Consider the following 343,234-nt stretch of genomic DNA (forward strand, 5'->3'; position numbering starts at 1 on the left):
TAACAAGCTAAAGCAAGAAGCAGCATGATAACAAATAGCAGTCCTGTCAAGCTCAAACAGCCGATGACTATTGGCAATCCTCTTGAGCTTTCGAGAGGAGTTGCATAGAAGTGCGACGCAACGATGCTTAAAAGCATCACTGATGTTGGGCCCAAAAAGAATAATGGTTTATTGCACAAAATTGTCTCCTGTGCAGGAAGTTTGGGCTATATGAGAAGAATAAATTGTTGGATTTACTCGTGTTTGTTGCCGCAGCAGGCATGGCTAAATTATATAAGAAAGGCTGCCTTCCCGGGCAGCCTTTTTCTTTGATCGGAAGTACAACTAAATTTCAGGCATTAATACAAGTTTAGCCATATTGTTTACGTTGAAGTACTTATTGGCTAGTTCTTTTGTCCTTTCCACGGTCATCTTTTTTACCAGTGCAGGATCTTCGAGTATGCCTTTTGGATCTTCGTTGAAATAATATTTTTGCTGAAGGTTGCTCAGCCAATAACTGTTCTCTTTTACTTCTGTTTCCATGGCACGGATGTCTTCAGCAAGAGTCTTGTCGACGTTTGCCTGTGGTGCGCCATTAGCCTGTAAAGTTTTTATTTCGTCCATCACCAGTGCAGAAAGTTTCTCGGCATTCTCCTTTGATGAGCCGAAGGATATGGTAATTGCATAGCTGTTTACCGGCTCACGATTAATCCCGCCCCGGACGTTTACGCCATAAACCCCACCCTGGTCTTCCCGAAGGACCTCTCTTAAGCGGATTGCCAGTATTTTAGTCAGCTGGTCAAGTTGGGTAGCCTCAAGATCGGAGTAGGTGGTGGTACCGGTGAATGTAAGCCGCACGGTACTTTTATTTTCCTGGCCCTTCTTGATCACCTTGTTTACTACCCCGGTTGGATACCTTATCCCTACATCTTTCCAGGTTTCCTTCGTACCGGTTGCAGGTAGTGAAGCAATATATTTCTCAACCAATGGCTTGATACTGTCTACGGCAAAATTGCCGACAAACGTAAAAATGAAATCACCTGCATTGCCGAAGCGCTCCTTGTAAACGTCGTACGACTTGTCGAGGTTAATCTGCTGTATTTGAGCAACATCCATAGGCTTTGTACGGGGATTATAAGAACTCATGATATAGCCGACGGAGTCGCTGAAAACAGAGGCCGGATCCTTGCCTTTGTTCATGAGCATAGCGGTCATTTGTTGCTGTGCTACCTTAAACATGCTGGTATCTTTACGTGGTTCCGTAAAATAACCGTGGATTAATTGAAAGCCGGTTTCCAGGTCCTTTGGTGTTGAACTTCCACTTAAACCTTCACTGTACAACCCGACGGAAGGAAATACCCGCACCTGCTTTCCGCTGAGTTCTTTTTGAAGACTCATAATATCATAGTTGCCTACACCTCCCAACATAGTGATGCTGCTGGCATTTGATGCAGAAAGATAATCCGCCTCCGGGTATAGGGAAGAACCACCCGGGCTGATTGCTGAAAATTGGACCTCATTGTTTTTGAAATCAGTTGGCTTTAATACCACTTTTGCGCCGTTTGAAAGCGTAAGCTCGGTAACGCCCAACTCAGGGATCTTAGTTTCGTTGGTTATTTTACCTGGTGTAATCGTTTTAGCCAGCAGTGCACCCTTAACTACTTTGTCTTCGTAAGCGGTAAGTTTACCAAAAGGCTTATTCAACAAAGCCAGCATTTGCTTCTGATTGATAAGGTTTGCTTTTTCAGTTTCCGGTGCCATCACGATCACGGCGCGGTCAAGCGGTTTCAGCCACTTTGTAATGAGGCTGTTTACTTCTGACAACTTTATAGTAGGTAAGAACTTTTTATAGAGTTCGTATTCGTAAGCAATACCCGTGATGGATTCTTTGTGCAGGAAGTTGCGGATTAACTCTTCAACAAGGGTAGCAGACTTGGTTTTATCACGTTCGTTGTACGCGTTCTCCATTGAAGACATGGCATTACTCTTTGCGCGCTCCAGTTCACCCTCTGTAAAACCATTCTGTCGAACACGCTCATTTTCGATCAGTAGTGCTTCGGTAGCTTTAGGAACAGATTTGCCGTCTTTTGCAACAGCTATCAGGGTAAGAGCATCTTTGTCGCCCAGTAACTTGCTGTAGCTGCTGTTTCCAAAAAGAAAAGGTGCATCCGGCTTTTGGGATATTTCCTGTAACCGCTCGGTCATGATCTGGTTGAAGATATCGCGAACCAGCATACCGCGGTATTCGAGTTCAGTCTGCGCTTCAGGAAGTGCCGGCTGCTTATAGAAGATCTGGACAACATTATACGGCTGTTCAGGGTCGGTAACGATAACCGTATTTACTTCTTTGTTTGCCGGAATGCCGAACTTTTTACGTGGAGGTGCATTGGTGGGTTTTGGTATGCCTGCAAAGTGTTGTTTGATTAAGTTCTCAACCTCATCAACGTTAACGTCGCCTACAACAATCACAGCCTGCAGATCGGGTCGGTACCAGGTTTTGTAAAAATCTTTCAACGTCTGGTATTTAAATGTTTCCAGGTTCTTTTTAGTACCAATTGGTAAGCGATTGGCATATTGTGAACCTTTAAGCAACACAGGAAAATACTTTGCCCGCATACGCTCCTGCGCTCCCTGGCCCAATCGCCATTCTTCGATTACAACACCTCTTTCTTTATCAATCTCATCTTCTTCCATGGTTACATTGTGCGCCCAGTCTTCCAGAATTTGGAAGCCTTTTTTAAACACCATTGGGCTGTCGGTGGGCAGCTGGAGCATGTATACCGTTTCGTCGAAAGATGTGTAGGCATTGAGGTCTGCGCCGAATTGAACACCACTTTTCTCAAGGAAGTCAACCAATTCCGACTTCTTAAAGTTTTTGGTTCCATTAAACGCCATGTGTTCGGTAAAGTGGGCAAGACCGAGCTGCTGCTCGTTTTCCAGGATGGACCCTGCATTTACCACCAGCCGTAATTCTGCGCGGTTTTTTGGCTCCTGGTTTTTTCGGATATAATAAGTTAATCCATTGGCAAGTTTACCAATTCGTAGATCCGGCGAAACAGGCAGCTTTTTATTGGTTGGGGTCTGTGCAATAGGAGAACCCATCGCTAACGATAAGGTCAATGCAAACAGAATCCTCACAGTCCACTTCATAATTCAGATTTTTTTGTGATTGCGAAGTACGTTATTTGTATGTACAGTTGCAGAAGCTTGTATAAAATTTAAGTTCTTTTATACACGAGCGGAAGCAGGCTTTTGGGCAGTAATGGCCGCATAACCGGGAATGGTCAGGAAGGTAGATTTGGAAGGTTTTATGAACCCCGCCTGGCGTTGCCATTGCTTAATGTCGTTGAGTCTCCACGCGCCCGAAGTGCTGCTCAGTGCAAAAAAGAAGTTTGCCAGGCTGCCGAGCAGGTCGCTATTTAATTTAGCTTGCTCCCTTCGGATGATCTCAATGATACAAAAATAGCCACCAGGTTTTAGTGCCCGGAATGCTTTTTCCGCAACCAGCATGTTTTCTTCTTCGGTCAGGTGATGGGCAACGCTTGCCAACAGTACAAGGTCGTATTGGTCTGCTCCGATATCAAATTCCAAAATATTTCCCGGTTGAAATCTTACCCTTTGTTTCAGTTCGTGATCCTGGAACAGGGGTTCAGATACGGCCACCGCCTCTGGAAGGTCAAGCACAACAGCGGAGAGATTGGGATTTTTCTTGCATAACTCTGCTGAATATCGACCATGTGATCCACCAATATCAAGCATTTTGGTTGCATTTAATGGTAGTGGAATTTTCCGTACAGCTTCTTTAGCTGTTGCAGCCGCCGATACTGCCATTGCCTTCTGGTAATAATACCACTCTTCCCCGTTAAATGTTTGATGGTATTGAAGCCCTTTACCGGACTGCAGAAAAGGTCCTACCTCGTCCATCCATTTGAAGCAAACCCGGTTATCAAACATCAGGAGCCAGTACATGGAGTGCCGGCTATCTTTTAGAAGCCACTTTTTTGATGCGGGTGTAAGGGAGAACCTTTCCCCGGCTTGCCTGACCAAACCCATCGAGGCCAGAACAATAACAAGGCTTTCAAGCGCTTTTTCATGGAGGTTGGTAGCTATCGCCAATTCGCGAAGGCTTTGTTTCTCCTTTGACATGGCTTCGAAAACCCCTTTGTCTGCCGCCTCCAAAACAACCTTGCTCATGATAAATCCGAAGTGAGAGTAGCCGAGTGGTAAAGGAACCATCCCGGCTTTTATGGCGATCCATTCTAGAACATTCTGGGCAACGGGTTTAAAGTGCATTATTCGGGAGGTGGCGTTTTACCCTTACAAACAGGATGTGCTTACCCGCAATGCGTTTACAAAACCAATGCCGTGAGGAGAAATGAATAAACTCGCACGTGTCTGGCCGGAGTTGGCCTGTCGGGCACACTTAACTTATACCACGCTTGGTGAAGCTTAAGCATGCGCAGAAGCGGACATCATGTTTTCGGACTCGTGCTTGAAGCCAGCCAGCTTGCCGCAGTCAAACGGCGAAGAGCCTCATCCACTGCGGACGCCAACCGAAAAAACGCGATTATCGTTGTAAACGCGATGTGCTTGTTGTTTAGCAGGAGCAGCTGTTATTTTGCCATCCTGAACGATCCTGGTAGGCAATCCCGCTTATGTCTCCAAAAGTCAGCGTTTTACAACTTTTTAAAAGCAGCTTCCATTCTGTCGAGGGCTCGTTCTAATATACTCTGCGAAGTAGAGAAACATAACCGGATATGCCCCGTGGCACCCGGGCCAAACCATTTGGCCGCGCCAGGCACAACGGCCACCCGGGCTTCATTTAACAGGTAATCGGTAATTTCTTCAGCGGTTCTGCCGGTTTGGGAAATGTCGGGAAAGATAATATAACAGCCTTGTGGCGCAGTGCAGTTTACATTTTTCATTGCATTTAGCCGCTCTGCAGTATAGTCTCTCATCTTGGTAAGGTGCTCTACAAAACGATCCACCCAATACCAACACTTCTCGTAAGCCGCCTGGGCTGCAATTTGCGAAACTGTTGAAACACCGGTTATGGTGGTTCGAACCAGCGAGGCCAGCACAAGGCCTTCGTGAACAGCAGCATTCGGAGACACGATATAGCCAACCCTTAATCCGGCTAGTCCAAACGACTTGCTGAAACCATAAACCGTTATTGTACGTGCAGCTATTTGGGGTGAAATGGTTGCAATGCTGATATACTCATGCGGAGCATATACGATGTCGCTCCAGATTTCATCACTCAGGATCATCAGGTTATTGGACACAGCAAAATCGCCCAGCCCCTGTAGTTCTGCGCGGGTAAAAACTTTACCAATTGGATTGTGCGGGTTGCAAAGGCATAACAATCGTGTTTTTTCGGTGACCAGGCTGGCGAGTAAATCCATGTTGAGGGTGCCGGTCTGGGCATCTATTGAAAAGAGTACAGCTTTTCCTCCGGCAGCTTCCACGGTTGTTTTAAATAGAAAGTCAACCGGGTCAAAAACAATGGCCTCATCACCAGGACGAAGCACGTAGGAAGCGGCAACCATCATTCCCTGTGCAGCACTATCAACCGGTAAAACCAGTTCCGGGGTAGTTATGAAGTTTCGTTTTAAGGCTAATGTTTCGGCAATCACTTTTTTAAAGGAAGGCAGTCCTTCAACGGGGCCATATGAAAATACGCGCTCGTTGATGTAGTCGTTCATCGCAGCTGCAATCTCTGGTGCACTTTGAAAGTCGGGGTCGGCAGCAGTTAGTGGGATCACGTCGGCAGGAAGGGTTGCCCACCTAAGATTAAAAGCCCTTTGTTGAAGGGCTTTCATGTTGATATGCTCATTATTAAATTCAAGAGACATCTGGCTGATGGTGTTTTTAGATGATGAATCTATTTTGCTAAGGGGATTGGAGCTTCTTCATCCACAAACAGGTGTGGTTGGAGGAAGCGATCCGACAGCATCCGGCCAAAGTCAAGGTAATGTTCGAGTGTGTCTTTCCGTGCATAGTAAAACTCGGTAAACACTTCCCCGAAGTCTTTCTTCTGTCCTTCAAGCAGGTTAGCTAAAATGATTGCATCTTCAAGGGCACTGTTTGTTCCCTGGCTGGTAAATGGTAATGCAAGATGTGCTGCATCGCCAATCAATACGATATTCTTTTGGTGGAAAGCGGGCAAAAGATCCATGTCTTTTGTCGACCACAGGAATGCTTTATTAAAGTTCGTATTATTTAAAACATAGTCGATGGGATGAGGCCATTTGCGTAACAGTGAAAAGGCAAAATCTTTCTTGCTTTTTGCGCTAAGGTCTTTCATATCCCATTTGGTACAATCGTATTGCATGTACCAGATCACTTGTTCATCGTTGCAGGGAAGCAGGCCAAATGACAAACCATCTGACTCGCTCTGGGTTTTAATAAGGTCGCCTTTAAGCAATTCGGAAATTTCAGGCAAGTCAGCAATGCAAACCAATTCTTTTACCGTTGTTTGCGACAAGCGATATTCAGGAAATAACGAACGCCTGATCATTGAATTTGCACCATCGGCAGCAATAAATATGTCGCCTTCTTGCTGAACACCATTTTTATAAACCACAGCAGTAGCCTTACCGCGATCATCATATATAAAGTGGGAGAAGTCATTGCCAAAACAAACGCTTTCTTCCGGAAGAAGGTCACACAAGGCTTTTATACAATCATATCGCTGAATGGCGATAGAGTAGTTCAACGTTTCTTTCTTGTATATCTCGCCGAATTCGTTTTGTAAAATTGCCCTTTTTACGTATTTGCCGGTTTTGCGTATTGCAGTACCTGCACCCAGGTGATCAAGAGCAAGTACCCCGTTGGGCAGCAGGATAAAACCGAGGCCGATTTCAGTATAGTGTGTTGCCCTTTCATTTACGACAACATCCCAACCTATTTTACGTAGACTTATAGCGGTAGCCAGTCCGGCTATTCCGCCCCCGATGATGATGGCTTTCATAGAACTATTGTTTTGGATTAATGATTTTTCTGGATAGGAAATTGGATACTGAAGGATTGGATCTTAGGGTCATTGTTTTCAGGGAGGTTTAGGATTATATTATTGCTTTCATATAATTTGAATTTGTTTGTAAAAAATCGATAATTAAAGGTATGTCCGTCTGTTATGCACATATCGTTCGTTAAGACTTACGAATGCCCTAATCAGACACTATAAAAAATCACCATATCAACACAATAATTCCGATTCAACAGAATGCATCAAAGTATCTACCTAACAAATACCATTACGCTATATAAAATCAACATCATTTGCTGCAGGTCTGCCCTTAAGGCAAACACACCGCGCTTTGTTTCAACCTAAGACGCTTCTGATCACCAAATGGTGACAACAATAGTAATTCATTCGAAACAGGGTCCTCAACCCCCCTGGAACTTGCAACGCGCATAGTAATACATGTTGTTCACCATTTCTCATAAACAATCGCTCCCCTTTGCTCGACAGTTAATACAGGCCTGCGGCTGGAGCAAGCTGATAATCTTGAAATTTTTGTTAGCAAAAAAAACACCAGAATCGTAGCGCCGGTCAAATGTTTCGGTGCCAGATCAAAATATAGAAAACACTCGCGATCAGGTGGTTGAAAAGTTTAAAGTAAACGATGTCCTGTTGTCCTGGACTATGTTGTAAAACTAAGGTGTTGCACCAGCGGGGATGGTAAGATGGGCAAATGCTTTCTGGGGATCATAAAGGTAGACAGGCTGGAGAGGTCTTTGAAGATATAATGTTTACTTAGGGCACCCTGCAGGTAGCCGGAGCCCGATGTATTTCCGGTACCTACCCGCAAGCCAATCATCCGGCTAACCATTGCGATATGTTTATGTCGCCACGTGCTGAGCAGCAGGTCGATCTCAACTAGCGAGTCTAATATCTGGAAGGATGTCTGGAATACCGGGAAGTCGCGGTACAACATAATGAAAAGCGCTGCCCGCATTGCTGCTGGCGATAGTGCAGCGCGCAGCTTTTCCTGATCCATTTTCTCAAGCGGGCCGGTTTGCTCGAAAAAGACATAATCAAAATGATTGATTTTGCCAGCTTCACGTTCACTTAAACTTGCTTTATAAAGGTCCCTGTATTCGGTCCAGAATGGCAGATTTGCATTTCTATCACGAACATGATCTCCCCAATAAACTGGATTGAAAAAAGGCATTCTCTCCAGCCATCGGTTAATTAACATGAGTATGCTCTCCTCTTTTTCAATTTCGGTTATAATGATATAGTCGGCTTCGGAAAAGCCACCTTCGTTGGTGCGCTTGTAGTATTCCTGGTTATGACGCATCTCGAGCTTCAGTCCAAGCCTTGCTTCGATTAACCTGAACTGCAAGCTCTGGAACCCCGACGAAGGGGTAAGCAGGTTTCTGAATTCAAGAAAGTCCAGCGGGGTCATGGTGTCAAGTACGCTGATCTGGTTATTGAGCAATTCAATAATCCGCATCACGCGCTGCAGCCGGTGCCGCACAAGATTTAGGTCTTCCGAATTATCGTTAATGTGTGCTTTCCTGAACACGTTTGTTACAAACTCAAGTTCAAACAAGATCTGTTTAAACCATAACTCATAAGCCTGGTGAATGATGATAAACAGCATTTCATCATGTGCCGGTGTATTCGGAGCTTCAAAGCTTTTCGGATGCTGGCTGCTGAGTACTTTATCAAGTCCCAGGTAGGTGCCATAATAAAGTGCCGGGTCCATATTGGTTGTTTGTACAAATATCCCCAATTGTTTCAGTATGACGCAAGCCGGACAATGCTTAAAAAATGGGAACAGCAAGACTATTTACCCAAACGTGCCAGTTGTAATAAGCTTGTCTTTGATAGGGTGGAACAAGCTGTTTTCCATTATATTTATACTGTTCTCCCACCAACAAATCTCTGCTATGAAAAGATGTCTTTATTGGTTACTCGGTATTATTATAATTACAACATCCGCTTGTCAAAATACAACAACCACAGGCGAACAGGGTACCGCTGCGCATCCAACGGGCGACTCGGGCCTGAAGCATCCTGAATGGATTTTGCAGGGAAACATTTACGAAGTAAACGTTCGACAGTATACCACGGAAGGTACATTTAAAGCGTTCCAGGCTAATCTCGACCGCCTGAAGGAAATGGGTGTACAAACGTTGTGGTTTATGCCCATCAACCCCATCAGCATAAAAGACCGAAAAGGCACACTGGGCAGTTATTATGCCGTTAGCAACTATACCCAGGTAAACCCCGAGTTTGGCGATATGAACGATTGGAAGGCGCTGGTAAAGGCTGCTCATGACAAAGGGTTTAAGGTGATCATCGACTGGGTAGCAAACCACACCGGAGCTGATCATGTTTGGCTCACCAGTCATCCGGATTTCTATGTTAAAGACAGTTCCGGAAATGCAAAAATTGCTTTTGATTGGTCAGACACACGGCAACTTGATCACAGCAATACCGCTATGGGCGACTCCATGATTGAAGCAATGCGATACTGGATAACGGAAAGCGATATCGATGGCTTCAGGTGTGATGTTGCCGGAACCGTGCCCACAACATTCTGGAAAAGATGCATCGGTTCACTTCAAAAACAGAAACCCTTGTTTATGCTTGCAGAAGGCGACACAGTGGCTTTACACCATGCAGGGTTCAATGCCACCTATCCATGGAATATGTTTCAGATGATGAAAAAGATTGCTAAGGGTGAGCGACCCGCGTTTGCAATCGATAGCATCAGGATGCAAACCGACAGCATATACCCTGCTGATGCTATAAGGATGTATTTCACCAGTAACCACGACGAAAACAGCTGGAATGGTGCCGACTACGAAACAATGCCCGGAGCAGTACATGCTCCCTTTGCAGTTTATACCCAAACCGCAGGCAGAAGCGTGCCGCTTATTTACAGCGGACAGGAAGAGCCGGTACTTCGCAAGGTTGAGTTTTTTGAACGGGATCCTTTACGCATGGGCAAATTTAAAAGGGCGCAATTTTACAAAACCCTACTGTCGTTAAGAGCGCGCAACCCTGCTCTGGCTGCGAACAGTAAATTTTCAAAGGTTGTTGTTGGAAACGAAAGGGCCCTGTATGCTTTTGTTCGTGAGCATGGGACTAACAGGGTGCTGGTTATTCTGAACTTATCTGCCAGTGAGCAAACAATCACCGTAAAAGATAAGGGACTCTATGCTACCCCAATGAACTTGTTTCTCGGGAATAAGGAGCCCGTAAGTGACAAACCCTTTAACATTGAACCGTGGGGCTATATTATCTATGAATACTAACGTTGCCTGTTTTATCAGCTTTGCTTCAGGCGGTTTTTGTTTCTCATCCTCACTTCTTACCAGTGCTAGTTTAATGATTACTTTAACACTTAACCACATAATTGGGTCTACCTTGGGCACGTTGTTTTCAGGGCAGCTGTGCACAAAAGAACATACGTGCACTTACTTGTCCACTAGTTCATGAATTAGTTTTGCATATTAAATACAAACATTAGAATGAGTTGGATTTTCCTCCAGGTAGATACACAAAGGCTTGCAGATAGTACACGCGTTGCGGCCATCGAGCCGGCTGATCAGATTTCCCTTTGGGCTTTGCTAGATAAAGGTGGTTGGATCATGTATCCATTATACCTTCTACTCGTTTTAGCGATTTTTGTGTTCTTTGAACGGTTAATCGCGATCAGGAAAGCAAGTAAAATTGAGCCCAATTTCATGAGCATGATCCGCGACAACATCATGACCGGAAATGTAGCAGCAGCCCGGACCCTTGCTAAAAACACCGACAATCCTGTTGCTCGAATGATTGAAAAAGGCATACGGCGTTTAGGCAAGCCCATCGATGCAATCGAAAAAAGCATGGAGAATATTGGCAAGCTCGAGATGTATAAAATGGAACGTAACCTGAACATACTTTCTCTTGTAGCTGGTATCGCACCAATGTTTGGTTTTCTTGGTACCATCATCGGTATGGTGCAGTTGTTTTATGGTATCGCAAGCACGGGGGAGTATACACTCAACACCATTGCCGGTGGTATCTATACAAAAATGATCACCTCAGCTACAGGTCTGATTATTGGATTGATTGCTTACGTGGGTCATAACTTTCTTACAACGCAGATCGATAAAACTGCAAACAAAATGGAAGCAGCCAGTGCGGAGTTTATCGATGTACTGCAGGAGCCTACAAGGTAGTTTTTGGGACCAGGCATTTGTTCAATGTGGAACATCGTTGCGTCGCATTACTTTCATCGGCAAACCCCTGTTCAACACCAGCCTTTGCCAAAATCAGGATCACTGGATAATTAAGGTGGCTAACCAAAACAGCTGATTAGCTCTACAACAACAACAATGAATATACGCAGCAGATTACGACATCATCCTGAGGTGCATACCGGCGCCTTAAACGATATATTGTTTATTCTTCTTTTGTTCTTTCTGATTGTGTCAACACTCGCAAATCCGAACGTTATCAAAGTTTCGAATCCAAAGGCAAAGAGCGACACAAAATCTAAACAAACCGTTGTTGTAACGGTCGATAAGGACCAGGCACTTTACCTTGGTCAAAAAAAGATGGGCATAGATCAATTGGAGACAGAGCTTAAAGTGTTTCTTGCAAAGGAAACTGAAAAGCCATCAGTGGTCATCAATGGAGATAGCACCGCTCACCTTGGTACCGCCATTAAGGTTATGCAGATCATCAAAAAACTTGGCGCTACTCCTGTAATGGCCGTAGATAATAGTAGCGGCCGGTAATAAGGTTAGCGAAATAAAAAAATACGTTTCAGCAATGAATGCTGTACCTGAACAGCTAACAAATACCACAGTTTTGGTTAAGCTTTAATCGCTTTAACCATCCTGTCCTTACCCTGCAGATCCTTCTTTACCTGCACATTTACATAACCATTGTTCTTGAAAAGAGCCTGCACCTCCTCTCCGAAATGTTCATTGATTTCCATGTAAACAGCGCCTTCCTTCTCAAGATGACTTTTGCCAAACTCAGCAATGGCCTGGTAGAAGATGAGTGCATCGTTATCGGGTACAAATAGGGCCCTATGTGGCTCATGATCCAGCACGTTTGCTGCCATAGATGCTGCTTCTTGTTCCCTGATATACGGTGGATTGCTTACGATGATTTTAAAGGTTCCTAACTTTTCCCGTGCTGATTGCTCAAGAAAGTTCAATTGCAGCAAGTCAATATTGGCGTTGTATTCAGTTGCATTTCTCTGTGCAACTTCGAGGGCGTTGGGCGAAACATCCAGCGCCGTCACCTGCACCAGTTTAAGTCTTTTCTTTAGTGCGATAGCAATACATCCGCTGCCTGTACCAATGTCCAGTAGAGTTATATTGGCCAGGTTGGGATGCCGTTCAAGGTCTGTGCAGATCCAACTGACCAGTTCTTCTGTTTCCGGCCGCGGAATGAGTACCTGGTCATTCACATACAACTTCATGTCGGCAAACCACGCTTCACCCAAAACATATTGAACAGGCACTCCTGAAATCAGTTTGGCTTCAACTGCTTCAAGTTCATCCTCCTGCTTTTGGCTTACCGGTAAATCCTTGTACATAATCCGGTCAATCTTGCGCTGTCCGGTAACATGCTCAATTACCAGGTCGCAAATATTTGCGGCCTCCCGGTTGTCGTATACATCGTAAAGTGCTGCCAGCAGCCGCCTGTACGCAGTGTGGATGGTCATGCTGCAATGCTACTGCTTTTTTAAGTTACTTTGCTTTGATGGATCACCATGAGTTGTATATGTTCCGGTGTATTGAGCTTGCAAAATTGGGAGCCGGGGCAGTTGCACCAAACCCGATGGTTGGCGCCGTGCTGGTCCACGAGGGCCGGATAATAGGAGAGGGCTTTCACCAGGGCTACGGCCAGCCCCACGCCGAGGTAAACTGCATAAACAGTGTTCGGAGCGAAGACAAACACCTGTTACCATTTTCCACCATTTATGTGTCGCTTGAGCCTTGTGCACATTTTGGTAAAACACCACCTTGTGCCGACCTGCTCATCCGTGAACAAATTCCGGAGGTCGTCGTAGGTTGTCGCGATCCGTTTGACGCAGTTAACGGTAAAGGCATCGAGAAGCTCAGGTCTGCCGGTCGAAGTGTTATGGTAGGGATTTTAGAACAGGAGTGCACAAGGCTAAACAAACGTTTTTTCACCTTTCACACCAAACATCGACCCTACATTGTGCTTAAATGGGCACAAAGCCGAAATCTGAATATTGCCAGTCACGATCGGTCGCGGGTCTTCATTACCAACGAGGTCTCTAACCGGTTGGTCCACTGCTGGCGAACAGAAGAAGCTGCTATCATGGTGGGTACGAATACTGCCCTCGCCGATGATCCACACCTGAATACCCGTAAGTGGCCGGGTATTGCGCCTACCCGGCTGATCCTTGATTTGCATCTGCGCTTGCCGGATCATTTAAACATCTTCGATCGTAAACAACCCACGATAATTCTCAACCGAACAAGGCATCAACAACTGGGCAACCTGACCTATCATAAGCTGGATGGCGAAGGAACAGTAGTTCAACAGGTGCTCGCAGCTTGTGTCGCACATAACATTCAAAGCTTATTTATCGAAGGCGGGGCATCGCTCTTGCAGTCTTTCATAGACGAGCAAAGCTGGGATGAAGCCAGGGTACTTACCAATACGGCTCTGCATATTGAAGAAGGTCTTTCAGCACCGCGTTTGCGGGACTTTCGCGCGGGTGATACCAAACGATTCCTTTCAGATGAGCTGCATACTTATTACCCAAACAACTATTCGTATTGAAAGAAAAGTTCTACTACTACACCATTGAAAAACCATCTGTCGCAGAGTTTAAAGACCGGGGCAGCAAGTTTATTGCCTATGCCTTTCCGCTATCGGATACCGACATTTTCAAAAAGCATTTGCAGGCACTTAAGAAGGAGCACCCCAAAGCAGTTCATTTTTGTTTTGCGTACCGTATCGGCACAGACGGCAATAATTTTCGAACAAGCGATGATGGCGAGCCCGCCGGTTCCGCAGGCAAGCCGATCCTGGGGCAAATAGACAGTAAGGAACTTTCTGATGTGTTGGTGATCGTCGTGCGGTATTTTGGTGGAACCTTGCTGGGTGTACCAGGCTTAATCAATGCGTACAAAACAACAACTGCCCTTGCGTTACAGCTTACACCTAACATTCAAAAACCGGTCACCGAAAACTATAATTTGTCATTCGATTATACCCGGTTAAATGATGTGATGCTCGTGCTAAAAAAATTGAAGTGTACCGTGCTTAAAAGCGAGGTGCAATTGTTCTGCAACATGCAGGTCGCCATGCCAAAAGAAAACGCCGGCCAGGTCATCGACAAACTCCACGATCTACAAAATATTGAGGTGACTAAGATGGAAGGGTGAGTATTCTAAGCGGCTTAGTATACTTATAGTTTTACAAACGCCTGGTTGCTGATGAACCTTACTACTCATTGTCACTATAATAAGTACTTTTCGTCGAATTCAATTTCATGTTCCTTTAAAGAGCCTAGAAACTCTTCTCTGTACGTCATGGTTTTATGGTGCTGTTCCTGGTTTTTAACGTATGCTATAATCGCTCCTTTCTCTTTGATCGAATAAGTGAATGCGCCGTACCCATCCTACCAGCCGGGAAAGTTCTGGAATAGCCGGTTCTCCTTCATGTGCGTGGTGGTAGCTGTCTTAACATCTTCAACCAACGTTGCGAGGGCAACTGTCGGGTGTAGATGGGTCGCAATATGAATGTGATCTTCTACTGCGTTAACCCGGTATAGGTGACAATTGTGCCGGTGATGATTCCCCAAATGTAACGGAACAAATCGGGTCGTTCAGGAGCATGCAGCACAGGCATTCTCTCTTTTGTACTGAATACAATCTGATATAAGATTTGAGTATAAGTGCTCATCTATAACATATTGAGGTGCTCATCAATTAATATACTATTAGTTTTTCAGAATGGTAACGCTGTAAAAAATGTTGAACCACAAAGTTGTTTGTCATTTTTAAAACAACTCTCACCGGTTATTCAACCCCTTCAGGGTTGTACAACAATGTTCTATTTTGTTCTCCGGGTTACACCCTTTCCTCCGGGTTACACCCGGAGCTATTCAAATTTTACCCCTTCAGGGTAAGGACCATTTACTGGATCAATGTTTTACCTCCCGGCTTAAACAAAGCATATGCCCTTAAGTAGGGAGGTTAATTGCCCCACTATTTTCTATCACAAACGTGAAGGCGGAAACTGTTAACAGCCCTAATCAAATTCTGGAACCCCAATAGTGTGTTATCCTCAACCCTGAAGGGGTTGAACTTTAATAGCCCTAGATGTTATGCAGGGCATTGAAACGATGGTTCATTATGCAACTGGGAAGGGGTTGAACTTAAAATAGGTCCGCATGCAATCCGGGGTATTGAAATGATGGTTCGTTATCCAACCCTAAAGTGGTTGAACTTTAATAGCCGCGGATGCAACCCCGGATAATAAATCGATGGTTCATTAAACAACTGGGAAGGGGTTGAACCTTAATAGCCCCGAATGTTATCTGGGAAATTGAAACAACGGTTTGGAATCCAACCCTGAATGGGTTGAACTTAAATAGCCGCGGATGCAACCCCGGATAATAAATCGATGGTTCATTAAACAACTGGGAAGGGGTTGAACCTTAATAGCCCCGAATGTTATCTGGGAAATTGAAACAACGGTTCGGAATCCAACCCGGAGTGGGTTGAACTTAAATAGCCCGGGATGCAATCCGGGACATAAAACGATGTTTCGTTATCCAACTGGGTAGGGGTTGAACTGTAATAGCCGCGGATGCAATCCAGGATCTTAAAACGACGGTTCCTCATCCAACTGGGAATGGGTTGAACTTAGATTGCTCCCGATGCAATCCGGGGTATTGAAACGGTGGTTCATCAACCAACCCTGGAGGGGTTGAACTTTAATAGCCGCGGATGCAATCCGGGGTTTTATATTGATGTTTCATAATCCAACCCTGGAGGGGTTGAACTTTAATAGCCGCGGATGCAATCCGGGGTATTGAAACGATAGGTCAGTATCCAACTGGGAAGAGGTCAAACTTCAATAGCCGCGGATGCAATCCGGGGTATTATTACATCATTGAATAGTCCATTCCTATTCTCTGGATTGCTGCCCTTAAAATCAGACAAATCCATAATTGATCCACCTGATGGCGCAACCAACCCTTTAATTCAGATGATTATCTAAACCGTTCACTCACCACGAGGTCCTTGCTTCCTGCCGTATACTTGTAAAATCCTTCGCCGGTTTTTACGCCTTTAAACCCCGCATTTACCATGTTAACCAATAGTGGACACGGTGCATAGCGGGGATTTCCAAAGCCTTGTTGCAGTACCTGAAGAATGCTCAGGCAAACATCAAGACCGATGAAATCTGCCAACTGGAGTGGGCCCATAGGGTGAGCCATTCCCAACTTAAAAATGGTATCAATATCTTCGACGCCGGCAACACCTTCGTATAACGAGAAAATCGCCTCATTGATCATGGGCATCAGGATCCGGTTTGCAATAAAGCCCGGGTAATCGTTTACCACGCAAGGTACTTTGCCAAGGGCGCGGCTTAGTTCTACGATCGTGGCGGTCGTGTTTGCATCCGTTGAGTAGCCGTTGATTACTTCAACAAGCTTCATAACCGGGACCGGGTTCATAAAGTGCATGCCAATGACCTTTTCGGGGCGGCTGGTACATGCTGCAATGGTGGTAATGGAAATGGAAGATGTATTGCTTGCAAGGATAGAAGCTGCAGGCGCCGCTTCGTTGACTTGCCGGAAGATCTCCTTTTTGAGATCGAGGTTTTCGGTTGCCGCTTCCACTACCAGGTCGGCGTGTGCTACGCCTTCGGCAATGGTTTGCCGCGTAACTATATTGCTGAGTGTTCGGGTTTTTTGTTCTTCATTAAGACTGCCTTTTGCCACCTGGCGGTCGAGGTTGTTGCCGATGGTTTTAATCGCCTTATCAAGCTGTGAACCGGATACATCGATGAGCGTAACCTTAAATTCGTGTTGCGCAAAAACATGCGCAATGCCATTGCCCATTGTGCCGGCGCCGATGACAGCAATATTTTTCATAAGCCTTCAATTGATAACAACGAAGGTAAACGTGTGAGAGAGATTGTGAGGGAGAAGTTTACTTTTTGCTCTTGAAGTCACCGCGTTTCCAGGCCTTGATAAACTCAGACCAGGCAAATGGATTCAATACATTCATCGGAGGAGCCTGACCTGCGTAGTAATACCGGTTTGCGTTCTGGCGAAATTGAAAATTGGTTGCTTCACGCCCGTCGGACGGTAAGGTACTCATGAGCACACGCCGTTTTGCCTCGTCTGTATTCTGGCGTGCAATTTCGTATTTGTCATCGGGGATGCGGGTATTTACAAAGTCCCGCTCAAATTGGGCACGGGAGGGTCGCGGGCGTATGATTGTTGCAGGGAGGTAAGCCGTATCGGTAACCATTAGCTGTACAATGCTGTATTGGTTACTCTCCAGTTTGGTAGGTATTTGTACCTGCTTTGGTTTAAATCCAACAGAAGTAAATTCGATGATATCGCCCTTAAGTACAACAATAGAAAATACCCCCTGTTCATTGGTCATGGTCCCCCGGTTCGTGCCGGTTACCACAACGCTCACGGAAGGAAGCCCTTGCAAGCTGTCCGCAGTCATCACCACACCATAAAGTTGAACAACGCTGTCCTGCACACTTTCAAATTGTGCAAACAACTTCATCGGTAAGAAAAACAGGAAAAGGAAGCTATATCGTAAAAATCTTTGCATGTAAAAATACTTGGGTTTACTTTCCAATCGCTTGATCACGGTGAGCAATATACTGACTGTCTAGTTTTCAAACGGCGATCATAAGTTAAGCATTCAATCATATTTCACCCCAATAATACGTCAAACCCGGGCATCGTAAAGTCAATTCACATATCTATACCATCGCCTAAACAGAATGTTAAGTACAACCGAAAACACTCATTGCCACTATTAGCAATGTACCCCATGCTTTTTATAACAACTTGTAACAAAACGGTGCAAACAAAGTAAGGAAGTCAATGGTTAACTTTGCGGGACGATAAACTCTTTTAACAAAAACTTTTGGGATGACGAAAGAAGACATATTAAAGGCTCTTGGTAATGTACAGGAGCCTGACCTTGGGAAGGATCTCGTGACGCTGAACATGGTACAGGACATTGTAATTGAAGGCAATTATGTTTCATTTACAGTGGTGCTTACCACCCCTGCCTGCCCGCTGAAGGACATGATCCAAAATGCGTGTGTAAATGCCGTAAAGATCCTTGTAAATAAAGATGCGGTTGTAAAGGTGAATTTCACCTCTAATACTACAACCAAACGGAAGGACGACGAAGCCCTTTTACCAAACGTAAAGAATATTATAGCGGTGGTAAGTGGTAAGGGTGGGGTTGGTAAAAGTACGGTTGCGGCAAATCTTGCACTTGCATTGGCAACCGGCGGTGCAAAGGTGGGTCTCATGGACGCAGATATTTATGGACCCAGCGTACCCATCATGTTTGGGGTACGTGGAGAGCGACCCATGATGAAAGAGGTTGATGGAAAAGGCAAAATTGTACCGCTGGAGAAATTTGGTATCAAGCTGTTGAGTATCGGGTTACTTGTTGACGAAAAAAGTGCTGTTGTCTGGCGGGGACCGATGGCAAGTAGTGCTATCCGCCAGTTTGTTACGGATGTTCTCTGGGAAGAGTTGGATTACCTTGTAATAGATATGCCTCCGGGAACCGGTGATATTCACCTTACACTGGTGCAAACTGTTCCGGTAACAGGAGTTGTAGTGGTTACTACTCCACAGGATGTTGCCCTTGCCGATGCAAAGAAGGCCATTGCAATGTTTGGTCAGGCCCAGATAAAAGTGCCGATCATCGGGTTGATTGAAAATATGAGTTGGTTTACCCCGGCCGAGCTTCCGGAAAACAGGTATTATATTTTTGGGAAAGAAGGCGGTAAGCGCCTTGCAGAAGAGTATGATATTCCTTTCCTTGGTCAGATCCCCCTGGTACAGAGTATCCGCGAAGGTGGGGACGCCGGCACTCCGATTATGATGAGTGATGATATGGTATCCAAAAAAGCCTTCTTCGATTTTGCCGGTGCTGCAGTTCGGAGCATCTCTATGCGAAATGCAAATATGAACGCCGCCGAAGTGGCTGAGGTAGTGGAAGAAGTTGAACTTGCACACCGGATACTGTAATGATAGGATATGTTTTGTGCTCCCTATACCGGTCTTGCTTCATAAGGGATAACCGATCGGACAACATGATTTGAATGATAAGGCTACGAACCAGTTACCTGGTTGCGTAGCCTTTTTTGTAAGCCCGGATTTCAGCGCGTTCGAACTCCGGGAAATCTTTTTGTACCTGTTAAACCATGTTGAACGTTATAGGTCTGAAATGAAGAGGTTGGTAGTACGGTAAGTTTCCGCAAAAAGGCTTAAATCTCCGATTATGAAAAAAAACCTGGCTGTCCCGGTTTCACTTACACTTGCAATCATCATAACCTGTTTATGTTCCTTTTTCGCAGCCCCTGATGTAAAAGGACCTGGTCGATTTCCCTACAAACAAGCCGGATTAACAGAACGCCAGGCAGCGGCGCACCTTATCAACCGCTTTACTTTTGGTGCAAAACCGGGCGACATAGATGCCGTTGTAAATATTGGCCTGGAGAAATGGTTTGAACAACAGCTCAAGGGTGGATTGGCCGACGACTCTTTGCAGCAGTTGCTTTCTGCGTACTCCTGGCTGACAATGTCAAACGCAGAAATTGTGAATACTTACCCGCGACCCGGTAAAGTAGTCAGAGCAGCCGTAAAAGAAGGTCTTATCTCCAAAGACTCTGTAAATAAAACGGATAAAAAGGAATACCGGGAACAACTCCGCCTAATGATGGAGCAAAATAGTCAGCGACCACAACAGGAGTTGTTTAGGCAACTGATCAGTCAAAAAATTATGCGGGCGGCCGTTACCAACAATCAATTACATGAAGTACTCACCGATTTTTGGTTCAATCACTTTAATGTTTCCATCACAAAAAACGATTGTGCAGCATATATACCCGCCTACGAAAGAGATGTGATCCGGCCGAATGTAGTTGGCGAATTCCGCGAGCTGGTTTTGAAAACCGCCAAGTCACCGGCCATGTTGTTGTACCTCGATAATTTTAGCAGCGCCGGAAACAATGCCGGCATAAACAATCCTGGTAAAGCAATGGTTGGTAAACGGCTTCTTGCACAGCGAGCCGCGCAGCAAAACGATACTGCTCTCGCTGGTAAATTCGCCAGGAAGTTGCAGCAGGCAAAGAAGGCACAAGGTTTAAATGAAAACTACGCGAGGGAGGTAATGGAACTCCATACCCTTGGCGTGGACGGCGGTTATACCCAACAGGATGTTACCCAGGCAGCACGGGTTTTGACCGGATGGACCATTTACCCGTCTGAGGATTATGGATCTGTTAACGCCATTCGCAGAATGATTGAAAGAATAGGGGAAGACAAATTAGCCAGGGGAGGTTTTGTTCACGAAGGCGATTTTCTTTTTGCAATGAACCGGCACGATAACGGCGAAAAAATTGTGCTTGGCAGAAAGTTCCCGGAGGGCGGTGGTTATGAAGAAGGGGTACAGCTGCTGCAAATGCTTGCTGACCATCCTTCAACAGCTAAATTCATCAGCAGGAAACTTGCTATAAAGTTTGTAAATGATAATCCACCCCAGGCGCTTGTAGAACGAATGGCAAAGACCTTTATAGAAAAGAAGGGTAAAATCAGCGAGGTTTTGCTAACAATGGTGGCAAGCCCCGAATTCTGGAGCAAGCAGTCGCTCAGGGAAAAAACAAAGTCCCCGTTTGAGTTGGCCATGAGTTCAGTGCGCAGTTTAAATGCAAGCATAAGTCAGCCTTACCAATTGTACACCTGGATCAATAAGATGGGTCAAAAGATGTATTACTACCAGGCGCCAACCGGTTTCCCTGATAAAGGGCAGTATTGGATAAACACCGGTGCATTGTTGAACCGGATGAATTTCGGACTTGCACTGGCTGCACAAAAAATCCAGGGCGTAAAGGTTGACCTCCTTGCGCTCAACAATAATCATGAGCCTGAAAGTGCCAACTCGGCGCTCGCTGTTTACAGCAAAATGATGCTGCCCGAGCGAGATCTGGGTGAAACCATCAAGCGATTAACTCCCCTTCTAAACGATCCCATGTTAGACTCAAAGATTGAACAGGCCGCGGAAAAAACTGCGCCCATTAAGGATGCGGCAGCAGGAACGGGGATGAGCACAGCCGACCAACTTTCTCAAGATGACGCCATGTTGGTTAGTTCAAAACAAGCTGGAAAGAAAGGCAGACAACAGACCAGGTATACCAGTGATATGGCGGCGACAAAATATCCTATGTTGGGCCAGGTGGTGGGGATCATCATTGGTTCGCCTGAATTTCAACGCCGCTAATAGGAGATGGGTAGATAGAGCATCCGATTACAACGGTCTACCCGGAGCCGAAGTACGCCAAAACTCTTAACCTTTCTAAAGTTCAGCGTTACCCTTTTTAGTTCCATTTGCGGAGCGACAATCATTAAAGACTTAATCATGACATCAAGAAGAGCATTTTTAAAATCGGGTGGGGTAGCTTTATTCGGGATTGGTATTGGTGGGGTTCCTTCGTTTATGGCAAAGGCTGCTGCACTCAATCAATCTGTGGCTCCTTACAAAAAGAAGAAGATACTGGTATGTGTTTTCCAGCGTGGTGCAATGGATGGACTTATGGCAGTAACGCCTTTTACCGATAACTACTTGAAGGCTGCCCGCCCAACCCTGTTCATGGAAGCTGGCTCAGGAAAGCCGCTGACCGACCTCGATGGGCGATTTGGTCTGCATCCTGCTATGAAGTCTTTTGAGCCCTTTTTTACCGATAAGCGCCTGGCGATTGTACATGGTATTGGTTCCCCCAATACCACCCGGTCGCATTTTGATGCGCAGGACTATATGGAGTCGGGAACGCCGTTTAGCAAAGGAACTCCGAGCGGTTGGTTAAACAGGGCAGTGGGATTATTGGGTCATGATGCCAGCCCGTTCAGGGCGGTAAGCCTTACGAACTCAATGCCGAGATCTTTCTATGGCGATCACCCTTCGGTTTCAATCACCAATCTCCAGGATTTTGCCATACAAATGCGCGGGAACCCGGCAGGCGCGAACGTTGCCGCTAAAAGCTTTGAGGACCTTTATGATAAAACAACAACGGGTTTATTAAAGGAAACCGGCAAGGAGAGCTTCGACGCACTTAGAATGCTTCAAAAGGCAAACCTAAGTAGCTACAAGCCGGCATTAAATGCTGTGTACCCGGTGTGTCCGCTGGGGAATGCCCTCAAGCAAATTGCACAATTGATTAAGATGGATGTGGGTCTTGAAGTAGCCTTTGCTGAATCTGGTGGTTGGGATACCCATTTCAACCAGGGCAGGGAGCAAGGGGTGTTCGCCCGGAATGCAGCCGATCTTAGTAATAGTATAACCGCTTTTTATAACGATATGGGTCCGCTACAGGAGGATGTTACCATCATGAGTATGACGGAGTTCGGACGAACGGTAAGGCAAAATGGGACTGGCGGAACCGACCATGGCCGGGCCTCCTGTAATTTCATCCTGGGTAATGATGTAAATGGTGGGTTGGTGCATGGGCAAATTCAACCCCTTGCTACAGAAAATCTCGAAGACGGTCGCGATCTTGCTGTTACAACTGACTTCAGAACGGTGTTTCGCGAAGTCGCATGCCGGCACCTTAACATCCAGGATAAAGGAACGCTGTTTCCTTCGTATTCAGGGGCTCCAATAGGGGTTATGCGTTCATAGATGGAGTCTTTTAAGCCTTACAAAAAACCACATTCGAGACGGGCTTCTTCGCTCATCATTTCCTTGTTCCAGGGTGGATCAAAGGTGAGTGTAACGTGCACTTCTTTTACTCCTTCAATTGCTTCTACTTTCTGCTGAACTTCCTGGATGATCTCACCGGCAACCGGGCAGGCCGGAGCCGTAAGGGTCATGGTGATCCAGACCGTGCCCTGGTTGATTTTCAGTTCGTATACAAGTCCGAGTTCCCAGATGTTAACGGGTATTTCCGGATCGTGAACGGTTTGTAAAGCTTCTTCTATCTTGTCTTTAAGTGAGTCTGACATAAGGATTACTGCAGGGCTTTTGACGAAAAAGCGATAGCATACATTTTAATTTGTTTGAGCATCGAAAACAGGCCATTTGAGCGGGTAGAGGAGAGGTGACTTCTGAGTCCAATCTGGTCGATGAAGTACAGCTCTGCTTCAGAAATCTCTTTGGGGGTATGACCAGACAATACCTGCACCACCATGCTAACCAATCCTTTTGTGATCAGCGCATCGCTGTCGGCGGTGAAAGTGAGTTTGCCGTCGTTGTATTCGGCATGCAGCCATACTTTCGATTGGCAACCTTTAATCAGGTTTTCAGGTGTTTTGTATTGCTCTTCAATTAACGGCAGGTTTTTACCAAGCTGAATGATGTATTCATACTTTTCCATCCAGTCTTCAAATAACCCAAAATCTTCTACTATCTCGTCCTGTTTCTCGTTAATGGTCATAATTAGTCCTTTTTCATCCCAGCAGCACAGCCGCTTTCTTTACACCCTTCACCAACTTGTCAATTTCTTCTTCGGTATTGTAAAAAGCAAACGAAGCGCGAACGGTGCCGGGAATTTTGAAGATGTTCATCAGGGGTTCTGTACAATGGTGACCGGTACGAACAGCTATTCCTTGTTTGTCAAGAAGTTCGCCGACATCAAAGGGATGGGTATCACCCACCAGGAATGAAATCGAGGCTGCACGTTCTGCCGCTTCCCCAATAAAACGCAATTCGTCAATTTCCTGAAGCTGACCAAGCGCGTAGGTAATCAGTTGTTGTTCCCGTTCGCGTATAAAGTCGAGACCTATAGAATTGATGTAGTTGATTGCAACTTCAAGCCCGATCACTTCGGCCACGTTTGGTGTTCCGGCCTCGAACTTAAATGGAAGCACGTTATAGGTGCTTTTTTCGAAAGAAACGGTTTTAATCATTTCGCCACCACCCTGGTAGGGCGGCATTTCGTTCAACAGGCTTTCTTTGCCATAAAGCACCCCTACACCGGTAGGACCATACATCTTGTGACCCGAAAAAGCCAGGAAGTCCACATCAAGAAACTGCACATCTATTCCAACGTGTTGGATCGCCTGTGCGGCATCTAGCATTACGGGAATGTTTCTCGCGTGGGCTTTCTCGATGATTTCCTTAACCGGGTTTACCGTACCAAGGGTATTGGAAACAAAGCTTACTGCAACCAGCTTGACGGTTTCGTCCAGCAGTGCATCAAATGCTTCCATCTTAAGTTCACCTTTCTCGTTGATGGGGATCACCTTTAAGCTAGCGCCGCGGTCTTCGCACATCAACTGCCAGGGTATGATATTCGAATGATGCTCCAGTTCGGAGATCATGATCGTGTCGCCGGGTTTTACATATCGCTTTCCAAAAGAGCTTGCCACCAGGTTGATTGCCTCCGTGGTACCCTTTGTAAATATGATTTCGTGTTCGTGCTTTGCATTTATGTACTCCTGAACCCTTCTCCGGGCAACTTCAAAGGCGTCGGTAGCCTTTTGGCTAAGGTAATGGACCCCACGATGAATATTACTGTTGTAAATTTTATAATAATCATCCATCGCCTTCAAAACAACATTGGGCTTTTGGGTGGTAGCCGCATTGTCGAGGTATACGAGGGGATGCCCGTAAACCGTTGTTTGAAGGATCGGAAAATCAGCCCTGATCTGGTCAATACCACGGTGGGCCTTTTTTGTGGTGAGTGTATCGTTGTCGTTGAACATCTATTAATTTTTATTGCCCGGTATGTGCAATGCAATAAGGTGATTGATGTACTGCTCCAACTCAGGGATCTTGATCTTTTCGGTAACATCAAATGCAAAGGCGTTCACTAGCAACGCCCGGGCTGCTTCTTCGCCTATACCTCTTGATTGCAGGTAGAACATGGCTTCTTTACTCAATTGACCGACAGTAGCACCATGACTGCATTTAACATCGTCGGCAAATATTTCAAGCTGTGGCTTGGTGTTTATCGTGGCATTGTTGCTCAGCAACAGGTTATTATTTTGCTGGAAAGCGTTGGTTTTCTGCGCCTCAGGATTTACGAAAACTTTTCCGTTGAATACCCCGGTAGCCTTATCCAATAGAACACCTTTATAAATTTCGTTGCTGTTGCAATGCGGAAACTTGTGGTGAATAAGAGAATGGTTGTCGATGAGCTGCTGGTCCTCGCCAAGATAAAGCCCGTACAAATGGGTTTCGGTTTGCTCCGCATTAAGCGCCACATTCAGGTTATTCCTGATAAGATCCGCCTTAGGCATACAAAAGGTGTAATTACTGTATACGCTATGGCGCTTTTGTTTTACATCGGTCTGGTTAACCAATCGCACCCCGGTTTTCGCCGTTTGCAATACATAGTGGTTAAATGAGGCATTTTCCTCCACTATAACTTCCGTAAGACTATTTACAAAAATTTTGGCCAGGCTATTTTCTGATACGATCGTTTCAATTACGTTTAACTCAGCGCCCTGGTGAACCACAAACAAGTGGCGGGGTTGAATAAACACATTGGTAGCCGACGTAAATGCATGAACAATGTGAAGGGGTTTGTCGATAGCAGCGTTGGCAGATATCTCGATAAACAAGCCGTTCGAAAAAAGGGCAGTATTCAATGCAGCAAAATGGCCGCTGGCAACCGTGCTGTTCCCAGCAAAGTGCTGGCGGACATCATCCTGTATAACCGCTTCGCTGATTGGAATTATTTTGATAAAACCAGGAAAGTTGTTGTTGTGTGGCTGTAGTTTTCCATTTACCAGCACAAGCTGGTAAGCGTCAAGAGAGGGAACAATGGCCTCGGAAATGAGCTCAGCTGAAGCTGTTAGCTCTTTTGCTATTCCGTTGATATGATATTGTTCCTGCAGGAATGAAGATATGGTGGTGTATTTCCAGTCTTCGTCTCTCCGGGTTGGAAAGCCCGATTTCTTAAAGTTCTCAAAACCTGCTCTCCTTATTTTTTGCAGCGTATCATCGGTTGCATTTTCATCTGAATGACTGAAACCCTCAAGCAGTTCAGTATATAGTGGTATCGTAATTTGTTTGGTCATTGCAGTTTTTTATACCGGTTGTTCCCGGAAAGATTCCTTAAGCCAATCGTATCCCTTTTCTTCGAGTTCTAAAGCAAGCTCTTTAGTGCCTGATTTGATGATACGACCGTCGTACAAAACGTGTACAAAGTCGGGAACGATGTATTCGAGCAATCGCTGGTAGTGGGTGATCAGGATGAAAGCATTATCCTTCGACCGAAGTTTATTCACGCCATTCGATACAATTCGAAGAGCATCGATGTCGAGTCCGCTATCGGTTTCATCGAGCACGCAGAGTTTTGGCTCCAGCATAGCCAGCTGAAATATTTCGTTACGCTTCTTTTCACCACCTGAGAACCCTTCGTTTAAAGAACGGTTTACAAGCTTGGCGTCGAACTCTACAAGCTTCTGCCTTTCCTTACTCAATTTCAAAAACTGTTTCGCATCGAGTTGGGGGAGCTTACGATAAGCCCGGATTTCGTTGAGTGCGGTACGGAGAAAATTGATGTTTGAAACCCCGGGAATTTCAATTGGGTACTGGAAAGCCATAAAAACGCCTTCCCGTGCCCTGTCCTCAGGCGACATTTCAAGTAGATCTTTACCGTCGAGGTCAACCTCACCTTCGAGGACTTCATAATTGTCCCGTCCGGCCAATACAGATGCAAGAGAGCTTTTGCCAGAACCGTTTGGGCCCATTATGGCATGCACTTCGCCGGCATTTACCTTAAGGTTGATGCCTTTAAGAATTTGCTTGTCTTCTACTCTTGCATTCAAGTTTTTAATCGTCAACATTGTTCCTGCTGTTTATAGTTTTTAACCAACACTTCCTTCCAAAGTAATGGATAATAATTTTTGGGCCTCTACGGCAAATTCCATAGGAAGCTGGTTAAGTACTTCTTTAACGTAACCATTTACAATTAGTGCAACCGCCTTTTCACTATCAATACCTCTTTGGTTAAGGTAAAATATCTGGTCCTCACCAATCTTCGAAGTGGTGGCTTCGTGTTCCACCATTGCGGTGTTGTTCCTTGTTTCGATATAGGGGAAAGTATTTGCACTACATTCCGCACCCAATAGAAGTGAGTCGCACTGGGTAAAATTTCGGGCATTGTCCGCCTTTGCACCAACCTGAACCAACCCACGGTAGCTGTTATTGCTATGGCCGGCGGAAATACCTTTCGATATAATCCGGCTGCGGGTGTTTTTACCAATGTGGTGCATTTTGGTGCCGGTGTCTGCTACCTGTTTATTCTTAGTAACCGCAATTGAATAGAACTCACCGGTAGAATTATCACCTTGCAAGATGACTGCAGGGTACTTCCAGGTTATGGAAGAACCGGTTTCAACCTGTGTCCAGGAGATTTTAGAATTCGCTCCACGGCAAACGCCACGTTTTGTAACGAAGTTATAGATACCGCCACGCCCTTCCTTATCACCGGGATACCAGTTCTGTACAGTAGAGTACTTAATCTCTGCTCCTTCAAGAGCGATCAGTTCAACTACTGCTGCGTGCAACTGGTTTTCGTCGCGCATAGGAGCTGTACAACCTTCGAGATAGCTGACATAGCTACCCTCGTCAGCAATGATTAGTGTGCGCTCGAACTGGCCGGTATTTTCGGCATTGATCCGGAAATAAGTAGAGAGTTCCATTGGACAGCGTACACCTTTCGGAATATACACAAATGAACCATCGGAGAATACGGCTGTATTCAGCGAGGCAAAGATGTTGTCGGAATGGGGTACAACCGAACCCAGGTATTTTTTTACCAGGTCAGGATACTCCTGCACGGCTTCTCCAAAAGAACAGAATATTATGCCCATTTCTTTGAGCTTGCCTTTGTAGGTGGTAGCCACCGATATACTGTCGAAAACAGCATCGACTGCTACGCCCGATAGTACTTTTTGTTCATTCAGCGGTATACCCAACTTTTCGAAAGTTGCAAGCAACTCGGGGTCAACCTCGTCCAGGCTTTCGTATTTCTTTTTTGTACGTGGGGCGGCATAATAAGAAATGCCCTGGAAGTCCATAGGAGGTAAGGTGAAGTTTTGCCAGGTTGGCATATCCTGCCGTAGAAAAGCTTCATAGCCTTTCATCCTCCATTTGAGCATCCATTCTGGCTCATTTTTCTTTTCAGAGATATACCGGATCGTATCTTCATTCAAGCCATTTGGAGCCCGGTCCATTTCGATATCGGTAATAAAGCCGTACTCGTATTCCTGTGTCGTAATATCCTGGATCAGTTGATCGTTTGTTTCCATTTCTATGTTCTTTAAAGCAAGTCAATTAATTAAACCGCGAAGCTTTCTCCACAACCGCAGGTGCGTGAAGCATTGGGATTGTTGAAAACCAATCCCTTCCCATTAAGTCCTCCGGAATAGTCTAATTCGGTTCCATATAAGTAAAGAAGACTCTTTAGATCCACAACAATTTTAATTCCTTTATCCTCATAGATTTCGTCGCCTTGTTTTAGCTCAGAGTCGAAATTTAGTTGATATTCCAGTCCTGAACAACCACCGCCTTTTACCCCTACTCTGACAAATGTTTCGGATCCTTGGTTTTTATCAGCCATAAGTTGGTTGATATATTCTTTTGCATGGTCTGATACTTTGATCATAGCTAACCTTATTATTTGTATTAAGTATATGTTTAGAGATTAACACCTTCCGTCACCGTTCATGCGCCTCTTCTCCCGATAGTGTCAAACTAAATGCCTGAATCTACAATTGAACAAAGGTGTAATAATGGCAGTAATTCCGGTTGAAAAACATCGAAAAACAACCCTGATCGATCATTATCAACACCTTACGGGTGATGATATTCCAGCATTCGTGTTAGGTCTCTGATGCAAAGGTACTTCATGTTTTGTTGGTCTATTGCTAAATTGTAAAGATGTATAATTTGAGTTGTTAAACTTTTACCATACCACAGGTAAAGTGCAAATCTATCATTTCAGAAACTGGTGTAAACCTGGTGCGCAGAATTTGCGCCCGGAGTCAACAATATGTACGAATTGCAGGTACTATTGGCTTCAACATATGAAACCGGAGCAATAGTTCGGTCGTAAATGCCGGCTGATAACGACAAGTGAATAACCTGCCCTTCACCCCCTGTCGTGCATTCCTGGGATGCATTCCTGGGATGCCTTACCTCCAACCTTTAACCTCTGTTCAGGCGTGAATTGCTATCTGCTTTTCTTCAACATGGAGTGGGCCAATCTCCGATGTGCTTCCCCGGTACTAACATATACTAAACGCAAATGCAGTGGTGTAGTTTACCTGCGTGCTGGCAACTGCGTGAAAGCTTTGGTAAAATATCCTATGTCAAAGTTTATGGGTGGTTAATCAAGAAAAGCAGCTCACCCTCAGCACAGGTGCGTGGACAGCGGAAGCCGCAAGTCGCCAAAATTGCAATAAAACTTGTTACCCGTTTTCTTTCTTCTGGGTACCCGGTTCCAGGTTCTTAAGGTCATACTTGCGCCGGGAACAATTCGAGACTTGATAAAACGGTAGCCCCGCTTACCATATTACCCAACTTTGGAAATAATGAATTTTTTGAAACAGTACAAGAATTCATGTATTGGCAATTAAAGCCGAACAATGAACTGCCTGTTAAACTGAGCGTAGCAACGATGTCGCCACAGCAAACAAAAGCTGGTCACCAAAAAAACCTTTGATAAAGGAGCTTTGTGTTAAATATACATAGTATGCTTAAAAAAATATTAAGGTTGGGCGTAATAAAAATCTTTTCCTGAAAGTCAGTGCTGGTGCGGCTTTCAGGATTTGCCTCACCCGTTAAGCATGCCAGATCATTGAAAAACATGGTTGTATAGCGGATATTCCGTGCCATATCTTCGTTCCGGATTTGATGTTATGCTTTACCTGAAAGCAACATTTTAATTACCCCTACTTCACATTGCCTGCCCTTTTGCCTGCCTTTTTGCTGCCTTAATTATTGCCTGCTGTGGTTGCTGCTTATAACCGCTTTTATTTTTTTAATTAAAATCAAATAAACATGAAAACACATGTATCAGGCAGTTTATGTTCAATGCTGAAAAAACTTTTAGCTCCTGCCGCTTTAATGCTTCTTTTATCGGCAATGGCGCTTCCCGTGGCTGCAGCCGACAAAAATGCAAAATCAGATTCACCGGTAGAAGTTAAATACCTCGGCCAGGTTGATGCAAACCCTGTTTTCCAGGTTGACATCAATAATGACCTGGAAGATGATGTATACCTTTCTTTGAAAGACCTTGATGGTAATGTGATTTATTCTGAAAAATTCAGGGACAAAAAGCTTTCAAGAAAATTTCAACTTCAATCTCACGATGGAAGTAATGTAATGATGGTACTTAACTTATACTCCAAAAACAAAAAAGGAAGTGAGACCTTCGAAATCAGTAATGTAACTACAGTTGTGGAAGACCTGGTAGTTACCAAACTTAGGTAGTTGCACTATATCACACATGAGAGAACCCGTGCTGTTCCTTAGGCACGTGGACAAGCGCTTACAAAGAGATTTTCTTGTAAGCGCTTTTTTGTTTATTATTCGTGTTCATAACAAAAGTTGGCCTTGGAACGGGGTTAGCGTGCCGCACGTACCCGCTCATTAAATCAATTACAATTTGCCCAAATCATTATCTCACTTATTGCTGATTGTTTGCCTTATGCTCGAGCACACGAATGGTATTGCTCAACCTAAAAACGATGCTTTCCTGAGGGATCTTTTGCTGGCAAATCCTTCACCGGTTTTGCAGCGGGTATTGGCACAACCCGACACCTTTCAATACCAGGTGATTTATACCCAAATCGATCGTAACAAGAAGGGGGTACCTTCTTTTAAGTCGTACTACCTGAATGTTGACCGCAACCGTTATTTTAACCCGGCCTCTACGGTCAAGCTGCCGACAGCGCTTGCGGCATTGGAAAAACTTAATAAGCTAAAGATCAAAGAACTGGATAAGTCAACTTCAATGCTTACCGACAGCTCCTTTCCAGGTCAGTCAGCAGTATTAACCGATCCTTCGGCAAAATCAGGTTTGCCGTCGATAGCGCACTATATAAAAAAGATTTTCCTGGTGAGCGATAACGATGCCTATAACCGGCTGTATGAATTCGTGGGGCAGGAGGAGTTAAATACCATGCTCTGGAAAAAAGGCTATAGCGATGCCAGGATAACACGCCGGTTTGTTCGAATGACACCGGAAGAAAACAGGCATACAAATGGGATCAGGTTTATGCAAGGCGGTAAGCTCGTGTACCATCAGCCGCCGGCAACAAGTGCGGTAAAGTTTGATTTCAGCAGGCAGATACTGGTAGGTAGGGCGCATTACGACCGCGATGAACGCCTGGTGAATGCGCCGATGGATTTTACTGCCCATAATAACCTGCCACTGGAAGACCTTGAATTGATGCTTCGTTCGGTGATCTTCCCCGAGTCGGTTCCTCTATCCAGGCGGTTTGACCTTTCTGCTGCCGACTACCGGTTCTTGCACCACTATATGGCCGCGTTGCCCAAGCAAAGCGATTTTCCGAAATACGATACGAAAGAATTCTTTGACAGCTATACCAAGTTCTTTTTCAAAGCTGGTAAAGGGTCCGTTCCCGCGGATATTTACATTTTCAACAAACCCGGCTGGTCGTATGGCTTTTTAACGGATTGTGCCTACGTGGCTGACGCAAAAAACAAGTTTGAATTCCTGTTGTCCGCAGTGATATATGTAAATGAAGACGGCATACTCAACGACGATAAATACGAATACGAGCAGGTTGGATACCCTTTTTTCAGGCAGCTATTTGAAACAATTTACCAGCATGAATTAGAGCGGCCGAGGAAGTTTGCGCCGCAGTGGCCAAAGGACTTTATACCCGGATCATCAAATCCGTAGCGTAAGCCCGGAGTGTTGCTGCCAAACAGGCCTGTCGCATGCTTCAACATACCGGTGAAAAACGATACTATCAAACAGCCTATTTTTGCCGCGATTTATGAACCTGAAACATTCTAAGAATAATCCACGGCTTCGCGGCCTCGCAAATGAATTCGATGGTGAATTGTATTACGACGACCGGATGCGCATATTATACGCGACAGATGCCTCTGCTTATCGTGAACTTCCGATGGCGGTTGCTATGCCGAAGTCGGTTGGAGCGATCAAGCGATTAATCGAGTTTGCCCGTGAAGAGAAAACGTCGCTGATACCCCGAACGGCAGGCACCTCGCTGGCCGGGCAGGTTGTTGGCAATGGTATTGTGGTGGATGTATCCAAATACTTCACCAAGATTCTTGAACTGAATAGAGAAGAAGGCTGGGTACGTGTACAACCCGGCGTCATCCGGGACGAGCTTAACCTCTTTTTGAAACCGCATGGGCTGTTTTTTGGCCCGGAAACCTCAACCGCCAACCGGGCAATGATTGGTGGAATGGTGGGCAATAATTCGTGCGGCTCTAATTCGATTGTTTACCGCAGTACCCGCGAACACCTTATCGAAGTGAAGGCGCTGTTAAGCGATGGATCAGAAGTTACTTTCACCAGTCTCGACCTCGAGGCTTTTCACGCGAAGTGCGAGGGCCAGGGGCTCGAAGCTAACATTTACAAAACGGTTCGCAGCCTGCTGGGCAACTACGATAACCAACAGGAAATACGGAGCCAATTTCCTAAGAAAACAGTAGAGCGTCGGAATACAGGTTATGCGGTAGACCTGTTACTCGAAACCGCTCCGTTTACCGCTGGTGGTCCCCAATTTAATTTCTGCACGCTGATCGCTGGCTCAGAAGGTACCCTTGCTTTTATTACAGAAATCAAGCTGAACGTTGTGGCCCTGCCACCGAAAAATGCGGGGTTGTTGTGCGTGCATTTTAACACCATTGATGAAGCGCTGCGTGCAAACCTGATTGCACTTAAATACCGGCCGGGTGCAAGCGAACTTATTGACCACTATATTCTGGAATGTACCAAAGACAATATCGAGCAGATACAGAACCGGTTTTTTGTACAGGGTGATCCGGGGGCCATCCTGGTTGTAGAATATTCCAGGAGCACAAGAGAAGAAGTGGAGGAGGTAGCAAGACAGGTAGAAGCGGAGATGCGGGCAGAAGGACTAGGTTATCATTTTCCACTACTGTTTGGTGACGATACTAAGAAGATCTGGACCCTGCGTAAAGCGGGCCTTGGTTTGCTGAGTAACCTGCCGGGTGATGAGAAGGCCGTTCCGGTTATCGAGGACACTGCAGTAGACGTAAACGATCTTCCTGCTTACATTCGCGACTTTAACGATATCCTGAAAAAATACGACCTGTACTCGGTGCACTATGCTCATGCAGGCTCGGGAGAAATTCATCTTCGACCGATCATAAATCTTAAAACGCCTGAAGGAAACAAGCTGTTTCGCCTGATCGCGGAAGAGATTGCTACGCTGGTAAAAAAATATGATGGCTCGCTCAGTGGTGAACACGGCGACGGCCGGTTGCGGGGAGAGTTTATCCCGCAGATGATTGGCGTAAAAAATTATGCGCTGCTTAAACAAATTAAACACAGTTGGGATCCGCAAAACATTTTTAATCCCAACAAAATTGTCGACACACCGTCGATGAATAGCATGCTCAGGTATACCCCGGGCCAGCAAACACCTGCTTTTAAAACCGTTTTCCGTTACCAGAACCAGGACATTCTACAGCATGCCGAACAATGTAATGGGTCCGGTGATTGTCGAAAAACAGAGTTGTCTGGCGGAACCATGTGCCCTTCGTTTATGGCCACACGCAGCGAACGGGATACCACCCGTGCAAGAGCAAATATTCTTCGGGAGTTTCTGACGCATTCCGATAAGCTGAACCGTTTTGACCACGACGAAATCAAAGACGTTATGGACCTTTGCATCAGCTGCAAAGGCTGTAAGTCAGAGTGCCCGTCGAACGTGGATATGGCTAAACTGAAGGCTGAATTCCTGCAACATTACCAGGACGCAAATGGGGTTCCTTTCCGCTCGAGGTTAATTGCTAATTTTTCTACATCGGCGAAGTTGGGCTCCCTGGTGCCGGGTATGTATAATTTTGTAATGACCAATGGAGCAATCAGTAAACTCGTTAAAACTGTTGCGGGTTTTGCGCCTGATCGCTCGATGCCGACCCTTTACAAAACTACCCTGTACAAGTGGTGGCAAAAACACCGGAAAACGCTCAAGCGTGCAGGCTCAACACCTGCCGCAAATAAGACCCCAAACCGGGTCGTTTACCTGTTTTGCGACGAATTCACCAACTATAACGATACGGAAATCGGGATCAAAGCCATCCTGTTGCTGGAAGCATTAGGATATGAAGTGCTTATTCCAAAACACGAAGAAAGTGGCCGTGCATCCTTGTCGAAGGGGCTGCTGCGGGATGCTAAAAAGATTGCGCAAAAAAACATTTCGCTCTTAAGTCCCCTAATTTCTGAAGAGACACCTTTGTTGGGGATCGAGCCATCAGCTATCCTGACTTTCCGCGATGAATACCCCGATCTTGCTGATGACGATTTGCTTGAAACAGCTCGGACGCTCTCTTCGAACGTTTACATGATCGAGGAGTTTCTCACCAAAGAACTTGCTAAGGGGAACATCAGCCAAACACGGTTTAGCAATGAAGGTAGACTGGTGAAGTTGCACGGGCATTGCCAGCAAAAAGCCTGGGGCGCACTGTCGGCCTCAGTAAACATGCTTTCCATTCCTGCAAATTACAAGGTCGAAACCATTCCATCGGGTTGCTGCGGAATGGCGGGTTCGTTTGGATATGAAAAAGAACACTATGCTATCTCGCAGCAAATTGGTGAACTCGTACTGTTTCCTGCTGTCCGAAATCAACCTTACGAAGTCATTATTGCAGCGCCGGGCACGAGTTGCCGTCACCAGATAAAAGATGGTACGGGTAAGAAGGCCAAACACCCGGTAGAAATTCTCTTTGATGCGCTGGTGGAGAGGCCGGAATTCTAATAGCGTTGAGCGTTAAGTATTCAGCGTTATGAGTTAAGCGTGGGGTCAGGAATTATGAACTTAGCATGATGAATTAAGGGTGCGCCTGGTATGCAATCCCTAACTAGAATTTCAGCTGATGAGGAGTAGCTAATAATCATGCGTCAGCTTAACGTTTTAGAATGTAGTGGTCTTTACGAATACTAAAGCCTCTGCGGGTCTCTTTAAGGTGCTACCCAATAACATTAGTTTACAGGTCTTACTTTTGGCAGCACAAATTCAAAACATCATTATTTTTGAAGCCTGCCGGTTAACGGTAACTGTGCCCAACTACCCGCGTATCATCAACTGCTTGCTGACCATACCACAATTCTTTGCGCACAATCCGCGGATGCTTTTCAGCGAGGCAGGCATGCGCATCGTACATCAGCAATCCCTGCAGGTATTCTTCACTTTGTGCTCCAACCAAAACAATCAATTATGTTCAGACTCGATGGAAAAATTGCAGCCATAACAGGCGGCGGAAGCGGCATAGGAAAAGCGGTTGCGAAAATATTTGCGCAGCAAGGCGCTACAGTGCACATCCTCGACATGTCGGGCGACAATATCCTTTCAGCCATTGCTGAAATCGAGCAGGCAGGCGGAACAGCGGTTGCACATTCTTGCGACGTCAGTAACCAGGAACAGGTGCGTATGATCTTCGAAAATATAGCCGGGCTGAAGATCCTGGTCAACAACGCCGGTATTGCACACGTTGGTAATGTTGAAAACACCAGGGAAGAAGACTTTACCAGGTTGTTCAATGTAAACGTAAAAGGTGTTTACAATTGCATGCATGCGGCAGTGCCTATATTAAAATCAAATGGGGGCGGAGTTATTTTAAACCTTTCTTCTATTGCGGCCATGGTTGGCATACCCGACCGGTTTGCTTACAGCATGACAAAGGGGGCGGTTCATGCAATGACCCTTTCTGTGGCCCGCGATTACCTGCATGATAATATCCGCTGTAATAGTGTATCCCCTGCAAGGGTACATACCCCTTTTGTTGATGGTTTCATCAGCCGGAACTATCCGGGCAGAGAAGCGGAGATGTTCGACAAGCTGTCAAAGTCGCAACCCATCGGTCGTATGGGGCTGGTTGAAGAAGTTGCTAATCTCATTCTTTACCTCGTTTCCGATGAAGCATCCTTTATCACCGGCAACGACTACCCGATCGACGGTGGCTTTTTAAACCTCAACAATTAATCCTGTACGCAGCAGGAGTGATTATATTTGACCATCCTTCAAGTAAGCAAAAATTCTATTCATGAAATTAATCCGCTTCGGTGAACCCGGAAACGAAAGACCGGGAGTAATTATCAACGACAAAAGGTATGATGTTTTTGACTGGATCTCGGACTACAACGAAGCGTTTTTTGAGCGGGATGGATTGGTTCAGCTCCAGGAACTCGTAAATGATCGTGCCGGTGAACTGCACGAAGTGCCGGGTGATGTACGACTCGGTCCGCCAATGGCCCGTCCTTCCAAAATCATCTGTATCGGGCTGAATTATGTAGATCATGCAACGGAAACGGGTGCGGCAATTCCTAAAGAACCCATCATCTTCTTTAAGGCCACTTCTTCAATCGTTGGGCCCAACGATAATGTGGTTATTCCGCGGAACAGCCAAAAAACCGACTGGGAAGTGGAGCTTGCCGTAGTCATCGGCAAAAAAGCTTCTTATGTTGACGAGGCCAATGCAATGGACTACGTTGCCGGGTTCTGCCTGCACAACGACTACAGTGAACGCGAGTTCCAGCTCGAGCGCGGCGGCCAGTGGGTGAAGGGGAAAAGTTGCGACACGTTTGCACCACTAGGACCATTCCTGGCAACCCCCGACGAAGTTCCTGCTATTGATAACGCACGGGCATGGCTAACCGTAAACGGCAAAAGCATGCAGAATGGAAATACCTCGAACCTGATCTTCAAAATTCCTTTTCTGATACATTACCTGAGTAGTTTTATGACCCTGCTACCGGGCGACGTAATTTCAACGGGCACACCGGCCGGGGTTGGACTGGGCTTTAATCCACCTCTATACCTTCAACCAGGCGACGTAGTCGAACTGGGTATCGATGGACTGGGAAGTTCAAAACAACAGGTTGTGGCTTATCAAAAAAATTAGTGTATGGAAACATCATCCGCAATCGCTAACGGGGAGCTTCAGCATTCAACCGCATTGGGCATTGATGCCCACCAGCATTTTTGGAGCTTCAACGCTGCCCGCGATACCTGGATTACCGATGAGATGGCGGTTATACAACGCAATTTTCATCCTGCAGACCTCAAGCCCTTGTTAACGGCAAATGGGTTCGACGGCTGCGTTGCCGTACAGGCCGACCAGTCTGAAGAAGAAAACGAATTTCTGATTGAACTTGCAGCCAGGAACCACTTCATCAAGGGTATTGTGGGATGGGTCGACCTTCAGGCAGATAACGTGGCAGAGCGACTTGCCCATTACACCCAATTTCCGGTAGTCAAAGGTTTCCGGCATGTACTTCAGGGCGAAGCCGACCGGGCCTTTATGCTCCGGCCTGCTTTCATGCGGGGTATAGCCGCACTTAAGCAATTTGATTATACCTACGACATTCTTGTTTTTCCCGATCAACTCAAGCATGTAAAAACGTTTGTGGCCGAATTTCCGGATCAGCAATTTGTCATCGATCATATTGCAAAACCACGTATTAAAGATGGGATCATCGAAGACTGGAAACTGGATATCATGGAGGTGGCCGCGTATGATAACGTCAGTTGTAAGATCTCGGGTATGGTAACCGAAGCCGACTGGCAGGGACAATCTGCGGAAGATTTCCGACCCTATATCGACGTTGTTGCCGATGCATTCGGACCCGACAGGATCATGTTTGGGTCAGACTGGCCGGTATGCCTGGTTGCGGCATCTTACAATGACACAGTCAACCTTGTTCGCGAGTATTTTTCCACTTTCACTCAAGCAGAACAGGAGGATTTCTTTGGCGGTAATGCACGCCGGTTTTACAAATTATTATAACAATTAGCCTGGCTCAACTAAATAAACGTAAAGCTTATGGATCTTCAGTTAAATGACAAAGTAATTATTGTTACAGGTGGTGCAAAAGGAATTGGGGAAGGAATTGCAAAAGTACTGGCCGGCGAAGGCGCCATTGCATGTATCATAGGCAGAAATGAAGAAGACAATAACAAGACGGTAGCAGAAATCGGGCAGTCTGGTGGTAAAGCTTTCCAGGTTGTTGCAGAACTCACCGACCCTGCGGCATGCGAAGCAGCAGTTAAAAAAGTAGAAGCGCGGTTTGGTCGTATTGACGGGGTTGTAAATAACGCTGGCGTTAACGATGGGGTAGGGCTTGAAAATGGTAATTACGAATCCTTCATCGCCTCCCTCCACAAAAACGTGGTCCACTACTTTCTCGTTGTGCAACATGCTTTACCAGCACTCAAAAAGTCTGGCGGCGCAATCGTAAACATCGGTTCCAAAACAGCAGAAACCGGCCAGGGTGGAACCTCGGCGTATGCCGCCGCAAATGGCGGCCGTAATGCACTTACCCGCGAATGGGCAGTCGAGCTGCTCAAATACAACATTCGTGTAAACGCCGTGATTGTTGCCGAATGCTGGACCCCACTCTACGAAAAGTGGATCAACGGTCTACCAAATAAAGACGAGAAGTTGAAAGACATCACGTCTAAAATCCCGCTTGAGAACAGGATGACCACATCCGGGGAAATCGCCAATATGGTAGCTTTCCTCCTTTCTTCCAAATCAAGCCATACCACCGGCCAGCTGATCCATGTCGATGGGGGCTATGTTCACCTCGACCGGGCACTTGCCAATGCATAACATCCCTCTGGCACCTTCCGGTTGGTAGGGTGCAGACTAACTTTATTTCACACATATTAATTCCATAGCATGAGTAAAACGCTTCCAATCCTTGCGGCAATAGGTCCTAACGAGACCAAAAGTCTTGACTCAAACGGTCTGCGGGCAAACTTTCTTCTCGGCGACATTTATCAAACGGATGAGCTGAACCTGGTTTATACCCATTACGACCGGCTGATTGCAGGCGTTGCAGCGCCCGCTGGTAAAACCCTCGCACTGGATACTTTTGAGAACCTTAAGATGGAAAACTTTCTCGACCGGCGCGAGATCGGCATCATCAACGTAGGCGGCGACGGAAAAGTGACCGCAAACGGTCAAACATACGAGCTTTCGCGCCTCGACTGCCTGTATGCAGGTAAGGGCGCAAAAGACATCACGTTTGCTGCGGTTTCTCCTGAAAATCCACCCGTATTTTTCCTGTTGTCCTCACCGGCGCACCAGGAGTATCCTGTTACTTTTATGAAGGGCAACGATGCTTCACCAATGACCATCGGTTCTTCTGCAACTGCTAATGAGCGTACCGTTTACAAATACATCTACAACGATGGTATTCAGAGTTGCCAGCTGGTAATGGGGCTTACCCGTTTAATGGAGGGTAGCGTTTGGAACACCATGCCCGCACACGTGCACGATCGCCGGAGCGAAATCTATTTTTATTTCGATGTTCCAGCGGAACATGGGGTAATGCACTTTATGGGTGAGCCACAACAAACCCGGCACATGGTGCTCAAAAATTTCCAGGCCATTGCGTCACCAAGCTGGAGTATACATTCCGGTTGCGGAACAAGCAATTACAGCTTTATCTGGGGTATGGGCGGCGAAAACAAGGAGTACACCGATATGGATGTATGCCCAATCACCTCATTAATTTAATTTTTTTGGGCCGGGCGGGTGATCTTTTTTCAACATCGTTGCGTCGCACACTTGTACGGCAAACCTTTCTTGAACAACAAGAAACCCTTGTATCCGCCCGGCTTTTACTTACCTGAAATTTAACCTAATGCAAAGCAGTGAATTCCAGTTTGAAAATGAGATTGGTTGGGAGTATCCGGCGCCTGGTATCAAACGCCAGCTATTTGGCTACGACGATAAAGTGATGCTGGTAAAAGTGAGTTTTGAGAAAGATGCGGTAGGCGCCCTGCACGAACACTACCATTCGCAGGTTACCTATGTAGAGAGTGGTGTATTTGAAATGACCATTGGCGACCAAACCCGAACCATAAAAAAGGGTGATGGCTATTATGTTCCGCCGCACGTACTGCATGGGGTCGTCTGCCACGAACCGGGCATGCTGATCGATGTTTTTAGTCCCATGCGGGAGGATTTTTTGCCGGTTTAGGTATTTAAGGGATTGGCGAATTTCGAATTGGCGAATCGAGGAAAGGTATTGGGTATTGAGGTATTAAGGTAATAGGTATAAGGTATTGAGGTATTTGAGAATTGACGAATTTCGGATTGGCGAATTGGCGAATTGAGGAAAGGTATTGGGTATTGAGGTAATGGGTAAATTGAGATACGAAGATATTGGTATTGAGTTATTGAGGTATTATGGTACAATCCGTAATCCGCCAATCCGCAATCCGCCAATCCGCAATCCGCTAATCCGTTAATCCGTAATCTACTAATCAGCATCCCGCCCATCCGTTCTATCCCGTCATCCGTGTTCCATAAATCCACAATCCGCCAATCCGCCAATCCGCAATCCGTAATCCGCCAATCCGTAATTCACTAATCAGCATCGCGCCAATCCGTTCTATCCTGTCATCCGTGTTCTATAAATCCACAATCCGCTAATCCGCAATCCGCTAATTCGCAATTCGCTAATCCTCCAATCCGCAATCCGTTAATTTCATGATACCAATCCAATCCGCTATCTGCTCGTTCGGCATGTCGGGCAAAGTATTCCACGCACCTTTTCTTCATACACACAAGGGCTTCAACTTTTATGGAGCGTGGGAACGCAGCAAGAAAGTAGTTGGAGAGTTTTACCCGGGCGTTAAATCCTTCGACACCCTTGAAGCAATGCTCGCAGATCCTGGTATAGAGCTGGTGATTGTAAATACCCCCAACTACAGCCACTACGAGTATTGCCGGCAAGCCTTGCTCGCGGGTAAACACGTGTTGGTGGAAAAGCCATTTGTGGCCACAACTGCCGAAGCGGTTGAGCTGGTTGAGCTCGCAAAACGGCAAGGTAAGGTGTTGACAGTCTATCAGAATCGCCGCTTCGACAGCGACTACCTGACCGTAAAGCAGGTTGTTCAGGAGGGTTTGCTCGGCGAAGTGGTGGAAGCCGAGTTCCATTTCGACCGGTACAACCTAAACCTGAGCCCAAAGCAACATAAAGAAACCCCTGGTCCTTGCACGGGGGTAGTATACGATCTCGGATCGCACATTCTCGACCAGGCACTCGACCTATTTGGATCGCCGGAGGCAATCTTTGCTGACATTACGAACTTCCGTCCGCAAAGCAAGGTTGATGACTATTTCGAACTGTTGATGTATTACCCGGGTAAACGTGTTCGGCTTAAAGCAACCTATGTAGCGCGGGAGCCCTTTCCCTCTTTTGTGGTTCATGGTTCCAGGGGCTCCTTCCTGAAATCACGCGCCGACATACAGGAACCCGAACTGGTTGCGGGTAAAATGCCGGGGGTTGCAGGCTGGGGTGTGGAGCCCGAAGCGGAACAGGGCCTGCTTCATACCGAGATAAACGGGCAGGTTATACGCGAACCCCGGTTTACACTTGCCGGTGACTATTCAAAATTGTACGATCAGCTCTACGAGGCTATCCGCAACGGTGCACAACCGCTGGTAACCGGTAACGAGGCCATTCGTTTAATACAAATTATTGAAGCCGCTTATGAAAGCTCAAGAGAACGGAGGGTGGTAGAGATCAGGGACTAGCGGATCGAATTGAAGAAGCTTGGTCAGTTGATAAGTTGACCAGTTAAAAGGGTAGCTGCCCAAGATTAATTAGAAAGTGTTGCAAGTGGCGCTAAACAGTCCGAAGTATCCTCAAACGACGATATGTTTAATCAGGGATTTAAACCTTTCGACTAATCAACCAATTAACAGCTCAACTTATTTAACGGCGGCTGGTGGATTGGCGGATAATCAGTTCAGTCTCCAGCACCTTGCGTGTAAATTCCAGGGTTGGTCTTTTGCTTTCGATGAGGTTAATGAGCAACTCAGTGGCAATCTGTCCCATCTCGAATGCCGGTTGGCGGATAATGGTAAGAGAGGGTTCCAGCAACTCGGTAAGGTCGGAGTTGGAGAATCCTAACAGGCCCATTTCTCCCGGTACTTCGATCCTTCGTGATTTCAGCACCCTTAATGCACCAGTAGTAAGTTTATCGGTTAGCCCTATGATAGCGTCGGGCCGGGGGTTCATCTTCAAAATCTCATTAACGGCACGTTCCACTTCCTCGGGAATTGCCCCGCCTTTTTGACAACGCTTGATCAATCCTTCATCAAATGTGATCCCTCTTTCTGTGAGCGCCTGTTTGTAGCCCGCTATACGCTCCTTCGCAATGGAAAGGTGCGCAGCATTTACAATACATGAAATCCTCTTGTAGCCATTATCTAGTAAATGGTTGGTAGCTTCGTAGGTTGCTTTATAGTTGTCTACAATAACCCTATGGGTGAGTACTTCTTCGGTGATCCGGTCGAAAAAAACAATCGGCAAACCCCTGTTGTGCAGGCTTTTCAGGTGATCGGTTTTGTCGCTTTGTGAAGAAAGCGAAATTAACAAGCCGTCAATTGATCGCGATGATAAGTACTTAAGGTTGGTAACCTCCCGTTCGAACGACTCATTACTTTGCGAAATAATAACATTATAGCCTCTGCTGTAAGCAATGGACTCGATGCCGTTAATGGCCTGGGAGAAAAAACTGTTTGCTATCTCACATACCACTACCCCAAGTGAACGGCTTCGCTTTTCTTTTAGACTTAATGCAATAGGGTTGGGTCGGTAGTCGAGCCGCTCAGCACATTCCTGAACCAATTTCTTTGTTTCAATGCTGATCTCATAACTATCCCGAAGTGCTCTCGATACCGTGGAGGTCGAAATCCCCAATTCTTTGGCAATATCTTTAATGGTGACAGCTTCGAACTTCATCTTTCGTTATCTGGTTCAGGCTTTTAGAATAAAGCTAAAAGTAAGTTTTTTTTATGCTATCCTCTATGCTGTCCTTCGCTAGGCCCATAAGTGGATTTCAGAATCAAACCATTGATTACTTCGGCAACGATTGCATAGAAAAAAAAGTCCCAACGCGCTCCAGCTGGGAAAATGTTTGTAGCATTGTTGACCCAACGTATTATTCCTACCAAAACTAACCAGCTTAAGAGTGGCATTAAAGCTGGATTTCCGGTCATTGTAATGGCGTGATTTTTTAGCGATTCACCTTAAACGGATCGAAAAATCACCATACCATTCAGTCCGCGTAATGCTTCTCGTTACTACCTATTTGCTTCAACTTGTAAATGCTTGCTAAATGAAAAACACCTTTCTACTCTGTGTTTGCTATTTTTTACTTTCCGGGTTTCTTCATGCTCAAAACCTTGTGGTTACAGGTACCGTTATCGACGATAGTTCCCGTGCGGGACTAGCCGGGGTATCCGTTGTGGTCAGTGAAACAGGGCAGGGAGTTAGCACCGACGCAAACGGGGCTTTCCGTATTCCCGTTTCCGGTACGCGAAAATCAGTTTCGCTACGACTGACCTTTGTTGGCTACCGCGCACAAACAGTAAATGATGCAGGCGCATCTCCGCTTACGATAGCCATGCACAAAGAGCAGAGTAGCCTCGACGACGTAGTTGTTGTTGGTTATACCAGCGTGAGACGACGCGATCTTACCGGTTCCGTTTCTTCTGTTGGCGCAAGGCAACTGCGTGATATTCCCCTGAGTTCAGCGGCTGAGGCGTTAACCGGAAGATTGGCCGGGGTACAGGTAACTTCTTCCGAAGGTTCGCCCGGCGCCGAAGTGGTTATCCGGGTTCGTGGCGGCGGATCAATTACCCAGGACAATAGCCCCATTTATATCGTGGATGGTATCCAGGTCGAAAACGCGTTAAACGTGATTTCGCCCCAGGATATCGCTTCCGTCGACGTTTTAAAGGACGCATCAACAACCGCAATCTATGGTGCCCGTGGTGCAAACGGAGTAGTTATTATCACCACGAAATCTGGGCGTAGTGGTAAAACCCAGGTGACTTATAATGGGTCAGCGGGTATCCGCCAGATTTTTAAAAAGATGGATGTATTGAAGCCTTACGAATTTGTGAACTGGCAGTACGAGCGGGCGATGCTGAACAACGACACCGCCACCTTTAAGAGAATATATGGCTCTACATGGGATACGTTACAGAACTATCGTAATGTGCCGTTTCTTGATTGGCAGGAAACCATGTTTGGGAGAACAGCGGGCTACCAAAATCACAACGTTGCTTTTAGTGGTGGTAATCAAAATACAACCTTTAACCTGAGTCTTACTGCGAATGAGGAGGAAGGTATCCTGGTAGAGTCAGGCTTTTCACGTAAGCTCGCCAACTTCAAGCTCGACCACCGCGCCTCCGACCGGTTCAGGTTAGGTTTTAACGTGCGTTACATCAACCAAACCATCAGGGGAGCGGGCACTACCGCAAGCGGTACCCGCCAGACAAACCGGCTCCGGCACAGCATACAGTACCGACCGCTCGACTTACCTACCGCACCTCCGGTTGATGAATTCGATGAGGAATACTTCCGCTTATCCGGCCAGATATCAAACCCGTTGATCCTTGCGCAACAGGAATACCGCCGGTCTTACACCGACGGAGTCAACCTAAACGGTTACCTCAGTTATCGTTTGGCGAAAGACCTGACCTTTAAAACAACATTCGGAGTCGACAGAACCAATGGCCGTCAGAATTCATTTTATGGTACGGTAACCGGCACTGCGCGAAACTACAACCAACAGCCGGTTGTACAGGTTGGCCAGCAGAATACCACTACCCTCAACTGGTCAAATACCCTGCAATATGTAAGGAACAATGTTGGTGGAAAACACGACTTCAACTTCCTGTTGGGACATGAGATTTACGAAACAAATGGTAATAGCTTGTTCCAGGAAGTAAGGTTTTTCCCGACGGAGATTTCTCCCGAAAATGCGCTGGCAAGATTGTCGCTTGGTGTTCCACCTGCCGGATCTACATTCCAGCAGCCAAACCCAACCAGCAACGTTGCCGCACCTAACCGTATATTCTCACTGTTCGGCCAGTTGAACTACACCTTTATGAAACGGATACTTGCTACAGCAACCCTCCGTACCGACCGGTCAACTAAATTTAGCTATGAAAATGGTGCGCTGGTGTTTCCAAGCGGAACACTCGCCTGGAGATTTTCGCAGGAAGAGTTTATGCAAAATCTGAAGTTTATCAACGACGCCAAAGTGAGAATAGGTTATGGTGTAGCGGGTAACAACAGGATCGGTGACCTTTTGTACCTGCAACTGTACAACGTAAGTGGTCAGTACGCGCTAAACCATTCGATACTTACCGGCTATGCGCCTGCAGCTTTGGCCAACCCAAATCTTCGCTGGGAACGCAACGTTTCTCAAAATATAGGTCTCGACCTGTCGTTCCTGCGCAACAGGCTGCAGGTTACAATTGACGCATACAATAACAGGGGTAATGAGCTTCTATTGTCGGTAAATATCCCTCCAACTTCAGGGTACTCGCAGCAACTGCAGAATGCGGGATCAACTTCAAACAAGGGTATCGAGTTCCAAATCAGTGCTACCCCGGTTCAGTCAAAGAGTTTCTCCTGGACCAGCAACTTCAACCTCGCTTTCAACAAGAACAGGGTCGAAAGTCTTGGTCCCATTCAACAGACAACCCGTAGTGCAGGATGGCAGGGAAGCGATGGTGCCGATGACTATCTCGTGAAAGTAGGTGAACCCATTGGCCTGATGTACGGCTTTAAAACGGATGGTTTTTATAAGATCGAAGACTTTAATTACAATGCTACAACCAACGAATACACGCTAAAACCAGGGATACCAAATTCAAATGTTATTTCAGGTCCGGTTCGCCCGGGTTCCCTCAAAATCAGGGACCTTAATGGTGATGGTATCATCAACAGCGACTCAGACCGGGCAGTAATCGGTAATGCTAACCCAAAATTCACGGGTGGCTGGAACAACCAGTTTAGCTACCGGAATTTCGACCTGAGTGTATTTGTAAACTGGGTTGTTGGCAACAAGGTTTACAATGCAAACAAAATCGAATGGACCGATGGTAGCTTTCCTAATCTCAACCTTTTGGGTTCAATGCGTGATCGTTGGAGAAATATCGACGACAACGGTAATTGGGTCCGCGACCCGGTTGCGCTTGCAGCTTTAAATACAAACGCAAAAATCTGGACACCAAATAACAGTAACCGGTTTTTCCTGACGGACTATGCTGTTGAAAGCGGGTCGTTTTTAAGGGTAAATAATATTACACTGGGTTATACTATACCAACCCCCTCTCTTCAGCGTTTGAAAATTTCAAACCTACGTGTGTACGGAACGGTAAACAACCTTGCAACGATTACGAATTATACCGGCTTCGACCCCGAGGTGAGTACAAGACGTTCAGATCCACTTACACCCGGAGTTGACTTTGCAGGATACCCGCGCAGCAGAACATGGGTAGTAGGTATAAATGTTACTTTTTAATTCCATTCATTCAATTCATCAACATGAAACGATATAAAAATATTGCCTTTGTATGCCTCGCGTTTGTGGTGGCTTCGGGTATTGGCTGTAAAAAATACCTGACTATCGAACCGGTTTCAGCAATTGGTATACAGGAGGCTTTTTCCAGCGTAAACAATGCTACCATCTCCCTGCTTGGTGTGTACGACGAATTGCAAGGTGATAACGGTTATGGTATCCGCATCAACTTATATTATCCATATGACACTGATGAAGGAATGGTAAGTGGTGGCCTTGATAATGGCCGGCGGGGTATCGGCAGGTACCAGAACTTATTAACCAATTCAGAGCTCAACAATCCCTTCAACCAGCTGTACAGGGGAGTTGAAAAAGCTAACCTGGCTATTGAGCAAATTCCTAAGATGCAGCAGTACACAAACGGCACAGCTGCCGAACAAAAGGATCTTCGCCGACTTCATGGTGAAGCGTTGACCCTGCGTGCACAGTTCTATTTCGAATTGATCCGCAACTGGGGTGATGTCCCTGCACCTATGACACCTTCATATACCAATACCAACCTTTACACCCAACGTGCGAACAGGGACTCTACCTACGACAAATTGCTTGCGGACCTGGCGATTGCCAAGGATCTCGTGCCCTGGAGAACGGAGGTTCCCCGCAATGAGCGCATCACCAAAGGTGCTGTAAAGGCTTTACGCGCAAAGCTCGCCCTGTTCCGTGGTGGTTACTCACTGCGAAACGAAAGTAAAACCATGGAACGCAGGCCGGATTACCTTACCTATTACCAGATTGCCCGTGATGAATGTGCCGAGTTAATGGACAGGAGAGATCAACATACCCTCAACCCCAGTTTCGAAAATATCTGGCGCAATGTGTCCTCGTTTACTTATGATCCATTTGGAGAAATCTTGTTTGAAGTTGGCGCAGGTGGTGGTAACAGTAATTCCGACAGCCGGATGGGTAACTACAACGGACCCAGCGTAAATGGTGCTTCAAGGTTTGGACCTGGTGGCGGGGGCATCATGGCCCTGCCGATTTACTTCTATTCGTTCGACTCCATCGATACCCGTCGGGATGTTACAGTAACCACCTACCAAATTAATGCAGACAACCGTAAAGCAGGAAGGGCGCTGACCGCCTTAACCGATGGAAAATATCGTCGCGACTGGCGTGTGCCAGCTTTACCAGGAAGCGCGCTCAACCTGGGCTACAATTGGGTAATGATCCGTTTCTCTGATGTGCTGCTCATGTATGCAGAAGCCGTAAATGAGATTAATGGCGGTCCAACCGCTGCTGCTACGGCAGCCTTTACTGAAGTTCGCAGAAGGGCGTTTCGCGGAAATGAAAGCCGGATAGGTGCCATTCCCACCGATAAAGGAGGTTTCTTTAATGCAATCGTAAATGAACGTTACCTGGAGTTTGGATTTGAAGCCATCCGCAAGTATGACCTGATACGATGGAACCTGTTAGCCGCCAAGATGTTGCCAAACACCGGGGAGGTCAGGAGCAGGCTTCGTGAACTCAGGGATAATCCAAACCTTCCACAATATATGTATTGGCGCAACCCGGCGGGTTCCGAAGATATTGAGTGGTACGGATCGTTTTATACACCCACACAAACCCCGCCCTCTACAACAGGCTGGACCCGGGTGAACTGGCGTGAGGACCTCATCAGAACAAACAACACCCTGAACGTAGGTGCTACATCGGTACACTATATTGACGCCATTGGCTATTTCTTTACGCCTAACAAAAGTGAACTGTTTCCATTTACCCAGACGACCCTGGACGCTTACCGACAGCAATTGGTGCAGAACCCGGGTTATTAATGGTATTAAGTATTACAGCATTATAGAAAAGCTGCCTTAATCAGGCGGCTTTTTTTTGCGTCAACCAGCGGCGATGTTTGATGTTCTTCGCAGACCTGGCCAGATTTTCCTGTGGCTGAACTTCCTCGAGGACGTATACAAGCCCATTGAAAAATCGCTCGCCCCAATCGGGTAGTAGAAGCATTCTGCTCCACATTGGTTTGCCGATGAACGGAATGCGTCCCCGCGTCCGAATGGCGTCAGCCGGGCGGGCAACGATGCGGCCCAATGATATCATGTTGGTACCATAAACGGAATCCGACGCCGCGTCCGAATGGCGTCAGCCAGGCGGGCAACGATGCGCCTAATGATATTATGTTGGTACGAATAAACGGAATGCGTCCCCGCGTCCGAATGGCGTCAGATGGGCGAACAACGATGCCGCCCAATGATATGCTGTGGGTACCAAAAAAATCGTGATTGTTGATCTGGAAAGCATTTAGGGTGCCCTCCCGGAATATACTGACATGGATGGTTGGCTACATATGTTGATGTTTACCAAAAAACCCTGGTTTGCAGTGGGGCTGAAAACCCCCGGGCGAGGTGGAACCGGGAACATTTGCGTTTGTTCTATAAACGCTGCCATCAACTGCCGATGACAGCGGGAACGATTGCATAAATAAAGGTCATTGATCACCTGATATTTGTAAAAAATTGCGGTAGCATTGCTTACCTGTTGAAATTGCTTGTCTTCCCCTGATTGTCTCCAATACATTCTCGTTACGCTATCGGGTACTCCTTCACGCGATTGAAACAGCTTTTTATTTGGATTAATGCAGCCAAAACACTGAAACGAAACTCACTGTTGCGGAACCCGCATAAACGTAAACGCTCGTTATCATGAAATCAAAAGTTTTTGCCTCACTCTTCTCACTACTCGTGTGCTTCATCTCTACCGCTCAGAGCCGGAAGGTTTCGGGTCGGGTAACCAAAGAAGGAAGTTCAGACTCGCTTGCTGCAGTTACGGTTTCAGTAAAGGGAGGTAAGGCATCAACCCTGACTGACCAGGGTGGAAGATTTATCATTACTGTTCCAAATAATAATACTGTTCTTGTTTTTTCCAGTGTTGGCTTTGCCAATACTGAACTAGCGGTTCGGGATCGTACGAGCCTTGATGTAACGATGAGCCAGGAAAGCTCGACATTAAACGATGTAGTGGTGATTGGGTATGGAACAGCTCGTAAAAAAGACCTGACTGGTGCAACAGCATCGCTTGCTGGATCTACGCTGGAGAAAATTCCATTGTCCAGTGCCGCTGAGGCTATGACGGGACGCCTTGCGGGGGTGCAGGTTACCACTACCGACGGTGCACCCGGTGCTGAAATCGTGATCAGGGTACGCGGGGGCGGCTCTGTTACCCAGGATAACTCCCCCTTGTATATTGTTGATGGCTTTCCTGTTGGAAGCATTAACGACATTGCTCCAACCGATATCTCCAGTATTGACATTTTAAAAGACGCTTCTTCGACTGCTATATATGGTGCACGTGGTGCAAACGGCGTTGTTATCATTACCACCAAAAGCGCTAAAGGCGGAAAAACAACCGTATCGTTTAACAGTTTTGTTCAGACCCGGCAATTGCCCAAAGAACTTGAAGTCTTATCGCCCTATGAATTTGCACTTGTTCAATATGAATATGCGAGGATCAGGAGCCAGGCAGAGGTTGACAATTTTTCGAAATACTTTGGCGTGTACGAAGATCTTGAATTATACAAAAACCAGGTGGGTACAAACTGGCAGGATGTATTGTTTGGGAGTTCCGGACAGTCGCAGCAACACAACCTGAGCATAACAGGTGGTACAGATAAAACCAAGATGAGCTTTAGTATGAGCAACAACAAGGACCAGGGACTGCAGCCCGGCTCGGCTTACCAACGTACCTACCTGAACTTTAAACTAAACCACGAATTATACAAAGGGCTCAAGCTCGACCTGACCAGCCGTTATACCAACACCAATATCGATGGTGCAGGTACTTCAGGAGGATCGAGTGTAAGGATCGGCGACGGGATTACCACTCGGCCAATCAACGGCCTTGCCGACCAGATTGAATTTGACCCGCTGTCTGCAGGAACCACGGACGACGAATACGAGCAGTTTATAAAAAGCCTTGTAGGCCCGGTGGCACTTACAGCCCAGGATTACCGCAAGAGTATAACAAAGGCCTTTAACATGAATGCCGGGGCTTCGTGGAACATTACTAAGAAGTTCCTGTTCCGTTCGGAGCTTGGTATTGACCTGCGCTGGGCAAACAACAAACGTTTTTATGGTCCGCTGACTGGTGAGTCGAAAACGAATGGTAACAGCCTTCCGGTAGGAGAGATTCGGAACAACCGCACAGAAGCGTACCGTTGGGCAAATACCCTTACGTACAGCCATAAGAAAGGAGATCATGATATGAACTTCCTCGTTGGCCAGGAGATTAATGCGGGTAAAGTGGCAACAGATTATACCCGTGCGGAAAATTTTGCCGAAAACCTTTTGCCCGAGCGCATATTTTCAAATATGGCGCTTGGCGTAATGGATCAGTTCCAAACATTTGAAGGACCCGGCGACAACCTGGCTTCGGTATTTGGCCGCGCAAATTACCAATATAAAGGAAAGTACATCTTAACCGCTACGGCACGTTATGATGGCTCACTAAAGTTTGCACCTGGTAAGCAATGGGGCATGTTCCCGGCATTTGCCGCAGCATGGAGGGTATCTGACGAAGACTTTATGAAAAATTCGCGCGTGATATCGGAGTTAAAATTTCGGGCGAGTTATGGTAAAGCCGGAAACAACCGGATACCAAATGACCTTTATCGCCGGGTATTCAATATTCAGACAAACCGCCCGATCGGCTTTGGTGAAGTTAACCAGGCTTACTGGGGATCTGCTTCGAGCATTCTCGTAAATCCGGACATACGTTGGGAGACCACAATTACCCGGAACATGGGTCTTGATTTCGGACTCTTTAAAAACAGGTTGTCGGGTACCCTTGACGTTTACTACAACAGTACTCCTGGCTTGTTGGTGCAATCTGCAATACCGCCGCAAACGGGATACACTTCGCAGATCCGTAACCAGGGTAAAACCTCGAACCGGGGTATTGAGCTTGCTTTAACCGGAACGTTGGTAAACACTAAAGACCTTCAGTTATCTGCCAACTTTAATATTGGTGTTAATAAAGCCAGGATCGACGACCTTGGCGGACCCACCACGCAATCCTTTAACTCCAACTGGGCCGGTACTGACCTGAAATCAATTGATGACTATCGCCTCATTGTTGGGGAGACGGTTGGGCTGATGTACGGTTATGTTACCGATGGGATGTATACGGTTGACGATTTTCAATCGTATGACCCTGTAACCAGGCGGTACCTGCTGAACAAAGGTGTTCCTGATGCTGGCGGACTATTGGGTACCATTGGTGGTGGTTTGTCGCCTGCTTCATTTGCAAGACCTGGTACTTTGAAATTGAAAGACTTGAATGGAGATGGCCTGATCACGGCAGACGACCGCACCATCATCGGTAGCGCACTCCCGGATTACCAGGGTGGCTTTGGTCTTAACGGAACTTACAAAGGCTTCGACTTTTCAGCCTTCTTTAACTACGTTGTTGGAAACGACGTTTACAACACCGGCAAGATACAGTTCAACATGTTGTACAGAACAACTTATGGAAGCATGCTGAACACCATGAATTCATCGAATCGCTTCAAATACATTGACGAAAATGGTGGGTTGGTCAGCGACCTCGAAGCGTTGCGCACCTTAAATCAGAACGCTACCATTTGGTCGCCGTTTTCCATGGGTACTGCTGCACCGGTGTTTCATTCTTATGCTGTTGAAGACGGATCGTTCCTTCGCCTGAACAATGTATCGATCGGCTACTCGTTACCAAAACCATTGATCTCGCGCATACACATGACCCGCTTTAGGATATATGCAACGGTTACCAATGCATTCTTATGGACAAAGTACTCCGGTTATGATCCGGAGGTTAGTGCAACCCGTAACGGATCTTATACTGCATTAACACCCGGGGTTGACTTCTCAGGCTATCCGAAGAGCCGGACTTTTACCATTGGTGCAAACGTGACCTTTTAATTGCAATGATCAATTTTAAACTTAACCGTATGAAAAGAACAGCATACCTGGTTCTGACGATTGTAACGACTTTGACCATCTCGTGCAAGAAGATTTTACAGCCTGATACACCCTCGTCGTTCAACCAGGAATATATATTCAGCACAGAAGCTGATGCAAAAAAGGCCGTGAATGCAGTGTACGCACTGTTTAACGGTGATCCATTTACCTCACGGGTTTCCACTAACTATGCCGGCAATACCGATGTTGAAGTTGGCGGTACGGCTGCAGCCCCAGACGGAGGAAGGAGAGACATCTGGTCTTTTGAGGCCACTTCGTCGAACAGTGAAATCCTATCTGTATGGAACAATGCGTATAATGCCATCAATAAAGCGAATGAGTGTATTGAAGGCCTGCAGAGCAGTTCTATTGCGGGTGAGAAGGGAATGAAACAACTAATCGGCGAAGCAAAAACACTACGTGCATACTGGTACTACCTGCTGGTAAATAACTGGGGCGATGTGCCCTTCCAGGTTACTGCAACCAGAGCGGGAGATAACTACTACCTGCCGAAAACCGGACGGGATACCATCCTCTCGTACCTGATCCACGACCTGGTTGTTGCTGAGCCGGATATGATGTGGGCCGACCAACTTGACTTTGGTACTGAGCGCATTAACCGTGAGTTCGTTATGGGCATGATCGCCCGGCTATCCCTCATGCGTGGAGGCTACTGGTTATACCCCGATATGAGTATGCAGCGTAAAGCTGACTTCAGGAGCTATTACGATACGGCAAACCTGTATTGCAAAAAGCTGGTTCAGCTGAAGCCGCACCAGTTATCTCCTTTCGACAAGGTGTTTGAGAACATCAATAAGTCGGTTAAGGTGAACAACGACGATGTGCTTTACGAAGTTGCATTTGCCCCGGGAGCAGGCGATGTAGGCTGGAACATCGGCGTATCTGTTGCCGCCGGAACACATAACTATGGCTCTACCACCATTGCCATGTTGCTGACCCCAACTTATTATCATTCGTTTGACACCACTGATTTGCGCCTGAATACAACCTGCTCGCTGATCGGGTACGACAAGGACCTGATTCAACAACCCGTTCCGGTAACTTCCATAACTATGGGTAAATGGAACCGGATACTGCGCACAGGAAACCTTGGTGCTTCAACATCCAAAGGCACAGGGGTAAACTGGCCTTTGATGCGTTACACTGATGTACTGCTGATGCTCGCTGAGTCGGAAAATGAAATCTCCGGACCAAATGGGGTGGCACAGGAAGCATTAAAAAAAGTAAGACAACGCGCGTTTCCTACTTCGATGTGGGCGTCGAAAGTTGATGCTTATGTCAGTGCAGTATCAGCCGGCAAGGACCAGTTTTTCAACGCTATTGTAAACGAACGCGCCTGGGAGTTTGGCGGGGAGTTCCTTCGTAAATACGACCTCGCTCGCTGGAACCTCTATGGAAAGAAAGTAGCCGAAACAATTAATGCAATGACCCAGATGGGAGCCGATGCGGTTGCAGGAGTAGGTGCCTATTCAAGCCTGCCTGATTATCTATACTTCAGGCGTGTGGGAAGTGAGATCATCTTCCTGAACAAATATACCAGGCTTACCACTCCGCCAGTATTGGACCCAAGTACAGGTGTTAGTAGGATTAACTGGCTGCGCGGGCTGTACAATACCACTACAAATAGTGCTGCGGATTACATCTTAAGGCAGTATCGTGGTTACCAGGATCCTTCAGGAACAAAAGCCGTCAGGTATATTCTGCCACTTCACAGTTCGGTTATTGCCAACAGCCTGGGCACACTAAAGAATGACGGTTACGGCTACTAAAAACAAAAACATTAAGAACGCCAGTATGAGCTTTAAAAATATTTATAACGCACTCCTGTTATCTGCCATCCTTGTTGTTGCCTGTCGGAAAGCAGACGTGCCTGAACCAGCTCGTTTATTCCGCCCTGTTATTGCCGGGCAACTAAGTGTTGAGATGAACAATATAGCGGTAGGGTGGCAACTTATAAAAGGGAGCACTTCCTACACCTTGCAGCTTAGCCGTGATACCTTTAAAACGATTGATGTATCTAAAGAGTTGACCGTTGGGGTGGATACCGTTCGTAACCTGCAATATGACAAACTGTACCAGGTTCGAGTGCGGGCGAATGCAGGGGATAGTGTATTCAGCTCCCGGTGGTCGAACCTGGGTGAAATAAAGACACTCAAGTTTCCTACTATTCTAAACACCCCGTCTGCGAGCGATGTTACAGAAGAAGCGCTGCGGGTAAGCTGGGTAAATGGCGGTGCACCCGTCACCCGAATTCGGGTTTTGAAAGCCACTGACAGTACACTTGTTCGTGAAGTGATGCTAACACCCGCAGATGTTGCCAACCAATTCAAAGTGATTTCCGGGCTGGTGGCCTCAACAGGCTATATCGCTTATTTGTATAGTGGTGCTACCGTTCGTGGTTGGGAAAATTACACAACAAAGGCACCCCTTTCCGGTAATATTGTTGACCTCAGAAGCATTACAGGAAGGCCCGGTGTTTTGGCAGATACATTACCGCTTATTCCTTCAGGCAGCACAATAGTGCTTAAGCGTGGAGAAACGTACAATATCGCATCAGCGATAAACCTATCCAAAGCGGTTACGATTGTCAGTGGATCAGACCTGCAGGTACCTGATCCGGCGCTCATCTTTTTCACCAGCAACTTCAACTTTGCCGCAGGTAGCGTAATCGAATATATTGACTTCAGGGATGTGGTTATCCGCAGCGACAACTTCGGTTCGCGTTATATTTTCAACACCACAAACAGCGCCGCTGTTGGCCGGATTAGTTTCGAGAATTGCAAGGTGGAGATATTCAGGGGTATGATCAGGCTACAATCGGGAACAACTACGATTACCGATTTTGTTGTGAACAATTCCATTCTTGACAGCCTTTCGAATTATGGGGTAATCACCGTAGATAATGTAACGTGTAAAGCAGAAAACATTTCGATCACCAACTCTACGATATACAAAGCAGAAGTGATCATTGTAAGCAGGTCGAATTCTACTTCGGTGAAAGTGGAATATTGTACGATCAACGAGGCTCCAAAGGGTGGCAGTTACTTGGTGGATTATAACACAACCGGTAGTAACAATGTAAGCTCCGGTGTGAAAATAAATAACAACATATTCGGTGTTGGTAAAAGCAACGCAGGGGCAATTGCAGTCAGGGGGATCAGGATTGGCACCGGTGCCATTGAATCAGCCAATAATTACAGCACTGCTGACTATACCTTGATTGCAGCAACACCTTCCCCGATCCCGAATGTTACTCCTTACTCCCGTAAATCAACCGAGTTATGGCAGGATCCATACAATGGTAATTTCAAAATATCAGACCTGACTTTTCCGGGAAGAACCAACACCGGTGATCCGCGATGGAAGTAGTTATACGTTTCAAAGGTGCGTTCTTCGCACCTTTTTTTGTTAAAGGGTAATGGGCAGGCATTGTTCATCAAGTTGTTCGGAATACTAAGCCATGTCTCTTCTTAAGCATTTAATTGCAATGGCGTATTTGCCATGTGCAACTACGGGTACAATACGTTGTAGAAAAGTAAGGGTCGACCGCTGTAAGGTTTTTACGGGTAATTACTTTATCGTTCGTGTTGCTTACCTTTCAGAACGATTAATGTATTGCCATGAAGTATCTTCAATTATTATCCTGCGTATTGGGTGGCTTTTCTTTTTTAAGTGCGACCGGGCAGGAGAGCGTTCCCAAAGCGCAAACCCCCGTCACCTATTCCAACCCTTTGCCCGTTAAATTTGGTGATCCATATGTATTGTTTACCAATGGCCGTTATTATATGTATGGCACCGGTGCAGGCGCCAAAAACGGGTTTTCCTGTTATGCTTCATCCGACCTCGTAAACTGGAAACCGGTCGGCCAGGTTTACTTTGGCAATACCGGGAACTCGTGGGGGGTACATTCCTTCTGGGCTCCCGAAGTGTACGAGGTAAATAACAAATACTACTTATTCTACAGCGCCCAATGGAAACAGAACCCAACCAACGAATTGGAGAATTTCAAGATCGGCGTTGCCGTTTCTGATAAGCCCGAAGGGCCCTTTACTGATGTAAAAGATAAACCCCTTTTCGATCCCGGCTACCCGATCATTGATGCAAACGTATATTTTGATGACAACGGCAAAACCTACCTGTATTATTCACGTTGCTGTTACAAACACCCGGTAAAAAGCGAAGTTGCTGACTTCGCAAAAAAGAAGGGTTGGTTCAAAGAGATTGAAGAAAGTTGGGTTTACGGTATCGAGCTGAAACCGGATTTTTCGGGCGTAATTGGAAAACCCGTGCTGTTGTTAAGACCACCGGTTAGTATGGCCGATAAACAGGCAGAGTGGGAAAGCAGGTCGGTTACCACCAAAGAGGTAAACCGCAGGTGGACGGAAGGATCGGTAACCTTTAAAAAAGATGGTCTGTATTACATGATGTACTCGGCAAATCACTTCGGTGGTAAGAACTACGCCGTTGGTTATGCCACGGCTAAGTCGCCGCTAGGTCCATATACCAAAGCCCCGGATAATCCCGTACTTCAACAGAACGTTAGTACGGGTGGGTCTGTCACCGGCACAGGCCATAACAGTATCACCTATGCCGCAGACGGGGAGATGTTCTGTGTATACCATGGCCGCACTGCCGAAACTGGCGATGAGCGGGTAGTATTTATAGATCGTATGAAGGTTCAGGACGGGAAGATAACCGTATTCGGTCCAACAACTACCCCTCAGAAGCTACCAGCTTCAGTCCGGGCTAACAAAGCTGAGTAATTTGCAAACCCGATTGTCCCTACTCCAAAATATGTTTTATTATCCCATGGCACTTAGTTAAAATCCGATCAGCGACGATCTATGTCGTTTACTTAAGATAATTGCTTTGGGGACCATCTGAGGAAATTCTATTTGCCGTCGTTGCCCGCCCGGATGAACTCCGTTCGGACGCCCGCCCGGATGAACCGGTTCGGACGGGGGTGTCGCTCACGTGTACGGCATTGCTTTCTTCTCCGAATTTGCCACCAGGCTGAAGTAGAAAGAGGCGTTCCCATGTGCGCCATCCAACTCGTTAAGGGAAGACCATCTAAACAGGAGAGCAGCAATAAAGGTGGGGACTGGCTGCTGTATGTTTAACACGTTAACATTTTGTGTTGGGAACGATTGCACAAAAAAAATCTACTGTGCGGTCCGTTAGGCCTAATTTTAATTCCTACTGTTTTACTTCTTGAATAATACCGTTACGATTGTATGACTATGCGAAATCCCTCTGCCGGTTACCGGCTTACTTTTGTGCTTTCCGTTCTTTTTACCAGCTTTCAATTGCTTGCTCAGCCTATCGCTTTTCCCGGTGCTGAGGGTTATGGTAAATACACTACGGGTGGTCGTGGCGGTAAGGTTGTAGTGGTAACCAATCTTGATGATGATGGCCCGGGATCGTTCCGGCAAGCATTAAAAACAAAAGGCCCTAAAATCGTGGTATTTGGCGTCTCCGGCACCATTCACCTCCAGTCTAAACTCAGCTTCCCCGGCGACCTGACCATAGCCGGCCACTCTGCCCCGGGTGATGGTATTTGCCTGGCAGATTATCCGGTTACACTTGGTGGCAACAACATTATCATTCGATATATGCGCTTTCGTATGGGCGACAAAAACCAGAAAGGCGGAATGGTAGATGGTAATGGCGGCGACGATGCTTTTGGCGGAACAAGACGAAGCAATATCATCATCGATCATTGTTCGGTAAGCTGGAGCACCGATGAATTGTTTAGTGTTTATGCAGGCGATAGCACAACCCTGCAATGGAACCTGCTTGCTGAACCGTTAAACTATTCATACCATTTTGAAACGGGTGATAAAGACTATGAACACCATGGATTTGGTGGCATATGGGGTGGTCGTCATACATCAGGACACCATAACCTGTTTGCCCATTGCGTTAACAGGACCCCAAGGTTCGATGGTATTCGTAACGCCCCAAGTGAGTTCGTCGACTACCGGAACAACGTAATTTATAACTGGGGAAACAATAATGTTTATGCGGGCGAAGGCGGCAACTACAACCTGGTTAACAACTACTACAAATCTGGTCCATCTACTTCAAAGGACGCCAAATACAAAGTGGTGAACCCATACAAGGTGGCCGACAAAATACCTTTTGGCAAATTTCATGTAAATGGCAACTATGTTGACGGCTCGGCTGAAGTTACTGCCGATAACTGGAAAGGGGTCACCATGAACCAGGGCACCGACGCGGACGCACAAACCGCTAAACTTACAAGTCCGCTTCCTGCAGCTGAGGTAACAACCCAATCGGCAACTGATGCATATGAGCTGGTATTGCAAGGGGCGGGGGCAAGCTTTCGCAGGGATACCATGGATGCGCGTATTGTAAATGATGTACGTAACCGTACCGGCAGGTTTGTGGATGTTCAAGGTGGATTTCCGCATGGCACAGCATACGAGCTTACCCTAAATGCATGGCCCGCATTAAAGTCAGAAAAAGCACCTGTTGACACAGACCAGGATGGAATGCCCGACGAATGGGAAAGTCGTAACAAGCTTAATCTAAAAGACGCAAAAGATGCAATGGCTTATACTATGGATAAGGCATACAGCAACGTGGAAGTTTACCTGAATGGTTTGCTTGGAGGCCAAAATACAAAAGCTAAAAGATAGCTACAGCGGTGTGCCATTATAAACCACTAATCAGGTGGTGAAAGACCTGGCGTTTACGTGACATCGAATCCTGTTCCAATAAGTGAGGCATAGCCCAATTGGTTGATTAATCATTCGATGTCGTTTAGCTCAGCAATCTTTATGGTCCAAGCCCGGTCTTTCAGTTGTAAATCGCCGCCGCCGTGCCCCCAATTTTTGGTCGGGCGGGGGCTTGTACTGTTTACCATTACTGGGCGAATTAAGCCAGCAAAGGGCTTAACTAAACGACGTTGCCTTATCATTCATCATTTCATTTTATAATTCCTGCACAACCCTAAATGAAAAGTTTATCCCTGCTCTGTTCGCTTGTTCTGCTCTGGTGTGCAACAGCAAACGGCCAGGAATTTATTCCCTTGTGGCCGAAAGGTAAAATGCCGAATTCAAAAGGTTTAAATTTATCGGACAGCATAGCAAACGAACGGGTCTACAGGGTAGGCACACCCGGGATGTATGCCTTCTTTCCGTCAGCTCAGGAAAACAAGGGAGCTGCCGTATTAATCTGTCCAGGTGGGGGATACGAACGACTGGCCTACGTGATCAGTGGAATACAACTTGCAAAGTGGTTCAACACCATCGGCATTAGTGCATTTGTTTTGAACTACCGCCTACCGAATTCACCCGACCTGGTACAACGTGAGATCGGTCCGGTTCAGGATGCACAACGTGCACTTCGTATCATTCGTGCAAATGCAACAAAATGGGGGATTAACACAAACAAGATTGGTGTACAGGGGTCTTCTGCAGGTGGGCATCTCGCCATTACTCTCGCAAATGAAACAGTTGACCTTTCCAAGATTGGCGACTCTTTAAATAAGGTTGGTTTTCGCCCCGACTTTACTATCCTGGTATCTCCGGTTGTGGATATGAGTACCTATGCGCATATGGGTAGCCGTAAAAATCTCCTCGGAGAAAACCCAACTCAACAACAACTCCGGAAATACGCTGCGCAATTGCAGGTAGGCCAGCAAACTGCTCCCGCGTTTATCGTTCATGCTTACAACGACAAGTCGGTAAATGTAAAGAACAGCCTGCTGCTTTACAATGCACTGCTCGATAAAAGTATTCCATCCAGCTTACACATCTTTCCTCAGGGCGGTCATGCCATTGCCTTAAGAAATAACCCGGGCTCAACCGAACAGTGGACCACATTGTGCGAAGCATGGATGATAGAGATGGGCTATATACCAAATATAATCGTAGCTAAATGAGGAGTTTTCTCGTTTGTCTCACCTTGTTCATTACTGCCCTTGCGGGTGCGCAAAGCTCAATACCGCGCGACACCTCATTTACCGTTTACAGTGCTTTTCAGAAGGAAGTAAAAAAGTACCCCTTCATTCGCATTGCTGAGCCTGTATTGCCCAAAGGGGTATCCTATAAAACCAACGTTGTATTTAGTTCGCCGGGCCGCGATCTACTGCTCGATGTATTTTACCCACAGAAGAAAAGCAGGAAGGGCTACCCTGGTATAGTGCTTATATTTGGGGGTGGTTGGAAGTCGGGTGACAAGTCGCAATCTGTGCCGATGGCTCAACAGCTTGCTGCCAGGGGTTATGTTGCTGCTGCAGTTGAATACCGCTTGTCATTAGAGGCACAATACCCTGCAGCCGTGCACGACATTAAAGCAGCCATCCGGTGGATGCGCGCAAATGCAACCATGTTTAACCTCGACACAACAAAGATTGCAACGCATGGGGTTTCAGCAGGTGGACAACTCGCCGCACTTGTAGGCACCACTAACCAGGATCGGGTGCTTGAAGGTAATGGCGGAAACCCGCAACATTCCAGCGATGTACAGGCCATCATCGACATTGATGGTGTGCTTGCTTTTAAACACCCCGAATCTGCTGAAGGAAAAGTTGCTGCCGAGTGGCTGGGTGGCACATGGGAAGAAAAACCCGGCATATGGACCGAAGCTTCAGCCCTGACCCATGCCGGTAGAAATACCCCACCTGTATTGTTCATCAACAGCTCGCTTCCGCGCTTTCATGCCGGTCGAGACGATATGATCAGCAAGCTTAAAGTGTATGACATTTACACCGAAGTGCATACGATACCGGATACCCCACATCCATTCTGGTTGTTTCACCCTTGGTTTGAACCAACGGTAAAATGGACGGTGAAGTTTTTGGATAAGGTGTTTAAAAATGAAAAATGAAAATTGTAAAATAAAAAGGACGATGGTGAAAAGATATATGGCCTTGGACGTCCGAATGATTCTTTGTTACAACAACTAATGGATTGCCGCCAACCCAATATAAACTCACTTAAGCTTATACTATGATCCGACTGCTGAAATGCATTTATTTATTGCTGACTTTTGTATCGCCGGTGCTTTCCATTGGGCAGACCACCCCGGTGCCAACCTACCCCGTTTCGCTTACCGTTGCATTGGATGGCAGTGGCAATTACAAAACCATACAAGAAGCAGTCAATGCTGTTCGCGATCTCTCGCAGGTAGAAGTAAAGATCTTTATCAAAAAAGGCGTTTACCACGAAAAACTGGTTATCCCTTCCTGGAAATCAAACATCACCCTTGTTGGTGAAAGCAATGAAAATACCATCATCACCAATAGTGATTACTCGGGCAAAGATTATCCCGGTAAAGACCTGACAGGTAAGGTAAAGTTCAGCACATTTACTTCCTATACCGTACTCGTGCAGGGTGAAGCGTTTACAGCCGAAAACCTTACCATCGAAAATAAGGCTGGCAGGGTAGGGCAGGCTGTGGCGTTGCATGTGGAAGCAGATCGTTGTATTATAAAACAATGCCGGTTATTGGGCAACCAGGATACCTTGTACACAGCCAATACCGGGAGCAGGCAATACTATAAAGAATGCTTTATCGAAGGAACAACCGACTTTATTTTCGGCGAGGCAACAGCCGTTTTCCAGGACTGTACGATCAGGAGTCTTACCAATTCTTATATCACCGCCGCATCTACATCGGCCCGCAAAAAGTATGGCTATGTTTTTTTCGATTGTAAGCTAATTGCCGACACCGCGGCAAAAAAAGTATTTCTTGGCAGGCCGTGGCGACCGAATGCAAAAACGGTTTTTATCAATACCGATATGGGTGAACACATCGTTCCTGCAGGTTGGAACAACTGGAGTATTCCCCTTAATGAAAAGACCGCCTACTACGCTGAATTTAATAGTCGTGGCGCCGGCGCCAACATAAAGGATCGCGTAAAATGGTCAAGGCAACTGAGCCGCAAAGAAGTTAAAGAATATACACTTGAAAACATTTTCCAGGGCACAGGTTGGATTCGTTCGATGTAATATAGCCGCATATCGGGTTGCCGTAGAAGTGAGTGAGCCACTAACAAGTTGGGGCGGCACAACCATCTTCATTAAAAGCCAACTGTTCGTCCCGAAAAAAAATTATAAACAATGAAATTATTTCTTGCCCCCTTGCTTATTGGGCTTGCTTTCACCGGATCTGCGCAAACTCCGTTGGCTGCCACGGCCGTACCATACGTTTCTAAAGTATGGGTTGCCGACCAGGGTAACGGTACCTTTAAAAATCCGGTGCTCAACGCCGATTATTCTGATCCTGATGCCATAAGGGTAGGGGATGATTATTACCTGATTTCGTCAAGTTTCGAAGACGTTCCGGGGCTGCCTGTATTGCATTCAAAAGACCTGGTAAACTGGACAATTATCGGGCATGCATTAAAACGGTTGACACCCTTTCAGCACTTTGCATTACCTCGACATGGTGAGGGGGTATGGGCGCCCGCAATCCGCTATCATAAGGGTGAGTTCTACATATATTACCCTGATCCTGATTTTGGTATTTACCTCGTTAAAGCAAGAAATGCTGCAGGCCCGTGGAGCGAACCCGTACTTGTAGAAGGTGGCAAAGGCTTAATAGATCCATGCCCGCTTTGGGATGATGATGGTAAAAACTATCTCGTCCACGGATGGGCGGGTAGTCGTGCCGGCATTAAAAGCATTATCACCGTAAAGCAGCTAAATGCAGATGGTACAAGGGTAACTGACGAAGGTGTAATCGTATATGATGGTCATGAAGTGGATGCAACGATTGAAGGCCCAAAATTTTATAAGCGCAAAGGTTATTACTACATATTTGCTCCTGCAGGTGGTGTATCAACAGGTTGGCAGGTCGTGCTCAGGTCCAGAAATATTTACGGTCCTTATGAACGCAGGGTTGTAATGGAGCAGGGATCAACAACCGTAAACGGACCACACCAGGGTGCATGGGTGCAAACCCAAACCGGAGAAGATTGGTTCCTGCATTTCCAGGACAAAGAAGCATATGGACGTGTTGTGCACCTTAACCCGATGAAGTGGGTAAACGACTGGCCGGTAATCGGAGTGGACAAAGATGGCGATGGTAAAGGTGAACCGGTACTGACGTATAAAAAACCGAATGTTGGCAAAACCTATCCGATACAAACCCCTGCTGAAACCGACGAATTCAATGGTCTCACCCCTGGAAAGCAATGGCAATGGCAAGCCAATCCGAAAGGCACCTGGTCATTTTTAAATGTGAGCAATGGCTCGTTGCGATTGTATTCGGATGAGGTTTATGACAGCTCAAGAAATTTATGGAACACTTCCAACATCCTGTTGCAAAAGTTTCCGGCGGATGAATTTATGGTCACTACCAAACTTACGTTTAAGCCAAACACCCGTTTGGAAAATGAAAAAGCAGGATTGGTGGTAATGGGCTTCAGCTATGCGGGACTTGCACTGAAAAGTAAAAAAGACGGTATCTACCTCGTGCATACGTTGTGCAAGGATGCACTCAGGCACAAGCCGGAAACAGAGAAGTCGATTACAAAGGTTTCGAACGGAACGGCATGGTTTCGTGTTGTCGTGACCAGCGGTGCTAAATGCCGGTTTAGCTATAGCCTGGATGGAACAACATTTACACAAACAGGTGATGAATTCCAGGCCGAGGTGGGTCGTTGGAAAGGCGCGAAGGTAGGACTGTACTGTACCCGGGAGGGCCAGATCAACGACTCAGGTTATGGCGATTTTGATTACTTCCGGGTTGAGGCGGTGAAGTAATCCTTTTGAAAGTACAACACCAACACAGCAAGGCCAACGGTTGTATCGGGGCGTAACGATCTCGCAATAAGCGAGTGCTTTGTTTACAATAACGGTGTGCAAACCCCGGACAAAGATGCGTGCGCAGGAAAGAGGATGTCGTTCACGAAGAAAAGATTTATGGGCCAGGCTGATGTTGTACTTTTGACATCGTTGCGTCGCACTCTTGTACTTTGGGTAAGGCTATTCAGCCCGGTTCCTTTGTCGCAATAACGCTGTGTGCAAAGCCGAATAAATGCATTCATCATTCATAGTTCATCGATCGCACATCCCGATGCCAAAACCTGGGATAGCTTCCTTCGTCGCAATGACGATGTGTGCGAGCCGCATATCCCTTCGTGCGCGACCATGCACTTATCATTCCTAGTTCATCGTTCAAACAGGGGATGCTAAAACTTGGGATTGCTGCCTTCGCCTCAATGACGATGTGTGCGCGCCGCATAACGTTTCGTGCGTGATCATGCATTCATCATTCATAATTTATCGTTGAAACTTGGGATGCTAAAACATGGGATTGCTTCCTTTGTTGCAATGACGATGTTGCAAGCTGCATAAGGCTTCGTGCGCGACCATGCATTCATCATTCATAGTTCATCGTTCAAACATGCCGATGCTAAAACATGGGATTGCTTCCTTCGTCGCAATGACGATGTGTGCGCGCCGCATAACGGTTCGTGCGCTACCATGCATTCATCATTCATCGTCCAAACATCCCGAAGCTAAAACATGGGATTGCTTCCTTCGTCGCAATGACGATGTGTGCGAGCCGCATAACTCTTCGTGCGCGACCATGCATTCATCATTCAAAGTTCATCGTTCAAACATCCCGATGCTAAAACATGGGATTGCTTCCTTCGTCGCAATGACGATGTTCGCAAGCCGCATAACGCATCGTGCGCGACCATGCATCATCATTCATAGTTCATCGTTGCAAAGGATTCCCGATGCCAAAACAAGGGATTGCTTCCTTTGTCGCAATGACGACGTGTGCGCGCTGAATGAAGCTTCGTGCGCTACCATGCATTCATCATTCATAGTTCATCGTTCAAACATCCCGATGCTAAAACATGGGATTCCTTCCTTTGTCGCAATGACGATGTTCGCGATCCGAATAACGCTTCGTGCGACGCAATGCTTTCATAGTTCATCATTCATAGTTCATAGTTCATCGTTCAAACATCCCGATGCTAAAACAAGGGATTGCTTCCTTCGTCGCAATGACGGACGTGTGCGCGCCGCATAACCCTTTGTGCTCGAAAATGCATTATAGTTCATCGTTCAAAAATCCCGATGCCAAAACAAGGGATTGCTTCCTTCGTCGCAATGACGATGTGTGCGAGCCGCATCACACTTCGTGCGCGGGGCAATGCATTCATCATTCATAGTTCATCGTTCAAACTTGGGATGCTAAAACAAGGGATTGCTTCCTTCGTCGCAATGACGATGTTTGCAAGCCGCATAACCCTACGTGCGCGACCATGCATTCAACATTCATAGTTCATACATCCCGATGCCAAAACATGGGATTGCTTCCTTCGTCGCAATGACGACGTGTGCGCGCTGCATAACGCTTCGTGCGCGACCATGCATCATAGTTCATCGTTGCAAAGGATTCCCGATGCTAAAACAAGGGATTGCTTCCTTCGTCGCAATGACGGTGCGCGAGCCATGCAATTGCGTGTCCGCGGAAATGCATTCATCATTTATAGTTCATCGTTAGGCAGAAGTTTACGATGCCACAACATGGGATTGCTTCGTTCCTCGCAATGACGGTGTGCGAGCCATGCAACTGCGTGTGCGCAGAAATGCATTCATCATTCATAGTTCATCGTTCAAACATTCCGATGCCAAAACATGGGATTGCTTTCTTCGTCGCAATGACGGTTTGTGCGAGCTGCATAAGCCAGCGCGACAATGTATTCATCATTCATAGTTCATCGTTCAAACATTCCGATGCCAAAACAAGGGATTGCTTCCTTCGTCGCAATGACGATGTTCGCAAGACGCATAACGCTTGGTGCGACGCAATGCATTCATCATTCATCGTTTATCGTTGCAAAGGATTCCCGATGCTAAAACATGAGATTGCTTCCTTCGTCGCAATGACGATATGTGCGAGGCGCATCACCCTTCGTCCGCGACCATGCATTCATCATTCATAGTTTATCGTTCAAACATAATCGACATATCCAGTTGCACTTACCACCATAAACAGTTACCTTTTACGTACTAATTGCTGCTTATGAAATCTTTTTTATTCTCCTTTTTTCTTGCCGTTTTTTGCACGATTATCTACAGCGCCGATGCGCAGGTAAACCGAAGCAACAACAAATCATCTGTTCCTTATCGCGCTAACTACCAGCGGTTGGCTGCAGGGGGTGTTCATACGCTGGAAATCCGAAACGGCACGATCTGGGCCTGGGGTTCGAATGAGAATGGTGCACTGGGCACCGGATCAAATGCTGCAGAAAGCAACATACCGGTTCAGGTAGGAAGCGAAAATAACTGGATAGCTGTCAGCGCGGGTTATGCTTCTTCGTTTGCGATTAAGAGTAACGGAACGCTGTGGGCCTGGGGAAGAAATGTTCTTGGAGAGCTCGGGATCGGAACAACAGTAAGTTCCAATGTGCCGGTACAGGTTGGTGTCGATAACAGGTGGGTGAGTGTGGCTGCAAATATAGAACACGTACTTGCCCTAAAGAGTGATGGCAGCTTATGGGCTTGGGGATTAAATTTATATGGACAACTGGGTAACGGTGCAACCCTGCCGGTGGTTAATCCCTTGCCTGTCCGGGTTGGAACAGAAAACAACTGGCTAAGTATCACTGTAGGAAGGAACCATTCAGCAGCACTTAAAGCTGATGGTACATTGTGGACCTGGGGAGCTAACGGCTCCGGTGAATTGGGAATTGGCACTTATACCAATTCGTCTGTTCCGGTTCCTGTACTTCCTAATGCTAACAACAGGTGGAAGAGCGTGTTCGCCGGCGGCTCATTTACGATGGCTGTAAGAAGCGACGGCACATTATGGGGTTGGGGTAACAATAATGAAGGTCAACTTGGCACGTCGAATACCACTTATTCGGTGCCCACTCCCGTTCAGTCAGGAAGCGATAACAACTGGGTCATGGTTCAGGGTGGCGGTTCACACACGCTTGCACTTAAAAGCAATGGAACATTATGGTCGTGGGGAGCTAATCTAAGTGGGCAACTCGGTAATGGAACAACTTCCGGCTCTAATGCGAACCCTGTTCCTGCACAAGTTGGAACGGACACAAAATGGGTAGGAATCGCAACCGGCTTTGCGCATAGCCTTGGTTTCAAGAGCGACGGTACGCTGTTCGGGTGGGGCAACAATGAGAAAAGCCAATTGGGCAATGGCACTAATACAAATGTGCTCATACCAATGTTGCTGAATACTGATGTTAAATGGCTTGACGTGAAACAAGGCGCGTTATTTACTACTGCGCTCGCAACCGATGGGCGCCTGTGGACCTGGGAAAGCAATACCCATGGTCAATTGGGTAATGGCAACCAAACCCAACAGAATAGCCCTGGTTTAATGAATAATGACAACAATTGGATAAGTGTTGCCGCGGGTTTCTACTATACGTTAGCGCTCAAGAGTAATGGCACGCTATGGAGCTGGGGAGGAAACTTTCAAGGCCAGCTTGGTAACGGTACCAACACCACATTCAATCAGGTACCAACCCAGGTCGGTAATGATAACAAGTGGACCAGCATTGCAGCCAAAGGTTCGCACTCCCTGGCGCTCAAAAGTGACGGAACACTTTGGGCCTGGGGTAACAATGCAGATGGGCAGCTGGGTGTCGGAAACACTACTGTAGGTCTCTCGCCGGTTCAAGTGGGCAGTGACAATAAATGGGCAAGCATCTCGGTAGGTTTTTACCATTCTATCGGTCTGAAAAGTGATGGTACCCTATGGTCGTGGGGAACAAATTTTTGGAATGGTTCTAATTCAACCGGCAATTATCTGACCCCGGTTAAGATCGGTTCAGATAGTAATTGGAAATCTATAGCGACTGGTGTAGCCCATACGCTGGCTATAAAGTCTGACGGAACATTATGGGCCTGGGGTTACAATCTTCGGGGACAGGTCGGGAATGGAACGCTTACGAATGTTGCAGCACCAATGCAAATCGGAACCGATAATCAGTGGATTAACATTGCTGCTGGTAATAATCACTCAGTCGCACTTAAAAGCGATGGTTCAGTGTGGGCATGGGGAGAAAATGCTTTTGGACAGTATGGCAATGGCAGTAGCGGCTCCTCTTTAGTTCCTGTCCAGGTCGGGCAAAATACAACCGTACTTTCCGCGGCTAACGAAAATTCTGCAATCATTCCGCCAAATCGTAATACAATCTGCCTCGCAGGCGACAATTCACAGGGGCAAATCGGTAACGGAACCACCACCCCCGCCAGAACCTTTACCTGTTTAACCTCAGGAGGTCCCTTGCCCGTATCCTTTACTGCTATAACGGCTTACCGCCAGGGTAGTATTATCAATGTGGCATGGAACGTTCATAACGAAACCCGTATCCGGCAATACGATATTGAAGTTTCGCACGATGGCAGAAGTTTCGCGTATGGAGGTTCGCAACTTGCAACGGGGAACAATATGAGTTCGGTAAGCTATGCCTGGGCAGATGTAAATGCCAAAAGCGGCGACAACTTTTACCGGGTGAAAACCATTGAAATTTCCGGTGAGATCCGTTACAGTTCAATTGTAAAAGTTACCATAGGAAAATCGGCGCCTGCATACCGCCTGTATCCAAACCCGGTAACGAACGGGGTAGTAAACCTGCAATTCATAAATCAACCCGCGGGCAGGTTCAATATAAGCCTGGTGGATGCGATCGGGCAAACAATCGTCACCAAACAGGTTGACCGTTTAACGGGAAGCAGTACGGAGTCATTCAGGCTTTCACGTGGACTTTCTAGTGGGAAATATGGGTTGGTTATCTACGGCCCCGACAACAAAAAGCAGACATTTCAAATTATCCTAAACGACGATATCCCGTAAAGGCGAAAAAGGTGTTGCAATCATATTCTGTCCATGGGTACAACATCTACCAGCAATCAGGGAACATCTACGCGGGAAATCATTGAACTGCCCGTTTTCAACGCATCGTTGCTAAAGCTTACAACCCATCTACAGCCCCACCGCCGGGATAGGGCTTAATGGCATTGCCAGGCTTCAACATTCCACGGCGCCGTGTACTTGTTCTATACTACATACTCCTCAGTCACCCGGGGCTATGTTGGGTATACTCACCATAAGGCGTTACGTATGGATTAAGGATCTCGCTACTGCATCCAGGCATGATTTAACCTATGTTTAAAGGCAGCGCCACGCTCCTAATTAAACATCTGCCAGGAAAATACAGTTTCATTCTTTTTGTTTACGCTGTACCTGGGTTCAAATCAATGCCATTGTACATCAATAATCAATGAGGCACGAATTTGCCGTTTGCCAAAACATGCACGACAATGCCGTACAAGCAGTAGGAATGTTGGTCGCTTCGACATATATTTAATTATTCACTTTTGTTTACTCAATACCTTACCTACAATGCCAAAGCCGGTTCAAATTAAGGCCGTTTACTACTTGCTTGTTACCTTACTGATTTGTTTTCATCATCCCCTTGGCGCACAGGTAAGCCGGGGTAAAAACAAGTCTGCCATTAACTTCCGAAACAACCATCAACGGGTTGCCTCCGGAACTTCCCACACCCTTGAAATACGCAATGGAACATTATGGGCGTGGGGTAACAACCAATATGGGGTTTTCGGCAATGGCACCAATACTTCATCATCAATTCCGGTAAGGGTTGGTAACGAAGACCGTTGGACGGCCGTAGCTGTAGGGGAGGTACACTCCCTTGCTTTAAAGAGCAACGGCACTTTGTGGGCCTGGGGCTTAGGCGGTGGCGGACAGATGGGTACTGGTCCGGTAATTACCGCTATTGTTCCGATACAAGTAGGCACTGATAACGATTGGGTATACATATCTGCAGGGGGCTACAGAAGTTTTGGAATCAGGAGCAATGGAACATTATGGACGTGGGGAGCTTATGCCCTTGGTAATCTTGATACCGACTACTCCCTGGTGCCGATACAGGTTGGCTCCGATAATAAATGGACAAGTGTTCATGCAGGATATTACCATACGGTGGCCTTAAAAAGCGATGGCACCCTTTGGTCATGGGGCGAAAACGGCTACGGCCAGCTTGGCAATGGCACAGTTGGACCCATTTTTTCACCCAATCATACTCCGTCTCAGGCAGGCACGGCAACTGATTGGGTTATGGTTCGTGCAGCACAATACCATACGGTAGCGCTTAAAGCAAATGGAACCTTATGGACATGGGGTCAAAATAGTGATGGCCACCTTGGGAACGGCACAGCGGTTAATTCAGCCATACCGATCCAGGTCGGAACAGAAAATTCGTGGCTGTCTATTTCTGCCGGAAACGTTCATTCGCATGCCATAAAAAGTGACGGCAGCCTCTGGGGTTGGGGTAATAATCAGAGCGGTAAACTTGGAACCGGCACAACTGTTACGGCACTTACGCCCCAGCGTATTGGCACAGATGACAATTGGATAGCCGTATATAGTTCAGCTAACCGGACCATGGGTTTAAGGTCGGATGGTACGCTCCAGGGCTGGGGGCTCAATGCTGGTGCATTAGGCACCGGCATGCAGGTGAATGTTTTTTCGCCCCTGCCCATTAGTTCAGAAAATAGCTGGGCAGGCATTGCTCCGGGAAGTTCCCACAACCTTGCACTCAGAAGTGATGGTTCACTATGGTCATGGGGAGCCAATTTCAATGGCCAATTAGGTAATGGAAGTGTTCAACCGCTGCTGCTACCACAACGCATAGGGATGGAAAACAAATGGGTGAGTGCAAGCGCTGGAGACAGTCATAGCCTGGGTATTAAAAGCGACGGCACACTTTGGTCATGGGGCGACAATAGCCAGGGTAAACTGGGTAATGGCAATACAAACGATATTACTGTTCCACAGCAGGTTGGAACCGGTAATACCTGGCAAATGGTTGAAGCTGGTTATTACAGCAGTTATGCTATAAAAGCTGATGGTACGCTTTGGGCCTGGGGCGAAAACAGCCGGGGTCAGCTGGGTACCGGAAACACAAGCCCGCATTTTACGCCCGTTCAGGTTGGTACCGACAATGATTGGGTCAGTATCTCTGCCGGCCAGTTTCATGCGCTAGGTCTTAAGAGCAACGGAACTATATGGGCATGGGGTTACAACTTTTATGGGCAGTTGGGTACCGGTACCGGCGAACCGGAAAATCCAACGCCTACACAGGTGGGAACTGACCGTAATTGGCTGACTGTAGTTGCAGGTAGTCTGCACTCTATTGCCCTGAAATCAGATGGAACAATCTGGTCGTGGGGAAGTAACCAGAGCGGGGAGTTGGGCAATGGTACAAATACGATGTCTGCCGTACCGCTTCCTGCAGGTTTGGAAAACAGGTGGATGAGCATAGCCACCATGGATGTTCATAATCTTGGGATCAAATGCGACGGTAGTGCATGGGCATGGGGAAACAACTTTCGCGGGCAGTTTGGAAACGGTACGAATACGAACGCCACTGATCCGGTGAAAATTGCAGATGATGTGGTTTTCGTTGGTGTGGGTGGGCGTTATTCCGCAATCATTCATGGCAACCGCGGAAGTATTTGCCTCGCCGGCGAAAATGCCACTGGGCAGCTGGGAGATGCGAGTACCATCCAGCGGAATACTTTCACCTGTTTGCCGGGTATCGGGCCCCTCCCGGTCACCTTGACCTCCGTAAAGGCCTACCAACAAGGGGTTACAATCTATGTAGAATGGAACGTACAAAATGAAACCCGGGTTAAACATTATGAAGTGGAGAAGTCCGCAGATGGTATTTTGTTCTCGAACGCGGGTTTGCAATCCGCTACCGGTAACAATATGAGTTCGTTAACTTACCGGTTTGCCGACCTGAACGCACGGGCAGGTGACAACCTTTACCGCATAAAAACGGTCGACCTGAGCGGCCTGGTCCGCTACAGTCCTGTTGTAAAAGTCGTTATCGGAAAACAGCAGCCTGGTTACCGGCTTTATCCAAACCCGGCAAGTTCGGGCAACATAAATATTCAGTTCATCAATCAGGCCGCGGGGCAGTACAGTATCAGCGTCGTTAATGCAGTCGGACAAACAATCACCAGCAAGCAGGTGATCCGTTCGGCAGGCAGTAGTACTGAACTTGTTAAGCTTACCGGGGGCCTAGCTAATGGCAAATACCTGGTTGTAATATCCGGTCCCGGTAATACAAAACAGTCTTTCCAGGTATTGTACAAAGGCGGAAGGTAATATTGTAATCATTTACTGGAATAATTCAACCTTGTACGATGAATGATGGGGGTTGAGGTGCATTCGCGTTCACTTCAATAGAAGCGTTTAAAAATAACCAACCGTCATCCTTCACAACCCAACATAAATTTAGCTGCACTCATTCAACATTTATCATCAACATCCAACATAAATTTAGCTGCACTCACTTCATTCGACATCTATCATACAACATTCAAAATAACCTCCTAACGCGCCCACTTCAAAATCAGCCCGATTTGTCCAAGGTGGTAGGCATCGTGGTGGACCAGGCCGGCAATATAGTATTCTTTGTTGCAGTCAGACAAACCAATCATTTCGTCGAGGTAGTCGTCGGTTTTATCCAGTAGAAATGTAATTACATCCTTATGCGAGTCTTTAAAATCGGCATACAGCTTCGGCCAGCCTGTTAATTTCAGTAACGAAACGTCCTTCCAGTTTTCGGAGCTTTCATCGGGCAGGTTACTAGTTGTGGTGTTTTCGTTTAACCGGCGCAATACTTCTTTCCGCCAAACAATCAGATGCCACACGACTTCCGCAACAGAATGATTGTTGTCGGGCGCCCGCGTAAAAGCCTGTTCCTCACTAAGCTGATCCAGTTTCTTTGAAAAGGTTTCGTCGAGCCAGGGCTTCCCGTTAAACAGGTCGTTAAACTGGGTAATAAATGCGTTTATCCTTGTTTGCATGTTGAAATTATCTAACTAAAATTAAAATATAAGGTACCAATAACCAGGTATCAGACCCCTTTGTAACCATTCCGTTTTTCAATGCTTATTCATAGGTAATACCACAATTATATTACAGCAATTGTAATCAGGTATTGAATCTTTAGATCATAAAATAAACATCAGATCGCTTCTTTGATACGCCTGAATTATCCTGTTTATCACCAATTGCCTTACTTCAATATTGCTAAGTGCTAAGTTTCGTTTATGGTAAAGAGAAGGCGATCATTCGCCGGTTTATGCTGGCCGACATCCCATTTCAAATTGATGTAACGTTTAGCTAATCCTGGCATAACTCCACCTGGAATATGCACGGCCGCCATAGCTTAAATTAAGAAATCACCGCCATCTGGTCACGGAAATGATACCAAAAATGTTTCGGGAACGATTGCGGAGAAACTATCTCCTGCACCTCTTTTTAATATCTATATTTAATCAATATTTACAAGCTCCACTATTTCTCTTCATCGATTGAACCATTATGAATCTAACTTTTACGCCGTTTCGTGCCCTTTTGATTCTTTCTTCGTTTTTCCTGGCAACAACAAACCTAGTTGCACAACAGGTTGCATTTCCCGGTGCGGAAGGTGCCGGCAAGTATGCCACAGGAGGGAGGGGTACACCAACTGTACCCACCACTGTTTTTGAAGTTACAAACCTCTCTGATGTAAACGCTGTTGGCAGTTTGCGGTACGCACTGACCGCTTCGGTTAATACCTTTCCACATCGTACAATTGTTTTCAGGGTGTCGGGCACGATCAACCTGCTCAGTCGACTCACTATTCCTCGCAACACTACAATTGCTGGCCAAACAGCTCCCGGTGGTGGCATCTGCCTGGCTGACCGTCCGGTGGTGATCAATGGTGACAATGTAATCATTCGCCACCTGCGGATCCGCATGGGTGATCGTTACCAGAACAACGGATTAAACGAAACCAGTGGAGGCGATGATACCTTTGGCGACCTTGGCCACAAAAACATCATACTTGATCATTGCAGTATCAGCTGGAGCTCCGACGAAGCTTGCACAATCTACCGCGGAGACAGCGTAACAATCCAGTATTGTCTGGTATCAGAGCCACTGAATTATTCCTATCATTACGAAAATCCCGGGCCTGATTTCCAGGAGCACGGCTATGTTGGTATCTGGGGTGCCAAAAACGGTTCGTTTCACCACAACCTGCTGGCGCATGCAAAAGGACGTATGCCGCGCTTTGCCGGGGTGAGCACTTATACGCCTGCCGTTACAGGAGTTGAGAATGTAGATTTTAGAAATAACGTGATCTATCATTGGCTTTCCTACAGTACTAACGGAGGTGAAGGCGGTAATTATAACCTCGTAAACAATTACTATAAATACGGCCCCAATACTTCAACAGGTAGCTCAAGCGGGGTACCTATCCGGAGCATGATCATGAACCCGTCGAAGTCAGCGGCATACCCCTATCCTAAAATGTTTATTGATGGCAACCACGTTGATGGCAATCCTGCTGTTACCGCTAATAATTGGCGTGGGGTAGCGTTCGCAGGTGGAACGATGGCCGATAGCACAAATTCCAAGGTATCCACACCTTTTGAGATCTCACCAGTTACCACTCAGTCCGCAGCAGGTGCCTATGAAGTAGTATTGCAAAACGCAGGGGCAACCCTCCCCGCAAGGGATACACTGGATGAGCGCATCGTACTGAATGTGCGCAACCGCACAGGAAGGGTAATAGACGTACAAGGTGGATTCCCGCATGGCACACCATACGCACAAACAGTTACCGCCTGGCCAACCCTTATTTCAACAACACCTCCCGCAGATACCGACCGTGATGGTATGCCGGATAACTGGGAGATTGCAAACGGTTTAAACCCTAACGATCCTGCTGATCGTAACCAGTATACCGCAAATGGCTATACCCAATTGGAGAACTACCTGAATGGGATTACTTCAGGTGCCTTACCATTATCCCTTGTAAGTTTTACCGCGATGCGTATGCCGAAAGAAGTTCAGGCATCGTGGTCGACAGCAAGGGAAGTTAACACCAGCAGTTTCGTAGTGGAAAGAAGTAGTGATGGTGTCGTTTTCGCACCTGTTGGTACAGTAGCGGCGCGTAATACAGCACAAACAAATACCTATAGTTTCACTGACAAGGACCCGTTAAACACGCTTGCTTTTTATCGCCTTAAAATGATCGATAAGGACGGAGCACTGAGCTATAGCCCGGTTGTAAAGGTGAACCCCTATCGTAAGATGTTGCTGTCGGTTAATCCAAACCCGGTTGTAAACGAGGTGCTGGTAAACCATGATCCTGCTGTTGCAAACAGCTTCATCCGGATTATGGCTGCTGATGGAAGGTTGGTCAGCAGTGTACGTCCGGCGCAATCCGCCACCCGTACCCGCATTAATGGTAGCTTGCTTAAGAGCGGAACTTATTATATAGTAATGGAAAACGGTGGTGGTGAGATGACTACGCGTTTTGTAAAAAAATAAGCTTTTTTCAGCATGGCCCTGTTTAACGGGCATCCTCATGTTTCCTCAATACGAATTGCGATAACCTGGCACCATGGCCGATACTTTTGGTGCCGCCATAATCATCAAAACTGCTATATGAAGATTTTTACCCACCCCTTCAAAGGTTTTGCCTTTGTACTCTTTTTGCTGCTGAGTTCACTTGGTGCAAACGCTTATGACCTTGTAGTCGCCAAAGATGGCAGTGGCGATTATACAACTGTCCAGGCGGCGATCAATGCAGCACCCACGGGCAGAACAGCCGCGTATACTATTTACATCAAAAATGGGAAATACAAGGAGAAGATCAATGTTCCGGCTAATAAGCCCTTTCTCCAGTTTATAGGCGAAAGTGTTGCAAATGTTATCCTGACTTATGATGACTACTCGGGTAAACCTATGCCCGGCGGAGGTACTTATGGCACCAGCAATTCAGCATCCGTTACCATCAATGCGGCAAACTTTACCGCCGTGAACGTTACCTTCGAAAACACAACCGGTGAAGCCCCACAGGCACTGGCGATAAATGTAAATGCAGACCGGGCCGCGTTTAAAAACTGTCGCTTTCTTGGTGGGCAGGATACCGTGTTGACCAATGCCGCAGGAAGATTGAACTACTTCAGAAATTGTTATATAGACGGTACTGTTGACTTCATTTTTGGTAATGCAAGAGCGGTTTTCGACTCTTGCGTTATCTATGGCAAAACAAGATCATCTGCGGGAGCATCTTACATTACGGCGGCAAATACACAACAGGCAGAACCTTATGGTTATGTTTTCCGTGATAGCAAGATTCCCGCAAACCGGGGAGGGACAATTTACTTTTTAGGCCGGCCATGGCAGAACGACGCCAGCACAGCGGACGTTGCAAAATCATGGAACAAGGTCGTGTTCCTGAACACGGTTATGAGTTCATCGATACAGCCTGCGGGCTGGTCAACCTGGGATGCTGGAACCGATGTAACCAAAATAACCTATGCTGAATACAAAAGCAGGAAGTTTGATGGTAGCCTTGTTGATGTGAGCCAACGTGTTCCCTGGTCGAATCAGCTTACCGATGCAGAAGCCCAGGTGTTTTACAACAACACAACGTTATTCGGTAACTGGGACCCGTGTACAACAACACCTGATTTCTGCGCTTATGTTCCCGCACCCATCGCCGTCACCAACTTTAGAGGAGTTAAAGGCACGAGCACAACAAACTTTACCTGGAACATGAGCTGGGCGATACCGCAGGTGAAATTTGAGGTGTTGAGAAGTGCGGATAAAGTCACCTTTACACCAGTAAGTGAGCAAACTTCGTCAAACGACTCACTCATCAATTTCAGTTATAGCGAAACAATTCCTCCGCCAGGTGTAACCTATCATTACCTGGTCAGAGCGTCAAAGCAGGGCTACGAGACCCATATTTCAAGCGATACTGTTTCAATTTCAAGTACACCGACCATCAACGTCACGGGTTCATTTGGCAGCTTTATCCAGGGTTTAGGTACCCCGTCAACTTCGCAATCCTATGTTGTTTCAGGTAGCAGCTTAACAGGCAACCTGGTGGTTCTGGCACCCCAGAATTACCAACTTTCAACAGACGGGGTCAACTGGTCCTCAGGCAGGTCCTTTGTGCCCGATGCTCTCGGGAATGTTCCCAATACTTCCATATCGGTACGGCTTAATGCAACAACAGCGGGTACTTATAATGGGCAGATTATCCATTCCAGTACAGGTGCCGATAGCGTGCGTGTTAGCGTTACCGGTACCGTTCAAAATGATCCCTTGACCGTCTCGTCGATTCTCGAGTGGTGGCCAATGACAACCAATAACCAGGATAGCGCTTCAGTAAGGTCAGCAGGGGTAATTGGAACGACACCCATATTCAGCCGGCTTACACTTTCAAACGGCACCACTGTACCTGCCGTACCGGCATATTCGCCAACGTTCGGGCAAGCCTTCGCGGTAACCCCTGATGGATTATGGACGACCGGAGCTGGCGGACCCGGCGGTAACCTAAACCGGACTTTTTACGAACAGTTTACATTGAAGGCTGCCGGCACACATACCCTGAGGGTAGACTCCCTGATCCTGAACAGCTCTTTTTACAATACAGAAAGCAATACACGGTTTGCCGTTGTTTATTCAAAAACAGGCTTTACAACCGCCGACTCAACCAGCGTAACCGGCGGTGTCGGACCCGATGGTTTGCAGCTTCCGGCAACAGCAAACGGCGATTATCCTACCCCCGTGTTACTTGCAAACGAAACGTCCGGAACAAACAGGAATTATCGCTTTGCGCTGGCGGGCGGTACAGGTGTGTCCGTAAATGCAGGAGATTCATTAGTGATCAGGTTGTACTACAGCAGCGGTAGCGGCAGCAATGGCCGGTATGCAAAACTTAAAAATGTACAATTAAAAGGACTTGCAACCGCCAACCCGGTATCAGGCGACTACCGCTCACGACAAAGCGGCGACTGGACAAACCTCTCTACCTGGGAGCGTTACGATGGCAGTAACTGGATTACTCCCGCTCCGGCATACCCCGTATATAATAATTCGGGCACAACAACCATCTTGAACGGTCATGCCGTAACGGTTTCTGCAAGCCTTACAAATGGTAGTGGATATATTCATCTAACGAAAGTAAACAGGGGTGGACAGCTCATTGTTAGCAATGGTGCAAGTTTGAACCTCGCGAATGATGGTGCACCATCCACGGCAACCACCGACCTGCAGGTAGATGGTACGTTTACCTTGTTTGGAGGACTGTTTACAAACGGCAATGTTTCCGTTGTTGTAAACGGAACATTTGTAAACTCCGGAACAAATATGAATCTCAGCAATGGGGGAGACTCCGTATTTGTTGGAGAAAATGCAACCTGGCAGCACAATGTAAATAATGGCAATACACCTGCACGTATGGTTTGGGCACCTACCTCACTATTCTTGATCACCGGCATAACCACAAACCAGACAGGGATCTTCAAAAAGGAAATTCGTTATGGCAATATTGAGTGGAACAATACGGGCCAAACCAACTATTACGCTTTCCGCAACACCCTTGACAGTGCAAACGTTCAGGGTAGCTTTTTAGTGAGGAGCACCGGCACAAGCAATATAACCTTCACCAATGCACCAGGCCGGGTTAAGCTCCCGGGAGGATTTGTACAAGTTGGTGGAATTGTCAATTTCAGGGAGAATGGCAACTTCCGGGATACGCTCGAAGTGGGTGGACAGTTTGTTGTTCTTCCAGGTGTATTCAATTCGAATGCTTCCGCTGCCAACCCGCTTTTCATCAAGCTTACCGGTGTAAACAAAAACGTTGGGATCAACAATTTCCCTACAAATACCAGCCTTGAGATCGCGGGTAATTACAGGTTGATCAGTAATATTATGATGCCTACAGCAGGTTTCGGCATGAGGGTCTCAGGTACACTCGCAACTGTGTTTGAAGTCGTGAGAGGTGCTGGAGATTTCTTCCTTTTACCCGGTGCTACTTTGGATTGGAAGGGCCCTAACATTGGTCAGACTTTTCAAAACACGGGAACAATTTCGCTAAGTCAACAAGCAAACTTCGTATATGATAATAGCTCCGAAGTTGATCCCAAGGTAACCGGTACCCAGCTTCCTGATACAATAAACACCATCAGGCTGGAGGGGCACTATCCCGTGGCTATGTCGAAAAACATATTTGCCACAACAGCACTCATCTTCGGCGCTATTCACCCGGCAGGTGGTGTACTTACAACAGGAAATTACCAGTTGGTAACCGATACCGTAATCGGGGCAACCAGGGTCAAGTTCGTTGTTACTGACTCCAGCGGTTCTTTGAAACTCAATACCGTCGGCAGTGCTGCCACCCTGTTTCCGGTTGGCCCGTACGCCGCAACCTTCATATCGGATGCAAGCTCTTATAACCCAGTCACCATCAGCAACAGCGGGGCGATCGAAAATTTTGCCGTAAGTGTAAAAACTACATTCGACAATCCTGTTCCGAATGCAAATACGGTAGTTAACCGGCAATGGACGATCAAAGAAGACGTAGCAGGTGGGAACACAGCAACCATTAGTTTTTCCTGGCTCACTGCCGACCAGGCGCCCGGTTTTAACCCCGGTGCAGCAGTGGTTATCCTGCAGTTTAATGGTGCTACATGGGTGCCTGTTCCTGCAGTGGTAACGGGTTCCGGCACCGCGGCAAACCCATTTGTGGCCACCGCCCAGGGTATCACCTCGTTTTCAACCTTTGTTGTTTCAAATACGATTAGTCTGCCATTGACCCTGCTGAATTTTAATGCGGCTTATAACGGCGCAACACTCAACCTTACCTGGAACACAACAAGAGAGATCAACACCAGCACATTCGAGGTGGAAAGAAGTGCTGATGGCCGGATGTTCAACAGCATTGCTGCCGTTGCTGCTACAGGATTAAATACAAACCGGTATGCAACTATCGATGTTAACCCAATCGATGGGGTTGCTTATTATCGCCTGAAAATGATCGACAAGGATGGTTCATTTAAATACAGCCAGGTTGTTGTAGTAAACAGCAAAACCAATGGAGTTACCCTCTATCCAAACCCGGCTGTTTCCACGATTATCGTAACACATAAAACGGCAAAACCAAATACAACCATTGCTGTTGTTTCAGCTGATGGTAAAACGTTAAGGGTGCAAACCGTTCAGCCAGGTGTAACGCAAACCAGCGTCGATGTGGCGCCCCTTCCAAAAGGAGCTTACCTCATCCACATCAACAACGGATCGGTCCAATCAACGGCATCGTTTATTAAAAAATAGTAATTGCGGGGGCACATGGTTGCCCCCGTTTCTTTTTGGCTCCGGGCAGGTGTTGTTTGTGGTACATCGTTGCCCGCCCGGCTGAAGCCATTCGGACGGGGCGTCGCGCTCATGTACGATTGATTTTTTCCCCGGCTTTCAGGAACTACGAAGACGATAATTGTTCTCGCCTTTGAACAGGAAAGTGACTACCGCTTTGCCTGGCAGATCCCATATCATTAGTTTAATAAAAGTGTATGAAAAAAAGCTACGAACAGAACTTTAAAAAAGCTGTGTTGATTGCCATGTTGCTGGTAAATCTAACTGCCTTAAGCGCGCAACAACTTGCCTTCCCCGGCGCAGAAGGTTATGGCAAGTTTGCAACAGGGGGCCGCGGAGGAAAAGTGTATGAAGTGACCAACCTGAATGACGATGGACCAGGCAGTTTTCGCCAGGCCTTTGCTGCATTTCCGGGTCAGCCACTTACCATCGTATTCCGGGTATCAGGCATCATCAATCTCCAAAGCCAGCTAAAGGTTACCCGTTCTGATTTTACCATAGCCGGCCAGACGGCCCCCGGTGATGGCATCTGCCTTAAAGGGCACTCATTTCTGATCAATGGCGCAAGGCCTGCTAGTCTTGGTGGCAATCACGGTAACATTATCATACGCCACCTCAGGTCACGGCCAGGCAGCACTTTATCAACCGGTGTTTACGGTTTCGATATGGAAAACTGTCATGATGTTATTGTTGATCATTGTTCGTTCAGTTGGGCGAATGAAGAATGTGCCGCACTGTACGACACAAAAAATACTACCGTACAATGGTGCGTGGTAAGCGAAGGACTTTACAACGCCGGCCATTCAAAAGGGCTTCGTTCTTATGGAGGTGTGTGGGGAGGTCAATTTACAACTTACCACCATAACCTGGTAGCACACCAGAACAGCCGCACCGTGCGCTTTAACGGGGCGAGGGCGCATGATACTGCAGCCCTTATCGACTACCGGAATAATGTGGTTTACAATTGGGGCAGTTCCAATGCCTGTTATGGTGGCGAGTCTGAGATCAACAACGGTTACAGCAAGGTGAATTTTGTAAACAACTACTACAAACCTGGCCCTGCTACATCCTCTACCCTCAAGTTTGTACAGGCAAGTTATACCGCTGCCAATGCGAAAGGGGTTGGTCGCTGGTACCTCGATGGTAACATTCTAGATCAAAGCCCTACTATAACGTCAAATAATTTTCTTGGCCTTGACCTGAATAGTATTCCCGTTGCAAGTCGGGATACGGCAAAGTCAGCTATACCGTTTGTAGTAGCATACCCACTGCAGGAACAATCCGCCCAAAGTGCTTACGACTCGGTGTTGGCAGGAGCAGGTGCTACCTTGCCAAGGCGTGACCCCGTTGATGCACGCGTCGTAAACGAAACCCGCACCAAAACCGCTTCTGCGATTGGTGCCACATCAGGCAAAGGCGGCATCATAGATATGCCTTCGGAAGTGGGTGGATGGCCGGTGTACAATTCGCTGCCTGCACCAATCGACGATGATCATGATGGTATGCCGGACGGCTGGGAACTCTCCCGCGGACTGGATCCCACAAATCCTGATGACCGGAATATCGTTAATGCGGATGGCTATACCATGCTTGAGCACTACCTTAATACCATATCTCCCGGATCAACTTTGCCATTGCAACTGGTAAATTTCTCCGCAACCCTTAGCATTCGTGGCGTGCCGGCAGTCCACCTCAGGTGGGCGACTGCGAATGAAGTTAATACCAGTTTTTTTTCAGTAGAGCGTAGCAGCGATAGCCGCAACTTTTCTACAGTCGGCAAAGTGGAAGCAAAGACTGGTATAAGTGAAAATGAATACAGCTTTAGCGATTACCATCCGTTAACTGGTAAATCGTATTATCGCTTAAGAATGGAAGATAAAGATGGCTCGGCTAAGTTCAGCAAGGTTGCGCTGGTAAATGCCGGTACAAAGGCCGTACTGAACCTAAGCATAAACCCGGTAAAAGATGTGCTTGCAATATCTTTTGCCATGGCAGCCAACAACGCCATGATCAAGGTGGTTTCACAAGATGGTAAAACGATGCGCTCATTCAAGCCGGCGATTACAACTACCCAGGCAAGGATCGATGTAACATCGCTGCCGGCCGGTACGTACTACCTCGTGTTTTCCAACAGCAACGAAATTAGCTCCCGGAGTTTCTTAAAACATTAAAAAACAAGTTTAAAGGCTGTCTGGAGAAGGCAGCCTTTTTTGTTGTTCAGGTTAGCCTGTCCTCACGTTTTGATCAGCAATGGACACCTGGTTTTTGCTGATCATACAAGCAGCATTTTACAGCAGTTACTATGAGTTACCACAATCCCGGTTGGTCACGGTCTGCCGGTACGTTTCGAGCCAGGTTAATGAGCTCCGGCGGGTTTCTAACGGGAACGATTGCGTATAAATAACCGCCAAAAAAGGGCTCTCAGCGGGTATTAGTGAACTTACTTGCCTAAGTTTAGCCTTGATTGTACACCAGTCTTGTTTTTCAAACCTCACCCCGGCATCGTGAAATCCTGCATTCTTATTTTTGGTTAAACTTTGCAGTACTCCCGTTCACCGGATTAAACACTGATCAATGACGAAACGATTTCTTGCTGTAACCCTTCTCGCTTTCTTATTTGCCTTCAAAGAACCTACTCCCGTATTACCCGTTGTTAAAGCGCCTGTTTTCAGAAAAGACACGATAAACATAATGGCTTTTGGTGCCAAAGCTGATGGTCTTACGCTCAATACCAAAAGCATCAACGATGCCATTGCCGCCTGTAGCGGAAAAGGCGGTGGGGTAGTGGTTATTCCAGAAGGACTTTGGCTTACCGGTCCGATTGGCTTGAAGAATAATGTAAACCTCCACCTCAGGAAGAATGCGCTTTTACAGTTTACCCGCGACTTCAACGAATATCAACTGGTGCAGAGTAATTGGGAAGGACTGCCGCAGTGGCGAAATCAATCGCCGCTTTATGCAAACGGCCAACGTAACATAGCAATCACCGGGGATGGGATTATTGACGGTGGTGGTGAAGCCTGGAGAATGGTTAAACGGGATAAGATGACCGAGGGACAATGGAAGAAACTCGTTGCATCAGGAGGGGTGTTGAGTAAAGACCAAAAATCCTGGTATCCTACTGAAATGTCGTTTAAGGGCTCACAAATGAAGAGTCCGGGCGTGATAACACCTGGTAAAAGCAAAAGCGATCTTGACTCGATTAAAGACTTCCTGCGGCCGAACCTCCTGGTGTTTAACGGCTGTAAGGGTGTATTACTTGAAGGGGTAACCTTTCAGAATTCGCCTGCCTGGTGCCTTCACCCCCTCATGTGCGAAGAAGTAATTGTTAGAAATGTATTTGTAAAAAATCCATGGTACGCGCAAAATGGCGATGGCATCGACCTGGAGTCGTGTAAAAACGTGATCATCGAAAACAGCATATTTGATGTAGGGGATGATGGCATTTGTATAAAGTCGGGTCGTGACGAGGAAGGCCGGAAAAGAGGTAAGCCAACCGAAAACGTTATTGTACGCAATAACACGGTTTACCATGCACATGGCGGATTTGTTGTAGGCAGCGAGATGAGTGGTGGTGCACGCAATATTTTTGTTGACAATTGCACCTTTATTGGTACAGACATCGGCATCCGTTTTAAAACAACCCGCGGCAGGGGAGGCATAGTCGAAAAGATATACATCAACAACATTAGCATGAAAGACATTGTTGCTGAAGCTATTCTCTTCGACATGTATTATGCGGCAGTGGACCCCGTTGTGTTGCCTGGCGAAAAACGTGAACCCCCAAAGGTTGAAACCCAGCCGGTATCTGAAGCTACGCCACAGTTCAGGGACATCACGGTAAGCAATGTTGTTTGCAATGGTGCCGAAAAGGCGGTATTTGTTAGGGGCCTTCCTGAAATGAATGTAAAGAACATCGTGCTGAAAGATATGGTGCTGCAGGCCAAAGAAGGACTGGACATGACAGAGGGGGATGGTATTTCGTTTCAAAATGTAAAATTTTACACTACGGCAAACGGCCCGGTTATAAATATTCATAACAGTAAAAACATCAATCTGGAAAGTATTGGTTATAAACCTGGCGCTGACCTGCTGATGAATGTGAGTGGAGATAAAACCAAAGCCATTGTGCTGAGTAAAACCGACATGGATAAAGCAAAGCAAAAGATGACGGTTACTTATGGCGCATCTGAGGGTGCTGTTCAGGTGAAGTAGTCGGGATGTCGATTGTTTGAAAAGTTGATAGGTTGATTGGTTGAGAAGTTGAAAGGTTGATTGGTTGAGAAGTTGATAGGTTGATTGGTTGAGAAGTTGATAGGTTGATTGGTTGAGAAGTTGATAGGTTGATTGGTTGAGAAGTTGATAGGTTGATTAGTTGAGAAGTTGATAGGTTGATAGGTTGATCAGTAGATAGGTAAATGCTTCTCAGTTGATTTGATGATCAGGGCGATGCACCTGAACGGAGCGTCGCAAGGATGTTCAACCAGGGAACAAATGCTGGTCACCAAAAAAGCCAGCTATGTGGCGAATGCCCTTGTTTGATGTTGGACTCGTGATGATTTGGCTGCTCTAAAAAAGCCGGGATAAATATGAAAAGATTATTAACGATTGTTTGTTTGCTGCTTGCTATGCATAGCGTGCAGGCTCAGCCGGTATCGCAGAAAATGGCTGCTACGGTAATGACGCTATGGAAGGACTCTTTCTCGCTAACCCCGGGGCGTTCTGCCCGATGGTCGTACGACCAGGGTGTATTTTTAAAAGGCTTTGAAGGCATTTGGAAACGCACCGGTGATCCCAAATACTTTGATTATATACAAAAAAGTATGGACTTTTTTGTTGATGAAAACGGCACGGTTAAAGGCTACCGGCCCGACGAATACAATATTGACCACGTAAATAATGCGCGCATTCTCCTGCTCCTTTTTCGTGTCACGGGCAAGGAAAAATATTGGAAAGCCGCTACCCACATGCGCAACCAGCTGCGGACCCATCCGCGTACGGCTGAAGGTGGTTTCTGGCACAAGCAGGTTTACCCACACCAGATGTGGCTTGATGGCCTGTACATGGGACAACCGTTTTATGCTGAGTATACCTACCTGACAAAAGATGATACCGCCTTTAATGATATCGCCAAACAGTTTATCCTGATGGAGAAACATGCCCGGGATGCAAAAACGGGTTTGTTGTACCATGGATGGGACGAATCAAAACAACAAAAGTGGGCGAACAAAGAAACCGGTGTGTCGCCAAACTTTTGGGCAAGGGCAATGGGTTGGTATGCTATGGGACTTGTAGACGTGCTGGATTATTTTCCTGAAAGTCATCCGAAACAAAAAGAACTCGTCGCCATTTTACAACGACTGGCTGCTGCAATTCAAAAAGTGCAGGATCCTAAAACCGGGGTTTGGTTCGACCTGCTTGACAAACCTACTCTTAAAGGCAACTACGTGGAAGCCTCTGCGTCCAGCATGTTTGTTTATGCCGTTGCGAAGGGTATTCGCAAAGGCTATCTAGCAGAAAACAACAGCGCCTGGTTAACAAAGGCCTATGATGGTCTGGTGAAACAATTTATAGTTCCGGCTGATAATGGCGGGGTAAACCTTAATGGCACCGTAACCGTATCAGGCCTTGGAGGTTCACCGAATTATCGCGATGGCAGTGATGCCTACTACCTTAGCGAAAGGGTTATACAAAACGATCCAAAAGGCATCGGTGCTTTTTTGCACGCGGCGAATGAAATGGAAATGCGTCCAAACCTTAAAATGGGTAAGGGCACCACCATACTGCTCGATAATTACTTTAACAACGAAGTGAAAAAGGATATTACGGGCGACAATGTTAGCTGGCATTATACGTGGGACGAGATGAACCATGGCGGCTTTTCACTATTGGGTAACCTGTTCGAACAACACGGGGCAAAGCTCGCTACGCTAAAATCGGCACCAACCGCGGCAAATCTTAGGAATGCAGGGGTTTACATCATCGTTGATCCTGATACCCAAAAAGAAAGTCCAAGGCCGAACTACGTTCAGCCGGGAGATGTTACGGCAATCAGTGATTGGGTAAGGGCAGGAGGGATCCTTGCCCTGTTTTCAAACGACAGCAGTAATGCCGAGTTCACCCATTTTAATACCCTTGCAGAAAAATTTGGCTTTCGCTTTAATCCCGAACTTAAAAATCCGGTGATCAATAATCAATATGAGCAAGGGGCGATTGTTGTTGAGCCGGGTAATCCGGTATTTAAGACGGCAAAAAAGGTTTACATCAAAGAGTTGGCGAGCCTTAAAGTTGCCAAACCAACAGATGCTGGGTTGAAGCACAAAGGCGACAACATTGTTGCCGTAGTGAAATATGGTAAAGGCTGGGTGTTTGCTGTTGGCGATCCCTGGTTCTACAACGAATATATTGATGGACGAAAGCTGCCTGCGGAATATGAGAACTTCGCGGCGGCTTCGGATTTTGTAAAATGGGTTCTCAGTACTAAAAACAAGTAAGCTTTCCATTATGATTAAACGTTTTTCACTACCCGGGATGATTGTTAAAGCAGGTTGCGTTATGCTTGCATTGGGTACCCTACAGCAAACCTCGGCGCAGGACATGCAGGCCGACAATATGTTGGTATACCAGCGCGCAATAGGTGGCTGGCCAAAGCACATCAACGAAGTAAAGATTGACTATACCAAGCCCCTGTTTGAAGAACAAAAGCTTGATTTACGCGCCGACTCGCTTAAGAAAGATGCCACCATAGACAATGGCGCAACCGTAAAAGAAATCCGCTACCTTGCCTCGGCCTTTAAAAAACACAACAACCCTGCATACCTGGCAGCTGCTGAAAAGGGGGTACGTTATTTACTGAAGGCTCAATATCCCATTGGCGGATGGCCACAGTTTTATCCTGACTCGAGCCTTTATCGTGGAGAGATCACCTTCAACGATAATGCAATGATCAACGTACTCGAGCTGATGCTGGATGTAAAAGGGGGCAAAAACGACCTGGAGGTTATCAGCCGCACCCTCGTTCCCGGGTGTACGGCTGCGATTGAGAAAGGCATTAGCTGTATACTTCTAACACAAGTAAAGGTTAATGGAAAACTAACCGTTTGGTGCGCACAGTATGACCAGAAGACGCTTCAACCGGCAACCGCACGTAAGTATGAGTTGCCCTCGTTAAGTGGATCGGAAAGCGTTGCGATTACGCGGTTTCTCATGAAGGTTGAAAAACCTTCGGCGGCAATTAAAACGGCAGTGAAAAGTGCTGTTGAATGGTTTAACGCATCTAAGATAGAAGGATATAAGTTTGTGTCGGTTCCCGACCCTGCAGAGCCAAATGGAAGGGACAGAAAGTTGATTGCAGAACCCGGTGCGGTACTCTGGGCACGTTTTTACGACCTCGATACCAACGAACCATTTTTCTGTGGTCGCGACGGCATAAAAAAGAAACGGGTTTCAGAGATTGAATATGAGCGTAGAAATGGGTATGCCTGGTATGGCAACTGGCCTCAACAATTATTAGAACAGGAATATCCCTCCTGGTTAAAGAAAAACGCATAACATGAACAACTTGTCTGTTTCCGCCTTAGCGCAGGTAATCGAAAATGATCGGCTGGTTAAGCCTTCACAATCCGTGTTTCAACTGCCGGAGAAGGTACTGCAGTTCGGCACCGGGGTACTTCTTCGTGGCCTGCCAGACTACTTCATCAATAAAGCAAACAACCAGGGTGTTTTTAAAGGCCGTATCGTAGTGGTAAAATCAACCTCGCAGGGCGATACCAATGCGTTTGATACCCAGGACGGATTGTTTACCCAGTGTATCAGGGGTCTTGAAAACGGCGAAAAGGTTGAGCAGAACATCATCAATGCAAGCATCAGCCGGGTACTGTCTGCAAAAGAGCAGTGGAACGAAATTCTTGAATGTGCTGCAAACCCCAACATGGAGGTGATCATCTCCAATACAACCGAAGTTGGCATCAGTCTCGTTAAAGAAGATAAAATTGATGCCGCTCCACCGGTATCATTTCCTGGTAAACTGCTGGCTTTTTTATACCACCGTTACAAAGCGTTCAATGGTGATCCATCAAAAGGGGTAGTGATTGTGCCTACTGAGCTGATCGTTGATAATGGTGCAAAGCTTGAAGCGATTGTACTGGAGCTGGCGCACCTGAATGGTGTTGACCCGGCCTTCATGGATTGGCTGGAAAGCTCTAATCATTTTTGTAATTCACTGGTCGACCGGATTGTTCCGGGCAAATTACCCGAAGCTGATAAAGCCGTTTTTTTGCAGGAATACGGGGTAAACGACGACCTGATGATCATGAGTGAAACGTATAGCCTATGGGCAATTGAAGCCAATGATCCCGTGGTGAGCGAAAAACTTTCATTTTATAAAGTGGACAAAGGTGTGGTTATCGCCCCCGACATCAACAAGTTTCGCGAACTGAAATTGCGATTGCTGAACGGTACCCATACTTACAGCTGCGGACTGGCGCATCTTGCCGGTTTCACCATAGTGAAGGAAGCGATGGAAGACGACGAATACAGGGGTTATGTATTGCAATTGATGTTAAATGAAATTGCCCCGGCCATTACCAATGACGAGATCACTTATGACGAAGCAAAGGAGTTTGCGGAGAAAGTAGTTGACCGTTTCAGGAACCCTTTCATCGAACATAAATGGTTAAGCATCTCGGTACAATATTCTTCTAAAATGAAGATGCGTAACGTGCCGGTATTGATAAAACATTATGAGCGCAACCAGCAGGTACCTGAGCTGATGGCGATCGGCTTTGCGGCTTACATCAGGTTCATGAATTGCATTGAAACAGATGGCAAATTTGTAGGCGAAGCAAATGGGGAAGCATACAATATACAGGACGATCATGCCGGTTGGTTTGCCGAACGAAGCAGCCTTAACGCTGGTGCGATTGTAGAAGAAGTTTTAAAAAATGAGGCCTACTGGGATGTTGACCTCACCAAATTACCCGGTTTTGCGGCAGCTGTAGAAAACTGGTATGGACAACTTGTTGCCGGCCGGGTGAAAGACGTTATCAGAGAAAGTCATTCCGTAAAAGCTTAGAACAACTGATCATGAAAAAAAGCATTTTAAAAGTTCATCCTGACGATAACATTATCGTCGCTTTACGCAACCTTACGAAAGGTGAAGAAGTAAAAATGGACGGGCAAACGTATACAGTAACTGAAGATATTCCGGCAAAGCACAAATTCACCGAAACCGACATGCAGGCGGGCGACAGCCTAACAATGTACGGGGTGCTTGTTGGAAAGGCACAAATGCATATACCTGCCGGTGCGCGCATTTCTACGTCAAACGTAAAACATGCATCCACGGGTTTTGAACTGGGAAGTCGCAAAACAGCTTGGCATGTTCCCGACGTGTCGAAATTTAAAACCAGGACCTTCAAAGGATATCACCGCAGCGACGGCAGTGTAGGTACAGCAAATCATTGGCTCGTTATACCCCTCGTGTTTTGTGAAAACAGGAACATCGATGTATTAAAAGACACCCTGTTGGATGAGCTTGGTTTTTCAAGGCCTAAAAAATACAACGACTTTGCAAAGCAGTTAAAGAAGCTGTATACCTCAGGCAAAACCGTTCAGGATATTTTGAACGCCGAGTTCAAGGAAAGCGATGAGTCGGAGAAGAAAGACCGGCTATTTAAAAACATAGACGGGGTAAAGTTTATCACCCACGAAGGCGGCTGTGGTGGAACCCGCCAGGATGCCCAGGCGCTTTGCGGCTTGCTTGCAGGTTATATCACCCATCCCAATGTGGCTGGTGCAACTGTGCTTAGCCTTGGATGCCAGAACGCACAGATTGCCATGCTTGAGGAAGAAATTGCAAAGCGTTCGCCCGCGTTCGACAAACCACTTTATATTCTCGAGCAACAACGTATCGGTAGCGAAACCGATCTCATTTCAGCCGCACTCAAACAAACTTTTGCGGGACTGATCCAGGCCAACCAGCTTGAACGCCAGCCGGCACCCATCAGCAAACTTTGTATCGGCCTGGAGTGCGGTGGTTCCGATGGCTTTTCAGGCATTTCCGCCAACCCGGCCATCGGGTATACGAGCGACTTGCTTGTAGCTGCAGGAGGCTCTGTTATTCTCTCCGAATTTCCGGAGTTGTGTGGGGTTGAGCAGGAGATGAGCGACCGTTGTGTGGATGAAAGCAAGGCACTTCGGTTTATCGATATCATGCGCCGGTATGGGCAACGTGCGAAAGACGCGGGTTCAGGTTTCGATATGAATCCATCACCTGGCAACATCAAAGACGGACTGATCACCGATGCCATCAAGTCGGCTGGTGCGGCAAAAAAAGCGGGGACCTCGCCTGTTGTTGATGTGTTGGATTATCCGGAAAAAGTGAGCAAGCCGGGTTTGAACCTGTTGTGTACACCGGGTAATGATGTTGAGTCGACTACCGCCGAAGTTGGTGCAGGCGCAAACATTGTGCTTTTCACTACCGGTCTTGGAACACCAACCGGCAACCCCGTGGCACCCGTGCTAAAAGTATCGAGCAATACGATCCTTTACAACAAGATGCGCGACATCATTGATATTAATACCGGAACCATCATCGAAGGAGAAGAAACCATCGAGGAAGCCGGGGAACGCATACTCGACCACGTGATTAAAGTAGCGAGCGGCGAAGTGGAGGCCCTATCTGTAAAAAACGGGCATGAAGACTTCATTCCGTGGAAACGGGGGGTTAGTTTGTAAGTGGGTATTGGGTATTGGTTGACTGGTTGATAAGTTGATAGGTTGACTGGTTGATTGGTTGAGAAGTTGATTGGTTGACTGGTTGATTGGTAGATTGGTTGACTGGTTGATTGGTTGAGAAGTTGATTGGTTGACTGGTTGAGAAGTTGACTCGTTGATTGGTTGATAAGTGATCAGTTGACTGGTTGATATGTTGATTGGTTGAAGTTGATTTATTCATTGGCCAGGAAGCAGATGGGTTGCCGTGCTATGGAGATTGCGTTGATAAATCAACATATGATTTTGACAAAACAACCGGGGCGGACTAAAAATCACGTCTCATAACTCATCTCTCATAACTCATAACTCATCACTCATCTCTCATAACTCATCACTAATTTCTCATCACTCTGAACTCATAACTCTAAACTCATAACTCCTACCTCCTCACTCTTAATTCATAACTTTTAACTGCAATATGAAGCGATTTCTTGACGAAAACTTTCTGCTGAAGACCAGGACTGCGCAGAAGCTTTACCACGATTATGCGAAAGAGATGCCCATAATCGACTATCACTGCCACCTGCCACCAGCGCAGATTGCGGCTGATCAACAGTTTGAAAACCTCACCCAGGTGTGGCTTTACGGCGACCATTATAAGTGGCGTGCGATGCGGGCAAATGGTGTAGACGAGAGCTATTGTACCGGTGATAAACCTGACTTTGAGAAATTTCAGAAATGGGCCGAAACCGTGCCGTATACACTGCGTAACCCGCTGTATCATTGGACCCATCTTGAACTTCAGCGCTATTTTGGGATCGACCAGATTCTAAATGGCGATACTGCCAAAAGCATATACGACGAATGTACCGCCAAACTGCAGACACCCGAGTATTCCGTTCGTAACCTGCTCCGTAAATTGAACGTCAGGCTGGTTTGTACCACCGACGACCCTGTCGACAACCTGGAGTACCATCAACAAATAAAAGATGACGGGTTTGAGATCCCCATTCTCCCGGCGTTCAGACCAGACAATGCAATGAACGTTGACAATACACAAAACTTTAATGGTTACGTTCAACGCCTTGAAACTGCGGCAAACGTGTCCATCGGTTCCTTCCAGCAGTACCTCGATGCGCTGAAATCGCGGCATGAGTATTTTGCGGCGAATGGCTGTAGTGTTTCCGATCATGGGCTCGAAGAGATCTATGCCGAAGATTATACAACAGCGGAAATTGCCGGGCTGTTTGACAAAGTTCGTGCAGGTAACGACCTAAACGATATCGAGAAACGCCGCTTTAAATCGGCTATGCTGGTGCAGTTTGCCGAATGGGATTGGGAAAAAGGCTGGGTGCAACAATACCATCTGGGTGCTTTGCGCAACAACAATTCACGCATGCTGCGCAAACTTGGTCCGGATACCGGTTGGGATTCTATCGGCGACTTTTCGCAGGGCAGATCCCTTTCGAAATTCCTCAGCCGGCTTGAAGGCGAAGACAAACTCACCAAAACAATCCTGTACAACCTCAATCCTGCTGATAATGAATTGATGGCAACCATGATCGGCAACTTCAACGATGGCTCTGTTGCGGGAAAGATTCAATTTGGATCTGCCTGGTGGTTCCTTGATCAGAAAGATGGCATGACAAGGCAGATTAATGCCCTTTCGAACATGGGCCTGCTAAGCCGTTTTATCGGTATGCTTACCGATAGCCGGAGCTTTCTATCATTCCCGCGCCACGAGTATTTCCGCCGCTTGATCTGCGACCTTTTTGGCGAGGAAATGGAAAATGGTGAATTGCCAAACGATATAGAATGGGTTGGAAAAGTGATCCAGGATATTTGCTTCAACAACGCTAAAAACTACTTCAACTGGCAGCAATTAAATTCCGAAAAAGCGGTTCTGACGAAAGCCCGGTAGTAACGCATAAGTAATAATGCATAATGGATAACTCATAATTCATCACGCTGAATTCATAATTCATCACTCAAAACTCACCAACTACTAACACACAACCAACTAACTAATGACTTTTACCGAAGAACTCGATAAAATTTTTGTTACCGAAGAAGAGATACCTGAAAAGTTTAACCTGACGGAAGAAGTACACCAGCGCACTTACCTGAGCAATGGTGAAATGAAAACCTGGAAAGGCAGTGTACATGAGGTTTATTCCCCGGTTTGTATCAGAACTGAAGAAGGATTAAAAAGAAGGTTAATCGGCACCTACCCGGTTTGTACCGAACAGGAAGCCTTTGAAGCCTTAGACGCGGCAATCGCTGCATACGACAATGGCCGTGGCAAATGGCCCACCATGAGTGTTGCCGACCGGATTACCTGTGTAGAAAACTTTACCAAAAAGATGCTTGAACAAAAAGACATCGTGGTTAAGTTGCTCATGTGGGAGATCGGGAAATCTTACGCCGATTCGGTAAAGGAGTTCGACCGAACAGTCGAATACATCTATGCCACCATAGATGCATTGAAAGATATCGACCGGCAGTCATCCCGCTTTGAAATTGAGCAGGGAATTGTTGCACAGGTACGTCGTTCACCGCTTGGAGTTGTACTGTGTATGGGCCCTTTTAACTACCCGCTTAATGAAACGTTTACAACCCTTATTCCTGCAATTATCATGGGGAATACCCTATTGTTTAAACCTCCGAAACACGGTACGTTATTACACTTTCCTTTGCTGGAGGCATTCCGCGACAGTTTTCCAAAAGGGGTTGTCAACACCATTTATGGTCGCGGGCATACGATTGTTCCCGGCCTGATGCAGTCGGGTAAGATCAACGTGCTTACCCTGATTGGTTCGAGTAAAGTTGCAAACGAACTGAAGAAGTTGCACCCTAAGGTTAACCGCCTTCGCGCCATCCTCGGTCTCGATGCAAAAAATGCAGCCATCGTTACCAAAAATGCCGACATATCACTGGCGGTTCAGGAAACCGTACTGGGCTCATTATCCTTCAACGGTCAACGTTGTACTGCACTAAAGATCATTTTTGTACATAAGAATATTGCTCGCGAGTTCCTGCACCAACTAAAAGAGGCTGTAGCCAAATTGAAGTATGGTATGCCTTGGGAACCAAATGTTGCCCTAACCCCATTGCCTGAACCACATAAGCCCGCATACCTGCAGGAGATTATCGAAGATGCCAGGCAGCACGGTGCCGAGGTTATCAATGAAAATGGGGGAGCAACCGTTGCTTCGTTTGTTTACCCTGCAATTGTGTTCCCGGTAAACGAGAAAATGAAGTTGTACAGGGAAGAACAATTCGGGCCCGTGATACCAGTTGTGCCCTACGAGAGCCTTGAAGAACCGATTCAATACCTGATCGAGTCGCCGCATGGTCAACAGGTAAGTATCTTCAGCAGCAACAGTGATGAGGTAGCTACATCAATTGACGAGTTGGTTAACCAGGTAAGCCGGGTTAACATCAACTGCCAGTGCCAGCGAGGTCCCGATGTATTTCCCTTTACCGGCCGTAAAGACAGTGCTGAAGGAACCCTTTCAGTTGTGGATGCACTGCGTTCATTTTCTATCCGGTCGCTGGTTGCCACAAAACTGAACGACAACAATAAGCACCTGCTCAACGAGATTATCAACGGGCATGAGTCGAATTTCTTAAGCACCAAGTTTATCTTTTAATGAAAAAGATTTTTTGTTTCGGCGAACTGTTGCTTCGTTTGTCGCCTTCGGCAAACGAGGACCTTGCAGAGCAACCCATGTTGGTATACGTGGGTGGCGCCGAAGCAAACGTCGCCACCGCTTTGGCAGGCTGGAATGTTCCGGTAAAGTATTGTACCGTGTTACCCGACAATTTTATGTCGCGGCACATGATACAATACCTCGAATACAAGGGCATCTATACTTCTTCGATTTTATTCGCCGGAAAACGTATCGGGATTTACTATCTCGAACGCGGATCCGACCTGAAAGGAAGCGTTGTTTATGATCGCGAGCATTCCTCTTTTTCAGAATTAAAACGTGGTATGATCGATTGGGACAAGGTGTTCCAGGACGTATCATGGTTTAATCTTTCGGCAATTACCCCGGCCTTAAACGCCAATCTTGCCGATGTATGTTTAGAGGCGCTTGAAGCCGCTTCGAAAAAAGATATCACCATATCACTTGATCTGAATTACCGTTCAAGGTTATGGCAATACGGTAAACAGCCGGTTGAGGTTATGCCTCAACTGGCTGAATATTGTGATGTGCTCATGGGCAATATCTGGTCGGCAAATACCCTGTTGGGAATACCCGTCGACGAGCACGTCCATGATCATAAAAGCAAACAGGCTTACCTCGATCATGCAAAAGCTACCTCAATTGAAATCGTAAATAAATTCCCCCGTTGTAAAACGGTTGCAAACACGTTCAGGTTCGATAACCCGGAAAGTGAACTTCAGTACTATACTAGCCTTTATATGAACGGCGAGCAATACGAGTCACCGGAATTTTCAGCAACCTGCGTAGTTGATCGTTCAGGCAGTGGGGATTGTTTCATGGCTGGCCTCATCTATGGGATAAGTAAAGCGCACGCCCCGCAAGACATCATCAATTATGCTGCAGCTGCAGCCTTTGGTAAACTCCAGGAGCTTGGAGACGCAACCGGCCAGGATCGCCTTACGATCTATAAATTAGAAAAGGGCCAGTAACCTGTGTTCTGGTTTTTGCTTCATCAACCCGCTCATTTGTTACCCATAAACTCGTAGCCAGGATCTTCCGGTAAGCGCATTACAGGCCAACAATTTCGATTTTAATAGTATTGTCATTTGCCAGGCGACATACTGCTATCGCCAGCTTAGGTGCCGGACCGGACTTTACTGCTAACATTTAACAAGGATTACTTTTTAATGCTGCCCTGCCGGAAAATGGTGGGGCTTTTTTGTTTTTCTTTTGGTAGCCAGCATTTGTTCACGTGGCGACATCGTTGCTACGCTCAGTTCAACGGCATAGCATTGAGGATCGGTTTGGTGTAAACCCTCGAAACGGAAACCAGGAGTCTGCACAATGGTTAAAGGCCAGGTTGCTTCGTTTGCAAGCCGGATTAGCAAAGCTGCGTGCTGCTTTGCACGCATATACGAACATACCGGTCAGCAGTAATGCAACCTGGTTTATCAAATCACAGCTACGATCATCTGCGGCGGCAACCAATAAATAACGCGGCTACCATTTCGTTCCGACTTTCGAGCATTCTATGTTGTGTTTAGCGCCGTTCATTCCCTACTACATATTTGTGCGATTGAACAGGCGGCGGTTGTTTGCATTTTTTGCATTCGGTTAACAGTTGAGCATAAAGGGTAATGATACCCGCACTATGGTACCAGCTGCAAAACCGGTAAAAAAATAAAGCAAACAAAACATAACAAACACAACGATGAAAAAGAATGCGCTTTTAAAAGCATTTACTATTGCGACCACAGTTTTAATCTTCTCTTGTAAAAAGGAAAATATTCCCGATCCGCCGCCAACACCTCCCGATACTCCCACTGAAGCAAAACGTCCGTTGGGTTACGAAGGCGACGATAACATGGGTAAAATACCAACCACACCAAATGTTGGTTACGATGACGGCAACCTTCCTTCACAGGTTGACCTTAGTGCTAAGTTTCCACCCATCGGCGACCAGGGACAATACGGAACCTGCGTTGCATGGGCGACCGCATACAACCTGAAAACAGCGCTCAATGGAATAGATAAGGGCTATACTGCTTCGCAACTTGCTTCACCGGCAAACCAGGCAAGTCCCAGGGATTTGTTTACCGCAATCCCCGATAATCAAAAAGGGTCCGATTGTAATGGTACCAATTTCAGCTTCGCACTCGATGTACTGCAAAACCGCGGGGTCGCATCGCTGCAAACCGTTCCGTATACCTCGCTGAGTAATTGTTCACAATCCGGTGTTCAATCCAGTTGGACAAACGAAGCAAAAAACAACAAGATTAAATATTGGAGAAAAATAAGTGCAACGGTAAAGGATATCAAAAAGAATATTGCCAACAATATCCCGGTGTTACTTGCAGCAAAACTCTCCGACAACTTTATGACCTGGAACACTGATAATGTGCTGAGCTCAAATACCACTTATAACACCGTTGGCCAGCATGCTTACCATGCCCTGGTGATCGCAGGTTATGATGATAACAAAGGTGGCAGGGGTGCATTTAAGATCATTAATTCATGGGGTAAATACTGGGGTAGCAAAGGATACATCTGGGTGGATTATAACTTCCTGATCAATGAATTTTGTACGACACCCGATGGTGACAAACCGCTCTTCATTGCTTCTAATGACGCGGGTAGTGTTAATCCTCCAAACCCGAATCCATCAACGTCTGGCGTCGATTTAGCACCATGGGTATTTTCAGATGAGTCGGCATATGCAGGTAGTGGAAATCCGCTAAAGCGTAAGATCAACTACAACTTCTATAATATCGGCAACCAGGCTGCTTCATCAAGTACAAACTGGTCGGTGTATTATATCTACTTTAATGCTTATGATGCAAACGACTATGGTGTGTTGTTTTATGACGACTTTAATACCACTACTGCGTCCAACACATTTTATTGTCCTAATTCAGGAAACTGTGTTTTCAATTACAGCATTCCTGCAGGTGGTGATTTTGCAACAACCGTTTTCAAGTCGGAAGAGATTGTCAGGAACTACTATATGCCTAAGATTACCGGTGATTACTATCTGTTGCTGGTTACTGATGCTGAAGACAAATTTGCTGAAGAGGATGAACTGAATAACCTGTTTTATACTTCCCTTTGGCCGACCACATTCAATAATGGTTATGCCGATCGCGGGCAAGGTGCATCCACGTTCCAGTTTAAAAATGAACTCCGTTTCAACAAGCAGAACATTAAGAAAAACAAGTTCAATACGGTTGTAACATCTGAATTCAGAAACGCTTATACCCCTGGTGAAATAATGTCTTTCTTTAAGAAGGAGAAAAAGAGCGGTGCTCTTGAAGCGAAGATCAACCGGTACATCCAGGACAATGGAAAAGATACCTACACGAAAGAAAAATAATTAACATCATAGGGCTGCCTTCATATGAGGCAGCCCTCTTTTCTTCACAATTGTACAATAGCTAATCGTTTTTAGAAACAAATCATCAACCAATCAAACACCAGGTAACATGAAATATTATTTCCTTGGCTTCCTTATTCTCTTGGTTACTTTTTGCGCATCAAAAAAGGATACACAAACACAAAATAAAGGTGATATGAAGGAGTCGCTCCGTACAGGCAAAGACATCTTTATCGAAAATCGTGTATTTACCGAAGAGTTGGATATCACGAAATTGCTCGACCCCAATTTGGTTAGTGATGGTATTTACCAGGTGAAAACATCGTCGTCGGTTACCTTCAAAAATTGCAGGTTCGAAGGAAAGGTCAAGGCGTTTAGCAACCAACAGGACTCCCGGGTTACCAGTACTGCTTTCCTGAGTAATGTTTCTTTCATTCAGTGCATCTTTAACAATGAAGTAAACTTCAGGAGCAGCAGCATAATGGGCACCGCTGATTTTACAAAATCAACTTTTAATAAGGTTGCCAATTTCGAAGAATGTACGTTTCTGCAGAATGCATATTTTAATGGTTGTACGTTTAATGATGACGTTCGGTTTCAGAACGCTTTTTTTACCAAACGTGCTAATCTTATGAACACTCAATTCAATAAGGCCAGCAGCTTTCAAAATACTACGTTTAACTCAGAGGTTCAATTCAGCGTAGGTAAGTTTCGCGACTATGCCGACTTCTCGCTGAGTAAGTTTAACGACAATGCCTTTTTTAATTATTGTGACTTCAGCAAAAATGCCAGCTTCAACAGTTCGCATTTTTCACGCGGGGTTGATTTTCTAAATGTCAACTTTAATAACACCGAATTTAAGGGTTGTTCATTTTACGGGGATACCCGCTTTTTTCAATCGGCTGTACAGTCAAAGATGGATTTTGAGAATACCTTTTTTTTGTTTGGTACACCGGATCTTAGTTTTATTGCAGCACAAAAAGTTAACCTGGCCAACCTGAAGAAAATCCGTCATTAAACCAATATTGCGATCTCGAACAGTGGATCGAAAAAGGACGCCCGCTGATTTTGGATGGTACCATTTCGAAGTTCAACCAAATGCTCGTAATAATTGCTAAACCTGTTTGCTAATACTGCTATAAATAAAAAGAGGCGCCGAATACCGGCGCCTCTTTTTATTGTAATGCAATGCTAGATCTTAACCTTAATGACCAGCTTTTTGATCGGGTCCTCACCGATCATTGGTGCATGAACATCTTCCGGGTAAAATATCGCGAATTGGTTATCGGTTAATTTGAAAAACATATCCGGAGCATCACTGTAAAACACCACATCTTTTTCAGGGTTGTATTCACCTTTTTGTGCCGTGCAACTGCTCCTTGGCTTCCAGCCAAATTGCTCTATTCCTTTTATCACTACCTGGATGTCGATGTGTTTGTCGTGACACTCGAATTTAGCTATCGACTCTGCAATGGTCATTCCTTCTTTGTTGGATACGATTGCCCGAAGAGACGTTCCTGCTACTTCGTATTTGCCATCTTCAAGGTTTGCAAGATCGAGTGAACCAATGTATTCAAAGGCCTGCTGAAAATCGGGGTGCAGGCTGTTGTATTGGTCCGAGTTGGTGAGGCTGTCTATGATCATGTTTATGAGTTAATCGTGATGAGTTAAGAGTGATGAGTTATGAATTAAGAGTGATGAGTTATGAATTCAGAATGATGAGTTATGAGTTTTGAATTACGAGTGATGAGTGATGAGATATGAGTGAGGAGACGTGATGTTTAGTCGGTTTTGTGGATCGTATAAGTTGGCTTTATTAAGCTTCTTTGAGTCGCTCATTAATGAACAAAATGTACAAGAGTGCGACGCAACGGCTGCTGCTATGAAAAGCAAATGCCGGGTCCAAAAAAAAAAGTCCGCTATGTAATGAGCAGACTTTTTTTATTGACATTACATCAATTTTACATTTTGCATTTTTAATTACCGCTGTACCCTTCCGGAAGCATCACCTTTCATAAGGCCCTTTACTTCTTCAAGTGTTGCGTGGTTTAGATCGCCCGGAATGGTATGTTTCAGCGCAGATGCAGCAACACCAAATTCAGCTGCTTCGTTCATTGGCATACCGGTAACCAGACCGTAAATAAATCCACTTGCAAATGAGTCGCCGCTACCTACGCGGTCGATAATGCGAACCTCATATTGCTTGGTATGGTAAAACTCACTGCCATCGTACACGAGTGCGCTCCATCCATTGTCGGATGCACTATGGCTTTCGCGAAGTGTTGAGGCGATGTATTTAAAGCCAAGCTTATCTTTCATTTGACCAAATACATTTTTGTATCCTTCCAGGTCGAGTTCGCCCTTGGTAACATCGGAGCCTGCACTAAAGCCGAGTGTTGTTTCTGCATCTTCTTCGTTACCGATACAAACATCAACGTATTGTGCAAGGTGGGTCATTACTTCACGTGCTTTCTCTTTGCTCCACAACTTTTTGCGATAATTAAGGTCGATACTGGTGGTAATGCCTTTTGCCTTTGCTGCTTTCAAAGCTGCTTCAGTTAATGCAGCTGCTTTGTCGCTTAGTGCAGGGGTGATACCAGTGGTGTGGAACCAATCGGCACCTTCAAGAATTTTATCGAAGTCGAACTCGGAAATATCGACATCGGCAATTGATGCATTAGCACGATCGTATACCACTTGTGATGCACGCATTGAAGCACCCGTTTCGAGGAAGTAGATACCAAGTCTTTGTCCACCGCGGGCGATGTACTGTGTATCCACTCCAAAACGGCGCAAATGATTTATGGCGGCCTGCCCGATAGGGTTGTTGGGCACCTTTGTAACAAACGTTCCATTTTCGCCATAGTTACAAATGGCTGCCGCAACGTTTGCTTCGCCACCGCCATAGGTTACATCAAAACTGTCGGATGTTACAAATCTCTTGTAATCGGGTGTTGATAGTCTCAACATGATTTCTCCAAGTGTCACAACTTTTTTAGGCATAGTCGTTAGTTGGTTTAAGTAAAAAAATTTTATTTCAATTTGTGTTATATCTTGTACCCTGTCGTTTTTAGGGTGCCCAAAGGTATACTACAAGTATTATTGGAAGCACAAAAAGTCCGGTAACGATTGCGTTGTTCCCGGCAACTTTTAGTCACAGGTGTAAAATAACACTCTTTTTTTTTCGCATCTTGCACAACTTCGTCTTACATACCACGATTCATAAAAAACATCTAATCACCAAACACATACCCGTATGGATAAGAAAGCGCAAATTCTTGCATTGATTCCGCAGCAGGGGTTCCTGCCATTGTATTTTTATAAAGACACGGAGGTTAGCCTGGAAGTGTTAAGAACCTTGTATCGCGCCGGTGTAAAAACGGTGGAATATACAAACCGCGGGGAAGCGGCATTAAAGAACTTTGAAGCAATGCGTAAGTTGTGCGACACGGAGTTAAATGGCATGTACCTGGGTGTTGGAACGATTAAAAACGCGCAGCAGGCGCAGGCCTTTATCGATGCAGGCGCGGATTACATTATCAGCCCGGGCCTTGTTGAAGATGCTGCTGCAGTGGCCGACAAAAACAACATATTATGGGTACCGGGTTGTATGACACCAACAGAGATTATAAAGGCAGAACAGCTGGGAGCAAAATTTGTAAAGTTGTTCCCGGGTAATATTCTTGGAACGGCTTTTCTTTCCGCTATCAAAGAGCTCTTTCCTGAGGTGATGTTTATGCCGACTGGTGGTGTGGACCTTGATAAAGAAAATATTGCCGGCTGGTTTAAAGCGGGTGTAAGTGCGGTTGGCATGGGTAGCAAACTGATCAGCAAACCATTGCTTGAACAAAAAGATTATGGAAAAATTGAAGGACTGACCAAAGAAGTAATGGAGATTATCAAATCCATAAAAGCCTAACGAATGACGACGCAAGCCATAGGAGTAAAGCAACCAGCAGTTGGAAAATTCAGATGGACCATCTGCGCAATGCTTTTTTTTGCAACAACCATCAATTATCTGGACCGGCAGGTTCTTTCATTAACGTGGAAAGACCACCTGGTTCCGGAATTTCATTGGACAGACAGCGACTATGGAACGATAACCGCTTTATTTTCTATTTTCTATGCTGTGTCTATGTTATTCGCCGGTCGCTTTGTCGATTGGCTGGACACAAAAAAAGGTTTCTTGTGGGCGATTGGTGTATGGAGCGTAGGGGCATGTTTGCATGCGTTTTGCGGCATCGCCACCTCAGGGGTTCTTACCGGTACCTGGCTGGTGGGTTTTGAAGGTGCAAAGGAGTCACTTGCGACTGTAAATAATGTTGGCCTTGTTTTATCCACCAGTGTTACCCTTTTTATCATTGCCCGTTTTGTGTTGGCATTGGGCGAAGCAGGAAACTTTCCGGCCGCTATCAAGGCTACTGCAGAATACTTTCCTAAAAAGGACAGGGCTTTATCCACAAGTATTTTTAATGCCGGTGCAACTGTAGGTGCACTTGCTGCGCCGATCACCATTCCCTTTATAGCAGATGCTTATGGCTGGGAAATGGCATTCCTCATTATCGGTGCCCTGGGCTTTTTATGGATGGGGATCTGGATTTTTATTTACAAAAAGCCCGAGGATCATCCACGGGTAAGCAAGGCCGAACTGGAGTATATTCAACAGGATATCGTAAAACATGACCCGTTATCCGAAACGGTAATTGCGGCACCACGGCAACTATCCTTTGCAGATTGTTTTAAGTATAAGCAAACACTGGCTTTTGCTTTTGGTAAGTTTATGACCGATGGTGTTTGGTGGTTCTTTTTATTCTGGACTCCAGCTTACCTCAGAGACATCTATAAAATGACCTCTACCGAAAGTGCTTTCCCCCTATTTGTTTTGTACATGATAACCCTGCTGTCGATCATTGGTGGATGGCTTCCCACTTATTTTGTTGATAAAAAAGGCATGAACCCTTACGAGGGTCGAATGAGAGCTATGTTACTGTTTGCTTTCTTTCCGCTGCTCGCGATCCTGGCGCAGCCGCTGGGTCAAACTACCTATTGGGTTCCGGTATTGATTATCGGAATTGCGGGCGCTGCTCACCAGTCCTGGTCTGCAAATATCTTTTCCACTGTAGGTGATATGTTTCCTAAGAAAGCGATCGCCACAGTTACCGGTATTGGTGGTATGGCTGGTGGTCTTGGTTCATTTTTCATCAATAAGGGTTCAGGCGTATTGTTTACGCATGCAGATGAAACCCAAATGCAGTTTATGGGTTTCCAGGGTAAAGAAGCAGGGTACTTCATTATTTTTTGTATTTGTGCGGTTGCTTACCTGATTGCATGGGTAGTGATGAAAGCCCTTGTTCCAAAAATGAAAGTCATTGACCTGTAAGTGTTGAGAAAGGCACATCACGACCGAAGTTCATCGAGGCAAGGCTGCTAAATCTGTTTAGCACGAACTTCTGGAATGACCAGGCTCCTGACACATATCTTCAACAAAGGCTCCGCAAGGGGCCTTTGTCATATACGGTTCCCTGGTTTGTGTCGCCTGCTGGATGACGCCGTAACACGGTACCAGTTGTTAAGCTCTTTTGCTGGGGTGATAGCACCGGTTATCTGATAGGCGAACAAGGGGCGTATTAGCGAGGTTCTGTTTGCTGTTGGTTCTCGATGCGTTCAGGACTTAAGTACATCATGGGCTTACTGCGTAACTTCAGGATGCCCTGAATATCTGTTTATTGGTTGTTGGATATGAATGGGAATTGTAAATTCAAGCTATGGCCATTAACAAGTTTATGTTTGCAACCGGGATAGAGAATAGTTATCCCCTGATCGGTTTAGCGGATGGGACCATGAAGCGGGTAGATGAAATGGAAAAAACCGGTCACTACAGTCGCTGGGAGGAGGACTTTCAGCTGGTTGGCGAACTGGGTATCCAGTTTTTACGATATGGCCCCCCGTATTATAGAACGCATCTTGGCCCGGGAAGGTACGACTGGAGTTTTGCGGACGAAACCTTTACGCGTTTGAAACAACTTGGCATTACTCCCCTGGCCGACCTTTGTCACTTTGGGGTGCCCGACTGGATGGGTAACTTTCAAAATCCTTCTTTTCCATATTATTTTGCAGAGTACGCTAAAGCATTTGCGCTTCGATATCCCTGGGTGCAGTTCTACACACCCGTAAACGAAATCTTTATCGCTGCTACTTTTTCGGCGCAATACGGTTGATGGAATGAGCGTCTTGCTTCCGACCGCGATTTTGTAAATGCACTCAAACATCTATGTAAAGCAAACCTGATGGCAATGGGGGCGATCCTGGAGGTTCAGCCTGAAGCCACCTTCATTCAAAGTGAAAGCTCAGAGTATTTTCACCCCGTTAACCCGGAGGCTGAAAAGTTGGCGAATTTCCTTAACCAGAAACGTTTTCTTTCGCTTGATTTAACTTATGGTTACCCGATTAACGTTACCATGTACGAGTACCTGCTCGATAATGGGATGACCCGCGAAGAATACCATTGGTTTGAGGATCACCAGGTAACTGCACGATGTATAATGGGAAATGACTATTACCTCACGAATGAGCACCTCGTTCATCCTGATGGTTTTACCACATCTGCAGGGGAGATATTCGGTTATTATACCATTACCCGGCAGTATTATAACCGGTACCGCTTACCAATCATGCATACTGAAACCAACAGAACGATGCCGGACTCGGTAGACTGGTTTTACAAGGAATGGACGAACGTGCACAAACTTAAAAAAGACGGGATACCCATCGTTGGATTTACCTGGTACAGCTTGCTACACCAGGTAGATTGGGATAGTGCTTTGCGGCATGATCGCGGTGTGGTGAATGAACTCGGACTTTTTGATCTGGATAGGAAAATTATGCCTGTAGGGAAGGCATATAAAAAAGTCATCTCACAATGGAGAGATGTACTGGCAAATGAAAGCTATGGATTGTTATTTCGCGTTTAGTGCTCGTCTGTAGCACAAATTTCTATTCGGGCTTGCCGGGGTTAATTGCTGTTTGCAGGCTTGCTATTTTTTGCGCCATTTGCCAGTTCTTGTTGGCTACGCCGTGGCGATTGCTGAACCGCGGTGCGTTTTCGGGAAGAAGGCTTTGGTAACTTGCGGTGCACCGCAGTGGAGCTGTTTAAGGGAGGAGCCGCAAAGGGTTCCCTGCTGATTGTTCTTCTGGTGTTCGCATTTTCCAACACCAGGATTTTGGAACTAATGCGGTTTTGGATATTCAAAGAAGGTTGGGCATTCGCCTGGAAGCTCAAAATCAGTAGAATAATGGGTAGATATTTGCCTAAATTTCTTAAAAGGGTCAAAGTGAGAAGGTTTGGATCTTTCTAGCACAAACTATGCCAACGACCAGCTTTGCGACTACTGATAAACATATTCGATCTTTCCCATGTATTCCTTACGTTTATTGTAGACCAGTTCCTTGCTTTTTAACCCTTTGTCGTTGTAAGAATATTTCCAGATCAGGTAGTTCGCGCTGTTTATCTGGGCCTGCGTCATTTGGCTTATCCGCCCATTAGCGTCGTACTCAAAGATGTAATCCGGAAGCATTTGCCTGGCCTTACGGCTAAACCTGACAATGTCCGTTAGCCTGTTTTGATCATTATAGTAGTAATAATAAGTCTCGATAACGCGCTTGTTTTTTGTCCAGGTTTCTTCGGCGATGTTCCCGGACTCATCCCGTGTGAAGTTTACCCTCGTTGTATCGATGCCATTTTTAATCTTAAGCATGCTTTCCGGCTTGCCGGCACTATTAAGCGTCCAGCGATGCTCTTCGTTACTGCTGAAGGTTCCGTCGAAGTCTTTACTGCTCGAAAGGGTGCGGATAAGATTACCGTTTGCATCGTAGTCGTAAGTAACGGTATTGATGGCATTCTGGCTGCTGTCGATCGTTTTATTGACTAAACCGTTTTCGAAGTAGCTGGTGAAAAAAGATTGGCCGCTGCCCGCCGAAGCTGAGCGAATGGTTATTTGCCGGGCATTGTTGCTGATGGTCTGCTCCATCACAAAGTCACTGCTCACCTGGTTGCCTTCGTAACTTACGGCATTAATCTTTTTAAGGCTATTATCCTTAATGAGTTTGTATTGGTGATTGGTAAGCTGGTTGCTAATGATGTCACTATAATAATATTGCGCCTTCACGCTCACAGTTCCAAACACCGCTAAAATCAAAAATGCACTAAGTTTCATTCCTAAGTTATATTGCGACCAAATGTAAATTCAATATCTGTTAACGAAAAAACATACTTCCTTTCAATTGCCGACGGCGAACCCCTTTGTAACGTATTTTTATCCAAATCTTAACATGTGTCGCATTTCAAAGAACGAAAGGAGAAAAACTGCCTGAACTGTAGCGCTGAAGTACAAGGCCGGTATTGTCATGTTTGTGGCCAGGAGAATATCGAACCGCGGGAAACATTCTGGCATTTAATAACGCACTTTGTTTACGACATCACACATTTCGATGGCAAGTTTTTCAGTACAAGCAGGCTGTTACTGTTTAAGCCTGGTTTGTTGTCGCTCGAGTACATGAAGGGCCGTAGGGTAAGCTACCTTAACCCGATAAAAATGTATGTTTTTACTTCGGCATTATTCTTCCTCTTCTTTTTTGCTGTAATTAAAGCCAAGGATAGCATCAAGATCAATAAGCCGAAAGCAAGAACAGTCGCAACTACCCTTAAGAAAATCGAACAAACCAATGCGACACTCAAGGAAGCCCTGGCGGATTCTGGTCTGCCTGATTTTTCAAGAACCATCATCCGGAATCGTCTTACCGACCTCGAAAAAGACATAGAAAGGCTAAAGGCCGATACGACGGACCTCGAGGATCTCAATTACTATAAAGGAGTGAACGTTGGCCTGGATGATGTATATACAACGGCGGCGCAATATGACTCGGTTCAGCGGAATTTGCCCAGCAGCAAAAGGGACAACTGGGTAAAAAAACAAATGCGACGCCAGAGCATAGTAATTAAAGAAAAGTATGGTAATGATAAGCAAAGCCTGGCAAATGCGTACCTCGACCGGTTCATCCATTTTTTCCCGCAAATGATGTTCCTATCGCTTCCGCTGTTTGCTTTGATCTTATACCTGTTGTATGCGCGACGACGGAATAATTATCTCTATGTTGATCACGTGATTTACTCCATCCATGTGTATTGCGCTGCTTTCATATTCTTTTTTGTTATGATTAGCCTTACAAAACTCAGCAACTTTTCCTGGCTGGGATGGTTGCAGGTGGTAAACTGGATAGTAGGACTGTATGCATTTTATTATGGTTACAAAGCATTAAGAAATTTCTATCAACAGGGCAGGGGCAAAACCATTGTTAAATATATTTTATTAACGATGTTGACCATGTTTCTGATGTCGATGATCTTCTTTGTATTTCTTATTTTTTCGGTGTTTGTTATTTAAACCTTTTTTATGGCGCAACTGGAACAAAGCTTTTTGAAGTTGGTAGGGATCATGGATGAATTGCGGGAGAAGTGTCCGTGGGATCGCAAACAAACTATTGAAACGTTACGTCCGTTAACGCTTGAGGAAACCTACGAGCTAACAGATGCAATTACCGACAAGAACTGGTCGCATATAAAAGAAGAACTGGGAGATTTATTGTTGCACATCATCTTTTATGCAAAAATCGGTGCTGAACAACAGCAGTTTTCACTGGAAGACGTCATTGAAGGGGTCAGTAACAAGTTGATTTCGCGTCACCCACATATCTATGCCGATACTGTCGTGCAGGATGAGGAAGACGTAAAGAAAAACTGGGAACAGATAAAGATGAAAGAAGGAAAGAAGTCGGTGCTGAGTGGGGTGCCACCATCCCTTCCCGCTATTGTAAAAGCATCCCGGATCCAGGATAAGGCGACGCAGGTTGGCTTTGAGTGGGAAAACAAAGAAGACGTATGGAAAAAGGTAGAAGAGGAGATGATGGAACTACAGGAAGCGGTCGCAGAGAACGACGCCGGTCACATTGAAGAAGAATTTGGAGATGTGTTGTTTAGCCTTGTAAACTATGCACGATTCTTGCAAGTTGACGCCGAAGGCGTACTTGAAAAAACCAACAAAAAATTTATACACAGGTTTACGCTTATGGAGGAAGAAGCTGCTAAACAAAATCGTTCTCTTGCCGCGATGTCGCTTGCCGAAATGGATGCCATTTGGAACGACATCAAAAAACAAAGAAAACCCTCTTGATACATTCCCTACGAAGAAGCGCTTATAAAAACGGCTATCTCATACTTACAGCCGCATGGCTGTATACCCTGTCCTTTATAATAATCAACTACCAAACTTATAGTTCGTCGCCCGGACGGGTACAAACCCAATTTGAAAAGTATATTAAAGAGTCTGAGAATACCTTTAATTCGCTTGCCGCAGATACTGCAACCCTTTTTTCATTAACGAAAGACGACCCGGGTCGCAGGGAAGAATTAATAAGCCTGAATGAGAAGCTGAACTTTTACGTATACGTTAAGGTTGGTGAAGACTACTTTTTAAGTTTCTGGAATACGCATGTAGTTGTTCCGGCACAAGCAGATATCCAGGAACGCGACGGCAAATACGTTGTAAAGTATTCAAACGGTGAATACGAGCTGATCAAGAAAACCATCCGGGTACGCAACAAAACAATTGTTGCCGCGGGCATGGTTCCCCTGAGGTACCATTATTTCTGGAACAACAAGTACCTGCGCACATCGTTTCCTGCGTTCAAAAATCTTGAAGAACGATACGATTTACATATGGCCGATACGGGGATCGGCATACGTAACGGCAATGGTATACGCCTCTTTAACCTTGTTGAGAAGCCAAAAGGAAAACTGGCCTACACTGAATATGAACAGATCCCGCTTGTTATGCGGGTGGTCTCCATTTTGTTTCTGCTCATCTTTATCAATTCACTGGCCCTTGATGTTGTTCGCTCGCATGGTTGGAAGATCGGGTTTACCTTTCTGATTATCGTGATCGTAGCCCTCAGGCTTTTGTCTTATTACTATAGCTTTCCGTTTGATTTCCGGCGACTTGAACTTTTCGACCAGCTGATTTATGCATCTACCTGGCTGCACCGTTCGCTTGGCGATTTGTTGATTAATACCATTCTTCTGTTTTGGGCAGTGACCTTTTTGAAATCTGTTGCTGAGCAAACAGTGACAGGCATGAAGAAAGTTGAAGGAAGAAAAAGCTGGCTGATTACGGCATGCTTGTGCGTGGTATTGCTGGTTATGTCATTTGGCTCCGCCTCCCTTATCCGAAGCCTGATTGTAGACTCTGATATATCTTTTGAAGCCTCCAACTTTTTTAAGCTTTCCATATATAGCCTGATCAGTTTTCTGATTTTGTGCTTCATCGTGCTATCATTTTTTTACCTGTCGCACCTGGTTATCCTGCTGTTGCAAAAAGCAGATAATGGTTCCATTTCGCTGAAATACGTGTTTACTGCGGTACTCGGTCTAATGTTCCTGACTTTGCAGTTCGACAGTCCCTTGATCCTGGAGAACCTGCTTATTCTGTCATGGCTCTTACTGTACCTGTTGCTTTTCGAATACCGTACTGTTGACCTTTTACAGCCGTTTATTCGTTCTTCATTTTTTATCATATGGCTCATACTGTTTGCAGCAAGTGTTTCATCCATCATCATTTATCAAAATCATAAAAAGGAATTACAGCAAAGAAGGCGTGTTGCAGAAAAGTTGATGGAACAAACCAACCCTGCAGGGCAAAACCTGATGAGTGTTGCAGTCACCTACTTTAGCAATCCCTTCCTCGCGGAAAACTTTCATCGCTTTAAATATGAGTCGAGCAATAAAGTAATTAAGGACAGTTTGATCGGTGAAAATTTTTCGGGTTACCTCAACAAATACGACACTCGTATTTATACTTTCGACTCACTTTTTAATCCGCTGTTTAACGATGATGAGGCATCTTTCGAGGTGCTTACCAGTATCATCACTAACCAGGGAAAAAAGACCGGTATTCCCAATCTTCACTATTACGAGAACAGCCTGGCGAGTTTCAGTTACTTATACCAGCGAACAATCAAAAACTTCGACAATCAAACACTGGGGTACTTTTTCGTAATTGCTCGTCCTAAGGGATATAAAAGCGAATCGCTGATACCCGAGTTATTCAAGCAGGTGAAGGACGTTAGTGATGATCTTAATGTAAATTACTCTTACGCCGTTTATAACAAAGGACAAATTGCGACCAATTTCGGCGACCATGAATTTCCCTCAACCCTGCAGGGCAAGGATTATCCTTTGCTTGATTTTGAGTTCAGGAAGTTTGGAGACAATAACGAGCTGTGGCACAAATCCGGGAATAAGGTGGTGGTGGTAGTTAAAAAAGGCCGGATTTTTTACGATGCCATTACCTTGTTTGCCTACCTCTTTGGCTCCTTTTTATTCATTATTATCATATTTCACCTTGGGAGTTTCCTGTTTCGGTCACGCTTCAGGTGGCGGGGTATGCGAACCGCCTTTCGTTTTAGTATCCGGAGCCAGATCCAGTTTACGATTGTATTTATTTGCATTTTCTCGTTTGTGATTATAGGTATCGCCACCATTAAATTCTATGTAGCACGCTATAAGAAATCAAACGTTGAAATGCTGGTACGCTCAATTACTATGATGGCGAATGAACTCCAGAGCCAGATTGCCAGCCGCACCATGTTCGACAGTTCGATTAACCTTGGACAGCAAAAGCCCACCCAGCAAATCGAAGCAACAATTGCGACTATTTCAGAGATACACGGTCACGATGTAAACTTTTACAACGTTAATGGTTTGCTACTAAACTCTACCCAGCCGTACATCTATCACAAGCACATTCTTAGTGAAATGATGGACCCACGTGCATACTATCAGCTTCATTATAAGCGCAACCTCAGGTACCTTCAAAAAGAGTTCGTGGGCCGTTTTCAATACGAAAGTATATACACCCCCGTGAAAGGGCATGATGGCCAGACCTATGCCTATGTAAACATTCCATACCTTAATTCAGAAAAACAACTCAACCAGGAAATCTCAAATTTCCTGGTCACCCTGATCAACTTAAATGCGTTCATATTCGTGTTTGCAAGTGCTATTGCTTTACTGTTAACAAACCGCATCATCCGCTCCTTTACGCTGATTGGAAATAAAATGCGCGACATCAATCTCGGGCACTACAACGAAGAAATTACCTGGAAGAGCAATGATGAAATTGGTTCATTGGTGCTGGAGTACAATAAGATGGTAAACAAGCTTGAAGAAAGTGCGCAGGCCCTTGCCAAAAGTGAGCGCGAAGGAGCATGGCGCGAAATGGCAAGACAGGTGGCACACGAGATTAAGAATCCGCTTACGCCTATGAAGCTAAGCATACAATACCTGCAGCGTGCGATTGACGAAAAGAAACCGGATGTGCAGGAACTGGCACAGCGGGTATCGGCTACCCTTGTCGAGCAGATAGACCAGCTTGCAAAAATTGCGTCAGACTTCTCGCAATTTGCGAACATCGGCAACGTAAAAAAAGAGGTTTTTGATATTAATGATGTGCTGGATTCCATTGTTAACCTGCACAGCACCAACGACCGGCTGGAGCTACATTGGGAGAAGTCGGGTTCCCGCTCGCTCCTGAATGCCGACAGGGTGCAAATCAATCGTTTGTTCACTAACCTTATACAGAACGCAATTGAGGCCAGCTCAGGAAGTGGTTCGGCATATATTAAGATTACCGAGGAGGTGAGCGATGACCAGATTACCATTAGTGTTCAGGACCATGGCCAGGGCATTAAGCCGGAGATGTATGACCGGATCTTCACCCCCAACTTTACGACAAAAAGTTCCGGTACGGGTCTTGGACTGGCAATATGCAAAGGCATTGTCGAGAAAGCAAACGGGTCAATCTGGTTTGTTACGTCGCCGGGGGAAGGAACCAGTTTTTATGTAACCCTGCCCCTGTACATGCCGGAGAAAGAAAGACAAACCACTGCAGCTGTCCTGGCTTAAATTCTACAAGTCTTTAGTAATCCATATACTTCAGCGGAAATGAGGTTTACGTACTGTTCAAGTTCAAGAGGCATTCGGCTGCTATTTTTTACCTGCGGTTGCCGCTGAGCCTGAGTCAATAGACTAGTAAAAAAATTTCACCCGTATAGTACGCTTCGGCAATCAACTTCAATTTTTATCTCAATCCTCCGCATCATGCATTTCAGCTGATGTTGCTAACTCTTGAGCCATAGTAAACACAAGAAAGGCTGTTCCACTCGGAACAGCCTCTACCAATTATTTTAATCACCTATTGCCATTGACGTTGAGTATGGCTAAACTATCTTCTTGCCTTAGCTGCTCCTTTTTCTAATACTCACGCTTTCGATACCGAGTTACTTCTTGTGGACAACTTTAGAGCCTTCGGCATGCGCTTCCTGTATAGATTCATTTTTAGACTCTACCTCAACCACTTTGGTTACCACAGCATAGTGATTCGGTCTTATTTCTGAACCATATTTCATTGCCCAGGCTTTCGTGAATTCCGCTCCCAGGTAAAGGATGATTGAAGAGTAATACACCCAAAGCAGCAGGATTACAAGTGAACCCGCCGCACCATAAGTACTGCCGACATTACTTTTGCTGATGTAAAAAGAGATTCCAAATTTACCTAGCATAAACAGGAGTGAAGTTACAAAAGCCCCAACCATAACATCTTTCCACCTGATTTCTGCATCGGGTAACACCTTGAAGATCACCGCAAAAATAAGCGAGGTCACTGTAAGAGTTATAGCGACGTTAATGACGTAAAACATAATTACTGTCACGTCAGGAAAGCGCCTCATCAGCCGCTCACTAAATCCATCAATGATAGCTGTAACCCCCAACGAAACCAGCAATAAAAATCCAAGACTTGCAATTACAGAAAAGGAAAGAAACCGGTTTTGAAGCATCTTCAGCCAACCTTTTTTAGGCTTTGGTTTTAAACCCCATATGGTATTAATGGAGTCCTGGATTTCACCAAAGACGGTTGTGGCACCAATTAGCAGCGTAATACCACCAATAATTGCGGCCGTAGTGCTTTTCCCCGCAAGGGATGCGTTTTTGATGATTGTTTGTAGCTGCTCCGCGGTGTCTGCTCCAACAAAGCCTTTCAGTTGTCCATAAATTTGCCCCTCAATAGCTTCTCTTCCGAGGAAAATACCGCAGAGTGAAATGATCAGCACCAGCAAGGGTCCCAGCGAGAAAACAGTATAATAAGCTAGTGATCCGCTCATCTTGGTTATCTTATGTTCCCCGAAACCTGTAAACGAATTCTTTATTACTTCCCAGATCCCTTTAAAACTTACCTTTTGCTTCATAAAATACGGTTTAAACCAGGTATGCAAAAAATCTACCATCAAACCCTTGTGTTCAGTTTTATCCGGATGTTCGTTAACATCCCTGTGACATTCATTTAAAACTACCCGGTTGATGGCAGGATATTGAACCGGTATGCTCCTGGTCTTTGAGTTACGATTCTTCAGTTCATTGCAGGTCGACAAAAAACTGTGCCAGTAGAGGGTTGCTATATGTCTCTTCAATTAGAACCCCAGGTCGGTTAATGAGGAAACCTCTTCGACCAAGCCCCAGTTTATCAATTGTAGATCGTTGCGCCGGGCCCCCATTTATTAGCAGGTTTTACTCCCGTCCGAACGGCTTCAGCCGGGCGCCCCCCCGTATGAACTACGTTCGGACGGGGTCTTGTACTGTCTAGCATTACCCCGCCAATTAAGCCAGCAATGGGCTTAACTAGACGATATTGAATCCAAACCCCATACTCTTCCTAACTACGGTAGTCTGAAACAGCAATCCATTACATAATTTTTTTTGAGGTATGCTGTTGCTATCACATAAATATGTCTCTATCAGGAAAGCCAAAAAAGGTGTTAAATGCCATTCTAAAGGCCAAATGCGGGGAATAGCGGCAAAAGCAGGTTTAAATGGGTAAAACCGGGGTGAATTTGACTGTATCAATTCACTCTTTCATGTGATTGTACAGGGCCTTTTACGATTGCATATTTGCAATATAAAATTACAACAACATACAAAATACAAACACATGAAAAAGTTACTCTCCACAGCACTTATCGCCCTTTTTGTTATCAGTTCTTCATTTGCAGGAACCACTACAAACGTTAACCGTAAAGTTACCCAGAGTTTTGAATGGGACTTCAAAGGTGTTCAGGATGTTCAATGGACAACAACCGACGCTTATGCAATTGCCTCATTTGTTCAGAACAACAAAGGAACTAAGGCTTATTATAGCCATGATGGCGAACTGATCGGTTGTGCTTCAGCAGTAAACCTCGAAGAGCTTTCATCTGCTGCAAAAAGATCTTTCGCGAAGAAATACAGCAACTATAAAATCACTGAGGCTATAAAGTTTGAAAAAACAGAGGGCTCAGCTTACTTTATCTCTGCTGAAAAAGACTCCGAGAAACTCATTCTGCAAGTTGATAACGGTCACGTTTCGGTTTACAAAAAACTCAGCTAAACAATTCATCCTCTATATATATCCAAAGCCTGTGCTGATGCGCAGGCTTTTTTCGTTTAAACCTTTTCCAACACTTTCGTGGGATGCGCGAAATTGTTGCGCCTGGCAGGAAGCCGGTAATTTAAGGACATAAAAAAACCGGAAGAAATCTTCCGGCTTTTTGTTGCCCGACATGGACTCGAACCACGACAAACAGTACCAAAAACTGTCGTACTACCATTATACTATCGGGCAATCCGTAAATGGAGTGCAAAAATAAGGACTGACCTTATTTCAACCAACAAAACTTAGAAATAAAATTGGTTTTTTTTATCTTTTTTCTTCGGCTGCGTTTATCCATGGTCTTTTCTAAAATTCCCGGCTGGTTTAATCGATTGAAGTACTGCCAACAGGTGTTTGCCGGATATTACGATTGCAGCACCCTTTGCTTTTCCTCCTCTTCTTTCAAGTCTTTGATCAGGTTAAGTGCTTCAGTAACAACATCGGCCATAATGGTAATGATCGACCCGGGTTCGGCATTTTCATAGGCATACATGATTGCCTCTTTTTCGTTTAGGATCACTTTAATCGGTACATCTTCCCGTTTGCTATCGTTGATGCCCTCGAGAAGCAGGTTTACAATCTCATCCGCAGAACGCCCCCTCAGGTGGCGGTCCTGACGGATAATAATTTCATCGAAGTTTCTACCGGATATCCGGCCAAGTTCCCTGATATCATCATCCCGACGGTCACCCGTTCCGGAGATGATACCAACCTTTTTAGTACTGTCCATTTTGTTTACGAAGTCGCAAAGCAATTGTAGTCCGGCAGGATTGTGTGCAAAGTCAACCAGGAAATTAAACTTTCTAAACTGGAACAGGTTCAGCCGCCCGGGGGTTTGAACAGGGGAGGGAACAAAAGTGTTCAGGGCAAGTTTAATGTCCTCGCTTTTGATGTTTCTGAAAATATAGGTAGCGAGTATTGCCGGAAGGGTGTTCATAATGTTATGCACAGCCTTACCCCCAAAAGTCAGTGGAATTTCACTTACTTTTTCTACCCGTATTTTCCAGTTCCCTTTTAATATGCTAACATAACCGTTTTCGTACACCGATGCTAACCCGCCGTCGGCGCAATGCTCTTTTATTCGGGGATTGTTCTCATCCATACTAAAGAAAGCAACATTACAATCCAGGTCTTTTCGCATCGCATACACCCGGTCATCATCCGCATTAAGGATGGCGTAGCCGTGCTCAAAGACCGTTTCGGGAAGTACCTGCTTCACTTTTGCCATTTGTTCCAGGTCGTCGATGCCGCCGAGACCGATATGGTCGGAACTAACATTGGTTACGATGGCAATATCACAGTTTTGAAAGCCAAGGCCAGCCCGGAGTATCCCGCCCCGCGCACACTCCAGCACAGCGAAGTCTACCGTGGGATCTTTAAGTACAAACTGGGCACTCATTGGCCCGGTACAATCGCCCGTCATCATCAGGGTGTTTTGAATATACACCCCATCAGATGTGGTAAAGCCAACTTTGTAGCCCGCAGTTTTGCAGATGTGTGCAGTAAGGCGGGTTGTAGTTGTTTTACCGTTGGTGCCGGTTACCGCAATGATGGGTATGCGCCCATTCATTCCTCTTGGAAACAACATATCAACTACTGGTTCAGACACATTGCGCGCAAGTCCCTGCGCAGGTTCGATGTGCATTCTGAACCCCGGGGCTGCATTAACCTCAAGTACCGCACCCCCGTTTTCATTGATCGGAACCTTGAGGTTTTCTGCCATGATATCGATCCCGCAGATATCAAGACCGATGATTTTTGAGATCCGTTCGGCCATGAAGATGTTGGTTGGATGCACTTCATCGGTAACGTCTGTACTGGTACCCCCTGTACTAAGGTTGGCCGTGTGTTTTAGTAAAACCAACTCGCCCGATGCGGGCACTGACTCCAGCGTATAGCCCTTTTCCTCCAACATCTTAAGGGTCGAGTCATCAATTGTTATCTGTGTCAACACTTTCTCATGCCCAAAGCCCCTTCGTTCATCTTTATTCGTTTCATCAATTAGCCATTGTATGGTATGTTCGCCATCGCCCGTAACACTCGCAGGAGTACGCAAGGCGGCACAGATAAACTTATGGTTAATCACCAGCACCCTGAAGTCGAAGCCGGTAATAAATTTTTCGCAAATCACCGCGCGGCTATAATATTGAGCGGCTTCAAAAGCCTTTAAGGCATGGTCCCAATCATTGATGTTGGTTGTTGCTCCTTTGCCGTGGTTGCCATCGATGGGTTTAAGCACCAGCGGGTAGCCATACCGTTCGATAGCATCAGATAATTCCTCAGCGGTGCGAACGATGGTACCCCTGGGTACCGGGATCTCGGCAGCCTCAAGCAGGTTTTTTGTTTCTTCTTTATCGCCGGCAATATCAACAGCGATAGTCGACGTAGTGCTTGCAATCGTTGCTCGTATTCTTTTCTGGTGGATCCCGTAACCAAGTTGCACCAGGCTATGGCGGTTCAGGCGAATAAATGGAATACCCCTTTTCACTGCTTCATCAACGATTGAACCGGTTGATGGGCCTAGCCGGGTGTCTTCACGAATTTCACGTAATGCCTGTATATCTTCGTCGAAATTGTACACCTGGTCATCAGCAATAGCCTGGCAGATTCGCACCGCAGCCTTTGCCGCATAAACGCCTGCGTCTTCCTCCATATAACTAAATACCACGTAGTATTGACCGGCCACACCAGTGCCACGTGTTCTGCCAAAGCCGGTATCCATTCCCGCAAGAGTTTGTATTTCAAGCGCAACATGCTCAATTACATGCCCCATCCAGGTTCCTTCTTCCACCCGGTGAAAGAAACCACCCGGTACACCTTCACTACACCTGTGCGAATAAAGCGACGGGAAGTATTTCTCCAGTCTCTCCCGAAACCCGGGAATTTCATTGGTTGGCTTTTGCTCGAGTTCTTCAAGGTCAAGCTTCATTTGTATCAGTTTGCTACGGCGTATACTCCAGTAGTTGGGGCCGCGAAGCGTCTTTATTTCTACGATCTTCATAGTTGATTGAGGATTACTTTCAATATTAGCATATAAGTTAAGCCAGCCTTAGTACTATCGATTTGGATTTTAAAAGCGGGTTGATGTACCCCATCATTTAATATTTAGTGGACAGCTATTCCCGGTAAGATAAACAAAAAAGCACGCCACTAGGGCTGAAATGGGTAATACATCAAAATATCTTCATCTGTAATGTCATTGTTACTAAACACATGTCTAAAGGCGATCGTCCGGCTTGTAAAAAACATATGTAAACAGGAATTTATATCATCAATTTGCGTTTCAGACCCGGTATTTTCGCTTTGACAACCCTCTGCTACATTAAAATTTATAGTTACTTTGTAAGTTTTAATGAAATGATCAATAGATGATAATTCCAAAAGGAAAGTTAGTTGCAATTGGTGGCGCCGAAGACAAGGGTACCAGCGTGGATGTTGGGGAGATCCACCGGCAAAATCTGAATTTCTTTGAACTTGGAATCTTAAGACGGATAGTTAAGGAAGCCGGCGGGCCAGGCGCTAGAATTGAGATCATTACAACGGCCTCCATGATCCCACTGGAGGTTGGCAACAATTATATGGACGCATTTGGGAAAATTGGCTGCACCAACATAGGTGTAATGGATATCCGTAACCGCGATGAGGTACAGCGGGAGGATTACATCAAACGTATGGAAAAAGCCGATGCGGTACTATTCAGCGGTGGCAATCAATTTCGTTTGTCTTCTATCTTTGGCGGCACCCGCTTACTCCGACTCATACAAAGTCGCTACCGCAGCGAACCATTTGTAGTCGCCGGCACTTCTGCAGGCGCAATGGCTATGAGCAATACCATGATCTACGAAGGCAGCGCCTCGAGGGCCCACCTCAAAGGAGAGGTAAAAATAACTACCGGCCTTGGCTTTATGAACAACGTGATTTTTGACTCACACTTCGAAAAACGCGGGCGCTTCGGTCGGCTATCACAAGCTGTCGCCGGCAATCCTTCTGCAATAGGCATCGGTCTTGGTGAAGACACGGGCATGCTGGTGAGCGAAGGCAACCTGATGGAAGCAATCGGGAGTGGTCTTGTCATTATCATCGACGGGCATGATATCAGGCACAGTAATATTGCCGACATACCCGTTGGGAACCCAATGAGCATCGAACGCCTTGTTGTACACCTTTGCGCAAAAGGAAATGGATTTGATGTTGCCGAACGAAAGTTTATTGAAAAGATGGCGCAGGAAACAACCCCGGTAATGGGAACCTGGGAGTGATCTTCCCCTCCCGTTTGCCCGGCAGTACTTTAATGCTTAAACAGCAGCCTTCGAATAATAACGAAATCCCACACAAGCGGCTAACTCAGCAAACCTAATGGCTATAAATCTTCTACTTCTTGCTGCTTTCGTTGCTGTCATGTTGCTGTTGTCGTTCAACCATGGAAAAAAGCAAAAAAAGATCATTATCCTTGGTGACTCGATTACGGCAGAGGCTTCACAACCACCCGGATTTATCAGCCGCTTAAAAAAGTACCTGGCTAGCGAGGGCCTGGCTGAAAAATTTGAAGTTATAGGCGCAGGTATTCCCGGTAATAAAATCTACGACTTGCACCTGCGACTCGATCGCGATGTTATTCTTGCCAATGCCGCCACTGCAGTCATCTACATCGGAACAAACGACATCTGGCACAAGATCAGCACCGGTACAGGCACAGATGCCGACAAGTTTGAGGAGTTTTACGAAACCATCATTCACCGGCTGAAGGCTGCCAAAATCGAAGTAGTCATCTGTACTCCTGCTGTTATCGGCGAAAAAACAGACTTTTCCAATCAGCTCGACGCCGAGCTGCTCCAATACTCCGACCTAATTCGCAACATCGCGGCTACCAACGATCTTAAGCTCGTTGACCTTCGACGCGCATTCCTAAACTACAATAACGAACACAATTTAGACAACCAGTCATCAGGGGTTCTTACCAACGACGGGGTTCACCTGAACGAACAGGGAAATAAGCTGGTAGCAGAAGAGATCTGGAAAGTTGTATTCGATACCCGGCCTTAAAACCCTTTAAGGCCCCTGTGTTCATCAAAGATTTTGAACAAGCTTTTTCAGCAACGCCGAAAGTTCCTCGGCACGGTCCATAATCATCAGGTGTTTTCCTTTGCTGATTACGTGATCAGGTTTTACAAAACGCATCGGCAACAGCCTGTCGGAGGAGCCATGAATATGTACCACGTTGGTGGGAACGTCAAGGTTGTTCCAGGTTAAAATAGCATGGATCGCCCAAACGGTAAATCGGGGATCGGTGTCGCCAAGAATTTTCATAAACGTGGCCTGTTGAGTTTTGCCCACCGGCCCGATCAGTTTCCGGCTAACCCTTCCGCTAAGTTTAATCACGCTGCCCGGCACCCACTTATACACCGGCAGGTATCGCCACATCCGCAGGTATAGGGGAAATTCTTTTGAAGTTTTGTTACTCGATATGATAATTCCACGTATGCTTTTATCGAGCTTGGCCATTTCGGTTACCAACATGCCGCCAAACGAAACGCCTACGATAATTGGATCCGTATCCGTGATTACCTCGCGTAGTCTGCCGGCGTATTCTGCAAGGGTCTCCCGGGGATGGGGCTTTATCCAACTGATGAACACAGGTTCACAAAACGAAAGGTCAAGAAAACCAAACGCCTTTTCATTTGCACCGAGGCCCGCTATAAAGTAAACCTTCATTGTTCGCAGCTTTATGCCTACACTGCCTTTACAAAGTAGTAATTCTTCTTTCCCTTTTGAAACAGCAGGTATTTGTCGTGCAGGAGTGATCCGGCATTAATGGTTGTTACATCAGTACCTAGCTTTGTTTTGTTTAAACTTATACCACCACCTTGCCAGGTTTTACGTGCCTCACCTTTACTGGAAAACACGGCAGCATCGTTTAGCAGCGTTAACAGGTCATACCCGTCAACCAGTTTTTCGCGGCTGATCTCCGATTGGGGGAGCCCCTCCATAACCTGCAGCAATTGTGTCTCGGTTAAGCTCATCAGCACTTCGGCGCTTGCATTTCCAAAAAGTATTTCCGACGACTTGATTGCAAACGCATAATCCTCGCGGCTATGCACAAACGTGGTTACTTCTTCGGCAAGTTTCTTTTGCAACAGCCGTTCATGAGGTGCCTGCTTGTGGTCGGCTAACACGTTTTCTATTGTTTCCTTTGGCAAGAGCGTAAAGATCTTTATCCACTTCTCTGCATCATCGTCACTCGCGTTTAGCCAAAACTGGTAAAACTGGTAAGGGCTTGTTTTTTCCGGGTCAATCCAGATGTTGCCCTTTTCCGTCTTGCCAAATTTGCCGCCATCTGCCTTTCTGATCAATGGGCAGGTAAATGCAAAAGCTTCTCCGCCGGCTTTTCTGCGCACAAGCTCGGTGCCCGTTACAATATTTCCCCATTGATCGCTGCCGCCCATTTGCAGCTTACAGTTCTTGTGTTTATTCAGGTAGTAAAAGTCGTAGCCCTGTATCAGTTGGTAGGTGAACTCGGTAAAGCTCATCCCAACCTCACTGTCCAGCCGCTTCTTAACACTTTCCTTCGCCATCATATAGTTCACCGTAATGTGTTTGCCCACATCGCGAATGAAGTCAAGAAAGGTAAATTCTTTAAACCAATCATAGTTGTTGGCCATCTCCGCAGCATTCGGTTTGTTGCTGTCGAAGTCGAGGTATTTCTCCAGTTGTTTTTGTACTCCGGCCTGGTTTCGCTGCAGTACTTCCTCACTCAACAGGTTGCGTTCTTCGCTTTTTCCGGTAGGGTCGCCTATCATACCTGTTGCACCGCCCACCAATGCAATGGGCTTATGTCCCGCACGTTGAAGGTGCACCAGCAACAGGATTGGAACAAGGCTGCCGATATGCAGGCTTTCAGCCGTAGGGTCAAAACCAATATAGCCGGTAGCCATTTCCTTTTCCAATAATGCTTCGGTGCCGGGCATAATATCCTGCACCATGCCACGCCACTTCAATTCTTCAATTAATTGCATTGATTTCGATTTCGGCAAAAATAAAGCAGAATGCATCACATAATCGGCCCACGAATAAAGTACGGCAACGCCGCCTGGAAAATACATCTGGAACTTGCATCCTGATTTTTTGGTGACCAGCAGTTGTTCTTTACTCGAAATCGTTGTGTCACTCACTTTTACTGTTGTGCCTGTAGCAGCTTCAGGCTGCCCCGGATGGTCTTGCACTTAAGGTTGAAGTTTTGCTTGCTTAGAAAACCCGCGTATTTGCTTGTTTGCCTTGCTTCGAAAGCACGGATAGGATCGCGGTTGTAAATACTGCTGCTTAAAAATATAAAGTACAAGGGTGACACCCCTGTCCGAACCGGTTTATCCGCGCGGGCGTCCGACTGCGCAGCGGGCGGGCAACCGGGGCCAATTTCGTGTTCACCTGTTGGCTACCCAAAAACAATTGCATACCAGCTCTCCTCGAAAATAGGCGGCGGGTCTGGTTTAAAAGTGTAAAGACAGGTGAATTCTACTGCAATACAAGCGCTTACGTTTATTTTTTATAGTGCGTTTTATTGATGACTTTTACAACCGCAATAATTTGAATGTTGTAACTTTTATGCATGAAATGTAAACTGTTCGCTGCTTTGCTGGCGGGGGTATTCTGGGGCGGAAGTGTTGACGGTCAATTCAGGAAATATTCCAATGAATTTTTAAATATCGGTGCAGGCGCCCGCGGCCTGGCCATGGGTGGTGCGCAGGTAGCGAGCGTTAAAGATGGTACTGCAGGTTACTGGAACCCGGCAGGTCTGGTAGGTATCCAGGATTTTCCATCTGTAAACGTGATGCACGCCGAATACTTTGCCGGCATCGGCAAATACGACTACCTGGGCGTAGCAGTTCCGATCAGCGAAAACCGGAGGGTTGTAGGGCTTTCGGTTTTGCGTTTTGCCGTTGATGATATTCCCAACACCCTCTTCCTGGTGGAACCCGATGGTTCAGTGAACTACAATAATATTCGCACCTTTTCCTCGGCCGATTACGGCTTCCTGTTGTCGTACGCACAAAAGGTGAAAGATGAGGAGGATCAGAAACTCAGTTTTGGCGGTAACGTAAAAGTGATCCACCGCAACGTTGGCACATTCGCGTCTGCCTGGGGTTTCGGACTTGATGCAGGGATGCAATACCAAAGCAATCGATGGAAATTTGGCCTTGCGGCAAGAGATATTACTACAACCTTCAATGCATGGAGCTTTACTTTCGACGAAAGGGAAAAAGAGGTGCTCTATCTCACCAATAACGACATACCCGTAAAGTCGACAGAGCTGACGGCGCCAAGGCTGATTGCGGGTGCTGCATATGCGTTTCCACTGGGCGAAAAGTTTAACCTGGAAGCGGAAGCAAATCTCGACCTCACATTTGATGGTCAGCGCAATACCCTCATAAGTAACAAAACCGTTAGTGTGGATCCAAGGCTGGGGCTTGAGGCTTCGTTCCAAAATGCCCTGTTCTTTAGGGCGGGTATTTCCAATTTTCAAAAAGCACTATCCGATGGTGATACCCTAAACCAAAAGAAGGTATGGATCTACCAGCCTTCGGTAGGGGTGGGGTTCAGGATTAAAAACGTGGTGATCGATTATGCGTTTACCAACCTTGCAAATCAATCCAATCCACTGTACACCCATATATTTTCTTTGCGGCTTGACCTTAAAAAGAACGACTAACCCGAGCGTCGGTACAATTGATCGTATGAAAAAACTATTCGTCCTGTTTTCTCTCTTTATGCTTGCGGGTTTGTCGTTCGGACAAACCTTCAACAACGAGTGGATCGATTATACCAAAACCTACTATAAATTCAGACTGAGTACAACCGGGCTTTACAGGATTTCTGCATCAGCGCTAACATCTGCAGGGTTGGGCGCTCAACCCGCTGAAAATTTTCAACTCTGGAGAAACGGAAGGCAGGTACCCCTTTTTACCAGCGCCGCAAGCGGGCCATTGGGAAGCACGGGCTATATTGAATTTTGGGGCGAACGTAACGACGGCACCCTCGACAGGGCGCTATACCGTGTTCCTGCCGACCAGCTATCCGACCAGCTCAGCCTTCAAACGGACTCTTCCACCTACTTTTTAACGGTTAGTGCCGGAAGTGCCAATCTCCGTTTTTCAAATACCGCCAACAATGTTGCCGGCAATACGCTGGCACCTGAATCCTATTTTATTCATTCGCTCCGGAACAACTACAGCGACCAGATACATCGTGGCCGGGCCCTTGTTGCCGGTGGAGAATACATTTATTCGAGCAGTTATGATGTGGGTGAAATGTTTTCCAGTGTCGACATCAACCCTGCCAACCCGGTAACCACGAATTTCAATAACATCTTTGTCGCTCCTTCCGGTCCTGCTGCAACCTTCAGGGCTGCAGTTGCAGGTAGTGCGCCAAACGGCTTTTCTTCGGTTGACCGTACATACAAAATTGAGTTGAATAATACAATTATCATCGACACCATTGTAAACCAGTTCGAGTCGCGCATAAATCACAACAATGCGGTACCCCTATCGTTGCTGGCATCAAATACGGCATCGTTCCGGATTACCAACAAATTTTCAAACAGTACCGATCGCATCGTTTGCAGCTTTATCGAACTGAACTATCCGCGGCAATTCAACTTCGGGGGTAGTTCGTCGTTTAAGTTTAACCTGCCGGCTTCCGCTACAACAAAATACCTGGAAATAACGAATTTCAACGGCGGTTCAGGAACTCCTGTGCTGTACGATCTTACCAACAATCGCAGGTATGTGGCCGAGGTAAGCGGTACAGGTGTGGTTCGAATTGTATTGCAGCCTTCTTCCACTCCGGTTCAGCTTGCGCTTGTAAGTCAATCATTGAACATCACCACCATCGATAACCTGCAAACCCGAACCTTTGCCAATTACAGTGCTCCCGGCAGCCAGGGCGATTACCTGATTATTTCGCATCCGAGCCTCTATGCAAATTTTCACGGCGCAAACCAGGTTGAAGAATATCGCAACTACCGGTCGTCTGCTGCAGGTGGAAGTTACAATGCCCGGGTTTACGACATTGAACAGTTGGTGGACCAGTTTGCATTTGGCGTTAAAAAACATCCACTCAGCATTAAGAACTTTTTGCGTTATGCAAGGGTTACGTTTTCGCAAGCGCCAAAATATGCTTTGCTGATTGGTCATGGACTTACTTATGCCGACTACCGTTCTTATCAAAATAATCCTCAGGCCGAGAGGTTAAACCTTGTGCCTACGTTTGGTTACCCCGCATCGGATGTCGTGCTTGCGTCGAACACCCTGGAACCCGTTATGGCAACACCAATCGGAAGGATATCAGCCGTAACTCCCCAGGAAATCTTTATTTATCTCGAGAAAGTAAAACAATACGAACAGGCGCAGGCAAATACGGTACAAACGATCGACAACAAAGCCTGGATGAAAACGGTGGTACACGTTGCAGGCGCGAACGACGTAAGCCTGGATGTACGCCTGACCAGCTACCTGCGCAACTACGAAACCATCATTCGTGATACCCTGTTTGGTGGCACCGTAATCAACTTCAACAAGTCGTCCACTGGCCCTGCTACTACCATTGTTAGTTCACTGATGGAGCAAACTTTTCAAAAAGGGATAAGCCTGCTCAACTACTTTGGTCACTCATCTTCATCGTCACTCGATTACAACCTTGATGATCCTTCGGTTTACAACAACACGGGTAAATACCCGATGTTTGTGGTTAATGGTTGTAATGCCGGTAACCTGTATGCTTTCGACACGCTGCGGTTTACCTCGATTAACACCTTATCAGAAAAGTATGTGCTTGCACCACAAAAAGGGGCAATCGGTTTTATTGCCAGCACCCACTTCGGCCTCGAAAACTACCTCGATTTTTACAACCAGGGGCTTTACCGTTCCATAAGCACGACCGGTTATGGCAAGGGTATCGGTATAAACATCAACGAGGCGGTAATCGCAATGCTCGCCACCTACGGAAGTACTGATTTTGGAACCCGCCTGCATGCTGAAGAAACTACCCTTCATGGTGACCCGGCTGTGCGCATCAATAGTTTTGCAAGGCCCGACTATGCCATTGAGGAACCACAGATCAACATTGCTCCAAATATTATCTCTGTAGCAGATAACAACTTTACGCTTAAAACCTACTTCTACAACCTTGGCCGGGCAACAAGAGATTCGGTGACTGTAGAGATTAGGCGGCAATATCCTGATGGTAGCACGGCAACCCTATTGACAAAGAGGGCCTCGATAAAATACATGGATTCGGTTGTAATGGTGGTGCCAATCAACGCGACCCGTGATAAGGGAGATAACAAGATCATCGTTACGGTTGATGGGGACAGCCGATTTGCGGAGCTCAGCGAATCAAACAACAGTGCAACGAAAAGTTTCACGATATACGAAGACGAACTGAGACCTGTATACCCTTATAATTTTGCAATCATTAACAAGCCAACGGTAAAACTCGTAGCCTCTACAGCAAACCCCATCACAAAAAGCCAGACCTATGTATTGGAGATGGACACAACCGAGCTCTTTAACTCGGCTATGAAAGTTTCAAAATCAGTTACTACCACTGGCGGATTGATTGAATTTGATCCGGGGGTTAGTTTTATGGATAGCATCGTCTATTATTGGCGGGTTGCACCAACACCCACTGCAGGAGTTTATCGTTGGAACAATGCGTCTTTTGTTTACCTCGCCGGAAGCAGCGCCGGGTTCAATCAGTCACACTTCTACCAGCACACGAAGTCCGGTGCCAACAGGATATATATCGATAGCTCATCGAGGAAGTGGAAGTTTGGCAATGCGATGAACAACCTGTTTATCACCAATTCTATCTTTCCTACCAGCGGTAATGAGGACAGTCACTTTTCTGTTTCCGTGAATGGCATCACCTATATCGAAAGTGCCTGCGATGGCCCTGTGCTCCAGTTTAATGTTTTCGACCCCGTCACCTTTAAACCCTGGAAAAATATCACGACGAATGGGGTAGGATTGAGTGGAACTACAGCAAGCGATTGTAAGCCATCCCGTAATTACAATTTCGACTTTCTTGTAGGCAACATTAATCAACGGCAGCGGGCCATGCGTTTCATGGACTCCATACCCGACGGCTTTATCGTAGTCGTGAGAAATGTAGTAAGTGCCAATCCTGCGATCAACACCTATGCAAACGACTGGAAAACGGATGCGAATACTTTGGGCGCAAACAACTCGCTTTACCATAAACTATTTAACCAAGGCTTCAACGTGCTCGACTCATTTAACAGCCCCCGCGCGTTTGCCTTCGTGTACAAAAAAAATGACCCGGTTGGTTTTACGCCTTCCGCTAAGATCAGCGATGGTCTTGGTGATCGGATCACCTTATCGGTAAACGTAAATACCATTGATACATTTGGTGTGATTACTTCCCCGGTATTTGGTCCCGCCGTGGCGTGGAAGCAGGTAAAATGGAGAGGTAACAGCGAAGAGACTACGGGCGTTGATCGCCCTTATGTATATGTTGTAGGTATCACTTCCACCGGCCGTGAGGACAGTTTGTATCGGTTAGATCAAACACAACAGGATTTCGACATCTCATCAATCAGCCCTGCTCAGTATCCGTATATCAGGCTCAAACTTGCAAACCTCGACTCTATTAACCTCACCCCTTATCAACTCCGCTATTGGCGCATCCTTTACGACGCTGTTCCTGAAGGTGGACTCGCTCCGAACCTGGTTGCCGCAGGCAAAGACACGCTTGAAGTAGGAGAGGTGCTTCAATTCAACATGCCTTTTAAAAACGTTAGCGATGTAGCTTTCCGAGATAGTATTAAAATAAATATGGTTGTGACAGATGCTGCAAACAAACAAACCGTTATTCCCGTTCAACTGCGAAAAAGGTTGTTGCCGGGCGACACGACAAATATTTCTGCGCTAATTGATACCCGCGCTTTCGCAGGCAACAATACCTTGTTTATTGATGTAAACCCGGAGAATGCTCAACCTGAGCAGTATCACTTCAACAACGTGTTATACAAAAGCTTCTTTGTAAAAGGCGATGCGTATAATCCACTGCTGGATGTAACTTTTGATGGTGTGCACATCCTGAACGGCGACATCGTTTCATCGAAACCAAAGATCCTGGTGAAGCTGAAAGATGAGTCAAAGTTCCTTGCGCTTGACGACACCGCGCTCGCCCAGGTGTTCATTCAGTATCCCGGAACAAATGGAACCCTCAGGCGTTTTGCTTTTGGTACAGATACGCTCAGGTTTATTCCGGCTGATCTTACTTCAGGTAAAAACGAAGCAATGATTGAGTTCACTCCCTACTTCTTTGAAGATAGCGGGAATGACTTTTACGAGCTGATCGTTCGCGCCAAAGACAAAAACGGGAATAGCGCAGGTAACATTGAGTACCGGGTAAGGTTCCAGGTTATCAATAAGCCGATGATTTCAAACATGTTTAACTATCCGAATCCATTCACAACTTCAACTGCCTTTGTATTTACCCTTACCGGCAGTGAAGTGCCGCAAAATATCAGGATACAAATACTTACCGTTACGGGTAAAATTGTAAAAGATATCACAAAGGCAGAACTGGGTAATTTGCACATCGGTCGTAACATTACCGAGTATAAGTGGGATGGTACCGACCAATATGGTCAAAAGCTGGCCAACGGCATCTATCTCTACCGGGTGATTACCAACCAACAAGGCAAGACATTGGAGAAGTACAATACGCTTGATCCAAACGGTGACCGGGTGAATACGGATACATTTTTTAACAACGGGTACGGTAAAATGTACCTGATGCGATAGCATAAAAGAAGACTATGACTGAAGCTGGTTTTGGTGCGAGAGTAATGAATTGCCTGTTAGATACGTTGATCATATTTGCAGTTTCCTACGGTTTAAAGGAGTGGTATAATTTCTATGTTTTTTATTGGGGCTATACCGGCTATCCTTACTATTATTTTTTCTGGGGAACAATGATGGTTTATTATTTCCTTTTCGAACTCATCTTTTTGCGCTCGCCCGCAAAGTGGCTCAGCCTCACTAAAGTGGTTTCACTAAAAGGGAAAAGACCGTCTGTCATTCAAATATTTTTTCGAAGCTTGTTGCGGCTAACCATCATTGATGCTTTTTTTATCCCGTTTTTCGACCGCCCTTTGCACGATGTGCTTACAAAAACACGTGTGGTCACCCGTTAATCGCTGAGTTACTTCAACCTTTCCTCCGTTCGAAACTTGCGAATGGCCTGCCATCAACGGCAGTTGGCCTGACTGCCAGTGATAGAACAGCTATGGAACAAAAAGGCCAGCTGTTAAACTTCCGGTTCTCCGAACAACAGGGCGTCATTACCCATGTTCGTTTTAGTCAGGGGATGTCTTTCGTCGGGGTACTGCATTGTAAGTGTAATTATTGCCCGCTCGTTGCTTTAGCTTTGCACTCCCGCTGCAATGGCTTGCCCGTTGGGCTTGTACGGTATAAAGTTGGAAGCAACTCAAGCAAGCGGCCTAACTGAACGAATCAAACGATTTTCGTCAGGATTTGCTATTCCCCCTGCTTTCTCCTCACTTTATTGCCCTTTGCATTTGCACACTTGATCTCATCAGGATTCTGTACTACTTTGTTGAAGAAACCATTGCTTTAATCCTCAACTCCCGTTATGGCGTTTTACCAAAACATCGATCCGAAAACCCCTGATGGAAAACGAATTATAGAACGGCTGTTAGTGTTGCGAAAGAAACTGGTAAAGGAAATCCCTGAGAAGCACCTTGAAACCAACCTCATTCTTGCGACCTGGAACATCCGGGAGTTTGGCACTTCCAAGTACGGTGGTCGCACCAACGAAGCCTTGTACTATATCGCAGAAATTATTTCCAAGTTTGATGTAATTGCAGTGCAGGAAGTTCGAAAAGACCTCGAAACGCTTAAAAAGCTCATGGGTTTACTGGGTGAGTCCTGGGAATACATGTTTACCGACATCACTGAAGGTAATCTTGGTAATGAGGAGCGGCTGACCTTTATCTTCGATACCAGGAAGGTAAAGTTTGGTGGACTCGCTGGAGAGATGGTGCTTCCACCGATGGAGTCAAAAGACCCGGGTACCGGGCAAACGACCATCGTTCCCAGTAAACAACTTGCACGGACACCATTTATGTGCGGCTTTAATGCGGGCTGGACAAACTTTATACTTACTACGGTTCACATACTGTATGGAGTTGACGCCGCCGAAGATCCTGAGCGCCTCAAAGAAATCTCGGCACTTGCAAATGCCATGGCAGCTCGTGCGGACGGTAAATATGAGTGGTCGAATAACATTGTGCTGCTAGGAGATTTCAACATCTACAGTCGTACTGATAGTACCCTCAAAGCCATTACGGATGCAAAATTCGTCATTCCCAAAGAGCTACAGTCCTTACCTGGATCAAACGTCCTTAAAAATAAGTTTTACGACCAGATTGCCTTTAAGGTGCGGCCAAACTCATTTGAGACCACAGGCAAGGCAGGTGTATTCGACTTTTTTGAATGCGTGTATAAAGACGAAGACGAATTGATCTATGCGGAAGAGATGGGCAAAAGCTATCAAACAAATGACAAGGGTGAAGAAAGAAAGGACAAATCAAATTACTACCGGATTTTCTGGCGCACTTTTAAAATGTCCGACCACTTACCAATGTGGGTTGAGATTGAAATTGATCATACCGATAAATTCCTAAGCTCACAACTTGTTCCACCACAACAGGACGCTGAAGACACAACTGCGCCATCGCGGCGCGCACCAGCAGCCAAAAAAAAGGCTAAGTAAACGTGGGGCTCCCGGTGATCACATGTATGCAGTCCAGCTGATCAATCATAAGCCCTCGGAATATTTATGATCCAATATCGTTTACTTAAGGTGAGTGGCAGAAATTGGTGAATAAAGCGATGCGGTACAAGGGAGTGACACAACAATGGCAAATAGAATTGCCACAGCTGGTCACCAAAGATTTCTCTTAAGTAAATGACATTGAACTATGATCCTTAAAAAAGTTGACCCATTTATTTCGGTATTACTAACTTACCGGCATGATCGAAATCTCAGTAGTTTCGCCTGTCTACCGGTCAGCCACGCTCGTGAAACCCTTTGTGAGCAAGGTCGTAATGGCGCTTCAACAACTTAATATCGATTATGAGATTATATTGGTTGATGATGGTAGCCCTGATGACTCATGGAATGCAGTTCTTGGAGAATGTGAACAGAATTCCAGAGTCAGAGGCATTTCATTGAGTCGGAACTTCGGTCAGCATTATGCGATATCTGCCGGTCTTGATGTTGCTTCCGGAAAATGGATCGTGGTTATGGATAGCGATTTGCAGGACATGCCGGAAGAAATATTGCCCTTGTACCAAAGAGCGCTGGAAGGCTACGATATTGTTCTTTGCAGGCGAAAGCAGCGGACAGATGGATGGATCAAAAGGTTTTTCTCAGCATTGTTCTATCGTTTTCTCAGCTTTATCACGGGAAAAAAAATTGATGCCTCTATTGCAAATTTTGGCATTTACAGCCATAAAGTTATAAATGTGATTGTGCAGATGCGGGAGTCGATCCGTTACTTTCCGATGATGGTGCTTTGGGTCGGCTTTAAAAGCAGCTCCATTGAGGTACTGCATGGCGAACGAGGACAGGGCAAATCCAACTACAACTTTCGACGGCTTCTTCGACTCGGGCTCGATGTTGTATTGAGCTATTCAGATAAGCCGCTTGAGATAGTGGCTGCAACGGGTTGTTTAATTTCGCTTGCAACTGCAATCGCAGGTGTGGTGCAGTTGTACCGCTACTTCAATCACGCAATTACCGTTCAGGGCTACACGAGCTTGCTCCTATCTATCTGGTTTCTTTGCGGGCTGATCATCGCCACCCTGGGGATCGTGGGCCTATACGTTGGTAAAACTTTCCAGGGAATAAAAAACCGACCGCTTTACATTGCCCGAAAAACAATCAACCTACCTGATGATAAAAGTTGATTTTGCCGTTTGCGGGTTCACGGCCTTTGCCGTTTTCCGTCACCATGTTGCGACATTTGGTGCTGGTACCGTCGGGCTCGTAAGGGTGTGCGCCAACGATGAACTTGCCGATGATCCGGCCAGCGAGATTCTCGAGTGGTGCACAATCCAAGGCATTGCTACAGCCGGTAGCGAAAACGCCGGAGGAACGGAATATTTCTGCTTTTATATCGGGTGGCCTGTTAAGCCGCCTGCGGGCAGCCGTAACATCGTACTCCATGAGGGCCTGTTGCCACGTTACCGCGGGTATGCTCCACTGGTAAATAGCCTGATTAGTGGTGAACGTGAAATAGGGGTAACAGCCCTGCTTGCAGCTGGTACCAACGACGACGGTCCTATACTGCAACAGGAGAAGATAACAATTGATTACCCGTTAACCCTCGACGAAGCAATCAGGAAAATAATCCCGCTTTGCATCACCATTGTTACCTCTATTTACACCAAGCTTTCCGATCGAAAGGCGCTCATAACATCAGAACAGGACCATTACCTGGCTACCTATTGCCTTCACTTACATGAGTCGGATTACCGGATTAATTGGTACAAACCTTCAGAATTCATAAAGCGAACCATTGATGCATTGGGATACCCTTATGCTGGTGTAACAGCAAATGTAGATGAGCGGCAGGTTTCGATAAGAGCAGCTAGAATTATCGGTGACGTAGTAATTGAAAACCGGGTACCGGGCAAAGTTATTTTCTTGCAGGATGATTGCCCTGTAGTTGTGTGTTCAAGTGGCCTGCTTGCGATAACGGCTGCAACGTTTAGCCAATCCGGTGAGTCGCTGATCCCAGTTAAAAACCTTCGGCTTTTCTTTCATTAACCGTCTTCAGCATGTATCGAATTCCGTTCAATAAACCTTTCATTTCGGGAAATGAATTAAACTACATAAAAGATGCGGTGGATACAGGCAAAATTTCAGGTGATGGCAAATATACCCGTCTATGCCAGCAATTTTTTGAAGCGCGTTACGGCTACCGAAAAACCCTGCTGACCTCGAGTTGCACCGATGCCTTGGAGATGGCGGCGTTGTTGTGTAACATTCAGCCGGGAGATGAAGTAATTGCACCATCGTACACTTTTGTCTCTACCGTCAACCCCTTCATCCTGCGTGGAGCCATTATCCGGTTTGCTGACTCCCGGGGTGATCATCCTGGTATTGATGAGCTCGCTGTTGAAAAGCTCATCAACCCGAAAACAAAAGCTATTGTTGTTACGCATTATGCAGGTATTGCCTGCAACATGCAACAGTTGCAAAGCGTGGCTCAACAGCATCAACTTTGGCTGATTGAGGATGCTGCCCACGCCATAGACGCTTATTTCGAAGACCGGCCTCTTGGCGGTATCGGGCATATGGCTGCGTTTTCATTTCACGAAACGAAAAATATCATATCAGGTGAAGGTGGGATGTTGGTCTTAAACGACCCTCAACTGGTAGAAAGGGCTGAAATCATCCGTGAGAAAGGAACCGATCGATCTAAATTCTTTCGCGGAGAAACAGATAAATACCGTTGGGTTGATGTCGGCTCCTCGTTTCTTCCTTCCGACATCACTGCCGCTTTTTTATTTGCACAGTTGGAGAATATCGATATGATACAAGAACGGCGTAAATACCTTTGGAATCAGTATCGGGAAGGCTTTGCTTTACTTGCGCACGAGCGCAAAGTTCGCCTTCCATACTTACCTCCATATGCAAGCAACAATGCTCATATTTTTTACTTAATCAGCAATTCCCCGGCAGAACGGGACAACTTGATTCAGCGCCTGGCAGAAGTAGGCATTCTGGCAGTCTTCCATTATCTGCCATTGCATAACAGTCCCTACTTCGTAAAAAGGAATAATGGTGCTGAGCTCCCAATGTCCGTTTACTTTTCAGACCACCTGCTAAGGCTGCCACTCTTTTATTCGCTGAGCGACGACGAACAACAGCTTATTATAAACCACGTTTACCAATTTTATGGCTGCAATTGACTTCACGCAGTTGCTGACCGCGTTTGGGGTGTCTTACCTGTTGGTGTTATTCTTCATAGCTGTTGGCGAATGCCTGACTCGGTTCTTTTCGCACCGGGCTCAAAGGGGGGATTCGGTTTATGCACAGATGTTTTACCGCTTTTTCACCGGACTTGTTTTTGTTGTATCATGTTATTCAATCGTAGTTGCCTCCGGCAGATCGATAAACCTGGTACTGGTGCCTTTGCTGTTTTTGTTTCTACATTTTCACGGAGGGCCGGCGCAATCAGGGAATCCTTCAACGAGCAAAGGTCCCCAGTATGGTTCAGCACTTCCCGAGCTTGGGCTGATTGTATTTGTGTCGGTACTGGTGCTGTTTATTGCACCAGAGTCGGAGTATAAGCAAGCGGACAGCTTCTTCTACCTGAAAATCGCTGAAAGTTTGAACCAGAGCGGACAGGAAAACCTGAGCCACTACTTCAACCGGTATAGTTCGTTTTTTCATGGAACAGAGCCGTATCATTACTTCGACCTTTGGCTTACCGCAATTATTACCAGGATCACAGGCTCCTTTCATCCCGCCGTTTTTGCGGCCAGATATATCGGCGCGGCGGTACTGTTATCAGGAACGATGCTTGCCCTTTATAGCCTTTGTGCCGTACTCTTTCACAGAGGGAATAGGTTATTACCGAAACTGTTTTGTTGGTCCTTATTATTCTTCATGCCGAACTTTCTTGGTCTTTCATCCTGGCTATACCAAGTGTTTATCAGCGACTTCGAAGGAAGTTTTTTGGAACGGCCGAACTTCCGGGTGATCTACCTGGTGTTTATCCCGGTGTTTATCGAAGTTTATCGCTACAAACAACTGACCATTCCCGCATTCTGCCTTCTGCTGATGGTGTCCGTATTTTCGTTTACGTGCGCGGTGGTCATCATTCCAGCCCTTGTTGTTTACAGTGTCTATCTGTTTATCAACAAAAACCGGCATGGTCGGCATATCTTCTGGGGAAGCATCCTGTTTTCAGTTTGTTATGCTGGGTTTTACCTGTTATTCCCGGTTCGGGGGCTGGCCTCTATATACGACCCCGGTAATAGTGGCTTGTTGCACCGAACGCTTCAGGGATGGAAGTTTATCATCTACGCGATTACGATGTCAGGATTATACCTGATGGTCATCTACCTGCTTTTTATTGGCCCATTGTTTCTGATTAATAAAAATGTGCTTAGGGAGGTAATAAATAGACTCAAACCTGGTTCTTTTGCTTTGTTGCTCATTATTGCCAGCGGTATTGTTATTGCCAGGCTGTTGTACCAGAAGGATAATGCTTACCAGTTCCTGTTCATTTCAGACATCGTCGTTCTGCTACTGATTTGGATAAGCATCCTGTTATTTGCCTCCAATTACAACAATAAATTGCTACTGCCGGCCGCTATCGTTTTCTTTGGTACCTGGGCAGTCAGGGCCCTGGCGGAGCCACAAATGTTTTTTGTTGATACGTTCCGGCAGAACGGCAACCTCGTTTATGAAGGACGCAAGTACGCGGCACCTTATCTCGACGCGGTACAAAGGTACTTTAGAACAAATCGTGATGTTGTCGGCGGTTACATTGCGGACAGTACTTTTTACCGATCCATTCACTACTCCCGAAGAAATCCAAATGTTTATTTTCTGCCGCTTACTTACATTGTATCTGCGACGGTAAATAAGAACTTTGAGTTTTGCCTTTCCAGCCCTGAAGATATTCTTTCAGGCATCACTTATCCGCTTGAAGCAGAGTACTTGAATACAGCTGTAAACAGGTCGTACTACCTGAATTACAAAAACACACATAAAGGATTAAGTAAAGATCAGCTGCTGTATAATTTCATCAGGGAACACGATCTTGCATACCTGATCGTTACAGGAAACGTCCAAGCAGGACCTGCCGTACTATCCCTTTTCAGGAACCAGGTCAGCGATCCGGTGACTGGTGAAAAGTTCTTGTATTAAAATTATGGGGTTTAATGTTGTTTAGGAGACCAGAGCCAGGCTGCTTTGGATTTGAGTATTGTAATACCAATTCATGAAAGTTGTAGCGACCATCCTGTTTGTTTTTTTTATACTGATCAACATTGTATTGTTCTGGCCTGCTAACTTGTTTTTTCTTAACGACGATTTTGTTCACATCCCGCTAACAGAGAAAGGCATCTTTTTTCAAACGAATTCTATTAGGCCGGTACATGAATTATTGGTTCGTTTCGACCTTTTGTGCTGGGGCAGGTGGGCGCCAGGCTATCACATCACGGCACTGGTTTTACACTTTGTGGTCACCTGCCAGGTTTACCAATTAGCAAAAACCTTATCAGCCAGGCAAGGCAATTCCAATGCTGATACTGCACGTAAAACAGCCTTGCTTTCGGTTTTGATTTTTCTGTCGTATGCCGGTTATTCAGAGTCCCTTGCGTGGATCATTGGACGGGGGCCTATACTCTCAGCCATCTTTTTACTGTATTCATTACAGTTGTCTTTTCAGGCCGGGGAAAGCCGTGCATTAATAAACCAGCTTGTAGGATGCTTGTGTTTTGCCTGTGCTCTCTTTAGTTATGAGCAGGCTTTGCTGGTACCCCCGGTATTGTGGTTGCTTTGTAAGAAAGAGAAAACCGTCGATTCTAGTTCTCAGGTAAAATATGCTCAGGCCCTGTGTGTAGTTTCGGCTATATACCTGGTAGCCAGGCAGGTTCAAACTTCGGAGATCATGGGTAACTATGAGGCCGGAAATTTTCGGAACTTTAATTTAGGCATACTCGTCGCAAACGCAGGAAGATTTCTCAGCCGGCTTTTTATTAATCCTGCCAGCCGTACAGCTTATGTTATAGCCTTGTTTGTGCTATTGGTAATGTTAAGCACAATACTGATGGCGACAGCAAAAAGATTGAAACCGGTTCAGCGAAAAATGGTTTTCTGCGGGTGGATGATCGTGGCATTGCTTGCCCCTATGTTGTCTCTTGGGATATCGACGAATTCTTTTGAGTCGGGGAGGTTTCTTTACTTACCCTCCATTTATCTATCCATTTCAATCAGTTCTGCTGCTGTTTACCTTTCGGGTTCGCCAGGACTGAGCCGGATGATAACAGGTGCGGTGGTGTTCGGCATTGTTGCTTATTGGCTGACAGGCAAGTGGGAGGCCGCTTCGGCATACCAGGCAGCATCCAGGTATGCCCTTACCAGCCACTTAGCAGTAGCTGATCATTTTAAGGGCCAGGCATCAGTTTATGTTGTTGATACGCTATACCAGAATTACGGGGGGATACCCGTATTTAGATCAGGGTACAAGGAAGGAATTAGCTGGTTACACCCGCAGATTGATACTTCAAAGATAACAATACTTCACCTGGTGAATAAATAGGGGAGTGTTGAAATGTCTAGCTGACGGTCATAAATCGTTGTACATATTTGCCGATCATATCGAACTCGATGTTTACCGGGCTGCCCTCTTCTAGTTCCCGCATGTTAGTATGTTGGTAGGTATATGGAATTATGGCAACAGAAAAGGCACTTTTTGTTACATCAAAAATCGTAAGGCTGATTCCATTCAGGCTAATGGACCCTTTTTCGATGATCATCCCACTAAAAGCGCCATTAAATTCAAAGCGGTACTGCCAACTGCCTTCAAGATCTGTTACGCTCAGGCACATGGCCGTCGTGTCAACATGTCCCTGTACAAGGTGCCCGTCTATTCGTCCGTTCATTTGCATGCACCGCTCAAGGTTTACCAATTGCCCGGTAGTTACACTGCCAAGATTTGTTTTATTAAGTGTTTCAGCGATGGCGGTCACCTGGTGGACATTCCCGTTTATCCCTTCAACGGTTAAACAAACCCCATTATGAGAGACGCTCTGGTCCACCTTAAGTTCGGGAGTAATGGCTGAAGAAATGTGAAACGTTTTGTTTGTTCCTACTTGCGTTACATTCTCAACGGTTCCCAGTGTTTCAATTATGCCGGTAAACATGCCGCAAATTAAGGAGGGTTGACAAATTTCTGAATTTTCCTTTTGGATAATATTAGAGCGCTCGTTATCTTTGCCGACCTAAAATTATCTAAACGGGGTACGTATGTTAATAATTGACTCAAAAGATTGCGAAAACATAGACAAAGCACTTAAGAAGTATAAAAAGAAGTTTGAGAAATCGAAAATCCTTTTACAACTTAGAGAACGCCAGGCTTTTATTAAGCCCTCTGTACAGCGTAGAACTGAGGTTTTGAAAGCTGTTTACAAGCAGAAGATGGCGAACGGTGACTTTGAAGATTAATCTTTAAGCTTGCACATATATGTAACTGATAGCGTGAAGTTTTCTTAACTTTAGGCTATCAGTTTTTTTATGCCCGTATCTGAATTTGCATCACTTCAACCTTTTCTCGACTACCTGCGTTTCGAAAAACGTTATTCAGCCCATACCATCACTTCGTATCAGACCGACCTTGAGCAATTTTTTACTTACCTCCGGGTTCAATACAACGGACCATCTATTAAGGAAATTACCCCTGTTCTAATCCGCAGCTGGCTGGCCCGGATGAAGGATGATAAGCTTTCTTCAAAGTCGCTTAACAGGAAAATATCTACGCTCAAGTCTTTTTTCAGGTACCAGATCAAAGTTGGGTTAATTGATAGCACCCCCATGTCAGCTATAGTCTCACCTAAAGTTGGAAAGCGATTACCATCATATGTTTCAGAAAAAGAAATGGAAGCGTTGATGGCCGCACGTTCTCCTGAAGAAAATACGTGGGAAAACAAAACCAATCAGCTCATCGTTGATATCTTTTACAATACCGGCATGCGGTTGAGTGAGTTAATTAACTTATTAGCAGCGGATATTGACCAGTCAAACGGGCAGCTTAAGGTGTTGGGTAAAGGTAATAAAGAGCGTATTATTCCGGTTTCCGCCGAACTGATGAACAACATCAGGGAGTATCTGGCGCTGAGACAGGCTACATTTCCCCAGGCTGAGGTGCCGCCAAACCTGCTGGTAAATCGGAAAGGAAAGAAGCTATATCCTAAGTACGTATACCTTATTGTCAAAAAGAACCTGGTGCCGGTTACTACCTTGAAAAAGAAAAGCCCGCATGTACTCCGGCACACATTTGCTACCCATCTTACTAACAACGGCGCGGAGTTAAACGCCGTTAAAGAACTACTAGGTCACAGCAGTTTGGCAGCAACACAGATCTATACACATAATACTATCGAAAAGTTAAAGGAGATCCACAAAAGAGCCCATCCCAAAGCCTGATCGTTTCCTATGAACCGGCACGGAACCGGCGGGAGACCGGTTTCAACTGATATTACAGCTTGAAAACCATCAGATTTCCGGAAGTTAGCACAGGCTAAAATAACAGGGTTAAAAGTCCTGATTTTCGTGTGTTTCGATTAACTTCATACCTGCCAATTCAAATACTGCGTATGGCTAATTTTACATATAGTTCTTTTTTTATTCACCGTAAAACCGCGATCACTATGAACGTAAAAATTCAAACAGTGCACTTCGATGCAGATGAAAAATTGATTGAATACGTCAATAAGAAAATTGATAAACTGAACATTTTTCATGAACGAATTACGAAAGTGGATGTGTTTCTGAAGTTAGACAACGTAGTTCATACGATTAAAGACAAGATTGCCGAAATAAGGGTTCACGTTCCGCGACACGATTTTTTTGTAAAAGCTTCCTCCAAGTCTTTTGAAGAATCGTTTGACAGTGCGATAGACTCGATGGTGAACCAGATGAAACGTAAAAAAGAAAAGCAAGCAGCATAAAATATCACGATAGATTCTAAAGGCCTCAATTGAGGCCTTTTTTATTGCATCTTTGCGTCATGACCATTAACAAGTACAACCCTGTTTTTGCTTTGATTGTAGTAGGGATACTCGCCGGCTGCGAAAACAGGAAAACTGCTACTGCGTTGGTAATGGAAAGAAAAAAGCTCGGGAACAATAAGCTTTTGATTAAGTATGCTTACATGACTGGTGGAGAACGCATGGTTGATAGTGCAATTATCACCAATGAAGTGCTTGAAAGTGACTCCATAAAGGTCATCCTCGATAAAGATAATCCGGGTAAAAGCACTCCGGAGCTACTGAAATAACCCACTGGTTTAGTGACTGATTTTCAGTTTTGATTTTATCTGGAAAAAAGATTTTCAAAATTTTGGTATTACAAGTTTTCCCTTACCTTTGCCATCCCTAAAATTAGAGGGGTTACCAATAAAAAGGTGATTAAGTTCTTTAGATAAATGTTGTGATATTTGCCGAAGTAGCTCAGTTGGTAGAGCAGCTGATTTGTAATCAGCAGGTCGGGGGTTCGACTCCCTTCTTCGGCTCAATTTTGTTGTGATTATCGTTATCAATCATCATAAGCAACAACCGGGCAGGTTCCAGAGCGGCCAAATGGGGCGGACTGTAAATCCGCTGTCTTTCGACTTCAGAGGTTCGAATCCTCTCCTGCCCACAGTTCTTTTAAAATGTTAGCATATAGGTTCGTGTTTAGTCATAGAACTGGTATACTTTACAGTTATAAGCGGAAGTAGCTCAATTGGTAGAGCGATAGCCTTCCAAGCTATAGGTCGCGAGTTCGAGACTCGTCTTCCGCTCTTTTAGTTATTAAGACTCCAGTAATGTTCTTTATCAGAATAGCGGCTGGTGACCACTGACTCGATAACTTTTAAAAGCTGTTGTAGCTCAGGGGTAGAGCACTTCCTTGGTAAGGAAGAGGTCGTGAGTTCAATTCTCATCAACAGCTCGTTCTTTTTAATGGTTATGGGTTGAACCGAATGCCGGGTTTTGAGCGAAAGTGATTTCGTTCAGACTAAAGGAGTGCCGGCGTGGTTTTGCCGTTCAGGCGTAAGCTTTTGGTTGGTAAACTAGATTAGAAAAGGTTCACGGGTTTACATGTGACCCGCCTGAGTACATTTAAGTTCCTGCGGCACAAGTGAATGCCAGCGATTTTAAACAACAATCTAAAAACAAATAAAATGGCAAAAGAGAATTTTAAAAGGGATAAACCCCACGTTAACGTTGGCACCATTGGTCACGTTGACCACGGTAAAACCACATTAACTGCCGCTATTACCGATATTTTGTCAAAAAAAGGTTTAGCGGAGAAAAAGAACTATGATGAGATTGACGGTGCCCCTGAAGAAAAAGAAAGAGGTATCACAATTAATACTGCTCACGTAGAATATCAAACAGCTAATCGTCACTATGCTCACGTTGACTGTCCTGGTCACGCTGACTATGTAAAAAATATGATTACCGGTGCCGCCCAAATGGACGGAGCTATTCTTGTGGTAGCAGCCACTGACGGACCTATGCCTCAAACCAGAGAGCACATCCTTCTTGCACGTCAGGTTGGTGTACCTCGTATGGTGGTATTCATGAACAAAGTTGATCTTGTTGATGATCCTGAATTGATCGAATTGGTTGAAATGGAAATCCGTGAAATCCTTTCTAAGAATGGTTTCGACGGCGACAATACACCAATCATCAAAGGTTCCGCTACTGGTGCTCTTGCTGGTGACGAAAAATGGGTTAGCGCAATCGATGAATTGATGGATGCAGTCGATTCTTATATTCCATTACCTCCCCGCCCGGTTGACCAGGCGTTTTTGATGAGCGTGGAAGACGTTTTTTCGATCACAGGTCGCGGTACTGTTGCGACAGGTCGTATCGAAAGAGGTCGTATTAAAGTTGGTGAAGGTGTTGAGATTGTTGGTTTGATGGAAAAACCATTGACTTCGACTGTTACCGGTGTTGAGATGTTTAAGAAACTACTTGACGAAGGTGAAGCTGGGGATAATGCAGGACTATTGCTTCGTGGTATTGAGAAAACTCAAATCCGCAGGGGTATGGTTATCTGTAAACCAGGATCTATCACTCCGCACACTGAATTCAAAGGAGAGGTTTATGTATTGAGTAAAGAAGAAGGTGGTCGTCATACGCCTTTCTTCAACAAGTACCGCCCACAGTTCTACTTCCGTACAACGGACGTAACCGGAGAGTGTACTCTTCCTGAAGGAACCGAAATGGTTATGCCAGGTGATAATACTTCACTTTCTGTTACTTTGATCCAACCTATCGCGATGGAAAAAGGATTGAAGTTTGCGATACGCGAAGGTGGTCGTACAGTAGGTGCCGGTCAGGTTACTGAAATAATCAAATAGCTATATTAGAAGGGTATCAGGATATTGGTATCAGAACAAATCTGTAAATTTGCTTTGTTCTGATATTGACAAAATATCCTGGTACTTTTTTCTTTACGGGAATAGTTCAACGGTAGAATAGAGGTCTCCAAAACCTTTGATCAGGGTTCGAATCCTTGTTCCCGTGCCTGGTTTAACCGTCGGTTTTTTGAACTGCTGATCCGGTTGAAAACCCACGACTTAACGCAATTAACCTTAAATGAACAAGATTTCGAATTATTTCAGGGAAAGCTATCATGAGCTTACTGAAAAAGTTACCTGGCCAACCTGGATGCAATTGCAGCAATCGACAGTTATTGTACTTGTTGCTACGCTTATCATCACAGCCTTGGTCTGGATAATGGACTTTGCTTCTCAATCTTTATTAAAACTGATTTATTCTTTATTCAAATAATGGAACCATTAAGTACATCGGACGAAACTGCCAAGCATGACGCGGTAGCTCCTGAGCAGGAGACAAAGTGGTATGTTTTGCGCGTAGTTAGTGGCAAAGAGCGAAAAGTTAAAGAATACCTCGATAAAGAAGTTAACAGAAGCGGATGGAGTGAGACAATCAAGCAGGTGTTTTTACCAATGGAAAAGGTGTACAAGGTACAGAATGGTAAAAAAGTAATGCGTGAAAAGAACTACTTCCCCGGATATGTAATGATTGAGGTGAGCGGAGGCAAACTTGCGGATGATATTGTTCAACACGTAAGCAGTGTAAGCAACGTCATGCACTTTCTGACTGATGGAAAGGGATCGAAAGGAAACATCATTTCATTGCGCAAAGCTGAGGTCAATAAAATGCTCGGTAAAGTGGATGAGATGAATGATCAGGGTATTGTGATGAACGAACCATTTATCGTAGGAGAAACGATCAAAATTATTGAAGGTCCTTTTAACGACTTTAATGGGGTTATCGAAGAGGTTAACGACGAAAAGAAGAAGCTGAAAGTTACCGTTAAAATCTTTGGACGTTCTACCCCGGTCGAACTAAACTATATGCAGGTAGAAAAACTTAGTTAGACTAAAAAATATCTTTACTTTAGAGAGCCGCAGTTCAAACTGTGGCTTTTTCGTTACTGTCAAACTTCCTTTATGAAAAAGCTTTTTACGATCTTCTTACTTTTATCGGCAGTTGTAACCGTTTCGGCGCAACCTCCAAAAGGCCCAGCAAACCCTGGAATGAACTTTGGCGAAAAGGTGCAAGCAGCTGATGCAATCAACGTGAACGATCTCGAAAAGGTAATTACCTCTGAAGAGGTGAAAACGGTTAAAATCAAGGGCAAAGTTACCGATGTGTGCACGATAGAAGGGTGTTGGTTGAAAATGGAAACTGCAAAAGGAAAGATGATGGTAAAAATGAAAGATCACGCCTTTCTTGTACCAACAGACCTGAATGGAAAGAATATAGTTGTTGACGGGACAGCCAGGATGAGTGTAACCTCAGTAAAGCAATTACAGCATTATGCGGAAGATGCAGGCAAAAGCAAAGCGGAGATCGCCAGGATCACCGAACCTAAAAAAGAGATCATTGTGGACGCAAAGGGCGTACTTGTGCTATAATCTCAGCAGTACGTCCATTTATTATTAGTATACCTTTCCAAGGGGATTTCTACAGAAGGGTTTATTTTTCTGATATCCCTTACTTATTAGCCGTTAAGTTGACTCGAATAGCAATAGTCCGTATCATCACTGACTCTAAATCGATGTTTGTGTAATTCGATTCAACTGCAATCAGTAATCGAATTGCAAATGTGTGTTCAGACGAAATTCGTTGCTATATTATGCCTGAAATATCAGGTAAGTTCATCTTTGTATGAGAAAAACTCCTACCTTCGCGATCCCAAAAAAGTTCGAATAGAATCTATTGTATTTGGGAGTTCTGTTATGTTGACAGGACGCTACTACCAAAAAATTAAATTATGGCAAAAGAAATTACAGGCTATGTAAAGTTGCAGTGTAAAGGAGGCCAGGCAAATCCGGCACCTCCGATCGGACCTGCACTAGGTTCAAAAGGCCTAAACATCATGGAGTTCTGCAAACAATTTAATGCAAGAACCCAGGACAAGATGGGCAAGGTTCTCCCTGTTCTGATCACCGTATATGGTGACAAATCTTTCGATTTTGTTATCAAGACCCCACCGGCCGCAGTTCAATTATTAGAAGCAGCTAAGCTTCAAAGTGGTTCTAAAGAGCCTAACCGTAACAAAGTAGGTAAGGTAAGCTGGGACCAGGTTGAAGCAATCGCCAAAGACAAAATGAGCGATCTTAACTGCTTTACTCCTGAAAGCGCCATGAAAATGGTTGCTGGTACTGCTCGCAGCATGGGCTTAACCGTTGATGGTCAGGCTCCATGGGATAAATAATTGATCAATTCCTAAAAGAATCAAAATGGCAATCACAAAAAAAAGAAAAGCTGTAGCAGCTAAGGTCGATAAAAACAAGGTCTATTCACTAAATGACGCTTCATCATTGGTGAAAGAAGTAAATTGTACAAAGTTTGACAGTTCAGTAGACCTGCACATAAAACTTGGAGTTGACCCTAAGAAAGCAGATCAACAGGTTCGTGGAACTGTTACCCTTCCTCATGGAACTGGTAAGACGAAAAGAGTATTGGTATTATGTACTCCGGATAAAGAGGCAGATGCAAAAGCAGCCGGAGCTGATTATGTTGGATTAGATGAATTTATTCAGAAGATAGAAGGTGGTTGGACTGACGTAGATGTGATCGTGGCAACGCCTTCCGTTATGCCAAAGATTGGTAGACTTGGAAAGGTTCTCGGTCCTCGTAACCTGATGCCAAATCCTAAAACTGGTACAGTTACAAACGACGTAGCTGCAGCAGTAAACGAGGTTAAAGGTGGTAAAATCGCATTTAAGGTTGATAAGGCTGGTATTGTTCACGCATCTATCGGACGTATCTCCTTTACTCCGGATAAACTTGCAGCGAACAGTTCTGAGTTTATCAGCGCAATCATCAAGCTGAAGCCTTCTGCATCAAAAGGAACTTACCTAAAAGGGGTGAGCATGGCAACGACTATGAGTCCGGCAATTCCTGTTGATACCAAACCATTAATCTAAAGCGTTGGGCGGGATCGGGGTACTGAATTCCTAATGGTACTCTATCGCTGAACACAAACATAGCGTCATGACTAAAGATCAAAAAAATGAAGCCATTGAAGTTCTCAAAGAGAAATTCAATCAATATAACAACTTTTACATCACCAACACTGAGGCACTAAGCGTTGCCCAGGTGAATAAATTGCGCCGGATCTGTTTCGACAAGAACGTAGAGATGAAGGTTGCAAAGAATACCCTTATCCGCAAAGCGCTTGAAGGAATTGATTCTGCACGGTATTCAGGTGTTTTTGATAGCCTTAACGGCGTAACTGCTTTATTATTCAGTGAAAATGCAAAGGAGCCTGCGATGATCATCAGCAGCTTCCGTGCAGAAAATAAAGGTGAAAAGCCTGTTCTTAAAGCTGCGTTTATCGACACCGATGTATTTGTTGGTGACGATCAACTTGAAGCACTTAAAACCCTTAAGAGCAAGCAAGACCTTATTGGTGAAATCATTGGCTTACTGCAATCTCCTGCGAAAAACGTTATTAGTGGTCTTAATGCAGGTGGTAAACTTGCCAGCCTTATTAAAGCACTGGAAGATCGCGGACAAGCAGAATAACGAAATATTTTCAACTTATTAGCTCAAGCCTGGGAGCTGATACCCAAATTTTTTTAATATATCCGCCGGAGCACAGGCAATGAAGGCGGAAAAAATTTGAAACAATGGCAGATTTAAATGCATTCGCAGAACAACTCGTGAACTTAACCGTGAAAGAGGTTAATGAACTCGCAAAAATTTTGAAAGACACATACGGCATCGAACCTGCTGCTGCTGCAGTTGCTGTAGCTGCTGGCCCTGCTGCCGGAGCTGCTCCTGCTGCTGAAGAAAAGACAGCATTTGATGTTGTACTTAAAAGTGGTGGCGCTAACAAACTTCAGGTTGTAAAGATTGTTAAAGATCTTACCGGACTTGGTTTGAAAGAAGCTAAAGACCTGGTTGATGGTGCACCAAAGCCAATCAAAGAAGGTATACCTAAAGCAGAAGCTGATGACATCGTAGCTAAATTGAAAGAAGCTGGTGCTGATGTTGAAGTAAAGTAATCTTTGATAAAGATTGATTAAAGGCCGGTTTATACCGGCCTTTCGTTTTTCTGGTTTTAACGTTTGTTTATCCCATTTAATTAAAATGGGATAAAATTGTTTTTTGTGTGTACTACTACTATCTTACCTTTGCGTTCCTTTAATTTCAGGCTAGTTAGCGAAATCATTTAGAGACTTGATAATCAATTTACTAACATATTGACTATCAAGGTACTGAAGAATGTCTTGTTGTTCTTCAGATTTTTTGATTAAAACCGGTTAAAATAAAATATGTCCTCAACTAAAGTTCAGAACAGGGTCAGTTTCGGAAAAATTAAAAATTTATCTGAAACTCCTGACCTACTCGACATTCAGTTACAATCATTTCAAGACTTCTTTCAGCTCGAAACTACGCCAGATAAGCGTAACGTAGAAGGGTTGTTCCGCGTGTTCAAGGAAAATTTTCCTATTAACGACACCCGCAACATCTTTATGCTGGAGTTTCTTGATTATTTTATCGACCCCCCAAGATATTCTATAGACGAATGTATGGAACGGGGCTTGACCTATGCTGTTCCACTCAAAGCGAAACTGAGGCTCAGCTGTAATGATGAGGAACACGTAGATTTTCAAACTATTGTTCAGGATGTGTTCCTGGGTAATATTCCTTATATGACACCAAGAGGCACCTTTGTTATCAATGGTGCAGAACGCGTTGTAGTAAGCCAGCTGCATCGTTCACCTGGTGTATTTTTTGGTCAGTCTGTTCACCCGAATGGAACCAAAATCTATTCTGCTCGTGTTATTCCTTTTAAAGGTGCATGGATGGAGTTTGCAACAGACATTAATAACGTCATGTATGCATACATTGACAGGAAGAAGAAGTTTCCTGTAACAACCTTACTTCGTTCAATAGGTTTCGAAACCGATAAAGACATTCTTGAGCTTTTTGGAATGGCGGATGAAGTAAAGGCGGAAGCTAAACAACTCGAAAACTTTTTAGGGAAGAAACTTGCTGCACGTGTACTTCGCACCTGGGTTGAGGACTTTGTTGACGAAGATACCGGAGAGGTTGTTTCTATTGAGCGGAACGAAGTTGTGATGGAGCGTGATACGATTCTTGATGAGAGCGCAATTGCAACCATCAGCGAGATGGATGTAAAAAGTGTTTTTATTCAAAAAGAGGAAATGAGTGGAGACTATTCCATCATTTACAACACCCTAAATAAAGATACCAGTAACAGTGAACTGGAAGCTGTTCAACATATTTACCGCCAGTTGAGGGGAGCAGATGCACCCGATAATGAAACCGCCCGCGGTATTATTGATAAATTGTTCTTTAGCGACAAGCGTTACGATCTTGGTGAGGTTGGCCGGTATAAGATTAACCGGAAACTGGGTCTTGGCTTCCCGATTGAGAAAAAAGTGCTGACCAAGGAAGACATTATCGAGATCATCAAATACCTGGTTCGCCTTACCAACAGCAAAGCAGAGATAGACGACATTGATCACCTGAGTAATCGTCGTGTTCGTACCGTCGGGGAGCAGCTGTATGCTCAATTTGGTGTAGGTCTCGCACGTATGGCCCGTACCATTCGCGAAAGAATGAACGTCCGGGATAACGAGGTATTTACCCCGGTTGACCTGATTAATGCAAGAACCCTTTCCTCTGTTATTAACTCGTTCTTTGGTACTTCACAGCTTTCGCAGTTTCTTGACCAGACAAACCCCTTAAGTGAAATCACGCATAAAAGGCGTATTTCAGCACTTGGCCCCGGAGGCTTGAGTCGTGAAAGAGCAGGTTTTGAAGTTCGTGACGTTCACTACAGTCACTACGGCCGTCTTTGTACGATTGAAACACCGGAAGGACCAAACATTGGTTTGATCTCTACCCTTTGTGTTCACGCAAAGATTAATGAGATGGGCTTTATCGAGACGCCTTACCATAAAGTGAACAATGGTAAAGTGGATATGAAAACCCTGACCTTCCTGAGCGCTGAGGAGGAGGATTTGAAGAAAATCGCACAGGCAAGTTCCCCTTTGAATGATAAAAGCGAGTTTGCTGAAGATAGGGTTGTAAGCCGTCAGACCGGTGACTTTCCAATTCTTGATAAAGGTGAAGTGGAGTATATGGACGTCGCGCCAAACCAGATTGTTGGTTTGAGTGCTTCCCTTATCCCGTTCCTTGAGCATGATGATGCCAACCGTGCATTGATGGGCTCGAACATGCAACGCCAGGCTGTGCCACTTATTCGTCCGGAAGTGCCTATCGTTGGTACAGGATTGGAGGGTAAGGCTGCCCGCGATGCACGTATTCAAATACATGCTGAAGGTGATGGTGTTGTTGAGTTTGTGGATGCTAAGGAGATACACGTACGATACAAACGTAACGAGCAACAAAAACTCGTTTCTTTTGAAGAGGACCTGATTATTTATAAGCTTACCAAGTTCATCAAAACAAACCAGGCTACCTGTATCAACCTTCGTCCGTCTGTAAAGAAGGGGCAAATCGTAAAAGAAGGCGACTTTCTTACCGAAGGTTATGCGACACGGGATGGTGAGTTGGCGCTGGGTAGAAACCTGAAAGTGGCTTTCATGCCTTGGAAGGGTTACAATTTCGAGGATGCCATCGTGATCAATGAAAAGGTTGTTCGTGAGGATTGGTTTACATCTGTGCACATTGAAGAGTTTGAACTTGAGGTAAGGGATACTAAACTTGGTGAAGAGGAATTAACGCCTGATATTCCAAACGTTTCGGAAGAAGCAACCAAGGATCTTGACGAACATGGTATTATCCGTATCGGCGCACAGATCAAGGAAGGTGATATTATTATTGGTAAGATAACCCCGAAAGGAGAAAGCGATCCAACACCGGAAGAGAAACTATTGCGTGCAATCTTTGGTGATAAGGCCGGTGATGCTAAAGATGCTTCGCTGAAAGCGCCAAGTGGAACCGAAGGTGTTGTAATCGACAAAAAGCTTTTCCAGAGAGCCAAGAAAGATAAAAACACAAAGGTTCGTGAGAAGGCCATCCTGGAGAAAATTGAGAAGGTTCACGAGAAAAACGAAGCCGACATCCTGGAGGTGCTACTTGAAAAATTGCAAACCCTTGTTAAGGACAGACCGTCACAAGGCGTAAGCAACAATTTCGGTGAAGTACTAATCGGAAAAGGTGCCAAGTTCAATCAAAAGAACTTGTCGCAAATCGACTTCCAGAATGTTAATCCATTGGGTTGGACCGGTGACGCGAAGGTTGATGACCAGATTAATACCTTGTTGCACAATTACAACATCAAGTACAACGAAGAACTTGGTCGGTACAAGCGGGAAAAGTTCAACATCTCCATTGGTGATGAATTGCCTGCGGGAGTTCTGAAACTTGCTAAGGTTTACATGGCTGTAAAGCGTAAACTGAAAGTAGGTGATAAGATGGCCGGACGTCACGGAAATAAAGGTATTGTTGCGAAGATCGTTCGTGCTGAAGACATGCCTTTCCTTGAAGATGGAACCCCGGTTGACATTGTACTAAACCCACTAGGTGTACCAAGCCGTATGAACCTTGGTCAGATTTACGAAACAGTACTTGGTTGGGCAGGTGAGAAATTAGGTGTTCGCTTCGCGACCCCGATCTTTGACGGTGCAACTACTGAGGAAATTGCAGATAAAATCAACGAAGCTGGTTTGCCGAGCTTTGGTCATACTTACCTGTATGATGGTGAAACGGGTGACCGTTTTGACCAGAAGGCTACCGTGGGTATCATCTACATCATCAAACTTCACCACATGGTTGATGACAAGATGCACGCACGTTCGATCGGGCCATACAGCTTGATTACCCAGCAACCTTTGGGTGGTAAAGCGCAGTTTGGTGGTCAGCGTTTTGGTGAGATGGAGGTTTGGGCACTTGAGGCGTATGGTGCATCAAATATTTTGCAGGAATTGCTTACGCTTAAGTCGGATGACATCATTGGTCGTGCGAAAACTTATGAAGCAATCGTGAAGGGTGAAAACATACCACGTGCCGGTATCCCGGAGTCGTTTAATGTATTGGTTCACGAATTAAGAGGTTTGGGTCTCGATCTGAAATTTGATTAGTCCAGCTTATATATAGAAAACAGGTGAAGCCACTTCGGTGGTTTTACCTGTTTTATTAGTTCTCTGCTCTGATATCAAACATCTTCCTGGAATTAATTGTTGACAACTGGTTTGGAAGGTTTTTTCTTACAGGTGCCCGCTGACCTGGAAACAAACGCTGAAGTGTGCGACGCAACGATGTTGGTCAAAGTACTGAAGGCGGTAACAAAAAATTAAATTCGTAAATACGATATGGCTATTAAAAAAGATAATCGTCCGAGGCCTACATTTTCAAAAATAACCATCGGATTGGCTTCACCTGATAGCATTTTGGAGAAAAGCTACGGGGAAGTTTTAAAGCCGGAGACCATCAACTATCGCACGTACAAGCCAGAAAGAGATGGCCTGTTTTGCGAGCGGATTTTTGGTCCGGTTAAGGATTACGAATGTGCGTGTGGAAAATATAAGCGTATCCGTTACAAGGGGATTGTATGTGATCGTTGTGGGGTTGAGGTAACGGAAAAGAAGGTGCGTCGCGAAAGAATGGGGCACATAAAACTGGTTGTTCCTGTTGTACACATCTGGTATTTCAAATCTCTTCCAAATAAGATTGGATACCTACTGGGCATGAGCTCTAAAAAACTCGAAACAATCGTTTACTACGAGCGTTTTGTGGTTATTCAGTCCGGGATCCGTGCAGATAAGGGGCAGAACTTTGGAGACCTCCTGACTGAAGAAGAATACCTGGATATATTGGATGCTTTGCCAAAAGACAACCAATACCTTCCTGATGAGGACCCGAATAAGTTTGTTGCAAAGATGGGTGCTGAAGCGGTTCATGATCTGTTACAAAGAATTGACCTTGACCAGCTTTCATTTGATCTTAGAAATGCAGCTGCAAATGAAACTTCACAACAACGTAAGGCGGATGCGCTTAAGCGTTTAAGTGTTGTGGAGGCTTTCCGGGATGCTAATACCCGCATCACCAACCGTCCGGAATGGATGGTTATGCAATATATTCCGGTAATCCCACCAGAATTGCGCCCGCTTGTTCCATTGGACGGTGGCCGTTTTGCGTCATCCGACCTTAATGACCTTTACCGCAGGGTGATCATTCGTAACAACCGTTTAAAGCGTTTGTTGGAGATTAAAGCCCCCGAGGTGATCCTGAGGAACGAAAAACGTATGCTCCAGGAAGCAATTGACAGCTTATTTGATAACTCACGTAAATCCAATGCTGTTAAAGCTGAAGGTGGACGTGCTTTGAAATCGCTGAGTGATGTGCTGAAAGGAAAGCAGGGACGTTTCCGCCAGAACTTGTTGGGTAAGCGTGTTGACTACTCAGGACGTTCGGTAATTGTGGTTGGACCAGAAATGAAAATCCACGAATGTGGACTGCCAAAAGATATGGCGGCTGAGCTGTTTAAACCATTTATCATCAGGAAACTGATCGAAAGGGGTATTGTAAAAACAGTTAAGTCAGCAAAGAAACTTGTAGACAAGAAAGAAGCGGTAATCTGGGATATACTTGAGAATATTCTCAAAGGTCACCCGGTGATGCTTAACCGGGCTCCAACACTACACCGTTTGTCAATCCAGGCCTTTCAGCCAAGATTGATCGAAGGTAAAGCGATACAACTTCACCCACTGGTAACAACATCATTCAACGCCGACTTCGACGGTGACCAGATGGCGGTACACGTACCACTAAGCCATGCTGCGATCCTCGAGGCCCAGTTGCTGATGCTTTCTTCGCACAACATCCTGAACCCTCAAAATGGTACCCCAATTACCCTGCCTTCGCAGGACATGGTTCTTGGACTGTATTATATAACAAAGGGAAGAAAGAGTACTGACGAGGTGAAGGTTAAAGGTGAAGGCAAAGCTTTCTATTCCATGGAAGAGGTAATCATTGCTTACAACGAGAAGCAAGTTGACCTCCATGCACACATCAAAGTAAGAACTACAGTTAGAAGCGATAAGGGTGAATTGAGCCTGAAGCTGATTGATACCACTGTTGGTAGAATTCTCTTCAACCAGTTCGTACCAAAAGAAGTAGGTTTTGTTAATGCACTACTTACCAAAAAGAGCCTTCGCGAGATCATTGGTGATATCATCAAAATCACCGACGTTCCTAAAACCGCGAAGTTCCTGGATGATATCAAAACCCTGGGCTTCCGCATGGCGTTCAAGGGCGGGTTGTCGTTCAATATCAATGACCTGATTATCCCGGCTGTGAAAGAGCAATTGCTCGACCAGGCCAAAACCGAGGTTGACGAGGTTTGGGATAACTACAACATGGGTTTGATTACCAATAACGAGCGGTACAATGGTATCATCGATATCTGGTCAAGGGTGGATACACGTATTACGGAAACGCTTATTCGCGAGATGGCGGCAGATAAACAGGGCTTCAACTCTGTGTACATGATGCTCGATAGCGGTGCGCGTGGTAGTAAGCAACAGGTTAAACAGCTTGCAGGTATCAGGGGTTTGATGGCTAAGCCTCGTAAGAGCGGTAGCTCGGGTAACGAGATCATCGAAAACCCGATCCTTTCTAATTTTAAAGGCGGACTGAACGTATTGGATTACTTCATCTCTACCCACGGTGCCCGTAAGGGTCTTGCGGATACAGCCTTGAAAACGGCGGATGCCGGTTACCTGACGCGGCGTTTGGTTGACGTTGCTCAGGATGTGGTAATTACAGAAGAGGATTGCGGAACACTGAGGGGTATTGCAACCAGTGCTTTAAAAGATAATGAGGACGTAGTTGAACCATTGTTTGATCGTATTCTGGGTAGAACATCCCTGCACACTGTGCTTAACCCCGTTACAGACGAGGTAATTGTAACTGCAGGTACCATCATAGACGATGAAATTGCAAAAAGTATAGACGAAGCTGGTATCGAGACTGTCGAGATCCGTTCCGTGCTGACTTGCGAAAGCAAGCGTGGTGTGTGTGTAAGGTGCTACGGTAAAAACCTGGCTACGGGCTACACTGCTCAGCGTGGTGATGCCGTTGGTATCATCGCTGCACAGTCAATCGGTGAACCTGGTACACAGTTGACCCTGCGTACGTTCCACGTGGGTGGTGTTGCGGGATCTGCGTCGGTTGAAAATACCCTGAACGCTAAGTTCGACGGTACCGTTCAGTTTGATGGTTTGAGAACCGTTGACATGGTGAATAATGAGGGTGATAAAGTGAAAGTGGTTATTGGTCGTACGGGTGAGGTGCGGATTATGGACGTGAAAAACGACCGTTTGCTGATCACCAACAACGTACCATACGGCGCAACGTTGCAAGTGAAAGATGGTCAGAAAGTAGCCAAAGGTGAAGCCATCTGTTCATGGGATCCATTTAATAACGTCGTAGTATCGGAAATCCCAGGTACTATTAAGTTCGAGAACATCATTGATGGTGTTACGTTCCGTGAACAAGCTGATGAACAAACCGGTCACCGCGAGAAAGTGGTAATCGAAACAAAAGATAAAACAAAAATTCCTGCCCTTATTGTTGAAGGCACGAAGGAAACCAAGCTTTATAACCTGCCCGTTGGCTCGCACATCGTGCTTGATGAAGGTGATGAGGTTAAACAAGGACAGGTGCTGGTGAAAATTCCAAGGGTTCTCGGTAAACTCCGGGATATTACCGGGGGTCTTCCAAGGGTTACCGAGTTGTTTGAAGCACGTAATCCAAGCAACCCTGCTGTGGTTTCCGAGATTGATGGTGTGGTTAGCTTTGGTAACATCAAACGTGGTAACCGCGAGATCATCGTGGAAGCGCGTGACGGTGTCATCAAAAAATACCTTGTTCCGCTTACCCGCCAAATCCTTGCACAGGATGGTGACTTCGTAAAAGCAGGAACACCGTTGTCAGATGGTTCGACCGCTCCGGCCGATATACTCGCTATTCGTGGACCGTTTGCGGTTCAGGAGTACGTAGTAAATGAGATCCAGGAAGTTTACCGTTTACAAGGTGTGCGTATCAACGACAAACACATTGAAGTGATCGTTCGCCAGATGATGAAAAAGGTTGAGATCCAGGATCCGGGAGATACGAGGTTCCTTGAAGGTGACACTGTTGACCGTATTGAGTTCAACGAGGAGAACGACTTTATTTTTGACAAGAAGGTAATTGTTGATGGGGGCGAAAGCACCAAGTTGAAGGCGGGACAGATTGTTAGCCTGAGAGAGGTAAGGGAAGAAAACTCAATCCTGCGTAGAAGCGACCGTAAATTGGTTGAATTCCGCGACGCTCAATCGGCGACATCTTCACCACTGCTTCTTGGTATCACGAAGGCTTCACTAGGTGTGCAAAGCTGGATTTCAGCGGCATCGTTCCAGGAGACTACGAAAGTACTCAGCTCCGCAGCCATCATGGGTAAAACTGATGATATGCTCGGTTTGAAAGAAAACGTAATTACCGGTCATGCAATACCTGCAGGTACCGGCTTAAGAGAGTTCGAGAACATGATTGTCGGTAGTAAAGAAGAATATGAATTGTTGGCGACTGCACGTGAAGCAATGAATTTCGACGAAGAAGAATAAGGCAGTCTAATGAATGTATGAAAGCAGGAGGCGTAAAAACCTCCTGCTTTTTTTATGCCTTTAGCTACGATGGCCTGCTACAGATGAGTTAGGTCAACGATAAATTAGTCCTTGTCAATACAGGACTGCACACGTAAACATAAACGTTTGTGCCTGCCGGTCCGGGTTGAAATCCACTACCTTACCAGGATTGAATCCAGGCGATAAAATTGCTGAAGGATCCTTCTCCCCGCCCTGCTTTGTAATTCATCTCCTAAAAATAAAAAACCTGGCTTTTGCTGAAACAGGTTTTGAAGAGTACCAGGGGCATGCTGATAGCGCCCGGCGACATAATGCCTCGCGGCATTGTCGTAAGTGCTGACAAGTACAACCTGGCCTCCAGGCTTGAAAGCAGCAGCAGTAAGCTCCTTTTTCCGTGCTTCCATTACAGCGTTGTAAACGGGAGCAGTTGCAAGATTAACATATGCCTCTTTAAGGTAAAGGTTGCACAATAAGCCAACAGCAAAGGCCGATATAATGAAAGATCGATTTTTAGAATTGGCCGGTGTAATATCAAGCGGCTTCGCATTCAGTCCTTCTGTAAAGCTTAATAAAAGTAGGAGCAGGAGCGTGGAGCAGATGACAGGATTAATATACCTTCCCGGTATGTTCCCCCCGTTTAATCCGGAAACCGCGACAGCTAACGAAGCAATAACAAAGCTGATAATTATAGCAGGTAATAACCATCGTTTGGATTGAAAAACCATTAACAAGGCCGGTTTCTGTACAATTGGCCTCCTTTGATTTGCATACAAAAAAACAAAAGTAAAAACAAGCCAGCTTAAAGGGTTTTTACCGATTGACCAGGTGATCGCTGCAAGCTGGTACAAAACGACTGCGAAACCGCTCATTATTCCTTTTGAAGCTACCATAGCAAACCGCGACGCATTGCCCGGTGAAAGCAAGACGATAAGGGTGCTGATCGCGTAAGCGCAGATGCTTGCAAGCAGGAGGGGTTGCGATTTTTTGTGTGCGCCCGCAAGCCATGCGAGTATAAAAATCGCGGCCTGAACAACAATGAACAATTCGTTAAAGCCAACGATCAGAAAAATCAGGAGGGGTATTAGAAAGTGCCTTGACCTGGAAACGGTCGGATCTGTTGGTCCAAAAAACCGCAACCAGAGTCCAATTTGCAATTGCACAAGTATCATCGGCAGGTGATAAGTAATTGAACTGCTAAACCAAAACAAATAGGTAGATAATTCAATAGTCGAACAGTATTGTAGCGCAACAACCAATGCAACAATAAGCAGCCGGTACTTACGCAAGCTGTCATTGTCAGGTACAAAACGTCTTACACAAGCCAGTACAAACCAAATGCTCACAAAATCCAGCAGAATAAGTAAAAGCGTGTGCAGGTAATAGTGATCGTACAAAAAGTGCTTCAGAACGAATAACGAGCCGGTAAATGTAGCCACAAACCGGCCACCCCAATTTTCGTAGATGAATTGTTGGTACTGCAAAAAGCCTTTGGTATCCAGGTGAGTGGCGCAAACAAAGTCATCCGATGTTGGATGGTTGAAAAACGGCAGGATAAGGAGGGGGGCAAAAAAAACGAAAACAGCAACCACCGCGAAAATAAGTACAGGGTGAAACAGCCCCTGCTTACTTCGGGTCAAATCGGAGATATGCTTCATTTTTATAGGGTTCAGTTTTGCACCGCTTAGCTGCAGCAGGCTACAATAGGGCTGGTGTTCGGCTTGCACCGAACACAGTGTAATTTATTGGCTTTTACGCTTCATGCAATTATGATTGAAAATGTGGGATAGCTAGTATGCAGGAAGAAGAAGACACACCCGGTTTCTAAAATCATCGGGCCAGCCCACATGAAGGTAGATCTCGATAACTTATTTTTGGAGATGCATTTTGTTCCGCGGAAATAACAGTGATCCTACACATCGAAATGCTTTGCTGCCAATGCCTTACTTAAAGGCTTTTTGGCTTCTGGCAGAAGTGCATATGGCATCATCGTTGCGTCGCAATACGTTCATCGGCAAACCATTGTTTTAGCCAGGCACTCTAACGAAAAAGACTTTGCGGGGAGACGAATCGCTTACATCTTGAAACCGGCAAAACAGCTTCCATCTACTTAGTACCTTACTGACAGGAAACCTTCGGTAAGATCTGCAACAGGGGTTGTTGAACCAGCAGGTTGCGCACGTAAGGTGAAATTTGCCCTGATCCGTTTGACAGCGGGATTATTTTCCAAAACCTGCAGCGTCCCTGTACTTGCCTGGTATCTGGCTGCACCATCTACAAACTCAGCTGTATACAACCCGGGAGCCGCGGTAAAGCTATAACTGCCTGGGGTGATATTGGCAGGAAGTATTATGGTAACGTTTCTCGACCTGGTGGAATTCGAAGCTTTTATAACCAGGTTGTCAATCGGCAATGTGGGCGCAGGTTCAAAGTTGACACTATTAAAGATGTCAAGCCCAAATTGTATCTGGCCGGTAGCACTATAATGAACCCAGTCCTGTAACGGGTAATTGTCGCAATTGATCATGGTTGCATTGTTTGCGGGGTTGGCACAATACGCCTGTTGTGCGGTACGAACAATGTCCTTAAACGGATAGCCTGTGGGTGCGAAAATCCTCCCAATCACTTTCTTGTAGGGACCACTCGCCAGGTTGTATTTTGTTACAAATTGCTGCCATTTGCCTTCGAACGCGTTGAAAAAAGTTGTTAAGTTGGCCAGATACGCATTAGCATCCGCAACCAGCAAACCATCGTCTTCCCCCTGCATGAAGATAAAACCTTTCAATTCCGGCTTTTTACCAGCGGCTACGGCCTGGTCTATTGCAAGCGTAAGCCACTGATCGAACTGTTGCCAGGTACCACCTGCGGTGTGTTGGGGCGCACCGGCAACAGGTGGTTTCCAGTCGGTAGCAATGGTTGTTCCACCCTTGCCCAACTTAAACAGCAGTCGCTCCCTATTATCTCTATTGTTCATGTTCAGGAATAAGGAGGCCTCAGGCCCAAATTGTGCGCGGTCAACATAGTTTTCACACATTGTATTATTACCAACGTGTAAAGGCTGCCAGGTTGTTGAAAACGCCGCCACCCCAGGGTTCCAGATGCTGGTATTCGGAATGGCCCTCCGGTAGATGGCAGTTTCCTGTGGTGTCATGTCTTTTGCTGAGCACCACCCTGTGTTCGATTGCCCGACAATGATGTAAAATGGAATGTTTGCCGACGGGATTGGAGCTACCATTGCCGCAGAAACCGTATCAGGGTCCAGAGCCGATCCATTGACGTTTACCTTCAACGTATCGGCTGGTGCAGCAGGCGCCGTAGCAGTAAACGGAATGCTGGTAAAAACACCCATAGAAATGGCTCGTTCTGACTTGTCGGTCGTGCGAAAAACCCTGAACTCAAAGGTTCCTGAAATTGTTTTCCGTACCGTATCTATTGATGTTACCCGGACATTGCCGGGTTGGAAGTTTGCCGAAGGAGCCTGGTTAGATTGGAATAACAATGGAGGTGAAACGATACTATCTTCGAAGCTGGCTACATTTAACCCGGCACCAGTTGGTGAAATGGTATAATTGTGAACTCCGGAATCAACAAGCGAGATGGTAAGAAACTTCCTGTTATTGCTTGTTCCTTTAATGGTGAGCATTCGTGGAGCAACTGGGCTTGCCTGGGTAAAAGCCGCAGCATAATGGTTATCAGCTACCCACCTACTGCCATTTACATTAGCCTCAAAAGGAGCGGGTCGGGCGGGGGGTGCCTGTAATATGTCTTCAGAAAGTTCTTTTTGACAGGCAACAAAGGTAAATGCTAAAAGAATTGGTAATAGCCGAAAGCGTTTCAGGAAATGATAATTCATTGGATTGTGAATAGAGGATTAGAATATTGTTCAGTCAAAAAAAAGACTAAAGCCGAAGTTCAGTTGGAGTATAAAGCCTGTCTAGTGGATCAGGGTACGGAGTAGTACAAATCTAATAAAAGCCAGATGCAACTGTTGTTAAATAATCAAATAAATAAAAAACAATGGGACGATTGCATCCAAAAAGCTGCGGATGGTTTGATTTATTCCACCAGCCTGTACCTGGATCATCTTTCGCCGGGATGGGTTGGCCTAACGGCTCATGATTACTCATGGATTATGCCATTGACCAGGCGCCGCAAATTTGGCATTGAGTACCTGTACCAGCCATCCTTTTTACAACAATCGGGGGTATTTGTTTGTGACCCCGGCATAGCCATTCCCTGGGAGAAAATAGACCAATTCCTTAAGGCACATTATCATTTCTGGGAAATCAACCTGCGGCCGGGGGCCTATGGTAAGTTCAAGGGTGCACAGTACCGAAAGGCAAACAATTTTGTACTCCATTTGGATCGTGAATACCAGGATATCCAAACCGGGTACTCCGGCGCTTTTAGGAAAAATCTGAAGCGGGCGGGCAATGCGGAACTTATTTATACCGAAAAACTGGATTACCAATCATGTATCAGGCTGTATCATCAGTACTATGGCAGTCGTATGCCACACGTTAGCGGTACCGATTACAGGAACTTTGGGCGGTTGTGCGAGTACCTTTATCAATCCGGCGGCCTTTATTGCCGTGGTGTCGCAAACGGGTCGGGCGAGTTAATGGCAGCCATATTGTTACTTGCCGATAACCGCCGCTTGTACAACCTCATGAATATCACGTTGCAAAAAGGTAAGCTTAACCAAAGCAACCACTTTCTATTTGACCAGCTTATAAGGGAGTTCCAGGGAAGTGGGAAGATATTAGACCTGGAAGGTTCCGATCTTGCAGGGGTTCAGCAATTTTACGAAGGCATGGGTTCAACGAATGAGCCTTATTGTAAGATCAAATACAATGGACTTCCATGGCCAATACGATGGCTAAAAAAGTGAGTTGTCTTGCAGGATTTTACCGGCAACAACCAGGTCAATTGGTCTCGTGATCTTAAGGTTCTGGTGTTCTCCTTCTATCAGGTGCACTTTTTCACCCGAGTATTCAACTACCGTCGCCTCATCAGTAAATTGAGGTTGATAAGGCATCTGAAAGGCGTTGAGCAGGAGGGATGACTGGAAGGTTTGTGGGGTCTGAATGATCCTTACATGATTGCGATCTTCAACACGGTGCTCCCCATTTACTTCAATCCTTATTGAATCTGTTGCTGCTACTGCCGGAATAGCGCTGCCTAAGGAAAGCGCCTGCCCGTAACACCTTGTAATCAGGTCCTTACTGACGAGGCACCGAACTGCATCGTGTACAAATACGATTGAAGGAGATGATACGAGCTCCAGCCCATTTTTTACGGATTCAAAACGGGTTTCTCCCCCGGGCTGAAGCTTAACCCGGCTACCACCTGCCACTCCGGAAATTATATGCTGACCAACTGTAAGATGTTGCCGGGGAAGAACCAGGATGATCTCCAGGTCAGAAAAGGCTTCAAGAAAGGTAGTAACGGTGTAATACATAACCGGTTTCCCATTCAGTTCAAGAAACTGTTTCGGCAATGTCGTTCCCATTCTTGTTCCTGCACCACCGCCAACGATGACAGCATATTTTCTCATGGGGCAAATATGATTTAATATTGCTGATATATAGCGCCTTAGTCCGGAAAATAGAAAGACCTTTGCATTGCCCGAGTGGGCTGGAATGCTAAAAGTAGTTAGGGTAAATACGATTAGGACACCCGTATAAATGCGGGATTAGAAATGAATTATAAACGTGCTGGTATGATGTTGATACCAACTTAATTGTGTAAGTATCCCTATATTTAGGGGTTTCTATTACCTACTAAACTTTTGACAAGCAATGGTTGAGAAAATACTTGATAACGAAGCGATTGTAGCAATAATCATCCGTTCACAATACAATAATGAAGGGATTGAATTCTTTACGCCGCACAACTTTTCTCAACAGTTAGGTTATATGAGCAGGCCAAAGGGTTATAACGTACAACCCCATACACACCGGATTATTGAGCGTACGGTTACATTAACCCAGGAAGTGCTTTTTGTTAAAAGTGGCAAAGTCAGGATTTCGTTATTTGACAATGATGGCGTTTTTTTGGATGATAAGATTGTTGGCAGCGGTGATGTTATATTACTCGCATCAGGAGGGCATGGTCTTGAGGTTCTGGAAGATGCAGAAATCGTTGAAATCAAGCAAGGCCCTTATAGCGGTGCTGACGACAAAATAAAAATTGGATCAGTAAAAAAACACAATGAAAGTAAAGCCATCATCTAACGCTTTTCAACTCTATAATACCTACTACGATCTTCTATACCAGGATAAGGACTATTTAAAAGAAGGTCAATACGTTTACTCCCTTATTCGCGAATTTAGCCCTGGTGCCCGTTCGATTGTTGAACTTGGAAGTGGTACCGGAAATTACTCAGCGGTATTCTCAGACCTTGGATTTAAGGTCACCGGCATCGAAAAGAGCCAGCCGATGATCGATGTGGCAAATGCAAAAGGTATTCGTGATTTCCATTCACTACAAGGTGACATTGCTGAATTCAATGTTGAAGAAAACTTTGATATAGCAACTTCCCTTTTCCACGTGATTAGTTACCTGACCGAGAATCAGCAGGTGTTGTCTTGCTTTAGGCAGGTTTCGAAGCATTTGAACGCCGGCGGTTTGTTCATATTCGACGTTTGGTACACTCCGGCCGTATACAGCCAGGTACCCGAAACAAGGTATAAAGCTGTTGAAAACGAAGAAGTACATATTACCAGGATTGCCAGGCCGAAAATTAATTTCGATGCAAATACTGTAGACCTTGAGTACCGGCTGATCCTTCAACACAAAAGCAACAATGCGTATGAAGCTATGGAAGAGTTTCACTGCATGCGTCATTTTAGCACCCCTGAGATAAAAATGTTTGCCGAACTTGCCGGTCTGACACTTTTGCGCTCGGAAGAATTTTTAACAGCTAAACAGCCAGGTTCAAACACCTGGGGAGTTTGCTATATTTTGCAAAAGAATGCATAGGAAGGTTCCAGTAAACAGCTTTCTCTTAGGTGGAAATGAAAGAAAGTACCTGACTGAGTGTGTCGACACCGGCTGGATTTCCGGTGAAGGCCCATTTATAGAGAAATTTGAAACAAGCTTTAGCAAGTTTATCGGGAGGCGGTTTGCTACTACAGTGGCTAACGGCTCTGCTGCACTTGACATAGCCATACAGGCAGTCGGTATTTCCCCCGGAGATGAGGTAATTATGCCCACTTTTACGATTATTTCTCCCGCCTTATCGGTAGTGCGGGTTGGGGGTGTGCCCGTGTTGGTGGATAGCGACAGCCGCTCGTACAACATGAATGTCGACGAAATTGAGCGTAAAATTACGAACAAGACGAAGGCAATCATAATGGTCCACATTTACGGATTACCGGTTGAGGTTGATAAGATACTTGCGCTTGCTGAAAAATACCAGTTGAAAGTGATTGAAGATGCTGCAGAAATGCATGCACAAACCTATAAAGGCAAAATGTGCGGAACATTTGGTCATGTAAGTATTTTTAGTTTTTATGCGAATAAACTGATTACATCCGGTGAGGGTGGGATGGTGCTGACCGACGATCCTGAGATAGATAAAACCTGCAGGCGGTTAAAAAACTTAGCTTTCCATCCTGACAAGCCGCGGTTTGTTCACGAAGAAATTGGCTACAACTACAGGATGACCAACATGCAGGCGGCCTTAGGTCTGGCCCAGTTAGAGCAGGTGGAAACCTTCCTTCAACGAAAGCGGGGAATGGGAAAGTACTATAACACGGCCCTGCAATTTTTAGTTCCGCATGGCTATCAGCTACCTTTACCTGCTAATGCTGATGCGGAGAACATTTACTGGGTTTACCCGCTGGTAGCGCCAACTGAAGAAGAAAAAAATAGAGCAGTAGATTACCTTGCAAAACGTGGGATTGGCACCCGGCCATTTTTTTGGTGCATGCATGAGCAACCTCTTTTCATAAATATGAATCTATTTGCTGGCGAGTCGTACCCGGAGTCTGAAAAACTCGCAAGAAGGGGTTTCTATATTCCCAGTGGTGTTGCGCTGGCGGAAGAGGACCTGGAGACGGTCGTTAAAACATTGAGAGATATCTATGAGTAAAATAAGGGTTGGTGTTGTGATAGATGCTGAAAGTGTACCTACAGAAGGAGGTGGGCATGCATATTACAACCGGCTCCTGAAGGGTATCAACGATTTTAGTTTCAATGAAAATGTCGACATCGTAAACGTAGTTTTTTACGCTGGCAAGGTTCCTGAATTACAGCTTACAAAACGCTCGATTTACATCAAAACTGGTTACGGCAGTAAAGCAAAGCGTCCATTCCGGATCCGGGGATTTAAGTATGCCAACCTGTACCTGAACAAAGCCACTTCTTTCCTCAATTTCATTCTTCACACCTTTATTACCAACCGAAATAAAAAGGTTGAAAGAGCTTTACGGGAAAATGGGATAGACCTGCTTTACTATCTTAAGCCGAGGTATGCAGTTCTCAACTTCCCGTTTATCGCAACGCATTGGGATATTGCGCACAGATCAGTATACGCTTTTCCTGAAATGATTATGAATGGTGAGTATGAAGCACGTGAGGAATATTACTTGTACACGCTCAATAAAGCAATGTTTATATTATGTGAGTCTGATACGGGTGCAAAGGAGTTGTTGAATTTTTATGCCCTTTATAAATCAAAGGTTAAAGTTGTTCCGGCATTTGGTGGCAATATCATCAACCTGGAGGTGCCTTCTGACACGCAAAAGACAGTGCTCGACAAATTCGGACTCGTAAACCAGTCGTACTTTCTTTATCCTGCACAATTTTGGGCGCACAAGAATCATTACAATCTGATTGTTGCATTCGCCAAATTGTTGGCCGAACGTAAACAAACCCATTTACAGATGGTGCTTTGCGGCAGCGATAAGGGTAATGCTGCCTACATACAGGAGTTGGTTAACAGCCTCGGCTTAAATGGCCAGGTAAAGTTGCTTGGTTTTGTTCCCGACAGTGATCTTAGTGTTCTGTACCAGAATGCACTTGCGTTAACGATGGCTACTTTCCTGGGACCGACGAATATGCCTTTGATTGAAGCGGCACATCTTAGTTGTCCTGTGTTATGTTCTGATTTGGAGGGACACCGGGAAATCCTTGGTGATCACGCGCTTTATTTTGATCCTGCTGACAGCAACTCCATCAAGCATGCTTTGATACAGGTTTTAGATAACGGTTTCCGTTCGAAACACTCCTTGTCTGCACAGGAATATATCAGGTCTTCCAAGTTTAACCTGTCGAACAGCCTAAGTGAACTTAACGCTATACTGGTCAGCGCAATCTCAATAAGGAGAACCTGGGGACTTAATTTTCTGTTCAAACGGGAAGAGGCTCCAAGTGACTAGGTCATTATTCTTGACTGGAGGAACCATCTTATTTATAGATTGCGACCTCATTTGTACCGTCGCTGCTTTTTACACCCCGGTACATGCCGGCGCTGTTGAATACAAGTGCAGCGTTGCCCTGGTTATCAACCCCAATCAATCCGCCTTCACCTTTCATTTCAACAAGTTTCTTTAGTACAACTTCGTTACATGCGTCAAGGATAGACATATTCTTGTGCTCCATAAGTGCGCTTACCCGGTGTGCAGCAACTGCCCTGATAAAGACCTCGCCATGGCCGGTGCAGCTAATTGCACAAGTCTCATTATTCGCATAGGTACCCGAGCCAATCATCGGACTGTCGCCGATACGGCCGTATTTTTTATTGGTCATCCCGCCTGTGCTCGTTGCGGCAGCGATGTTGCCGTTTACATCACAGGCAACGGCGCCAACCGTACCAAACTTCTTGTCGCGAAGGAGTTCCTCTATTCCCTGGTGGGTGTGATCGAGAGAGTAGTTATCAGAGTCGCGGATTGCTTTCCATTGGTCGTACCTGAACTGTGAAAAGAAGTATTCATCAGGCTCCAGTTTAACGCCTTGCTTAATTGCAAAATCGTTTGCGCCTTTTCCGCTGAGAAAAACATGGTTACTGTTGCGCATTACCTCCATGGCAAGCTCTATTGGGTTGCGCACACTGCGTACTCCGGCCACTGCTCCGGCCTCAAGGTTTTCGCCATCCATTATCGCAGCATCCATTTCCTGCACACCTTTTTTTGTAAAGACCGATCCCCGGCCGGCATTAAAAATGATGTTGTCTTCCAAAACAACTGTTGCGGCCTTAACTGCGTTTACTGCAGATCCGCCTTCCTCCAGTACCGCAAAACCTGCGTTTAAAGCATCTGTCAAGCCATTGAGGTAAGCCTTCTCTAATTCAGGTGTAATGTCTTCTTTAACGATTGTTCCGGCTCCTCCATGAATAACAAGTGTAAGCTTTTGCATGATCTGTTGGTAGTTTGTATATGCGCGAAATTATGGGTTTGTCGCTGCGTCGCTGCTAATAAACTGAATCGGCGCAATAGGGGGCAGACGCTGATACAAAGATAGGATCGTGTTTTTCTGTGGTAAACTGCCAGCATCCTAATCAGGTCAGTAACTCTGTGCATTCGTCGAATAAGCGCTGTTTGTTAATGGCCACTGTGCCAACCTCTTCACATACGAGGCCACCTGCAAGGTTTGCAACAGCAGCTGATAATCGAATGTCGGAAGTGGCAGCAAAAACCAGTGAAGCTACCGCGATGACGGTATCACCAGCTCCACTTACATCGGCAACCTTGCGCACATGTGTGGGAATGATGGTCGCAGAACCGTTTTCCTGGTAGAAAACACCACGTTCTGAAAGCGTGATAAGGGAAATTTTATGTTCCAGCACCTCCTTGAGGCGGCGGTGAATGTCGGGAAGTGCGTCATCGGATAAACCTTCGGGTAGCAGGTTTAAGGCAGCCTTTACTTCGGCAAGGTTGGGTTTAAAAATTGTTGCACCCTTGTAGCTGAAGAAGTTCTTTTGTTTTGGATCAACTGTAACGGGGATTTCAAGTTTGGCGCATAGGTCTAGTATTTCCCGGATTGTTTTTGGTGTAAGCACGCCTTTGTTGTAGTCTTCAAAAATGACCACAGCTGGTTTTTGTTCGTGCACAAAAGCCCGGAATTTTTCGATGAGTTCACTTTCTTCTGCGGGATTGAGGTTAGTGGTAACTTCCGAGTCAAGTCGCATCATCTGCTGGTTACGGCAAATGATCCTCGTTTTGTTGGTAGTTATACGGCTTTCACTCGCAACAAGGTAATTTGTGTCAATCTGGTTTTCTTTAAACAGGGTTGTAAGCTGTCGTCCTTCTTCGTCTTTCCCTATCACTGAAAACAGGCTGGCAGATGCACCAAGAGCAACGATGTTTAAGGCAACATTCCCCGCACCCCCAATCCTTACCTCCCGGTTCTTTAGGTCGACGATAGGCACCGGACCTTCGGGAGAAATGCGGTCAACCGTTCCAAACCAATAAGTGTCCAGCATAACATCCCCAATAACTGCCACTTTTAAGTTCAGGAACCTGTTGAAGATTTCGTGAAAGTCGTGCATAACATTAAGAAGGTTTTTTGCTTTGCAAAGAAAGGTAGTACAATGGAATTCCGGCAAGTACAATCACTAATCCCGGCCAGGTGTAAACCGGCTTATAGATGATGAGTGCGAGGCAGAATACTGCGGCAAGCAGAATGTATACGGCGGGAAGTATGGGATACCCAATGGCTTTATAGGGACGCTCAGAGTCAGGAGCCTTTTTGCGCAAGATGAAGATGCCGGCGATGGTTAGCATATAAAAAAGCATCACAACAAAAGAAACATAATCAAGCAGGTCGCCATACTTACCACTAAGGCAGAGTATACTTGCAACCAGGCACTGCAACCACAATGCATAGGCGGGTACCCCGTTTGAATTTAGTTCGCCAACCTTTTTAAAAAACAGCCCATCTTTTGCCATGCTATAATAAACCCTTGCCCCAGCCAGAATAAGCCCGTTGTTACAACCAAACGTGCTGATCATAATCATCAGCGCAATAACGATCGTGCCGGGACGGCCAAAAATTACCTGTGAAGCAGAAACAGCAACCCGGTTTTCAGGTGCAAAAGCAATTTCCTGGGTTGGCAACACCGACAGGTACATCAGGTTTGTAGAAATATAAATTACCGAAACGATAACTGTACCCAGCAGAAGACTTAATCCTATGTTCAGTCGTGGATTTCGAACTTCTCCTGCTATAAACGTAACGTTGTTCCAGGCATCGCTGCTAAAAACGGAGCCCACCATCGCCGACGCAATTGCACCAATGCCTGCGGCGCCGGCAAGGAACAGCCAAACGTTGTCGGTAGAGGTATTGGTTCTTGAGGCATGTTGCATTAAACGCCAGGGATCGCTCCAGTTTGCATGCCAGACAGTGGGATTAAATACAAGCAGGCCCGCTATAATCAGCGCAAACAAAGACAGCAGTTTTGTAGTAGTAAAAATATTTTGTATCCACTTTCCGCCCTCTATCCCTTTCGTGTTGGAATAACTTAACACAATAATCAGGATGATGGAGGTAACCTGCGCTGCTGAAATGTTTAGCGAACCTATGTTGAGGAGGATGTTTTTTTCACTTAAAGCAGGGATGAGGTAGGCCGCGAATTTTGAAAAGGCAACGCCAACTGCTGCAATGGTTCCGGTTTGAATAACCGCAAAAAAGCTCCAGCCATATAGAAAGCCCATGAGTGGATTGTATGCGGCCTTCAGGTACACATATTGACCGCCTGCCTTTGGAAACATTCCACTTAGTTCGCCATAGCTGAGTGCAGCAATCACCGTCATAAAGCCGGTAAGTACCCAGGCAAAAATGAGCCAACCGGCGCCACCAACGTCTTTAAGCATGTCGGCACTTACAACAAAAATTCCTGAACCAATCATGCTTCCTGCAACGATCATTGTTGCATCCCAAAGGCCAAGCGAAGGTTTAAATTGAGCAGTTGATTGCATGTAGGAGTTGAGCGATCACACCCGGATTTGAGCGCTTCGCATGAAGATAAGGATTTGATGGCAGACGCCATCAGCGTTGCTGACACGTTGAAGAAAGCTTATACGCAGCCCATAAACTGGCTATCATCTGCACCAACCATTAAAGCATAAGCGGGTTGAGTCCCGGGGTGCTATCGAATGATTGTTAGTGCGAGCCATGCATGTGGGTAAAACTGCGCGTTCACAAGAATTATTCATCCTGCAGATTATAACACCCGGTAAGTGGCAATAATACCCGTATATCGAGGGACTAAAAAATGGTCTAGTCTTTTTTCTTGTAGAGGTCGTTCAAACCGCGAAGCACGTCGGCAGTTATGTTGAATGAAGAGTCTTTATAGTAGAATGTGCCGGGCTGGTAAGCAAGTATATAGGAGTAGTTTTTATTTGTATTGTAATCTGCTAAAAAGCTTTCTATCCGTTTGTTTACTTCCTGCATTTTCTTGAAAGTGGCATCCTGCATTTCGAGACCCATTGCCTGCTCACGGTCCTGGATCCTTTTTTGTTTTTGCATGAGTTCCTGCTGGGTGCTGCCTGCTTTCTCCTGCGACATGCCGGGTGCTTCCTGGTTAAACTTATTAACCTCCTGCATATAACTGTTTTTCAATTTTGAAAGTTCGGAGTACAGGGTTTGCTCTTTTGTTTTCAGCTGGTTCCGAATGTCTTTGAGGTATTCGTAATTGTTTTCAATGGAGTCCATCTCGAAGTAGGCAATCTTGAAGGCACCGCTTGTTTCTGCTTTAGGCGTACTTGCAACATTGGTCGTTTTTTTTGGTGTACCTGAAAAGTGCAGGTAGAAAAGCACAGCCACCAGGATGAGCAAAACGACATTAGAAACCACCAGAAAATTTTTCATGCAAAGATTTTATGTGGGCAAAGTAAATGGAAAGGCTAAAACAAAACTTGTTAAAAAGGTTAACATTCTACTAACGTGTTGCTAAATCGGTATAGCTACAGTTAAGGCATTGGCAGAGGACCGGGTAATATTTAGAACAAGCGTATGATAGCATATTGCATTTGATGGGAAACACGCGGCCAGCTAAGCTGCTTTCTTATAAGTAGCCAGGCTACAAAAGGGGCCCTTGTAGTGCAAGTGCTGTAGGATTGCACCATGCCTGATGCCATGGAAAACCAGTCGATGAACCGAGCGTGGCAACGATGATCCATTAATAACCAAATGCCGGTCACCAAAAAAAACAAACAGGAAGTGGTGCACTTCCTGTTTGACCTGGACGCGACTTATGGGTTTGTGGACTGCTTACCTGTAGGTTTAAGGTACTTCGTTAACCATTCGTTCATCTCCCAAAGCATATGCAAAAGGTTTTCTTTTCCGGTGTACCCATGAGACTCGTAAGGTAGAACAACATACCGAACGGTGCCGCCGTGCCCTTTGATAGCATTGTACAAACGCTCACTTTGAATGGGGAAAGTTCCGGGATTATTGTCCGCTTCTCCGTGGATGAGGAGGATCGCATCTTTAATGTTATTTGCATAAGCAAACGGGCTCATCCTGGTGTAAACCTCGGGAGCCTGCCAGAAAGTACGTTCTTCGTTCTGAAAGCCAAAAGGGGTAAGGGTTCTGTTGTAAGCACCACTGCGGGCAATGCCAGCTTTAAACAGCCGGGTATGTGCCAGCAGGTTGGCCGTCATAAATGCACCATAACTGTGGCCACCTATACCAACCCGGTTGCGGTCGCCAACACCCATCGCCACAACTTTATCGATTGCGGCCGCAGCGTTCCACTCAAGTTGTTCAACAAAGTTGTCGTTCGGGTACTTTGTGCCCTCGCCAACGATCGGGAACTCCGTTTCGTCCATAACCGCATAACCCTGGGTTACCAGAAATACACAGGAGCCCGAGCCCAAACGGGTAAACGTATTCTGGCTTCCCCTTACCTGCCCGGCATCTGCAGCACTCTTAAACTCCCGCGGATAAGCCCACATGAATACGGGTAGTGGTCCATCTCTCTTTGCATCGTACCCTTCGGGTGTGTACAATGTCGCGGTAAGGTCAACACCATCTTTTCGCTTGTAGAAAATCTTTTCTTTTTTAACCTTCCTGAGGGCAGGCTGCGGGTCCTTGAAATTAGTTATAGCCTTGCTGGTGTTGTTAGAAAGGTCGCGGATGTAATAATTTGGTGGTTCAGTTTGGCTTTGCCTGCTGGTTACGAAAATCTTTTTCTCGCCATCTACCACATTTACCACGCTTTCGTAGTAAGGATCAGCGCTTCTCCAGATAATATTAGTTTTTAGCGTTGCAAGGTCGAAAGTTGCCAGAAAGGGGTATTCGCCTTTTTCCGAAGCGCCGGGGCCACTCATGAGCAATTGTGTTCCGTTGTTGAGTAACTGCACAACGTCGCGGCCGTAAACATTTTTAACCGTGTTAGGCGTACCCGGGTTGTTGTAGGCGTCGTTTGTACTGCGTTCGATCAACTTTTGCAGTTCTCCTGTTTGCGGGTTAAACCTGCTGATCCGAACTTTTTGTTCACGCTGTAACCCTTCTGTAACAAGCGCGAAAGTGCTGTTGCCCCACTGGATATTCCGGAAGCGGTAGTTGGTTTTTACAAGCTCCTTTGGTGTTCCCGAAAATGGAGCCGACAGGGCATAAACCGCATCGTGAAATTCCATGGTGTTTTTGTACAGGCCGCTGTCCAGGGGCATCGTCCAGCAAATGGTTGCCGACTCATCGTCCCGCCACTCGTATCGTGACGGTGTATTCTGAACATTGTCGAAACCTCTTGGTGCGGTTTCGCGTCCCGGGCTTTTGTATAGGGCCTTAATTTCCTTACCGCTTTTGTCGAGAATTAGTGTGGTAGATGGAAAACCGCTTGAAGGCACCAGGTAAGAAAAAGGCTTTTCGATCCGGTTTACAAGCAGGTACTTTTTATCGGGCGATAAGGTTATGCTGTTGTAAATGGCCGGTTTGCCGATTTGGGTTTCGGTGCCCCCTACGTTGCGGATAAGTTGACCGGTTCCATAGAACTCGAACAATTGTTCATCATAAGGACTTTTGATAAGATCCTGGTAAGTGGCACTTGCAGCTGTTTTGCCAAGGTTTTGTTGTACAACTGGTCCTTTTGGCGCTAGCGGGCGGGCAGGCATTGCGCTTGAAGGTTTGGTGGTGGCGGTATACCAGATCGTGTTGTCATCTTCCCAATGAAAGTTGTCCAACACGTTGTTCAGAAAAGTTTTATTGAGCTTTTTAGCTTGCTGGCTGGCGACGTCGATGACATAAAGGTCTATGCCATTCGCGGTGGTATTGGAGAAGGCAATTTTTGTTCGGGAAGGACTCCACTGGGGAATACCCGCTTCAAGATTTGCGGGCAAACCTTTTACCTGCGCTTCAGCCCCGGTTGCGAGGTTTTTAATTCTGAAATTTACGGAATACACGCTACGAGAGGCACCATAGGTATTGGGATTAATTCGCATACCGGCAATCCGAAGTTCAGGTTGCGCGAGATCCTCAACAGTCGGGTAACTGCTGCGCTCGCTTAGCAGCATGAATTTACCATGATCATCAATACTCACGACCGGTGTTGGAGGCGCCAGTAGAATATCCGCCATCGCCTTGGGTGGGGTTTGATAGGTTACAGCATCCTGCGCATGGAGGTGGACAGTAATAAACAGGAATAGAATAGGAACAAGTTGTCTCATATACATCAAATTTGCAATAAAGGAAAGGTTTGAAGCCAGGCGGAAGTTATGCCATGTTTGTGATTTTAGACCGGGGAAAGATGGCGGCTTTCGCCAGATTTCACAACCAACCCATGCTGCCGGTTGATTAATTCGAAAATGGCTGGTCTTGTAAGTAACCGGTACAGGTAAACTGATTTATTTGGTAAATACAGGTTGACCATTATCTTTGCCGCATGAAAACAACCATGCATTTTCATCGCCATCATGTTATACCCCTCGGGTAGGCCGGTGTTGTATGCATATATAAATACATTGAAGGCTTACCGTTGAGGTAGGCCTTTATTATTTATGGCTGTTTTCAGGTGCCAGGCAGGTGCATTATTAATTACTTCGGTAAATCAACTTTTTCGAAATATCATGGGCTTAACAATTGCAATTCAGAAGTCGGGCAGGTTACACGATGATAGTATTAAACTGCTAAAAGAATGTGGAATAGACATTGCCAATGGTGTGAATAAATTGAAGGCTGAGGCAAGCAATTTTCCCATTGAAGTTTATTTTCTACGCGACGACGACATTCCACAGTATGTTGAAGACGCTGTGGCCGACATTGGGATCGTAGGAGAAAATGTGGTTTATGAAAAAAACAAGAAAGTTGAGGTTGTAGAAAAACTGGGATTTGGCAAGTGCCGGTTAAGCATAGCGGTTAGTCGTAACGAGAAATATGATGAACATTCCAATTACCTCGAGGGTAAAAGAATAGCCACCACCTATCCGCACATTGTACAAAAGTACCTTGATGAAAAAAACATCAATGCCGAAATTCACGAGATCAGCGGAAGCGTTGAAATTGCTCCGGGCATCGGCCTGGCGCATGCCATCTGCGACCTCGTGAGCAGTGGTTCTACCTTGTTTATGAATGGGCTCAAGGAAGTTGAAACCATCCTGCAATCGCAGGCGGTACTGATCAAACATAAGGGGCTTGGTGCCGAGAAACAACAGATCCTCGACAAGTTGCTGTTTCGTTTCCAGGCCGTTAAAAAAGCAAAAAATAATAAGTACATATTATTAAACGCACCGAACGAAAACCTTGCTGAGATCGTTAGCCTGTTACCCGGAATGAAAAGTCCTACGGTGCTTCCTTTAGCCGAAACCGGCTGGAGCAGCGTTCATAGTGTGCTCAGTGAAAACGAATTCTGGGATAACATTGAACGCTTAAAAGCTGCGGGTGCCCAGGGTATACTGGTGGTGCCGATAGAAAAAATGATCATCTAATACAATCCTGCAGTATTGCCAAAGGGTTGTTTCATACCTGCTGAAAACTATAATGAATTTACCAACCTATTTGTATCCCGGTCGTAGTGAATGGCAGGGGCTTTTACAGCGGCCCGTGTTCGATAACAGTTCACTCGAATTGTTGGTGGGCGGCATACTTGCTGACGTAAAAAAAGATGGTGACAAGGCCATCAGGCGCTTTGCCCAAAAATTCGACGGGGTTGAATTAACTGAGCTCGAGGTGTCACCTGCCGAAATCAGCGAAGCCATTGCAACAGTTCCCCTGGATGTTAAACAGGCCATACGTCAGGCAGGTGAAAACATTAGTAAGTTCCATACAGCGCAGCTGGTACAGGAGCAACCGGTGGAGACGATGCCAGGTGTATTATGCTGGAGAAAAAGCGTAGCGATCGATAAAGTTGGATTATATATTCCGGGTGGTACTGCGCCGCTGTTTTCAACCATTCTTATGCTGGGCCTGCCGGCAACAATTGCAGGGTGTAAAGAGATTGTGCTTTGTTCCCCACCCAATAAGGAAGGCAAGCTCCACCCGGCAATCCTGTTTGCGGCGCATCATGTCGGCATCACCAGAATCTTTAAAGTGGGCGGCGCCCAGGCCATTGCTGCGATGGCTTATGGCACTCAAACCATCCCTGCGGTTTATAAGATTTTTGGTCCGGGTAACCAATATGTAACAAGTGCGAAACAACTGGTTCAAAAAAGTGGTGTGGCCATTGATATGCCCGCGGGTCCCAGTGAAGTTGCGGTACTCGCGGACGACACTGCCAACGCAGGATTTGTTGCCGCCGACTTACTGAGCCAGGCCGAACATGGCGCCGACAGCCAGGTGTTGCTGGTAACCACTTCGGAGCAGTTGGGACGTAACACAGAAGCAGCATTAGCACAGCAGCTTCAATCGATTGGCCGTAACGAGCTTGCGGTAAAAGCACTTGCAAACAGTAAGGTGATCGTGGTAAAAACAATGGGTGATGGAATAGACCTCATTAACGAATATGCACCTGAACACCTGATCATAAGCTGTGCAAATGAAGAAGCGGTTTGTTCGGCAATCGTAAATGCCGGTTCGGTTTTCCTCGGCAATTATTCACCCGAAAGCGTGGGCGATTATGCAAGCGGTACCAACCATACCCTACCTACCAACGGATACGCCAAGGCATACAGCGGGGTTAGTGTCGACAGCTTTGTTAAAAAGATCACTTACCAGAAGCTAAGCAGAACCGGACTTGCCGCAATCGGCCATACCGTGCAGGTGATGGCCAATGCTGAGGGTCTTGATGCACATGCGCGCGCCGTGAGCATCCGCCTGGAGCAGATGGCGGATTAGAACAATATTTATATCTACTGATCTACTACAATACGAAAAGATATGTTTGAGCTGGAAAAACTCATTCGTGAGAACATTAAAAAGCTGGTGCCATATTCTTCTGCCCGCGATGAGTTTACCGGGCAAGCCAATGTTTACCTCGATGCCAATGAAAATTCGCTAGGCTCGCCGCTGGTGAAATGGTATAACCGGTACCCCGATCCGCATCAAACCCAGCTAAAAGACGCTATCTCACGTGTGAAAGGTGCACCTGCCGAACGCATCTTCCTAGGCAATGGAAGCGACGAATGTATCGACCTGTTGTACCGAAGTTTTTGTAATCCAGGAAAGGACAATGTTATCATCTGTCCGCCCACCTACGGTATGTATGAGGTTAGTGCGAACATCAATGATGTTGAAATTCGGAGGGCCCCGCTGCTCGACAACTTCCAGCTTGATCTTGTGCACATCGAAACCCTGGTGGATGCAAACACGAAACTGCTCTGGATTTGTTCGCCAAATAATCCAACCGGCAATTCTATCGAACGGGAAGATATTGAGATGGTGCTCAACAATTTCAATGGTATTGTAGTCATCGATGAAGCGTACATCAATTTCTCCCGGCAAAAGTCTTTTGTGCAGGAGTTGGCTGACTACCCGAACCTGGTGGTTATGCAAACCTTTAGTAAAGCATGGGGGCTCGCCGGGCTGCGGCTTGGAATGGCATTCGCTTCACCAGAAATCATCAATGTGCTCAATAAAGTTAAACCGCCCTACAACATCAACCAGGCCACACAGGATCTTGCAATGAAGGCATTGGAAGAAGTAGGACAGGTTAACGATATGATCAAAGAACTGGTGCAAATGCGCGATGCACTTGCCGAAGTGTTTCAAAAGCTGCCGGGTGTTCAGGCGGTATACCCTTCCGACGCAAACTTTCTGCTGGTAAAAGTTGATGAGCCCAAAGAAATGTACACCTACCTGCTCGGCAAGGGAATAGTTGTGCGCGATCGAAGCAATGTGATCCTGTGCGAAGGTTGCTTGCGGATTACCATTGGCACCGAACAGGAAAATACCGTTCTTGTCGATGCCTTTATTGATGCAATTACAGAAAAACAGGTTTCCTTAAACCAGAACTAATTCTAATGGCCAAAAGAATACTTTTCATTGACCGCGATGGTACACTTATCAACGAGGCGCCGCCAACCTACCAGATCGATGGTTTTGACAAGCTTACCTTCTACCCCGGGATGTTTCGCTACATGGGCAATATTGCATCTGAGCTCGATTACCTCCTTGTAATGGTCAGCAACCAGGACGGACTTGGCACCCCATCCTTCCCCGATGAAACCTTTTGGCCGGTGCATGACTTCATCATGAAAAGTCTCGAAAACGAAGGGATTCATTTTCACGAGTTCCTGTTCGACCGCAGCTACCCCGAAGAAAATAAGCCAACGCGCAAGCCAGCCACGGGCATGATGACTGCTTACATGGATAACCCCGATTTTGATATCGCCAATTCGTATGTGATTGGCGACAGGATAACAGATGTACAACTGGCTAAAAACCTCGGCTGTAAGGCGATCTGGATCAACAACGACCCAAACCTTGGAGGTGGTGAAGTAAAGGATAGACAAGAGGAACTGCGCGAAGTAATAGCACTTGAAACCCGCGACTGGAAAGATATTTATGCTTTTCTAAAACTCGGTCTCCGTAAAGTTGAACACCAGCGGAACACCAACGAAACAAAGATTACGGTCAATGTAAATATGGATGGCAGCGGCAATGCTGCAATTGATACCGGGCTTGGATTTTTCGATCACATGCTCGACCAGATTGCCCGTCACGGTAAGATTGACCTGGCCATAAAGGCCAATGGCGATCTGCACATCGATGAGCACCATACCATTGAAGACGTTGGTATTGCCCTTGGTGAAGCTTTTGCGCTTGCGCTTGCCGACAAACGCGGTATGGAACGGTATGGATTTGCATTGCCGATGGATGAAGCAGAAGCGAAAGTGCTCATCGATTTTGGTGGCCGCAACTGGCTGATATGGGATGCTGAGTTTAAGCGCGAGAAGATAGGGGAGATGCCGACAGAAATGTTTTTTCACTTCTTCAAGTCGTTCAGCGACGCGGCAAAATGCAACCTCAACATCTTTTGCCGGGGCGAAAATGAACACCACAAAATCGAGGCAATATTTAAAGCTTTTGCAAAAGCTATCCGGATGGCGGTAAAGCGCGACCCATTTTCCAATCACCTGCCTTCAACAAAAGGGGTGCTTTAACAGCGGGTTTGCGCCTGCAAGCATTTTATGGACCCGGCGGTATTGCTTCTATGGGGCAGCAGGGCGGGGCAAACTGCTACGCATCTGTGCTTGTAATTGACTTACAGTTCACACATAAAACATCAGGGAGTGGCGCCTGGCACCTTGTATAAAACGCCATCCTTCATCACGAGCTGTATATTTCGAACTGCTTTAATGTCCCTTACCGGATTCCCACTAACCACGAGCAGGTCCGCGGCCAGGCCTTTCCGGATCCGCCCTATCTGCCCGGCATAGCCGAATACGTCGGCGTTTACGGAAGTTGCGGAACGTAATACTGCAATGGGCTCCATACCATATTCAACCATCATTTCCATTTCGCGTGCATTATCACCGTGGGTAAAAACACCTACGTCGCCGCCCATGCAAATGGTTACACCGGCTGCAAGTGCCAGTTTGAAGCTCTTCCGTTTGTTTGCAATTTTTTCCGGCTCGGGATCAATGCCCTTTCGCCAACCCCGGTATTGGGATGTTGCATCGCCTGCCGCGAGGGTAGGGCATAGTGCCACCTTGCGTTCTTTCATTAGCCTGAATATACCTGCGTTGCCGTCGTCACCATGTTCAATGGTAGATACACCAGCCATGATGGCTCTTCGCATCCCTTCGGGTGTTGTTGCGTGAACCACAATTTGCCGGTTTCCACTGGCAGCAATGGCCACTGCTGAAGCGAGCGCTTCAACACTAAAAGTAGGCAGGCTCTCCCCATTTTTACCCCAACGGTAATCACCATATATCTTTACCAGGTCAGCACCTTTGCCTATTTGGGTTCTTACTTCATTTGCAAGGTCCTCCATTCCGGATACTTCAGCTGCACCCTGTGGGACCTCAATGTCGGCTGACTCCGATCGCGGTCCATAGGTTCCCGTTGCAACAATGGCTTTTGTTGCGACAATCATCCGGGGGCCGGGGATAACGCCTTTTTCGATTGCCCGCTTTAGGCCAACGTCGTCGAAGGCCGCTCCTTCAGTGCCAAGGTCGCGTACTGTAGTAAAGCCTGCCATTAAGGTAGCCTTTGCATGCACAACCGCACGTGCGGTTCTTTCAGCGCGGCTTTCCCTTAGTACCTGGTCGTTCCAGCTCGTTTCGTTGTACGGGTGTAAGAAAAGGTGTGAATGTCCTTCTATGAGCCCGGGCATTATGGTGCCGGACAGGTTGATAATCTTTGTGCCGGCCGGTACCCCTTTCACTTCGCCAACAGCCTCTATGAGCCTGTTTTTTATAAGTACCGACCAACCTTTATGTATCGTTTCACCATCGAAAAGCTGGTCGGCCTTTACCAACACATAACTGTCCTGGGCCAAACACAACGCGGGAAGCGAAAACAAAAGAAAGATGATAATGCGCATAACGTCTTTTTGTAGTTGCAGGATGTCGGGCAGGCAACGGGGTAAAGATAAAAGCTTATGGCCTGTCCCGCTAGTTTAAACGTAGCTGATAAAAGTGGCCGGCTCATACAATCAGCAACAAAAAATATCACTTGTATTACCATTTTCGGGGGCCGCAAAGCTTTCGGTTTAACGGCGGCAGATGGTCGTAAAATGTTGAAGAATAAGATTTTTAAAAAAGCATAAATTTATTTGCATGTAATCTATTTTCCTGCATCTTTGTAACGTGAAAACAATAAAAAATAACAATTGGTGGCATAGCATCTCCTTCCCGGGGTAGCTATGTTTTTGCTTTTGTTGCAACATAATTAAGCCCTGGCATCAATAAAGCCGGGGCTTTTTCGTTATACACCGGTTGTCGCCTTTTCACCGTACCCTTATTCCGATTATATGAAACCCATTGTTTTTGAGACGGTTTGTAAAAAAATGCTGGCAGATGTATTTACGCCAGTTGGTATTTTCCTGAGACTTCGCGATCGCTTCCAGGGAAGTATTCTTATGGAGAGCTCTGATTTTCATGCAGGGGAAAACAGTTTTTCTTTCATCGGTATCAAGCCGATTGGTGGTATAGAAATCAGTAACGACCAGGCCTTCGAATTTAAGTATCCCGGCGAGCAGGTGGTTCGAAAAAGACTGAACAACAAGGGGGAAGTGGTTAAAGAACTTAATGCTTTCCTGCAAAGGTTTACACCAGCAAATAAAGCACCCATCCAGGCAGCACAGGGTTTGTTTGGCTACACTACTTACGACGCCATCCGCTTTTTTGAAGACGTTAAAATGGATGCAAAAAGGGGCGAAGCCGGCCAGGTGATACCGCTCATGCGATACCGCCTGTACCAATATGTAATTGCAATCGACCATTATAAAGACGAACTGTATGTTTGCGAAAACCGCATCAATGGCCTTGAAAGCGAGCTCGACCTTATTTTATCACTAATTAAAAGTAAGGATGTACCGGTTTTCCCGTTCCGTTGCAAAGGACAGGAAAGCTCAAATATGTCCGATGAAACCTATCGCCAGATGGTTGAAACCGGTAAAAAGCATTGTCATCGTGGCGACGTTTTCCAGGTTGTGCTTAGCCGTCGTTTTCAACAATCGTTTACTGGTGATGAATTCAATGTTTACCGTGCACTGCGTACGGTAAACCCAAGTCCATACCTCTTCTATTTCGACTATAACGACTACAGGCTGATGGGATCTTCGCCCGAAAGTCAACTGATCATACACAACAACAAAGCTATTGTACATCCCATTGCAGGTACATTCAAGCGTACCGGCGACGATGCACAGGATGAAGTTCTTGCCGACAAGTTATTAAAGGATCCAAAGGAGAATGCCGAACACGTGATGCTGGTTGATCTTGCCCGTAACGACCTTAGCCGTCATGCTGATGAGGTTGAAGTAACAAGCTATCGTAAGGTGCATTTTTATTCTCACGTCATTCACCTGGTGAGCGAAGTTTCGGGTCGTCCTAAACAAGACACCAATCCCTTCGAATTGCTTGCCTCAACCTTTCCTGCAGGTACCTTAAGCGGTGCGCCTAAAGTAAGGGCGATGGAAATCATCCATGAAAACGAACCCACCTCACGAAGTTTCTACGGCGGCGCAATAGGAATGATTGGCTTCGACGGGCAGTTGAACCATGCAATTATGATCCGGAGTTTTTTGAGCAAAGACAATACGCTGTACTACCAGGCGGGGGCAGGTATAACAGTAGCATCAAATGCCGAAAGTGAATTGCAGGAAGTTCATAACAAACTAAACGCATTGAAAACAGCGGTAAAACTCGCAAACGATCTTGATGAAGAGCAGGCTTAGCAAGGGAACGTTCCCGTCGCTTGCACAGACCCCTAATTAGTTATTCAACTCCAAATATCTCTTAAGGTTCCGGTTATGAAAATCCTTGTTTTTGATAATTACGACAGCTTTACTTACAACCTGGTTCACCTGGTTGAAAAGATTACCCACATTAAGGTAGATGTGTTCCGGAATGACCAGATCGCACTTGAAGACATCGAAGCCTATGATAAGATCATTCTTTCACCGGGCCCGGGTATACCGGTAGAGGCGGGTTTATTGCTCGATGTGATTCGCGAGTACAAATCGCGCAAGTCTATTCTTGGTGTTTGCCTTGGTCACCAGGCAATCGGGGAGGCCTTTGGCGGAACACTTGAAAACCTCGATTCGGTTTACCACGGTGTTGCAACTCCTTGCCGGCTGGTCAACCAGGATGCACCCCTTTTTAAAGGTTTGCCGGGGGAAATTGAAGTGGGGCGTTACCATAGCTGGGTAGTTACAGATGAAAACTTTCCCAACGAGCTTGAGATTACGGCGCGCGACGAAAACGACTATATCATGGCTTTACAACATAAAACGTTCGATATCCAGGGTGTGCAGTTTCATCCGGAAAGTGTGCTTACCCCATTGGGTGAAAACATCCTTCGTAATTGGGTAACAGCCTGATTGTTTCGCTAACCCTTTCGCCTATATCCATCCCCCTCATGAAAAAGATACTACAACACCTTTTTGAACACAAGACGCTTTCACGCCAACAGGCATCGGAAGTGCTGATCAACATCTCGCAGGGAAATTATAATGAGCATGAGATTGCTTCGTTTACTACGGTATACCTTATGCGTAGTATCACAATCCACGAATTGCAGGGTTTCTGGGATGCGCTGATGAAATTATGTGTAAAAACAGATCTTTCACCGTTTAAGGTCATGGATATCGTGGGCACCGGAGGCGACGGAAAGAACACTTTTAATATCTCTACGCTGTCTTGTTTTATCGTAGCCGGGGCTGGACAAAAAGTAGCCAAACACGGCAATTATGGTGTAACTTCTACCAGCGGAGCTTCGAACGTCATGGAGCAGCTGGGTTATAAATTCAAGAACGAAACCGGAGCACTAAGACACGAAGTAGAAGAAGCAGGTATCTGTTTTTTGCATGCACCACTTTTCCACCCGGCCCTGAAAGCGGTAGCACCCATACGTAAAAACCTGGCCGTGCGCACCTTTTTCAACATGCTCGGTCCTATGGTAAACCCTGCTGAACCTGAATACCAGCTGGTTGGCGTTTATAACCTGGAAATGGCACGCATTTACAACTACCTGCTCCAGCAAACCGGCAAACCCTTTACCATTATTCACAGCCTGGATGGTTATGACGAAATTTCCCTGACGGACGACACAAAGGTGATTACCCAACTCGGAGAAAGGGTTTATACACCGGAAGAGATCGGTAAGCGAATGGTAAGCCCGCAGGATATCTATGGTGGCAATACGGTAGAAGAGGCGTCGAAACTTTTCAAAAAGATCCTGAAAGGCGAAGGAAGCTGGGCGCAGAACGCTGTTGTCATTGCAAATGCAGCAATGGCGCTTCAATGCTCAGGTAATTACGATAGCCACGAGCAGGCCTACAAAGCTGCCGTCGACAGCCTCGAAACCGGAAAGGCTTACAATTGTCTTGAAAAACTAGTTAGTTTGCAATAGTTGATCTTACCAAAATATCTACATGAATATCCTCGATAACATCATAGCCACAAAGAAAACGGAGGTTGAACAGAAGAAAGCCCTGGTGCCCGAAAGTGAGTTGAAAACATTCCCGTTTTATACGAGTACATGTAACTCGCTGGTTTCGCAACTGTTAATTGAAGGAGGAACCGGCATTATCGCGGAATTTAAAAGGAAGTCGCCCTCCAAAGGTGTTATTAACGACCAGGTAAACATCGGAACGGTGGTCGAGGCCTATGAAAGCTATGGCGCCGCCGGTATTTCCATTTTAACCGATGAACAGTACTTTGGCGGTTCAATCGACGACCTGATGTATGCCCGCGAGATGGTTGGCACGCCCATCCTAAGAAAAGACTTTATCATAGATGAATACCAGATTATAGAGGCAAAAGCGATCGGTGCAAGCGTGATCCTGTTAATTGCAGCGTGCCTCTCGCCGCAGCGGGTGCAGGAACTTGCGCTATTTGCCAAAAGGTTAAGCCTTGAGGTTTTACTTGAGATACACAATGAGGAAGAGCTCGAACATATTTGTACAGAGGTCGATATTGTTGGCGTAAACAACCGCGACCTGAAAACGTTTACGGTTGATGTAAACCGGTCCATCAACCTTAGCAGTCAAATACCTGGTGATAAAATTAAAATATCAGAAAGTGGGATCAGCGATGTTGAGACCATCAGCCGTTTAAAAAACCATGGGTTTTCGGGTTTCCTGATAGGTGAAACATTTATGAAGCAGCCCGACCCGGCGATTGCCTTTGCTGATTTTGTAACCGCCCTGAAATCTTCCATGCCGGAGGAGTTCTTCAGGGGATAAATCAAGCGGATGGAAACGATAATACCTGCAGGGCAGACCCCTCCCGTAGAAAGGAGAAGTTTGCGAATGAAGGTTTGTGGAATGACAAGCCTCGACCAGTTGCATGAACTAGGTGATATGGGCGTACAGTTTGCCGGTATGATCTTTTACCATAAATCACCCCGCTTTGTCATGCGTCACCTGAAAGGCTATGAAGTAAAAAAGGCAAAGCTAAAGGTGTTTAAGATCGGGGTTTTTGTAAATGCTTCGTACGATGAGATCATGAACCATGTTGACAACTTCGGGCTTGACATGGTGCAGCTACACGGCGATGAAACGCCAAGATTTTGTGAAACGGTTTCCAACTATGTTGCGGTGATCAAGGCCTTTAGGTTAACCGACGATGACCATATAGCATGGAAGATCCGGAACTATATGGACGTGGCGGATATGTTTATGTTTGATACCGAAGGCTCAGGTTACGGCGGAACCGGAAAAAAGTTTAACTGGAATGTCTTAAGGGGAGAACGGATTGACAAACCATTTTTTTTAAGCGGCGGAATACAGCCCGACGACGGGATCAATTTAAAAGAGTTTGCCAGGGAGTCGGTTGCAAAGGACCTGTTTGCCGTAGATATCAACAGCAGGTTTGAAGTGGCACCCGGGGTAAAAGATATGCAACTGGTAAAGTCGTTTGCCTCAACGATAATTTAAACCAAAGGGGTTACCTGCGGTTTAGCATCCAAATATTTTGAACGATGACGACAAAGGAAATTAAAATACTTCCGATCGGGAAAGAGGGTAGCGGCCCTGATGAATATGGTTATTACGGAAGTTTTGGGGGAGCTTATATACCTGAAATGCTTTTCCCGAATGTAGAGGAACTCAAAACCCGCTACCTGGAAATCATGGCAGAACCGGCCTTCCAGAACGAGTTTAGAACCCTGTTGCGGGATTATGTGGGCCGTCCAACTCCATTGTTTTTTGCGGAACGTTTAAGTAAGCAATTCAATACCCGGATATATCTGAAGCGCGAAGACTTGTGTCACACGGGCGCCCACAAAATCAACAACACCGTTGGACAGATACTATTGGCATTACGCCTTGGTAAAAAACGCATCATCGCTGAAACCGGTGCAGGTCAACATGGAGTGGCAACAGCCACGGTATGTGCACTAAAAGGTATTGAGTGTGTTGTGTACATGGGCGAAAAAGATATTGAGCGCCAGGCACCCAACGTTGCGCGTATGAAAATGCTGGGTGCAACCGTAGTTCCGGCACTTAGTGGCAGCAGAACCTTGAAGGATGCCACCAATGAAGCCATTCGCGCCTGGATCAATAACCCAACAGATACTCATTACATCATCGGCAGCGTTGTGGGCCCACACCCATACCCCGACATGGTGGCACGGTTTCAAAGCGTGATTAGTGAAGAGGTTCGCTGGCAGCTGCTCGAACAAACGGGCTCGGAATTACCGTCGCATATGATCGCCTGCGTTGGTGGAGGTAGCAACGCCGCAGGTGCTTTCTACCATTTTATCCATGAGCAGGCAGTTAAGCTTGTAGCAGTTGAGGCTGCCGGTCATGGCATAAACACAGGGATGAGTGCAGCAACTACACAGCTTGGCCGATCGGGCATCCTGCACGGCAGCAAAAGCTTGGTGATGCAAACCGAAGATGGCCAGGTTACCGAACCACACAGCATTTCAGCAGGACTCGATTACCCTGGTATCGGGCCATTGCATGCGCACTTATACGAAAGTGGCAGGGGAACATTTTTGAGCGTTACCGACGACGACGCTTTACGATCGGCGTTTGAAGTCTCCCGCCTTGAAGGCATCATACCTGCGCTTGAAACTGCACACGCCTTTTCAGCACTAAAACAATTGTCGTTAAGAACCGACAATACCGTAGTGGTTTGTTTGAGCGGGCGGGGAGATAAAGATTTAGCCACTTACATGAAAGCAATGGGAGTATAATGAAAAGATTATCGCAATTATTTGCAACTAAAAAACAACGAATATTAAATGTGTATTGTACTGCCGGGTATCCTGAGCTCGACAGTACGCTTCCGGTGATGAAGGCTCTTGAGGACCAGGGTGCAGACATCATTGAGCTAGGTATGCCGTATAGCGATCCCCTTGCTGACGGACCTGTCATCCAGGAAAGCAGCCTGAGGGCTATTGAAAACGGGATGACCATCGCCACACTGTTTAACCAGCTTTCGACCATGCGAACGGGTGATGCTGCAGGTACGGGAAAGATCACCATCCCGGTTATCCTAATGGGATACATGAACCCGGTTCTACAATATGGCTTCGAACGGTTTTGCGAAAAGGCAGCTGAAGTTGGTATCGACGGCTTGATCTTACCAGACCTGCCAATGCACGAATATGAAACGATCTATGGTCCAACCATCAGGAAATTTGGTCTCGACCTGGTTTTCCTGGTAACTCCCGAAACAGGCGAACAACGTATACGTCGGATCGACGCACTGAGCAGCGGTTTTCTTTATGCTGTATCATCATCGTCTACCACTGGCTCAAACAAAAATATTGGTGACCAGGAAGCTTATTTTCAAAAGCTGCAAAGCATGCAATTACAAAACCCGGTACTCGTGGGATTTGGCATAAAAGATAAAAGCACTTTTGATGCCGCCTGCAAATACACCAATGGTGCCATTATCGGAAGCGCCTATATTAAAGCCTTAGAGCACAGCACAGACGTTGCCGGCACAACAAAGTCCTTTCTTTCGAACATCATTGCGCAATAATCCCCGATAATGAAACTGGCAATCGTAAAATATAATGCGGGCAACATTCAATCGGTGTTGTTTGCACTTGAACGACTTAACATCCGCGCCATTGTTACCGATGATACAAATGAAATCTCGACTGCCGACAAGGTAATATTTCCGGGGGTTGGAGAAGCAAGCACGGCCATGCAGTACCTGCGCGAAAGAAAGCTCGACCAGGTGATCACCGCATTAAAACAGCCCGTACTCGGCGTATGCCTTGGCATGCAGTTGATGTGCGCACATAGCGAGGAAAACGATACTAACTGCCTGAACATTTTTGATGAGCCCGTCAGGCGCTTTCATTTGAATAAAACCCATTCTGCCGGCGTGAAAATTCCGCAAATTGGCTGGAACAAAATATACAATGTGCAGAGTCCCCTATTTGAAGGTGTGGACCAGGGTTATTGTTATTTTGTACACAGTTACTACGCCAGTTTAGGGGAACATACAATTGCCACTACCGATTATATTCAACCTTATAGTTCGGCCCTGCATAAAGACAACTTTTATGGAGTGCAATTTCACCCGGAAAAAAGTGCAGAAACAGGTGCACGTATACTTGAAAATTTTATAAACCTCGTTTAGTTCATGGTGATTATTCCGGCTATTGACATTATCGACGGTAAGTGCGTTCGGTTAACCCAGGGTGATTATAACCAGAAGAAGGTTTATAACGAACACCCGTTGGAAGTAGCAAAGCAGTTTGAAGACGCAGGGCTTAAAAGATTGCACCTCGTTGACCTGGATGGCGCAAAAGAGGGAAAGGTGAAGAACTGGAAGGTGCTGGAAAAAATTGCCGGACGAACCGGGCTAGAGATTGATTTTGGCGGAGGAATTAAGACGGAAGACGATGTGATGATTGTTTTTGAATCGGGAGCACGGTTTGCCACAGTAGGAAGCATTGCTGTAAAAGATGAACCGCTTTTTACCAGCTGGCTCGCCAGCCACGGAGCTGAACGCTTCCTGCTGGGCGCCGACGTAAAAGAAGAAAAGATTGCCATACATGGTTGGCTTGAAACATCGAACATCTGGGTATACGACTTTATAAAAAAGTACCTCGACAAAGGTGTTCAGCAAATCTTTTGTACCGACGTAAGTAAGGATGGTAAACTTGAAGGGGCATCAACCGAGCTATATAAAAACATCATCAGTGAATGTAAGGGTATTCACCTGATTGCCAGCGGGGGTGTTAGCTCGATGGACGATCTTTATGCCTTAAAGGAGATTGGCTGCAAAGGCGCCATTGTTGGCAAGGCGATATATGAAAACAGGGTGAGTTTGCAGGATCTGAAACAATTTGCGTAAATGGATTAGGGAATTGAGTATTTGGGTATTAAGGTATTGGAAAACCAACAATCGATTACAATTGCATGTTTTTGTAAAGCAATTTTTATGGACCCATCTTCTGGATTACTATGGAACATCGTTGCGTCGCACTCTTTTACTTCAAAGCATTATTCGCCTCTTCTCGCGACTTAGCTGATTGTTACTAACAAAACATTTTACCTGCTAATTTCAACTGGTTTAAAGCTTAAAACTAAACATGATGGATCCTGTAGGCGACATAACAATTCGGGAGGAGCTTGAAGCTTCGCAACTGCACAGCGGACTTTGCAAGCGCATTGTTCCCTGCCTGGATATTAAAGATGGCCGAACAGTAAAGGGGATCAATTTCGAAAACATTCGCGATGCCGGCGACCCCGTTGAGCTTGGCGCTTTGTACGCACAACAGGGTGCCGATGAACTTGTATTTCTTGATATCACCGCTACCGTTGAAAAACGCAAAACCCTTAGCGAGCTGGTTAACCGGATTGCCCACAAGATCAATATCCCCTTTACTGTTGGCGGAGGGATCAGCAGCGTGGAAGATGTAAGTGTGCTGCTGCAAAATGGTGCCGATAAAATTTCAGTAAACACAGCAGCATTCAGGAACCCGCAACTGCTAAACGATCTTGCCCGATCCTTCGGTTCGCAATGCGTGGTATTGGCTATCGACACCAAAAAAGAGGAAGATGGCCACTGGTACGTATACCTGAACGGCGGACGGGTGAAGACCGAAACGCTTTGTACCGATTGGGCCAGGGAAGCCGTTGAGCGCGGAGCGGGGGAGATTCTGCTGACTTCCATGAACAACGACGGTACCAAGAAAGGCTTTGCGCTTGATATTACCCGTGAACTATCAACAACACTACCCGTACCGGTGATTGCTTCGGGCGGCGGTGGTACCATGGATCACTTTATGGATGTATTCACGGAAGGCAGTGCCGATGCAGCACTCGCCGCCAGCATTTTTCATTTCAAAGAGATAACGATACCCGATTTAAAAGGATATTTGCACCAACGCGGTATCAATGTACGCCTGTAGGGTTTGGCTTGTACTCCGCAAAGCCGCCACCTGTATTAACTGTACAAGTGAGTGACACCCGTCCGAATGCGGAGCGGGCGGGCAACAAAAGACCACCAGTGATCCACTGCCGGTAACCAAAAAAACAATTGTGAATATAGATTTTTCGAAATATAGCGACGGACTTGCTCCAGCAATTGTGCAGGATTTTAAAACGCACAAGGTGCTTATGCTTGGTTTTATGAACGAAGAAGCGCTCGTTAAAACGGAAGAAATTGCAAGGGTTACCTTTTACAGCCGGTCAAAAAACCGGCTTTGGACCAAAGGAGAGGAGAGCGGGAACTTTCTTTTGCTTAAAGAAATTCTTATTGATTGCGACAACGACACCCTGCTGATTAAAGCCGAGCCAACGGGTCCCGTTTGTCATACCGGCGCCGATACCTGCTTTAGCGAAAAAAACCACCCGGATGATTTTCTCTTGCATCTTGAACACATTATTGACCTGAGAAAAAAAGCATCGCCGGATGAATCCTATGTTGCAAAGCTTTTTGCAAAAGGGATTAACAAAATTGCGCAGAAAGTGGGCGAGGAAGCTGTAGAAATGGTGATAGAATCAAAGGATCAGAACGATACCTTGTTTCTCGAGGAATCAGCCGATTTGCTGTTTCACTATTTACTTTTGCTTAACGCAAAAGGCTATAAATTGCGAGACGTTGTTGAAATTTTGCAGCAGCGCCATTCGAAGTGATATGAAAAAACTGTTATTGGTTCTCCTTTTCCCGGTTCTGGCGCAGGCGCAAAAATCTTCGGTTGCTTCCAAAGCTAAGCAGGCAACAGCCCCCAAAGCACAGGAAGGATTAATACTCAATGGCCGGGTAGAGGGACTCCCTGACAGCACAATGGTTTTATTATCCCATCCTTCGAACCCAAACAACATGTTTGCTGTCGGGTACGCTAAAAAAGGGGCTTTTACACTCAAGGGCCAAACACCTTATCCCGACCTCTACCTGCTTTCATTTACAGGTATTCAAAAGCAGGTTGACCTTTTTCTCGAGAACAAATCAATAACCTTAACGGGCAACATCAACGACCTCGAAAATGTAAAAGTTTCCGGCTCTGATGTACACACCGATTATGAATTGTACGAAACGCGGTTTAACCCAATTAAAAACCGGCTGAACGAAATAGCCAATAACATCAGGGTTACTGGAGATGCCGTTAAACGTGATTCACTGGTTGCCGCTTTCGAAACTGAACGTAAAATACTGGTGACTCAGGTGGATGCCTTTGTTCAGGAGAAACCCGCTTCGCCTGTAACTACATTCATATTGTTGATCACCAGCCAGGTTGCGGGGGATGGTCTTGCACTTGAAAGTCGCTACAATAAGCTAACAGCTGCTGCCAGAAATACCCTGTATGCAACCCAGATAGAGTCTGCCATTTACGAGGCAAAACATCCCAAGCCCGGGGCTCCCGGAACTATGGCCGTTGAATTTTCACAGGCCGATACCGCCAATAAGCCCGTGAGTCTTTCTTCATTTAAGGGGAAATATGTACTGGTAGATTTTTGGGCGAGTTGGTGTAAGCCATGCCGGATAGAAAATCCTGCGGTGGTTAATGCCTTTAATTCGTTCAAGGATAAAAATTTTACCATTTTGAGCGTTTCACTTGACCAATCGAGAGAGAACTGGTTGCGGGCAATTAAAGACGATAACCTTGCCTGGACACATGTAAGCGACCTTAAGTACTGGCAAAATGAAGTTGCGCAACTATATGGGGTTTCGAGTATTCCTACCAATATGTTGATTGATCCCAGCGGAAAGATTATCGCCAGGGACCTGCGTGGCGAACAACTCTATGCCACGCTTCAAAAGGTTCTCAATTAATTTCTACCCTCCATTAAGTTGAAATTTGTCGTGAAGTTGTAACCTCCGTATGCCATTGTGTCCAACGTGCTTCCCAAACGAGGCATGATGGTCAATTGTCGGCGGGGCTTTTTACCGGGTATTAGAACTATCGGTTAACCTCCATTTGCAAAGTCAAATGGCTCCATTCCAGGGTATTTCCACGTTTTCATTTTTACTTATGACTTTTTATTTTTTTGACTTCTGCCCTTACTGGTTAATGTCTTTGCCTTCCCCCAACTTTGTAATCATATTTTCGATATTGACTTTATTGCCCGGATCTGGTGCCTGTGGAAGTGCTTTCCGGGCAAATTCCAATGCCTTCTTATAATTGCCTGTTGCGGAGTAGCCGCGAACCATTCCCATGTTGGTGGTAAAGGTGTTAGGATTTTTATCGTAGTTCAGCTTAAATACGTCGAAGGCTTCTTTGTGCTTTTTCTGCGACATCAGCTGCCTTGCATAAGCATGCAGTTGGTTCATTGTTCCCATTGGCAACGCCATTTTCATTATGCTGTCGGCGGAGCTGTTGTTGCCCATTTTTGCAAGGATCTGTGCTTTTGTCGACAGGTTTTGGAAATTTGGCTGGCCAAAAAACGGGGTACCTATTGATTGGTCTACCCATTCCAATCCCTGTGCAAGGTCGATATTGTTTTCGAGGCTATAACGTGCGGCCTCGTTCCAGGATGTCCAGTTAAAGCTTTTATCGCTTCTTAATTCACGTTTGAATGACTCCATTTGGAATTTGTGAATATCGGCCTCTATCCTGAATGGGATCCTGATCTTTTCCCAAACCAGGTTAATGGTGGCGCTGTTTGGAGTTTGGTCAGTAAACTCGTATTTCAACCATTCTGTACTTTGGTTCTGCTGAATGGGTTTCACATTTACCCGAAGTGCATCTTCCTTTTCGTCGTAGTAAAAACTGCCCCAACTTGTTGAATTCTTTGAAAAAATCAACGTGTATTCTTCAGGTGACGTAGCTACGAAAAACCCGTACTTTCCTGCCGGCAGTTCTTTCCCCTCAACCTTTACGGGGGTACTAAACATTATGGTCGTGTTTTCGTTTGCACCTGCACGCCATGGTGCTTTTTTGCTTGGGCCAAATCCAAGATCATTAAAGCCATGTGGAATGAGCTTTCCCCAGATTTGACCTTCCCTGCCTTTTACCGCAGGCCTGTTGTAGTGAATGACAATCTCGGTGAGACCAATCTGTTCGCCAACCATCGCCTTTTTGTTGCCGCCTTCGGGTATGGTGGTGAGTTGTGCTTGTAGCGAAATACTCGTACAAAGTATAATGAGGGCAAGTAGAAAATTTCGCATGTGGGTCGTTTAACTGCCAAGCTAATAAACCTTTGCTGATTTTCACAAGTGCTGGGAAGAAGTGTCTACACCATTGATGAACGGAGCATTGCGTGCAGAATTTTACCATTTGTGTATTTGGAATACACTAATTCGTAATCCGCCAATCCGTAATCCGCTAATCGTTCTACCCTACTGTTTAACAATGCGAAATAGTTGACGTTGTTTTTTGTCTTCGCTCATTACCCGTAGGTAGTAATTGCCGGCAATAAGATCGTCGGGCGCCTGTAGCTGGATAAGGTTCACCCCTGCGGAAACCTGGAATGGTTGTGACTGGATAAGGGTTCCCTGGCTGGTTCTCCATTCGGCAGAAAACATTTGCGCGGTGAGGCTTGAAATTTTGAGTTTTGCAACCTGGGAAATAGGGTTGGTTTGCAGTAGAATGTATGAAGAGGAATTCTCTGTTGATATTACAACAATGGCAGAGTATGCTGCAGGTTTTTCATCTCGCAAAATTTCCAGCCGGTAATAAGCCGTTGAGCGGCTGGAAGGCCAGTCGTCTTTAAATGAAGTTGTTCCTGCTCTGGCTGTGCTAATGGTGGTAAAATGATTTCCATCGGTGCTGTACTGGATATTAACCTGTTTCAGGTCGTCACCAACCGGAATGTTCCAGTCGATCTGCGCCCCACCTGGGTTTTTCTTACCGCTTACTTGTACAATGCCAATGGCAGCGCTGTCCCTGCTTTCAACTACAGGCTTCAACGTGTCGCCAGGCAGACCTGCAGGACTGGCCATCACAGGCTGCCAGGCACAGGCCAGCATTGCAATGATGAGTGTTCCGTTCAATCTACCCATAGCTAACAAATTAAGCATACATCCTTAGTCACGCTCTACCAACATGGCATTTAACTTTATTTTTAACACCAGCAAAAAAAGTTATTCACAGTAAATGTAAAGTGTTAAGGGAGATACAGCAGGTTTGTGCAAAACTCTGATGGCAGCCGGGGAGAAATTAACAGGGTAGCGGGTGAGCAAAAAAAAAGGGCCAGGATAGAAATCCAGCCCCGTTTTTAATCCAATATTCTATGAAAGACCAATTATTAGATGCGGGTAGCATTGCTTAAGTTGCAATGGACCTGAAAGAATAATTATACCCACCCATATCTTGAAGCAGAACCAATAAGTACACGGGAGGTGAACTGATAAGCGATTAAATTTGTTTGGGTTCAAACACTCTATCATGGAAAACAAGATTGTACTCGCTATAACCGGGGCCAGCGGTTCAATATATTCAAAACAGCTTTTGGATAAGCTGATTTTGCAACGGGTGCAATACAAAGATCTGGCGGTAGTGATGAGTAACAATGCGAAGGACGTATGGAAGACGGAACTGGGTAATGAAAGTTATCGTGATTACCCATTGCCATTTTATGAAAAGAACGACTTTTTCGCTCCCTTTGCATCAGGTTCCGCCCGCTACAATATTATGATCGTTGCTCCATGTAGTATGGGCACACTTGGTCGTATTGCCCACGGCATCAGCGACGACCTGGTGACCAGGGCCGCAGATGTTGTGCTTAAGGAAAGGAGGAAATTAATCCTGCTGCTTCGTGATACACCATACAACCTGGTACATATCCGCAACATGGAAGCCATAACCCTGGCTGGTGGCATTATATGTCCGGCTACGCCCTCATTCTACAGCCGGCCAACCAACATAGACGAACTTGTTGCCACCGTTGTAGACCGGGTTCTCGACCTGGCCGGGATAGAGATCAATGGATATCGGTGGAGTGAACCCGCCGGGTAGTACATGATTAATGTTTAAGAATCAGGCGTTAATTTCAGGTGTGTTTTATATGTGGAAGGCCGTAGCGTTAGTGAGCTTTCTAAAAAGAAGGTAAATAATTCGAGATTTTCGATTTCTGGACAGTTTTCCACCGGGCTATTAGATGAATTCAAAAAGTAATAGTTTTGTTTTCCACTAAACCTGCGCTTGCATATGTCCATTCCTACCATTATGGTTCCAACCCGGAACCTGTTAAAAACCGGGTTATCTGCTGCAACCAATATCCATTACCAACTTTCTTCCGCAGAACTGGTTCAACAATCCGTTGCGCTTGGCCAGGGAAGACTTAGTGATAGCGGGGCCTTGGTGGTTGAAACAGGTGAGTTTACCGGCAGAAGCCCATTGGATAAATTCATTGTTAAGGATGAAATTACCGCAGATGCCGTTCACTGGAATAATTTCAACATTGCCTTCGACCCGGATAAATTTGAAAAGCTTAGGAAAAAAGTCATAGATTATCTTGGCACCAAAGAAGAAATATGGGTACGTGATGCTTTCGCCTGTGCAGATCCTGCATACCGGCTAAACATTCGTGTTATAAACGAAAATCCGTGGAGTAATCTTTTTGTGTACAATATGTTCATCCGGCCAACCGAGGAAGAGGCAGAAAGCTTCGAACCGGAGTGGCACATTATCCACGCACCCGGCTTTAAGGCCAACCCTGCTGTTGATGGTACCCGTCAACACAACTTCGCCATCATTTCGTTTGAACAAAAGATGGTCTTAATCGGCGGCACAGGTTATACCGGTGAAATTAAAAAGGGTATATTTTCCGTTCTCAACTTTATACTACCTTACAACGATCATGTGCTAAGTATGCATTGCAGCGCCAACGTAGGCAGCGCAGGTGATACGGCAATATTTTTCGGACTAAGCGGAACAGGTAAAACAACCCTCAGCGCCGATCCGCAACGGATGCTTATCGGAGATGATGAACATGGCTGGACCGATGATACGGTATTCAATTTCGAAGGTGGCTGTTATGCAAAAACAATTGACCTTAGTGAAGATAAAGAGCCTGAGATCTTTCATGCGATCAGGCAGGGCGCGCTGGTAGAAAATACCCGGTTTTTCCCTGGCACAAATACCATCAATTTTACTGATAAAAGCATTACCGAAAACACCCGGGTGAGCTACCCCTTATCATTTATCAGTAATGCCCTTGAGCCTTCTGTTGGCCATAACATCTGCAATATCTTTTTTCTCACTGCTGATGCGTATGGCATCCTGCCCCCGATCAGTAAACTGTCGCCAGCTCAGGCCATGTATCAATTCATTAGTGGCTACACTGCAAAAGTTGCTGGTACCGAAACCGGGATTGTAGAACCGAAGTCGACATTCAGTGCCTGTTTTGGTGCGCCATTCCTGCCCTTACATCCTGGCTTCTATGCAGAAATGCTTGGCCGGAAGTTAAAAGAAAATGGTGTGAACGTGTGGATGATCAATACTGGTTGGAGCGGCGGAGCATATGGGGCTGGGCAAAGAATTAAGCTTGCCTATACCCGCGCAATGATCACAGCTGCACTTTGCGATAAGCTCAACAGCGTGCCCTTTGAGGCCCATCCCGTGTTTGGGATGATGATCCCAACCGAGTGTCCTGGCGTACCGTCAGAAATTTTAAACCCACGAAATACCTGGCAGGATAAAGTTGCTTACGATCATAAAGCCAGCGCGCTTGCTATGGAGTTTGTGAATAATTTCCGGAAGTACCAGGATGGCGTCAGCGCCGAAATACAAAATGCTGCTCCTTTAATCAACTAAGCCAGATAATAAAAACGCCCGGTAAGTGCCGGGCGTTTTTATTGAAACAACGGTAACATTTATTAAAACAATCCAAAAAGCAAAGCGTCTACCTTATTTATGATGTCGCCCATGTCTTCGTCGTTTTCTCCAAACTTGTTTTTGTCCACATCAATTACCAGCAACGGGCCTTCTTTGTAACTGCCTATCCACTTGTTGTAATAATCGTTAAGTTTTTTCAGGTAGTCCAACCGGATATTCTCTTCGTACTCCCTGCCGCGTTTTTGTATCTGCCCCACCAGTGTTGGAACAGTTGCCTGCAGGTATATCAACAGGTCGGGAGGTTGTACCATCGACTTCAGGGTTTGAAAAAACTGGTAGTAGTTGTCGAAGTCACGCTTACTCATCAGTCCCATATCGTGCAGGTTCGGTGCAAAAATATTCGCGTCCTCGTAAATCGTCCTGTCCTGGATAATGGTTTCTGTTCCCCGTTGAATTTCGAGTAGCTGGTTCAGGCGGCTGTTCAGGAAATAGATCTGCAGGTTGAAACTCCACCTGGGCATGTCTTCGTAAAAATCGTTCAGGTAGGGATTGTTAGCAACGTCCTCGAACTGTGGTATCCATTTATAATGCTTGCTCAGTGCTTCGGTTAAAGTTGTTTTGCCTGCTCCTATGTTACCAGCAATTGCAATGTGTTTTGGTTTTTTCAATTTTGCCATAATGTTAGTGGTTCCTGCATGCTAATGCTGGTAAAGGAAAACAAAAAAATCATAAGGAGCTTCAAGGGTGTCTGCTAAAAGTAATTCAGGCCCACCGCTTCACGTACAAGTGCCATCGTTGCCCGCGAGCTCTCCCTTGCTTTGGCCGCACCTTTTTCCATAACCGCTTTAAGGTAATTCTCGTCGTTCATAATGGCGTTCACCTTTTCACGTATTGGACCAATAAAGTTGACCATGTCCTCGGCAAGTTGTTTTTTTAGGTCGCCATATCGGATGGAGCAATTGTCGTAATCTGATTCAAATTTGCCCAACACGTCGGGTGTGCTAACCAGTCTTAGTAAAAGGAATATGTTCGTGATATAATCCGGCTTTTCGGCCCCGGGTGTAGTAGGGCCACTATCCGTTTTTGCTTTCATAACTTTTTTCCTGATCATCTCATCACTGTCTGCCAGGTAAAGGGTTGCCATCTGGTTTTCACTTTTACTCATTTTACCGGTGCCATCAAGGCTTGGCACCTTTACCAGTTCCTGACTATAATTGAAAGCCATTGGTTCCGGAAACACATCACCATATCGATGGTTAAACCGGTTTGCAAAAGTACGCGCCATTTCCAGGTGTTGTTCCTGGTCCTTGCCCACCGGAACAAGTGATGCACGGTGAATAAGTATATCCGCGGCCTGCAACACAGGATACGTTAGCAGTCCCGCATTGATGTTCTGAGGATGTTGCCGGGCCTTCTCCTTAAACGTAACGGTTTTCTCCAGTTCACCCTTATACGCAAGCATATTCAGGTGCAGGTAGAGTTCCGATGTTTCATAAACATGACTCTGGCAGTAAAACGCAGCCTTATCCGGGTCAAGTCCACAAGCAATATTCTCGGCAAGAACCCGGTGTACGTTAGACTTTAATTCTTTTGTGTCGGGATGTGTTGTTAACGAGTGAAGATCGGCCACCATAAAAAAGCATTCGAACTCTTCCTGCATACGCACGTAGTTTCGAATGGCTCCAAAATAGTTACCGAGGTGTAAAAAGCCGGTAGGCCTGATACCGCTCATTACAATTGTTTTTTTTGCTTCCATAGAAAACGACGAAGATAAGCAATGGATAAAAAGGCGGGGGCTTAAACAGGAGGAGTTTTTACGTACAATTCCAGGAAGGGATACTGAGTAGCAGTAAACTTACCTTTCCTGCATCATTGCCCGCTGAGTAGTTTCTTGCTCACGAAGAAATATAATGCTCCTGAGCATATTCTTTTTTTGGGGGACCGGCTGAAGAACTTTGCGGAGCCCCGGTTGTGTCACTCACTCTTACGGCAACAGGGCTATTCACCCGGCCATTGCTGTTATTGCAATTGCAGCTCTAAAACAGATCCCCTGTTATGACCGGCTAAAAAGGGGTCAACTGCAGGCTCCTTTCTACAGCCCTGTTGTCCTGAAAGAAACTACAGACCACCAACATGAGGAACTTGCACAGGTTTGCTATGTTTAGCTAACCGCGAACAATTGAACTGCTTTCTTACTTTTACAAAAAAACAGCTTACGTCTCCCTCGATCCTCGACAACCCGATTGAATACCTTAAAGGCGTTGGGCCGCTCAAAGGCGACATGCTCAAGAAAGAACTTGGCATATTCACCTTTGGCGACCTGCTGGAGCACTACCCGCTCCGGCACATCGATCGTACCCGCATCTCCCGGATTTCCGACATCAACCCCGGTACTGAGTACATTCAGGTAGCCGGTAAACTGGAAAACCTGTCTATTCTCGGCGATAGCCGAAGCCGACGATTGGTTGCCGGGCTTCGCGATAAGTCGGGAAGTCTTGAACTGTGTTGGTTCCAGGGCATACATTGGGCCGAGAAAAACCTGGTTGCAGGCAGTCAGTACCTGGTATTCGGCAAGGTTAGTTTCTTTAATGGTAAGCCACAGATCAGCCATCCCGAAATTGAGGCTTTTGTACCTGCTATGGCCGATGGTAAAAGTCATCTTGAGCCCATATATCCCACAACTGAAAAACTCAAAGCGCGGGGTCTTAGTGGCAAACAGATCGGCAAGCTCACTGCTGTTTTAATCGGCTTGCTCTCCGCGAAAGACATCCAGGAAAACCTGCCGGATCCGGTCCTTTCACGCCGTCAGCTTATGCCAAGGTTCGAAGCTTTTGTATCTATTCACCTGCCCAAAGATCAGCAGGCCTATGAAAACGCGCTGGAACGGCTCAAATTCGAGGAGCTGTTTATCCTGCAGGTCAGGCTTGGTATTACCAGGCTTCGACGACACCGGTACAGCAAGGGTGTTGTATTTGAAAAAGTCGGCGAATACTTTAACGACTTTTACAATAATCACCTCCCGTTCGAACTCACCGGTGCGCAAAAACGGGTTTTAAAAGAAATCAGGACAGATACCTTTAAAGGCACCCAGATGAATCGCCTTTTGCAGGGCGATGTAGGCAGCGGCAAAACGATTGTTGCCCTCTTAACCATGCTGTTGGCTGCAGATAACGGTTTCCAGAGTTGCATTATGGCGCCTACTGAAATCCTGGCGACCCAACACTTTCACGGTATAAAGCACCTGTTAAGGGAGATGCCCGTGAACATCAGGTTACTTACCGGCAGTACCCGGGCGGCAGAGCGAAGGGAAATACTTAAACAGCTTGCAGATGGTTCGTTGCATATGGTTACCGGTACGCATGCGTTGATTGAAGACCCCGTGAAGTTTTCAAAGCTAGGGCTTTCCATCATCGACGAACAGCACCGTTTTGGCGTTGCGCAAAGGGCAAAGCTCTGGGCAAAAGCCGCGATCCATCCGCACGTACTCGTAATGACGGCAACACCAATTCCCCGTACCCTCGCGATGACAGCTTACGGCGACCTGGACTATAGTGTAATGGACGAACTGCCACCGGGAAGGCACCCGATTACTACGGTACACCGCAACGAAATGCACCGTATTAAGGTGATGGACTTTATCCGTTCCGAAATTGATAAGGGACGCCAGGCTTACATCATCTTCCCGCTAATTGAAGAGAGTGAGTCGCTCGCTTATGAAAACCTGATGGATGGATACGAGCACGTGAAGGCCTACTTTCCTGAGCCAAAGTACTGGATCAGTATGGTTCATGGCAGGCAGCCAGCCGATGTAAAAGAAACCAACATGCAACGGTTCGTATCCGGTGATACTCAAATCATGGTAAGCACAACCGTTATTGAAGTTGGTGTAAACGTACCCAACGCTACGGTAATGGTAATTGAAAGTGCGGAGAAGTTTGGTCTCTCTCAGTTGCACCAATTACGCGGAAGGGTAGGACGCGGTGCCGAAAAAAGCTATTGTGTGCTGCTCACCGGCACCAAAGTAAGTAATGAGGCGCGTGAGCGAATCGGGATCATGTGTGCAACAAACGATGGTTTTAAAATTGCAGAGAAAGATCTCGAGTTGCGAGGCCCCGGTGATATCGAAGGCACCAGGCAAAGCGGAGTTTTAAACTTTAAACTCGCGAGTCTGCTCAACGATAAAGAACTTTTAGAAAACGCTAAAATTGAAGCGGAAAGTTTACTGAACAGGGACGAAGACTTAAATTCGGTCGAGAATCTTCCTTTAAAGAATTTTCTTGTAATGCAAAAAGGAAAGACTGCCTGGAGCAAGATTTCGTAACTAGTCTGCACCCGCATTACCTGACCAGCTAACCCGCTTATCTGAACCGGCACATTCATTTTTACCGTATTAAAGTTGTAACTTTTAAAAAATTTCCTGATTGAAAAGTCCCCTATTATCCGGTTGTGTTTTTCTTCTTCTCTTAGTTTACCATACTTCTTATTCACAGTCTTATTCAAACATCGAATTCATTGAGAACAAAGGCCAATGGGATCCAAGGGTACAGTTCAAAAGCGATATGAGCGCCGGGGCTTTTTTCCTGGAACGTCATGGTTTCAGGGTGGTGCAACATAACATTAAGGACCTGCAGGAAATGGCAGAATACTTTCATGGTCATGCTCATGGTTCAGAAGACCCGGTAGTTACGGCTAAAGGGGCCGCCGCACCAAAGCCCACCAAAATACTCCGCTCACATGCTTACGATGTACAATTCTTAAGTGCGGGTTCACCAGAAATCGTCGGCGATAAACCGCTTGAGAGCTACAACAACTACTTTATTGGCAACGATCCTTCTAAGTGGGCTAACAATTGCCGCATTTTCCAGGCGGTCACTTACAAGAATATGTACCCCGGTGTCGACGTAAGGTATTACACCAGCAATGGTCAACTGAAATACGACGTAATTGCGCATGCTGGCGCTGATCTTTCGAAACTGGCGGTCCGGTATGATGGTGTCGACGGACTACAGGTAAAAAACGAACAGTTGGTTATTTCAACTTCAGTTGGCGAAATGAAGGAAATGGCTCCTTATGCTTACCAGGTGATCAATGGCAAGAAAAAAGAAGTTGGTTGCCGTTTTAAAGTTGCCGGAAAAGTAGTTCAGTTCAACCTGGAAAACTATGATAAAACGGTCCCATTAGTAATCGATCCAACCCTTGTTTTTTCAACGTTTAGCGGCAGCAAGGGAGACAATTGGGGCTACACAGCTACATATGGACCTGACGGAAGTTTTTATGCAGGCGGAACAGTAAATGGCACCGGCTTCCCCGTAAGCACCGGTGCGTTCCAAACCAATTTCCAGGGTGGACAGGCGGGTGGTGAAGAACCATGGGATATGGGCATCATAAAGTTTAATCCCAGCGGATCAACCCGGTTGTATGCCACTTACCTTGGTGGAAGTGGCCAGGATTACCCCCATAGTCTTGTTGTCGACAATCAGAACAACCTTGTTATTGGAGGAAGAACAAATTCGACAAACTATCCTACTACATCTCCGATTATTGGAGCAGGAGGGGATTACGATATTATACTTACTAAACTTAATGCAACCGGTACGGCTTTGATCGGCTCCCTAAAGATTGGCGGTACCCAACGCGACGGGGTAAACGTTCGGCCTAAATACGAAACCCCGCGTGGTTCTGAAACCATTCGCCGGAACTATGGCGACGACTCTAGAAGCGAAGTTATTCTTGACGCTGCCGGAAATATCTACCTGGCATCAAATACACAATCCATCAGTGCCACGGTTGCCAACAACTTTCCCACCACTCCCGGATCATTTCAACCAACACAAACAACTATCGGCGGTGGGCGCCAGGATGGAGTACTGATAAAGGCGACGCCAAACCTAAGTGGAATTTTGTTTAGCAGTTACCTGGGAGGAACCGGTGATGATGCCCTTTTTGTGCTTGCCTTAAATCCGCTTAATGGCAACGTGTATGTTGGCGGAAATACCACAAGCCCTAACCTGCCCGGTGATAAAACCGGGGTTTACCAGGTATCTTACCAACAAGGGCAATGCGACGGATTTGTATCTATCGTTTCTCCTGATGGCAGCACCCTGATAAAAACCAGCTACATGGGTACCCCAGGTAATGATATGTTGTACGGGCTCCAGTTCGACAACTTTGGTTTTCCTTATATCATGGGTACAACAACTGGTCAATGGCCGGTACTCAACGCTGCATTTAGCCAGCCGGGCTCCAAACAGTACATTGCCAAAATAAGGCCCGACCTTTCAGGACTGGTGTATTCAACCATCTTTGGCACCAGTAACGTGTTTCCCAATATCTCGCCGGTGGCTTTTCTTGTTGATCGTTGCCAAAACGTTTACGTATCAGGCTGGGGTGGACAACTTAACGACGCTTCAGGTTCGGGGCCAGGAAATGGTGGCTACGACAATGCGGGTACAAACGGGCTTACCGTAACTCCCGATGCGCTTCAGCTTACGACCGACAACAGCGACTTTTACTTTTTTGTGCTTAAGCGCGATGCCACCGCGCAATTATATGGAAGCTTTTTCGGCCAGTTTAGTACGCAAACAGGAGGTGAGCACGTGGATGGTGGAACGAGCCGCTTCGACCGAAACGGGGTTATATACCAGGCCTTATGTGCAAATTGTAATACTCCCACAGTTACATTTCCTACAACACCGGGGGTTTGGTCGCCTACAAATGGCTCGTCAAATTGTAACCTGGCTGCCGTTAAAATTGCTTTTAATCTTGCAGGGGTAGGTTCGGGCGTGCAGTCGGCAGTGAAGGGGGTAGCCAGGAGGAATTCTGGTTGTGTGCCACTCACCGTTGATTTCACGGACACCATCGCGACCGGTGTAAGCTTCTACTGGAACTATGGCGACGGTTCTCCCGAGGTTAGAACAGACGTGCCTTCCTCTTCACATACGTTTACGGCAGTGGGTACTTACAATGTAAGGCTCATCTCTATTGACTCCACTACCTGTAACATCACCGATACTTCATTTACCACCATCCGGGTAAGAAACGACGAAGCAAAGCTTGATTTTACATCGGCCAAGATCCCGCCGTGCCAGTCAACCACCTACCAGTTTACCAATACCTCAACAGCACCAGCAACAAGGCCGTTCTCCAACAATTCTTTTCAATGGACCTTTGGCGACAACTCAGCACCGGTTATCACCGGATCGCAGAGCGTAACCCATGCCTTTCCAGGTGTTGGTACCTACACGGTTCGACTCGTTTTACTCGATACCAATTATTGTAACTATCCCGATTCTGTTGTTCGACAAATCAGGATCTCGCCAAACGTAGCTGCTGCCTTCCAGACCCCGCCAAGTGGTTGTGCGCCGTACAATGCACGCTTTGAAAATACATCGGCAGGCGGCCAGCAGTTTTTCTGGGATTTTGGTGATGGAACCACTTCCACACAAACAAGCCCCACCCATCAATACAATACACCAGGAACGTTTGTAGTGAGGTTGAGGGCAGTTGACTCCGCTACCTGTAACATTTCCGACAGCACCACGTTTACCATTACTGTCAGCGAGAAGCCGGTCGCATCGTTTAGTTATGCACCTGATCCCCCACTTGAAAATACTGCTGTTGTTTTCACCAATACCTCAATTGGTGCCACCAGCTACCTGTGGCGGTTTGGCGATGGGGATACCTTGCTTACCACTTCGACCTTGCCGGTTCAGCATTATTATAACGAAACGCGCAAGTATACCACCTGCCTTGTTGCCATAAACCAGTACGGATGCCGCGATACTACCTGCCAGGATTTACAAGCGATAGTTGTTCCCGTTCTCGATATTCCAAATGCGTTTACACCAAACGGGGATGGCATAAACGACAAGGTCTTTGTTCGCGGGTTTGGAATTGCTAAAATGAACTGGCGAATTTTCAACCGGTGGGGAGCACTTGTTTTTCAAACAGTAAACCGTAACGAAGGGTGGGATGGCATTTACAGAGGAAGCCGCCAGCCAAAAGAGGTTTATCACTATGTACTGGATGTAGAGTTTACCGACGGAAAAAGAACCCAGAAAAAAGGGGATATCACACTATTATAACCGATCTATGAAAAAGCTACTTAATCATAAAGCTTTACTGATTGCTCTTGCGCTTGTCTCAGCTTCTGTAACAACAAAGGCGCAGGACCTTCACTTTTCACAATATTTCAATGCACCACTGCTTGTAAACCCGGCAAATACCGGTTTTACCCCTGAAGGTGATTACCGGGTTGGAATTAATTATCGCAACCAGTGGGCGAGTCTGGGGGGCAATCCCTACAAAACTTTTAGCCTTTATGGGGATGCACAGGTTTTGGGAAAAAGGATTGAGAATGGCTGGTTGGGGGTAGGCGGGGCATTGCTTCGCGATGTGGCAGGCTCGGGTAACCTCACTTCCACACGTGCATTTGGTTCTGTAGCTTACCACCAGGCACTTGGACTAGGAAGTTTGTTAAGTGCCGGCTTCAACGTGGGTTGGGTGAATAAACGGGTTGATTTTACTAAGCTCACCTTCGATAATCAATGGAACGGCAAGTTCTTCGACGTGTCAACCCCAAGTGGAGAAGGTTTTATCACAAACCAGATCAACTATTTTTCCTTACAGGCCGGATTGAATTACGCCTATTTTCCAAATGATAATACCTACCTGAATGCTGGCATAAGCATGTCGAACATCAATCGTCCACGTGAAAGTTTCTCTTCCTCCGACACGTTTGATCAGCGGATCAGCAGGCGTTACACCACCTTTTTAAATGGTAGTTTTAAGGTAAATGATCTCTGGATCGTAAACCCCAACATATATGTGAGCACAATGGCCACCGCATGGGAAGTGGTTGCGGGTGTAAATGCTCAACGCGACCTTACGGGGGACGGCGATGCACAGTTGATCTTAGGCGCTTACTATCGCGTAAAAGATGCTATTGTTCCGGTTGTGGGTTTTCAGAAAGGCACCTATAAGCTAACCTTTAGCTATGATGCAACCACTTCGGGCCTGAGCAGGTACAACCAAACCAGGGGTGCCTACGAAATTTCAATTGTTAAACAAGGTTTACTTGATGTTAGCCAGCCACTAAAATGTCCCGCCGTACGATTTTAGTTCCCTGATAGTTGACTTGTTAAGGAAGAATATTGCCACAGCTTATCCTGGCTCATTACTAGCGTGGAACTAATTGCATCTAATATTTCGTTTCACCGATTTTTATCTGCGGGTACAGAAAGAGGCTGTCTCAATTATGGGGCAGCCTCTTTTTGCAACGGTAAGGTGTAGTTCATTAAGCAATGCGCAGTATGCTATTCGCAACATGACTTCCTCTCTTGATCAGTATCCACTTTATTGGTTCCTGTACATCAGGGTAAATGGTTAGCCTTGCTCAAGAAAGTTATGCGGTACAAGCGAGCGTGGCAACGATGTTCCAAAAACCAATTACTGCTGGTCACCAAAAAAAAACAACATTTATGTGGGACCGTTTATATCCAGTCTTTGCCTTTGCTGCCGCCATCATTGCGAATTGAGAAGTTGCCTCTTTTATAAAATTTCCGGTACTTCTCGCTGATTTCTTTTGATTGCAGGGTGCCGTTAATGTAAAGCTCATTATTTTTTACTTCTACATTGTAAGCCTTGTTTTTGTCGATCAATCCATCCTTCGCCAGTTCGTTTATACAAGCCTGGCTATTTTCCATCTCCACCTTTGCTTTTTCCATGGACACCTTAGCTTTTTCCATGGCTTTTGAAACACTTTCCTGTATTTTCCGGTGATCTATATCGACCTTAAAGTGTTCGCGATCAAGTTTTGTTCTAACGTTATCAAGTGAGGCCTTTAACTTTTCCATGTCCACTTCTTTCACCTTTGCCATGGACTCCTTAAGTTCTGCGTCCATTTTCTTCCAATCAATACTTTTCATTGCTTTTTCCACGTCCTTACTAATTTTTTCCGCGTCGATGGCAGAGAGTGAGGCGTTGATTTCTTTCTGCATCTTTTGAAAGTCCAATTGCTTCATCTGTTCTTCAAGTTTCGACATCTGAACTTCAAGCTGTTTCATCGATTCATTTAATTGGTCCATTCGAAGTACATCAGCATCCCCACTCCGTTTGTTGGGTGTGGTGGTATCCTTATTTGTTTGGGTGCGAAAGGAGTCTGGTTGGGCCGGGTTTTTCTGGCGAAACGAAACAACACAAATGGTGCATGCTATCGTTGCAAGTAGCATAACGATCCTGGTGGGGCAGAACAACTTTTTCATGGTGGAGGTTTTAGTTTGGCTTACGAATTAGTTCGTATCAAATATACGATGTGCTTCGTATATCAATAAAGCGGCATAGTATAATTAGAAAATTTTAACACTTTGCCGTTTTGCCGGCGACAGATATTTGTGTGCTTATTGCAGTTATAATCATTAGCTTTCGATGTATTGCAGCCTGCGATAAAAAACGACAGATATAATATGAAAAAGTTACTGACCCTACTTGCAGTTATTATGGTGTGTTCACCGGCATTTTCACAAGGAGAATATATTGAAGATGAGCCCCGTGGTTTTAAGAAGGAGCGGGTTTTTATAGGGGCGAGTCTAGGTCTGGGTCTTGGAAGCGGGGTATTTAACGTGGGTGCAAATCCGGAGGTAGGATATAGTATTACCAACTGGCTTGATGCCGGTTTATCAACGAATTTCAACTACACTACCATACGTCCTGAATATAATTTTGGTTACCGCCAACGGAGCACAACGTATGGCGGAGGTGTTTTCGTAAGGGTGCACGCATTCAGAGGTTTTTTTCTGCAGGCTTTACCGGAGTATAACCGCCGCACAATCCGAAACCGGTTTGTGCAAGCGGGAGGACCTGACGACCGGTACAAGCTGGAAGCGCCGAGTTTCCTGGCAGGTGTTGGTTATGGCGGTCGTGTAATCGGTCAGTCAGGATTTTTTACGGTACTCATGTTTGATCTTGCAAACAATTCGAATTCGCCCTACATCAACAGCTATGTTGATAATAATGGCAATGCCATCAGGAGCAGGTTGCCGGTGCTGCGCACCGGTTTTAATGTATACCTCGGTCCAAAGCGTCGAAGATAGCCTGGGGCGAGTTGTACACTGCTATCCTTTTGTTCCACTCTTCATATAGGAAGTCGACCTCTGACATCTGTTCGATATGAGCAATAAGGTGATTGTAAAAACCGCCTGAGTTCAGAATGATGAGTGTTTTATTATGAATGTTCAGGGTGTTCCATGTGAGCATCTCAAACATTTCATCCATTGTGCCATATCCACCAGGTAATATAATGGCAGCATCGCACATGTCGTACATGATCTTTTTGCGGGTATGCATGTCTTCAACAACCTGCAAGTCGGTGATACCTTCGTGTTGGTGTTCCCAGCCGATGAGCAGTTCAGGGATGACACCCATAACTTTTCCACCATTACTCATAACACCGTTTGCGAGTGCGCCCATAAGTCCTTTTCGGCCGCCCCCGTAAATGAGCCTTATTCCATTCTCGCCCATCAACTTACCCAACTGTGCGGCATGCTCACTAAAAATTGGATTAGTTCCGTTTTTGGAACCACAAAAAACAGCTATGGCTTTATATTGCATTGTCGTTCATTTTATAAGCCGCAATATTAGGTCAATATTATTTACTACTTTTCAAACCCTTCACCCACCGAAATTTAAAAGGCCGTATGTCTCCACTACTGTTGTTCTCTTTTGTAATTGCTTATTTTCTTCTCTTGTTAGGTGTTGCCTGGTATACCAGCCGGAATAGTGACAATGAAAGTTTTTTCATCGGCAATCGCAGTAGTAACTGGATGCTTGTTGCATTTGGTATGATAGGAACTTCGTTAAGTGGTGTAACGTTTGTGTCGGTTCCGGGAGCGGTAAAAGTAGAGTCGTTTGCATACTTCCAGATAACGATAGGGTACTTGTTGGGTTACCTGACTATTGCCTATGTGCTGCTTCCGCTGTATTATGCCCTTAACGTTACCTCTATCTATAATTACCTGAATACAAGGCTGGGTTTTTCGTCGTATAAAACAGGAGCATCGTTTTTTATATTATCGAGAACGCTGGGTGCGACTGCCCGTTTATACCTGGTGGTCAAGATCCTCCAGGATGCAATTCTAGCCGAATTCGGTATTCCGTTCTGGTTAACCACCCTGGTGATCCTGATTATGATCCTGCTGTACACTTACGAAGGCGGGGTTAAAACCATTGTATATACGGATACCCTACAAACTACCTGTATGCTTGCGGGCTTGGTGATTTGTACAATTTATATTCTGAACTCGCTCAACATCAGCCTTGGTGAAAGCTTACAACAACTGTCGGACAAGGGGTATAGCAAGATCTTTTTCAGTGACCCGATGAGCAGGTTCTTTTTTTTAAAGCAGGTACTTGCGGGAGCATTCATCACGATCACGATGACGGGTATGGACCAGGAAATGATGCAGAAAAATATATCGGTAAAAACGTTGAAAGACTCACAAAAAAACATGGTGACGATTGGCTTTATCATGTTGGTGGTTATCGGCCTGTTCCTTTTTATGGGCGGGTTGCTATACCTCTATGCCGACCAGTTTGGTGTTACCGCGACTGGTGATAAACTGTTTCCTGAAATTGCCCTTCATCATCTTCCTCCATTTGTATCAGTCATCTTTATCATTGCCCTTATTTCGGCCTTATTTCCCAGCGCGGATGGTGCCATTACAGCGCTTACTTCTTCTTTCTGCATCGATATTCTGGGTATCAAGCGTCGTAAGGGTTTTACTGAAGCGCAACAAAATAAAACCAGGAAAAACGTACACCTTGTTTTTGCATTGATATTCCTGGTGTTTGTGCTGGTATTTCGATGGATTAACAGCCCAAGTATGATCGGGGTTATCTTAAAGGTTGCTGCTTATACGTATGGACCGTTACTTGGTCTATTTACCTTTGGATTAATTACAAAGCGGGTAATTAAAGGCAACCTGGTGCCGCTTGTGTGTATTGCTGCTCCGATTATATCTTACCTCGTTGACATCAATCAGAAAAGACTTTTCAACGGTTACGAGATAGGACTTGAATTATTGGTTTTAAACGGTTTTCTTACTTTTATTGGTCTATTGGCGATATCCCGGCCTTCAAAGGGGGGTGAGTTGCCGGTTAGTGAACCGTTAACGTAGCCGCTTTTATATTTTTTTAATGCGTTTGGACTAGCTTTACGCCTACTTTCGTGGCTAACGGTTTACTGTTGGTGCTTTATTGCAACAGTGCTTGGGTAATGATTTTCAAAACCATGAAACCGTTAATTCTATTTCAACAGCTAAGGGAAGATCCTGGTCCAAAAACAATCATACCGCATGAATGATGTAAGATTGATCGATGAACTTGCTGAACAATACGCTGCCAGATACACTTCACCCGAGGATGACGTCCTCAAAGAAATAAACGACGACACTACCCTGAACCACGAACATGCTCATATGTTAAGTGGACATGTGCAAGGAAAATTTTTGTCTTTCCTTAGCATTATTTTGCAACCTACCCACGTTCTTGAGATAGGGACCTTTACCGGTTATAGTGCCATTTGCCTGGCGGAAGGACTGCTAAAGGACGGCGCATTGCACACGATTGAGATCAGGGAACAGGATGCAGACGTTGCCCGCAAGAACATTGGCCGGTCAAAAAACGCAACCCTTATACATTTGCACGTTGGAAATGCGTGTGATATTATCCCTGCTATTCCCGTGGAATGGGACCTGGTGTTTATTGACGCAGACAAAACCGGCTATATTGATTATTACGAAATGGTAGTTCCCAGGCTTTCGGCAAAAGGGATCATTATCGCAGATAACGTATTATTCCATGGCCATGTATTGAAGGAACCTGTAGCAGGCAAAAACGCCAGGGCTATCGCCGACTTCAATGAACATGTTGCCAACGACCCCCGGGTAGAGCAGGTGATGCTTACCGTTAGGGATGGATTATTACTGATAAAAAAGAAATAATGACGATCAACACTTCGAAGATTATTCTTACTGTTCTTGCCAGTGTTTGCTGTTTTTTTAAAACGGTAGCCCAAAAAGAGAAAGACAGGGCAGCTAGATACATTGAGCAGTATAAGGAACTCGCGATGTCAGAGATGTTGAGAACGGGTATTCCCGCATCTATTACCCTTGCCCAGGGCGTTTTGGAAACCGCAGCCGGTCAGAGTATTCTCGCTCAAAATGCCAATAATCATTTTGGTATAAAGTGTAAGGGCGACTGGATCGGGGAGACCATGGCGTATGACGATGATGCAAAAGGGGAATGCTTCCGCAAGTATGCAAGTGTTGAAGACTCGTATAAAGATCATTCTGAATTTCTTCGCACCCGTCCAAATTATGCTTCGCTGTTTTCCATTCACCCATCGGATTACCAGGGTTGGGCGGTTGGCTTAAAAAAGGCCGGTTATGCTACTAATCCAAGTTATGCTGAGCGACTGATGCGTGTTATTGAAGAGCACAACCTTCAACAATATACTTTGCTGGCGCTCCAGAAAACCGCAGCGGGCGCTACACTTGCTCTTGCGGCTGTCTCCAAGCCATCGCCTGAAGTGGTATCAGCCTTAGAAAGCAGTAGTTCAATCAATAATGATGGCAAAGTTTCGCCGACACCCGCCAAAAAAATCAATTACCCCGGGGGCGTGTTTATCATGAACGGCACAAAAGTGATTTATGCAGAAGCAGGAACCTCGCTTTTTGCAATTGCAAACAATCACCGCGTAACTTATAATAAACTTATGGAGTTTAATGAGCTCGACAATAAAGACATACTTGAAAATGACCAGTTGGTATTTCTTGAAAAAAAGCCAAAGAAAGGCGTAAATGAATTTCACACTGTGGCTTTGAATGAGTCGCTCTACGAAATCTGCCAGAAAGAGGCGGTTCAAATGTCGAGCGTGATGGAATATAATCACCTTCAAAAGGGAATGGTTCCTGCAGTTGGAGAGAAGTTATACCTGAAGATTAAGGCGACAGCTTCGCCAAGACTCGCAATGGAAAATAGGAGCTCTGCTACTTCGATGTGATCCGTATTAGCTTATCTTAGCCGCCTTAATCTTGCTACATGGCTCCTGTAAAATTTCACGATAAGTATTTCGTTCCTTATATATCATCGGCGGAGATCCAGGAGAAGGTAGTAGAACTTGCCCGCAGGCTAAATGAAGACTACAAAGGAAAAAGGCCGCTGTTTATTTCGGTATTAAACGGCTCTTTTATGTTTACTGCCGACCTCTTTAAATACCTGACGATCGAAGCGGAGGTTTGTTTCATAAAGCTGGCGTCTTACAAGGGTACAAAGTCATCCGGTCAAATCCTAACTGCAATTGGTCTGGATACCGATATCAACAATAGGGATATCGTTATTCTGGAAGACATCATCGACACCGGAAAAACAATGACGGAGTTTCTCCGCCAGATCAACCACCAACAGCCCACTTCACTTAAGATTGCCGTTTTGTTGCATAAACCTACGGCAACCGCTTACCCCTTAACAATCGACTATACCTGCTTTTCCATTCCCGACAAATTTGTTGTTGGATACGGGCTGGACTATGATGGGCTGGGTCGCAATCTCTCCCAGTTATACCAGCTTGACGAGGATAATGAAGATTGACGTAGTAGTCAGTTGTTGTCAGCGATTTAAAGAGACATTAACCATTGCGGGTTGTTATCCTTTGTGCTAATAGCCCGGCGATTGTGCGTGTACCTAAATTTCGATAAATTCGTCATGCTTCTCATATCAAATCATTCCTTTGAACAGGATCTTCCAATTGTTGATTGTGCTGATGCTATCGCTTTCTTCCGCTGCACAGTTTTACCTGCGTGGAGAAGTCAGGGACGAGCAGGGGAGACCTGTATCTAATGCCAGGATAAAGTTTTTTTCCAAGGGCAACTTCCCTTATTATACTGGTGCAGGAGGCGCATTTGGAGTTCCTACTACCCTAAAGATCGATACGATTACAATTATAGCAGACGGGTATGAAACATTTACAGCCCCCGTCCGATCTGCAACATACGAGGTATTCACCCTCAAGATGACGGCCCTGAAAGCAAATTCCACAAAGCAGCGGCTGGCAAGTCTAACCAAGAATCTACTTGCCCAAAAGCGTCAACAGCAGTTAGATATCGGGGAGAGCTACTCCAGCACCGTGGAAAATGACTTTGTGATTACAGGCAAGTACCCGGAAACAGGATATGCACTAACCGTTGACAGGGCCTCTTACAGCAACATCAGGAGATTTTTAAATCAAGGCGAAAGGGTCCCCGCAGATGCGGTGCGTATAGAAGAGATGCTGAACTATTTTAATTTTGGGGGCAAACAAAATGTTGAACCAGGGCAAAATTTCGCCGTAACCACCAATATTACCTCTTGTCCATGGAACGATAAAAGCGCACTGCTCTATATCAACCTGCGGGCTAAAAAAATCAGTTTAGACAAAACACCTCCTTCAAACCTGGTTTTTTTAATTGATATTTCCGGCAGTATGGATATGCCGAACCGGCTGCCTTTGCTAAAGACCGGTTTTAAGCTCCTCGTTGAGAATCTCCGTTCTATAGACACCGTTTCTATTATCACCTATGCCAGTGGGGTATCGATAATGCTTCAGCCAACCTCGGGCGCCGAAAAACAGAAGATAATTGAAGCACTAGAAGGGCTTACTCCGGCAGGGGCAACCTCGGGTGAAGCCGCGATTGCAACAGCTTACCGGTATGCTACAAAAACTTTTATACGGGGTGGCAACAACAGGGTGATATTGGCAACCGATGGCGATTTTAATGTTGGGGTAACCAGCGAAAGGGAACTGGAAGAACTAATCGCAAAGCACCGTCAAACGGGTATTTACCTGACTTGTTTGGGGGTGGGTATGGGTAATTATAAAGACAGCAAACTGGAGGCACTTGCTAAAAAGGGCAACGGCAACTTTGCCTACCTGGATAATGAACACGAGGCGGAAAAGGTGCTGGTGGAAGAGTTTGCTCAAACGGTGTTTACGGTAGCAAATAACGTGTTTATGAATGTCGAATTCAATCCTGCGCTGGTCAGGCAATACCGCTTGATTGGCTTTGATAACAAGCAATCGGCTATTGAAGACAGTGTGAGTAGCCTCGAAGGAGGAGAGGTGGGCAGTGGTCATAGCCTGCTATCCGTATTCGAGATTTTGCCCGACTCAGCACTTTTCCGTTCGGTTAACCAACAGGTAGCTACACTAAAACTAACTTATTCGATTCCGGGGAACGCAGATACAAGAGCCGATGTTTTCAAGGTGTTGACCAACTATAAACCCATTATGAGTGCGGACTCATCACTTCGTTTTGCCACGGCATTGGTTATGTTTGGAAGTATACTAAAACAGTCTGGTTATCTTAAGGACGTAAGTATCGAAGATGTGCAGCAACTTGCTGCAACAGCTGTGTCGCCAAACGATCGGCTTCAACTGGAATTTGCAGGGCTGGTACAAAAAGCAAAAAGGCTTTACCCAAAAAGAAAACAACGCAGGTAGTTAAGTAGAACACAACAAAAAAACGCAGACAATCTTGACTGCGCTTTAAGTTTATATCAGCTTTTTCTTTAAGAAAACGCCTCTTTTATTTTATCGAAAAAGCTTTTCTCGCTTTTGTCGGGATGTGGCTTGAAGTTATTCGATGCATTCATACGCTCGAGCATCGACTTTTCATCGCCGCTGACATTTTGCGGGGTCCATACATTTACGTGAATTAACTGGTCTCCTTTAGAGTAACCATTTACTTCCGGAAAGCCCTTTCCTTTTAGCCTGAAAATCTTACCACTCTGGGTTCCTGCGGGAACCCTAATCTTTGCTTTACCATCAATGGTTGGAACTTCAACCTGGGTGCCGAAAACAGCATCCGGGAACGAGATATAGAGGTCGAAAGCAACGTTGAGACCGTCGCGGTGTAATAAAGGATGCGGTTCTTCTTCAATAAGTATAATCAGGTCACCTGGCATGCCCCCACGTTCGCCGGCATTGCCTTTTCCACTCAGGCTTAGTTGCATTCCTTCCTGTACTCCTGCCGGAATATCTAACGAAACCTGCTCCTCACCATATACACGTCCCTCACCTTTACATGTTCCGCATTTGTTGGTAATTGTAGTGCCTTCTCCGTTACAGGTTGAACAGGTTGTAACGGTTTGCATTTGCCCGAGAAAAGTATTGGTTACACGTTTAACCTGCCCGCTTCCCTGGCAAGTGCCACAGGTTTGTATACTCCCCTGATCTTTTGCCCCGTTACCATTACAGGTAGTACAAACTACATGCTTTTTTACTTTGATGGTTTTTGAAACTCCTTTCGCGATCTCTTCGAAACTCAGCTTTAGTTTAATCCTAAGATTGCTGCCGCGCTGCCCGGTCGCCCGTCTTCCTCCGCCGCGGCCGCCCCGGCCTCCGCCACCACCAAAAAAGCTTCCAAATACATCCTCGCCAAATATGTCACCAAATTGGCTGAAGATATCATCCATATTAGCTCCGCCACTAAAACCACCCGTGCCCGGACCAAAAGCAGCATGACCATAACGGTCGTATTTTGCTTTTTTATCGGCATCGCTTAATACTTCGTACGATTCTGCAGCTTCTTTAAATTTTTCCTCTGCTTCTTTGTCACCGGGGTTCCTGTCGGGATGGAACTGCATAGCGACTTTGCGGTAGGCTTTTTTTATTTCCTCAGGTGATGCAGTTTTGCTTACCCCTAAAACTTCATAATAATCTCTTTTGTTTGCCATTTTATGCAAATACCATGGTGCATGCCATGGATTTTTTTATTTCACCTACAGTTATAAGTTTTACCATTCCGTTTGCCGGCTCGACCCCGGCGTAATTGATCAAAATGCTCCCGACTCCCCGGTTATTGCTGTATCCCGGTGCTTTGGAAAAGAGCCATATTGCTGCTGTTCCCTGATCACCGGAACGCATTGGTATTCATGTTCTATTTACCGACTACTACTTTTGCATGCCTGATGATTTTATCATTCAGGTAATATCCTTTTGTTACTTCATCCAGTACTTTACCCTGGAGCTCTGGAGTTGGAGCAGGTATTTCCGTAATTGCTTCATGCTTTTCAACGTCGAAGTCGGTGTTTACGCTTTCCATGGGTTGAAGACCTTTGTTCTGAAGAATAGTTCTCAACTTATTAAACACGAGTGTAACACCTTGTTTCACCTGGTTAACGTCTGTTGTGTCCTGAAATTGTTTTTCGGCACGTTCGGAGTCATCAAGTACTTCCAAAAGGGAAGTAATAATTTCCTTACCCGCTGTTTGGCTGAGCTCGATTCTTTCCTTGGCTGTTCTACGCCTGTAATTATCAAAATCCGAGAATAAACGTAAGTATTTGTCTTTCTGTTCAGCAATCTCTGCCTTTAGCTTTTCGCTTTCTGTATCCTGTACAAAAGGGTCACTCAAATGAGAAGTCCCAGGCATATTTTCATCGGAATTCAAATTGATCATATCTTCTGAAGTAGCCGTTTCCTCCTGGGGTATTTCTTTTTCTTCCATACTTTATTTTTTGCGCAAAATTAAAGGTCAAAGTGTTTGCCAAAGCGCTTTTCTGGTCAAATTGACATTTTTAAAAAAACCGATGAGACAATCCGGAAAATTATCTTTGCCCCATGACAAAGGTGATCCTGAATAAGAAGATAAGTCCGCGAATCAGCAATGGCCATCCCTGGATTTTTAATAACGAAATAAACAGCATAGACAGTGCAGTCGATCCGGGTTCAATAGTCGAGGTTTATACTAGTGATCAAAAGTTTGTAGGACGAGGATATGCAAACCCCAAATCGCAAATTGTTGTCCGCTTGCTTACCAGGGATCGCAATGAGCAAATTGATGCCAAATTTTTTCAAAGACGGATAGCCGCAGCCTGGGAGTACCGGCAGAAAACCGGGTATATCGAAAACTGCAGGCTTGTATTCGGTGAAGCCGATTTATTGCCTGCATTAATCATAGATAAATTCAACGACTACTTTGTGGTGCAGACACTATCGCTTGGTATGGATCGTTGGAAAGAAACTATTGTTCAGGTATTGGAGACGCTGTTCAATCCCAAAGGTATTTATGAAAGAAATGATGTGCCGGTTAGGGAACTGGAGGGAATGGAACAAAAAAAGGGTTTTCTAAGCCAGCCTTTCGATACAAACGTACTCATCAACGAAAACGGCTTGAAGTTTCTCGTTGATGTGGAAAACGGACAGAAAACCGGCTACTTCCTTGATCAGCAGGATAACAGGAGGGCAATCAGGCATATTGTAAAGGATGCCGATGTGCTTGGTGTGTTTACCTATACCGGAACATTTGAGATACATGCGGCGCATTATGGTGCAAGGAGTGTGTTAGGCCTGGATATTTCGGCCAGCGCCGTTGCACAGGCTACGAAAAATGCCACAATTAATGGTTTGGAGCAGGTATGTAAGTTTTCTGAAGTAAATGCTTTTGATGTTCTTAAGGCATGGGTTAAAGAAAACCGATCCTATGATGTTGTAATGCTCGACCCACCGGCATTTACCAAAAGCCGTGAGAATATCCAGAAAGCCGTTTCAGGTTATAAAGAGATTAACCTGCGTGGTATGAAGTTGGTCAAGCCCGGTGGCTTCCTTGTAACCAGCAGTTGCACCAACCTGGTATCACCTGAGCTTTTTATGAGGACCATACAGGAAGCCGCAAAAGACGCGAAAAGAAACATCCGGCAGGTTATGTTCAACGCACAGTCCGGCGACCACCCTATACTTTGGGGAATTGAAAACACCAACTACCTTAAATTTCTGATTATACAAGTACTCTAGGCAAATGGGGCTGCCGAAGAAACAGGCTCAGGGCTTCGGCAAAAATACAGCACAACAAAAAAACCCGCAAACTGCGGGTTTAATATTTTTATACAGGAGGAAGTGCTTCTCCAGGCAGTTTACTTAGCAACCTGGAACTTGCCCGATTCAATAATGCGACCGCTTTTATCCCGAAGCTGAAAGATGTATACACCACGGTAGAAATCAGTTAAGGAAATATTTGTTTTTTGTCCAACGGCCGTTACTTCATAAACTTTTTTACCAACAAAATTATAGACCTGCAGCGTATAGTCTTTATTGATTGTCTTTTGGAATTCGAAATTTATCGAACTGACCGCAGGATTTGGATAAAACTTAAGCACTTTTTCATGAAAATCCATTGGATTCAGCGCTGAAGTTTTTGGAACCTGCGCTCTCGCGGACGTGCAGAACATTATTAAGAAAAGAGGTAGAAGTTTTCTCATCATTCGCTGGTTATCATTCGTTCTTAATAAAAGTAACTCATAAGTTCTTTAACGCAAAATTTTTGCCAGATATTGTTAATTCTCAGCGGCTAACACCTGCCGTATGCTACTGAGATCGGGAAGATCCTGTGGTTTTTCGTTTACTTGCGCAAACCTAATCACACCCGATTTATCGATGACAAAGGCTGCCCTTTTACTTACTCCCCTCATTTCTAATGCAGGGAATATATCGTATAAGGCCCCATATTTTGAAGACACCTCCCGGTTGAAGTCGCTGAGTAATGTAAAGTTCAACTGTTGATCGTCCTTGAATTTGGCAAGTGTATACACCGAATCGACTGAGATTGCCAGGATCTCGGAATTAAGGCTGTTGTACATGCCCAGGTTATCCCGCATGTCACATAATTCTGCAGTACATACACTTGAAAAAGCAAATGGGTAAAACAGAATTACCACTGTTTTGCCCTGGAAGTCAACTAATGAAACCTTTTGCTTTCCGGAGTCGTACAAGGTAAACTCAGGAGCAATGTCGCCAATTTGTAGAGCCATGTAGTGTTGTTATGAATTTTGGGTTAATGATTTAGCGCCTAAAGCGGGTATATGGGAACATCGATTGGTCAGCAGGAACTGATATACCCCATTTATGATTAGTGGTGCTGTTCTTTGAATACAAAGGTTCCACTACCTACGGGTTCTTCCACATACAAATATTCGTGCATCGGCGGGAAAAAACCTACGGGTACCTCACCAAGCCTGATGTCCTCCGGACGCGGGGGTTGCTCATGTTTATAAAGGGTCTGGTTGCTCTCCAGGTGACGGGTTTGGCCATCAATTGGTCCGCCACTGAAATGTGCAGTTTTTGTATGTTTCTCCATGTTGCTATCATTTAGAAGAACTAAGAAGACGAGTATTCGATGGTTGGCTGTGATTAATTTCTATAAAGCCCGTGCCATCGTAAACAAATATAATCGTATGGTTCTTGGCTCGTAAGCTTTCGCAGGCGCTTTTATTTAGTAGTTAAACAATTTAATAAACCGGAATTGATTAGGATAGGGCTATACAAAAAAAAGTCACTTTGCAGTGACTCCTTTCTCTTTCTGTAACTGTTCCCAGAGCTGAGGTGTAGAACATCGTTGAATTTGCACCAACGACGAAAAGCAGCCCCAACGCGTAAGTTATTTTTTTACCAGTTTTCCGGTTTCCATAAATACCTTGAAATTATGAATGTCATTCTGAACCATTTTCTCAAAAACATTATTCAACAGCAAAGCGACACCTGCACCAATCACACCCAATGGTGGGCGATAGGTTATCGTTACATCCAGCTCAGTGCCTTCGCCATTGTTGGTATCAACAAAAGCAACCTTTCCTGCATTGTCGATGGTTGAGTCTGGGATTGAACTCCAGCCTATGAAATTATCGGGGTCTTCTTTAACAATCTCTGCAGTCCAGTCGACCGTAATAAGCTGACCTGGTATCTTGGCTTTCCATACCGAATACTTTTCGTCGATTTTGTCAACGCTTTTTAAATGACTCATGAATAACGGAAGATTCTCAAGCTCTCGCCAAAAGGCATAAACCTCTGCCCGGGGTTTGTTTACGACGATGCTTGTTCTGATATTGATGTTTTTTGCAACCTTCGGAACCCGCTCTTTTCCCATTGCCTTATAAAGAAATGAGTGACCGGTAAGTCCCCTGGCGATCAGTATTGCACCGGCAATAATCGAAGGCACTTTTGCTTTTGTGTTCCGAACTAGGCCAAGGGACAACAAGAGACCACCCAGCGCAGAAGAAACGATTCGCTCGGTTGAATCGATGTTCACGTGGCTGCGATGAGCAGCATTGGTTTCTTTCGAAATATTTTCAGTCATAAGGAGTTATTTAGATGATGTTGAAATCTTTATACAGGGGATTAAGAATCATGCCATCTAGTGTATGCGTGCTCCTGTTTTGAGGATTGCTTATGAGTATGGTTTATTGGAATGTCCTGTGCTTTCATTATGCGCCACATTAAAGGCTGTGCTCTCTGTTATGCCCGCCGTATTCATTCAAAACGGGAAGTCTAACTTAGCATTCCTTTCGGCAATGCACCGCACCTATTCTGGGATGCATTCTCAAGAAATCCCTGCCGCTGCCGGTTATTAAAACTTGGTTGAGGGTAGAGGTGCAAGCAAACGTTGACTTGGGAGATTATACCATCTCAAATGGCCCCGTTCCCAAAAACTACTCTTGAGTAGAAGGGGTTAAGCGTAGAAAATTACTTAGCGCTGTTAGTGCTTCTTAATTGAATGTCCAAAATGATCTACAACAAATCGGTATTAGGCTAAATGAAAAATGGCCCGTTTAAGGGCCACTAATGCTAGTTACATGGGTAAGTTATGTTAATGAATATTCTTGTTTTAACTGCTCCGTTGCAAGGTTAACAACAGCTTCCACTTTCAATACCAATGGGAATAAAGCTTCCAGATTAATCTTTTTTCTGCCGTCAGTTTCCAGTGTGCGAATGTCATCTTTCACACTGTCTATACACATGGTCTCCAGGGTGGGTTTAATCTTATGGGCCATCTTGCTTACCGTATCCCAGTCCTGTACTTCAGCCGCTTTCTTCATCTCAGCAACCGTGGCGGGTATGGTATCAATAAAGATCTTGGTCAACGTAACAACAAAATCTTCACTTCCCCTTGCAAGCTCATTAACATTTTTCATGTCATAAACCTTATCTACCGTGCTTGTTGGGACGGTTTCAGGCACATCAACTGCAGCCAATGTTTGTTCCCTTTCGGCAAACGCGCGGCCAAATGCACCTTCATGTTTAAGTACCCTTGATATAACGTCGTGCAGCGCTTTCTCCTTGAATGGCTTGGTTAAAAAGTCGTCCATGCCTACAGCAATATACTTTTGTTCCTCACCCTTCAGGGCAATTGCTGTCAAGGCAATTATTGGGGTATCCCGCTTTTTAGGATCATCAAGCTTCCTGATTTCGGCAGCTGCTTCCAGCCCACTTTTTTCAGGCATTTGAATATCCATCAGTATCACGTCGAAGTCCTCCTCCTTCGCTAATTGCAAGGCTTCTACCCCGGTCATGGCGGTTTTGCATTCCAGTCCCCAGTAGTTCAGGATATTTAGTGCCAGCATCTGGTTAACCTGGTTGTCTTCAGCCAGGAGCACTTTAAGTTTGCCAAGTTCTATTTTTCCTGGTTTGTCTTCAGTTTCAGCAGGGATGATGTCATCCTTTCCAGGTTTCCGGTAAGTAATGGTAAACGTAAACTTACTGCCATGATTAGGTTTACTCTGCACCCATATGCTTCCTTTCTGAAGTTCAATCAGGTTCTTTGTAATCGCCAACCCAAGGCCGGTACCACCATATTTTCTTGCCGTTTCGGGGCTTGCTTGTATATAAGGTTTGAAAATCTTAATCAGCTTGTCCTCTTCGATACCGATACCTGTATCCTGTACCGAAAATTCTACCGTAAGGTCTTCTTCCGTTTCTTCTCTGATGAGTGCATTTACGGTTATCGCACCTTTAGGTGTGAACTTAATCGCATTGCTAAGCAGGTTGTTCATTACCTGGCTAAAACGGGTAGGGTCGCCACAGATTGGAAGGTAATCTCCGATCTGGTTATTGAAAACGAAATCAACGTTTTTCTCCTTGCCGGTGTATTCAAATAACCTGATCAACGAATTGGTTGTACTGATCAGGTCAAATGGTATGCTTTCAATTTGTACCTCGCCAGATGAAATTTTCTCAATATCGAGTACATCATTGATGATATTCAATAACGTTTTTGCTGAGTCGTTAATGATTTTCAGGTAGTTCTTCTGTTCAGGCTGAAGCTCCGTTTTTTCAAGCATGTTGGAGATACCGATTATGCCGTTCATTGGCGTCCGGATCTCATGGCTCATGTTGGCAAGAAAAACTTCTTTAACCTTCGCGGTTTCTTCGGTAAGTCGTTTGGCTTCTTTTAGTTCTTCTTCTGCCTTGATACGTTCTGTAACATCTTGTGCAAACCCGATGATATAGGGTGCTTCGCCCTTTTCTGATACCTTAAAGTTTTCGTATAGACAGTAGATCTTGCGACCGTCCCTGTTTAATATTCTGAAGATCCCCCTGGCCTTCGTTTCCATTTCAAACTCCTTCAGGTATATCGCGTCAAACGTAATATGGTCCTCTGAATAAAGAATTTGTTTAAGGCTTTTGCCAATCAGCTCATCCTGGGTAAAGCCTGTACGTTCGCACAGTGCCGGGTTAACAGTAAGCAGTTTCCCTTCAAGGTCATGGGTGAAGATGATCGCTTTACTGTAGTTAAATAAGTCGCGATAACGTTTTTCACTCAACTGTATCTGGTGCTCAAATTTTTTACGTTCATTAATGTTCAGTCCATACCCAATCAGCATCTTCATTTCACCCTGCTCATTGTAGATCGGACTCATTCTGCGGAGATGGTATTCCTCCTGGCCACCACGTGTAACCAACAGTTCCTCCCACTCAATACCTTTTTTTGAGGCCCTCGCGTTTTCGTAGATCTTCTTTCTTGTTTCTGCAATTGAAAGGTCCTTACCCTTAAGCCGGCAATAATCTTCATCGGTTTTGCCGATCATCCATTTGCGCAACTCGGGGTCCCGGATGGCTACAGGGTTCAGAAACAGGTATTCATGATGAGGTGAGAAAACAGCGATATCCGACGGCAGGTTGTTGAGTACATCCTCGTAAAAAAGTCTCTTTGCTTCTGCTTCTTCCCGGGCACGAATCTCAACGGTTTCATCCTTCATAACCCATAGGTGTAAATCGGAACCATCACCTGCTTTTACGGGTGTATAATCCCGAACGAGTACACGATTGTCGGTAAGGCGGATGTGTTCATCTTTTACAGGCACTTGAGCCTTTATTATGGCATGTGACTCCCTGAAAAAGTCACGCGATACAAGTGGCTGAATAAACTGCCGGACCAGATCAATTGATTGATAATCCTGTAACTCAGCAGGGGTGAATGGTATATTGAAGAGGTCGCAAAATCGTTGATTGGTAAGTAAAATATTGCGCTGTTCATCTTCAAGTAAAATCGCAGAAGGAAGATTAGATAAAACCTCTTGCAAATAGTACAGCTTAGCGGGTAGGTTACCCGGCTGAGCCACAGGTTTCTTCTTATATAGATTTAACACGTTTGATTCCTTTTGAAGTTTGACTGTTCCTTCAGTAATATAAGCAGGAAGTATCCGGGCAGTTTAAGGGAAAGGGAATATAAAGTTAGCTGTTAATGAGAAGCCTTTTAACGCAATCCCGGCAGCTGGTTGTCTAATTTAAAAAACTTCCTTCCAAAGAGAACTTTTTGTTTACAAAAACTTCTTTATTCTGAATCATCCGGTAAATCGTCGATTTGCCAACGTCCAGTTTCCTGGCAACCTTTAAAACGTCGTAATTGTATTTATCCAGATAATATTGGATCAGTTTGGTGGTAAACTCCTTTAGTGTAACATCTTTCATCACGAAATCGCTAATTGCATTTTGCGACATTACGTTCAGGTGTTCTGCCTGTATATCCTGGTCTTCGGCCATCACACAAGCAAGCTCGATAACAGATTTCAGCTCCCGGACATTACCCGGAAAAGAATGATTCAACAACTTCTTCTTCGCATCGGTAGTCAGGTTTTTACCATTCAGGCAATTTTCCTTGCAAAACTGATCGATAAAATACTTTGCAATAATCAGTACGTCATTCTCCCTTTCCCGCAATGGCGGCAGGTTAATGGGCAATCCCAGCAAGCGGTAGTAAAGGTCCTCGCGGAATGTTCCCGCCCTGACCATTTCCAGTAAGTTCCGATGCGTTGCTACAATAATCCGAACATCTATTTTCACCACTTCATTGCTACCTACCCTAATGATTTCCTTTTCCTGTAGTGTTCTTAAGAGCTTTGCCTGCATGTTAATATCCAACTCGCCGATTTCATCCAGGAAAAACGTGCCTTTTGATGCCTCTTCAAACTTTCCGATACGGCGCGAGATGGCACCGGTAAATGCACCTTTTTCGTGGCCGAACAGTTCCGTCTCCAAAAGATCCCTGGGGATAGCCGCAACATTGACCGCTACGAAGCGCTGTTGTTTACGGGGAGAGTTATAGTGAATAGATTTTGCAACCAGTTCTTTACCCGTGCCCGTCTCCCCGGTTATAGATACAGTGATATTTGTTTTTGCAGCCTTCTCCATCATGCTGAATACCCGCATAATCGGTTGACTATGGCCGATTATGGCATTGCTGAAATCGTATTTACGGGTAACCTCTTCTTTTAGCGTCTCAATTTCCTGCTTGAGTTCAACAGTTTCTCTCAGGTGGTTGATCGTGTTCCACAAGCGATCTTTTGCATCTTCATCTTTAACGATATAATCATAAGCACCTTTTTTCAGCAAGTCAAGTGCTACCTTAACTTCTTCCTGTCCGCTGATGATGATCACTTTGGTATCCGGACTTGATTCTCTGACCTGCGCCAATAAAAGATCGCCATTCATATCCGGAAGCGAATAATCAAGCGTCACCACATCCGGCTTCTCGTGCAACTTGGCAAGAAAGCTTTTTGCCGTATCAAACTTTTGTATGACATAATCGGGGTTCAGCAGCAGGTAGTATTCCAGCATCGAACTGTACCACAGATCGTCTTCTACAATAAACACTTTGAAGGTCTTTTGATCTTTCATATTGGATTGGATATTCACCCTATTAAACGAAGAAACATTTTCAGTATTGTTCATTTTAGTTCGACTTTGGGAATATATTTCCAATAATGAGACAAGACAACTCCACGCTCCGGTGCGCATTTATTGTACCAAAAATACCTGGTGCACATAGAGAAGCTGGTTTTGAGTGCATATGATTGGAAATTAGCTGGAGATCAGCTAATTACGCCTGGGAGACCACTATTTTCAGCCAAATTTAAGGCTCTCTCAAACGGACCTTCCCAGGCCGTATACAAACACTCCATTCAATTCTCCTGATAGCAGCAAAGCATGCACTGCTGTGATCAACATGTAATTATGTGTGTGCAGTACTAACTTTAGTCGATTAGGCTATTTTTGTTTATATATTTTCCATTATGATTGTTGATAATGTACTGGTCGACAAACTTGCAGAGCTTTCCAGGCTTAAGTTTGAAGAACACGAAAAAGAAGGGATCAAGGAGAATTTACAAAAAATGATCTCCTTTATTGAAAAACTGAACGAATTGGATACCACAGGTGTTGAACCTTTGTTGTTTATGACGGATACGGTAAACAATTGGCGTGAAGACGAGGTGAAAGGTTCAATCAGCCGCGAAGAGGCGCTTAAAAATGCACCTTCCGCAGACACCGGGTTTTTCAAGGTTCCGAAAGTAATCAGGCATTAATCAATTCGGATCACAAACTCAGGTGTTACAGCCTGCTTTTGGGTTCACTCCGATTGTTCAGGGGCACTGCTTACGGAAAATAGCTATATTGAACCTTTTGCAGGAATCTGTTCCAACACCCTAAATTTCCACCGATGGCTGAGTCAATTATTCATTTAAACGACATTCGAAAAAGTTACTTCATGGGCGGGCAGGCAATACCTGTGCTTATGGGTATAAACCTCGATATTTTTAAAAATGAATACGTAGCGCTGATGGGGCCCTCAGGTTCCGGAAAAAGCACGTTGATGAACATTCTTGGTTGTCTTGACAGCCCAACTTCCGGCAATTATATCCTAAACGGCAAAGACGTTAGTAAGATGGCCGACAACGACCTTGCCGCCGTCAGAAACAAAGAAATAGGTTTTATATTCCAGCAGTTCAACCTGCTGCCGAGGTATACCGCCGCTGAAAACGTTGCGCTTCCGTTGGTTTATGCGGGTGTGGGTAAAAAGGAACGGATCGAAAGGGCGCAGGAAGTTTTGGCCAAAGTGGGCCTCGGCGAACGTAGCCACCATAAGCCAAACGAGCTTAGTGGTGGTCAAATACAAAGGGTAGCTATTGCCAGGGCACTTATCAACAACCCGGCAATCATATTAGCTGATGAACCTACTGGAAACCTCGACAGCAAAACTTCTGTTGAAGTAATGGAGATTTTCGGAAAAATACAGGAAGCAGGAAATACCGTTGTGCTTGTTACGCATGAGGAAGATATTGCGGGTTATGCCAAGCGGGTAGTGCGTCTCAGGGATGGCCTGATCGAAAGTGATCGAAGGTCAACGATGTCGTCATTCAAAGCGGAAGGTGTTCATGTTTAGTGCTGCTTAAACTAAAATCAATGGCGATTAAAATTTATACAAAAACAGGTGATCTTGGCAATACCTCACTTATTGGTGGAACAAAGGTGCCAAAGAGCCATCTTCGGATAGAAAGTTATGGAACCGTAGATGAATTGAATTCTTATATCGGTCTGCTGAACGATCACCTAACCGATGCCCACAACAAAAACTACCTGAAAGAGGTGCAGGATCGTTTGTTTACGATAGGCTCATCACTCGCCTGTGATCCGGACAAGGAGCCGATGATGAAGATCCCCGACCTGAAAGAAACAGATATAGTATCACTCGAACAAGAAATGGATGCAATGAACAAGGATTTGCAACCCATGCGAAACTTTATTTTACCCGGTGGACATGTAGCCGTTTCAACAGCGCATATCGCCCGCTGTGTTTGCCGCCGCGCAGAACGGTTATGTGTAAGTTTACGTGAACACGATTTATTTGTTGAGCCACTTGTAATCAAGTACCTTAACCGGTTGAGCGACTATCTATTTGTGCTTAGCAGGCATATCGCACATCTTTTAAACGTAGCAGAAATCGCGTGGAAGCCACGCAATTCTTAAACCGCAATTCTTAACCGTTCATCATTTTGCCATCCTTCATGTGTAGGGTGCGATCGCTCATCTCAGCGAGTTCTTCGTTGTGCGTTACAATCAAAAAGGTTTGATTAAACGTATCGCGTAACTGAACAAAAAGCTCGTGCAGTTCTTTGGCGGTTTTACTATCCAGATTGCCGGTAGGTTCATCGGCAAATACGATTTGTGGATTGTTGATCAATGCACGGGCAACGGCCACACGTTGTTGCTCGCCTCCACTAAGCTGCTGTGGCTTATTTTCAAGTCGGTTGGCGAGCCCTAATTGTTTTAATAATGATGTTGCGCGTTCCATGACTTCTTTTTTCCTTCCCCCTGCTATCCAGCCCGGAATACAGGCGTTTTCGAGGGCGGTAAACTCCGGTAACAGGTGATGGAACTGGAACACGAACCCGATATGTTTATTTCGAAAGTCCGCCAGTTTCTTACCCCGCAGGGTATCAATCCGTTGTTCGTTCAGGTAAATTTCGCCCGCGTCAGCTGTGTCCAGGGTTCCTAAAATGTGCAGCAGCGTGCTTTTGCCCGCACCCGATGATCCAATTATACTAACGATCTCTCCTTTGGTAATTGTTACATCCACCCCCTTTAATACTTCAAGTGTTCCATAACGTTTGTGAATGTTCTTTGAGGTAAGCATAAGGGCTTCTTTGAATGTGTTGCAAACCTACAGGTTGCCGTGGCAACGCGAAAAACAATTTGCACAAATTGCAAACATTAACGAAGCAATGGTAAACCATGATTTGGTTATTTCGTTTATACATTTACATTTGCAAAAATTTAAAAACCTAGCACACCATGTTTTGGACACTCGAATTAGCCAGTTATTTAGAAGAAGCACCCTGGCCTGCTACAAAAGATGAGCTGATCGATTATTCCATTCGCTCGGGTGCTCCAATCGAAGTGGTGGAGAACCTGCAGGAGCTTGATGACGAAGGTGAAACCTACGAAAGCATAGAAGATATCTGGCCCGACTATCCCAGTCAAGATGACTTTATGTTTAATGAAGACGAATACTAAACTTTACGCTGATAAATAAGAAAACCACCAAACGGTGGTTTTTTTTTATTTATTCAATATTACACCGGAAGTAAGTTCAGCCCTGGAAAATACTTTTTTGGTTACCGGCAGTAAATCTTGCTTCAACATCGTTGTGTCACTCACTTATACAGTTGGTTCATTAGTGGGCGAAAAATGCAGGTACTCCATCGAATTAAGGGATCATTTAGAACCCGGACCAAAGCGAAAAGTAAAATAAAGTAATATCAAAGAAGAAAGAAGTACGACCGAATTCGCCACGATGACGGGTCCATTTACAATGGCTATACCGTAGGTCAGCCAAATGGATGCGCTTAGGATTACAATTAACACAGTCCATTTGCTAAGGTCTCCCACGCTTTTGGTTTGCCATGCTTTGTAGACCTGCGGTACAAAAGTGATAGAGGTAAGGAATGAACCGAGATAGCCAACGTATTCATACCACATCCATCCGGTTGTTTCTGGTAAAGCAGCGTTAAGCAAAATATACGAATGCATCGAACTTTGTTTGAACCGACATTAAAGTAGATGAGTTAGGCGTTGTTAAATTGATTTGCCCATTATTGTGTTGCCGTAGAAGCCCGCCCGGATGAATCGGTACGGACGGTTGTGCGACGCCCGTCCGACTGGCGCAGCCGGGCAGGCAACGATGTTAAATAGTAATCCTATAGTTGGGTCCAAAAAGAAAAAGCCAAACTAAACGACATTAAAAACAAATTGAGCACCGCCGATTATTTTTCCATCTGCTCGATTACTTCCTGTGTTACCCCTGTAAAGCTGAAACCGCCGTCGTGAAATAAGTTTTGCATAGTCACATAGCGGGTTAGGTCGCTGAATAATGTAACACAATAGTTAGCGCATGCTTCTGCACTTGCATTACCCAATGGACTCATCTTTTCTGCAAAAGCCATAAAACCATCGAAGCCTTTAACACCGCTGCCTGCAGTTGTGCGCGTAGGAGATTGCGACACGGTGTTTACGCGTACTTTACTGCGTATGCCATACTGGTAACCAAAACTGCGCGCGATACTTTCCAGTAAAGCCTTTGCATCCGCCATTTCATTATAGTCAGGGAAAACCCTTTGTGCAGCTATATAAGTTAGTGCAACCACACTGCCCCATTCGTTGATTGCATCCATCTCGTAAGCAAGCTGTAATACACGGTGCAGGCTCATCGCAGAGATGTCGTATGTTTTATGGGTAAAGTCGTGGTTTAAAGCCGTGTAATGATTGTTCTTCCTCATGTTCATACTCATGCCAACACTGTGCAGTATGAAGTCCACCTTACCACCAAAGTGATCTACACTCTTTGTGATTAGCGATCTGAGATCATCCATACTCGTAACGTCGGCAGGAAAAACAGGTGCGTTATTGCACTCCTCGGCAAGCTTGTTAATCTCGCCCATACGTAATGCAATAGGCGCATTCGTTAATACCAGTTCGGCTCCTTCAGCATAACATTGTTGTGCAACTTTCCATGCAATTGACTGATCGTTCAGCGCCCCGAATATGATCCCTTTTTTCCCTTTCAACAGGTTGTATGACATGATCGTATGATTTTTTATTTGAAGGAGTGGTAAAAATAGAACTTCAATCCTTAACCGGAAAAAAGAATGTAAAGTACAACCACATGGTAAAACCATGCAGCACAAATGCACTTAGAAATACACCTACGAAATACAATAACAGGTTTGTAAAATTGCGGTTTGCAAAGGCCCTCTTTTTTAATTGTGCATGCACCATGTACACAGGTATTGCAACCAACAGAAAATACATCACCATCAACCATTGCCAGTGCGGAACATCTTTCATGAAGTAAATATAATCTGCGCTTTGAATCGGCCGCTTGTTGAAAGCTTAACTGTTTACCATTTCACGGGCATTTTCAAGTGCCGCTGCCGTAGGTTTTTCGCCACTAAGCATTTGGGCAATGGCAGTAATTCGCTCTTCTGGCGAAAGGGTGCGGATATTTGTTTTGATGGCGTTTTTCGTTGTCTCTTTATATACAAAATAATGCCGGTCGGCTTTGCCTGCTATTTGGGGCTGGTGCGTTATGCAGATCACCTGTCGCTTGTTTGCCAGCCCTTTCATAATCAGTCCCACCTGCTTTGCAGCTTCGCCTGAAATGCCGGTATCAATCTCGTCAAATATAAGTGTTGGCAAATCTATAGACTGCGCCACCAGCGATTTAATACAAAGCATTAACCTGCTCAGTTCTCCTCCGCTGGCCACTTTACGAATGGGTTCAAAACGATTGCTTTTGTTGGCGTCGAATAAAAATTCAATCAGGTCTTTACCATATTGGTTGTATGCAGCATTGGTTAACTGAACTTTCAGCCTTGCATTTGGCATACCTACCTGAACCAACAACGCATTTACTTTTTCTTCAAGAGGCTTTGCTTGTTTTTGTCTCTTCGATGACAACAAAGCTGAAGACTCCTCCATTTTAAGGCGGTGTTCCGATACTTCATTTTCTTTGGCCAGTATCAGGTCATCAATCTGAAGTACGACCGTTAGCTTTTGTCCTAAGTCGGCATGTATTTGCAACAGTTCGCTTGTTAAACGTACCCCATGCTTCTTTAGCAACTTGTATCCGGTGGAGAGCCGTTCATTAATCGTGTTTATTCTAGATTGGTCAAATTGAACATGATTGTTGATGCGGTCAACTTCTTCCGAAATGTCCTGGAGCTCAATTTGTGCACTTTGAATTCGTTCCACCAGGCCTGGTAGTTGAGGGTGGATTGCTGCAAACCCCTGCAATTGGTTTGCGATAATTTTAAGTTGCTGAACAATGGGCTGTTCGCTTTCTTTAAGGTCAAAATAGGCACGGGTTAATGCCGTTTTGATATCCTCACTGCTGTTGAGCATTTTCAACTCGGTCTCAAGATCTTCAAGCTCATTTTCAACGAGATTGAGTTCTTCGAGTTCATCAAACAAAAACTGGTTATAATCGGTCTCCTTGGTGAAGCCTGATTTTTGACCCTGTAACAGTTCAAGTTCTTTTTTACTTCGTTGCCACAGCCGGTAGGATTGCTGGTATTTGTTTAATAACTCGTCGTTGGTGGCAAGCGCATCGATCACCTCTCGTTGAAAGTCAATGTCGCCAAGTTCCAGTGTGTCGAACTGTTGGTGCAAGTCTACCAATAACGAAGCAAGCGTGCGTAGTTGCAGCAGGGTAGCAGGGGTATCATTTATAAAGCCGCGCGATTTGCCATTAGCGCCGATTTCTCTTCGGATAACCAGCTCTTCTTCAACATCAAATTCGTTATCCCTTAAAAAAGTGGTTACATCCTTTTTGCTCATGACGGTAAAGAAGCCTTCAACAAAACATTTCTTATCCCTGTTCTGTAATGCAGAGGTATCGGCACGGTCGCCCAGTATAAGGCTGAGCGCCCCCATCAGTATGCTTTTACCCGCACCCGTTTCACCTGTAATAATGTTGAGTTGGTTTGAAAACTGGATTTCAATCTCTTCGATTATAGCGTAATTCTGTATCAGCAATTTCCGGAGCATACGGTAAAGATAATCTACTAAACAATTTGGCTAAGTGAAACTAATAAACAGTTTCCCCATGTATTTGGAAGATCAGCCGCATCGATTTATTGCCCTTTGCACCGTGCAATGCCCGACTTGGCACGTTGGTCGAGAGAGTCTTTATATTCGTGGTCTTCCATTGCTATGCACTTCTCAAAATAAGCGATTGCCTGGGCTTTGTTACCTCGTTTTTCGTATATGTAGCCGATCTGTAAAGCTGCCCTGGCAGCATAATATTCTTTCCGGTTTTCACCTAGCCTGATTGCTGCAAGGTATGCTGTGATTGCCGCATCGTCGTTACCCAGGTCGTCGTATATTCTTGCTACCCGGTAATCAAATTCGAGTGCGTGCCCCGGATCAGAAAAGCTCGCGCTGCTTTTTCCATGTAAAAGGCTCAGCGCTTCTTTATGATAACCACCATCGCTGAGCAAACGGGCCTTGAGCAGGATTACATTAGGCCATTGATTCGACTTTGCATCTTTTTGTGCTTTCTTATCAGCGTCGGTATCGGTGTTGCCCCTTTGCAGAAGCCGTTGCCGTGCGTTTTCTGCAGCCGGCATATTGCCAAGCAGGTAATGTGCCCAGCTGATTTTCTGTAGTACATCTTTAACGTAAAAACGACCCTTGAAACTCCGGATAAAACGTTCAAAATAGTTGATCGCCTCCTGGTACTCAAGGTGGTGAAGTTTGGCATAGCCCATCTCGAAATCCCACACCGATGTACTCAGGTATTCGGGTGAAGTGTTACGCCTGAGAATAACGTTGCGGGCAAAATCGGTTTGCTTGTTGTTTATGCCGAGGTTGGCAGCGAGATAGGTAAACAGGTGATTGTTTACAAGATCAAGCTTTCTTGAGTTGATGAACTGGAACACTTCTTCAGGCTTGTTCTCGAGGTAGTATTTAAGGTAGCAATAGTAAAACGAGGCTTCGTTCTGGAATAACCTGGCGTATTGATCATTGCTGTTTAAGAAGGTACGCATCGTATTCATGCCTTCACTGATAGAGCCACGTAATCCAAACAGGTTGGCAGCCCACCGATAGTTTTTTGGAACCGTTCCGATGACCACCTGGAGCGGGCCGTAGATCATGTTGTTGGGCATAAACCCGGGAAAGTCTCTACGGTTTTGTTTGATCAGCGAAAATGCTTTTTTAAAGTCGAGTCCTGCACCTAGCCGCTCGCCAAATTTGATCTCTACCGCAGCACGCTGAATGTAAGTAATTGCCCGGCAATAGTTGTAAAAAGGCGAGGTTTCAGAACCTTCGTCGAAAGCATCCAGCCGGAGGTTAAAGTTGTTTTTGCGTTGCTTATATTCATTTGGGTCTTCGTTAAAAAACAAAACAAAGAAGTCAATATAACCTTCGAGCAGGTAGGGGATAAGGTTGTTCGAATTCTGGCTTCGTGCCTCATTGATCAATTGCTGACCAACACCCAATTTCAGTTTTGTAATTTCCAGGTAGGCCTGCTGGCAGGTACTGTTGAAGTCAAAAACTTTCTGGGCACCGGAAGAAATCGATAGTAAGCATAGGATCGCCAGTGCAAAGAGTCTACTCATAGTATTCAATTACCGAAATAAAAAAGGGTGCATGGTAGCACCCTTTCAAATTTTTCTAAAGCGATTACTTTAGTTCAACCGCGTCGTGTAATTCCGGATCAACCAGGATACGACCGCAGTTTTCACATACGATTATTTTCTTATGTTGTTTGATTTCACTTTGCTTTTGCGGAGGGATAGCATTAAAACATCCACCACAAGAGTCTCTCAATACCGGCACTACGCCAAGCCCGTTACGGTAGTTGGTGCGGATACGGTCGTATGAAAACAACAAGCGCTCATCTAATGCAGTTCTCGCTTCACCGCTAAGTTCTTTGAAGTGGTTCTCCTCTTTTTCAGTATCGGCAATGATCTTTTCGAGTTCACCTTTCTTATTGTTCAGCACACCTTCTTTTGCAGCAATTTGTTTTTTTGCAGCTTCAAGCGTTTTTGCTTTTTCAGATATTTCCTCATTTGCGTCTTTGATATGCTTTTCTGCCAGCTTTATTTCAAGCTGTTGCATTTCCATCTCTTTGTTGATGGCTTCAAATTCGCGGTTATTCTTTACGTTTTCGCTTTGCTTTTCGTATTTCTTTCCCAGCGCTTCTGCTTCTTTAATGAGTTCTTTTTTCTTTTCGATGAAATCGGTTATGCCATTGATTTCCTCTTCGATACGGTTTTGACGGGCATGCAAGCCAAGGATTTCATCTTCAAGGTCACTAACTTCAATTGGAAGTTCTCCCTTCAGAATTTGTATTTCGTCTAGTTTAGAGTCAACTTTTTGTAGCCTCACCAGGGAGGATAATTTCTCTTCAACAGAAAAATCTTTTACGCTAGCCATAATATGTTTTGAAATTTCAAGGTTTTTGTATCGGAAAAAACGTTTGCGGGTCTGGAATATACTCCAGGTCTGCTGCGAAAGTTTATTTCCACACCTAAAAGTAGTTTACCGGGTTGGTTATAACACCACTTTTGAGGATGGCGAAGGTAGGAAATTTTGCTTGCAAAACGTCATACAGCAGTTCCGTCGTGTATTGTTCGCTCTCATAATGCCCTATATCGGCAATTACGAGTTTGCTGTCTGCATCAAAAAACTCGTGGTACTTAACATCTGCCGTTACAAATACATCTGCTCCGGCCTGTATGGCGTTCCTGGTTAGAAAAGTGCCGGATCCGCCACATACGGCAACCTGCTGAACGGGCTTGTTAAGAAGGGGAGTATGTCGAATTACCTTCAGGCTGAACTCCCGTTTTAACATTTCTAAAAAAGGTTGTTCAGCCATTGGGTCGGGTAATTTGCCAATTAAGCCACTTCCAATTTCACTAAAACCATTCGAAAGTGGAATTACATCGTACGCTACTTCTTCATACGGATGTACATTGAGTAAACTCTTTACCACAGCACCTTGCAAATGGGCCGGAAAAACCACTTCAATCCGAACTTCGTTTTCTTCATGTAAATGACCAATACTGCCGACGAAAGGATTGCTGCCTTCACCAGGTTTGTAGGTGCCTGTGCCGCTGACGTTGAAGCTACATTCAGCATATTGCCCGATTTTACCTGCCCCCGCCGAAAATAGGGCTGACCTTACACCTGCTGCCTGCTGCTGCGGAACAAAGGTGACCAGTTTCATCAGCGTGCCCGATTTTTGAACCAGGGTGCTCCGATCGACCAGGCCGAGGCGGTCCGCAATTTTCGAGTTTACACCGGTAAGAATATTGTCAAGATTGGTATGGATAGCAAATATGGCGACGTCGTTTTTTATGGCTGTAATTACCGAACGCTCGATATAGTTGCTGCCGTTTAGCCTTTTTAAGCCAGAAAATATAATGGGATGGTGTGCAATTACCAGGTTACAATTGCGCTGCACGGCTTCAAGCACCACGGCTTCCGTTGCGTCAAGTGTACAAAGCACCCCGGTACACTCGTGTTCGGGGTTTCCGACCAGCAAGCCGGTATTGTCATAGCTTTCCTGGAAAGCAGCTGGTGCAAGTGCACTCAGTACGTTTGTAATTGCACTAATCTTCATAAGGTGACTTATCAATAAACAAAGGTGTTCAACCCAGCCCTGGAACCCATTTTCTGGCTGCCCCCGCTTGGAGGGCCCCGCATCTACGATTGAACGGCCTGCTTCCCCGGATATTCCTTTAGTGCAGCCTCCAGGCAATCCATTGCTTTATTAATAGCATTCAGGTTTAAAACGTAAGCGAGTCGAACTTCCTGCTTGCCCAGGCCTGGTGTGCCATAGAAGCCCGTGGCAGGTGCAAGCATAACTGTTTGACCCTGGAAACTAAAGTGTTCCAAAAGCCACTGGCAAAAGGTGTCGCTGTCATCAATAGGGAGCCGTGCCATTGCGTAAAAGGCTCCACCCGGATTTGGACAAAAAACACCATCCATGGCGTTAAGCCGTTTTACAATCAGGTCACGACGGCTCTTGTATTCTGCCTTTGTAGTGTCGAAATAGTCAGCGGGCAGGTCGCATGCGGCTTCACCCGCGATCTGTGCAAAACTTGGCGGACTCAACCTGGCCTGGGCGAATTTCATTGTCGCCTCAATCAGGTTTTTATTTTTTGAAACAAATGCACCAATCCGCCCACCGCAGGCACTGTAACGTTTGCTAATGGTGTCCATCAAAACAACATGATCGTCAACACCGTCGAGGTGCATGGCACTAAACTGCTGATTTTCGTAGCAGAACTCCCGGTAGGCTTCGTCGGCGAAGAGATATAGATTGTGTTTTTTGATAAGATCCCGGAGTTGCTGCATTTCTTCGTGCGTGTACAGGTAACCGGTTGGATTGTTGGGATTGCAGATCACAATCGCCTTTGTTCTCGGCGTGATCTTCTTTTCAAACTCGTTTATTGGTGGAAGCGCAAAACCGGTATCGATACCCGATGTTACAGGAATAACCGTGATACCAGCTGCAACAGCAAAGCCATTGTAGTTGGCATAAAATGGTTCAGGAATAATCACCTCGTCCCCCGCATCCAAACAAGCCATGAAACCAAACTGAATGGCCTCGCTTCCGCCCGTGGTAACGATAATCTGGTTGTAGTTAACGTGAATACCCACCGAAGCATAGTATTCCACTAGTTTCCTGCGGTAACTTTCATTACCAGCACTGTGGCTATATTCTAAAACAGTGAAGTCGGATTTTCGTACCGCATCCAGAATTTGAGGAGGGGTTTCAATATCGGGCTGGCCGATATTCAGGTGGTAAACCTTGACACCTTTTTTCTTTGCCGCTTCGGCATAGGGAACAAGTTTCCTGATGGGGGAGGCCGGCATCATCTGGCCGCGATGACTGATAGTTAACATAAAACAAAGATAGCCAGCACAGGAAGATCGTTCAGGTATTTACAAAAAAAAGCCGCTAAAAGCGGCCTTCCAAAAAGATATTACAATGTTAGCTTTTCTTCTTAAGTGGCTTTAGCTGTGGGCCAGAAGCTTTTGATTTTGCTTCATCGGTCAAGCCATTTGACTTAGCGCCGTTTGAAACAGCAGCCTCGGGAGCTACCACCTCACCATCAATTTTCAACACAATCGGCTCAGTAACTTTAGCAAGTTTAACGGTAACATCTTTCGTGAAAGTACCCATAGCTGCCGCATTATAAGTTACTTTAATCTGCTCTGATGCGCCGGGAGCAATTGCATTCTTCGGGTAATCAGGCGTTGTACAGCCACAACCTGCAACCGCACTTTCAATTACAACTACTTTACCTGAGGTGTTCTTAAACGTAAACGAGTGTGTTGCAGGCACGTTCTGCTTAATTTTTCCAAAAGAGTATTTCGTTTCTTTAAACTCGATTGGCGACTGTGCGAGCAGAGTGCCAACGCTGAACATAAGGGCTACTAAGAGGGTAACTTGTTTCATGATGATTTATAAGTTTAACTAGTCTTGAATATTTACTTTCCTGAATTTTTCATTTTTTGAACCGCGCCATTTGCCGGAGCCGGGTTCTCAGCTACTTTATAGCCCTCTCCAAAGAACTTTACTTGCTTGCTCATGCCATTGGAAAAGATGATGTCGACCAACTTTTCAAAAGGACCCTCGGTATAACCATTGAAGCCCATGGTAACCTTGAAAGTTTCTCCCGGAGCATACGGACCAGGTTGCCATTTTGGAGTGGTACAGCCACAACCCGCCTTTACATTATCGATTCTTATGGAGTCGCTGCTCACGTTTTTAATCACAACATCAAACTCGGCAGGCTTGCCATACGGAATTTTTCCAAAGTTGTGAACCGCCTCTTTGATATCAAGTACTTTGGAAATATCAGCAGTGGCTGCAGTAGCCGTGCCTGTAGTTGCTTGTGGCGTAGTGCTTTGCGCGTTAGCAAACACACTGAGTAACAAACAACTAAATGCGAAAGTAAATTTTTTCATGAGGGTTATTCTGTTATAATTGTAAAAGTATCGATTGCAGGTTACACTTGCATCCCCCTTCGAAATGCGTCAACAGATTTAAGATTTTATTAAGTGAACTAAAGATACAAAAAACTCCCGTTTATGAAAGTAAGTAACGCCGCCGGTGATAAATTATTATGGGTAATTTAAAAATGGATTTATAGGGCTTAAATAATATTTTTGACGATGGAAAATTTTCAATCCCATACTGATTCCGGAAACGATGTAATGTCGTATGACGGTTTCAGACAAGAGGTACTGAAAGATTACAGGATAGCCGTTGAGAGCCGTGAGGTGAGTTTGCTGGGGAGAAGAGAGGTTCTGACGGGGAAGGCAAAATTTGGGATTTTTGGTGATGGCAAGGAAATCGCCCAGGTAGCAATGGCGAAATTTTTTAAGCCAGGAGATTTTCGCGCGGGATATTACCGTGATCAAACCTTTATGTTCGCCACAGGACTGGCCACCGTTGAACAATTTTTTTCGCAGCTATATGCAGATCCCGATGTAAAAAACGATCCGTTTAGTGCAGGCCGGCAAATGAATTCTCATTTTGCCACACCTTTCGTTGACGAACAGGGTGACTGGCTGGACCTGGCGGACCGGATGAATATCACCAGCGACATTGCGCCTACAGCCGGCCAGATGCCACGCGCACTCGGACTTGCATTTGCATCTAAAGTATTCAGGGCCAGTGGCCCAACAGACGAGTTTGCTCACCTTAGCGATAATGGTAATGAGATTTGCTTTTGTACAATTGGTGATGCAAGCACCAGCGAGGGGCACTTTTGGGAAAGCATCAACGCAGCAGGCGTTATGCAGGTACCTTTAGCGGTGTTCGTATGGGATAATGGTTATGGCATATCGGTGCCGGTGAAGTACCAAACCACGAAAGGCTCCATTTCTACCGCTTTGCGTGGATTTCAAAAGACCGAACTTACAAACGGTATCAATATCTATAGAGTAAAGGGATGGGACTATGCGGGCATGTGCGAAGTGTTTGAAACTGCCCTGCATGAAATGCGTGAGACCCATGTACCTGCTATTTTTCATGTTGAGGAGATGACGCAGCCGCAGGGGCATTCAACCAGCGGTAGCCACGAGCGCTATAAGTCAACTGAGCGGCTTGCCTGGGAAAAGGAATGGGACTGTATCCGAAAGATGCGACAGTGGATGATCGCCAATGGTCTTGCCGCAGAAGATGAGCTCACTGAAATTGAATATGCGTCGAAGCAGGCAGTAAAGCAAAGTAAGGTTAAAGCATGGCAGAAGTACATGGAGCCAATTGCCAAACAGGTAAACACAGCCGTAGACCTGCTTAGCCAGGTGGAAGCGGAAGACGAGGAGCTACATGAAATCATTCGTACGCTTACTGCGGATCTCAAAAACAATCACGAGCCAATGCGGCGCGATGTGCTCCGGGCGATGAGCAAGGCGCTGTTAATCGCACCTACATCGCCTTCAGTTGAACAGGTAATGGACTATTACGAAAAGCTGAAGCAGGAAAATCGAGAGCTCTATAACTCGCACCTATACAACGAAGGACCTCGATCAGCCTTGAATGTAGCCGAAGAAGCAGCTTTAATACCTTACAATGCGCCAACTGTAAACGGTTACGAGATCCTTAACCGGTATTTTGATGAACTGTTTAAGAATGATCCCAGGGTATTTGCTTTTGGTGAAGACGTGGGCCAGATCGGCGACGTGAACCAGGGTTTTTCGGGATTGCAGGAAAAATATGGTACAAACAGGATTTTTGACACGGGCATAAGGGAGTTGACCATTGTAGGCCAGGGGATTGGCCTTGCCCTTCGTGGCTTACGCCCCATTACGGAGATACAATACCTGGATTACCTCTTGTTTGGCCTTGAACCGCTTAGTGACGACGTTGCAACATTGCACTACCGAACCAAGGGCCAGCAAAGTTGCCCGATAATCATTCGTACGCGGGGCCATCGCCTTGAGGGTATCTGGCACAGCGGATCGCCGATGAGTATGATCATTGGTGCGTTAAGGGGAATGTACGTATGCGTACCCCGGAACATGGTACAGGCTGCAGGGATGTACAATACCTTGTTGCAGGCTAACGATCCCGCGATTGTTATCGAATGCCTTAATGGTTATCGCTTAAAAGAAAAATTGCCGTCCAACCTGCTGAGCTATACCGTTCCGCTAGGTATTCCGGAGATCATTCGTGAAGGCGCTGATATTACGATGGTTTCTTATGGTTCTACCTTGCGTGTTGTGGAAGAGAGCGCCGAAAGCCTGGCGCAACTTGGTGTGGGTTGCGAGGTGATCGACGTTCAGACGCTGCTGCCTTTTGATATTCATAAGAGCATTGTTGAGTCCGTTAAGAAAACCAACCGGGTGGTTTTTATTGATGAAGATGTTCCGGGTGGGGCAGCTGCCTATATGTATAATGAAGTGCTCGAAAAGCAGGGTGGTTACAGATGGATTGATGTTGCGGCACGCACGATAACCGCCAAAGCTCATCGTACGTCGTACGGTAGCGACGGCGACTATTTTGGGAAACCAAATGCGGAAGACATCATTGAGATTGTATTGGAAATGATGCGGGAGTAAGTGTGGACAAGTGCTTGAGAAAAGCTCTCTTCAGGTAGGCTTGGCTTTGTGCGCTGATATGGAGGTGACAACTTTTGCGCTTGATTGTTGCAGGTGACAACACTGATGGAGAAAATTTCTGCGCTTGAATGTTGCAGGTGACAACACCTGCAACGGCAAATGTGACAACTCCTGCAACGGCGGAACTACCGCGATGGAGAAGCCCACTGCTCTCGTATGTTGCAGGTGACGACACCTTCAACGGCGGAGGAGACAACTCCTGCTATGGCGAAGCTGCCGCGATGGAGAAAACTTTTACGCTTGAATGTTGCAGGTGACAACACCTGCAATGGCGAATGTGACAACACTTGCAACGGCGGAACTACCGCGATGGAGAAACCCACTGCTATCATATGTTGCAGTTGACAACACCTGCGAGGGGGATACACCTGCAGCGGCGGATCACCTGCGATGCTCAAGGAATATGCCGTTGAACTGAGCGTAGCAACGATGTTGCTTTATGGGTTATGCCGCTGGTCACCAAAAAAAACCGAAGCCGGAGAAGTTACTTGAGGTTGTGATAAACCTTCTGCACGTCCTCGTCCTGCTCGAGCCGGTCAACTAGTTCCAAAACCTCTTTTGCAGACTCTTCTTCTAATTCTACTGTTGTTGTTGGTATGCGCGTAAGCTCTGCTGAAACCAGGTTTACACCTTTATCTTCAAGTGCTTTACTCATGGCGCCAAATGAATCATAAGGGGTACGAAGCACCACGTTACCCTCACTGTCTTCTCCTATTTCTTCGAGTCCGAAATCGATGAGTTCAAGTTCAAGTTCCTCGAGGTCGATGCCTTCGTTTTTAATTTTGAACTCACCCATATGGTTAAATAAAAATGCCACTGATCCGCTGTTTCCCAGGCTTCCTTCGCCTTTTCTAAAGTGCATGCGCACGTTTGCCACGGTACGGGTAGGATTATCCGTAGCTGTTTCAACCAATACGGCCACACCATGTGGAGCATAACCTTCGTAAACGAGTTCCTCATAGTTGCCCATATCCTTGCCCTGTGCGCGTTTGATAGCGGCCTCTACACGGTCTTTGGGCATGTTAACACCCTTTGCATTGGCCATACAGCGACGTAGTGCAGGATTGGTGTTCGGGTCGGGCCCGCCCGACTTGACCGCAATAGCGATTTCCTTTCCGATACGTGTAAACGCTTTTGCCATGCGATCCCAGCGGGCAAACATGGTAGACTTCCTAACTTCAAATATGCGACCCATTCCGTTTATGTTTACTTTTTGTGGTGTACAGCCCCAGATACTTTTTGAGCAGGCGAAATTAAAACCTTTGGTGCAAAAAAAAGCCGTTCAGGTTCGTGAACGGCTAAAACCGGTAATTTATTTGCGGTTCATACGTGACAGGAATAACAACAGGTGTAAGCCGGCAAAGACAAGTGAAAAAATATAAATGCCCCAGTCTTCTTCGACTGCTGTCATGTGGTGGATCACGGCAACGATAACCAACAAGGCAACCAGTCCAAGGCCGCAATACGATACTATGCGATTACTTCTCAGGTGGGTAATAGCGGTGTGGTCGGAAAGCACACTTTTTCTAAGCCCGTAAAAAAGGTATACGTCGAAACCAATAAGCATCCAAACGATCAGGCGGATCCACGTATCAAGCGGCAGAAATACCATCATGAATAAACAGGTTGCTACGCCAAGGATTGGGACCAACGGGACAAGCGGGGTCCTGAATGCGCGTGGCAATTCGGGTTGTTTAACGCGTAGTATCCAAACCCCTATACAAACCAATATAAAAGCAAACAGGGTTCCGATGCTCGTCATTTCACCTACAACTCTTGCGGGTACGAAGGCAGCAAACAGGCTCACGAACAACATGAACAGCAGGTTGGATTTTGCAGGTGTTCTGAAGCGCTGGTGCAAACTGTGAAACACGGGAGGTAAGAGTCCATCTTTACTCATAGAGAAAAACACCCTTGACTGACCCATCAGCATAACCAGTATCACCGATGCGTAACCGCCTAAGATGGCCACGATAATCGCGCGGTTCAACCATGGATAATCGGGCCGAAGTTCGCCGGTGGCAGCGTCCATTGTTCCCATATGGTCGATGGCAACTTTAACGGGCGCGATACCATCCTTACCGGCAAATGAAGTGTAGCTGGTAACCCCGGTCATGACGTGAGCAAACAGGATGTATAAGACGGTACAGATTGCCAGTGATCCCAATATACCTATGGGCATATCTTTCTTCGGATTTTTTGCTTCCTGGGCGGCCGTAGATACGGCATCAAAGCCGATATAGGCAAAGAATACAATTGCCGCTGCCCTGATAATTCCGCTAAATCCGAATTCACCAAACGTGCCTGAGTTGTCGGGTATGTAGGGGGTATAGTTACCTTTATTTATATACTTCCAGCCAAGGAATATAAAGGTGAGCACAACTGCTACCTTAATTAAAACAATAATCGCATTTACTGCAGCACTTTCTTTTGACCCTTTTATCAGCAGGAAGCTAACCAGTACAACGATTACTACAGCCGGCAAATTGATGATACCGCCATCCCATGGACCTGTGGCCAGGGATGCAGGTATATGTATATTAAAGTCTTCAAGAAATTTTACAAAATACCGGCTCCAGCTTATCGCCACAGTGGCGGCACCAACCGCATATTCCAATACAAGATCCCATCCGATTATCCAGGCAATGAATTCACCCATTGTTGCATATGAATAGGTGTAAGCACTTCCGGCTACGGGTATCATGGATGCAAATTCGGCATAACACAAACCTGCAAATGCGCAACCGAACGCAGCCACCACAAAGGAGATGGTGATAGCGGGTCCGGCATTATTAGCTGCAGCGAGTCCGGTAATTGAAAACAATCCCGCACCGATAATAGCTCCTATACCAAGGGCCACCAATGATCCGGCCCCAAGTGTTTTCTTCAAGCTTTTCTCCGTATCAGATGCCTCAGCCATCAATACGCTCATCGGTTTCTTTACAAATAGACTCATAGTGTTGTCAATTAATAATCGTTTGGGTTGGAAAAATAAGCAATTATTCAAAACACGGATTTTTTCTTTTGCCCTCATATGTATCAAAACGGCGAACTGTATTTCGTTTGATTGTAAACACTATATTGCACAATTAATCAATGCCTTTTATGGATTCGAAACCCTCGAAAAAAAACCGGCTGACACTATATATCATTGTCTCAATGGTATTGGGGATCGTCACCGGTTATATCATCCATAGGCAGGCAAGCCCATCTACCATTGCATCGTTTAGTACCAACATCAAGTTGCTTACAACGATATTCCTGCGCCTTATTCAAATGATTATCGCACCGCTGGTGTTCTCTACATTGGTGGTTGGAATAGCAAAACTCGGCGACCTTAAATCGGTTGGAAGGGTAGGTGGTAAGGCACTGTTTTGGTTTGTTAGCGCATCGCTTACATCCCTGTTAATCGGGCTTGTGCTGGTAAACTTTTTTAAGCCGGGCGAAGGCATTGACCTGAGCAATGCAGACGCCAGTGCCGCCGCAGATGTAATGGGCAAAACAAAGGCTTTTTCTATCCAGAATTTTATTGAGCACGTGTTTCCGCGAAGCATATTTGAAGCGATGGCTACCAATGAAATTCTTCAAATTGTAATCTTTAGTGTTTTCTTTGGTGTAGCTACGGCTGCGCTGGGCGATTATGGTAAAATAGTTGTGAAAGGTCTCGAGGCAGTATCGCATGTTATTTTGAAGATGGTTAATTATGTAATGGCGTTTGCACCGCTTGGTGTGTTTGGTGCCATTGCTGCAGTAATTGCCACCAAAGGATTGGTGGTATTTTCATTTTACGGCTATTATTTATTGTACTTTCTAATTGGCATCATGGTTCTCTGGGCCGTGCTATTAATGGTGGGTTACCTTATATTAAGGAACCGCCTTGCAGGATTATTAAAAAGGATTGCCCAACCTTTGTTGATTGCTTTTAGTACCACCAGTAGTGAGGCCGTGTTTCCGAAGTTGACGGAAGAACTTGAGCGGTTTGGTTGCAAAGACAAAATTGTGGCGTTCATTTTGCCACTTGGTTATAGCTTTAACCTCGACGGGAGTATGATGTATATGACCTTCGCGAGTATTGCAATAGCGCAGGCTTATGGTATTCAGCTTGAAACAGGTACGCAGATAACCATGTTGCTGGTGTTAATGCTAACGAGCAAAGGTATCGCCGGGGTGCCGCGTGCATCGCTGGTGGTGGTTGCTGCAACCTGCGCAATGTTTGATATACCACCGGAGGGTATCGCACTAATACTGCCCATCGATCATTTTTGTGACATGTTTCGTACTGCCACAAACGTGTTGGGAAATGCGCTTGCAACAAGCGTTGTAAGCAAATGGGAAAATTCACTTGAAAGCTGATTGTTCATCATTAAGTTTAATTCATGGATTCGCTGCTCGAATTTATAAAGAACCTGACCGACCCAGTTTGGATTAACCAACACGGTGGTTTATATATTGTGGTGTTGATCATTTTTGCAGAGACCGGTTTGTTTGTCGGATTTTTCCTTCCCGGAGACTCGCTACTCTTTATTACCGGCATGATCATCGCCAACTCGCTTGCGCCATTTCAGAGTGACTCGTTAAATCTTTTGTATTGGATGACGCTGATTTCGGTTGCAGGAGTAATCGGGAACATGGTGGGTTATTGGTTTGGTAAAAAGTCGGGTCCGCTGATCTTTGAGCGAAGGGATACCTGGCTGTTTAAACGAAAGCATATCGTGCAGGCTAAAGAGTTTTACGACCGGCGGGGTGGCTCCGCAATCATCTTTGCGCGCTTTTTACCCATCGTTCGCACCTTCGCGCCAATTGTGGCTGGGGTAGTTAAAATGGACTATAAAAAGTTTTTGTTTTTCAATGTAGTAGGATGTATTGCCTGGGTGATCAGCATGATCATGGCGGGTTACCTGCTTGGCGCAAACGTGTGGGTAAAAAAGAACCTTGAATATATTGTAATCGGCCTTGTACTGGTAACTACAGCTCCTGTATTGTTCAAAATGTTTTTTAGCAAAAAGAAGTCGCCCATTATTGAAGTGGCGGAAGACATAGCTGAAGAAAAGCTAAAAACCCCTTCGGAATAACTACTCCTATGGATAAGCGTGCGTATGGCATCTTCTCGATACCGGTGATCGTGGGTGCTTTGGGCTACTTTGTCGACATCTATGACCTTCTCTTATTTGGCATCATCCGAAAAACAAGCCTTGCATCGCTGGGGCTGACACCCGAAGAAGTTTTAACCAAAGGTGAATTCATCATCGGTGTGCAAATGGTGGGTCTCATGATTGGTGGTATCATCTGGGGTATCATGGGTGATAAAAAAGGCAGGCTTAGTGTATTGTTCGGTTCTATTGTGTTGTATTCCCTTGCAAATATTGCCAATGGCATGGTACAAACGGTAGATCAATATGCCTTACTGCGGTTTATTGCAGGGGTTGGCCTGGCCGGCGAACTTGGCGCGGGTATCACCCTTGTTTCAGAACTTTTGCCAAAGGAAAAACGTGGTATCGGAACATCGCTGGTAGCCGGTATTGGTTTAACCGGCGCCGTTGTGGCTTACTTTATTTCCAAAGAATTCGATTGGCGCATATGTTATTATATCGGCGGTGCTATGGGCCTCCTGCTGTTGCTGCTTAGGGTAAGTGTATTTGAAAGCGGCATGTTCAAGGAGACCAAAGAATTAAATGTAAGCAGGGGAAACTTCCTGATGCTGTTTAACAATAAGGATCGTTTTTTTACCTACCTGAAATGTATACTCATCGGGTTGCCTACCTGGTTTGTTATTGGTGTACTGGTAAGCTTTTCCGATAAATTTGGAACTGAGATGGGGATCACCGGTGCGATTGACCCAGGGCGCGCAATCATGTACGCCTATGTAGGAATCTCAATCGGGGATGTATTGATCGGGTTGCTGAGTCAAAAATTGCGGAGCCGTAAAAAAGCACTTTTTATTTTTTATGGCCTCACCATTGTATTCATGGGCTTATTCTTTGCCCAAAGTGGCGGAACTCCGGCAACCATGTACCTGATTTGTGCGGGACTTGGGTTTGCCACCGGGTTTTGGGCGATTTTTGTAACCATAGCAGCAGAACAGTTTGGTACCAACATCAGGGCAATGGCAGCTACCACCGTTCCGAATATGGTAAGGGGGGCGCTGCCTTTAATCATCCTGCTATTTAAGTACCTGCGGGAGGAAACAGGTTATATCAACGGGGCCATTATCACTGCTGCTATCATCATGTGTATTACGCTTGTAGCGGCCTGGTTTACCCGCGAGACGTTTGGCAAAGACCTGAACTATGTAGAGGCTTAAGCAATTAATCGAACCACCTAAATAGGATAAAGCTGGAACCTCAGATTGATACACCAGGTAAACCTGCAAAAACGGGACTAAAGATCCTGATCATCCGGTTCTCTTCAATCGGCGACATCGTGCTGACCACTCCGGTCGTTCGTTGCCTCAAACAGCAATTGCCTGGTGTAGAGCTTCACTATCTTACCAAGCGATCTTTTGCCGGCATCCTCCGCTACAATCCGTACATCACAAAAACCATCTTACTCGATAGCAGCTGGGAGTTGATGATGCATTCGCTCCGGCTGGAGGCATACGACTATGTGATCGACCTGCACCATAACCTGCGCACCCTAAGAATAAAGCGGGGACTTGGTGCAAAAAGCTTTGCCTACAATAAGCTAAACGTTCAAAAATGGCTGTTGGTGAACTTTAAGATCAACAATATGCCGCCAGTGCATATTGTTGACAGGTATATGGATACCGTACGTGCGCTTGGTGTAGTAAATGATGGTAAGGGATTGGACTACTTCATCCCTGAAAAAGACCAGGTTCCGTTGGAAGATATACCCGCGGCACAGTCGCTTGGTTATATTGGCGTAGTGATCGGGGCAGCCCTAAACACCAAAAAGCTACCCGTTGAGAAGCTTCGAGAACTTTGTGAGAAAATAGACTATCCGATTATTCTGCTGGGCGGCCCTGAAGACCGTGAAGCAGGTTCAATTATAGCTGAAGCTGATCCCATCAAGATCTACAATTCATGCGGTAAGTTTAACCTGAACGAAAGTGCTGACCTGGTTCGGACCGCACGGTTGGTGATTACGCACGATACGGGCCTGATGCATATTGCCGCCGCTTTTGGTAAGCCCATTATCAGTGTTTGGGGAAACACCGTACCCCAGTTTGGTATGACGCCCTATTATGGCTTTAGCGCAAGTGTATCGCATATGATGGAAGTAAAAGGACTGAGTTGCCGGCCTTGTAGCAAGATCGGTTATGCAAAGTGCCCGCGCGGTCATTTTAAGTGTATGAACAACCATGATATAGATGAGCTTGCGAAACGGGCGATGGCGTTGGTAAGAAGATGAGGCAATAGGTAATAAGGTATTGAGTATTGTGGTATTTGGTTGAAAAGTTGATTAGTTGATCAGTTGAAAAGTTGAATGGTTGATAAGTTGATCAGTTGATAAGTTGACTGGTAATGCATACGCTCATCTCAAGACTTGGCTCGTTTAAGTTTGAACTTTATTTTGGGACGAGCTTAAGGAATGCTATGGAACATCGTTGTGTCACTCACTTATACGGCAAACCTGTATTCGACAACTGCTGCGTAGTTCAATGAACTGCAAGGCACCGTTTCAATTTTTGGTGCACGGCCGAACGATCACGGAATTACAACGATGTTTCTACGTACTAAACGCTCTTCATTTTAACAATGATCCACAAAGATTTGCTGTTGAACGGAGCGTCGCCCGTCCGAATGGCGCAGCCGGGCGGGCAACCACTGTCGCTTCAGTTGTTGCTGCTGGCTACCAAAAAAAAAGCTCCTGTTTTTCGCAGGAGCTTTTTTGTGAAAGTATAAGATGCTTAGATGATCAGGATGGCGTCGCCATAGCTGAAGAACCGGTACTTGTCTTTGATGGCTTTCTTGTAAGCTTCCATGGCCAGGTCGTAACCGGCGAATGCGCAGGTCATGATAAGGAGGCTGGTTTTAGGCAGGTGAAAGTTGGTTACCAGCGCGTCAGCAACATTGAAGTTGTATGGCGGATGAATAAAATGGTTTGTCCAGCCTTCACTTGGTTTCAGCAGCCGCTGTGCTGTAAAGCTGCTCTCCATTGAACGCATGGTGGTTGTTCCAATCGAGCAGATGCGATGTCCTTCTTCCTTAGCTTTGTTAACAATCTTGCAGGCGGTTTCATCGATCCGGTAATACTCGGCGTCCATCTTATGTTTACTCAGGTCTTCAACTTCGATGGGCCTGAATGTACCCAAACCCGTATGCAATGTTACTTCCGCAAACCGGATGCCCTTGATCTCGCATCTTTTTATGAGTTCTTTGCTGAAGTGTAAACCTGCTGTTGGTGCAGCAACGGCGCCCTCGTGTTTGGCGTAAACAGTTTGGTAGCGCTCTTTATCCTCTTCATCGGGCTTGCGCTTGATGTACTTCGGAAGCGGGGTTTCGCCAAGTGCTTCCAACTGAACTTTAAACTCTTCTTCGGAACCCTCCCACAAAAAGCGGATGGTTCGTCCCCGGCTGGTGGTATTGTCGATAACTTCTGCAACCAGTTCATCGGAGTCGCCAAAGTATAATTTATTACCAACCCTGATTTTCCTTGCGGGATCTACAATTACATCCCAAAGACGGTTGGGTTTGTTTAATTCGCGAAGTAAGAAGACCTCTATTTTTGCACCGGTTTTTTCCTTTCGTCCGTACATACGGGCAGGAAATACTTTAGTGTTATTTACAACAAATACATCTTTGTCATCAAAATATTCAATGATGTCGCGAAAGTGTTTGTTTTCCATCTGGCCAGTTTTGCGATGAACAACCATTAACCGGCTGTCTTCTCTTCTTTTGGCTGGATTTTGAGCAATAAGATTTAGTGGAAGGTCAAATTTGAATTGAGATAATTTCATGTGTCGATTGAAAGTTTAAACAATAGTCACATGCAGTATAGCCCTGATATAGGGTGAGTCATGTTACGGCATGATTTTAAAGTGTGCAAAACTAAGTTTTTTAAGCCTATGATCCCGAAAGTTAACATATCGTTTCAATATGATTGACTAATGATCTTGTATTGCGGCAGCTAATACCATTGGATTGGAAGCGATCAGCTTAGCTTATGATTCAGACCAGGTGATCTCACGTCTGGTTGATATTGCTAATCTCCTTAAACCCTGTCTGGTTCGTAAACATAATCCGTGACGAGGAGAGTAAATTTTACCTGGACTTTCTTAATGATCAGAAGTGAGTTGACATTCATTGGTATCTGGGCAACTCATTTCAGGCTGTCCTTTAACAAGTGAATGGACCATTATATCAAAACTTAAGGTGCCTTACTGTGAGGCCGTTATTGATCAGTTGTTTAAGGGAGTCGATCCCGATTTTGAGGTGCTTATCCACGAACGATCTTGTAACCAACACGTCGCTTTCTTCTGTTTTGACCCCTTCGGGAACCATCGGTTGGTCACTTACCAACAGGAGTGCGCCGGTTGGCGTTTTATTAAAGAACCCGACAGAAAATATTGTAGCTGTTTCCATGTCGATAGCATACGCCCTTACTTTTTGAAGGTAGGCTTTGAATTCTTCGTCGTGTTCCCAAACCCGGCGGTTGGTGGTGTAAACCGTTCCAGTCCAATAGTCCACTTCATAGTCCCTTATTGTTGTTGAGATCGCTTTTTGCAGCGCAAAAGAGGGCATTGCAGGAACTTCAGGCGGGAAGTAGTCGTTGGAAGTACCTTCACCACGTATGGCGGCAATAGGAAGTATAAGGTCGCCAATTTTATTTCGCTTTTTTAATCCCCCACATTTACCCAGGAAAAGCACGGCCTCTGGTTCTATGGCGGACAGCAAATCCATTACAGTAGCTGCGCCCGGACTTCCCATTCCGAAGTTGATGATTGTTATGCCATCAGCCGTTGCCGTTTGCATAGGCCGCTCCTCACCGGTTACCGGAACCCCATGCATAGTAGCGAACATTTTTACATAGTTGCTGAAGTTGGTGAGCAAAATGTATTTGCCAAAGTTGGAGAGCTTCTCCCCGGTATACCGGGGTAGCCAGTTCTTTACGATATCATCTTTCGTCTTCATAAATCACTTGTTTTGTAGTATTGTTGCTTCTTCCGGTCGAACAGGCAATTCTGTAAATTTAGCAAATACTTTCTTTCGATGATCGATATCGCGTACCCTCCTCACCCTTATAAAATAAAAGAAGAAGGCGGCCGCGAAATTATCTTTGATGAGATCCGGAAACAGTGGTTGGTATTAACGCCGGAAGAATGGGTCAGGCAAAACTTTATCCAATACCTGGTACAGGCCATGCAATACCCTGCAACCCTGATGGCTGTAGAAAAGGAAATTCAGGTTGGGGGTATGCGCCGCCGCTGCGACATTGTGGTTTACCGCGACGCTATGCCTTGGATGATTGTGGAATGTAAGGAAATGAAAGTGCCGCTAACAACAACCGTATTGCGGCAGGTGTTGAACTATAATGTGCGGCTGCAGGTTGCCTACCTCGTAATAACCAATGGTACCACTACTTATGCCGCGTCCATCTCAGGTGAACGTGCTGAGTGGATAACCGCCATTCCCACCTATAAATGAAAATTCCCGCCATCAGCGGGAATTTACTTAGTTCCTCAGGGCCGTTGCCCAGATTATGTGCTTGTTTTATCCTTGATGCTTATGGGAAAATACCAAGCTCAGCATAACTTGTTCCAACCTTATTGATGGCGCACACATAAGCAGCCGTACGCATGTCGGGAATTTGCGGGTTGGTTTTCCATATCTCCATGATCTCACGGGTAGCAGTGATCATCGTTTCTTCCAGTCCACTGTGTACCAGGTCCACTTCATCGGCACCATGTTCTATGAAGTTGCGTTCTATGTCGCTTACCTTCTTCTCGGTGAGTTCTTCGATTTGCCCGAGAATGTGTTTATTCATGTTTTCACTAAATCGCTTTTCAAGGCGTCCGTAGCGCACATGGCTCAGGTTCTTCAACCACTCAAAATAACTTACGGTAACACCCCCTGCATTTAAGTACATATCCGGAACAACAAGGACGCCCCTCGCAGCAAAGTTTTCATCTGCCTCCGGGGTAATTGGTCCGTTTGCGGCTTCACCAATGATTTTTGCTTTAACCCTTGGAGCATTTTCGGCATTGATCACGTTTTCGAGTGCCGCAGGAATTAAAATATCGCAATCCAGTTCAAGGGCGTCAGCGTTTTTTACAAGGTTTGTGGCACCGGGAAAGTTCAACAGGGAGCCTGTAGACTTGCGGTGTTTGAAGACTTCCTCTTCGTTAAAGCCATCAGGGTTGTAGATCGCACCTTCAAATTCGGCTATCGCGACTACCTTGCAGCCACCTTGCCTGAAGTATTTGGCGCAATAAAAACCCACATTGCCGAGCCCCTGGATCACCACGGTTTTGCCTTCGAGACCCGTTGCGAGGCCAAGTTTGTCCATGGTGTCCTTCATATTGCAAACTTCACGAATGCCAAAAAACACGCCCATTCCGGTAGCTTCTGTACGTCCGCGAACACCGCCTTGCGAAACGGGTTTACCCGTAACGCAACCGGCTGCGTCTACTTCTCCCGGATGCATGGCAACATAAGTATCGAGTATCCAGGCCATTTCTCTTGCGCCCGTACCGTAATCAGGTGCCGGTACATCTGTACCGGGTCCGATAAAATTCTTTTTAATTAATTCAGCAGTATAACGTCTGGTGATCTTCTCCAGCTCGTATTCCGTGTATTTCTTTGGATCTATCTTAATTCCGCCTTTACCCCCACCGAATGGAACATTTACAATAGCGCACTTATAGGTCATTAGTGCAGCCAGTGCCATTACCTCATCCTGGTTTACGGCAAGGCTAAAGCGGATACCGCCTTTACAAGGTGCTTTATGGTGACTATGCTGAACCCGGTACGCTTCAATAACTTCTATCCGGTCGCCAATCCTTACCGGGAAGCGCATCTGGTAAACACTGTTACAGGCTTTAATTTGTTCCAGTATTCCGGGGTCCCATTGGGTAAACTTTGCCGCCTTATCAAAGCTTCTTTCAACGCTATTGAAGAAACTATAATTGTTCTGTTCTGACATGTGATTAGATTTAATGAATCCTATGGTTACAATCGTTTTCCTGTTTCAAAAGCGTCAATGTTGAAGATTATGAACCTTGTCCCTTAGATTAGTTACAAGAACTTAATTCTTCAAACCGTGCTGGAATACCCGGCCCGGTTTATCGTAAAACGCTACGGGTTATTGTTACCCTTCTCAAGATTAGAGATCTTCCGGTCGAGCCGCACAAGGTATACCAACATACCGGCGAGGATAGTAAGCACAACAACCATAACGACATATATCTTTCCTTCCGTTCTCATGAATCCTTCACCTTTATCAGCGCCGGCGGCATCCTGCGCATAAACGCCGATCTGAAAAAGCAAGGATGCCAAAACCAATAGCCAATTTTTCCATCTATGCATTTGCGAGTTGTTTTTCTCTGAAAACTGAGAACCTGATTTTAAGTGTAGTGATCCATATTCCAAGAAGGGTCCAGCCAAGAACCGCCGGCCAGAATACCATACGCATACGCGGGTCGAGATCCTTGCCATTAATGCCCGGATTACCTTCTACACCCTGGCCGCCTGGGTGTAAGCTTTCTACCATCCTTGGAATAATCCAAAGGGTTGGTATCAGCATCGCACAGGCAAATACATTGTAAACGGCACCAACTTTTGCCCGCTTGTCCATGTCGGGAATAGAATTTCGTAGAATAAAGTAGGCAGCATAGATAAGCAAGGCTATAGCTGCAAGCAATTGTTTGGGGTCGTTGCTCCAGGGTTCGCCCCAGGCGTAGGTGGCCCATATTGAACCGGTAATCAGGCCAAGGATGCCAAAGACCATTCCCATTTTCGCGTATTCTGCCGAGTATATATCCAATCGGATGGATGGTTTTGAAAGATACCTGATGGCGTTTACCACCGAAACGGTAAACAACACCATCATCCCAAACCACATAGGGACATGAAAGAACAAGTTGCGGATACTTCCATAAAGATTGCCAACATGTGGTACTTTAATAAGGAAACCAGCGGTAAACGTGTAGGCTAATAAAATAGCCCCGAGAATTTTCCACCAGGATTGTTTAATCATGGTTGTGATTTTGCCTGTGACAGCCATTTAGGAGATTGATAAAAAGCGGTCAACATTTTTAAAATTTTGCCAGCAAAAATAGTGTAAAGCACCTCAGTAATATTGAATAATTAAATTTCGGCATTACGGCACCGCACTAAGCTAATCGTTACCTGAGGTGACCTATTGCAAATGGCTTATCGTGTTGGACATCTTAAACATTTGGTGCGGCTTAATGTTTGCATTCTCGTTCTTTTCCCTTTAACAAGTTTCCCTTATGTGGCTCATTTTTGCCCTTCTTGCCGCCTTGGCAGCCGCTATCGCCGTAACCCTTTCAAAAGCTGGTATCAAAAACCTTGATCCAAGTCTTGGATTTGCCATCCAATCGGTTTGCATAATCGTTGTTGCCTGGTCGGTGGTAGCTTTCCAAAAATCTGCTGGTGCCATTGCAAGTATCGATCGTAAAACTTGGATCTTCCTTGTTGCGGCCGGCGTAATTACCTGTATTTCTTCCTTGCTCACTTTTAGGGCACTTAAACTTGGAGATGCTTCCGTGGTATCCCCGATCGAGCGGGTCTCGTTGGTATTTGCAATAATCCTGGCCGCTATCTTCCTGAAAGAAAAGCTTACCTGGCAGATTATTGTCGGAGCAATGTTGATGTTTAGTGGTGCAGTGCTGATTGCATTATCGAAGAAGGGTTCATAAGCAGCGTTTGTAAGTTCATAAGGAGCTTAATCTTTCCAGAGGAATGGAAAAAGGATCAAAGAAAGCACAACCACCATAACGTCGAGCCCAACCAGTAACAGGATCATCTGGCCAAGCCCTGCCTGGATCACCGATGAAAAAGCGATAGACGATATCTTCATCAGTAATAACAGTTGTGGTATTATAATCGGAAAGCCCATTATCGCCATCAATGCAGCATTTTGTTGGGCCTTTGCAGCAATTGCTGCAAGAAATGTAAATACAAGGCTCAGGCTTACCGAGCCTAATGCCACCAGCCCAACAAATTGCAACGGATCCCTAAGAGGGTTACCCATGAGCAATTGAAATAGCAGGAGGCTGATAATACTCATTAGCAGCATCAGCAATGCATTAAAAACAAGCTTTGAAATAACATAGTCGCGTGGGCCCGCGATAGCGTAGAAGTACAACATCCTTCCACGACTCTCCTGTAAAAAACTTTTTGCCACTGCATTGATGCAAATAAAAAGCTGGATCATCCAAAACAGTCCATTCCACACGTCACTATCAGGGTGACCCATTGCAAGGTATAAAACGAAGATCGTAGATGCTACATATAAAAGCACCCCGTAGAAGCTGTACTGCTGCCTGATTTCGAGCAGGATGTCTTTTTTTAGTAGCGCAAAAACCGCTGCTGCACTCTTCATACGTTTACCTTATTATTATGACAGGCTGATAAGCCGGGATATGCCTCAAGAGGGACTAATCCCTATGGCTTATCAACTCTAACCGGGTTCTTCGGCAAAATTCAGTTTGCTACCTGGGCATCGTTGTAACACTTCCGGCATCTTGGCTCGTAGATGTCCATTTCGCCAATTACAACCTGCGCCTCTGCGGCAGATTTCCGGTACGAGATATTGGCCAGGTTTCCACAAACAACGCATATGGCGTGCAGCTTGGTGATAAAGTCGGCTATTGCAAGCAGTCCCGGCATGCGCCCGAAGGGCCTTCCAAGATAGTCCATGTCGAGACCAGCGATAATTACCCGTGTTCCCCTGAGGGCAAGGACTTCACAAACGTGTAAAATCTCGTCGTCGAAAAATTGTGCTTCATCAATTCCGACAATGTCTACATCGTTAGCCAGTAAAAGAATTGTTTGGGAATTATCAATGGGGGTAGACTGAATATAGTTGCTGTCGTGGCTGACAACATTCATTTCGTTGTAACGTATATCGATTGCAGGTTTAAATATTTCAACCTTTAGGTTAGCTATCCGCGCTCTTTTTAACCGCCTTATGAGTTCCTCCGTTTTGCCGCTAAACATGCTCCCACAAATAACTTCTATCCAGCCCCGCCTCTCGCCGGATATATTCGGTTCTATAAACATTTCTTAAGACTTGTTGTTTGTCGGCAAAGAGTTAGTAATTTTAAGGCTTGTTTACCTTCTCAAATCCCCAAAAGTAACCTATCTCATGGAAAGAGTGGGCATTTTGATCAACAAATTACAGGAGCAAATCTTGCAAAAAGCGGATGTAAGAAGCATGCTGGTAACTACCCAGATGCTGCAAGCTGAGCTTATGCAACATGTAAAGAAACAGAATGGCCATTCTTTATCGCGGGTTTCGGTGGTGTTACCTTTTAACAGTTCAGCAATTGGTCAGCAAGTGAATGTAGCGGAGACACTGCAGACCGGCTCACGTCATAAACCAGAAGTAAAGGAGTCGCCGGCGCAGGTTGTCGAGCCTGCCCGCAAGCCCCACGTAGAAGTTATTGAGCCCCGGCACAACCCAGAAGTGAAGCACGACGATAAGTTTGTTGAAGAAGTATCCAGCCAACCGGTTTCCGAACCAGACATCACCCTGGCTACGACAGAGGTTAAACCTGTAGAACATGCAGGCAGGTTCCAGGGTAAGTCATCCACCGGATGGTTATTTCATCCTGGTGAAGTACCAACACTTGCACACCAGGAGAAAGCAGGGGCCGAGGTTAACGACACACTGGTGAAAGATGGAGGATCGCTGAATGAAGCGTTAAAACAAGAGAAAGCTGAAGTCGCCCATACCCTGCAGGGCACCCCCATCAAAGACCTCAAAAAGGCAATCAGCATAAATGACCGTCACCGTTTTATTCATGACCTGTTTAGAGACGATGAAACGATGTACGAAAGAAGCATAAAAACCATTAATAGCTTTCACATCTTTCCCGAAGCTGAGTACTGGATACAACGCGAATTGAAATTAAAACTTGGCTGGGACATCAACAACGAAACCGTAAAAACGTTTGATCAGCTCGTTAAAAGGCGGTTTTCGTAGATATAGGCGGCAATTGCCTCTGTCGGTCCTTTTTTACCCATTACATAGTTTGCAGCCGCATGACTTGCGAGGATATACTGGTGGTCCCTTGCAAGTAGCTTTGTAAGAAGCTTTTCGAGCTCAAGTGCATTCTTAACCGGGAAGGCACCGCCGCAGGCAACGAGCTCGCCGGCCTCAACGAATTTTTGGTACACGGGGCCGAATAACACAGGTTTACCGTAAACCGCTGCCTCCAACACGTTGTGCACACCATCATCCCCAAAGCCTCCGCCAACATACGCTACCGTTGCATATTGGTACAAGCTGCTCAGCATACCGATGTTGTCGATGATTAACGTATTTATATTTTCCCCTGCTTTGCCATCTGCAGCAATAAAGGCAGAATACAACATGGATTTTTTGTATAGCCTGCTGCACTCGTTAAGCCTGTCTTTGCCGATATCATGCGGCGCTATTATAAATTTTATGGCTGCACCTGAATTTACAAAGTGCGCCATTTCTTCGTCGTCTTCTCCCCAGGTACTGCCCGCAACTACTACTTCAGCCCCGTTACAAAAGCTGCTAATCTGTGGTATGTCGCGTACTGTCGCAGCAATTTGTAAAACACGGTCGAACCGGGTATCACCGCTCACAGTAACGTTATCCTTAAAGCCAAGCAATTCCAGCAGCTCCGCAGAGTCGGCATTTTGAATGAAGAAGTGTGTAAAAGCTTTTAGCATCTTTCGGTGTAGTCCACCATACCATCTGAAAAAAGGTTGATCCTCTCTAAAGACCCCTGAAACCAGTAATAGTGGCACTTTTCTCTTATAAGCTTCTGCCAGGTAATAATACCAAAATTCATATTTTACAAACAGGATCAACGAGGGATGCACGAGGTCAAAAAACCTTTTTGCATTACCCCGGCTGTCCATAGGTAAATAACAGATAACGTCTGCTCCCTCATAGTCCTTACGTACCTCAAAACCTGAAGGTGAAAAAAACGTGAGTACAATTTTGTAGCCCTCGTTTTCTGATTTAAGTTTTTCCAGTAATGGCCGCCCTTGTTCAAACTCTCCCAACGAAGCACAATGCATCCATATTGTATTATCGGTTGGGGCTACCCGGTTATTTAATAACGTAAACAGGTCCTTCCTGCCCCTGCGCCACTGCCGGGCTTTGGGATTGAATGGTGATAAAAAACGGATTATGAGTGGATAAAGGCGTATAAAAAAGTTGTAGAGCAGCCTTGACAATGGGGGTATTTTAAACAAAAATAACATTTACGGCACTTGTAACCCAAGGATACACAGAAGGCTTTTTTACCGTAGTTTTGCCCGCCCATTAAAAACAGCGCTTATGACTCCCATTCAAATGGTCGATACAAAAAAACAATACCTCAAGATAAAAGAAGAGGTAGATGCCGGTATCCAGGAAGTCTTAGACAGCGCTGCTTACATCAATGGCAAACCCGTTCAGGATTTTGCAAAGAATCTTTCCGCTTACCTTAACATCGCCAATACAGTTACCTGCGGTAACGGTACCGATGCTCTTCAAATTGCAATGATGGGTTTAGGACTTGAACCGGGTGATGAAGTTATTACCCCATCATTTACTTACATCGCAACGGTTGAAGTAATTGCGCTCTTAAGACTCGTTCCCGTTTTTGTAGACGTTGATCCTAAAACCTTTTGCATCGATCCTGAGCAGGTGGTAAAAGCAATTACACCCCGAACCAGGGCTATTGTGCCGGTACACCTTTATGGGCACGCTGCCAATATGGAGGCCATACTGGAGATTGCACAAAATCACAAACTGTTTGTCATTGAAGACAATGCCCAGGCGATAGGGGGTGATTATATATTTAAAGACGGCACTAAAAAGAAAAACGGCACGATGGGCCATGTGGGTGCAACCTCTTTTTATCCATCCAAGAACCTTGGTGCTTACGGCGACGGAGGTGCGCTTTTTACTGAAGAGAACGAATTAGCCCTGCGGTTGAAGATGATTGCGAACCATGGACAACAAGTTCGCTACTACCATGAGATGGTTGGTTGTAACTCCAGGCTCGATAGTATCCAGGCCGCTATTTTAAACGCAAAGCTTAAGCAATTAGATAGTTATATCAGCGCTCGCCAGCAAGCTGCGGCATATTACGACGCCACTTTTGCCGACAATAAAAGCTTAACCGTGCCGTTTATTGCTTCGTACAGCACCCATGTGTATCACCAGTATACACTGTTGCTCGAAGGGGTTGACCGGGACGGAATGGCAAAGTACCTTGCTGAGCAAAAAATTCCTTCTATGATCTACTATCCTGTGCCTGTGCACAGGCAAAAGATGTTTGCATCCTTTTCATCTTCGAACATCGTCTTAGAAGTGACTGATTGGTTAACGGACAGAGTTATTTCCCTTCCTATGCACACCGAATTGGATGAGGAGCAACTGCAGTACATAACCCATCATGTCTTAAATTATATAAACGCTTAAAAATAATTTATGAAAATTGCTGTTGTAGGAACCGGTTATGTTGGTCTTGTTTCCGGCACTTGTTTCGCTGAAACCGGAAATACCGTTACCTGTGTTGATATCGACAAACGAAAAGTTGATATGCTTTCCAATGGGCAGATCACCATATTTGAACCCGGGCTTGAGAAGTTGTTTCACAGGAACATCAAGGAAGACCGACTGCATTTTACTACGGACCTGCAGCAAGGTATAAAAGATGCAAAAGTTATTTTCCTGGCATTACCTACACCTCCCGGTGAAGATGGTAGTGCAGATCTGCGCTACATCCTGAAGGTAGCGGATGACCTCGGAAAACTAATGACCGACTATAAAGTTATTGTTGATAAAAGTACTGTACCGGTTGGCACATGCGACAAGGTGCGCGATGCTATTGCCAAACATGCAACAGTTGAATTCGATGTGGTGAGTAACCCCGAGTTTCTTCGGGAAGGTGTAGCAGTGGAAGATTTTATGAAGCCGGACAGGGTGGTTATCGGTACCACATCAGAAAGGGCAAAGAAAATCATGGGCGACCTTTATGCACCTTTTGTTCGCCAGGGTAATCCCATTATCTACATGGATGAAGCATCGGCCGAGCTTACAAAATATGCAGCAAATTCTTTTTTAGCAACCAAGATCACCTTCATGAACGAAATCGCCCGGCTCTGCGAATTGCTTGGCGCCGACGTCGACATGGTAAGAAAAGGTATCGGTAGCGACGAGCGGATAGGAAAACGTTTCTTATTCCCGGGCATCGGCTATGGTGGAAGTTGTTTTCCCAAAGACGTAAAGGCGCTCGTAAAATCAGCAGATGAAGTACAATACGACTTCAAGATCTTGAAGGCGGTTGAAGACGTAAACGAAAGCCAGAAGTTATCCCTTCTTCCAAGAATTCATAACTACTTCGGATCTATCGAGGGAAAAACATTTGCGCTTTGGGGATTGGCCTTCAAACCAAATACCGACGACATTCGCGAGGCTCCGGCATTATATATCATAGACGAACTGCTTAAAGCAGGGGCGAAAGTCAAAACCTTTGATCCCGAGGCAATGGCCAACGTAAGGGCGCTTTACGACGACAAAATTGTTTTTGTCGAAAATCAATACGATGCATTGGAAAATGCTGACGCACTGATTATCGCTACAGAGTGGGCAGAGTTCAGAACACCCGATTTCGACCGCATCATCAGCTTGTTGCCTTCAAGAACCATTTTCGACGGACGTAACTTGTTTGAGCTTGAAAAAATGCAGGAATGTGGTTTTCATTATGAAAGTATTGGAAGAAAAACCATTTCGAACAGCCAGCCACAAAACCACCAAACCACTACTAACCATTCAGCGTTAAAAGAAGCAGTAATATGAGTAAAAAAAGGATATTGATCACCGGGGCGGCGGGTTTCCTCGGTTCACATCTCTGCGACCGCTTTCTTAAAGAAGGTTATCACGTTATCGGTATGGATAACCTGATTACAGGTGACCTCAGGAACATTGAGCACCTTTTCAAGCTCGAAGATTTCGAATTCTATCACCACGATGTATCCAAGTACATCCATATTCCCGGTTCATTAGATTACATCCTTCACTTTGCATCACCTGCCAGCCCAATCGACTACCTGAAGATCCCGATTCAAACGCTGAAAGTGGGCTCATTGGGAACACATAATTGTTTAGGACTCGCAAAAAGCAAAAACGCAAGAATACTGGTGGCATCCACCAGTGAAGTTTATGGTGATCCGCTGGTTCACCCTCAAAACGAAGAATACTGGGGTAATGTAAACCCGGTAGGACCGCGTGGTGTATACGACGAAGCAAAACGTTTCCAGGAAGCCATTACAATGGCCTACCACACCTTCCATAATGTTGAAACACGGATCATCAGGATTTTTAATACCTATGGACCGCGTATGCGCCTCAACGACGGTCGTGCACTACCCGCATTTATTGGCCAGGCACTCCGCGGCGAAGATCTCACAGTGTTCGGCGATGGATCTCAAACGCGTTCATTTTGCTATGTTGATGACCTGGTTGAAGGGATCTATCGTTTGTTGATGAGTGACTATGCTTATCCTGTTAACATCGGCAACCCCAATGAAATCACTTTGAAAGACTTTGCCGAAGAAGTTCAAAAGCTTACCGGAACAAATACACAAATTGTTTATAAACCATTGCCTGTTGATGATCCAAAACAACGCAGGCCGGATATCACAAAAGCACAGGAAATATTAGGATGGCAGCCAACTGTATCAAGGGCAGAGGGACTGAAAATTACTTACCAGTATTTTCAATCACTACCCAAAGAAGAGTTGTATAAGCAGCCAAAGGAATTTAAAAGTATACCATAATGTACCAGGCTATTCTTAATAAGGAAGCGAAAATTGCGGTGATTGGATTAGGATATGTTGGTTTACCAATAGCATTGGAATTTGCCCGCAAAGCATCCGTCGTCGGTTTCGATATTAATCAAAAACGGGTCGACCTGATGAAACAAGGTATCGACCCCAGCAATGAACTCGAAAAAGAAGTTTTTCTGGATCGGGACATTACTTTTACCACCTCACTGGATGATCTAAGAAATTGTAACTTCTTTATTGTTGCGGTACCTACCCCAGTAGATGCGCACAACGTCCCCGACCTGATCCCTGTTAAAAGCGCTTCCGAAACCATCGGAAAAGTGCTTAAAAAAGGCGATTACGTTGTTTTCGAATCCACAGTGTACCCGGGTTGTACCGAAGAAGACTGTTTGCCCGTAATCGAAAAGCTGAGCGGACTTAAAGTTGGTCAGGACTTTAAACTAGGTTATTCCCCTGAAAGGATCAACCCGGGAGATAAAGAGCATACACTTCAAAATGTAATCAAGGTTGTTTCAGGTTGCGATGCAGAGTCGCTGCACGAAATCGCCTCGGTATACGAGATGGTAGTACATGCCGGCGTGCACCGGGCAACTTCAATTAAAGTTGCGGAAGCGGCGAAAATTATTGAGAACACCCAACGCGACCTAAACATTGCGTTGATGAACGAGTTGTCGATTATTTTTGATCGTATGGGTATCAATACCTACGACGTGCTGGAGGCAGCAGGTACAAAATGGAACTTCCTCAAGTTCTTCCCCGGGCTGGTTGGAGGTCACTGCATCGGTGTAGATCCTTACTATCTTACCTATAAGGCCGCCGAACTTGGCTTCAACTCCAGGGTAATCCTGTCGGGCAGGTACATCAATGATAACATGGGCAACTATGTTTCAAAAAAGATCCTGCAACACGTTATTCAATATTCGGCCGACGTAAAGGGAGCAAAGATCCTTGTAATGGGCGCAACGTTTAAAGAGAACGTAAGCGACATCCGCAATTCAAAGATTGCCGATGTGGTTAAAACCCTTAGGTCTTACCACCTCCAGGTGTTCGTCTCCGATCCTTATGCCGACAGTGAAGAAACCCAGCATGAATACGGGTTCGACCTGTTGGAGAAGCTCGATGATGACTATGACGTGGTTATTGTTTCCGTTCCGCATGCGCCATATCTTGCATACGACGATCAATATTTCAGTTCTATCACAAAGGAGCATGCCCTTGTTATCGATCTTAAAGGTGTTTATCGCAACAAAATATCCAGCCGGAAATACTGGAGTCTGTAAAATTTGACTATGCAAAAACCCGTTATCCTGGTCACCGGTAAAAACGGCCAGCTCGGCAACGAACTCCAGGTGCTCGCACCGGGTTACCCACAATACGAGTTTGTATTTACCGATCTTCCGGAACTCGACATTACAGACGAGTCTTCACTCGATCAGTTTTTCGATCAGTACCGGCCATCATTTTGCATTAACGCGGGTGCATATACGGCTGTCGATAAGGCCGAAACCGACAAGGAGCTTACACTGAGGGTGAACGCTGATGCGGTTGGCTACCTCGCTAAACGCTGTGCACAGTCCGGGGCAGGTTTCGTTCATATCTCTACCGACTATGTTTTCAACGGAACCGGTAGTGAACCTTACCGGGAAGATGACCCAACCGATCCCGTGAATTATTACGGGTTTTCAAAGCTTAAAGGCGAAGAACAAGCACTACAGTACCATCCTGATGTTGTTATAATCCGCACCTCGTGGGTGTATAGTTTTTTCGGCCACAATTTCGTTAAAACCATGCGCCGGCTGATGTCGGAACGGGATACGCTTAATGTTGTAAACGACCAGGTGGGCTCCCCCACATACGCTGCCGACCTCGCCAAAGTAATCCTGCAAGTGGTTGATAAACTTGCTGGAGGAAAAAGTACGTACGGAGGCATATACCACTTTTCAAATGAGGGCATCATTAGCTGGTACGACTTTGCCGTTGCAGTCCGTGATATTTCCGGGCTTAGCTGCAACGTTAACCCGGTGCCATCTACCGCTTATCCTACCCCTGCAAAGCGACCCTCTTACTCTGGTATGAGCAAGGATAAAATCACCCGAACTTTTGGGATTGCTGTTCCCGACTGGCGAAACAGCCTCGAAAGCTGCATTTCAATTTTAGCACAACAACAATAACCACAACAAACGCCGGAACTTTTTTTTGGTACCGGCGGTTGTTCCCTGGTTAAACATCGTTGTGTCACAATCCGTTCATCGGCAACGCTCCGGGGAACGGATTTTCTATTTACGGGAACTCCCTTTCCTTTAAATTTGTTGGCTTTTTAACAGAACTATCTGGAGCATAAACTGCCCCGGTTACGTACATTTGTGCTAATGCGAAAGCTAATCACATCAATAGTTGCTGTTCTATACCTGGCCGTAAGTAGCGGTTTTGTATTAAATGTGCATTATTGCATGGGAAAGGTTTCGGGCGTTAGTGTCGACAACGTTAACCCCAAAGTTTGCAGCTGTGCAAAGCCGAAGAAGAAAAGCGCCTGTTGTTCCAGTACCTTTAAGTTGATCAAGCTTGAAGATGCACACAAGGCCGCAGCAATTACTGCCTACCAGTCTTCTATCCAGGGGGTTCTGCCGGTCACCCCATCTTTTATCAATCCGGTGCTGCCTGAAGCATCCCTGTTGGTAAAACCGGTTCGTGGTAGTCCGCCACTTTCATCCGCGTCCAACATTTACCTCCGCAATTGTGTTTTTAGAATATGATGTCTGCCCTCGTAAAGGCCTCAATTTAGTTTTGGCGTTTACAGTTCAGCAAACGTTTACATGTTTAAACGTGGTAACAAATACCTCATATCTAATTATACACTACAAATGAAAAAGGTTATAGCGCTTTGTGTTTTGTTCGTTACGCTTCAGGCACAGGCACAAATTAAACAAGCTACCCTGCAGGCGAGTGGTTTAACCTGCGCAATGTGTTCCAATGCCATTAATAAGGCACTGCAAAAACTGCCCTTCACAGCAAAGGTTGAATCCAACATTAAGGAGTCCTCGTTCACGGTCCTTTTTAAACCAGGCATGCCGGTTAATTTTGATGCCCTCCGTAAAGCTGTAGAAGGAGCGGGATTTTCTGTTGCTAAGCTGCAGGTAAAAGCGGCCTTTAACAATGTGAAAGTAGGCAACGATGCACATCTTTCACTTCAGGGACAAAACCTGCACTTTCTTGGTATAAAAGACCAAACCCTTGCCGGCGATCAAACTTTTCAGTTGGTAGATAAGAAGTTTGTAAGCGACAAAACATATAAAAAGTATGCGGCGTCCACCAAAATGGAATGTGTAAAAACCGGGGTGATGGCTTCGTGCTGTTCAAAACCTGGTGCAACAAACGACAACCGTATCTATCATGTAACAATCTAATCATATCCCACCCGGCTTTGCCGGGTGGTTTTTTTTATGAAATACTTACTTGCTCTTCTGCTTTTATGCGCCACGAATGGTGCGCTGGTAAGCGCACAGCCTCAAAAGGGTACACAGGCACCTGACATTGTACTTCCGGATGCAACAGGAACCACCTGGCGTTTATCGGCTTTAAAAGGTAAGGTTGTTCTGCTGGACTTTTGGGCATCCTGGTGCGGGCCCTGCAGGATAAATAACCGTAAGATGATCTCGTTCTATGAGCAAAATAAGGGTAGGGGTTTCGAAATCTTCGGCGTATCACTCGACGCCAATAAATCTGCCTGGATGCGTGCCATAAAGCAGGATAAGATGACCTGGCCGCAGGTTATCGACCTGAGTGCCGCTTCAGGAAATGAGCTTACACATACCTGGAACCTGATGTACATTCCTGCTACTTTCCTGATTGACAAGGAAGGAAAGCTCGTTGCTATGAACCCAGGCAGGGACGAACTTGAAACGCTGCTGAAGAAGTTGCTTTAACTACTACCATCGGCACGTCCGGCTTTTTTCAACATCACGACAAAGTCGTGCAGACAATCTATTTATGAAATTATTGTTTACAATATGCCTGGTTTATTTTGTTAATACCAGTTTCTCCCAGGAGCTGTATGTGTTTTCGGAGCCAGCCAGTAATATGCCAGCCAGGTCAATTTCATTCAAGGGAACCGCCCGCTTTCCATATAATAAAATGACGAACACTTACCGGCAACGTTATATGCCTGAGATCATGTTTGGCATCAATAAAAACTGGATGGTTCACTTCTCCGGTTCTTTTTCAGATTTTCACTTTAAGAACATTCGTTACGACGGCGCAAGGTTGTATGCTAAATATCGGTTTCTTTCGAATGATGAGGTGCATCGTCACTTTCGGATGGCAGCTTTTGCAGATGCGGCATTTACCCGAAACCCATACACCTACCAGGAAGTAAATCTCGAAGGCGATAATGACGGTGCCCAGTTAGGCTTCATCGCTACACAATTAGTTAATAAAACGGCGGTATCCCTCACTGCTGCGTATACCCGGGTATTTGCACAAAAGACCGGGCACCAGGATCATCGTGATCGTTCGTTACACATGATCAATTACACGCTATCAGCAGGACAGCTCCTCCTGCCAAAGGAGTATACTGATTACCGTCAAACCAACCTTAACCTTTATGTTGAATTAATGGGCTCCAAAGCATTAGACAGTCATCATTATGGTGTTGATCTTGCGCCGGCAGTTCAGGTGATATTCAACAGCAACACCAAGGTCAACCTTGGTTATCGCTTTCAGTTAAAAAGCAACATGACGAGGGTTGGAGAAAACATGGTGCAAATAGCAATTGAGCGCACGCTTCTAAATGCCTGGAAATAGTGACCTACCATTCCCCCTCCACTTAAGAACCTCAAGTCAAAGCCATAACAGAATTACATAGCACGAAACATCGTCAGCGGTCGCCTGATGTATCGTCAGCTTTGGTCAGCTTTTTTACATTGCAAATAGATATGCGAGGTAAATTGCCACCCGAACCCTGGATGGCTATAAACCGTGTCGCGGTCCCCGGGCACCATCATTTGTGAAATGCTTAGCTCTTCACACTTAAGTTGACAAACCAAAGTGCTTGGTTGGTTGCTACGAGTAAATCAAAAACGGTAGTTGCGTTTACCGGTAACACCGGAAACAGTAGCAAGGTGTACTATCAGCAGCTGCAATAATTTAACAACCTGGCTGAGTTGGCGCATTTACCAGTTTTGCCAGAACGTGTATCTTTAACCCGGCCATGCCTTACAGTTTACGGGCAAGCAGCTTATTTGCACTTCGAAGTATCTACCTTGTTAAGTTCATCATTGCGATCTTATGAAGTTTTTTTCCCTTGCGGTTTTAGTTTCTCTCACCTTCTGTCTTGGTTCATGCCAGCGCGAGCTCATTATGGAACCCGGTGCTGGTCGTCCTTTGAAACTGAGCTTCAAAAATGTTGCAGGTAAAACCGTCATGCAGCCTGGAACCACATATCAAAACTCCTTTGGTGAGCCGTATACCGTCAGTATGTTCAAATATTATATCAGCAACATAAAACTACAGGCTCAATCGGGCAATTGGGCCAATGTTGACGGGGTGTACCACCTGGTGGATGAAGCAGACTCTTCTTCAAAGTCATTCGAGATAAATGTGCCGGAGGGCGTTTATACCAGGATTTCCTTCATTATTGGTGTAGACAGCATACGAAATGTAAGTGGAACACAGGCGGGTGACCTTGACCCATTAAAAGGTATGTTCTGGACGTGGAACACCGGCTATGTTATGGCTAAACTCGAAGGCACCTCACCCTTATCCACCGCACCAAACCAAAACTTAACGTTACACGCAGGTGGGTTCAGAACAGGAGAAAATACCATCAGGCAGGCTTCTCCAGCGTTCCCTCCCGGTTCCGTGATTACGGTAAGGAGCGATAAAGTGAGTGAAGTTTTTTTAGAAGCAGATGCAAACTCATGGTTTACAGGCCCGCACCAATTAAGAATCGCCGACCATCCGGTATGTACCAATGCGGGAGAACTGGCTGTGAAGTTCGCTGACAATTATAGATACATGTTTAAAATTGTAGCGATCAACAACTAATGCAGAAAGTCATATCCACCATACTTGTATTAGTGGTGCTCACGGGCATTCTTGCGATTGATGCCTGTAAGAAAAAAGACGTGCAGTCGCCAGCTGCGGCGACAACCCCGCTGAACTTTACGGTTCCGGCAGGCTGGCCACAGCCAAAGTACCGGTTCGACAGTAACCAACTAACCAAAGAAGGCTTTGAGCTGGGCAAGAAGTTATTCTACGATGGCCGATTGAGTAAAGATGGAAATTTCCCCTGTGGAAGTTGCCACCAGCAATTTGCAGCTTTTGCCACATTTGATCACGACCTTAGCCATGGTTTCAACAATACGCTTACCACGCGTAATTCTCCCGGGCTTGCAAACCTGGCCTGGCAAAGCGAGTTTATGTGGGATGGCGGTATTAACCACCTCGATCTTCAACCGCTTGCACCTATAACTGCCCCCAATGAAATGGCAGAGACCATCTCCGGGGTTATTGGAAAACTCCAGTCCGATCCCGTGTACCGCGGAATGTTTAAGGCGGCATTCGGAACCGAGCAGGTGAACACGCAGCGAATGACAAGGGCGTTGAGCCAGTTCATATTGATGATGGTAAGTAACAATAGCAAGTACGACAAGGTAAAAAGGGGAGAGGCTACATTCACCCTGTCTGAAGGACTGGGCTACGAAATCTTCAAGGCAAAGTGCGCCGGGTGTCATGCTGAACCGCTATTCACCGACCAGAGTTATAGAAATGTGGGATTACCCGTTAACAACAGCATAAAGGATTTCGGCAGGATGCTGATTACACGCAACCCTGCCGATTCCCTTAAGTTTAAGGTGCCAACCCTGCGGAATGTAGAATTGAGCTTTCCTTACGAGCACGATGGAAGGTTTTACTACCTGGACAATGTGCTTGAGCATTATCGAAACGGGGTAGTTAATGGCCCTACTACTGACCCGCTGGTGAGGGGCAAGATACCCTTAAGTAATTTTGAGATCGGACAACTGAAGTCTTTTCTTTTTGCTTTAACCGACAGTACATTCTTAAAAGATAAGCGTTTCAGCGAATGATCTTCCCGGCCTAAATCACTTTGTAACGTTGACACTTCGACTTATAGTAATAGTTTTTTACTTCAGGACGGGCTTTTACTTCAGGTTTACTTTTGCTCAGGCTGATTGGAACACCAAAACTTAAGTTCCATGAAGAGGCGCTTGAGCGAAAGTTTACGGGTGTCGTTTTCAACCCGTTCGTAGTCTCAATGGTTTCGGTGCCAAACTTTCCTATGCCTTTTAGGTAGTTTATTCCCACAGTAAAAGGTTGATCGTTTTTCCTGCTGAACTGAAAAGCAACCCCGGTTACAATTGCCGTTCTCCAATTTGCGGCAGTATAGGTGTATTCATTTTTACCATCCACCACATTAACCTGTTGCATAGCTGAAACGGTGGGTACAAAAGCAGCTCCGATAGAAGGCTGAACGCTCATATACCAGTTTTTAGCTTTTGATTTTTGTTCGGCTTCCTGTTTCATACGCGCCATTCCGCAACGGCTGCTATAAGCCCCGCAACGGCTACCCGACATGCCTGAAAGCGCGCGGTTATAAGAAGGTTTCTGATCGGATTTATGCGCCGAAGCTTTTCCCAGTGAAATACGTTTACTTGTGTATTGATAGCCTGCCTGCAAAGTCATTCGCAAGCCGGCGTTTGAAATCGTATGGTTTTGCTCAATGGTTTCAGCAGTTGAAAACCGGTACTCTACGGGTGAACTATTGGTAGAGACACCAATGAAAGCTCCGTGTAGTTTGGTGATTTTTGCGTTTAGTCTAAGCCCGGCCGACGGTGCAATGCTGTTCGCAACCGAGGACAACGAAGCTTTATCGTTTACCCGGATCATTGACCGGGAATGTTCAAGGCCAACTTGTGGCTGAAGGGTAAATCGTTGTGCATCGGCAACGACTGCCAAAATTGTAAAGCCTCCTGTGAGTAAAATTAAACTTTTCATAGATGTTAATATTTTACTAACAAATTACTCTTATTCACGTGCGTTCGCAATTAAAATCGGTGAACCAATTTTTGTTATTAAGAGAGGTGGAAAACGTTGCCAAATGGTAAACAAAGCATTGACTAGTTTGCAGAATTCGCCTGTTCAGGATCGGGTAAATACCCGCTGAATGGCGTGATACCAGTAGAAGTGAGTGACACAACGATGCCGGGTTAAGGACAAATGCCGGCTCCAAAAAAATCACCGTGATTGTAAAGGAAGCCCGATGTGACGTTGTTGCTGCTGCTTTCGACGTGGGCGCAATTGTTGTTCAGCGTGTAAAAAGCTGTAGTGCAGCATCGATATGAAAAGCGAAATAAAGCTTAGTATACTGGATCAATCAATTGTGAGGCAAGGAAGCACGCCGAAGGAGGCAATTGAAGAAACGATAGCCACGGCAAAGCTGGCAGAGCGTTTAGGGTACCATCGTTTTTGGATATCCGAACACTATAATGCGGCTTCCATAGCGGGCTCCACCCCCGAGGTATTGATGGTAAAACTGGCAAATGACACCAGCACGATACGTATCGGCTCGGGTGGTATAATGTTGCCAAACCACAGTGCATTAAAAGTTGCTGAGAACTTTCGTATGCTTGAAACACTTTTTCCGGGCCGGATTGACCTGGGTATGGGTCGTGCACCAGGAACAGACCGGATAACCAGTTCGGTGCTAAACCCATCGAACGACTTCAGCGAAGACAGCTACTTACGGCAGCTCACCCATCTTCAGCATTACTTTCACGATACTGCAGGTACCCAATACGGTTCACTGCTGGCTGTGCCACAATCAGAAACAGTACCCATGCAGTGGATACTGAGTTCGAGTGGCGGAAGCAGCAGGATAGCCGCGAAATTTGGTGCCGGTCTTGCAATCGCCCGCTTTATAAATGGGTATGCTGATCGCGCTATCGTTGATGATTATCGTCGCAACTTCAGGCCGTCAGCTGAACTTGCATCGCCACAGGAATTGCTGGCCATTTCAGTTTTGTGCGCGGATACGGAGGAGAAAGCATTACGAATGCGAAAGCTCATGGATTACCGGCTGCTGCAATTTGAAAAGGGCAATTTTGATAAACCGGGATCTTATGAATCGATCCGCGATTACCAGTTTACACCTGAAGAGCTACAACGCATAAGATACAACGGCGGCAGGGTTGTTTCGGGAACCCCTGAACAGGTTAAGGAACAACTGACCTTACTTGCAGATGAGCTGGACGTTCAGGAGGTTATGGCGGCGACGATGACCGATAATGTAGCGGACAGGTTACGTTCTTTTGAACTTTTGGCAGAAGTATTCGAAATCAACAAAAACAATGTTGTGCCTGAAGCAGCCGTGGGGTCCCGGCAAATGTAACTTAAGGAACTGATCAGGATCTAACAGGCAAGTGCATTCGGTGCTACCGGGGTTCCAATGATTACCTGCTCGACTTTGGAGGTAGGATAGACAATACTTTCGATCCTTCTTATTTGCATCAGGTAGGTATTATTCCTGGCGACAGCCTTTCTTTTTTCTGCAAATTCGGCACTGTTGTAAAAAGCAATATTGGAAACAACTTTTTTAAAGAGTGCAGGAAGACGGTCATTTGAATTTCGCTCTGCAACCATCTGGATGAGCTCCGGACTGGCGCTGTAAGACGAGATGTTGTTGGAAACGATGACCTTGCCTGTGCTCAGGTATTCCATTATTTTATGGTAGTTGGTGCCATTACTCTGGTCTTTTACTACGTCGTAACAAATTAAGAACAGGTCCATTTTGTGCAACCATCCAGCGAGCGATTCATAAGGCAGGGGGCCATGCAGGATTACATTCTTCGATCCCTGTAGTGCCCTGATGAAGTGACTATGTGCACGATGACCACCACCGAGGTTTGTTTCGCTGATGTTATAGGAGCCGAAAAAATTGAAAATTACGCGCGGATTTTCCCTGATGATGCGGATGATGCAAGGGTGATCCAGGTCGGGACGTAGCCAGTTACCCGATAAGCCAACATGAACAACGCCGCTATTGTTTTTACGGGCATTTGAGTCATCGAGGAAAACTTCGGCAACCCCATGATTGATGAGGTGTTTTGGAAGTTTAAAGTTGCTGTATTTCTTTAAGATCTCTTTTGTTACGGTAAACAGGATATCTGCGCTTTTTACTGCTTTGAAAGAGTGGGGGTGAACAGAGTCGTCGACCGGATGAAAGATTTTGTATGCGTTGCGAAAGTGTTCGAGTGGTGAAATATTTGAATGATCAAAGGACCAGACAATATCGAGTTTTTCACCAATGATCGATTCTATTTGAGCGAGGTGCTTTCTAACTAAAAGGTCATAGAGCCATCTTGCGTGAAACTTAAGCAGGTAAGGGAAAAACAGCTCGTGTTGAACCAGGTAGAGGTTAGGGTAGGTTTCATTCCTGGTGATCTTGATTCTGTCAGCAGGTTTCTTCCATGACCAAACATCACCCTCAGGCGGATTTAGAAAATAAACTTTATTGCCAAGTTTGCTCAGTTCAACAGCGTAGTGATGTTTTGTGATAAACATTTTGCCCCAGGATTGGGGAGAAATCAACAATATCTTCTTATCTGTTAATGGCAAAGCTTAGCGAATTGGTTTTGACAATGAAATTGAGCTATACACGAAAGAGTAATAATACTTTGCAAGTTATTGATTATTATTGGCCTTCCTGCGTTTTGCGACCCCAAAACAACTTTCTAACTTAATTCTAATTCACTCAGCATCAAGCGTTAGCAGTCTTCATGGTTCTGTTAATTATGGAGGGATGACGGCGCAAATAGGTTGCCTTATGCCAAAATATTTTTGATAAAAAGTGGCTAAGGAGAATAATCGGCAACAGGACAAAGCGCGGAATGCCGGACGTAATCAGTTATAAGCTGCCCGCAGCGGGAACGCTAATTGTGAATACCGTTCCCTCACTCACCTTTGAACTAACCGCAATGTCGCCGTTGTGTAACTTGATGATGCGGTAGGCAAGTGAAAGTCCAAGCCCGAAACCTTCTTTGGACCGGCTTTCGTGAACCCGGTAAAAAGGTTGGAAGATGTTTTCAAATTCGCTTTCCGGTATTCCGGCTCCTTTGTCGGTAATGCTGATGAGTATTTGCGACGCTTCGATAACCAATCTGACGGCAGCGTGATGATCTTCGGAATACTTGCAGGCATTTGTAACAATATTCCGAATGGCTGTGAAGAGCAATTCCTCGTTTCCGTAGACGAGCAGTTTATCTTCTTCGGGAGGAAGTTCGTCGAATTCAAAGGATATGCTATGGCCGTTGTTGGCTTTAGCGATTTCCGCCGGGAGTCTCAGCAGTACTTCATCGATTCTAACAAGTGATATGTCGAGCCCGCCGGGGGTGCCGGAAGCTTTTGCGAATTCCAGTAGGGTTTGTGTGAGCTTAATCATGTGAAGTACATCCTGGTGGATGGACTTCATCACTGCACGGTATTCACCGGCCGCACGCTCGCGTTGAAGCGCAACTTCAAGTTGACTTGATATAGAGGTGAGTGGGGTGGAAAGCTCATGAGAAGCATTGCCAATGAATCGCCTTTGCAGGTCGAAACCTTCCTGCAGCCGGTCAAGCAGGGAATTGAGGGTATTCGAAAGGTATTGCCACTCATCTTTAACAACCCCCGTATGAATTCGGGTAGAAAGGTTGTGGGTAGATATTTCGTTTGCGTCGTCAGCGATTTTCTTGATTGGTTTGAGCAAGCTTTTGGAAAAGAAAAATCCACCCAGCAGTGCGGTAACCACTCCCCCGAGAAAGCTCAGGGTAAGAATGTTGAATAGCTTTCGAAGCGTTTGAATTCCTTCCTCATCTTCCCCGGCAACAACCACAAACAGTCGGTGGTTTTCGTGTTTGTAAAAGTGAGCAACGGCTTCCTTGTTGCCGCTTTTAAAAAAGACATCTCCTTTCTTTAAGGCCTCTTCGAAAATGGCAGGACCAATGCTAATGGAATCCGTGGGTATGCTGCTGTGCCGGTAGATCTGGCGGTGGTCCGCATCGTAAGCCTGGATAACACGATTGCTGAAGGAGATAGAAGTATAGGACTCAATCCGTTGTATAAGCTCGTTTGAAAAAACTTCAGATTGGCTAAGCAGCCCTCCAACGCTGATTGCACGGTTATGGAGCTTGCGTTGTATGTTCGCCAGCCTTGAGGTGTAAGAAAATAGGTACACCGATCCGCAAACCAGGCCAAGGATAAACATCACAAGAAGACTAAACAGCAGCGTAATTCTGATTCTTACTGGCATGCCGGCTAATTTTCTTTTAAAATGTATCCCATTCCTACCTGGGTATGAATAAGCTTCTGACTAAAAGGTTTATCAATTTTGTTTCGAACATAGTTGATATATACGTCGATAACATTGGTGTTTGTATCGAAGTCGATTTCCCAAACGTTTATGGCGATTTCTGAGCGGGATAGCACTTTGTTTTTGTTACGAAGAAGATACTCAAGTAACTGGAACTCTTTAGCGGTAAGGTTTATGGTGGTATTTCCCCTTTTTACCTCCTTGCTGTCGATATTAAGTTCGAGATCCGCAGCCTTTAAGATAGTCCCCGGTGGAACCCTGTTGCTCATGGTGCGCCTCAGAAGCACCCGTATTTTCATGAGTAGTTCCTTGAATTCAAATGGCTTAATGATGTAATCATCCGCGCCGGCGTCATAACCTTCAATTTTGTCGTCGATCGAGGTCATTGCCGTTAACATGATGATGGGCATTTCCCTGTTTTCCGCCCGGATCAGTTTGCAGAGCTCATAACCATTCATGCCGGGTATATTGATGTCGAGAACAGTGAGGTCAAAAGTATTTGCCTGGAAAAGTTGATAGCCAAGGTTGCCGTCGTAAGCAACTTCGGTATGGTAACCGTTTTCTGATAGTCCAAAGTTTAGCGTGTCGGCGATTTTCTTTTCGTCTTCCACAATCAGGATCCTGCTTTCTTCCATAGGGGCAATGTGCTTGTTACATCAATCAATTTGGTGCAAAATCATTCTTTTAAGATACTGGTATAATTGCAGGCCTTGTTCGGGAATAACACGAGGCAATCACCGGCTTAACCGGCCAGGTAAGCTCCGGATAAAGCACGCAATGCCTGCTCGTTTCCTGTAGCTCCGGTGCAGTATTTGTTTCAACAAAGAACCAAAGCAGCTAAAATATGTTATTTAAGCGACGTCGGGGAATCGCCCCTGTTAGATCGCTCTTGTCTGTATTCCTTGTTAACCGGTAATTTTGTTAGATGCCAGAGATTCCAGATTTCTCGAACCCACTTTTTTTTGTGCTCCTGGTGGTAGCCATGTTCACGGTGATTATGGGCCGGTTTGTGCTCATCGCCGGGTTGTTTCACTTTGCATTTTTTGTTTGGTTCCCCGAAAAATGGAAACAACGCAGGCTAGCTTCAAAACAGGTTCCCCGCGCACAGCTGTTACGTGAGGTGAGGTGGTCTGTTATAACTTCCTTATTGTTTGCATTGGCAGGGGCGTTGACCGTGGTGCTGTGGCAAAAGGGGTTAACCCGTGTTTACACCGATCCTGGTCAATTTGGGCTCTGGTACCTGCCGGTGAGCCTTATAATATCCATGCTTATTCATGAAACATATTACTACTGGCTCCATCGGTGGATGCATAAGCCGGCAGTATTCCGGCTGATCCATAAGGTTCATCATGATAGTAAAACTACAAGTCCCTGGACAGCCTTTTCGTTTCACCCGTTAGAGGGTCTTTTGCAGGCAATCGTATTACCGCTGACGATTATGTTTTTGCCAATGCATTACTATGTGCTGCTCACCCAACTCACGATTATGACTTTCAGCAGTATTATCAACCATTTGGAAGTAGAGGTGTACCCTGCTAAGTTCGAAAAACACTTTATTGGTAAGTGGCTGATTGGAGCGACGCATCATTCGCTTCACCATAAGCAGTTCAAGTACAATTTCGGACTGTACTTTACTTTTTGGGATAAATGGGTACGAACGGAGAGTCCAAAATTCAGCAGTATGTTCCGGGAAAAGACTTCGAAAAAAGAGGTTGCAAAAACCTAGTTGTGAATTATCGTTGGGCTTAGCTTAGCAGGTTTACATTTGCCGAACTGAAATATCCCTTATGCGTTATTCGAATCTTTTCGGCATAGTTGCAGCATTATGCCTGATTGCCTCCTGCTTTTTAGAATGGGTTTATATCGACTCTATAAAAACTGCCATCAACGGTATCAATACTGCCCCTACCGGCTTTGGAAAACCTGGTTACCTGCACATTTTCTTTGCCGTTATTGCGATCATCCTCTTTGCGCTGCCACAAATAGCAGCCAAGCGGGTAAATGTGTTTATATCAGCGATCAATCTTGCCTGGGCTTTCAAAAATATACTGGTGGTAACCCAATGCCAGATGGGAGAGTGCCCCGAAAAGCGTGTTGGGATCTATGCAATCGTTTTCTTTTCCGTGGTAATGATCATAATGTCCTTCCTACCCAAAACTCCTGCTTCGGGCACGGACCCTCTTACAACTAGCTAGTGTTCTCTTGGTGCCGGCAAATGCAAATTTGGTTGGTTCAACAGGTGCATCGTTTTTCGCTACTGCAAAATGTTCGAACATTTAGCAGGTTGACGATGCCTGATTGAAGATTAGAAGCCAAATGGGAAGGTTGGGGATCAATAAAAACGTTTTCACCCATTTTGCACATATTGGGCTTTCTCTAATGATCTCCGTACCTTAAGGAGGAATTTATTTCTATGAAAAATTTGTTCATTGTTGTGTTGTTGAGCCTGTGTTATTTTTCTTCTCAAGCCCAATATCTTAAGTATGGCTTTACAGCTTCCACATCGGTTTATACCGAACTTACTGGTGCTACAGCTGTTTCAACCAGCACGTCGGCCATGGATTTTCTTGGAAACAATAAAACTTCGGTGCCTATTCCGATTGGATTTACTTTCAACTTCAATGGCAGCAATTACACCCAGGTAGTAGCCAGTTCAGATGGCTTTCTGTCGTTTAATACATCTGCCACATCAACACCGATAAACAATCTCTCGGGTACCTTATCAACCCGGCGTCCGCTACTTGCGCCGCTCTGGGATGATCTGAGTGGCACGACCGCGGCCTCGGCAGCCAGGTATGTAACAACCGGTGCCCCCGGTGCAAGAACCTTCACGATGGAATGGTTAAACTGGCAATGGAGTACAACCAACTCCGGCCCTGCTATATCTTTCCAGGTGAAGTTAACAGAAGGCACAAACCACATTTCTTTTCACTACCGGCAAGACTCCGGTGCAGTAATAAATGGCTCTGCTTCTATTGGCATAGCATCAACTGCAATGGGACCAGGAAGCTTTCTATCGGTTGATAACACCGGCAGTTCACCTGTCGCCAGTTTATCAAACGAAGTAGCTACGACCAGCACGAAACCTGCAACAGGGCAGGTATATACTTTCTACCCGCTTCCTGATTGTGCTGGTCTGCCAGTTGGTGGCACTACCGTAAACAACAATCGTTTAACTTGTTTGAATGCTGCCGCTTTGCTTGATGTAAAGGAAGGTTCTACCGCTGCTAACCTAAGCTTTCAGTGGCAATCTTCAGCAGATGGCCAGAACTGGACCGACATTCTATCCGGAAATCTTCCTTTTTACCCAATTCCGTTGCTAACCAATCAGCAGTACTATCGGCGGAGAACCAGCTGTTCTGGTAGTGATGCCTATTCAACTCCGCTTCTGTTAACACCGGGCAGTGCGCCCCTAAACGACAACTATTGCGGCGCATTACCGTTAACCATCGGCGCTGTACCGCTGTGCGCCAACACAACCTGTGCAACCTCGGTAAATGATCCCCTATTTTCGAAGAGCACACCAAATAATACCGTTTGGTACACCTATACACCAACTACTTCCGGCCCTGCAACAATCGTATTATCCCGGCCACAAGACTTAGGGTCCGGCTTTCTCGACGGTTGGCTGGGTGTATTCACTACCGCTGCAAGTTGCCCGGCGCCGGTATTTACCGAAGTGCCGTCGTCCCTTGCTTTTAACCTTTCTGCAATCCCTGAAGTAACCCTAACAACGCCCAACCTTACAGCAGGAGTAACCTATTTTTTAATGGTTGATGGATCTGCGGGCTCATATGGCAATTTCTGTATCCAGGTCGTTCCAAATCCTGTAATACCGGGTTGCACAGCTAATGTTTCGCCTTTAAATGGGAGCACGGTTAATGCCTCCTTTGCTGTTCTCAGTTGGAACCGTGTTCCAGATGCAACAGCTTACGACATCCTGGTAAGTGAAGACAGCGGCGCAACATACCGGTTAAAAGCAACCGTAACAGCGAATACTGCCACGTCAACAACGATTTCAGACCTGAGTCCGGGTGCAGTGTATTACTGGTATGTGTTGCCAAAAAGCGGCGGCGGTGTTGCTACCGGTTGCCAGGGCTCAGCGTCGATGTTTAGCACTGCGTCGCCCCCAACGTGCTCCGACAGCTATTTGTCTCCGGGATCAAATGCCATGGCAGTACCCGTAAATTCTCCGGTCGTATTTGAGTGGACCGGAGTGTCAGCATCCAGCTCTTACGATCTCTTTATCGATACAACCTATCCTCCAAGGATGTTGTACAGAAACATCGTAACTACAACCGACACGGTTCCGCTGTTGCTGTTTAATACAAAGTATTATTGGACTGTCAGGCCCAGGAACTCTTTTACTGCAACAGGCTGCCGGATTGATTCCTTCACCACAGCTCCTGCTGTAACAACATGCACCCCGCTTTATGGAAGAGGTGTAGCAGTAGGAGACTCGCTTGTGCTATTCCGGTTAAACGGGGAGAGTGGAAGCCAGCTCAAAAATTCTCCTGCGGTCTCAAACAGTAGTTATAGCGATTACTATAATGCTTCCAATGTCATGCTCGGTGCGGGAAATGCGTATGTCGGCTTCGCACGAACCGGCGCAAGCAGTAACCGGATAACTATTTGGGTCGACTTAAACGATAATGGCTTCTTTGAAGCGTCAGAAAGGTTGTTGAATAACCAGGATATTACCAGTAGTGCAATGGGTACTTACTTCAGTTTATCTATTCCACCAAACGCGACACCGGGCGAACACCGGATGAGGGTTAGAGATGTATATAACGAGGTGCAACCGGTAGATGCCTGTAACTCTTATATGTATGGCGAGTCGGAGGATTACAAGGTCACGATCCTCACGACATCGGCTGTGAAAAGTATCTCTCCGGGCGCACCGGGCAGTTGTTTGCCATTAGCTTCTACTACCATCGACACGGCCAGCAACAATACACGCTACTTCGTGCCTATCCTGGATACTGCCGGCAACATGGTGATGTCCATCAATGCTGCCGGGAACAATTTGGGAAAGATTACAAATTCTTCTTTTTTCGTTAATCCCGGTACGGTAAGAACATCTGCTGATGGCATCAAGTACCTTAATCGAAACTTTGGTATCGTAACCAATAATGCTATGCTGGCCACCCCGGTAATCCTGCGTTTTTACTATACAAACCAGGAGCTGAATGCGCTTCGGTTAGCCGACCCTTCCGTATCGGGTAGTCCGTCGATTAACATGAGCCAGTCGGCCATGATTTGCAGTAGTGCAGCCGCTCCTCCTGTGTTCGATTCATTATATATGCAGTTGGCCAGCGGTACAATGGGTAACGGTTATTTTGCTGACTTTCCCGTTCAGCGTTTCTCCGGCTTTTACCTGCATGGCCGGGCAAATACGTTGCCGGTTACAACGACTCCACTAAGGGGAGAACGTATAGGTAGCAAGGTGGTTTTGCGATGGTCGACGTTTAATGAAGTTAATAACCGTGGCTTCGAAGTTCAACGTTCCGGTAATGGTACGGACTACGAGGTAGTTGGTTTTATCGCGTCAAAAGCAGGAGGTGGCAATAGTGCGGGCAGCATCCCCTACGAGCTTACCGATAATGTCAATTCTTCCGAAGCGGTATACTACCGTTTAAGGCAAATTGATCATGATGGCAATAGCCGGTTTTCAAACGTTGTCAGCATTGCGGGCGCACCCACAGGCTGGTTGCAGGTCACCTCTATATATCCTAACCCTGCGGCGACATTTCTTAACTTGGCCGTCACTGCCCCCGTGCAAGACTTCGTAAAGATCAGCGTTTTTGATGCTACAGGAAAAATCGTGTTGCAGATGTCACAAGCCTTAGATAAAGAGGACAACCGCATTCAACTTAATGTCGGGCATTTATCACGTGGGGTGTACCTGTTAACGGTAAACTGTCGGGGCAATTGTGCACCTATTTCAACCAGGTTTAACCGGCAATAAACATCGAATGTTGCGGAACTAAAAGTTTGCTAAAGCAGCGCATTATCCCGGTGTAACTTTAACGAACCTGCGTCAAAGAGGAACACTGCCTGCCGAAACCAACCTCAGGCGCGTAAGCCACCATGCGAACTTAAGGTGAGCACAGCAAAACGATCCCGATTAAAGATTGCTCGTGTTGCACAAAAAGAGCTTACTCAGTGCGATTTACATAAACGTCAATCTCGATCATTGAGGCATTTTTTTGGTGACCGGCAGTGGAGCATTCTTGGGGCTCCGGTTGCCCGCCCGGATCAACCCGGTTCGGACGGGTGTCACTCACTTCTACGGCAACAATGCTATTGGGCTCTTTTATATTGCCTGGGGTCAGGCGCCATCGGATTGAAATTGATATTGTGTACCGGAACAAAGGCGGTGACATGGGTTAGATACATGCTCCCTTCGTAATGAACCAACCGAAAACAAGTACGCGAAGTACGACCTGAAATAGCTAGATGGTTAATCCGGATGCCTGAAAAAAGCACCTTTTAAAACCAGGTTGAATTATACTATTGGAATTAAAAAATTAATTAAAATAGCATTATATTAGTCGGGATATTCTATCGCTTAAACCTGCTTATACCAGTACGCCGAACAAGTCGGATACCGTCGTTTTCCCGGATCATATTTCAGCCGGCCGCAGGAGACCCTAATGTAGTTCAACCGACAATTTGGTAGGTTGATGGTAGCGACAAAAGAAGTCATATGTTTCCTGCATCTACGATAACACGAGTGATTAACTTTTTGATCAATAACCAAACAACTGTTTATGAGGTATTCATTTCTACCCAAAGTTTTCTTCCTGTTACTATTTCTTGGCGGCAAAGTATTCGCCCAGTCGGATGAGCCGTGCAATGCAACCCAGTTAACGGTGGGCAGCAACCTGAATTGTTCAGGTGCAGTTTCTGCCTGTATCAATCCACCCACGTTTACCAACAGCACAAGTTCATCGTCGGGGGTAACGCTGCCTGCGATAACCTGCGGTGATTTCGCAGCTTCTACCCGCGACTTCTGGTATAGGGCAACGGTTCCCGCAAGCGGAAAGCTGAGTATTACTGTTAGTGACAACGGTAGCGGTTCCCAGGTTTCATCATTTTGGGATATGGCGGTTTATACATCATCAAACCCTGCTGCCTGTGCCGGCAGTACGTTTACGCAGGTGGCTTCAGAATGCGAAAATGCCGAGTATCCCGAGATCCTCGTTATCCAGCCTGCTGGAACCGTTGTTTATATTCGCATGTGGCGCGAAGCTTTGTCTGATCAGGGGGAAAATCGGTGTTACTCAATTTGCGCACTTGATCCGCCCCCACCACCACCTTGTACATCAACTTTATTCCCCGCCGATGCAGCTACTGCTACTGCTGCCCCCGAGGGTATCCTGGCTTGGCGTTCCGTTGCGGGTGCAACAGGTTATAATGTTTATCTCTCCACCAGCAATCCTCCCGAGTTCGTAGGTACTGCTAGGGATACCATAGTTGGAATTAGTAATTTCCCATATAGTACTACTTATTACTGGCGTGTAGTTCCGGTAAACCAGGGCGGGGAAGCGGTAGGTTGTAACACCGTTTCCTCCTTTACTACCCGGGCCATCCCACCGCCGCCCGCAAACGACGACTGTGCAAATGCAATCACCATTGCCGGCACAGCCCCTGTGAATGGCACTACGGTAAGCGCAACACAAAGCCTTCCGGCAGTAGTGTGCGCAACGTACGAGGGCGATGCGAACGATGATGTGTGGTATAAGATTACTGCTACTCAATCAGGCGCTGGTACCATCACGGTTACTCCTCTTCTTTCTCTCGATCCCGTAGTAGTTGCTTACTCAGGTACCTGCGGCGCGCTAACCAACATTGGTTGTGCTGATGCTACCGTTGATGGCGAAACGGAGATACTTACATTAAACAACCTTGTAGCCGGCCAAACTTATTACATTCGGATATATGGATTTGATGTAGAGGGTACAGAAGGCGGTTTCTCGATCAGGCTTTCTGGTGCTGCACTTCCGGTAACCCTGAGTAACCTGAAGGGTGAAAGGATGGGCTCATTGAATAAACTCAGCTGGACAACCAATTCGGAGATCAATAACACCGGGTTTGAACTGCAACGTTCTATTGACGGCTTTACATTTACCCCAATTGGATTTGTGCCATCAAAGGCGCAAAACGGTAATAGCAGTGCTGCTATTCAGTACAACTTCAACGATCTCAAACCACTTGCCGCATCCAATTATTACCGGTTAAAACAGGTAGATAAAGACGGCAAATCTACCCTGAGCAATATCATCTCAATTAAGGGAGCAAAGCCGGTTACAGTTAGCTTGGCCAGCATATATCCAAACCCGGTTAAGGAATCTTTAAACCTGGTAATTTCCGCTCCTTCAAACATGAGTGCCGACCTGGTTGTAACTGACCTCGCCGGAAAGGTACTTATGAAAAAGGCGGCTCAGCTAATTTCGGGTGACAACAACCTGAAGATTAGTGTAGCAAATCTTCCTTCCGGCAACTACCTTGTAAAAGCCAGTTGCGCTAATGGTTGTGAAAGCGCAGTCAGAAAGTTTGTGAAAGATTAATCCTGCAATGGCTATAGCAAAAGAGGCTGCTTCCAAACGGAGCAGCCTCTTTCTATTTATGACATTGTTTCTTCTTTCTATGTACAAACCCGATCAACCTTTTGCAACGGGATTCAGGGAACTGGGGGTAATTGTTCGTTGCGTGTTTTCTTGCTGGCGGTTTGCAGGAACAGGCACCTTATTGTTTTTGTATAGATGAATAACAAAGTATCCCAGGATGCAAATGGACAGCACTACGATGATCGTGATCCAGGTATAAGGGTAGTCTTTGATCTGCCTTTTTTGCTGTTTCGACTTCCGCGCATTCAGGTGTATATGGAGGTCTTTATTTAGCTGGCGAACATAGCTATTCAGGCGCTCCTTGTTGTTGAATTCCTGTAGGCCGTCAACTGCGTCGTTGACAAAAGCCGAAGATGCAATCTTTTGTTCTATCCGGTGTATATCTTCATCCGGCAGATCGCCGTTAACGTACTTCAACAACTCGTCGTCATTAACCTCCTCGTCTTTACCCGATAATATGTCGTTCCAATTTGCCATCAGGTGCTCTTGATTTTCTTTTCTACAATGTTTTTAAGATTGCGTTTGCCATTTTGAATAAAGCTTTTTACCTGGAGCAGGTTGTACCCGGTAGTATCTGCTATTTGTTGATAGGATTGTTTTTGAAGATAGAATAAAGTTACACATTGTTTTTGCTCCTTACTCAATTCATCCAGCGACTGGGCGATCGTATTTAGGGTATGGTCTTTTTCAAGTAGCGCGGCACGTTGTTCGAGTTGGTCCTCAGGTTCCCCGGTGATGTTTGCACTAAGCTCTACGGGTATTCGTCCATGTCGATCCCTGATCTTCATGAGGCAATAATTTTTGGCTACCATATAAAGCCAGCTTTTAAAATAATCTACCCGGTACTTTCTTACTTCGGTAATTGCTTTTAAAAAGATCTGTTGTACGCTATCCCTTGCGTCCTCCTCGTTTTTCAGGTATTTCATGCAAACACCCAATAGCAGCATGGTATAACGCTGAAGCAGGGCACCCAGCCATTGATTATCGTTGTCGGCGTAAAACCGGTCGAGCAATTCTTTATCGGTGATATTTGCTAAGGGATCTTTAACCACGCTTCAAAGTAAATTGAATTCCACAATAGGATGCTTTCAAGCTGTTAAATCCATAAACGGTTATGCTGCAGATTAGCTGTGCAAAAAATTGCCCCAACGCAACAAGGTTAGGGTTGCAGATGGGGCAAGGGCTGTTGATGATGGGAGTTGTATGCGGAACGGTGCTGTCTATCGAAGTTATTAAACGAATAGATGATTTTGGGAAGGGGTCTATTTAGGAGCAGGGGTCATCCCGGCAACAATTACCGGCCAGACACCAACACTCGGTACGGTAATGCCTTTGTTGAGCCCCCGTTTCATACTGTCGAGCCCAAAGTAATATATCGGCCATCCTTTATACGTTAATTGTTTTTTGCCAAAAACATTTGCCGTTCCAAACAGTGTTTTATCAAGTGTTGATGGTACAACTACCTTGTCGGTCTCATAGATGGGCCATACGGCGTTGTTCGAAAAGTCGGCCCGTGTATACTTGTTTATGTTAAAGCTGTCTGGCTTGAATCCATAGAGGGTATTTCCTTTCTCGTCGGAGAAGTATAATGTTCTTCCTGTTCCTTCTGTATAATCGCTTTTGTAACTTTTTCCATTATTGCCCACCAATTGTGCGTTTACAAGCATGATCGAATAATCAGGTTTGGCCACAAACCAGATATTGCCAACACCTTCGCCTTTGGTTTCGTTTACAGCTTCCCTTACGTTTACCCCATTAACAACCGGAGCATAGTAGTATAAGGGCCAACTCTTGTATGTGGTTTGTCTTGCGCCTGAACTGGTGGTAATGGTGGCAAAATCTGCAATGTTCAACCCGGTTGGAAGTTTTTCCTGGGTGAGGTTTTCACCTGCATAATAGATGGGCCAAATATTCAAACAGCCACCTGAGCAATTGGTTTTGCCATCAAAATCGTTTGAAAAGTAGTAGAGGGTATACCCAAGCGAATCACTCAGGTATGAACCCAGTGTTGGGTTCGACTTAAGTTGAATAAGCGGAGCTGTGCTCGTTGGTACGAGCCGTTCATGTTTACAGGAGTTTGAGAATACAAGAATGGCAAGTACACATGCCTTTAACATCATGAAATTTTTCATAAAAAGTCTTTAGTAGTTGTACCGCACTGGCTGGCAGGGGCAGGTAATTGAATTGAGAATATTGCAGTTCTGCAGCTTTTGAATACGAAGCATGAACGCTGATGGTTGCTGCAAATAGAAACAAAATCTTGAAGCTGATCTGTTGTCGTTTCCGTTTACATTGATCTATTTATCTGAAAACGGGCATGTTCACGCATTTTTTCTTTCAATTGATGCTGGTTACATTCGCAGCCTCAAAAGACTAGAGTGATGAAAGAATTTGCACCTGATATTGCCCGTGAACTTAATATTAAACCACAACAGGTTGAAGCCGTTCTTAGCCTGCTGGATGAAGGTTCAACCATCCCCTTCATTGCCAGGTACCGTAAGGATAAAACCGGAAATCTTGATGAAGTTCAGATTCAACAGGTACAGGAGCAGGCAAAAGCACTTGTTGAACTCATGGAGCGTCGTGTATTCATCGAAAAAACAATCGATGAACAAGGTAATATGACCGATGAAATCCGGGCTAAATTACAAGCTGCTTTAACCATTGCTGAACTTGAAGATATTTACCTGCCATTTAAACCGAAACGCAAGACCAAAGCACAAACCGCCCGGGAAAACGGCTTGGAGCCGCTTGCCACAATGATCCTTGAGCAGCAAAACATTGATGTTGTTGCAAAGGCAAGTGAATTCATTAACGAAAAAGTTGCGAAAGCCGATGATGCCCTGCAAGGTGCGCGGGACATTATTGCCGAGATTGTAAACGAAGACGTGCAGGTTCGGGCAAAACTTCGCAAATTGTTTGAGCAGGAAGCCACCTTGCAAAGCAAGGTTGTGCCTGGCAAGGAAACTGAAGGCATTAAGTATAAGGACTATTTCGACTTTTCTGAACCCATTTCACGCGTTCCAAGTCACCGGATCCTGGCTGTGTTAAGAGGGTTTCTCGAAGGCTTTCTACGTATTGGCATCGGGCCTGAAGAAGACACAGCCATCGCGGGCATAGAAGAACAATTTGTTAAGGGAAGCAGCCCCTGTAATGAGCAGTTGAAGAAGGCAATCCGAGACAGCTACCGGCGGTTGCTTCAACCGGCACTCGAGAGCGAATTTAGGACAGGCTTAAAACAAAAAGGTGATGAGGACGCCATTAATGTATTTGCTGAAAACCTCCGGCAGTTGCTGCTAAGCTCACCACTGGGTAGTAAAAGAATATTGGCTATAGATCCAGGTTATAGAACCGGGTGTAAGGTGGTATGCCTTGATGAGAAAGGGTCGCTGCAAAAAACCGGTTTGATCTTCGTACATGAAGCTAACCGGCAGCACGATGCGGAACAGACCATCAGAAATATGGTTGAAGCGTACCAGGTACAGGCATTTGCTATAGGTGATGGAACTGCTGGCAGGGAAACTGAACAATTTATTAAGAAGTTAAACCTTGGCCTGCCTGTTTTTATGGTGAATGAAGATGGTGCCTCAGTATACAGCGCATCGGAAATCGCACGTGAAGAATTTCCCGACCACGATGTAACAGTCAGGGGAAGTGTTAGTATTGGTCGAAGACTGATGGATCCGCTGGCGGAACTGGTGAAAATTGACCCAAAGAGTATCGGTGTCGGGCAATACCAGCACGATGTAAACCAATCGAGGTTAAAGGAGCGACTGGATCAAACCGTGGAAAGCTGCGTGAACCAGGTGGGGGTTAACCTTAATACAGCCAGTAAACACCTGCTGAGTTATGTTAGTGGTATTGGCAACACACTTGCCGACAACATTGTGAAGTACCGGAATGAAAACGGGGGTTTCTCAAGCCGTAAGGACCTGCTTAAGGTGCCAAGGCTCGGCGCAAAGGCTTTTGAACAATGTGCAGGCTTCCTACGAATTCCGGGCGGTAAAAACCCTCTTGATGCCAGTGCCGTTCACCCGGAAACCTATCCCCTTGTTGAGCAGATTGCCGGCGACCTGAACACGGACGTATCCCACTTAATTGGTAATGAATCCTTGATAAAGCAGGTGACTATAAAAAAGTATGTCAATGAACAATTTGGGGAACTCACGATCCGTGATATCCTGAATGAGCTTAAAAAACCTGGTCTTGATCCCAGAAGTGAGGTGCAACAGTTTGAGTTTTCGAACATCTATAAGATTGAAGATGTTTCTGCAGGTATGATCATTCCGGGCGTGGTTACCAACATTACCCGGTTCGGTGCATTTGTCGACATTGGCGTTAAACAGGATGGGCTGGTGCACGTTTCTGAGATTGCTCACCGTTTTATTGAAGATCCAAATGAGGCATTAAAACTGGGGCAGCATGTAACCGTGAAAGTTACTGAAGTAGATGTAGCCCGTAAAAGGATTGCTTTGTCGATTAAGCAAGCTGAAGAAGCACCCCAGAAAAAAACCACTCCGGTTAAAAATGACCAGGCTCGTAAGCCAAAGGAACAGGAGAAAGCACTGCCGATGAATGACGCCCTGGCAATGCTAAAGAAGAAGTTTGGCAAATAGCCTCGTCAAAATTTTTTTATAGCGTTAATACCAGTGCTTCTAAAAGGCACTGGTATTTTTATTTATAAGAAGAAGTACAGCTGTTAAATGAAAAAACACCTTTTTCAACCGTTAGTGTAACATTTACACAAAATTATTCGGTTGAAAAAGGTGTTGGAGATAATGAAAGTAAATCGCTGAAAACCAATACCAGTAAGCGTTTGGCATTCTCTTACAGCATTTAGTGATAATTAAAAGGCCCGTAACTTGATTTACGGCAAGAAAAATCACGGGCTACTTTTACATCACAAACAAGCAAATAACTAAGCATTCAAAATGGCAAGCAAGTCGTTAGAGGCGATGCAAGCTAAAATAAAAAGTTAAAACCCGAACAGGTTCGAATAAAAATATTTTACGATTTTCATATGGCAAGCAATCGTTAGAGGTCGCTCCGTTTCTACGGAGGGACCCTTTTTTTTGGTATTGGTGTTGGGTATTGAGGTATTGGGTATTGAGGTATTGGGAAGAAAGTTGACTGGTTGATAAGTTGATTGGTTGATAGGTTGACTGGTTGAGAGGTTGGCTGGTTGATAAGTTGATTGGTTGGCTGGTTGATAGGTTGACTAGTTGAGAGGTTGGTAGGTTGACTAGTTGAGAGGTTGAGAAGTTGATTGGTTGAGAGGCATTGAAGCCTAGGGGGTCAATTTAATAGTCGCATTTCAGATTTCTGCAACGCACCAACACGGAAGTTGCCCAATTTCCACAATTGCCATTGATGACTCCACCATTCCTTCGCTTTCGAATTCGCAATGCGTTCATTTGTATACGCCGATCTCCAATTTGCTATACGTTCATCCGGATTACGCTAATCAGTCCATCCGCAATTCGCTAATCCGCAATTCGCTAATTCATAATCCACCCTTACGTCAATTATCGAATCCTCCGATCCGTCATTTTTCAATCCGCAATTCGCTTATTCGTAATCCGCCAATTCGCAATCCGCAATTCGCTAATTCGTAATCCGTCCATCCGCAATCACCTAGCTTTCCTGGCGTAGAATCTCCAGCGGTGGTTTAGATAAGATGCCCCTGCTATTAAACAAACCAATGAACATGGTAAGCAGTGCGATTGCTAGGAAAATCACCAGCAAAGGCAGCCACTCGGGTGTATAAGAAGTTTTAAACAAATACTCAGCAAGGAGCCAGCTTCCGATTAGTGATAACAATATTCCGGTAGCCGCAGCAAGCGCACCAAGGAAAAAGTATTCCAGTGCAGTGATGAATAAGATCTGTTTTCGGCTCGCACCCAACGTTCGCAACAACACACTTTCCTGGATACGCTGGTATTTACTGATGAGCACTGATGCGATAAGTACAACCAGGCCCGTGATAATACTAAACGCGGCCATAAACCGGATCACAAAACCAATCTTGCTCAGGATTTCATCGAGTGTTTTTATTACCAGTCCAAGGTCGATGATCGAGATGTTTGGAAAATTTTGAACAACAGCCTGTTGAAAACGGGCAGAAGCCTGTTCTGTTGCTACCCGGGTGAGCAGCACAAAAAATTGTGGAGCCTGTTCAAGTACCCCTTTTGGAAATACCACGAGGAAGTTTGTTTGAATACGGTTCCAGTCTACTTCCCTAAAGCTGCCCACGATGGTCGGCACAAGTGATCCCTGAACATTAAACACCATGGTATCGCCAATACTAATGTGCTGCCGTCGCGCAAAGCCCTGCTCGAGCGATACGTAAACGGTTCCATTGTCGGCCGTTGCACTACCATGCCATTCACCTTTGGTAATCTTTTCAGACTCCGTTAATGAGTCGCGGTAGGTAACACGGTATTCACGGGTAAATGCGCGGCGTGAAAAGCTGCTGTCGCCTGAGATGGTGGCTGCCGTTTTACCGTTGTATTGCTCAAGTCGCATGTTAACGATAGGCACCTCCTGTATGATGGGCAATGCGTGTTGCCGGGCAAGTGTAATGAGGGGTTCCTTTTGGGTTTTTTGAATGTCGAATAACACCATAGTCGGCTGATTGCCGCTTGCTGACAGTGTAACCCGCTTGAGCACCAATGTTTGCACTGCAAACAGGGTACAAATGAAGGCAGTCCCCAGCCCAATGGAAACCAGTAAGATGATGGTTTGGTTGTTTGGCCGGTACAGGTTTGCCAAACCTTGTCGCCACAGATAGCTCCAGGAGACCGGGAAGAACCGCCGGACGGTCCACATGACCAAATAAGCCATGGCGGTAAGCACCAGGAAAGCAGTAATGACACCGGCCGTAAAGAATAGCGCACGTTCAATGCTTTTCAGCTGCAGGTAGCTGAATGCTACAATAAACCCGACAATCAGAAGGTACACCAACCATTTCGCGGGATCTCGTGCAAGCTGGTTATCATTAGCGCTTATCCGCAGTGTGTTTAACGGCGATATCCTGCGCAAGGATATCAGGGGCAGCAAGGCAAACAACACTGAAATTACCAGGCCTAATATTATTCCCTGCGTTACTGCCCGCCACGAGATACCAGTTGTAATATCAACTGCGATGAAGTCGCGCAAAACAAAAGGGAGGAACTGCTGGATGAGCGTACCCAGTGCGGCTCCGATAACCGCGCCGATTAAGCCTATTCCGGCAATCTGGATCAGGTATATCAGGAACGCCTGCCTGGCTTTCACGCCAAGACACCGGATTACCGCAATGGAAGGAATTTTTTCTTTGATGTAGATATGGATTGCGCTTGCAACACCGATGCACCCAAGCAAAAGAGCGATAAAGCCAACCAGCGACAAGAAGCTATTTAAATCGCTGAACGAACGTCCGGTATCCTCTTTTTGACTCTCGATGGTATCGAACGACAGGCTATAGTGATTAAGCCTGGGTTCAAGCCGTTCTATGAGCGCGTTCATGTTGGTGGCCTGGTCGTATTTATAGTAGAACTTATAATTTATCCGGCTGCCCGTTTGTTGAAGCCCGGTTTGCTTCATGAAGCGCAATGGTATATACACGGTTGGCGCGACTGAAGCGGAAAGGCCCGTTTGGCCTGGTGCCTTAAGCAGGGTGCCGGCGATCACAAACGTCACTTTGCCAATTTTAACTGAGTCGCCGGGTTGTGCATTGTACTGGAGCATCAGGGTTCTGTCAACGACCGCAGCCTGCGTATCTCTAAACGCCTTTCCGGCCTGGGCAGGTTCCGTTTCAAGAGATCCATAATATGGGAACTCGCCATCAATTGCTTTTACCTGCACCAGCCTTGTGCCGCTGTTTTTGGGAAAAAAGATCATGGATGCAAAACTCTCTTCGCGCGAACGCCGGTCGCCAAGGGAGTCGAGCATTTTCTTTATGGGCCCGGTAACCTGCTTGTTAGCGGTGATTTCGAGGTCTGCTCCGAGAAGACTTGCAGCCTGCTGATCTATATCCCTTCGTACGTTATCACCAAGCGAATAAATTGCTACAAGTGCCCCGATACCCAGGATAATGGAAGATATAAACAGCAATAACCTCGACCGGTTGCGCCGGCTGTCACGCCACGCCATTTTAAAGAGCCATGGAAGGTTAAGGCCATTTGACTTTTGCATATGTATGTAGTAAATGTTGCAGCTAATGCTGCCGGATTTTGTTAGGTGTTACTGTAGAGCAATCGCAGCTTGTGTTGGTTGATCTGAGACAATTGCGCCTCCTTTGATACGAATGATACGCTGGGTTTTAGCCGCGAGGTCGAGGTCGTGGGTAACCATAACGAGCGTTGTTCCGGCTTCCCTGTTGAGCTCGAAAATGAGGTCGATAATGCGTTCACTTGTTTCAGCGTCAAGACTGCCCGTTGGCTCGTCGGCAAACAAGATTTGGGGTTTGTTGGAAAAAGCGCGTGCAAGCGAGACCCGTTGTTGTTCACCACCGCTTAATTGCGAAGGGTAGTGGTGGCCCCGGTCGGCAAGACCAACTTTATCAAGCAGGTCCATAGCAATAGGCCTGATCTTTTTTTCGCCGCGTAGCTCCAGCGGTACCATTACATTTTCAAGTGCAGTAAGGGTCGGCATTAATTGAAAGTTCTGGAAGATAAAGCCGATATAGCGGTTGCGCACCTCTGCAAGCTGACCTTCGTTGAGTGTATTTAACCGTATGTTATGCAATTCAACAAAGCCCTCGGATGAACGGTCGAGCCCTGCGCATAAACCCAGTAATGTTGTTTTGCCACTGCCCGAAGGACCAACTATCGACATGGTAGAACCGGCATCAACAGAAAAGTTGATATCGTGCAGAACTGTTAAAGTGCGGCCTGCACTTTGATACGTTTTGCTAACCTGCTGAATGTTTAAGATCTTGTCCAATGCTTTGATTTAACTTGCTGATGAATTTATGGCTTGGGTAAAAATACCTTAATAACTGTTTGTATTACGTTAACGCCGCGGCAAAGTTGAGTGTCCTACTACCGAAGCGCACAATTTATAATTATGAAAGGATTTGGATGGATCGCATGTATTAGTCTGGTGATGTTGCTAACGTTTGGTTGCAGCAATAACAAAAACGAAAAAGCGCAGGCAAGCTCAACCGACGCCGATACGACAGCTACGATTGCTTATAGCAAAACCATTCTCTTTTTAGGGAATAGTCTTACCGCGGGTTATGGGTTAGATCCTACTGAGGCGTTCCCTGCACTGATCCAGCAGAAAATCGACTCTATGGCTTTACCGTATAAAGTCATTAATGCCGGGGTTAGCGGGGAGACCTCTGCCGGTGGGAATGGCAGGATTGAGTGGATCCTTCGTCAACCGGTAGACGTTTTTGTTCTTGAGCTTGGTGCGAATGATGGTTTGCGCGGGACCCCGGTAAGCGAAACCAAAAAAAATCTGCAGGCGATCATCGATAAGGTAAAGGCAAAATACCCGAATGTAAAAATGGTGCTTGCAGGTATGCAGGTGCCTCCGAATATGGGCCCGGATTATACCGCCAAATTCAGAAGCATTTTTCCTGAACTGGCAGAAAAGAACAATATGGCGCTAGTGCCTTTTTTGCTTGAAGGAGTTGGCGGTGTAAGAGAGTTAAACCAGGCTGATGGCATACACCCGACTGAGCAGGGGCAAAGAATTGTTGCGGAAAATGTATGGAGTGTGCTGAAAGGCCTGTTATAAAAACCATTATCCTGGGTTCGGTAGGGCTAAAAAAAATGGTATCAGGTGCTGTACGAAGCTATTATCCATTGCTTACACACAGGAAAGGGTGACCTGTTACCACACGCGATTGTTCAGCTCATGTTGCTGGTAAACACATGAGCATTCATAACGCCCTTATACTTTGCTGCCTTTCGCGGATGAAACCAACGGCTGCAATACAGGTAATTGTACAAGAGTGCGACGCAAGGATGTTCAGGAGTGTTATATCGCCTGGTCCCCAAAAAAATCCCGGTATATATTGCAGGGGAGCAAGGTGCATGGTTTCAAAAGTTTGTTGTATAAGCTACCGGCATGGTGCTCACGCATCGCTGTTTTTTAGCACTACTGTTTGTATGTTTTACTTATTCCGGTACCACCTGAATGGCCGCAAGTATCTGGGACCCCGGCCGGTGTTAAAACGGGTGGGCACCTGCTGCCAGCCATTGTTGTTATTGGACCATACGAGGAAGTGCAGATGTGGAAATGCCGCATAACCGGTTTTGCCACTTAGGGCAATAAGCTGTCCCTTCTTTATCGTATCTCCCATATTTACCAGTGCCCCATTTTGTTTGAGGTGCCAGTAGCCAGCTCTTGTGCCATCGTCATGAGCGATTACCAGCAGGTTAGCGTACTGGCGATACCGCTTGTTGTTGCCCCCTTTGGTATTCCGTTCTTCGAGCCTTACCACAACACCATCACGTACAGCATATATTTTGGTTCCCTCTTTCATTTTGAAGTCGATAGCTGCCCTGTTCTTATGTGTGAAAGTGCCAAAGTAGGCCTGTACCACCAGGTGCGACTTGCCTTTTGCGTAAGGCAGTGCGTACAGGTAGCTGGTGTCTTCAACATCCAGTCTTTTCTGAAGTCTTAATGCTTTATTGCGGTATGGATCTTTGCTGGTTGCACAACCTGCAATGAAGACTGCGAACAACAGGGATGCGATGGAAAATGTAAGATGTTTAGTCAAGCCGGTGAATTGAAGTTATTAATAATCGAGATGGATGTTATACCTCTATATGGTAAACACGAAACCGGGCCAACATATTATTGTGGCCCGGTCGATCATATTGGTAAAACGGGTCCGGTAGATATTTGTACCGGATCAGCTTTCTTCGGGAGATGGAATTTCGTCGCTTCTGAGTTTGCCTTGTTGGTGAATTAGATCATCCAGGTCTTGTTCCTTATCCTCCTTAAAACTTGTTCCCATCTCCATTCCCTGCTCTTTTTGTTCCGTTACGAGGGTATCTTCTTCCAGCATCTCGGCCTCGTCAGGAGTGTTGTCCTGTTGGCCGGGATTGGAATTGATTTCATCATCTTTGGGATTTGGATATTCGCTCATATAAGTGGTTTAAGTAGTAAGCTAAAAAACTATGCCTCAAAACGTGTTGGTTAGGTGAGCATTATACCCGAGGGCATGACCAGGTAAATAAGGCTGGCAAATGTACGTGTGTTAACCAGGGTTCGAAATCCTACCCCGGTTCACATCGCCCAAACTGCGTTACACAACTTTGGATCTAATGTTATACGATTTATGCCTGCTGATAATACCAAAGCAATTTGGGTGAAGCGAGCAACCTTACTACGGGCTGTTTGAGGGTTGAGCAAGAGTGTATAAGGCATAGATATTGAAGTCTTATGTAAAAATAGATGATGGGACTTAAGAAGCCGGACTACTATATTGTTATTGGTGCCTCTGCCGGCGGTTTAAATGCAACAACAGAACTGGTTTCACAACTTTCCGAGGATATTAATGCTGCTGTATTTGTTGTGCTGCATCTTTCTAAAGTTGGGATCGGCGATTTTCTTGTACACCGGTTGCAAAAATATACGACCTATACCTGTATGAAGGTAACTGATGGCATGGCGATTGAACGCCACAAAATATATGTTGCACCACCCGACGAACACCTCGTAATCAGGGACGACCATGTTGTGTTGGGAAGGGGACCAGCCGAAAACAGGTGGAGACCATCGGTAGATGTGCTTTTCAGATCTGCCGCAGCAAACCATGCCAGCCAGGTAATTGGTATCGTTTTAACCGGTTATTTAAATGATGGCACTGATGGTATGTTGGCCATAAAGCGGAGTGGTGGTGTTTGCATTGTTCAGGATCCTAACGAGGCCGAGTACCCTGATATGCCAATGTCGGTTATTGAACATGTAGAAGTTGATTATTCCGTTTCACTACAGAAAATGGGTGAGGTTATCCGGCAGGCAATTTCACTTCATGGAAATGGAAAACCTGCAATTGTTGCACCGGATGATGTGGTGCTTGAAGCCAGGATAGCGGAAAATGCCGTCGTTGGTTTAAATGTAGTCAGTAATCTTGGTGAGCGCAGTTTGTACGTTTGTCCGGATTGTGGCGGTGGATTATGGCAGATGCGGCACGCTAATGTAGAACGCTACCGCTGCCACGTTGGTCATGTTTATACCGAAGAGATCCTGGTTCAAAAGCAGGCGGAAAGCCTTGAGTCAACATTGTGGGTAGCGCTACGGATGATGGAAGAACGGAGAAATTTGTTGATGTCAATCAGCTCCCGGGAAAGCACCAATGGATTTCCTCAACTTAGCAATACACACAAGGAAAAGGCTGAAGAACTGGAGCAGCACATTGTAAGATTAAAAGAGCTGTTGTTTGCGGGCAAGGATGCCTGAAGTTAACAACCTTTAAAGTGATGACAGCTGGAATTTGAAGAAGGGCCATGCAGGATGTAATGGCCCTTCTTAGAAGTTTGATCGATTATCCTATTCAGCGTCGCCGTTCATTTTTGTTGATGGAAGAATAAGATGAAATATGGACCCTTCATTTTCTTTGCTTTCTGCATATATCCACCCACCGTGATTCTCTGCTATCTTCCGGCAAAGCGCCAGCCCGATACCTGTACCTGCATAGTTACCAACCGGATTTAATCGTTGAAAAATTACAAATATCTGCTCAGCAAATGTGGGATCGAAGCCAATACCCTGGTCTGAGAACATGATGTCGTAGTAAGTGCCGGCTGGCTTTAACCGGGTTAAACCTTCGATATCTGTTTTCGTAAGCATACGACATGTAATACGGATAACGGGGTTGAAACCGGTTCGTACAAACTTGATCGCGTTGCCGATGAGGTTGTCGAATAACTGGTTAATTTGAACCGGTACAGCATTAACCTTTGGAAGTGGTTCAACGCTGATTTCCGTATTTGTTTCCTGTATCAGCAGATCGAGGTTAGCAAGTGAATTTTTTACCACCTGGTTCAAATCGGTTTGTACAAAGCCAGCCCCGATCCGGGTAATCCGGGAGAAATTTAAAAGATCGTCGATCAGGCCCCGCATCCGTTCGGCTGAGGTAGAAATCTTGTCGAGATAGTCCTTACCTTCGAAAGGTATCTTTGATTCCTGCTGTTCTTTGATGCGGTTAGAAAAGGTCACGATCTTCCGCAGCGGCTCTTGTAGATCATGACTTACGACATATGCGAATTGCTGCAGCTCGTTGTTTGACTTTTCGAGCTTGATATTAGATTCCTGCAATGCCTGGGTTCTCTCGTGTACCCGTTTTTCCAATTCATCATTCATGAGTCTTTTATCGTGTATTTCGACACATGAACCGGTGTAGCCTGTAAATTCGCCATCGGCACTAAAGGTTGGGACTGCATGATTAAGTATCCATCGGTACTCACCGTCCTTTCTTTTCATCCGGTATTCTATCCTGAATGGTGATCGCTGTTCGAAACTTTCGTGATAAGTGGTTAAGGTATGCTCAAGGTCACTTTTATGAACACCTTCGGTCCACCCGATGCCAATTTCCTGTCGCAGGTTTCTGCCTGTGAATTCCAGCCAGGTTTTGTTGAGGTAAGTAAAATTTTTGTCTGCTCCTGCAACCCAGATCATGACGGGAACATTGTCGGTCATATTTCTCAGCCATGCCTCACGTTCTTCCAATAATCGTTCTGCTTGCCGGTGTTCGGTAATGTCTTCGATGGCCAACAATACAAATTGTTGGCGGTGTACTTTCTGTTTAATTACCCTTGCGTTCAGGAGCAATACTTTTTCACCAATACTATCAAAAGAATGCTTAATCTCATAACCGTTGATGTAGCCATTTGAGGGTAACAAAACCTCGAGCAGCTCCTTCAGTTTTGGGATGTTCCATTGCCGTTTATGCATTTCGAAGATGTACTTGCCTTCGGTATCTTCTTCCCGAACTTTAAAGGTGTTGTAAAATGCGCGGTTTACCACCCTGATGCGTAAGGAACTGTCAAGCACCAGTACCGACTCACGTATGGTGTAGATAATCGATTCGGTGTACTCCTGCGACTCAGCAAGTTGCTCATTGCGCATTTGAAGTTCCTGGTTAATCGTAAGCAATTCTTCATTGCTCGACTCCAGTTCTTCTTTTGAAGTTTCCAGTTCTTCATTAATGCTCTGCAATTCCTCGTTGCTGGAAACGATTTCTTCATTGGCCGACTGCAACTCTTCATTAGCTGCTTCCTGTTCCTCTACAATAGATCGCATGTCCTCCCGTAAAGATATCAGTTCGGCTTCGACTTGTTTGAGCTTCCGGTCTTTTGTTAAGCTGGCCTTTTCGGGAAGCGATGAAAACTTTTGTTCATCAAAAACGATCAGCAGAAGCTTTTCATTTGTATAGTTCAGGAGAGGAATAATCTCGAAACCCACCCGGTGCATGTTGCCTTTATAGTTGATCTCAATGCCGTTCTTTTCGATGTGCCTGTTTTCCTTAATTGCCTGGTGTGCCCCGTTACGTAATTCCAGGGCGAGTCCGGGGCGGGCCATCTTAATTAGATTCAGGCTTGCTTTTCCCGGAGACGGTTCAAGGTACAAGCCGGTTGAACCCCGGAATTGTGCAATCTCCATATCGAAGCTTACCACTACAGCAGCTTTTGCGAACTGTGTAAGCAAGAGGTTGTCGATGATCTTATCAACGTTTTTATCGGTGTTGATCATCTTCGGAGCTTCTCTCCTGGGAACAACCGGCGGGGGTTCTGTAGTTGGTAAGTGATAATTGAGCTCAAACATCGCGCGCGATGCGGTGTCATTTTTCTTTTGGTAAATCTTTACTTTTTTATCTATCTGTACGAACAGGTTTGATGAGCTGTTGGTTGTTTCAGACTTTCCCAATAACAGGTATCCATTTGGCTTAAGGGCATAGTGGAAATTTGCCATGATCTTTTTCTGAAGTACGATATCGAGGTAGATCAGCAGGTTACAACAACTAACCAGGTTGATGCGTGAGAAAGGTGGGTCTTTAAAAAGATTTTGTGGTGCAAAAACACACATATCTCTTATTGACTTATTGATGCGGTAATGCCCATCGATTTTACTAAAGAACTTTTGTAATCGTTCAGGCGAAACCTGCCCGAGATCGTTTATTGCATAAGCCCCGATACGTGCTTTGGTAATGGCCTGCTCACTAAGATCAGTCGCAAAAATTTCAACAGCCTGGAGATTAGGCCTGTCGCCCATAGCTTCTATAATGAGCATTGCCATAGAATAGGCCTCTTCGCCTGTTGAACAAGCGGGAACCCAAATACGCAGCGGGTTCTCATAAGATCTGTCATTTAACAGTTGCGGGAGAATAGTTCCCGATAGCAGTTCCACAGCATCGGGATCGCGAAAAAAGTGGGTCACGTTAATCAGTAAATCGTTGTACAAACTGTGGATCTCACTCTTATTCTTCTTTAGGTAGTCGAGGTATGCGCTAACGCTTTCCATTTTGAAAAGGATCATCCTGCGCAGGATGCGTCGTTTGATCGTATTTTCCTTGTAGTGGGTAAAGTCGACCCCGACAACAATTTTCAACATCTGGAGAATGGGCGCGACGGGTTCCAATTCTTCAATTTTGCCACTGAGTTGCTGCTGCTCCTCGAGTAAGGGACTTTCATCATTATCGGCATAAAACAACTGTAAGCCGGGTAGTTTGCTTAACCTGTCGAGTTCTTTTGCCATTTCAGCTGGCGGTAGTATATTATCAACCGAGCCCTGTGCAATTGCAGCTCTTGGCATTGTTGGATAGGGTGCTGATTCGTCCTGTGCGTAAGTAATCCCTCCCGCGCTCTTGATCGCCTTGAGACCAAGCGCTGCATCTTCCATTACGCCCGATAAAACGATCCCAATTGAACGTGCGTTCCAGGTTTCCGCCACATGCAACATAAACTGGTCAATTACCAATCTGGGTGCATTAGATGGCTCGGTTTCGTTCGGTGTTAACACCCCGTTGTTAATCGTCACAGTAGCATCCGGGGGCAAAATATATACGTGATCTTTAAGAATGGTTACAGGTTTGGAAACCCTTGACACTACCATTGTAGTTGCCTGTTGTAACAGCTTCTCAACAGCATGTTTGGGTTTCTTCTGCGCGTTTTCGATATAGACAAACCCCATTCCTGTATTTGCAGGCAACTGAGTGAACAACTCGGTTAAACCTTCCACCCCACCTTCGCCGGCACCAATAACAACCAGGGGAAAAAAGACCCGGTTTTCTTCCGCAATCTGTTTATTTTCTTGCTCTTTATGCATAACTGATTACGCTCAATATTTTAAATCTGCACGATAAGTCTACTATTATGCAATGTCGTTGATCCTTTGCCAAAATTCACGCCTAATGTAACAGAAAGACAAATAATATCAGGTATAAAGCCCTATGCATTCATTTAGAGTATTAAACACATTTATCTCTTGTGTGAATTCTTTAGCCTGCGGATGGGGTATTATGCTTCAACGTCGTTTAGTTAAACCCCTTGCCGGCTTAACTTACCCATTAACGGTATACAGTACAAGCCCCCGCCCGAACGTAGTTCATACGGGCGGGCGCCCGGCTTAACCCGTTCGGACGGGTGGGCGACCCACTAATGAATTGGCATAGGCGTCAACCTTAATTATCGAATAATGAGCTGTAATGCAGGACGGGCAAGAGCTTGAGCATTCCAGAAAGCTCGTTTGTCACTTTCTTTGCCTTGATGCAAAGAAAGTAACCAAAGAAAGATCAAGGCTGTATAGAAATTGGCTAAAAATTGCCCAATGTCTCTACAGCGAAAAAGCTAAAGCATGGTCTTTTTGTCTTTTATCGCCGGAGACTTATGAATAGCATTGGGCTAGAACTCAGGATTTTCGCTGCTTAACGAGACATTAGTCAATTTTCTTCACGCCATTTTTATAAGGCCGGATGAGCGAAGATCAAAGCGGATTACGCGAATAGACGTGCCAGTGACGGTCTGGCCAGGTAAGCGAAAGCGCTTACATCCAAATCACCGGAGTCTTTTTTGAGAAAATAAGGTTGACGCGTATGCCAATAAATTGGGGGCACGGCGGCAACGATTTACAATTAAAAAACTGCGGCTTGGTCCAAAAGAGTTTATCTAACTAAAGACACCGTATTATGATTGGTAATGACAAGCGCTTTGTGCACTTGTTGAAAAGAAGGCTCATTTGATCTATCGGTGATCAACATACGTGGGGCAGATGTACTGGCCTGCGAAGACGTTACCTGATTTCACGAATAAAAATTAAGAATGGCTTCGAGTATTTGGGAGCTGCGGCTGAAATGCAAGACCAGTATTTGGAATATAGCAGCGAAAACGGAAATCTAAGCTCCCAGGGGAGGTAGCAACCAGTAGAAAGTTCAAAAAGGTTAGCTCCCCCGAACATATGTTCAAAACGTAGAAACAGGGTGCTGGTATCAGAACCGAGCCACCTTCGCCGTGTAAAATAATTCTTTGACACTGGTTTACACGACCCGGTTAATTAAGCCCTTTCGGTTTTCTTCTTAAAGAAACGATTTACGGTTTCATTACTTTGTAAGATGGCAAACTTGGTACGCTCACATTGTAATTGATGTTTTGCGAACACTTCTTTTATCTTTTCCTGCAATTCCTCATAACTTTTTTGAAGTTCCTGGATCCTTTGGTATTTATCCCTGTCCCTTTCGATACATCCATCCTCGTACATTATTGGGATGCTAAACACGGTTGGTGCAATAACGGATGTGGGCGACAGGTGATTTCTTTTTTGGGTTGGGTCATGTTTGTCCATGATGTTGGAATTATAAGAATAGTGGGTTGAATTGTACCTCAAACCTAAACTGCACTTGCTATTAAACCGTGCCATTGTTTTTAAAGGGCTGCAAAGTATCCATAATCGTTTCAACGTGCTGTTGAATTATCTCCGGCATTTTGCCGGGCTCGGTTATATAATCAACAGTTCCCGTTGCAATAGCGTTTTCCGGCATTGAGGCATGTTCGCACGACTCCGGTGTTTGCACAAGTACCAACCCCCCGGCGGATTTTAATTTTACAATCCCCTTAGAGCCATCTGAGCCTGCACCTGACAAAATCACTGCAATTCTATTGCCGTCTGTTTCGGCCAGAGAATTTAAAAAAATATCAACGGCCCAGTTTCCACCAGGTTCAAGCCTGCGGGTATGTAGATATAGCGTTTCGTTCCTGACAGTCATGTGGGCAAACGGAGGAGTGATATATACCACATCCTTCTTAATTTTCATGCCATCTGTCGCTTCTACAATGGTCAGCTTCGAGTGCCGCTGTAAGATTTCCTGGAGTGCACTTTGATACCCTTTTGGTATATGACGAAGAATGATATATGATACATGATCGTGCAATACTGCATTGAAGAATTTCTTCAGCGGATTTAGGCCGCCGGCAGAAAAGCCCAATGCTACAATGATTATTTCCTTCACTTATTCAAGATACAACATAAGTGGATTACCACGTGATTTCCTTTTGTCAACGCACAACTTTTTTCTCCCGGACAACTACCAATCTATTCCCTTAAGCTGTAAGTTTTCGACACAGAAAGATGATTTTGATCTTTAAAACGGTGTAAATAGTTTTGTACAGATAGTAGGTATAGCAGGTCTAAGAACAACAGTGCGTAAATAATCAACATTTCGTACCAAACTACTTCTTTCGTAGAGGTAAGAACAATTACCTTAAGCATTCTTTTTGATGTCATAACTTAAATCCAGGTATATCATGCGGCCTTTTCCTATTATAATTGTTGACGACGACCACGACGATATTGAACTCATGCAACAAGTGCTTGAACACCTTAAGTTCGATAGCGATGTGATTATTTTCGATGATTCAACAAAGGCACTAGCTTACCTCCAGGAATTAAAATCCCAGCCACTGTTTATTTTATGCGACGTAAACATGCACCTTTTGGATGGCTTAAATCTGAGAAGAGCGCTATATGAAAATGAGGAGCACAGACTTAAAACCATCCCGTTTTTATTCCTTTCAACCTCCGATGCTCCCCCGCATATCAGGCATGCTTATGCGCTTTGTGCGCAGGGGTACTTCATCAAACCCACAAATTTTGATGACCTGGTAGAATTATTAAGGGCAATTATTACTTATTGGCAGCTTTGCAGCCACCCGGTAGGATGATATTGCACCTCAATATGGGCATAATTTACTGCTTAATAAAACGCGTACTAATGCAGTTGCCATCACTTGAACAAACCCTTACCGGGTATACTCCGGCCGGCAGGTTACTAAAGGTCAACCGAACTTGATTAATACCTTCAGCAGCGGAATGCAACTGCCGGTGAATCAGTTTTCCGGAAAGGTCGTTTACAATCACGGTTAGCGTTTGTGCTTTTTCGGAGTACGTAGTCAGAGTTCCAACATTGTTCTCAAGTAATGTAGGACTAAAACGGGTTAACTCAGGCTGAAGTGTTTTGCCGCCGATGCTTACCATGGGAGAATAATATACACCACCATCAATCTCGGTCATTTTAAGCCGGTAATGATTTAAGCCGGATAAAGGTTTTGAATCTGTAAAGTCAAAAGGTTGTGCACATCGTTCGCGTGAAGCCCTGATCGAACCGACGATCTCGAAAACACGGCCATTCGCACTGCGTTCTACATCAAACAAAACTTCAGAAGCGGTGCAGGAAGCTTTCCACGCAAGTTGATTCGACTGCACCAGTTTTCTTCCTTTAAAGTATTCTACCGAAACCGACAAGGCATTAAAGGTAAACTCGTCGGCTCCGGGGTCTGGAGTTACAGCATTTCTGAGTTCGTTGTCAAAGTCCCTTATTTGCCCGGCAATAGGAGCACCTTTATTGTCAATTGCAGCATTCCTGGAGGGAACGAGATGCAGGTCGGACAAAGGGTCGATATAATTCACGGTTACCCCGGTAACGCTGTTAGCATCTCCGGCAGAAATGCTCTGCCATGCTTCAAAAATTCTATCGCCCGACCAATAGCCGATGGTGCCGGGGTTCGCAACCAAAACATTATTATCCGATGCGTTTGAAACCCAGCCTGTTGCACTGCTGTTTAGTGACGGGTAGCTGTTTGACAAGGTATAATGCTTGCCGGTACCACCACCTCGTGTATTGGTGATAATATTATTCCTGAGTTGCACGTTTGGTGTAGTAAAAGCAGTGTTGGTAAAGTCGCCCCGGTAAAAACCAAAAGACGGTTGTGCCCCCGTGATGACTATTCCAGTGATGTTTATGCTATTATAATAAATGTGCTCTGTATAGTTTGCAGCAGAAGCTACCTGGTTCCAAATTCCAATAATCGCCGTATTGGTTGTCTGGTTTGCACCAAAGGAGATCATATTGTTGGCAATCGTCAGCGCCGACGATGTACTCGCATCACGACAATAGATGCCACAGATCACCCCAGGTGTTGTTGGGCTTGAAGCAGTGCTGGCATTAGAGAAGCCATAGATTTTGTTGCGTGTTATTGTGGTTCCTGCAATTGCGCTGGATAGGTATATTCCCGATACCACCGTACCGGCGCCGGCCGATGCATTAACAACATTAAGACTAGTGATGGTATTGTCGGTAATAAGTCCGCCGGGTGAACCGGTAGAAAAAAGAATGCCGACACCTTCCTGCAAGAGCACAGATGTGCTTGTTCCATTAGCCGATAGATTGGTAATGTTATTAGCAGAAATAATTGCCTCTCCCTGCTGGCATTCGATACCCCTGAAAAGTGCAAGTGCATTATTGCTATTGTGTGTAAGGTTGCGGATGGTATTGCTGACAATCGTAATTACGCCCATGTTTGAATTAAGAATGCCACGCACTATGCCATTACCGGTTGTTGTACCCGGTAACCCTACCCGCATATTTGCCGTTTCTGTGTTACCGATCGTATTGGCCCTGATGAAAACGGTTCCCCCTGCACCTTGTGTTTGAATACCCAGCAGGTTGCCGGAAAGGACACCAGTGGGTTGAACGGTAATACTTCCGATTAGATTGTTGGAGATGTTGATGTCTCCCGCACTCGATGAGGTGATACCAACAGTGAGCGTACCCGCGACCTGGGGTTGAATAAAGATGTTTCCTGTTCCAGATGTACTTCCTACCATGTTACCGGTTTCTGTTCCCACATTTACATTGCCGCTTGTTATATTTATCGCTGACCAGATCCCACTTGCGGAGCTCGCAATATGAGTTGTGGCAAAAGAAAAGCTGGTAATCACATTACCTTGTACGCTGGTAGCCGGGGACGTACCCACAGCTAAATCAATGGCCAGAAAACGCGTGGCAACTGATCCACCCAGTATATAAGTACCGGTGCCGGCCGCGGATGAATAACCGATTATGTTCCCAAGAATGCGATAATTATTTCCGCTTGTTATCTGAATTGCCCGGTGCACACCGGCAGTAGTGAAAGTACGGGCTGCTGTTTGAAAAAGGCGGTTGGCCGAAATCAGCCAGTCGGTGTTTCCACCAGCCAATAAGATGCCTGCCGTGCCCAGGTCCGGGTGAAAAAAGTTGGCGACATGGTTACCGCTAATCGTATTACCACTGTTTTCTACACCGGGGGTTACATTGCCAAGTGAGTAGATGCCATTAACGGGATTCCCGCCTGCAACATCTGCAATCGTACAATTGGAGATGGTATTATCATCGTTACCCGTAGCTGTGCCGGTACCAAACAGCACCGTTCCTGAAGCAGTACTAACATTGGCGCCGCTGATGGTTACCCGGCTAACGAGGTTATTCGTCGCATCGTTTGTAAAGCGTATGGTGCATACTTCAGCACCGGCAGTACTATTGGAGTTTGAGATTGTAAGACTGTTTCCACCTGTATTAAGACCATCAATGGTAACATTGTCTGCCCCGTTCAGGTCTATCAATGCCCCGGCAACATCACCGGAAATTGCACTCGCTCCACCGGCCGGTTTTATGGTAATTGCATTATATAGGGCGCTCCCGGTACCGCTTGCATTAATTGTGGCACGTGTGGTCTCAATGGTCGTACCTGTTACTTCAATGGTAATGCTTCCACGATGCAGGCCGCTGTTGATTGCATCAAAAGCAGCCTTTACATTGCTGTAATTTGTAGGCCCGGGCGTTGCAAGGGTTGCTGTTACGGAAACTTGTGCAACTGCTAAAGAGCTGACGAAAAGCAAAAAGAGGAGGTTGTAAATCTTTCTCATAAACGGCTTTGAGGGTAGGCAGTAAGGATGTCCTCACAATATAATACAATTTATTTCCGCATGTTTGCGCAACCGCCGGGCATATGATCAGCGGCTGTTTTAAAATTCAGGAAGAGAATATCAACGGCGCATACAAAGAGGCGGTGCATATATTGCATGGGGCTTAATCGGGTTAAGGGCTGGTGCCGGCGCAATTCACTAAACCTTAGCAGCAAACCGTTTTAAAAATGAGCTGTGGACTGTTTAGTCCATAATTTGTACTTTTTTAAATTCTTAGCATGACAAAAAACATCTTTATTGCCAGTGTCGAGTCGTATAGCGGCAAATCAATGGTCACCCTTGGTCTTGCAAATATGCTGCTTGGCAAGGCACAAAAGGTTGCATATTTCAAACCGATCATCAACGCTAATCCTGCCGAAAAAAGGGATGCGAACATTGATAGCGCACTAAGTTACTTTGGACTGCCCATTAGCTATGAGGACACCTATGCATTTACCCGAAGTCAGGCCATGCAAAAGATGGAAAGTGGTAACCCGGGCGAAATGATCGATACCATCATTCGCAAGGTAAAGCAACTCGAAGAGGAGTATGACTTCACCATCATAGAAGGCAGCGACTTTCGCGGAGAAGGAACAGCCTTTGAATTCGAAACCAACATCACCATTGCAAAAAATATAAACGCGCCGGTAATCATAGTGGTGTCCGGCACCGGCAAAACAACTGCGCAGGTCGTTAATATGGTGCTTACGGTACTGCACAACTTTCATGTTCGTGAGGCGCAGATCATGGCCATTGTTGTAAACAAAGTTAAACCAGATCAACAGGACGATGTTCGGGAATTGTTAACGGCTCAAATGCCCAATGAAGTGATTCTGGCTGTGATACCCGAACAAAAAGGACTTCAGAGCCCCACGATGAAGGAGATTAAGGACCATATTGGAGGTAAGCTCATTTTTGGCGAGGCACAGTTGTCTAACCAGGTTGATCATTTTATCACCGGTGCGATGCAGGTGCCGAACTTTTTGAACCACATCAAGGAAAATGTATTAATCGTAACACCCGGAGATCGAGGCGATATTATCATTTGCGCACTACAGGCCAATCTCTCCAGCAGTTATCCCAAGGTTGCGGGAATTGTTCTTACCGGAGGCTCCGAACCTGAAGAACCAATCATGCGATTGATCAATGGTTTGCAATCGGTAGTACCAATTATCGCTGTTGATACCGGCACATTCTTAACCAGCAATCTTGTGGGCTCCATTCAGTCGCGGATGAACCCTGATAACCCCAAAAAAATTCAGCTTGCCATAAGCACCTTCGAAAAGTATGTGGATGTAAAAGCACTTGATAAGCGAATTGTTACTTTCAAACCAGAGGGCATCACCCCGCATATGTTCCAGTACCAGCTTGCTAAGTGGGCTAAGTCGGTCCGTAAGCATATCGTGCTGCCTGAAGGAAACGATGAACGAATTTTAAAAGCCGCTGCAAGATTACTGAGCCAGGAAATTGTTGAACTCACCTTGCTTGGAGATCCCGGTGAAATCTCGGCTTCCATAAAACGTTTGGGACTGGAAATCGATTTAAATAAGATCAGGATAATAAACCCGGCAAATGCTGATCATTACAACGATTATGTAAATACACTGTTTGAGTTGCGCAAAACAAAAAATGTTACCCTCGAGATGGCACGTGACCTGATGACGGACGTATCTTATTTTGGTACGATGATGGTACATAAAGGCCATGCTGACGGCATGGTTTCCGGTGCTGTTCATACCACCCAGCACACCATCCGTCCGGCCCTTCAATTTATAAAAACAAAGCCTGGTGTAAACACCGTTTCTTCGGTATTCTTCATGTGCCTGCCCGACAGGGTTTCGGTGTTTGGCGATTGTGCGGTAAACCCAAATCCAACCGCAGAACAGCTGGCCGAAATAGCCATCTCATCAGCAGAAAGCAGCCAGCGGTTTGGGATCGAACCAAGAATTGCCATGCTCTCTTATTCTTCGGGTACCTCGGGTGAGGGAGCAGACGTGGAAAAAGTACGACGGGCAACACAGATCGTCAAAGAAACTAAGGCAGACCTTAAGGTTGAAGGACCAATACAATATGATGCTGCCGTTGATCCCGCTGTAGGTAAACAAAAGCTGCCCGGTTCAGATGTTGCAGGGCAAGCGAGTGTGCTGATCTTTCCCGACCTTAATACCGGTAACAATACCTATAAAGCGGTACAGCGCGAAACCGGTGCACTCGCCATCGGGCCGATGTTACAGGGGTTGAATAAACCGGTAAATGATCTTAGCCGTGGTTGTACCGTTGATGATATATTTAATACCGTAATGATTACTGCGATACAGGCGCAGGAGTGAGAGAATTAAAAAGTAAAAAGTAAAAATTAAAAAGTAAAAAATAGAAGTCTGAATAATTATAATAGTTTATAGATGACGCTGATTAATTGTGTCTGACATTCGACGGCTTTACAGGTAAAACGCCTTAAATTAATAACAAAGGTATTTCCGGATTATTTTTATTGCAATGGGTTACCTGTTCAATGTTGTTTAGTTAAGCCCGTTGCAGACTTAATATGCCCGGTAGTGGCCACAATCTACAATCTAAAAAAAATTGGGCTTGGTTCAACAAAGACAGCTTAAGTAAACGACATTGAAACATAATTCATCGTTTAGCGGAATAAATACAAGCTCTTTTTTGGGACCAGCGGTGGAGGCGCGATCAGGCTCCGGTTGTGTCACTCCCTTGTACGGCAGTAACGCTGTTCGGCACTTGGGAGAACGTCTTTCTAATTGCATATTAAGCGGGTTTATGCCTATAATTTTTAAACTAACAACGGAATTTGTTCATTAACAATTGCGCAATTATAAATAAGAAGCTAAACACGAACCTTAAACGACACCAATTAGAATATTATCCCTTAATCATGTGTCTGAGTTCATTAGATTAAAATGTTTAATTCCAGCGGTAATTTGTCACATTCAACACATCTTAAACAGGCCCTAAAACTCAGGATTTATTCTTAACGCCTCACCCAAACACCATGAATATATTTGTTCTTAATTCCGGCAGCAGTTCAATCAAGTACCAGCTATTTAATATGCCGGGGGAGCAACCTGTTTGCAGTGGATTGATAGAAAGGATTGGTTTAGATAATGCGATTATCACGCACAAGGTTTTTAAAGGTGAAGAAGAAGTAATTAAGCTGAACATGGAAATTGCTGACCATGAAGCTGGGTTGATGGAAATAAAAAAGCTTTTGACGGATCCTACATTTGGTGTCATTAACGACCCGGCGGAAATTGTAGCAGTAGGGCATAGGGTGGTACATGGGGGTGAAAGTTTTGCTGCAACAGTCATCATCAGCAATGAAGTAAAAGCAGAGATCAAAAAACTTTTTTCGCTTGCACCCCTGCACAATCCGGCAAATTATACCGGGATAGAACATTCTGAAAAAATATTTACTTCGGCAAAACAGGTTGCCGTTTTTGATACGGCGTTTCACCAAACCATGCCCGATAAAGCTTTCCGTTATGCCATACCACAAAATTTTTATACCGAGATGCGCATACGTAGTTATGGCTTTCATGGAACCAGTCATAAATACGTAGCCGCTAAGGCCATGGAACACCTTGGTAAAGCTGACGCAAAAATCATTACCATCCACCTTGGGAATGGTTGCAGCATGGCTGCGGTAAATGCCGGAAAATCTATCGATACCAGTATGGGCTTTGGTCCACTTGGCGGGCTGGTGATGGGAACCCGGTCGGGCGACATTGATCCTGCCGTTATTTTTCACCTCATCAATCAAATGGGCTTTGATAGCGAACAGGTGAACAACCTGTTAAACAAGCGCAGCGGCATGTTTGGACTCACCGGTTTTAGCGACATGCGCGACATCATAAAAGCAATGGAACAAGGCGATGATCACGCGAGGCTTGCTTACGCTATTTATGCTTACCGGGTAAAGAAGTATATCGGCTCTTATGTTGCTGTAATGAACGGGGTAGATGCGCTCGTTTTTACTGCGGGAGTTGGCGAAAATGATCCCGGAATAAGGGCATTGATTTGCGCTGAACTTAATTACCTGGGCATTGAAATCAGTGAAACAAACAACCTGCAAAAATCACGTGAACTAAGGGAGATCAACCCTGCAAATGCGAAAGTAAAAGTACTGGTGATACCCACAAACGAAGAGTTGGAAATAGCCCGGCAGTGTTATGAACTATTGCATGTGGGATAATGCAGATGTTTGCTGTTCCTGCATGAATAACCGGCAGCTAATAAAGTTATGTTCGCAGGATGAATAACGGTTTATTGTCGTTGACCTTGGTTGTGCATATAAATACAATGCGTCGTTGACAAGCTGCCCGTGCGACATAAGTAGCCTTAGGGTGTACGCACAGGTGGTATTAATTTAAACCTGCAAGAGAATTAATTGGCACTTCGAGCCTAAAAACCGAAGATGCCCATTGGTTTGCCGATGAAGTGCTTGCGACGCAACGTTGATGCCATAGAAAGCAAATGCTGGTATCCAAAAAAGATCCAAACGAGGGGATGGTAAAGTGAAAAGTAAGCAAGAGCTTACCCTCCACTAACCATTTCTTTGCCCGCGATTATCCAAGTACCAATGCGCCGGCCTCGGCAACTGCATGGTCGTTTTCCACCGTACTGCCTGAAACGCCAATCGCACCAATAATTTCTTCACCTTGCTTTAGCAATACACCACCGGGAAAGGTGATCAGTCCCAGGTTGGAATGTTCGATGTTAAACAAGGGTCCGCCAGGCTGTGAAAGTTTACCGATTTCCCCCGTATTCATATTAAAGTAGCGTGCCGTTTTCGCCTTTTTGATCGCGATATCAATGGATCCAAGCCAGGCATCATCCATGCGGGAAAATGCAACCAGGTTGGTACCTGCATCTACCACCGCAACGTTCATTTGTAATTTCAATTTTTTCGATTTGTCGAGTGCCGCTTTTACAACAGCTTGTGCCTGTGCCAGGGTAATGTTCATAATCTTGAGTTTTGATGTTTGTGAAGATAAATATAATGCAGTCAATCGCCAGATAACAAGCCTTCCCCTATTTTGTTTCCTGTAAACATTCAAGCTAACGATCTCAGTCGCGGAAACGGGAAGTCCTTTACTCTCCGGGGTACGGCCCTGCCCTAACTGAACAAAATACGGGACAACGCTGTTTGTAACAAAAAACAGTTTGAAAAATTTCTTAGTCATAGGAGGCTCCTCAGGTATCGGCAAGGCAATCGTTCAGGAGCTTGATGTTGAAGGACACCGGGTATATGCAACTTTCAACAAACATGAAAGCGCGGACAGTGAACGGGTCAGCTATCATCAGCTAAATGTTTCATCGGATGATTTCTCGCTAAACTTTTTACCTGCTGAGTTGGAAGGATTGGTTTATTGTCCCGGTACCATTAACCTGAAGCCATTTGCACGGATAAAGCCGGTTGATTTTGTTACCGATTACGAACTGCAGGTAATTGGTGCGGTTAAGGTTTTGCAGTTGGTATTGCCGGCCCTCAAGCAAAGTGGCAACGCGGCCGTGTTATTTTTTTCAACGATTGCAGTACAGTCTGGGTTTAGCTTTCATTCACTTGTGTCGGCATCAAAGGGTGCCATTGAAGGACTCACGCGTTCACTCGCAGCTGAACTTGCGCCTGCGATAAGGGTGAATTGCATTGCACCATCAATTACCGATACACCTTTAGCTGCAGCATTGTTGAGTACTGATGAAAAGCGAAATGCAAGCATTCAGCGCCATCCGCTTAAACGGATTGGTTTGCCGGGTGATATCTCCAGGGCTGCCTCATTCCTGCTCACGGAGGCCACCTGGATGACCGGGCAGGTGTTGCATGTTGATGGTGGATTATCAAACCTGAAACTGACCTGATGAAAATTCTACTTACCGGTGCCACCGGCTATATTGCACAACGGCTGTTACCTGTCTTGCTTGAAAACGGACATGAAGTAATTTGTTGTGTTCGCGATGCCAACCGCTTTAACACAGAAAAATATGCGAGCTACAACCTTAAAGTAATCCAGGTAAACTTTCTCGACAAAGAAACCCTCAAGGCTATACCCGACGACATCGATGCAGCATATTACCTGATACATTCTATGTCTACCACAGGCGAAGACTTTAAGGAACTTGAAGAAACTACCGCGCTACATTTTCGGGAAAGAATCGGCCAGACAGCTGCAAAACAAGTGATTTACCTCAGCGGGATCATCAACGAACAAAAGCTATCAAAGCACCTCGAGTCGCGAAAGAAAGTTGAAGAGGTACTATCACAAGGAACTTATGCGTTAACCACCCTAAGGGCAGGTATAATCGTGGGATCAGGTAGTGCGTCGTTTGAAATCATTCGCGACCTGGTGGAAAAGCTGCCGGTGATGATAACACCTCGCTGGGTGGAAACGCTTTGTCAGCCTATAGCCATCAGAAATGTTATCGAGTTTCTTTATGGAGTCCTTTTAAGGGGAGAAACATACAAGCAAAGCTTCGACATTGGCGGCCCCGATATCATGAGCTATAAACAGATGTTGCTGCAATTCGCAGCAGTTCGGAAATTAAAGCGCCGCATATTTGTGGTGCCTGTTATGACCCCAAGATTGTCATCTTACTGGTTATATTTTGTAACATCTACTTCTTATGCACTTGCGGTTAACCTGGTTGACAGCATGAAGGTAGAAGTTGTTTGCAAGGAGAATAAGCTGAAGGACCTGCTTGGCATCAACCTGATTAATTATAAACGGGCCATTGCCCTGGCGTTTGATAAGATAGAACAGGACCAGGTATTATCAAGCTGGAAAGACGCGCTTACAAGTAATACATTGTATTATGGTATTTCGAAACATATGGAGATACCCGTAAACGGTTGCTTTAAAGACAAGCGCAGTTTAAAAATTGCCGACAGTTCAAAAGTGCTTAAGCGAATATGGGCAATCGGTGGAAGCAATGGCTGGTACTACGGTAATTGGTTATGGGGTATTCGCGGGCACCTCGACAAATTGGCGGGAGGTGTGGGCCTTCGTCGTGGCAGAAAACATCCAACGGAGATATCGGCAGGTGATACCCTTGATTTCTGGCGGGTTCTGTTGGCAAGTAAAACGGAGAAGCGGCTGCTGCTTTATGCGGAGATGCGGCTGCCGGGTGAAGCATGGCTGGAATTCAAAATCAATTCCGACAATGTACTTGAGCAAACCGCAACTTTTCGGCCTCTGGGTATTGCAGGGCGATTGTACTGGTACGCGGTATTGCCCTTCCATGGTTTTATTTTCCGTGGAATGATCAGGAACATAGCAGCAGAAAGTAGGTTAGCAACCGTTACATAGGATTACTGTCTTTAGCGCCGTGCCGGCCGCACATTGCGCCCATAATATACATCTGCAGGATTACGATGACCCGCATATACGCGTTCGAGTATGTGGTACAACGTTGGGTCATATGACTTCAGGTCTTCAGGTGTTTGAACCCGGGTTTCCCCATCATAAAACTCGTAGTTTGACCAAAACCACCATTGTGTTCCCTCTGCCCAATATTCCGCTACCGTATTAATGGCATACTGCCCTTTGTACAATCCTTTCGATTTGGCAGCCTGGTAAGCGGGTTCGATCTCGGCAAACAGGGCAGAGTCGGCCGAACGCAAAGCGCCCATCATATTGTGACTGAATTCATGTACCAGTATGTTTTCACCATAATACCTCGTTCCCGGATAACCAAGCAGGTTTTCTTCAGCACAGGATGTTACAGTGCCGCCCATTCCCCGGGCGCGACGGTTCCAATACTCACGATCACTCATACTTGCAATGCCGCCCGGTTTGTCATAGTTCTCCCGTTCACCAGGTGTTAAGCGCCGGTCGTCGCGTGCAGGCTTTTTCCAGTCACGTCTTTCAGGCAAGTCAGTTTCCATTTCCGAGGCTGCCATAACCAATACCCGGGCTTTGCGGTTAATCAGCGCATTCCTGATATCGGCCCTTTTAACCAGCATATAATTGACAATATCACGGGCAATCAGTAATGCCGCGTCGGGCACTTTGCCCGACGACACAATCGGAATTCCATACGCGTCGGAATATTTCTGGTAAAACGTATCAAGGGATAATTCGGCCGGTACCCTGGTTACCATGGTGCTGGCGTAATCACTAATGAGTGGTTTTGTGCTCGGGGAAGTCGCAGGTGAAGGAGTAGTTTGGCTGAGCGCAACGCCAGGCCGGGCAAACAATAAGGCCACAAGTGCTAAAACAGGAATCGGCTTAAATTTATTTTTCATATTATCGCGGAACGTATTGTTTGTAACTACCGATCAGATACACCGTATCATAAAGTTACTTTTCTGCACGCAGCCTAATTAGCCATTAATAACCTGTTTTAGTCGCTTTTTAGCTAAGCCAGCATGTCGGCGCCCATCAACACCATAAACAAGTGGGTGCCAGTAAGCTGGACAGGAATGTGGGGTGTTGAACCAGGCTAGTGGAAAAAGGGTCTTCTAAAAAACAGTTGGTCAAAAGACGTACTGGCACAAGTTTTATTATCAAATCAACAAAACGACAAACCAGCGTGTTTGTCGCAGTTCATACTTTCGGGCGTTTGATTACCCCTGTGCCCGAATAAAACCTCTAAAGTTCTCTTACACATGCTTCAAAATCCATTTAAAAGCTTCTGGATGGCTGGTTACGAGTGTACCGATCAGCTAAATGCTTTTGGTAACCGGGTAGATTTTCTGGAAGTAACCGGCCACCTTCAGCTTATCGACGAAGATTACCGCTCCCTCCATCAGTTTAATATCGGTACGGTTAGGGAAGGCATTCGCTGGAGTAAAGTTGAAACCCGGCCTTATCAGTACGATTGGTCAACGGTTAAGTCCATGATTGAACACGGAAAGGCAAACCATATTCAACAGGTTTGGGACATTTGTCATTTTGGTTTCCCCGACGACCTTACCCCGCTTCACCCGATGTTTGCACGACGTTTTGCCGCGGTTTGTAGGGCGTTTGTTGAGTTTTACCGCGAACTTCAGCCAACAGGTCCACTGGTAATTACCCCCATCAATGAAGTGAGTTTCTTATCGTGGCTCGGAGGCGATGCCCGCGGTACCGCTCCGTATTGTATAAATCTGGGTTGGGAGGTAAAGTATAGTCTTATGCGAGCATATATAGAAGGTGTCGCTGCGATTAAAGAAGCGGATCCGACAGCACTTATCCTTACCACTGAGCCAATGGTCAATGTTGTTCCGCCAGTTGATCCGTCTGAAGAAGACATTGAATTGGCTGCCAGGTTCCACGAATACCAGTTTCAATCTGTTGACATGTTACTTGGCCGTATTTGCCCCGAGCTCGGTGGCAGGCCGGAAAATATTGATATGCTCGGGTTCAACTTCTATTACGACAACCAGTACACACCAATGCGCACTGAATACCTTTCGTGGTCGAATGAAAACAACGATCCACGGTGGGTGCCGCTACATGAGTTAATGCGCATTGCTTATGAGCGCTACAATGTGCCAATGGTACTTTCTGAAACAAGCCATCCCGGTGAACATCGTCCACAATGGATCGAATTTATTGCCGATCAGTGCGCTAGTATACTGGAGCAAAAGGTGCCGCTGTACGGGGTTTGTTTGTACCCGATTATCGACCGCCCGGATTGGGACCACCTTTCACCATGGCACAACGCTGGATTATGGGATGCTGAAGAGCATGGCGGAAATCCTCCGAAACGCATATTGTACGAACCATATGCTACGGCGCTTGAATTGGCCCAAACAAGGATACATGAACTGTTAACAAGTGGCCATACCCATAGAACGCGGAAAGCTTTCAGTAATACAGGTAAACAGGCTGCGATGGCCTGATTCCAAATCGTTGTTTGATCGTACGGTCGATCAATCCCTTCAAACGTGAAAAGATTACGATGCCCGTTGATTACTTAAAAGTGCACTCAACGGGCATTTCAATAGACTGGATGTTCGAACCGCATATGCACACGGAAATAAACGAGAAATGCTTAAGCATCAGGTCAGATATGTTTCGCTGCGGTAGCTTTGTTATGTAAGTCTGAAGTAATTTATTTACCTGCCATTAATCCAGGGTGCCCGTTACACTACGACGATTATTCGATCGCACATCATCTAAACAATCTAACTATAATACTTACGCTGGGCTGCCACCAGGTTACAAGTGGTAATTAGTTCTTGGTAACCTTGTACTTTTTGTTCACCTTGGGGCTGTTAAAGTAGTTGTTCAACTCTGCTTCGCTGAGGGTACCGGTATCGAGTGTTGGAATATCGATTAGTTGTACCTGTATTTGTTTAAGGTCGTCTTTTAGCTTCTTTGTTTTAAAAAGTATTTCAGGATCCCGCTCGTTTAACAATGCGTTATCCGATAGTGAATACTCAAGTCGACGTATGCTGGTTCGAACAAGAGACGCGGAGTTTTGCTCATATGATTTAACCGGGGAAACAGCTTCTTTCACAGGCACCAGTGCGACTCCTACACTCGGTAAAATTCTGCCGATTTGTTTTTGCCCGTCATTACTCATGGTTGAAAACACGGTACCACCTAATGCTGTTGTACCCGACACCAGGTCAAAACTTGTTCGGGTGTTTTTTGTTTTCTTGATTTTTTTATCGAGTTCTTTAAAGGCGAACTTAAGCTGAAGTATGTAGTAATTTATGTCTTTTGCAACCTTTTGATATTCCAGGTTACGTTGAGGGTAGTTCAACGCATCTTTTACAAAAATCCGCACAACTGCTGTGTCTCTTACCAAAAATTTGTTTGTGCCGATAAATGTTACGAGCAGTAAGCGCTGTTTGGTGGTATCCCCATCTTTAATAAAATCGTAGGGCACCTTCCAACTGAAGTCATCATCACACTTACGCACTACGCGGTAATCTTTTAAGGGCAGGCTGGTGGTCGTTGAAATATTTTCTATCGGGAAATTGCCGAGTTCGCATTGCACCTTGAAACTTAAACTGTCGCCTTCATCGATATACAACACGCTGCTCACTGTTGGCTTTACCCTCGATACAATGATTTCGGTATTGTAAAAAACAAGCGTAAAAAAAGTATCTGCCTTTTCCTTCGGGTTAGCAAGGTTTTGAACACCCAATCTCACTTTATATTCATTGTCGTATTTCAACCTGCCTGACAAAAACAAGGATTTTTCCGCCTTGAATGATAACAGGCCATTGTCTTTGTTGATTTTAAGGCCAAGGGGTGCATTTCTCAAAAACCAATAAAAGCCCGACTCGTCTTTGTTGATGTCCAGCTTGTAAGTTAGGGAGGAGTCTACGTGCAGGGTGATATAGGGATTCAGGTTTGTTATCCGGAGGGTAGTGTCTTCAGGGATAGGAGCAACAGCAACGACGGTATCGATTTTTGGAACAGTATCCCGGTTAACGATGGTATCCCTTACCGGAACAACTTCCTGTGCAGCTCCTTGTAAAACCGGTATCGACAGGATAACCAGCAAACTTAAGAATCGTACAATCTTCAAAATCTGCATCATAGGCGCAATATTAAATAAATTTTAGCGAGGTGAATTTAATCGTACGGTCAAATAACAACCGCTTTAGACTTTATTTAGCAGTCGCAAATCCACTTTACACACCTAAAACAAAAGAAGAGGGCCTTTATTCAAGCAATACTAATATGCTGCTTAACCGCGGTATTTAGTTTGCATTTTCCCATTACTAAACAGCAATTTTTAGCCCTGTACTTACGAATCTCGTTATGCGGAGGTAAGAAAGGCGGAGCGCCCTGCCGATGGGAGTAATCGTCAAGTTGGTACAATCAAATCACGTCTGCGTGGTGTACTTACAGGGTTCGGAGTTGAAAAACTGCACTTCTTACCCGGGAAACCTTAAAGCCTTAGGTATGCCGGTGAATGGGTCAAGGCGAGTTCCTAAAATTATTGTTCAGGTACCTGGGGATGATTCTCTTTCAGCCACGCATAGTCGCAATCAAGTGAGTCCCGGTCCCAATGACCTGTTTTTGCTGCGGCCTCGTAAGTGCTCTGGCAAAAGGACAGTAACACCTCTTCCGGGTTGTTGGCAGACCTTACTGCTTCATAAGTAAGAAAAAATTCACCCATTTCGGGGCTGTAAAATGCTTGTTCTGGCTGTACGGGTTGGTGTTGGTAATCTGCAGGCGTAGGATAACAGTAGGCGTAAAATGCCGCTTCCGGAAAAGCATCGTTGCCTGGCCAGAAACCGCAACTGCTTACCTCGTGTGAATAGGCTTCCTGCATTACACGTAAGGGCATGTTGGGCGCACCACCCTGGTGCAAGGGCGCTTCTCTGCCCGAAAAGCGGGTATAAGCAAGGTCGAACGCACCCCAGAATAGATGCACAGGACTACACTTTCCTTTAAAGCGTGACCTGAAGACGTTGAACACATTATTCACCTTAACCATCGCAAGCCAGAAATTTTTTATCTTCTCCCCATCGTACGATTGATGTTCCTGATCCTGCGCAAACGGGATCGCCGTTTCCATTTCATTTGGTTTTTGATGGATCCTGGTTGTTATTCCCAGTATTGCCAGTTTTTCAAAAAGCTCATGATAGAAACTGGAAACCGAACGCGGGTATAGCGCCAGGAATTGATCTGCACCATCACTGCTCGGTATCCACAAACGATGCGCAATAAAGTCGAAGGATATCTCGAAAACACCGTTTTCGAAAGGCATGCTTCCGGTAGTAAACCCGGTTGCTGACACATATAAAGTAACATTCCATGAATGATTGATCCATGGCATTTGCTGGAGCCTGATCTTTCCAACAATTTGCATCCATAGCTGAACAGTTATTAAAGTGTCTTTCCACTCGGGATAATTCAGTTCGGGCCATTTGCCCTTTGTTGAGGCCTGGTGATTAGTCATGCCGAAATATACAATCTTTTACTTTCGGTTTATACTGCATAGCGCTGATCACCTTTCCGGTGCTTCTGCACGAGGTTTGGCTTCAACCCTATGCCTGGCATTTGAGCTATACATTGTCGAACGCTCATGCACTTGGCAGTCCCGATGTCCAGCAGAACGTTAACAATATTCAACTAATTCAGGGAGTCAAATCCTTACACGCGTCTTAACCCAGGTATATGAGGCTCTATATCTACTAATTGTAACAAGGGGCGGTCAATTTCTCAGGAGCATAAAAAGTTCAACGCTTACCTTTGGCAGATTACTATTTATTACCATTTGTTCAGCGGATGAGAAAATCATACACTTGTATAATACTTAGCTCTATCATTTCAGTCAGTGGCTTGAAGGCGCAATTCAATGACAGTACATTTTACCACACCAGCTACTCTACTACTGGCATAATCAACAAAACCAACGACGTAAGTTCTTACGTTTTAACCAATGCATTCCGCTTCAATGTCAGCAGAAATGATGTTCGGCTAAATGCTAATGCCAGTTGGATTTATGGTTCACAACAGAGCCGCCTTACAAACAACGACTTTACTTCTTCACTTGATTTTAATCTTTACAAAACGCTTCCACACTTTTATTACTGGGGCCTTGCTACCTACGACAAAAGTTTTTCATTGAAAATAGTCGAGCGTTACCAGGCGGGACTAGGGGCCGCCTATAATGTGTTTGACAAACCTGATTTTGCCCTAAACATCAGTGACGGGGTATTGTATGAAAACAGTAATCTCAAAATCAATGACTCAACAAACAACCGTTACAGGGTGTTTCGAAACTCATTCAGGTTGCGATACCGTCTCGTGGTAAAAGAGGTAATTGTGCTCAATGGTACAAACCTGTTACAAAATGCGCTGAATGCAAACAACGACTACATCGTCAATTCGGTAAACAGCCTCTCGTTTAAGCTACGCCGTTGGCTGAGTTTGACAGCATCGTCAACCTACAACCGGATACAAAGGACCAACCGGGAGAACCTTTTACTCACTTTTGGCTTTACAGCTGAAAAATACTTCTAGTTTTTTCCGACATGGTAGGTTTAGTTCTCAAGCCTGACTTTGTTATTATTCGTCCCAGATGATCGCTGCAATATGTAGCATGGGCATAGTGCGGGTTACACTGAAAAGATGTTTCCTTTGAACCCGGAACATCATCGCTTCCCGCCTCTTAGTATTGCACTCCAATCCCATGTTTTCATACAGGCAGACTTGTTCTGTTTTCGACAACTCGGAGAAATCTAAATGCAGCAAAAGCAATTACAAAGGTTCAGTCGAAGGTTTAAATTCAATATCCGGCGGTACAACTGTAAAGGCAACATCCCTGTTAGGCACAAATGTTGACAATGTTGTCGCCTGCAACTACTTCTGAACAACGATCAGAAAAATCGTAAAATTTTTCGTGCTTTACGAGTTTTAATGGCTGCAATGCAGGCCGCCATTTATTTTCGGTGGGCATTGCAACATAACATCATCTTAAAAGCAAGCATATGAAAGCAACTCACTTGGTGATTGTGACCTGTATGGCACTTTCAACAGTATCATGCGTAAGTCGAAAAAAGCTGTTGCAGGAGCAGCAACGTTATAATACTTTGAACACTTCTTATGGAGTGTCGCAAAGCGAACTTGAAAAATGCAGGCAGGCCGCTGATGAGGCTAGTGTTGCAAATGCGCGACGCAAAGCACAGTATGAGGCAGATATTGACAACCTGAATAAACAGCTTGCTTTCTTGAAGGAGAACAACAATACCTTCATCAACCAGTTGAAGGATCTTTCGGTGTTGTCGACTACCCAGGCCGAGAGCATAAAGAAGTCGATGGAAAATATCGGATCGAAAGATAACTATATACAGGACTTGCAGCGGGCCATGTCGAGAAAAGACTCGCTCAATATGGCACTTGTGATGAACCTGAAAGGCGCCCTGAATGATATCAATGACTCGGATATCGAAATCAAGGTGGAGAAAAGTGCAGTGTACATTTCGATCTCCGACAAGTTGCTCTTTAAAAGCGGTAGCTTCGACGTTGCCGACCAGGCCCAGACGGTCTTAGGAAAAGTAGCACAGGTGCTGAATAGCAAGCCAGACATAGAATTTCTGGTAGAAGGTCATACCGATAATGTGCCAATTAAAAACAACTGTATTGTAGACAACTGGGACCTGAGTGCAAAGCGGGCGACTGCTATTGTAAGAATTCTTCAGAACCAGTATAAGATTGAACCCAGGCGTATGACTGCCGGTGGCCGTTCGGAATACGTGCCCTTGCAGGGAAATGAAACTGCCGCAGGTAAGGCAGCAAACCGCCGCACCCGAATTGTTATTTTGCCGCAGTTGGATCAGTTCTTCAAATTGCTCGAAAAGCCACAAGGCTAATCACGACTTGCCAAAACAAAAAAGGCTGCGCAGATTGCGCAGCCTTTTTTGTTGGTGCCGTGGAATGCCCGGCATCCGATACCCTTAATCAGTAATGTCCTTTTCTTCAGGTCCTGAGGAACTTTTAAGTGTATGCTCCTCCTGCTGATCTGCTGCGTTTGCAGATTTGCTTTCCATATCCTCTGATGTTTCAACATTTTCACTTTCTGCGCTTATCGAAACGGATGTGCCGCTTTCGTTTAGCACAAATTCTCCGTCCTGCATATCGGCTAATCCTTTTTTCTTATCCATAAAAGTTGTTTTTAAATGTTTTGCAATTATTGAACCAGCAAATGCAACTACTTGTAACAGCCCAGGCGGAATGCATCAATTGTTATTGCATCTGTTTGCATCCAGCAAACCAGATCTTAGCCAGTAGCTATTGTAAAGCTTTAACCCAAACGTTTCCAGCGCCCTTAAATGGCTGGTGTAATTGCATATAATCGTTGGGCTCACCCTTACTTACTTTCGCTTTTGTTGCTGCACTTGCAGAAATGACTCAAACTGCTCCAGCGTAAAGCTGCTTAAATTGCGATCCTTTGTGAGACCGCCCTTTTGCGCCGCAAGAACCCCATACCGGATATCGCTGAATGCCTCTACCGCGTGTGCATCCGGATCAATAGAAATGAGCACACCTTTCTCAAGCGCGTAATCGATATAGTTCCAATCCATATCAAGCCTTCGAGGATGAGCATTCAGTTCTATCACAACATTGTGTTCGGCGCAGGCATCCACAATCGCTTTGTGATCCACAGGGTAACCATGACGGCTTAGCAGTAACCTTCCGGTCATATGACCCAATATGGTTGTATAAGGATTGGCGATGGCTTTTAACAAACGGGTCATCGCTTTTTCCTCGCTCATCTTAAGATTCGAGTGTACAGAGGTAATAACAAGGTCAAACGAAGCAAGAATGTCATCGTCATAATCGAGACTGCCATCATTTAAAATATCCGATTCTATACTTTTGAATATTTTGAAGCCTTTATACTTTTCATTTAGTTCGTCGATCAGCTGGTGCTGCGCCTTTATCCTGTCGGGAAATAAACCTTTCGCGTAAAAGGCAGACTTCGAGTGGTCACTGATTACCAGGTATTCAAAGCCCTTTTGAATAGCCGCTTCTGCCATTTGTGCAATGGTATTTCCACCATCACTCCAGTCACTATGCGAATGGATGATCGCCCGGATATCAGCTGTGGTTATTACCTCGGGTACCTGTTGCGCCGCAGCTTTATCAATAATTGCCGGCTTTTCCCGGAGGTAGGGCTCAACCCAGGCAACCCCGTGTTCGGTAAAAATGGACTCTTCTGAGTCGAACTGTTTGAGTTCATCCCAACCAAACCTGTTCTTCCATGTCGCAACAAATTCATTACTGCCGCTCGTTTCAAACAACCGGGTAAAGCGTAATTGCTGTGGGGTAATAAAAAATTCAAGGAGCACGTTTTCAGGACCTTTTGCCCGAAACACATCAGCTTCGATACTGGTTTCATAAATCTCGTTAGCAAAAGCCTGTAACAGCTCATTTGGTGTGGCATCAGTGATCCATTGCAATTTGTCGATGGTGAGGGTGTGTCTTCTGAATTCGCCGGTTTGTAGGAAAGTATTGTTCGGGAGCAAGTCTTTAAGTTTCTCTTCCCATGCCGCCCCATACGACTCGACCTGTGCAAACAGATAGCAGCCGGTATTACTTAGGTAGAACTCTATTGAGTCTTTGATGTTTGCCTGGGTTTTAGCACCAAATCCTTTGTATAGCAGGAGCCTGTTTTCGCTACAGGCATAAAGTAATTCACCAATTGTTTCAACCTCCAGTTCTTTCCAGATGGTGCAAATCTTTTTGGGTCCCAGGCCTTTTATCCGGAGCATTTCGAGTATGCCCGGCGGCGTTTTTTCGAGGTAGTTATCCAGGGCAGAAAGCTGCCCCGTTTCCAACACTTCAATTATCTTTTTGCCTATGGCTTCACCAACCCCCGGTAACGAGAAGATTTTATTTTGTGGTAATTCAGCAAGCTGAACGGGAAGCTTCTCTATGTTAAAGGCAGCCACCCCGTATGATTTTGCTTTGAAGCTGTTGTCAGCATGAATTTCCATCAGTTTCGACAGAAGTGAAAACTTATCTGCTATGGTGTCGTTATCCATGGCGTGAAGGTAGAAATTTTACCCTCGCATTGCCAATTACGATTCAATGTCGTTGACTTAAGAACTTTTTTTGGGAGCCGGCGTTCGGAAAACTATTGAGCATCGTTGTGTCACTCACTTGTACTTGCAGCTATTCTGTTCGGCTTTTTTTATCTGATTCTTAAGTAAACGACATCGAATTACGATTTAAAATATGGCAGCTTTCTGTCAGCCCTTTTCTGCAGGATTAATGTCAAAATCCATGATATCTTTTCGATAGTCCGGTGGAAGAACAGCAGCCTTAAGTAATCTATCCAGGTGAACTTTCCTGCTGAGTTTGTATGTGAAAAGCAGGGGAGTGATCATGGAGGTATTTCCAAAATTCAAGAGTTTTTTGACCTGTTCCGGAACAACCAATTTCTGTCCCTCAACCAGTAATTTATACCTGAATAAGCCAAGGTGTTTGCGGTATTGCCGGTAGAGGTCAATGCTGTACTTGCTCTTCTCAAGATTCTCCTCGAGGTGCACCTTTCGTACGGGTAACCAGTCGCGATAATTCGTGGGCAGGCCGGGAATATTCATCCGCAGCCCCATTCTAAAAAATACCTGGAAAACCTCTTCTTTCTCCGATGCTGTTAGTTTCCGTTCAAGCAGTTCATATGCTGCAATTGAATAATGAATCAACATAAACAGTACATCCCGGTAGGCCCAATCTGGAATTTTCGCACCTCTGCCAGCTTCGACTGCAGCATGAATGCTAGTGATTTTATCAATAGCCCTAAGAGCAGCGTCTTCTTCTGAAAACACTATTTCTCTTGCATAACGCACTGTTGATAGTAACCTGCGAAGCGGATCAGCCGGAAGCTTACCGGTAAAGTAAAGCCAGTCGACAGCTTTGTTCAGGGCAAACTCAGCGGCAGCGCCGCCGAAAATGAAAATGATGGTGTCACCTTTGCCCCAGATATCCCGAACGATCGAGCCCTTCTCAACAAAATAGTTCATGCTTAAGGCTGATTTTTGGTTGTACAATCGGGATCATAAAGTTCCGGCAGCGTGTCGGCCAGCAGGACACCATTTGGGATGATTCATTGGTGTTGGTGGACATGGCTAAAATAACGAAATGCCGGAATGGAAGACGTTAAAAACATGCTTTCAATCCGGCAATCTGTAAAGACGAAACAACATTAAAGTTCTGATCCGGTGTCGTAGGCCGGCCGGTCAGAAAGATAACCTGGAGCATTCGCCGATATGGCGCGTGATGCCGACTTTTTGGTAAATTGCCTGTCGACTAACTTCATTACCTCGGAAGCAACAAAGCCTCCAATAGCGTAGTATAACGTAGTCAGTGCTTTTGTTTTGTCGGTTCTTGCACTATGATTTTTATTCAGTCCGAGTTTTTCGGGCAGGTATATGGCACCGATCCCTGCAGCAAGACCCAGCGCAACCCCTTTAACATCTGTTCCCCCTTTACCCAACCCGGCAAGGCTGTAGTACAAACTGTTTCCAGCAATGTCTCCTGTCATGGCTCCCATAAACAACTTGTTCGCTGATGGAGGTGCTTCATTTACGTGGCCAAGCTCTTTTTCAAGTGCCTCCATGCCCAACAGATCTAAACGGGGAGCATCCTTATCAAACCTTTTAATTGTTTCGTGAACAATCGTCATTGCGACTGCTCCGGCGAGACCCCCCGCCAATGCTGAAATCAGTTTCATAGTGATTTTTTAATAATCTATAAAAATACAATGCCAACATGTGCTGCCAATTGGAAAGTGAGAGTCCTGTAATATAGCACATTGCCCCAATTTGCGGGATCGAAAATATGTAATGAAAAAGGCCGCTCTTTTTTAGAGAACGGCCCAATGATTATGTACGATTAGGAATACCCGGGTTAAAAAACAGGATCTTTCGGCGTGTTGGAATTGTTGTCTCTTTCCCTAAACGGATATGGGAAAAAGTTCCTTTTTCTTTCTGTTGTAGGTCGTGCAAACCGCCGCATATCTTCCAGCTTCAGGCCACTCATAAACAGTTCTATACACCGCTGGCTATAAATTTCGGTGAGTAAATCTGCTGCAGTTACCGGTCCGCTATAAGCAGTTTCATCAGCGCCGATGCCAAACGGATCGGCGGCTGCTCTTTTCGTCCTGATCTTATCGATTTCGACAACAGCATTGGCAAGATCGGGGTTCGCCTGCCTTACAAGCGCCTCGGCTTTTATGAGGGTCATTTCGCCGGGCAGGTAGTAGGGCCATGGAGTTGTAGAAGCCGCACTAAAGCCTGCTGCTCTAAACCGTGGAGCAATCGTAGGATTGATGGTGGTATAAAACTGAACACGCTTATCAGCGGTAGTTGGGCGTAGAGCTACCGGAAGCCCGAAAGTAGAGTCTACTGGTTGCAAAACGTTGTTTGTAGAAGTGACCGTTTCAAACATGGGATTGATACTTACCGCATCAAAAGCCATCGTGCTTCTTTTAGTAAGGTCAACAGCATTTGCAGCAGCCAGTGCAAGCGCATAGTTTCCACTGAACAGGGCATACCTTGCTTTTAGTGCATGCAATGTATTCAGGATATCTGTACCTGCCGGAATATTACCGGCAAAAGACGGGCTTATCGGGTTAGCGGCGATGGCGCTCAGTGCCCCATCAATACTTGCAATCGCGCGATTAAATCCCTGCATCCTGTCATTGAAGCTTACGTTAGTTCCAACCGTATCAGGTACCTGTTCCCAATACATCGACATACTGCCAAGCGCAAGTGCTTTGTAGATGGTTACATAACCAACCAGCCCGCTTGCATAGCCTTTGTCGCCGAGGTTTGCTGAAGCAGCAATTACACGGTTTGCATCAAGGATAATCTTGTTTGCGTTAGCCCAGATGTTTGCAAGAATGGTGTTTGTTCCGTCGACGGTAACACCACCTGTGTTTAGCTGCGCCTCCGGCAGGTTGCCGGTATTTAAGATGATGAGCTCATTGGTGACAAAGCCATTGGCGGTTACCATATTGTAAACCGTACTGGTTCTCGAGAAGGAATACGTTCGCTGTAAGCCAATGGCAACTGAGGTCATTCCGCGGGCAGAAGTAAAAACTTCTTCTTCCGGAGCTGCGTTAGGGTTTTTGTAATCTTTACTACAGCCTGTTGTGCCAATCACTAGGGAGATGGCGATACAACGTCCTATATTTTTAATGTTGCTGAAAATCATTTTTCTGGGTGTTTTAGGGTTTAGAATCTTGCTTGGATGGAAAAGCTAAAGGTTCTTGGAATGGGTACTGCGCCAAAATCAATACCGCGCAACAATGTACTTTGACCACCAGCATTTACTTCGGGATCATAGCCTTTGTAATTATCCCAGCTTACCAGGTTTCTACCGCTGAGCAACAAGGTAAGGTTGCTGAAAACGTTCGACACCTTGCCGAGTTGGTAGCTGAGCGAAACTTCGCGAAGCTTTACAAACGATCCATCATCGATGCGCCATTCTTCAACAGCATAGGCGCTGTTCACATAACCTCTTGGCACCTGGCCTCTTTGTTCCTGCTCCGCAATTTTTCCGCTACCTACGCCCTGGCGGGTACGCCAGTCTGCATTAAAAACATCAACCCCCTGCACGGCGTCAAGTTGAACCCGTAAACCGAGTTTTTTATAGTTAAGCTCGTTTACAAGGCTGCCGGTGAAATCGGGGTTGGGGTTGCCAATGATTTTCCGGAGAACACTTCCGGTTGGCAAACCGGTTACCGGATCCCTGCCTGGCAAAACAGCTAAAGGACCGACCTGCTGGCCCCTTTCGGTTTGCAGTAATCCCGACGGTGTTTTAACTTCTCCACCCGCAGCATCCCTTGCGAAATAAGTTCCGTAGAACACGCCGATGGGTTGGCCTTCGAGAATGGCAATGGGTGCGCCGGCATTGGTACTAAACAAGGTTAGTGCCTGGCCGATGTTTACCGCGGTATTTCTGTTCCGGTTATAGATGGCGTTGATGTTCCATGTGAGGTTGTCGTTTTGCACCGGTGTTAAGCCTAGTACAATTTCAAAGCCTTTGTTGGTTAAAGATCCAAAATTATTAAGGAAGTTGCTGTAGCCGGTCGTAGGTGCGTACACCCGGTTGATCAGCAGGTCAGTAACTTTCTTGTTGTATACGTTCATTGTGAACGTAAGCCTGTTCTTGAAAAACGACATGTCGGTACCAAACTCAATCTCGTTCTGGCGCTCTGGCTTGATGTTCGGATTTGCAAGAATAGAACTTCCGCTTAGTGCGCTTTTTCCGAGATAAGCAGCAGGTGAATAAGTGTTAAAGCGGGCGTAAGGACCGATACCGGTAAGGTTACCGCTTTCCCCATACGCTACCCGAAACTTCAGCAGGTCCCACCAACTGCTAACATCTATGTTGTTCCAGAAATCGGCTCCTGAAATCACATAACTCGCGCTTGCTTTCAGATAGGTTTGGCTGCGTTGGTTCTCGCCAAACACACTTGATCCGTCTACCCGTGCTGCACCCGTTAGAAAAAGCTGGTTGCGGTATTTGAAATTTTGTTGTGCAAATACACCGGAGATGCTCAACTCACTTCTTTCATCAGCGCCGGGTAAAATTGTAGCTGCCGCGTTAACCGTTTCCACAAGCGGCGCAAGCCCCCGTCCCTGGAAAAGGGTATAATTATTTTTTTCGTACTGCTGCGAGAAGCCCACCTGGCTGGTCGAAGACAATCCCCTAAACAGGTCGGCATTGTAGGTTGCATTCACATCGTGGTTGATGGCAAAAAAGTTATTGTTGCCTATACTTGCATAACCGTTCCTCGATGCGTCGAGCGAGATGCCGCCACCAAAAAATCCATCCCCAACGTTGTAGCTATACGGGGGTAATAGGGTAGTTCCAACTTGCGAATAATTGTCGATGCCCATGGTATAATCAACCGTAAAGTTTTTAAAAGGCTTAAGCTTTAGCCCGGCATTGGTGATTATCCTGCTCGTATTTTGCCTTTGCTTAAAATCTTCAATTACCGATACGGGGTTTGCACGACCACGTTCGCCAACAGCCAAAAGGTTACCATTAGCGTCTCTTGCAAAAATGTCGTGAATGTTGCCAATGATGGTAACCGAGTTCATTGGCGAAAAAAATGAGTTGCCGTCGGGCTTTTCATTTGCGGTGCTGTTTACGTAATTAAGTCCAAGGTTAAAAGTTGCCCAGCTACTTAGGGTTTGGTCAACATTTACCCTGAAGCTATAGCGCTGAAAATCTGCGTTTCGAATGATGCCCTGGTTTTTGAAAAACGATGCGGAAGCGAAATACCTGGTTTTTTCGGTGCCCCCGGAAACGGAAAGGTTGTTATCCGTACCCAGTGCCGTTCTGAATATATAATCCTGGTAGTCGTAACGGTTTGTAGGCGTTAACAATGTTGCCAGTGTGTCGGCAAATACACCGGGGCTTACCTCTTTTCTTCCGGTGGCAATAACATCCTGCGTAAGTGTAGGGGGACCGAATTTAGTTGGTGATTGGTTTACATCCAGCTTCTTCCGAAGGCTGCTTACCATTAGCCCCGTTGAAAAGCTCAGGATAGGAGCCCCACTAACACCCCGTTTTGTGAAGATCTGAACCACACCTGCGTTTGCCCGACTGCCATATACCGCAGCAGCAGCAGCACCATTGAGCACTTCCACCCGCTCGATGTCGGCAGGGTTGATATCAACCAGCCGGTTTTGCCCTACCGTGCCGATAAAGTTGTTACCGTCGTAGGTATTCTGCGTGTTGGTAACCCGGTTGGTGGCATTATTAACGATTACACCATCCACAATATAAAGTGGCTCCGACGAAGATGAAATGGAGCTGATGCCGCGAAGGCGTACCGACATGCCACCTGCAGGATCGCCCGAGTTTTGAATGATCTGCGCACCGGCTGTTTTGCCCTGCAGTGCAGCCAGTACATTGCCTGTTGCACCTTTTGTAAGGTCCTCTGCCTTTACCGTGCTGATGTAACTACCGAGCTGGCGGCGGGTGGTTCCGGCTGATGTTCCGGTTACAACCACTTCGTCGAGGCCTGTGATATCTTCAGGCAAAACCATATCTACGGTATAGCGTTGAGCACCGGTAATGGTAACTGTTTTTTCCTGCAATTTGTAACCAACCGATGAAAACTGGATGGTGTATGTTCCGTTTTTTAAGCTGGCAGTTAGCTGGTAGCTACCATCGGCTGTAGATGTGGTTCCAGTTGTGGTGTTTTTAACCAGCACTGTTGCCCCTGTTATGGGGTTGCTTTTGTCGTCCGTAATCTTTCCGGCAATAATGGCCTGGGCGACAACCGTGTTAATGGAAGCAAGGAGGAGGAAAGCTAATAATGGCAGCTTCCACCGGGTTGTTTTGGGTTTGCTCATAATTGAAGCGTTTAGGTTTAGGGTGATCGACATATTGAAAGAGCCTCCTAATGTAGTGTTTTTTACAAGGAGGTCCGTGGCATTTTGATGAATGCATGAACCAGCGGTTTGCAAGGTTTGGTAATGCCGGAATATGCCCTCTTGCTAAAAGGTAGAAGGGCTTTGTATTGCGGTCGAACAGGCGCCGGCTGTCTATTCACAGGATGAATGAGGTATAGACCATACACCTGATGGTTTGGCTGCATGCACTTTTGAGGTAATAAATAAATCTTGACCAGCCGGGTATTGCCGCCCGGAAAAACGGGGGAGAAAGTAGGCGCCTGTTTTGGCAAGACTTATCATTCGAATTTTTAGTTGAGAGCTGGCGGTAGTAGCTCGCCAACGAGTGCGATTGAACCCTGTTGCCTGCCTTGCTGCCCAGGCTTTAAGTGCAGGTTGTTGGAGAACTTATGTAAGATAGCGTTGGGTTAACACGGGTTGGTTTTGTATTGTACTCCATAAGATCCCGATCACTATTTATGGTGCGTTGCGTACACCGGTACAAGAGTGCGACGCAAGCAAAGCCAAATAGCGCTATACTGCCGGGTCCAAAAAAAACCTTAGTAAGCACAAGCTGCCGCCCGCCTGCAATGCCGCTGCAGCAGGTGTACCTTTAATTGCTGGTATTAAATACCGGATCCCATTAGCTCAACGCAAAACCTGCCACTGTTCAATCGAAAAAATTTGGCCCGACGAGCAACGGAAGCAAATATTCCAATGTCAAACTTCCCGAACGCTAATTATGGCCGATCATTATCAACTTGTAAAGGACTGTTTAAAAGGAAAGCCCAAAGCGCAACGTGAACTTTACGAAACGTTTGCTCCCTTGATGCTGGGGGTATGCTATAGGTATACCAAGAGCACCCAGGACGCTGAAGATATTTTGCAGGATGGCTTTGTGAAGGTTTTCCGGTTCTTGCACCAATATAAAAGAGAGGCGGAACTCGGTGCGTGGATCAGGAAAATTATGGTAAACACCGCACTTAACTACCTGAAGCAAAGCAAAAGATACCAGAACGATTTACTCTATGATAAAACAGACCTGCATGTGGTTGCGCACAATGATACCGAAACGCAGCTGAACGTAAAAGAACTGGCGGAACTCATTCGCCAGTTGCCAACAGGCTATCAAACCATTTTTAACTTATATGCAGTAGAAGGATATACCCATGTGGAGATTGGTGCAATGCTGGGGATCAGTGAGAATACTTCGCGCTCGCAATATATGCGTGCAAGAAACTTACTGATCAGCTGGATCAACAATACTGCAGGTAATAAAAACAGGGTTTATGCAAACTAATGACTTTGAAAAACGGGTACAGGCCGGGATGGAGCACTTCGAGGTTGTTCCGGGCGAGGCTGTATGGCAGCACGTTGCTGCAAGAATAGGAAAGGAAAAAAGAAAGCGTCGGTTTTTTATCTGGTTTCTTTCCGGACTACTCCTGGTAACTGCAGGTGCGGGATTATGGCAATACCTGAGCAGCGGGAAAGGGACAAACCAGGCCCAGCAAACACCAGTACTTGCCAACAACAATCAAGAACCTGATTCCTCCACCTTAAACCCACAAGAAGCCCAGCCCTCAAGCAGTGTATCGGCCCCGCGCAACACGCAACAGCAAGCTCTCAAGGATGAAGCTCCTGCTAATGCAATTCACCCCGGTAAATCGTATGCAGATGATCATAGAATGTTGGCCACAACCCGCAATAGGGCTAATGGAGGCCCGGGAACTACATCAAACAAAGCTTTGTCAGCACCGATTGGGCAGGAGGGCACGATGGCATTCAACCAGGCCCGTAACAGAAGCGATCAACGTGTAACAGGGGATCAGCCCCGAAATACTGTTGAACCTAAGCCAGCCGACAAAGTGAATACCACTGAACCGGCCGTTAGCACAGACACAACCCTGGTAAACAATTCAGCTGATATTAGTTCAAACACACCCGTTAAGCCATTACCAACAAATGATAGCCTTACCATAACACATGCTACAAAGCCGGGCGCTGCCAGCAAAAACTCAAAAACGGCCGGCTGGAAAAAGAGAATCGACGTTTACGCCGGCGCCAGTGATAATGTAAACAACATCAGGCTTATCAGCGGGCAATCATTCCGGCAAGACATGTTATCGCCCGGCGCAAGTTCCGGTAATGCAGCTCCGGCCGTAGTGCAACCACTTCAATACCGCGCAAAAATCTCCGGTGGCATCGGGGTTTCTTTTGAAAAGGCGCTCTCAAAGCGATGGAGCATTGGTGCCGGACTTAACTATCATTATTACGCCGTAAGCACAACAGTTGGCGATCGTAAAGACTCGATTGCAAATGTCAGCGACTTTTCTTTTAACAATTCTACCACCGTGTATTCGTATTACCGCCCGGGACGATCCACCACGGTAGGCAACCAATATCATTTATTATCCATGCCGGTAGATCTTTTATACCGGGTGAACCGCAATGCTGAAAGGCCGCTGCAACTGGCTATGGGAATTAGCCCGGCTTACCTGATTGGCTCAAAAGCCATTTACTACAACCGTACGCAACGGACTTATTATCGTGAAGACGAGCAATTCAGAAAGTTTCAGCTCATGTTCCAGGCCGGTCTTGATTACCCTGTAATTACGGGCAAGTCGATACAGCTAAATATGGGACCTGTAATGCGTTATGGCTTGTTGAACCTGACGCGTGCGGCGGCAAATACAAAGGAGCATCTATTTTTTGTTGGCATAAGAACAGGCTTATCATTTTAAATACAAAACTCAATTTACAACGTATGAAAAAGATTTTTTACCAGCTAAAATGCTGCTTTGCAGTTGTGCTGTTCGCTAGTATACTGCCGGGCTGCCTCAAGGATACCTGTACCCAAAAATACACGCTCTATTATCCTGTTTATAAAACCTCAGGCGAAGTTCGGTCGAATATCAAAAGCAATGGTGCACGCGACATTAAAATACCGGGTAAGTTGTTTGTATTTGGCAATTACATCTTTTTAAACGAAGTAGATAAGGGCATTCACATCATTGACAACAGTAATCCTGCAGCACCTGTAAATAAATACTTCATCGACATTCCGGGTAATATGGACCTTGCTGTAAAGGGTAATACGTTGTATGCCGATCTTTATACCGACATGGTTACGCTCGATATCAGCAACCCGCAACAGGTAGTAGTTAAAAAGATCATTGACGACGCTTTTCCATTTCGCCGCTATTCGAACGGATTTATTTCCGACACTGCTAAGATCATTGTAGACTGGGTGGCAAAAGACACCATGGTAACCGTTGATTGCGGAGCGCGCACATGGCGTAGCGGGCGTTTTGATATGCTTGCCATGAATAGCTCATTCTCCTCGGCAAGTGCAGCTCCTGCCACCCAAGGTGTAGGTGGTTCTATGGCGCGCTTTACAATCTTAAACAACTACCTGTATACCGTTACCGACAATGTTTTAAACTCGTTTAATATCTCGCAGCCGCAGGAGCCCGTATTCTCCAGCAAGGTTAACCTCACCTGGGGCATCGAAACCATTTTTCCTTTTAAGAACAACCTGTTCATTGGGTCAACTACCGGTATGTTTATCTATGGCACGAGCAATCCCGCACAGCCGAATTCGCTGGGTGCGTTTACACACGCCAGAACCTGTGATCCGGTAATTGCCGAAGACAATTATGCATTTGTAACACTTCGTTCAGGCAACACCTGCGGCGGCTTTACCAATCAACTTGATGTTGTTAACATTCAAAACCTGATGAGTCCGAAACTCGTGAAAAGCTATAGCCTTCATAATCCATTTGGCTTATCGAAAGATGGCAACGTGCTGATCATATGTGATGGTAGTGCTGGCCTAAAGGTTTTTGATGCTACGGATATCAACTCACTTAAACTTGCGCAAACCATATCAGGCATCGACACCTATGATGTAATTACGCAAAACGGGCGGGCAATCGTTGTAGCAAAAGACGGTTTATACCAATACAGCTACACCATGCCAACCAACCTCAAGCTTCTCAGTAAAATCACCTATCAATAAACTAATCATGTTTAATCGCATAACAGGCACGTGTGCATTATGTCTATTGATATTGCCTGCCATATCGCAGTTGCAAAAGCAACCGGCTAAATTAACGTTTGCATCAATAAACCAGGTTGGTTTGCTGGTGGGCGGCCGTGAGTCGTCTACTATACAAACCATCAATGGCGTAAGGCTAAACAAGTGGCAAGCAGGAATAGGAACAGGAATAGACTTTTATGGACAAAGATCGGTGCCGCTTTTTTTAGATATTCGTCACCATTTTAAACAAAACGGAAGTAAGCCTTTCGTATATGCTGATGCAGGTGTTAACTTCCAATGGTTAAACCATATCCAGGACGAAATGCAAGGTTTCCCCGAGTCGAAAGCGGGACTGTTTTATGAAGGTGGAGTTGGCTATTACCTGCCGGTGAAACGACAATGGGATGTTTTGTTCAGCATAGGTTACAGCTACAAAAGAATAAAGGATGATATCATAAGCAACCGCTTTGTGCCAATTCGTTTTATACCTGTAGAAACACGCGAAGAACGTACAAGTGTTTACCGACGATGGGCGGTTAAGTTTGGATTTAGAATATAAAAAAGAGCCGGCGTTTTTTGCGCCGGCTTTTGTTTTTTAAGGGAGAGAAGAGAGGGGATATATATGGAGTGATTTTGCTTTTATTTATGTTGAATGCTAAGCTTTACATGGTATCGGTAAATCATTTGAGAAGCTATTCGTTTGGACCCGGCTACTATAACACTTATGAAGCATCGTTGCCCGCCCGGAGGAACATTGTTCGGACGGGCGTCGCACTCTTGTACCGCAACTTCGCTATGGAGCCGATGGTATGTTAATGGATCAAAAGAACGACATACAAGAGGGGACTGAAATATTGTACGCTCCCGTTGAAACCCTGTAAGGTCTACCTTACTTTTTAATCCATTAGTTCACGTTACAACTTTACAAATTCAACCCGCCTGTTTTGTGCTTTTCCTTCTTTTGTTTTGTTATCCGCAACCGGTTGCGAAGCACCTTTGCCATCGGTTTGTAACCGCGCTTCTTCTATTCCAAATTCTTTAACCAGTAAGTCTTTTACTGCAGCTGCACGCTGTTTAGATAGCTCGAGGTTTGCGTTTGCATCGCCATCGTTGCTGGTGTGACCAATCACTTTTATTTTAACACCTGCATTTTCTTTTAGCACACCTGAGATCTCTTTTACTACACCATACGACTCTGGCTTAATTACCGCACTTTGAAAATCAAATAATATTCCTGTTGTGCTAAACTTGCCTTCTTCGATTAGCTTATGGCGTGTGTCGGGTACACCTGTTGCGAGTTTGATGTTTTTGAGAAACAAACCAACCTCTTCGTCTTTGTAATTTGATCCTTCCATTTTAAATACAAGCTGGTTCATGGTGTCGCCGATGTTTACAGCTCGTGGAATGTCGAACACCTTTGTATCGTTTACCCAAAGTCTGAAGCGTGTTTTTTGTACCTGTACCGCAAAGTGAACAACCTTGTTAAATGCATCCGTGTAGTTATCAAGTGGTAAACGTGCGCTGGAAAACTGGTGCTGCCTCAACTTATAACTTTGTAAAGCTGCACCTGCATTGCTGCCAGGGTGTATGTCTACCTCTACGGAGTTATATCGGGTGTGCTCTTGAAGAAATTTATTGTCGGCTGGTTCATCTGTTGCGGAACTAAATATACCAAACGTAAAACTCGGAAGCAGGTAGCCGCTAAGCTTTGGTTTGAAATAATAAATCATATCAAATTCTGCGGTGTAATTTTCACCAAGGCTTTTTGTATTACCGGTGAGATAGGTATTGCCCTGGAAGATGCGTAGCCATTTACCCTCTTTATTTTCTATCGTCATTACTTCACCTTTACCACTCGAGTTCCAGTTAACAGGTAGCTCGCCTACAACATCCTGGGCAAAGTCTTCGGTGTACAATACCTTTTCACCTGGTACAAAGTCGAATTTGGAATATGCCTTTATGCCTGCTGGCTCTGCTTTGGTTTTTTCTTCTGTCTCAACTGCTTTTGTGGACGACTCTTCTTTTGCAGTTGGCTTGGGCTGATTTTTTCCTTCTGCCTGGTCAAGGGCTTTGTCGATGGCTTCGTCGGCCTTACTGTTGAGTCTTTGATTGGCTTTGTATTTGGCACGCTCAAGCATTCCTTTCAATTGAGCTTGCATGGTAAATGGCATTGTGCAGATAAAGGCTGCAACCAGAATTTTCTTCATGTTATTCGTTTGGTTTCTTTGATAGTGATTGTTAGGGTTAAAGGTTTGGAGCTTCGAATACAGCCTGCATTTAAACCCGTTAAAGCATTTGATTACTAAATTGTGCATCAGCAATAACTATCACAAAAATAGATTTGGGGCTGTCCAGTGGCAATCACATTTATATGTGAAATTGATCGCGACTGGTTGAACACAATTGTAATAGCTGCAATAACTTAGTTCTTACCTCACAGTGAATCCGGCAGTTATTCGTCGTTTGTTGGGAGCGGGAGCATCGCTGTGATTAGGGGTGTGGGATAGCAAAAAAAAAAACTGCCTTGTTTAAGACAGCTTATTAGCTTGATTCTATCGGATATAGTTGTTGCTTAGTGTGTGTTATGTATATCAGAGGTAAAAATGATTGCTGATTACCCAGGTTTTAGCGTCGAAGTATTCCTTTACTTCTGTTGTTTGTACCTGTTTGTGAAATTGCTTTGGCTTTTGCCGGCATACCACAGTTGAGTTGGTGTGAATTGTCAGTACCAAACACGGTAGAAGTGCGATTGATTTATAAAGCTGTTTCATAATGCAGTTGTCAATACCAAAAATACCTGTATTCCGTTGCTGAGACAATCACATAAACATGTGAACAAGAAATACAACTCTAAAAGGCAAGGGGTAAAGACTAAAAGTTTGAAACTAGCGAGATGCAGTATGCGCAGTCGGGTACTGCTATTGATGTACAAGATCGCAAACTGTATAAAGATGAGGAACAAAATATCACCAAATGTCGCTCTTGCACGCCACAACTTGGGTTGGTTAAACAAGAGTCAAAGTATAAGTGAATGTCAATTTACGATCCCGAAAGATGCTCGTTAGCATTGCTGCAGTATAGCTGAGGGCTCGCGCAACTGTCCAGCATTAAAGCCTCAATTACTCAATAAATTTAAGGTTCCGTCTTATGCCGGCATATTTACTTCGCTTTAGTGGTGAGTTTTTGAAAACGGCCTTAAAAGACTCTTCGGTCAGGTCTTCCCAATCCTGCTTATTAAAGTTTAGGATAGCCGGAATTGGGGCAAACTCCAGGTTGCTGTTTGGACTACTGAACCGGTTCCATGGGCATACGTCCTGGCATACGTCGCAGCCAAACATCCAGTCGTTGAACTTTCCCTTCATTTCTTCAGGAATAATAGCGTCTTTAAGTTCTATGGTAAAATAGCTGATGCATTTGCTGCCATTAACCACTTTGTTTTCCTGTATCGCACCGGTGGGGCAAGCATCAATACAGCGCGTACAACTTCCGCAGAAATCTTTTGCAAAGGGATCATCATACTCAAGTTCCAGGTCGACAATTAAAGTTGCAATAAAGAAAAACGAACCCGATTGTTTATTTAGCAGGTTGCCGTTTTTGCCAATCCAGCCAAGCCCACTTCTAACAGCCCAGCTTCGTTCCAATACCGGCGCACTGTCAACAAAACCCCTTCCATTGATTTCGCCAACTTCCGACTGCAGCCTAACCATAAAGTCCCGGAGCTTCTCCCGGATTACTTCGTGGTAGTCTTTACCATATGCATATTTTGCAATCTTTGGAGCAGCAGGCGATTGTTGCTGTTCAGGAAAATAATTGATTAATAAGGTAATTACGCTTTTGGCGCCCGGTACAATCCTGGTTGGGTCAACCCGCAGGTCGAAATAATTCTCCATGTACTGCATTTTGCCATGCATTCCATTCATCAGCCATTTTTCCAGCCGGCGCGCATCATCGTCCAGAAATGCTGCCTTAGCTATTCCACAATAGCTAAAGCCCAGTTCTTTTGAAAGTTTTTTGACGATTATGGTATAATGTTGCACCAACCTTTACTGGTTTACCTTATAAAGTATATTTCTCTTATAATATCATTACGCACTTTTCGTTTTGGTACTGCAAACCCTAAACCTAAAAAACCGATGAAGAATTTCATGGTAGGAGTCATGTCTTGCCTTTTTCTAACCACCGCAATCCATGCAGACGCGCAAAGGCCAAATATAAAATTTGGTGATGTCAAACCGGGCGATTTCGCTGCAAAACTTTCACAAATCGACAGCAACGCAAATGCAATTGTCCTCTCCGACATTGCTTCTTCAAAATATGAAGGAGATAATAAAGGAGGGTTCTCCATTATTTTTAAGCGGCACACCCGTATACGGATTATGAACCGGAATGGCTTCGACGTAGCCAGCATCAGTTTGCCCATCTACGCTTCAGGCAATCTGGAAGAGGAAATTATAAACCTTAATGCGTCCACCTTTAATCTTGAAAATGGGGCGGTATCGGAAACCAAACTTGAAAAGAATGCCATCTATAAGGACAAATACAACAAGAACTATACGATCCGTAAGTTCACCATGCCCAATTTAAAGGAGAATTGTATCATCGATATCAAATACACGCTTAAGTCTCCTTATGAACGCGACCTCAGGTCATGGCAGTTCCAGGGGGAGTATCCTGTGCACTGGAGCGAATACGACATAACCGTTCCCACGGTATACGAGTTTGTAACTTTTCGGCAGGGCTATCATCCATTTGCGGTAAATACTGCTAAAACAAGTGAAGAAACCTATAACATTCTTCTACCGGGAACAAGTGCGTCGGATAGGAGTGAAACCATAAATTTCCGTTCTACAATCGTTAACAGTGTTTGGGCAATGGAAAATATTCCGGCACTAAAAAAAGAAAATTATACCTCTACCCTCAAGGATCACGTGAGCAGGGTCGACTTCCAGTTGTCTAAAATCAGGTATCCTGAGACCCCGGTAAAACAGGTTATGAGCAGTTGGACAACCGTAGCAGAGGAGATGATGAAAGATCCTTTATTTGGTGAGGGACTCACGAAAAATCTCGGCTGGCTCGACGATGAACTAAAAAATGCGGTGGCCGGCGCCACAACCGATCTCGAAAAGGCGCATAAGATCTACGACTTTGTTCGGGATAATACCACCTGTACTGATCATGATGCGAAGTACCTTAGTAACCCCTTACGTAAGGTATGGCAATCGAAAACAGGTAATGTTGCCGATGTTAACCTGCTGCTCACCGCTATGTTGACCCGCCAGGGCTTTGAGGCTCACCCGGTGTTGTTGAGTACACGTGAAAACGGAAAAGCATACGAGGCTTACCCGATTATGGATAGGCTGAACTATGTGGTTTGCCAGGTTAAGGTGAATGATGCGCCTTACCTGTTAGACGCTTCTCACAACAAACTGGGTTTCGGTAAACTGCCCAGCGATTGCTACAACGGTTATGCGCGTATTATAGACGTACTACCTGCCCTTATCGACCTTAAAGCCGACTCCCTTGATGAAGCAAAGGTTACCAGTGTTATTGTGGTGAATGATGAACAATCGGGCATGACAGGCTCGTATTCATCTATACTTGGTGACAATGAGTCGTATAATCTTCGCGAAACTATGGTGAAGACTACCAAAGAAGACTACTTCAAAAAGGTTAAAAGCTCCTTCGGTATGGACGTCGAGCTTACTGGGTCTGAAATTGAAGCACTCAAAACCTATGACGAACCCATTAAAGTGAAGTACGATTTCAAGATGGATTTCAGCGAGGACCTGATATACCTGAACCCGGTGTTTTCGGAAGGGTATAAAGACAATCCTTTCAAAGCTGCAGAACGGTCTTACCCGGTCGAGATGCCATTTAAAATAAATGAGACTTTTGTTTTGCGCATGGACATACCAAAAGGTTATAAGGTGGAAGAATTGCCTAAGTCAACAAGGGTAAAATTAAACGATAATGAGGGTATGTTCGAGTACCTGGTGAGTGGTATTGATGGGGTATTACAATTGCGGTCCGTTGTCAAGTTGAACCGTGCGACTTTTTTACCCGAAGATTATCAGTCACTCCGCGATTTTTTTGCTTACGTAGTCAAGAAGCACGGTGAGCAAATAGTTCTCAAGAAGATTAAATCATAAACATGAGAAAACTGCTTTTTTTATTGTGCTGTATACCCGCTTGTGTTGAGGCGCAAACTTATGCGGTGGCGAACATTCCCGACTCGCTGCAGGCAAATGCGCGGGCGATCAAACGAAGTGAGTCCATAAGGATGACGGTGAAGTCCGCTTCTAAAGCTATAATCCGCCACAAGTATGCTATTACGGTAATGAATGAGGATGGCCTTCGCTATTCGGGTTATTCCGGCTATTACGATAAGATGATCAGGATCAATGAAATTGATGGCAAGCTCTTCGATGCATCCGGTAAGGAAATTAAATCCGTGAAGAAAAAGGATATTACCGACCGCTCGCAGGATGACGACATGAGCCTGATTACCGATGGACGGATTAAGCAACACCGGTTTTACTCTACCAGTTTTCCTTACACGGTAGAGTATGAAGATGAAATTGAGATGAACGGTATTTTCAACCTTGAAGATTGGATGCCGATACCAGCACAGAAATACGCCTTACAGCAAAGCAGCTTTACGGTGGAAGTGCCGGCAGACTACGGTCTAAGGTTCAAGCAATTTAATTATGCGGGCGCCCCGGTCGTAACAAATTCAGGCAAAACCATAACTTACCAATGGGAGCTAAAGAATGTTCCCGGTTTTGTAAGTGAGCCGTTTCAACCCGATGTCTCCCAGGTGCTTCCACATGTAATGACGGCACCGACCAAATTTGAATTTGGTGGCTACCAGGGAGATATGAGTACCTGGCAGGGACTGGGAAAATACATTTCGAGCCTTTATGTTGGACGCGATGCATTGCCGGAGAACGTTAAAGCCGACATCCACCGTCTGACCGATGGAATTAGCGACAGGAAGCAAAAGATCCGGCTGATTTACGAGTACATGCAGCAAAATACACGGTATATTTCTATTCAGCTGGGAATTGGTGGACTGCAGCCGTTTCCGGCAACCGATGTGGCAACAAAAAAGTACGGCGACTGTAAAGCCTTGTCCAATTATATGGTTAGCCTGTTGAAAGAAGTGGGTATCTGGGCTAACAATGTTATTATTACAGCAGGTGAAGGGGAAAGGGGCCTCCTCGAAGACTTTCCTGCAAACTACTTTAACCACGCTGTAATGTGTGTTCCGGATGCAAAAGATACGATGTGGCTGGAATGCACAAGTCAAACGGTAAGTGCCGGCTATATGGGCGGGTTTACCGGGAACCGAAAAGCCCTTTTTATTGCCGACGACGGCGGCCATGTGGTGTCGACACCGGCTTACAAAGCAAAGGATAACCTGCAGATCAGGAGTATCATGGGAGCAATAAACCCGGACGGACACCTGGCTGTTGATGTAGCGACCCACTTTACGGGACAGCAACAGGAAAGGGTTCACGGGCTTGTACATGGAGCAACAGAAAAGGAGCGTGAGGAGTTTCTCAATGAGGCCATAAGTCTGCCAACCTACAAATTGGAAAAATTCAATTATGTTGAAACAAAAGGAATAATCCCAGCAATGGACGAATACCTGAAAATTTCAGCTCCGAACTATGCAGCCGTTTCGGGCAAACGGATCTTTGTTATGCCCAACCTCTTCAATCGGAATGGAACAAAGCTTCCCACCGATAAGCCTCGCCGGTTTGATATCTTGCTGGATTATCCTTACCAGGACGTGGATTCCATTAACCTTGCTATTCCGAATGGCTACGAGAGTGAAGCAGTACCCAAGGACGTCTCGCTAAAAACAAAATTTGGATCTTATAGCATTAGTTTTAAGCTCAACGGTAATTCGATAGCTGTGGTACGGGTGTCGGAAAGAAATGCAGGGCTTTTTCCTGCAACAGACTATGCAGCGCTGGTGAGTTATTACGAGGAGATCTACAAAGCTGATCGCTCCCGGTTTGTGCTTGTAAAAAGAGATGTGACGCCTTAGGAATTATTCGTACTGTGCGCACCTATGCGAGCTTCAACCGATTGAACTTATGCTATAACAAACAACCACCCTGACCGGGTGGTTGTTTGATTCAGGTCTCCACCATTGGTACCTTTTCACTTTTTCTTGCAGGTATATTCAGCGGCAAAGGTTTCTTTACGCCACGTCTTATCCTGCCTCATACAAAGCATTGAGGAGCCGGTAAAAATTGCATGAAATCCGCTGTGGTACTGACTTTGCAGCAGATCAGCGATTGATCATGTGCCAGAATTTCCTGATTATGCAGTTGGTTAGGCTTTTGTTCAATGAGGTTACCTCCTTTAGCACGATGGTTCAAACAATATTGGGCAAATTGGAGGGGAGAGGAGGATGGCAGGTTCGTCACGGTAACAGAGGTTTAATCAATATTTCCTCCCCGATAAGCATCATTGCCAACATTTTCAAACCTAAAAATCATTAAGTATGAACATGAATAATTATACGATAAAATCACAGGAAATCATCCAGCAGGCGCAGCAGGAAGCTTTCAATAACGGCAACCCCAATATTGAAACGAATCACTTGCTGAAGGCTTTACTAAAGGATGATGACAGTCCTGTAGATTTCCTTCTAAAAAAGAACAATGTAAACGTTGGGTTTATTACAGGCAAGGTTGATGAAGCGATAAAAAAACTACCCAGAACGTCGAATGGAGAACCGGCACAATCCGTGAGCCGCGACCTTAATAATGCCTTGCTGAAAGCAAACGCTTCCATCAAGACCTTCAAAGACGAGTTTGTCAGCGTTGAACACCTGCTGCTTGGATTGTTACAGGTCAACGACGACGTTTCACGTTTATTGAAAGACGCTGGTCTCGACGAGAAAGGATTGACCGCCGCCATCAAAGACCTTCGTAAGGGTTCAACCGTAAATTCTCAAACGAGTTCCCAACAATATAATGCGCTCCAGAAATATGCCCGCAACCTGAACGATATGGCCAGGGCAGGCAAACTTGACCCGGTTATTGGCCGTGATGAAGAGATCCGCAGGACCTTGCATATCTTATCCCGCCGGAGCAAAAACAATCCTATTCTTGTTGGTGAGCCTGGTGTTGGTAAAACAGCCATTGCAGAAGGATTGGCTCATCGTATTGTCAATGGCGACGTACCTGAAAACCTGAAGAGCAAAATCATTTTCGGCCTCGATATGGGCCAGTTAATCGCCGGGGCTAAATATAAAGGTGAATTCGAGGAGCGACTTAAGAGTGTGGTTAAAGAAGTTGCCGATAGTGATGGTGAAATCATTCTTTTCATCGATGAGATACATACCCTCGTCGGAGCAGGTGGTGGCGAAGGCGCGATGGATGCTGCAAACATTCTTAAGCCGGCACTTGCACGTGGTGAGCTCCGGGCCATTGGCGCAACTACGCTCAATGAGTACCAAAAGTATTTTGAAAAGGATAAAGCACTTGAGCGACGCTTTCAAAAGGTGATGATCGATGAGCCGTCAGTTGAAGATGCAATCTCAATACTTCGTGGATTAAAAGATCGTTACGAAACCCACCACCACGTACGCATAAAGGACGAAGCCATTATCGCAGCGGTTGAGTTGAGCCAGCGGTACATGACCGACCGCTTTTTGCCGGATAAAGCCATTGACCTGATTGACGAAAGTGCGGCTAAACTGCGACTCGAAATGAACAGTATGCCCGAGGAACTGGACAAACTGGAAAGAAGTATTCGCCAGCTCGAAATAGAACGGGAGGCGATTAAACGCGAGAACGACGAAGACAAGTTAAGACAACTATCAATAGAGATCAGCAATCTTTCAACTGAACGCGATACCCTGAAAGCGAAATGGCAGCAGGAAAAAGACCTCGTTGAAAAAATACAGAATGCAAAAGCTGAGATCGAGAATTTAAAGCAACAGGCGGAGCAGGCAGAACGTAATGGTGAGTATGGTAAGGTTGCAGAAATCAGGTATGGCCGCGTTAAAGAACAGGAACAGATCATTGCAGAGTTCTCTGAAAAACTTGAGGAAATCAGTGAAAACAAAAGATTGCTGAAGGAAGAAGTGGACTCAGAAGATATTGCTGATAACGTTGCGAAATCAACAGGTATTCCGGTTGCCAAGATGATGCAGAGCGAGCGTATCAAATTGCTCCACCTTGAAGAAGAACTACATAAGCGCGTAGTGGGCCAGGATGAGGCAATTGAAGCAGTTGCCGACGCGATAAGGCGCAGCCGTGCTGGCTTGCAGGATCCCAAACGTCCAATTGGTTCATTCATCTTCCTTGGAACAACCGGTGTGGGTAAAACTGAACTTGCTAAAGCGCTGGCAGATTACCTGTTCGATGATGAAAGCATGATGACCCGTATCGACATGAGTGAATACCAGGAAAAACATACGGTAAGCAGGTTGGTCGGTGCGCCTCCGGGATATGTGGGATATGATGAAGGTGGGCAGCTTACTGAGGCCGTTCGTCGCAAGCCATACAGCGTAGTACTGCTCGATGAGATCGAAAAAGCACATCCTGATGTTTACAATGTTTTACTACAGGTATTGGATGATGGCCGTTTAACCGATAACAAGGGTAGGGTGGTAAACTTCAAAAACACCATCATCATTATGACCAGCAACCTGGGAAGTTCCGTTATCCAGGAAGCTTTCGAAAATGTTACAGAAAGCAACAAAGAGCAGGTTGTTGAAAGTACAAGGGCTGAATTGTTCAACTTACTAAAGCAAACCATCCGTCCTGAGTTTTTAAACAGGATAGATGAAGTGATCATGTTCCAGCCACTGATGAAAAATGAGATTAAAGGTATTATTAAGATACAGCTGCAGAACTTAAAGTCGCTGGTGGCCCAGAATGGTATCAACCTCGAGTTCAGCGATTATGCCCTGGATTACCTGGCCGAAAACGGTTACGATCCACAGTTTGGTGCAAGACCCCTAAAAAGGCTGATCCAGAAGGAGATCATCAATCAGTTGAGCAAACGTATACTTGCTGGTGACATCGACAAGAATCACCCGGTGTTGGTTGACGTTTTCGATGGGGTGGTGGTATTTAGAAATGATGTTCCTGATAAAGTTATGCAGTAACAAACAATGAATAAAAAAGGGGCACGCCAATCGCGTGTCCCTTTTTTTATGCCTTTTACTTCAGTTCAAAAGTTACATTCACTTCAAACTGGTATTTAATTTTTTTAAAATCGATGGTGGGCGCAGCCTGATCACCAGCAAAACCTTCCGTTTTCATCATTGCGTTTGAGTACACCCGGGGAGCGTGATAACCGATTTCACTTGGATCGTTAATCATGATTGGTTTACCTACGCTTTCACCAAGCGAACCAGCAAGGTATACCGCCTTATCTTTTGCTGCTTTCATTGCTTCCACTTTGAGCTGCTTTTTTAGCTCGGTCATTTTACTGTGCGAGACCTTCGCAATGAAGAAATTCTGGGTTGCCTCGTCATCTAGTTTATCAACCAGTTCATCCATTTTTTTGCTATTGCTGAGTTTTACCAGGTAGCTGATGGTTGCCATCATATCCGGGTTCTTCTTACGATTCTTCTTGTACCACCATGGGTTACCATCGTAACCAGAATAACCCTGCACGCTAATGTTTGTATCCGGTATTCCAAGGCTGATCACCGCTTTGATAAACCTGTTTTTTATCGACTCAATGTCTACCTTGCCGGCGCCTTTTTTATCGTACTCCCGAAGGTCTACCTGTACAAAAATTTCGTCCGGAACAATCTCCATCTCTGCCATCCCTGAAACATTGATTGTTCTTTGCCTGGTTGTGTTCTCGGGAGTTTGAGCAATCGCCCCTAACATGCCGGCCATAAATGCCATACTAATAATTATCTTCTTCATAGTATAAGTTTGTTTTCCTGATTCGTGTAATGTGGGCATTACATAATGGCATAAATATATTACTCTGTAATTAACAATATGTTTACATTCCTTATTTTGCACACCCTATTAAGCAAAAATTGATAGCCAAATTCAAGTGTAATGAGTTCATTTGTAGAGAAGTTAAAGCACATAAGACTGGTAAGATCGGCCGTTTATGCGTTGGTTGGTGTTGTCAGTTACCCGGGTTTGGCGATCATCAACAAATTGAAAATACAAGGAACGGAACACCTCGAAAACCTGCCTAAAAAAAATGTGCTTTTTGTAAGCAATCACCAGACGTATTTTGCTGATGTGATTACTTTTCTACACATATTCGCAGCAGTAAAATGGCGGAAGCGGAACCGCCTTGGTGTTCCTTACTACCTGTTAAACCCATTTACAAACGTCTATTATGTGGCTGCTGAAGAAACAATGAAAGGCAGTTGGATCAGCAAACTGTTTACCCTTGCCGGCGCACTTACGGTTAAACGAACCTGGCGCGCAGAAGGTACTGAAGTCAGGCGTGGACTTGATCCATCTGACACACGGAAGATCGAAAGGGCGCTCGATAAAAGTTGGGTGATTACCTTCCCCCAGGGTACAACCAAGCCTTTTGCGCCTGCTCGAAAGGGTACCGCTTTTCTGATCAAGAAAAATCAGCCCATCGTGATCCCGGTGGTCATAAATGGTTTTTGGAGAGCCTTCAACAAAACCGGCCTGGCCCTCAAGAAAAAGGGCTCACTGCTTACCATCCGCATTAAAGAACCTCTGGTGATTGACTATTCGCAGCCTGCCGAGGTTATACTCGAACAGGTGATGGATGCCATAGAGCAAAGCAAACGTTTTATGATGAAAGGAAAACACCATGTCATCAATAAAATGGACAAATGAGGAGATTTAATAATGTAAAATTCAACATTAAAAATGCAAAAAAGGGACTCCTGCACACGGCAAAGTTTGGTGCACCTATATTGACTTAGTCCAAGCAACGTTTCAACTGATCAACCTTTCGACTGATTAACTTCCCCTCCGCAATCCCGTTCTCAGCGGTGAGAAAAATGTAAAATGAAATACGAGCGGGTCGTCTGCGAACCACTCAACTGATCAACCTATCAACTGATCAACTCTACTAAGCGCCACTCCCCATCTCCCGTTCTCTGCGGCGTGGGGAAAATGTAAAATGCAAAATGTAAAATGAAAAAGTGCGCCTGCACGGGAAAGCATTGTTTTGCAAACCAGAAGGTGAGTCGTCTGTGAACCACTCAACTGATCAACCTTTTAACTGATCAACATTCCCTCAGCGCCACCTCCGCTTCTCCCGTTCTCTGCGGCGTGGGGAAAATGTAAAATGCAAAATGTAAAATGAAAAAGTGCGCCTGCACGGGAAAGCATTGTTTTGCAAACCAGAAGGTGAGTCGTCTGTGAACCACTCAACTGATCAACCTTTC

At 45.6% G+C, this 343,234-nt stretch carries 259 protein-coding genes and 6 tRNA genes; 163 read left to right on the plus strand and 102 right to left on the minus strand.

What is annotated here, in order from left to right; translation table 11 throughout:
- Positions 1-324: 324 nt before the first annotated feature.
- The 5 genes from EXU57_RS04445 to EXU57_RS04465 all read right to left on the minus strand — a co-directional run bounded on the left by EXU57_RS04445 (position 325) and on the right by EXU57_RS04465 (position 8,699).
- Positions 325-3,129 carry a M16 family metallopeptidase gene (locus tag EXU57_RS04445; RefSeq protein ID WP_207955395.1) on the minus strand — a complete coding sequence of 935 codons (2,805 nt, stop codon included), beginning with the start codon at positions 3,127-3,129 and terminating at the stop codon, positions 325-327.
- 78 nt (positions 3,130-3,207) lie between these two features.
- On the minus strand, positions 3,208-4,272 hold the full coding sequence (locus EXU57_RS04450; RefSeq protein WP_133266988.1) for a class I SAM-dependent methyltransferase: 1,065 nt from the start codon (positions 4,270-4,272) through the stop codon (positions 3,208-3,210).
- 383 nt (positions 4,273-4,655) lie between these two features.
- A complete protein-coding gene (locus tag EXU57_RS04455; RefSeq protein WP_133266989.1) occupies positions 4,656-5,834 on the minus strand; it encodes a pyridoxal phosphate-dependent aminotransferase in 1,179 nt (392 codons plus the stop codon).
- Positions 5,835-5,863: 29 nt separating this feature from the next.
- Entirely contained in the window at positions 5,864-6,952 is a 1,089-nt protein-coding gene (locus EXU57_RS04460) for an FAD-dependent monooxygenase (RefSeq protein WP_133266990.1), read from the minus strand.
- Positions 6,953-7,628: 676 nt separating this feature from the next.
- A complete protein-coding gene (locus EXU57_RS04465) occupies positions 7,629-8,699 on the minus strand; it encodes a tryptophan 2,3-dioxygenase family protein (RefSeq protein ID WP_133266991.1) in 1,071 nt (356 codons plus the stop codon).
- A 184-nt stretch (positions 8,700-8,883) separates the two neighbouring features.
- Here EXU57_RS04465 and EXU57_RS04470 point away from each other — a divergent pair, with 184 nt between their 5' ends.
- The 3 genes from EXU57_RS04470 to EXU57_RS04480 all read left to right on the plus strand — a co-directional run bounded on the left by EXU57_RS04470 (position 8,884) and on the right by EXU57_RS04480 (position 11,730).
- On the plus strand, positions 8,884-10,257 hold the full coding sequence (locus EXU57_RS04470) for an alpha-amylase family glycosyl hydrolase (RefSeq protein WP_165958030.1): 1,374 nt from the start codon (positions 8,884-8,886) through the stop codon (positions 10,255-10,257).
- Between the two features lie 216 nt (positions 10,258-10,473).
- Positions 10,474-11,169 carry a MotA/TolQ/ExbB proton channel family protein gene (locus EXU57_RS04475; RefSeq protein WP_133266993.1) on the plus strand — a complete coding sequence of 232 codons (696 nt, stop codon included), beginning with the start codon at positions 10,474-10,476 and terminating at the stop codon, positions 11,167-11,169.
- A 156-nt stretch (positions 11,170-11,325) separates the two neighbouring features.
- On the plus strand, positions 11,326-11,730 hold the full coding sequence (locus EXU57_RS04480) for an ExbD/TolR family protein (protein ID WP_133266994.1): 405 nt from the start codon (positions 11,326-11,328) through the stop codon (positions 11,728-11,730).
- Positions 11,731-11,807: 77 nt separating this feature from the next.
- Here EXU57_RS04480 and prmC read toward each other — a convergent pair whose 3' ends face one another.
- Positions 11,808-12,671, minus strand: coding sequence for a peptide chain release factor N(5)-glutamine methyltransferase (prmC, locus tag EXU57_RS04485; RefSeq protein ID WP_133266995.1), 864 nt, complete (start codon positions 12,669-12,671; stop codon positions 11,808-11,810).
- A gap of 38 nt (positions 12,672-12,709) precedes the next feature.
- Between prmC and ribD the strand changes: the two genes are divergently transcribed.
- Together ribD and EXU57_RS04495 are read left to right on the plus strand one after the other, a co-directional pair.
- Positions 12,710-13,762, plus strand: a complete 1,053-nt coding sequence (gene ribD, locus EXU57_RS04490) for a bifunctional diaminohydroxyphosphoribosylaminopyrimidine deaminase/5-amino-6-(5-phosphoribosylamino)uracil reductase RibD (RefSeq protein ID WP_133266996.1) — start codon at positions 12,710-12,712, stop codon at positions 13,760-13,762.
- Positions 13,759-14,370, plus strand: coding sequence for an IMPACT family protein (locus EXU57_RS04495; protein WP_133266997.1), 612 nt, complete (start codon positions 13,759-13,761; stop codon positions 14,368-14,370). The genes ribD and EXU57_RS04495 overlap by 4 nt, the downstream gene beginning before the upstream one ends.
- Before the next feature lie 236 nt (positions 14,371-14,606).
- Here EXU57_RS04495 and EXU57_RS25855 read toward each other — a convergent pair whose 3' ends face one another.
- The 3 genes from EXU57_RS25855 to EXU57_RS04510 form a co-directional block, all read right to left on the minus strand.
- The gene (locus EXU57_RS25855) at positions 14,607-14,789 is read right to left on the minus strand and encodes a transposase (protein WP_207955396.1); all 183 of its coding nucleotides are present in this window, start codon (positions 14,787-14,789) and stop codon (positions 14,607-14,609) included.
- Between the two features lie 1,416 nt (positions 14,790-16,205).
- Complete coding sequence (locus EXU57_RS04505) at positions 16,206-17,093, minus strand: 3-hydroxyacyl-CoA dehydrogenase family protein (protein ID WP_133266998.1); 888 nt, start codon at positions 17,091-17,093, stop codon at positions 16,206-16,208.
- Positions 17,094-17,151: 58 nt separating this feature from the next.
- The gene (locus tag EXU57_RS04510) at positions 17,152-17,793 is read right to left on the minus strand and encodes a carboxypeptidase-like regulatory domain-containing protein (protein ID WP_133266999.1); all 642 of its coding nucleotides are present in this window, start codon (positions 17,791-17,793) and stop codon (positions 17,152-17,154) included.
- A gap of 326 nt (positions 17,794-18,119) precedes the next feature.
- On the opposite strand from EXU57_RS04510, the gene EXU57_RS04515 reads away from it, so the two are divergent.
- From EXU57_RS04515 to EXU57_RS04525, 3 genes are all read left to right on the plus strand, one after another.
- Positions 18,120-19,241 (plus strand): Mrp/NBP35 family ATP-binding protein, encoded by a 1,122-nt coding sequence (locus tag EXU57_RS04515; RefSeq protein WP_133267000.1) that lies wholly within the window; start codon positions 18,120-18,122, stop codon positions 19,239-19,241.
- A gap of 253 nt (positions 19,242-19,494) precedes the next feature.
- On the plus strand, positions 19,495-21,492 hold the full coding sequence (locus EXU57_RS04520) for a DUF1800 domain-containing protein (protein ID WP_133267001.1): 1,998 nt from the start codon (positions 19,495-19,497) through the stop codon (positions 21,490-21,492).
- Positions 21,493-21,630: 138 nt separating this feature from the next.
- Positions 21,631-22,887 carry a DUF1501 domain-containing protein gene (locus tag EXU57_RS04525; RefSeq protein WP_133267002.1) on the plus strand — a complete coding sequence of 419 codons (1,257 nt, stop codon included), beginning with the start codon at positions 21,631-21,633 and terminating at the stop codon, positions 22,885-22,887.
- A gap of 17 nt (positions 22,888-22,904) precedes the next feature.
- Here the strand turns inward: EXU57_RS04525 and EXU57_RS04530 are convergent, their stop codons facing one another.
- The 7 genes from EXU57_RS04530 to EXU57_RS04560 are packed head-to-tail and all read right to left on the minus strand — an operon-like array spanning position 22,905 to position 28,825.
- Complete coding sequence (locus EXU57_RS04530) at positions 22,905-23,210, minus strand: iron-sulfur cluster assembly protein (RefSeq protein WP_133267003.1); 306 nt, start codon at positions 23,208-23,210, stop codon at positions 22,905-22,907.
- Positions 23,211-23,215: 5 nt separating this feature from the next.
- Entirely contained in the window at positions 23,216-23,641 is a 426-nt protein-coding gene (locus EXU57_RS04535) for a SufE family protein (RefSeq protein WP_133267004.1), read from the minus strand.
- A 13-nt stretch (positions 23,642-23,654) separates the two neighbouring features.
- Complete coding sequence (locus tag EXU57_RS04540; RefSeq protein WP_133267005.1) at positions 23,655-24,911, minus strand: aminotransferase class V-fold PLP-dependent enzyme; 1,257 nt, start codon at positions 24,909-24,911, stop codon at positions 23,655-23,657.
- A 3-nt stretch (positions 24,912-24,914) separates the two neighbouring features.
- Positions 24,915-26,231 (minus strand): Fe-S cluster assembly protein SufD, encoded by a 1,317-nt coding sequence (sufD, locus tag EXU57_RS04545; protein WP_133267006.1) that lies wholly within the window; start codon positions 26,229-26,231, stop codon positions 24,915-24,917.
- A 9-nt stretch (positions 26,232-26,240) separates the two neighbouring features.
- Positions 26,241-27,002, minus strand: coding sequence for a Fe-S cluster assembly ATPase SufC (sufC, locus tag EXU57_RS04550; RefSeq protein WP_133267007.1), 762 nt, complete (start codon positions 27,000-27,002; stop codon positions 26,241-26,243).
- 21 nt (positions 27,003-27,023) lie between these two features.
- Positions 27,024-28,469: a Fe-S cluster assembly protein SufB gene (gene sufB / locus EXU57_RS04555; RefSeq protein WP_133267008.1), complete on the minus strand. Its 1,446-nt coding sequence runs from the start codon at positions 28,467-28,469 to the stop codon at positions 27,024-27,026.
- Between the two features lie 29 nt (positions 28,470-28,498).
- Positions 28,499-28,825, minus strand: a complete 327-nt coding sequence (locus tag EXU57_RS04560) for a HesB/IscA family protein (protein ID WP_133267009.1) — start codon at positions 28,823-28,825, stop codon at positions 28,499-28,501.
- Between the two features lie 1,397 nt (positions 28,826-30,222).
- Between EXU57_RS04560 and EXU57_RS04565 the strand changes: the two genes are divergently transcribed.
- The 3 genes from EXU57_RS04565 (at position 30,223) to EXU57_RS04575 (ending at position 35,168) form a co-directional block, all read left to right on the plus strand.
- Positions 30,223-30,654 carry a hypothetical protein gene (locus tag EXU57_RS04565; protein ID WP_133267010.1) on the plus strand — a complete coding sequence of 144 codons (432 nt, stop codon included), beginning with the start codon at positions 30,223-30,225 and terminating at the stop codon, positions 30,652-30,654.
- 175 nt (positions 30,655-30,829) lie between these two features.
- Complete coding sequence (locus tag EXU57_RS04570; protein ID WP_243745506.1) at positions 30,830-32,092, plus strand: serine hydrolase; 1,263 nt, start codon at positions 30,830-30,832, stop codon at positions 32,090-32,092.
- A 97-nt stretch (positions 32,093-32,189) separates the two neighbouring features.
- The gene (locus EXU57_RS04575; protein ID WP_133267353.1) at positions 32,190-35,168 is read left to right on the plus strand and encodes an FAD-binding and (Fe-S)-binding domain-containing protein; all 2,979 of its coding nucleotides are present in this window, start codon (positions 32,190-32,192) and stop codon (positions 35,166-35,168) included.
- 289 nt (positions 35,169-35,457) lie between these two features.
- On the opposite strand, the gene EXU57_RS24980 is transcribed toward EXU57_RS04575, so the two are convergent.
- The gene (locus EXU57_RS24980; protein ID WP_165958031.1) at positions 35,458-35,616 is read right to left on the minus strand and encodes a hypothetical protein; all 159 of its coding nucleotides are present in this window, start codon (positions 35,614-35,616) and stop codon (positions 35,458-35,460) included.
- 11 nt (positions 35,617-35,627) lie between these two features.
- On the opposite strand from EXU57_RS24980, the gene EXU57_RS04580 reads away from it, so the two are divergent.
- The 7 genes from EXU57_RS04580 (at position 35,628) to EXU57_RS04610 (ending at position 41,961) form a co-directional block, all read left to right on the plus strand.
- On the plus strand, positions 35,628-36,392 hold the full coding sequence (locus tag EXU57_RS04580; RefSeq protein ID WP_133267011.1) for an SDR family NAD(P)-dependent oxidoreductase: 765 nt from the start codon (positions 35,628-35,630) through the stop codon (positions 36,390-36,392).
- A 61-nt stretch (positions 36,393-36,453) separates the two neighbouring features.
- Positions 36,454-37,311 (plus strand): fumarylacetoacetate hydrolase family protein, encoded by an 858-nt coding sequence (locus tag EXU57_RS04585; protein ID WP_133267012.1) that lies wholly within the window; start codon positions 36,454-36,456, stop codon positions 37,309-37,311.
- A gap of 3 nt (positions 37,312-37,314) precedes the next feature.
- Positions 37,315-38,196, plus strand: a complete 882-nt coding sequence (locus EXU57_RS04590) for an amidohydrolase family protein (protein ID WP_243745508.1) — start codon at positions 37,315-37,317, stop codon at positions 38,194-38,196.
- 36 nt (positions 38,197-38,232) lie between these two features.
- Entirely contained in the window at positions 38,233-39,021 is a 789-nt protein-coding gene (locus tag EXU57_RS04595; RefSeq protein WP_133267013.1) for an SDR family oxidoreductase, read from the plus strand.
- A 69-nt stretch (positions 39,022-39,090) separates the two neighbouring features.
- Positions 39,091-39,933: a 5-dehydro-4-deoxy-D-glucuronate isomerase gene (kduI, locus tag EXU57_RS04600; protein ID WP_133267014.1), complete on the plus strand. Its 843-nt coding sequence runs from the start codon at positions 39,091-39,093 to the stop codon at positions 39,931-39,933.
- A 127-nt stretch (positions 39,934-40,060) separates the two neighbouring features.
- The gene (locus tag EXU57_RS04605) at positions 40,061-40,399 is read left to right on the plus strand and encodes a cupin domain-containing protein (RefSeq protein ID WP_133267015.1); all 339 of its coding nucleotides are present in this window, start codon (positions 40,061-40,063) and stop codon (positions 40,397-40,399) included.
- A gap of 512 nt (positions 40,400-40,911) precedes the next feature.
- The gene (locus tag EXU57_RS04610; protein WP_133267016.1) at positions 40,912-41,961 is read left to right on the plus strand and encodes a Gfo/Idh/MocA family oxidoreductase; all 1,050 of its coding nucleotides are present in this window, start codon (positions 40,912-40,914) and stop codon (positions 41,959-41,961) included.
- A 181-nt stretch (positions 41,962-42,142) separates the two neighbouring features.
- Here the strand turns inward: EXU57_RS04610 and EXU57_RS04615 are convergent, their stop codons facing one another.
- The gene (locus EXU57_RS04615; protein WP_133267017.1) at positions 42,143-43,174 is read right to left on the minus strand and encodes a LacI family DNA-binding transcriptional regulator; all 1,032 of its coding nucleotides are present in this window, start codon (positions 43,172-43,174) and stop codon (positions 42,143-42,145) included.
- A gap of 376 nt (positions 43,175-43,550) precedes the next feature.
- Between EXU57_RS04615 and EXU57_RS04620 the strand changes: the two genes are divergently transcribed.
- From EXU57_RS04620 to EXU57_RS04680, 13 genes are all read left to right on the plus strand, one after another.
- Positions 43,551-46,754 carry a SusC/RagA family TonB-linked outer membrane protein gene (locus EXU57_RS04620; protein ID WP_133267018.1) on the plus strand — a complete coding sequence of 1,068 codons (3,204 nt, stop codon included), beginning with the start codon at positions 43,551-43,553 and terminating at the stop codon, positions 46,752-46,754.
- Between the two features lie 23 nt (positions 46,755-46,777).
- A complete protein-coding gene (locus EXU57_RS04625; RefSeq protein WP_133267019.1) occupies positions 46,778-48,583 on the plus strand; it encodes a RagB/SusD family nutrient uptake outer membrane protein in 1,806 nt (601 codons plus the stop codon).
- A gap of 879 nt (positions 48,584-49,462) precedes the next feature.
- Positions 49,463-52,714, plus strand: coding sequence for a SusC/RagA family TonB-linked outer membrane protein (locus EXU57_RS04630; protein ID WP_133267020.1), 3,252 nt, complete (start codon positions 49,463-49,465; stop codon positions 52,712-52,714).
- A gap of 29 nt (positions 52,715-52,743) precedes the next feature.
- Positions 52,744-54,543, plus strand: a complete 1,800-nt coding sequence (locus tag EXU57_RS04635; protein ID WP_133267021.1) for a RagB/SusD family nutrient uptake outer membrane protein — start codon at positions 52,744-52,746, stop codon at positions 54,541-54,543.
- 25 nt (positions 54,544-54,568) lie between these two features.
- Positions 54,569-56,143, plus strand: coding sequence for a DUF5123 domain-containing protein (locus EXU57_RS04640; protein ID WP_165958032.1), 1,575 nt, complete (start codon positions 54,569-54,571; stop codon positions 56,141-56,143).
- Positions 56,144-56,394: 251 nt separating this feature from the next.
- A complete protein-coding gene (locus EXU57_RS04645; RefSeq protein WP_133267023.1) occupies positions 56,395-57,537 on the plus strand; it encodes a glycoside hydrolase family 43 protein in 1,143 nt (380 codons plus the stop codon).
- A gap of 471 nt (positions 57,538-58,008) precedes the next feature.
- Entirely contained in the window at positions 58,009-59,436 is a 1,428-nt protein-coding gene (locus EXU57_RS04650; protein WP_207955397.1) for a polysaccharide lyase family 1 protein, read from the plus strand.
- A 317-nt stretch (positions 59,437-59,753) separates the two neighbouring features.
- Complete coding sequence (locus EXU57_RS04655) at positions 59,754-60,683, plus strand: alpha/beta hydrolase (RefSeq protein WP_133267024.1); 930 nt, start codon at positions 59,754-59,756, stop codon at positions 60,681-60,683.
- A complete protein-coding gene (locus tag EXU57_RS04660; RefSeq protein WP_133267025.1) occupies positions 60,680-61,630 on the plus strand; it encodes an alpha/beta hydrolase in 951 nt (316 codons plus the stop codon). The genes EXU57_RS04655 and EXU57_RS04660 overlap by 4 nt, the downstream gene beginning before the upstream one ends.
- A 122-nt stretch (positions 61,631-61,752) precedes the next feature.
- Positions 61,753-62,754 carry a pectinesterase family protein gene (locus tag EXU57_RS04665; RefSeq protein WP_133267026.1) on the plus strand — a complete coding sequence of 334 codons (1,002 nt, stop codon included), beginning with the start codon at positions 61,753-61,755 and terminating at the stop codon, positions 62,752-62,754.
- Between the two features lie 111 nt (positions 62,755-62,865).
- Positions 62,866-64,512, plus strand: a complete 1,647-nt coding sequence (locus EXU57_RS04670; protein WP_133267027.1) for a glycoside hydrolase 43 family protein — start codon at positions 62,866-62,868, stop codon at positions 64,510-64,512.
- A 2,281-nt stretch (positions 64,513-66,793) separates the two neighbouring features.
- Positions 66,794-69,595 carry a T9SS type A sorting domain-containing protein gene (locus EXU57_RS04675; RefSeq protein WP_133267028.1) on the plus strand — a complete coding sequence of 934 codons (2,802 nt, stop codon included), beginning with the start codon at positions 66,794-66,796 and terminating at the stop codon, positions 69,593-69,595.
- Positions 69,596-70,144: 549 nt separating this feature from the next.
- The gene (locus EXU57_RS04680) at positions 70,145-72,937 is read left to right on the plus strand and encodes a T9SS type A sorting domain-containing protein (protein WP_133267029.1); all 2,793 of its coding nucleotides are present in this window, start codon (positions 70,145-70,147) and stop codon (positions 72,935-72,937) included.
- A gap of 227 nt (positions 72,938-73,164) precedes the next feature.
- Here EXU57_RS04680 and EXU57_RS04685 read toward each other — a convergent pair whose 3' ends face one another.
- The gene (locus EXU57_RS04685; protein WP_133267030.1) at positions 73,165-73,641 is read right to left on the minus strand and encodes a DinB family protein; all 477 of its coding nucleotides are present in this window, start codon (positions 73,639-73,641) and stop codon (positions 73,165-73,167) included.
- Positions 73,642-74,161: 520 nt separating this feature from the next.
- On the opposite strand from EXU57_RS04685, the gene EXU57_RS04690 reads away from it, so the two are divergent.
- The 8 genes from EXU57_RS04690 (at position 74,162) to EXU57_RS04725 (ending at position 91,735) form a co-directional block, all read left to right on the plus strand.
- Positions 74,162-76,159, plus strand: coding sequence for a T9SS type A sorting domain-containing protein (locus tag EXU57_RS04690; protein ID WP_165958033.1), 1,998 nt, complete (start codon positions 74,162-74,164; stop codon positions 76,157-76,159).
- 117 nt (positions 76,160-76,276) lie between these two features.
- Positions 76,277-80,959 (plus strand): pectinesterase family protein, encoded by a 4,683-nt coding sequence (locus EXU57_RS04695; protein WP_165958034.1) that lies wholly within the window; start codon positions 76,277-76,279, stop codon positions 80,957-80,959.
- Between the two features lie 236 nt (positions 80,960-81,195).
- A complete protein-coding gene (locus EXU57_RS04700; RefSeq protein ID WP_165958035.1) occupies positions 81,196-83,169 on the plus strand; it encodes a T9SS type A sorting domain-containing protein in 1,974 nt (657 codons plus the stop codon).
- Positions 83,170-83,572: 403 nt separating this feature from the next.
- Positions 83,573-85,213: a glycoside hydrolase family 28 protein gene (locus EXU57_RS04705; RefSeq protein ID WP_133267032.1), complete on the plus strand. Its 1,641-nt coding sequence runs from the start codon at positions 83,573-83,575 to the stop codon at positions 85,211-85,213.
- A 374-nt stretch (positions 85,214-85,587) separates the two neighbouring features.
- Positions 85,588-87,492, plus strand: coding sequence for a glycoside hydrolase family 88 protein (locus EXU57_RS04710; protein WP_133267033.1), 1,905 nt, complete (start codon positions 85,588-85,590; stop codon positions 87,490-87,492).
- A gap of 10 nt (positions 87,493-87,502) precedes the next feature.
- Complete coding sequence (gene pelA / locus EXU57_RS04715; RefSeq protein WP_207955398.1) at positions 87,503-88,549, plus strand: pectate lyase; 1,047 nt, start codon at positions 87,503-87,505, stop codon at positions 88,547-88,549.
- Position 88,550: 1 nt separating this feature from the next.
- Complete coding sequence (locus tag EXU57_RS04720) at positions 88,551-90,071, plus strand: tagaturonate reductase (RefSeq protein ID WP_133267034.1); 1,521 nt, start codon at positions 88,551-88,553, stop codon at positions 90,069-90,071.
- 11 nt (positions 90,072-90,082) lie between these two features.
- Positions 90,083-91,735, plus strand: coding sequence for a UxaA family hydrolase (locus EXU57_RS04725; protein WP_133267035.1), 1,653 nt, complete (start codon positions 90,083-90,085; stop codon positions 91,733-91,735).
- Here the strand turns inward: EXU57_RS04725 and EXU57_RS24985 are convergent.
- A complete protein-coding gene (locus EXU57_RS24985; RefSeq protein ID WP_165958036.1) occupies positions 91,725-91,955 on the minus strand; it encodes a hypothetical protein in 231 nt (76 codons plus the stop codon). The two genes, EXU57_RS04725 and EXU57_RS24985, sit on opposite strands and share 11 nt — an antisense overlap.
- 237 nt (positions 91,956-92,192) lie before the next feature.
- On the opposite strand from EXU57_RS24985, the gene uxaC reads away from it, so the two are divergent.
- The 5 genes from uxaC (at position 92,193) to EXU57_RS04750 (ending at position 99,776) form a co-directional block, all read left to right on the plus strand.
- Complete coding sequence (uxaC, locus tag EXU57_RS04730; RefSeq protein ID WP_133267036.1) at positions 92,193-93,635, plus strand: glucuronate isomerase; 1,443 nt, start codon at positions 92,193-92,195, stop codon at positions 93,633-93,635.
- A 106-nt stretch (positions 93,636-93,741) separates the two neighbouring features.
- Complete coding sequence (locus EXU57_RS04735) at positions 93,742-95,367, plus strand: NADP-dependent glyceraldehyde-3-phosphate dehydrogenase (protein WP_133267037.1); 1,626 nt, start codon at positions 93,742-93,744, stop codon at positions 95,365-95,367.
- Positions 95,367-96,377 (plus strand): sugar kinase, encoded by a 1,011-nt coding sequence (locus EXU57_RS04740; protein WP_133267038.1) that lies wholly within the window; start codon positions 95,367-95,369, stop codon positions 96,375-96,377. Before EXU57_RS04735 ends, EXU57_RS04740 begins: the two co-directional genes overlap by 1 nt.
- A gap of 722 nt (positions 96,378-97,099) precedes the next feature.
- Positions 97,100-98,758: a C1 family peptidase gene (locus EXU57_RS04745; protein ID WP_133267039.1), complete on the plus strand. Its 1,659-nt coding sequence runs from the start codon at positions 97,100-97,102 to the stop codon at positions 98,756-98,758.
- Between the two features lie 109 nt (positions 98,759-98,867).
- Positions 98,868-99,776 carry a pentapeptide repeat-containing protein gene (locus tag EXU57_RS04750; RefSeq protein WP_133267040.1) on the plus strand — a complete coding sequence of 303 codons (909 nt, stop codon included), beginning with the start codon at positions 98,868-98,870 and terminating at the stop codon, positions 99,774-99,776.
- Positions 99,777-99,949: 173 nt separating this feature from the next.
- Here EXU57_RS04750 and EXU57_RS04755 read toward each other — a convergent pair whose 3' ends face one another.
- Both EXU57_RS04755 and EXU57_RS04760 read right to left on the minus strand, forming a co-directional pair.
- Entirely contained in the window at positions 99,950-100,402 is a 453-nt protein-coding gene (locus EXU57_RS04755; protein WP_133267041.1) for a YhcH/YjgK/YiaL family protein, read from the minus strand.
- 336 nt (positions 100,403-100,738) lie between these two features.
- The gene (locus tag EXU57_RS04760; RefSeq protein ID WP_133267042.1) at positions 100,739-101,761 is read right to left on the minus strand and encodes a sugar kinase; all 1,023 of its coding nucleotides are present in this window, start codon (positions 101,759-101,761) and stop codon (positions 100,739-100,741) included.
- Positions 101,762-102,014: 253 nt separating this feature from the next.
- Between EXU57_RS04760 and EXU57_RS04765 the strand changes: the two genes are divergently transcribed.
- From EXU57_RS04765 to EXU57_RS25565, 4 genes are all read left to right on the plus strand, one after another.
- On the plus strand, positions 102,015-102,677 hold the full coding sequence (locus tag EXU57_RS04765) for a bifunctional 4-hydroxy-2-oxoglutarate aldolase/2-dehydro-3-deoxy-phosphogluconate aldolase (protein WP_133267043.1): 663 nt from the start codon (positions 102,015-102,017) through the stop codon (positions 102,675-102,677).
- Positions 102,678-102,680: 3 nt separating this feature from the next.
- Positions 102,681-104,138, plus strand: coding sequence for an MFS transporter (locus EXU57_RS04770; protein WP_133267044.1), 1,458 nt, complete (start codon positions 102,681-102,683; stop codon positions 104,136-104,138).
- 385 nt (positions 104,139-104,523) lie between these two features.
- Positions 104,524-104,976, plus strand: coding sequence for a family 1 glycosylhydrolase (locus EXU57_RS25560; protein WP_243745509.1), 453 nt, complete (start codon positions 104,524-104,526; stop codon positions 104,974-104,976).
- Positions 104,977-105,051: 75 nt separating this feature from the next.
- A complete protein-coding gene (locus EXU57_RS25565; protein ID WP_243745510.1) occupies positions 105,052-105,729 on the plus strand; it encodes a hypothetical protein in 678 nt (225 codons plus the stop codon).
- A 414-nt stretch (positions 105,730-106,143) separates the two neighbouring features.
- On the opposite strand, the gene EXU57_RS04785 is transcribed toward EXU57_RS25565, so the two are convergent.
- Entirely contained in the window at positions 106,144-106,971 is an 828-nt protein-coding gene (locus EXU57_RS04785; protein ID WP_133267046.1) for a hypothetical protein, read from the minus strand.
- A 117-nt stretch (positions 106,972-107,088) separates the two neighbouring features.
- Between EXU57_RS04785 and EXU57_RS04790 the strand changes: the two genes are divergently transcribed.
- From EXU57_RS04790 to EXU57_RS04800, 3 genes are read left to right on the plus strand one after another with little or no spacing between them, the layout of a single operon-like run.
- Positions 107,089-108,198 carry a DUF3667 domain-containing protein gene (locus EXU57_RS04790; RefSeq protein ID WP_133267047.1) on the plus strand — a complete coding sequence of 370 codons (1,110 nt, stop codon included), beginning with the start codon at positions 107,089-107,091 and terminating at the stop codon, positions 108,196-108,198.
- 9 nt (positions 108,199-108,207) lie between these two features.
- Entirely contained in the window at positions 108,208-108,984 is a 777-nt protein-coding gene (gene mazG / locus EXU57_RS04795; RefSeq protein ID WP_133267048.1) for a nucleoside triphosphate pyrophosphohydrolase, read from the plus strand.
- Positions 108,981-112,772: a sensor histidine kinase gene (locus tag EXU57_RS04800; protein ID WP_133267049.1), complete on the plus strand. Its 3,792-nt coding sequence runs from the start codon at positions 108,981-108,983 to the stop codon at positions 112,770-112,772. Before mazG ends, EXU57_RS04800 begins: the two co-directional genes overlap by 4 nt.
- A 374-nt stretch (positions 112,773-113,146) precedes the next feature.
- On the opposite strand, the gene EXU57_RS04805 is transcribed toward EXU57_RS04800, so the two are convergent.
- Positions 113,147-114,334 (minus strand): YihY/virulence factor BrkB family protein, encoded by a 1,188-nt coding sequence (locus EXU57_RS04805; protein ID WP_243745511.1) that lies wholly within the window; start codon positions 114,332-114,334, stop codon positions 113,147-113,149.
- Between the two features lie 518 nt (positions 114,335-114,852).
- Here EXU57_RS04805 and EXU57_RS04810 point away from each other — a divergent pair.
- Positions 114,853-115,287, plus strand: a complete 435-nt coding sequence (locus tag EXU57_RS04810) for a hypothetical protein (protein ID WP_133267051.1) — start codon at positions 114,853-114,855, stop codon at positions 115,285-115,287.
- A gap of 163 nt (positions 115,288-115,450) precedes the next feature.
- Here the strand turns inward: EXU57_RS04810 and EXU57_RS04815 are convergent.
- Positions 115,451-115,521, minus strand: a tRNA-Gln gene (locus EXU57_RS04815).
- A gap of 172 nt (positions 115,522-115,693) precedes the next feature.
- Positions 115,694-118,330: a cyanophycin synthetase gene (gene cphA / locus EXU57_RS04820; RefSeq protein ID WP_133267052.1), complete on the minus strand. Its 2,637-nt coding sequence runs from the start codon at positions 118,328-118,330 to the stop codon at positions 115,694-115,696.
- A 367-nt stretch (positions 118,331-118,697) separates the two neighbouring features.
- Between cphA and EXU57_RS04825 the strand changes: the two genes are divergently transcribed.
- Positions 118,698-119,588: a cyanophycinase gene (locus EXU57_RS04825; RefSeq protein ID WP_133267053.1), complete on the plus strand. Its 891-nt coding sequence runs from the start codon at positions 118,698-118,700 to the stop codon at positions 119,586-119,588.
- 97 nt (positions 119,589-119,685) lie between these two features.
- The gene (locus EXU57_RS04830; protein WP_133267054.1) at positions 119,686-120,372 is read left to right on the plus strand and encodes an SGNH/GDSL hydrolase family protein; all 687 of its coding nucleotides are present in this window, start codon (positions 119,686-119,688) and stop codon (positions 120,370-120,372) included.
- A 24-nt stretch (positions 120,373-120,396) separates the two neighbouring features.
- Here EXU57_RS04830 and EXU57_RS04835 read toward each other — a convergent pair whose 3' ends face one another.
- Both EXU57_RS04835 and tyrS read right to left on the minus strand, forming a co-directional pair.
- The gene (locus tag EXU57_RS04835) at positions 120,397-121,041 is read right to left on the minus strand and encodes an alpha/beta hydrolase (protein ID WP_133267055.1); all 645 of its coding nucleotides are present in this window, start codon (positions 121,039-121,041) and stop codon (positions 120,397-120,399) included.
- A gap of 17 nt (positions 121,042-121,058) precedes the next feature.
- Complete coding sequence (tyrS, locus tag EXU57_RS04840; RefSeq protein WP_243745512.1) at positions 121,059-122,549, minus strand: tyrosine--tRNA ligase; 1,491 nt, start codon at positions 122,547-122,549, stop codon at positions 121,059-121,061.
- Positions 122,550-122,932: 383 nt separating this feature from the next.
- On the opposite strand from tyrS, the gene EXU57_RS04845 reads away from it, so the two are divergent.
- From EXU57_RS04845 to EXU57_RS04885, 9 genes are all read left to right on the plus strand, one after another.
- Positions 122,933-124,033, plus strand: a complete 1,101-nt coding sequence (locus tag EXU57_RS04845; protein WP_133267056.1) for a PorV/PorQ family protein — start codon at positions 122,933-122,935, stop codon at positions 124,031-124,033.
- Positions 124,034-124,058: 25 nt separating this feature from the next.
- Positions 124,059-129,155, plus strand: a complete 5,097-nt coding sequence (locus EXU57_RS04850) for a C25 family cysteine peptidase (RefSeq protein WP_165958037.1) — start codon at positions 124,059-124,061, stop codon at positions 129,153-129,155.
- Positions 129,156-129,169: 14 nt separating this feature from the next.
- A complete protein-coding gene (locus tag EXU57_RS04855; RefSeq protein ID WP_133267058.1) occupies positions 129,170-129,547 on the plus strand; it encodes an RDD family protein in 378 nt (125 codons plus the stop codon).
- A 458-nt stretch (positions 129,548-130,005) separates the two neighbouring features.
- Entirely contained in the window at positions 130,006-131,148 is a 1,143-nt protein-coding gene (locus EXU57_RS04860; RefSeq protein WP_133267059.1) for an endonuclease/exonuclease/phosphatase family protein, read from the plus strand.
- A gap of 260 nt (positions 131,149-131,408) precedes the next feature.
- Complete coding sequence (locus EXU57_RS04865; protein WP_133267060.1) at positions 131,409-132,347, plus strand: glycosyltransferase family 2 protein; 939 nt, start codon at positions 131,409-131,411, stop codon at positions 132,345-132,347.
- A complete protein-coding gene (locus EXU57_RS04870; RefSeq protein ID WP_133267061.1) occupies positions 132,334-133,209 on the plus strand; it encodes a formyltransferase family protein in 876 nt (291 codons plus the stop codon). The genes EXU57_RS04865 and EXU57_RS04870 overlap by 14 nt, the downstream gene beginning before the upstream one ends.
- 11 nt (positions 133,210-133,220) lie before the next feature.
- Positions 133,221-134,357 (plus strand): dTDP-4-amino-4,6-dideoxygalactose transaminase, encoded by a 1,137-nt coding sequence (rffA, locus tag EXU57_RS04875; protein ID WP_133267062.1) that lies wholly within the window; start codon positions 133,221-133,223, stop codon positions 134,355-134,357.
- Positions 134,344-136,326, plus strand: a complete 1,983-nt coding sequence (locus EXU57_RS04880) for a hypothetical protein (protein WP_133267063.1) — start codon at positions 134,344-134,346, stop codon at positions 136,324-136,326. Before rffA ends, EXU57_RS04880 begins: the two co-directional genes overlap by 14 nt.
- Before the next feature lie 73 nt (positions 136,327-136,399).
- Entirely contained in the window at positions 136,400-137,722 is a 1,323-nt protein-coding gene (locus EXU57_RS04885; protein ID WP_133267064.1) for a hypothetical protein, read from the plus strand.
- 16 nt (positions 137,723-137,738) lie between these two features.
- Here EXU57_RS04885 and EXU57_RS04890 read toward each other — a convergent pair whose 3' ends face one another.
- A complete protein-coding gene (locus EXU57_RS04890; protein WP_133267065.1) occupies positions 137,739-138,326 on the minus strand; it encodes a riboflavin synthase in 588 nt (195 codons plus the stop codon).
- Positions 138,327-138,429: 103 nt separating this feature from the next.
- On the opposite strand from EXU57_RS04890, the gene rpsU reads away from it, so the two are divergent.
- The 19 genes from rpsU (at position 138,430) to rpoC (ending at position 155,320) form a co-directional block, all read left to right on the plus strand.
- Entirely contained in the window at positions 138,430-138,627 is a 198-nt protein-coding gene (gene rpsU / locus EXU57_RS04895) for a 30S ribosomal protein S21 (protein ID WP_133267066.1), read from the plus strand.
- Between the two features lie 69 nt (positions 138,628-138,696).
- Positions 138,697-139,605: a tyrosine-type recombinase/integrase gene (locus EXU57_RS04900; RefSeq protein ID WP_133267067.1), complete on the plus strand. Its 909-nt coding sequence runs from the start codon at positions 138,697-138,699 to the stop codon at positions 139,603-139,605.
- Between the two features lie 170 nt (positions 139,606-139,775).
- On the plus strand, positions 139,776-140,129 hold the full coding sequence (locus EXU57_RS04905) for an HPF/RaiA family ribosome-associated protein (RefSeq protein ID WP_243745513.1): 354 nt from the start codon (positions 139,776-139,778) through the stop codon (positions 140,127-140,129).
- Between the two features lie 59 nt (positions 140,130-140,188).
- A complete protein-coding gene (locus EXU57_RS04910) occupies positions 140,189-140,458 on the plus strand; it encodes a hypothetical protein (protein ID WP_133267068.1) in 270 nt (89 codons plus the stop codon).
- A 161-nt stretch (positions 140,459-140,619) separates the two neighbouring features.
- Positions 140,620-140,692, plus strand: a tRNA-Thr gene (locus EXU57_RS04915).
- Between the two features lie 45 nt (positions 140,693-140,737).
- Positions 140,738-140,820: transfer RNA gene (locus tag EXU57_RS04920), tRNA-Tyr, on the plus strand.
- Between the two features lie 69 nt (positions 140,821-140,889).
- Positions 140,890-140,962, plus strand: a tRNA-Gly gene (locus EXU57_RS04925).
- A gap of 77 nt (positions 140,963-141,039) precedes the next feature.
- Positions 141,040-141,111: transfer RNA gene (locus EXU57_RS04930), tRNA-Thr, on the plus strand.
- Positions 141,112-141,343: 232 nt separating this feature from the next.
- A complete protein-coding gene (tuf, locus tag EXU57_RS04935; protein WP_133267069.1) occupies positions 141,344-142,531 on the plus strand; it encodes an elongation factor Tu in 1,188 nt (395 codons plus the stop codon).
- Between the two features lie 95 nt (positions 142,532-142,626).
- Positions 142,627-142,697, plus strand: a tRNA-Trp gene (locus EXU57_RS04940).
- 72 nt (positions 142,698-142,769) lie between these two features.
- Positions 142,770-142,964: a preprotein translocase subunit SecE gene (gene secE, locus EXU57_RS04945; RefSeq protein ID WP_133267070.1), complete on the plus strand. Its 195-nt coding sequence runs from the start codon at positions 142,770-142,772 to the stop codon at positions 142,962-142,964.
- The gene (nusG, locus tag EXU57_RS04950) at positions 142,964-143,578 is read left to right on the plus strand and encodes a transcription termination/antitermination protein NusG (RefSeq protein ID WP_133267071.1); all 615 of its coding nucleotides are present in this window, start codon (positions 142,964-142,966) and stop codon (positions 143,576-143,578) included. Before secE ends, nusG begins: the two co-directional genes overlap by 1 nt.
- A 72-nt stretch (positions 143,579-143,650) precedes the next feature.
- Positions 143,651-144,118 (plus strand): DUF4920 domain-containing protein, encoded by a 468-nt coding sequence (locus tag EXU57_RS04955; protein ID WP_133267072.1) that lies wholly within the window; start codon positions 143,651-143,653, stop codon positions 144,116-144,118.
- A 359-nt stretch (positions 144,119-144,477) separates the two neighbouring features.
- Positions 144,478-144,921 carry a 50S ribosomal protein L11 gene (gene rplK / locus EXU57_RS04960; protein WP_133267073.1) on the plus strand — a complete coding sequence of 148 codons (444 nt, stop codon included), beginning with the start codon at positions 144,478-144,480 and terminating at the stop codon, positions 144,919-144,921.
- Between the two features lie 25 nt (positions 144,922-144,946).
- Positions 144,947-145,636 carry a 50S ribosomal protein L1 gene (gene rplA / locus EXU57_RS04965; RefSeq protein WP_133267074.1) on the plus strand — a complete coding sequence of 230 codons (690 nt, stop codon included), beginning with the start codon at positions 144,947-144,949 and terminating at the stop codon, positions 145,634-145,636.
- A 67-nt stretch (positions 145,637-145,703) separates the two neighbouring features.
- Entirely contained in the window at positions 145,704-146,237 is a 534-nt protein-coding gene (rplJ, locus tag EXU57_RS04970; protein WP_133267075.1) for a 50S ribosomal protein L10, read from the plus strand.
- Between the two features lie 104 nt (positions 146,238-146,341).
- Positions 146,342-146,719, plus strand: a complete 378-nt coding sequence (gene rplL / locus EXU57_RS04975) for a 50S ribosomal protein L7/L12 (protein ID WP_133267076.1) — start codon at positions 146,342-146,344, stop codon at positions 146,717-146,719.
- 270 nt (positions 146,720-146,989) lie between these two features.
- The gene (rpoB, locus tag EXU57_RS04980; protein ID WP_133267077.1) at positions 146,990-150,793 is read left to right on the plus strand and encodes a DNA-directed RNA polymerase subunit beta; all 3,804 of its coding nucleotides are present in this window, start codon (positions 146,990-146,992) and stop codon (positions 150,791-150,793) included.
- A 231-nt stretch (positions 150,794-151,024) separates the two neighbouring features.
- A complete protein-coding gene (gene rpoC, locus EXU57_RS04985; protein WP_133267078.1) occupies positions 151,025-155,320 on the plus strand; it encodes a DNA-directed RNA polymerase subunit beta' in 4,296 nt (1,431 codons plus the stop codon).
- Positions 155,321-155,496: 176 nt separating this feature from the next.
- Here rpoC and EXU57_RS04990 read toward each other — a convergent pair whose 3' ends face one another.
- Together EXU57_RS04990 and EXU57_RS04995 are read right to left on the minus strand one after the other, a co-directional pair.
- Entirely contained in the window at positions 155,497-156,996 is a 1,500-nt protein-coding gene (locus tag EXU57_RS04990) for a DUF6056 family protein (RefSeq protein ID WP_133267079.1), read from the minus strand.
- A 452-nt stretch (positions 156,997-157,448) separates the two neighbouring features.
- Complete coding sequence (locus tag EXU57_RS04995; RefSeq protein WP_133267080.1) at positions 157,449-159,191, minus strand: DUF6252 family protein; 1,743 nt, start codon at positions 159,189-159,191, stop codon at positions 157,449-157,451.
- A 126-nt stretch (positions 159,192-159,317) separates the two neighbouring features.
- On the opposite strand from EXU57_RS04995, the gene EXU57_RS05000 reads away from it, so the two are divergent.
- Complete coding sequence (locus tag EXU57_RS05000; RefSeq protein WP_133267081.1) at positions 159,318-160,229, plus strand: hypothetical protein; 912 nt, start codon at positions 159,318-159,320, stop codon at positions 160,227-160,229.
- Here the strand turns inward: EXU57_RS05000 and ispD are convergent.
- Positions 160,218-160,895: a 2-C-methyl-D-erythritol 4-phosphate cytidylyltransferase gene (gene ispD / locus EXU57_RS05005; RefSeq protein ID WP_133267082.1), complete on the minus strand. Its 678-nt coding sequence runs from the start codon at positions 160,893-160,895 to the stop codon at positions 160,218-160,220. The two genes, EXU57_RS05000 and ispD, sit on opposite strands and share 12 nt — an antisense overlap.
- A 244-nt stretch (positions 160,896-161,139) precedes the next feature.
- Between ispD and EXU57_RS05010 the strand changes: the two genes are divergently transcribed.
- The 4 genes from EXU57_RS05010 to EXU57_RS05025 are packed head-to-tail and all read left to right on the plus strand — an operon-like array spanning position 161,140 to position 164,724.
- On the plus strand, positions 161,140-161,574 hold the full coding sequence (locus EXU57_RS05010) for a hypothetical protein (protein WP_133267083.1): 435 nt from the start codon (positions 161,140-161,142) through the stop codon (positions 161,572-161,574).
- Positions 161,552-162,322, plus strand: coding sequence for a class I SAM-dependent DNA methyltransferase (locus tag EXU57_RS05015; protein ID WP_133267084.1), 771 nt, complete (start codon positions 161,552-161,554; stop codon positions 162,320-162,322). Before EXU57_RS05010 ends, EXU57_RS05015 begins: the two co-directional genes overlap by 23 nt.
- The gene (locus tag EXU57_RS05020) at positions 162,315-163,436 is read left to right on the plus strand and encodes a DegT/DnrJ/EryC1/StrS family aminotransferase (RefSeq protein ID WP_133267085.1); all 1,122 of its coding nucleotides are present in this window, start codon (positions 162,315-162,317) and stop codon (positions 163,434-163,436) included. The genes EXU57_RS05015 and EXU57_RS05020 overlap by 8 nt, the downstream gene beginning before the upstream one ends.
- The gene (locus EXU57_RS05025) at positions 163,429-164,724 is read left to right on the plus strand and encodes a glycosyltransferase family 4 protein (protein WP_133267086.1); all 1,296 of its coding nucleotides are present in this window, start codon (positions 163,429-163,431) and stop codon (positions 164,722-164,724) included. The genes EXU57_RS05020 and EXU57_RS05025 overlap by 8 nt, the downstream gene beginning before the upstream one ends.
- Before the next feature lie 28 nt (positions 164,725-164,752).
- On the opposite strand, the gene EXU57_RS05030 is transcribed toward EXU57_RS05025, so the two are convergent.
- From EXU57_RS05030 to EXU57_RS05050, 5 genes are all read right to left on the minus strand, one after another.
- Complete coding sequence (locus tag EXU57_RS05030) at positions 164,753-165,700, minus strand: isoaspartyl peptidase/L-asparaginase family protein (RefSeq protein WP_133267087.1); 948 nt, start codon at positions 165,698-165,700, stop codon at positions 164,753-164,755.
- A gap of 142 nt (positions 165,701-165,842) precedes the next feature.
- On the minus strand, positions 165,843-166,832 hold the full coding sequence (locus tag EXU57_RS05035; protein ID WP_133267088.1) for a bifunctional heptose 7-phosphate kinase/heptose 1-phosphate adenyltransferase: 990 nt from the start codon (positions 166,830-166,832) through the stop codon (positions 165,843-165,845).
- Between the two features lie 4 nt (positions 166,833-166,836).
- Positions 166,837-168,261, minus strand: coding sequence for an APC family permease (locus tag EXU57_RS05040; RefSeq protein ID WP_133267089.1), 1,425 nt, complete (start codon positions 168,259-168,261; stop codon positions 166,837-166,839).
- A gap of 301 nt (positions 168,262-168,562) precedes the next feature.
- Positions 168,563-169,153 carry an OmpH family outer membrane protein gene (locus tag EXU57_RS05045; protein ID WP_133267090.1) on the minus strand — a complete coding sequence of 197 codons (591 nt, stop codon included), beginning with the start codon at positions 169,151-169,153 and terminating at the stop codon, positions 168,563-168,565.
- A 383-nt stretch (positions 169,154-169,536) separates the two neighbouring features.
- Positions 169,537-171,951, minus strand: a complete 2,415-nt coding sequence (locus tag EXU57_RS05050; protein ID WP_133267091.1) for a prolyl oligopeptidase family serine peptidase — start codon at positions 171,949-171,951, stop codon at positions 169,537-169,539.
- 399 nt (positions 171,952-172,350) lie between these two features.
- Between EXU57_RS05050 and hisG the strand changes: the two genes are divergently transcribed.
- Genes hisG through hisB form a run of 4 tightly spaced genes read left to right on the plus strand, consistent with a single transcriptional unit; the run spans position 172,351 to position 176,820 of the window.
- Entirely contained in the window at positions 172,351-173,208 is an 858-nt protein-coding gene (gene hisG, locus EXU57_RS05055; protein ID WP_133267092.1) for an ATP phosphoribosyltransferase, read from the plus strand.
- A 52-nt stretch (positions 173,209-173,260) separates the two neighbouring features.
- The gene (gene hisD / locus EXU57_RS05060; protein ID WP_133267093.1) at positions 173,261-174,553 is read left to right on the plus strand and encodes a histidinol dehydrogenase; all 1,293 of its coding nucleotides are present in this window, start codon (positions 173,261-173,263) and stop codon (positions 174,551-174,553) included.
- 42 nt (positions 174,554-174,595) lie between these two features.
- The gene (hisC, locus tag EXU57_RS05065) at positions 174,596-175,672 is read left to right on the plus strand and encodes a histidinol-phosphate transaminase (RefSeq protein WP_133267094.1); all 1,077 of its coding nucleotides are present in this window, start codon (positions 174,596-174,598) and stop codon (positions 175,670-175,672) included.
- A gap of 5 nt (positions 175,673-175,677) precedes the next feature.
- On the plus strand, positions 175,678-176,820 hold the full coding sequence (gene hisB / locus EXU57_RS05070) for a bifunctional histidinol-phosphatase/imidazoleglycerol-phosphate dehydratase HisB (RefSeq protein WP_133267095.1): 1,143 nt from the start codon (positions 175,678-175,680) through the stop codon (positions 176,818-176,820).
- A 122-nt stretch (positions 176,821-176,942) separates the two neighbouring features.
- On the opposite strand, the gene EXU57_RS05075 is transcribed toward hisB, so the two are convergent.
- Complete coding sequence (locus EXU57_RS05075; RefSeq protein WP_133267096.1) at positions 176,943-178,205, minus strand: metal-dependent hydrolase family protein; 1,263 nt, start codon at positions 178,203-178,205, stop codon at positions 176,943-176,945.
- Between the two features lie 429 nt (positions 178,206-178,634).
- Between EXU57_RS05075 and EXU57_RS05080 the strand changes: the two genes are divergently transcribed.
- The 12 genes from EXU57_RS05080 (at position 178,635) to EXU57_RS05135 (ending at position 189,579) form a co-directional block, all read left to right on the plus strand.
- On the plus strand, positions 178,635-180,062 hold the full coding sequence (locus tag EXU57_RS05080) for an anthranilate synthase component I family protein (RefSeq protein ID WP_133267097.1): 1,428 nt from the start codon (positions 178,635-178,637) through the stop codon (positions 180,060-180,062).
- 75 nt (positions 180,063-180,137) lie between these two features.
- Positions 180,138-180,707 carry an anthranilate synthase component II gene (locus EXU57_RS05085; RefSeq protein ID WP_133267098.1) on the plus strand — a complete coding sequence of 190 codons (570 nt, stop codon included), beginning with the start codon at positions 180,138-180,140 and terminating at the stop codon, positions 180,705-180,707.
- 38 nt (positions 180,708-180,745) lie between these two features.
- Positions 180,746-181,738 (plus strand): anthranilate phosphoribosyltransferase, encoded by a 993-nt coding sequence (gene trpD, locus EXU57_RS05090; RefSeq protein ID WP_133267099.1) that lies wholly within the window; start codon positions 180,746-180,748, stop codon positions 181,736-181,738.
- Between the two features lie 22 nt (positions 181,739-181,760).
- Positions 181,761-182,573 carry an indole-3-glycerol phosphate synthase TrpC gene (gene trpC / locus EXU57_RS05095; RefSeq protein WP_133267100.1) on the plus strand — a complete coding sequence of 271 codons (813 nt, stop codon included), beginning with the start codon at positions 181,761-181,763 and terminating at the stop codon, positions 182,571-182,573.
- A 9-nt stretch (positions 182,574-182,582) separates the two neighbouring features.
- Positions 182,583-183,266 carry a phosphoribosylanthranilate isomerase gene (locus EXU57_RS05100; protein WP_133267101.1) on the plus strand — a complete coding sequence of 228 codons (684 nt, stop codon included), beginning with the start codon at positions 182,583-182,585 and terminating at the stop codon, positions 183,264-183,266.
- Positions 183,267-183,310: 44 nt separating this feature from the next.
- On the plus strand, positions 183,311-184,531 hold the full coding sequence (gene trpB, locus EXU57_RS05105) for a tryptophan synthase subunit beta (protein WP_133267102.1): 1,221 nt from the start codon (positions 183,311-183,313) through the stop codon (positions 184,529-184,531).
- Complete coding sequence (gene trpA / locus EXU57_RS05110; RefSeq protein WP_133267103.1) at positions 184,531-185,325, plus strand: tryptophan synthase subunit alpha; 795 nt, start codon at positions 184,531-184,533, stop codon at positions 185,323-185,325. Before trpB ends, trpA begins: the two co-directional genes overlap by 1 nt.
- Before the next feature lie 9 nt (positions 185,326-185,334).
- Entirely contained in the window at positions 185,335-185,934 is a 600-nt protein-coding gene (gene hisH / locus EXU57_RS05115) for an imidazole glycerol phosphate synthase subunit HisH (protein WP_133267104.1), read from the plus strand.
- A 3-nt stretch (positions 185,935-185,937) separates the two neighbouring features.
- Positions 185,938-186,654: a 1-(5-phosphoribosyl)-5-[(5-phosphoribosylamino)methylideneamino]imidazole-4-carboxamide isomerase gene (hisA, locus tag EXU57_RS05120; RefSeq protein WP_133267105.1), complete on the plus strand. Its 717-nt coding sequence runs from the start codon at positions 185,938-185,940 to the stop codon at positions 186,652-186,654.
- A gap of 238 nt (positions 186,655-186,892) precedes the next feature.
- Complete coding sequence (gene hisF / locus EXU57_RS05125; protein WP_243745514.1) at positions 186,893-187,714, plus strand: imidazole glycerol phosphate synthase subunit HisF; 822 nt, start codon at positions 186,893-186,895, stop codon at positions 187,712-187,714.
- Positions 187,715-187,844: 130 nt separating this feature from the next.
- Positions 187,845-188,441 carry a bifunctional phosphoribosyl-AMP cyclohydrolase/phosphoribosyl-ATP diphosphatase HisIE gene (gene hisIE / locus EXU57_RS05130; RefSeq protein ID WP_133267106.1) on the plus strand — a complete coding sequence of 199 codons (597 nt, stop codon included), beginning with the start codon at positions 187,845-187,847 and terminating at the stop codon, positions 188,439-188,441.
- Position 188,442: 1 nt separating this feature from the next.
- Positions 188,443-189,579 (plus strand): TlpA disulfide reductase family protein, encoded by a 1,137-nt coding sequence (locus EXU57_RS05135; protein WP_133267107.1) that lies wholly within the window; start codon positions 188,443-188,445, stop codon positions 189,577-189,579.
- Positions 189,580-189,807: 228 nt separating this feature from the next.
- On the opposite strand, the gene EXU57_RS05140 is transcribed toward EXU57_RS05135, so the two are convergent.
- Positions 189,808-190,914, minus strand: coding sequence for a DUF2911 domain-containing protein (locus tag EXU57_RS05140; RefSeq protein ID WP_133267108.1), 1,107 nt, complete (start codon positions 190,912-190,914; stop codon positions 189,808-189,810).
- A gap of 171 nt (positions 190,915-191,085) precedes the next feature.
- Complete coding sequence (locus EXU57_RS05145; RefSeq protein WP_133267109.1) at positions 191,086-191,748, minus strand: T9SS type A sorting domain-containing protein; 663 nt, start codon at positions 191,746-191,748, stop codon at positions 191,086-191,088.
- A gap of 385 nt (positions 191,749-192,133) precedes the next feature.
- On the opposite strand from EXU57_RS05145, the gene EXU57_RS05150 reads away from it, so the two are divergent.
- Both EXU57_RS05150 and pckA read left to right on the plus strand, forming a co-directional pair.
- Positions 192,134-192,703 carry a UbiX family flavin prenyltransferase gene (locus EXU57_RS05150; RefSeq protein ID WP_133267110.1) on the plus strand — a complete coding sequence of 190 codons (570 nt, stop codon included), beginning with the start codon at positions 192,134-192,136 and terminating at the stop codon, positions 192,701-192,703.
- Positions 192,704-192,895: 192 nt separating this feature from the next.
- Positions 192,896-194,503 (plus strand): phosphoenolpyruvate carboxykinase (ATP), encoded by a 1,608-nt coding sequence (gene pckA / locus EXU57_RS05155; protein WP_133267111.1) that lies wholly within the window; start codon positions 192,896-192,898, stop codon positions 194,501-194,503.
- A 62-nt stretch (positions 194,504-194,565) separates the two neighbouring features.
- On the opposite strand, the gene EXU57_RS05160 is transcribed toward pckA, so the two are convergent.
- Both EXU57_RS05160 and trpS read right to left on the minus strand, forming a co-directional pair.
- Positions 194,566-195,201 (minus strand): deoxynucleoside kinase, encoded by a 636-nt coding sequence (locus EXU57_RS05160; protein WP_133267112.1) that lies wholly within the window; start codon positions 195,199-195,201, stop codon positions 194,566-194,568.
- Positions 195,202-195,275: 74 nt separating this feature from the next.
- Positions 195,276-196,256, minus strand: coding sequence for a tryptophan--tRNA ligase (gene trpS / locus EXU57_RS05165; RefSeq protein ID WP_243745515.1), 981 nt, complete (start codon positions 196,254-196,256; stop codon positions 195,276-195,278).
- Between the two features lie 447 nt (positions 196,257-196,703).
- On the opposite strand from trpS, the gene recG reads away from it, so the two are divergent.
- The 3 genes from recG to EXU57_RS05180 all read left to right on the plus strand — a co-directional run bounded on the left by recG (position 196,704) and on the right by EXU57_RS05180 (position 203,644).
- Positions 196,704-198,845, plus strand: a complete 2,142-nt coding sequence (gene recG / locus EXU57_RS05170; RefSeq protein WP_133267114.1) for an ATP-dependent DNA helicase RecG — start codon at positions 196,704-196,706, stop codon at positions 198,843-198,845.
- 100 nt (positions 198,846-198,945) lie between these two features.
- Positions 198,946-202,608, plus strand: a complete 3,663-nt coding sequence (locus EXU57_RS05175) for a gliding motility-associated C-terminal domain-containing protein (RefSeq protein WP_243745516.1) — start codon at positions 198,946-198,948, stop codon at positions 202,606-202,608.
- Between the two features lie 7 nt (positions 202,609-202,615).
- Positions 202,616-203,644 (plus strand): PorP/SprF family type IX secretion system membrane protein, encoded by a 1,029-nt coding sequence (locus EXU57_RS05180; RefSeq protein WP_133267115.1) that lies wholly within the window; start codon positions 202,616-202,618, stop codon positions 203,642-203,644.
- A gap of 371 nt (positions 203,645-204,015) precedes the next feature.
- On the opposite strand, the gene EXU57_RS05185 is transcribed toward EXU57_RS05180, so the two are convergent.
- Positions 204,016-204,786 carry a hypothetical protein gene (locus EXU57_RS05185; RefSeq protein WP_133267116.1) on the minus strand — a complete coding sequence of 257 codons (771 nt, stop codon included), beginning with the start codon at positions 204,784-204,786 and terminating at the stop codon, positions 204,016-204,018.
- A 201-nt stretch (positions 204,787-204,987) separates the two neighbouring features.
- Between EXU57_RS05185 and EXU57_RS05190 the strand changes: the two genes are divergently transcribed.
- The gene (locus EXU57_RS05190; protein ID WP_133267117.1) at positions 204,988-205,614 is read left to right on the plus strand and encodes a hypothetical protein; all 627 of its coding nucleotides are present in this window, start codon (positions 204,988-204,990) and stop codon (positions 205,612-205,614) included.
- Here the strand turns inward: EXU57_RS05190 and EXU57_RS05195 are convergent.
- A complete protein-coding gene (locus EXU57_RS05195; RefSeq protein WP_133267118.1) occupies positions 205,580-206,131 on the minus strand; it encodes a TIGR00730 family Rossman fold protein in 552 nt (183 codons plus the stop codon). The two genes, EXU57_RS05190 and EXU57_RS05195, sit on opposite strands and share 35 nt — an antisense overlap.
- A gap of 86 nt (positions 206,132-206,217) precedes the next feature.
- Here EXU57_RS05195 and EXU57_RS05200 point away from each other — a divergent pair, with 86 nt between their 5' ends.
- The 5 genes from EXU57_RS05200 (at position 206,218) to EXU57_RS05220 (ending at position 212,057) form a co-directional block, all read left to right on the plus strand.
- Entirely contained in the window at positions 206,218-207,696 is a 1,479-nt protein-coding gene (locus tag EXU57_RS05200) for a sodium:solute symporter (protein ID WP_133267119.1), read from the plus strand.
- Between the two features lie 177 nt (positions 207,697-207,873).
- Complete coding sequence (locus EXU57_RS05205; RefSeq protein ID WP_133267120.1) at positions 207,874-208,521, plus strand: O-methyltransferase; 648 nt, start codon at positions 207,874-207,876, stop codon at positions 208,519-208,521.
- Positions 208,521-209,582 carry a glucosaminidase domain-containing protein gene (locus EXU57_RS05210; RefSeq protein ID WP_133267121.1) on the plus strand — a complete coding sequence of 354 codons (1,062 nt, stop codon included), beginning with the start codon at positions 208,521-208,523 and terminating at the stop codon, positions 209,580-209,582. The genes EXU57_RS05205 and EXU57_RS05210 overlap by 1 nt, the downstream gene beginning before the upstream one ends.
- Positions 209,583-209,620: 38 nt before the next feature.
- Positions 209,621-210,169 (plus strand): hypoxanthine phosphoribosyltransferase, encoded by a 549-nt coding sequence (gene hpt, locus EXU57_RS05215; protein WP_133267122.1) that lies wholly within the window; start codon positions 209,621-209,623, stop codon positions 210,167-210,169.
- A gap of 139 nt (positions 210,170-210,308) precedes the next feature.
- Positions 210,309-212,057, plus strand: coding sequence for a YfbK domain-containing protein (locus EXU57_RS05220; RefSeq protein WP_133267123.1), 1,749 nt, complete (start codon positions 210,309-210,311; stop codon positions 212,055-212,057).
- Positions 212,058-212,125: 68 nt separating this feature from the next.
- Here EXU57_RS05220 and dnaJ read toward each other — a convergent pair whose 3' ends face one another.
- Together dnaJ and EXU57_RS05230 are read right to left on the minus strand one after the other, a co-directional pair.
- Positions 212,126-213,292: a molecular chaperone DnaJ gene (gene dnaJ, locus EXU57_RS05225; RefSeq protein ID WP_133267124.1), complete on the minus strand. Its 1,167-nt coding sequence runs from the start codon at positions 213,290-213,292 to the stop codon at positions 212,126-212,128.
- Positions 213,293-213,495: 203 nt separating this feature from the next.
- Entirely contained in the window at positions 213,496-214,062 is a 567-nt protein-coding gene (locus EXU57_RS05230) for a nucleotide exchange factor GrpE (protein ID WP_133267125.1), read from the minus strand.
- A gap of 113 nt (positions 214,063-214,175) precedes the next feature.
- On the opposite strand from EXU57_RS05230, the gene EXU57_RS05235 reads away from it, so the two are divergent.
- Positions 214,176-215,348, plus strand: coding sequence for a class I SAM-dependent rRNA methyltransferase (locus EXU57_RS05235; protein ID WP_133267126.1), 1,173 nt, complete (start codon positions 214,176-214,178; stop codon positions 215,346-215,348).
- Positions 215,349-215,467: 119 nt separating this feature from the next.
- Here EXU57_RS05235 and EXU57_RS05240 read toward each other — a convergent pair whose 3' ends face one another.
- The 6 genes from EXU57_RS05240 to EXU57_RS05265 all read right to left on the minus strand — a co-directional run bounded on the left by EXU57_RS05240 (position 215,468) and on the right by EXU57_RS05265 (position 222,554).
- A complete protein-coding gene (locus tag EXU57_RS05240) occupies positions 215,468-215,728 on the minus strand; it encodes a T9SS type A sorting domain-containing protein (protein WP_165958038.1) in 261 nt (86 codons plus the stop codon).
- Positions 215,729-215,887: 159 nt separating this feature from the next.
- Positions 215,888-216,361: a redoxin domain-containing protein gene (locus EXU57_RS05245; protein WP_133267128.1), complete on the minus strand. Its 474-nt coding sequence runs from the start codon at positions 216,359-216,361 to the stop codon at positions 215,888-215,890.
- Positions 216,362-216,459: 98 nt separating this feature from the next.
- On the minus strand, positions 216,460-216,687 hold the full coding sequence (locus EXU57_RS05250; protein WP_133267129.1) for a hypothetical protein: 228 nt from the start codon (positions 216,685-216,687) through the stop codon (positions 216,460-216,462).
- A gap of 300 nt (positions 216,688-216,987) precedes the next feature.
- Entirely contained in the window at positions 216,988-217,683 is a 696-nt protein-coding gene (locus EXU57_RS05255; protein WP_133267130.1) for an SRPBCC family protein, read from the minus strand.
- A 505-nt stretch (positions 217,684-218,188) separates the two neighbouring features.
- Positions 218,189-220,906, minus strand: coding sequence for a PAS domain S-box protein (locus tag EXU57_RS05260; RefSeq protein ID WP_133267131.1), 2,718 nt, complete (start codon positions 220,904-220,906; stop codon positions 218,189-218,191).
- 199 nt (positions 220,907-221,105) lie between these two features.
- Positions 221,106-222,554, minus strand: coding sequence for a sigma-54-dependent transcriptional regulator (locus tag EXU57_RS05265; RefSeq protein WP_243745517.1), 1,449 nt, complete (start codon positions 222,552-222,554; stop codon positions 221,106-221,108).
- 341 nt (positions 222,555-222,895) lie between these two features.
- On the opposite strand from EXU57_RS05265, the gene gatC reads away from it, so the two are divergent.
- From gatC to EXU57_RS05280, 3 genes are all read left to right on the plus strand, one after another.
- Positions 222,896-223,186 carry an Asp-tRNA(Asn)/Glu-tRNA(Gln) amidotransferase subunit GatC gene (gene gatC, locus EXU57_RS05270; RefSeq protein WP_133267132.1) on the plus strand — a complete coding sequence of 97 codons (291 nt, stop codon included), beginning with the start codon at positions 222,896-222,898 and terminating at the stop codon, positions 223,184-223,186.
- A gap of 134 nt (positions 223,187-223,320) precedes the next feature.
- Complete coding sequence (locus EXU57_RS05275; RefSeq protein WP_133267133.1) at positions 223,321-224,043, plus strand: ABC transporter ATP-binding protein; 723 nt, start codon at positions 223,321-223,323, stop codon at positions 224,041-224,043.
- Positions 224,044-224,063: 20 nt separating this feature from the next.
- A complete protein-coding gene (locus EXU57_RS05280; protein ID WP_207955399.1) occupies positions 224,064-224,627 on the plus strand; it encodes a cob(I)yrinic acid a,c-diamide adenosyltransferase in 564 nt (187 codons plus the stop codon).
- 10 nt (positions 224,628-224,637) lie between these two features.
- Here EXU57_RS05280 and EXU57_RS05285 read toward each other — a convergent pair whose 3' ends face one another.
- Entirely contained in the window at positions 224,638-225,294 is a 657-nt protein-coding gene (locus tag EXU57_RS05285; RefSeq protein ID WP_133267134.1) for an ABC transporter ATP-binding protein, read from the minus strand.
- A gap of 158 nt (positions 225,295-225,452) precedes the next feature.
- Between EXU57_RS05285 and EXU57_RS05290 the strand changes: the two genes are divergently transcribed.
- Entirely contained in the window at positions 225,453-225,674 is a 222-nt protein-coding gene (locus tag EXU57_RS05290; RefSeq protein ID WP_133267135.1) for a DUF2795 domain-containing protein, read from the plus strand.
- Positions 225,675-225,875: 201 nt separating this feature from the next.
- Here the strand turns inward: EXU57_RS05290 and EXU57_RS05295 are convergent, their stop codons facing one another.
- From EXU57_RS05295 to EXU57_RS05340, 10 genes are all read right to left on the minus strand, one after another.
- The gene (locus EXU57_RS05295) at positions 225,876-226,190 is read right to left on the minus strand and encodes a SemiSWEET family sugar transporter (RefSeq protein ID WP_133267136.1); all 315 of its coding nucleotides are present in this window, start codon (positions 226,188-226,190) and stop codon (positions 225,876-225,878) included.
- A 233-nt stretch (positions 226,191-226,423) separates the two neighbouring features.
- Positions 226,424-227,239, minus strand: coding sequence for an enoyl-ACP reductase (locus EXU57_RS05300; protein ID WP_133267137.1), 816 nt, complete (start codon positions 227,237-227,239; stop codon positions 226,424-226,426).
- Positions 227,240-227,282: 43 nt separating this feature from the next.
- Positions 227,283-227,504, minus strand: coding sequence for a hypothetical protein (locus EXU57_RS05305; protein ID WP_133267138.1), 222 nt, complete (start codon positions 227,502-227,504; stop codon positions 227,283-227,285).
- A 45-nt stretch (positions 227,505-227,549) separates the two neighbouring features.
- Complete coding sequence (gene recN, locus EXU57_RS05310; protein WP_133267139.1) at positions 227,550-229,205, minus strand: DNA repair protein RecN; 1,656 nt, start codon at positions 229,203-229,205, stop codon at positions 227,550-227,552.
- A gap of 86 nt (positions 229,206-229,291) precedes the next feature.
- On the minus strand, positions 229,292-230,779 hold the full coding sequence (locus tag EXU57_RS05315) for a tetratricopeptide repeat protein (RefSeq protein ID WP_133267140.1): 1,488 nt from the start codon (positions 230,777-230,779) through the stop codon (positions 229,292-229,294).
- Positions 230,780-230,843: 64 nt separating this feature from the next.
- Positions 230,844-231,599, minus strand: coding sequence for a zinc ribbon domain-containing protein (locus EXU57_RS05320; RefSeq protein WP_133267141.1), 756 nt, complete (start codon positions 231,597-231,599; stop codon positions 230,844-230,846).
- Between the two features lie 94 nt (positions 231,600-231,693).
- Positions 231,694-232,788 carry a Nif3-like dinuclear metal center hexameric protein gene (locus EXU57_RS05325; protein ID WP_133267142.1) on the minus strand — a complete coding sequence of 365 codons (1,095 nt, stop codon included), beginning with the start codon at positions 232,786-232,788 and terminating at the stop codon, positions 231,694-231,696.
- Between the two features lie 83 nt (positions 232,789-232,871).
- Positions 232,872-234,077: a pyridoxal phosphate-dependent aminotransferase gene (locus tag EXU57_RS05330; protein ID WP_133267143.1), complete on the minus strand. Its 1,206-nt coding sequence runs from the start codon at positions 234,075-234,077 to the stop codon at positions 232,872-232,874.
- 88 nt (positions 234,078-234,165) lie between these two features.
- A complete protein-coding gene (locus EXU57_RS05335; protein ID WP_133267144.1) occupies positions 234,166-234,633 on the minus strand; it encodes a DUF1573 domain-containing protein in 468 nt (155 codons plus the stop codon).
- A 32-nt stretch (positions 234,634-234,665) separates the two neighbouring features.
- The gene (locus tag EXU57_RS05340) at positions 234,666-235,145 is read right to left on the minus strand and encodes a DUF1573 domain-containing protein (protein ID WP_133267145.1); all 480 of its coding nucleotides are present in this window, start codon (positions 235,143-235,145) and stop codon (positions 234,666-234,668) included.
- Between the two features lie 207 nt (positions 235,146-235,352).
- On the opposite strand from EXU57_RS05340, the gene EXU57_RS05345 reads away from it, so the two are divergent.
- The gene (locus tag EXU57_RS05345) at positions 235,353-237,746 is read left to right on the plus strand and encodes a thiamine pyrophosphate-dependent enzyme (protein ID WP_133267146.1); all 2,394 of its coding nucleotides are present in this window, start codon (positions 235,353-235,355) and stop codon (positions 237,744-237,746) included.
- Positions 237,747-237,874: 128 nt separating this feature from the next.
- Positions 237,875-238,063 (plus strand): hypothetical protein, encoded by a 189-nt coding sequence (locus tag EXU57_RS05350; protein WP_133267147.1) that lies wholly within the window; start codon positions 237,875-237,877, stop codon positions 238,061-238,063.
- A 227-nt stretch (positions 238,064-238,290) separates the two neighbouring features.
- On the opposite strand, the gene EXU57_RS05355 is transcribed toward EXU57_RS05350, so the two are convergent.
- Both EXU57_RS05355 and EXU57_RS05360 read right to left on the minus strand, forming a co-directional pair.
- The gene (locus EXU57_RS05355; RefSeq protein WP_133267148.1) at positions 238,291-239,001 is read right to left on the minus strand and encodes a YebC/PmpR family DNA-binding transcriptional regulator; all 711 of its coding nucleotides are present in this window, start codon (positions 238,999-239,001) and stop codon (positions 238,291-238,293) included.
- Positions 239,002-239,118: 117 nt separating this feature from the next.
- Complete coding sequence (locus tag EXU57_RS05360; protein ID WP_133267149.1) at positions 239,119-240,762, minus strand: amino acid permease; 1,644 nt, start codon at positions 240,760-240,762, stop codon at positions 239,119-239,121.
- Positions 240,763-240,911: 149 nt separating this feature from the next.
- On the opposite strand from EXU57_RS05360, the gene EXU57_RS05365 reads away from it, so the two are divergent.
- The 4 genes from EXU57_RS05365 to EXU57_RS05380 all read left to right on the plus strand — a co-directional run bounded on the left by EXU57_RS05365 (position 240,912) and on the right by EXU57_RS05380 (position 245,174).
- Positions 240,912-242,159 carry a dicarboxylate/amino acid:cation symporter gene (locus EXU57_RS05365; RefSeq protein ID WP_207955400.1) on the plus strand — a complete coding sequence of 416 codons (1,248 nt, stop codon included), beginning with the start codon at positions 240,912-240,914 and terminating at the stop codon, positions 242,157-242,159.
- Positions 242,160-242,182: 23 nt separating this feature from the next.
- Complete coding sequence (locus tag EXU57_RS05370) at positions 242,183-242,878, plus strand: DedA family protein (protein ID WP_133267151.1); 696 nt, start codon at positions 242,183-242,185, stop codon at positions 242,876-242,878.
- An 8-nt stretch (positions 242,879-242,886) separates the two neighbouring features.
- Positions 242,887-244,107 (plus strand): MFS transporter, encoded by a 1,221-nt coding sequence (locus EXU57_RS05375; protein WP_133267152.1) that lies wholly within the window; start codon positions 242,887-242,889, stop codon positions 244,105-244,107.
- A gap of 119 nt (positions 244,108-244,226) precedes the next feature.
- Positions 244,227-245,174, plus strand: a complete 948-nt coding sequence (locus EXU57_RS05380; RefSeq protein ID WP_243745518.1) for a glycosyltransferase family 9 protein — start codon at positions 244,227-244,229, stop codon at positions 245,172-245,174.
- A gap of 499 nt (positions 245,175-245,673) precedes the next feature.
- Here EXU57_RS05380 and queA read toward each other — a convergent pair whose 3' ends face one another.
- Together queA and EXU57_RS05390 are read right to left on the minus strand one after the other, a co-directional pair.
- Positions 245,674-246,723: a tRNA preQ1(34) S-adenosylmethionine ribosyltransferase-isomerase QueA gene (gene queA / locus EXU57_RS05385; protein ID WP_133267154.1), complete on the minus strand. Its 1,050-nt coding sequence runs from the start codon at positions 246,721-246,723 to the stop codon at positions 245,674-245,676.
- A 403-nt stretch (positions 246,724-247,126) separates the two neighbouring features.
- The gene (locus EXU57_RS05390; protein ID WP_133267155.1) at positions 247,127-247,897 is read right to left on the minus strand and encodes an AMP nucleosidase; all 771 of its coding nucleotides are present in this window, start codon (positions 247,895-247,897) and stop codon (positions 247,127-247,129) included.
- Positions 247,898-247,975: 78 nt separating this feature from the next.
- Between EXU57_RS05390 and EXU57_RS05395 the strand changes: the two genes are divergently transcribed.
- The gene (locus EXU57_RS05395) at positions 247,976-248,410 is read left to right on the plus strand and encodes a type I restriction enzyme HsdR N-terminal domain-containing protein (protein WP_133267156.1); all 435 of its coding nucleotides are present in this window, start codon (positions 247,976-247,978) and stop codon (positions 248,408-248,410) included.
- Between the two features lie 79 nt (positions 248,411-248,489).
- On the opposite strand, the gene EXU57_RS05400 is transcribed toward EXU57_RS05395, so the two are convergent.
- The 3 genes from EXU57_RS05400 to ccsA form a co-directional block, all read right to left on the minus strand.
- The gene (locus tag EXU57_RS05400) at positions 248,490-249,908 is read right to left on the minus strand and encodes a Glu/Leu/Phe/Val family dehydrogenase (RefSeq protein ID WP_133267157.1); all 1,419 of its coding nucleotides are present in this window, start codon (positions 249,906-249,908) and stop codon (positions 248,490-248,492) included.
- 152 nt (positions 249,909-250,060) lie between these two features.
- A complete protein-coding gene (locus tag EXU57_RS05405) occupies positions 250,061-250,291 on the minus strand; it encodes a CcmD family protein (protein ID WP_133267158.1) in 231 nt (76 codons plus the stop codon).
- Positions 250,284-250,961 carry a cytochrome c biogenesis protein CcsA gene (ccsA, locus tag EXU57_RS05410; RefSeq protein WP_133267159.1) on the minus strand — a complete coding sequence of 226 codons (678 nt, stop codon included), beginning with the start codon at positions 250,959-250,961 and terminating at the stop codon, positions 250,284-250,286. Before ccsA ends, EXU57_RS05405 begins: the two co-directional genes overlap by 8 nt.
- A gap of 256 nt (positions 250,962-251,217) precedes the next feature.
- Between ccsA and EXU57_RS05415 the strand changes: the two genes are divergently transcribed.
- Entirely contained in the window at positions 251,218-251,646 is a 429-nt protein-coding gene (locus EXU57_RS05415) for an EamA family transporter (RefSeq protein ID WP_133267160.1), read from the plus strand.
- 26 nt (positions 251,647-251,672) lie between these two features.
- On the opposite strand, the gene EXU57_RS05420 is transcribed toward EXU57_RS05415, so the two are convergent.
- Positions 251,673-252,332, minus strand: coding sequence for a heme exporter protein CcmB (locus EXU57_RS05420; RefSeq protein WP_133267161.1), 660 nt, complete (start codon positions 252,330-252,332; stop codon positions 251,673-251,675).
- A 101-nt stretch (positions 252,333-252,433) separates the two neighbouring features.
- Positions 252,434-253,012, minus strand: coding sequence for a thymidine kinase (locus tag EXU57_RS05425; protein ID WP_133267162.1), 579 nt, complete (start codon positions 253,010-253,012; stop codon positions 252,434-252,436).
- A gap of 85 nt (positions 253,013-253,097) precedes the next feature.
- Here EXU57_RS05425 and EXU57_RS05430 point away from each other — a divergent pair, with 85 nt between their 5' ends.
- Complete coding sequence (locus EXU57_RS05430) at positions 253,098-253,937, plus strand: hypothetical protein (protein ID WP_133267163.1); 840 nt, start codon at positions 253,098-253,100, stop codon at positions 253,935-253,937.
- On the opposite strand, the gene EXU57_RS05435 is transcribed toward EXU57_RS05430, so the two are convergent.
- Complete coding sequence (locus EXU57_RS05435; protein WP_243745519.1) at positions 253,910-255,169, minus strand: 3-deoxy-D-manno-octulosonic acid transferase; 1,260 nt, start codon at positions 255,167-255,169, stop codon at positions 253,910-253,912. The two genes, EXU57_RS05430 and EXU57_RS05435, sit on opposite strands and share 28 nt — an antisense overlap.
- A 103-nt stretch (positions 255,170-255,272) precedes the next feature.
- On the opposite strand from EXU57_RS05435, the gene EXU57_RS05440 reads away from it, so the two are divergent.
- From EXU57_RS05440 to EXU57_RS05490, 11 genes are all read left to right on the plus strand, one after another.
- The gene (locus EXU57_RS05440; protein ID WP_133267165.1) at positions 255,273-256,403 is read left to right on the plus strand and encodes a DegT/DnrJ/EryC1/StrS family aminotransferase; all 1,131 of its coding nucleotides are present in this window, start codon (positions 255,273-255,275) and stop codon (positions 256,401-256,403) included.
- Positions 256,404-256,412: 9 nt separating this feature from the next.
- Positions 256,413-257,783, plus strand: a complete 1,371-nt coding sequence (locus EXU57_RS05445; RefSeq protein ID WP_133267166.1) for a UDP-glucose dehydrogenase family protein — start codon at positions 256,413-256,415, stop codon at positions 257,781-257,783.
- A complete protein-coding gene (locus EXU57_RS05450) occupies positions 257,780-258,763 on the plus strand; it encodes a UDP-glucuronic acid decarboxylase family protein (RefSeq protein ID WP_133267167.1) in 984 nt (327 codons plus the stop codon). The genes EXU57_RS05445 and EXU57_RS05450 overlap by 4 nt, the downstream gene beginning before the upstream one ends.
- Positions 258,763-260,052: a nucleotide sugar dehydrogenase gene (locus EXU57_RS05455; protein WP_133267168.1), complete on the plus strand. Its 1,290-nt coding sequence runs from the start codon at positions 258,763-258,765 to the stop codon at positions 260,050-260,052. Before EXU57_RS05450 ends, EXU57_RS05455 begins: the two co-directional genes overlap by 1 nt.
- 9 nt (positions 260,053-260,061) lie before the next feature.
- The gene (gene rfbD, locus EXU57_RS05460; protein ID WP_133267169.1) at positions 260,062-260,943 is read left to right on the plus strand and encodes a dTDP-4-dehydrorhamnose reductase; all 882 of its coding nucleotides are present in this window, start codon (positions 260,062-260,064) and stop codon (positions 260,941-260,943) included.
- 198 nt (positions 260,944-261,141) lie between these two features.
- Entirely contained in the window at positions 261,142-261,525 is a 384-nt protein-coding gene (locus EXU57_RS05465; protein WP_133267170.1) for an HYC_CC_PP family protein, read from the plus strand.
- Positions 261,526-261,633: 108 nt separating this feature from the next.
- Positions 261,634-262,176: a heavy-metal-associated domain-containing protein gene (locus tag EXU57_RS05470; protein ID WP_165958039.1), complete on the plus strand. Its 543-nt coding sequence runs from the start codon at positions 261,634-261,636 to the stop codon at positions 262,174-262,176.
- Between the two features lie 36 nt (positions 262,177-262,212).
- The gene (locus tag EXU57_RS05475; RefSeq protein WP_133267172.1) at positions 262,213-262,695 is read left to right on the plus strand and encodes a peroxiredoxin family protein; all 483 of its coding nucleotides are present in this window, start codon (positions 262,213-262,215) and stop codon (positions 262,693-262,695) included.
- Between the two features lie 64 nt (positions 262,696-262,759).
- A complete protein-coding gene (locus EXU57_RS05480; RefSeq protein ID WP_133267173.1) occupies positions 262,760-263,572 on the plus strand; it encodes a hypothetical protein in 813 nt (270 codons plus the stop codon).
- 483 nt (positions 263,573-264,055) lie between these two features.
- Complete coding sequence (locus tag EXU57_RS05485; RefSeq protein ID WP_133267174.1) at positions 264,056-264,814, plus strand: MbnP family protein; 759 nt, start codon at positions 264,056-264,058, stop codon at positions 264,812-264,814.
- Positions 264,814-265,857 carry a cytochrome-c peroxidase gene (locus EXU57_RS05490; protein WP_133267175.1) on the plus strand — a complete coding sequence of 348 codons (1,044 nt, stop codon included), beginning with the start codon at positions 264,814-264,816 and terminating at the stop codon, positions 265,855-265,857. Before EXU57_RS05485 ends, EXU57_RS05490 begins: the two co-directional genes overlap by 1 nt.
- Before the next feature lie 10 nt (positions 265,858-265,867).
- Here EXU57_RS05490 and EXU57_RS05495 read toward each other — a convergent pair whose 3' ends face one another.
- A complete protein-coding gene (locus tag EXU57_RS05495; protein WP_133267176.1) occupies positions 265,868-266,785 on the minus strand; it encodes a hypothetical protein in 918 nt (305 codons plus the stop codon).
- A 343-nt stretch (positions 266,786-267,128) separates the two neighbouring features.
- On the opposite strand from EXU57_RS05495, the gene EXU57_RS05500 reads away from it, so the two are divergent.
- The gene (locus EXU57_RS05500) at positions 267,129-268,178 is read left to right on the plus strand and encodes an LLM class flavin-dependent oxidoreductase (RefSeq protein WP_133267177.1); all 1,050 of its coding nucleotides are present in this window, start codon (positions 267,129-267,131) and stop codon (positions 268,176-268,178) included.
- A gap of 20 nt (positions 268,179-268,198) precedes the next feature.
- On the opposite strand, the gene EXU57_RS05505 is transcribed toward EXU57_RS05500, so the two are convergent.
- From EXU57_RS05505 to EXU57_RS05515, 3 genes are all read right to left on the minus strand, one after another.
- Positions 268,199-269,350, minus strand: a complete 1,152-nt coding sequence (locus tag EXU57_RS05505; RefSeq protein ID WP_133267178.1) for a hypothetical protein — start codon at positions 269,348-269,350, stop codon at positions 268,199-268,201.
- 343 nt (positions 269,351-269,693) lie between these two features.
- Positions 269,694-271,076, minus strand: coding sequence for a sensor histidine kinase (locus tag EXU57_RS05510; RefSeq protein ID WP_133267179.1), 1,383 nt, complete (start codon positions 271,074-271,076; stop codon positions 269,694-269,696).
- Between the two features lie 5 nt (positions 271,077-271,081).
- Positions 271,082-271,771, minus strand: a complete 690-nt coding sequence (locus EXU57_RS05515; RefSeq protein WP_133267180.1) for a response regulator transcription factor — start codon at positions 271,769-271,771, stop codon at positions 271,082-271,084.
- Between the two features lie 290 nt (positions 271,772-272,061).
- Here EXU57_RS05515 and EXU57_RS05520 point away from each other — a divergent pair, with 290 nt between their 5' ends.
- The 4 genes from EXU57_RS05520 to EXU57_RS05535 all read left to right on the plus strand — a co-directional run bounded on the left by EXU57_RS05520 (position 272,062) and on the right by EXU57_RS05535 (position 279,709).
- Positions 272,062-272,862: a sterol desaturase family protein gene (locus EXU57_RS05520; RefSeq protein ID WP_243745520.1), complete on the plus strand. Its 801-nt coding sequence runs from the start codon at positions 272,062-272,064 to the stop codon at positions 272,860-272,862.
- 61 nt (positions 272,863-272,923) lie between these two features.
- Positions 272,924-273,331: a hypothetical protein gene (locus EXU57_RS05525; RefSeq protein ID WP_133267181.1), complete on the plus strand. Its 408-nt coding sequence runs from the start codon at positions 272,924-272,926 to the stop codon at positions 273,329-273,331.
- A 218-nt stretch (positions 273,332-273,549) separates the two neighbouring features.
- Positions 273,550-277,104, plus strand: coding sequence for a GEVED domain-containing protein (locus EXU57_RS05530; protein ID WP_133267182.1), 3,555 nt, complete (start codon positions 273,550-273,552; stop codon positions 277,102-277,104).
- Positions 277,105-277,909: 805 nt separating this feature from the next.
- Positions 277,910-279,709 (plus strand): T9SS type A sorting domain-containing protein, encoded by a 1,800-nt coding sequence (locus tag EXU57_RS05535; protein WP_133267183.1) that lies wholly within the window; start codon positions 277,910-277,912, stop codon positions 279,707-279,709.
- Between the two features lie 93 nt (positions 279,710-279,802).
- On the opposite strand, the gene EXU57_RS05540 is transcribed toward EXU57_RS05535, so the two are convergent.
- The 3 genes from EXU57_RS05540 to EXU57_RS05550 form a co-directional block, all read right to left on the minus strand.
- Positions 279,803-280,246 carry a hypothetical protein gene (locus EXU57_RS05540; RefSeq protein WP_133267184.1) on the minus strand — a complete coding sequence of 148 codons (444 nt, stop codon included), beginning with the start codon at positions 280,244-280,246 and terminating at the stop codon, positions 279,803-279,805.
- Entirely contained in the window at positions 280,246-280,821 is a 576-nt protein-coding gene (locus EXU57_RS05545; protein ID WP_133267185.1) for an RNA polymerase sigma factor, read from the minus strand. The genes EXU57_RS05540 and EXU57_RS05545 overlap by 1 nt, the downstream gene beginning before the upstream one ends.
- Before the next feature lie 210 nt (positions 280,822-281,031).
- Positions 281,032-281,901: a hypothetical protein gene (locus EXU57_RS05550; protein ID WP_207955401.1), complete on the minus strand. Its 870-nt coding sequence runs from the start codon at positions 281,899-281,901 to the stop codon at positions 281,032-281,034.
- Between the two features lie 249 nt (positions 281,902-282,150).
- On the opposite strand from EXU57_RS05550, the gene EXU57_RS05555 reads away from it, so the two are divergent.
- Positions 282,151-284,385 (plus strand): Tex family protein, encoded by a 2,235-nt coding sequence (locus tag EXU57_RS05555; RefSeq protein ID WP_133267186.1) that lies wholly within the window; start codon positions 282,151-282,153, stop codon positions 284,383-284,385.
- Positions 284,386-285,403: 1,018 nt separating this feature from the next.
- On the opposite strand, the gene EXU57_RS05560 is transcribed toward EXU57_RS05555, so the two are convergent.
- Both EXU57_RS05560 and EXU57_RS05565 read right to left on the minus strand, forming a co-directional pair.
- Positions 285,404-287,944 (minus strand): ABC transporter permease, encoded by a 2,541-nt coding sequence (locus EXU57_RS05560; RefSeq protein WP_133267187.1) that lies wholly within the window; start codon positions 287,942-287,944, stop codon positions 285,404-285,406.
- Positions 287,945-287,992: 48 nt separating this feature from the next.
- The gene (locus EXU57_RS05565) at positions 287,993-288,694 is read right to left on the minus strand and encodes an ABC transporter ATP-binding protein (protein WP_133267188.1); all 702 of its coding nucleotides are present in this window, start codon (positions 288,692-288,694) and stop codon (positions 287,993-287,995) included.
- A 123-nt stretch (positions 288,695-288,817) separates the two neighbouring features.
- Here EXU57_RS05565 and EXU57_RS05570 point away from each other — a divergent pair, with 123 nt between their 5' ends.
- A complete protein-coding gene (locus tag EXU57_RS05570) occupies positions 288,818-289,495 on the plus strand; it encodes an arylesterase (RefSeq protein ID WP_133267189.1) in 678 nt (225 codons plus the stop codon).
- A 379-nt stretch (positions 289,496-289,874) separates the two neighbouring features.
- Here EXU57_RS05570 and EXU57_RS05575 read toward each other — a convergent pair whose 3' ends face one another.
- Together EXU57_RS05575 and EXU57_RS05580 are read right to left on the minus strand one after the other, a co-directional pair.
- The gene (locus EXU57_RS05575; protein ID WP_133267190.1) at positions 289,875-290,483 is read right to left on the minus strand and encodes a M23 family metallopeptidase; all 609 of its coding nucleotides are present in this window, start codon (positions 290,481-290,483) and stop codon (positions 289,875-289,877) included.
- A gap of 135 nt (positions 290,484-290,618) precedes the next feature.
- The gene (locus tag EXU57_RS05580; protein ID WP_133267191.1) at positions 290,619-290,855 is read right to left on the minus strand and encodes a hypothetical protein; all 237 of its coding nucleotides are present in this window, start codon (positions 290,853-290,855) and stop codon (positions 290,619-290,621) included.
- A gap of 311 nt (positions 290,856-291,166) precedes the next feature.
- On the opposite strand from EXU57_RS05580, the gene EXU57_RS05585 reads away from it, so the two are divergent.
- Entirely contained in the window at positions 291,167-292,171 is a 1,005-nt protein-coding gene (locus EXU57_RS05585; protein WP_165958040.1) for a chemotaxis protein CheB, read from the plus strand.
- A 90-nt stretch (positions 292,172-292,261) separates the two neighbouring features.
- Here the strand turns inward: EXU57_RS05585 and EXU57_RS05590 are convergent, their stop codons facing one another.
- From EXU57_RS05590 to EXU57_RS05600, 3 genes are all read right to left on the minus strand, one after another.
- Positions 292,262-296,035, minus strand: a complete 3,774-nt coding sequence (locus EXU57_RS05590; protein ID WP_133267193.1) for a CheR family methyltransferase — start codon at positions 296,033-296,035, stop codon at positions 292,262-292,264.
- 1,224 nt (positions 296,036-297,259) lie between these two features.
- Positions 297,260-297,547, minus strand: a complete 288-nt coding sequence (locus EXU57_RS05595; RefSeq protein WP_133267194.1) for a hypothetical protein — start codon at positions 297,545-297,547, stop codon at positions 297,260-297,262.
- Between the two features lie 61 nt (positions 297,548-297,608).
- Positions 297,609-298,211: a chemotaxis protein CheB gene (locus EXU57_RS05600; RefSeq protein ID WP_133267195.1), complete on the minus strand. Its 603-nt coding sequence runs from the start codon at positions 298,209-298,211 to the stop codon at positions 297,609-297,611.
- A gap of 295 nt (positions 298,212-298,506) precedes the next feature.
- Between EXU57_RS05600 and EXU57_RS05605 the strand changes: the two genes are divergently transcribed.
- Entirely contained in the window at positions 298,507-298,923 is a 417-nt protein-coding gene (locus tag EXU57_RS05605; protein ID WP_133267196.1) for a response regulator, read from the plus strand.
- A 25-nt stretch (positions 298,924-298,948) separates the two neighbouring features.
- Here the strand turns inward: EXU57_RS05605 and EXU57_RS05610 are convergent, their stop codons facing one another.
- Positions 298,949-301,942, minus strand: a complete 2,994-nt coding sequence (locus EXU57_RS05610; protein WP_133267197.1) for a hypothetical protein — start codon at positions 301,940-301,942, stop codon at positions 298,949-298,951.
- Between the two features lie 278 nt (positions 301,943-302,220).
- Here EXU57_RS05610 and pta point away from each other — a divergent pair, with 278 nt between their 5' ends.
- Together pta and EXU57_RS05620 are read left to right on the plus strand one after the other, a co-directional pair.
- On the plus strand, positions 302,221-304,311 hold the full coding sequence (pta, locus tag EXU57_RS05615) for a phosphate acetyltransferase (protein WP_133267198.1): 2,091 nt from the start codon (positions 302,221-302,223) through the stop codon (positions 304,309-304,311).
- A gap of 683 nt (positions 304,312-304,994) precedes the next feature.
- Complete coding sequence (locus EXU57_RS05620; RefSeq protein WP_133267199.1) at positions 304,995-306,194, plus strand: acetate/propionate family kinase; 1,200 nt, start codon at positions 304,995-304,997, stop codon at positions 306,192-306,194.
- A 373-nt stretch (positions 306,195-306,567) separates the two neighbouring features.
- Here EXU57_RS05620 and EXU57_RS05625 read toward each other — a convergent pair whose 3' ends face one another.
- Positions 306,568-306,966: a GlcG/HbpS family heme-binding protein gene (locus EXU57_RS05625; RefSeq protein WP_133267200.1), complete on the minus strand. Its 399-nt coding sequence runs from the start codon at positions 306,964-306,966 to the stop codon at positions 306,568-306,570.
- 199 nt (positions 306,967-307,165) lie between these two features.
- Here EXU57_RS05625 and EXU57_RS05630 point away from each other — a divergent pair, with 199 nt between their 5' ends.
- Positions 307,166-307,861, plus strand: coding sequence for an SDR family NAD(P)-dependent oxidoreductase (locus EXU57_RS05630; RefSeq protein ID WP_133267201.1), 696 nt, complete (start codon positions 307,166-307,168; stop codon positions 307,859-307,861).
- On the plus strand, positions 307,861-309,306 hold the full coding sequence (locus tag EXU57_RS05635) for an SDR family oxidoreductase (RefSeq protein WP_133267202.1): 1,446 nt from the start codon (positions 307,861-307,863) through the stop codon (positions 309,304-309,306). The genes EXU57_RS05630 and EXU57_RS05635 overlap by 1 nt, the downstream gene beginning before the upstream one ends.
- An 11-nt stretch (positions 309,307-309,317) precedes the next feature.
- Here the strand turns inward: EXU57_RS05635 and EXU57_RS05640 are convergent, their stop codons facing one another.
- On the minus strand, positions 309,318-310,244 hold the full coding sequence (locus EXU57_RS05640; protein WP_207955402.1) for a hypothetical protein: 927 nt from the start codon (positions 310,242-310,244) through the stop codon (positions 309,318-309,320).
- A 363-nt stretch (positions 310,245-310,607) separates the two neighbouring features.
- Here EXU57_RS05640 and EXU57_RS05645 point away from each other — a divergent pair, with 363 nt between their 5' ends.
- On the plus strand, positions 310,608-311,825 hold the full coding sequence (locus tag EXU57_RS05645) for an amine oxidase (RefSeq protein ID WP_133267203.1): 1,218 nt from the start codon (positions 310,608-310,610) through the stop codon (positions 311,823-311,825).
- A 332-nt stretch (positions 311,826-312,157) separates the two neighbouring features.
- On the opposite strand, the gene EXU57_RS05650 is transcribed toward EXU57_RS05645, so the two are convergent.
- Positions 312,158-313,480 (minus strand): hypothetical protein, encoded by a 1,323-nt coding sequence (locus EXU57_RS05650; RefSeq protein ID WP_133267204.1) that lies wholly within the window; start codon positions 313,478-313,480, stop codon positions 312,158-312,160.
- Between the two features lie 402 nt (positions 313,481-313,882).
- On the minus strand, positions 313,883-314,851 hold the full coding sequence (locus EXU57_RS05655) for a DUF5996 family protein (protein ID WP_133267205.1): 969 nt from the start codon (positions 314,849-314,851) through the stop codon (positions 313,883-313,885).
- Between the two features lie 293 nt (positions 314,852-315,144).
- On the opposite strand from EXU57_RS05655, the gene EXU57_RS05660 reads away from it, so the two are divergent.
- Together EXU57_RS05660 and EXU57_RS05665 are read left to right on the plus strand one after the other, a co-directional pair.
- On the plus strand, positions 315,145-315,918 hold the full coding sequence (locus EXU57_RS05660) for a DUF481 domain-containing protein (protein ID WP_243745521.1): 774 nt from the start codon (positions 315,145-315,147) through the stop codon (positions 315,916-315,918).
- A 467-nt stretch (positions 315,919-316,385) separates the two neighbouring features.
- On the plus strand, positions 316,386-317,267 hold the full coding sequence (locus tag EXU57_RS05665) for a flagellar motor protein MotB (RefSeq protein ID WP_133267206.1): 882 nt from the start codon (positions 316,386-316,388) through the stop codon (positions 317,265-317,267).
- Between the two features lie 84 nt (positions 317,268-317,351).
- On the opposite strand, the gene EXU57_RS05670 is transcribed toward EXU57_RS05665, so the two are convergent.
- The 6 genes from EXU57_RS05670 to EXU57_RS05695 form a co-directional block, all read right to left on the minus strand.
- Positions 317,352-317,558, minus strand: coding sequence for a hypothetical protein (locus EXU57_RS05670; RefSeq protein WP_133267207.1), 207 nt, complete (start codon positions 317,556-317,558; stop codon positions 317,352-317,354).
- A 210-nt stretch (positions 317,559-317,768) separates the two neighbouring features.
- Positions 317,769-319,442 carry a DNA polymerase/3'-5' exonuclease PolX gene (locus EXU57_RS05675; protein WP_133267208.1) on the minus strand — a complete coding sequence of 558 codons (1,674 nt, stop codon included), beginning with the start codon at positions 319,440-319,442 and terminating at the stop codon, positions 317,769-317,771.
- A 207-nt stretch (positions 319,443-319,649) separates the two neighbouring features.
- Positions 319,650-320,423, minus strand: a complete 774-nt coding sequence (locus EXU57_RS05680) for an oxygenase MpaB family protein (RefSeq protein WP_133267209.1) — start codon at positions 320,421-320,423, stop codon at positions 319,650-319,652.
- A gap of 182 nt (positions 320,424-320,605) precedes the next feature.
- Positions 320,606-321,133: a hypothetical protein gene (locus EXU57_RS05685; protein ID WP_133267210.1), complete on the minus strand. Its 528-nt coding sequence runs from the start codon at positions 321,131-321,133 to the stop codon at positions 320,606-320,608.
- A 176-nt stretch (positions 321,134-321,309) separates the two neighbouring features.
- Entirely contained in the window at positions 321,310-322,617 is a 1,308-nt protein-coding gene (locus EXU57_RS05690) for a RagB/SusD family nutrient uptake outer membrane protein (RefSeq protein WP_133267211.1), read from the minus strand.
- A 20-nt stretch (positions 322,618-322,637) separates the two neighbouring features.
- The gene (locus tag EXU57_RS05695; protein ID WP_133267212.1) at positions 322,638-325,775 is read right to left on the minus strand and encodes a SusC/RagA family TonB-linked outer membrane protein; all 3,138 of its coding nucleotides are present in this window, start codon (positions 325,773-325,775) and stop codon (positions 322,638-322,640) included.
- A 781-nt stretch (positions 325,776-326,556) separates the two neighbouring features.
- Here EXU57_RS05695 and EXU57_RS05700 point away from each other — a divergent pair.
- Genes EXU57_RS05700 through EXU57_RS05715 form a run of 4 tightly spaced genes read left to right on the plus strand, consistent with a single transcriptional unit; the run spans position 326,557 to position 330,412 of the window.
- Positions 326,557-327,114, plus strand: coding sequence for an RNA polymerase sigma factor (locus EXU57_RS05700; protein WP_133267213.1), 558 nt, complete (start codon positions 326,557-326,559; stop codon positions 327,112-327,114).
- Positions 327,104-328,555, plus strand: coding sequence for a porin family protein (locus EXU57_RS05705; protein WP_133267214.1), 1,452 nt, complete (start codon positions 327,104-327,106; stop codon positions 328,553-328,555). The genes EXU57_RS05700 and EXU57_RS05705 overlap by 11 nt, the downstream gene beginning before the upstream one ends.
- 23 nt (positions 328,556-328,578) lie before the next feature.
- On the plus strand, positions 328,579-329,832 hold the full coding sequence (locus EXU57_RS05710; RefSeq protein WP_133267215.1) for an LVIVD repeat-containing protein: 1,254 nt from the start codon (positions 328,579-328,581) through the stop codon (positions 329,830-329,832).
- 7 nt (positions 329,833-329,839) lie between these two features.
- Positions 329,840-330,412: a hypothetical protein gene (locus tag EXU57_RS05715; RefSeq protein WP_133267216.1), complete on the plus strand. Its 573-nt coding sequence runs from the start codon at positions 329,840-329,842 to the stop codon at positions 330,410-330,412.
- Positions 330,413-330,767: 355 nt separating this feature from the next.
- Here EXU57_RS05715 and EXU57_RS05720 read toward each other — a convergent pair whose 3' ends face one another.
- From EXU57_RS05720 to queG, 3 genes are all read right to left on the minus strand, one after another.
- Entirely contained in the window at positions 330,768-332,060 is a 1,293-nt protein-coding gene (locus EXU57_RS05720; RefSeq protein ID WP_165958041.1) for an OmpA family protein, read from the minus strand.
- A 384-nt stretch (positions 332,061-332,444) separates the two neighbouring features.
- On the minus strand, positions 332,445-332,624 hold the full coding sequence (locus EXU57_RS05725) for a hypothetical protein (RefSeq protein WP_133267218.1): 180 nt from the start codon (positions 332,622-332,624) through the stop codon (positions 332,445-332,447).
- Between the two features lie 348 nt (positions 332,625-332,972).
- Complete coding sequence (queG, locus tag EXU57_RS05730) at positions 332,973-333,890, minus strand: tRNA epoxyqueuosine(34) reductase QueG (RefSeq protein WP_243745522.1); 918 nt, start codon at positions 333,888-333,890, stop codon at positions 332,973-332,975.
- A gap of 96 nt (positions 333,891-333,986) precedes the next feature.
- Between queG and EXU57_RS05735 the strand changes: the two genes are divergently transcribed.
- The 3 genes from EXU57_RS05735 to clpB all read left to right on the plus strand — a co-directional run bounded on the left by EXU57_RS05735 (position 333,987) and on the right by clpB (position 340,990).
- Positions 333,987-336,002 (plus strand): transglutaminase domain-containing protein, encoded by a 2,016-nt coding sequence (locus tag EXU57_RS05735; RefSeq protein ID WP_165958042.1) that lies wholly within the window; start codon positions 333,987-333,989, stop codon positions 336,000-336,002.
- 2 nt (positions 336,003-336,004) lie between these two features.
- Positions 336,005-337,909, plus strand: coding sequence for a DUF3857 domain-containing protein (locus EXU57_RS05740; protein WP_133267221.1), 1,905 nt, complete (start codon positions 336,005-336,007; stop codon positions 337,907-337,909).
- 462 nt (positions 337,910-338,371) lie between these two features.
- On the plus strand, positions 338,372-340,990 hold the full coding sequence (gene clpB, locus EXU57_RS05745; RefSeq protein ID WP_133267222.1) for an ATP-dependent chaperone ClpB: 2,619 nt from the start codon (positions 338,372-338,374) through the stop codon (positions 340,988-340,990).
- 55 nt (positions 340,991-341,045) lie between these two features.
- On the opposite strand, the gene EXU57_RS05750 is transcribed toward clpB, so the two are convergent.
- Entirely contained in the window at positions 341,046-341,765 is a 720-nt protein-coding gene (locus tag EXU57_RS05750; protein WP_165958043.1) for an SIMPL domain-containing protein, read from the minus strand.
- Between the two features lie 141 nt (positions 341,766-341,906).
- Between EXU57_RS05750 and EXU57_RS05755 the strand changes: the two genes are divergently transcribed.
- A complete protein-coding gene (locus EXU57_RS05755) occupies positions 341,907-342,677 on the plus strand; it encodes a lysophospholipid acyltransferase family protein (protein ID WP_133267224.1) in 771 nt (256 codons plus the stop codon).
- Positions 342,678-343,234: the final 557 nt, after the last annotated feature.

Source organism: Segetibacter sp. 3557_3 (assembly GCF_004354985.1).
Lineage (GTDB): Bacteria > Bacteroidota > Bacteroidia > Chitinophagales > Chitinophagaceae > Segetibacter.

Bases quoted from the DNA above. Each gene is read 5' to 3' on its own strand.
- EXU57_RS04445 (WP_207955395.1), bottom strand. From the start codon at position 3,129: ATGAAGTGGACTGTGAGGATTCTGTTTGCATTGACCTTATCGTTAGCG.
- EXU57_RS04450 (WP_133266988.1), bottom strand. From the start codon at position 4,272: ATGCACTTTAAACCCGTTGCCCAGAATGTTCTAGAATGGATCGCCATA.
- EXU57_RS04455 (WP_133266989.1), bottom strand. From the start codon at position 5,834: ATGTCTCTTGAATTTAATAATGAGCATATCAACATGAAAGCCCTTCAA.
- EXU57_RS04460 (WP_133266990.1), bottom strand. From the start codon at position 6,952: ATGAAAGCCATCATCATCGGGGGCGGAATAGCCGGACTGGCTACCGCT.
- EXU57_RS04465 (WP_133266991.1), bottom strand. From the start codon at position 8,699: ATGGACCCGGCACTTTATTATGGCACCTACCTGGGACTTGATAAAGTA.
- EXU57_RS04470 (WP_165958030.1), top strand. From the start codon at position 8,884: ATGAAAAGATGTCTTTATTGGTTACTCGGTATTATTATAATTACAACA.
- EXU57_RS04475 (WP_133266993.1), top strand. From the start codon at position 10,474: ATGAGTTGGATTTTCCTCCAGGTAGATACACAAAGGCTTGCAGATAGT.
- EXU57_RS04480 (WP_133266994.1), top strand. From the start codon at position 11,326: ATGAATATACGCAGCAGATTACGACATCATCCTGAGGTGCATACCGGC.
- prmC (WP_133266995.1), bottom strand. From the start codon at position 12,671: ATGACCATCCACACTGCGTACAGGCGGCTGCTGGCAGCACTTTACGAT.
- ribD (WP_133266996.1), top strand. From the start codon at position 12,710: ATGGATCACCATGAGTTGTATATGTTCCGGTGTATTGAGCTTGCAAAA.
- EXU57_RS04505 (WP_133266998.1), bottom strand. From the start codon at position 17,093: ATGAAAAATATTGCTGTCATCGGCGCCGGCACAATGGGCAATGGCATT.
- EXU57_RS04510 (WP_133266999.1), bottom strand. From the start codon at position 17,793: ATGCAAAGATTTTTACGATATAGCTTCCTTTTCCTGTTTTTCTTACCG.
- EXU57_RS04515 (WP_133267000.1), top strand. From the start codon at position 18,120: ATGACGAAAGAAGACATATTAAAGGCTCTTGGTAATGTACAGGAGCCT.
- EXU57_RS04520 (WP_133267001.1), top strand. From the start codon at position 19,495: ATGAAAAAAAACCTGGCTGTCCCGGTTTCACTTACACTTGCAATCATC.
- EXU57_RS04525 (WP_133267002.1), top strand. From the start codon at position 21,631: ATGACATCAAGAAGAGCATTTTTAAAATCGGGTGGGGTAGCTTTATTC.
- EXU57_RS04530 (WP_133267003.1), bottom strand. From the start codon at position 23,210: ATGTCAGACTCACTTAAAGACAAGATAGAAGAAGCTTTACAAACCGTT.
- EXU57_RS04535 (WP_133267004.1), bottom strand. From the start codon at position 23,641: ATGACCATTAACGAGAAACAGGACGAGATAGTAGAAGATTTTGGGTTA.
- EXU57_RS04540 (WP_133267005.1), bottom strand. From the start codon at position 24,911: ATGTTCAACGACAACGATACACTCACCACAAAAAAGGCCCACCGTGGT.
- sufD (WP_133267006.1), bottom strand. From the start codon at position 26,231: ATGACCAAACAAATTACGATACCACTATATACTGAACTGCTTGAGGGT.
- sufC (WP_133267007.1), bottom strand. From the start codon at position 27,002: ATGTTGACGATTAAAAACTTGAATGCAAGAGTAGAAGACAAGCAAATT.
- sufB (WP_133267008.1), bottom strand. From the start codon at position 28,469: ATGGAAACAAACGATCAACTGATCCAGGATATTACGACACAGGAATAC.
- EXU57_RS04560 (WP_133267009.1), bottom strand. From the start codon at position 28,825: ATGATCAAAGTATCAGACCATGCAAAAGAATATATCAACCAACTTATG.
- EXU57_RS04565 (WP_133267010.1), top strand. From the start codon at position 30,223: ATGAAAACACATGTATCAGGCAGTTTATGTTCAATGCTGAAAAAACTT.
- EXU57_RS04575 (WP_133267353.1), top strand. From the start codon at position 32,190: ATGAACCTGAAACATTCTAAGAATAATCCACGGCTTCGCGGCCTCGCA.
- EXU57_RS04580 (WP_133267011.1), top strand. From the start codon at position 35,628: ATGTTCAGACTCGATGGAAAAATTGCAGCCATAACAGGCGGCGGAAGC.
- EXU57_RS04585 (WP_133267012.1), top strand. From the start codon at position 36,454: ATGAAATTAATCCGCTTCGGTGAACCCGGAAACGAAAGACCGGGAGTA.
- EXU57_RS04590 (WP_243745508.1), top strand. From the start codon at position 37,315: ATGGAAACATCATCCGCAATCGCTAACGGGGAGCTTCAGCATTCAACC.
- EXU57_RS04595 (WP_133267013.1), top strand. From the start codon at position 38,233: ATGGATCTTCAGTTAAATGACAAAGTAATTATTGTTACAGGTGGTGCA.
- kduI (WP_133267014.1), top strand. From the start codon at position 39,091: ATGAGTAAAACGCTTCCAATCCTTGCGGCAATAGGTCCTAACGAGACC.
- EXU57_RS04605 (WP_133267015.1), top strand. From the start codon at position 40,061: ATGCAAAGCAGTGAATTCCAGTTTGAAAATGAGATTGGTTGGGAGTAT.
- EXU57_RS04610 (WP_133267016.1), top strand. From the start codon at position 40,912: ATGATACCAATCCAATCCGCTATCTGCTCGTTCGGCATGTCGGGCAAA.
- EXU57_RS04615 (WP_133267017.1), bottom strand. From the start codon at position 43,174: ATGAAGTTCGAAGCTGTCACCATTAAAGATATTGCCAAAGAATTGGGG.
- EXU57_RS04620 (WP_133267018.1), top strand. From the start codon at position 43,551: ATGAAAAACACCTTTCTACTCTGTGTTTGCTATTTTTTACTTTCCGGG.
- EXU57_RS04625 (WP_133267019.1), top strand. From the start codon at position 46,778: ATGAAACGATATAAAAATATTGCCTTTGTATGCCTCGCGTTTGTGGTG.
- EXU57_RS04630 (WP_133267020.1), top strand. From the start codon at position 49,463: ATGAAATCAAAAGTTTTTGCCTCACTCTTCTCACTACTCGTGTGCTTC.
- EXU57_RS04635 (WP_133267021.1), top strand. From the start codon at position 52,744: ATGAAAAGAACAGCATACCTGGTTCTGACGATTGTAACGACTTTGACC.
- EXU57_RS04640 (WP_165958032.1), top strand. From the start codon at position 54,569: ATGAGCTTTAAAAATATTTATAACGCACTCCTGTTATCTGCCATCCTT.
- EXU57_RS04645 (WP_133267023.1), top strand. From the start codon at position 56,395: ATGAAGTATCTTCAATTATTATCCTGCGTATTGGGTGGCTTTTCTTTT.
- EXU57_RS04650 (WP_207955397.1), top strand. From the start codon at position 58,009: ATGACTATGCGAAATCCCTCTGCCGGTTACCGGCTTACTTTTGTGCTT.
- EXU57_RS04655 (WP_133267024.1), top strand. From the start codon at position 59,754: ATGAAAAGTTTATCCCTGCTCTGTTCGCTTGTTCTGCTCTGGTGTGCA.
- EXU57_RS04660 (WP_133267025.1), top strand. From the start codon at position 60,680: ATGAGGAGTTTTCTCGTTTGTCTCACCTTGTTCATTACTGCCCTTGCG.
- EXU57_RS04665 (WP_133267026.1), top strand. From the start codon at position 61,753: ATGATCCGACTGCTGAAATGCATTTATTTATTGCTGACTTTTGTATCG.
- EXU57_RS04670 (WP_133267027.1), top strand. From the start codon at position 62,866: ATGAAATTATTTCTTGCCCCCTTGCTTATTGGGCTTGCTTTCACCGGA.
- EXU57_RS04675 (WP_133267028.1), top strand. From the start codon at position 66,794: ATGAAATCTTTTTTATTCTCCTTTTTTCTTGCCGTTTTTTGCACGATT.
- EXU57_RS04680 (WP_133267029.1), top strand. From the start codon at position 70,145: ATGCCAAAGCCGGTTCAAATTAAGGCCGTTTACTACTTGCTTGTTACC.
- EXU57_RS04685 (WP_133267030.1), bottom strand. From the start codon at position 73,641: ATGCAAACAAGGATAAACGCATTTATTACCCAGTTTAACGACCTGTTT.
- EXU57_RS04690 (WP_165958033.1), top strand. From the start codon at position 74,162: ATGAATCTAACTTTTACGCCGTTTCGTGCCCTTTTGATTCTTTCTTCG.
- EXU57_RS04695 (WP_165958034.1), top strand. From the start codon at position 76,277: ATGAAGATTTTTACCCACCCCTTCAAAGGTTTTGCCTTTGTACTCTTT.
- EXU57_RS04700 (WP_165958035.1), top strand. From the start codon at position 81,196: ATGAAAAAAAGCTACGAACAGAACTTTAAAAAAGCTGTGTTGATTGCC.
- EXU57_RS04705 (WP_133267032.1), top strand. From the start codon at position 83,573: ATGACGAAACGATTTCTTGCTGTAACCCTTCTCGCTTTCTTATTTGCC.
- EXU57_RS04710 (WP_133267033.1), top strand. From the start codon at position 85,588: ATGAAAAGATTATTAACGATTGTTTGTTTGCTGCTTGCTATGCATAGC.
- pelA (WP_207955398.1), top strand. From the start codon at position 87,503: ATGATTAAACGTTTTTCACTACCCGGGATGATTGTTAAAGCAGGTTGC.
- EXU57_RS04720 (WP_133267034.1), top strand. From the start codon at position 88,551: ATGAACAACTTGTCTGTTTCCGCCTTAGCGCAGGTAATCGAAAATGAT.
- EXU57_RS04725 (WP_133267035.1), top strand. From the start codon at position 90,083: ATGAAAAAAAGCATTTTAAAAGTTCATCCTGACGATAACATTATCGTC.
- EXU57_RS24985 (WP_165958036.1), bottom strand. From the start codon at position 91,955: ATGAATAAATCAACTTCAACCAATCAACATATCAACCAGTCAACTGAT.
- uxaC (WP_133267036.1), top strand. From the start codon at position 92,193: ATGAAGCGATTTCTTGACGAAAACTTTCTGCTGAAGACCAGGACTGCG.
- EXU57_RS04735 (WP_133267037.1), top strand. From the start codon at position 93,742: ATGACTTTTACCGAAGAACTCGATAAAATTTTTGTTACCGAAGAAGAG.
- EXU57_RS04740 (WP_133267038.1), top strand. From the start codon at position 95,367: ATGAAAAAGATTTTTTGTTTCGGCGAACTGTTGCTTCGTTTGTCGCCT.
- EXU57_RS04745 (WP_133267039.1), top strand. From the start codon at position 97,100: ATGAAAAAGAATGCGCTTTTAAAAGCATTTACTATTGCGACCACAGTT.
- EXU57_RS04750 (WP_133267040.1), top strand. From the start codon at position 98,868: ATGAAATATTATTTCCTTGGCTTCCTTATTCTCTTGGTTACTTTTTGC.
- EXU57_RS04755 (WP_133267041.1), bottom strand. From the start codon at position 100,402: ATGATCATAGACAGCCTCACCAACTCGGACCAATACAACAGCCTGCAC.
- EXU57_RS04760 (WP_133267042.1), bottom strand. From the start codon at position 101,761: ATGCCTAAAAAAGTTGTGACACTTGGAGAAATCATGTTGAGACTATCA.
- EXU57_RS04765 (WP_133267043.1), top strand. From the start codon at position 102,015: ATGGATAAGAAAGCGCAAATTCTTGCATTGATTCCGCAGCAGGGGTTC.
- EXU57_RS04770 (WP_133267044.1), top strand. From the start codon at position 102,681: ATGACGACGCAAGCCATAGGAGTAAAGCAACCAGCAGTTGGAAAATTC.
- EXU57_RS25560 (WP_243745509.1), top strand. From the start codon at position 104,524: ATGGCCATTAACAAGTTTATGTTTGCAACCGGGATAGAGAATAGTTAT.
- EXU57_RS25565 (WP_243745510.1), top strand. From the start codon at position 105,052: ATGGGGGCGATCCTGGAGGTTCAGCCTGAAGCCACCTTCATTCAAAGT.
- EXU57_RS04785 (WP_133267046.1), bottom strand. From the start codon at position 106,971: ATGAAACTTAGTGCATTTTTGATTTTAGCGGTGTTTGGAACTGTGAGC.
- mazG (WP_133267048.1), top strand. From the start codon at position 108,208: ATGGCGCAACTGGAACAAAGCTTTTTGAAGTTGGTAGGGATCATGGAT.
- EXU57_RS04810 (WP_133267051.1), top strand. From the start codon at position 114,853: ATGAAAAAGTTACTCTCCACAGCACTTATCGCCCTTTTTGTTATCAGT.
- cphA (WP_133267052.1), bottom strand. From the start codon at position 118,330: ATGAAGATCGTAGAAATAAAGACGCTTCGCGGCCCCAACTACTGGAGT.
- EXU57_RS04825 (WP_133267053.1), top strand. From the start codon at position 118,698: ATGATAATTCCAAAAGGAAAGTTAGTTGCAATTGGTGGCGCCGAAGAC.
- EXU57_RS04830 (WP_133267054.1), top strand. From the start codon at position 119,686: ATGGCTATAAATCTTCTACTTCTTGCTGCTTTCGTTGCTGTCATGTTG.
- EXU57_RS04835 (WP_133267055.1), bottom strand. From the start codon at position 121,041: ATGAAGGTTTACTTTATAGCGGGCCTCGGTGCAAATGAAAAGGCGTTT.
- EXU57_RS04845 (WP_133267056.1), top strand. From the start codon at position 122,933: ATGAAATGTAAACTGTTCGCTGCTTTGCTGGCGGGGGTATTCTGGGGC.
- EXU57_RS04850 (WP_165958037.1), top strand. From the start codon at position 124,059: ATGAAAAAACTATTCGTCCTGTTTTCTCTCTTTATGCTTGCGGGTTTG.
- EXU57_RS04855 (WP_133267058.1), top strand. From the start codon at position 129,170: ATGACTGAAGCTGGTTTTGGTGCGAGAGTAATGAATTGCCTGTTAGAT.
- EXU57_RS04860 (WP_133267059.1), top strand. From the start codon at position 130,006: ATGGCGTTTTACCAAAACATCGATCCGAAAACCCCTGATGGAAAACGA.
- EXU57_RS04865 (WP_133267060.1), top strand. From the start codon at position 131,409: ATGATCGAAATCTCAGTAGTTTCGCCTGTCTACCGGTCAGCCACGCTC.
- EXU57_RS04870 (WP_133267061.1), top strand. From the start codon at position 132,334: ATGATAAAAGTTGATTTTGCCGTTTGCGGGTTCACGGCCTTTGCCGTT.
- rffA (WP_133267062.1), top strand. From the start codon at position 133,221: ATGTATCGAATTCCGTTCAATAAACCTTTCATTTCGGGAAATGAATTA.
- EXU57_RS04880 (WP_133267063.1), top strand. From the start codon at position 134,344: ATGGCTGCAATTGACTTCACGCAGTTGCTGACCGCGTTTGGGGTGTCT.
- EXU57_RS04885 (WP_133267064.1), top strand. From the start codon at position 136,400: ATGAAAGTTGTAGCGACCATCCTGTTTGTTTTTTTTATACTGATCAAC.
- EXU57_RS04890 (WP_133267065.1), bottom strand. From the start codon at position 138,326: ATGTTTACCGGCATAATTGAAACACTGGGAACCGTTGAGAATGTAACG.
- rpsU (WP_133267066.1), top strand. From the start codon at position 138,430: ATGTTAATAATTGACTCAAAAGATTGCGAAAACATAGACAAAGCACTT.
- EXU57_RS04900 (WP_133267067.1), top strand. From the start codon at position 138,697: ATGCCCGTATCTGAATTTGCATCACTTCAACCTTTTCTCGACTACCTG.
- EXU57_RS04905 (WP_243745513.1), top strand. From the start codon at position 139,776: ATGGCTAATTTTACATATAGTTCTTTTTTTATTCACCGTAAAACCGCG.
- EXU57_RS04910 (WP_133267068.1), top strand. From the start codon at position 140,189: ATGACCATTAACAAGTACAACCCTGTTTTTGCTTTGATTGTAGTAGGG.
- tuf (WP_133267069.1), top strand. From the start codon at position 141,344: ATGGCAAAAGAGAATTTTAAAAGGGATAAACCCCACGTTAACGTTGGC.
- secE (WP_133267070.1), top strand. From the start codon at position 142,770: ATGAACAAGATTTCGAATTATTTCAGGGAAAGCTATCATGAGCTTACT.
- nusG (WP_133267071.1), top strand. From the start codon at position 142,964: ATGGAACCATTAAGTACATCGGACGAAACTGCCAAGCATGACGCGGTA.
- EXU57_RS04955 (WP_133267072.1), top strand. From the start codon at position 143,651: ATGAAAAAGCTTTTTACGATCTTCTTACTTTTATCGGCAGTTGTAACC.
- rplK (WP_133267073.1), top strand. From the start codon at position 144,478: ATGGCAAAAGAAATTACAGGCTATGTAAAGTTGCAGTGTAAAGGAGGC.
- rplA (WP_133267074.1), top strand. From the start codon at position 144,947: ATGGCAATCACAAAAAAAAGAAAAGCTGTAGCAGCTAAGGTCGATAAA.
- rplJ (WP_133267075.1), top strand. From the start codon at position 145,704: ATGACTAAAGATCAAAAAAATGAAGCCATTGAAGTTCTCAAAGAGAAA.
- rplL (WP_133267076.1), top strand. From the start codon at position 146,342: ATGGCAGATTTAAATGCATTCGCAGAACAACTCGTGAACTTAACCGTG.
- rpoB (WP_133267077.1), top strand. From the start codon at position 146,990: ATGTCCTCAACTAAAGTTCAGAACAGGGTCAGTTTCGGAAAAATTAAA.
- rpoC (WP_133267078.1), top strand. From the start codon at position 151,025: ATGGCTATTAAAAAAGATAATCGTCCGAGGCCTACATTTTCAAAAATA.
- EXU57_RS04990 (WP_133267079.1), bottom strand. From the start codon at position 156,996: ATGAAGCATATCTCCGATTTGACCCGAAGTAAGCAGGGGCTGTTTCAC.
- EXU57_RS04995 (WP_133267080.1), bottom strand. From the start codon at position 159,191: ATGAATTATCATTTCCTGAAACGCTTTCGGCTATTACCAATTCTTTTA.
- EXU57_RS05000 (WP_133267081.1), top strand. From the start codon at position 159,318: ATGCAACTGTTGTTAAATAATCAAATAAATAAAAAACAATGGGACGAT.
- ispD (WP_133267082.1), bottom strand. From the start codon at position 160,895: ATGAGAAAATATGCTGTCATCGTTGGCGGTGGTGCAGGAACAAGAATG.
- EXU57_RS05010 (WP_133267083.1), top strand. From the start codon at position 161,140: ATGGTTGAGAAAATACTTGATAACGAAGCGATTGTAGCAATAATCATC.
- EXU57_RS05015 (WP_133267084.1), top strand. From the start codon at position 161,552: ATGAAAGTAAAGCCATCATCTAACGCTTTTCAACTCTATAATACCTAC.
- EXU57_RS05020 (WP_133267085.1), top strand. From the start codon at position 162,315: ATGCATAGGAAGGTTCCAGTAAACAGCTTTCTCTTAGGTGGAAATGAA.
- EXU57_RS05025 (WP_133267086.1), top strand. From the start codon at position 163,429: ATGAGTAAAATAAGGGTTGGTGTTGTGATAGATGCTGAAAGTGTACCT.
- EXU57_RS05030 (WP_133267087.1), bottom strand. From the start codon at position 165,700: ATGCAAAAGCTTACACTTGTTATTCATGGAGGAGCCGGAACAATCGTT.
- EXU57_RS05035 (WP_133267088.1), bottom strand. From the start codon at position 166,832: ATGCACGACTTTCACGAAATCTTCAACAGGTTCCTGAACTTAAAAGTG.
- EXU57_RS05040 (WP_133267089.1), bottom strand. From the start codon at position 168,261: ATGCAATCAACTGCTCAATTTAAACCTTCGCTTGGCCTTTGGGATGCA.
- EXU57_RS05045 (WP_133267090.1), bottom strand. From the start codon at position 169,153: ATGAAAAATTTTCTGGTGGTTTCTAATGTCGTTTTGCTCATCCTGGTG.
- EXU57_RS05050 (WP_133267091.1), bottom strand. From the start codon at position 171,951: ATGAGACAACTTGTTCCTATTCTATTCCTGTTTATTACTGTCCACCTC.
- hisG (WP_133267092.1), top strand. From the start codon at position 172,351: ATGGGCTTAACAATTGCAATTCAGAAGTCGGGCAGGTTACACGATGAT.
- hisD (WP_133267093.1), top strand. From the start codon at position 173,261: ATGAATTTACCAACCTATTTGTATCCCGGTCGTAGTGAATGGCAGGGG.
- hisC (WP_133267094.1), top strand. From the start codon at position 174,596: ATGTTTGAGCTGGAAAAACTCATTCGTGAGAACATTAAAAAGCTGGTG.
- hisB (WP_133267095.1), top strand. From the start codon at position 175,678: ATGGCCAAAAGAATACTTTTCATTGACCGCGATGGTACACTTATCAAC.
- EXU57_RS05075 (WP_133267096.1), bottom strand. From the start codon at position 178,205: ATGCGCATTATCATCTTTCTTTTGTTTTCGCTTCCCGCGTTGTGTTTG.
- EXU57_RS05080 (WP_133267097.1), top strand. From the start codon at position 178,635: ATGAAACCCATTGTTTTTGAGACGGTTTGTAAAAAAATGCTGGCAGAT.
- EXU57_RS05085 (WP_133267098.1), top strand. From the start codon at position 180,138: ATGAAAATCCTTGTTTTTGATAATTACGACAGCTTTACTTACAACCTG.
- trpD (WP_133267099.1), top strand. From the start codon at position 180,746: ATGAAAAAGATACTACAACACCTTTTTGAACACAAGACGCTTTCACGC.
- trpC (WP_133267100.1), top strand. From the start codon at position 181,761: ATGAATATCCTCGATAACATCATAGCCACAAAGAAAACGGAGGTTGAA.
- EXU57_RS05100 (WP_133267101.1), top strand. From the start codon at position 182,583: ATGGAAACGATAATACCTGCAGGGCAGACCCCTCCCGTAGAAAGGAGA.
- trpB (WP_133267102.1), top strand. From the start codon at position 183,311: ATGACGACAAAGGAAATTAAAATACTTCCGATCGGGAAAGAGGGTAGC.
- trpA (WP_133267103.1), top strand. From the start codon at position 184,531: ATGAAAAGATTATCGCAATTATTTGCAACTAAAAAACAACGAATATTA.
- hisH (WP_133267104.1), top strand. From the start codon at position 185,335: ATGAAACTGGCAATCGTAAAATATAATGCGGGCAACATTCAATCGGTG.
- hisA (WP_133267105.1), top strand. From the start codon at position 185,938: ATGGTGATTATTCCGGCTATTGACATTATCGACGGTAAGTGCGTTCGG.
- hisF (WP_243745514.1), top strand. From the start codon at position 186,893: ATGATGGATCCTGTAGGCGACATAACAATTCGGGAGGAGCTTGAAGCT.
- EXU57_RS05135 (WP_133267107.1), top strand. From the start codon at position 188,443: ATGAAAAAACTGTTATTGGTTCTCCTTTTCCCGGTTCTGGCGCAGGCG.
- EXU57_RS05140 (WP_133267108.1), bottom strand. From the start codon at position 190,914: ATGCGAAATTTTCTACTTGCCCTCATTATACTTTGTACGAGTATTTCG.
- EXU57_RS05145 (WP_133267109.1), bottom strand. From the start codon at position 191,748: ATGGGTAGATTGAACGGAACACTCATCATTGCAATGCTGGCCTGTGCC.
- EXU57_RS05150 (WP_133267110.1), top strand. From the start codon at position 192,134: ATGGAAAACAAGATTGTACTCGCTATAACCGGGGCCAGCGGTTCAATA.
- pckA (WP_133267111.1), top strand. From the start codon at position 192,896: ATGTCCATTCCTACCATTATGGTTCCAACCCGGAACCTGTTAAAAACC.
- EXU57_RS05160 (WP_133267112.1), bottom strand. From the start codon at position 195,201: ATGGCAAAATTGAAAAAACCAAAACACATTGCAATTGCTGGTAACATA.
- trpS (WP_243745515.1), bottom strand. From the start codon at position 196,256: ATGAGCGGTATCAGGCCTACCGGCTTTTTACACCTCGGTAACTATTTT.
- EXU57_RS05180 (WP_133267115.1), top strand. From the start codon at position 202,616: ATGAAAAAGCTACTTAATCATAAAGCTTTACTGATTGCTCTTGCGCTT.
- EXU57_RS05185 (WP_133267116.1), bottom strand. From the start codon at position 204,786: ATGAAAAAGTTGTTCTGCCCCACCAGGATCGTTATGCTACTTGCAACG.
- EXU57_RS05190 (WP_133267117.1), top strand. From the start codon at position 204,988: ATGAAAAAGTTACTGACCCTACTTGCAGTTATTATGGTGTGTTCACCG.
- EXU57_RS05195 (WP_133267118.1), bottom strand. From the start codon at position 206,131: ATGCAATATAAAGCCATAGCTGTTTTTTGTGGTTCCAAAAACGGAACT.
- EXU57_RS05200 (WP_133267119.1), top strand. From the start codon at position 206,218: ATGTCTCCACTACTGTTGTTCTCTTTTGTAATTGCTTATTTTCTTCTC.
- EXU57_RS05205 (WP_133267120.1), top strand. From the start codon at position 207,874: ATGAATGATGTAAGATTGATCGATGAACTTGCTGAACAATACGCTGCC.
- EXU57_RS05210 (WP_133267121.1), top strand. From the start codon at position 208,521: ATGACGATCAACACTTCGAAGATTATTCTTACTGTTCTTGCCAGTGTT.
- hpt (WP_133267122.1), top strand. From the start codon at position 209,621: ATGGCTCCTGTAAAATTTCACGATAAGTATTTCGTTCCTTATATATCA.
- dnaJ (WP_133267124.1), bottom strand. From the start codon at position 213,292: ATGGCAAACAAAAGAGATTATTATGAAGTTTTAGGGGTAAGCAAAACT.
- EXU57_RS05230 (WP_133267125.1), bottom strand. From the start codon at position 214,062: ATGGAAGAAAAAGAAATACCCCAGGAGGAAACGGCTACTTCAGAAGAT.
- EXU57_RS05235 (WP_133267126.1), top strand. From the start codon at position 214,176: ATGACAAAGGTGATCCTGAATAAGAAGATAAGTCCGCGAATCAGCAAT.
- EXU57_RS05240 (WP_165958038.1), bottom strand. From the start codon at position 215,728: ATGGATTTTCATGAAAAAGTGCTTAAGTTTTATCCAAATCCTGCGGTC.
- EXU57_RS05245 (WP_133267128.1), bottom strand. From the start codon at position 216,361: ATGGCTCTACAAATTGGCGACATTGCTCCTGAGTTTACCTTGTACGAC.
- EXU57_RS05250 (WP_133267129.1), bottom strand. From the start codon at position 216,687: ATGGAGAAACATACAAAAACTGCACATTTCAGTGGCGGACCAATTGAT.
- EXU57_RS05255 (WP_133267130.1), bottom strand. From the start codon at position 217,683: ATGACTGAAAATATTTCGAAAGAAACCAATGCTGCTCATCGCAGCCAC.
- EXU57_RS05265 (WP_243745517.1), bottom strand. From the start codon at position 222,554: ATGAACAATACTGAAAATGTTTCTTCGTTTAATAGGGTGAATATCCAA.
- gatC (WP_133267132.1), top strand. From the start codon at position 222,896: ATGATTGTTGATAATGTACTGGTCGACAAACTTGCAGAGCTTTCCAGG.
- EXU57_RS05275 (WP_133267133.1), top strand. From the start codon at position 223,321: ATGGCTGAGTCAATTATTCATTTAAACGACATTCGAAAAAGTTACTTC.
- EXU57_RS05280 (WP_207955399.1), top strand. From the start codon at position 224,064: ATGGCGATTAAAATTTATACAAAAACAGGTGATCTTGGCAATACCTCA.
- EXU57_RS05285 (WP_133267134.1), bottom strand. From the start codon at position 225,294: ATGCTTACCTCAAAGAACATTCACAAACGTTATGGAACACTTGAAGTA.
- EXU57_RS05290 (WP_133267135.1), top strand. From the start codon at position 225,453: ATGTTTTGGACACTCGAATTAGCCAGTTATTTAGAAGAAGCACCCTGG.
- EXU57_RS05295 (WP_133267136.1), bottom strand. From the start codon at position 226,190: ATGCATTCGTATATTTTGCTTAACGCTGCTTTACCAGAAACAACCGGA.
- EXU57_RS05300 (WP_133267137.1), bottom strand. From the start codon at position 227,239: ATGTCATACAACCTGTTGAAAGGGAAAAAAGGGATCATATTCGGGGCG.
- EXU57_RS05305 (WP_133267138.1), bottom strand. From the start codon at position 227,504: ATGAAAGATGTTCCGCACTGGCAATGGTTGATGGTGATGTATTTTCTG.
- recN (WP_133267139.1), bottom strand. From the start codon at position 229,205: ATGCTCCGGAAATTGCTGATACAGAATTACGCTATAATCGAAGAGATT.
- EXU57_RS05315 (WP_133267140.1), bottom strand. From the start codon at position 230,779: ATGAGTAGACTCTTTGCACTGGCGATCCTATGCTTACTATCGATTTCT.
- EXU57_RS05320 (WP_133267141.1), bottom strand. From the start codon at position 231,599: ATGGCTAGCGTAAAAGATTTTTCTGTTGAAGAGAAATTATCCTCCCTG.
- EXU57_RS05325 (WP_133267142.1), bottom strand. From the start codon at position 232,788: ATGAAGATTAGTGCAATTACAAACGTACTGAGTGCACTTGCACCAGCT.
- EXU57_RS05330 (WP_133267143.1), bottom strand. From the start codon at position 234,077: ATGTTAACTATCAGTCATCGCGGCCAGATGATGCCGGCCTCCCCCATC.
- EXU57_RS05335 (WP_133267144.1), bottom strand. From the start codon at position 234,633: ATGAAACAAGTTACCCTCTTAGTAGCCCTTATGTTCAGCGTTGGCACT.
- EXU57_RS05340 (WP_133267145.1), bottom strand. From the start codon at position 235,145: ATGAAAAAATTTACTTTCGCATTTAGTTGTTTGTTACTCAGTGTGTTT.
- EXU57_RS05345 (WP_133267146.1), top strand. From the start codon at position 235,353: ATGGAAAATTTTCAATCCCATACTGATTCCGGAAACGATGTAATGTCG.
- EXU57_RS05350 (WP_133267147.1), top strand. From the start codon at position 237,875: ATGTTGCAGGTGACAACACCTGCAACGGCAAATGTGACAACTCCTGCA.
- EXU57_RS05355 (WP_133267148.1), bottom strand. From the start codon at position 239,001: ATGGGTCGCATATTTGAAGTTAGGAAGTCTACCATGTTTGCCCGCTGG.
- EXU57_RS05360 (WP_133267149.1), bottom strand. From the start codon at position 240,762: ATGAGTCTATTTGTAAAGAAACCGATGAGCGTATTGATGGCTGAGGCA.
- EXU57_RS05365 (WP_207955400.1), top strand. From the start codon at position 240,912: ATGGATTCGAAACCCTCGAAAAAAAACCGGCTGACACTATATATCATT.
- EXU57_RS05370 (WP_133267151.1), top strand. From the start codon at position 242,183: ATGGATTCGCTGCTCGAATTTATAAAGAACCTGACCGACCCAGTTTGG.
- EXU57_RS05375 (WP_133267152.1), top strand. From the start codon at position 242,887: ATGGATAAGCGTGCGTATGGCATCTTCTCGATACCGGTGATCGTGGGT.
- queA (WP_133267154.1), bottom strand. From the start codon at position 246,723: ATGAAATTATCTCAATTCAAATTTGACCTTCCACTAAATCTTATTGCT.
- EXU57_RS05390 (WP_133267155.1), bottom strand. From the start codon at position 247,897: ATGAAGACGAAAGATGATATCGTAAAGAACTGGCTACCCCGGTATACC.
- EXU57_RS05395 (WP_133267156.1), top strand. From the start codon at position 247,976: ATGATCGATATCGCGTACCCTCCTCACCCTTATAAAATAAAAGAAGAA.
- EXU57_RS05400 (WP_133267157.1), bottom strand. From the start codon at position 249,908: ATGTCAGAACAGAACAATTATAGTTTCTTCAATAGCGTTGAAAGAAGC.
- EXU57_RS05405 (WP_133267158.1), bottom strand. From the start codon at position 250,291: ATGCATAGATGGAAAAATTGGCTATTGGTTTTGGCATCCTTGCTTTTT.
- ccsA (WP_133267159.1), bottom strand. From the start codon at position 250,961: ATGATTAAACAATCCTGGTGGAAAATTCTCGGGGCTATTTTATTAGCC.
- EXU57_RS05415 (WP_133267160.1), top strand. From the start codon at position 251,218: ATGTGGCTCATTTTTGCCCTTCTTGCCGCCTTGGCAGCCGCTATCGCC.
- EXU57_RS05420 (WP_133267161.1), bottom strand. From the start codon at position 252,332: ATGAAGAGTGCAGCAGCGGTTTTTGCGCTACTAAAAAAAGACATCCTG.
- EXU57_RS05425 (WP_133267162.1), bottom strand. From the start codon at position 253,012: ATGTTTATAGAACCGAATATATCCGGCGAGAGGCGGGGCTGGATAGAA.
- EXU57_RS05430 (WP_133267163.1), top strand. From the start codon at position 253,098: ATGGAAAGAGTGGGCATTTTGATCAACAAATTACAGGAGCAAATCTTG.
- EXU57_RS05440 (WP_133267165.1), top strand. From the start codon at position 255,273: ATGACTCCCATTCAAATGGTCGATACAAAAAAACAATACCTCAAGATA.
- EXU57_RS05445 (WP_133267166.1), top strand. From the start codon at position 256,413: ATGAAAATTGCTGTTGTAGGAACCGGTTATGTTGGTCTTGTTTCCGGC.
- EXU57_RS05450 (WP_133267167.1), top strand. From the start codon at position 257,780: ATGAGTAAAAAAAGGATATTGATCACCGGGGCGGCGGGTTTCCTCGGT.
- EXU57_RS05455 (WP_133267168.1), top strand. From the start codon at position 258,763: ATGTACCAGGCTATTCTTAATAAGGAAGCGAAAATTGCGGTGATTGGA.
- rfbD (WP_133267169.1), top strand. From the start codon at position 260,062: ATGCAAAAACCCGTTATCCTGGTCACCGGTAAAAACGGCCAGCTCGGC.
- EXU57_RS05465 (WP_133267170.1), top strand. From the start codon at position 261,142: ATGCGAAAGCTAATCACATCAATAGTTGCTGTTCTATACCTGGCCGTA.
- EXU57_RS05470 (WP_165958039.1), top strand. From the start codon at position 261,634: ATGAAAAAGGTTATAGCGCTTTGTGTTTTGTTCGTTACGCTTCAGGCA.
- EXU57_RS05475 (WP_133267172.1), top strand. From the start codon at position 262,213: ATGAAATACTTACTTGCTCTTCTGCTTTTATGCGCCACGAATGGTGCG.
- EXU57_RS05480 (WP_133267173.1), top strand. From the start codon at position 262,760: ATGAAATTATTGTTTACAATATGCCTGGTTTATTTTGTTAATACCAGT.
- EXU57_RS05485 (WP_133267174.1), top strand. From the start codon at position 264,056: ATGAAGTTTTTTTCCCTTGCGGTTTTAGTTTCTCTCACCTTCTGTCTT.
- EXU57_RS05490 (WP_133267175.1), top strand. From the start codon at position 264,814: ATGCAGAAAGTCATATCCACCATACTTGTATTAGTGGTGCTCACGGGC.
- EXU57_RS05495 (WP_133267176.1), bottom strand. From the start codon at position 266,785: ATGAAAAGTTTAATTTTACTCACAGGAGGCTTTACAATTTTGGCAGTC.
- EXU57_RS05500 (WP_133267177.1), top strand. From the start codon at position 267,129: ATGAAAAGCGAAATAAAGCTTAGTATACTGGATCAATCAATTGTGAGG.
- EXU57_RS05505 (WP_133267178.1), bottom strand. From the start codon at position 269,350: ATGTTTATCACAAAACATCACTACGCTGTTGAACTGAGCAAACTTGGC.
- EXU57_RS05510 (WP_133267179.1), bottom strand. From the start codon at position 271,076: ATGCCAGTAAGAATCAGAATTACGCTGCTGTTTAGTCTTCTTGTGATG.
- EXU57_RS05515 (WP_133267180.1), bottom strand. From the start codon at position 271,771: ATGGAAGAAAGCAGGATCCTGATTGTGGAAGACGAAAAGAAAATCGCC.
- EXU57_RS05520 (WP_243745520.1), top strand. From the start codon at position 272,062: ATGCCAGAGATTCCAGATTTCTCGAACCCACTTTTTTTTGTGCTCCTG.
- EXU57_RS05525 (WP_133267181.1), top strand. From the start codon at position 272,924: ATGCGTTATTCGAATCTTTTCGGCATAGTTGCAGCATTATGCCTGATT.
- EXU57_RS05530 (WP_133267182.1), top strand. From the start codon at position 273,550: ATGAAAAATTTGTTCATTGTTGTGTTGTTGAGCCTGTGTTATTTTTCT.
- EXU57_RS05535 (WP_133267183.1), top strand. From the start codon at position 277,910: ATGAGGTATTCATTTCTACCCAAAGTTTTCTTCCTGTTACTATTTCTT.
- EXU57_RS05540 (WP_133267184.1), bottom strand. From the start codon at position 280,246: ATGGCAAATTGGAACGACATATTATCGGGTAAAGACGAGGAGGTTAAT.
- EXU57_RS05550 (WP_207955401.1), bottom strand. From the start codon at position 281,901: ATGAAAAATTTCATGATGTTAAAGGCATGTGTACTTGCCATTCTTGTA.
- EXU57_RS05555 (WP_133267186.1), top strand. From the start codon at position 282,151: ATGAAAGAATTTGCACCTGATATTGCCCGTGAACTTAATATTAAACCA.
- EXU57_RS05560 (WP_133267187.1), bottom strand. From the start codon at position 287,944: ATGCAAAAGTCAAATGGCCTTAACCTTCCATGGCTCTTTAAAATGGCG.
- EXU57_RS05570 (WP_133267189.1), top strand. From the start codon at position 288,818: ATGAAAGGATTTGGATGGATCGCATGTATTAGTCTGGTGATGTTGCTA.
- EXU57_RS05580 (WP_133267191.1), bottom strand. From the start codon at position 290,855: ATGAGCGAATATCCAAATCCCAAAGATGATGAAATCAATTCCAATCCC.
- EXU57_RS05585 (WP_165958040.1), top strand. From the start codon at position 291,167: ATGGGACTTAAGAAGCCGGACTACTATATTGTTATTGGTGCCTCTGCC.
- EXU57_RS05590 (WP_133267193.1), bottom strand. From the start codon at position 296,035: ATGCATAAAGAGCAAGAAAATAAACAGATTGCGGAAGAAAACCGGGTC.
- EXU57_RS05595 (WP_133267194.1), bottom strand. From the start codon at position 297,547: ATGGACAAACATGACCCAACCCAAAAAAGAAATCACCTGTCGCCCACA.
- EXU57_RS05605 (WP_133267196.1), top strand. From the start codon at position 298,507: ATGCGGCCTTTTCCTATTATAATTGTTGACGACGACCACGACGATATT.
- EXU57_RS05610 (WP_133267197.1), bottom strand. From the start codon at position 301,942: ATGAGAAAGATTTACAACCTCCTCTTTTTGCTTTTCGTCAGCTCTTTA.
- pta (WP_133267198.1), top strand. From the start codon at position 302,221: ATGACAAAAAACATCTTTATTGCCAGTGTCGAGTCGTATAGCGGCAAA.
- EXU57_RS05620 (WP_133267199.1), top strand. From the start codon at position 304,995: ATGAATATATTTGTTCTTAATTCCGGCAGCAGTTCAATCAAGTACCAG.
- EXU57_RS05625 (WP_133267200.1), bottom strand. From the start codon at position 306,966: ATGAACATTACCCTGGCACAGGCACAAGCTGTTGTAAAAGCGGCACTC.
- EXU57_RS05635 (WP_133267202.1), top strand. From the start codon at position 307,861: ATGAAAATTCTACTTACCGGTGCCACCGGCTATATTGCACAACGGCTG.
- EXU57_RS05640 (WP_207955402.1), bottom strand. From the start codon at position 310,244: ATGAAAAATAAATTTAAGCCGATTCCTGTTTTAGCACTTGTGGCCTTA.
- EXU57_RS05645 (WP_133267203.1), top strand. From the start codon at position 310,608: ATGCTTCAAAATCCATTTAAAAGCTTCTGGATGGCTGGTTACGAGTGT.
- EXU57_RS05650 (WP_133267204.1), bottom strand. From the start codon at position 313,480: ATGATGCAGATTTTGAAGATTGTACGATTCTTAAGTTTGCTGGTTATC.
- EXU57_RS05655 (WP_133267205.1), bottom strand. From the start codon at position 314,851: ATGACTAATCACCAGGCCTCAACAAAGGGCAAATGGCCCGAACTGAAT.
- EXU57_RS05665 (WP_133267206.1), top strand. From the start codon at position 316,386: ATGAAAGCAACTCACTTGGTGATTGTGACCTGTATGGCACTTTCAACA.
- EXU57_RS05670 (WP_133267207.1), bottom strand. From the start codon at position 317,558: ATGGATAAGAAAAAAGGATTAGCCGATATGCAGGACGGAGAATTTGTG.
- EXU57_RS05675 (WP_133267208.1), bottom strand. From the start codon at position 319,442: ATGGATAACGACACCATAGCAGATAAGTTTTCACTTCTGTCGAAACTG.
- EXU57_RS05680 (WP_133267209.1), bottom strand. From the start codon at position 320,423: ATGAACTATTTTGTTGAGAAGGGCTCGATCGTTCGGGATATCTGGGGC.
- EXU57_RS05685 (WP_133267210.1), bottom strand. From the start codon at position 321,133: ATGAAACTGATTTCAGCATTGGCGGGGGGTCTCGCCGGAGCAGTCGCA.
- EXU57_RS05690 (WP_133267211.1), bottom strand. From the start codon at position 322,617: ATGATTTTCAGCAACATTAAAAATATAGGACGTTGTATCGCCATCTCC.
- EXU57_RS05695 (WP_133267212.1), bottom strand. From the start codon at position 325,775: ATGAGCAAACCCAAAACAACCCGGTGGAAGCTGCCATTATTAGCTTTC.
- EXU57_RS05700 (WP_133267213.1), top strand. From the start codon at position 326,557: ATGGCCGATCATTATCAACTTGTAAAGGACTGTTTAAAAGGAAAGCCC.
- EXU57_RS05705 (WP_133267214.1), top strand. From the start codon at position 327,104: ATGCAAACTAATGACTTTGAAAAACGGGTACAGGCCGGGATGGAGCAC.
- EXU57_RS05710 (WP_133267215.1), top strand. From the start codon at position 328,579: ATGAAAAAGATTTTTTACCAGCTAAAATGCTGCTTTGCAGTTGTGCTG.
- EXU57_RS05715 (WP_133267216.1), top strand. From the start codon at position 329,840: ATGTTTAATCGCATAACAGGCACGTGTGCATTATGTCTATTGATATTG.
- EXU57_RS05720 (WP_165958041.1), bottom strand. From the start codon at position 332,060: ATGAAGAAAATTCTGGTTGCAGCCTTTATCTGCACAATGCCATTTACC.
- EXU57_RS05725 (WP_133267218.1), bottom strand. From the start codon at position 332,624: ATGAAACAGCTTTATAAATCAATCGCACTTCTACCGTGTTTGGTACTG.
- EXU57_RS05735 (WP_165958042.1), top strand. From the start codon at position 333,987: ATGAAGAATTTCATGGTAGGAGTCATGTCTTGCCTTTTTCTAACCACC.
- EXU57_RS05740 (WP_133267221.1), top strand. From the start codon at position 336,005: ATGAGAAAACTGCTTTTTTTATTGTGCTGTATACCCGCTTGTGTTGAG.
- clpB (WP_133267222.1), top strand. From the start codon at position 338,372: ATGAACATGAATAATTATACGATAAAATCACAGGAAATCATCCAGCAG.
- EXU57_RS05750 (WP_165958043.1), bottom strand. From the start codon at position 341,765: ATGAAGAAGATAATTATTAGTATGGCATTTATGGCCGGCATGTTAGGG.
- EXU57_RS05755 (WP_133267224.1), top strand. From the start codon at position 341,907: ATGAGTTCATTTGTAGAGAAGTTAAAGCACATAAGACTGGTAAGATCG.